This is a genomic window from Micromonospora sp. LZ37 (genome assembly GCF_059359015.1).
The window spans coordinates 1-444,632 of the sequence record NZ_JCADBL010000004.1 but is presented as its reverse complement, the minus strand read 5'-3'; the positions used below and the strand labels follow the sequence as shown (position 1 = coordinate 444,632).

The 444,632-nt window shown below is 73.3% G+C and carries 423 protein-coding genes, 8 tRNA genes, 9 pseudogenes and 2 riboswitches (1 of these 442 running past the window's edge); of the genes and pseudogenes, 252 read left to right on the top strand and 188 right to left on the bottom strand.

Features of this window, described 5'->3' with window-relative positions; all coding sequences use genetic code 11:
- Together AC5L3Z_RS12230 and AC5L3Z_RS12225 are read left to right on the top strand one after the other, a co-directional pair.
- A protein-coding gene (locus AC5L3Z_RS12230; protein WP_494841639.1) for an iron-containing alcohol dehydrogenase family protein crosses the window boundary here: on the top strand, window positions 1-511 show its 3' end. 557 nt of this gene lie to the left of the window's left edge; only the last 511 of its 1,068 coding nucleotides appear in the window; its start codon lies beyond the left edge, outside the window; the stop codon is at window positions 509-511.
- Window positions 486-1,208, top strand: coding sequence for a CDP-alcohol phosphatidyltransferase family protein (locus tag AC5L3Z_RS12225; RefSeq protein ID WP_494841638.1), 723 nt, complete (start codon window positions 486-488; stop codon window positions 1,206-1,208). The genes AC5L3Z_RS12230 and AC5L3Z_RS12225 overlap by 26 nt, the downstream gene beginning before the upstream one ends.
- Before the next feature lie 774 nt (window positions 1,209-1,982).
- Here AC5L3Z_RS12225 and AC5L3Z_RS12220 read toward each other — a convergent pair.
- Both AC5L3Z_RS12220 and AC5L3Z_RS12215 read right to left on the bottom strand, forming a co-directional pair.
- Window positions 1,983-2,177 (bottom strand): annotated as a pseudogene (locus tag AC5L3Z_RS12220) (glycosyl transferase family 1); the annotation flags it as partial.
- Window positions 2,178-2,272: 95 nt separating this feature from the next.
- Window positions 2,273-3,299: pseudogene (locus AC5L3Z_RS12215) on the bottom strand (glycosyltransferase family 4 protein); the annotation flags it as partial.
- A gap of 136 nt (window positions 3,300-3,435) precedes the next feature.
- On the opposite strand from AC5L3Z_RS12215, the gene AC5L3Z_RS12210 reads away from it, so the two are divergent.
- The 5 genes from AC5L3Z_RS12210 to AC5L3Z_RS12190 all read left to right on the top strand — a co-directional run bounded on the left by AC5L3Z_RS12210 (window position 3,436) and on the right by AC5L3Z_RS12190 (window position 9,005).
- Window positions 3,436-4,296: an Fpg/Nei family DNA glycosylase gene (locus tag AC5L3Z_RS12210; protein ID WP_494841637.1), complete on the top strand. Its 861-nt coding sequence runs from the start codon at window positions 3,436-3,438 to the stop codon at window positions 4,294-4,296.
- 267 nt (window positions 4,297-4,563) lie between these two features.
- Window positions 4,564-6,135: a sugar transferase gene (locus tag AC5L3Z_RS12205; RefSeq protein ID WP_494841703.1), complete on the top strand. Its 1,572-nt coding sequence runs from the start codon at window positions 4,564-4,566 to the stop codon at window positions 6,133-6,135.
- A 39-nt stretch (window positions 6,136-6,174) separates the two neighbouring features.
- On the top strand, window positions 6,175-7,398 hold the full coding sequence (locus tag AC5L3Z_RS12200; RefSeq protein WP_494841636.1) for a sensor histidine kinase: 1,224 nt from the start codon (window positions 6,175-6,177) through the stop codon (window positions 7,396-7,398).
- Window positions 7,399-7,433: 35 nt separating this feature from the next.
- Window positions 7,434-8,195 (top strand): LytR/AlgR family response regulator transcription factor, encoded by a 762-nt coding sequence (locus AC5L3Z_RS12195; protein ID WP_494841635.1) that lies wholly within the window; start codon window positions 7,434-7,436, stop codon window positions 8,193-8,195.
- Between the two features lie 159 nt (window positions 8,196-8,354).
- A complete protein-coding gene (locus tag AC5L3Z_RS12190) occupies window positions 8,355-9,005 on the top strand; it encodes a DUF5701 family protein (protein WP_494841634.1) in 651 nt (216 codons plus the stop codon).
- A gap of 42 nt (window positions 9,006-9,047) precedes the next feature.
- Here the strand turns inward: AC5L3Z_RS12190 and AC5L3Z_RS12185 are convergent, their stop codons facing one another.
- Window positions 9,048-10,253: a WD40/YVTN/BNR-like repeat-containing protein gene (locus tag AC5L3Z_RS12185; RefSeq protein ID WP_494841633.1), complete on the bottom strand. Its 1,206-nt coding sequence runs from the start codon at window positions 10,251-10,253 to the stop codon at window positions 9,048-9,050.
- Window positions 10,240-10,761: an RNA polymerase sigma factor gene (locus tag AC5L3Z_RS12180; protein WP_334527777.1), complete on the bottom strand. Its 522-nt coding sequence runs from the start codon at window positions 10,759-10,761 to the stop codon at window positions 10,240-10,242. Before AC5L3Z_RS12180 ends, AC5L3Z_RS12185 begins: the two co-directional genes overlap by 14 nt.
- Before the next feature lie 190 nt (window positions 10,762-10,951).
- Here AC5L3Z_RS12180 and AC5L3Z_RS12175 point away from each other — a divergent pair, with 190 nt between their 5' ends.
- The 7 genes from AC5L3Z_RS12175 (at window position 10,952) to AC5L3Z_RS12145 (ending at window position 19,233) form a co-directional block, all read left to right on the top strand.
- A complete protein-coding gene (locus AC5L3Z_RS12175) occupies window positions 10,952-11,629 on the top strand; it encodes a response regulator transcription factor (protein ID WP_494841632.1) in 678 nt (225 codons plus the stop codon).
- 68 nt (window positions 11,630-11,697) lie between these two features.
- Window positions 11,698-12,699: a HAMP domain-containing sensor histidine kinase gene (locus AC5L3Z_RS12170; RefSeq protein WP_494841702.1), complete on the top strand. Its 1,002-nt coding sequence runs from the start codon at window positions 11,698-11,700 to the stop codon at window positions 12,697-12,699.
- Entirely contained in the window at window positions 12,696-14,501 is a 1,806-nt protein-coding gene (locus AC5L3Z_RS12165) for a DUF4153 domain-containing protein (protein ID WP_494841631.1), read from the top strand. The genes AC5L3Z_RS12170 and AC5L3Z_RS12165 overlap by 4 nt, the downstream gene beginning before the upstream one ends.
- A 71-nt stretch (window positions 14,502-14,572) precedes the next feature.
- On the top strand, window positions 14,573-15,019 hold the full coding sequence (locus AC5L3Z_RS12160; protein WP_494841630.1) for a DUF485 domain-containing protein: 447 nt from the start codon (window positions 14,573-14,575) through the stop codon (window positions 15,017-15,019).
- A 1-nt stretch (window position 15,020) separates the two neighbouring features.
- On the top strand, window positions 15,021-16,661 hold the full coding sequence (locus AC5L3Z_RS12155) for a sodium/solute symporter (RefSeq protein WP_494841629.1): 1,641 nt from the start codon (window positions 15,021-15,023) through the stop codon (window positions 16,659-16,661).
- Window positions 16,662-16,786: 125 nt separating this feature from the next.
- Window positions 16,787-17,548 (top strand): ABC transporter ATP-binding protein, encoded by a 762-nt coding sequence (locus AC5L3Z_RS12150; protein WP_494841628.1) that lies wholly within the window; start codon window positions 16,787-16,789, stop codon window positions 17,546-17,548.
- 17 nt (window positions 17,549-17,565) lie between these two features.
- A complete protein-coding gene (locus AC5L3Z_RS12145) occupies window positions 17,566-19,233 on the top strand; it encodes an ABC transporter permease (protein WP_494841701.1) in 1,668 nt (555 codons plus the stop codon).
- 173 nt (window positions 19,234-19,406) lie between these two features.
- On the opposite strand, the gene AC5L3Z_RS12140 is transcribed toward AC5L3Z_RS12145, so the two are convergent.
- Window positions 19,407-19,604 (bottom strand): DUF397 domain-containing protein, encoded by a 198-nt coding sequence (locus AC5L3Z_RS12140; RefSeq protein WP_494841627.1) that lies wholly within the window; start codon window positions 19,602-19,604, stop codon window positions 19,407-19,409.
- Window positions 19,605-20,318: 714 nt separating this feature from the next.
- On the opposite strand from AC5L3Z_RS12140, the gene AC5L3Z_RS12135 reads away from it, so the two are divergent.
- From AC5L3Z_RS12135 to AC5L3Z_RS12080, 12 genes are all read left to right on the top strand, one after another.
- Window positions 20,319-21,074 carry a flavin reductase family protein gene (locus tag AC5L3Z_RS12135; RefSeq protein ID WP_494841700.1) on the top strand — a complete coding sequence of 252 codons (756 nt, stop codon included), beginning with the start codon at window positions 20,319-20,321 and terminating at the stop codon, window positions 21,072-21,074.
- Window positions 21,075-21,251: 177 nt separating this feature from the next.
- On the top strand, window positions 21,252-21,623 hold the full coding sequence (locus AC5L3Z_RS12130; protein ID WP_334615595.1) for a DUF485 domain-containing protein: 372 nt from the start codon (window positions 21,252-21,254) through the stop codon (window positions 21,621-21,623).
- The gene (locus tag AC5L3Z_RS12125; protein WP_494841626.1) at window positions 21,601-23,274 is read left to right on the top strand and encodes a monocarboxylic acid transporter; all 1,674 of its coding nucleotides are present in this window, start codon (window positions 21,601-21,603) and stop codon (window positions 23,272-23,274) included. The genes AC5L3Z_RS12130 and AC5L3Z_RS12125 overlap by 23 nt, the downstream gene beginning before the upstream one ends.
- Before the next feature lie 123 nt (window positions 23,275-23,397).
- Window positions 23,398-24,375 (top strand): NAD-dependent epimerase/dehydratase family protein, encoded by a 978-nt coding sequence (locus AC5L3Z_RS12120; protein WP_494841625.1) that lies wholly within the window; start codon window positions 23,398-23,400, stop codon window positions 24,373-24,375.
- A 78-nt stretch (window positions 24,376-24,453) separates the two neighbouring features.
- Window positions 24,454-25,683, top strand: a complete 1,230-nt coding sequence (locus AC5L3Z_RS12115) for an LCP family protein (protein ID WP_494841624.1) — start codon at window positions 24,454-24,456, stop codon at window positions 25,681-25,683.
- A gap of 289 nt (window positions 25,684-25,972) precedes the next feature.
- Complete coding sequence (locus tag AC5L3Z_RS12110) at window positions 25,973-27,184, top strand: LCP family protein (RefSeq protein WP_494841623.1); 1,212 nt, start codon at window positions 25,973-25,975, stop codon at window positions 27,182-27,184.
- A 216-nt stretch (window positions 27,185-27,400) separates the two neighbouring features.
- On the top strand, window positions 27,401-28,309 hold the full coding sequence (locus tag AC5L3Z_RS12105) for an LCP family protein (RefSeq protein ID WP_494841699.1): 909 nt from the start codon (window positions 27,401-27,403) through the stop codon (window positions 28,307-28,309).
- A 50-nt stretch (window positions 28,310-28,359) separates the two neighbouring features.
- Entirely contained in the window at window positions 28,360-28,695 is a 336-nt protein-coding gene (locus tag AC5L3Z_RS12100) for a rhodanese-like domain-containing protein (RefSeq protein ID WP_334527821.1), read from the top strand.
- A gap of 11 nt (window positions 28,696-28,706) precedes the next feature.
- Window positions 28,707-29,498, top strand: a complete 792-nt coding sequence (locus AC5L3Z_RS12095) for a glycerophosphodiester phosphodiesterase (protein WP_494841622.1) — start codon at window positions 28,707-28,709, stop codon at window positions 29,496-29,498.
- 52 nt (window positions 29,499-29,550) lie between these two features.
- The gene (locus AC5L3Z_RS12090; RefSeq protein ID WP_494841621.1) at window positions 29,551-31,008 is read left to right on the top strand and encodes a PAS domain-containing sensor histidine kinase; all 1,458 of its coding nucleotides are present in this window, start codon (window positions 29,551-29,553) and stop codon (window positions 31,006-31,008) included.
- A 26-nt stretch (window positions 31,009-31,034) separates the two neighbouring features.
- Window positions 31,035-31,496, top strand: a complete 462-nt coding sequence (locus AC5L3Z_RS12085) for an ATP-binding protein (RefSeq protein WP_442933340.1) — start codon at window positions 31,035-31,037, stop codon at window positions 31,494-31,496.
- 61 nt (window positions 31,497-31,557) lie between these two features.
- Complete coding sequence (locus AC5L3Z_RS12080; protein ID WP_494841620.1) at window positions 31,558-32,439, top strand: DUF5926 family protein; 882 nt, start codon at window positions 31,558-31,560, stop codon at window positions 32,437-32,439.
- A gap of 48 nt (window positions 32,440-32,487) precedes the next feature.
- On the opposite strand, the gene AC5L3Z_RS12075 is transcribed toward AC5L3Z_RS12080, so the two are convergent.
- On the bottom strand, window positions 32,488-33,696 hold the full coding sequence (locus AC5L3Z_RS12075; RefSeq protein WP_334615591.1) for an arginine deiminase: 1,209 nt from the start codon (window positions 33,694-33,696) through the stop codon (window positions 32,488-32,490).
- A gap of 163 nt (window positions 33,697-33,859) precedes the next feature.
- Here AC5L3Z_RS12075 and AC5L3Z_RS12070 point away from each other — a divergent pair, with 163 nt between their 5' ends.
- The 5 genes from AC5L3Z_RS12070 to pheA all read left to right on the top strand — a co-directional run bounded on the left by AC5L3Z_RS12070 (window position 33,860) and on the right by pheA (window position 37,360).
- Window positions 33,860-34,597, top strand: coding sequence for a hypothetical protein (locus AC5L3Z_RS12070; RefSeq protein WP_494841619.1), 738 nt, complete (start codon window positions 33,860-33,862; stop codon window positions 34,595-34,597).
- 180 nt (window positions 34,598-34,777) lie between these two features.
- Complete coding sequence (locus AC5L3Z_RS12065) at window positions 34,778-35,236, top strand: PAS domain-containing protein (RefSeq protein WP_494841618.1); 459 nt, start codon at window positions 34,778-34,780, stop codon at window positions 35,234-35,236.
- Window positions 35,237-35,310: 74 nt separating this feature from the next.
- Window positions 35,311-35,700 (top strand): ACT domain-containing protein, encoded by a 390-nt coding sequence (locus AC5L3Z_RS12060; protein ID WP_494841617.1) that lies wholly within the window; start codon window positions 35,311-35,313, stop codon window positions 35,698-35,700.
- A 102-nt stretch (window positions 35,701-35,802) separates the two neighbouring features.
- A complete protein-coding gene (locus AC5L3Z_RS12055; protein ID WP_494841616.1) occupies window positions 35,803-36,393 on the top strand; it encodes a hypothetical protein in 591 nt (196 codons plus the stop codon).
- A gap of 10 nt (window positions 36,394-36,403) precedes the next feature.
- Window positions 36,404-37,360 (top strand): prephenate dehydratase, encoded by a 957-nt coding sequence (gene pheA, locus AC5L3Z_RS12050; RefSeq protein ID WP_494841615.1) that lies wholly within the window; start codon window positions 36,404-36,406, stop codon window positions 37,358-37,360.
- A 42-nt stretch (window positions 37,361-37,402) separates the two neighbouring features.
- On the opposite strand, the gene AC5L3Z_RS12045 is transcribed toward pheA, so the two are convergent.
- From AC5L3Z_RS12045 to AC5L3Z_RS12035, 3 genes are all read right to left on the bottom strand, one after another.
- On the bottom strand, window positions 37,403-38,125 hold the full coding sequence (locus AC5L3Z_RS12045) for an AIM24 family protein (RefSeq protein WP_494841614.1): 723 nt from the start codon (window positions 38,123-38,125) through the stop codon (window positions 37,403-37,405).
- Between the two features lie 76 nt (window positions 38,126-38,201).
- Entirely contained in the window at window positions 38,202-38,546 is a 345-nt protein-coding gene (locus AC5L3Z_RS12040; RefSeq protein WP_334527968.1) for a metallopeptidase family protein, read from the bottom strand.
- 131 nt (window positions 38,547-38,677) lie between these two features.
- Window positions 38,678-39,109 (bottom strand): OsmC family protein, encoded by a 432-nt coding sequence (locus AC5L3Z_RS12035; protein ID WP_494841613.1) that lies wholly within the window; start codon window positions 39,107-39,109, stop codon window positions 38,678-38,680.
- A 129-nt stretch (window positions 39,110-39,238) separates the two neighbouring features.
- Here AC5L3Z_RS12035 and AC5L3Z_RS12030 point away from each other — a divergent pair, with 129 nt between their 5' ends.
- From AC5L3Z_RS12030 to AC5L3Z_RS12020, 3 genes are all read left to right on the top strand, one after another.
- The gene (locus AC5L3Z_RS12030; RefSeq protein ID WP_494841612.1) at window positions 39,239-39,952 is read left to right on the top strand and encodes a hypothetical protein; all 714 of its coding nucleotides are present in this window, start codon (window positions 39,239-39,241) and stop codon (window positions 39,950-39,952) included.
- A 181-nt stretch (window positions 39,953-40,133) separates the two neighbouring features.
- Window positions 40,134-40,955 (top strand): HAD family hydrolase, encoded by an 822-nt coding sequence (locus AC5L3Z_RS12025; RefSeq protein WP_334527859.1) that lies wholly within the window; start codon window positions 40,134-40,136, stop codon window positions 40,953-40,955.
- Window positions 40,955-41,767, top strand: coding sequence for an HAD family hydrolase (locus tag AC5L3Z_RS12020; protein WP_494841611.1), 813 nt, complete (start codon window positions 40,955-40,957; stop codon window positions 41,765-41,767). Before AC5L3Z_RS12025 ends, AC5L3Z_RS12020 begins: the two co-directional genes overlap by 1 nt.
- Window positions 41,768-41,777: 10 nt before the next feature.
- Here the strand turns inward: AC5L3Z_RS12020 and AC5L3Z_RS12015 are convergent, their stop codons facing one another.
- Window positions 41,778-42,380: a bacterial proteasome activator family protein gene (locus AC5L3Z_RS12015; RefSeq protein ID WP_494841610.1), complete on the bottom strand. Its 603-nt coding sequence runs from the start codon at window positions 42,378-42,380 to the stop codon at window positions 41,778-41,780.
- An 80-nt stretch (window positions 42,381-42,460) separates the two neighbouring features.
- Between AC5L3Z_RS12015 and AC5L3Z_RS12010 the strand changes: the two genes are divergently transcribed.
- Together AC5L3Z_RS12010 and AC5L3Z_RS12005 are read left to right on the top strand one after the other, a co-directional pair.
- Window positions 42,461-43,258 (top strand): alpha/beta hydrolase family protein, encoded by a 798-nt coding sequence (locus tag AC5L3Z_RS12010; RefSeq protein ID WP_494841609.1) that lies wholly within the window; start codon window positions 42,461-42,463, stop codon window positions 43,256-43,258.
- 77 nt (window positions 43,259-43,335) lie between these two features.
- Window positions 43,336-44,556 (top strand): ABC transporter substrate-binding protein, encoded by a 1,221-nt coding sequence (locus AC5L3Z_RS12005; RefSeq protein WP_494841608.1) that lies wholly within the window; start codon window positions 43,336-43,338, stop codon window positions 44,554-44,556.
- 69 nt (window positions 44,557-44,625) lie between these two features.
- On the opposite strand, the gene ddaH is transcribed toward AC5L3Z_RS12005, so the two are convergent.
- Window positions 44,626-45,459: a dimethylargininase gene (ddaH, locus tag AC5L3Z_RS12000; protein ID WP_494841607.1), complete on the bottom strand. Its 834-nt coding sequence runs from the start codon at window positions 45,457-45,459 to the stop codon at window positions 44,626-44,628.
- Window positions 45,460-45,518: 59 nt separating this feature from the next.
- Here ddaH and AC5L3Z_RS11995 point away from each other — a divergent pair, with 59 nt between their 5' ends.
- Window positions 45,519-45,977, top strand: coding sequence for an Lrp/AsnC family transcriptional regulator (locus AC5L3Z_RS11995; protein WP_334527876.1), 459 nt, complete (start codon window positions 45,519-45,521; stop codon window positions 45,975-45,977).
- Between the two features lie 94 nt (window positions 45,978-46,071).
- Window positions 46,072-46,590, top strand: a pseudogene (locus AC5L3Z_RS11990) (beta-propeller domain-containing protein); the annotation flags it as partial.
- Window positions 46,591-46,665: 75 nt separating this feature from the next.
- On the opposite strand, the gene AC5L3Z_RS11985 reads toward AC5L3Z_RS11990, so the two are convergent.
- The 3 genes from AC5L3Z_RS11985 to mobA all read right to left on the bottom strand — a co-directional run bounded on the left by AC5L3Z_RS11985 (window position 46,666) and on the right by mobA (window position 48,740).
- On the bottom strand, window positions 46,666-47,775 hold the full coding sequence (locus tag AC5L3Z_RS11985) for a T3SS (YopN, CesT) and YbjN peptide-binding chaperone 1 (protein ID WP_494841606.1): 1,110 nt from the start codon (window positions 47,773-47,775) through the stop codon (window positions 46,666-46,668).
- Window positions 47,776-47,865: 90 nt separating this feature from the next.
- Window positions 47,866-48,120 (bottom strand): DUF6457 domain-containing protein, encoded by a 255-nt coding sequence (locus AC5L3Z_RS11980; protein WP_494841605.1) that lies wholly within the window; start codon window positions 48,118-48,120, stop codon window positions 47,866-47,868.
- A complete protein-coding gene (gene mobA / locus AC5L3Z_RS11975; RefSeq protein WP_494841604.1) occupies window positions 48,117-48,740 on the bottom strand; it encodes a molybdenum cofactor guanylyltransferase in 624 nt (207 codons plus the stop codon). The genes AC5L3Z_RS11980 and mobA overlap by 4 nt, the downstream gene beginning before the upstream one ends.
- Before the next feature lie 47 nt (window positions 48,741-48,787).
- Between mobA and fdhD the strand changes: the two genes are divergently transcribed.
- A complete protein-coding gene (gene fdhD / locus AC5L3Z_RS11970) occupies window positions 48,788-49,645 on the top strand; it encodes a formate dehydrogenase accessory sulfurtransferase FdhD (RefSeq protein ID WP_494841603.1) in 858 nt (285 codons plus the stop codon).
- Window positions 49,646-49,650: 5 nt separating this feature from the next.
- Here the strand turns inward: fdhD and AC5L3Z_RS11965 are convergent, their stop codons facing one another.
- A complete protein-coding gene (locus AC5L3Z_RS11965; protein WP_494841602.1) occupies window positions 49,651-50,706 on the bottom strand; it encodes a DUF4192 domain-containing protein in 1,056 nt (351 codons plus the stop codon).
- Between the two features lie 217 nt (window positions 50,707-50,923).
- Between AC5L3Z_RS11965 and AC5L3Z_RS11960 the strand changes: the two genes are divergently transcribed.
- From AC5L3Z_RS11960 to AC5L3Z_RS11940, 5 genes are all read left to right on the top strand, one after another.
- Window positions 50,924-51,838 carry a fructosamine kinase family protein gene (locus tag AC5L3Z_RS11960; protein ID WP_494841601.1) on the top strand — a complete coding sequence of 305 codons (915 nt, stop codon included), beginning with the start codon at window positions 50,924-50,926 and terminating at the stop codon, window positions 51,836-51,838.
- Window positions 51,835-52,845, top strand: a complete 1,011-nt coding sequence (gene moaA, locus AC5L3Z_RS11955) for a GTP 3',8-cyclase MoaA (protein ID WP_494841600.1) — start codon at window positions 51,835-51,837, stop codon at window positions 52,843-52,845. Before AC5L3Z_RS11960 ends, moaA begins: the two co-directional genes overlap by 4 nt.
- 3 nt (window positions 52,846-52,848) lie before the next feature.
- On the top strand, window positions 52,849-53,094 hold the full coding sequence (locus AC5L3Z_RS11950; protein ID WP_334527900.1) for a MoaD/ThiS family protein: 246 nt from the start codon (window positions 52,849-52,851) through the stop codon (window positions 53,092-53,094).
- A gap of 12 nt (window positions 53,095-53,106) precedes the next feature.
- A complete protein-coding gene (locus AC5L3Z_RS11945; protein ID WP_494841599.1) occupies window positions 53,107-54,357 on the top strand; it encodes a metallophosphoesterase in 1,251 nt (416 codons plus the stop codon).
- Window positions 54,358-54,451: 94 nt separating this feature from the next.
- The gene (locus AC5L3Z_RS11940; RefSeq protein ID WP_494841598.1) at window positions 54,452-57,652 is read left to right on the top strand and encodes a UvrD-helicase domain-containing protein; all 3,201 of its coding nucleotides are present in this window, start codon (window positions 54,452-54,454) and stop codon (window positions 57,650-57,652) included.
- Between the two features lie 12 nt (window positions 57,653-57,664).
- Here the strand turns inward: AC5L3Z_RS11940 and AC5L3Z_RS11935 are convergent, their stop codons facing one another.
- Window positions 57,665-58,282 carry a prepilin peptidase gene (locus AC5L3Z_RS11935; protein ID WP_494841597.1) on the bottom strand — a complete coding sequence of 206 codons (618 nt, stop codon included), beginning with the start codon at window positions 58,280-58,282 and terminating at the stop codon, window positions 57,665-57,667.
- A gap of 11 nt (window positions 58,283-58,293) precedes the next feature.
- Window positions 58,294-59,265, bottom strand: coding sequence for an EamA family transporter (locus tag AC5L3Z_RS11930; RefSeq protein ID WP_494841596.1), 972 nt, complete (start codon window positions 59,263-59,265; stop codon window positions 58,294-58,296).
- Window positions 59,266-59,607: 342 nt separating this feature from the next.
- On the opposite strand from AC5L3Z_RS11930, the gene AC5L3Z_RS11925 reads away from it, so the two are divergent.
- Both AC5L3Z_RS11925 and AC5L3Z_RS11920 read left to right on the top strand, forming a co-directional pair.
- Window positions 59,608-60,120: an LppU/SCO3897 family protein gene (locus AC5L3Z_RS11925; RefSeq protein WP_494841698.1), complete on the top strand. Its 513-nt coding sequence runs from the start codon at window positions 59,608-59,610 to the stop codon at window positions 60,118-60,120.
- A 139-nt stretch (window positions 60,121-60,259) separates the two neighbouring features.
- On the top strand, window positions 60,260-61,498 hold the full coding sequence (locus AC5L3Z_RS11920) for a DUF8462 domain-containing protein (protein ID WP_494841595.1): 1,239 nt from the start codon (window positions 60,260-60,262) through the stop codon (window positions 61,496-61,498).
- A gap of 50 nt (window positions 61,499-61,548) precedes the next feature.
- On the opposite strand, the gene AC5L3Z_RS11915 is transcribed toward AC5L3Z_RS11920, so the two are convergent.
- Window positions 61,549-62,094 carry a GNAT family N-acetyltransferase gene (locus tag AC5L3Z_RS11915; protein WP_494841594.1) on the bottom strand — a complete coding sequence of 182 codons (546 nt, stop codon included), beginning with the start codon at window positions 62,092-62,094 and terminating at the stop codon, window positions 61,549-61,551.
- Window positions 62,095-62,232: 138 nt separating this feature from the next.
- On the opposite strand from AC5L3Z_RS11915, the gene AC5L3Z_RS11910 reads away from it, so the two are divergent.
- Together AC5L3Z_RS11910 and AC5L3Z_RS11905 are read left to right on the top strand one after the other, a co-directional pair.
- Window positions 62,233-62,778, top strand: a complete 546-nt coding sequence (locus AC5L3Z_RS11910; RefSeq protein ID WP_494841593.1) for a DoxX family protein — start codon at window positions 62,233-62,235, stop codon at window positions 62,776-62,778.
- Window positions 62,779-62,982: 204 nt separating this feature from the next.
- Window positions 62,983-64,428: a glycosyltransferase 87 family protein gene (locus tag AC5L3Z_RS11905; RefSeq protein WP_494841592.1), complete on the top strand. Its 1,446-nt coding sequence runs from the start codon at window positions 62,983-62,985 to the stop codon at window positions 64,426-64,428.
- A 50-nt stretch (window positions 64,429-64,478) separates the two neighbouring features.
- Here AC5L3Z_RS11905 and AC5L3Z_RS11900 read toward each other — a convergent pair whose 3' ends face one another.
- The 4 genes from AC5L3Z_RS11900 to moaC all read right to left on the bottom strand — a co-directional run bounded on the left by AC5L3Z_RS11900 (window position 64,479) and on the right by moaC (window position 67,198).
- Window positions 64,479-64,904: a molybdenum cofactor biosynthesis protein MoaE gene (locus AC5L3Z_RS11900; RefSeq protein ID WP_334527974.1), complete on the bottom strand. Its 426-nt coding sequence runs from the start codon at window positions 64,902-64,904 to the stop codon at window positions 64,479-64,481.
- Window positions 64,901-66,157 carry a molybdopterin molybdotransferase MoeA gene (locus tag AC5L3Z_RS11895; protein ID WP_494841591.1) on the bottom strand — a complete coding sequence of 419 codons (1,257 nt, stop codon included), beginning with the start codon at window positions 66,155-66,157 and terminating at the stop codon, window positions 64,901-64,903. The genes AC5L3Z_RS11900 and AC5L3Z_RS11895 overlap by 4 nt, the downstream gene beginning before the upstream one ends.
- 82 nt (window positions 66,158-66,239) lie before the next feature.
- Window positions 66,240-66,710 carry a MogA/MoaB family molybdenum cofactor biosynthesis protein gene (locus AC5L3Z_RS11890; RefSeq protein ID WP_494841590.1) on the bottom strand — a complete coding sequence of 157 codons (471 nt, stop codon included), beginning with the start codon at window positions 66,708-66,710 and terminating at the stop codon, window positions 66,240-66,242.
- Entirely contained in the window at window positions 66,707-67,198 is a 492-nt protein-coding gene (gene moaC / locus AC5L3Z_RS11885; protein ID WP_494841589.1) for a cyclic pyranopterin monophosphate synthase MoaC, read from the bottom strand. Before moaC ends, AC5L3Z_RS11890 begins: the two co-directional genes overlap by 4 nt.
- 787 nt (window positions 67,199-67,985) lie before the next feature.
- On the opposite strand from moaC, the gene AC5L3Z_RS11880 reads away from it, so the two are divergent.
- The 4 genes from AC5L3Z_RS11880 to AC5L3Z_RS11865 are packed head-to-tail and all read left to right on the top strand — an operon-like array spanning window position 67,986 to window position 72,880.
- Window positions 67,986-70,517 carry a putative bifunctional diguanylate cyclase/phosphodiesterase gene (locus tag AC5L3Z_RS11880; RefSeq protein WP_494841588.1) on the top strand — a complete coding sequence of 844 codons (2,532 nt, stop codon included), beginning with the start codon at window positions 67,986-67,988 and terminating at the stop codon, window positions 70,515-70,517.
- Window positions 70,514-71,812 (top strand): glycosyltransferase 87 family protein, encoded by a 1,299-nt coding sequence (locus tag AC5L3Z_RS11875; RefSeq protein WP_494841587.1) that lies wholly within the window; start codon window positions 70,514-70,516, stop codon window positions 71,810-71,812. The genes AC5L3Z_RS11880 and AC5L3Z_RS11875 overlap by 4 nt, the downstream gene beginning before the upstream one ends.
- Window positions 71,813-71,822: 10 nt before the next feature.
- Window positions 71,823-72,455 carry a phosphoribosyltransferase gene (locus AC5L3Z_RS11870; protein WP_494841586.1) on the top strand — a complete coding sequence of 211 codons (633 nt, stop codon included), beginning with the start codon at window positions 71,823-71,825 and terminating at the stop codon, window positions 72,453-72,455.
- Window positions 72,456-72,484: 29 nt separating this feature from the next.
- Window positions 72,485-72,880 (top strand): TFIIB-type zinc ribbon-containing protein, encoded by a 396-nt coding sequence (locus tag AC5L3Z_RS11865; protein ID WP_494841585.1) that lies wholly within the window; start codon window positions 72,485-72,487, stop codon window positions 72,878-72,880.
- A 219-nt stretch (window positions 72,881-73,099) separates the two neighbouring features.
- On the opposite strand, the gene dnaB is transcribed toward AC5L3Z_RS11865, so the two are convergent.
- Complete coding sequence (dnaB, locus tag AC5L3Z_RS11860) at window positions 73,100-74,506, bottom strand: replicative DNA helicase (protein WP_334527952.1); 1,407 nt, start codon at window positions 74,504-74,506, stop codon at window positions 73,100-73,102.
- Between the two features lie 394 nt (window positions 74,507-74,900).
- Between dnaB and AC5L3Z_RS11855 the strand changes: the two genes are divergently transcribed.
- Window positions 74,901-76,460 carry a hypothetical protein gene (locus AC5L3Z_RS11855; protein WP_494841584.1) on the top strand — a complete coding sequence of 520 codons (1,560 nt, stop codon included), beginning with the start codon at window positions 74,901-74,903 and terminating at the stop codon, window positions 76,458-76,460.
- 133 nt (window positions 76,461-76,593) lie between these two features.
- Here AC5L3Z_RS11855 and rplI read toward each other — a convergent pair whose 3' ends face one another.
- From rplI to rpsF, 4 genes are all read right to left on the bottom strand, one after another.
- Window positions 76,594-77,040, bottom strand: coding sequence for a 50S ribosomal protein L9 (gene rplI / locus AC5L3Z_RS11850; RefSeq protein WP_494841583.1), 447 nt, complete (start codon window positions 77,038-77,040; stop codon window positions 76,594-76,596).
- Window positions 77,041-77,054: 14 nt separating this feature from the next.
- On the bottom strand, window positions 77,055-77,294 hold the full coding sequence (gene rpsR, locus AC5L3Z_RS11845; protein WP_007073789.1) for a 30S ribosomal protein S18: 240 nt from the start codon (window positions 77,292-77,294) through the stop codon (window positions 77,055-77,057).
- 41 nt (window positions 77,295-77,335) lie between these two features.
- Window positions 77,336-77,872, bottom strand: a complete 537-nt coding sequence (locus AC5L3Z_RS11840; RefSeq protein WP_179802407.1) for a single-stranded DNA-binding protein — start codon at window positions 77,870-77,872, stop codon at window positions 77,336-77,338.
- An 80-nt stretch (window positions 77,873-77,952) separates the two neighbouring features.
- Entirely contained in the window at window positions 77,953-78,243 is a 291-nt protein-coding gene (rpsF, locus tag AC5L3Z_RS11835; RefSeq protein ID WP_120328341.1) for a 30S ribosomal protein S6, read from the bottom strand.
- 629 nt (window positions 78,244-78,872) lie between these two features.
- Between rpsF and AC5L3Z_RS11830 the strand changes: the two genes are divergently transcribed.
- Both AC5L3Z_RS11830 and AC5L3Z_RS11825 read left to right on the top strand, forming a co-directional pair.
- Window positions 78,873-79,655 carry a deoxyribonuclease IV gene (locus tag AC5L3Z_RS11830; RefSeq protein ID WP_494841582.1) on the top strand — a complete coding sequence of 261 codons (783 nt, stop codon included), beginning with the start codon at window positions 78,873-78,875 and terminating at the stop codon, window positions 79,653-79,655.
- A 5-nt stretch (window positions 79,656-79,660) separates the two neighbouring features.
- Window positions 79,661-81,826, top strand: coding sequence for a hypothetical protein (locus tag AC5L3Z_RS11825; protein WP_494841581.1), 2,166 nt, complete (start codon window positions 79,661-79,663; stop codon window positions 81,824-81,826).
- Window positions 81,827-81,872: 46 nt separating this feature from the next.
- Here AC5L3Z_RS11825 and AC5L3Z_RS11820 read toward each other — a convergent pair whose 3' ends face one another.
- From AC5L3Z_RS11820 to AC5L3Z_RS11810, 3 genes are all read right to left on the bottom strand, one after another.
- On the bottom strand, window positions 81,873-83,381 hold the full coding sequence (locus tag AC5L3Z_RS11820) for a glycosyltransferase family 87 protein (protein WP_494841580.1): 1,509 nt from the start codon (window positions 83,379-83,381) through the stop codon (window positions 81,873-81,875).
- A 159-nt stretch (window positions 83,382-83,540) separates the two neighbouring features.
- Window positions 83,541-86,351 carry a transglycosylase domain-containing protein gene (locus tag AC5L3Z_RS11815; RefSeq protein WP_494841579.1) on the bottom strand — a complete coding sequence of 937 codons (2,811 nt, stop codon included), beginning with the start codon at window positions 86,349-86,351 and terminating at the stop codon, window positions 83,541-83,543.
- A gap of 197 nt (window positions 86,352-86,548) precedes the next feature.
- Window positions 86,549-87,007 (bottom strand): DUF5318 domain-containing protein, encoded by a 459-nt coding sequence (locus AC5L3Z_RS11810; RefSeq protein ID WP_334533806.1) that lies wholly within the window; start codon window positions 87,005-87,007, stop codon window positions 86,549-86,551.
- A 173-nt stretch (window positions 87,008-87,180) separates the two neighbouring features.
- On the opposite strand from AC5L3Z_RS11810, the gene AC5L3Z_RS11805 reads away from it, so the two are divergent.
- On the top strand, window positions 87,181-87,819 hold the full coding sequence (locus AC5L3Z_RS11805; RefSeq protein WP_334533803.1) for a PadR family transcriptional regulator: 639 nt from the start codon (window positions 87,181-87,183) through the stop codon (window positions 87,817-87,819).
- A gap of 23 nt (window positions 87,820-87,842) precedes the next feature.
- On the top strand, window positions 87,843-88,922 hold the full coding sequence (locus AC5L3Z_RS11800; protein ID WP_334533800.1) for an inositol-3-phosphate synthase: 1,080 nt from the start codon (window positions 87,843-87,845) through the stop codon (window positions 88,920-88,922).
- Between the two features lie 69 nt (window positions 88,923-88,991).
- On the opposite strand, the gene AC5L3Z_RS11795 is transcribed toward AC5L3Z_RS11800, so the two are convergent.
- The gene (locus AC5L3Z_RS11795) at window positions 88,992-89,471 is read right to left on the bottom strand and encodes a methylated-DNA--[protein]-cysteine S-methyltransferase (protein WP_494841578.1); all 480 of its coding nucleotides are present in this window, start codon (window positions 89,469-89,471) and stop codon (window positions 88,992-88,994) included.
- 114 nt (window positions 89,472-89,585) lie between these two features.
- On the bottom strand, window positions 89,586-91,535 hold the full coding sequence (locus AC5L3Z_RS11790) for a S8 family serine peptidase (RefSeq protein ID WP_494841577.1): 1,950 nt from the start codon (window positions 91,533-91,535) through the stop codon (window positions 89,586-89,588).
- Between the two features lie 317 nt (window positions 91,536-91,852).
- Between AC5L3Z_RS11790 and AC5L3Z_RS11785 the strand changes: the two genes are divergently transcribed.
- Both AC5L3Z_RS11785 and AC5L3Z_RS11780 read left to right on the top strand, forming a co-directional pair.
- The gene (locus AC5L3Z_RS11785; RefSeq protein WP_494841697.1) at window positions 91,853-92,374 is read left to right on the top strand and encodes an NfeD C-terminal domain-containing protein; all 522 of its coding nucleotides are present in this window, start codon (window positions 91,853-91,855) and stop codon (window positions 92,372-92,374) included.
- 37 nt (window positions 92,375-92,411) lie between these two features.
- Complete coding sequence (locus AC5L3Z_RS11780) at window positions 92,412-93,941, top strand: flotillin family protein (protein WP_494841576.1); 1,530 nt, start codon at window positions 92,412-92,414, stop codon at window positions 93,939-93,941.
- A 42-nt stretch (window positions 93,942-93,983) separates the two neighbouring features.
- Here the strand turns inward: AC5L3Z_RS11780 and AC5L3Z_RS11775 are convergent, their stop codons facing one another.
- A complete protein-coding gene (locus tag AC5L3Z_RS11775; RefSeq protein WP_494841575.1) occupies window positions 93,984-95,453 on the bottom strand; it encodes a CCA tRNA nucleotidyltransferase in 1,470 nt (489 codons plus the stop codon).
- Between the two features lie 127 nt (window positions 95,454-95,580).
- Here AC5L3Z_RS11775 and murJ point away from each other — a divergent pair, with 127 nt between their 5' ends.
- The 7 genes from murJ to AC5L3Z_RS11740 all read left to right on the top strand — a co-directional run bounded on the left by murJ (window position 95,581) and on the right by AC5L3Z_RS11740 (window position 104,070).
- Window positions 95,581-97,323 (top strand): murein biosynthesis integral membrane protein MurJ, encoded by a 1,743-nt coding sequence (gene murJ, locus AC5L3Z_RS11770; RefSeq protein ID WP_494841574.1) that lies wholly within the window; start codon window positions 95,581-95,583, stop codon window positions 97,321-97,323.
- Window positions 97,324-97,780: 457 nt separating this feature from the next.
- On the top strand, window positions 97,781-99,391 hold the full coding sequence (locus tag AC5L3Z_RS11765; RefSeq protein ID WP_494841573.1) for a protein kinase family protein: 1,611 nt from the start codon (window positions 97,781-97,783) through the stop codon (window positions 99,389-99,391).
- 43 nt (window positions 99,392-99,434) lie between these two features.
- Window positions 99,435-100,214 (top strand): RNA polymerase sigma factor SigM, encoded by a 780-nt coding sequence (gene sigM / locus AC5L3Z_RS11760; RefSeq protein WP_494841572.1) that lies wholly within the window; start codon window positions 99,435-99,437, stop codon window positions 100,212-100,214.
- The gene (locus AC5L3Z_RS11755; protein WP_494841571.1) at window positions 100,211-101,203 is read left to right on the top strand and encodes an RsmA family anti-sigma factor; all 993 of its coding nucleotides are present in this window, start codon (window positions 100,211-100,213) and stop codon (window positions 101,201-101,203) included. The genes sigM and AC5L3Z_RS11755 overlap by 4 nt, the downstream gene beginning before the upstream one ends.
- Before the next feature lie 191 nt (window positions 101,204-101,394).
- Complete coding sequence (gene trxB / locus AC5L3Z_RS11750; protein WP_494841570.1) at window positions 101,395-102,348, top strand: thioredoxin-disulfide reductase; 954 nt, start codon at window positions 101,395-101,397, stop codon at window positions 102,346-102,348.
- Window positions 102,349-102,381: 33 nt separating this feature from the next.
- Complete coding sequence (trxA, locus tag AC5L3Z_RS11745) at window positions 102,382-102,705, top strand: thioredoxin (protein ID WP_334533769.1); 324 nt, start codon at window positions 102,382-102,384, stop codon at window positions 102,703-102,705.
- Window positions 102,706-102,912: 207 nt separating this feature from the next.
- Window positions 102,913-104,070: an N-acetylmuramoyl-L-alanine amidase gene (locus tag AC5L3Z_RS11740; RefSeq protein ID WP_494841569.1), complete on the top strand. Its 1,158-nt coding sequence runs from the start codon at window positions 102,913-102,915 to the stop codon at window positions 104,068-104,070.
- 25 nt (window positions 104,071-104,095) lie between these two features.
- Here AC5L3Z_RS11740 and AC5L3Z_RS11735 read toward each other — a convergent pair whose 3' ends face one another.
- Entirely contained in the window at window positions 104,096-104,761 is a 666-nt protein-coding gene (locus AC5L3Z_RS11735) for a GNAT family N-acetyltransferase (protein ID WP_334533763.1), read from the bottom strand.
- Window positions 104,762-105,040: 279 nt separating this feature from the next.
- Between AC5L3Z_RS11735 and AC5L3Z_RS11730 the strand changes: the two genes are divergently transcribed.
- Together AC5L3Z_RS11730 and AC5L3Z_RS11725 are read left to right on the top strand one after the other, a co-directional pair.
- Window positions 105,041-106,351 (top strand): aminotransferase-like domain-containing protein, encoded by a 1,311-nt coding sequence (locus tag AC5L3Z_RS11730; RefSeq protein ID WP_334533760.1) that lies wholly within the window; start codon window positions 105,041-105,043, stop codon window positions 106,349-106,351.
- A gap of 7 nt (window positions 106,352-106,358) precedes the next feature.
- Window positions 106,359-107,357, top strand: a complete 999-nt coding sequence (locus AC5L3Z_RS11725; protein ID WP_494841568.1) for a D-alanine--D-alanine ligase family protein — start codon at window positions 106,359-106,361, stop codon at window positions 107,355-107,357.
- An 82-nt stretch (window positions 107,358-107,439) separates the two neighbouring features.
- Here the strand turns inward: AC5L3Z_RS11725 and AC5L3Z_RS11720 are convergent, their stop codons facing one another.
- The 9 genes from AC5L3Z_RS11720 to rpmH form a co-directional block, all read right to left on the bottom strand.
- Window positions 107,440-108,375 (bottom strand): hypothetical protein, encoded by a 936-nt coding sequence (locus AC5L3Z_RS11720; RefSeq protein WP_494841567.1) that lies wholly within the window; start codon window positions 108,373-108,375, stop codon window positions 107,440-107,442.
- Between the two features lie 1,850 nt (window positions 108,376-110,225).
- On the bottom strand, window positions 110,226-111,236 hold the full coding sequence (locus AC5L3Z_RS11715) for a ParB/RepB/Spo0J family partition protein (RefSeq protein WP_494841566.1): 1,011 nt from the start codon (window positions 111,234-111,236) through the stop codon (window positions 110,226-110,228).
- 27 nt (window positions 111,237-111,263) lie between these two features.
- A complete protein-coding gene (locus tag AC5L3Z_RS11710; RefSeq protein WP_494841565.1) occupies window positions 111,264-112,634 on the bottom strand; it encodes a ParA family protein in 1,371 nt (456 codons plus the stop codon).
- A gap of 210 nt (window positions 112,635-112,844) precedes the next feature.
- Window positions 112,845-113,546, bottom strand: coding sequence for a 16S rRNA (guanine(527)-N(7))-methyltransferase RsmG (gene rsmG / locus AC5L3Z_RS11705; protein ID WP_494841696.1), 702 nt, complete (start codon window positions 113,544-113,546; stop codon window positions 112,845-112,847).
- A gap of 118 nt (window positions 113,547-113,664) precedes the next feature.
- Window positions 113,665-114,261 carry a Jag family protein gene (locus tag AC5L3Z_RS11700; RefSeq protein ID WP_494841564.1) on the bottom strand — a complete coding sequence of 199 codons (597 nt, stop codon included), beginning with the start codon at window positions 114,259-114,261 and terminating at the stop codon, window positions 113,665-113,667.
- 212 nt (window positions 114,262-114,473) lie between these two features.
- Window positions 114,474-115,463, bottom strand: a complete 990-nt coding sequence (gene yidC / locus AC5L3Z_RS11695) for a membrane protein insertase YidC (RefSeq protein WP_494841563.1) — start codon at window positions 115,461-115,463, stop codon at window positions 114,474-114,476.
- A gap of 2 nt (window positions 115,464-115,465) precedes the next feature.
- Window positions 115,466-115,753: a membrane protein insertion efficiency factor YidD gene (yidD, locus tag AC5L3Z_RS11690; protein ID WP_494841562.1), complete on the bottom strand. Its 288-nt coding sequence runs from the start codon at window positions 115,751-115,753 to the stop codon at window positions 115,466-115,468.
- Window positions 115,750-116,166: a ribonuclease P protein component gene (gene rnpA / locus AC5L3Z_RS11685; protein ID WP_494841561.1), complete on the bottom strand. Its 417-nt coding sequence runs from the start codon at window positions 116,164-116,166 to the stop codon at window positions 115,750-115,752. The genes yidD and rnpA overlap by 4 nt, the downstream gene beginning before the upstream one ends.
- A 34-nt stretch (window positions 116,167-116,200) precedes the next feature.
- Entirely contained in the window at window positions 116,201-116,338 is a 138-nt protein-coding gene (gene rpmH / locus AC5L3Z_RS11680) for a 50S ribosomal protein L34 (protein WP_320068331.1), read from the bottom strand.
- 537 nt (window positions 116,339-116,875) lie between these two features.
- Between rpmH and dnaA the strand changes: the two genes are divergently transcribed.
- The 5 genes and pseudogenes from dnaA to AC5L3Z_RS11655 form a co-directional block, all read left to right on the top strand.
- Window positions 116,876-118,804 (top strand): chromosomal replication initiator protein DnaA, encoded by a 1,929-nt coding sequence (gene dnaA, locus AC5L3Z_RS11675; RefSeq protein ID WP_494841560.1) that lies wholly within the window; start codon window positions 116,876-116,878, stop codon window positions 118,802-118,804.
- 796 nt (window positions 118,805-119,600) lie between these two features.
- Window positions 119,601-120,734: a DNA polymerase III subunit beta gene (dnaN, locus tag AC5L3Z_RS11670; protein ID WP_494841559.1), complete on the top strand. Its 1,134-nt coding sequence runs from the start codon at window positions 119,601-119,603 to the stop codon at window positions 120,732-120,734.
- A gap of 40 nt (window positions 120,735-120,774) precedes the next feature.
- On the top strand, window positions 120,775-121,647 hold the full coding sequence (gene gnd / locus AC5L3Z_RS11665; RefSeq protein WP_494841558.1) for a phosphogluconate dehydrogenase (NAD(+)-dependent, decarboxylating): 873 nt from the start codon (window positions 120,775-120,777) through the stop codon (window positions 121,645-121,647).
- A gap of 16 nt (window positions 121,648-121,663) precedes the next feature.
- Window positions 121,664-122,797, top strand: coding sequence for a DNA replication/repair protein RecF (recF, locus tag AC5L3Z_RS11660; protein WP_494841557.1), 1,134 nt, complete (start codon window positions 121,664-121,666; stop codon window positions 122,795-122,797).
- 208 nt (window positions 122,798-123,005) lie between these two features.
- Window positions 123,006-123,578, top strand: a pseudogene (locus AC5L3Z_RS11655) (DciA family protein); the annotation flags it as partial.
- Between the two features lie 6 nt (window positions 123,579-123,584).
- Here AC5L3Z_RS11655 and AC5L3Z_RS11650 read toward each other — a convergent pair.
- Complete coding sequence (locus AC5L3Z_RS11650; RefSeq protein WP_334529194.1) at window positions 123,585-123,815, bottom strand: hypothetical protein; 231 nt, start codon at window positions 123,813-123,815, stop codon at window positions 123,585-123,587.
- 84 nt (window positions 123,816-123,899) lie between these two features.
- Here AC5L3Z_RS11650 and AC5L3Z_RS11645 point away from each other — a divergent pair, with 84 nt between their 5' ends.
- The gene (locus AC5L3Z_RS11645; RefSeq protein WP_494841556.1) at window positions 123,900-124,379 is read left to right on the top strand and encodes a MarR family winged helix-turn-helix transcriptional regulator; all 480 of its coding nucleotides are present in this window, start codon (window positions 123,900-123,902) and stop codon (window positions 124,377-124,379) included.
- A 32-nt stretch (window positions 124,380-124,411) separates the two neighbouring features.
- On the opposite strand, the gene AC5L3Z_RS11640 is transcribed toward AC5L3Z_RS11645, so the two are convergent.
- Entirely contained in the window at window positions 124,412-124,966 is a 555-nt protein-coding gene (locus tag AC5L3Z_RS11640; RefSeq protein WP_494841555.1) for a hypothetical protein, read from the bottom strand.
- Window positions 124,967-125,489: 523 nt separating this feature from the next.
- Here AC5L3Z_RS11640 and gyrB point away from each other — a divergent pair.
- The 6 genes from gyrB to AC5L3Z_RS11610 all read left to right on the top strand — a co-directional run bounded on the left by gyrB (window position 125,490) and on the right by AC5L3Z_RS11610 (window position 131,640).
- On the top strand, window positions 125,490-127,436 hold the full coding sequence (gene gyrB / locus AC5L3Z_RS11635; RefSeq protein WP_494841554.1) for a DNA topoisomerase (ATP-hydrolyzing) subunit B: 1,947 nt from the start codon (window positions 125,490-125,492) through the stop codon (window positions 127,434-127,436).
- A 130-nt stretch (window positions 127,437-127,566) separates the two neighbouring features.
- A complete protein-coding gene (gene gyrA / locus AC5L3Z_RS11630; protein WP_494841553.1) occupies window positions 127,567-130,089 on the top strand; it encodes a DNA gyrase subunit A in 2,523 nt (840 codons plus the stop codon).
- A gap of 4 nt (window positions 130,090-130,093) precedes the next feature.
- Window positions 130,094-130,987, top strand: a complete 894-nt coding sequence (locus AC5L3Z_RS11625; protein ID WP_494841552.1) for a DUF3566 domain-containing protein — start codon at window positions 130,094-130,096, stop codon at window positions 130,985-130,987.
- A 300-nt stretch (window positions 130,988-131,287) separates the two neighbouring features.
- Window positions 131,288-131,361 (top strand) — tRNA-Ile (locus tag AC5L3Z_RS11620).
- 43 nt (window positions 131,362-131,404) lie between these two features.
- Window positions 131,405-131,533 (top strand): DLW-39 family protein, encoded by a 129-nt coding sequence (locus tag AC5L3Z_RS11615; RefSeq protein ID WP_334529178.1) that lies wholly within the window; start codon window positions 131,405-131,407, stop codon window positions 131,531-131,533.
- A 31-nt stretch (window positions 131,534-131,564) separates the two neighbouring features.
- Window positions 131,565-131,640: transfer RNA gene (locus tag AC5L3Z_RS11610), tRNA-Ala, on the top strand.
- A gap of 47 nt (window positions 131,641-131,687) precedes the next feature.
- Here the strand turns inward: AC5L3Z_RS11610 and AC5L3Z_RS11605 are convergent.
- Together AC5L3Z_RS11605 and AC5L3Z_RS11600 are read right to left on the bottom strand one after the other, a co-directional pair.
- Window positions 131,688-132,884 carry a low temperature requirement protein A gene (locus AC5L3Z_RS11605; protein ID WP_494841551.1) on the bottom strand — a complete coding sequence of 399 codons (1,197 nt, stop codon included), beginning with the start codon at window positions 132,882-132,884 and terminating at the stop codon, window positions 131,688-131,690.
- A 385-nt stretch (window positions 132,885-133,269) separates the two neighbouring features.
- On the bottom strand, window positions 133,270-133,809 hold the full coding sequence (locus AC5L3Z_RS11600; RefSeq protein ID WP_494841550.1) for a hypothetical protein: 540 nt from the start codon (window positions 133,807-133,809) through the stop codon (window positions 133,270-133,272).
- A gap of 106 nt (window positions 133,810-133,915) precedes the next feature.
- Here AC5L3Z_RS11600 and AC5L3Z_RS11595 point away from each other — a divergent pair, with 106 nt between their 5' ends.
- From AC5L3Z_RS11595 to AC5L3Z_RS11575, 5 genes are all read left to right on the top strand, one after another.
- Complete coding sequence (locus tag AC5L3Z_RS11595) at window positions 133,916-134,548, top strand: phosphotransferase family protein (protein WP_494841549.1); 633 nt, start codon at window positions 133,916-133,918, stop codon at window positions 134,546-134,548.
- Complete coding sequence (locus AC5L3Z_RS11590; RefSeq protein WP_494841548.1) at window positions 134,545-134,895, top strand: phosphotransferase family protein; 351 nt, start codon at window positions 134,545-134,547, stop codon at window positions 134,893-134,895. The genes AC5L3Z_RS11595 and AC5L3Z_RS11590 overlap by 4 nt, the downstream gene beginning before the upstream one ends.
- 48 nt (window positions 134,896-134,943) lie before the next feature.
- The gene (locus AC5L3Z_RS11585; protein ID WP_494841695.1) at window positions 134,944-135,906 is read left to right on the top strand and encodes an L-threonylcarbamoyladenylate synthase; all 963 of its coding nucleotides are present in this window, start codon (window positions 134,944-134,946) and stop codon (window positions 135,904-135,906) included.
- Between the two features lie 71 nt (window positions 135,907-135,977).
- Complete coding sequence (locus AC5L3Z_RS11580; RefSeq protein WP_494841547.1) at window positions 135,978-136,181, top strand: hypothetical protein; 204 nt, start codon at window positions 135,978-135,980, stop codon at window positions 136,179-136,181.
- A 69-nt stretch (window positions 136,182-136,250) separates the two neighbouring features.
- A complete protein-coding gene (locus AC5L3Z_RS11575) occupies window positions 136,251-136,670 on the top strand; it encodes a CBS domain-containing protein (protein WP_494841546.1) in 420 nt (139 codons plus the stop codon).
- A gap of 74 nt (window positions 136,671-136,744) precedes the next feature.
- On the opposite strand, the gene AC5L3Z_RS11570 is transcribed toward AC5L3Z_RS11575, so the two are convergent.
- Window positions 136,745-137,539 carry an MBL fold metallo-hydrolase gene (locus tag AC5L3Z_RS11570; protein WP_494841545.1) on the bottom strand — a complete coding sequence of 265 codons (795 nt, stop codon included), beginning with the start codon at window positions 137,537-137,539 and terminating at the stop codon, window positions 136,745-136,747.
- Complete coding sequence (locus tag AC5L3Z_RS11565) at window positions 137,523-141,977, bottom strand: HAD-IC family P-type ATPase (RefSeq protein WP_494841544.1); 4,455 nt, start codon at window positions 141,975-141,977, stop codon at window positions 137,523-137,525. Before AC5L3Z_RS11565 ends, AC5L3Z_RS11570 begins: the two co-directional genes overlap by 17 nt.
- Before the next feature lie 240 nt (window positions 141,978-142,217).
- Here AC5L3Z_RS11565 and AC5L3Z_RS11560 point away from each other — a divergent pair, with 240 nt between their 5' ends.
- The 4 genes from AC5L3Z_RS11560 (at window position 142,218) to AC5L3Z_RS11545 (ending at window position 145,531) form a co-directional block, all read left to right on the top strand.
- Window positions 142,218-143,588 carry an MFS transporter gene (locus AC5L3Z_RS11560; RefSeq protein ID WP_494841543.1) on the top strand — a complete coding sequence of 457 codons (1,371 nt, stop codon included), beginning with the start codon at window positions 142,218-142,220 and terminating at the stop codon, window positions 143,586-143,588.
- Window positions 143,589-143,816: 228 nt separating this feature from the next.
- Window positions 143,817-144,602, top strand: coding sequence for an SDR family oxidoreductase (locus tag AC5L3Z_RS11555; RefSeq protein ID WP_494841542.1), 786 nt, complete (start codon window positions 143,817-143,819; stop codon window positions 144,600-144,602).
- A gap of 37 nt (window positions 144,603-144,639) precedes the next feature.
- Window positions 144,640-144,834: a hypothetical protein gene (locus AC5L3Z_RS11550; protein ID WP_334529153.1), complete on the top strand. Its 195-nt coding sequence runs from the start codon at window positions 144,640-144,642 to the stop codon at window positions 144,832-144,834.
- 148 nt (window positions 144,835-144,982) lie between these two features.
- Complete coding sequence (locus tag AC5L3Z_RS11545; protein WP_494841541.1) at window positions 144,983-145,531, top strand: YbaK/EbsC family protein; 549 nt, start codon at window positions 144,983-144,985, stop codon at window positions 145,529-145,531.
- Window positions 145,532-145,567: 36 nt separating this feature from the next.
- Here AC5L3Z_RS11545 and AC5L3Z_RS11540 read toward each other — a convergent pair whose 3' ends face one another.
- From AC5L3Z_RS11540 to AC5L3Z_RS11525, 4 genes are all read right to left on the bottom strand, one after another.
- Window positions 145,568-146,200, bottom strand: coding sequence for a DsbA family oxidoreductase (locus tag AC5L3Z_RS11540; RefSeq protein WP_494841540.1), 633 nt, complete (start codon window positions 146,198-146,200; stop codon window positions 145,568-145,570).
- 20 nt (window positions 146,201-146,220) lie between these two features.
- Complete coding sequence (locus AC5L3Z_RS11535; protein ID WP_494841539.1) at window positions 146,221-146,646, bottom strand: SufE family protein; 426 nt, start codon at window positions 146,644-146,646, stop codon at window positions 146,221-146,223.
- 96 nt (window positions 146,647-146,742) lie between these two features.
- A complete protein-coding gene (locus AC5L3Z_RS11530; protein ID WP_494841538.1) occupies window positions 146,743-147,162 on the bottom strand; it encodes a CBS domain-containing protein in 420 nt (139 codons plus the stop codon).
- A gap of 56 nt (window positions 147,163-147,218) precedes the next feature.
- The gene (locus AC5L3Z_RS11525) at window positions 147,219-148,988 is read right to left on the bottom strand and encodes a proline--tRNA ligase (RefSeq protein ID WP_494841537.1); all 1,770 of its coding nucleotides are present in this window, start codon (window positions 148,986-148,988) and stop codon (window positions 147,219-147,221) included.
- A gap of 306 nt (window positions 148,989-149,294) precedes the next feature.
- On the opposite strand from AC5L3Z_RS11525, the gene AC5L3Z_RS11520 reads away from it, so the two are divergent.
- From AC5L3Z_RS11520 to AC5L3Z_RS11510, 3 genes are all read left to right on the top strand, one after another.
- The gene (locus AC5L3Z_RS11520) at window positions 149,295-150,062 is read left to right on the top strand and encodes an SGNH/GDSL hydrolase family protein (RefSeq protein ID WP_494841536.1); all 768 of its coding nucleotides are present in this window, start codon (window positions 149,295-149,297) and stop codon (window positions 150,060-150,062) included.
- 2 nt (window positions 150,063-150,064) lie between these two features.
- Window positions 150,065-150,511, top strand: coding sequence for a hypothetical protein (locus AC5L3Z_RS11515; protein WP_494841535.1), 447 nt, complete (start codon window positions 150,065-150,067; stop codon window positions 150,509-150,511).
- Between the two features lie 112 nt (window positions 150,512-150,623).
- Window positions 150,624-151,526, top strand: a complete 903-nt coding sequence (locus AC5L3Z_RS11510; protein WP_494841534.1) for a sulfurtransferase — start codon at window positions 150,624-150,626, stop codon at window positions 151,524-151,526.
- A gap of 78 nt (window positions 151,527-151,604) precedes the next feature.
- On the opposite strand, the gene AC5L3Z_RS11505 is transcribed toward AC5L3Z_RS11510, so the two are convergent.
- The 3 genes and pseudogenes from AC5L3Z_RS11505 to AC5L3Z_RS11495 form a co-directional block, all read right to left on the bottom strand.
- Window positions 151,605-152,780 (bottom strand): hypothetical protein, encoded by a 1,176-nt coding sequence (locus tag AC5L3Z_RS11505; RefSeq protein ID WP_494841533.1) that lies wholly within the window; start codon window positions 152,778-152,780, stop codon window positions 151,605-151,607.
- Window positions 152,777-153,289 (bottom strand): annotated as a pseudogene (locus AC5L3Z_RS11500) (SigE family RNA polymerase sigma factor); the annotation flags it as partial. The pseudogene AC5L3Z_RS11500 and the gene AC5L3Z_RS11505, both read right to left, overlap by 4 nt.
- 85 nt (window positions 153,290-153,374) lie before the next feature.
- Window positions 153,375-153,953 carry a TetR/AcrR family transcriptional regulator gene (locus AC5L3Z_RS11495; RefSeq protein WP_494841532.1) on the bottom strand — a complete coding sequence of 193 codons (579 nt, stop codon included), beginning with the start codon at window positions 153,951-153,953 and terminating at the stop codon, window positions 153,375-153,377.
- A gap of 110 nt (window positions 153,954-154,063) precedes the next feature.
- On the opposite strand from AC5L3Z_RS11495, the gene AC5L3Z_RS11490 reads away from it, so the two are divergent.
- Window positions 154,064-155,227 (top strand): FAD-dependent oxidoreductase, encoded by a 1,164-nt coding sequence (locus AC5L3Z_RS11490; protein WP_494841531.1) that lies wholly within the window; start codon window positions 154,064-154,066, stop codon window positions 155,225-155,227.
- A 111-nt stretch (window positions 155,228-155,338) separates the two neighbouring features.
- Here AC5L3Z_RS11490 and AC5L3Z_RS11485 read toward each other — a convergent pair.
- Window positions 155,339-156,478: pseudogene (locus AC5L3Z_RS11485) on the bottom strand (MFS transporter); the annotation flags it as partial.
- Window positions 156,479-156,595: 117 nt separating this feature from the next.
- On the opposite strand from AC5L3Z_RS11485, the gene AC5L3Z_RS11480 reads away from it, so the two are divergent.
- From AC5L3Z_RS11480 to AC5L3Z_RS11460, 5 genes are all read left to right on the top strand, one after another.
- Entirely contained in the window at window positions 156,596-157,222 is a 627-nt protein-coding gene (locus tag AC5L3Z_RS11480; protein ID WP_494841530.1) for a TetR/AcrR family transcriptional regulator, read from the top strand.
- A gap of 89 nt (window positions 157,223-157,311) precedes the next feature.
- Window positions 157,312-158,649 carry an acetyl-CoA carboxylase biotin carboxylase subunit gene (locus AC5L3Z_RS11475; protein ID WP_494841529.1) on the top strand — a complete coding sequence of 446 codons (1,338 nt, stop codon included), beginning with the start codon at window positions 157,312-157,314 and terminating at the stop codon, window positions 158,647-158,649.
- A 210-nt stretch (window positions 158,650-158,859) separates the two neighbouring features.
- Window positions 158,860-159,780 (top strand): hydroxymethylglutaryl-CoA lyase, encoded by a 921-nt coding sequence (locus AC5L3Z_RS11470; protein WP_494841528.1) that lies wholly within the window; start codon window positions 158,860-158,862, stop codon window positions 159,778-159,780.
- Between the two features lie 250 nt (window positions 159,781-160,030).
- Window positions 160,031-161,563 carry an acyl-CoA carboxylase subunit beta gene (locus AC5L3Z_RS11465; RefSeq protein ID WP_494841527.1) on the top strand — a complete coding sequence of 511 codons (1,533 nt, stop codon included), beginning with the start codon at window positions 160,031-160,033 and terminating at the stop codon, window positions 161,561-161,563.
- A 110-nt stretch (window positions 161,564-161,673) separates the two neighbouring features.
- Window positions 161,674-162,828 carry an acyl-CoA dehydrogenase family protein gene (locus AC5L3Z_RS11460; protein WP_494841526.1) on the top strand — a complete coding sequence of 385 codons (1,155 nt, stop codon included), beginning with the start codon at window positions 161,674-161,676 and terminating at the stop codon, window positions 162,826-162,828.
- 304 nt (window positions 162,829-163,132) lie between these two features.
- On the opposite strand, the gene AC5L3Z_RS11455 is transcribed toward AC5L3Z_RS11460, so the two are convergent.
- Window positions 163,133-163,633, bottom strand: coding sequence for a MarR family winged helix-turn-helix transcriptional regulator (locus AC5L3Z_RS11455; protein ID WP_494841525.1), 501 nt, complete (start codon window positions 163,631-163,633; stop codon window positions 163,133-163,135).
- A gap of 98 nt (window positions 163,634-163,731) precedes the next feature.
- Here AC5L3Z_RS11455 and AC5L3Z_RS11450 point away from each other — a divergent pair, with 98 nt between their 5' ends.
- Both AC5L3Z_RS11450 and AC5L3Z_RS11445 read left to right on the top strand, forming a co-directional pair.
- On the top strand, window positions 163,732-164,307 hold the full coding sequence (locus AC5L3Z_RS11450) for a YceI family protein (protein ID WP_494841524.1): 576 nt from the start codon (window positions 163,732-163,734) through the stop codon (window positions 164,305-164,307).
- A gap of 247 nt (window positions 164,308-164,554) precedes the next feature.
- Window positions 164,555-166,033, top strand: coding sequence for a glutamate-cysteine ligase family protein (locus AC5L3Z_RS11445; protein WP_494841523.1), 1,479 nt, complete (start codon window positions 164,555-164,557; stop codon window positions 166,031-166,033).
- Window positions 166,034-166,130: 97 nt separating this feature from the next.
- Here AC5L3Z_RS11445 and AC5L3Z_RS11440 read toward each other — a convergent pair whose 3' ends face one another.
- The gene (locus AC5L3Z_RS11440; protein WP_494841522.1) at window positions 166,131-167,456 is read right to left on the bottom strand and encodes a hypothetical protein; all 1,326 of its coding nucleotides are present in this window, start codon (window positions 167,454-167,456) and stop codon (window positions 166,131-166,133) included.
- A gap of 115 nt (window positions 167,457-167,571) precedes the next feature.
- Between AC5L3Z_RS11440 and AC5L3Z_RS11435 the strand changes: the two genes are divergently transcribed.
- Both AC5L3Z_RS11435 and AC5L3Z_RS11430 read left to right on the top strand, forming a co-directional pair.
- A complete protein-coding gene (locus AC5L3Z_RS11435; protein ID WP_494841521.1) occupies window positions 167,572-168,303 on the top strand; it encodes a PASTA domain-containing protein in 732 nt (243 codons plus the stop codon).
- 98 nt (window positions 168,304-168,401) lie between these two features.
- Window positions 168,402-169,220 carry a PASTA domain-containing protein gene (locus AC5L3Z_RS11430; RefSeq protein WP_494841520.1) on the top strand — a complete coding sequence of 273 codons (819 nt, stop codon included), beginning with the start codon at window positions 168,402-168,404 and terminating at the stop codon, window positions 169,218-169,220.
- Window positions 169,221-169,224: 4 nt separating this feature from the next.
- On the opposite strand, the gene AC5L3Z_RS11425 is transcribed toward AC5L3Z_RS11430, so the two are convergent.
- Both AC5L3Z_RS11425 and AC5L3Z_RS11420 read right to left on the bottom strand, forming a co-directional pair.
- Entirely contained in the window at window positions 169,225-169,716 is a 492-nt protein-coding gene (locus AC5L3Z_RS11425; protein WP_494841519.1) for a hypothetical protein, read from the bottom strand.
- 103 nt (window positions 169,717-169,819) lie between these two features.
- Window positions 169,820-170,104: a hypothetical protein gene (locus AC5L3Z_RS11420; RefSeq protein WP_494841518.1), complete on the bottom strand. Its 285-nt coding sequence runs from the start codon at window positions 170,102-170,104 to the stop codon at window positions 169,820-169,822.
- A gap of 631 nt (window positions 170,105-170,735) precedes the next feature.
- Here AC5L3Z_RS11420 and AC5L3Z_RS11415 point away from each other — a divergent pair.
- From AC5L3Z_RS11415 to AC5L3Z_RS11400, 4 genes are all read left to right on the top strand, one after another.
- Complete coding sequence (locus tag AC5L3Z_RS11415; RefSeq protein WP_334529063.1) at window positions 170,736-171,617, top strand: helix-turn-helix domain-containing protein; 882 nt, start codon at window positions 170,736-170,738, stop codon at window positions 171,615-171,617.
- Complete coding sequence (locus tag AC5L3Z_RS11410) at window positions 171,587-171,808, top strand: DUF397 domain-containing protein (protein WP_334529060.1); 222 nt, start codon at window positions 171,587-171,589, stop codon at window positions 171,806-171,808. Before AC5L3Z_RS11415 ends, AC5L3Z_RS11410 begins: the two co-directional genes overlap by 31 nt.
- A gap of 146 nt (window positions 171,809-171,954) precedes the next feature.
- Window positions 171,955-172,359: a hypothetical protein gene (locus AC5L3Z_RS11405; RefSeq protein ID WP_494841517.1), complete on the top strand. Its 405-nt coding sequence runs from the start codon at window positions 171,955-171,957 to the stop codon at window positions 172,357-172,359.
- An 821-nt stretch (window positions 172,360-173,180) separates the two neighbouring features.
- Complete coding sequence (locus tag AC5L3Z_RS11400) at window positions 173,181-174,743, top strand: S8 family peptidase (RefSeq protein WP_494841516.1); 1,563 nt, start codon at window positions 173,181-173,183, stop codon at window positions 174,741-174,743.
- Between the two features lie 69 nt (window positions 174,744-174,812).
- Here AC5L3Z_RS11400 and AC5L3Z_RS11395 read toward each other — a convergent pair whose 3' ends face one another.
- The 3 genes from AC5L3Z_RS11395 to AC5L3Z_RS11385 form a co-directional block, all read right to left on the bottom strand.
- On the bottom strand, window positions 174,813-175,619 hold the full coding sequence (locus tag AC5L3Z_RS11395) for a WecB/TagA/CpsF family glycosyltransferase (protein WP_494841515.1): 807 nt from the start codon (window positions 175,617-175,619) through the stop codon (window positions 174,813-174,815).
- Window positions 175,616-176,689, bottom strand: coding sequence for an NAD-dependent epimerase/dehydratase family protein (locus AC5L3Z_RS11390; RefSeq protein WP_494841514.1), 1,074 nt, complete (start codon window positions 176,687-176,689; stop codon window positions 175,616-175,618). The genes AC5L3Z_RS11395 and AC5L3Z_RS11390 overlap by 4 nt, the downstream gene beginning before the upstream one ends.
- A 109-nt stretch (window positions 176,690-176,798) precedes the next feature.
- Window positions 176,799-176,884, bottom strand: a tRNA-Leu gene (locus AC5L3Z_RS11385).
- A 225-nt stretch (window positions 176,885-177,109) separates the two neighbouring features.
- Between AC5L3Z_RS11385 and AC5L3Z_RS11380 the strand changes: the two genes are divergently transcribed.
- The 8 genes from AC5L3Z_RS11380 (at window position 177,110) to AC5L3Z_RS11345 (ending at window position 186,944) form a co-directional block, all read left to right on the top strand.
- On the top strand, window positions 177,110-177,904 hold the full coding sequence (locus tag AC5L3Z_RS11380) for an FHA domain-containing protein (RefSeq protein ID WP_088959603.1): 795 nt from the start codon (window positions 177,110-177,112) through the stop codon (window positions 177,902-177,904).
- Between the two features lie 6 nt (window positions 177,905-177,910).
- The gene (locus AC5L3Z_RS11375) at window positions 177,911-178,399 is read left to right on the top strand and encodes an FHA domain-containing protein FhaB/FipA (protein ID WP_334534257.1); all 489 of its coding nucleotides are present in this window, start codon (window positions 177,911-177,913) and stop codon (window positions 178,397-178,399) included.
- Window positions 178,396-179,820: a PP2C family protein-serine/threonine phosphatase gene (locus AC5L3Z_RS11370; protein ID WP_494841513.1), complete on the top strand. Its 1,425-nt coding sequence runs from the start codon at window positions 178,396-178,398 to the stop codon at window positions 179,818-179,820. Before AC5L3Z_RS11375 ends, AC5L3Z_RS11370 begins: the two co-directional genes overlap by 4 nt.
- Before the next feature lie 27 nt (window positions 179,821-179,847).
- A complete protein-coding gene (locus tag AC5L3Z_RS11365) occupies window positions 179,848-181,341 on the top strand; it encodes an FtsW/RodA/SpoVE family cell cycle protein (protein WP_494841512.1) in 1,494 nt (497 codons plus the stop codon).
- Window positions 181,338-182,834 carry a peptidoglycan D,D-transpeptidase FtsI family protein gene (locus tag AC5L3Z_RS11360; protein ID WP_494841511.1) on the top strand — a complete coding sequence of 499 codons (1,497 nt, stop codon included), beginning with the start codon at window positions 181,338-181,340 and terminating at the stop codon, window positions 182,832-182,834. Before AC5L3Z_RS11365 ends, AC5L3Z_RS11360 begins: the two co-directional genes overlap by 4 nt.
- Window position 182,835: 1 nt before the next feature.
- A complete protein-coding gene (locus tag AC5L3Z_RS11355; protein WP_494841510.1) occupies window positions 182,836-184,251 on the top strand; it encodes a serine/threonine-protein kinase in 1,416 nt (471 codons plus the stop codon).
- Window positions 184,248-186,044: a Stk1 family PASTA domain-containing Ser/Thr kinase gene (gene pknB / locus AC5L3Z_RS11350; RefSeq protein WP_494841509.1), complete on the top strand. Its 1,797-nt coding sequence runs from the start codon at window positions 184,248-184,250 to the stop codon at window positions 186,042-186,044. The genes AC5L3Z_RS11355 and pknB overlap by 4 nt, the downstream gene beginning before the upstream one ends.
- Before the next feature lie 204 nt (window positions 186,045-186,248).
- Window positions 186,249-186,944 carry a SanA/YdcF family protein gene (locus tag AC5L3Z_RS11345; protein WP_494841508.1) on the top strand — a complete coding sequence of 232 codons (696 nt, stop codon included), beginning with the start codon at window positions 186,249-186,251 and terminating at the stop codon, window positions 186,942-186,944.
- A 25-nt stretch (window positions 186,945-186,969) separates the two neighbouring features.
- On the opposite strand, the gene AC5L3Z_RS11340 is transcribed toward AC5L3Z_RS11345, so the two are convergent.
- The 4 genes from AC5L3Z_RS11340 to AC5L3Z_RS11325 form a co-directional block, all read right to left on the bottom strand.
- Window positions 186,970-187,620: an aminodeoxychorismate/anthranilate synthase component II gene (locus tag AC5L3Z_RS11340; RefSeq protein WP_494841507.1), complete on the bottom strand. Its 651-nt coding sequence runs from the start codon at window positions 187,618-187,620 to the stop codon at window positions 186,970-186,972.
- A gap of 4 nt (window positions 187,621-187,624) precedes the next feature.
- A complete protein-coding gene (locus tag AC5L3Z_RS11335; RefSeq protein ID WP_494841506.1) occupies window positions 187,625-187,906 on the bottom strand; it encodes a hypothetical protein in 282 nt (93 codons plus the stop codon).
- Between the two features lie 8 nt (window positions 187,907-187,914).
- Entirely contained in the window at window positions 187,915-189,015 is a 1,101-nt protein-coding gene (locus AC5L3Z_RS11330; protein ID WP_494841505.1) for a class E sortase, read from the bottom strand.
- A gap of 824 nt (window positions 189,016-189,839) precedes the next feature.
- Entirely contained in the window at window positions 189,840-190,601 is a 762-nt protein-coding gene (locus AC5L3Z_RS11325; protein ID WP_494841504.1) for a DUF881 domain-containing protein, read from the bottom strand.
- Between the two features lie 270 nt (window positions 190,602-190,871).
- Here AC5L3Z_RS11325 and AC5L3Z_RS11320 point away from each other — a divergent pair, with 270 nt between their 5' ends.
- The 6 genes from AC5L3Z_RS11320 to AC5L3Z_RS11295 all read left to right on the top strand — a co-directional run bounded on the left by AC5L3Z_RS11320 (window position 190,872) and on the right by AC5L3Z_RS11295 (window position 198,638).
- Entirely contained in the window at window positions 190,872-191,135 is a 264-nt protein-coding gene (locus tag AC5L3Z_RS11320; RefSeq protein ID WP_494841503.1) for a cell division protein CrgA, read from the top strand.
- Window positions 191,136-191,429: 294 nt separating this feature from the next.
- Complete coding sequence (locus AC5L3Z_RS11315) at window positions 191,430-193,628, top strand: (Fe-S)-binding protein (RefSeq protein ID WP_494841502.1); 2,199 nt, start codon at window positions 191,430-191,432, stop codon at window positions 193,626-193,628.
- A gap of 174 nt (window positions 193,629-193,802) precedes the next feature.
- The gene (locus tag AC5L3Z_RS11310) at window positions 193,803-195,110 is read left to right on the top strand and encodes a hemolysin family protein (RefSeq protein ID WP_494841501.1); all 1,308 of its coding nucleotides are present in this window, start codon (window positions 193,803-193,805) and stop codon (window positions 195,108-195,110) included.
- The gene (locus AC5L3Z_RS11305; RefSeq protein ID WP_494841500.1) at window positions 195,103-196,107 is read left to right on the top strand and encodes a hemolysin family protein; all 1,005 of its coding nucleotides are present in this window, start codon (window positions 195,103-195,105) and stop codon (window positions 196,105-196,107) included. The genes AC5L3Z_RS11310 and AC5L3Z_RS11305 overlap by 8 nt, the downstream gene beginning before the upstream one ends.
- Before the next feature lie 163 nt (window positions 196,108-196,270).
- Window positions 196,271-197,287 carry a C40 family peptidase gene (locus tag AC5L3Z_RS11300; protein WP_494841499.1) on the top strand — a complete coding sequence of 339 codons (1,017 nt, stop codon included), beginning with the start codon at window positions 196,271-196,273 and terminating at the stop codon, window positions 197,285-197,287.
- 165 nt (window positions 197,288-197,452) lie between these two features.
- Window positions 197,453-197,588, top strand: a riboswitch (cyclic di-AMP (ydaO/yuaA leader).
- A 12-nt stretch (window positions 197,589-197,600) separates the two neighbouring features.
- Complete coding sequence (locus AC5L3Z_RS11295) at window positions 197,601-198,638, top strand: C40 family peptidase (RefSeq protein WP_494841498.1); 1,038 nt, start codon at window positions 197,601-197,603, stop codon at window positions 198,636-198,638.
- Between the two features lie 37 nt (window positions 198,639-198,675).
- Here the strand turns inward: AC5L3Z_RS11295 and dcd are convergent, their stop codons facing one another.
- Complete coding sequence (gene dcd, locus AC5L3Z_RS11290) at window positions 198,676-199,254, bottom strand: dCTP deaminase (protein ID WP_350683119.1); 579 nt, start codon at window positions 199,252-199,254, stop codon at window positions 198,676-198,678.
- A gap of 78 nt (window positions 199,255-199,332) precedes the next feature.
- Here dcd and AC5L3Z_RS11285 point away from each other — a divergent pair, with 78 nt between their 5' ends.
- Window positions 199,333-199,893, top strand: coding sequence for a pyridoxamine 5'-phosphate oxidase family protein (locus AC5L3Z_RS11285; protein ID WP_494841497.1), 561 nt, complete (start codon window positions 199,333-199,335; stop codon window positions 199,891-199,893).
- A gap of 65 nt (window positions 199,894-199,958) precedes the next feature.
- On the opposite strand, the gene AC5L3Z_RS11280 is transcribed toward AC5L3Z_RS11285, so the two are convergent.
- Window positions 199,959-200,945: a zinc metalloprotease gene (locus AC5L3Z_RS11280; RefSeq protein WP_494841496.1), complete on the bottom strand. Its 987-nt coding sequence runs from the start codon at window positions 200,943-200,945 to the stop codon at window positions 199,959-199,961.
- 234 nt (window positions 200,946-201,179) lie between these two features.
- On the opposite strand from AC5L3Z_RS11280, the gene AC5L3Z_RS11275 reads away from it, so the two are divergent.
- A tRNA-Gly gene (locus tag AC5L3Z_RS11275) sits at window positions 201,180-201,253 on the top strand.
- A gap of 78 nt (window positions 201,254-201,331) precedes the next feature.
- On the opposite strand, the gene AC5L3Z_RS11270 is transcribed toward AC5L3Z_RS11275, so the two are convergent.
- Window positions 201,332-201,646, bottom strand: coding sequence for a hypothetical protein (locus tag AC5L3Z_RS11270; RefSeq protein ID WP_494841495.1), 315 nt, complete (start codon window positions 201,644-201,646; stop codon window positions 201,332-201,334).
- 113 nt (window positions 201,647-201,759) lie between these two features.
- Window positions 201,760-202,533, bottom strand: coding sequence for a YwqG family protein (locus AC5L3Z_RS11265; RefSeq protein ID WP_494841494.1), 774 nt, complete (start codon window positions 202,531-202,533; stop codon window positions 201,760-201,762).
- A gap of 332 nt (window positions 202,534-202,865) precedes the next feature.
- Here AC5L3Z_RS11265 and AC5L3Z_RS11260 point away from each other — a divergent pair, with 332 nt between their 5' ends.
- A complete protein-coding gene (locus AC5L3Z_RS11260; RefSeq protein ID WP_494841493.1) occupies window positions 202,866-203,117 on the top strand; it encodes a bacteriocin immunity protein in 252 nt (83 codons plus the stop codon).
- A 107-nt stretch (window positions 203,118-203,224) separates the two neighbouring features.
- Here AC5L3Z_RS11260 and AC5L3Z_RS11255 read toward each other — a convergent pair whose 3' ends face one another.
- Window positions 203,225-203,674, bottom strand: coding sequence for a DUF4259 domain-containing protein (locus AC5L3Z_RS11255; protein ID WP_494841492.1), 450 nt, complete (start codon window positions 203,672-203,674; stop codon window positions 203,225-203,227).
- Between the two features lie 189 nt (window positions 203,675-203,863).
- Here AC5L3Z_RS11255 and AC5L3Z_RS11250 point away from each other — a divergent pair, with 189 nt between their 5' ends.
- The gene (locus tag AC5L3Z_RS11250) at window positions 203,864-204,427 is read left to right on the top strand and encodes an NUDIX hydrolase (RefSeq protein ID WP_494841491.1); all 564 of its coding nucleotides are present in this window, start codon (window positions 203,864-203,866) and stop codon (window positions 204,425-204,427) included.
- Between the two features lie 16 nt (window positions 204,428-204,443).
- Here AC5L3Z_RS11250 and AC5L3Z_RS11245 read toward each other — a convergent pair whose 3' ends face one another.
- Entirely contained in the window at window positions 204,444-205,394 is a 951-nt protein-coding gene (locus AC5L3Z_RS11245; protein ID WP_494841490.1) for a hypothetical protein, read from the bottom strand.
- A gap of 311 nt (window positions 205,395-205,705) precedes the next feature.
- Between AC5L3Z_RS11245 and AC5L3Z_RS11240 the strand changes: the two genes are divergently transcribed.
- Window positions 205,706-207,160, top strand: a complete 1,455-nt coding sequence (locus AC5L3Z_RS11240) for an MFS transporter (RefSeq protein WP_494841489.1) — start codon at window positions 205,706-205,708, stop codon at window positions 207,158-207,160.
- A gap of 72 nt (window positions 207,161-207,232) precedes the next feature.
- On the top strand, window positions 207,233-208,126 hold the full coding sequence (locus AC5L3Z_RS11235) for an LLM class flavin-dependent oxidoreductase (protein WP_494841488.1): 894 nt from the start codon (window positions 207,233-207,235) through the stop codon (window positions 208,124-208,126).
- 15 nt (window positions 208,127-208,141) lie between these two features.
- Here the strand turns inward: AC5L3Z_RS11235 and AC5L3Z_RS11230 are convergent, their stop codons facing one another.
- The 3 genes from AC5L3Z_RS11230 to AC5L3Z_RS11220 are packed head-to-tail and all read right to left on the bottom strand — an operon-like array spanning window position 208,142 to window position 210,243.
- Window positions 208,142-208,573 carry an ASCH domain-containing protein gene (locus tag AC5L3Z_RS11230; protein WP_494841487.1) on the bottom strand — a complete coding sequence of 144 codons (432 nt, stop codon included), beginning with the start codon at window positions 208,571-208,573 and terminating at the stop codon, window positions 208,142-208,144.
- A gap of 40 nt (window positions 208,574-208,613) precedes the next feature.
- Entirely contained in the window at window positions 208,614-209,645 is a 1,032-nt protein-coding gene (locus tag AC5L3Z_RS11225) for a questin oxidase family protein (protein ID WP_494841486.1), read from the bottom strand.
- A gap of 34 nt (window positions 209,646-209,679) precedes the next feature.
- Window positions 209,680-210,243, bottom strand: a complete 564-nt coding sequence (locus AC5L3Z_RS11220) for a phosphoribosyltransferase (protein ID WP_494841485.1) — start codon at window positions 210,241-210,243, stop codon at window positions 209,680-209,682.
- A 183-nt stretch (window positions 210,244-210,426) separates the two neighbouring features.
- Here AC5L3Z_RS11220 and AC5L3Z_RS11215 point away from each other — a divergent pair, with 183 nt between their 5' ends.
- The 4 genes from AC5L3Z_RS11215 to AC5L3Z_RS11200 all read left to right on the top strand — a co-directional run bounded on the left by AC5L3Z_RS11215 (window position 210,427) and on the right by AC5L3Z_RS11200 (window position 215,337).
- The gene (locus tag AC5L3Z_RS11215) at window positions 210,427-211,056 is read left to right on the top strand and encodes a septal ring lytic transglycosylase RlpA family protein (protein ID WP_494841484.1); all 630 of its coding nucleotides are present in this window, start codon (window positions 210,427-210,429) and stop codon (window positions 211,054-211,056) included.
- An 88-nt stretch (window positions 211,057-211,144) separates the two neighbouring features.
- The gene (locus AC5L3Z_RS11210; protein ID WP_494841483.1) at window positions 211,145-212,272 is read left to right on the top strand and encodes a PP2C family protein-serine/threonine phosphatase; all 1,128 of its coding nucleotides are present in this window, start codon (window positions 211,145-211,147) and stop codon (window positions 212,270-212,272) included.
- A gap of 144 nt (window positions 212,273-212,416) precedes the next feature.
- Window positions 212,417-214,273 (top strand): acyl-CoA dehydrogenase, encoded by a 1,857-nt coding sequence (locus AC5L3Z_RS11205; RefSeq protein WP_494841482.1) that lies wholly within the window; start codon window positions 212,417-212,419, stop codon window positions 214,271-214,273.
- 794 nt (window positions 214,274-215,067) lie between these two features.
- Window positions 215,068-215,337, top strand: a complete 270-nt coding sequence (locus AC5L3Z_RS11200) for a DUF6458 family protein (protein ID WP_067300694.1) — start codon at window positions 215,068-215,070, stop codon at window positions 215,335-215,337.
- Window positions 215,338-215,422: 85 nt separating this feature from the next.
- Here AC5L3Z_RS11200 and AC5L3Z_RS11195 read toward each other — a convergent pair whose 3' ends face one another.
- Window positions 215,423-215,959, bottom strand: coding sequence for a SixA phosphatase family protein (locus tag AC5L3Z_RS11195; RefSeq protein WP_494841481.1), 537 nt, complete (start codon window positions 215,957-215,959; stop codon window positions 215,423-215,425).
- A 117-nt stretch (window positions 215,960-216,076) separates the two neighbouring features.
- Here AC5L3Z_RS11195 and AC5L3Z_RS11190 point away from each other — a divergent pair, with 117 nt between their 5' ends.
- A complete protein-coding gene (locus AC5L3Z_RS11190) occupies window positions 216,077-216,367 on the top strand; it encodes a DUF6458 family protein (RefSeq protein ID WP_494841480.1) in 291 nt (96 codons plus the stop codon).
- Window positions 216,368-216,430: 63 nt separating this feature from the next.
- Here AC5L3Z_RS11190 and trhA read toward each other — a convergent pair whose 3' ends face one another.
- Complete coding sequence (gene trhA / locus AC5L3Z_RS11185; RefSeq protein WP_494841479.1) at window positions 216,431-217,108, bottom strand: PAQR family membrane homeostasis protein TrhA; 678 nt, start codon at window positions 217,106-217,108, stop codon at window positions 216,431-216,433.
- Window positions 217,109-217,217: 109 nt separating this feature from the next.
- Here trhA and AC5L3Z_RS11180 point away from each other — a divergent pair, with 109 nt between their 5' ends.
- Genes AC5L3Z_RS11180 through AC5L3Z_RS11170 form a run of 3 tightly spaced genes read left to right on the top strand, consistent with a single transcriptional unit; the run spans window position 217,218 to window position 219,407 of the window.
- Entirely contained in the window at window positions 217,218-217,829 is a 612-nt protein-coding gene (locus AC5L3Z_RS11180) for a 5-oxoprolinase subunit B family protein (protein WP_494841478.1), read from the top strand.
- Window positions 217,727-218,674, top strand: coding sequence for a 5-oxoprolinase subunit C family protein (locus AC5L3Z_RS11175; RefSeq protein WP_494841694.1), 948 nt, complete (start codon window positions 217,727-217,729; stop codon window positions 218,672-218,674). The genes AC5L3Z_RS11180 and AC5L3Z_RS11175 overlap by 103 nt, the downstream gene beginning before the upstream one ends.
- Window positions 218,658-219,407 carry a LamB/YcsF family protein gene (locus AC5L3Z_RS11170; protein WP_494841477.1) on the top strand — a complete coding sequence of 250 codons (750 nt, stop codon included), beginning with the start codon at window positions 218,658-218,660 and terminating at the stop codon, window positions 219,405-219,407. Before AC5L3Z_RS11175 ends, AC5L3Z_RS11170 begins: the two co-directional genes overlap by 17 nt.
- A gap of 399 nt (window positions 219,408-219,806) precedes the next feature.
- Here the strand turns inward: AC5L3Z_RS11170 and AC5L3Z_RS11165 are convergent, their stop codons facing one another.
- The 6 genes from AC5L3Z_RS11165 to pdhA form a co-directional block, all read right to left on the bottom strand.
- A complete protein-coding gene (locus tag AC5L3Z_RS11165) occupies window positions 219,807-221,639 on the bottom strand; it encodes an NHL domain-containing thioredoxin family protein (protein ID WP_494841476.1) in 1,833 nt (610 codons plus the stop codon).
- Between the two features lie 118 nt (window positions 221,640-221,757).
- Window positions 221,758-224,796, bottom strand: a complete 3,039-nt coding sequence (locus tag AC5L3Z_RS11160; protein WP_494841475.1) for an LppU/SCO3897 family protein — start codon at window positions 224,794-224,796, stop codon at window positions 221,758-221,760.
- Window positions 224,797-225,144: 348 nt separating this feature from the next.
- The gene (locus tag AC5L3Z_RS11155) at window positions 225,145-225,282 is read right to left on the bottom strand and encodes a hypothetical protein (protein WP_168222356.1); all 138 of its coding nucleotides are present in this window, start codon (window positions 225,280-225,282) and stop codon (window positions 225,145-225,147) included.
- A gap of 221 nt (window positions 225,283-225,503) precedes the next feature.
- A complete protein-coding gene (locus tag AC5L3Z_RS11150; RefSeq protein WP_494841693.1) occupies window positions 225,504-226,988 on the bottom strand; it encodes a dihydrolipoamide acetyltransferase family protein in 1,485 nt (494 codons plus the stop codon).
- Window positions 226,989-226,993: 5 nt separating this feature from the next.
- Window positions 226,994-227,983 (bottom strand): alpha-ketoacid dehydrogenase subunit beta, encoded by a 990-nt coding sequence (locus AC5L3Z_RS11145; RefSeq protein ID WP_494841474.1) that lies wholly within the window; start codon window positions 227,981-227,983, stop codon window positions 226,994-226,996.
- Window positions 227,983-229,161 carry a pyruvate dehydrogenase (acetyl-transferring) E1 component subunit alpha gene (gene pdhA / locus AC5L3Z_RS11140; RefSeq protein ID WP_494841473.1) on the bottom strand — a complete coding sequence of 393 codons (1,179 nt, stop codon included), beginning with the start codon at window positions 229,159-229,161 and terminating at the stop codon, window positions 227,983-227,985. Before pdhA ends, AC5L3Z_RS11145 begins: the two co-directional genes overlap by 1 nt.
- 502 nt (window positions 229,162-229,663) lie before the next feature.
- Between pdhA and AC5L3Z_RS11135 the strand changes: the two genes are divergently transcribed.
- Window positions 229,664-230,662 carry a hypothetical protein gene (locus AC5L3Z_RS11135; RefSeq protein WP_494841472.1) on the top strand — a complete coding sequence of 333 codons (999 nt, stop codon included), beginning with the start codon at window positions 229,664-229,666 and terminating at the stop codon, window positions 230,660-230,662.
- 77 nt (window positions 230,663-230,739) lie between these two features.
- Window positions 230,740-231,366, top strand: coding sequence for a phosphatase PAP2 family protein (locus AC5L3Z_RS11130; RefSeq protein ID WP_494841692.1), 627 nt, complete (start codon window positions 230,740-230,742; stop codon window positions 231,364-231,366).
- On the opposite strand, the gene AC5L3Z_RS11125 is transcribed toward AC5L3Z_RS11130, so the two are convergent.
- The 3 genes from AC5L3Z_RS11125 to AC5L3Z_RS11115 all read right to left on the bottom strand — a co-directional run bounded on the left by AC5L3Z_RS11125 (window position 231,363) and on the right by AC5L3Z_RS11115 (window position 236,171).
- Entirely contained in the window at window positions 231,363-232,583 is a 1,221-nt protein-coding gene (locus AC5L3Z_RS11125; RefSeq protein ID WP_494841471.1) for a hypothetical protein, read from the bottom strand. The two genes, AC5L3Z_RS11130 and AC5L3Z_RS11125, sit on opposite strands and share 4 nt — an antisense overlap.
- Window positions 232,584-232,650: 67 nt before the next feature.
- Complete coding sequence (locus AC5L3Z_RS11120; RefSeq protein WP_494841470.1) at window positions 232,651-234,312, bottom strand: GTPase; 1,662 nt, start codon at window positions 234,310-234,312, stop codon at window positions 232,651-232,653.
- Between the two features lie 17 nt (window positions 234,313-234,329).
- Window positions 234,330-236,171 (bottom strand): ABC transporter, encoded by a 1,842-nt coding sequence (locus AC5L3Z_RS11115; RefSeq protein ID WP_494841469.1) that lies wholly within the window; start codon window positions 236,169-236,171, stop codon window positions 234,330-234,332.
- 208 nt (window positions 236,172-236,379) lie between these two features.
- Here AC5L3Z_RS11115 and dnaK point away from each other — a divergent pair, with 208 nt between their 5' ends.
- The 5 genes from dnaK to AC5L3Z_RS11090 all read left to right on the top strand — a co-directional run bounded on the left by dnaK (window position 236,380) and on the right by AC5L3Z_RS11090 (window position 241,121).
- Window positions 236,380-238,233: a molecular chaperone DnaK gene (gene dnaK, locus AC5L3Z_RS11110; RefSeq protein ID WP_494841468.1), complete on the top strand. Its 1,854-nt coding sequence runs from the start codon at window positions 236,380-236,382 to the stop codon at window positions 238,231-238,233.
- Window positions 238,234-238,278: 45 nt separating this feature from the next.
- Window positions 238,279-239,031, top strand: coding sequence for a nucleotide exchange factor GrpE (gene grpE, locus AC5L3Z_RS11105; protein ID WP_494841467.1), 753 nt, complete (start codon window positions 238,279-238,281; stop codon window positions 239,029-239,031).
- Window positions 239,032-239,113: 82 nt separating this feature from the next.
- Window positions 239,114-240,295: a molecular chaperone DnaJ gene (gene dnaJ / locus AC5L3Z_RS11100; protein WP_494841466.1), complete on the top strand. Its 1,182-nt coding sequence runs from the start codon at window positions 239,114-239,116 to the stop codon at window positions 240,293-240,295.
- Between the two features lie 29 nt (window positions 240,296-240,324).
- Entirely contained in the window at window positions 240,325-240,762 is a 438-nt protein-coding gene (locus tag AC5L3Z_RS11095; RefSeq protein WP_334524593.1) for a heat shock protein transcriptional repressor HspR, read from the top strand.
- A 149-nt stretch (window positions 240,763-240,911) separates the two neighbouring features.
- Complete coding sequence (locus AC5L3Z_RS11090; protein WP_494841465.1) at window positions 240,912-241,121, top strand: hypothetical protein; 210 nt, start codon at window positions 240,912-240,914, stop codon at window positions 241,119-241,121.
- 124 nt (window positions 241,122-241,245) lie between these two features.
- On the opposite strand, the gene AC5L3Z_RS11085 is transcribed toward AC5L3Z_RS11090, so the two are convergent.
- A complete protein-coding gene (locus AC5L3Z_RS11085) occupies window positions 241,246-243,444 on the bottom strand; it encodes an MMPL family transporter (RefSeq protein ID WP_494841464.1) in 2,199 nt (732 codons plus the stop codon).
- Window positions 243,445-243,517: 73 nt separating this feature from the next.
- Here AC5L3Z_RS11085 and AC5L3Z_RS11080 point away from each other — a divergent pair, with 73 nt between their 5' ends.
- Window positions 243,518-244,153, top strand: coding sequence for a TetR/AcrR family transcriptional regulator (locus AC5L3Z_RS11080; RefSeq protein ID WP_494841463.1), 636 nt, complete (start codon window positions 243,518-243,520; stop codon window positions 244,151-244,153).
- A 27-nt stretch (window positions 244,154-244,180) separates the two neighbouring features.
- Here the strand turns inward: AC5L3Z_RS11080 and AC5L3Z_RS11075 are convergent, their stop codons facing one another.
- The 3 genes from AC5L3Z_RS11075 to AC5L3Z_RS11065 form a co-directional block, all read right to left on the bottom strand.
- Window positions 244,181-244,612: a hypothetical protein gene (locus AC5L3Z_RS11075; protein ID WP_494841462.1), complete on the bottom strand. Its 432-nt coding sequence runs from the start codon at window positions 244,610-244,612 to the stop codon at window positions 244,181-244,183.
- 174 nt (window positions 244,613-244,786) lie between these two features.
- Window positions 244,787-245,992 (bottom strand): cation:proton antiporter, encoded by a 1,206-nt coding sequence (locus tag AC5L3Z_RS11070; protein ID WP_494841461.1) that lies wholly within the window; start codon window positions 245,990-245,992, stop codon window positions 244,787-244,789.
- A 5-nt stretch (window positions 245,993-245,997) separates the two neighbouring features.
- Window positions 245,998-246,498 carry a cation:proton antiporter regulatory subunit gene (locus AC5L3Z_RS11065; RefSeq protein ID WP_494841460.1) on the bottom strand — a complete coding sequence of 167 codons (501 nt, stop codon included), beginning with the start codon at window positions 246,496-246,498 and terminating at the stop codon, window positions 245,998-246,000.
- 32 nt (window positions 246,499-246,530) lie between these two features.
- On the opposite strand from AC5L3Z_RS11065, the gene AC5L3Z_RS11060 reads away from it, so the two are divergent.
- The 11 genes from AC5L3Z_RS11060 to AC5L3Z_RS11010 all read left to right on the top strand — a co-directional run bounded on the left by AC5L3Z_RS11060 (window position 246,531) and on the right by AC5L3Z_RS11010 (window position 257,213).
- Entirely contained in the window at window positions 246,531-247,631 is a 1,101-nt protein-coding gene (locus tag AC5L3Z_RS11060; protein WP_494841459.1) for a beta propeller repeat protein, read from the top strand.
- Window positions 247,632-247,731: 100 nt separating this feature from the next.
- On the top strand, window positions 247,732-250,323 hold the full coding sequence (clpB, locus tag AC5L3Z_RS11055) for an ATP-dependent chaperone ClpB (protein WP_494841458.1): 2,592 nt from the start codon (window positions 247,732-247,734) through the stop codon (window positions 250,321-250,323).
- Between the two features lie 165 nt (window positions 250,324-250,488).
- The gene (locus tag AC5L3Z_RS11050; RefSeq protein ID WP_494841457.1) at window positions 250,489-250,869 is read left to right on the top strand and encodes a hypothetical protein; all 381 of its coding nucleotides are present in this window, start codon (window positions 250,489-250,491) and stop codon (window positions 250,867-250,869) included.
- A 53-nt stretch (window positions 250,870-250,922) separates the two neighbouring features.
- Window positions 250,923-251,714, top strand: a complete 792-nt coding sequence (locus tag AC5L3Z_RS11045; protein ID WP_494841456.1) for a hypothetical protein — start codon at window positions 250,923-250,925, stop codon at window positions 251,712-251,714.
- Window positions 251,715-251,797: 83 nt separating this feature from the next.
- Entirely contained in the window at window positions 251,798-252,403 is a 606-nt protein-coding gene (locus tag AC5L3Z_RS11040) for a DUF4178 domain-containing protein (RefSeq protein WP_494841455.1), read from the top strand.
- A 169-nt stretch (window positions 252,404-252,572) separates the two neighbouring features.
- The gene (locus AC5L3Z_RS11035) at window positions 252,573-253,559 is read left to right on the top strand and encodes a hypothetical protein (protein ID WP_494841691.1); all 987 of its coding nucleotides are present in this window, start codon (window positions 252,573-252,575) and stop codon (window positions 253,557-253,559) included.
- A gap of 70 nt (window positions 253,560-253,629) precedes the next feature.
- Window positions 253,630-254,484, top strand: coding sequence for a hypothetical protein (locus AC5L3Z_RS11030; protein WP_494841454.1), 855 nt, complete (start codon window positions 253,630-253,632; stop codon window positions 254,482-254,484).
- Between the two features lie 88 nt (window positions 254,485-254,572).
- Window positions 254,573-255,250, top strand: a complete 678-nt coding sequence (locus tag AC5L3Z_RS11025; protein WP_494841453.1) for a hypothetical protein — start codon at window positions 254,573-254,575, stop codon at window positions 255,248-255,250.
- A gap of 10 nt (window positions 255,251-255,260) precedes the next feature.
- Window positions 255,261-256,070 (top strand): SDR family NAD(P)-dependent oxidoreductase, encoded by an 810-nt coding sequence (locus tag AC5L3Z_RS11020; protein ID WP_494841452.1) that lies wholly within the window; start codon window positions 255,261-255,263, stop codon window positions 256,068-256,070.
- Between the two features lie 168 nt (window positions 256,071-256,238).
- Complete coding sequence (pyrE, locus tag AC5L3Z_RS11015; protein WP_494841451.1) at window positions 256,239-256,778, top strand: orotate phosphoribosyltransferase; 540 nt, start codon at window positions 256,239-256,241, stop codon at window positions 256,776-256,778.
- 57 nt (window positions 256,779-256,835) lie between these two features.
- On the top strand, window positions 256,836-257,213 hold the full coding sequence (locus tag AC5L3Z_RS11010; RefSeq protein WP_007454255.1) for an ArsR/SmtB family transcription factor: 378 nt from the start codon (window positions 256,836-256,838) through the stop codon (window positions 257,211-257,213).
- 181 nt (window positions 257,214-257,394) lie between these two features.
- On the opposite strand, the gene AC5L3Z_RS11005 is transcribed toward AC5L3Z_RS11010, so the two are convergent.
- The 4 genes from AC5L3Z_RS11005 to AC5L3Z_RS10990 all read right to left on the bottom strand — a co-directional run bounded on the left by AC5L3Z_RS11005 (window position 257,395) and on the right by AC5L3Z_RS10990 (window position 264,104).
- The gene (locus tag AC5L3Z_RS11005) at window positions 257,395-258,270 is read right to left on the bottom strand and encodes a DedA family protein (RefSeq protein WP_494841450.1); all 876 of its coding nucleotides are present in this window, start codon (window positions 258,268-258,270) and stop codon (window positions 257,395-257,397) included.
- A 134-nt stretch (window positions 258,271-258,404) separates the two neighbouring features.
- A complete protein-coding gene (locus AC5L3Z_RS11000; protein WP_494841449.1) occupies window positions 258,405-260,924 on the bottom strand; it encodes a polynucleotide kinase-phosphatase in 2,520 nt (839 codons plus the stop codon).
- Complete coding sequence (locus AC5L3Z_RS10995; protein WP_494841448.1) at window positions 260,921-262,399, bottom strand: 3' terminal RNA ribose 2'-O-methyltransferase Hen1; 1,479 nt, start codon at window positions 262,397-262,399, stop codon at window positions 260,921-260,923. Before AC5L3Z_RS10995 ends, AC5L3Z_RS11000 begins: the two co-directional genes overlap by 4 nt.
- Before the next feature lie 136 nt (window positions 262,400-262,535).
- Window positions 262,536-264,104 carry an LPXTG cell wall anchor domain-containing protein gene (locus AC5L3Z_RS10990; protein ID WP_494841447.1) on the bottom strand — a complete coding sequence of 523 codons (1,569 nt, stop codon included), beginning with the start codon at window positions 264,102-264,104 and terminating at the stop codon, window positions 262,536-262,538.
- A 180-nt stretch (window positions 264,105-264,284) separates the two neighbouring features.
- Between AC5L3Z_RS10990 and AC5L3Z_RS10985 the strand changes: the two genes are divergently transcribed.
- Window positions 264,285-264,767: a SigE family RNA polymerase sigma factor gene (locus tag AC5L3Z_RS10985; protein ID WP_494841446.1), complete on the top strand. Its 483-nt coding sequence runs from the start codon at window positions 264,285-264,287 to the stop codon at window positions 264,765-264,767.
- Window positions 264,767-265,870: an LCP family protein gene (locus AC5L3Z_RS10980; protein WP_494841445.1), complete on the top strand. Its 1,104-nt coding sequence runs from the start codon at window positions 264,767-264,769 to the stop codon at window positions 265,868-265,870. The genes AC5L3Z_RS10985 and AC5L3Z_RS10980 overlap by 1 nt, the downstream gene beginning before the upstream one ends.
- Here the strand turns inward: AC5L3Z_RS10980 and AC5L3Z_RS10975 are convergent.
- Window positions 265,861-266,073 (bottom strand): hypothetical protein, encoded by a 213-nt coding sequence (locus AC5L3Z_RS10975; protein ID WP_494841444.1) that lies wholly within the window; start codon window positions 266,071-266,073, stop codon window positions 265,861-265,863. The genes AC5L3Z_RS10980 and AC5L3Z_RS10975 overlap by 10 nt on opposite strands.
- A 131-nt stretch (window positions 266,074-266,204) precedes the next feature.
- Here AC5L3Z_RS10975 and AC5L3Z_RS10970 point away from each other — a divergent pair, with 131 nt between their 5' ends.
- On the top strand, window positions 266,205-266,588 hold the full coding sequence (locus AC5L3Z_RS10970) for a phage holin family protein (protein ID WP_334524657.1): 384 nt from the start codon (window positions 266,205-266,207) through the stop codon (window positions 266,586-266,588).
- 126 nt (window positions 266,589-266,714) lie between these two features.
- Window positions 266,715-267,737, top strand: coding sequence for a class II fructose-bisphosphate aldolase (gene fbaA / locus AC5L3Z_RS10965; RefSeq protein WP_334524660.1), 1,023 nt, complete (start codon window positions 266,715-266,717; stop codon window positions 267,735-267,737).
- A gap of 55 nt (window positions 267,738-267,792) precedes the next feature.
- Here fbaA and AC5L3Z_RS10960 read toward each other — a convergent pair whose 3' ends face one another.
- The gene (locus AC5L3Z_RS10960; protein ID WP_494841443.1) at window positions 267,793-269,001 is read right to left on the bottom strand and encodes an LOG family protein; all 1,209 of its coding nucleotides are present in this window, start codon (window positions 268,999-269,001) and stop codon (window positions 267,793-267,795) included.
- A gap of 284 nt (window positions 269,002-269,285) precedes the next feature.
- Here AC5L3Z_RS10960 and AC5L3Z_RS10955 point away from each other — a divergent pair, with 284 nt between their 5' ends.
- A complete protein-coding gene (locus AC5L3Z_RS10955; RefSeq protein ID WP_494841442.1) occupies window positions 269,286-269,714 on the top strand; it encodes a DUF3151 domain-containing protein in 429 nt (142 codons plus the stop codon).
- A 52-nt stretch (window positions 269,715-269,766) separates the two neighbouring features.
- On the opposite strand, the gene AC5L3Z_RS10950 is transcribed toward AC5L3Z_RS10955, so the two are convergent.
- Together AC5L3Z_RS10950 and AC5L3Z_RS10945 are read right to left on the bottom strand one after the other, a co-directional pair.
- The gene (locus AC5L3Z_RS10950; protein ID WP_494841441.1) at window positions 269,767-272,001 is read right to left on the bottom strand and encodes a MinD/ParA family ATP-binding protein; all 2,235 of its coding nucleotides are present in this window, start codon (window positions 271,999-272,001) and stop codon (window positions 269,767-269,769) included.
- A gap of 74 nt (window positions 272,002-272,075) precedes the next feature.
- Window positions 272,076-273,074, bottom strand: coding sequence for a diacylglycerol kinase family protein (locus tag AC5L3Z_RS10945; protein WP_494841440.1), 999 nt, complete (start codon window positions 273,072-273,074; stop codon window positions 272,076-272,078).
- A gap of 125 nt (window positions 273,075-273,199) precedes the next feature.
- Between AC5L3Z_RS10945 and AC5L3Z_RS10940 the strand changes: the two genes are divergently transcribed.
- The 5 genes from AC5L3Z_RS10940 to AC5L3Z_RS10920 all read left to right on the top strand — a co-directional run bounded on the left by AC5L3Z_RS10940 (window position 273,200) and on the right by AC5L3Z_RS10920 (window position 278,340).
- A complete protein-coding gene (locus tag AC5L3Z_RS10940) occupies window positions 273,200-274,489 on the top strand; it encodes an adenylosuccinate synthase (RefSeq protein ID WP_494841439.1) in 1,290 nt (429 codons plus the stop codon).
- A gap of 163 nt (window positions 274,490-274,652) precedes the next feature.
- Window positions 274,653-275,588 (top strand): type IV toxin-antitoxin system AbiEi family antitoxin domain-containing protein, encoded by a 936-nt coding sequence (locus AC5L3Z_RS10935; protein WP_494841438.1) that lies wholly within the window; start codon window positions 274,653-274,655, stop codon window positions 275,586-275,588.
- Between the two features lie 90 nt (window positions 275,589-275,678).
- The gene (gene purD / locus AC5L3Z_RS10930; protein WP_494841437.1) at window positions 275,679-276,929 is read left to right on the top strand and encodes a phosphoribosylamine--glycine ligase; all 1,251 of its coding nucleotides are present in this window, start codon (window positions 275,679-275,681) and stop codon (window positions 276,927-276,929) included.
- 264 nt (window positions 276,930-277,193) lie between these two features.
- Window positions 277,194-277,502: a sigma-70 family RNA polymerase sigma factor gene (locus AC5L3Z_RS10925; RefSeq protein WP_494841436.1), complete on the top strand. Its 309-nt coding sequence runs from the start codon at window positions 277,194-277,196 to the stop codon at window positions 277,500-277,502.
- Window positions 277,495-278,340, top strand: coding sequence for a hypothetical protein (locus tag AC5L3Z_RS10920; RefSeq protein WP_494841435.1), 846 nt, complete (start codon window positions 277,495-277,497; stop codon window positions 278,338-278,340). Before AC5L3Z_RS10925 ends, AC5L3Z_RS10920 begins: the two co-directional genes overlap by 8 nt.
- 49 nt (window positions 278,341-278,389) lie before the next feature.
- Here the strand turns inward: AC5L3Z_RS10920 and AC5L3Z_RS10915 are convergent, their stop codons facing one another.
- The 4 genes from AC5L3Z_RS10915 to AC5L3Z_RS10900 form a co-directional block, all read right to left on the bottom strand.
- Entirely contained in the window at window positions 278,390-279,568 is a 1,179-nt protein-coding gene (locus tag AC5L3Z_RS10915; RefSeq protein ID WP_494841434.1) for a serine hydrolase domain-containing protein, read from the bottom strand.
- An 87-nt stretch (window positions 279,569-279,655) separates the two neighbouring features.
- Complete coding sequence (locus tag AC5L3Z_RS10910; RefSeq protein ID WP_494841433.1) at window positions 279,656-281,221, bottom strand: AMP-binding protein; 1,566 nt, start codon at window positions 281,219-281,221, stop codon at window positions 279,656-279,658.
- A 165-nt stretch (window positions 281,222-281,386) separates the two neighbouring features.
- Complete coding sequence (locus AC5L3Z_RS10905; protein WP_334524686.1) at window positions 281,387-282,601, bottom strand: acyl-CoA dehydrogenase family protein; 1,215 nt, start codon at window positions 282,599-282,601, stop codon at window positions 281,387-281,389.
- Between the two features lies 1 nt (window position 282,602).
- On the bottom strand, window positions 282,603-283,055 hold the full coding sequence (locus AC5L3Z_RS10900; protein WP_334614095.1) for an SCP2 sterol-binding domain-containing protein: 453 nt from the start codon (window positions 283,053-283,055) through the stop codon (window positions 282,603-282,605).
- A gap of 71 nt (window positions 283,056-283,126) precedes the next feature.
- Between AC5L3Z_RS10900 and AC5L3Z_RS10895 the strand changes: the two genes are divergently transcribed.
- Window positions 283,127-283,765: a TetR/AcrR family transcriptional regulator gene (locus AC5L3Z_RS10895; RefSeq protein ID WP_494841432.1), complete on the top strand. Its 639-nt coding sequence runs from the start codon at window positions 283,127-283,129 to the stop codon at window positions 283,763-283,765.
- Between the two features lie 163 nt (window positions 283,766-283,928).
- Here the strand turns inward: AC5L3Z_RS10895 and AC5L3Z_RS10890 are convergent, their stop codons facing one another.
- The 3 genes from AC5L3Z_RS10890 to AC5L3Z_RS10880 form a co-directional block, all read right to left on the bottom strand.
- Window positions 283,929-284,546 carry a DedA family protein gene (locus tag AC5L3Z_RS10890; protein WP_494841431.1) on the bottom strand — a complete coding sequence of 206 codons (618 nt, stop codon included), beginning with the start codon at window positions 284,544-284,546 and terminating at the stop codon, window positions 283,929-283,931.
- 82 nt (window positions 284,547-284,628) lie between these two features.
- On the bottom strand, window positions 284,629-285,690 hold the full coding sequence (locus AC5L3Z_RS10885; protein ID WP_494841430.1) for a MaoC/PaaZ C-terminal domain-containing protein: 1,062 nt from the start codon (window positions 285,688-285,690) through the stop codon (window positions 284,629-284,631).
- On the bottom strand, window positions 285,690-287,060 hold the full coding sequence (locus AC5L3Z_RS10880; protein ID WP_494841429.1) for a 3-oxoacyl-ACP reductase: 1,371 nt from the start codon (window positions 287,058-287,060) through the stop codon (window positions 285,690-285,692). Before AC5L3Z_RS10880 ends, AC5L3Z_RS10885 begins: the two co-directional genes overlap by 1 nt.
- Window positions 287,061-287,116: 56 nt before the next feature.
- Here AC5L3Z_RS10880 and AC5L3Z_RS10875 point away from each other — a divergent pair, with 56 nt between their 5' ends.
- Window positions 287,117-288,409 (top strand): acetyl-CoA C-acetyltransferase, encoded by a 1,293-nt coding sequence (locus tag AC5L3Z_RS10875; protein ID WP_494841428.1) that lies wholly within the window; start codon window positions 287,117-287,119, stop codon window positions 288,407-288,409.
- Window positions 288,410-288,452: 43 nt separating this feature from the next.
- On the opposite strand, the gene AC5L3Z_RS10870 is transcribed toward AC5L3Z_RS10875, so the two are convergent.
- From AC5L3Z_RS10870 to AC5L3Z_RS10850, 5 genes are all read right to left on the bottom strand, one after another.
- Complete coding sequence (locus AC5L3Z_RS10870) at window positions 288,453-288,878, bottom strand: PIN domain nuclease (protein ID WP_494841427.1); 426 nt, start codon at window positions 288,876-288,878, stop codon at window positions 288,453-288,455.
- Window positions 288,875-289,084: a type II toxin-antitoxin system VapB family antitoxin gene (locus tag AC5L3Z_RS10865; RefSeq protein WP_334524704.1), complete on the bottom strand. Its 210-nt coding sequence runs from the start codon at window positions 289,082-289,084 to the stop codon at window positions 288,875-288,877. Before AC5L3Z_RS10865 ends, AC5L3Z_RS10870 begins: the two co-directional genes overlap by 4 nt.
- A gap of 126 nt (window positions 289,085-289,210) precedes the next feature.
- Window positions 289,211-289,768, bottom strand: a complete 558-nt coding sequence (locus AC5L3Z_RS10860; RefSeq protein WP_494841426.1) for a fascin domain-containing protein — start codon at window positions 289,766-289,768, stop codon at window positions 289,211-289,213.
- A 17-nt stretch (window positions 289,769-289,785) separates the two neighbouring features.
- Window positions 289,786-291,516: a PKD domain-containing protein gene (locus tag AC5L3Z_RS10855; protein WP_494841425.1), complete on the bottom strand. Its 1,731-nt coding sequence runs from the start codon at window positions 291,514-291,516 to the stop codon at window positions 289,786-289,788.
- A 142-nt stretch (window positions 291,517-291,658) separates the two neighbouring features.
- Window positions 291,659-292,171: a DUF3152 domain-containing protein gene (locus AC5L3Z_RS10850; RefSeq protein ID WP_494841424.1), complete on the bottom strand. Its 513-nt coding sequence runs from the start codon at window positions 292,169-292,171 to the stop codon at window positions 291,659-291,661.
- Window positions 292,172-292,595: 424 nt separating this feature from the next.
- On the opposite strand from AC5L3Z_RS10850, the gene AC5L3Z_RS10845 reads away from it, so the two are divergent.
- The 3 genes from AC5L3Z_RS10845 to purB all read left to right on the top strand — a co-directional run bounded on the left by AC5L3Z_RS10845 (window position 292,596) and on the right by purB (window position 295,328).
- A complete protein-coding gene (locus tag AC5L3Z_RS10845) occupies window positions 292,596-293,099 on the top strand; it encodes a SigE family RNA polymerase sigma factor (protein ID WP_494841423.1) in 504 nt (167 codons plus the stop codon).
- Window positions 293,096-293,836: a hypothetical protein gene (locus AC5L3Z_RS10840; RefSeq protein ID WP_494841422.1), complete on the top strand. Its 741-nt coding sequence runs from the start codon at window positions 293,096-293,098 to the stop codon at window positions 293,834-293,836. Before AC5L3Z_RS10845 ends, AC5L3Z_RS10840 begins: the two co-directional genes overlap by 4 nt.
- Window positions 293,837-293,903: 67 nt before the next feature.
- On the top strand, window positions 293,904-295,328 hold the full coding sequence (gene purB / locus AC5L3Z_RS10835) for an adenylosuccinate lyase (protein WP_494841421.1): 1,425 nt from the start codon (window positions 293,904-293,906) through the stop codon (window positions 295,326-295,328).
- Window positions 295,329-295,455: 127 nt separating this feature from the next.
- Here the strand turns inward: purB and AC5L3Z_RS10830 are convergent, their stop codons facing one another.
- Both AC5L3Z_RS10830 and AC5L3Z_RS10825 read right to left on the bottom strand, forming a co-directional pair.
- The gene (locus AC5L3Z_RS10830) at window positions 295,456-296,022 is read right to left on the bottom strand and encodes a YbjQ family protein (RefSeq protein ID WP_494841420.1); all 567 of its coding nucleotides are present in this window, start codon (window positions 296,020-296,022) and stop codon (window positions 295,456-295,458) included.
- A 23-nt stretch (window positions 296,023-296,045) separates the two neighbouring features.
- Window positions 296,046-296,729, bottom strand: a complete 684-nt coding sequence (locus AC5L3Z_RS10825; RefSeq protein ID WP_494841419.1) for a S1 family peptidase — start codon at window positions 296,727-296,729, stop codon at window positions 296,046-296,048.
- A 470-nt stretch (window positions 296,730-297,199) separates the two neighbouring features.
- Here AC5L3Z_RS10825 and purS point away from each other — a divergent pair, with 470 nt between their 5' ends.
- Genes purS through AC5L3Z_RS10805 form a run of 4 tightly spaced genes read left to right on the top strand, consistent with a single transcriptional unit; the run spans window position 297,200 to window position 301,721 of the window.
- Window positions 297,200-297,463 (top strand): phosphoribosylformylglycinamidine synthase subunit PurS, encoded by a 264-nt coding sequence (gene purS, locus AC5L3Z_RS10820; protein WP_088959474.1) that lies wholly within the window; start codon window positions 297,200-297,202, stop codon window positions 297,461-297,463.
- Window positions 297,460-298,143 (top strand): phosphoribosylformylglycinamidine synthase subunit PurQ, encoded by a 684-nt coding sequence (purQ, locus tag AC5L3Z_RS10815; RefSeq protein WP_334524732.1) that lies wholly within the window; start codon window positions 297,460-297,462, stop codon window positions 298,141-298,143. Before purS ends, purQ begins: the two co-directional genes overlap by 4 nt.
- Window positions 298,144-298,198: 55 nt before the next feature.
- Window positions 298,199-300,961, top strand: a complete 2,763-nt coding sequence (purL, locus tag AC5L3Z_RS10810; protein WP_494841418.1) for a phosphoribosylformylglycinamidine synthase subunit PurL — start codon at window positions 298,199-298,201, stop codon at window positions 300,959-300,961.
- A gap of 4 nt (window positions 300,962-300,965) precedes the next feature.
- Window positions 300,966-301,721 (top strand): 2-phosphosulfolactate phosphatase, encoded by a 756-nt coding sequence (locus tag AC5L3Z_RS10805; protein ID WP_494841417.1) that lies wholly within the window; start codon window positions 300,966-300,968, stop codon window positions 301,719-301,721.
- 163 nt (window positions 301,722-301,884) lie between these two features.
- On the opposite strand, the gene AC5L3Z_RS10800 is transcribed toward AC5L3Z_RS10805, so the two are convergent.
- Window positions 301,885-303,912, bottom strand: a complete 2,028-nt coding sequence (locus AC5L3Z_RS10800) for a carboxypeptidase-like regulatory domain-containing protein (RefSeq protein WP_494841416.1) — start codon at window positions 303,910-303,912, stop codon at window positions 301,885-301,887.
- A gap of 152 nt (window positions 303,913-304,064) precedes the next feature.
- Here AC5L3Z_RS10800 and AC5L3Z_RS10795 point away from each other — a divergent pair, with 152 nt between their 5' ends.
- The 5 genes from AC5L3Z_RS10795 (at window position 304,065) to amcA (ending at window position 308,775) form a co-directional block, all read left to right on the top strand.
- The gene (locus tag AC5L3Z_RS10795) at window positions 304,065-304,427 is read left to right on the top strand and encodes a sterol carrier family protein (protein ID WP_334614085.1); all 363 of its coding nucleotides are present in this window, start codon (window positions 304,065-304,067) and stop codon (window positions 304,425-304,427) included.
- A 153-nt stretch (window positions 304,428-304,580) separates the two neighbouring features.
- Window positions 304,581-306,119: an amidophosphoribosyltransferase gene (gene purF / locus AC5L3Z_RS10790; protein ID WP_494841415.1), complete on the top strand. Its 1,539-nt coding sequence runs from the start codon at window positions 304,581-304,583 to the stop codon at window positions 306,117-306,119.
- Between the two features lie 61 nt (window positions 306,120-306,180).
- Complete coding sequence (purM, locus tag AC5L3Z_RS10785) at window positions 306,181-307,335, top strand: phosphoribosylformylglycinamidine cyclo-ligase (protein WP_334524747.1); 1,155 nt, start codon at window positions 306,181-306,183, stop codon at window positions 307,333-307,335.
- Window positions 307,336-307,466: 131 nt separating this feature from the next.
- Window positions 307,467-308,570, top strand: a complete 1,104-nt coding sequence (gene amcB / locus AC5L3Z_RS10780; RefSeq protein WP_494841690.1) for a cyclophane-forming radical SAM peptide maturase AmcB — start codon at window positions 307,467-307,469, stop codon at window positions 308,568-308,570.
- The gene (amcA, locus tag AC5L3Z_RS10775) at window positions 308,539-308,775 is read left to right on the top strand and encodes a multiple cyclophane-containing RiPP AmcA (RefSeq protein WP_494841414.1); all 237 of its coding nucleotides are present in this window, start codon (window positions 308,539-308,541) and stop codon (window positions 308,773-308,775) included. The genes amcB and amcA overlap by 32 nt, the downstream gene beginning before the upstream one ends.
- Before the next feature lie 132 nt (window positions 308,776-308,907).
- Here amcA and AC5L3Z_RS10770 read toward each other — a convergent pair whose 3' ends face one another.
- Window positions 308,908-309,123: a DUF3073 domain-containing protein gene (locus AC5L3Z_RS10770; protein ID WP_088976875.1), complete on the bottom strand. Its 216-nt coding sequence runs from the start codon at window positions 309,121-309,123 to the stop codon at window positions 308,908-308,910.
- Between the two features lie 339 nt (window positions 309,124-309,462).
- A complete protein-coding gene (locus AC5L3Z_RS10765; RefSeq protein ID WP_494841413.1) occupies window positions 309,463-310,545 on the bottom strand; it encodes a Glu/Leu/Phe/Val family dehydrogenase in 1,083 nt (360 codons plus the stop codon).
- A 172-nt stretch (window positions 310,546-310,717) separates the two neighbouring features.
- On the opposite strand from AC5L3Z_RS10765, the gene AC5L3Z_RS10760 reads away from it, so the two are divergent.
- Window positions 310,718-311,557 (top strand): DUF8083 family protein, encoded by an 840-nt coding sequence (locus AC5L3Z_RS10760; RefSeq protein WP_494841412.1) that lies wholly within the window; start codon window positions 310,718-310,720, stop codon window positions 311,555-311,557.
- Window positions 311,558-311,808: 251 nt separating this feature from the next.
- On the top strand, window positions 311,809-312,018 hold the full coding sequence (locus AC5L3Z_RS10755; protein WP_007073996.1) for a BldC family transcriptional regulator: 210 nt from the start codon (window positions 311,809-311,811) through the stop codon (window positions 312,016-312,018).
- 90 nt (window positions 312,019-312,108) lie between these two features.
- On the opposite strand, the gene AC5L3Z_RS10750 is transcribed toward AC5L3Z_RS10755, so the two are convergent.
- Window positions 312,109-312,489: a PPOX class F420-dependent oxidoreductase gene (locus AC5L3Z_RS10750; RefSeq protein ID WP_494841411.1), complete on the bottom strand. Its 381-nt coding sequence runs from the start codon at window positions 312,487-312,489 to the stop codon at window positions 312,109-312,111.
- Window positions 312,490-312,531: 42 nt separating this feature from the next.
- Between AC5L3Z_RS10750 and AC5L3Z_RS10745 the strand changes: the two genes are divergently transcribed.
- Window positions 312,532-313,311: a class I SAM-dependent methyltransferase gene (locus tag AC5L3Z_RS10745; RefSeq protein WP_494841410.1), complete on the top strand. Its 780-nt coding sequence runs from the start codon at window positions 312,532-312,534 to the stop codon at window positions 313,309-313,311.
- Window positions 313,312-313,407: 96 nt separating this feature from the next.
- Here AC5L3Z_RS10745 and AC5L3Z_RS10740 read toward each other — a convergent pair whose 3' ends face one another.
- Window positions 313,408-313,704 (bottom strand): hypothetical protein, encoded by a 297-nt coding sequence (locus tag AC5L3Z_RS10740; RefSeq protein WP_334524766.1) that lies wholly within the window; start codon window positions 313,702-313,704, stop codon window positions 313,408-313,410.
- Window positions 313,705-313,863: 159 nt separating this feature from the next.
- Between AC5L3Z_RS10740 and AC5L3Z_RS10735 the strand changes: the two genes are divergently transcribed.
- Together AC5L3Z_RS10735 and AC5L3Z_RS10730 are read left to right on the top strand one after the other, a co-directional pair.
- On the top strand, window positions 313,864-314,733 hold the full coding sequence (locus tag AC5L3Z_RS10735; protein ID WP_494841409.1) for a 3-hydroxyacyl-CoA dehydrogenase family protein: 870 nt from the start codon (window positions 313,864-313,866) through the stop codon (window positions 314,731-314,733).
- A gap of 55 nt (window positions 314,734-314,788) precedes the next feature.
- A complete protein-coding gene (locus AC5L3Z_RS10730; RefSeq protein ID WP_494841408.1) occupies window positions 314,789-315,532 on the top strand; it encodes an enoyl-CoA hydratase/isomerase family protein in 744 nt (247 codons plus the stop codon).
- Between the two features lie 58 nt (window positions 315,533-315,590).
- Here the strand turns inward: AC5L3Z_RS10730 and AC5L3Z_RS10725 are convergent, their stop codons facing one another.
- A complete protein-coding gene (locus AC5L3Z_RS10725; RefSeq protein WP_494841407.1) occupies window positions 315,591-316,943 on the bottom strand; it encodes an ABC transporter substrate-binding protein in 1,353 nt (450 codons plus the stop codon).
- Between the two features lie 166 nt (window positions 316,944-317,109).
- Between AC5L3Z_RS10725 and AC5L3Z_RS10720 the strand changes: the two genes are divergently transcribed.
- Entirely contained in the window at window positions 317,110-317,499 is a 390-nt protein-coding gene (locus AC5L3Z_RS10720; RefSeq protein WP_334524778.1) for a hypothetical protein, read from the top strand.
- A gap of 46 nt (window positions 317,500-317,545) precedes the next feature.
- Here the strand turns inward: AC5L3Z_RS10720 and AC5L3Z_RS10715 are convergent, their stop codons facing one another.
- Complete coding sequence (locus AC5L3Z_RS10715; RefSeq protein ID WP_494841406.1) at window positions 317,546-317,959, bottom strand: hypothetical protein; 414 nt, start codon at window positions 317,957-317,959, stop codon at window positions 317,546-317,548.
- Between the two features lie 122 nt (window positions 317,960-318,081).
- Here AC5L3Z_RS10715 and AC5L3Z_RS10710 point away from each other — a divergent pair, with 122 nt between their 5' ends.
- Window positions 318,082-318,792, top strand: a complete 711-nt coding sequence (locus tag AC5L3Z_RS10710; protein WP_494841405.1) for a DUF2786 domain-containing protein — start codon at window positions 318,082-318,084, stop codon at window positions 318,790-318,792.
- A 4-nt stretch (window positions 318,793-318,796) separates the two neighbouring features.
- On the opposite strand, the gene AC5L3Z_RS10705 is transcribed toward AC5L3Z_RS10710, so the two are convergent.
- Complete coding sequence (locus tag AC5L3Z_RS10705; protein ID WP_494841404.1) at window positions 318,797-319,315, bottom strand: SRPBCC family protein; 519 nt, start codon at window positions 319,313-319,315, stop codon at window positions 318,797-318,799.
- Window positions 319,316-319,488: 173 nt separating this feature from the next.
- Here AC5L3Z_RS10705 and AC5L3Z_RS10700 point away from each other — a divergent pair, with 173 nt between their 5' ends.
- Complete coding sequence (locus AC5L3Z_RS10700) at window positions 319,489-320,445, top strand: hypothetical protein (RefSeq protein WP_494841403.1); 957 nt, start codon at window positions 319,489-319,491, stop codon at window positions 320,443-320,445.
- 8 nt (window positions 320,446-320,453) lie between these two features.
- On the opposite strand, the gene AC5L3Z_RS10695 is transcribed toward AC5L3Z_RS10700, so the two are convergent.
- From AC5L3Z_RS10695 to AC5L3Z_RS10680, 4 genes are all read right to left on the bottom strand, one after another.
- The gene (locus tag AC5L3Z_RS10695; protein ID WP_494841402.1) at window positions 320,454-321,149 is read right to left on the bottom strand and encodes a cation diffusion facilitator family transporter; all 696 of its coding nucleotides are present in this window, start codon (window positions 321,147-321,149) and stop codon (window positions 320,454-320,456) included.
- Complete coding sequence (locus tag AC5L3Z_RS10690) at window positions 321,146-321,505, bottom strand: ArsR/SmtB family transcription factor (protein WP_494841401.1); 360 nt, start codon at window positions 321,503-321,505, stop codon at window positions 321,146-321,148. Before AC5L3Z_RS10690 ends, AC5L3Z_RS10695 begins: the two co-directional genes overlap by 4 nt.
- A gap of 101 nt (window positions 321,506-321,606) precedes the next feature.
- Window positions 321,607-322,068, bottom strand: coding sequence for a hypothetical protein (locus tag AC5L3Z_RS10685; RefSeq protein ID WP_494841400.1), 462 nt, complete (start codon window positions 322,066-322,068; stop codon window positions 321,607-321,609).
- Window positions 322,069-322,233: 165 nt separating this feature from the next.
- Window positions 322,234-322,659: an integrase gene (locus AC5L3Z_RS10680; protein WP_494841399.1), complete on the bottom strand. Its 426-nt coding sequence runs from the start codon at window positions 322,657-322,659 to the stop codon at window positions 322,234-322,236.
- A 564-nt stretch (window positions 322,660-323,223) separates the two neighbouring features.
- Between AC5L3Z_RS10680 and AC5L3Z_RS10675 the strand changes: the two genes are divergently transcribed.
- Window positions 323,224-323,610: a hypothetical protein gene (locus AC5L3Z_RS10675; RefSeq protein WP_494841398.1), complete on the top strand. Its 387-nt coding sequence runs from the start codon at window positions 323,224-323,226 to the stop codon at window positions 323,608-323,610.
- Window positions 323,611-323,916: 306 nt separating this feature from the next.
- Here the strand turns inward: AC5L3Z_RS10675 and AC5L3Z_RS10670 are convergent.
- The 8 genes from AC5L3Z_RS10670 to AC5L3Z_RS10635 form a co-directional block, all read right to left on the bottom strand.
- Window positions 323,917-323,990: transfer RNA gene (locus tag AC5L3Z_RS10670), tRNA-Phe, on the bottom strand.
- A 102-nt stretch (window positions 323,991-324,092) separates the two neighbouring features.
- Window positions 324,093-324,169, bottom strand: a tRNA-Asp gene (locus AC5L3Z_RS10665).
- Between the two features lie 42 nt (window positions 324,170-324,211).
- Window positions 324,212-324,284 (bottom strand) — tRNA-Glu (locus AC5L3Z_RS10660).
- 155 nt (window positions 324,285-324,439) lie between these two features.
- On the bottom strand, window positions 324,440-325,228 hold the full coding sequence (locus tag AC5L3Z_RS10655) for a polysaccharide deacetylase family protein (RefSeq protein WP_494841397.1): 789 nt from the start codon (window positions 325,226-325,228) through the stop codon (window positions 324,440-324,442).
- 74 nt (window positions 325,229-325,302) lie between these two features.
- Complete coding sequence (locus tag AC5L3Z_RS10650) at window positions 325,303-326,244, bottom strand: MerR family transcriptional regulator (protein ID WP_494841396.1); 942 nt, start codon at window positions 326,242-326,244, stop codon at window positions 325,303-325,305.
- Window positions 326,234-326,854 (bottom strand): isopentenyl-diphosphate Delta-isomerase, encoded by a 621-nt coding sequence (gene idi / locus AC5L3Z_RS10645; protein ID WP_494841395.1) that lies wholly within the window; start codon window positions 326,852-326,854, stop codon window positions 326,234-326,236. Before idi ends, AC5L3Z_RS10650 begins: the two co-directional genes overlap by 11 nt.
- Before the next feature lie 16 nt (window positions 326,855-326,870).
- Window positions 326,871-328,352, bottom strand: coding sequence for a phytoene desaturase family protein (gene crtI, locus AC5L3Z_RS10640; RefSeq protein ID WP_494841394.1), 1,482 nt, complete (start codon window positions 328,350-328,352; stop codon window positions 326,871-326,873).
- Between the two features lie 28 nt (window positions 328,353-328,380).
- Window positions 328,381-329,535, bottom strand: a complete 1,155-nt coding sequence (locus AC5L3Z_RS10635) for a polyprenyl synthetase family protein (protein WP_494841393.1) — start codon at window positions 329,533-329,535, stop codon at window positions 328,381-328,383.
- 65 nt (window positions 329,536-329,600) lie between these two features.
- Here AC5L3Z_RS10635 and AC5L3Z_RS10630 point away from each other — a divergent pair, with 65 nt between their 5' ends.
- Together AC5L3Z_RS10630 and AC5L3Z_RS10625 are read left to right on the top strand one after the other, a co-directional pair.
- The gene (locus AC5L3Z_RS10630) at window positions 329,601-330,512 is read left to right on the top strand and encodes a phytoene/squalene synthase family protein (protein WP_494841392.1); all 912 of its coding nucleotides are present in this window, start codon (window positions 329,601-329,603) and stop codon (window positions 330,510-330,512) included.
- Window positions 330,509-331,760: pseudogene (locus tag AC5L3Z_RS10625) on the top strand (cryptochrome/photolyase family protein). Before AC5L3Z_RS10630 ends, AC5L3Z_RS10625 begins: the two are co-directional and overlap by 4 nt.
- A gap of 385 nt (window positions 331,761-332,145) precedes the next feature.
- On the opposite strand, the gene AC5L3Z_RS10620 reads toward AC5L3Z_RS10625, so the two are convergent.
- Window positions 332,146-333,195: a serine hydrolase domain-containing protein gene (locus AC5L3Z_RS10620; protein WP_494841391.1), complete on the bottom strand. Its 1,050-nt coding sequence runs from the start codon at window positions 333,193-333,195 to the stop codon at window positions 332,146-332,148.
- A 91-nt stretch (window positions 333,196-333,286) separates the two neighbouring features.
- Between AC5L3Z_RS10620 and AC5L3Z_RS10615 the strand changes: the two genes are divergently transcribed.
- Entirely contained in the window at window positions 333,287-334,771 is a 1,485-nt protein-coding gene (locus AC5L3Z_RS10615) for a dihydrolipoyl dehydrogenase family protein (protein WP_494841390.1), read from the top strand.
- 9 nt (window positions 334,772-334,780) lie between these two features.
- On the opposite strand, the gene AC5L3Z_RS10610 is transcribed toward AC5L3Z_RS10615, so the two are convergent.
- Together AC5L3Z_RS10610 and AC5L3Z_RS10605 are read right to left on the bottom strand one after the other, a co-directional pair.
- On the bottom strand, window positions 334,781-335,536 hold the full coding sequence (locus tag AC5L3Z_RS10610) for a crotonase/enoyl-CoA hydratase family protein (RefSeq protein WP_494841389.1): 756 nt from the start codon (window positions 335,534-335,536) through the stop codon (window positions 334,781-334,783).
- 58 nt (window positions 335,537-335,594) lie between these two features.
- A complete protein-coding gene (locus tag AC5L3Z_RS10605; protein WP_494841388.1) occupies window positions 335,595-336,065 on the bottom strand; it encodes a hypothetical protein in 471 nt (156 codons plus the stop codon).
- 124 nt (window positions 336,066-336,189) lie between these two features.
- Window positions 336,190-336,388: riboswitch (cobalamin riboswitch) on the top strand.
- Between the two features lie 37 nt (window positions 336,389-336,425).
- On the opposite strand from AC5L3Z_RS10605, the gene bluB reads away from it, so the two are divergent.
- From bluB to AC5L3Z_RS10585, 4 genes are all read left to right on the top strand, one after another.
- Entirely contained in the window at window positions 336,426-337,052 is a 627-nt protein-coding gene (bluB, locus tag AC5L3Z_RS10600) for a 5,6-dimethylbenzimidazole synthase (protein ID WP_494841387.1), read from the top strand.
- A gap of 128 nt (window positions 337,053-337,180) precedes the next feature.
- Complete coding sequence (locus AC5L3Z_RS10595; protein ID WP_494841386.1) at window positions 337,181-337,696, top strand: SigE family RNA polymerase sigma factor; 516 nt, start codon at window positions 337,181-337,183, stop codon at window positions 337,694-337,696.
- Entirely contained in the window at window positions 337,696-338,808 is a 1,113-nt protein-coding gene (locus AC5L3Z_RS10590) for a hypothetical protein (protein ID WP_494841385.1), read from the top strand. The genes AC5L3Z_RS10595 and AC5L3Z_RS10590 overlap by 1 nt, the downstream gene beginning before the upstream one ends.
- A gap of 81 nt (window positions 338,809-338,889) precedes the next feature.
- Window positions 338,890-339,729, top strand: coding sequence for a Rieske (2Fe-2S) protein (locus AC5L3Z_RS10585; RefSeq protein WP_494841384.1), 840 nt, complete (start codon window positions 338,890-338,892; stop codon window positions 339,727-339,729).
- Window positions 339,730-339,852: 123 nt separating this feature from the next.
- Here the strand turns inward: AC5L3Z_RS10585 and AC5L3Z_RS10580 are convergent, their stop codons facing one another.
- From AC5L3Z_RS10580 to AC5L3Z_RS10525, 12 genes are all read right to left on the bottom strand, one after another.
- Window positions 339,853-341,049: a LysM peptidoglycan-binding domain-containing protein gene (locus AC5L3Z_RS10580; protein ID WP_494841383.1), complete on the bottom strand. Its 1,197-nt coding sequence runs from the start codon at window positions 341,047-341,049 to the stop codon at window positions 339,853-339,855.
- A 15-nt stretch (window positions 341,050-341,064) separates the two neighbouring features.
- Window positions 341,065-341,496, bottom strand: coding sequence for a hypothetical protein (locus AC5L3Z_RS10575; protein WP_494841382.1), 432 nt, complete (start codon window positions 341,494-341,496; stop codon window positions 341,065-341,067).
- Window positions 341,493-341,969: a TadE/TadG family type IV pilus assembly protein gene (locus AC5L3Z_RS10570; protein ID WP_494841689.1), complete on the bottom strand. Its 477-nt coding sequence runs from the start codon at window positions 341,967-341,969 to the stop codon at window positions 341,493-341,495. Before AC5L3Z_RS10570 ends, AC5L3Z_RS10575 begins: the two co-directional genes overlap by 4 nt.
- Window positions 341,966-342,400, bottom strand: a complete 435-nt coding sequence (locus tag AC5L3Z_RS10565; protein ID WP_494841381.1) for a TadE family protein — start codon at window positions 342,398-342,400, stop codon at window positions 341,966-341,968. The genes AC5L3Z_RS10570 and AC5L3Z_RS10565 overlap by 4 nt, the downstream gene beginning before the upstream one ends.
- A 107-nt stretch (window positions 342,401-342,507) precedes the next feature.
- Window positions 342,508-342,699, bottom strand: coding sequence for a hypothetical protein (locus AC5L3Z_RS10560; RefSeq protein ID WP_494841380.1), 192 nt, complete (start codon window positions 342,697-342,699; stop codon window positions 342,508-342,510).
- A gap of 28 nt (window positions 342,700-342,727) precedes the next feature.
- The gene (locus AC5L3Z_RS10555; protein ID WP_494841688.1) at window positions 342,728-343,588 is read right to left on the bottom strand and encodes a type II secretion system F family protein; all 861 of its coding nucleotides are present in this window, start codon (window positions 343,586-343,588) and stop codon (window positions 342,728-342,730) included.
- Window positions 343,588-344,487 carry a type II secretion system F family protein gene (locus AC5L3Z_RS10550; RefSeq protein WP_494841379.1) on the bottom strand — a complete coding sequence of 300 codons (900 nt, stop codon included), beginning with the start codon at window positions 344,485-344,487 and terminating at the stop codon, window positions 343,588-343,590. The genes AC5L3Z_RS10555 and AC5L3Z_RS10550 overlap by 1 nt, the downstream gene beginning before the upstream one ends.
- Window positions 344,488-344,601: 114 nt before the next feature.
- Entirely contained in the window at window positions 344,602-346,140 is a 1,539-nt protein-coding gene (locus tag AC5L3Z_RS10545) for a TadA family conjugal transfer-associated ATPase (protein ID WP_494841378.1), read from the bottom strand.
- Between the two features lie 20 nt (window positions 346,141-346,160).
- Window positions 346,161-346,961 (bottom strand): CpaE/TadZ family protein, encoded by an 801-nt coding sequence (locus AC5L3Z_RS10540; RefSeq protein ID WP_494841377.1) that lies wholly within the window; start codon window positions 346,959-346,961, stop codon window positions 346,161-346,163.
- 2 nt (window positions 346,962-346,963) lie between these two features.
- The gene (locus tag AC5L3Z_RS10535; RefSeq protein WP_494841376.1) at window positions 346,964-347,614 is read right to left on the bottom strand and encodes an SAF domain-containing protein; all 651 of its coding nucleotides are present in this window, start codon (window positions 347,612-347,614) and stop codon (window positions 346,964-346,966) included.
- Window positions 347,611-348,522, bottom strand: a complete 912-nt coding sequence (locus AC5L3Z_RS10530) for a hypothetical protein (RefSeq protein ID WP_494841375.1) — start codon at window positions 348,520-348,522, stop codon at window positions 347,611-347,613. Before AC5L3Z_RS10530 ends, AC5L3Z_RS10535 begins: the two co-directional genes overlap by 4 nt.
- Window positions 348,523-348,539: 17 nt before the next feature.
- Window positions 348,540-349,001 carry a hypothetical protein gene (locus AC5L3Z_RS10525; RefSeq protein WP_494841687.1) on the bottom strand — a complete coding sequence of 154 codons (462 nt, stop codon included), beginning with the start codon at window positions 348,999-349,001 and terminating at the stop codon, window positions 348,540-348,542.
- 629 nt (window positions 349,002-349,630) lie between these two features.
- On the opposite strand from AC5L3Z_RS10525, the gene AC5L3Z_RS10520 reads away from it, so the two are divergent.
- Window positions 349,631-350,374 (top strand): prepilin peptidase, encoded by a 744-nt coding sequence (locus AC5L3Z_RS10520; protein WP_494841374.1) that lies wholly within the window; start codon window positions 349,631-349,633, stop codon window positions 350,372-350,374.
- Between the two features lie 159 nt (window positions 350,375-350,533).
- On the opposite strand, the gene AC5L3Z_RS10515 is transcribed toward AC5L3Z_RS10520, so the two are convergent.
- Window positions 350,534-351,217: a phosphatase PAP2 family protein gene (locus AC5L3Z_RS10515; protein ID WP_494841373.1), complete on the bottom strand. Its 684-nt coding sequence runs from the start codon at window positions 351,215-351,217 to the stop codon at window positions 350,534-350,536.
- Between the two features lie 139 nt (window positions 351,218-351,356).
- Here AC5L3Z_RS10515 and AC5L3Z_RS10510 point away from each other — a divergent pair, with 139 nt between their 5' ends.
- Window positions 351,357-351,845, top strand: coding sequence for a GNAT family N-acetyltransferase (locus tag AC5L3Z_RS10510; RefSeq protein ID WP_494841372.1), 489 nt, complete (start codon window positions 351,357-351,359; stop codon window positions 351,843-351,845).
- On the opposite strand, the gene AC5L3Z_RS10505 is transcribed toward AC5L3Z_RS10510, so the two are convergent.
- Window positions 351,823-352,296, bottom strand: a complete 474-nt coding sequence (locus AC5L3Z_RS10505; RefSeq protein WP_494841371.1) for a DUF8243 domain-containing protein — start codon at window positions 352,294-352,296, stop codon at window positions 351,823-351,825. The genes AC5L3Z_RS10510 and AC5L3Z_RS10505 overlap by 23 nt on opposite strands.
- A gap of 183 nt (window positions 352,297-352,479) precedes the next feature.
- On the opposite strand from AC5L3Z_RS10505, the gene AC5L3Z_RS10500 reads away from it, so the two are divergent.
- On the top strand, window positions 352,480-353,262 hold the full coding sequence (locus tag AC5L3Z_RS10500; RefSeq protein WP_494841370.1) for an SAM-dependent methyltransferase: 783 nt from the start codon (window positions 352,480-352,482) through the stop codon (window positions 353,260-353,262).
- Between the two features lie 33 nt (window positions 353,263-353,295).
- On the opposite strand, the gene AC5L3Z_RS10495 is transcribed toward AC5L3Z_RS10500, so the two are convergent.
- From AC5L3Z_RS10495 to AC5L3Z_RS10480, 4 genes are all read right to left on the bottom strand, one after another.
- The gene (locus tag AC5L3Z_RS10495; protein WP_494841369.1) at window positions 353,296-353,883 is read right to left on the bottom strand and encodes an FHA domain-containing protein; all 588 of its coding nucleotides are present in this window, start codon (window positions 353,881-353,883) and stop codon (window positions 353,296-353,298) included.
- A gap of 5 nt (window positions 353,884-353,888) precedes the next feature.
- Window positions 353,889-355,694: a serine/threonine-protein kinase gene (locus AC5L3Z_RS10490; RefSeq protein WP_494841368.1), complete on the bottom strand. Its 1,806-nt coding sequence runs from the start codon at window positions 355,692-355,694 to the stop codon at window positions 353,889-353,891.
- A gap of 244 nt (window positions 355,695-355,938) precedes the next feature.
- Entirely contained in the window at window positions 355,939-356,082 is a 144-nt protein-coding gene (locus AC5L3Z_RS10485; RefSeq protein ID WP_494841367.1) for a hypothetical protein, read from the bottom strand.
- A 28-nt stretch (window positions 356,083-356,110) separates the two neighbouring features.
- Complete coding sequence (locus AC5L3Z_RS10480; protein ID WP_494841366.1) at window positions 356,111-356,539, bottom strand: hypothetical protein; 429 nt, start codon at window positions 356,537-356,539, stop codon at window positions 356,111-356,113.
- Between the two features lie 242 nt (window positions 356,540-356,781).
- On the opposite strand from AC5L3Z_RS10480, the gene AC5L3Z_RS10475 reads away from it, so the two are divergent.
- Window positions 356,782-357,198, top strand: a complete 417-nt coding sequence (locus AC5L3Z_RS10475; RefSeq protein WP_494841365.1) for a DUF6896 domain-containing protein — start codon at window positions 356,782-356,784, stop codon at window positions 357,196-357,198.
- Window positions 357,199-357,318: 120 nt separating this feature from the next.
- On the opposite strand, the gene AC5L3Z_RS10470 is transcribed toward AC5L3Z_RS10475, so the two are convergent.
- A complete protein-coding gene (locus AC5L3Z_RS10470) occupies window positions 357,319-357,690 on the bottom strand; it encodes a hypothetical protein (RefSeq protein ID WP_494841364.1) in 372 nt (123 codons plus the stop codon).
- 6 nt (window positions 357,691-357,696) lie between these two features.
- Window positions 357,697-358,143, bottom strand: a complete 447-nt coding sequence (locus AC5L3Z_RS10465) for a hypothetical protein (RefSeq protein ID WP_494841363.1) — start codon at window positions 358,141-358,143, stop codon at window positions 357,697-357,699.
- 91 nt (window positions 358,144-358,234) lie between these two features.
- Between AC5L3Z_RS10465 and AC5L3Z_RS10460 the strand changes: the two genes are divergently transcribed.
- The 3 genes from AC5L3Z_RS10460 to AC5L3Z_RS10450 all read left to right on the top strand — a co-directional run bounded on the left by AC5L3Z_RS10460 (window position 358,235) and on the right by AC5L3Z_RS10450 (window position 360,180).
- Window positions 358,235-358,597, top strand: a complete 363-nt coding sequence (locus tag AC5L3Z_RS10460; RefSeq protein WP_494841362.1) for a hypothetical protein — start codon at window positions 358,235-358,237, stop codon at window positions 358,595-358,597.
- A gap of 258 nt (window positions 358,598-358,855) precedes the next feature.
- Entirely contained in the window at window positions 358,856-359,422 is a 567-nt protein-coding gene (locus AC5L3Z_RS10455; protein WP_494841361.1) for an RNA polymerase sigma factor, read from the top strand.
- Complete coding sequence (locus AC5L3Z_RS10450) at window positions 359,407-360,180, top strand: hypothetical protein (protein ID WP_494841360.1); 774 nt, start codon at window positions 359,407-359,409, stop codon at window positions 360,178-360,180. The genes AC5L3Z_RS10455 and AC5L3Z_RS10450 overlap by 16 nt, the downstream gene beginning before the upstream one ends.
- A gap of 205 nt (window positions 360,181-360,385) precedes the next feature.
- Here AC5L3Z_RS10450 and AC5L3Z_RS10445 read toward each other — a convergent pair whose 3' ends face one another.
- On the bottom strand, window positions 360,386-360,874 hold the full coding sequence (locus AC5L3Z_RS10445) for a DUF6584 family protein (protein ID WP_494841359.1): 489 nt from the start codon (window positions 360,872-360,874) through the stop codon (window positions 360,386-360,388).
- A 243-nt stretch (window positions 360,875-361,117) separates the two neighbouring features.
- On the opposite strand from AC5L3Z_RS10445, the gene AC5L3Z_RS10440 reads away from it, so the two are divergent.
- Window positions 361,118-361,687 (top strand): YciI family protein, encoded by a 570-nt coding sequence (locus AC5L3Z_RS10440; protein ID WP_494841358.1) that lies wholly within the window; start codon window positions 361,118-361,120, stop codon window positions 361,685-361,687.
- Window positions 361,688-361,805: 118 nt separating this feature from the next.
- Here AC5L3Z_RS10440 and AC5L3Z_RS10435 read toward each other — a convergent pair whose 3' ends face one another.
- Window positions 361,806-362,597 (bottom strand): ArsR/SmtB family transcription factor, encoded by a 792-nt coding sequence (locus AC5L3Z_RS10435; RefSeq protein ID WP_494841357.1) that lies wholly within the window; start codon window positions 362,595-362,597, stop codon window positions 361,806-361,808.
- Window positions 362,598-362,915: 318 nt separating this feature from the next.
- On the opposite strand from AC5L3Z_RS10435, the gene AC5L3Z_RS10430 reads away from it, so the two are divergent.
- On the top strand, window positions 362,916-363,518 hold the full coding sequence (locus AC5L3Z_RS10430; protein ID WP_494841356.1) for a hypothetical protein: 603 nt from the start codon (window positions 362,916-362,918) through the stop codon (window positions 363,516-363,518).
- A gap of 1,206 nt (window positions 363,519-364,724) precedes the next feature.
- Window positions 364,725-365,105 carry a CPCC family cysteine-rich protein gene (locus tag AC5L3Z_RS10425; protein ID WP_494841355.1) on the top strand — a complete coding sequence of 127 codons (381 nt, stop codon included), beginning with the start codon at window positions 364,725-364,727 and terminating at the stop codon, window positions 365,103-365,105.
- Window positions 365,106-365,484: 379 nt separating this feature from the next.
- Here AC5L3Z_RS10425 and AC5L3Z_RS10420 read toward each other — a convergent pair whose 3' ends face one another.
- The gene (locus tag AC5L3Z_RS10420; RefSeq protein WP_494841354.1) at window positions 365,485-365,913 is read right to left on the bottom strand and encodes a hypothetical protein; all 429 of its coding nucleotides are present in this window, start codon (window positions 365,911-365,913) and stop codon (window positions 365,485-365,487) included.
- A gap of 298 nt (window positions 365,914-366,211) precedes the next feature.
- On the opposite strand from AC5L3Z_RS10420, the gene AC5L3Z_RS10415 reads away from it, so the two are divergent.
- Window positions 366,212-366,751, top strand: coding sequence for a hypothetical protein (locus tag AC5L3Z_RS10415; RefSeq protein ID WP_494841353.1), 540 nt, complete (start codon window positions 366,212-366,214; stop codon window positions 366,749-366,751).
- A gap of 702 nt (window positions 366,752-367,453) precedes the next feature.
- Here AC5L3Z_RS10415 and AC5L3Z_RS10410 read toward each other — a convergent pair.
- Complete coding sequence (locus tag AC5L3Z_RS10410; protein ID WP_494841352.1) at window positions 367,454-367,960, bottom strand: hypothetical protein; 507 nt, start codon at window positions 367,958-367,960, stop codon at window positions 367,454-367,456.
- 109 nt (window positions 367,961-368,069) lie between these two features.
- Here AC5L3Z_RS10410 and AC5L3Z_RS10405 point away from each other — a divergent pair.
- Window positions 368,070-368,598: pseudogene (locus AC5L3Z_RS10405) on the top strand (site-specific integrase); the annotation flags it as partial.
- An 84-nt stretch (window positions 368,599-368,682) separates the two neighbouring features.
- Here AC5L3Z_RS10405 and AC5L3Z_RS10400 read toward each other — a convergent pair.
- A tRNA-Lys gene (locus AC5L3Z_RS10400) sits at window positions 368,683-368,754 on the bottom strand.
- A gap of 143 nt (window positions 368,755-368,897) precedes the next feature.
- Here AC5L3Z_RS10400 and AC5L3Z_RS10395 point away from each other — a divergent pair.
- From AC5L3Z_RS10395 to AC5L3Z_RS10385, 3 genes are read left to right on the top strand one after another with little or no spacing between them, the layout of a single operon-like run.
- Window positions 368,898-369,377 (top strand): anthrone oxygenase family protein, encoded by a 480-nt coding sequence (locus AC5L3Z_RS10395; RefSeq protein WP_494841351.1) that lies wholly within the window; start codon window positions 368,898-368,900, stop codon window positions 369,375-369,377.
- 47 nt (window positions 369,378-369,424) lie between these two features.
- A complete protein-coding gene (locus AC5L3Z_RS10390; protein ID WP_334528983.1) occupies window positions 369,425-369,718 on the top strand; it encodes a hypothetical protein in 294 nt (97 codons plus the stop codon).
- Between the two features lie 45 nt (window positions 369,719-369,763).
- Window positions 369,764-370,846, top strand: coding sequence for an NAD-dependent epimerase/dehydratase family protein (locus tag AC5L3Z_RS10385; protein WP_494841350.1), 1,083 nt, complete (start codon window positions 369,764-369,766; stop codon window positions 370,844-370,846).
- Window positions 370,847-370,945: 99 nt separating this feature from the next.
- On the opposite strand, the gene AC5L3Z_RS10380 is transcribed toward AC5L3Z_RS10385, so the two are convergent.
- From AC5L3Z_RS10380 to AC5L3Z_RS10370, 3 genes are all read right to left on the bottom strand, one after another.
- The gene (locus tag AC5L3Z_RS10380; protein WP_494841686.1) at window positions 370,946-372,172 is read right to left on the bottom strand and encodes a hypothetical protein; all 1,227 of its coding nucleotides are present in this window, start codon (window positions 372,170-372,172) and stop codon (window positions 370,946-370,948) included.
- Between the two features lie 212 nt (window positions 372,173-372,384).
- Window positions 372,385-373,569, bottom strand: a complete 1,185-nt coding sequence (locus tag AC5L3Z_RS10375; RefSeq protein WP_494841349.1) for a GNAT family N-acetyltransferase — start codon at window positions 373,567-373,569, stop codon at window positions 372,385-372,387.
- 50 nt (window positions 373,570-373,619) lie between these two features.
- Window positions 373,620-374,339 carry a PP2C family protein-serine/threonine phosphatase gene (locus tag AC5L3Z_RS10370; RefSeq protein WP_494841348.1) on the bottom strand — a complete coding sequence of 240 codons (720 nt, stop codon included), beginning with the start codon at window positions 374,337-374,339 and terminating at the stop codon, window positions 373,620-373,622.
- Between the two features lie 62 nt (window positions 374,340-374,401).
- Between AC5L3Z_RS10370 and AC5L3Z_RS10365 the strand changes: the two genes are divergently transcribed.
- From AC5L3Z_RS10365 to AC5L3Z_RS10355, 3 genes are read left to right on the top strand one after another with little or no spacing between them, the layout of a single operon-like run.
- A complete protein-coding gene (locus AC5L3Z_RS10365) occupies window positions 374,402-375,427 on the top strand; it encodes a response regulator transcription factor (RefSeq protein ID WP_494841347.1) in 1,026 nt (341 codons plus the stop codon).
- Window positions 375,428-375,487: 60 nt separating this feature from the next.
- Window positions 375,488-376,720 (top strand): benzoate/H(+) symporter BenE family transporter, encoded by a 1,233-nt coding sequence (locus tag AC5L3Z_RS10360; RefSeq protein ID WP_494841346.1) that lies wholly within the window; start codon window positions 375,488-375,490, stop codon window positions 376,718-376,720.
- Window positions 376,721-376,745: 25 nt separating this feature from the next.
- A complete protein-coding gene (locus AC5L3Z_RS10355) occupies window positions 376,746-376,979 on the top strand; it encodes a hypothetical protein (RefSeq protein ID WP_494841345.1) in 234 nt (77 codons plus the stop codon).
- On the opposite strand, the pseudogene AC5L3Z_RS10350 reads toward AC5L3Z_RS10355, so the two are convergent.
- From AC5L3Z_RS10350 to AC5L3Z_RS10330, 5 genes and pseudogenes are all read right to left on the bottom strand, one after another.
- Window positions 376,880-377,212: pseudogene (locus tag AC5L3Z_RS10350) on the bottom strand (GNAT family N-acetyltransferase); the annotation flags it as partial. The gene AC5L3Z_RS10355 and the pseudogene AC5L3Z_RS10350 overlap by 100 nt on opposite strands.
- 592 nt (window positions 377,213-377,804) lie before the next feature.
- Window positions 377,805-378,179 carry a hypothetical protein gene (locus tag AC5L3Z_RS10345; protein ID WP_494841685.1) on the bottom strand — a complete coding sequence of 125 codons (375 nt, stop codon included), beginning with the start codon at window positions 378,177-378,179 and terminating at the stop codon, window positions 377,805-377,807.
- Between the two features lie 246 nt (window positions 378,180-378,425).
- Window positions 378,426-378,680 (bottom strand): hypothetical protein, encoded by a 255-nt coding sequence (locus AC5L3Z_RS10340; protein ID WP_494841344.1) that lies wholly within the window; start codon window positions 378,678-378,680, stop codon window positions 378,426-378,428.
- 81 nt (window positions 378,681-378,761) lie between these two features.
- Window positions 378,762-379,235 (bottom strand): large conductance mechanosensitive channel protein MscL, encoded by a 474-nt coding sequence (gene mscL / locus AC5L3Z_RS10335; RefSeq protein ID WP_494841343.1) that lies wholly within the window; start codon window positions 379,233-379,235, stop codon window positions 378,762-378,764.
- Window positions 379,236-379,276: 41 nt separating this feature from the next.
- Complete coding sequence (locus AC5L3Z_RS10330) at window positions 379,277-379,960, bottom strand: FadR/GntR family transcriptional regulator (protein WP_494841342.1); 684 nt, start codon at window positions 379,958-379,960, stop codon at window positions 379,277-379,279.
- Window positions 379,961-380,009: 49 nt separating this feature from the next.
- Between AC5L3Z_RS10330 and AC5L3Z_RS10325 the strand changes: the two genes are divergently transcribed.
- On the top strand, window positions 380,010-381,275 hold the full coding sequence (locus tag AC5L3Z_RS10325) for an MFS transporter (RefSeq protein ID WP_494841341.1): 1,266 nt from the start codon (window positions 380,010-380,012) through the stop codon (window positions 381,273-381,275).
- 9 nt (window positions 381,276-381,284) lie between these two features.
- On the opposite strand, the gene AC5L3Z_RS10320 is transcribed toward AC5L3Z_RS10325, so the two are convergent.
- Complete coding sequence (locus AC5L3Z_RS10320) at window positions 381,285-381,641, bottom strand: STAS domain-containing protein (RefSeq protein WP_334528955.1); 357 nt, start codon at window positions 381,639-381,641, stop codon at window positions 381,285-381,287.
- Between the two features lie 159 nt (window positions 381,642-381,800).
- Here AC5L3Z_RS10320 and AC5L3Z_RS10315 point away from each other — a divergent pair, with 159 nt between their 5' ends.
- From AC5L3Z_RS10315 to AC5L3Z_RS10270, 10 genes are all read left to right on the top strand, one after another.
- A complete protein-coding gene (locus AC5L3Z_RS10315) occupies window positions 381,801-382,661 on the top strand; it encodes an STAS domain-containing protein (RefSeq protein WP_334614039.1) in 861 nt (286 codons plus the stop codon).
- Window positions 382,661-383,083, top strand: coding sequence for an STAS domain-containing protein (locus AC5L3Z_RS10310; protein WP_494841340.1), 423 nt, complete (start codon window positions 382,661-382,663; stop codon window positions 383,081-383,083). The genes AC5L3Z_RS10315 and AC5L3Z_RS10310 overlap by 1 nt, the downstream gene beginning before the upstream one ends.
- The gene (locus AC5L3Z_RS10305) at window positions 383,080-383,499 is read left to right on the top strand and encodes an ATP-binding protein (RefSeq protein ID WP_334614037.1); all 420 of its coding nucleotides are present in this window, start codon (window positions 383,080-383,082) and stop codon (window positions 383,497-383,499) included. Before AC5L3Z_RS10310 ends, AC5L3Z_RS10305 begins: the two co-directional genes overlap by 4 nt.
- Window positions 383,496-384,512: a SpoIIE family protein phosphatase gene (locus AC5L3Z_RS10300; protein ID WP_494841339.1), complete on the top strand. Its 1,017-nt coding sequence runs from the start codon at window positions 383,496-383,498 to the stop codon at window positions 384,510-384,512. The genes AC5L3Z_RS10305 and AC5L3Z_RS10300 overlap by 4 nt, the downstream gene beginning before the upstream one ends.
- Window positions 384,509-385,861, top strand: a complete 1,353-nt coding sequence (locus AC5L3Z_RS10295; RefSeq protein WP_494841338.1) for an ATP-binding protein — start codon at window positions 384,509-384,511, stop codon at window positions 385,859-385,861. Before AC5L3Z_RS10300 ends, AC5L3Z_RS10295 begins: the two co-directional genes overlap by 4 nt.
- Before the next feature lie 2 nt (window positions 385,862-385,863).
- On the top strand, window positions 385,864-387,402 hold the full coding sequence (locus AC5L3Z_RS10290) for a SpoIIE family protein phosphatase (RefSeq protein WP_494841337.1): 1,539 nt from the start codon (window positions 385,864-385,866) through the stop codon (window positions 387,400-387,402).
- Window positions 387,403-387,869: 467 nt separating this feature from the next.
- Window positions 387,870-388,436 carry a TIGR03086 family metal-binding protein gene (locus tag AC5L3Z_RS10285; RefSeq protein ID WP_494841336.1) on the top strand — a complete coding sequence of 189 codons (567 nt, stop codon included), beginning with the start codon at window positions 387,870-387,872 and terminating at the stop codon, window positions 388,434-388,436.
- A 51-nt stretch (window positions 388,437-388,487) separates the two neighbouring features.
- Window positions 388,488-389,024, top strand: a complete 537-nt coding sequence (locus AC5L3Z_RS10280) for a PadR family transcriptional regulator (RefSeq protein WP_494841335.1) — start codon at window positions 388,488-388,490, stop codon at window positions 389,022-389,024.
- Window positions 389,021-389,722, top strand: a complete 702-nt coding sequence (locus tag AC5L3Z_RS10275) for an ABC transporter ATP-binding protein (RefSeq protein ID WP_334528932.1) — start codon at window positions 389,021-389,023, stop codon at window positions 389,720-389,722. The genes AC5L3Z_RS10280 and AC5L3Z_RS10275 overlap by 4 nt, the downstream gene beginning before the upstream one ends.
- A 26-nt stretch (window positions 389,723-389,748) precedes the next feature.
- Window positions 389,749-391,245: an FtsX-like permease family protein gene (locus AC5L3Z_RS10270; protein ID WP_494841334.1), complete on the top strand. Its 1,497-nt coding sequence runs from the start codon at window positions 389,749-389,751 to the stop codon at window positions 391,243-391,245.
- A gap of 65 nt (window positions 391,246-391,310) precedes the next feature.
- On the opposite strand, the gene AC5L3Z_RS10265 is transcribed toward AC5L3Z_RS10270, so the two are convergent.
- The gene (locus AC5L3Z_RS10265) at window positions 391,311-391,514 is read right to left on the bottom strand and encodes a hypothetical protein (RefSeq protein WP_494841333.1); all 204 of its coding nucleotides are present in this window, start codon (window positions 391,512-391,514) and stop codon (window positions 391,311-391,313) included.
- A gap of 10 nt (window positions 391,515-391,524) precedes the next feature.
- On the bottom strand, window positions 391,525-393,621 hold the full coding sequence (locus AC5L3Z_RS10260) for a S9 family peptidase (protein WP_494841332.1): 2,097 nt from the start codon (window positions 393,619-393,621) through the stop codon (window positions 391,525-391,527).
- Between the two features lie 91 nt (window positions 393,622-393,712).
- Between AC5L3Z_RS10260 and AC5L3Z_RS10255 the strand changes: the two genes are divergently transcribed.
- Window positions 393,713-395,095 (top strand): FAD-binding oxidoreductase, encoded by a 1,383-nt coding sequence (locus tag AC5L3Z_RS10255; RefSeq protein ID WP_494841331.1) that lies wholly within the window; start codon window positions 393,713-393,715, stop codon window positions 395,093-395,095.
- A 206-nt stretch (window positions 395,096-395,301) separates the two neighbouring features.
- Here the strand turns inward: AC5L3Z_RS10255 and AC5L3Z_RS10250 are convergent, their stop codons facing one another.
- Window positions 395,302-397,359, bottom strand: a complete 2,058-nt coding sequence (locus AC5L3Z_RS10250; protein WP_494841330.1) for a SpoIIE family protein phosphatase — start codon at window positions 397,357-397,359, stop codon at window positions 395,302-395,304.
- A gap of 174 nt (window positions 397,360-397,533) precedes the next feature.
- Between AC5L3Z_RS10250 and AC5L3Z_RS10245 the strand changes: the two genes are divergently transcribed.
- Together AC5L3Z_RS10245 and AC5L3Z_RS10240 are read left to right on the top strand one after the other, a co-directional pair.
- The gene (locus AC5L3Z_RS10245) at window positions 397,534-401,901 is read left to right on the top strand and encodes a hybrid sensor histidine kinase/response regulator (protein ID WP_494841329.1); all 4,368 of its coding nucleotides are present in this window, start codon (window positions 397,534-397,536) and stop codon (window positions 401,899-401,901) included.
- The gene (locus tag AC5L3Z_RS10240; RefSeq protein WP_494841328.1) at window positions 401,898-402,455 is read left to right on the top strand and encodes a response regulator; all 558 of its coding nucleotides are present in this window, start codon (window positions 401,898-401,900) and stop codon (window positions 402,453-402,455) included. Before AC5L3Z_RS10245 ends, AC5L3Z_RS10240 begins: the two co-directional genes overlap by 4 nt.
- Before the next feature lie 32 nt (window positions 402,456-402,487).
- Here AC5L3Z_RS10240 and AC5L3Z_RS10235 read toward each other — a convergent pair whose 3' ends face one another.
- The 3 genes from AC5L3Z_RS10235 to AC5L3Z_RS10225 all read right to left on the bottom strand — a co-directional run bounded on the left by AC5L3Z_RS10235 (window position 402,488) and on the right by AC5L3Z_RS10225 (window position 405,343).
- Window positions 402,488-403,684, bottom strand: coding sequence for an NAD(P)/FAD-dependent oxidoreductase (locus tag AC5L3Z_RS10235; RefSeq protein WP_494841327.1), 1,197 nt, complete (start codon window positions 403,682-403,684; stop codon window positions 402,488-402,490).
- A gap of 93 nt (window positions 403,685-403,777) precedes the next feature.
- Entirely contained in the window at window positions 403,778-404,722 is a 945-nt protein-coding gene (gene sigJ / locus AC5L3Z_RS10230) for an RNA polymerase sigma factor SigJ (protein WP_494841326.1), read from the bottom strand.
- Between the two features lie 123 nt (window positions 404,723-404,845).
- Window positions 404,846-405,343 carry a GbsR/MarR family transcriptional regulator gene (locus AC5L3Z_RS10225; RefSeq protein ID WP_494841325.1) on the bottom strand — a complete coding sequence of 166 codons (498 nt, stop codon included), beginning with the start codon at window positions 405,341-405,343 and terminating at the stop codon, window positions 404,846-404,848.
- A 92-nt stretch (window positions 405,344-405,435) separates the two neighbouring features.
- On the opposite strand from AC5L3Z_RS10225, the gene AC5L3Z_RS10220 reads away from it, so the two are divergent.
- Complete coding sequence (locus AC5L3Z_RS10220; RefSeq protein ID WP_494841324.1) at window positions 405,436-406,347, top strand: ABC transporter ATP-binding protein; 912 nt, start codon at window positions 405,436-405,438, stop codon at window positions 406,345-406,347.
- On the top strand, window positions 406,344-407,936 hold the full coding sequence (locus AC5L3Z_RS10215; protein WP_494841323.1) for an ABC transporter permease: 1,593 nt from the start codon (window positions 406,344-406,346) through the stop codon (window positions 407,934-407,936). The genes AC5L3Z_RS10220 and AC5L3Z_RS10215 overlap by 4 nt, the downstream gene beginning before the upstream one ends.
- A 71-nt stretch (window positions 407,937-408,007) precedes the next feature.
- Here AC5L3Z_RS10215 and AC5L3Z_RS10210 read toward each other — a convergent pair whose 3' ends face one another.
- Entirely contained in the window at window positions 408,008-408,340 is a 333-nt protein-coding gene (locus AC5L3Z_RS10210; RefSeq protein ID WP_494841322.1) for an STAS domain-containing protein, read from the bottom strand.
- A gap of 138 nt (window positions 408,341-408,478) precedes the next feature.
- Between AC5L3Z_RS10210 and hemL the strand changes: the two genes are divergently transcribed.
- From hemL to ccsB, 6 genes are read left to right on the top strand one after another with little or no spacing between them, the layout of a single operon-like run.
- Window positions 408,479-409,816, top strand: a complete 1,338-nt coding sequence (gene hemL, locus AC5L3Z_RS10205) for a glutamate-1-semialdehyde 2,1-aminomutase (protein ID WP_494841321.1) — start codon at window positions 408,479-408,481, stop codon at window positions 409,814-409,816.
- A gap of 6 nt (window positions 409,817-409,822) precedes the next feature.
- Window positions 409,823-410,470: a histidine phosphatase family protein gene (locus AC5L3Z_RS10200; RefSeq protein ID WP_334528891.1), complete on the top strand. Its 648-nt coding sequence runs from the start codon at window positions 409,823-409,825 to the stop codon at window positions 410,468-410,470.
- The gene (locus tag AC5L3Z_RS10195) at window positions 410,470-411,045 is read left to right on the top strand and encodes a TlpA family protein disulfide reductase (protein WP_494841320.1); all 576 of its coding nucleotides are present in this window, start codon (window positions 410,470-410,472) and stop codon (window positions 411,043-411,045) included. The genes AC5L3Z_RS10200 and AC5L3Z_RS10195 overlap by 1 nt, the downstream gene beginning before the upstream one ends.
- Window positions 411,045-411,866, top strand: a complete 822-nt coding sequence (locus AC5L3Z_RS10190) for a cytochrome c biogenesis CcdA family protein (RefSeq protein ID WP_494841319.1) — start codon at window positions 411,045-411,047, stop codon at window positions 411,864-411,866. The genes AC5L3Z_RS10195 and AC5L3Z_RS10190 overlap by 1 nt, the downstream gene beginning before the upstream one ends.
- Window positions 411,866-413,521 (top strand): cytochrome c biogenesis protein ResB, encoded by a 1,656-nt coding sequence (gene resB / locus AC5L3Z_RS10185; RefSeq protein WP_494841318.1) that lies wholly within the window; start codon window positions 411,866-411,868, stop codon window positions 413,519-413,521. Before AC5L3Z_RS10190 ends, resB begins: the two co-directional genes overlap by 1 nt.
- Complete coding sequence (gene ccsB, locus AC5L3Z_RS10180) at window positions 413,521-414,492, top strand: c-type cytochrome biogenesis protein CcsB (RefSeq protein ID WP_494841317.1); 972 nt, start codon at window positions 413,521-413,523, stop codon at window positions 414,490-414,492. The genes resB and ccsB overlap by 1 nt, the downstream gene beginning before the upstream one ends.
- A 407-nt stretch (window positions 414,493-414,899) precedes the next feature.
- Here the strand turns inward: ccsB and AC5L3Z_RS10175 are convergent, their stop codons facing one another.
- Entirely contained in the window at window positions 414,900-415,223 is a 324-nt protein-coding gene (locus AC5L3Z_RS10175) for an ArsR/SmtB family transcription factor (RefSeq protein ID WP_494841316.1), read from the bottom strand.
- A 15-nt stretch (window positions 415,224-415,238) separates the two neighbouring features.
- On the opposite strand from AC5L3Z_RS10175, the gene AC5L3Z_RS10170 reads away from it, so the two are divergent.
- The 3 genes from AC5L3Z_RS10170 (at window position 415,239) to mqnP (ending at window position 417,906) form a co-directional block, all read left to right on the top strand.
- Window positions 415,239-415,427: a DUF1330 domain-containing protein gene (locus AC5L3Z_RS10170; RefSeq protein WP_494841315.1), complete on the top strand. Its 189-nt coding sequence runs from the start codon at window positions 415,239-415,241 to the stop codon at window positions 415,425-415,427.
- Between the two features lie 107 nt (window positions 415,428-415,534).
- Entirely contained in the window at window positions 415,535-416,995 is a 1,461-nt protein-coding gene (locus AC5L3Z_RS10165) for a menaquinone biosynthesis decarboxylase (protein WP_334528871.1), read from the top strand.
- Entirely contained in the window at window positions 416,995-417,906 is a 912-nt protein-coding gene (gene mqnP, locus AC5L3Z_RS10160) for a menaquinone biosynthesis prenyltransferase MqnP (protein WP_494841314.1), read from the top strand. The genes AC5L3Z_RS10165 and mqnP overlap by 1 nt, the downstream gene beginning before the upstream one ends.
- On the opposite strand, the gene AC5L3Z_RS10155 is transcribed toward mqnP, so the two are convergent.
- On the bottom strand, window positions 417,903-418,844 hold the full coding sequence (locus AC5L3Z_RS10155; protein ID WP_494841313.1) for a terpene synthase family protein: 942 nt from the start codon (window positions 418,842-418,844) through the stop codon (window positions 417,903-417,905). The two genes, mqnP and AC5L3Z_RS10155, sit on opposite strands and share 4 nt — an antisense overlap.
- 181 nt (window positions 418,845-419,025) lie before the next feature.
- Here AC5L3Z_RS10155 and AC5L3Z_RS10150 point away from each other — a divergent pair, with 181 nt between their 5' ends.
- Window positions 419,026-419,655, top strand: coding sequence for a UbiX family flavin prenyltransferase (locus AC5L3Z_RS10150; protein WP_494841312.1), 630 nt, complete (start codon window positions 419,026-419,028; stop codon window positions 419,653-419,655).
- Between the two features lie 69 nt (window positions 419,656-419,724).
- Here the strand turns inward: AC5L3Z_RS10150 and AC5L3Z_RS10145 are convergent, their stop codons facing one another.
- Window positions 419,725-419,991 carry a BldC family transcriptional regulator gene (locus AC5L3Z_RS10145; protein WP_334452084.1) on the bottom strand — a complete coding sequence of 89 codons (267 nt, stop codon included), beginning with the start codon at window positions 419,989-419,991 and terminating at the stop codon, window positions 419,725-419,727.
- Window positions 419,992-420,259: 268 nt separating this feature from the next.
- On the opposite strand from AC5L3Z_RS10145, the gene AC5L3Z_RS10140 reads away from it, so the two are divergent.
- From AC5L3Z_RS10140 to cds1, 3 genes are all read left to right on the top strand, one after another.
- Window positions 420,260-420,715, top strand: a complete 456-nt coding sequence (locus tag AC5L3Z_RS10140) for an Lrp/AsnC family transcriptional regulator (protein ID WP_334528859.1) — start codon at window positions 420,260-420,262, stop codon at window positions 420,713-420,715.
- 61 nt (window positions 420,716-420,776) lie between these two features.
- Window positions 420,777-421,604: an SDR family NAD(P)-dependent oxidoreductase gene (locus tag AC5L3Z_RS10135; protein WP_494841311.1), complete on the top strand. Its 828-nt coding sequence runs from the start codon at window positions 420,777-420,779 to the stop codon at window positions 421,602-421,604.
- 22 nt (window positions 421,605-421,626) lie between these two features.
- A complete protein-coding gene (gene cds1, locus AC5L3Z_RS10130; RefSeq protein WP_494841310.1) occupies window positions 421,627-422,718 on the top strand; it encodes an L-cysteine desulfhydrase Cds1 in 1,092 nt (363 codons plus the stop codon).
- Between the two features lie 28 nt (window positions 422,719-422,746).
- Here cds1 and AC5L3Z_RS10125 read toward each other — a convergent pair whose 3' ends face one another.
- The 4 genes from AC5L3Z_RS10125 to AC5L3Z_RS10110 all read right to left on the bottom strand — a co-directional run bounded on the left by AC5L3Z_RS10125 (window position 422,747) and on the right by AC5L3Z_RS10110 (window position 428,994).
- On the bottom strand, window positions 422,747-423,367 hold the full coding sequence (locus AC5L3Z_RS10125) for a putative glycolipid-binding domain-containing protein (RefSeq protein ID WP_494841309.1): 621 nt from the start codon (window positions 423,365-423,367) through the stop codon (window positions 422,747-422,749).
- Between the two features lie 114 nt (window positions 423,368-423,481).
- Complete coding sequence (locus AC5L3Z_RS10120; protein ID WP_494841308.1) at window positions 423,482-425,479, bottom strand: DEAD/DEAH box helicase; 1,998 nt, start codon at window positions 425,477-425,479, stop codon at window positions 423,482-423,484.
- 231 nt (window positions 425,480-425,710) lie between these two features.
- Window positions 425,711-427,264: a hypothetical protein gene (locus tag AC5L3Z_RS10115; protein WP_494841307.1), complete on the bottom strand. Its 1,554-nt coding sequence runs from the start codon at window positions 427,262-427,264 to the stop codon at window positions 425,711-425,713.
- 134 nt (window positions 427,265-427,398) lie between these two features.
- Window positions 427,399-428,994: a C40 family peptidase gene (locus AC5L3Z_RS10110; RefSeq protein WP_494841306.1), complete on the bottom strand. Its 1,596-nt coding sequence runs from the start codon at window positions 428,992-428,994 to the stop codon at window positions 427,399-427,401.
- Window positions 428,995-429,236: 242 nt separating this feature from the next.
- On the opposite strand from AC5L3Z_RS10110, the gene mqnE reads away from it, so the two are divergent.
- From mqnE to AC5L3Z_RS10090, 4 genes are all read left to right on the top strand, one after another.
- The gene (mqnE, locus tag AC5L3Z_RS10105; protein ID WP_334531001.1) at window positions 429,237-430,406 is read left to right on the top strand and encodes an aminofutalosine synthase MqnE; all 1,170 of its coding nucleotides are present in this window, start codon (window positions 429,237-429,239) and stop codon (window positions 430,404-430,406) included.
- Window positions 430,407-430,428: 22 nt separating this feature from the next.
- Window positions 430,429-430,851, top strand: coding sequence for a hypothetical protein (locus AC5L3Z_RS10100; RefSeq protein WP_494841305.1), 423 nt, complete (start codon window positions 430,429-430,431; stop codon window positions 430,849-430,851).
- Window positions 430,852-430,895: 44 nt separating this feature from the next.
- Window positions 430,896-431,174, top strand: coding sequence for a DUF4229 domain-containing protein (locus tag AC5L3Z_RS10095; RefSeq protein WP_494841304.1), 279 nt, complete (start codon window positions 430,896-430,898; stop codon window positions 431,172-431,174).
- 87 nt (window positions 431,175-431,261) lie between these two features.
- Window positions 431,262-431,744 (top strand): hypothetical protein, encoded by a 483-nt coding sequence (locus tag AC5L3Z_RS10090; RefSeq protein WP_494841303.1) that lies wholly within the window; start codon window positions 431,262-431,264, stop codon window positions 431,742-431,744.
- A gap of 48 nt (window positions 431,745-431,792) precedes the next feature.
- On the opposite strand, the gene AC5L3Z_RS10085 is transcribed toward AC5L3Z_RS10090, so the two are convergent.
- Window positions 431,793-433,121: a C39 family peptidase gene (locus AC5L3Z_RS10085; protein WP_494841302.1), complete on the bottom strand. Its 1,329-nt coding sequence runs from the start codon at window positions 433,119-433,121 to the stop codon at window positions 431,793-431,795.
- A 205-nt stretch (window positions 433,122-433,326) separates the two neighbouring features.
- Here AC5L3Z_RS10085 and AC5L3Z_RS10080 point away from each other — a divergent pair, with 205 nt between their 5' ends.
- The 4 genes from AC5L3Z_RS10080 to AC5L3Z_RS10065 all read left to right on the top strand — a co-directional run bounded on the left by AC5L3Z_RS10080 (window position 433,327) and on the right by AC5L3Z_RS10065 (window position 438,376).
- Window positions 433,327-435,189, top strand: a complete 1,863-nt coding sequence (locus AC5L3Z_RS10080; protein WP_494841301.1) for a M14 family metallopeptidase — start codon at window positions 433,327-433,329, stop codon at window positions 435,187-435,189.
- A 340-nt stretch (window positions 435,190-435,529) separates the two neighbouring features.
- Window positions 435,530-436,468: an ABC transporter substrate-binding protein gene (locus AC5L3Z_RS10075; RefSeq protein ID WP_494841300.1), complete on the top strand. Its 939-nt coding sequence runs from the start codon at window positions 435,530-435,532 to the stop codon at window positions 436,466-436,468.
- Window positions 436,469-436,502: 34 nt separating this feature from the next.
- Window positions 436,503-437,582, top strand: a complete 1,080-nt coding sequence (locus AC5L3Z_RS10070; RefSeq protein WP_494841684.1) for a FecCD family ABC transporter permease — start codon at window positions 436,503-436,505, stop codon at window positions 437,580-437,582.
- Window positions 437,579-438,376, top strand: a complete 798-nt coding sequence (locus AC5L3Z_RS10065; RefSeq protein WP_494841299.1) for an ABC transporter ATP-binding protein — start codon at window positions 437,579-437,581, stop codon at window positions 438,374-438,376. The genes AC5L3Z_RS10070 and AC5L3Z_RS10065 overlap by 4 nt, the downstream gene beginning before the upstream one ends.
- On the opposite strand, the gene AC5L3Z_RS10060 is transcribed toward AC5L3Z_RS10065, so the two are convergent.
- Window positions 438,366-439,130 (bottom strand): VOC family protein, encoded by a 765-nt coding sequence (locus AC5L3Z_RS10060; RefSeq protein WP_494841298.1) that lies wholly within the window; start codon window positions 439,128-439,130, stop codon window positions 438,366-438,368. The two genes, AC5L3Z_RS10065 and AC5L3Z_RS10060, sit on opposite strands and share 11 nt — an antisense overlap.
- Window positions 439,131-439,351: 221 nt before the next feature.
- On the opposite strand from AC5L3Z_RS10060, the gene AC5L3Z_RS10055 reads away from it, so the two are divergent.
- Genes AC5L3Z_RS10055 through AC5L3Z_RS10040 form a run of 4 tightly spaced genes read left to right on the top strand, consistent with a single transcriptional unit; the run spans window position 439,352 to window position 441,644 of the window.
- Window positions 439,352-439,741, top strand: a complete 390-nt coding sequence (locus tag AC5L3Z_RS10055; protein ID WP_494841297.1) for a WXG100 family type VII secretion target — start codon at window positions 439,352-439,354, stop codon at window positions 439,739-439,741.
- 9 nt (window positions 439,742-439,750) lie between these two features.
- Window positions 439,751-440,677 (top strand): WXG100 family type VII secretion target, encoded by a 927-nt coding sequence (locus AC5L3Z_RS10050; protein ID WP_494841296.1) that lies wholly within the window; start codon window positions 439,751-439,753, stop codon window positions 440,675-440,677.
- A 9-nt stretch (window positions 440,678-440,686) separates the two neighbouring features.
- Window positions 440,687-441,031, top strand: coding sequence for a YbaB/EbfC family nucleoid-associated protein (locus AC5L3Z_RS10045; protein WP_494841295.1), 345 nt, complete (start codon window positions 440,687-440,689; stop codon window positions 441,029-441,031).
- A 4-nt stretch (window positions 441,032-441,035) separates the two neighbouring features.
- Complete coding sequence (locus AC5L3Z_RS10040) at window positions 441,036-441,644, top strand: hypothetical protein (protein WP_494841294.1); 609 nt, start codon at window positions 441,036-441,038, stop codon at window positions 441,642-441,644.
- Here the strand turns inward: AC5L3Z_RS10040 and AC5L3Z_RS10035 are convergent.
- Window positions 441,636-443,990: a HelD family protein gene (locus AC5L3Z_RS10035; protein WP_494841293.1), complete on the bottom strand. Its 2,355-nt coding sequence runs from the start codon at window positions 443,988-443,990 to the stop codon at window positions 441,636-441,638. The genes AC5L3Z_RS10040 and AC5L3Z_RS10035 overlap by 9 nt on opposite strands.
- Window positions 443,991-444,632: the final 642 nt, after the last annotated feature.

Genomic DNA, 444,632 nt, shown 5'->3' with positions numbered 1-444,632 from the left:
GGTACGCGGTGAGCCGTTCGACGGACTGGCCGCCTCGCTCTCCAGGGCAGGCGCCGAAGCGGTGATCAACCACCCGGGCGACATGAGCGACGACCCGTTCGTCGCCGTCCTCGCCGAGGCACTGATCTCCAGCGGGCTCGCGATGGCGATCGAGGGCACCAGCCGCCCGTGCAGCGGCGGCTGCCACGAGATCATGCACGCGGTCGACGCGCTCTTCCCGGGCACCGCGTCGCACGGCGAGCTGGCCGGCCTGGGTGCCCTCTTCTGCACCTGGCTCCGCGGCGACCTGACCCGCTTCGCGCAGATGACGTCCTGCCTGGTGCGGCACAACCTGCCGGTCGTCCCGAACGACGTGGGGCTGACCGAGGACCAGTTCGTCGACGCGGTGCAGTTCGCGCCGCGTACCCGGCCGGACCGGTACACCATCCTCGAGCACCTGGCGATGTCGCCTACCGAGACTCGGGAGCGGCTGGCAGACTACGCCGATGCAATCCGCGACCACTGTGGCTGATCCCCGTCCCACCGTCGCCGACTTCCACCGGGTCAACCGGGGCGGCGGCCTGTTCAGCGAATCGGTCAGCCAGTGGCTGGGCGCGGCGTTCGCGCTGGTCGCCCAGCGCCTCGGGCTGCGTCCCACCGCGCTGACCCTCACCAACCTGGTGCTCGGGCTGGCCACCTCGGTGACCGTGGTGGCGCTCGCCGGCCGGGTCGCCGCCGGGGACGTGCCGGCCTGGGTGGTCGGGCTGGTCGCGCTGGTCGGCTGGCAGGTCGCGTACGCCCTGGACTGCGCCGACGGGCAGCTGGCCCGGGTGACCGGGCAGGGCAGCGCGGCGGGCGCCCGGATCGACGTGCTCTGCGACGTGGCCGCCCAGATCGCGCTGGTCGCGGCCCTCGCGGCGACCGCGGTGGCGCAGCGGCCGGCCACCCCGACCTGGCTGGTGGCGCTCTTCGCGGGCAGTTGGATGGTCAACCTGGTGACCTCGGTGATGCAGTCCGGCCCGAACGCCGCCAGCATGGTCACCTCGACCTCGCTGCCGGTACGCCTGGTGAAGCTGGTCCGCGACTACGGCGCGGTGATCTTCGTGGCCGCGCTGGTGCTGATGGTCGCCCCGGCGCTGACCTTCTGGGTCGTGGTCGCCTTCACGATCGTCAACGGCGGCTTCCTGCTGGCCAGCATCGCCTTCACCGCCCGCACCGCGCTGCGCTGACATCGACCTCGCCCAGCCCGACCCCGCGCCGCGCCGAGCGGTGCCGTGCCGCGCGGTGCGGCGCGGTGCGGCGCGGCGCGGCGCGGCGCAAGATCGTGCTCGATCCTGGAAGTAGTGGCCTCAACGCGAGTCGGACCGCACTGTTTCCAGGATCGAGCGTGACCTTGCACGGCACGGCACGGCGGGCGATCAGCCGGCGGGCGTCTCCCTGCCCGGCGCGGACCGACGGCGGGCGGCTCTGGCCTCTGATACCTCACAGGCATTTTGATGCCTCTGAGGTATCACGCTCACCGGGACATGCGTCTCCACCGCGCGCCGCGCCGGGCGAAGACATCGCGCACGCCTGTCTTCCCGCCGTCGTCCAGCGCGCGTCCCGCGTGGCGAGCATCCCGACCTTCCAGGACGACCGGGGCCCAGCCTGTGCGGCGAGCGGCCCAGCCCGCCCGCACAAGGCGTCCCCATCCGCTAGGCGCGAGCCTCCGAGCACGCCCGCAGGGCGCGCCGGGCGTCGCGGGGGCCCGCCGGCGTGTAGGGCCGGCCGGCGTGCGGGCCCGGCCGGCGTGCAGGGCCGGCCGGCGTACGGGCCCGGCCGGCGTACGGGCCCGGCCGGCGTACGGGCCCAGCCGGCGCGCAGGCCCAGCCGGCGCGCAGGCCCAGCCGGCGCGCAGGCCCAGCCGGCGCGCAGGCCCAGCCGGCGCACGGGCCCAGCCGGGGCGTGCGGTGGCAGGGTGGCATGCGGGGCCCGGCCGGCCCGCGGTGGCCGGGGACGTCGGGTCAGGCGGGGTGGGTGGTGCGGACCACGCCGGCGTAGATGTCGAGGAGGCGCTTGGTGACCACGTCCGGGTGGAAGGTCTGCTCGTAGCGGAGGCGGGCCGGCGAGGAGAGCGCGGCGGCGCCGGCCCGGGCGACCGGGAAGGCGGCGGCCATCGCGGCCGGGTCCGGCGGCACCACCCATCCGGCGGTCCCGGTGACCACGCCGGCCGGCAGCGGCGGCACGGAGTTGCCCGTGGAGGCACCGGCGGCGGCAGGGGCACCGGCGGAGGCAGAGGCGGAGGCGGAGGCGGAGGCAACGGCGGCCGGCGCGGTGCCGGCGGGCTCCCGGGGGCCGTCCGCCCCGACCAGGTACGGGATGCCACCGAGCGCGGTGCCGAGCACCGGCCGACCGCTGGCCATCGCCTCGATGATCACGGTGGGCAGCACGTCGTGCCACATCGAGGCGGCGATCACCACCGCGCTCGCCTCGACCGCCGCGCGCACCCCGGCCCGGTCGAGCTGACCGAGGTAGACCACGTCCGAGCGCTCGGCGGCGGCCGCCTCCACGAGCGGGCGCAGCTCGCCGTCACCGGCGACGCGCAGCGTGCCGAGGGAACCCACCGGGTGTCGGCGCCAGGCGTCCAGCAGCAGGCCGAGCCCCTTCTCCGGGGTCAGCCGGGCCATGTAGAGGAAGCCGTCGCCCAGCGGCGCCGGTGCGCCCGGGTCGGGCACGGCGTTGGGCTTGACCACGATCCGGTCGTCCGGGATGCCGTAGTCGCGCAGATGGTCGGCGATCGCCGAGGTCAGCGCGATGAACCGGTCCACCGACCGCCAGGTGCCCCGGTGCACCGCCAGGGTGGTGGCCATCAGCGCGCTCTGCGCCGCCGAGTCGCGGTAGCAGCGGTGCACGATCGCCGGCACACCCAGCGCCCGGCCCTTGCAGTCCTGACAGATCGCGCCGTCCCGGAAGTAGATCCCCGACGAGCAGACCTGCCGGTAGTTGTGCACCGTCTGCACCACCGGCACGCCGTGCCGGTGCGCGGTCCGCACCACCCACGGCGAGATCAGGGGGTACGGGTTGTGCAGGTGCAGCACGTCCGGCCGGTGCTCGGTGAGCAGGCGGCTCAGGTCCTGCTGGGCGCGGGGCGCCCAGATCGGCGAGATGGGCAGCAGCGCCTTCGCCGCCTTGGACATCGACGGGATCTCGTCCGAGCTGCGGATGAACGGCAACACCTCGACACCGGCGGCGGTGAGCTGGGCGATCTCCGAGTCGACCATGGTGTTCTCGCCGGAGGGCTGGGCCTCCCGGTACCGGTTGTGCGCCACCACGATTTTCACGGAGCTCGCCTTTCGTTCGCGGTCGTACCGACTCCTGCTCGCGACTGCGGGGCTCGCAAGCTCACTCCTCGCGCTCGCGGCAGGGACTCGCAAGCTCATGCCTCGCGCTCACGGGAAAGAAGGCTACCGTTGTCTGATGCCCGAACTACCGGAGGTGGAGGCGCTCGCGGGTCACCTGCGTGAGCGCGCGGTGGGGCGTCGCGTCGACCGGGTCGAGGTCGCCGCGATCAGCGCCCTCAAGACGTACGATCCGGCGCCCGACGCGGTGGCCGGTCGGGCGGTGGTGGACGCCCGGCGGCACGGCAAGTTCCTCGACGTGGTCTTCGACGGCGGCCTGCACCTGGTGGTCCACCTGGCCCGGGCGGGCTGGCTGCACTACCGGGAGGCGTTCCCGTCGACCACCCCGCTGCGCCCCGGCAAGGGCCCGATCGCCCTGCGGGTACGCCTCGACGACGGCTCCGGCTTCGACCTGACCGAGGCGGGCACCCAGAAGAAGCTCGCGGCGTACCTGGTGAGCGACCCGGCGCAGGTGCCCGGGGTGGCGAAGCTCGGCCCGGACGCGCTCGAGGCGGACCTGGCCACCTTCAGCGAGCGGATGCGCAGCCGGCGGGGGCAGGTCAAGGGGGTGCTGACCGACCAGGCGGTGCTCTCCGGGGTCGGCAACGCGTACTCCGACGAGATCCTGCACGCGGCGAAGCTCTCCCCGTTCGCGATCACCGACCGGCTCACCGACGACCAGTTGGCCACGCTGCACGCGGCGACCCGGGCGGTCCTCGGCGACGCGCTCCGCCGTTCGGTGGGCCAGCGCGCGGCGGAGCTGAAGGGTGAGAAGCGCTCCGGGCTGAAGGTGCACGCCCGGACCGGGCTGCCCTGCCCGGTCTGCGGCGACACGGTGCGGGAGGTGTCCTTCGCCGACTCCAGCCTCCAGTACTGCGCGACCTGTCAGACCGGCGGCAAGCCGCTCGCTGACCGACGGTTGTCGCGCCTCGTACGGTGAGTGACGCCACTCTCCGGTTACGGAGAGGAATCGCCCCGGGCGCGTGGAACGTGCCCGTCCGCGCCTCTACCCGGCACCTCATCCATCGGTATAGTGGCTCGGTCCCCGGCTTCGAAACTGACGTGGAGCCGGCCGGATCCCGCCTGGCGAGTCCAGACGCGCTGCCCTTCGGGGCCGTGTCCGGTGCTGAGCCCGCGTGGGAGACTGGAACGGTGGGCGACCCGGGCCCCTCACGGCGAGTGAGCGGCGCGTGTCATGCGGGAGGACATGGGTGAGGTGACGACAAGCCTCCAGCGCCCGGTAACCAACACAGGCCGGAGCAAACTCGTGCGGCACGTCGACAGCTTCGAGATCCAGCCGCCGACACCGCCGTCGCACAACGGCGTCCCACGATCGGCGTGGGCGCGGGCCCGTCGCCGGGTCTCGCGCTGGCACCGCCCGTACACCATGGTGCTGCTGCTGCTCGACTTCGCCGCCGTGGTGCTCGCCGACTGGAGCGCCCAGGAGGCGTTCGGCCAGGCGCGGGCCGGCTTCTACAACGCCCAGGAGGACCCCACCTGGTTCTACACCGTGGCGTTCGTCCTGCTGCCCCTAGGCTGGCTGGTCATCCTCTGGGGCAACCGGGCCTACGACCGGCGCTACATGGGTCTCGGGCCGGACGAGTTCAAGCGGGTGATCCGGGGTGGGGTCGCGGTCGCCGCGACGGTCTCCTTCCTCGCGTTCGCGACCAAGACCGACCTCTCCCGTTGGACGGTGGGTTTCGCCCTGCTCGGGGCGCTGCTGCTGATCCTGGTCGGCCGGCTGCTCGCCCGCTTCACGCTGCACGCGGTACGCCGTCGCGCCGGCCACGCCGGGCACCGGATGGTGCTGGTCGGCACCCTGCCGGAGTGCCTGGAGGTCTACACCGCGGTCACCCGCAACCCGGACGCCGGCCTGGTGCCGGTGGCCATCCACATCACCGACGGGTACGCCGCCGCGCGCGGCATCCAGACCCCGGTGCCGGTGTACGCCGGGCGGGACGTCCTCGCGCTGGTCCGTGAGGTCGGCGGGGACACCATCGCGGTCTGCGGGTCGGCCAGCGCCGAGCCGGGCGAACTGCGCCGGCTGGCCTGGCAGCTGGAGGGCTCCGGGGTCGACCTCGTGGTCGCCCCGCAGCTGACCGACATCGCCGGCCCCCGGGTGCACATCCGGCCGATCGAGGGCCTGCCGCTGCTCTACGTCGAGGAGCCGACCCTGTCGGGTCCGGCGCTGCTGATGAAGAGCCTGCTGGACCGGGTCGCGGCCGGGCTGGGCCTGCTGGTGCTGATGCCGGTCTTCGCGGCCATCACCCTGGCGATCCGGCTCTCCGACCCGGGTCCGGTCTTCTTCCGGCAGCCCCGGGTCGGTCACGAGGGTCGCACCTTCCGGGTCTGGAAGTTCCGCACCATGTACGTCGACGCCGAGGACCGGCTGGCCGGCCTGGTCGACCAGAACGAGACCGACGGCATGCTGTTCAAGATGAAGCAGGACCCCCGGGTCTTCCCGGTGGGCCGCTTCCTGCGCGCCTCCTCGCTGGACGAGCTGCCCCAGTTGATCAACGTGCTCTGGGGGGAGATGTCGCTGGTGGGGCCGCGTCCGCTCCCCGCCGACGACGGCGACTTCCTGGGCGACGTGCGACGCCGGCTGCTGGTCCGGCCGGGCATGACCGGGCTGTGGCAGGTCTCCGGCCGCTCCGACCTGTCCTGGGACGAGGCGGTCCGGCTGGACCTCTACTACGTCGACAACTGGTCGCTGGCGTACGACCTGAGCATCCTGTGGCGGACCGTCGGCGTGGTGCTGGCCCGCAAGGGCGCGTACTAGGGGCTTGGCGCGGCGGCCCGGAGGGGCCAGGATCGCGGGGTGGGTGGCAACCTCTCCGCCGTCGTCGGCGTCGTCTCACTGGTCAGCGCGCTGGCCGCCGCGCTGTACGCGGTGGGCCGGCTGCGCGCCCGACGGGGCATCGCCACCGCCACCCAGCGGGCCACCTACGAGGTGTTGCACACCGCCGGCCTGGCCGCCGAGCCGCTGCGCGCGGGCCTGCACCCGGCGGGCGCGGCGAAGGCCGTACGCCATCTGCGGGCCCTGGTGGGTGCGGTCGGGCTGGCGTTGACGGACCGGGAGGCGCTGCTGGCCCTGGACGGGCGCGGCACGCACCACGCTGACCAGCTGCTCGCGGCGGCCCGGCGGGCGGTTGAGACCGGGCGTTCGACGGTGCTGGGCGAGTCGGAGCTGCACTGCGACCGGGTGGACTGCCCGGTCCGGGGCGCGGTGGTGGCGCCGCTGGCCGCGGAGGGCCGGGTGGTGGGCGCGCTGGTCGCGATCGCCGACGCCCCACCGGCGCCCGGCCTGGTGCAGGCCACCCTGGAGACCGCGCACTGGGCCGGCAACCAGCTCGCCCTGGCGGAGCTCGACTCGTCCCGGGAACGGCTGGCCCGGGCGGAGATCCGGGCGCTGCGCGCGCAGATCAGCCCGCACTTCATCTACAACGCGCTGACCGCGATCGGCTCGTTCGTCCGCACCGACCCGGAGCGGGCCCGCGAGCTGATCCTGGAGTTCGCCGAGTTCACCCGGTACTCCTTCCGGGCGCACGGCGAGTTCACCACGCTCGCCGAGGAGTTGCGCTCGATCGACCGCTACCTGACCATCGAGCGGGCCCGGTTCGGCGACCGGTTGCAGGTGCGGTTGCAGATCGCCCCGGAGGTGCTGCCGGTGACCCTGCCGTTCCTCTGCCTCCAGCCACTGGTGGAGAACGCGGTCCGGCACGGGTTGTCACGCAAGCCGGGCACCGGCATGGTGAGCATCGAGGCCCGGGACGCGGGTGCCGAGTGCCACATCACGGTGGAGGACGACGGGGTGGGGATGGATCCGACCACGCTGACCGCGGGGATCGCCGAGCTGACCCGGGCCGGCAGCGACCCGGCCGAGGACGCCGGCCAGCACGTCGGGCTCTCGAACGTCGACGAGCGGCTCCGGTCGGTCTTCGGGGACCGCTTCGGCCTGGTCGTCGAGACCGGCCCCGGCTCGGGTACGAAGGTGAGCCTGCGGGTGCCGAAGTTCCACCCCGGGGTACGGGCGGGATCGTGAGCGAGCGCAGCGAGCGAACATCGGGGCCGGCACAGGTGAGCGGGTCCGGATTTCTCCGGGTGCTGGCGGTGGACGACGAGCCGCCGGCGCTGGACGAGCTGGCGTACCACCTGCGGGCCGACTCGCGGGTGGCCCGGCTGCACACGGCGGGCGACGCCACCGAGGCGCTGCGGGTGCTCCGCGACGCCGACGTGGACGTGGTCTTCCTGGACATCCGGATGCCCGGCCTGGACGGGATGGAGCTGGCCCGGGTGCTGCGCCGGTTCGCCCGACCGCCGGCGATCGTCTTCGTCACCGCCTACGACGACGGGGCGGTGGACGCGTTCGACCTGGGCGCCACCGACTACGTCCGCAAACCGGTACGCGCCGAGCGGCTGGCCGAGTCGCTGCGCCGGGTGATCGGCTCGCGGGTGGTCCCCTCGCACCCGGCGGCGCTGGCGCGGGCGGAGGAGGACCCGACCATTCCGATCGAGCTGGCCGGTACCACCCGGATGCTGCCCCGCTCGGCGGTGCGCTGGGTGGAGGCGCAGGGCGACTACGCCCGGCTGCACACGGCCGACGGTTCGCACCTGGTGCGGGTGTCGCTGGCGACGCTCGCCGAGCGCTGGGCGGACGCCGGGTTCGTCCGGATCCACCGGTCGTACCTGGTGCAGTTGCGGCTGATCGCCGAGCTGCGGCTGGTCAACTCCGGTTACGTGGTGGTGATCGACTCGGCGGAGCTGCCGGTGAGCCGGCGGCACACCCGGGAGCTGAAGGACCGGCTGGTCCGGGCGGCGAAGCAGGACTGGAACCGCTGACCCCGGCCCCAGCCCCGCCCGCCCGTCGTACCCGCCGCGACCGTCAGGCCCTGATCCGCTCGGCGACCCGTACGGACGCGGCCGTGCGTTTCCGTGGTTCGGGAATAGGGCCGCTTCGTCGTACGCTGTACGGTACTCCGTACGAGAGTGGAGGCCGCCGTGTTCGACGCCGCTACCGAATTCGACCGCCAGCTCGACCGCCTGGTCGAGCTGGGCTACCCGGCCCTGGCCGACCTGACCGAGGATGCCTTCCGTGACCTGGTCGCCCCGCTGCGCGCGGCGGCGGTCTCCGGGGCGGCGGGCCTGCCCGCGCCGACCGAGGGTCGGGTGCCGTTCCTGCTGGTGACCACCCGCGAGCTGGTGCCGGTCGAGGCCCGGGTCGCGCTGACCACCCTGGCCGGCAAGCGGAAGCCGGGCATCGTCGACCGGCACTACGCCGAGGGTGACCTGCCGCGCTTCGACCCGATCAAGGAGCTGGAGGTGCCGGCCGGGCCGGCGTACCTGCTCTTCGACGTCGACCGGGGCGAGGAGACGCTGAACCTGGCCCCCGCCGCCGCGATGGAGGTGATCACCGGCCAGGGCCGGCTGCCGCTCACCATCGACGAGGGGCTCGCGTTCGTCACGCTGCACCCGGAGGCGCTGGCGAAGAACAAGTGCTTCTCGCTGGTCGGCTCCCGCTGCGGCGACAAGCGGGTGCCGGCGATCTGGATCAGCCAGGGCGCGCCGAAGCTGGGCTGGTGCTGGTACGGCAACCCGCACACCTGGCTCGGCTCGGCCACCGCCCACCCGGTGCGGGTCGGCCTCGCCTGAGTGGTGCGGCGGCGCGGCCGGTCGGCCGCGCCGCCGCACCACTCAGAACGCAAGTTGGAACTGGTTCCAGGAACGCCCGTCCCGCGTCAGGACGAAGTGGTCCGGCTCGCCGTTCGACCCGTCGTAACGGCCGAAGAGCCACGCGTAGCCGGGGGCGACACTGGCCGAGCCGACGGGCCGGCCCTTCCCTCGCGCCATCGTGAAGCTACCTCCGTTGTCCCGACTGACCAGGACTTCCGCCACCCGGTTGCCCTCCGGGCCGGTCTGAGTGACCGCCAGCAGGGACCCGTCCACCCCTACCGTCAGGTCCCAGTGCGGCCCCGTCGGCAGGTCGGCGCCGGTGGTGGACCAGTTCCTCCCACCATCGGTGCTCCGCGCCAGCGTCACCGAGCCGTCCGCGGCCGACACCAGCTGGTACCCCGCCCGGCCGTCGCCACCCACCAGCGCGAAGAGGCTCGTACCGGCCGGCGTCGTCCAGGTCTCCCAGGTCGCGCCACGGTCGATGCTGCGGGCCCCGGTCGTCGTCACACCTGTCCGGTATGCCGCCCAGATGGTGCCGTCCGATGCCGGGTAGAGGCTGAAGAGCTCAAGCGGTGACGGTTGCTTCCCGGTGAGCCGGTAGACGTTCCCCGTCGACGGGTCCACCGCCAACGGCTCATCCATCGCCCCACAGTCGTACTGGCAGAAGACCGGTCGGGCGGTTGCCGGAAAGGCGCGCACCCCCACGATTGCCCGGCTCGCGTCCCGCCAGGTACGGCCGTAGTCGGTGGAGAGGCGGAGCAGCCCCCCGTCGTCCACCAGATAGAACCGGTCACCGAGCACGGAATAGTCCAGGTTCCCTGCCTGCCCGCCCGGGCCCGGCTGGCATCTGGTGGCCTGATACCGGGCTTCGTTCCAGTCGGACCAGGTCCGGCCGCCGTCGCCGGTGTGCGCGAAGCGGAGCACGCAGCCGTCGACGCGCACATCCACCCCGGAGTCCGGGCCGGTCAGCGTGAAGTCGCCGGGGTTGCCGAGCAGGGTGGGGCTGGGCGACGGCCCGTGCGGCCGCCCCGCTGACTCGAACCGCTCCAGCGGGGCCACCAGCGGCGCGACCGCCACCACAGCCAGCAGGGCCAGGGCGGTCGCCGCCAGCGCAACCGACCGGTGCCGGCGGGAGCGGGCCAGGGCGCGCAACTCGTCGAGCGGCGGCTGCCGGACCGCGCCGGCGATCGTGTCGACCTCGAAGCCGGACAACTCACGATCGGACATCGATCCTCCCAGTGCTGGTACTGCCGGTGACGTCGGAGTCGGTGAGCAGCGCCGCCAGCGCCTGCCGCCCACGGGAGAGCCGGGACTTCACCGTGCCGGCGGAGACGCCGAGGGTCGCCGCGACCTCATCCACCGGCAGGTCGACCAGGTAGTGCAGGGCCAGCGCGTGTCGCTGCCCCTCGGGCAGCTCCCGCAACGCGGCCAGCAGGGCCAGGTGATCTGGTGAGCGGTCGGCGACGGCGGGTGGCGGACCGATCCGGAGCAGCAGCCGGTCGAGTACGCGTCGCCGCCGATGCCGGCTGCGGGCGACGTTCACCGCGACCCGCCGCAGCCACGCCTCCGGATTGTCCAGGCGGGCGAATCGCCCGGGCGCGGCCAGAGCCCGGGTGAAAGCCTCCTGGACCGCCTCCTGGGCCTCGCTCAGGTCACCGGTCACCGCGTAGAGCTGGACCACCAGCCGCCGGAAACAGCCGGCGTACAGCTCGGAGATCAGATCACCGTCGGACACCGTCACCTCCCTTCTCCACCTGTCCCACTCCTCGGCGGGGCGGAAGGTTCCGGTGACGTGGTCAGTTCGCCCGTCGTCCACAACGAACCGCGCTCATCCACCGGGTTATCCACAGGAGTGAGGCGTTCTCCACAGGTTGTTCACAACGCCCCCCACCGATCTCCACGCCCGCTCCCTACAGTCGGGGACCATGAACGAACGCCGGGTACTGGTGGTCGAGGACGAACGGGCCATCGCCGATGCGGTGGCGGCCCGCCTGCGCGCCGAGGGTTTCACGGTGGACATCGCCGCCGACGGCCCGAGCGCCGTCGCCCGGTTCCGCGGCGGGCGGCACGACCTCGTCGTACTCGACGTCATGCTGCCGGGCTTCGACGGCCTGGAGGTGTGCCGGCGGATCCAGGCCGACCGGCCCGTGCCGGTGCTGATGCTCACCGCCCGCGACGACGAGAACGACCTGCTCGTCGGGTTGGCCGTCGGCGCCGACGACTACCTGACCAAGCCGTTCTCCATGCGCGAACTGGCGGCCCGGGTGCACGTGCTGCTGCGCCGGATGGACCGGGCGGCGAGCGCGCCACCGGCCGGCGTACGGCTCGGCGACATCGAGATCAGCCCCAGCGAACGCCGGGTGGTCAAGGGCGGCGTCGAGGTGCACCTCACCCCGACCGAGTTCGACCTGCTGGTCCACCTCGCCGGGCGGCCCCGCGCGGTGCTGCCCCGGGAGCGGCTGCTCGCCGACGTCTGGGGATGGGCCGACGGCACCGGCACCCGCACCGTCGACAGCCACGTCAAGGCGTTGCGCCGCAAGCTCGGCGCCGACCTGATCCGGACCGTCCACGGGGTCGGATACGCGCTGGAGGTACCCGCGTGATCGGCGAATTGATCGACTGGGCGAACCGGGTGCTGCCCCGGCCACTCGACCCGGTCCGCTCGATCAAGATGAAGCTCGGCGTCCTGCTGGTCGCCTCCTGGACGGTCGCCATCGGCTACTTCTGGTACGGCATCGGCTGGTTGCCACCGGGGACGACGGTCACCGTCATCTGCATCGCCCTGGTCACCTCGCAGGTGCTGGCGCACGGGATGACCTCCCCGCTGCGCGAGATGACCGCCGCCGCCGGGGCGATGGCCCGCGGCGACTACACCCGCCGGGTCCGGGCCACCTCGCGGGACGAGGTCGGCGAGCTGGCCCAGGCGTTCAACAAGATGGCCGAGGACCTGGCCGCCGCCGACCAGCGCCGCCGCGAGCTGATCGCCAACGTCTCGCACGAGCTGCGCACCCCGATCACCGCGCTCCAGGGCGTGCTGGAAAACCTGGTCGACGGGGTGGCCGACGCCGATCCCGCCGCGCTGCGCGGGGCGCTCGCGCAGACCGAACGGCTCGGGCACCTCGTCGCCGACCTGCTCGACCTGTCCCGCCTCGACGCCGGAGTGGTCCCCCTGCGCCGGGTACGCATCGACGTCGCCGACTTCCTCGACGAGGCGGTGGAACACGCCACCGCGACCGCCGCGGGCACCGGACGCGACGTCCGCTTCCGACTCGGCGACCTGCCCGCCCCGCTGACCGTGGAGGGCGACCCGTGGCGGCTGCACCAGGTCTTCGCCAACCTGCTCGACAACGCCGCCCGGCACAGCCCGGCCGGCGGCACGGTGCTGGTCACCGCCGAGGAACACGGCGGCCACCTGCACGTCGAGGTCACCGACGAGGGCGAGGGCATCCCCCCGGCGGAGCGGTCCCGGGTCTTCGAACGGTTCACCCGGGGTGAACGGGCCGCCGGGGGCGGGACCGGGCTGGGCCTGGCCATCGCCCGCTGGGTGGTCGAACTGCACGGCGGGGCCATCGGGGTCACCGATCCGGTCGGGCCGGCCCGCGCCGAGCGGCCCGGCTGCCGCGTCCAGGTGGTCCTTCCCCGTACCGCACCGATCCGAGAAGAGGTGGCATGACCAGCGCACCCGTGAGGCCCGGCCCACCGCCCCCGGGGGCCGGCGGCGCTCTCCGCCCGGCACCGCCCACGCCCCGTCCGCCCTCGTTCTTCGCACGGCGCTGGCCCGGGCCGGCCGGGGCGGCCCGGCCGCTGGTGCTCGGCGCGGTCACGGTCGCCGCCGGGACCACCGCGTCGGTCGTGCCGCTGGACCGGCCCGGACTCGGCTGGCTGGTGGCGGCCCTGGCCGGTGCCGGCGCCCTCGGCACGGCGGCCACCGTCCGGCCCCGGCCGGCGACGCCGGCCGCACCGCCGCCGGATCCGACCCAGCCAGGCCAGCCGGACCAGCCAGCTCAGCCGACTCAGCCGGCCCCGCCGACTCAGCCGGCCCAGCCAAACCAGCCGGCCCAGCCGGGCGCGCCCGGGTCACCGCCCCTCCCGGCGACGGGGCCGGCGGCGGCCACCGGATCGACGAGTGGGTCCGCGGCGACAACCGGCGTGCCCGGCGAAAGCAGCACCACGGGGGGCGGCGCGGTCGTCCGTCCCGGCGCCACGGGGGCGCCGGGGCGGGCGGTCCGGCTGGCCTGGACGGCGGCCACGCTCGCCCTGGTCGGGGTGGGTACGGCCCGGGCCGCCGGCTGGCTCTTCGTGCTCTGCCTGCTCGCCGCCGTCGTCACCGGCACGTTGGCCGTGGCGGGTGGTCGTACCGTGCCGGGGATGCTGCTGGCCGGCCTGCTGCCGCCGGCCGCGACCATGCGGGCCCTGCCCTGGGCGGCGCGGGGGCTGCCCCGGTCCCGTCCGGGCGGTCCGAGCGTCGGGCGGAGCCTCGCCACGGTGGCCGTCACGGCGGGGCTGCTCGGCCTCTTCGGGCTGCTCTTCTCCTCCGCCGACGCGGTCTTCGCCGGCCTCCTCGCCGACCTGCTGCCGGACATCTCCACCGCGGGCGTGACCGGTTGGGTCCTCCGCCTGCTCCTGGTCGGCGCGGCCCTGCTCGGCGGGGCGTACCTGCTGGCCGCGCCGCCGGACCTGGACGGCCTGGCCGTGACGCCGGGCCGGACGGTCCACCGGCTGGAGTGGGCCCTGCCGCTGGCCCTGCTCGACGCGCTCTTCGCCGCCTTCGTACTGGTGCAGCTCGCCGTGCTCTTCGGCGGCTCCGGCCACGTGCTGCGCACCGCCGGGCTCACCTACGCGGAGTACGCCCGCGGCGGCTTCTGGCAGCTGCTCGCCGTCTCCGCGCTCACCCTGCTGGTGATCGCCGGCGTCTTCCGCTGGGCGCCCCGCCGCACCCGCGCCGACCGGATCCTGGTCCGGCTGCTGATCGGCGCCCTCGCCGCGCTCAGCCTGATCGTGGTCGCCTCGGCGCTGTACCGGATGCAGGTCTACGCCGACGCGTACGGGGCGACCCGGCTGCGGCTCGTGGTGGCGACCGTCGAACTCTGGCTCGGGCTGCTCTTCGTGCTGGTCGGGGCGGCCACGATCCGGCTGCGGGCCGGTTGGTTGCCGAGGCTGGTGCTGGCCGCGGCGGTGGTCGCGCTGCTCGGGTTGGCGGCGGTCGACCCCGACCGGTTCATCGCCGAACGCAACGTCGACCGGTACCTGCGGACCGAGCGGCTGGACGTGCACTACCTCTCCGGGCTCTCCGCGGACGCCGTACCGGCGCTGGACCGGCTGCCCGAACCGGTGCGCTCCTGCGCGCTGCGGTGGATCGCGGCCGAACTCCCCGCCGACGGCTGGCGGGCCGCGAACGTCGGGCGGTCGCAGGCCCGGGCCATACTCGCCCGGCGTCCGGTGGAGGCGGCCGGCTGCCGCCCGCCGGGGTGGTGATCCGGGCGCCCGCCGCCGGGCGAGAGGGTGGGCGCCCTTGACATTCCCGGTGATCGGGCGAGACTGCCGGGATGACCGGAGCCGGTGAACCGCGCGCGCCGGGGCGGCCCGCACCGGCCGCCCCGGCGCCCGTCCGGCGGCCGGCGGAACAGTCCGGGCGTACCCGGGTCGTGCTGGCCGAGGTGTCCCGCCGGGACAGCCGTGCCGAACGGACCCGCACCGAGCTGACCCAGCAGACCCGGGTCGGTGAGGCGCTCGTCCGGGGGCTGGTCCGGGCGCAGCTCGCGCTGGCGCTGCGGATGAGCCTGGTGGTGCTGATCGGGCTCGGTGGCCTCCCCTGGCTCTTCGCGATCGCGCCCGCCGTCGGCCGGGTCACTGTGCTCGGCGTCAACCTGCCCTGGCTGCTGCTCGGGCTGGCCTCCTTCCCGTTCCTGATCGCCGTGGGGTGGGCGTACGTGCGGCTGGCCGAGCGCAACGAGCAGGACTTCACCGACCTGGTCCAGCGGCCGGAGCACTGAGATGGGCAACGGCTTCGTGGTCCCGGCGATCGTGGCGGTCACCCTGGTCACCCTCGGGATCGGCTTCTACGGGCTGCGGCTGGCCCGGACCACCTCCGACTTCCTGGTCGCCTCCAGGGCGATCAGCCCGAGCTGGAACGCCGCCGCGATCGGCGGGGAGTACCTGTCGGCGGCGAGCTTCCTGGGCATCGCCGGCCTGATCCTCAGGTACGGCGTGGACGTGCTCTGGTACCCGGTCGGCTTCGCCGCCGGCTACCTGGCGCTGCTGCTCTTCGTGGCCGCGCCGCTGCGCCGCTCCGGCGCGTTCACCCTGCCCGACTTCTGCGAGCTGCGGCTCGGGTCGCGCCGGCTGCGCATCCTCGCCACCGTCTTCGTGATCTTCATCGGCTGGCTCTATCTGGTGCCGCAGTTGCAGGGCGCCGGGCTGACCCTGGCCACGGTGGCCGGGTCGCCGTACCCGGTGGGGGCGCTGCTGGTCGCGGCCGTGGTGACGGCGAACGTGGCGCTCGGCGGGATGCGGGCGGTCACCTTCGTGCAGGCGTTCCAGTACTGGTTGAAGCTGACCGCGCTGGCCGTACCCGCGATCTTCCTGGCGTTGCAGTGGCAGGCCGACGCCCGCCCGGCGGTGACCCCGCCCGACGGGCCGGCGTTCCGGACCGCGACCACCGTCGTGGTCGAGCACCGCGCGGCCCTCACCTTCCCCGACGGCACCACCCGGGAGGTACGCCCCGGCGACGAGCTGACCTTCGCGGCGGGCGACCCGGTGCCGGAGGTCTCCGGGGTGGCCACCGACGCGGCGGACTGGCTGCTGCCCAGCGCCGCCGGGGACGACGACCGCGGCCTGTTCGCCACGTACTCGCTGATCCTGGCGACGTTCCTGGGCACCATGGGGCTGCCGCACGTGCTGGTGCGCTTCTACACCAATCCGGACGGGGCGGCCGCCCGGCGGACCACCCTGGTGGTGCTCGCCCTGGTCGGCGTCTTCTACCTGCTGCCCACCCTGTACGGCGTGCTCGGCCGGATCTACACCCCGCAGCTGCTGGTGAGCGGTCAGACCGACGCGGTGGTGGTGCTGCTGCCCGGGGCGGCGCTCGGTGACGGCACCACCGGCCGGCTGCTCGCCGCGCTGGTCGCCGCCGGGGCGTTCGCGGCCTTCCTCTCCACCTCGTCGGGGCTGCTCACCAGCGTCGCCGGGGTGATCTCCACGGACGTGCTCGGGCGCGGCTCGGTCCGCGGCTTCCGGCTGGCCACGGTGCTCGCCGGCGGGGTACCCGCGGTGCTCGCGCTGAACGTCTCCGGGCTGAACGTCTCGCAGGTGGTGGGGCTGGCCTTCGCGGTGGCCGCGTCGAGCTTCTGCCCGCTGCTGGTGCTCGGAATCTGGTGGCGTGGGCTGACCGACCTGGGCGCCGCCGCCGGGGTGCTGGTCGGCGGCGGCGCGGCGGTCGGGGCGGTGCTGGTCACCGTGCTCGGCCCGCCGCTGTCCGGCTGGCCGGCCACGCTCACCGCGCAGCCGGCCGCCTGGACGGTGCCGCTGGCCTTCACCGTGATGGTGGTCGTCTCGATGGCGACCCGACGCCGGGCCCCGGCCGACGTGGGGGCCACCATGCTCCGGCTGCACGCCCCGGAGGCGCTGCGGCTGTGAGGACGGTCCACGGTTGACGCCTCCGGTGCGACCGGGAATCCCGCGCCGTCTCCTGCTGAAGGAGGAGGGCGACGTCGTCCACGGGCGGGACCGATCACTGGCAACGGGCGGATACGGTCAGACCCATGACTGGTGAGCACTCCGCGCTGGCGCTGCGTGGTCTGGCGAAGCGGTTCGACAGCAAGGTCGCGGTGGCCGGCGTCGACCTGGACGTTCCCGCTGGTTCCTTCTACGGGCTGCTCGGTCCGAACGGGGCCGGCAAGACCACCACCCTGTCGATGGCGGTCGGGCTGCTCCGCCCCGATCACGGGCGGGCCTGGGTGCTGGGGCACGACGTCTGGGCCGACCCGGTGGGCGCGAAGCGGCTGCTCGGGGTGATGCCGGACGGGGTACGGCTCTTCGACCGGTTGAGCGGAGCGGAGCTGCTGGCGTACCACGGTCTGCTGCGCGGGATGGACCCGGCGGTGATCGACCAGCGGGCGACGGAACTGCTCGACGTGCTGGCGCTCACCGACGCCGGCCGCACCCTCGTGGTGGACTACTCCGCCGGCATGAAGAAGAAGATCGGGTTGGCCTGCGCGCTGCTGCACGGGCCCCGGCTGCTGGTGCTGGACGAGCCGTTCGAAGCGGTCGACCCGGTCTCCGCCGCGCTGATCCGGGACATCCTCCAGCGGTACGTCGGCGGCGGCGGCACGGTGGTCTTCTCCAGCCACGTGATGGAGGTCGTCGAGCGGCTCTGCTCGCACGTCGCGATCCTCGCCGAGGGCACCATCAAGCGGGTGGGCACGCTCGACGAGGTCCGCGGCGGCGACCGTTCCCTGGAGGAGGTCTTCGTCGAGGTGGTCGGTGGTCGGACGGCGACCGGCGAGGAGCTGGCGTGGCTGTAGTGGGGAGCCCCTCGACGATGCCGGCCCGGCCGGTCACCGCCCGGCACTTCGTCCGGCTGAAGCTGCGGGTGATCGGCAACAACTTCCGCGGCCAGGGCTGGCGGATCGCGATGTTCGTGGCCGGGATCCTGGTCGGCCTCTGGTTCGCCGCCAGCGGTTTCCTGGCGCTCGCCGCGCCGGGCTTCGCCGACGAGCCGCGGTACGCGCTGCTGACCGCCGCGTTCGGGGGCGGAATCCTGGTGCTGGGCTGGCTGCTGCTGCCGCTGGTCTTCTTCGGCGTGGACGAGACGCTCGACCCGGCCCGGTTCGCGCTGCTGCCGCTGACCCGTCGCACCCTGGTCACCGGGTTGTTCGCGGCGGCGCTGGTGAGCGTCCCGGTGGTCACCGTGCTGATCGCGCTCGGCGGGCTGGTGGTCACCGCCGTCGCGCTGGGCGGCTGGCCCGCCGGCCTGGTCGCCGCGATCGGCGCGGTCGCCGGCCTGCTGCTCTGCGTCGCCGCCAGTCGCGCGGTGACCAGCGCGTTCGCCACCATGCTGCGGTCCCGGCGGGTGAAGGACCTGGCCGCCGTGCTGCTGGCGGTGGTCGCCGCCCTGCTCGGGCCGCTCCAGATCCTGGGGCTGGCGGCGGTGCGGGAGGCGGACTGGGACCGGCTCACCGGCGTGGCCCGGGTGGTGGGCTGGACGCCGTTCGGCGCGCCGTGGACCGTCGGCGTCGACGTGGCGGAGGGTCGGGGCTGGGCGGTGCCGGTCAAGCTGCTGATCACCGCCGCCACCATCGGCCTGCTGCTGTTCTGGTGGTCCCGGTCGCTGGAGTCGGCGATGGTCGGGGCGGAGACCGGCACCCCGGCGAAGGAGCGGCGCGGCCCGGCGGGCGGCGCGGTCGCGCAGCTCTTCCCCCGGGTGCTCGGCTGGGCCGGCCGGGACCGGTTCGGCGCGCTGGTGGCCCGCGAGTGCCGCTACTGGTGGCGGGACGCCCGGCGGCGGGCCAACCTGATCACCGTCGCGGTGGTGGGTGTCTTCGTGCCGGTGATGGTCAACATCGGGGGCTCGGGCTTCACGGTCGGCCCCGCCGGGGAGGGCTTCCCGGGCGCCGATGAACCGTCACCGGTGCTGCTCAGCCTCTCGATGCTCTTCGTCGGGGTGCTCGCCGCGGTGACCCTGGCCAACCAGTTCGGCTTCGACGGCAGCGCGTACGCGGCGAACGTCGTCGCCGGGGTGTCGGGCCGGCTGGAGCTGGGCGCCCGGATGGCGGCCTTCTCGGTGTACGTCGTACCGATGCTGGGCGTGGTCTCGGTGTTGACCGCCGTGGTGCTGGGGCGGCCCGGGTGGGTCGGGGTCGCCGCCGGCGCCCTGCTCGCCTCGTACGGGGCCGGGTTGGCGATCAACTCGTTCCTGTCGGTGCTCGGGGCGTACTCGCTGCCGGAGACGAGCAACCCGTTCGCGATGAACACCGGGGCGGGGGTGGCGCGGAGCTTCCTCACCCTGCTGTCCATGCTCGGCTCGGCGGCGGCCGGGATGCCGCTGGTGGTGGCCGCGGCGCTGCTCGGGGAGGCCTGGCTCTGGCTGGCCCTGCCGCTGGGCGCGGCGTACGGGACGGGTGCGGCGCTGCTCGGCGCCTACCTGGCCGGGGACGTGCTGGACCGCCGGGCACCGGAACTGCTGGCCACCGTCACCCCGCGCCGCTGACCCGCGCCGCCGGTCGCCCGTCGCCGGTCGGCCCGTCGCCGGTCGCCCGTCGCCGGTCGCCCGTCGCCGACCGCCGACCGCCCCAAGATCGCGCTCGATCCTGGAAAGAGTGGTCTCACCGCGAGTCCGAGGCCACTACTTCCAGGATCGAGCGCGATCTTCCAGGGGCCCTGTCAGTCGAGGCGGCCGGAGCGGGCGTGGGCGACGAACGAGCGCCAGGCGTCGGGGGCGAAGCTGAGGGCCGCGCCGGCGCGGTCCTTGCTGTCGCGCACCAGCACCACGCCGGGCAGATTGTCCGCCACCTCGACACAGTTTCCACCGGAGTCTGTCGAGCGGCTGGATGTGCGCCAGCACGGCTTGACGATCGTCATGGCGTCACCTTCAGCTTTCGGATCAGATCCAGCGAGGCGCCTGTGGACAGTGCTTCGCCGAGCAGGCTAGTAAGCCCTGGCGTCCTCCCCCGCGACCGGTCCGCCGTCCAGGGTGGAGGACGCGCGGCCCGGCCGGTGGAGGCGTCGACCCGGCGGCCGGTCTGCGTCGGGTCGCCCCGGTCATTCCCCCGACCGGGGCGACCCCCGAGACCGGGAGGAAGTCAGCGATGTTCGGGTTCATCCGCCGCAGGAACGCCGCGCTGTGGTCGTACCGGAGGAGGAAGGTGGCGCCGGCGACCGGCGTGCCGGGCGCGAGGGCGCCGCAGGAATCGGCGGGCCGGCCGAACCAGCCGCCGGCGTGGGCGACCGCGCCGAGGGTGGCCCTGCCGCGACCGGGTCGCGCGGGCTGGTTGACTCCGGCGCAGGCCTGGCGGGCGAACGGCGGACGGTGGTGACCACCGCTCGGGTGATACCTCTGAGTCATCCATATGCCTCTGAGTCATCGCGCTCGTTGGGGCACACGCCTCCGGCCACCGACACGCCCGAACGCACCACCGCGCGAGCCGCCACCGCGCGAGCCGCCACCGCGCGAGCCGCCACCGCGCGAGCCGCCACCGCACGGGCCGCCACCGCACGGGCCGCCACCGCGCGGGCCGCCACCGCGCCGACCGCGGCCGGGAACTGGCGATGAGCAGGCGGGTGCCGCATCTACCGATGCGGCCGCTCTGGCGGTGCCGGGCCTGCGGCGCGCACTGGCCGTGTCAGCCGGCCCGACTCGGCCTCCTGGTCGAGTACCGGCACGATCGGACAGCGCTGCTCGTGTACCTGGGCGGGCTGATGGCCGAGGCGGGTGACCAACTTGCGCGCCTCCACCCGCAGGCGGTGCCGGCCGACCTGCACAAGCGCTTCCTCGGCTGTGCGCGGGCCCGGGGCGGCACAATGTTTCACGTGAATCATGAGCCGGGTGCCGAGATCCACCACACCGACCCGTTCGCGGTGCCCGCCGGGCAGCGCTCACCCGTACGCCGGTTGCGGGGTCGGCTGGCGGCGCCGGTGACCCTCTGGACGGCGCCGGGTCCGGCGGGGCTGACCGTCTCGTCCACCCTGGTCGCCGAGGGGGAGCCGGACCGGCTGCTCGGGCTGATCGACCCGGAGTCGGACCTGTGGGCGGCGGTGGAGGAGGCCGGACGGTTCGCGGTGGCGCCGCTGGGGCCGCCGCACCGGCAGCTCGCCGACCGGTTCGCCGGCCTCTTCCCCTCCCCGGGCGGCCTCTTCGCCACCGGTGAATGGCTCGACACCCCCTACGGCCCGGTCCCCAGCGACGCCGGCGGGTGGGCCGGCTGCCGGCTCGACACCGCCCGGGAGTACGGCTGGGGCCTGCTGGTCGAGGCCACCATCGAGGCCGTCGACCTGACCGAGGAGACCATGCCGCTGCTGCACTACCGGGGTCGGTACCACGGGCTGACCTGACGGCCCGGCACCCACCACCCGGCGGACCGCTCGTCGAAGTGACGTGCGTCACTCGGCGCAGCCGGCAGACCGTTCGGCGCACCCGCCGACCGGGCCCGATCTCGGCCTTCCGTGGAGGGGAGCGCGCTCCTTACGGTGCGCGAAACTCCCCATGCCTGTGAAGGTGGTGATCCACAGATGTCCACGGACACACCCGCGTCCGCCCCCGCCGAGTCGGCAGCCGAGCGGTATCTCGCCGTACAACGGTCGGACGAGTTCGCCGGGTTGCGTCGCGCGTTGCGCGGCTTCGTCTTCCCGATGACCGTCGCGTTCTTCCTGTGGTACGCGCTCTACGTGATCCTCTCCGCCTACGCGCGGGACTTCATGGGCACGAAGCTCTTCGGCAGCAACATCAACATCGCCCTCGTCTTCGGCCTGCTCCAGTTCGTCTCGACCTTCGTGATCGCCTGGCTCTACTCCCGGTACGCCGACCGGAGGATCGACCCGGTCGCCGACCGGATCCGCGCCGAGATGGGGGAGGTGAACCATGAACACGGTCCTCGCGGCTGAGGCGGGCAGCACCACCGCCCGCAACCTGACCATCACGCTCTTCCTGGTCTTCGTGGCGGTGACCCTGGCCATCACCATCTGGGCCAGCCGGCAGACCAAGACCGCCACCGACTTCTACGCCGGCGGCCGGTCCTTCTCCGGTTTCCAGAACGGCATGGCGATCGGCGGCGACTACATGTCGGCCGCCTCGTTCCTCGGCATCGCCGGCATCATCGCCCTCTACGGCTACGACGGCTTCCTCTACTCGATCGGATTCCTGGTCGCCTGGCTGGTGGCGCTGCTGCTGGTCGCCGAACTGCTGCGCAACTCGGGTCGGTACACGATGGCCGACGTGCTGGCCTTCCGGATGCGCCAGCGGCCGGTGCGTACCGCCGCGGCGGTCTCCACCATCACGGTGTCGATCTTCTATCTGCTGGCCCAGATGGTGGGCGCGGGCGCGCTGGTGGCGCTGCTGCTCGGGATCAAGCCGGGGACGACCTTCCTCGGCATGGACGCCGACACCGCCAAGGTCGCCACCATCATCATGGTCGGCGCCCTGATGATCATTTACGTCACGGTGGGCGGCATGAAGGGCACCACCTACGTGCAGATCGTCAAGGCGTTCCTGCTGATGGGCGGCGCGCTGGTGATGACGCTGCTGGTGCTGGCGAAGTACAAGTTCAACCTGTCGTCGCTGCTCGGCGACGCCGCCGCCGCCTCCGGCAAGGGCAGCAACTTCCTCGAACCCGGGCTGCGCTACGGCGTCGAGGTGGCCGGCAACTCGACCCAGACCTTCTACAACAAGGTCGACCTGCTCTCGCTCGGCATCGCGCTGGTGCTCGGCACGGCCGGCCTGCCGCACATCCTGATCCGCTTCTACACCGTCCCGACCGCCAAGGCGGCCCGCAAGAGCGTGCTCTGGGCGATCGGCATCATCGGCACCTTCTACCTGCTCACCCTGGCGCTCGGCTTCGGCGCCGCGGCGCTGGTCGGCAGCAGCGCGATCACCGCCCAGGACAAGGCGGGCAACACCGCCGCGCCACAGCTGGCCGAGGCGCTGGGCATCGACTTCCTCGGCGGCGACCTGGGTGGGGCGACCCTGTTGGCGATCATCGCGGCGGTCGCCTTCGCCACCATCCTGGCCGTGGTGGCCGGGCTGACCCTGGCGTCGTCGTCGAGCCTGGCGCACGACTTCTACGCCAACGTGATGAAGAACGGCCAGGCCTCCGAGCGGCAGGAGGTGACCGTCGCCCGGGTCTCCGCGCTGGCCATCGGTGCGGTCTCGATCGTCCTGTCCATCTTCGCGCAGAGCCTGAACGTGGCCTTCCTGGTGGCGCTGGCCTTCGCGGTGGCCGCGTCGGGCAACCTGCCGGCGATCCTCTACAGCCTCTTCTGGAAGCGGTTCAACACCTCGGGAGCGGTCTGGGCCATCTACGGCGGACTGCTGGCCGCCGTGTTCCTGGTGTTCTTCTCACCGGTGGTCTCCGGCGCGCCGACCTCGATGTTCCCCGACCAGGACTGGCAGTGGTTCCCGCTGTCCAACCCGGGCATCCTCTCCATCCCGTTCGGCTTCCTGTGCGGGTGGATCGGCACCGTCATCTCCAAGGAGCACGACGAGAAGAAGTACGCGGAGCTGGAGGTGCGCGCCCTCACCGGGGCGGGAGCACACTGACCTGCGGTACCCGGCCGGGGCTCTCGACGCGGACGCGTCGGGGGCCCCGTGCCACGCCCGACCGGCCCACCGGCGACGCGGGCCGCGGGGCGTACGAGCGCGTCGCTGAGTAGGCTGACCGGCATGAAGGTAGCCCCGCGTTTCGGCACCGGTCACCGCGTCCTCGTCACCGGTGGCGCCGGTTTCGTGCCGTCGCACCTGGTCGACGCCCTGATCGGGCGCGGATGCACGGTCGTCGCGTTGGACAACTTCGTGACCGGCTCCAAGGAGAACGTCGCCCACCTGGCCGAGGAACCGGCCTTCACACTGGTCGAGGCGGACATCTCCGAAGGGCTGCCGAGTCACCACCCGGCGTTCGCCGAGCGGTTCGACGCCATCCTGCACATGGCCTCGCCGGCCAGCCCGACCGACTTCGAGAAGCTGCCGGTGGAGATCCTCCGGGTCGGCTCGGTGGGCACCCTGCACCTGCTGGAGCGCGCGGTCGCCGACGGCGCCCGGTTCCTGATGGCCTCCACCTCCGAGGCGTACGGGGACCCGAGGGAGCACCCGCAGCGGGAGACGTACTGGGGCAACGTCAACCCGATCGGGGTGCGCAGCGTCTACGACGAGGCCAAGCGCTTCTCCGAGGCGGCCACCATGGCGTACCACCGCAGCCGGGGGCTGGACAGCGCGATCGTCCGGATCTTCAACACGTACGGCCCGCGGATGCGCCCCGACGACGGTCGCGCCATCCCCACCTTCATCTCCCAGGCGCTGCGCGGGGAGCCGATCACCGTGCACGGCACGGGCGACCAGACCCGGTCGATCTGCTACGTCGACGACCTGGTGCGCGGCATCCTGCTGCTGCTCGACTCCACCGAGACCGGGCCGATCAACTGCGGCACCGAGCACGAGATGTCCATGCGGCAACTGGCCGAGACGATCGTGTCGCTCTCCGGGAGCGCCTCGCGGGTGACCTACATCACCCGCAGCTCGGACGATCCGGAGATGCGCCGCCCGGATCTGACCCTCGCCCGCACGCTGCTCGGATACGAGCCGAGCGTGACGCCCGAAGAGGGCCTCCGACGCACGATCGACCACTTCCGCGAGCGGCTAGGGTAGCCGACCCCGCGCCACGCGGAACGGAACCGGACGTTTGCCTTCCGGCAACCCTCGACCGTGCTACGTACGCTGAGACACATGTCCGCGACATCGTCTGCCGGTCTCCCGCTCCCGTACCTGCGCCAGCGCGCCGGTCGCGCCTCGGTCCCCGAGCCGGGTCGCGCCCGGGCGTCGTCCGGCGCGCAGTGGTACCCGTCGTACGACGAGGAGCAGCCGCGCGGCGGTGTGCCCGGCGGCCCGGGCGGACCCGGCACGCCGCAGGGCCCGGGCGGGCCGGGCGGTCCCGGCCGGGGTGGCCCGCGTCCGCGCTGGGGCCGGATCGGCCTGGTCGCCGGGATCGCGGTGCTGGTGCTGGCGCTGCTCGGCGGGGCGGGAGCCTGGTTCTACGCCCGCAACCTCAACCAGGACCTGGCCCGCACCGACCCGTTCTCGGAGATCACCGGGGGCCGGCCGGCGAAGGCGGTGAACGGGGCGCTGAACATCCTGCTGGTCGGCTCGGACTCGCGGGACCCGGACGCCCCGGTGGACCAGCAGAGCAAGTGGCGCGCGGACACGGTCATCGTCATGCACATCCCGGCCGACCACAAGAGCGCCTACCTGGTCTCCATCCCGCGTGACCTCTACGTGCCGATCCCGGAGAGCGCCGGCGCGGAGTGCGGTACCGGGCAGCGCGCCAAGATCAACGCTGCCTTCGCCTTCGGCGGCCTCCCGCTCGCGGTCCGTACCGTGGAGTGCTTCACCGACGTCCGGATCGACCACGTGATGGCGATCGACTTCGCCGGCTTCAAGCAGGTCACCGACGCCCTCGGCGGGGTGGACCTGAAGGTCGAGCGGACCATCACCTCGATCCACAAGCCCTACCGGACCTTCACCAAGGGCACCCAGCAGATGAACGGGGCGGAGGCTCTGGACTGGATCCGCCAGCGCAAGCAGTTCCCCGACGGGGACTTCGCGCGAATGCGGCACCAGCAGGAGTTCCTCCGGGCGCTGATGGACAAGGCGGCGAGCACGGGCACGCTCACCAATCCGAAGAAGTTGAACGCCTTTCTCCAGTCGGTGACCGACGCGGTGACCGTGGACAACGGCTTCTCGCTGGTCGACATGGCGCTGGAGTTCCGGAATCTGCGCGGCGAGAACCTGACCTTCGTCACCAGCCCGAACTCCGGCAGCGCGACCATCAACGGCGAGTCGGTGGTGGTCTCCGACCGGGAGAAGGCGCTGGCGATGTACAAGGCGATGTCGTCGGACACCATGGCCGCCTGGGTCGCGGCCAACCAGAAGCCGGGCACGACGGGCGGCGGGAACTGACCCGCCGCGGCGGCCGGGGGTGACCCGGCCGCCGCCACCCCGGCCGCGCGAACGGCGGAGGCCGCCCGGGCAGGTGACCGGCAGATTTCGACGGACGTCATCAGAGGTGCCTTTTCAAACAAGCGAACATCGTTCGCCAACCACCGACCGGACGCATCGACTCATACTTTCGGTCGAATTACGAGGCAACTGTCGGGATATCTGAGATTTGTGTGCCTGACGATCTCGCCCTGACGGGGAGCGGTACGTAAAGTGGGGCCGCCCCCCGATCACGCGAGCTGGAGCACGAATGCCGGTTCAGACCAGCCCCCGCCCGACGCCGCTTGATTCCGACCCCGACGCACGCCGGTCGACGACTCTCCCGTCGCAGGGCGGTCGCAGCGGTCGGCGCGCCGCCGGCGCCCCGAAGCGCACCCGACGCAAGGACCCACTCTGGGCCCGGCTCACGGTGGTCTTCGGCGCGGTGCTGATGATGACCAGCGGCATCGCCATCGTCGGCAGCAAGGCGATGATCAGCCAGGCCACCGGCAACATCGCCCAGCGCAACCTGCTCGGTGGGGCGGGCAAGACCGAGGCCGAGGGCGGCGCCAACCTGGACGGCCCGATCGACATGCTGCTGCTGGGCGTGGACGCCCGCGAGCGCTGGGCGGCCGACGACGTCCGCGCGGACAGCATCATCGTGCTGCACATCCCGGCCAGCCACGACCAGGCGTACCTGATCTCCATTCCGCGGGACACCGAGGCGCAGATCCCGGCGCACAAGAAGAGCGGCTACCGGGGCGGCACCGACAAGATCAACGCCGCGTTCCACGCCGGCGCGCAGAACGGCGGCGGCTGGGAGGGCGGCGCCCAGCTGATGGCCCAGACCATCAAGAACATGACCGGGATCAGCTTCGACGGCGCCGCGATCATCAACTTCGGCGGCTTCAAGAACGTCATCGACACCCTCGGCACGGTGCGGATCTGCGTCAAGCACGAGGTGAAGTCGATACACACGGTGATGGTCGACGGCAAGCAGATGTGGAAGGCGGACGCCAAGAAGACCGGCCGGCCGATGTCGCCGGTGGTCTACAAGAAGGGCTGCCGGCAGATGTCCGGCATGGAGGCGCTGGACTACTCCCGCCAGCGGTACGGCCTGCCGAACAGCGACTACGACCGCCAGGCGAACCAGCAGCAGCTGATCAAGGCGATGGCCCGCAAGGCGACCGACAAGGGCATGCTGAGCAACCCGATCAAGATCAACCAGCTGATCCGGGCCGCCGGCAAGGCCTTCGTCCTCGACACCGGCGGCGCGCCGGTCGAGGATCTGATCTTCACGCTGCGCGGGGTCACCGGCAACGAGCTGACCATGCTGCGCACCAACGGCGGCACGTTCAACGGCAACGCCAACAACCGCGAGGCCCTCAGCCAGCAGACGCTGGAGATGTTCGAGGCGATCAAGCGGGACAAGCTGGGCGAGTTCGTGTACGCGAACCCGAACGTCATCTCCAACCGCAAGTGACCCGACCGGCCGACAGTCGCGGGAACCTCCCCGACCGCCGGTGACCTCCCCGTAGCCTGACGTGAGGGAATCTCACGCCACGGCCACGGGGAGGGCGTCACGGCCAGGTCAGCGCGGGCCGACCGGGGGCCGAGCGCACCGTCGGCCCGGTGGCCCCGGCGGCTGCTCCGCCTGGGCCTCGCCCTGGTCCTGCTGGCCGTCCTCGCCGCGGTGGGGATGCAGGCGCTGACCGCCCGGTACGACCGCACCGTCAACCGGGAACCGCTGCTCGCCCCGGACGCCCGGCAGGACCGCACCGACCTCTCCGGCGGGCTGAACTACCTGCTCGTCGGCTCCGACCGGCGGGTCGACTCCGCCCGGCCCGACCAGCGCTCCGACACCATCCTGATCGTGCACGTCCCGTCGGGGCTACGGCAGGCGTACCTGATCTCCGTCCCGCGCGACCTGCTGGTCGCCATCCCACCGGCCCCCGGGTACGGCGGCGGCCAAGACAAGATCAACGCGGCGTACGAGCACGGCGGAGGGGGCCGGGAGGGCGTCCAACTGCTCTCCTCCACCCTGAGCCGGCTCACCGGTCTCCGCTTCGACGGGGCCGCCTTGATCGACTTCTCCGGTTTCCGCAAAGTCATCGACCTGCTCGGCGGAGTCCGGATGTGCGTCGACACCGAGGTCCGCTCGATCCACACGAACACCCTCTTCAGCCCCGGCTGCCAGCAGATGGACGGCGCCCGGGCGCTGGACTACGTCCGCCAGCGCTACGACCTGCCGGGCGGTGACTACGACCGGCAACGGCACCAGCAGCAGTTGCTGCGGGCGGTGCTCGACCGGGCCGGCCAGGCCGACCTGCGCCGCGACCCGGTCAAGCTGGACCGGGTGCTACGGGCGGCGGGCGGCTCGCTCACCGTGGACACCAACGGCGTACCCCTGGACGAACTGCTCTTCGCCCTCCGGTCGCTGCCGGCGGACGCGCTGAGCGGGGTCCTGGTGCCGTCGTACCCGCAGACCATCGGCCAGGTCTCGTACGTGGTGCTCGACAACGGCGGCAACGGGCTCTTCGCCGCCGTCGAGCGCGAGCGGGTGCCGGACTGGGCCCGCGCCAACCCGCGCTGGATCAGCCGACTGTGACGGCACGGTCCGCGCCGATCCGGCCGGACGAGGATCTACCCTTGGTACCCGTGTTCGGACCTCAGGTACCCACCGTGACCGTGACCGAGATCGACGACCAGACCTACCTGCTCGACGTCCGCGAGGACGACGAGTGGAACGCGGGCCACGCCCCCGGCGCCCACCACCTGCCGATGATGGAGCTGCCGGCCCGGCTCGCCGACGTGCCCACCGACCGCGACGTCGCGGTGATCTGCCGCTCCGGCGGACGCTCCGCCCAGGTCGTCGCCTACCTGATGCGCAACGGCTGGGAGCAGGTGCGCAACGTCGAGGGCGGGATGGGCGAGTGGGCCGCCGCCGGCAAGCCGGTGGTCGGCGGGGACGGGCAGCCCGGCCGGGTCATCTGAGAGCCGACCCGATGGGCGAACCGCTGGTCTTCGCGCACCGCGGCGCGTCGGCCGACCTCCCGGAGCACACCCTCGCCGCGTACCTGCGGGCCCTCGACGAGGGCGCCGACGGGCTGGAGTGCGACGTCCGGCTCACCCGCGACGGGCACCTGGTCTGCGTGCACGACCGCCGGCTGGACCGGACCAGCAACGGTCACGGCCTGGTCAGCGGCCGTACCCTCGCCGAGTTGGAGCTGCTCGACTTCGGTTCGTGGCACCCCGGCTGCGTACCGGTCGACGGCGCCGAGGTGCTGGACGAGTCGCACACCCGGCTGCTCACCCTGGAACGGCTACTGGAGGCGGTGCTGGCCGCCGGTCGACCGGTCCGGCTGCTGGTGGAGACCAAGCACCCGTCCCGGTACGGCCGCCACGTCGAGCGGAAACTGGTGGCGCTGCTGCGCCGCTTCGGGCTCGCCGAGCCGGGGCCGGACGACCCGGTCCGGGTCACCGTGATGTCCTTCTCGCCGCTGGCCGTACGGCGGGTCCGGGAGCTGGCGCCGGCGCTGCCGACGGTGCTGCTGCTGGACGTGCTGCCGCGCTGGCTGCGCCTGGGCCGGCTGCCCTTCGGCACCCGGATCGCCGGGCCGGGCATCGGCCTGGTGCGGGCCCGCCCGCAACTGGTGCCGGCGCTGCACGCCGCCGGCAACCAGGTGTACGTCTGGACGGTCAACGAGCCGGACGACCTGGAGCTGGTCCTCGACGCCGGGGTGGACGGGGTGATCACCGACCGACCGGCCCGGACGCTGGCCCGGCTGGGCCGGTGAGGCCCACCGGGCGGGGGTGCCCGAACTCCGGTCGAGCGGGCACACTCGGGACATGCCGGAGCGTACCGACCTCACCGCCCTCATCGTCGGCCACGGCGAGGTGATCGAGATGATCAATTCGGGCGACGCGGCGTTGCCCGTCCTCACCCAACTGCTCCAGGTGACCCAGTCGACCCTCGGCGCGGACGGCGTGGCCTTCGTCGAGTTCGCCCCGACCGGTGGTCGGGTCATCGCCGCCAGCGGCTCCGCGGCCTGGACGATCGGGCGTCCCCTGCCCGCGTCCGACCCGGCCACCGGCTGCCTGCTCGCCGGTCCCCGGGTCCGGCAGGTGCGGGTGGACCGCCTCCCCGGCCCGCTCGCCGGTGATCTCACCGACCGGGGGCTGCGCCACATGATCGTCGCCCGGGCCGAGATCGGCGGGCTCACCGTCGGCAGCCTGCACGCCCTCTACCACGACGGCGAGGACTCCGAGGACGCCACCCAGCACGCGGTGCTGAGCTACGTCGCCTCCTGCATCGCCCACATGTACGGCGACCAGACCGGGCTGCCGGTGCACGGCGACGGTCCGGTGGTGGCGGCGCTCGCCGACGGCCTGGCCGTGGTCGACCGGGACGGTCACGTCCGGCTCTGGAACCCGGCGGCCGCGCAGGTCACCGGCCGGTCCGCGGCGGAGGCGCTGACCCGCCCGCTGCCGTTCCCGCTCCCCCCGTCCGGGCAGGTGCTCGACCACCGGCTGCCCGACGGCCGCTGGCTGAAGATCACCTCCGGTGAGCTGCCCGGTCCGGGCACGCTGCGGGTGGTCACCTTCCGCGACATCACCGACCAGCAGCGCCGGGACGCCGACCGCGACCTCTTCGTCGCGGTGACCAGCCACGAGCTGCGCACGCCGGTCACCGTCATCAAGGGGTACGCGGACACCCTCACCGACCACTGGGAGTCGCTGACCGAGGCCGACCGGCGGCAGGCCGCCCGGGTGATCGGGCAGCGCGCCAACGAGCTGGCCCGACTGGTCGACCGGCTGCTCTCCTCGGCCACCGACGCCCGCCCCGCCGGCGATTCGACCGTGCCGTTCGACCTCGGTGACGCGCTCCGCGCCGCGGTGCCGGACCTCCCCGCCGACCTGCGGCGCCGGCTCCTGCTCGACCTGCCGGCCGACCTGCCCAAGGCGCTCGGCGACCGGCACACCCTGGCCACCGTGCTGACCGAGCTGAGCACCAACGCGGGCAAGTACTCGCCGCCGGACTCCCCGATCGAGGTGACCGCCGACGCGGACGGGCAGACGGTCTCCTTCCGGGTCAGCGACCGGGGCATCGGCATCCGTCCCGAACACGTCGAGCGGGCCTTCGACCGGTTCTGGCAGGGCGAGTCCGGCAACCGGCGCGGCTACCCCGGCGCCGGGCTCGGCCTCTATCTCGTCCGCCGGATCGTTGAACAGCAGAATGGATGGGTATCCCTCCGTCCGAGGAGCGGTGGCGGTACCGTCGCAGAGGTGCGGCTGCCCCGGGGATGACCCGCCGGGCGGGCGGGGCGCGGGGAATGAGGAGCGCGGTGTCGGCGAAGGCGGTCGAACGTTCGTGGTGTGTGGTGGTGCCCCACCACGCCACCGGGGCGCGGCTGGCCCGACACCGGCTCGCCGACGAGCTGACCGACGTCGTACCCCCGATCCTGCTGGCCGACCTGGTGGCGGTCCTGGCGGAACTGGTCGGCAACGCGGTCCGGCACGCCGACCCGCTGCCCGGCGGGGTGGTCCGGGTGGCCTGGCGACTGCGGCCCACGCCGACCGGTCCGGCCGTGTCGGTCCGGGTGACCGACGGCGGCGCGCTGCTGGGGCCGCGGATGCGGGCGGCCAGCCCGGACGCGGTCGACGGCCGCGGGTTGCACATCGTCTCCGGCCTGGCGAGCCGCTGGGGCGTCGAGCGGGACGGCCTGGGGCAGAGCGTCTGGGCCGAGTTCGACCCGACCGGCACGCCCCGGCCGGACCTGGTCACGACCGGTTGACCGGGGGACGCGGGCGGGTCTGTCCCACGCGCTCCCGGCCCGGCCTCTAGGCTGTGTCGCCGTGAGCAAGCGACGGAAGAACCAGCGCGCCGAGGCCGCTCCCCGCCGGGAGAAGATCCGGGACGTCTTCGTCCCCCGCCCGTTCGAGGGGCTGGCGGACGAGCCGGAGTGGATCGCCCTGCGCGAGCTCGTGCCGGCCGCGTCCGCCCCGCTGCGGCTCACCGCCGACCTCGTCGAGGAGTACGGCGACCGCCCGGTCGTCCTCGCCACCGTGCTGCCGATGGCCGCCCCGGCGATGACGAAGCCGGACGGGCGGGTCTTCGTCGGCCTCCAGCGCCACCAGCAGTCCGGCGACGTCTCCCGGGACCTGGCCGAGGCGCTGCTCTGCGCGCTGCGCACCGAGCCGGGCGGCCAGGTGACCGTGCCGCCGCTGCCGGGCCCCGGCCCGCGCCTCCAGGACCTCCTGGTGGACGGCCCGTTGGAGATCACCATGCACGACGGCTTCGAGTTCTGGCTCGACCCGGGCGCCGCCGACGACCCCACCGTGCAGGCCTCGCTGGAGCGGGCGAACGCGGCCGTCTACCCCACGGTCCGGCTCTCCGCCGCCCGGGCCGCCTACTGGTGTCAGGTGCCGGAGAAGGCGCACGTGCGCTGGGTGCTGCCGGAGGACGAGGACACCGCGCTGGACGCGCTGTCCCGGCTCTCCGCCGCCGGCACCCTGACCCTCGGCGAGGGCACGAAGTTCGCCGGCATGTTCCGGGCGCACGGCCGGCTGGTGCCGGTCTGGGACCTGCCGCAGGACATCCCGGCCGCCGACTGGGAGGAGCCGGTGGCCGGGTTCGCGAAGCGGTACGCCGACGTGCTGGCGGAGCGGGAGCCGCTGGACGCCGCGGGCCGCCGCGCCCGCCAGGGCCTGCTGGGCCGCCAGCTCACCCTGCGCTGAGCCGGCCGGGCGTCGGGAGGGCCCCGGCCGGCGCCGGGGCCCGCTCCGTCAGCCGCGCAGCGGTTCCCGGACCAACGGGCAGGACATGCAGCGCGGGCCGCCCCGGCCGGAGCCCAGCTCCGAGCCGGCGATCGGGATGACCTCGATGCCGGCCCGCTCCAGCTGGGCGTTGGTCTCCACGTTCCGCTCGTAGCCGACGCAGAGCCGGGGGGCGAGGGCGAGGGTGTTGTTGCCGTCGTCCCACTGCTCGCGCTCCGCGGTGACCGGGTCCAGCCCGGTGTCGATCACCCGGAGCTGGTCGATGTCCATCGCGTCGGCGGCGGCGCGCAGGAACGGCGCCGGGCCGTCCACCCGCGGCTCCCCGTCCGGCCCCGCGATCACCGTGTACGCCGAGAGGGTGCTGGCGATGTTCGGGTACATCAGCACCGCGTCGACGTCGACCATCGTGCAGACGGTGTCCAGGTGCATGGTGGCCCGCTCCTGAGCGATCGGCACCACCAGGATGGTGTGTGCCAGCCCCGCGGCGAAGACCTGCCGGGCGAGCCGTTCCGCGCCGGCCGGGGTGGTCCGCTCACCCACCCCGACGGCGAGCACGCCCGGGGCGAGCAGCAGCACGTCGCCGCCCTCCAGGTGCTCCAGCTCGGGGTGGTAGACGAACTCGGTGCCGGCGAAGCGCGGGTGGTGACGGTAGATGGCGTCGGTGAGCGTGGTCTCCCGCCGCCGGGCCGGCATGGCGAGGCTGGTCACCCCGACCCGGTCCCCGATCCACAGTGCGGAGTCCCGGGTGAAGAGCAGGTTGGGCAGCGGGGCGATGACGAAGTCGTGCCGGTCCATCAGCGTCCACACCAGCCCACCGGGGCGCTCCGGGCTGATCCGTACCTCCTCGTGGGCGAGCCCGGCGATGAGCACGTCGGCGAGGGCGGCCGGGTCGAGGTAGGCGAGATGGTCGGCGACCCGGCGGCGCAGGGTGTCGCCCAGCCGTGGCGACCGGAGCACCTGCTCGGTGAGTTCGGCGCGCGCGTCGGGCACGGCGAGCGTCTCGGCGAGCAGGGTGGCGAGGTACAGCACCTCGACGCCGCGGTCGCGCAGCGCCGTGGCGAACGCGTCGTGCTCCTCCTGGGCCCGTCCCACCCAGGGAATGGCGTCGAAGAGCAGCGAGTCGTTGTTGCGGGGGGTGAGCCGGGCGAGTTCCGGCCCCGGCCGGTGCAGCAGCACGGTGCCGAGTCGACCGACCTCGCTGTCCACGTAGTGGGTCACCCTCGCAGCGTAGGACAGGTGTGAGGGATCTTCAGCGGAAGAACTGTGGATGAATATGGCATTCATCCGCACTCATTCCGGCGCTCCAACTTGCCGAACCCCCCGACTGGCAACGTAGGGTAGTGAGGACATAACTTCGAGGGACCTTTTGCCGGAGGTCGCGATGACTGTCTTTCCCGCTCGTCGAGCCGTACCCACCCGGGCACTGCCGCCCGTGGCGGTGCCGCACCCCCGGTCCGATGCGCCGTCGGCGCTCGAACCGGCCCGCCCCACCCCGTTGGAGTGGGCCCGCCGTCGCCGGGCCGAACGGGGCGCCCGACGGCTGGAGGCGGCCGGTGCCCGGGCGCTCGGCCAACTCGACCACCTGGGCCCCGCCTGGCACGTCATCGAGTGGCCGCGCACCGACGTCTCCGACGTCCTTCTCGACCACGGCCAGGACGAGCGGGCCGGCTTCCTCGCCATCGGCCCCAGCGGGCTGTACGCGGTGAGCATCGCCGACCACGGGCGGGCCCGGGTGCTCGTCGCCGGGGACGTGGTCCAGATCAACGGCAAGCGCCCGCCGTACGTCACGGAGGCCCGACGGGACGCCAAGCGGGCGAGCAAGGCCCTCTCCACCGCCGTGGGGCTGCCGATCCCGGTGACGCCGGTGCTGACCTTCGTCGGCTCCGGCGTCATCAGCGTCTACGGCCTGCCCAAGGACTGCCTCATGGCGACCCACCGGGAGCTGGACCGGCTCCTCGTCGCCGCGGGCAACCGGATCAGCCCGGCCACCGCCGAGAAGCTGTCCCGGATCGCGCAGCAGCCGCAGACCTGGCTCAACGGCACGTACCGTCCCGCGGCCGACTACCGGTGGTACGACGAGGGCCGAACGGCCGCTGACAAGCCGGCCGCCCGCCGGTAACGTCACCGACGACGCACGCGGCCCGGAGGCTCACCGAAGCACCACCGGTCCGCGCCGTCGCCGGCCGCCCGCCCAGGGCACCCGATTCGTCCACCGGCGGCCGGTGGCGCCAGCGCGGTCCAGCGGCCGTCGCGACGACCGGCTAGCGTGGACAGACCGTCGGTGTACATAGGAGGCGCGGTGGCCCACGTCGAACTCTCGCTCTCGGAAGTGTTCGTGCCGGCGGCCCGCACACCGACGGAGCAGGGGTCCGACAATTTCGGCCAGTGGTCGGCGACCGTCTCCCACGCCGACGAGCCCTGCCTGCTGATCGACGCGGACACCCGGGTGGTGGCGATCTCGTCCTCCGGGTGCGAGCTGCTCTGCCTCGGCGCCCCCGAGGACGTGGTCGGCCTGCCGCTGCTCGAGGGCGGCCTGCGGCTGCTCGATTTCACCGCGGCCCGGCACGAGCTGACCGAGCAGGAGACCGACAAGATCCCGCCGCTGCTCGCCCTGCACTCCGGCCGACTCGCGCGTGGCCTGCTGCGGGTCCAGGCGGCCGGCGCGGAATCGTCGGACGCCACCGTCGACGCCATCTCCACGCCGGTGCTCACCCACGGCGAGGTCGCCGGCTCACTCACCTTCTTCTCCGAGGTCTGACCTGCGAGGGACTGTGGCGTGCGCCGCACGTCACGATGCTGGGGCGGCACTCACCGACGCCGTAAGGTGCCCTCATGCTCGATGTCGCGCTTCTCCCGGGGGAGTACGTCGTGTGCCGCCTGGCGGCCGGCACCCCGCTCCCGCCCGCCCTCTGGGCCGACCCGGGTGACGCCGACGTGGTCACCGTGAGCTGGACCGCCGACGGGATCTCGATCATCTGCCCCAGCGAGCGGGCCCCCGCCCAGGCCGACGTGGAGACCGACTGGCGGTGCCTGCGGGTCGTCGGCCCGCTCGACCTCGCGGTCACCGGGACGCTCGCCTCACTGGTCGACCCGCTCGCCGCGGCCCGGGTCAGCGTGGTGGCGTTCTCCACCTACGACACCGACCACGTGCTGGTGCCGGCGGTGCGGCTCGCCGAGGCGACCACCGCGCTGGAACGGGCCGGGCACCGGGTCCTGCGCTGACCTTCTCCCGCCGCCCCGATCCTCCTACGATGGCCTCGGCCACCCCGGCCGCAACGACCCGTCTCGATGCCGTTGAGGCTCGATCCCCCCGAGGACCGGTCCGTGCCGCCTGACGTACCGCACCGCAACCCGCTCCGCCGGCTGGTCGCCGCCGGGGCCCTGCTCGCCGCGCTGCCGCTGGCCGCGTGCGCCGGCCCGGCGGGCCAGCGACCCGCCGCCCCGCCGGGCCCGCCCACTCCGCCCTGGTCGACGGTCAGCCGACCGGCGACCGCCCCGCCCACGACCCTGCCGACGGGGCTCCTGCCCACCGCGCCGGCGACCCCGGGTGTCGGCTTCCTGCCGCCCGGGGGACCGGCGCCGACGCCCACCCCCGACCCCGGCCTGACCGTCGCACCGTGCGCCGACCGACCCACCGCGGACCGGGTGGTGGCCCTGCTGCGCGGCAGGGTGCTGCCCCGGGGCGTGTCGGTGCGGGCCACCCGCGGGCCGCTCTGCGCGGCCGACTGGCAGTACACCGTCTTCGCCGTCCGGGGGCACGAGGAGCTCCAGGTGGTCACCAGCGGCACCCCCGGAGCGCTGACCCTGGTCACCGCCGGGACCGACGTCTGCTCGGTCGAGGTACGCGCCGTCGCCCCGCCCGCCATCCGGACGCTGGCCTGCGACGAGGGCACCCCGGCCCGGCCGGGTGCGTAGGCTGGTCGGCATGCCGGGAACACCGCCGACCCGTTTCGTCTACCTCGGACCCGAGGGCACCTTCGCCGAGCAGGCGCTGCGCACCGTGCCCGCCGCCGAACACGGCGGTCGTACGCCCGCGCGCAGCGTCGGCGAGGCGCTGGAGAGCGTACGGGCGGGGGAGGCGGACGCGGCGCTGGTGCCGCTGGAGAACTCGATCGGCGGCGCGGTCGGGGTCACCCTGGACGAGCTGGCCGAGGGGGAGCCGCTGGTGATCACCCGGGAGGTGATCCTGCCGGTCGAGTTCGTGCTGGGCGCCCGATCCGGCACCACCCTCGCCTCGATCTCCAGCGTGGCGGCCCATCCGCAGGCGTCCACCCAGTGCCGGGGCTGGTTGCGGGACCACCTGCCCGACGCGGTGGTGGTGGACGTGCTCTCCAACGGCGCCGCGGCGGCCGGCGCGGCGAACGGCGAGTACGACGCGGCGATCTGCGCCCCGATCGGCGCCGCCCGGCACCGGCTCGCGGTGCTCGCCGACAAGATCGCCGACCATCCCGACGCGGTGACCCGCTTCGCGCTGGTGTCCCGGCCCGGCCCGCCGCCGCCCCCGACCGGGGACGACGTCACCTCGCTGGCGGTGTACATCGCCCACGACCGGGTGGGCGCCCTGCTGTCGGTGCTGATGGAGCTGGCCGTACGCGGGGTCAACCTGACCCGCATCGAGTCCCGCCCCACCGGCGAGGCGCTCGGTCGGTATCTCTTCTTCCTCGACTGCACGGGGCACGTGGCGGACGTGCGGATGGGCGAGGCGTTGCAGGGGCTGCGTCGGGTCTGCGCCGACGTGCGCTTCCTCGGGTCGTACCCCCGGCACCGCTTCAGCGGCGGCACGGGTGACCGGCCGGTCCCGGCCCCGGCCGGGCTCTCGGACGCCGACTACGCCGACGCGGCGGCCTGGCTGGCCCGGCTGCGCGCCGGCGAGCTGAGCTGACGACGGTGGGGCGCCCCGGCCGGGACGCCCCAGCGCACGAACTCAGCTGAGCAGGCCGCCGAGCAGGCCGCCCTGCTGCTGCTGGGTGCCGCTGCCCATGACCGGCGGCTCCTCCGACGGCTGCACCACCACGAAACCCTGGCCGGCGAAGCTCATCGTGAACGCCTCGCCGGTGCTGCGCCCGAGCAGCGCGCCCAGCCCCAGCTGCTCGGCCCGGTGGTAGCCGGTCTGCAGGTTGGCCGACCAGCAGACCGCCGCCTGCGGGTCCACGTAGGTGGGTGCGTCGACGTTCAACACCACCGGGGTGCCCTTGGTGGTGATGGCGATCCGGCCGTGCCCGGAGAAGACGCAGTTGAACAGCCCGGACGACGAGGCCATGCCCGCGCCGCCGACCATCTTGATGTCGTACGACAGCGTCGAGTCGAAGGCCAGCACGCTGGACCCGTTGATGGAGAGGGCGTCGCCCGGCTCCAGGTCGATGATGTGCACGTCCTTGGCCAGCTCGGCGAGGAAGACGTCACCCTGCCCGCTGAGCTTCATCAGCGGCACGCCCTCCCCGGTGAGGCGCTGCTTGATGAACTTGCCGAGGCCACCGGAGCCGAGGGCCTGGAACTGCACCTGCCCCTGGTAGGCGACCATGGAGCCGACCCGGGCCATCGCCTCGCCGTTCAGCTCGATCTTCAGCATCTTGGAGTTCTGCAGCCGCATGCCGGGCTGGGCGGACTCCTTTTCCAGGTTCTCCGCGGAGAACAGCGCGCTGCGCATGGATTTCCTCCTGATTCGGGGTGCTCCCCACCACGGTAGGCAGCCGTCGCAACAGCGACCACCGGCCGAGCGGAGGTCAGCCCCAGCCCAGCGCGTGCAGCCGCGCGTCGTCGATGCCGAAGTGGTGGGCGATCTCGTGCACCACCGTCACCGCCACCTCGTCGACCACGTCGTCCTCGGTGTCGCAGATCCGCAGGATCGGGTGACGGTAGATGAGGATCCGGTCCGGCAGCACGCCGGCGTAGTCCCAGCCCCGCTCGGTGAGCGCGTGCCCCTCGTAGAGGCCGAGCAGGTCCTCCCCGGCCGGCGGGTCGTCCTCGACCAGGATCACCACGTTGCTCATCAGCCCGAGCAGCTCCTCGGGCACCTCGTCGAGGGCCTCGCCGACCAGCTCCTCGAACCGTTCCCGGCTCATCTCCACCGCCACCACCCCATCTTCCCCGACCCGCATCCCCACGCCACCCGCCGACATCGATGCGGATCCCGTGGGCGACGGGCGCCCTCCCCGCTGAACGCGGGGAGGGGCCGCCACGCGGAGCGTGCGGGGGTGGGTCAGGAGGCGAGGCGGACGCTCAGGGTGATCTCGGCGCCCGGGGAGAGCAGACGGGAGATCGGGCAGTTCTCCTTGGCGGCCTCGGCCAGCTTGGTGAACTCGGCCTCGTCGAGCCCTGGCGCCTGGCCGACCGTCTCCAGGTCGATCCGGGTGACGGTCGGGCCCGCGTCGGTCATGTCGAAGTGGACCTTGGCGGTGGTCTCCACCGACGTGCCGGTCGCACCGGCGTCGGCGAGCTGCTTGGAGAACGCCATGGAGAAGCAGCCGGCGTGCGCCGCGCCGATCAGCTCCTCCGGGTTGGTGCCCTCGCCCTCCTCGAAGCGCGACTTGAAGGAGTAGTTCCCGGACAGGCCACCCTTGCCGGTGCGGACGGTCCCGACACCCTCGGTGAGATTGCCCTGCCAGTTTGCGGAAGCGGTACGGATTGGCATGCACCGACGCTAACCGAAACGGCACCGGCCAGGCGACCGACCCGGGCGATCCGGCGAGGCGCGTACCCGGTTGCGGGCCGCCGGTCGTGACATCATGCGGGTCAGGCCCGAGACGGTGGAAGGTGGCCGATGTCCGAGGAGCTCCCCATCCCCCGGCAGGACGACCGCTCCGACGGCACCACGGTGCTGGAGTGGGGTGCGGCGGAACCGGCCAGGGCCGGGCGCCTCGGACGCTGGACGGGCGGCCTCGACCGGGACCCCCGGCTGCCGCGGGTGGTCGCCGCCCTGGGCGCGGTGGCGGCGATGGCCTCCCTGGTCGGCGAGTGGCTGGTGACGACCGTGCCGAACGGCGGCCGGGACGGCGAGAGCAGCATCCGGGTGCCGGGCGGGGTGGCCGAGGTCGGCGGGTTCGGCGTCGCGTACCTGGTCGGGCTCCTGCTGCTGGTCGGCGCGGTGGCGCTCGCCCTGGCCGGCCGGCCGGCGGTCCGGCACGACGCGCGGGTCGCCGGGCTGGCCGGGGCGGGCGCCCTGCTGGCGCTGCTCACGGCCACCCTGCTCAGCCTGGACGACTCCGGGCAGCGCGCCCTGCTGTACTCCTCCCCCGAGGACGGCTTCCGGGTGGAGTACGGGCGGGGACTGGTGATGGCCCTCGTGGCGACCGCGCTCCTCGGCGCCGCGCTCCTGCTCGCCGGCCGGCGGCCGGCCGGGCGGCCGGACGCCGGGGCACCGGCCGACGCGTCGTCCCCCGGACCCACCCGCGACGACGACGAGCCGCCCCCCGGGCCCGCCGACCTGACCGTGACCCCGACGGTGCCGTTCGCCCGCCGCGGACCGGGCAGCTGAGCCCCTTTCGGGCAGGCGGAACGGCACGTCGACCGGTCACCGGGCGTTGGCACCCGATTCGCCGGGAAGCCATGGTTGCGACCTGCTCCGCGAGGTACGGTTGCTGCCCGCCGTCACTCCGGGTCGAGGCACCGAGGACCGAGAACGGCTGGCTGCGACGGCGGCGGGCGAAGGAGGAACCATGACCCGCCCGGGACTGCCCAAGCTGATCGCCACCGACCTCGACGGGACCCTCGTCCGCAGCGACGAGACCGTCTCGGCGTACACCCACGAGGTGCTCGACCGGGTGCGGGCCGCCGGGATCCCGGTGGTCGGCGCCACCGGACGAGGCCCCCGGCTGGCCGAGCTGACCCGCAACGACATCCGCGCCGCGGACTTCCTGGTGATGGCCGGCGGCGGCCGGGTGGTGGACCAGAGCGACCCGGGCGGACCGGTGGTGCTCCGCGACGAGCGCCTCCCCGGCGAGGTGCTCGCGCACCTGCTCGCCGAGCTGGAGGCCGAGGTGGGCCCGCTCACGGTGATGGTCGAGGCGTCCGACGAGCCCGACGCGCCGCTCTGGGGCGACTACCACCCGAGCTGGCCGTACCAGGACCGGTTCGAGGAGCGCAGCCGGGCCGAGTGCCTCTCCTGCGACGTGCTCAAGGCGTTCGCCCGGACCGCCGACCACCACGTGGACGAGCTGCTGGCGACCGCCCGCCGGATCATCCCGCCGCAGGTGGCCACGCTCACCCAGGCCGGTCTCGGGTTCGTGGAGATCTGCGCGCCCGGAGTGGACAAGGCCACCGGGCTCAGCGTGGTGGCGGAGCGGCTCGGGGTCGACCCGGCGGAGGTGCTGGTCTTCGGGGACATGCCCAACGACCTGCCGATGTTCGCCTGGGCCGGCTGGTCCCGGGTGGCCGTGTCGAACGCCCACCCCGAGGTCCGCGCCGCCGCGGACGAGATCACCCTGCGCAACGACGACGACGGGGTGGCGGTGTACCTCGATCGACTACTCTCCCGATGATGGGATCCACCCCCCGGCTCGTCGCCACCGACATCGACGGCACGCTGCTCGCCGACGAACGCACGATCACCGCGCGCACCGCCGCGGTGCTGAACCGGATCTGCGCGGCGGGCACGCCGGTCGTGCTGGTCACCGGCCGCCCCATCCGCTGGCTCCAACTCGTGTACGACCAGCTGGCCGCGCCGCTGCCGGCGATCTGCGCCAACGGCGCGGTGGTCTACGACCCGGTCGCCGACGAGGTGCTGCGGGCCGACCCGCTCGCCCCGCAACTGCTCGCCGAGGTGGCCCGCCGGCTGCGCGCCGCGGTGCCCGGGGTGAGCTTCGCGGTGGAGGTGGTGGACAGCCGGCAGATGCGGCACGAGACGCACTACCCGCTGCGCTGGGACGCCGACCACGACGCGATCCGGGCCGTCGAGTCGCCCGAGGAGCTGTGCTCGGTGCCGGCGGTGAAGCTGCTGGCCCGGGCCGGGGAGCAGGATCCGGACGCCTTCGTCCGGCTGGTCGCGGGGATGCTGGACGGGCTGGCCGAGGCGACGCACTCGTCGTACACCGGGCTGGTGGAGATCTCTGCGGCCGGCGTGACCAAGGCGGCCGGGCTGGCCTGGTACGCCACCCGGCTGGGGGTGGACGAACGGGACGTGCTGGCCTTCGGGGACATGCCCAACGACGTGCCGATGCTGACCTGGGCCGGCCGGTCGGTGGCGGTGGCGAACGCGCACCCCGCCGTCCTGGAGATCGCCGACGAGGTGACCGCGGCGAACTCCGAGGACGGCGTGGCGGCGTACCTGGAGAAGGTCTTCGAGCTGGGCTGAACCGGCCCGGTCAGAGGTACTGACCGGTGGGGTGCCCCTCGCCGCCGGACGGCTGACCCAGGCCCGGCATCCCGGGCACCGTCCCGCCGGGGCCGCTGGGCAGCGCGGGCCGGCCGGAGCGCATCTGCTCCAGCTGCACCCGGGCGGCCATCTGCTGGGCGACCAGGGCGGCCTGGATGCCGTGGAACAGCCCTTCCAGCCAGCCGACCAGCTGGGCGTGGGCGATCCGCAGCTCACCCTCGCTGGGCGCCTTCTCCTCGGTGAAGGGCAGCGAGATCCGCTCCAGCTCGTCGCGCAGCTCGGGGGCGAGGCCCTCCTTGAGCTCGACGATCGACCGCTCGTGGATCTCGCGCATCCGGTGCCGGCTCGCGTCGTCCAGCGGCGCGGACTTGACCTCCTCCAGCAGCTGCTTGATCATGCTGCCGATCCGCATCACCTTGGCCGGCTGCTCGACCAGACGGGTCGGGTCCTCGCCGGCCGCGTCGTCGGTCTGCACGGTGCCGACCGGGCGACCGTCCGGGCCGACCACCACCACGGTGCCCGAGTGCTCGCCACCCTCGCGGCCCGGCTCGTCGTTCTGTCCAGGGAAATGCGCGTCGGTCATGGGAACCATCTTTACCCACCCCGGCGAGCGGCACGCGCCGGGACCGGCTCCCGGGCGCCGTCGCCCGGCGCGTCGGCTACCGTCGCCGCATGCCCGCCGACCCGCGCGCCGTGCTCACCCGTCCCGCGCCGCCCGCCGAGGAGACCGTGGCCTACGGCGCGCACCCCGACCAGGTGGCCGACCTGCGCCGACCGGCCGGCGACGGTCCGGCCCGGCCGCTGGTCGCGGTGCTGCACGGGGGCTTCTGGCGTGCCGAGTACGACCGCGCCCACACCGGCCCGCTGGCCGCCGCGCTGGCCGGGCTCGGCTGGCCGGTCGCCCAGCTGGAGTACCGCCGTACCGGGCAGCCCGGGGGCGGCTGGCCGGGCACCCTGACGGACGTGCTGGCGGGCGTGGCCGCCCTGCCGGAGCTGGCGGCGCGGGCGCTGCCCGGACGGGTGGCCGCCGGGCCGCCGCTGCTGCTCGGGCACTCCGCCGGCGGGCACCTCGCGCTCTACGCGGCCGCGCACGCCCCGGCGGCCGTACGCGGGGTGCTGGCGCTGGCGCCGGTGGCCGACCTGGCCGAGGCGTACCGGCTGGACCTGGACGGCGGGGCGGTCGCCGCGCTGCTCGGGGGCGGTCCGGCGGAGCACCCCGACCGCTACGCCGCCACCGATCCACGTGCGTTGGTGCCGCTGCGGACACGCACGGTGATTCTGCACGGGGTGCTCGACCGGCAGGTGCCGATCGAGGTCAGCCGCTCGTACGCGGCGGCGGCCCGGGCCGCCGGAGCCGACGTCGACCTCGTTGAACTGCCGCAATGCGAGCACTTCGGGCTGATCGACCCGCTCTCGGCGGCCTGGCCGCAGGTGAGAGGTGCGTTGCAGTCGCTGCACAAAGATCAATAGCCATTGACGCAGCGTCGCCGAACAGGTAGAACGCCGAGGGGGCGGTGACGCCCGGCAACGCTCCCGGAAGGATTTCGGTGTCGCAGATCAACCGCAGGCGCGCCCTGCAGCTCCTGGCCGCGCTCGGTACGACCGGCCTGGCCGCCGGCTGCGCCACCGAGGACGACAGCGAGGCCCGGCCCACCGGCGCCCCGATCCGGATCGGCCTGATCAGGCCGGAGAGCGGCCCCGGCAAGACGATCGGCCAGGACATGGCCAACGGCTTCGACACCTACCTCGCGCTCAACGGGCAGCGGCTGGGTGGCCACCCGGTGACCGTGGAGGTCGCCGACGAGGGGGACAGCGCCAAGACCGGCCAGGCGGCCGTGGACGGGCTGCTCAAGAAGGGCGTGCTCGCCCTCACCGGGGTGGTCGACTCGCAGGTGCTCGCCGGGGTCCGGGAAGACGTGGAGCGGGCCCGGGTGCCGCTGGTCGCCTCGAACGCCTCGCCCACCAGCCTGCAGAGCGTGGTCTACATCTGGCGCACGTCGTACGTGCTGGACGAGCCGGGCCGGGCGCTCGCGGACTACCTGAAGGCGCGGCTGCCGGCCAGCAGCCGGATCGCGATCGTCGCGCCGGAGGGCGCGGCCAGCCTCGACGTGGTGCAGGGCTTCCGCCGGCAGTTCGGCGCCGACGACAAGCGCATCGTCGGCGACCCGATCTGGACGACCGCCGCCGCGAACCCGAACGACAGCACCTACCGCTACGACATCCGGCAGGCCCTCGACCTCAGGCCGACCGCCATCTTCTGCAACTTCTCCGGCAAGGCGGCCATCGAGTTCGTCCGCCAGTTGCGCCTGCGCGAACGCTGGGCCGGCAACGTCTACGCGCCCGGCTTCCTCACCGAGGGCACCGTCCTGACCGAGCTGCGCGGCACCCTGGTCGACCAGCGGGACAACCTGAAGCCCGGCACGATCCAGACGGTGCTGAACTACTCGGCCGACCTGAACAACAACGCCAACCGGATCTTCGCCGGGGCGTACCGAAAGAAGTACGGGGTCCAGCCCACCACGTACGCGATGGCCTCGTACGACGCCGCGCAGGTGCTCGACAAGGCCATCGGGCTGGCCGGGCCGGAGCCGACGCCGCAGCAGGTCAACCTGGCCCTCGGCAAGATCGGCCAGATCGACAGCCCGCGCGGGGTGTGGCAGTTCAACCAGCCCCGCACCCCGCAGCAGAAGTGGTACCTGCGCCGGGTCCAGTTCGACGGCCGGCTGCTCTCCAACGTCACCATCAACGAGATCGCCACGCTCGGCTGAGCCGACCGGCGCCCGTACGGTGAAGGGCCGGTCTCCCCACGGGGAGACCGGCCCTTCGTCCGGGTCGGGTCAGTGGCGCAGCTCGGCGATGCAGCACTTCACGCTGCCGCCGCCCTTCTTCAGCTCGGCCAGCTCGACCGGCACCGGGGTGTACCCGGCCGCCTTCAGCTTCCCGGCCAGCCGGGTCGCCTCGCTGTTCAGCACGACGTTAGCGCCGTCGCTGACCAGGTTCAGGCCGAAGGACATGGCGTCCTCGTCGTCGGCGATCACCGCGTCGGGGAAGAGCTGCGCGAGCACCCGCTGGCTGGCCGCCGAGAAGGCGCCCGGGAAGTAGACGACGTTCTCGTCGTCGATCGAGGCGAGCGCCACGTCCAAGTGGTAGAAGCGCGGGTCGACCAGGCGCAGCGAGACCACCGGCCGGCCGAGCGCCTCCTGCGCCTCGGCGTGCGCCGGCAGCTCCGTCCGGAAGCCGTGCCCGGCCAGGATCAGGCCGCCGTGCGCGTCCGGCAGGTACGCGAAGTCGCCCTCACCCTCGTTGGTCTCGCTCGGGGCGATGAACCGCCAACCCTGCGACTCGTAGAACGCCCGGTGCGCGGCGGCCTCGGCGGCCCGCTGCTCGTGCTTGAACTGGGCGCCGTAGACGGTCCCGTCCACCACGAACGCGCCGTTCGCGGCGAAGACCATGTCGGGCAGCCCGGCCTCGGGGGTGAGCAGGTGCACGTCGTGACCGAGACCGACCAGCGTCTCCCGCAGGCGGTCCCACTGCTTGACCGCCAGCTCCGCGTCCACGGGGGTCGTGACGTCCATCCACGGGTTGATGGCGTACTCGACCGCGAAATGCTCGGGCGAGCACATGAGATATGTCCGCTTTCGCGGGACTCGCTGCTGGTTCACGGTCACCAAGAGTAGGTACCGTAGAACTTTGGTAACAGCCGTAACCATTGCTTCCCGAGGGCGGAACGTTGCAGATAGACGCGGTGGACCAGCGAATCATTGCGTTGCTCGTGGCAGACGCCCGAGCGTCGTACGCCGACATCGGCGTTCGGGTGTCACTCTCCGCTCCGGCGGTCAAGCGACGCGTCGACCGGCTCCGCTCCACCGGGGTCATCCGGGGCTTCACCGCGGTGGTCGATCCGGCCGCCGTCGGCTGGACCACCGAGGCGTTCGTGGAGCTCTTCTGCGCCGGGCGGACCACCCCCGCGCAGATCGGGGTGGCCGCCCGGCGGCACCCGGAGGTGGTCGGGGCGTACACCGTCTCCGGGGAGGCCGACGCGCTCGTGCACCTGCGCGCCGCCGACATCTCGCACCTGGAGGACGCGCTGGAGCGACTGCGCGCCGAATCCTTCGTCACCTCCACCAGGAGCACCATCGTCCTCTCCCGCCTGGTCGAGTCCCCGGGCGTCGGCCCCTCCACCGGCTGACCCCGCCGGGCCGTCCCGGTCGCCGCCGCGCCCGCCGGAACCGGACGGGCCGGGCCCGCGTCGAAGCGGACATGACACGGGGAACCCGATCGGTTACGTGGTCACCTTCCGGGAGACCGATCCGCTCTACCGCGTCGACCTCGCCGATCCCACCGCGCCCCGGGTCACCGGCGAGCTGAAGATCACCGGCTGGTCCGCGTACCTGCACCCGCTGCCGGACGGGCGGCTGCTCGGCGTCGGCCAGGAGGCGGACCGGCGGGGACGGCCACTGGGCCTCCAGGTCGCCGTCTTCGACGTCCGCGACCCGCAGCGGCCGGTCCGGTCGGCGCAGTACCACGTGCCCGGCGCGGAATCGATCGTCGAGTTCGAGCCGCACGCGTTCCTGCACCAGCCGTCGACCGGCCTGGTCGCGCTGCCGGTGGACCGGGGCGTACGCCTGCTCCGGGTGACCGCCACGGCGGTCACCGAGGTCGGCCGGGTCGACCATGACGGCGCCGACCTGGTCAGCCGGTCGCTGCTGGTGGGAGACGTCCTCTGGACCGTCTCCGACACCGGCCTCAAGGCCACCGACCCGACGACCGCCCGCAGCCTGGCCTGGCTCCCCTCGACCTGACCCGTCCTCTCCCTCCCGCCGATCCCGCACTTCTCTCCCGCCCGGGCCGGAAGTGCCGGATCGGCGCGGGGAGGATCAGAGGTACATGCCGGTGCGGTGTTCGGAGGCGGCGCGCTGAGGCTTGTCGCCCTCGCCGAAGAAGCGCTTGCCGCCGAACTCACCGTGCAGCCGGTCGTCCAGCTCGTCGGCCAGCCCCGTCATCACCTGCACGGCGAGCATCAGGTGGGTGGCCTGGAAGTTCCGGCCGAAGACCGGGATGGAGGCCCAGACGGTGTCGTCGGCGCAGTAGAGCCGGCCGATCGGCATCCGGTTGGTCAGCTCGGAGAGCTTCACGTAGAGCCGCTCGGTCGGCTCGACCTCGGTCAGCACCGGGGAGAAGACGTCGACCAGGGGCGGGTTGTCGCGAACCCGGACGAAGACCATCGCCGAGCCGGCCCGGATGTTGATGTCCCCGTCCGAGTCGATCTGGAGCTGGTCGGACTTCGACTTGAGCATCGTCGAGACGACCGTGCGGACCCGCTCGGCCAGGGCCAGCACGTCGCCGTCGCCGTCCGGCCCGGCCGCCGTCGCGGCGGCGGCCAGCGCCTCGTCGAGATCCGCCTCGACGTCGCGGTCCGGTCCGAACTCGCTGCGGGCCGTGCCGAGCGGTTCGACCGGCAGCGGCTCCCCCTCGGCGTCGTGCATCAGGTAGACCAGGAAGGCCGGGTGGGGCGCGCCGTAGACGTCGCGGAGGGTGCGGGAGAGCAGCGCGGCCAGCTTGCTGGCGTCACCGGCGGAGCCGGCCAGGCCGAACTGCTCACCGGAGCCCTCCACCACGCCCGGCGGCGACCAGCCCAGCGCCACCATGTCGGCCACGGCGGCGCGGTCCAGCCGGTAACCCTGCGGCAGGGTGGCGTTGCCGACCGCCCGGGCCGACAGGCGGCCCTCCGCCCCGACGTCCACGCTGATCGAGTAGACCGCGTCACCGGTGCCGGACGCGGTGGGGTCGAGGGTCAGTTCGAGGTGCGCCCCGGTCGGCAGCGTGCGCAGCCGCTCGGCGAGCGCCCGGGCGAACTCGCGCCACGCCTCGGTGACCTTCGCCCGCAGGTCGGCCGTGGTCGGCTCGTCCAGCAGGACCGACTCGTGATGCCCCGGCGACCCGCCGGGCTGATCACCGGCCGGCATCGAGGGGTGCTCTGCCGTCATGATCGCCTCCGTCCGTCAAGGTCACCCTACCCATGCGGACCGGGGAACGAATCCACGCGACCGGCATCGGACATGCCGGCCGGAAGACGGTCAGCCGGGGCGTTCGCCGCCCAGCTCGACCGGCCAGGTGCCGGCCAGCCCGCTGAGCCGGGCGGCCGTCGCCGCCGGGTCGGCTCCCCGCCCCACGGCGACACCGAGCAGGTACGCGGTGACCGGAGCGCCGGGCCGCAGCACCTGGTGCGCGACGTCCTTGGCCAGCCCCAGCACGGCCGGCACCGGCACGTCGGCCGGGTCGAGACCCAGCTCGGCGCAGGCCGCCGTGACCCAGTCGTCCATCACCGTCATCGCGTCCACTCCTCCGCCCGGCGTACGTCCAGGTCAGTGTCGCAGTCGAACCACGGCGGCGGACCCGAGCCGGACCAGGGCAGCTCGCGGACGGCCAGCTCGCCGAGGAGCTGGCGCATCGACGCCCCGTCGAGGATGCCGCCGCGCTGGACGGCGAGCCGGTCGAGCGCGGCGCGCAGCGGCCTCACCCGCCACACCCCGCACAGCGGCTGCCGGCGCCCCGCGTCGTCGAGGAGGCAGACCCCGTCGTGCCCGCCCGCCAGCGCGCCCAGCAGCTCGCCGAGCGCGTCCCGGGTGAGCAGCGGCAGGTCGGCGGCGAGCAGGGCGACGGTGGTCGTACCGGGGTCGAGCAGGGCGAGCCCGGCGGCGGTGGCGGCCACCGGTCCACCTCCCGGCGGCTCCTCCCGGGTCACCAGCACGCCGGCGGGGACCGGGCCGGCCGGCCCGACCAGCACCCGCGGGGTGGCGTCGGCGACCGCCGCGAGCACCCGCTCCCGCATGGGTCGCCCACCCACCGGCAGCGCGGGCTTGTCCCGCCCGCCCATCCGGCGCGCCGCGCCCCCCGCGAGCACCACCGCCGCGTACGCCGTCACCCGGCCACCGTAGCCGCGGCACTCCACCCGAGGCCGTCGCCCGTGGCGGTGACGGGTCGGGGCAGGATGGCGGGATGGGACGGGCGACCGACAGACGTGGCGTGCTCCGGATCGACCTGGACGCGGTGGACGAGGGGCGTGCCCCGGTACGCCGCCCGGACACGCTGTCGGTGGAGGAGCCGTTCGAGATCCGGGTCGGCAAGGCCGGTCCCGGCCGGCGGCGGCCGCTCGCGGTGACCATGCGCACCCCGGGTGACGACATCGACCTGGCGATCGGCTTCCTGCTGACCGAGGGGCTGATCCGGTCGACCGGGGACGTGCTGACCGCCCAGCTCTGCGCCGGTGCGGAGACGCCGAACACGTACAACGTGGTGGACGTGGTGCTCGCCCCCGACGTGCCGGAGCCGACCACCGATCCGTCGCGGAACTTCTACACCACCAGCTCGTGCGGGGTGTGCGGCAAGGCCAGCATCGACGCGATCCGGACCCGCTCGCCGTACCCGGTGGACCGGGACGCGCTGACGGTGCCGGCGGACGTCCTCACCGCCCTGCCGGACCGGCTGCGGGCGGGGCAGCGGGCCTTCGACCGCACCGGCGGGCTGCACGCGGCGGGCCTCTTCACCCCCGACGGCGAGCTGGTGGTGCTGCGCGAGGACGTCGGCCGGCACAACGCGGTGGACAAGGTGGTCGGTTGGGCGGTGCGGGACGGCCGCCTCCCGCTCACCGGGCACGTCCTGCTGGTCTCCGGTCGGGCCAGCTTCGAGCTGACGCAGAAGGCGTGGATGGCCGGGGTGCCGCTGCTGGCGGCGGTCTCCGCGCCCAGCTCGCTCGCCGTCGACCTGGCCGACGAGGCGGGGATGACGCTGGTCGGCTTCCTGCGGGGCCGGGCGATGAACGTCTACGCCCACCCGCACCGGGTGACCGTCGGCTGACCGGCTCATCCGATCCCCCGCCGGGGCCGGCGCCGCCGGGGCCGGCGGCGCACCACCCCCGGCTCCCCCACCGCCGGCCAGCCGTCCAGCTCCGACGGGGGTACGCCCCGCCGGAGCAGGTCGTCGAGGAGTTGGGCCAGGGAGTAGTCGGGGTGGGTCGCCAGCGCCCGCTCCAGGGCCACCGCCGCCAGCGCACCCTGCCCGGCCCGCCAGGCGGCGAAGGCCAGCAGGCTGGCCGGCGCGGCGATCAACTCCTCCTCGGCACGGCGCAGCACGTCACCCCAGAGGCGGATGTCCTCCTCGCGCCCGTCGGTGCGTTCCCAGGCGTGGTCCCGCACCGGCAGGTGGGTCAGGAGCAGGCTGAGCCACGCCACCTCGTCGTCGGTCAGCCGCTCGCCCCGGCGGTGCGTACGCAGGGCGGTCCGGACCGCGTCGACCCCGGCCGCCCGGACCGTCCGGCCACCGAGCAGGTCGGCGGGAGGAGCCTCCGCCAGCAGCGCCAGCAGCCGTCGCTCGGCCCGGGCGGCGGCCCGCCGCAGCGCCTCCCGGGCGTCCCCCTCGACCGGTGCCACCTGCGCGGTGAGCGCGGCCCGGTCGGGGAGCGCCACCTGGCCGGCGAAGACCGCGGCGGCGCTGACCTGACTGGTCCCCTGGTCGTACGGGGTGCCCTCCGGTGGACAGCAGTCCGGGGCGGCGCAGAGGTAGGACCAGTAGCGTCCGGCGGTGACCCGCAGCGCGTCCAGCACGGTCAGGCCGGCGTCGGCCAGCACGACGCGGACGGCGTCCACGGCGGGGGTGACCCGCTCGGCCGGCCCGTACCCGAGCACGGTCGCCGACTCGGCGTCCTGCCGGCCGAGGACTTCGCCCAGGTGCCGGGCGGGCAGTCGCGGGTCGGTGCCCGGGGCGGGGAGGTCCGCCCGGGCGACGAAGACGATCCGCCGTCCCCGCATCGCCACCACCACCACGCTGTCGGCGGGGTGGAAGCCGAGCAGGTACGGCACGGCGGCGATGAGGTCGGCGGGCGAACGGACGGTGAGCCGGGGAAGGTCGGTCGCGGTCATGCCGGCAGCCTGCGACCCGCGAGGCGCGAGCGACAGGCCCTGTGGACGACACGCGGCCCGTCCACAGACACGGAGAGTGTTCGCCCAGCTCGGAGCAGTTCAGGCCGGTCACCGGTGGGTCCACGGGCGACGCCCGGCCGGCACGACACGTCCCGGTCGTGCCCCCGGGCACGCAAGCCGGGCCGCCGCCGGGCCGGAAAGCCGATACCTTGCGCTGATGGACCTGGCGTACCTGCGGGCACACCCGGAGCACCTGCCGACCTTCCTGACCCACCAGCGGATCCGGGAGACGCCGGTCTCCGGCGGGGACAGCTGCGCCGCCTCGCGGCTCACCCTGGACGACGGCCACTCCGTCCTCGCCAAGACCTGGCCGGAGCGGGCCGACCGGCCGCTGCCCGAGGGCTTCTTCGCCGCCGAGGCGGCCGGGCTGCGCTGGCTGCGGGAGGCGGGGACGGTCGCCGTGCCGGAGGTGGTGGTGGCGTTGCCGGAGCTGCTGGCGCTGGACTGGGTGGAGCCGGGCGAGCCGTCCCCCGAGGCGGCCGAGCGGTTCGGCCGTGAGCTGGCCGGGATGCACCGGGCCGGGGCGTCCGTCCTCGGCGCGCCGTGGCCCGGCTTCATCGGTACGTTGCCACAGGACAACACCGCCGACGAGGGGCCCTGGTCGGCCTGGTTCGCCGAGCGCCGGCTGCGCCCGTACCTGCGCCGGTCGGTGGAGAACGGTGCGCTCACCGGCGCGGAGACCGCCCTGGTCGAGGAGGTGGTGGCGCGGATCGGCGAGTTCGGCGGGGACGAGCCGCCGGCCCGGCTGCACGGCGATCTCTGGCCGGGCAACCTGCTCTGGGGCGCCGACGACCGGGTCTGGCTGATCGACCCGGCGGCGCACGGCGGCCATCGGGAGACGGACCTGGCGCAGCTGGCGCTCTTCGGCGGTCCGCCGCACCACGCCCGGATCGTCGACGCCTACCGGGAGGCGTGGCCGCTGGCCGACGGCTGGCGGGACCGGGTGCCGCTGCACCAGCTCCAGTTGCTGCTGGTGCACACCGCGATCTTCGGCGGGGCGTACCGCGACGCGGTCGCCCGGGCCGCCCGCGCGGCGCTGCACGGGAACGACCGCGCTACGGTCGACAGGTGACCGCCGCCCCGACCGACGGCGTCCTCGTCGACCGGTACGGCCGAGTCGCCCGGGACCTGCGCGTCTCGCTGACCGACAAGTGCAATCTGCGCTGTACGTACTGCATGCCGGCGGAGGGGCTGCCCTGGCTGGCCGGGCCGCAGCTGCTCGGCGACGACGAGATCGTCCGGCTGGTCCGGGTCGCCGTGGAGCGGCTCGGGGTGACCGAGGTGCGCTTCACCGGTGGGGAGCCGCTGATCCGCCCCGGGCTGGTCGGCATCGTGGCCGCGGTGGCCGCGCTGGCGCCGCGCCCCCGGATCTCGCTGACCACCAACGGCCTCGGCCTGGACCGGCTCGCCCCCGCCCTGCGCGACGCCGGCCTGGACCGGGTGAACGTCTCGCTGGACACCGTCGACCGGGACCGGTTCGCCACGCTGACCCGGCGGGACCGGCTGGCCGACGTGCTCGCCGGGCTGGCCGGGGCGGCGGCCGCCGGGCTCACCCCGGTGAAGGTCAATTCTGTGCTGATGCGGGGCGTCAACGAGGACGAGGCGCCGACGTTGCTCCGCTTCGCCCTCGACCACGGCTACCAGCTGCGGTTCATCGAGCAGATGCCGCTGGACGCGCAGCACGGGTGGGACCGGGGCACGATGGTCACCGCCGAGGAGATCCTCGCCGCGCTGGGCGCGCGGTTCACCCTGACCCCCGATCCGGCCCGGCGGGGCGCCGCCCCCGCCGAGACCTGGCTGGTCGACGGCGGCCCGGCCACCGTCGGCGTGATCGCCAGCGTGACCCGGCCCTTCTGCGGCGACTGCGACCGCACCCGGCTCACCGCCGACGGTCAGGTCCGGGCCTGCCTCTTCGCCACCGAGGAGTCCGACCTGCGGGGTGCGCTGCGGGCCGGCGCGGACGACGCCGAGCTGGCCCGGCGCTGGCGTACGGCGATGTGGGGCAAGCGGGCGGGCCACGGGATCGACGACCCGACGTTCCTGCAACCGGTCCGGCCGATGTCGGCGATCGGGGGCTGAGCCGTGGACCTCACCGTGCGCTACTTCGCCGGGGCCCGGGCGGCGGCCGGCCGCCCGGAGGAGACCGCATCCGCGGGCCGGTCGCTGGACGAACTCGTCAACGAACTGGCGCACCGGCACGGCGAGCGACTCGCCGCGGTCCTGGCGGTGGCGAGTTTCCTGGTCGACGGGGTGGCCTGTCATGATCGTCGGACACCGCTGCCGGCCGGGGCCACGATCGACGTGCTGCCTCCCTTCGCGGGCGGCTGAGAGAGGCCTCAGATGTTGGCGACCCTGGCGTTCGTGGCCACCCTGACATTGATCATCGGGGGGATCCACTTCTACCTGTGGAAGCGGCTGGTCAAGGACACCACCGGTCCGGGGCGGTGGCGGCGGATCGGTGGCGTCGTCGCGCTGGTGCTGGCGCTGCTCGTCCCGGCCACGATGGTCGGCACCCGGGTCGCCGGGGCGTTCTGGCTGGCCTGGCCGGGCTATCTCTGGCTCGCGGTGATGTTCTACCTGCTGGTCGTGCTGCTGGCGCTGGAAGTTCCGATGGCGGTCGCGAAGCTGGTGCTGCGCCGCCGGGTGGTGGCCGCCGAGGCGAGCGCCGCCGCGCCGGAGCCGGTGCTGGTCGGGGCCGCCGGCTCCGCCGACCCGCCGGCCGCCGAGGCCGTCGGCCACTCCGACCACGACCCGTCGCGCCGGTTGCTGCTGGCCCGGGGGGCCGCGATCTTCGCCGGTCTCACCGCCACCGGCGTGACCGCGTACGGCGTGCGCACCGCGACGGGTCCGCCGCGGCTGGACCGGGTGCGGATCCCGCTGGCGAAGCTGCCCCGCAGCATGGACGGCCTGCGCATCGCCACCGTCTCCGACATCCACCTGGGGCCGCTGCGCGGCCGGGTGCACACCGAGCGGATCGTGGCCGCGATCAACCGGCTCGACGCCGACCTCGTGGCGATCGTCGGCGACCTGGTCGACGGCTCGGTCGCGGAGCTGGGAGAGGCGGCGGCGCCGCTGCGCGACCTGCGCTCGCGGTACGGCAACTTCTTCGTCACCGGTAACCACGAGTACTACAGCGGGGTCGAGGAGTGGGTCCGGGAGGTGGACCGGCTCGGCCTGCGGGTGCTGCAGAACCAGCGCCAGGAGATCCGGGCCCGGGGTGGCGTGCTGGACCTGGCCGGGATCAACGACGTGACCGCCGCCGGCACCGGGCTGGCCGCGCCCGCTGACTTCGCCGCCGCGCTCGGCGACCGGGACCCGAGCCGCCCGGTGGTGCTGCTGGCCCACCAACCGGTCGCCGCGTTCGAGGCCGCGAAGTTCGGGGTGGACCTGCAACTGTCCGGGCACACCCACGGTGGGCAGATGGTGCCCTTCAACTACCTGGTCAAGCTCCAGCAGCCGGTGGTCTCCGGTCTGGGGGAGGTCGACGGCACCAAGGTCTACGTCACCAACGGCGCCGGCTTCTGGGGCCCGCCGGTGCGGGTGGGCGCCCCGCCGCAGGTGACCCTGGTGGAGCTGCGGGCCGCCCCATAGCGCGACCGGGCGGCGGAGTCCAGCACCGCATTGCTCAGGTCACGCCCACGCGTGGCGGCGGGCGGAGGGCGGACCGGTCATGACAGGATGCGGCGTGCCTCCGTTCAGCGCCGCATCCCCCGGTGGCGTCCCGTCGTTCGTCGCGGACCTGCACATCCACTCGAAGTACTCGCGCGCGTGCAGCCGTGACCTGACCCTGCCGAACCTGGGCTGGTGGGCCCGGCGCAAGGGCATCGGGGTGCTCGGCACCGGCGACTTCACCCACCCCGCCTGGTACGACCACCTCCGGGAGACCCTGGAGCCGGCCGAGCCCGGCCTGTACCGGCTCGGCCCGGAGGCGGAGCGGGACATCGCCCGCCGGTTGCCGCCCCGGCTGGCCAGCGAGGCGGAGACGGACCCGGTCCGGTTCATGCTGAGCGTGGAGATCTCCACGATCTACAAGCGGGACGACCGGACCCGCAAGGTGCACCACCTGGTCTACCTGCCGGACCTGGACGCGGTGGCCCGCTTCAACGCCGCGCTCGGCCGGATCGGCAACCTCGGCTCGGACGGCCGGCCGATCCTCGGCCTGGACTCCCGGGACCTGCTGGAGATCACCCTGGAGGCGAGTCCGGACGGTTACCTCGTCCCGGCGCACATCTGGACGCCCTGGTTCTCCGCGCTGGGCTCCAAGTCCGGCTTCGACGCGATCGCCGACTGCTACGCCGACCTGGCCGAGCACATCTTCGCGGTGGAGACCGGCCTCTCCTCCGACCCGGAGATGAACTGGCGAGTCGGCAGCCTGGACCGCTACCGGCTGGTCTCGAACTCCGACGCGCACTCCCCGCCCGCGCTGGCCCGGGAGGCCACGGTCTTCGACTCCGGCCGCGACTACTTCGCGATGCGGGAGGCGCTTCGGACCGGGGAGGGGCTGGCCGGGACGATCGAGTTCTTCCCGGAGGAGGGGAAGTACCACGCGGACGGGCACCGGCTCTGCGGCGTCAACTGGTCGCCGGAGCGGACCCGGGCGGCGGGCGGGCGCTGCCCGGAGTGCGGCAAGCCGCTGACCGTGGGGGTGCTGAGCCGGATCGAGGAGCTGGCCGACCGACCGCAGGGGCATCGCCCCGCGCACGCCCGGGAGGTCACCCACCTGGTGCCGCTGGCCGAGATCCTCGGTGAGATCAACAAGGTGGGGGCGCGCTCGAAGAGGGTCGAGGGCCAGCTCAACGACCTGGTCGCCGCGCTCGGCCCGGAGTTGGAGATCCTCACCCGCACCCCGCTGGACGAGATCGGCCGGGTCGGTGGGGAGCTGCTCGCCGAGGGGATCGGCCGGCTGCGTCGGGGCGACGTCCGCCGGGTGCCGGGCTACGACGGCGAGTACGGCGTGATCACCCTCTTCGACCCGGCGGAGCTGGGTGCCGGTGGTGCGCCGACCGCCCAGGAGACGCTCTTCGACGTACCCGTGCCGGCGCAGCGCACCCCCGCGGAGCCGGCGGCGAAGCCCCGCGCGAAGCGCCCGGCGGCGGCGAAGGCCGAGCCGAAGCGGAAGGCCGCGCCGCCCCCGCCCCCGCCGCCGCCGATCGCGCCGGCGCCCTCCCCGCACGAGCCGTTCGAGCCGATGCTCGCCGGCATGGAGGAGGTCGGCACCGGCCTGCTGGACCGGCTGGACGCGATGCAGCGGGTGGCCGCCTCCGCGCCGGGTGGTCCGCTGCTGATCGTGGCCGGGCCGGGCACCGGCAAGACCCGGACGCTGACCCACCGGATCGCGTACCTCTGCGCGGAGCTGAACGTCTTTCCGGAACAGTGCCTGGCGATCACCTTCACCCGGCGGGCCGCCGAGGAGCTGCGGCACCGCCTCGACGGTCTGCTCGGCCCGGTGGCCGAGGACGTCACGGTCGGCACGTTCCACTCGCTCGGGTTGAGCATCCTGCGGGAGAACGCCGACGCGGTCGGGTTGCCGGCGGACTTCCGGATCGCCGACGACGCCGACCGGTCCGCCGCCCGGGCGGAGGCCGGCGACGACGCCGCCCGGTACGCGGCGCTGCTGCGCAAGCGGGACCTGGTCGACCTGGACGAGCTGCTCACCCTGCCGGTCGCGCTGTTGCGGGCGGACAAGAAGCTGGTCCGGGAGTACCGCGAGCGCTGGCGCTGGATCTTCGTCGACGAGTACCAGGACGTCGACGCGGTGCAGTACGAGCTGCTGCGGCTGCTCAGCCCCGCCGACGGCAACCTCTGCGCGATCGGCGACCCCGACCAGGCCATCTACTCGTTCCGGGGCGCGGACGTCGGCTACTTCCTGCGCTTCTCGCAGGACTTCACCGACGCGCGACTGGTCCGGCTGAACCGCAACTACCGGTCGTCGGCGCCGATCCTGGCCGCGGCGGTGCAGGCCATCGCGCCGTCGTCGCTGGTCCGCGGCCGTCGGCTGGACCCGGCCCGGCTCGACCCGGAGGCGCCGCTGGTCGGTCGCTACCCCGCGGCCTCTGTCGCCGACGAGGCCGACTTCGTGGTACGCACCATCGACGAGCTGGTCGGTGGCCTCTCCCACCGTTCGCTGGACTCGGGCCGGATCGACGGCCGGACGACCACCCTGTCGTTCTCCGACATCGCGGTGCTCTACCGCACCGACTCGCAGGCCGCGCCGATCGTGGACGCGCTGGCCCGGGCGAACATCCCGGTGCAGAAGCGTTCGCACGACCGGCTCCGGGACCGGCCGGGGGTGGCCGCGATCGCCCACGAGCTGCGGCACGCCGACGGCCTGGGCGGCGGTCTGCCCGCCCGGGTACGCCTCGCCGGCCAGGTGCTCGCCGAGCGTTTCGCCGCCCCCACGCTGGACGGCCCCGGCGCGGTCCGCCCCGAGGACGTCCGGTCCGCCGTCGACCTGCTCACCCCGCTGGCCCGCCGCTGCGGTGACGACCTGGAGCTGTTCCTGTCCCAGTTGGCCACCGGCGCGGAGGTGGACGCGCTCGACCCGCGGGCCGAGGCGGTCACCCTGCTCACCCTGCACGCCGCCAAGGGGCTGGAGTTCCCGGTGGTGTTCCTGGTCGGGGCGGAGGACGGGCTGCTGCCGCTGCGCTGGCCCGGCTCGACGCCGGACGACGACGCGGTCGCGGAGGAGCGGCGGCTCTTCTTCGTCGGCCTGACCCGGGCTCAGGACCGGCTCTACGTCAGTCACGCGGCCCGGCGGGTGCGGCACGGGTCGGAACGCGACTGCCGTCCCTCGCCCTTCCTCGACGTGATCGACCCGGGACTGTTCGAACGCTTCGGCGAGGCCGTACCCCGCCGTCCGAAGGACCGCCAGCTCCGGCTGATCTAGGCGACCCGGGCGTCAGGCGAGCAGGGCGGCCAGCCAGGCGCCGGCGAGCAGGGCCGGCCCGAACGGCAGGGGCGTGTCCCGGCGGACCCGGCGGGCGGCCAGCAGGCCGAGCACCACCACCCCGTTGAGCAGGTGCGGCAGGAGCAGGCCCAGGCCGAGGGTCGACCAGCCCAGCCAGCCGAGCGGCAGCCCGAGCACGGCGGCGAGCTTCACGTCGCCGAAGCCGAGCCGGGAGCCGGGCAGCAGCGCCAGCAGCACGTACCCGCCGAAGGAGAGTGCGGCCCCGGCCAGCGCGACGAGCAGGCGGCCCGGCGTGCCGGCGACCAGCGCCGCCACCAGGAGAGCGGCGAACCCCGCCAGCCCGGCCGCGGCCACCAGTGGATCGGGCAGCCGCAGGCAGGCCAGGTCCACCACCGCCAGTACCAGCCCGACCGCCGCCATCAGCAGGAACGCCGGCAACGCCGGGTCGGCGCCGAGCGCGACGGCCAGCCCCGCGCAGGTCACACCCCCGACGGCCGCCAACCCGGCCCGGTGGTCCGCCGCGCCGGTCCAGCGGCGGGCGAGCGGCGGTGCGACGGCGCCGGCCAGGACACCGAGCAGGGCGGCGGAGGTCACCAGGCCGACGGACACGGCCCGGGACGTTACCGGCGGGCCGGCTCCACGGTTGTCCCGGCGGCCGGGCGCCGGGGACGTTCGGTGGTCACCACCAGCGCCACGCCGGCCACGATCACCGCTCCGCCGAGCAGCACCGGCACGGTGACCGGCTCGGCCACCAGCAGCGCGCCCAGCGCCACGGCGACCACCGGGTTGACGTAGGCGTAGGTGGAGACCAGCGAGATCGGGGCGTGGTGCAGCAGCCAGACGTACGCGGTGAAGGCGACCAACGAGCCGGCCACCATCAGGTACGCCAGCGCCGCCCACGAACGGGCGGTCACCTCGGCCGGCGAGAAGCCGCGCAGCTCGTCCCGGCCGAGGGCGAGGAGCAGGAGGACCGCCGCGCCGGCGACCATCTCGTACACCGTGGCGACGAACGGGTCGGCGGGCATCCGCAGGCGTCCGGAGAGGAAGGAGCCCACCGACCAGCTGGTCGCGGCGGCGACCACGGTCAGCGCGCCGGCCAGCGGGACCGCAGCGCTGTCGCCGGTGGGCAGGACCAGCAGCACCAGCCCGAGGAAGCCGAGCGTCACCCCGGCGAAGGTCCAGGCCCGGGGCCGGTCCCCGGTGGCCGTACGGAGGAGCACGACCAGCAGCGGAACGGTGGCCACCAGCAGGGCCGCGACGCCCGACGGCACGGCCGTGCCGGGTGGGCCGGACTCGGCGAGCACCACCAGACCGTTCCCGCCGGCCAGCAGGAGCGCCCCGACCAGCGCGGCGGAGGCGAGCTGGCGCCGGTCGACCCGCAGGGCGCCCGGCCCGCGGCGGAGCCGGAGCACGACGGCGAGCACCAGGCCCGCCGTGGCGAACCGGGCGGCGGCCGAGGCGAGCGGCGGCAACGACTCGACCGCGATCCGGATGCCCAGGTAGGTGGAGCCCCAGAGGACATAGACCAGGAGCAACGCCGTCCAGATCAGCGCCGGGCGGCCGGGTGTCGCACTCGGGGGAGGTGAGCTCATCGGTGGACCACGCTACGGTGACCACGGCGCCGGTTCCCTTGCGGGTGGCCGGCGTCTCGTTACCGACGCAGGAGGGCGTTCATGGCGAACTACGGACCACCCGGTGGCGGCTTCCCGGAGCCGTGGGGTGGGCGACGTCCCGACGACGCGTACGGTCCCGCACCGGAGCCGCGGCCGGGCACCGGCTGGGGCAAGCCGACCCCGGGTCGGCCGCAGCCGTCCGGCGCCCCCGGCCAGCCGTATCCGCCGTACGACGGGCAGGCGTATCCACCGTACGGGGGGCAGCCGGGCCACCCGCCGTACGCCCCGCCCGGCTACCCGCCCGCCGGCCCGTACGAGCCGGTGGACCGGTACCGGTCGGCGGGGCCGGAGGCGTACGCCGGTGACCCGGCGCCGAAGCGGGGCCGGGGTCGGCTGATCGCCGGGCTCGCCGCGCTGGCGGTCCTCCTCCTGGGCGGCGTCGGCATCCTGGTCTACCTGTTCGGGCCGGGCGACGACGGGACGCCGGCCGCCGGTCCGGGCGCGCCCACGGCGTCGGCCGGGGCGAGCGCGGAGGTGCCCGCGCCGGTCGGGCCGGCGCCGACCACGCCGGCCCCCGCCTCGTCGTCGGATCCGCGGTTCGTCAAGGCGGGGCAGTGTGTCCGCAACGAGGGTGCGGCGGGCGGCAAGCCGAAGCTGTCGATCAGCGGCTGCGCCCCGAAGACGTACGAGGTGCTGCGCCGCTTCGACGGGGCGACCAGCGGGGAGAAGGACGCCGAGGCGAAGTGCGCCAAGGTCACCGGCTACACCAACTGGTACTTCTTCGACAGCGAGCTGGACACCCTCGACTTCGTGCTCTGCCTCCGGCAGCGCTGATCCCGTCCGTAGCCGAAACTAGGGCTGTCTAGCGTTGTTGCTAGACAGCCCTAGTTTTATGTCGAGGATCCGGACACGCCGGTAGCCGCATCTATCCATCTCTAGCTCTGCGGCTAGACGGGCCGATACTGTGCGATGCGTGGATCCGGTCCGCAACCCGTACGCCCCCGGCGCCGGCCAGCGCCCGCCCGAGCTCGCCGGTCGGGGGCGGGAGCTGGACGTCTTCGACGTCGTGCTGGAACGCATCGCCCGGGGCCGCCCCGAACGCAGCCTGATGCTCACCGGCCTGCGCGGGGTCGGCAAGACGGTCCTCCTCAACACCCTCCGCTCCCAGGCGATCAACCACCTCTGGGGCACCGGCAAGATCGAGGCCCGCCCGGACCAGTCGCTGCGCCGACCGGTCGCCGCCGCCCTGCACATGGCGGTCCGCGAGCTGGCGCCGCGACACCGGGCGCCGGACCGGATCGACGCCTTCCTCGGCGTGCTAAAGGCGTTCGCCCAACGCTCCACGCCGACCGCCCGTGGCGCCGCCCCCAAGCTGCGCGACCGCTGGCAGCCCGGCATCGACGTGCCCGCGAGCAGCGGCCGGGCCGACTCCGGCGACATCGAGATCGACCTCGTCGAGCTGCTCAGCGACGCGGCGGCGGTCGCCGCCGACGTGGGCACCGGCATCGCGATCTTCATCGACGAGATGCAGGACCTCGGCGCGGAGGACGTCTCCGCGCTCTGCGCCGCCTGCCACGAACTCTCCCAGCTCGGCGCGCCGCTGATCGTGGTCGGCGCCGGCCTGCCGCACCTGCCGGCCGTGCTCAGCGCCGCCAAGTCGTACTCCGAACGGCTCTTCCGCTACCAGCGCATCGACCGGCTCGACCGGATCGCCGCCGACCACGCGCTCTGCGCGCCGGCCGAGCGGGAGCAGGTCGAGTACGAGCAGAAGGCGCTCGACCTGCTCTACGAGAAGTCCGGCGGCTACCCCTACTTCGTGCAGGCGTACGGCAAGGCCACCTGGGACCATGCGCCGCGCTCACCGATCACCGCCGCGGACGTCCGGGTGGCGGCGCCGGAGGCGGAGGCCGAGCTGGCCGTCGGCTTCTTCGGCTCCCGGTTCGAACGCGCCACCCCCGCCGAACGCGAGTACATGCGGGCCATGGCGACGTTGTCCCTGGTGGAAGGGGAGGCCGACGGGGGTGGCCGGGACGACATGGACGCGGCGGTGCCGACCGCGGAGATCGCCCGGGCGCTGGGCCGCAAGCCCGCCAGCCTCTCCCCGGCCCGGGATGCGCTGATCAAGAAGGGGCTGATCTACTCCGGCGAACGTGGCACGGTCGCCTTCACCGTCCCGCACTTCGGCCGCTACCTGCGCACCCAGCCGGCCTGACCGCGCCGTCGGCGCTCACCGGAGGCCGGACGGTGGACGGCCGGCCCGGCTCAGACCCGGGACCAGGGCGCCGGGAAGACCACCTCGCCGCGCGGCGGCGCCGGCTCGCCGCTGACGGACGGCGGCAGCACCAGCGCCTGCCACGGCTCCCCCAGTCCGGACCACGGGCTGGTCAACCCCATCCGGTCGGCCGGGGCGAAGCCGAACCGCCGGTAGTAGGCGGGGTCCCCGAGCACCACCACCAGGCGCTCGCCCAGCTCGGTGGCGGCGTCCAGCACCGCCTGCACCGCCGCGGTGCCGTGCCCGACGCGCTGCCGGTGCGGGGCGACCGCGACCGGTCCGAGCGCCACGGCCGGGGCCGTGACGTCGTCGGACTTCACCCGGACCCGGCTCAGCAGGGCGTAGCCGACCACCTCGCCGCCGTACTCGGCCACCATGGCCAGCTCGGGGATCCACGCCTCGCTGCCGCGCAGCTCGTCGACGAGGGCCACCTCGCCCGGGGTCGTGCCGTCCGGGCGGGCGAACGCGGCGGCCAGCACGCGGCGCACCGGGCCGGTGTCCGCCGGGCCCTCGGGTCGCAGCCGCAGGGTCGTCATTCGCGCGACGTTACCCGCCGTGACCGATCCATCCGCGACGGTCTGTCGAATCGGCGTGGCGCACCGTCACGTCAACGTCGGCCGATCGGATCGGCCGTTGCCGGGGTGGCGGCCGCCGCAACGGGGTATGACTGATCCATGAAACCCGTGCGCTCCCTCGCCCGTGTCATGTTGAGCGGCATCTTCGTGGTCAGCGGCGCCCGCAACCTTCAGAACCCCCGGCGGCTGGTGCCGGCCGCCACCCCGGTCACCGATCGGGTCGCTCCGATGATCAAGCGGGCCGCCCCCCAGCTGCCCACCGACACCGAGACGCTGATCCGGTGCAACTCGGCCGTCCAGCTCGCCGCCGGTCTGCTGCTGGCCACCGGCAGGCTCACCCGGCCGGCCGCGCTGGTGCTCGCCGGCACGCTGGTGCCGGCCACCGCCGCCGGACATCCCTTCTGGAAGAACGACGACCCGACGATGCGGAACAACAACCAGATCCACTTCCTGAAGAACCTCGGGCTCTTCGGTGGCCTGCTGCTCGCCGCCGCCGACACGGAGGGGAAGCCGGGCCTGCGCTGGCGGACGGGTCATCGCATCGGTCACTCTCGACGCTCGGTCCGCCGCGCGGTGCGCACCGCCCGCCGGGAGGCCCGGATCGCCGTCGTCTCGGCGTCCGCTGCCCGACGACTTCCGGGCTGACCTGCGTCAATACGGCCACCACCCCCCGCAAGGCCGCGAATTACCTGAACCACCCGACACCCGTTAACGCGGTGGAAATGTCAAAAACATGTGTGGGATCGGACACGGTCGCATAACGCGGGAGGCATCAACGTGAGGCGCCGTTCTAGGCTCCCTACCGGACCTGGACGGGTAGGACGACCTTGGTACGGGGGTGGCCACGCCATGCCGGCGACCGTCGGTAGAAGGCTGGACCGCCTCGCCCCAGTCCGTCGCGCAACGCGTGGGATCGATCGTAGGACAGTCGTACGGGTCGGCATCGTGGCCGCCGTCGCCTATGCCGCATGGCTCGCCATCGGTGCTTTCGGGCGGCCGTACAACTTCTTCGACATGAAGATCTACCACGGCGCGGTGGTGTGGTGGGCGAGCGGTCACCAGCTGTACGAGTTCATCGCGCCCACCACCACGCTGGGGTTCACCTACCCACCCTTCGCCGCCCTGGCGATGCTGCCGATGGCCTGGCTGCCGGTCGAGTCGGCCGGCTGGGTCAACGCCGCGGGCAGCATCGCCGCGCTGGCGGTCGTCCTGGCCGCCCTGCTGCGCCCCATCGTCGACCGGCTGGGCTGGCCGCTCTGGTTCACCGTCGCCATCGCCACCCCGACGGCCGTGGCGATGGAGCCGGTCCGGGAGACCCTCGGGTACGGGCAGGTCAACCTGCTCCTCTTCGCGCTGATCATGGCCGACCTGGTCGGGCTGCGCTGGCGTTCCCGCCGGGGCACCCACGGCCGCTCCACCGACGGGGCCTTCCTGCGCTTCGTTTACAGCGGCGCCTGGGCGGGCGCGGGCATCGGCCTGGCCACCGCCGTCAAGCTCACCCCCGCCCTCTTCATCGTCTATCTGCTGATCACCCGGCAGTGGCGGACCGCCGCCACCGCCGTCGGCACCACCATCGGCGTGACGATGGGGGCGTTCGCGCTGGTCGGCACGGAGTCGCGGGCCTACTTCGGGGGCGTGCTCTGGCAGACCGAACGGGTCGGCGCCGCCGACATGACCCCCAACCAGTCCCTCGCCGGGCTGCTGGCCAGGCTGTACGACTCGATCGAGACGCCCGGCCTGCTCTGGCTGTCGTTCTCCGTGCTGGTCCTGGCGCTGGGGCTGTCCCGCGCCGCCACCGCCCGGGCCGACGGCGACGAGTTGACCGCGTTCACCCTGGTCGGGCTCACCGCCAACGTGATCAGCCCGATCTCCTGGTCGCACCACCTGGTCTGGGTCATCCCGGCGATCATCGTGCTCGCCGACGCCGCGGTACGCCGCCGCGAGGCGAGCCGGGGCCTCAGCCTGCGGGCCGGACAGGGCAGCCCGTTCGGCGGCCCGCCCGGGGTCAACGGCCTGCGCCCGCCGATCTGGTACCCGACGCTGACCGGGCTGCGGCACGGCGTCGCCGCGATCGGGCTCTACCTGCTCTTCGTGGTCTCACCCATCTGGCCGTACGAGCACCAGCTTCCCGAGGTGTCGCACTACCAGGACGGTCTCTTCGGCGCCCTGATGGAGAACTCGCTGGCGCTGGCGCTGATCGTGCTGGTCGCCGCGCTGCCCTGGCGGCCCGGGGCCGAGCCCGCCTTCTACACCGACCGGCCGGCCCGCACCGCCGTCGCGACCGGCCGCCGCTGACCGCCGGGCCGGGCCACCGATCGCGGGGCCCGGCCGCCCGACGACGACCGTCAGGGGCAGTTCACCCACTCCTCGGTCCCGTCGGCGAAGACCTGCCGCTTCCAGATGGGCAGCCGGGCCTTCGCCTCGTCGACCAGCCGGGCGCAGGCCGCGAACGCCGCCGCGCGGTGCGCGGTGCTGACCGCCGCGACGAGAGCCACGTCGCCGATGTCGAGCCGGCCGATCCGGTGGGAGACCGCCACCGCGTACACGTCGGGGTCGGCGGCGACCTCGGCGGCGACCTCGCGGAGCACGTCGGCGGCGCTCGGGTGGCCCTCGTACTCCAGCAGGGTGACCGGCCGGCCGTGGTCGTGGTCGCGGACCACGCCCTGGAAGGAGACGACCGCGCCGGCCCGGCGGTCGGCGACCGCCGCCTCGTGCGCGGCGAGGTCCAGCGGTTCGTCCGTCACCGCGAGCACGGTCACCGCCGCGGTCACCACGACCGCTCCCCGGGCAGCAGGGGCAGCGGTACGACCGGCACCCGGGCCCCGACCTCGCCCGTGGTGCCGGGACGGATCACCGCGAAGCCGTCCGCCCCGGCCAGCCCGCGCAGCATGGCGGAGCCGACGTGCCGGACCGGGTGGGCGGTGCCGGCGGCCCGGTCCAGCCGGACCAGCGCCAGGTGGGTGTGGTCGCCCCGGCCGGCCACCGGCTCGGCGAGGGTGGCGTGCGGCAGCACCGGCATCGGCCGACCCTGCAACCCGGCGAGCAGCGGCGCGACCAACGACACCAGCGCGACGATCGCGGACTGCGGGTTGCCCGGCAGCCCGGCCACGAAGCGGACCCGCCCGTCGGCGCCGGCCAGCCGGGCCAGCAGCATCGGGAAGCCGGGGCGGACCGCGACCGTGTTGACCACGTAGTCGGCGCCGAGCGCCTCCAGCGTCGGGTGCAGGTGGTCGACCGGCCCGTGCATCGTCCCGCCGGTGGTGCAGACCAGGTCGGCGGTGGCCAACGCGGCGCGCAGCGCCGCCACGTGGGCGGGCAGGGTGTCGGCCACCGGGCCGACCACGTCGGAGGAGCGCACCTGGCAGCCGTACCGGCGCAGCCAGGCGGGGACGGCGGGGCCGAGCGCGTCGCGGACCCGGCCGGCGCCGGGCGGGCCCGCGGTCAGCAGCTCGTCACCGAAGACCAGCAGCGCGGCCCGGGGCTGCCGGCGGACCCGCAGCTGGTCGTGCCCGCAGGAGGCGGCCAGGCCGATCAGCGCCGGGTCGACCGGGGTGCCGGCGGGGAGCAGTTCCTCACCCGCGTCCGCCTCCTCGCCGGGCTGCCGCCACTCCGGCGTGGCCCGGGGCGTGCCGGCGACCCGCCCGTCGGCGGTACGGCTCGACTCCTCGATCCGCAGCACGGCGGTGGTGCCCTCGGGGACCATCGCCCCGGTGGCGATCTCGACGGTCGTCCCGTCGGCGGTCAACGGTGCCGGGGTGTTGCCGGCCAGCACCCGACCGACCACGTCCCACGGCCCGGCGCCGCGCACCGCCCAGCCGTCCACGCTGGAGGTGGGGAAGGCGGGCAGGTCGGTCCGGGTGGTCAGCGGCTCGGCGAGGGTGTGCCCGTCGCTGTCGGCGAGCGCCCGCCGGACCGCGGGGAGCGCGGCGGCGAGGCCGACGGCGTACACCCGGGAGCGGGCCTCCTCCCAACCGGCCGGCGGTGGCGCGGCGACCTGCGCCGGGGCGGCGGTTTCCGTGCTCACCGGGCTGACCCTCCGTCCGTACCGCGCGCCGGCGGGTCCGCGCGCTCACCGGCGAGCCTATCGCCGCGCGCGGGCCGCGTGGTCAGTGGTCGCCGCCCCGCAACTGGTCGATGGCGTGGACCAGGATCGGGCCGAGCACGGCCAGGCCGTCCTTCGCCCCGCCTCTGGACCCGGGCAGGTTGACCACCAGCGTCCGGCCCGCCACGCCGGCGAGCCCCCGGGACAGGGCGGAGGTGGGAACCCGTTCGCGGCTGTGCGCCCGGATCGCCTCGGCGATGCCGGGGATCTCGTAGTCGAGCAGCGCGCGGGTCACGTCCGGGGTCCGGTCGGTGGGGGTGATGCCGGTGCCGCCGCTGGTGAGCACCACGTCCACCCCGTCGGCCAGGGCGGCGCGCAGGGCCTCGCCGACCGGCTCGCCGTCGCCGACCACCACCGGCTCGTCGACGGCGCAGCCCAGGTCGCGCAGGCCGGCCACGAGCAGCGGGCCGCTGGTGTCGGCGTAGACCCCGGCGGCGGCCCGGTTGGAGGCCACCACCACCCGCGCCCGGATCACGGCCGGTCCTCCGGCCGCACCCACTCGCCGGTCTTGCCGCCGGACTTGCGGAGCACCCGGACCGCCTCGACCGAGGCGGCCGGGTCGACGGCCTTGACCATGTCGACCAGGGCCAGCCCGGCCACCGCCACCGCGGTCAGCGCCTCCATCTCGACGCCGGTCCGGTCCGCGGTCCGCGCGGTCGCGGTGATCTCGACGGTGTCGTCGGTGGGTCGGAGGTCGACCGTGACGCCGTGGAGTGCGATCGGATGGCAGAGAGGGATCAGGTCGGGGGTGCGTTTGGCGCCCATGATGCCGGCGAGCCGCCCGACCGCCAGCGCGTCGCCCTTGGGCAGACCGTCCCGGCGCAGCAGCTCGATCACCTCGCCGGTGGTGCGCAGCCGGCCGGCGGCGACGGCGAGCCGGCCGGTGACGGGCTTGGCGGAGACGTCGACCATGCGGGCCGCGCCGGCCGCGTCGACGTGGGTGAGCTGCGGGCTGTCGGTCACGGTCGGGAGCCTATCCGTCGGGTACGACCCGAAGGGGCGACCCGGTGGGAGAAAGAGCCGCCAGGCGATGCTCCCGCCCTCAGCGAACCGACCGGACCTGATGTTGTCGGCACGATGTGTGCCAGCGCATTTGGCGGGTTGCGAGTGGGCAGCCGGAATCGGTCGTCATGACTGACGTCGATGCACGGAGAGATTCTCGCGGCGCTAAGCGCGACGCCGAGATTCGGCCAGACAAGTGGCAGCGCATTGCGCTCGGCTTGGCTCCGGTGCGCAGTTCCCCACCCGAACCCAGAGCACGCCCCAAGGCTGTCCACCGAGGCCGGGATTAGCCGCAGCTACTGCCAAACGGCTGCATAAGCATTGATATCGCCTAGGTATCCAAGGACATCGGAGAGCAACGGAACTTTTCCTTTCCGTCAACCGCCGGGATGCCAGCCTCACTCCGGTACCAATCGAGGAGAGACGCCGGCACACAACGCTTCCATAATCACGAGAGGAGGTCACATACAAGCGTTCGGTCTTCATTCAAAGACGCTGGGTAACAGACCGTGGGCGCATTGACGTATTCTGCGCATATGGACACATAACCATGCTAACCCGTCGCAACGCCCATAAGCTTGGCCCGTCCACAGGTGCGGAGGTAAATCCACTCCGCACGTTCCTCACGGAAGGCGAAGCCAATGCGCGGCCACGACTGGTTGTGATCAGACACTTTCGGCCCCGCTGAACGGGCCGTAAAGTACCGGGACACGCACCGCTACGAATCACCGCGGTGGAGGCACAGAACGTGACTCGGGTCATCGCACGCGACAATGAGACCGATCGGCGGCTGTTGCTGCTTGTCGGTCTCGTCGTGTCTGCCGCCGCGGTCGCCGTCCTGGTCAGCCTGCGAGTCATTCAACTCCAGGGGCTGACCACCCCGCGCGACCTCATGCTGGCCGCCTCCCTGACGTTCCTCGTGGCGGTCGGCACCACCGTCAACGTGCGGATCCGGATCAGGGCCACCAACCACGGCGTTTCCTGGACCGAGGTCGCCACCGTGATCGGCCTGGCCGTCGCCCCGGCCCCCTGGGTCATCATCGCCGCCGGCCTGGGCGTCGGGATCGCCCGGGTGATCGCCCGTCTCTCCCCGGTCAAGCTGGCCTTCGGCGTGGCGAAGGAAGCGCTCCTCGCCGCAGCGGGCGGCACCGTGCTCGCCCTGGCCGGATGGACCTGGCCGTGGGTCACACCGGTCGGCCACGCGCTTCCCACACTCGTCGCCGCGTACCTGACGGTGGTCCTCCTCGACGAGATCCTCACCTTCCCCGTCATCGCCCTGGCCACGCACACCCCCGTGGCCGCCCTCTTCCGTGAGCACGTCGACCTGCGACTGGCCAGCTTCGTCGCCCGCTTCGTCGTGATCCTGTCGACCCTGCTGATCCTGAAGAACAACCCCAGCTTCCTGATCGTCGTCCCCCCGCTCGTCCTCAGCCTCCACCTGGCCTACTCGGGCCGGGTCCGCAGCCGAGCGGAACAGGATGCCTGGCAGCGCCTCGCCCGCACCACCGACGCGCTCAACGTGGTCGACCTCGACAAGGTCCTCACCACCGCGGTCGTCCAGGCCGCGGAGCTCTTCTCGGCCGACGAGGTCGAGGTCGAGCTGCGCGACGGCGGCCGCACGGTCCGCGGCGCCGGCGGCACCGTCACGTACGACGGACCGGCCGGCGAACCCAGCACGGTCGACGGGGCGGTGGTGCCCACCCGGCTCGAGGGTCACGACGGCACCGCCGACGTCGGAGAGCTGCGGCTGCGCTTCCGCGGCCCGGTCCGGCTCTCCGAGCGGGAGCAGTACACGCTGCGCACCTTCGCCTCGGCGCTGTGCACCGCGGTCCGCAACGCCCAGGCGTACGCCGAGCTGGCCCGGGTGGCCGACGAACACGCGCACGCCGCCACCCACGACCCGCTGACCGGGCTCGCCAACCGCCGGCACCTCCTGGAGAGCGGCACCGAGCAGCTCGGCAACCGGCACGCCGAGGGCGTCACCGCGCTCGTGCTCATCGACCTCAACCACTTCAAGGAGGTCAACGACACGCTCGGTCACGCCGCCGGGGACCAGGTGCTGACGCAGGTCGCCGACCGGCTCGCGGCCGTCGCCCGGCCCGAGGACCTGGTGGCCCGGCTCGGCGGCGACGAGTTCGCCGTGCTGCTGCGCGGGCTGCCCGCCCCGGCGGTCGCCGCCCACCGGGCCGAGGCACTGATCGGCGCACTGCACGAACCCCTCGAAGTGGACGGCATGCGGATCAGCGTGGAGGCCAGCGGCGGCATCGCCGTGGCCCCGGCCAGCGGCGGCATGCCCGAGCTGCTGCGCCGCGCCGACGTGGCCATGTACCAGGCGAAGCGGGCCGGCCAGCGGATCACCACGTACGCCCCCGCCCGGGACACCGCCGACCTCGGCCGGCTCACCCTCGGCGGCGAGTTGCCCCGCGCGGTGGCCGACCACGAGTTCACCGTCAACTTCCAACCCATCGTCGACCTGGGCAGCGGCCGGGTGACCGGGGCGGAGGCCCTGGCCCGCTGGCACCACCCCACCCACGGCGTGATCGACCCGCTGCGCTTCCTGGAGGCGGTCGAACGCTCCGGGCTGCTGCCGGCGTTCGCCGAGGCGATCCTCGACCAGGCGCTCATAGCGGCCGGCAGTTGGCGGGCCGCCGGCTTCGACCTGCCGGTGTCGGTGAACGTCTCCCCGCGCAGCCTCCTCGACGCCCGCTTCCCCGGCGCCGTGCTGGCCCGGCTGCGGGCGCACGACCTCCCCCCGGACCGGCTGGTGCTGGAGCTGACCGAGACGCTGACCCTGAGCCAGCTCGACGTGGTGGACCGGGTGCTCAGCCGCCTGCGGGACTCCGGCGTACGCCTCGCCCTGGACGACTTCGGCACCGGCTACTCCTCGCTCTCCCTGCTCTCCCGCATCCCCGTCCACGAACTGAAGATCGACCGAAGCTTCGTCACCGCCATGGACAGCTCGGCGGAAGCCGCCGCCGTCATCCGCTCCACTCTCGACCTGGGCCGCAGCCTCGACCTGGCGGTGGTGGCCGAGGGGGTGGAGAGCGAGCCGCAACGCCGCGCGCTCTGGGAGCTGGGCTGCGCCAGCGGGCAGGGGCACCTCTTCGCCCGGCCACTGCCCGCCGGCACCCTCCTCGCCACCCTCCAGCGCGGCTCCGGCGGACACCCCGGCATCCTCGTTCCGCCGCTGCACGACACCGGCGCGGTGATCCGCCTCGCCCCCGGCCGCCGCCAGCCGGGACGGAGCCGTCCCACCGGTCTGCCACACTTGCCGGCGTGACCGCCGCCCACCGAGCCGCCCGCGCCTGGCGGGCCGCGGACTCCGCCGTCGGCGGCCTCCCCCTCGACCTCGGCCTCTACGCCGTCTCCGCCGCGTTCGCCGCGATCACCGCCGTCACCTCCACATTGCCACCGCACCGGGCCTGGGGAAGCGTCGCCGCCGTCGGCTACCTGCTCGCCGCCCTCGCGGTGGCCGGTCAACTGCTCGGCCGGCACCGCTGGCCCGCCGCCGCCACGGTGCGGGCGCGGGCGGCGGTCACCGGGTTCGCCTGGGCGACGACCGCCCTGCTGCCCCTGGTGCTCCAGGCCGTGCAGCGGGCGTCGGGGCGTACCGACCGGGCGCAGGAGGAGGTGGTGGTGGTCGAGGACGCCGGCATCCGACTGGCCGACCAGGGCACCCCCTACCTGAGCCACGACGCCATCGCCGCGCTCCCCGCCGACGAGCGGCTGCTCGGCTACACCCCGTACCAGCCGGGGATGGCGCTGTTCGGGCTGCCCCGGGCCGCCGCCGACGCCTGGTGGACCGACTCCCGCATCTGGTTCGCGCTGGTCACCGCGCTGGTGCTGGCCCTCGCGGTGGCCACCCTGCGCGGGTCGGCTCGCCCCGGCGCCGGCCGACCGACCGGTGCGGTGCTGCGGGGCGTACAGGCCGCCACCGTGCTGCCGGTCTGCGCGCTCACCCTCGCCACCGGCGGCGACGACCTCCCCGTACTCGCGCTCTGCCTGCTGGCGCTGGCGTTCGCCGCCGCCGACCGACCCGGCGCGGCCGGCGTGGCGGTCGGGCTCGCCGGCGCGCTGAAGCTCTTCGCCTGGCCGGTCGCCCTGGTGCTGCTCTTCTGGGCGGTCACCCGCCGGGCCGCCGGCCGGTTCGCCCTCGGCGCGCTGGGCCTGCCGCTGGCCGCGCTGGTCCCGGCCCTGCTGGTCGACCGGGCCGCCCTGGTGGAGAACGTGCTGCGCTTCCCGCTCGGCCACGGCCTGGTGACCAGCCCCGCCCAGTCGCCGTTCCCCGGTCACCTGATCGCGACCGCGCTGCCGGCCGGCCGGGTCGTCGCCGCCGCGCTGCTCGTCGCGGCCGGGGCGGCGATCGCCGTCCGGCTGCTGCGCCGACCGCCCGGCACGGCCGCCGCCACCGCCCTGGTCTGCGGGTACGGGCTGCTCGCCGCGATCCTGCTGATGCCCTCGACCCGCTTCGGGTACCTGCTCTACCCGCTCGCCCTGCTGGTCTGGGCCCCCGCACTCCGACGACCTGAGCCGGTTTCGGCGGAGTCGCGGACGAAGGCCCTCTCCAGGGCGTAGACCTGGAGACATGACCACCTACCGCGATCGCGAGGAGGCCGGGCGGCAGCTCGCCGACCGGCTCACCGGACTCGTCGGACAGCCGGACGTCATCGTGCTGGGGCTGGTCCGGGGCGGGGTACCCGTGGCGCGGGTGGTCGCCGACCGGATCGGCGCCCCGCTGGACGTCCTCGTCGTCCGCAAGCTGGGCATGCCCTGGGCCCCCGAGGTCGCCTTCGGCGCGCTCGGGCCCGGCGGCGTACGCGTCCTCAACGACCTCGTCGCGGCCCGGCTCGGCCCCGAGGAGGTCGCCGAGGTGCAGCGCCGCGAACAGGCCGAACTGGAGCGCCGGGAGGCCCGCTACCGGGCCGGCCGTCCACCGCTGGACCTCACCGGGCGGACCGCGGTGATCGTCGACGACGGGCTCGCCACCGGCGCCACCGCCCGCGCCGCCGTCCAGGTCGCCCGCCACCTCGGCGCCCACCGGGTCGTGGTGGCCGTGCCGGTGGGCTCGCAGGAGGCGTACGAGATGCTGGCCGCGGAGGCCGACCAGGTGATCTGCGCGCAACGCCCACCGGAGTTCGGCGCGGTGGGGGCCTACTACGACGACTTCCACGAGGTTTCCGACTCGGAGGTGACCGAGACGTTGATCGCCACTGCGTGACGTTCGCCTCGACCGGGTACCGTCGAGCGATGCAGCTCACCTGTCCCAAGTGTCACGGAGACATGCGCCAGTACGAGCGCAGCGGAGTCGTCGTCGACCAGTGCACCGAGTGTCGGGGGATCTTCCTCGACCGCGGCGAACTCGAGAAGCTGTTCGAGGCCGAGGCCAACTGGAGCCAGCAGCACGCCGGTTCCACCCCCGCCCAGCAGCAGGCCCACCCCCAGAGTGGGTACGCCCCGCCGCCGCCCGCGCCCCAGCCGGGCTACGGCTCGGCGCCCCCGCCGCCCGCCCACAGCTACCCGCCGCAGCCCGCCTACGGCGGCCACGGGCAGCAGCACCAGCAGCAGCACCAGCAGCACCAGGGCTACCACGGCCACTACAAGCGCAAGAAGCAGAAGAGCTTCCTCGACGAGATGTTCGGCTGAGCACCCGGCGACCGGGTCGGCCTCGCGCCGGCCCGGTCGTGCCGCTCCCGGCCCGTCGTGCCGATCGGGGCCCGCCGTGCCACGCTGCACCTCATGGCGCCCACCGGGCAGCACCTCGCGCCAGCGCAGGCCGACGACGGCATCGGCCGGGTCGTCGCCGGCCTCGGCGACGTCAGCTACTGGCGGTCGTTCCGGTCGTCGACAGGCGCGCCCGGCAGGTCAGACGATCGCCATGTCGACGAACCGGGACAGGTGCAGCTGGGCGGCCACGGTGATCGAATCTGTGGGGCCATTCCGGTGCTTCGCGACGATGAAATCCGCCTCGCCGGCCCGCGGCGACTCTTTGTCGTAGTAATCATCTCGGTGCAAAAGGATTACAACGTCAGCATCTTGCTCAATTGATCCAGATTCGCGCAAATCGGACAACTGCGGTCGCTTGTCCGTCCGCTGCTCGGGACCACGGTTCAGCTGGCTCACCGCGATCACCGGGCACTCGACCTCCTTGGCCAGCAGCTTCAGGCCCCGGGAGAGGTCGGCGACCTCCTGCTGACGGCTCTCGGTGCGCTTCGGTGAGGTCATCAGCTGGAGGTAGTCCACGACGATCATCTTGAGGTCGTGTTTCTGCTTGAGCCGGCGCGCCTTGGCCCGGATCTCCATCAGGTTCATGCTCGGGGTGTCGTCCACGAAGAGCGGCGCCTCGCTGATCTCACCCATGCAGCGGGCCAGCTTGGTCCAGTCGTCGTCGGAGAGCTGGCCGCTGCGCAGCACGTGCAGCGGCACCCGCGCCTCGGCCGAGAGCAGTCGCATGACGATCTCGACCTTGCTCATTTCCAGCGAGAAGATCGCCGCCGCCTGGTTGGCGCGGATAGCCGCATTTCGGGCAAAGTCCATACTGGCCGTTGATTTGCCCAAACCGGGCCGCCCCGCCACGATGATCAACTGGCCCGGGTGGAGGCCGTTGAGCAGCCGGTCGAGGTCGGTGAAGCCGGTCGGCACACCGGTCATCACGCCGCCCTGCGCGCCGACCGCCTCGATCTCGTCCAGGGTCGGCTGGAGCATGTCGGCCAGCACCGCGAAGTCCTCGCTGACCCGGCGCTCGGTGATCTCGTAGACCGCCTGCTGGGCGAGGTCGACCACGTCGTCCACGTCGCGGCTGCCGCCGGCAGCGGTGCCGTAGCCGAGCTGCACGATGCGGGTGCCGGCCTCGACCAGCCGGCGAAGCACCGCACGCTCGCTCACGATCCGGGCGTAGTAGGCGGCGTTCGCCGCCGTGGGCACGGCGGCCATGCAGGTGTGCAGGTAGGGGGCACCGCCGACCCGGGCGAGATCGCCGGAGTCGGCCAGGGCCGCCGCGACAGTGATCCCGTCGGCCGGCTCGCCCCGACCGTAGATGTCGAGAATCGCGTCGAAGATGGTGGCGTGCACCGGCCGGTAGAAGTCGGTCGACTTCAGGATCTCCACGACGTCGGCGATGGCGTCCTTGGAGAGCAGCATGCCGCCGATGACGCACTGCTCGGCGGCGACGTCCTGCGGCGGGGTCTTGTCGAACTGCCCGTCGCGCTGCGCGGGGGCGGGTGACTGTCCGCCGGCCCGGGGCTCCGCCCGCATGTCGTCGGTGACCGACACGGATCCCCCTCCACTGCGATCGAGTACCAGCTCTACCGGGCGGGTCTGACAACTTCCGATCGGACCGGTCCGGTCGATCGGGGGCCATCGCGCGACCGGTCGGTGCCCCACGATACGGAACCCGAGGTCAGACCCCAACCAGGCCGGTGGACGAGCCTCGGGACAACCTGTGGACGCGGGTGGACAAGCATGTGCGCAGGGTGTGCACAGCCTGTGGAAAACCGATGGGGAATTCCAGGCCGATTGCCTCTGACCTGCGGAAATGCTGTCCCCACCCTGTGGACGATTAATTTCCGGTAGGGCTGGAGGGCGGTTCTTCCCGTACTATCTGCTGCAAACGGCTACACCTGGACAGCGGATTGCACTTTCGGTTGAGAAGGGTCACGCTCCGGCCGTGAGTTACCGGGACTGGGAGCGCGGGGAGGGCAGCCCGCGTGAGCGTCAGTCGGTCGCCCCGTGGGACGACCGCGACCAGCCCGTACCGGCCGATCCGTACTCCGTCACGGATCGCCACCGCACGCCGAGCCGGCGGCGGGCGATCGAGCGCGGCCACGGTGAGCCGGTCGACGCCTACCTGCCCCGCTGGGCTGTGGAGTCGGGCATCGCGCACGCCGACGGCCGGGGCCGACACGCCGCCCCGGACGACGACGAGGACGACGACCGCCCGGTCTCCGGCGGTGGCCGGCGTGCCGAGCGCCGGCGCCGGGAGAGCGGCCGGGCCGAGGTCAGGGCGATCGGCGCCGCTCCCGAGTCCGAGCACACCCGCGAGTGGACCTTCGACCGTCCCCAGCAGGAGCAGGGGTACGTCGGCAGCCGACGCGCCGACTCGGACGAGGACGACCCGGTCTCCGCGCCGGCGCCGACGAGCCGGCCACGTCGGTCGGCATCCCGCCGTCCCCAGGTGATTTGGTCGGGCGGCGACGAGTCCGACCTGCCGGCCGCCGACCCGGAGCCGGAGCGACCGACCCGGCGGGGGCGGCGGGCCGCCGCGGATTCGCGGTCCCGGCCGGCCGTCGACCCGTGGACCCGCACGGTGGAGCCGGAGCCCGAGCCGCAGTACCGGCCGGCCGTCGATCCGTGGGACGCGTCCGGGGTGCACTCCTGGCAGAGTCCCGAGCCGGACGGCCGCTGGGAGCGGTCCGGTGCGGGGTCGCGGTGGCAGCAGGGCGACGACACCGCCCAGTGGGACCGGTTCACCGACACCGCCCAGTGGGACCGTACGGACGTCGGCCAGTGGGGCACCGGCGTCACGGCGGACCGGTGGGACCGCACCGACGGCGGGGGCGACTGGGGCCGGACCGAGCCGCCACGCTCGGCCGAGCCGGCTTCGGGTGAGGCCTGGCCCTGGTCGGAGCAGCCGGAGGGCTTCTGGTCCGGGACCCGGCTGGCCGGCGACGATCCCCGGTGGATGGATCCGCCGTCGTCGGCGCCCCGGTCGCCGGTGGTCGCCTACACCGCTCCCCGGCCGCGGATGGCGCCTCGGCGCCGGGCCGAGCCCAGCGTCGCCAGCCGTGCGGTACCGGCGTCGTCGCTGCGACAGCGGATCGATTCGGTGGGCGGCGGGACGTGGCACCGCCGCCTGGAGGACGACCTGCTCGACCCGGATCCGGGCGGCCCGCTGCGTCCGGTGGTGTACACCGCCGCCTGTTACCTGGTGCCGGCGGCGCTGGTCTTCCTCTGGCTGCTGACGCTCAGTGGTCAGGCTCCGGCCGGCTGCGTCACGGACATCAGCGGCGGTGGTTGTGACTCACCGCGGGCGCACGCCTTCGCGTCGCTGGTGGCGGGTGCGCCCCGGTTCGGGCTGGCGCTGGTCAGCAGTCTGGTGGTGGCGGTGCTGCTGCGCCGGGTGGGCACGACCTGGCGCTCGGCGACGGTGGCGTTGGCCGCGGCGGTGGTGGGTGGGGGGCTCTCCACGGTGATGATCAGCGCGGTGACCGGCCAGCCCATCGGTTGAGTCGGCGTCCGCCGCGACCCGTGGTCGCGCCGGTCCCCGCCCCGGCCGGGCGGCGAGGCAGGACGGACGTGGGACATGCGGAAGGGCCCGCACCGGAGTCCGGTGCGGGCCCTTCCGTCGTGCGTTACGGGTGTCAGCCCTGGACGACGTTGAGGTCGAACTTGGCGGCCACCTCGGGGTGCAGCTTGATCCGCACCGGGTAGGAGCCGGTCGTCTTGATGTGACCGGGCAGCTCCAGCCGACGACGGTCGAGGGCCGGGCCGCCGGCCGCCTTGACGGCGTCGACGATCTCGGCCGGGGTGACCGAGCCGAAGAGCCGGCCACCGTCACCGGCGCGGGCCTTCAGCGTGACCTTCAGACCCTCGAGCTGGTCCTTGACCTCGTTGGCGTGGCCCAGGTCGCGGATCTCACGGGCCGAGCGGGCCCGCTTGATGACCGTGACCTGCTTCTCCGCACCCTTGGTCCAGCTGATCGCGAAGCCCTGCGGCAGCAGGTAGTTACGGCCGTAGCCGTTCTTGACCTCGACGATGTCGCCGGGGGCACCGAGACCGGAAACTTCCTGAGTCAGGATGATCTTCATGTCGGTGCCTCCTCTCAGCGGGCCGTGGCGGTGTACGGCAGGAGCGCCATCTCGCGGGCGTTCTTGACCGCACGGGCGATCTGCCGCTGCTGCTGCGAGGTGACGCCGGTCACCCGCCGAGCGCGGATCTTGCCGCGGTCGGAGATGAACTTGCGCAGCAGCGCGGTGTCCTTGTAGTCGATGTAGGTGATCCCGTCCTTGTCGAGCGGGTTCACCTTCTTCTTCGGCTTGCGAAGTGCCGCAGCCTTGGCCATTGCTCGTGCTCCTGGTTTGCGATCGCGGGCGCTCGGCGCCATTAGAACGGGGGCTCCTCGTCGAAGTTTCCGCCGCCCGAACCGGAGCGCGAAGGAGACGGTGCGGCCGAAGCCCAGGGGTCGTCGAAGTTGCCTCCGCCGCCACCCTGGCCACCACCGCCACCGGAACCGAAGCCACCGCCGCCGCCACCGGAGCGCGACATCTTCTGCACCTTCGCCGTGGCGTAGCGCAGCGACGGGCCGATCTCGTCGACCTCGAGCTCGATGACGGTGCGCTTCTCACCCTCGCGGGTCTCGTACGACCGCTGGCGCAGCCGACCCGAGACGATCACGCGGGCGCCCCGCTGGAGCGACTCGGCGACGTGCTCCGCCGCCTGCCGCCACACGGTGCACGCCAGGAAGAGCGGCTCGCCGTCCTTCCACTCGCCGGAGGCCTTGTCCATGAACCGGGGCGTCGAAGCGACCCGGAACTTGGCGACCGCCGCACCGGACGGGGTGAACCGCAACTCGGGGTCATCGGTCAGATTGCCGATGACCGTGATGGTGGTGTCTCCTGCCATGACCATCTCCTCGCGCACTCATCGTTCTGCCGTACAGGCTCTCAGAACCGTGTGACAGTACCGATGAGGCTGATCCGGGCGAACCGGGATTTGAATGCTTAGCGCATCTCCGGCCGGATGACCTTGGTGCGCAGCACGGACTCGTTGAGCCGCAGCTGACGGTCCAGCTCGGCCACCGCCTCCGGCGTCGCCTGCAGGTCGATGACGGCGTAGATGCCTTCGGCCTTCTTGTTGATCTCGTACGCGAGGCGCCGGCGGCCCCACACGTCGGTCTTCTCCACCGAGCCACCCGCGGTCCGGATCACGTTCAGGTACGTGTCGAGCGACGGGGCGACGGTGCGCTCCTCGAGACTGGGGTCGAGGATCACCATTACTTCGTAATGACGCAAGACGTGCTCACCTCCTGTGGGCTTGGCGGCCACGGTCCTTCCGTGGCAGGAGGTCGTGCGTCGCTGCCCGCTCCGGCGCCGGGGGAACCCGGCCGGACGCGGACAACCGGACCAGGATACCCGGTCCGGACGATCATGCCCGGGCAGGCCGGAGCTGCGGGCCGGGCGTGGCGACAGGGGCCCGCCTCCGGCTCCCGAAGGCCGGTGGCGGACCCCTGTCCACGAGGCCGCGAGGCGTCCCGTCCGCATTCCTTGGGTGGGACCTGGGGAGGAACGACCACACCGATGAGGTTGGATCGAGGACGCCCCGCGGAGCTTTTTCCTGTTGTTATCCGACGATACAACGGCACTCGTACCCTGATGGTGGAAATGCCACTATTCGTCGGACAATCTTCTCGGCCGCCGCCGGGGCGCCGGCCAGGTCCGCCCCCCGACGTGCCGGGCCGCACGACGGGGGTGAACCCGCTGCGGGACCCGGTGACGCGACCTGCGGCGCGAAGCCGTCGGAAGAGCCATCCGTCGATCCCACCCGGGTCAACGAACACCCGCCCGGACGGTGACGATTTCCGGCCGCGAACCGCCCAAGACCGACACCCCAGGCGTCGGATGCTCGACGTAGGCTCGCCTCCATGCGTATCGGAGCCCACGTCGACCAGGCCGACCCGCTGGCGGAGGCGGACGCCCGCTCCGCCGAGGCGGTGCAGTTCTTCCTCGCCGATCCGCAGGGCTGGAAGGCACCGAAACCCCGGGCGGACGCGGACCGGTTGCGCGCCGCCGAGGTGGACCTCTACGTCCACGCCCCGTACGTCATCAACGTCGCCACGCTGAACAACCGGATCCGCATCCCCAGCCGCAAGCTGCTGCTCGGTCACGCGCACGCCGCGGCGGAAATCGGCGCCAAGGGGCTGATCGTGCACGGCGGGCACGTCAACGCCGGGGACGACCTGGCGGTGGGCTTCGACAACTGGCGCAAGACCTTCGCGTACGCCGCGGAGTCGGGCGGCTTCCCGCTGCCGATCCTGATCGAGAACACCGCCGGCGGCGACAACGCCTGCGCCCGACGCCTCGACGCGCTGGCCCGGCTCTGGGATGCCCTCGGCGACCACGAGGTCGGCTTCTGCCTGGACACCTGCCACGCGTACGCCGGCGGCGAGGAGCTGCTCGACCTGGTCGACCGGGTCAAGGCGATTACCGGTCGGATCGACATGGTGCACGCCAACAACTCCAAGGGCGGGTTCAACTCGGGGCAGGACCGGCACGACAACCTCGACGGCGGCACCATCGACCCGGAGCTGGTGGTGGCGGTGATCCGCGCGGCCGGCGCGCCGGTCATCGTGGAGACCCCGGGTGGCGTGGCCGGGCAGGGCGCCGACATCGCCTTCCTGCGTGAGCAGCTCGGCGCGGGAGCCTGACCCGGATGACGACGAACACGACGGGCGGCGGCCAGCCGACCGGCCGGGCCGGCGGGCCCGCGGACGACCACGCCGCCCCCACCGGCGGGTCGGCGATCGACAGCGGCAGTGCCGGCAGCACCGGGGCGGGCGGCAACGGGGCGGTGCCCGGTCCCGGGGGACGACCGGCCTCCCCGTCCGGGGCCGGGCAGCCCGCGCCGACGGACGCCACCGCCGGAAAGGCCGGCACCACCGGCTCGAAGGTCGCGGACGGCGGAACCGACGCCGCGGACAAGAACAGCACCGCCAAGAGCAGCACGGACAAGAGCAGCACGGACAAGAGCAGCACGGACAAGAGCAGCACGGACAAAAGCAGCGCCGGCGAGCCGAGCGCCGCGAAGGAGAAGGACGCCCCGCCGGACCGCTGGTCGGCGTTCGCCCCCGCCCCCGAGCCGGTGCCCGGCCGCGTCGGTCGGGCCGTGCGCGCGGTCGGCCGGCTGGCGGTCCACGAGTGGACCCTGGCCGCGCTCGGCTCGCTGCTCCTCGCCGTCGCGCTGACCTGGCCGACGCTGCGGTACCCCCTCTACACCCTGCCGCAGGACTACTGGGACCCGAGCCTGCAGGCCTGGCAGATGGCCTGGTCCGGGCACATCCTGCGCACCGACCCGGGCATGCTGTGGCAGTCCAACGCCTTCTTCCCCGAGAAGGACAGCTTCGCCTTCTCCGACACCCTGCTGGGATACGCGCCGGCCGGGATGATCGGCACCGGCCCGGACGCCGCGGTGCTGCGCTACAACATCATGTTCGTGCTGGCCCACGCGCTCGCCACGTTCGGCGCGTACGCGCTGGCCCGGCAGCTCGGCTCCGGACGGATCGGCGCCGCGGTGGCCGGCGTCAGCTACACCTACGCCCCGTGGCTGCTCGCGCAGGCCGGTCACCTGCACATCGTCTCCAACGGGGGCATCCCGCTGGCGCTGGCCATGCTGGCCCGGGGGCACGGCTGGTCGCTGCGCCACGGCTACCGGCCGGAGCGGCGCCACGAGGGCTGGACGTACACCGGGTGGATGGTGGCGGCCTGGCAGCTCAGCCTGGGCTTCGGCATCGGCCTGCCGTTCGCGTACGTCCTCGCCGGCATCGGCCTGGTCGCCACCGTGACCTGGTTCCTGCGGCGCTGGGTCATCCGGCCGGTCAAGCGTCCGTTCGGGGCCCGGCTGCTGGTCGCGGACCTGATCGGGGGCCTGCTCTTCGCCGGTGTCGGTGCGCTGCTGGCCATCCCGTACTTCCGGGTGGCGCAGGCGCACCCCAACGCGGAGCGCACCATCGGCGACATCGGCGTCTACTCGCCGCCGGCGAGCGGCTTCTTCACCGCGCCGGCCGAGTCCCGGGTCTGGGGGGCGCTGCACGAGGGGGCCCGGGCGGCGCTGCCCTGGCCCCCGGAGATGACGCTGCTGCCGGGCTTCGCGCTCTACGCGCTGGCGGCGGGTGGGCTGTTCTTCTCGATCTGGCGGTTGCGGCACCGGCTGCTGCTGCTCGCCGGGGTGCTGGTCACGATGGTGCTGGCCATGGGCACCCGGTTCTTCGGCGGCACCGTGACCTACGTGCCGCTCTTCGAGTACCTGCCCGGCTGGAACGGGCTGCGCACGCCGGGCCGGATGATGCTCTGGACGACGCTGCTGCTCGGCCTGCTCGCCGCCGGGGCGGTGAGCGCCTTCGCCCGCCGGGTCCGGGAGATCTCCGCCGAGCGGGTGCCGGCCCGGCCGTCGCCGTGGCTGCGGGTCGCCGCCCTGCTGCCGCTGCTGCTGGTGCTGGTGGAGGGACTGAACACCACGCCGCACCCGGTGGTGCCGGAGCAACCGGTGGCGATGCGGACCGTGGACGGTCCGGTGCTGGTGCTGCCGAGCAGCCAGAACCTCGACCAGCCGGTGATGCTCTGGTCGACCAGCCGGTTCCAGGAGATCGTCAACGGCGGCAGCGGCTTCACCCCCGTCCAGTTGGACGAGGTGCGCCGGGTGACGCTCGCCTTCCCCGACCAGACCAGCGTCGACTACCTGCGGACCCTCGGCGTGCGCCACGTGGTGCTGCTGCGCGACCAGGTCGTCGGCACGCCCTGGGAGGTCACCGTCGACGCCCCGGTCGACCAGCTCGGCATCACCCGCGAGGAGGTCGGTGACGCGGTGGTGTACCGGCTCTGACCGAGGTCGGCGCCGGGCCGGTCGGGGCGCCTTTCGCCCCGCCGGCTCAGGCGTTCGCGGCGGCCGGTTCGGCCATGCTCGGCGGCGACGGGTGACGCAACCGGTGGTGCCACGGCGCGTCCGGCGCCCCGTCGAGGATCCCGCCGTCCGGGTCGTCGGCGTACGTCCGCCGCACCGCGTCCCGTTCGGGGCGCAGGATGTCCCGCACCACCAGCACGCAGAGCAGCACGACGGTGCCGAGCCGGAGCGTCGCGGCCAGCACGAACACTCCTTCGGGGAAGACGGGCCGGCTGGTCGCCGCGCCGAGCAGCTCGCCGTAGAAGGCCAGGAAGTAGCCCACCTCGGCGAGCTGCCAGGCGAGGAAGGCACCCCAGCGGGGGCGGGCCAGCACGGCCAGCGGCAGCAGCCAGAGCACGAACTGCTGCGACCAGACCTTGCTGAAGATCAGGAACGCGGCGACCACCAGGAAGGCGAGCTGGGCCAGCCGGGGACGGCGGGGGGCCAGCAGGGTCAGCGCGGCCACGCCGAGGCAGGCCAGGATGAACAGGGCGTACGTCAGGAGGTTGAGCGCCGGGATGTGGGCGTTCAACCACTGGAACGGCCCCTGGTCGCCGGCCACCCCGCTGTTCACCTTGCCGTCCAGGTACCGCCCGATGTACCAGAGCGTGCCCCAGTCGATGGGCCGGGTGCTGTTCAGCTCGATGAAGCGGTACCAGTTGTCGTAGTGGGGGATCGCCGTCGGCAGGTTGACCGCGACCAGCGCCGCCGCCCCGGTGCCGATGGCGGTCAGCGCGGCGCGTACCCGGGCGGTCCGCCACGCGAGCAGCAGGATGGGCCAGAACAGGAAGAGCGGCCACAACTTGGCGGCGCCACCCAGGCCCAGCAGCAGCCCGGCGAGCGCGGGTCGACGTCGGGCCCACGCCGCCAGGCCGAAGGCGGCCAGGCCGATGGCGAGGAAGTCCCAGTTGACCGTGGTGGTGAGGAACAGCGCCGGGGCGAGCGCGAAGAGCGCCGCGTCCCAGGGCCGTCGGCGGCGCAGGGCGAGGATCACCACGACGGTGGCGACGGCGAGCGCGCTCAACGTCAACGCGTTGAGGTTGTAGAACCACTGCCCCTGGTTGAGCTGCGGGTCGTCGACGCCGAGGGCGTGCACGGGCAGGCCGAGCGCGCCCATCATGTAGCCGGTGAGCACCGGGTACTCGACGGGGTGGTCGCGGTAGGGGACCTTGCCCTCGTTGAGCCCTTCGGCGTAGTAGAGCGCGAGCACGTCGGTGTAGCAGAGCCGGGTGTACTGCACGTTGTTCTGCCAGGCGCCGTCCTGGCACGGCGACTTCTGCACCCAGTGCAGCGCCAGGGTCAGGCAGGCCAGGGCCAGCACGATCCGGGCGGCCGTCCAGAACCGCCGCTCCCGTCCGGCGGGCCGGTCCAGGGCGGTGGCGTGGTCGCCGAGCGGACCGCCGATCGCCTCCGACAGGCCGCGGACGAAGCCGTCCGACCGCGACGGGTGGTCGCTGCTCCCGGCGTGGTCGATGTCGGCCGTCGGCTGAGTGCTCATGGAGAGGCATCCTGCCGTACATCGGCTGCCGGGACGAGCACCTCGACGCGCCGACGTGGCGGTGAGCGGATGGCCGTGATCGCGGCAACCTGAGCCGTCTGACGCCGACGGCGGCCGGACCAGTCGGTCCGGCCGCCGTCGGCCTTGCTGTGCGGGTGCCTAATCCCGGCTGCGGGGGGAGAGGGTCGGTAGAAGGCCGCCTCCGCCTCCGCCGTCGCCGTCGCCGTCGTTGCCACCGTTGCCGCCCGGTCGGGGGTCGTTCGGCGAGCCGGGCCCCTGGTTACCGCCGTTCGGGGGGCAGAGCAGGCCCAGCGGACCGCAGTCCGGCGGCTGCTGGCCCCCCGCCGGCGGCGGCGGCGGGGGCGCCACCGGCTGGACGCCGTTGCCCGCGGTCTGGTCGCCCGCGCCGGTGACGCCCGGCAGGTCGCGCTTCTCCTTGCCGTCGAGCGCGGAGTTCATGTAGCGCTGCCAGATCGCGCCGGGCAGCTTCGAGCCGCCGATGTTGGCGCCGTCCTTGTCCAGGATCTTCGGCTTCTTCGGGTCCTTGCTACCGACCCAGACGGCGGTGGCGACGTGCTCGGTGTAGCCGACCATCCAGGCGTGCGCGTTGCTCTCGCCGTCGTACTCCCAGGTTCCGGTCTTGCCGGCCGCCTGCCGGCCGCCCTCCAGCGGGCGGTTCGCCGGGCCGACGGGGATCTGCTTGAGCACGCCGGCCACCTCGTCGGCGACGTCCTGCCGGATCCGCTGCTTCGGATCGCGCTTCTCACCGGTGTTCGGGACGACCTCCCACTTGCCGGTGTCCCGGTTCTGCTTCTGCACCTTGATGACGAAGTGGGCCTTGTTGTAGAGACCCCGGTTGGCCAGGGTGGCCAGACCGTTGGCGTGCTCCAGCACGGTCACCGGGTACTGGCCGTAGGACACCACGTGGTCGAAGGGCGACCGGGTGATCTCCGCGCTCTTGCTCCTCAGCAGGTTCACCGGCTTCGGCGAGCCCTTGGCGGGGGTCGTCCACATGGTGGTGATGCCCGCCGCCTTCGCCATGTCGATGATCTTGTCTGGCCCGATCTTCTCCGATACGTGGAAGAACGGCACGTTGTACGACTCGACCGTGGAGTACTCCAACGTGCACCACTTGCCGCAGGTCCTGTTGACGTCGCGGCCGGCGTTCTGCACCGGGTTCTTGTAGCCCTCCGGCTTGAACGGGGTGGCGTCCCAGTGCGACTTGACCGAGATGCCCTCGTTGATGGCCGCAGCCAGGGTGTAGACCTTGAACGACGAGCCCGGGGGGTGACCACCGGTGAGGTTGCCGCTGGCGTCGGTGTTCTTGCCGGCGTAGTCGAGGTCGGCGCCGCTGTCACCGCCGTAGTAGGCGAGCACCCGGCCGGTCTTCGGCTCGATGGAGACCACCGCCGCCATCAGGTTCTTGGGCTGGTCGTAGAGCTCCGACCCCTTCTTCCGCATCGCCGTGTTCTCGACCGCGGCCTGGAGCTTCGGGTCGATGGTGGTCTGGATCCGGTAGCCGCCGTCGCGCAGTTCGTCAGAGCAGCTGCGCTTCCCCTCCGCCTGGGAGTTGGTGCAGAGACCCCACTGCTCCATCTCCTCGCGGATGTAGTTGACCACGTTGCCCCGGGGGGTCTTCACGCCGAAGCCGGCGCCGTCCTCCCTGGGCTTGAGCACCTTCGGGTACGCGGCGGGCCGCTCCGCCGCGTTGAGCCAGCCCTTGGCGACCATGCCGTCGAGGACGTACGTCCACCGCTCCTGCGCGGCGGGGAGGTTGACCGCCGGGTCGTACCCCTTGTGACCGTTGGGGTCCGTGCTGGCCACCGGCTGCTTGATCAGGGCGGCGAGCACCGCACCCTGGGCCACGTCCAGGTCCTTGGCGCGCTTGCCGAAGTAGGTCTGCGCCGCCGCCTCGATGCCGTACGCCCCCCGACCGAAGTAGATCACGTTCAGGTAGTGCTGCATGATCTCTTCTTTGGAGTACTGGTCGTTCAGCTTGGAGGCGAGGATCGCCTCCTTCACCTTCCGGGCGTACGAGTCGTCCTTGAGGCTCTCGTAGGCGTTGCGGGCGTACTGCTGGGTGATCGTCGAGGCGCCCTGCTTGTCACCGCCGGAGAGGTTGTTCCAGGCGGCCCGCGCGATGCCCACGTAGTCGACGCCGGAGTGTTCGTAGAATTTGCGGTCCTCGGCGGCGGCGACCGCGTGCTGCACGGGCTTGGGGATGTCGTTGATGGTGACGAAGGTGCGGTTCTCGTTGCCGAGCTTCGCGAGCACCGTCTTGTTGTCCTTGGCGTAGACGGTGGTGGAGAGCGGCAGCGGCACCTTGTTCGGCAGCACCACGGTGGTCGAGTAGTAGGTGAAGCCGACCACGCCGACGCCGGCGAGCATGATGAAGACCGCGAAGCTGGCGATCAGCATGTTGACCCGCTTGCGCTTCTTCGCCCGGGCCACCGCGTCGGGGTCACCCGGCCGACGACCGCCACCGCGGCCACCACCGCCCGGTCCGCCCGGCCCGGTGGGGCCACCCGGCCCGCCGGAGACGGGGGCGACGCCGGCCCGGGCCACCGCGGCCCGGCCACCGACGGCCGCCGAGCCGACGCTGGCACGGCCGGCGGAGCCCACCCCGACCGAGGCCCGGCCGGCCGGAGCTGGCGCCGGGGAGACCGGCACCGAGGCGCGGCCCGCGCCGGCCCGGCCCACCGGGGCCGGGGAGACCGGCACGGAGGCCCGGCCCGGTCCCGCCCGGCCCACCGAGGCGGCGCCGGCCGCGCCGGACGCGCGCGGCGGCACCGACGCGGAGGCCCGCCCGGCGGGCGCGCCGCCGACCGAGGCCCGGCCGGCCGGGGCCGCGCCGCGGGCCTCCCCGCCGGAGCCGGGGTACGCGTCGTCGGACCGCGGCCCGGGGCCACCGTTCGAACCCGGTACCTGAGCCCGCGCACGCGGGGAACTGGGATCGCCGTACGAGTTCATTCCTCACACCCTGCCGGTCGCGGTGGGACGCGGGGGCGCCACCACCGGGTTGCCGTGAGTTGACACACGCGACGCGAAGCCCCGGCGGGAGCCGGGGCGCGTCATCATATCCGTATCAATCGGACCAATCAGGCCGTTCAGCTGCCGGTCGTGGTGCCCGTCGTCGACGGCACCGGGATCGCCCGGTCCAGCCAAATTCACCGTTGCGCCTCTCGCCTTCGCCCCTGGGCCGGCCCGGCGCCCGGCGCGCTCACGCCGCCCACCGCACCCTGCTCCGGTCCCCCCTCGGCCAGCCCGTCCCGGCCGAGCAGGAACTGCTCGACGAGATGGTTCCAGTCACAGCCGAGACACACCTCCACCACGAAGACCTGGAACTCACGCAGCGTCATCGCCAGCACGGGCAACTCGGCCAGCGTGCGCGCCTGGCCGGCAGACTGCTTGAGCTCGTCCCCGTAAATGTAGTGGACGTGGGTCAGGTTCTCGCTCCGGCAGATCGGGCAGCGCTGCTCCGTCGGCTCACCGTGGAACCGGGCGGCGTTCTTCAGGTACGGCGAGGCGTCGCAGACGTCGTACGTGCCGACGCGGCCGGCCAGGAGCTCACGCAGCACTGCCCGCTTCTGGAGCGAGTAGTCCACCACCTGGCGCTGCGTACGCATGCGGAGAAGGGTACGCGGTCCGGCCGGACGAGGCGACCACCGTCACGATCCGTCACCAACAGCTCCCGGAACGAAGGTTTGCCCTGATCGCGGATGAGGTACTAACGTGCGATGTATCGGTCCGATACATCGCGGCGGTTGACTCCGCTGCCGGAGGTGGGAAGGGATGGCCCGTGCTCGAGCTCGCCATCCTCGGCCTCCTGCAGGAGTCACCGATGCACGGCTACGAACTCCGCAAGGAGCTCACCGCCAAGCTCGGCGCCATCCGGGCGGCGATCAGCTACGGCTCGCTCTACCCGACCCTGCGCCGGCTGCAGGCGGCGGGATGGATCACCGAGGCCGCCGAGACACCCGCGACCGCCGAGGAGGTTCCCGCGCTGACCAGCCGACGAGGTCGGGTGGTCTACAAAATCACCGCGGAGGGCAAGGAACGCTTCGCCCAACTGATCGCGCAGGCCGGGCCCGAGACGTACGACGACACGGGCTTCGGGGTGCACTTCGCGTTCTTCGCCCGGACCGACCAGGCGACCCGACTCCGCATTCTGGAGGGTCGCCGCCGCACGATCGAGGAGCGTCGCGAAGGTCTTCGTGACGTGCTGGGCCGGGCGGCCGAGCGCCTCGACGCGTACACCCTGGAACTGCAACGCCACGGGCTCGACGCCTGTGAGCGCGAGGTCCGCTGGCTGGAGGAGCTCATCGCCAACGAGCGCTCCGGCCGTGCCCCGACGGTCCCGCAACCCGGGACGGCCGGCGGCCGACGAGACAACAACAGCCCGCCTCCGCCTGGAGAGTCCAGGAAAGAGCGGCCGTGATGAAGAAGAAGGAGGCAGACGCTATGGGCTCCGTCCGCGTCGCCATCGTCGGTGTGGGTAACTGCGCCTCGTCCCTCGTTCAGGGCGTGGAGTACTACCGGAACGCCGACCCGAACGACCGCGTCCCGGGTCTCATGCACGTCACCTTCGGCGACTACCACGTTTCCGACGTGGAGTTTGTCGCGGCGTTCGACGTGGACGCCAAGAAGGTGGGCATGGACCTCGCGGAGGCGATCGTCGCCAGCGAGAACAACACCATCAAGCTCTGCGACGTGCCGCCGACCGGCGTCAGCGTGCAGCGCGGTCCGACCTTCGACGGCCTGGGCCAGTACTACCGTGAGATCGTCGAGGAGTCGGACGCCGAGCCGGTCGACGTGGCCAAGGCGCTGCGCGACGCGCAGGTCGACGTGGTCGTCTCCTACCTGCCGGTCGGCTCCGAGCAGGCCGACAAGTTCTACGCCCAGGCCGCGATCGACGCCGGCTGCGCGTTCGTCAACGCCCTGCCGGTCTTCATCGCCTCCGACCCCGAGTGGGCGAAGAAGTTCGAGGACGCGGGCCTGCCGATCGTCGGTGACGACATCAAGAGCCAGGTCGGCGCCACCATCGTGCACCGCGCGCTGGCGAAGCTCTTCGAGGACCGTGGTGTCGAGCTGCTGCGCACGTACCAGCTCAACTTCGGCGGCAACATGGACTTCATGAACATGCTGGAGCGCAACCGCCTGGTCTCGAAGAAGATCTCGAAGACCCAGTCGGTCACCTCGCAGATCCCGCACGAGATGAGCAAGAGCGACGTGCACATCGGCCCGTCGGACCACGTGCCGTGGCTGGACGACCGCAAGTGGGCGTACATCCGCCTGGAGGGCCGCTCCTTCGGTGACACCCCGCTCAACGCCGAGCTCAAGCTCGAGGTGTGGGACTCGCCGAACTCGGCCGGCGTCATCATCGACGCCGTCCGGGCCGCGAAGATCGCCCTGGACCGCAAGATCGGTGGCCCGATCATGTCGGCCTCGTCGTACTTCATGAAGTCCCCGCCGGTGCAGTACGCCGACCACGACGCGCACGCCGCCGTCGAGGCCTTCATCGCCGGCGAGGTCGAGCGCTGACGCGCTGACCACCAGCAACAACCGGGCCCGGCCATTCGGTCGGGCCCGGGCCCGTTCCGGGGGTCCCGGTCAGGACCAGGCGCGGCGCAGGGCCACCCCGGCCTCCAGTTCCAGCAGCTTCACCTTGCGGTCCAGGCCGCCGCCGAAGCCGACCAGCTTCCCGCCCGCCCCGACGATCCGATGACAGGGCACGATCACCGGGACCGGGTTGCGGTTGCAGGCCACCCCGACCGCCCGGGCCGCCCCGGCGTCCCCCACCCGGCGGGCCACCTCGCCGTAGGTGAGCGTCTCCCCGTACGGGATGCGGGTCATCTCCCGCCACACCGCCCGCTCGAAGTCGGACCCGCGTGGCATCTCGACCGGGACACCGAAGTCGGTCGCCTCGCCGGCGAAGTACGCCCGCAGCTCCGCCACCGCCCGTCGGGCCAGCTCGTCCGACGGCTCCTCGGCCGCCGACGCCACCCGCCCGAAGTGCGCCCCACAGACGCTGCCGGCATCGGTGGCCACCGAGAACTCGCCGATCGGGGTGTCGAGCACGGTCCAGCGCATCCGCCCATTCTCCCCGGCCCCACCGACGGGCGACGAGGCGGGAAGGACGGCGCCCGCCGGGCCGCCCGGTGAGGGGCGGCACCGACGGGCGCCGGGGCGGTGCGGCGGCCTGGATCAGGCCGGGTTGACGAAGTAGCGCTCACCCGCCGACAGGCCGAAGTCCTCGGCGAAGTCGTCGAAGTTCTTGTTCGGGATGAGCTGGCTGGTGCCGGCGCTGCCCGCGCTGACCGCCTGCCAGTCGACGTACGCCCGCAGCCAGATCGACCCGTCGCCCCGGTACCAGGCGAAGTCGAAGACCTCCCAGGTGTTGACCGAGGAGGCGGAGGCGATCAGCGGCTTGCTGCCCGCACCCGCGGCGGAGACGTACTTGCCGTTGGCCAGCGAGCGCATCGCGAAGAAGCCGTCGTTCACGTCGACGAGCTCGAACTTCTCCCAGGTGCCGACCGTCGAGGAGGCCGGGATGAGCGGCTGCGCTCCGCCGCTGGCCGCCTTCACGTACTTGCCGCTGGCCGCCGACTTGATGCTGACGATCGGGTTCGGCGCCTCGACGTCGAACTTCTCCCAGGTGCTGGCGGTGGTCTTGCTGGCGATCAGCGCACCGCCACTGCTCGGCGCGGTCACGTACTTACCGTTGACCTTGGCCTTGATGCTCACCGTGCCGTCGGTGTTGTTGATCAGCTGGAACTTCTCCCAGGTGCTGATCGCCGTGGACTTCGCGATCAGCGGCTTGCTGCCCGCGCCGGTGGCGCTGACGTACTTGCCGTTGGCCCGGGCCCGGAATCCGACCAGGCCGCTGCCCGCGTCGACGATGTCGAACTTCTCCCAGCCGCCCAGCGCACCACCCTTGGCCGCCAGCGGCAGGGTGCCGGCACTGACCGCCTGCACGAACTTGCCGTTGGAGCGCGCCCGCAGGCCGTGCGAGCTGCGCGCCGGGGAGACCGTGGCCGCCACGTTGAGCAGCCGGTCCGTCGCGCCCCACGGGTTGTGCACCGCGCCGGCGAGGCCCTTGGTGACGATGGTGTTGCGGACCTGCGCCGGGCTCCACGACGGGTTCGACTGGAGCAGCAGCGCCGCCGCGCCGGCCACGTGCGGGCTGGCCATGGAGGTGCCGTTGTACGAGGCGGACCCGTTCGTCGTCCCCATCGCGGCAGAGACGATGCTCACGCCGGGGGCGTAGACGTCGACGCACTTGCCGTAGTTGGAGAACCAGCCCCGGTAGTCGACCTTGTCGGTGGCCCCGACGGTGATCGCGGACGACACGTTGGCCGGGCTGAACTGACAGGCGTCGAACGCCTCGTTGCCGGCCGCCACCACATAGGTGAGACCGCTGGCGATGGAGGAGCTGACCGCGTTGGCGATCACCGGGTCGGCGGGGCCACCGAGGCTCATGTTGACCACGGCGGGCCTGGCCGCGTTCGTGGTCACCCAGTCGATCCCGGCGACGACCTCCTCGGTGGTGCCGGAGCCCTCGCAGTTGAGGACCCGGACGCCGACCAGGTTGACGTCCTTGGCCACGCCGTACATGGTGCCGCCGACCGTGCCGGCGACGTGCGTGCCGTGGCCGTGGCAGTCCTGGGCGTCGTTGTCCAGGTCGATCGCGTCGTACCCGGACGTCGCCCGGCCACCGAAGTCCTGGTGGGCGAAGTCGATGCCGGTGTCCACGACGTACGCCGTGACACCCGCGCCGGTGTTCGGGTAGGAGTAGGAACCGTTCAGCTTCGGCGAGACCTGGTCGATCCGGTCCAGGCCCCACGACGGCGGGCCGCTCTGCGTGCCGCTGAGCGAGAAGCGGCGCACCGGCTCGACGTACGCGACCTCCGGGTCGGCCGCCAGCCGGTCCGCCTGCTTGCGGGACATGGTGGCGGAGTAACCGTGGATCGCCTTCTTGTAGACCCGGCGGACGGTGCCGCCGTTCTCCTTGGCCAGCGCGGCGGCGGCCGCCTTGACCTGCTTGGGGGTGGCCTTTTTGTTCTTCAGGACAACGATGTAACGGTCCGGCACCACCTCGGCGGCCTTGACCGCACCGGTCTTGCCCTTGGTCGGCAGGCCGGAGGGGTCAGCCATCGCGGCACCACCGGTGCCGGCGTTGACGAGGACCGTAGCGGAGGCGAGCATGAGGCCGGCCACCGCCGAGCGGCGAATCACGCCACGGCGTTTCACAGATAGATCTCCCCGTTGGTCGTCGAGCGCCCCTTGTGGACGGTCGGACGGGCGTCCGTCGGCATCGGCGATCGATGACCTGCAGGATGCGACGGGATGCCCCGCCATCATGGACGACCATCACCGCACCGCGCCTCATCTTTTCGGTCGATACGCCACCGTGTCGTCGTCACGACACCACCGTTGACAGGCGCCTGAGGACGTTGCGCGACGTCGATACCGTGCAGGTCGTGGCCACGGGGACTCTCATTTTTCTGATCATCGGCGGGGCGGGCGTCGCCGTGATGGCCCTCGCCCTGCTCGGCACCGAACTTCTCCACCTCGGTCACCTGGACGTCGACGGTCCCCTCTCCGTCGAGGCGGTCGCCGGCTTCCTCGGGGCCTTCGGCTTCGGCGCCGCCATCGTCAACGAACTGCTCGGTGGGGGTACCCCGGGGATGGTGGCGGCGGCGGTGGCCGGCGGCGCGGTCGCCGCGGTGCCGGCCGCGTGGCTGGCGTCCCGGCTGGGCCGGGCGGCGCGGGACATGCCCACCGACCCCACGCCCACCCGCGACCACCTGGTCGGCGCGCTCGGCCTGGTGGTCACCCCGGTGCCCGCCACCGGCTACGGCGAGGTCCGGGTACGCGTGGCCGGCCAGCCGGTGAAGCTCAACGCCCGCGCCGACCATCCCATCCCGGTCGGCGCGCAGATCTTCGTCGTGCAGGCGCTGAGCGAGACCAGCGTCCACGTCGAGACCTACTGACCCCCACTCCACCTCCTCCCAGAGACGGAAACTGCCCATGCCCCTTGTCATCGCCGTCGGCGGCGCGGTCCTGCTGGTCGTCGTCCTCGTGCTCTTCGTGCTCTCCCGGATCAAGGTCGCCGGCCCGAACGAGGCGTTCATCGTCACCGGGCGCAAGGGCCGGACCACGCAGACCGCCGACGGTGGTCGCTCCACCGACATGTCCGGCCAGAAGGTGGTCCTCGGGGCCTCCGTCTTCGTGCTGCCGGTGGTGCAGAAGCTCCAGTCGCTCGACCTGTCCAGCCGCCGCATCGACGTGGGCATCCGGGGCGCGGTCAGCAAGCAGGGCATCCGCACCGACCTCCACGGCGTGGCGATCGTCAAGGTAGGCGGCACCGAGGACGCGATCCGCGCCGCCGCCCAGCGCTTCCTGCACCAGCAGGACGAGATCGACAACTTCACCCGGGAGGTGCTCGCCGGCGCGCTCCGCTCGATCGTCGGCCGGCTCACCGTGGAGGAGGTCATCCGGGACCGGGCCGCGTTCGCCAGCGCGGTCGCCGAGGAGGCCGAACACTCGATGACCAACCAGGGGCTGGTGCTGGACACCTTCCAGCTCCAGGACATCCTGGCCGAGGGCTCCTACCTGCAGGACCTGGGGCGGCCGGAGGCGGCCCGGGTGCTCAAGGACGCGGCCATCGCCGAGGCCCGGGCCCGGCAGCAGGCCGAGCAGGAGCGGCTGCTGGCCGAGGAGGCGATCGCCGAGGCGAACCGGAACCTGTCGCTCAAGCAGGCCGCCATCCAGGCCGAGATCGACGCCGCGAAGGCCCGGTCGGCGGCGGCCGGACCGCTCGCCCAGGCCGAACGGGACCAGGCGATCCTCTCCGAGCAGCAGAAGGTGGCCGAGCGCAACGCCGAGCTGAAGCAGCGCCAGCTCGACACCGAGGTGCGCAAGCCGGCCGACGCGGCCCGCTACAAGGTGGAGCAGGAGGCCGAGGCGGCTCGCAACGCGGCCGTGCTCAACGCCGACGCGCAGCGGCAGTCCGTCATCGCCGCCGCCCAGGCCGCCGCCGAGCAGGCCCGGCTCACCGGTGAGGGCGAGCGGGCCCGCCGGGCGGCGCTGGCCGAGGCGAACGCCGTCGAGGGCGCCAAGGAGGGTGAGGCCGAGCAGCGGCGGCGCTCCGCGATCGCCGAGGCGGTCGAGCGGGAGGGCCAGGCCGAGGCCGCGGCCATCCTGGCCCGCGGTCAGGCCGAGGCGGACGCGATGGCCCGCAAGGCCGAGGCGTTCGCCGCGTACGGCGAGGCGGCGGTGCTGGACCTCCTGGTCAAGGTGCTGCCGCAGGTGGTCGAGGCGGCCAGCGCCCCGATCGGCGCGATCGACAAGATGACGGTGATCTCCACCGACGGCGCGTCGTCGCTGACGAGGTCGGTGGCCGGCAACGTCGCGCAGGGCCTCCAGCTCGGCTCCGACCTCACCGGCATCGACCTGCCCGGCCTGCTGGCCAGGCTCGGCTCGGCCTCCGCCGCCGGTTCGCAGTCGGCGGGCAACGGAAAAACGGCGGTCGACGGCAGCGCGGTCGAGACCCGCTGATCCACGACGCGGGCGCCGTCCGTCGGGGCGGCGCCCGCGTCGTCAGCTCTGGTCGACGATGCCCTGCTCGCGGGCCCAGCGCAGCAGCTCCGCCTCGGCGGAGTCCCGGTCCAGTGGGCCCCGCTCCAGGCGCAGCTCCTTGAGGTGCTGCCAGGCCCGCCCCACCACCGGACCGGGCGGTACGCCGAGCAGCTCCATGATCGCGTTGCCGTCCAGGTCGGGGCGGACCCGGGCCAGGTCCTCCTCGGCCGCGATCCGGGCGATCCGCTCCTCCAGCGCGTCGTAGTCGGCCGCCAGCTGGGCCGCCTTGCGCCGGTTGCGGGTGGTGCAGTCCGACCGGGTCAGCTTGTGCAGCCGGGTCAGCAGGTCGCCGGCGTCGGTGACGTACCGGCGCACCGCCGAGTCGGTCCACTCGCCCCGGCCGTACCCGTAGAAGCGCAGGTGCAGCGCGACCAGGGCGACCACCTGCGCGGTGACGTCCTTGGGGTAGCGCATCGCCTTCATCCGGACCTTGGTCAACCGGGCACCGACCACCTCGTGGTGGTGGAAGCTGACCCGACCGTCCGAGCCGACCGCCTTGGTCGCCGGCTTGCCCACGTCGTGCATGAGCGCGGCCATCCGCAGGACGAAGTCCGGGCCGTCCTCCTCGAAGGAGACGGCGTTGCTGACCACGGTCAGGGTGTGCTCGTAGACGTCCTTGTGCTGGGCGTGCTCGTCGATCTCCAGCTTGAGGCCGGTCAGCTCGGGCAGGAACCGCTCGGCGAGGCCGGTGTCGACCAGCAGCCGCAGCCCGGTGATGGGGTCGGCGCCGGAGAGCAGCTTGGTGAACTCGTCGCGGATCCGCTCGGCGGTGATCCGGTCCAGGTCGGCGGCCATCCGGGTCATCGCGGCGCGCACGTCCGGGTGGACGGTGAAGCGGAGCTGCGCGGCGAAGCGGGCCGCCCGCAGCATCCGCAGCGGGTCGTCGCCGAAGGACTCCCCGGGCGTGCCGGGGGTACGGATGACCTTGGCAGCGAGGTCGTCCAGGCCGCCGTGCGGGTCGGTGAACCGGTGGTCGGGCAGGCTGACCGCCATCGCGTTGATGGTGAAGTCCCGCCGCTTCAGGTCCTCGTCGAGGTCGGTCCCGTACTCGACGATCGGGTTCCGGCTGACCTGGTCGTACGCCTCGGCGCGGTAGGTGGTGATCTCCAGGCGCAGCCCGTCGCGTTGGCAGCCGATGGTGCCGAACTCCCGGCCGGTCTCCCAGATCGACTCGGCCCAGCCCTTGATGATCTTCAAGGTCTGGTCGGGGTGGGCGTCGGTGCAGAAGTCCAGGTCGTCGCCGAGCCGGCCGAGCAGGGCGTCGCGCACGGAACCGCCCACCAGGTGCAGCTCGTGCCCGGCGGCGGCGAACCGGCGGCCCAGCTCGTCGGCGACCGGGGAGACACGGAGCAGTTCGGCGACGGCGTTGCGCTGCACGACGGTGAGCTCGCGGCGGTCGCCGGCGTGGGATGCGGAGGCAGCTTCGGACATGGGATCGCCAGCCTATCGGGCGGGTGCGGCAACTGATCCGCCGGGCGCGGGTAAGAGGTCGAGGTTGACTAAGGTCTTCCACGTGCGAGCCGGCGTCCGGCTCCGACGTACCCCTTGGAGGCTGGAGATGGGCGGCGGGCTCTACCGCAGCGCGAACGCCACGCCGGACGGCGCCATGCCGCCGACCGACGGGGCGACCTTCATCTCCGCCGAACCGCTGAACCAGCCGGGGGTGGAGGCCACCGCGCCCCCGCCGGAGGTGGTCGGGGAGACCAGCGCCGCGGCGAACAGCGCGGTGATGGCGATCGGCAGCCTGGTCAGCCGGGGTACGGGCTTCATCCGGAACCTGATGATCGGCGCCGCGCTGGGCAACCTGATCGGCAACGCCTACACGACGGCCCAGTTCCTGCCGAACCAGGTGTACGAGTTCCTGCTCGGCGGCGTGCTGACCAGTGTGCTGATCCCGGTGCTGGTCCGCCGGAGCAAGGCCGACCCGGACCGCGGCGAGGCGTACGCCCAGCGGCTGCTCAGCCTGGCGGTGATCACGCTGGCCGCCGCCGCGCTGATCGCGGTGGCGTCGGCGCCGGTGCTGACCGCCCTCTACGCCAGCGGCAAGGACGAGGACTACACCGAGCTCGTCACGAGCCTGTCGTTCCTGATGCTGCCGATGCTCTTCTTCACCGGCGTCAGCGCGTTGATCGCCGCGGTGCTGAACACCCGGGGGCACTTCGCCGCGCCGATGTGGGCGCCGATCCTGAACAACCTGGTGGTCATCGGCGTCTTCGGCCTCTACATCCTCATCTACGGGGCCAGGGCGCTGAAGCCGGGCGAGCTGGACGCCGGGCAGATCCTGCTGGTCGGCGGCGGCACCCTGCTCGGCGTGGCGGTGCAGGCCGCCGGCCTGCTGCCGGCGCTGCGCAAGGTGGGCTTCCGCTGGAAGTGGCGCTTCGACTTCCGCGAGCTGGGGCTGAGCGAGCTGGCGCGGCTCGGCGCCTGGATGTTCTGCTACGTGGCGGTCAACCAGCTCGGCCTCTTCGTGGTGGTCAACCTGCTGACCCGGGCGGCCGGCGAGGACAGCGCGGGCATCCTGATCTACAACAACGTCTTCCTGCTGCTGATGATGGCGCACGGCATCATCGCCGTCTCGATCATCACCGCGCTGATGCCCCGGATGAGCGCCGCCGCCGCCGACGGCCGGTTCCGCGACGTGACGGCCGACCTGTCCCGGGGCACCCGGATGGTCACCGCGGTGCTCGCCCCCGTGGCGGTCTGCTACGCGGTGCTGGCCAGCCCGATCTCCCGGGTGGTCTTCCAGTACGGCGCCTTCGACGCCGAGAACGCCCGCGCCACCTCCACCGTGCTGCTGGTCGCCGCGGTGGGGCTGGTGCCCTTCGCGGTCAGCCAGCTCTTCACCTTCGCGTTCTACGCGCTGCCGGACACCCGCACCCCGGCGCTGGTCAACATCCCGGTGGTGGCGCTGCGGGTGCTGCTCCAGGTGGGGCTCTTCGTCGTCTTCTCGCCCGCCTTCGCGGCGGCGGGCATGATGCTCGGCAACGCGCTCTCGTACGTCGCGGCGGCGGTGGTCTCCGCGCTGCTGCTCCGGCCGCGGGTCGGCCGGATCGGGCTGGGCGACATCATGCGGACCATGGGCAAGGTGGTCGTCGCCGCACTGGGGGCGGCGCTGGTCGGCCTGCTGGTGGTCAACCTGCTGCCCGGTGACCCGGCCGACCTGGGCTGGCTGGCGGCGGCCCTCCAGTTGGTGATCGGCGGGGCGGTCATCGGGGCGACGTACCTGGGACTGGCCATGGTGCTGCGGATCGGCGAGATCACCGAGGTGGTCGGGATGGTGCGCCGGCGGCTGGGGCGCTGACGCTGCGCGACGGTGGCCCGTGCCGGGCTCCCGGGGCAGTCCGGCACGGAGTGTGAACGAGGATCACCAGCCTGGGGATACGCCTGTGGATAACCGGGCGATTTCCCGGTCAGCCACCGGATCGGCCTGTGGACAACCAACCGTACGGCTGAGCTTGATGGGCCGTTCGGAGGGAAGTCGGCACAGGGTTGTCGGATCGCCACTCCCGGGTGGGCCCCTCCGGCGGCTACTTGCGGTCAGCCTCTAGATTGGCCTGTACATGTGCCAGCATCGTGGCCGAGATGGGTAGTAACCGGACAAGGTGCTCCTTACCCGGCACCTGGTCGGCACCGGCGGGAAGATGACATGTCGGTATGACGGCCAGTCCGGGTAAGGTCGCACTCGACGGATGCGGCAGGTGGCCGACGCTCGCGTCGACGCCGTCGGCCGGTTCCTTCAAGGCGGAGCGGGAAGCCACATGCCCAGCAGCGCGGGTCCATCGATCGACACGATCACCGAGGGAGGACTGGTGACCCAGGTCGGCGAGGGTCAGGAGGCGGAGGAGACTGCTCCGCCCGTCATGACCTTCGGTGCTCCCACGGCCGGTGAGATCCTCGCCGAGCGGTACGAACTGGTCGAGCACATCAACAACGACAGCGCCGGGCGACTGGTGTGGCGCGGAGTCGACGTCATCCTGCGCCGGCCGGTGGCGGTCGTGCTTCGCTACCCGGGCGGCGACTCGGCCACCGAGATGCTCCAGGCGGCGGTCGCCGCCAGCCGGGTCATCCACCCCAACCTGGTCGGCGTCTACGACGCGATCGACGAGGACGACCGCGCGTACGTGGTGCGCGAGTGGGTCGACGGTCGGTCCCTGCGGGAGCTGGTGGCCGACGGTCCGCTGGACCCGGCCCGCGCCACCGCCGTGGGCAACGCGGTGGCCAGCGCGCTCGCCTCCGTGCACGCGACCGGGATGGTGCACGGCAACGTGCACCCCGGCACCGTGATGATCAGCGACGACTCCCGGGTGGTGCTGGCCGACGCGCGGACCGACGGCGCGGACAGCCAGGAGAACGACATCCGGGCGGTCGGCGGCATCCTGTACTTCGCGCTGACCGGGCACTGGCCGCACGCCGAGGCCCCGCTGCACGGCGCGACCGCCGGCCACGGCCGTGCCGCCATCCCGGACGCGGTCCGCGACGCCAGCGGCGCGATCGCCGCCCCGCGGCAGGTGCGGGCCGGCGTACCGGCCTACCTCGACGACCTGACCATGGACCTGCTCGACGCCGAGATCGCCCCGCCGTCGTCGGACGTGCTCGCCGCCGAGCTGGGCCGGCTCGACATCCCGGCCGAGGACCACTTCCTCGACCAGACCGGCACGATCCGCTTCACCGCCGACCCCGGCGACGATCCCTCGCCGCTGGCCGCCGCGGGTGGCCGCAAGGTCGCGATCGGCATCGCCGGCCTGCTGGCCGTCGCCCTGGTCGGCCTGCTCATCGGCATCAGCGCCCTGGGCGGCGACGACAAGTCGCCCGACACCGAGCCGGTGGCCCGGCCGACCAACAGCGCCCCGTCCAGCGCGGCCAGCGCCCCCGCGCCCGCCGTGCGCAAGCTCAACATCGAGGACGTCCGGATCATCGACCCGGACAGCGGGGACCGCGCAGAGGTGCGCGACGCCGAGAAGGTGATCGACGGCGACGAGGACGAGGGCTGGGAGACCCAGAGCTACCGGAACAACGGCAAGTTCGGCGGCTTGAAGAAGGGCATGGGGATCTGGATCGACCTGGGCCAGCCGCGCACGGTCAAGTCGTTGCAGGCGGTCCTCTCCTCGACCGGAGCCTCCGCCGAACTGCTCGCCGGTGAGAGCGACTTCGCGTCCAGCTCCACGGGCGACAAGCAGCTCAAGGCGGCCTACACGACCCGGATCGGGCAGCCGTTCGAGGAGCACGACGGCACCAAGATGACCTTCAACGGCTTCGACGCCGACAAGACGTACCGCTACCTGCTCTTCTGGATCACCGAACTGCCGGAGAAGGACAGCGGGGACGGCTGGAAGCTCGGCGTGCAGGAAATCACGGTCCAGGGCTCGTGATCCCCCCGGCGCGACCCCGGCACCGCCTCCCCCGGACGTGGTGATGGCCGGTCGCGGTGGGGGGACGCCCGACCCGGCGGCCGGGGGCGACCCGGCGCCGGTGGTCACCCCGCGTGCCGTACCGCCGGCCGAGGCGAGCGACATCGAGCTGCTCCGGGCGCACGTCGCCGGTGACCGGGACGCCTTCACCGAGCTGCTCCACCGGCACCGCGACCGCCTCTGGGCGGTGGCGCTGCGTACGCTCGGCGACCGCGAGGAGGCGGCGGACGCGCTCCAGGACGCGCTGCTCTCCGCCCACCGCGCCGCCGGCCGGTTTCGCGGCGACTCCGCCGTCACCACCTGGCTGCACCGGATCGTGGTGAACGCCTGCCTGGACCGGATCCGGCGGCGCCAGGCCCATCCGACCGTGCCACTGCCGGACGGTACGCGCACCGACCAGGACGGCCGGCTCACCGGCGGGGTCGAACCCGCCGCCCCGGCCACCGACCACGACACCGCCCTGGTGGTCCGGCAGGCCCTCGCGGCGCTGCCGGTCGAGCAGCGCGCCGCGCTCGTGCTGGTCGACGTGCAGGGCTACCCGGTCGCCCAGGTGGCCCGGATCCTCGGGGTGGCGGAGGGAACGGTCAAGAGCCGCTGCGCCCGCGGCCGTGCCCGGCTGGCGGTCCTGCTCGGGCATCTGCGCACCGGCTCGACCGGCGGCCCGGCGGTCGGCGACCCCGCTCGGAACGTGCCGGGCGTCACCGTCGGGAACCGACGGGCCCCGGAAGGCGTCGGATCGGGGTCGGGGCGGTCCCGGCAGGATGCCCACCAGGAGGAGACGTGACGGCCCGGGAATTCAGGGAGGTCGACCACGACCTGCTCGCCGACTACGTCGGTGGGGCCCTGGCCGGCACCCCAGACGAGGTGACCGTCGCCCGCCTGGTCGAGGCGGACCCGGCCTGGGCCCAGGCGTACGCCGAGCTGGCCCCCGCGGTCGCCCTGGTCCGCGCCGACCTCACCGCCTGGGCCGAGCCGGCGCCTGAGATGCCGCTCGCCGTGCTCGACCGGCTCACCGCGGCGCTCGCCGGCGCCGGTCCGGCCGCTCCCGCCGACGCCACGCTCGCGGGCACCGACCGGGTCGGGCACGACGCCCGACCGACCCCTCCCGGCGTACCGGCCCAGGCCGGTGGCGCGGCACGGCGTACCGGTGGGTCCCGGCCGGACGACGGGCGCACCGGCGCGGCCGGACCGGGGCGGCGGCGCCGGCGCTGGTCCCGACTCGCCGGCCCGGTCGCGCTCGCCGCGGCCTCGCTGGTTGCCGGCGGCCTCGGCATCGGCCAGCTGCTCGACCACTCGGGCACCGCGGACACCGCCGCCACGACGATGGCCGGACCGTCCGCCGAGGACGCCGCCGCGCCGTTCCGGTTGACCACCGAGCCCGGGCGCAGCGGCACCGACTGGACCCCGGAGACGCTGGCCGGCGTTTCGTCCCGGTCGGCGCTGCCGAAGGCCGCGAGCGCCGGTCCCGGCCCGCAGCCGGGAGTGGGCTCGGTGGAGGGGGCGCCGGACAGGAGGCGTCCGGCCTTCGCCAACGGGCTCGACCGGCTCAGCGACCGGGGTGCGTTGGACGTCTGCCTCGGCGAGATCTCGGCCGAGCACGGCCGTGGGCCGGTCACCGTGGACCTGGTCGACTACGCCTCCTTCCGGGGGGAGCCGGCGCTGGTGGTCCGCTTCGCCGACCCGTCCGGGCAACACTGGACCTGGGTGACCGGGGCGGAGTGCGGCGTACCGGGCTCCGGCGCGGACACCCGGTGGCAGGCGCGGGTAGGGTGAGTTCGCGGCCACGGGCGTCCGCCGCCGCGTGACGTGACCCACCGGACGACCGGCTCGGGAATCCCCGGTTCGTACGATGACGTTCTGCAAGTCAGTCGCCGCCGTCGCTGAACGGTCGGCACTCGGATCGGCATCGTCCCGGCGGCAGTTCAGCCGGTACGGATGGCGAACACACACATCGGGAGACGGCAGTGGACGAGGTCCGCAACCTGATCATCATCGGCTCCGGGCCGGCCGGCTACACGGCGGCGGTCTATGCCGCCCGTGCCAATCTCAAGCCCCTCGTCATCGAGGGCGTGCAGTCCGGTGGCGCGCTGATGACGACCACCGAGGTGGAGAACTTCCCCGGCTTCGCCGACGGCATCCTCGGCCCCGAGCTGATGGACAACATGCGCAAGCAGGCCGAGCGGTTCGGCGCGGAGTTCCTCACCGACGACGTCACCCGGGTGGAGCTGAAGGACACCGGCCAGATCGGTTCCGACGCGGTGAGCACCGTGTGGGTGGGCGAGACCGCCTACCGGGCCCGGGCCGTCATCCTCTCCACCGGTTCGGCGTGGCGGCCGCTGGGTGTCCCCGGCGAGCAGGAGTACCTCGGCCACGGCGTGTCGTCCTGCGCCACCTGTGACGGTTTCTTCTTCCGCGGCCAGAACATCGTGGTGGTCGGTGGCGGGGACTCCGCGATGGAGGAGGCCAGCTTCCTCACCCGCTTCGCCGACTCGGTCACCATCGTCCACCGGCGCGACTCGTTCCGGGCCAGCAAGATCATGGCCGACCGGGCGCTGGGCAACGACAAGATCAAGGTCGAGTGGAACAGCACCGTCGAGGAGATCCTCGGCGAGGACGGCAAGGTCAGCGGGGTCCGGGTCCGCAACGTGCACACCGGCGAGACCAAGGTGATGGACGTGACCGGCGTCTTCGTCGCGATCGGCCACGACCCCCGCAGCGAGCTCTTCCGCGACCAGGTGGAGGTCGACGGCGAGGGGTACGTGAAGGTGCAGGCGCCCAGCACCCGCACCAGCATCCCCGGCGTCTTCGCCGCCGGTGACCTGGTGGACCACACCTACCGGCAGGCGATCACGGCGGCCGGCACGGGCTGTGCCGCCGCGCTGGACGCCGAGCGCTTCATCGCCACGATCCAGGGCTGAGAGACACGAACCGAACGTCTGAGGAGGGTCATAGTGGGAGCAACGAAGGTCGTCACCGACGCGAACTTCGACACCGACGTGTTGAAGTCCGACAAGCCGGTGCTGGTGGACTTCTGGGCCGAGTGGTGCGGGCCGTGCCGCAAGGTGTCGCCGCTGCTGGAGGAGATCGCGGGCGAGATGGGTGACCAGGTCACCATCGTCAAGCTCAACATCGACGAGAACCCGGAGACCGCCCGCGCCTACCGGGTGATGTCCGTGCCGACCCTGACCATCTTCAAGAACGGTGAGCCGGTGCAGTCGATCGCCGGTGCCAAGCCCAAGGGCGAGCTGGTCCGGCTGATCGAGTCGGCGCTCTGAGCCACCGCGACACCGGAACCCCGCACCCGACCGGGTGCGGGGTTTCGTCTTTCCAGCGGCGGTGACCTGCGCGAACCCGGACCGGCCGGCAACCGGCCACGGTACGCTCCGTAGGCATCCGCTCGGCGGAGAGCGCCATCGTCGCAAGTCCCGGTGGGCGTGAGGAGAGCGTGGCGCCCGACCAGGCAGCAGCAGAGGGGGTCGTGCGTGCGTCCGATCCGACCCGGTGACCGTGGACCCGCCGTGACGGAGATCCGCACCGTCCTGACCGGCCTCGACCTGCTCCCGTCATCGACCGGCGACGAGTTCGACGTCGCCACCGAACGCGCCGTCCGCGCGTTCCAGCAGTCCCGGGGGCTCAGCGTCGACGGGCGGGTGGGCGCCGAGACCTGGCGCGCCCTGGACGCCGCCCGCTGGCGGCTGGGCGCCCGCACCCTCTACCACGCGGTGCCCGAACCCCTCACCGGCGAGGACGTCCGTTCGCTCCAGGAACGCCTCCTCGAGATGGGGTACGACGTGGGTCGCGCCGACGCCATCTACGGCGTCCGCACCTCCCGGGCGGTGGCCCAGTTCCAGCGCGAGGTGGGGCTCAAGCCCGACGGCTCCTGCGGACCGCACACCATGAGCGCGCTGCGCCGGCTCGGCCGCAAGGTGGTCGGCGGCCGACCGCAGTGGCTGCGCGAGTCCGACGCCATCCGGCAGTCCGGGCCCACCCTGGTCGGACGGACGGTGGTCATCGACCCCGGCCACGGCGGCACCGACCCGGGGGTGGTGGTGCCCGAGGGGCCGCTGCGCTGGATCGAGGCGGAGATCGTGCACGACCTGGCCAGCCGGCTGGAGGGACGACTCGCCGCCGCCGGCGTCCGGGTGCAGCTCACCCGGGGCCCGGCACCGGAGAGCTGCCTGCCGGACACCGAACGGGCGCAGCTGGCCAACTCGCTCGGCGCCGACGTGTTCATCTCCCTGCACACCGACGGGCACGCCAACCCGGAGGCGGAAGGTGTGGCCACCTACCACTACGGCACCGACAACGGCGTGAACTCGGCGACCGGGGAGCGACTCGCCGGGCTGGTGCAGCGGGAGATCGTCGCCCGGACGGGGCTGCGGGACTGCCGTACCCACGCCAAGGCGTGGGACCTGCTGCGGCTGACCAGGATGCCGGCGGTACGGGTGGAGGTCGGCTACCTGACCTCGCCGAAGGACCGGGAACGGCTGGTGGACCCGCGGTTCCGGGACCGGGTGGTGGAGGCGATCGTGGCCGCCGTACAGCGGATGTTCTTCCCGATCGAGCGGGACGTGCCAACCGGCTCGATCGACGTGAGCGAGCTGCGGGCGGTGGTGGCCGCCGGCGCGGTGGTCGACTGAGCCGCCGTCGTGTCCCGCCGGCGGATCAGCCGGCGGTGGACCGGGTGGCCGGGGCGGGGCGTACCGGGCGCAGCAGCGTCTCCGGGCTCATCGAGCCGAGCAGCTTCTCCAGCGCGTACTCGACGTCGGACTTCCAGCTCAGGGCGGTGCGCAGCTCCAGCCGCAGCCGCGGGTAGCGCGGGTGGGGGCGGACGGTCTTGAAGCCCACCGAGAGGAAGAAGTCGGCCGGGGCGACGCAGGCGCGGGTGGCGTCGTCCCCGTCGCCGAACTTCGCGTCACCGAACGCCTCGATCGCCTTGATGCCGCGCTTGGTCAGATCCCGGGCGACACCCTGCACGAGCATCCGGCCCAGCCCGCCACCGGCGAACGAGGGCACCACGTTGGCCGTCATCAGCAGCGCCGCGTCGGCGGAGACGGGGGAGGTGGGGAAGGCCATCGAGCGGGGCACGTAGGCCGGCGGGGCGTACATGACGAAACCGGCGGGCATGCCGTCGACGTAGACGAGCTTGCCGCAGGAGCCCCACTCCAGCAGGGTCTGGGAGACCCAGGCCTCCTTCTCCAGCCCGGGATCACCGGCCGCGCAGGCCCGGTCGGCGGAGACCGGGTCCAGCTCCCAGTAGACGCACTGCCGGCACGGGCGGGGCAGGTCTTCCAAGGTGTCGAGGGTCAGACTGACCAGACGTCGCGACATTGGCGCATCCCCACAATAGGCTCGGAGGTGGAACCAGCGCGGCTTCCTGCCCCCGACGAGCGATCGTACGCCGCCAACCGACCGTACGGGAGGGGACGCGCGAACAGCCACCCGACTCGGGGGGCCGGCCCGGGATGTGGACCCCGCCCGAAGTCGTGACGGCCGGCGGCGCCGATCCCGACTACGATCGGGTGACCGGCGTCCCGCGCCGCCATGGTCGACGGCACCGCGGGTACCACACCGGCCGGGACCCGACCGACACCCGATCGAGGTGATGTCATGACCGGCACGACGCTCGACGACTACACCGACCGGTACGCCCGACGCGTCCGCGGGATGACCGCCTCGGAGATCCGGGCGCTCTTCGCGGTGGCCAGCCGGCCGGAGGTCGTCTCGCTCGCCGGTGGAGCCCCGTACATCGCCGCGCTGCCGCTCGACGCGGTCGGCGAGATGCTCGGCCGGCTGGGCTCGGAGCACGGCGTCACCACCCTCCAGTACGGCATCGGCCAGGGCACCCTGGAGCTGCGCGAACGGATCTGCGAGGTGATGGCGCTCTCCGGGATCGACGCGGCCTGCGGCGCGTCACCCGAGGACGTGGTGGTCACCGTCGGCGGGCAGCAGGCGCTCGACCTGGTGGCCCGCCTCTTCCTGGACCCGGGGGACGTGGTGCTCGCCGAGGGCCCGACCTACGTCGGCGCGCTCGGGGTGTTCCAGGCCGCCCAGGCCCAGGTCGCGCACGTCCCGATGGACGACGAGGGGCTGATCCCCGAGGCGCTGGAGGTGGCCATCGCCGACCTGGCCCGCGCCGGCCGGCGGGTGAAGTTCCTCTACACCATCCCGACCTACCAGAACCCGACCGGCGTGACGCTGAGCGAGGAGCGCCGCGAGCGGGTGCTGGACATCTGCGAGCGCGCCGGCCTGCTGGTGGTCGAGGACGACCCGTACGGCCAGCTCGGTTTCGAGGGTGAGGCGCCCGCGCCGCTGCGGGCCCGCCGCCGCGACGGCGTCTTCTACCTGAGCACCTTCTCCAAGACCTTCGCCCCCGGCCTGCGGGTCGGCTGGATCCTCGCCCCGCACGCGGTCCGCGACAAGCTGGTCATCGCCAGCGAGGCGCAGATCCTCTGCCCCAGCGGCTACGCGCAGGCCGCCGTGGCGACGTACCTCTCCACCATGCCGTGGCGGGAGCAGCTGAAGGTCTACCGCGAGGTCTACCGGGAGCGGCGGGACGCCATGCTCGCCGCGTTGGAGGACCTGATGCCCGCCGGCACCACTTGGACCACCCCGGCCGGCGGTCTCTTCGTCTGGGCGAACCTCCCCGACGGGCTGGACGCCAAGGCGATGATGCCGCGCGCCATCGCCGCCCGGGTGGCGTACGTGCCGGGCACCGGCTTCTACGCCGACGGCTCCGGGACCGGCAACATGCGGCTCAACTTCTCCTTCCCGTCGCCGGAGCGGATCCGCGAGGGGGTGCGCCGGCTGGCCGGCGTGATGGAGCAGGACATCGCCATGCGGCGCGTCTTCGGCGCGGTCAGCCCGGCCGGCCGTCGCCGGCAGGGCGGCGCGGACGCGCCGGGACCCGACTTGGCATGATTCCGGGATGGCTGTCACCTCCGCCGAGCGATCCCTCGTGACCGACCCTGCCGCCATCACCGACCTGCACGTGCTGGTGCTCGCCGGTGGGCTCTCGTACGAACGGGACGTCTCGCTGCGCTCCGGCCGCCGGGTGCTCGACGCGCTGCGCGCGGTCGGGGTGGAGGCGGAGCTGCGGGACGCCGACGTGGCGCTGCTCCCCGCGCTGGCCGCCGATCCGCCGGACGCGGTGGTGATCGCGCTGCACGGCGCGACCGGGGAGGACGGTTCGCTGCGCGGCGTCCTCGACCTCTGCGGGGTTCCGTACGTCGGCTGCGACGCCCGCGCCTCCCGGCTGGCCTGGGACAAGCCGTCGGCCAAGGCGGTGCTCCGCGAGAACGGCATCCCCACGCCCGACTGGGTGGCCCTGCCGCACGACCGCTTCTCCGAGCTGGGTGCGGTGGCGGTGCTGGACCGGATCGTCGACCGGCTGGGCCTGCCACTGATGGTGAAGCCCGCGCAGGGCGGGTCGGGCCTGGGCGCCGCCGTGGTCCGGGACGCCGCGGCACTCCCGGCCGCCATGGTCGGCTGCTTCGCGTACGACTCGACCGCGCTGGTCGAGCGGTACGTGCCCGGCATGGACGTGGCGGTCTCCGTGGTCGACCTGGGTGACGGGCCGCAGGCCCTGCCGCCGGTGGAGATCGTGCCGCGCAACGGCGTGTACGACTACGCGGCGCGCTACACGGCCGGCCGGACCACCTGGCACGCGCCGGCCCGGCTGGACCCGGCCGTCGCCGGCACGGTCGCCGAGGTGGCCCTCGCCGCGCACAGCGCGCTGGGGCTGCGCGACCTCTCCCGGGTGGACCTGATCGTCGACTCCGACGGCAGGCCACACGTGCTGGAGCTCAACGTGTCCCCGGGCATGACGGAGACGTCGCTGCTGCCGCTGGCGATCCAGGCCGCCGGCCTGGACTTCGGGCGGGTGCTCGGGACGCTGGTCGGTCGGGCCGCCGCCCGCCGCTCCTGACGCGTCTCCCGCCGGCGGTGGCCGCGCGGCCGACCCACGCGACCGGCCCGGGCGTCGAGGACTCCGGGCCGGCCCGTCGGGGCTAGCGGGTCGAACCGCCGTCCGGGATCGGCGCCCGCTCCTCGTTCCCGGCATCCTCGATGCTGCTGGCGTCGTCGGCCTCGTCCCCGGTGTCCCGGTCGGCCTCTTCGGCCTCGTCGGCGTCCTCGGTCCCGCCGGCGTTCTCGCTCTCGGCGTGGTCCTCGGATTCGGCGTGGCCGTCGGGGTCGGCGTCGTCCTCGGGATCGGTCTCGGTGCTACCGGTGTCGGAGGCGTCCCGGGTGTCGCCCTCGTCGTCCGCCGGTACCGGGATCTCCTCGTCCGCCTCGATCACCGAGACGGGCTCCTCTTCGGCAGCGGCCGCCTGCGCGGACGACTGCGCGGAGAAGCTCGACGGCGCCTGCCACTGGATGCGGGGTGGTTCGGCCAGCGGACGCCCGCCGAACTCCGCCAGCCAGGCGGCGACCAGGGCCAGGTTCTCCCGCCACTGAGCTTCAGAGATGGGCGGGAGGATCGAGTCCCAGAGGGAGAGGAAGGTCCCGCGCAACTGGAGCCGGCCGTACGGGCGGGCCAGGAACCACATGTGGAGGTGGGCGGAGCCGTCACCCCAGCGGTTCACGTGGACCCGGGCGACGCCGTCCAGCGACCGGATGGCGCGCTCCAGTCGTACCGTCATCACGCCGAGCTCGGCGGCGAGCAGGTTGGGCAGATCGCCCAGGTCGAGGTGGGAGCGGGATTCCAGGATCAGCACCATCGGCAGGCCGGTCGGCCGGTCCATGGCGCGAACCCGCCATCGCTCGCCCACCCAGATGTAGGCGTCGTCCGGGGCGTTGCAGGCGGTGCATTCCCGGTGCCCCTCACCCTTGCGGGGAGGCTCGACCGGGACCGGATCCTCGAGGTGCTTGACGCGGAGGTCGCCCTCGAAGGGGAACGAGGGCCACTGGGTGAAGTCCGGGACTGAGGGAGGGGTGTCGTGCACGACGCTGACCCTAACCGAGTGAGCGACCGCTGTCCCTCCCTGAGGAGGGGCGATCATGAGGTCGCCCCATGCGGTTCCGAGGGCTCACGGAGAGCGGTCGGCGGGCGTCGGGGCGAGGTTGTCCACAGGCTGATGAGATCACCAACACACCCCGTCATCCACAGGTCAGGGCACTGTTTTACGCGCGGTTTCACGTGAAACGGGGGGTGCCTGTGGACAAGGCCTGTGGATAACCATGCGGCTCCTCCACAACGTTCGTCACAGGGTTCCCAGGCCCGTCTCTCCTAACGACCGGCAGGGCGCTCGGCTGCTGCCTCGGGCGGCAGTTCTGTCGACGGGAAGCTCTCCCGCCGGGCGGAGACGGCGTGCGACGAGTTGGTGAACCGGGGTCAGCGGTGAGCGGTTGGGTCGAGGTGAGCAGGGCGGCCGGCTACGCCTGAGTGGACGGGGCGGGGCGTGGTGAGGTCGTGCGGGCGAGGGCGGCGTGCGGGCATGCGTGCGAACCCGGGCCGTGCCGAGCCGGCGGGCCGCCGGCGGGCCGAGCCGCGGACCGAGCCGGCGGACCGGGGCAGGGCGAGCCGGCCAGTCGCCAGGAGGCCGGGAGCGAGTGGGCGGAGGCCCTTGGGCGGCGGCCAGCGCGGCCTGGAACCCGGGTGCGCGCCGGAGAGGCCACCGGCCGGCCTGGTTCCACGTGAAACGACGAAAAGTCCTCGTCCTGTCCCGGCGGCGCCGCACCACGAAGTCGCACGGCTCGTCGCGACCGTTCGCGCCGGCCTCCGGGCCGCAGCTCGGACAGGGGCGCCGCACGGCACCCACCGAGATTGCCGCTCGGGGAGCAGGAGTGAACCGTGGTGACGTCGCCGCTCGGGACAAGGTCGGAGCCAGGCGCTAGCCCTCGCCGCAGGAGCGGAGCGGGCGACAGCGCCACCTGGGGCGGTAATGACAAGGGGGAGCACCCGGGTCAGCTCGGGGCCGCTGGACGGCCGAGAGGGGCACAGACCTGGCAGACCGAAAAGTGGGCCGGCAGCGAAGCGGCCGCCACCTCAGACGGCGGGGTGAGCGAGGGTCGGTCCGGAGGCGGTCCCAGCGCCACCATCGGGCAGAGGGGGCCGGTGTCCACAGCCGCGGCACCCTCTGCGCCCTCGCCCGCGCGGGCCGGTGTCCATAGGCGCGGCTCCACCATCTGCGCCCTCTTGCGGCCTCTCTCCCCCTCCGCTCGCCCGCGCCAGAGATCGCTCGCCCCGCCCTGTTCCACGTGAAACGAAGAGAAGCAGCGAACGCGTCCGAACGATCCAACGCCGAACCAACCGCCATCTGCCGCCAGGTAGCCGGGGAAGGGCCACACCCGGATCGGGCTGCCGTCGCCGCGCCAGGACTGATTTCAGTGGGAGGGTCCTGGGTCGCCTGTCGGCGGCGAGGAGGTCCTGCCCCAACCCTGCGGCCTGGGGGTCGCTCAGCAGGCTTCTGAGCGGGCGGAAGCGGTATGCCGCAGCGAGGACGGCTGGACACGTCACGTCCCACGTACCGGCGGGGCGCTATCGCCTGACTCGAACCGATCGCCCTAGCGACGTGCCCGCAGTCCTGCCGAGGGGAAGACAGGTGACGGCACCGTTGGAACCGCCGTCAGGGGACCCGAGATGTCGGGCTACCCCGCCGGCTCTGCCGGAGCGTTTCACGTGAAACCGCCGCACTCCTGGTGACCTGATTCGCAACAGCCTGGCCGACCCGGCCGCCGGGACGCCCAAGCGCGGGCGGGGCCACACAATCTCGTCCAGGCGGAAGGTCCGAGAAGCAGACCGGCCGCGCCCCCTGAGGAGGACGCGGCCGGTGCCGACAACGGGTAGGGAGGATCAGCCCTCGGGCTCCTCCTGCTCGACACCGATGATGCCGACGATCCGCTCCAGGTCGTCGACCGTGGCGAACTCGATGGTGATCTTGCCCTTGCTCCGGCCGATGTCCACCTTCACCCGGGTGTCGAACCGGTCGGAGAGGCGGTCGGCCAGGTCGGTCAGCGCCGGGGCGTGCGCCTTGGTCCGGCGCTTGGCCGGAGTCTTCGCCGGTCCCTCGCTGAGCGCCAACGCCACGATCTCCTCGGTCGCCCGGACCGACAGCCCCTCGGCGACGATGCGGAGGGCGAGTTGTTCCTGCGCCTCCGGCTCGTCGAGGCTCAGCAGCGCCCGGGCGTGCCCGGCGGAGAGCACGCCGGCCGCCACCCGGCGCTGCACCTGAGCCGGCAGGTTCAGCAGTCGGATGGTGTTGGAGATCTGCGGCCGGCTCCGACCGATGCGTCGCGCCAACTCCTCGTGGGTCGCCCCGAACTCCTCCAGCAGCTGCTGGTACGCGGCGGCCTCTTCCAGCGGGTTCAGGTTGGCCCGGTGGATGTTCTCCAGGAGCGCGTCCCGGAGCATCGCGTCGTCCTTGGTGTCCCGGACGATTGCCGGGATGTTCTCCCGGCCCACCGCCTGAGCGGCCCGCCACCGGCGCTCACCCATCACCAGTTCGTACTTCTCGCCGTCGAGCTGGCGTACGACGATCGGCTGGAGGAAGCCCACCTCCCGGATGGAGGTCTTCAGCTCCTCCAGGGCCTCCTCGTCGAAGACCTGCCGGGGCTGCTTCGGGTTGGGCAGGATCGCGTCGACCGGGATCTCGGCGAAGCGGGCACCCGGTACCGGGCTCAGCTCCGGCTCCGGCTCGACCGACACCGCCGTCACCGGCGGGGCCACGGCGTGCGTCTCCACCGTCGGGTGCGCGTCGTCGACCTCGGCCGGCGAGACAACGCTCGTCGGCGCCTCCTGCACCGGGCTGGTCGGGATGAGCGCCCCGAGTCCTCGACCCAGACCGCCACGGGGACGGTTCTTCATGCGACGCCTCCCAGCGACTTTTCCGCACTACGCATTCCGGCTCACCGGCTCCTTGACGCCGCGCTCGGCGATCTCCAGGGCAGCCTCGAAGTAGCTCGTGGCGCCTCGTGATCCGGGATCGTAGGTCATCACCGACTGGCCGTAGCTGGGTGCCTCGGAGACGCGGACGTTGCGCGGAATGACCGCCTGGAGGACCTTGTCACCGAAGTGGTTCCGGACGTCCTGCTCGACCGCGTCGGCGAGCCGGGTGCGCCGGTCGTACATGGTGAGCAGGATCGTGGAGACCTCGAGCGCCGGGTTCAGGTGCTGGCGGACCAGGTTGATGTTGTTGATCAGCTGGTTCAGCCCCTCCAGCGCGTAGTACTCGCACTGGATGGGGATCAGCACCTCCTGCGCGGCCACCAGCGCGTTGACCGTCAGGAGGCCGAGCGAGGGCGGGCAGTCGATGAAGACGTAGTCGAAGTGCCCCGGGTAGGCGGCGATGGCCCGGGCCAGCCGGGACTCGCGGGCGACCACCGACACCAACTCGATCTCCGCGCCGGCCAGGTCGATGGTGGCGGGCACGCACCAGAGGTTGGGGATGCCCTCGACCTCCTGCGCCACCTCCTCCAGCGGCACGCTGTTGATCAGGCAGTCGTAGACGTCCGGCACCCCGGTGTGGTGCGGGACGTTCAGCCCGGTGGAGGCGTTGCCCTGCGGGTCGAGGTCGACCACGAGCACCCGGTTGCCGTGCAGGGCCAGCGCCACTGCCAGGTTCACCGTGGTCGTGGTCTTGCCCACGCCGCCCTTCTGGTTGGCGACGGACATCACCCGGGTCCGTTCCGGACGGGGCATGCTCACCTCGCCACTCGGATTAAGGATCTGCACGGCGCGCATCGCCTCCATAGCCAACGGTGGGTCATCCTCTTCGCGCGTCGGGGTTTCACGTGAAACGTACGTGGGACCGGTCGGGTCGACGGCCGAGGCCCCAGAGGCGGGGCTCGGCTTGTCGGCGCGCACCGGTTCCCGGGGCAGGGCGTCGGGCACCGCGTTCGGCTGCGGCTGTTGCGGCACGGGCGTCGGAACGTTGCCCCCGGTGCCCGGCTCGAATCGCGAGGGCGACCCGGAGTTGCGGCGGGTCGGGCCCGAGCGGTCCGCGGGCACGTTGGCCGGTCGAGCGACGGCGTCGAGGGGCGGGAGCGGAGAGCGCGACTGGGGGCCGGGACGTGCGGCGCCCACCGTCGGTGGGTCACGGTGCACGACGGGCTCGCAGTCCGGGGCGCGGGTCGCGGTCGGTTCCGACTGGTCGCCGGGCGCCCGGAATCGGGGCTCGGTTTCACGTGAAACGCCGTCCGCGCCGGGGGCCAGGCCCTCGGGGCGGATCAATCGTGGATCGTCGTACCTGTCGTCGTCATGCACCTGTCATCCCTGCCCGCTCCGGATGGTCGGTCCGCACCCGTCAACTGGTCGCACGCGCGCTCACACCGCGGAGGCGTACGGCCCGGCGGGAGCGGTCGGGAACCGCCCGCCCCACACTATCGACGCGCGGCCAGCCTACGGGGGACGGGCACGGCGGGTCCATCTCCGTTCTCGTCGCGTCCGACACCCTGCGCGGCCGGTGGGAGGCCGTCAGCGACCCTGCCTGCGGCCGCCACGCGACCGCTTCGGCGCCTTCTTGACCGACGGCGGTCGCACCACCCGCTCCCGTACGACCTCCACCACGGTCGTCGGCGGGTCGATGAGCCCCTCGCCGCAGAGGTGCACGCTCGGCTCACCGCCACCGAGTCGGGTGACCACCTCGGCGTGTTCGGCGATCTCGTCGGCGGCCGAGGAGCCCTTCAGCGCGAGGAGTCGACCTCTGGGCACCGCGAGGGGGAGGCACCAGGTGGCCAGCCGGTCCAGCGGAGCGACCGCCCGGGCGGTGACGACGTCCGCGCTGAACGGGCCGGTGCCGGTCTCCCCGGACGCCGCCTCGTCGGCCCGGCCCCGGAACACCCGGACCGTCCTGGCCAGGCCGAGATGCTGTACCGCCTCGACCAGGAACGAGGTGCGCCGGGCGAGCGGCTCGACCAGGGTCACCGTGAGGTCGGGTCGGGCGATCGCCAGGACCACGCCGGGCAGGCCGGCACCGGACCCGACGTCGATGACCGTGGCGCCCTCCGGGATCCGCTCCGCGACCGCCGCGCAGTTGAGCAGGTGCCGGTCCCAGATTCGCGGCGCCTCCCGCGGACCGATCAGGCCGCGGACCACGCCGTCGGTGGCGAGAAGTTCCGCGTACGCGGCGGCGAGGTCGAGCCGGTCACCGAAGAGCGCCTGCGCCGCCGGCGCCAGCGCGGGCGGCAGGGCGGCGTCCTCAGGCGAGGGAAGCGGGCGGACAGGGGCCGGCCCGGGCGGCGTGCCACCCGGGCCGGATTCGGCAGCCGCCGTGATGTCGTCGTGTGTCACCAGGTCAGTCCGCCGGCCGGACGATGATGCGCCGGTTCGGCTCGACACCCTCGGACTCGCTCTCCACGCCGCTCATGGCATTGACCACGTCGTGCACGCACTTGCGCTCGAAGGCGGACATCGGCTCGAGCCGGACCGACTCGCCGTGCTCCTTGACCTTCTCCACCGCGTTCTTGGCCACCGCGGCCAACTCCTTGCGCCGGGTGGCCCGGTAGCCGCCGACGTCGAGCAGCAGCCGGCTCGGCGCGCCGGTCTGGCGGAACACCGCCAGCCGGGCCAGCTCCTGGAGCGCCTCCAGGGTGGCGCCCCGCTGACCGACGAGGTTCTGCAACCGGCCGCCGACCACCTCGACGACCGGACGACCGCCGGAGACCAGCTCGTCGATGTCCCCGTCGTAGTCGAGGATGTCGAGCAGGCCCTCGATGTAGTCCGCGGCGATCTCGCTCTGCGCGAAGAGCTCGCCCTCGCCGGCGGCCTTCTTCTCCTTGCCGGTCGACTCGGTGTCGTTCTGCTCGGCCTCGTCCTCGCCGTCGAGGGCGGAGGTCGGCACGTTCTCCTCGTCGAGGGACGGTTCCGCGCTGGGGATGCTGGTCTCGGTCACGGTGTCATCTCCGTACTCGCTCGGCCGGACCGTCGGGTCCGCTGGTTTCCCGGGGTGCCGGCGGGAGAAGGCCGGTGCCCACGGGCACGTCTGTACGGGCAGTTTCGCCCGTGACCGCGCCTGGCGCGGCAGTTCCGGCCCGGCGCCGACCGTACGGCGGCTGCGCAGTGCCGGAAGGCCGCCGCCGGTGGTCCCGACGGCGGCCCGGTGGGTCAGCCCTGCCGCTTGGCGGGCCGGCCCTTCTTCGGGTTGACCGGCTTCGCACCCGGCTTTGGCCCGGCGACCTTCGGCGCGACGGGCTTGGCCGGCACCTGCGCGGCCGGCTTGGCGCGGTTGAGGAAGCCGCCGGTCTTCGCCGGCTGCACCGGGTTGCGGGGCGCGCCGCTGCCGACCTTGGTGTTGGTCACCAGGGGCGGGAACTTGCGCAGCACCCACTGCTGCTGACCGAGGGTGAAGAGGTTGTTGATGACCCAGTAGATGATCACACCGATCGGGAAGATCGCGCCGGAGATCAGCAGCGACAGGGGGATGCCGTAGAGCATCAGTCGCTGCACCATCCGCTGCTGCGGGTCCTCCGCCCAGCCGGTCTTGAGGATCATCTGGCGGCTGGTCAGGTATGTGGTGCCCATCATGACCAGCACGAGGATGCCGGCGATGACCTTGACCGTGGTGCCGTTGGCGCCGAGGCGGGCCAACTCGTCGGCGGTGGAGCCGAACTTGCCGGCGATCGGCGCGGTGAAGATCTTGGCGGCGGAGGCGCTCTCGAACTGGTCGACGGTCCAGCCGTAGAGGGTCTTGCTCTCCTTGGCCGGGTCGAGCCGGCGGAGCACGTGGAAGAGGCCGAGGAAGACGGGGATCTGGAGGAACATCGGAAGGCAGCCCATCAGCGGGTTGGCCTTTTCCTTCCGGTAGAGCTCCATCATCTCCTTCTGGAGCGTCTCCCGGTCACCCTTGTGCTTCTCCTGCAGCTCCTTGACCTTGGGCTGGAGCGCCTGCATCGCCCGCTGCGACTTGATCTGCTTGACGAAGACCGGGAAGAGGATCACCCGGACGGTGACCACCAGGAAGATGATGGCCAGGATCCAGGCCCAGTTCGTGCCGATGACCGCGTCGACCGGCACGCCGATGGCGTCCCAGGCCGAGTGCCAGGTCAGCAGGATCCACGAGATCGCGTAGTAGATCCAGTCGAGACTAAAATCCACTCTCAGGCTCCAGTCACATCGGCACGGCGGCGACCGCCCGGCTCCGGCACCGGGTCATGTCCACCAGGGTGGAAGGGGTGGCAGCGCAACAACCGCCCGACCGTCAGGCCGGCTCCCCGGAGCGCGCCGTGCCCGGCCACCGCCTCCAGGGCGTACGCACTGCACGACGGGTAGAACCGACAGCGGGCCGGCAGCGCCGGGCTTATCCAACGACGGTACGCGATGATGGGGCCACTCAGCACTCGGGCACCCGGGCTCGTCGGCCGCGGCGCGGCAGGTCCGCCGCTCACCGGGACCGCCGCCCCCGGGGCGCCCGCGCGGCCGCGATGGCCGCGTCCAGGTCGGCCCCCAACCGGGGGTACGCCGCCTCGGCCGCGGCGGGCAGGGCGCGTACCACCAGGGTGCTCCCCTCCGGCAGCTCGGCCAGGCGCTCACGGACCAGGTGCCGCAGCCGCCGCCGGACCTTGTTACGGACCACGGCGGGGCCGACGGCCTTGGACACGACGAAGCCGGCGCGGGTCGGCGTGGAGATCGTCTCCGTGCCGCTGACCCGCGCCGGCTCCGGCGAGGTTGTCGCGGTGGACTCGAGGGTCGCCGGCAGGGTCAGGTGGACGACGACCGCGCCACGACCGGCGCGTCGACCACCCCGGACCGCTGCGGCGAAGTCGTTGCTGCGCCGCAGTCGCTGTGCGGCCGTCAGCACGACTGCCCACGTCCCCGGACCGGACCGGTCGGCCTCAGGCCGACAGGCGGGTACGGCCCTTGGAGCGGCGGGTCGCGAGGATGGCACGGCCGGCACGGGTGCGCATGCGCAGCCGGAAGCCGTGGGTCTTCGCGCGCCGGCGGTTGTTCGGCTGGTAGGTGCGCTTGCTCACGTCAGGCTCTCCGTTTTCGTGCGCCCGCGGCGCGGGATCGCCGGGGTCGTGTGGTGGTCCGGGCCACCTTCGGCGGCGGCCTCCGATCGTGCTGCCCGACGGTGCGGAACCTCAGCGAGGCGGGGATGCGACCGCGGACAGCAAGCACCCATCACCCTAGCAGAGGGCCACAGAGCAGCCGCTCCAGCCTACGCAGGGGGGCAATGACCGTCAAACAGGTCCTCGACGGTACACGCGGGGCCGCGACCCCGACCGAACCGGCGGTTTTCACTGATGCCGACAAGAAGCGCGGAGGGTCGGCGGTTGATGGTGCCGGGTCGTCGCTGTTACCGTGCCCGATTGCGGTCAGCGTCTTCGGTCCGGGTTGTCGCCGGTGGGCAAGACCGGACAGGGCCGTGAATCGTTCGGCACGGTGAACCCGCTTCAGCGCTCCCCCGGACAAGGGGGGCAGGTCCGACCCGCGTCCAGCGGGCGGCACAATCGGTCGGTACACACAGGCTGTGGATAACTTGTGGATGCCGGTCGCCGAGTCGCCCGGTGGGTGAGGCACCACCCGCTCGAACGCGGTGGCGGGCCCGGAACGGTCGACTGGATCACAGCGGCGGCCGGGAGCAGAGGCGAGGGGGTGGCACGACGGTGGCCGGTACGACCGACCTGGCCGCGGTGTGGACCGCGGCGACGGACGAACTCGCCGACGAGATCATCTCCGCGCAGCAGCGCGCGTACCTGCGGCTGACCCGGCTGCGGGCGATCGTCGAGGACACCGCTCTGCTCTCCGTCCCGGACGCCTTCACCCGGGACGTGATCGAGTCCCGGCTGCGGCCGGCCATCACCGAGGCGCTCACCCGCCGGCTGGGCCGGCCGATACAGGTCGCGGTCACCGTGCGGGTCGCCGAGGACGCCGCCGGCCGTCCCGCCGGCACCGTCTACCGCAGCGGCCCCGAGCCCACCCAGGCCGAGTTCGACGTCCCCCGCGACGACTTCCCCGCCCGCGACGACTTCCCGGCCGGGCGGGACGACTTCCCCGCCGGGCGGCCGGCCTACGACGAGCCGGAGTCGGCGTATCCCGAGCGCCCGGGCGAGCCGGAGCAGGTGGCCGCGCCGCCGAACCGCGACGGACACCGCGGACTCATCCCGGCCAGCCGGACCGGCGGCCAGGACACCCTCTTCGGCGCGGCCTTCGCCGAACCGCTGCGGGTGAGTCCCCCCACACCGGAGCGGCGGGGCTTCGAGGAGCGGGGGCGGCTCGACCCGCCGGACACCGGCGCCCGCGGCTTCGAGCCCGCGTACCGTGACCAGGCCCGGCCACCTCGGGACGGGCAGGGTCCGCGCGGCCTGGCCCGCGACGGCGGTACGGACAGCGGTCCCGGACGGACCAACGCCGACCACCGCCCGGGCGGGCGGGACGACCGCCGCCCCGGCGGCGCGGAGAGCGGCGGCAACCGGCTCAACCCGAAGTACATGTTCGAGACGTTCGTCATCGGCTCGTCGAACCGGTTCGCGCACGCGGCGAGCGTCGCGGTGGCCGAGTCGCCGGCGAAGGCGTACAACCCGCTCTTCATCTACGGCAGCTCCGGGCTGGGCAAGACCCACCTGCTGCACGCCATCGGGCACTACGCCACGACGTTGGGCAACGCCCGCTCGGTCCGGTACGTCTCGACCGAGGAGTTCACCAACGACTTCATCAACTCCCTGCGGGACGACAAGACGCAGGCGTTCCAGCGGCGCTACCGCGACGTCGACATCCTCCTGATCGACGACATCCAGTTCCTGGAGAACCGCGAGCGCACCCAGGAGGAGTTCTTCCACACCTTCAACACCCTGCACAACGCCAACAAGCAGATCGTGATCACCTCCGACCGGTCGCCGCGCCAGCTCGCGACGCTGGAGGACCGGATGCGGACCCGGTTCGAGTGGGGGCTGCTGGCCGACATCCAGCCGCCGGACCTGGAGACCCGGATCGCGATCCTGCAGAAGAAGGCCGCGCAGGAGCGGATGTACGCCCCGCCGGACGTGCTGGAGTTCATCGCCTCCCGGGTGTCGAACTCGATCCGGGAGCTGGAGGGGGCGTTGATCCGGGTCACGGCGTTCGCCAGCCTGACCCGGTCGAACGTCGAGCTGTCGCTGGCCGAGGAGGTGCTGCGGGACTTCATGCCCGACGGGGGCGGGCCGGAGATCACCGCGGACCAGATCATGGTCTCCACGGCCGACTACTTCGGGGTGAGCCTGGAGGACCTGCGCGGGCACTCCCGCTCGCGGGTCCTGGTCAACGCCCGTCAGGTCGCCATGTACCTGTGCCGGGAGCTGACCGACCTCTCGCTGCCCCGGATCGGGCAGGCCTTCGGTGGCCGGGACCACACCACGGTCATGCACGCCGACCGGAAGATCCGCCAGCAGATGGCCGAGCGGCGCTCGCTCTACAACCAGATCGCCGAGCTGACCAACCGGATCAAGCAGAACACCTGAGTCGTACACCACTCCGGCGACGCCGGACCAGAGGTACGCGGACGCCCGGCCGATCACGGCCGGGCGTCTTTTTTCTGCCGCGGAGCGCCGGTGAGGGGCGAGCGGTTGACCCTCGAGTGGGTCGAGGGGCCAGGATCGGCGTCATGTTTGTCCACAGCGCGGCCTCGTTGTCCACATCCCCTGTTCCACAGGCGGTGGATAACCACGCTACGTCCGGGGTCGGTTACCCACAGACTGTGGACAAACCCTGGGGACGAGGCTGTGGACGCCTGGGGACGACGGTGAAGTTGTCCACCGACGACGATCCACCTGTGCACGGCCTGTTGAAGGTTCTGGGGACGACGTCGGTCACAGTCGTCGGCGCTGTCCACAGCACTGGGGAGAAACCCGGTGGATTACCCGTGGACAACCGGTGGACAACCGTGGACAACTCTGGGGACGACCCGGCCTGTGGAGCGGCGAGCCGGTTTACCCCCCGGTTCTCCACAGCCAACCCACCGGTGGATAACCTTCCTGAGCTGGGCGAACGCGGGTTCTCCACAGTTTGCACAGGTGCGAAGAAGACGATGAGTTATCTCTTCTAAAAGAATCAAAAACCAATCACCACCGTTGGACTTCCTGTGGATCGGGCCGGCCCCTGCCGTCGGCAGTCGCCCGGGCACCTGGATCCACGGGGTCGGGCGCACAGCCGATGCCCACGCGCCCTAAGGTGCGATGGGTACCCGCACGGTCGGGCGGGACGGCAGGCAGCGGTCGGCATGAGAGAGTTGTCGCTGACGTCGACGCGGAGGCATTGATGAAGTTCCGAGTAGAGCGCGACGCGCTCGCCGAAGCGGTGGCCTGGACCGCGAAGAGCCTGCCCAACCGGCCGTCCGTACCGGTCCTCGCCGGGGTGATGCTCCGGGTGACCGACGGCAACCTGCAGGTCTCCGGCTTCGACTACGAGGTCTCCAGCCAGGTGACCGTCGAGGTGCAGGGGGACGCCGACGGCGCCGCCCTCGTCTCCGGCCGCCTGCTCGCCGAGATCACCAAGGCGCTGCCGGCCAAGCCGGTGGACATCGCCGCGGTCGGCGCCCACCTGGAGCTGGTCTGCGGCAGCGCCCGGTTCACCCTGCCCACCATGCCGGTGGAGGACTACCCAAGCCTGCCGGAGATGCCGGAGAGCGCCGGCACGGTCGACGCCGCCGCCTTCGCCGCCGCGGTGGCCCAGGTGGCCGTGGCCGCCGGCCGGGACGAGACCCTGCCGATGATGACCGGCGTCCGCGTCGAGCTCTCCGGCGGCACCCTGGCCATGCTCGCCACCGACCGCTACCGGCTCGCGCTGCGCGAGATGGAGTGGCACCCGGACGACCCCGAGATCAGCATCAACGCCCTGGTGCCGGCGCGCACCCTGAACGACACCGCCAAGGCGCTCGGCCCCCTCGGCGGCCAGGTCACCATGGCGCTCTCCCAGGGCGCGGCCGGCGAGGGCATGATCGGCTTCGCCGGCGGCACCCGCCGCACCACCAGCCGACTGCTGGACGGGGCGAACTACCCGCCGGTGCGCTCGCTCTTCCCGGCCAGCCACAACGCCGAGGCCCGGGTGCCGGTCAGCACGCTGATCGAGGTGGTCAAGCGGGTCGCCCTGGTGGCCGAGCGGACCACCCCGGTGCTGCTCAGCTTCAGCTCCGACGGGCTCGTGGTCGAGGCCGGCGGCACCGAGGAGGCGCGGGCCAGCGAGGCGATGGAGGCCACCTTCACCGGCGAGCCGCTGACCATCGGCTTCAACCCGCAGTACCTGATCGACGGCCTGGCCAACCTGGGCGCCCAGCACGCGCAGCTGGCCTTCGTCGACGCCTTCAAGCCGGCGGTGATTTCCCCTGCCGGCGAGGATGGGGACGTCATCCCCGGGTACCGGTACCTCATCATGCCGATCCGCGTGTCCCGCTGATCGCGCCCAGCACAACCCAGACGCACGGAGGTAGGAGCACATGCAGCTCGGCCTGGTAGGACTCGGCCGGATGGGCGGCAACATGCGTGAGCGGTTGCGCGCGGCCGGCCACGAGGTGGTCGGCTTCGACCACAACGCGGAGCTGAGCGACGTCGCCAGCCTGTCGGAGCTGGCCGAGAAGCTGGAGTCGCCGCGCGCCGTCTGGGTGATGGTCCCGGCCGGGGTGACCGACGCGACCATCGACGAGCTCGCCGGCGTGCTGGGCGAGGGCGACATCATCATCGACGGCGGCAACTCGCGGTTCAGCGACGACGCGCCCCGGGCCGAGCGGCTCGCCGAGCGCGGCATCGGCTACCTCGACGTGGGTGTCTCCGGCGGCGTCTGGGGCAAGCAGAACGGGTACGGCCTGATGGTCGGCGGCGCGCAGGAGCACGTCGCCCGGCTGATGCCGGTCTTCCAGGCGCTCAAGCCGGAGGGCGAGTTCGGCTTCGTGCACGCCGGCCCGGTCGGCGCCGGCCACTACGCCAAGATGGTGCACAACGGCATCGAGTACGGCCTGATGCACGCCTACGCCGAGGGCTACGAGCTGCTGGCCAAGTCCGAGATCGTGACCAACGTGCCGGGCGTCTTCAAGTCCTGGCGCGAGGGCACCGTGGTCCGCTCCTGGCTGCTCGACCTGCTCGACCGGGCCCTCGACGAGGACCCGGAGCTGGCCGAGCTGAGCGGCTACACCGAGGACACCGGCGAGGGGCGCTGGACCGTCGACGAGGCGGTCCGGCTCGCCGTGCCGCTGAACGTCATCACCGCGTCGCTCTTTGCCCGGTTCGCCTCCCGGCAGGACGACTCTCCCGCGATGAAGGCCGTCGCCGCGCTGCGCCAGCAGTTCGGTGGGCACGCCGTCCGCAAGCGCTGAGCGGTATCCACAACCTGTGTACGTCCGCCGGCTCGAACTGGTCGACTTCCGTTCGTACGAGCGGGTCGGCGTCGACCTGGAGCCGGGGCCGAACGTCCTGATCGGCGCCAACGGCGTCGGCAAGACCAACCTGGTCGAGGCGTTGGGCTACGTGGCGACCCTGGACTCGCACCGGGTCGCCACGGACGCCCCCCTGGTCCGGATGGGCGCCACCGCGGCGGTGATCCGCTGCGCGGTGGTCCACGAGGGCCGGGAGCTCCTGGTCGAGCTGGAGATCGTCCCCGGCAAGGCCAACCGGGCCCGGCTGGGCCGGTCACCGGCGCGGCGGGCCCGGGACGTGCTCGGCGCGCTGCGGCTGGTGCTCTTCGCTCCGGAGGACCTGGAGCTGGTCCGGGGCGACCCCGCCGAGCGCCGCCGCTACCTGGACGACCTGCTGGTCAGCCGGCAGCCCCGGTACGCCGGGGTGCGTGCCGACTACGAGCGGGTGGTCAAGCAGCGCAACGCCCTGCTGCGCACCGCGTACCTGGCCCGCAAGACGGGCGGGACGCGCGGTGGTGACCTCTCCACCCTGGCGGTCTGGGACACCCACCTGGCGCAGCACGGCGCGGAGCTGCTCGCCGGCCGGCTGGAGCTGGTCGCCGCGCTCGCTCCGCACGTGGCGAAGGCGTACGACGCGGTGGCCGCCGGCCGGGGCGCGGCGGGCATCGCGTACCGGCCGTCGGTGGAGCTGACCGAGCCGACCACCGACCGGGCGACGCTGGCCGAGGCGTTGACCGCCGCGCTGGCCGAAGCCCGGTCGGCGGAGATCGAACGGGGCACCACCCTGGTCGGGCCGCACCGCGACGAGCTCACCCTCACCCTCGGCCCACTGCCCGCCAAGGGGTACGCCAGCCACGGCGAGTGCTGGTCGTACGCGCTGGCCCTGCGGCTGGCCGGGTACGACCTGCTGCGCGCCGACGGCATCGAGCCGGTGCTGGTGCTGGACGACGTCTTCGCCGAGCTGGACGCGGGCCGGCGGGAGCGGCTGGCCGACCTGGTCGGCGGGGCCGGACAGCTCCTGGTCACCTGCGCCGTCGACGACGACGTGCCGGCGACCCTGCGCGGCACCCGCTACGCGGTCGGTGAGGGAACGGTGCGACGTGTCGACTGATCCGGAGCGCGCCGGCGGGACCGGTGAGCCGACGAAGGCGACGGGTGGACCGCGCCGCACCGCCTCGGGCGGGGCGCGCGGTGCGCGTACTCCCCGGGGTGCCGGAACCGGGTCGGAGGCGGACGCCGCCCGCCCGGCCGGCGGCGGCGCGGACGCCGGGGGGCGGCGAGCCGGCGCCACCGGCGGCGGACCGACCGGCGCGCGGACGCCGGGTGCCGACGGCGGACCGGCGGCGGGCGGCGACGCGGGCGGAGCGCCGGCGGGTGACCCGGGCGCGGTGGCCGGGCCGGAGCTGGCCCGGGCCGTGCTGGACGCGGCGAAGGCCCGCCGGGAGTCGGCGGCGAAGAACCGCCGCAGGAGCGTGGCCGGCGGGGACGGCGGCGGTGAGCGGCGGCTGCGCGGCTACTCCGGGCCGGGCCCGGACCCGCGCGACCCGCAGCCGCTCGGTGTGGTGCTGGAGCGGTTGATGAAGGCGCGCGGCTGGCAGCAGCCGGCCGCCGAGGCGACCGTCTTCGGCGCCTGGGAGAAGGTCGTCGGCGCGGAGATCGCCCAGCACAGCCGGCCGGTGAAGCTGGAGGACGGCGAGCTGACGGTGGAGGCGCGCTCCACCGCCTGGGCGACCCAGCTCCGGTTGCTCGCGGCGTCGCTGCTCAAGCGGATCGCCGGCGAGGTGGGCCACAACGTGGTGCGCAAGCTGCACATCCACGGTCCGGCGGCGCCGTCCTGGTCGCGGGGTCCGCGTCGGGTCCGCGGCCGGGGGCCGCGGGACACCTACGGCTGAGCGGGCTCAGCGCCCGGCGCGTCGGGCCTCGCGGGCGGCGCGCTTGCGCTCCCGCTGCTCGCGGCTCCACTGCTTGCGCCGCTCCAGGTCCTGCTTCCACAGCTCGCGGGCCTGCGTCGACCCGCCCTGCACGGCGCCCTGCACCCCCTCGGCGGGGCCGGCCAGGTACTTGTAGGCCCAGGCCCAGAGCCGACCGCCTTCACCCGGTGCCTTCGCGGCCTTACCGTCCTCGCTCATGCCTGCCCGACCTCTCCGTCGCCACCCCGGACACTTTGTGCCCCAACAATTGGTACACCAAACGTTGCTACGATGACAATGGCGATGAGGAGGTCGACCGTGCCCAACCAGCTCGACGGGGATCCGCTGGCGTTGGAGCAGCAGGTGTGCTTCGCGCTCTCGGTCGCCGCGCGCGGCGTCGTCTCCGTCTACCGGCCCCTGCTGGAGCCGATGGGCCTGACCCATCCGCAGTACCTGGTCATGCTCGCCCTGTGGCAGCACGCGCCGCTCTCGGTGCGGGAGCTGAGCCGGCTGCTCCAGCTCGACCCCGGCACGCTGTCGCCGTTGTTGAAGCGCCTGGAGGCCGCCGGTCACGTGCGCCGGGAGCGCGACCCCGCCGACGAGCGGAGCCTGGCCGTGACGCTCACCGCCAGTGGTGTGGCCCTGCGCGACCGCGCGGAGCGGATCCCGCCGGCGATCGTCGAACGGCTCGGACTGCCGATCGAGGACCTGCGGCACCTGCACACCGTGCTGACCGAGGTGATCGCCGCGACCAACCGGGCCGGGTCGGGCGCACCGTCCTGATCCGGCCGGCGGGCCCGGCCCGGACGACCCGGTCAGGCGTCGGCGTAGACGGCGAAGCCGCGGTCGGCGCAGCGCCGGTAGAAGGCGGCGAGCACGCCCAGCTCGGCGCAGGTGAAGTCCCACTGCGGCGGGTCGCCGCTCTCGTCGCGCAGCCGGTCCAGCCGGCTGTCCAACCAGCGCAGCTGCTGCTCGGCCAGCCGCCCGTCGGCCAGCAGCGAGCGGAGCACCTCGCTGACCGACTCGAAGGTCACCGCCTCACCGTACGGCCGGTGCTGGACGACGAACTTCTCCACCCCGCCGGCGACCCAGGCGCAACCGTCCGGGTCGATCACCGGGTCCTCGTCCTCGGCGGCCGCCTCAGTGGCGTAGAGCACATTCTCCAGCCCGAGGATCAGGTCGACCAGCTCGGTGTAGGCGGTGGCCCGGACCGTGCCCGTCTTGGCGATGTGTTCGGCGAGCGCGGCGGTCGGTGCGGAAATCTGCGGAACGTCCACGATCTCGCCGAAATCGACGAACTCGGCCGGCGCGACCGGATCGTAGAAGCGGCCGGTCCGCGGCCAGTGCACCGCGACGTTGTCCAGCCCCATCTGGCGTCACCCCTTGTGAGCACGTGTCGGATCGATCGGGTCGATCGTCCCGGTAATGGATGGAAAAGATCAAGACCAACACCGCTGGCGCCGCAAAGCTACGGTACGGCCGGTTCGCGCGCGACCCCTGGCCGCCCACCGTCCGGCCCGATCCGGGGGCGGCAGCCGCCCCCGAACCCCCCGTGGCGTGTAGGGGGAGTCGCGGGCAGCGCGATTCGGCCGGCTACGGAGGTCTCAGACGCCTCGCAGGGGTGCCGAGTGGCGGTTCTGTCGTTCGCGCACAGTAAGATTGACGCAGAGACGAAGACCCGACACGGAACGACGGACACGGGCCCCCGGGGCCCTTGATCATTGTTCACGTCGGGTTGAGCCGATCGCGATCCGCGGGCAACCGCGGCGACCGGCGTACGCGATCCGTGACCTGGAGTTCCCGGGGCCGGTCCGTGCGCGCCGACGTCGCGTCCTGTCCGCCGAACCCGCGCCCCCGCGCCTCGGCGCGGTCGGTGCGAGAAAGTGGCCGAGGGTGGCAGCGCAGGACAAGCAGGAGTACGGCGCCGAGTCGATCACCGTTCTGGAAGGGCTGGAGGCGGTTCGCAAGCGGCCCGGCATGTACATCGGGTCGACGGGCGAACGTGGTCTGCACCACCTCGTGTGGGAGGTCGTGGACAACGCCGTGGACGAGGCGCTGGCCGGCCACTGCGACACCATCGACGTGGTGCTGCTGGCCGACGGCGGGGTCCGGGTCACCGACAACGGCCGTGGCTTCCCGGTCGACCTCCACCCCAAGCTGAAGAAGCCGGGTGTCGAGGTCGCCCTCACCGTGCTGCACGCGGGCGGCAAGTTCGACGGCAAGGCGTACGCGGTCTCCGGCGGTCTGCACGGCGTCGGCGTCTCGGTGGTGAACGCCCTCTCCACCAAGATGGCGGTGGAGATCCACAAGTCCGGCTTCGTCTGGCGCCAGCAGTACGCCAACTCCAAGCCGTCGCCGCTGGAGAAGGGCGAGACCACCGACCGGACCGGCTCGGCGGTCTCCTTCTGGCCCGACGCCGACGTCTTCGAGACCGTCGACTTCGACTTCCAGACCATCTACCGGCGCCTCCAGGAGATGGCCTTCCTCAACCGCGGTCTCACCATCCACCTGCTCGACGAGCGGGTCGCCGAGGAGGAGGACGGCCGGCAGCGCGAGGTCACCTTCTGCTACAAGGGCGGCATCGCCGACTTCGTCCGGCACCTCAACGCCTCGAAGAACCCGATCCACAAGACGGTGGTCGAGTTCGGGGCCGAGGAGGAGGGCATGTCGGTCGAGATCGCCATGCAGTGGAACGAGTCGTACGGCGAGTCGGTCTACACCTTCGCGAACACGATCAACACGCACGAGGGCGGCACCCACGAGGAGGGCTTCCGGTCCGCGCTGACCAGCGTGGTGAACCGCTACGGCGCCGACAAGAAGCTGCTCAAGGGCGACGAGAAGCTCTCCGGCGAGGACATCCGCGAGGGCCTGGCCGCGATCATCTCGGTCAAGCTGGCCAACCCGCAGTTCGAGGGGCAGACCAAGACCAAGCTCGGCAACACGCCGGTCAAGAGCTTCGTGCAGCGGGTCTGCAACGAGTGGCTGGTCGACTGGTTCGACCGCAACCCGGCCGAGGCCAAGACCATCATCACCAAGGCGTCCCAGGCGGCCCGGGCCCGGATCGCCGCGCAGCAGGCGCGCAAGCTGGCCCGGCGCAAGTCGCTGCTGGAGTCCGGCTCGATGCCGGGCAAGCTGGCCGACTGCCAGTCCACCGACCCGCGCGAGTCCGAGGTCTTCATCGTCGAGGGCGACTCGGCCGGTGGCTCGGCCAAGCAGGGGCGCGACCCGCGGACCCAGGCGATCCTGCCGATCCGCGGCAAGATCCTCAACGTGGAGAAGGCACGGATCGACCGGGTGCTGAAGAACAACGAGGTCCAGGCGCTGATCACCGCGCTGGGCACCGGCATCCACGACGACTTCGACATGGAGAAGCTGCGGTACCACAAGGTGGTGCTGATGGCCGACGCCGACGTCGACGGCCAGCACATCCAGACGCTGCTGCTCACCCTGCTCTTCCGCTTCATGCGGCCCCTGGTCGAGCTGGGGCACGTCTACCTGGCCGCCCCGCCGCTCTACAAGATCAAGTGGAACAAGAAGGGCGACGACGCGCAGTACGCCTACTCGGACCGCGAGCGGGACGGGCTGATCGCGCTGCGCCAGCAGAAGAAGCCCAACGCCCGGCCGGACGACATCCAGCGGTTCAAGGGCCTCGGCGAGATGAACTACCCCGAGCTGTGGGAGACCACGATGAACCCGGCCACCCGTACGCTGCGCCAGGTCACGCTCGACGACGCCGCGACCGCCGACGAGCTGTTCAGCGTGCTGATGGGTGAGGACGTCGAGGCGCGCCGTTCGTTCATCCAGCGCAACGCCAAGGACGTGCGGTTCCTCGACATCTGACGGCACCGGACGGGTCGGCCGGGCAGTCCCCGGCCGACCCGTCGGTCCACAGAGTTATCCACAGCTTGGCCGGTTTCCACAGCCGTTATCCACAGCACGAAAACGACTCTGAGTCTGATAAGGGTTAACAGTGACCGATACTCCCGAGTCCATCCCGAACGAGCCGGAGATCCCGGAGACAACCGTCGCGGCCGTCGTGCAGCACGACCGGATCGAGCCGGTGGGCCTCGAGGTCGAGATGCAGCGCTCGTACCTCGACTACGCGATGAGCGTCATCGTCGGGCGGGCCCTGCCGGACGTCCGGGACGGGCTCAAGCCGGTCCACCGCAAGATCCTCTACGCCATGTTCGACTCGGGTTACCGGCCGGACCGCGGCTACGTGAAGTGCTCCCGCGTCGTCGGCGACGTGATGGGCCAGTTCCACCCGCACGGCGACTCGGCGATCTACGACGCGCTGGTCCGGATGGCGCAGCCCTGGTCGCTGCGGTACCCGCTGGTCGACGGCAACGGCAACTTCGGCTCGCCGGGCAACGACCCGGCCGCCGCCATGCGGTACACCGAGTGCAAGCTCGACCCGCTGGCCATGGAGATGCTGCGGGACATCGACGAGGACACCGTCGACCTCCAGGACAACTACGACGGCCGGGCCAAGGAGCCCACCATCCTGCCGTCGCGGATCCCCAACCTGCTGGTCAACGGCTCCGAGGGCATCGCGGTCGGCATGGCCACCAAGATCCCCCCGCACAACCTGCGCGAGATCGGCGCGGCGGTGCAGTGGTGCCTGGAGCACCCGGAGGCGGACGAGGCGACCACCCTCGAAGCGCTGCTGGAGATCGTCAAGGGCCCCGACTTCCCCACCTACGGCCTGATCGTCGGCCAGGCCGCCATCCAGGACGCGTACCGCACCGGGCGGGGCTCGATCCGGATGCGCGCGGTGGTCGAGGTCGAGGAGGACAAGCGCGGTCGCCCCTGCCTGGTGGTCAGCGAGCTGCCCTACCAGGTCAACCCGGACAACCTCGCCGAGCGGATCGCCGAGCTGATCAAGGAGGGCAAGCTCGCCGGCATCGCCGACATCCGCGACGAGTCCTCCGGGCGTACCGGCATGCGGATCGTGCTCGTCCTGAAGCGCGACGCGGTCGCCAAGGTGGTGCTGAACAACCTCTACAAGCACACCCAGCTCCAGGAGACCTTCGGCGCCAACATGCTGGCCCTGGTCGACGGCGTGCCGCGCACGCTGAACCTGGCCCAGTTCATCCGCTACTACGTCGAGCACCAGATCGACGTGATCCGCCGGCGGACCGCGTTCCGGCTGCGCAAGGCCGAGGAGCGGGCGCACATCCTGCGCGGTCTGGCCAAGGCGCTGGACGCCCTCGACGAGGTGATCGCCCTGATCCGGCGCTCGCCCACCGTCGACGACGCCCGCCAGGGCCTGATCCGGCTGCTGGAGATCGACGAGATCCAGGCGACCGCGATCCTGGACATGCAGCTGCGCCGCCTGGCCGCCCTGGAGCGGCAGCGGATCATCGACGACCTCACCAAGCTCGAGATCGAGATCGCCGACCTCAAGGACATCCTCGCCAAGCCCGAGCGGCAGCGGCGGATCGTCTCGGAGGAGCTCGGCGAGATCGTCGCGAAGTGGGGCGACGACCGGCGTACGAAGATCGTGCCGTTCGACGGCGAGGTCTCGATGGAGGACCTGATCGCCCGCGAGGACGTGGTGGTCACCATCACCCGCACCGGGTACGCCAAGCGCACCAAGGTCGACCTGTACCGCTCCCAGCGGCGCGGCGGCAAGGGCGTCAGCGGGGCGACGCTGCGGCAGGACGACATCGTCAGCCACTTTTTCGTATGCTCCACACACGACTGGATCCTGTTCTTCACCAACAAGGGCCGCGTCTACCGGGCCAAGGCGTACGAGTTGCCGGAAGCCAGTAGGGTGGCCAAGGGCCAGCACGTGGCCAACCTGCTCGCCTTCCTGCCGGACGAGCAGATCGCTCAGATCATCGAAATCCCGAACTACCAGGTGGCGCCCTACCTGGTACTCGCCACGAAGAACGGCCTGGTGAAGAAGACTCGGCTCGAGGAGTTCGACTCCAACCGCTCCGGTGGCATCATCGCGATCAACCTGCGTGATGAGGACGAGCTGGTCGGAGCGGCCCTCGTCGCGCCCTCGGACGACCTGCTCCTGGTCTCCAAGAAGGCGCAGGCGATCCGGTTCAACGCCAGCGACGAGGCGCTGCGCCCGATGGGTCGGGCGACCACGGGCGTGATCGGCATGCGCTTCACCGACGACGACGTCCTGCTCGCCATGGAGGTGGTCCGGGAGGGCATGGACGTTCTGGTGGCAACGAACGGGGGATACGCGAAACGTACCCCGATCGAGGAATACCCGGTCCAGGGCCGGGGAGGTAAGGGCGTGCTGACTGCGAAGATCACCGAACGACGCGGTGGTCTGGTCGGCGCTGTCGTGATCGACCCGGACGACGAGCTGTTCGCCATCACCAGCAACGGCGGTGTCATCCGGACTCCGGTGAAGCCTGTACGCCGTACGCGTGACCGGAACACAATGGGGGTCAAGCTGATGGACCTCCCGGACGGCGTGACTATCGTGGCGATTGCTCGCAATGCCGACGAGCCTGACGAACAGGACTAGTTGAATGACGGAGACACAGGCGAAGTCGGGGAACACGGGGACCTCGGCCAACCCGGTCGACGAGGAGGCCGCCAAGGGCGGCACAACCGCGGCCGGTCGCGCTGCCGTGGGCCGGGCGACCGTCCCCGCCGATGCGCCTGCCCCGAAGTTCACCCGGGCCCCGGGAATGGCACCGCCACCGGACAAGCCCGGCGACGACTCGGGGACGAGTAGCGAGCAGGCCCCCACATCGGGGACCGACGCGCCCAGCTCCGCCACCGTGCCGGTGGTCACCTCGGCCAAGTCGAGCAACACGACCCAGCCGATCAGGGCCGGGGCCGCCACGTCCCCGGCCACCACCGGCACCCAGCCGAAGGTGACCGGGGGCGCCAAGCCGTCCCCGGACGGTGCCCGTCAGGCGTCCACCGGTCGCCCCGCCAACGGTGGCGGCCTGCCGCCGGGCATCGGTGGCGCGGCCGCCGTCGGAGCCGCGCGGGTCGGTGACGCGGTACGCGCCGCGCGTACCTCGGTCAGCTCGGCCGCTTCCCGCGGGCCGCGCCGGGCCCGGCTGAACCTCAAGCGGATCGACCCCTGGTCCGTGATGAAGTTCGCCTTCGCCGTCTCCGTGGTGCTCTTCATCGTCGTGGTGGTCGCCACCTCGGTGCTCTACCTGGCCCTCGACGCGATGGGGGTCTTCCAGAGCGTCAACGACAGCCTGACCGACCTGGTCAACGCCGGCGGTGGGCAGAGCGCCAGCGGCTTCCAGATCACCGCCAAGGGTGTGATCCTCAGCTCGGCGCTGATCGGCCTGGTCAACGTCGTGCTGTTCACCGCCCTCGCCACGCTCGGCGCGTTCGTCTACAACGTCTGCGCCGACCTGGTCGGCGGGATCGAGCTGACCCTCGCCGAGCGCGACTGATCCTCAGCCACACCGACGCCGGGGCCGCCGCCATCGCGGTAGCCCCGGCGTCGCCGCGTCCGGCCCCGGTTCCCGAGTGGGGCGCCCCCGGTAGCCCCGGTTTGCGGCGTGTCGGGGTGTCCGCTCGTCGGGACACCCCGACACGCCGCAAACCGGGGGGCGATCTCGGGGCGAGGCCCCGGGGAAAGCGGTCGCCGATGTGCGGCCGCTCCGGGTACGGTCACAGAGGGCGCGAGCGCCACGGCCACCCCCGATTTGGGGCCGGACGAGGCGATGGGTTAACCTTGCTCGTCGCCACGCGGGGCTATAGCTCAGTCGGTTAGAGCGCAGAGCTGATAACTCTGAGGTCGCTGGTTCGATTCCAGCTAGCCCCACCGCACACCGTTCCGACGGCACGTCGAGCGCGAGGGGTCTCCCATGGTCAAGAAGCTCCTGTTCCTCGTCGGCATCGTCGGCGTCGCCGCCGTCGTGGCCAAGAAGGTCAAGGCTTCCAACGACGAGCGCGCCCTGTGGCACGAGGCCACCACCGCGCCCGACCTGCGCTGACGCTCGTGCCTGGCGGCAATGGTCGCCACTGGGGGCCCTAGCTCAACTGGCAGAGCACTGCCTTTGCAAGGCAGGGGTTAGGGGTTCGAGTCCCCTGGGCTCCACCACACCACTTGACCTGGTCACAAGCTCGGCAACGCCTGCCTCGGCGCGGTCAGCGTCGCTGTCGGGTCGACCTGGGCGGCGAGGCATTCTCACCCGGGTGTTTCCGCTCGCGGATCGTGTCCCACGCCGCGATCCCGGCCAGCACGGTGGCTGCGGCGCTGGTGGCGATCAGCGGCGGCAGGCGGACCATCACCGGTGCCAGGGCGGCCAGCGCGAGAAGTCCGATGACGCGGGACGCTGACACCCGGGCGAACACCTCGTACTCGAGGCGGGCCCGCCCAGCCAGGAACAGCGCGGGCCCACCCAGGATGACCGCGAGCCACAGCGGATCCCCGTGCAGGACCGGATGATGGATGACCAGCGCGTGGCCGACGCCGGTGGCGAGGATGCCGGTCGCGATGGTCAGCTGCGTGTGGAACCCGGACCGACTGAGGCGGGCTGGGCTGGGGATGGCCTCGATGGCGGCGGGAAACATCGCCCCAGCGCGGTGGAAGTAGATTCGCCACATCAGCATCGTGGTGGCGAAGGACACGACGCTCGGCACCACCCGATCGGACGTGAACTGCTCCGCGAACGTCATCCCCGTGAGCAGGATCGTCTCACCGAGCGCGATGACGATGAACTGCTGAAAGCGCTCGGCGATGTGCTCGCCGGTGAGCTTCCAGTCGTCGATACGGGTGCGGCCAAGTCCCGGAACGGGCCAGCCGAGAGCGAGTCCCGTGTAGTCCAGCGCCAACGCCAGCGTCCACAGGACCCCGCGCGCGGGACTCTCCGGGAAGAGAACCGCCCCGGCGATCCAGGGTACGGCGGATAACGCTGCCCAGCAGAGTGCCCGCGCGGGGCTGTGCCGCTCCCGGTCGTACCGACCGAGCAGGAGCACGAAGCACTTGCCGAATTGGAGGGCGACATAGCTGACCGCGAAGACCACGGCTCGATCACCGAACGCAAAGGGCAGCGTAACCGCCATGATCATGACGCCGAACATGACCAGGACGAGCACGAGCCGGATCGCCCGTTTCCGCGGATCGATGGCGCTGGAAATGATCGCCGCGCGGACCCAGGTCAACCAGAGGGCTAGCAGCAACAACGCCGTCTGACCGAGTTCCGGCAGAACGACCCGCCGCTGTGCGGTGAAATCCTCGATCAGCCGCTCCGAGATCCGGGCGAGCGCGAAGACATAAACCAGGTCGAGAAGGAGCTCCCCCTCGCGGCCGCGAAGCAGACCACGCAAGCCGCCGATTGTCATCTTTCGCCTGCTAACGTCCGCCTCGCGCCACTATAGAAGTAGTCGTATCACGTCGGTCCGTGACCTCGGACCCGGATGGGCGGAACCTGTCCGACGAGGAGATCCGCCAACAGCTCAGGCAAGTATGGAACTACGCGAACCAGGTAAGGCGCGGAACTGCGCCTCCTGGTCCACGTCCAAGCCGTCCTTGGGCAGGGAGATCGCGTGGCGGTTCCACTTCCAGCTCGACGGCGGAGAAGGCCACGGACCCGACGACCCGTACGCGCTCAACTTCGGTGGCGGCACCGGCTACGGCTTCCTCGCCCCGGACCGCCGGGAAGGTCGTTTCCTCCGTGGGACCGGTGACGGGCGGACCGAGTCGGTCCGATGCTCCGCCCGCCCACAGTCACCGCGGCGCCGGTGGGTGCTCGCGGCCGGCGGGCAGTCGGCGAGCCAGCTCGCGGCGCAGCACGTCGCGGCCCGGAGCCAGGTGGGCGAGCGGTACCAGGATCTCGTGGGGTCGGCTCTGCCCGTGTCCCGCCCATTGCCAGCGCTTCAGCGGGGGCCGGGTCCGGTCGGGGTCGACCGGCTCGATCACGAGGAACGCCGCCAACACCCCGTGGATCTCGGCGCGGGCGATGTTCGACCAGTCGATGGTCACGGTGATGTCGCCCGGACCGGACACCTCCAGGTGATCGCGGGTGAGCCGCAGGGGCAGCCGGGCCTGGTACCCGGAGTCCGGCGGGCGGGCCACCCGCCGGGAGACCTCGAAGATCCCGAAACACAGCAGCCCCAGCCAGAGCCCATCCCACCACTGCCGGCCCCGTGTGAGGTTGAACGCGACCGAGGCTCCCACGACGAGGAGCAGCCCGATGACCACGACGGCGGTCCGACGGCGTCCCGACCGAATGAACTCGATGGTGGGTGGCCCTTCGGCGGCGGTCACCGTGATTTTCTGCCCGGTTGATCCGAGCGTCAAACCGTGGCCGGGCCAGGCCTGGCCGGAGGAAGCCGGCACCCGGCGGCAGCGGGTGGCTGGCACACTTCCCCGAATGACACGACCTGCTGGGCCCGGGGGTAGCGGGCCCGCCGACGAGGACGCGATGGGCAGCGAGGCGGCCCGCAGCGCGCTGGCCGAGGCGTGCCCCGGCATCCGGGTCGCGGGCGTCCGGCGACTCGACGCCGGCTACACCAGCCGGCAGTGGGTCGCCGACACGGACGAGGGCCCGCTGCTGGTGAAGACACCGGTACGGGACACCGACCCCGAGCACCTGCGACGGCTCGTCGCCACCACCCGTCGGGCCGCCGAGGGGGGCGTCCCCGTGGTGCGGTTCCGTGCCTTCGTGCCCCGGAGCGCCGCCCTGGCGGCGCCGCTGCTGGTGCAGGAGTACCAGCACGGTACGCCCGCCAACGACGCGTGGGAGGCGATGGACGCCGCCCGGCGTCTGAGGTTCGCCGGTGAGCTGGGCGACCTCGTGGGCCGCGTCCACTCCTGCGCCGGCCCGTGGTTCGGGGACGTGCTCGGCGCCGAGAAGTACCCGGACGTCCGGACGTTCCTGCACGCCCTCGTCGACTCCCAGCTGGTCCAGGCGCCGCCGGACATCACCTCGGTCGGCCGCGACGGCCTGTCCCGGGCGATCCACCGCGCCATCGACGCCGTGCCCCCGGACGGACGCCGTCGTTGACCCACGGCGACCTGTGGCGCCAGAACATGCTCCTCCGCGACGGACGGATCGCCTGCCTGCTCGATTTCGAGCACGGCCGCTACGCGGACCCGTTCCTGGACTTCGGCAAGCTCGACGAGCACATCTTCGACGAGTTCCCGGAGGGTCGGGCGGTGTTCCTCGAGGCTTACCACGAGGTGTGCCCGCTGCCGGACGACTGGGAGTCCCGGGTCCGGCTCGGTCACGCCGTCCACGCCCTGTCGATGAGCGTCTACTTCCTGCGCTGGACCCCGAAGTGGGCGCCGCGGTACGTGCGCGAGCTGGACGAGTGGCTGACCACCGGTGGGAGGTCCGGGGGATCCCACTGACCAGGGGCAGGCTAGCGTCGGAGCGTGAGCACTGGAAACCCCCGCATCCTGCCCGCCGACAGCGGTATCGCCGAGGCCGCCGCCGTCCTGCGCGCCGGTGGGCTGGTCGCGTTCCCCACCGAGACCGTCTACGGGCTCGGCGCGAACGCCCTGGACGCGCGGGCCGCCGCTCGGATCTTCGAGGCCAAGGCCCGGCCCAGCTTCGACCCGCTGATCAGTCACCTGGCCGACGCCGCCGACCTGGAGAAGCTGGTCGGGCCGGTGCCCCCGGCGGTCGCCGCGCTGGCCGAGCGGTTCTGGCCGGGCCCGCTCACCCTGCTCGTGGAGCGGCCCGCCGACATCCCGCCGATCGTCACCTCCGGCCTGGACACCATGGCGGTGCGGGTGCCCGACGAGCCGTCCGCCCGGGCGCTGATCCGGGCCGCCGGGGTACCGGTCGCCGCCCCCAGCGCCAACCGGTTCGGGCAGCTCAGCCCGACCCGCGCCGAGCACGTGGTGCAGGGGCTCGGCGCTGCGGTCGACGTGGTGCTCGACGGCGGGCCGACCCGGTGCGGGATCGAGTCGACCATCGTGGATGCCCGAGGCCCGCAGCCGGTGGTGCTGCGGCTGGGCGCGCTCGCCCTGGAGGACCTGATCGCGGTGGCCGGGCCGGTGAGCGTACGGCCGGGCAGCTCGGGGCAGCCGGTGGCGCCGGGGACGCTGGCCGCGCACTACGCCCCGCGTACCCCGTTGCGGGTGGTGGCCGGCGCGGTGCCGGCGCCCGGCGACGGCGCCCGGCGCGGCTTCCTGGCCTTTCAGGAGCGGCCGGCGGACGGCTACGCGGCGGTCGAGGTGCTCTCGCCCGCCGGTGACGTGACGGAGGCGGCCGCCCGGCTCTTCGACGCGCTGCACCGGCTCGACGCCGCCGGGGTGACCGAGATCCTCGCCGAGGCGGTGCCCGACGTGGGCGTGGGGCGGGCGGTCAACGACCGGCTGCGCCGCGCCGCGGCCACCTGGGAGCCGACCGGCTGAGGTCGCCGCGGGTCGGACAGGACTGCGTCGGGTGGGCGAGAATGACGGCCCGGACGACGCGAGGGGATCGGATGAGGCATCCGTCGGAACGGCCGCTGCTGCCCGGCCTGATGCTGCTCTCGCTCTGCCTGGCCGGCCTGTCGTCGACCGCCGACGCGGGGTTCGCGGTCGTCGTGTTCCTCGCGATCTTTTTGGTCTTCTTCGGCGTGTGGTGGCTCGGTTGGCTGCTGCGGGGGCACGAGCTCTGGCGGGAGGAACGGCACCACCGGAATTGAACGGCATGGGTCGGCGGGCCGGGGGTAGGGATTTCAGAACGACAACCCCCCGGAAAGCGAGGTGTCATCATGCCGACCGCACGCGAGATCATGACCAGCGACGTGACCTGCGTCCGTGAGCAGGACGACCTGCGGGCCGCGGCCCGACGGATGGCCGAACTGGGCGTCGGTGCGCTGCCGATCTGCGGCGACGACAACCGACTCAAGGGGATGGTCACCGACCGCGACATCGTGGTGAAGGTCCTCGCCGAGGGGAAGGACCCGGCGAAGGTGACCGCCGGTGAGCTGGCCCAGGGCGAGGCCGTCACCATCGGCGCGGACGACGACGCCGCCGAGATCCTGCGCACGATGGGCCAGCACAAGGTGCGCCGGCTGCCGGTCATCGACGGGCACGAACTCGTCGGGATCGTGGCCGTGGCCGACGTGGCCCGGTCGCTGCCCGAGCGCCCGGTGGGCGACCTCATCGAGGCCATCTCCGAGCGGGCCTGACCGACCGGCACCAACGATCGCCGCCCACCGGCTCCGGCCGGCCGGCGGCGATCGGCGTACGTACGCGGGGCGGCTCAGCCGGTCAGCGGCACGGTTTCGCCGCGCGCGATGGTGCGTACCGTCGACACCAGCCCGCGCCGGCGGGCCTCCTCGACGAAGTGCCGCAGCGGTGACCGGAACACCGGGTAGTCGTCGTAGTGGATCGGCACGGTGAGCTTCGGCCGGATCAGCTCGACCAGGTCGGCGCCCTGCTTCGCGTCCATGGTGAGCAGGATCCCGGCGATCCGGGTGCCGCCCAGATGGATCAGCATCGCGTCGATGTCGGGGTAGCGCCGGGGGATCTCGGCGAGCTGCGGCCGGCGCAGCGTGTCACCGGTGACGTAGAGCCGGAACCGGCGTTCGCCGGCGTGCTCCAGGTCGATCATGGTCCCCATCACGTCGGGCAGGAGCCGGTCCAGCGCCCCCGGCCCGTGCTGTCCGGGCAGCGCGGTCAGCCGCAGCGTCGCGCCGTCGCGGCGCAGTTCCCGGGACTGCCAGGTGTCCAGTCCCTCGGCGGCGTCGAAGCCCCAGCGGCGCAGCTTCCGCCCGGCGGACGGGGTGGTGACGATGGGCAGCCCGTGGTCGAGTTCGCGGCGGGCCACCCGGTCGAAGTGGTCGCCGTGCAGGTGGGACAGGACCACCGCGTCCAGGGTGGGAAGTTGCGCGATCGTCAGCGCCGGGTCCGTCCGCCGCCGCGACCACAGCCCCTTGCCCAGGTACGCCCGCTGCCCCCGGTGCAGGAAGTTCGGGTCGGTCAGCAGGGTGAACCCGCCGATCCGCAGCACCGTCGTCGCGGTGCCGACGAACGTCACCTCAGGTCGATCCGTCATGCTCCGTCCCTACCCCTCGTGCGCCGGCTGAACCGGACGGCGGGGGGAAGCGCTCGACCAGTCGGGTCAGCGCGCCGTTGGCGACGGTCGCGCCGAGCGCCGAACCGGCCGCGATGCTCCAGCCGACCGGGCCGAGCGGGGTGCAGCCGAAGAAGTGGCTCACCACGGGGGTCTGCACCACGGTGACGAGCACGCCGAGCGACACCGCGGTGCAGGCGAGCACCATCGGGCTGGTGCCTCCGGCCAGCACGGTCTGGCCGAGCTGGGTGCCGACCAGCGACACCAGCGCCACGGTGCCGGCCCGGCGTTCCCGGCCGGTGTAGCGGGCCAGCGTCCAGCCGGCCGTCGCGCCGAGCGTGGTGGCGGCGGCGCGCAGGCCGATCTCCCGGGTCATCGTCCCGCCGAGCGAGGTGTCCGGCCCCTCCCGGAGCAGGTCGTCGGCGTGGCCGGCGGCGGGCGGTCGGATCGCGATGGCCATCGCCGGGGCCAGGTCGGTGAGGAGGTTGACCAGGAGGAGTTGCCGTCCGGTGAGCGCGGAGCGGCCGGTGGCGGCGGCGGTCAGCACGCTGAACGCGATCTCGCCCAGGTTGCCGCCGACCAGGATGCTCAGCGCGTGGCGGACCGACGACCACATGGCCCGCCCCTCCACCAGGGTGGCGATGATGGTCTCCAGCCGGTCGTCGGTGACGACCAGGTCGGCGGCGGCCCGGGCGGCCGGGGTGCCCCGCTGGCCGAGCGCGATGCCCACGTCGGCCAGCCGGATCGCCGGCGCGTCGTTGGCGCCGTCGCCGGTCATCGCGACCGTCCGCCCGCACTTCTGTAACGCCTGGATGATCCGTACCTTGTGCGTCGGCGTGCAGCGGGCCACCACGTCGGTGCGGGAGAGCCGCTCGCCGAGCGCCTCGTCGTCCAGCTTGTCCAGCTCGGCGCCGGTCGCCACCCGCTGGTCGTCGTCGTCCGCGCTGATCACCGAGGCGATCGCCTCGGCGGTGGCCGGATGGTCTCCGGTGATCATGATGGTGTGCACGCCGGCCTGCCGGATCCGGCGCACGGCGGGGGCGGCGCTCTCGCGTACCCCGTCGGCGAGGGCGAGGAAGCCGACGAAGACCATGTCGTGCACCTGCTCGTCGGTGATCGCCTCGGCGTCCACCGTGCACTCGGCGACGGCGAGGATCCGGTGCCCCGCCCCGGCCCGGTCGGCGAGCATCGCGTGCAGTCCGCTGCGCCCCTCGTCGTCCAGCGGTTCGTCCCGGCCACCGTCGGTACGCCAGGCGCTGCACCGGGGCAGCACCGTCTCCGGTGCGCCCTTCACGCTGAGCAGCAGCCGGTCCCCGGTCCGCCCGATGGTGGCGTGGTAGCCGCGGGACGGTTCGAACGGCAGGCCCCCCACCGCCGTCCAGCCGTCCGCGCCGGTCCACTCCACCACCCCGGCGTCCCGGGCGCCGCGGCGGACCGCCCGGTCGGTGTGCTGCGGCAACTGCTCCGGGTCGTCGGCGGTCGGGGTGGCCCGCAGCGCGGCGCCGAGGATCAGCCGCAACGTCTCGTCGAGCTCCGCCACCGGGGCGTACCCGCCGTCGTTGCCGACCCCGGCGAGCAGCAGCCTGCCCTCGGTGAGGGTGCCGGTCTTGTCGAAACAGAGCACGTCCACCCGGCCCAGCGCCTCGATGGTGCGCGGGTTGCGGACCAGCGCGCCGCGCTCGGCCAGTCGCCGGGCCGCCGCCAGCTGCGCGGCGCTGACCAGGAACGGCAGCCCCTCCGGCACCGACGCCACGGCCAGGTTCGCGGCGGTCGCCGCCGTCTGGGCCAGCGGTACGCCCCGCAGCAGCCCCGCACCCGCCACCGCGATCGCCGAGCTGGCCGCCAGCGGCACCGCCGCGCTGGTCAGCTTGCCGAGGCGAGCTTCCACGCCACTGGCCGGCGGGGCCTGCCGGGCCAGGGCGAGGCTGCGACCCGACTCGGTGTCGGCGCCGGTCGCCACCACCACGGCGGTGCCGTGCCCGGCGGCGACGGTGGTGCCCTCGTAGAGCATCGAGCGGCGGTCGGCGACGGCGGCGGCCACCACCGGCTCGGCGGTCTTGCGCACCGGCAGCGACTCCCCGGTCAGCGACGACTCGTCGGCCTCCAGTCCGTCCGCGGTCAGCACCCGGCAGTCGGCCGGCAGCGCGTCGCCCGTACCGAGGACGAGCACGTCGCCGGGGACCAGGTCCTCGGCGACGAGCACCTGTTCGGCGCCGTCGCGGCGCACCCGGGCGGTGACCGCGGTGCGCGACAGCAACTCGGCCAGGGACCGTTCGGTGTTGCGCTGGTGCACCGCACCGAGCAACGCCGACCCGCCCACCACCCCGCCGACCAGGGCGGCGTCGACCAGCGACCCGAACGCCGCGGAGAGCACCGCCCCGGCGGCCAGCACCGGGGTGAGCGGGTTGGACAGCTCGTCGACGAAGGCCCGGAGCAGCCCGCCCGGTCCGGGCGGGGCGCCCGGGCCGGCACCGTGCCGGCGGCGCGCCTCGGCGCCGGTCAGCCCGTCCGGGGTGGTGTCGAGCTGCCGCAGCACGGTCGGCACCGGCATCAGGTGCCAGGCGGTGGTGGTCGGCGCGGGCGCCCCGTCGGGGTCCGGCAGCCGGCGCGCCCGCCACACCCCGTGCGCGAACGCCACCGCCGCCGCGCCGTTCACCGCCGACAGCGTCCGCCCGGGCAACTGCTCGCGCTCGGCGGTGAACGCGCCGAGCGCGCCGAGCCCGGTGCCGGCCATGGCGAGCCGGATGTTCTGCCCGGTCATCCGCCGGGCCACCCCGGCCGCCTCAATGACCAGCGCCGGTACGCGCAGGTCGGTGCCGACCAGCAGGTGCGCGCCCCAGGGCGGCAGGTCGTCCGGGGCGGCGACGCCGAGGCCGCAGTCGGACGCGGCGAGGGCCCGGCGGTCCGCGGAGACCACCAGCACCACGGCGCCTCCCTGCTGCAGCCCGCGGATCGTGTCGGTCAGCCGGTCACCGCCGGCCAGGACGCTGTCGGCGAAGTCGTACCGGCGCGGGTCGTCACCGGCCACCACCAGACGCAGGCCGGCCCGCCGGGCGGCGGTGGGCAGCGCGTCCACTCCGGGGGCGGGTTCGGACTCCACCCGGATGACCGCGGCGAGGGTGCCGTCGTGGGCGAGGCCGAGCAGCAGCCCGCCGCCGTCGCGCAGCCGGCGGCTGTCCGCGGTGTCATCGGGCTCCTCGGCGGTCGGCCCGTCCAACGGCGCGAGTCGCCAGCCGTCCGACTCCCGCGCCCCGTCCGGGTCCGCCGGGTCGAAGAGGGCGAACGCGCGGCCGGACACCTCACCGATGTCCGCCCCGGCCAGCGGGGCGAGGTCGGCCAGCACGCCCCGCCCGGAGCCGAGGACGGCGGCGTCCAACACCACGGTGTCGATCCGGTCGAGTCGGCGCAGCACCGTGCGGTCCATCGCGATCACCCCGCGTCGGGCCAGCATCCGGCCGAGCTGGGCGGCGTACCCCTCCCGGCCACTGCCGGGGGCCTTGGGCAGCGAGGAGAGCCCCAGCGCGGCGGCCCGCTTGCCGCCGACGACCGGGAAGGCCGCCGCGCCGGCCGCCGCGCCGGCGGCCAGCGCCCAACTGGCGTACCGCTCGACCGGGCCGTCCGGCACGGGGCGGGGCCGCTCGGTCGTCGGTGCCCGGGCGACGGCCCGCTCCGGGTCGCCGGTCAGCCGCGGCTCGGCGCGGGTCCAGGCGGAAAGCTGGGCCCGGGCCTCGCTCCACTGCACGATCCGCTGGACGCCGTCCAGGACGATGCCCGTCCAGCCACCGGTGAGGCCCTGCACGACCGCCTCGGCGAGCGGGAAGATCACCTCGGCGCGCGGGTCGGCGCGCAGCAGCCTCCGGTCGGCGAGGGCGTGCAGCTTCGGGTGCATGTCGATGGCGCCGAGCAGGCCGGCGACCTCGCCCGGGACGGGAGTGAGGGGGAGGATCCGGGTGGCCGCCGAGATCGTCAGGCCGAGCGCGTCAGAGGCGAGCGCGCCGAGGGTGCGGGGGGTGCGGGGCCCCTCCTCGGGCGGGTGCGGCGGTGGGATCTCCGGGTCCGGCTCGTGCGGGCAGACCCGTTCGGTGCGGGCGATCGTGGCGATCAGGTCGCGCAGCTCGGGCTTCGGCTCCTCGACGGCCACCACCACCCGGCCGGACGGCGCGTTCACCCGGGCCCAGGCCACCCCGGGCATCCCCTCCAGCGCCGCCTCGACCTGCCGGGCGAGCAGGTCGCCGCCGTCCTGGCAGACGCCGTGCACCTCGATGTGGTGTCGCCCCGGCCGGGACCAGACCCGGCGCCGGGTCAGCCCGACCACGCGGGCCAGCCGGGACGCGGCCGTGCCGACCGTACGGGAGGCGTCGGCGACCAGCGGCGGCACCGGCGGCAGCACGCGGCCGGAGACCCGGCCCAGCGTCGTCATCGAGGGGTACGGCCGGGCTGCCGGCCCCGACTCCCGTCGCCCGTCCCGCTCACGCCGTACGCCATCTCGCCTCCCGCTCTCGTGGGACGGCCTGGCTTCCCGGCGTACCGGCGGTCATGCCCCGCCGGGTGGGAAAGTTTCCGCCGGAGCCGGGCGGCGCGACCGGGTTCACCGTTGACCTCAACCCGGCTTCAGGATGCAGGCTGGGTCCGTGCTCAACGATCTCCGACGGCCGCGCCGATGACCGCCGCCCTCGCCCCGGTCACCCCGGCGGCCCGCCTCTACGACCCACGACTGCGCGCGATGACGGTGGGCATCGTCGCGCTGGTCTCCCTCCTCGCGTTCGAGGCGCTGGCGGTCGGCACGGCGATGCCCACGGTCGCCCGGGCCCTGGACGGCCTCGCCCTGTACGCGCTCGCCTTCGGCGGGCCGTTCGCGGTCGGTGTGCTCGCCATGGTGCTCTCCGGCATCTGGTGCGACGCCCGAGGTCCCCTGGCCGCGATGTGGACCGGGGTGGTGCTCTTCGTGGCGGGGCTGCTGCTGGCCGGGAGCGCCACCGCGATGGGGGTGCTGGTCGTCGGCCGGGCGGTGCAGGGTCTCGGCTCCGGGCTGCTCTCCGTCGCGCTGTACGTGGTGGTGGGGCAGGCGTACCCGGAGGAGCTGCGCCGCCGGGTGTTCGCCGCGTTCGCCGCCGCCTGGGTGGTGCCGTCGCTGGTCGGGCCGGCGGTGGCCGGCCTGATCGTCGAGCACCTGGGCTGGCGCTGGGTCTTCCTCGCCGTACCGGTGGTGGCGGTGCCGGCGGCGCTGCTGGTCCAGTCGGGGCTGCGGACGCTCGACGTGCGGGCCGCCAACCGGCCGCCGGCCGGGGCGGTGGCCCGGATCGGTTGGGCGGCGGCAGCGGGGGTGAGCGCCGCGCTGCTGCACCACGGGGGGCAGCAGCGTGGCGCGCTCGCCGTACCCCTGGTGGTGCTCGCGCTGGTCGGCCTGGCCTGCTCGGCGCCGCGGCTGCTGCCGCCGGGTTTCCTGCGCGCGGCCCGCGGCCTGCCGACGGTGGTCGGCCTGCGCGGGCTGGCCTCGGCGGCCTTCGTGGGCGCCGAGGTGGTGATCCCGTTGATGCTCTCCCGGGAGCGGGGCTTCTCGCCCACCGCCGCCGGGCTGGTCCTCAGCGTCGGGGCGCTCTCCTGGTCGCTCGGCTCCTGGCTGCAGGGGCGGCTGCCGTCGCCCCGTTCGAGCGCGACGTTCCCGCGGGTCGGGCTGGCCTGCATCACGACGGGGACGGCGATCGTCGCGGTCACCGTGTCACCGGCCGTCCCGGTGGCGCTCGGTGTCGCCGGTTGGGCGCTGGCCGGGGCCGGCATGGGGCTGCTCTACCCCTCGCTGTCGGTGCTCACCCTGGCGCTCTCCGCCCCCGGTGAGCAGGGGCGCAACAGCTCGTCGTTGCAGCTGGGCGACTCGCTCTTCGCCGCCACCGCGCTGGCGCTGACCGGTGCCGTGCTCGCCGCCGGAGCGGCGCCCGGACCGGCCGACTACGCCGGCATGCTGGCGGTCGCGGTGGGGTGCGCACTGCTCGGGACGCTGCTCGCCGGCCGGGTGGCGGCCGCACCCCGCTGATCGCGCCCGCCCCTGGCCGGGATGCGCGCGATCCGGCCTGGTGGAGCGGCCGGGCCGGGAGGTATGGGGAGGCGATGACCCTCCTGATGGTCCTGCCCACCATGCGTGGATCGTCGTCATCTTCTTCATCCTGGTGACCGTGGTCGACCTGCTGGCGTGACGGGCCTCGCGTCACGCTCCGCGGGCCGGCGTCGTCCTCAGCGGTGACGACACGACCGAGGAGATGCGATGAGGGTTCTGGTCACCGGCGCCGGCGGCACGTTGGGGCGGGCGGTGCTGCCCCGGCTGCGGGCCGACGGGTTCACCGTCCGGGCGATGAGCCGGCGGCCCCGGCACGACCCGGCGGCGGAGTGGGTGGTCGCCGACGTCGGCACGGGGGCGGGGCTGGTCGAGGCGGTGGCCGGGGTGGACGCGGTGCTGCACCTGGCGTCCCAGCCGGGCGGAAGTCGGCGTACCCACCAGGTCGACGTGCTCGGCACCCGCCGGCTCGCCGTCGCCGCCGGCCACGCCGGCGTCGCCCACCTGGTGTACGTCTCGATCGTCGGCGTCGACCGGGTGCCGTTCCCCTACTACCGGCACAAGCTCGCGGCGGAGCAGGTGGTGGCGGCCGGGCCGGTGCCGTGGACGGTGCTGCGGGCCACCCAGTTCCCGGTCTTCCTGGACGGGCTGCTCCGTACGGCGAGCCGGCTCGGCCCGGTCGTCGGGGACCCGGCGGTCCTCGCCCAGCCGGTCGACCAGCGGGAGGTCGCGGCCCGGCTCGCGGAACGGCTCACCGCCGGTCCGCTCGGCGGAATCGAGGAGTTCGGCGGCCCGCAGGTGCTCCGCTTCGACGAGGCGGTACGCGCCTGGCGGGCGGCTCGTGGCTCGCGCCGGCCGCTGCTGCCGGTGCGGTTCCCGGGGCGGCTCGGGCGGGCGCTGCGTGCCGGCGGGCTGACCACCACCGCCACCCCCACCGGCCGGTTCACCTGGGCCGACCACCTGACCGACACGTACGGGGGAACCGGCGGAAGATGAGACGCTGGCCGGTTCATGTTCGCCCTACCGTGGGCCCATGCTGGTCATCATCACCACGGTGCTGCTCTACGTGTGCGGGTTCGTCTTCCTCTACGGCGTGATCCGGCTTGCCGTCCGGCACGGCATGGAGGACCTGGAGGCGCGCCGGCCGCACGCGCTCCGCGCCGCCCGCTCGGCGGCCGAACACGACCAGGCGTTCCTTCGCGAGAACGCCTTCCTCAGCGGCAACTGACCCGGCCCGCTCCTCGTTCGCACCGGACCGGGCGTCCGCGCCGCCGGCCGACCCGACCCGCCGCAGGGGCTGGATCCGGGTCGGCCGGAGGGGACGCGGTACCGCCGACGGGCGGATCGTCGCCATGGGTGCGAGGATCGCAGCCGTGATGGGGACACTGAAGACCGAGCCCGCCCGTGTCCGACTCGACCTGCTGGCGCCGCCGGTGGCCGCCGCGCTCGCCCAGTGGTCCGACGAGGCGCCGGTGGACGCCGACGACGTGCTGGTCGCCCCGATCGACGCGACGCTCGCCGACACGGCGGCCTTCTGCGAGGCGTACGAGGTGGGGCTCGACGTCTCGGCGAACTGCGTGGTGGTGGCCGGCAAGCGGGAGGGCGAAATCCGCTACGCCGCCTGCGTGGTGCTCGCCACCACCCGCGCCGACGTAAACGGTGTGGTGCGGCGGTCACTGGATGTGCGCAAGGCGAGCTTCGCCCCGATGGCGGACGCGGTCGAGCTGACCGGCATGGAGTACGGCGGGATCACCCCGATCGGGCTGCCGGAGTCCTGGCCGATCCTGGTCGACGCGCGGGTGATCGCCACCCCGCACGTGATCATCGGTTCGGGCGTACGACACAGCAAGATCGCGATCCCGGGCCCGGCGCTCGGCGCGCTGCCCGGGGCCACGGTCGTCGAGGGGCTCGCCCGACCCGCCTAGGTCGTCACGGTCGTCGATGTTGTTGCACGTGAAACATCAGGCGACCGACTCCCGGCGCTCCACCTCGGTCAGCGCGGCGAGCAGCGTCTCGGGCTCCTGCGCGCCGGTGACAGCGTACTTCCCGGCGAGCACGAAGGTCGGCACGCTGGTGACGCCGAGCTGGTGGGCGGCGGCCAGGTCGGCGGCCAGCTCACGCCGGCCGGCGTTCGAGTCGAGGTGGTCCCGCGCCGCGCCCTCGTCCAGGCCGATCCCGGCGGCGAGCGTGACCAGCGCGTCGCGCGAGCCGACGTCCACTCCGTCGGTGAAGTGGGCCCGGTACAGCGCCTCGACCATCTCGGCCGCCCGCCCGTGCTCCTCGGCGAACCGGACCAGCCGGTGCGCCTCGAACGTGTTGGAGTGCACCGCCCGGTCGAAGTCCAGCTCCAGACCCACGCCGGCGGCGACCTCCGTCACCTGGGCGAACATCGCCTCGGCCCGCTCCCGGCCGCCGAACTTCGCGGCCAGCGCGTCGACCAGCGGCTCCGGCCGGGCGACCGGCGACGGGTCCAACTGGAACGGTCGGTAGCGGATCGTCACGTCGCCGTCGTACGACTCCAGGGCCTGCTCCAGCCGGCGCTTGCCGATGTAGCACCACGGGCAGACCACGTCGGCGTAGATCTCGATCTCCATGATCGGAGGCAACCCCCGGGTCAGCCCAGTTGTTCCCGGACCTGGCGCTTGAGTCGGCCGAGGATGGCGGTGCCGCCGCGTACCCGCAACGGGCTGATCGCCTGGGCGAGCCCCATCCGCTGGTAGAGGTCGTCCGGCACGGCCAGCACCTGATCGGCGCTCGCCCCGGCCAGCCCCTCGGCGAGGATGCCGGCGAACGCCCGGGTGGTGGGCGCCTCCGGCGGGCAGTCGAAGAGGGTGCGCACCGTCCGGTCGGGGTCGACCTCGGCGCGCAGGAAGAACGCCGTCTGGCACTCGGGCACCTGCTCCAGGCCCTCCCGGTCCACCCCGGCCGGCAGCGGGGGAATGACGTCGGCGTATTCGAGCAGCATCTCCAGCACCACTTCGCGCGGCGCGTCGGCGAACTCCTCGACGATCTCGGCCAGTCTGGTCGGCATCTCGGGCATCCCGCCAGGCTACCGCCGTCGCGGCGGGGCGCCGGCCGGTCGGGGACGCCGGGCAGGGCCCCTCCGCCACGGCCGGGTCGGGAGGGGGCCCCGCGTTCAGCTGTTCGGGACGGCTTCGCTGATGTCGGCGAGCGCCGAGGTGGGATCGAGCTGCATCGCCAGGTCGCCCAGGGAGACGATGCCCACCAGCTTGCGGTCGCTGTCGCAGACCAGCACCCGCCGGATGTTGCGCTCGCGCATCAACGCCACCGCCTCGGCCGCCGTCGAGTGCTGCTCGATCATCACCACCTCGCGGGTGATGATCGAACCGATGGTGGTGTCCGCGGGGTTGGCCCGCTCCGCCACCGCCCGGACCACGATGTCGCGGTCGGTGAGCATGCCGGCGAGGCTGGCGCCGTCGGTCACCACCACGTCGCCGATGTCGGCCTCCTTCATCACCCTGGCCGCCTCGTCCAGGGTGGTCTCCGCCGACAGGTAGACCACCTGCTTCGTCATCACGTCACTGACCCGGTACATGAGAGCCTCCGAAAACACCTCAGTCGATTCCCCAGCCGTACCCCGTGGCGCGACCGCTACACGTCGCGGCCGAGTGCGCCACGCACCTCGTCCACCAGCCGCTCGACCAGCCCGTCCAGCGGCAGCTCGGTCCGTTCGCCGGAGGCCCGGTCGCGCAGCTCGACGTACCCGTCGGCGAGCCGGCGACCGACCACCACGGCGCGCGGGAGCCCGATCAGCTCCGCGTCGGTGAACTTCACCCCGGCGGAGACGTTCGTGCGATCGTCCACCAGCACCCGCAGGCCGGCGGTGGAGAGCCGTCCGCCGAGGTCGAGCGCCGCGTCGAGCTGCGGCCCCTTGCCGGCGGCGATCAGGTGTACGTCGCACGGCGCGACCGCCGCCGGCCAGGTGAGACCCCGCTCGTCGTGGTGCTGTTCGGCGATCGCGGCGACCGCCCGGGACACCCCGATGCCGTAGCAGCCCATGGTCGGCCGGACCGGCTTGCCGGCGGCACCCAGCACGTCGACGGCGAACGCGTCGGTGTAGCGGCGACCGAGCTGGAAGATGTGCCCGATCTCGATGCCCCGGCGCATGGTCAGCTCACCCGTGCCGCAGTCCGGGCAGGGGTCGCCGGGGCGTACCTCGGCCGCCTCGATGGTGCCGTCGGGGGTGAAGTCGCGTCCGCAGGCCACGTCGGTGGCGTGCCGGCCCGGTTCGTTGGCGCCGGTCAACCAGGAGGTGCCGGTGACCACCCGGGGATCGACCAGGTAGCGGACGCCGAGCTTCGCCATCACCTGCGGACCGAGGTAGCCCCGGACCAGATCCGGGTGGGCCGCCCAGTCGTCGAAGACCGCCACGGTGGCCGGGGCGAGCGCCGCCTCGACCCGCTTCAGGTCCACCTCCCGGTCGCCGGGCAGCCCGATCACCAGCAGCTCGGCGGCCTCGGCGCCCGGCCGGCGTACGGTCAGCACCACGTTCTTCAGGGTGTCCGCGGCGGTCCAGTCGTCCCGCCCGGCGAGCCGGCGGGCGTTGGCCAGCTCCACCAGCGCGGCGATGGTCGGCGTCTCCGGGGTGTCGTGCGCCTCGGCGGCGGGGTGGGCGTCCGGGTCGGCGGCGGCCGGGGCGCGGGTCACGACCGCCTCGGTGTTCGCCGCGTAGTCGCAGGCCGTGCAGCCGACGAAGGTGTCCTCGCCGACCGGCGTGGCGGCCAGGAACTCCTCCGACGCCGAGCCGCCCATCGCCCCCGACGTCGCGTGCACCACCGCGTAGTCCAGCCCAAGCCTCGTGAAGATCCTTTCGTAGGCTTCCCGGTGCCGGTGGTAGGCCGCCTGCAATCCCGTGTCGTCCAGGTCGAACGAGTAGGCGTCCTTCATCAGGAACTCGCGCCCGCGCAGCACCCCGGCCCGGGGCCGGGCCTCGTCGCGGAATTTCGTCTGGATCTGGAAGATCGTCACCGGGAAGTCCCGGTACGAGGTGAAGACCTCCTTCACCAGCAGCGCGGCCAGCTCCTCGTGGGTCGGGGCGAGCAGATGCTCGGCGCCCTTGCGGTCGGCGAGGGTGAAGAGGAGGTCGCCGAACTCCGTCAAACGCCCACTGGTCCGGTACGGCTCCGCCGGCAGCAGCGCCGGGAAGTGCACCTCCTGGTCACCGATCGCCGTCATCTCCCGCCGGACGATCTCGGTCACCCGGTCCAGCACCAGCTTGCCCAGCGGCAGCCAGGTGTAGCCGCCCGGCGCGGCGCGACGGACGTAGCCGGCGCGGACCAGCAGTCGGTGGCTCGGCACCTCCGCGTCCGCCGGGTCCTCGCGCAGGGTCCGCAGCAGCAGGGTCGACATGCGTAGCAGCATTGACGCAGCGTAGGACGCTCGGGGCGGAACGGGCGATCCAATTCGTCCGGTCGGGCGCGCCGCACCCACCCACTCCGGCATCGCCACCCGCCAAGATCGTGCTCGATCCAGGAAGTAGTGGCTTCCTGGCGGGTTCGAGGCCACTACTTCCTGGATCCAGCGTGATCATGGGAAGGCTTCGCGAGGACCGCTACCTGTCGGGGGATCGATGATGTCCGCCACGTTGTCCGGCGGGCGGCATCGACGGTCGCCTGGCCGATGACAGACTGGTCGCCGCAGGCAACGAGGGAGCGTGAGGGAGGCGCCGTGCGCTGGCGCAGTTTCGTGGCGGTGGGGGACAGCTTCACCGAGGGCATGGACGACGCGTACCCGGACGGCACCTACCGCGGCTGGGCCGACCTGGTGGCGACCCGGCTGGCCGCCGAGGCCGGCCCCGATTTCGCGTACGCCAACCTGGCGATCCGGGGCCGGCTCTTCCCCGGTGTGGTGGCCGAACAGGTGCCCGCCGCCCTCGCGATGAAGCCCGACCTGATCAGCTTCGCGGCCGGCGGCAACGACGTGCTGCGCCGCACCTTCGACCCGGACGCCCTGGTCACCCGCTTCGACGACGTGGTGCGGCGGCTGCGCTCCGGCGGCGCCGACGTCATCCTCTTCCGGTTCGCCGACGTGATGGCGCGGCTGCCCGGTCAGCGCCTGGTCGCCCCCCGGATCGAGCTGCTCAACCGGGCTGTCGGGGAGACCGCCGAGCGACACGGCGCCATCCTGGTCGACCTGTACGCCGACGACACCTTCCTCAACCCGATGCTGTGGAGCACCGACCGGCTGCACCTCTCCGCCGCCGGTCACCGTCGGGTCGCCGGTCAGGTGCTGACCGCGCTCGGGGTGGGCTGCGACGAGGACTGGCTGATGGTGCCGGAGCGTCCGTTGCCCCAGCCGTGGCTGGCGGCCCGCGCCGCCGACCTGCGCTGGGCCGGCCAGCATCTCGTGCCGTGGGTCAAGCGCCGGCTGACCGGGCGCTCCTCCGGCGACACGGTGACCGCGAAGCGCCCGATGCTCAGCCCGATCACCGACTGACCGTGCTCACCCTGCACACCGCGTCGCTGCTGCGGACCGCCGTCGACGGACCGCCCTCGGAAGGGGCCGCCTTAGCGGTTCGGACCGACCGCGTCGCCGCGATCGGCCCGTTGGCCCAGCTCTGCGAGGAGTACCCGGGCGCGCGCCTGCGCCGCTGGCCGGGCACCCTGGGCCCGGGGCGGGTGCACGACGCCCCGCTGCCACCCGCGCCCACGCCGCGCGAGCGGGTGCACGCCCTGCTGCGGCTCGGGGTGACCGCGGTGCTCGCCGAGCACGTCGCCGACCCGGCGCTGCGGGCGGCCGTCGACCGCAGCGACCTGCTGGTGTTGGCCAACCCGGTCCCGCCGACGCTGACGCCGGGCGGTCGCGCCGACCTGGCCGTCCTCGCCGACGACGGCACCTGCCTGGTGACCGTGCTGGCCGGCCGGCTGGTGCACCGCCGCGCCTGATCCACCGGCCGCGTTCCCCCGTGATGCTCAGGAGATGCGGGTCCGCAGGCGCCCCGTCACCCGATCCCCGATGGCCGGTCGTGAGCCCACGATCCGGCGTACCTTGGGGATCATGTCTGTGCCGAACGATCCGAATCCCCGCCTCCAGTCGTACGCGGACCCGCAGCGCCTGGTCACCACGGAGTGGTTGGCCGAGCACCTCGGTGACGAGGGCCTAGTCGTGGTGGAGTCCGACGAGGACGTGCTGCTCTACGACACCGGCCACATCCCGGGCGCCGTCAAGGTCGACTGGCACACCGAACTGAACGACCAGGTCACCCGGGACTACCTCGACCCGAAGAGCTTCGCCGAGATGTGCGCGGCCAAGGGCATCGGCCGGAACGACACGGTCGTCTTCTACGGCGACAACTTCAACTGGTGGGCGGCGTACGCCCTCTGGGTCTTCTCCCTCTTCGGCCACCCGGACGTGCGGCTGCTCGACGGCGGCCGGCAGAAGTGGATCGCCGAGGGCCGGGAGCTGACCCGGGACAAGGTGACCCGCCCCCGGGCGGAGTACCCGGTGCCGCAGCGCGACGACACGCCGATCCGGGCGTACCGGGAGCAGGTGATGGCGCACATCGCCGCCGGTCGCCCGCTGGTCGACGTCCGCTCGCCCGGCGAGTACACCGGCGAGATGCTGCACATGCCGGACTACCCGCAGGAGGGCGCGCTGCGCGGCGGGCACATCCCCGGCGCGGTCAGCAAGCCGTGGAAGTCCGCCGCGAACGAGGACGGGACGTTCAAGTCCGCCGACGAACTGCGCGGCATCTACGCCGACCAGCTCGGGCTCAGCCCGGACGACGACATCGTGGCCTACTGCCGGATCGGTGAGCGGTCCAGCCACACCTGGTTCGTGCTGCGCCACCTGCTCGGCTACCCGCAGGTGCGCAACTACGACGGCTCGTGGACCGAGTGGGGCAATCTGGTCCGGGCTCCCGTCGTCAAGGGCGACCAGCCCGGCGGCCTGAGCAGCTGACCGCCCGGCCGGACCCGCGCGGCGGCTCCGTCCGCGCGGGTCCGGGCCCTTCCAGAGGTACGCCCGCGGCGGCGCGGCTCAGCCGGCGGCGAGCGAGACCTGGCCGTACAGGTCCCGCGCCACACCGGTGACCTCGCCGGTCAGCGGCTGCCAGCGCAGCAGCCCGCCCGGGTCGTGGCGCAGCAGCACGGCGCCGCTCCGGTCCCAGCCGAGCACCTCGCAGCAGCTCTTCCAGCGGTCTCTGCCCAGGTCGAGCAGGTGGGTCACCGTCCCGGACCGGGCGTCCAGCACCGCGACCGCCTCGAGTCCATCGGCGCCGCCGGCGGAGATCCAGCCGGCCCGGGCCACCAGGACGTCCCGCTGCCAGCCGCGCCCGTAGAACTGGTCGATCCGGTGGCCTCTCGGCAGCCCGGCGGTGCTGACCGGTTGCCGGTCCAGCCCCCGTCCCCTGCCGTCTTCGGCGACCCGGTGCAGCATCAGGCTCTCCGGCGTGCCGCCCAACTCCAGCAGGAGGTCCGGCCGGGCAGTCGGGTCGGGGGTGACCACGTCCCAGGGCGACACCGGCACCGTCCGGGCGGCGCCCGTGACCCGGTCCACCTGGTACGTGGTGTCTTCGTCGCCGACGAAGAGTCGGTCGCCGGACCAGAGCACGTGTTCCAGGTAGCCCTTGAGCGGGTAGCGGCGGACCTTCGCGGTGGTCAGGTCGACCACGATCACCTCGTCGGTCTGGGCGAAGGCGGCCAGCCGCCCGTCCGGGGAGAGGCTGCCGGTCTGCAGCGGAGTCGCCTCGTTGCCCGCGGCGTCGCGGGTCCGGGCCGGGGTGACCACGTCGAGGGCTCGCACGACACCGTCGTCGCCGAGCACCCGGATCCGTCCCTCGACGCCGGTCTCCCGGTCCACCGGCTGGTACAGCGCCAGCGCCTGGCGGACCGGGCGGGCGGACAAAGACGCGCCCACCGGGTCGCCGAGGCGACCGAGCGGGCCGCCGGGATAGGTCAGCTGGTCCGGTGGTCGCTGCACCGGCGACGCGCTCGCCACCGGGCTCGCGATCGGCGTGGTCGGCGCGGGCCGGTCGGCGGGGGCCAGGGCCAGCGCCGTAGCGCCGGTGAGCAGGACGACCGCCACGGCAGCGGCCCCGGCGGCCCGGTTGCGCCGGGTGCGGCGGGCCCGCTCCCAGCCGGCGGCCGCAGGGTGCGCCGGCCGGACGTCCTCGGCGGCCAGGGTCAGCAGTCGGGTCAGATCCTCTTCCCTCACCGGTTAACCTCCATCCCGTTGGCCAGGCCGTCGTCGCGGCCCAGCTCGGGCGCCACCTCGCGGAGCCGGCGCAGCGCCGCGTGGCACTGGCTCTTGACGGTGCCGACGGTCACGCCGAGCGCCTCGGCGGTGGCGGTCTCGGTCAGGTCCTCGAAGTAGCGCAGCACCAGGACGGCCCGCTGGCGCGGCGGGAGCTGCCCGAGGGCGTCGTGCAGCGCGAGCCGGAGCAGCCCGTCCGCGTCGCGGGCGACCTGTTCCGGCGGGCACGCGGCCAGCCACTCCCGTCGGCGCCGCCGCCACCAGGAGACCGCGTCCCGGTAGAGGATGGTCCGCACGTACGCGGCCGGGTCGCCCTCGCGCACCGACGGCCAGCGCAGGGCCAGCTTGAGCAGCGCGTCCTGAAGCAGGTCCTCGGCCTGGTGTCGGTTGCCGCAGACCAGGTACGCGGCGCGCAGCAGCCGGTACTGGTGGGCCTCGACGAAGCTGACGTAGCCGTCCCGCCCGTCGTCGGTCGCTCGTCCCCATCCGCCCCCCTCCCCGGCCGGTCGCTGTCCCGTTCACCTGACAGACGCCTGGGGCCGGGGGAAGGTTGGGTCAGTTTCCGGATCGGCCGGTCAGGTAGCGCTGAAGGGTGGGGGCGACCCAGGCGGCCAGTTCCTCGCGGGTCATGTCCACCATCGGCGGCAGCCGGACGATGTAGCGGGTGAAGGCGAGGCCGAGGATCTGGCTGGCCACCAGGCCGGCCCGTTTCCCGGTGGTCGCCGGGTCGATGCCGAGCCGGCCCACCGCCGTGCCGAGTTGGTCGGCGAAGATGCCGCGGACCCGTTCGGCCGCGCCCGGATTGGTGCTGGCGGTCCGGAGCAGGGCGGCGAGTGTCTCGTCCCCCTCCCACCGGTCGAGGAAGTGCCGGACCAGCGTCTCGCCGAGCCGGGCGGGCGGCACCTCGGTCAGGTCGGGCAGCCGCAGGTCGAACTCCGCCGCCGCCGCGAACAGGCCCTCCTTGCTGCCGTAGTAGCGCATCACCATCGACGGGTCGATCCGGGCGTCGGCCGCGATGGCCCGGATGGTCGCCCGGTCGTACCCCTCGGCGGCGAACCGTTCCCGGGCGGCACGCAGGATCGCCGCCCGGGTGGCGTCGGAGCGGCGGGGCGGGGTCGGTGCGGCCTCGGTCATGCCCACCACCGTATGCCAACGGTTGTTGACACTCCATTCGCGGCGGACCTACTGTTGTCAACAGGCGTTGGCAAACAAGTGTTGGCACTGCTGGTGACGGAGGTGTGGTCATGCTGCCCACGAGCACGGACGTCCTGGTGGTGGGGGCCGGCCCGACCGGCCTGACCGCGGCGCTCACGCTGGCCCGGCGCGGGGTCGCGGTGACCGTCGTCGACCGGCTGGACCGGCCCCCGCTCACCTCCCGGGCGGCCGTCGTGCACGCGTACACCCTGGAGGAGCTGGACCGGATCGGCGCGGCCGACCCGCTGATCGAGCGGGGGCTGCCCTCGCCGGGGTTCACCGTGCGGGACCGCGACCGGGTGCTGCTCACCGTGCCGTTCCACACCCTGCCCACGCGGTACGACTACGCGCTGATGGTCTCCCAGGCGGTCACCGAGGAGGTGCTCACCGGGCAGCTCACCGCGCTCGGGGTGCCGGTGCTGCGGCCGTACCGGATGACCGGGCTGGCCGTCGACGCGGCCGGCGCGACGGTCACCTTCGACGGCGGGGCGACCGTGCGGGCCCGGTACCTGGTCGGCGCGGACGGCATGCGCAGCACCGTGCGGGAACAGGCGGGCATCGGCTTCTCCGGGCCGGACGTCGGCGCGGAGTCGTACACCCTCGCCGACGTCCGGGTGTCCAGCGCGCTGCCCCGCGACCAGGTGGCCCTCTTCCTCGCCCGCAGCGGTCCGCTGGTCTGGGCGCCGCTGCCCGACGGGGTGGTCCGGCTGGTCGCCGCGGTGGACGAGGCACCCGCCGAGCCGGACGTGGCATACCTCCAGGCGCTGCTCGACGAGCGTGGGCCGGCGCGCCGCCCCGACCGGGTGGTCGAGGTGCTCTGGGCTTCCCGGTTCCGGCTGCACCACCGGATCGCCGACACCTTCCGCGCCGGGCCGGTGCTGCTGGCCGGCGACGCCGGGCACGTGCACAGTCCGGCCGGCGGGCAGGGGATGAACCTCGGCATCGTGGACGCCGTCGACCTCGGCACCACCCTCGCCGACGTGCTCGCCGGGGGCTCCGAGGCGCTGCTCGACGGGTACGCGGCCCGGCGCCGTCCGATGGCCGAGGCCGTGGTCGGCTTCGCCGACCGGCTCACGCGGCTGGCCACCCTGCCGCCGTCCCGCCGGCCGGCCCGGAACCTGCTGTTGCGGCTGCTCTCCGCCGTGCCGCCGGCCCGGCACCGGGTCGCGATGCGCCTCTCCGGCCTCGACCAGCGCGAGCGGGTGGCCGGCTAGGTCGCGCGGGGCCGGCGATGGGGCGGCGGGTCGCAGCGCCCGCCACGCCACGAGGGTCACCAGCGCGAACGTGCCCGCCACCGCCGCCGCCACCGGCGCGGTGCCGTACGCGGCCCCGACGATGCCGCCCAGCCCCGCGCCGACCGGCGCGGCGAGCAGCCCGACCACCCGCTGCGCGGCACCGACCCGGCCGAGCAGGTCAGCCGGCACATTGCGCTGCCCATAGGACGCCCGGAGGCTGTTCCACACCGTGGTGCCGGCGGCGAAGACGGCCAGCCCGAGCGCGCCCGGCACCGGATGGCGGGCCAGCGCGAACCCGGTCAGGGCGACGGTCTGCGCGGCGAGCACCACGCGCAGGGCGGGCACCGTGCCGAGCCGGTCGGCCAGCCGGCCCGCGCCCAGGGCGCCGGCGAGGCCGCCCACGATCGCGGCGGCGGCGAACAGCCCGTACCCGGCGGGCGGCACCCGGAGCACGTCGAGCGCGTAGAGCACCAGCACCGCCAGCAGCGCGCTGATCGCCAGGTTGCTCGCCGCGGTCAACGCGGTGACCCGCCACAGCGTCCGGTCCCGCCGGATCCAGCGCAGCCCCTCCCCGGCCTCCCGCCACACCGACCGCCCCCGGCGGCGCCCGGTGACCGGCCCGGGCGGATGTGGCCGGTCGTCGAGGGGCCGGCCGGGCGCGGTGGGGCGCAGCGCGACGGTGAGCAGGGCGGCCGCGACGAAGGTGAGCGCGTCGAGGGCGAAGGGCAGGGGCGCGGCGAGGGAGAAGAGGACGCCGGCGACGGGGGCGCCGAGGAAGCCTCCGGCCACCGCCGTGCCGGCCTGGAGGCGGCCGTTGGCGGTGGGCAGGGCGGCCGGCGACACCACCGCCGGGAGCAGCGCGAACGCGGCGGCGTCGAAGAGGGTGCCGAGCGTGGCGAGCAGGAAGGCAGCCGTCACCAGCGTCGTGACGTCGGCCCGGTCGAGGGCGATCGCGACGGCCAGCCCACCCACCACGGCGGCCCGCAGCCCGTCCACCACGGCCATCGCCCGCCGCCGGTCCCAGCGGTCCGCGTACACCCCGCCGAGCAGGCCGAACAGCAGCGGTGGGAGCTGCGCCGCGACGGTCACCGCGGCGATCGCCCGAGGGTCGCGGGTCAGGGTCGCGGCGAGCAGGGCCAGTGCCGGCGTACGCAGGGCGTCGCCGAATCGGGAGGCGACGGTGGCCGACCAGAGCAGCCGGTAGTCGCGGCCGAGGCCGGAAGCGGTCATGCCGACGGAACCTGCCCCCTCGACCCGGTTGAGGGTCAAGTCCCCGCTCCCGGCTCCGAGGCGACCGACCGGTAACCGAGCCTCCCCGCCGTCCCGTCCGCGGTCTACGCTTGCCCGGTGACGGTGGGGCAGCAGGCAAGGGGCACGACGGGCGGCGCGGCGGGCACGGGCCGGCGCCGGTCCCGGCGCGACGAGATCCTGGAGATCGCGGTCGGGCTCTTCGCCGCCCGGGGCTACCACGGCGTGTCGATGGACGACATCGGCGCCGCCGCGGGGGTGACCGGTCCGGCTCTCTACCACCACTTCGCCGGCAAGGAGGCGATGCTGGTCGCGGCGCTGATCCCGGTCAGCGAGGGGCTGCTCGCCGGTGGCCAGGAGCGGGCGGCCGGCCACCCGGACGATCCGCGCGGCGCGCTGGAGTCGCTGATCGACTTCCACGTCGAGTTCGCGCTGGCCAACCCGGCGGTGATCGCGCTGCACCTGCACGAGCTGGACCGGCTCCCGGAGGAGCCGCGCCGCCGCATCCGTCGGCTCCAGCGCCTCTACGTCGAGGAGTGGGTGACCGTGCTGACGGCGCTGCACCCGGGCCTGCCCGACGGTGAGGCGCGGGTGCTGGCCCACGCCGCGTTCGGTCTGATGAACTCGACGCCGTTCCTGGGCGGCGAGGTGGACCGCCGTCGCCGCGCCGAGCTGCTGCGCGCCGCCACCGTCTCCGCCCTCCTCGCCCCCACCAACCCCTCCTGACCCGTGGCCACCAGGGTTGGCGACTCGTGAGTAACCCGGTGGGCGTGGTTCCCTAGCACTCGGTTCGACCCCCGGACGCTGGAGGAAACATGATCGAGTCGCTGCTGGTCGCCAACCGGGGCGAGATCGCCCGCCGGATCATCCGTACCGCCAAGCGGCTCGGCATCCGCGCGATCGCGGTGCACTCGGAGGCCGACGCCGACCTGCCGTTCGTCACCGAGGCCGACGAGGCGGTCTGTGTGGGCCCGGCCAACCCGGCGCTGAGCTACCGGAACACCGAGGCGATCCTCGCCGCCGCCAAGTCCACCGGCGCGCAGGCCATCCACCCCGGCTACGGCTTCCTCTCGGAGAACGCCGACTTCGCCCGTACCGTCTCCTCCAGCGGCCTGATCTGGGTCGGGCCCGGCGCGGACGCGATCACCGCGATGGGCGACAAGATCAATGCCCGGAACCTGATGGCCGCGGCGGGCGTCCCGGTCGCCCCCGGCACCACCGACCCGGCCGCCGACGTGGACGCGGCGGTCACCGCCGCCGCGGGGATCGGCTACCCGGTGATGGTCAAGGCGGCAGCCGGTGGCGGCGGCATGGGCATGGGCGTGGCCGCCGACGAGGCCGCGCTGCGCACCGAGTACGACAAGGTGCGCGCCTTCGCCGAGCGGATGTTCGGCGACGGCTCGGTGCTGATCGAGCGGTACTTCCCCCGGGTGCGCCACGTCGAGGTGCAGATCCTCGGCCTGGCCGACGGCCGGGTGGTGGCGCTGGGCGAGCGGGAGTGCTCGGTGCAGCGGCGCAACCAGAAGCTGGTCGAGGAGTCCCCGTCCCCGGCGGTCTCGCCGGAGCTGCGCGCGCGCTTCCTGGCCGCCGCCGTGCGCGCCGGCGAGGCGGTCGGCTACCGCAACGCGGGCACGGTGGAGTGCCTGCTCGATCCTGCCACGAACGAGTTCTTCTTCCTGGAGATGAACACCCGGCTCCAGGTGGAGCACCCGGTTACCGAGCTGGTCTACGGGGTGGACCTGGTCGAGGAGCAGCTGCGGGTGGCCGCCGGCCTGCCGCCGACCTTCGACCCGGACGCGCTCGCCCCGCGTGGGCACGCCATCGAGCTGCGCGTCAACGCCGAGGACCCGAAGCGCTTCCTGCCCGGTCCGGGCGCGATCAGGACCTGGGTCGAGCCGACCGGTGAGGGGGTCCGTGTGGACTCCGGTTACGTCGCCGGCAACACGGTCACCCCGTTCTACGACAGCCTGATGGCCAAGCTCATCGTCAGCGGCGCCACCCGCGCCGAGGCCATCGAGCGGGCCCGGGCGGCGGTCGCCGCGTTCGAGTTGGCCGGTCCGAAGAACAACCTCCCCTTCTTCGCCGAGCTGCTGGAGAACGAGGAGTTCCTCTCCGGCGACTACGACACCGGCATCGTCGGCCGGATGCGCTGAGACCCTTCGCCCGCCGGGCCGACGTCCGTCGGCCCGGTCGGCGGCGACTCCAGTCGAGGGGTGGGTCACGTTGGCGTGGCACCCTTTGCTCTGCTTCCCTGAAAGCAACACCGGACGTCCGGATACCGGACGACGGGCGTTGCCTCCGCCGCAGCAGAGCAAAGGGTGCCGCGGCACCGATCAGGACCACGTCACAGTGAGGTGACCGCGATGAGTCAGCTGCCAGCATCCGTGTCGATCCGTGAGGTCGGGCCGCGCGACGGGCTCCAGAACGAGGAGCCCATCCCCACCGACGCCAAGGTGCGGCTGCTCGACGCCCTCTCCCGGACCGGTGTACGGCGCATCGAGGCGGTGTCGTTCGTGCACCCGAAGGCGATCCCGCAGATGGCCGACGCCGACGAGGTGTGGCAGCGGGCGGCGAAGGCGGACGGGGTGCGCTACTCGGCGCTGGTGCCGAACACCCGGGGCGCGCAGCGGGCGCTCGCGGCCGGTTTCACCGAGATCGAGGTGGTGGTCTCGGCCAGCGACACGCACAACCGGCGCAACGTCAACCGGTCGACCGAGGAGTCGCTGGACGACATCGCCGAGCTGATCGACCTGCTGCACGGCGCCGGCGCGCAGGCCGAGGTGATCATCGCGACCAGCTTCGGCTGCCCGTACGAGGGGGACACCGACCCGGCGCGGGTCGCGGGCATCGTGGACCGGGTGGTCCGCGACGGCGCCGACCGGGTCGCGTTCGGCGACACCACCGGCATGGGCACTCCGCGCCGGGTCCGCGAGCTGATCACGGCGGTACGGGACCGCAACGCGCACGTGCCGGTGCTGCTGCACTTCCACAACACCCGGGGCACCGCGCTGGCGAACCTGCTGACCGCGCTGGAGCTGGGGGTCACCGAGTTCGACGCCAGCGTCGGTGGCCTCGGCGGCTGCCCGTACGCGCCCGGGGCCAGCGGCAACCTGGCCACCGAGGAGGCGGTGCACATGCTCCACGACATGGGCGTCGACACCGGCATCGACCTGGACGCCCTGGTCGAGGTGGCCGAGCTGGCCGAGGAGCTGGTCGGCAAGCAGCTCCCCTCCGGCGTCCTGCGCGCCGGCCCCCGTACCCGCCTCACCCCCCTCCCCACCTGACCGACCCCCGCCCCGCCCCGCCACCCCCGCCCGGTTGATCAAGAAGTTCGCGTCGGGATCCAGCCTGCGGACGACGCAAACTTCTTGATCACCGGCGGCGGGCGGCCGTGGGTGAGGCCGGGTGTGGGCGGGGTCGGGTCGGCCGGGTCCGTGGGTCGCCGGAGGGGTCTTCGATGCGCTAGCCTAACGATCGTTCAGGTCGGTCGGCCCGCTCACGAGGCGGCCCGGCCCAGGCGGCGAGGGAGTCGGCGTGACGCTCGACGGTGAGGCACTGGAGCAGCTGCGCAAGCGCGCCCGGGCCGGCGGTGCGGACAAGTACCACGCGGCGAACGCCGCCAAGGGCAAGCTCTTCGCCCGCGAGCGGGTGGCGCTCCTGGTCGACGAGGGCTCCTTCGTCGAGGACGGCCTCTACGCCAACGCGATGGCCGACGGGCTGCCCGCCGACGGCGTGGTCACCGGCACCGCCACCATCGGCGGCCGCCAGGTCTGCCTGATGGCCAACGACTCGACGGTCAAGGCCGGCAGCTGGGGCGCGCGTACCGTCGAGAAGATCATCCGAATCATCGAGCGGGCCTACTCGACCGGCGTGCCGATGGTCTACCTGGTCGACTCGGCCGGCGCTCGGATCACCGACCAGGTCGACCTCTTCCCCGGCCGCCGCGGCGCCGGGAAGATCTTCTGGAACCAGGTCCGCGCCTCCGGCTCGATCCCGCAGGTCTGCGCGCTCTTCGGGCCGAGCGCGGCTGGCGGGGCGTACATCCCGGCGTTCTGCGACGTGGTGGCCATGGTGGACGGCAACGCCAGCATGTACCTCGGCTCCGACCGGATGGTCGAGATGGTCACCGGGGAGAAGACCACCCTCGAGGCGATGGGCGGGGCGAAGGTGCACTGCGCCGAGTCCGGCGTCGGGCACTTCCTCTGCAAGACCGAGGCCGACGCGCTCGACGTGGTGCGGACCTACCTGTCGTACCTGCCGGCGAACTGGACCGAGCAGCCGCCCGCCGCGCCCGCGAAGCAGGCGTCCGACAAGGTCGACCTGGCCGCGCTGGTCCCGGCCAGCGAGCGGCAGGCGTTCGACATGCGCCGGTACGTCAAGGGCCTGCTCGACGACGGCTCCTTCTTCGAGATCCAGGCGCTCTGGGCCAAGGAGCTGACCATCGGTTTCGGCCGGTTGAACGGCGAGGTCGTCGGCGTGGTCGGCAACAACTCGATGTTCAAGGGCGGCGTCCTCTTCGTCGACTCCGCCGACAAGGCGACCCGGTTCGTGCAGCTCTGCGACGCGTTCAACGTGCCGCTGCTCTTCCTCAGCGACGTGCCCGGCTTCATGGTCGGCAGCGCGGTGGAGAAGCAGGGCATCATCCGGCACGGCGCCAAGATGATCACCGCCATCTCCGAGGCGACCGTACCGAAGATCTGCGTGGTGGTCCGCAAGGCGTACGGCGCCGGGCTCTACGCGATGGCCGGCCCCGGCTTCGAGCCGGACGCCACCATCGCCCTGCCCACCGCCAAGATCGCGGTGATGGGTGCGGAGGCGGCCGTCAACGCGGTCTACGCCAACAAGATCGCCGCGATCGCGGACCCGGACGAGCGCGCCGCGTTCGTCGCCGCGAAGCGCGAGGAGTACGAGCGGGACATCGACGTCGTCCGGCTCGCCAGCGAGCTGGTCATCGACGCGATCGTCGAGCCGCACGAGCTGCGCGCCGAGCTGGTCCGTCGGTTCGCCGCGGCACGCACCAAGGACCGGCACTTCTCCCGGCGCCGGCACGGCGTCACCCCGGTCTGACCGGGCGCACCGCAGGCCGCCGCTCAATCCCGGCACAGCGACCAGAGATCCCGCGACCCGCCCGACGTCACGAGCGACCGGCGGCGCGCCGTCCGTACCAGGAGGAACCCATGGACTTCCGGCTCAGCTCCGAACAAGAGGCACTGCGGGACAGCGTGCGGGACTTCGCCCGCGAGGTGGTCGCCTCGGTCATCGCCGAGCACTACGAGAAGCACACCTTCCCGTACGAGGTCATCCGGCAGATGGGCAAGATGGGGCTGTTCGGGCTGCCCTTCGGCGAGGAGCACGGCGGCATGGGCGGCGACTACTTCGCGCTCTGCCTGGCCCTGGAGGAGCTGGCCCGGGTCGACTCCAGCGTGGCGATCACCCTGGAGGCGGCGGTCTCCCTCGGCGCGATGCCGATCTACCGCTTCGGCACCGAGGAGCAGAAGGCGCAGTGGCTGCCGAAGCTGCTCAGCGGCGAGGCGCTGGCCGGCTTCGGGCTGACCGAGCCGGGCACCGGCTCGGACGCCGGCGGCACCCAGACCCGGGCGGTGCTCGACGAGGCGACGGACGAGTGGGTGATCAACGGTTCGAAGGCGTTCATCACCAACTCCGGGACCGACATCACCGCCCTGGTCACGGTCACCGCGGTCACCGGCACCCGCCCGGACGGCTCGAAGGAGCTGTCCACCATCATCGTGCCCTCCGGTACGCCGGGCTTCACCGTCGCGCCGGGCTACTCCAAGGTCGGCTGGAACGCCTCCGACACCCACGAGCTGACCTTCGACGACTGCCGGGTGCCGGCGGCGAACCTGCTCGGCGAGCGGGGTCGGGGCTTCGCCCAGTTCCTGCGCATCCTCGACGAGGGTCGGATCGCCATCGCGGCGCTCGCGGTGGGTCTCGCCCAGGGCTGCGTCGACGAGTCGCTGAAGTACGCCAAGGAGCGCCAGGCCTTCGGCCAGCCGATCGGCAACTACCAGGCGATCCAGTTCAAGATCGCCGACATGGAGCTGAAGGCGCACACGGCCCGGCTGGCGTACTACGACGCGGCCGCGCGGATGCTCGCCGGTGAGCCGTTCAAGCGCCAGGCGGCCATCGCCAAGCTGCACGCCAGCACCGTGGCGGTGGACAACGCCCGCGAGGCCACCCAGATCCACGGCGGCTACGGCTTCATGAACGAGTACCCGGTGGCCCGCTTCTGGCGGGACTCCAAGATCCTGGAGATCGGCGAGGGCACCTCCGAGGTCCAGCGCATGATCATCGCTCGCGACCTGGGTCTGTAGGAGAGGGAGCCTGTCCGGCATCGGAGTCGGCCGGGTCGGGTGGGCGAGGTTCGGCTGCCTGCCGTCGCTGGTCGCGGGCCGGGCGGTCCGTTCCGCGGGCTGAAACCGGTGTGGCGCGGGGGCGGCGCGAGCGAAGGAGACCCTGGTCGTGCCCCTCGCTCAATCGCTCGCGCCGGCACCCCCGGTGCGCCCCCGCGAAGCCGAAGGCCAACCGTCGCCGATGACCGTTCTGCGGGTGTCGGCGCGGTTTTCCCGCCCCGGAGGGGCGGTTCTGCCGGTGCGCCCGGCCGGTTCGGTGGCGCCGTCAGGCCTTCGCCTCGTGGGCGGGAGCGGGACCGGCGCTGCCGGCGGTCGCGCCCGGGTGGACGGCGTCGCGTACCCGGCGCAGCCCGTCGAGCATGGCCGCCAGGGCGTCGGGGGTGAGCTGCCCGGTGAACCACTGCTCGATGATCCGCAGGTGGCCCGGGAGGGTCTCGTCGAGCCGCTTCAGGCCGGAGGGCGTGATCACGGCGTACGAGCTGCGCCGGTCCGACGGGCAGGCCTGGCGGAAGATCAGACCGTCGCGCTCCATCCGGTCCACCACCCGGGTGACGCCGCTGGTGGAGAGGGAGGTCTGCGCGGCGAGGTCGGTCATCCGCAACTGGTTGTGGGGTGACCGGGCCAGCCGCATGAGCACCTCGAACTCGACCGCGGAGAGGCCGTGCTCCTCGTACTGGGCGGCGAACCGGGCGGTCAGCCCCGCGTGCGCCTCGTAGAGCAGGCCGATGGCGGTGATCCGGGGGTCGTCGAACACGTTCTGGTCCACCTGGTCATCCTAACAGTGCTTGACACGGGGAATGTTGTTCTGGATATAGTTGCCAAAGCAGTCGTTGGGCTACTAAACAAATCCTGGAGGGCAGCTTCATGAGCACCGAGTCGGTTACCCGCGACTGGGACGGCCTTACCATCCCCACCGCCGGCACCTACCTGCTGGACGCCGCGCACAAGCGGGTCGGCTTCGTCGCCCGGCACATGATGGTCAGCAAGGTGCGCGGCGAGTTCGCCGACGCCTCTGCCACGATCACCATCGCCGAGGATCCGACGCAGTCCTCGGTCTCCGCCACCATCCAGGCGGCGAGCATCGACACCAAGCAGGCCGACCGCGACGCCCACCTGCGCAGCGCCGAGTTCCTCGACGCCGAGGCGTTCCCGACGCTGGAGTACCGCAGCACCGGGGTCAAGTCCCGGGACGGCAACGAGTTCGTGCTGCTGGGCGACCTGACCGTCAAGGGTGTCACCCGCCAGGTCGAGCTGGACGTCACGTTCGAGGGCGTCGGCCACAGCCCGTTCGGCCAGGACATCTTCGGCTTCTCCGCCAGCGCCGAGATCGACCGGGAGGACTTCGGTCTGACCTGGAACGTCGCGCTGGAGACCGGCGGCGTGCTGGTCGGCAAGAAGATCAAGATCGAGATCGAGGGCGAGGCCATCCGCCAGGCCTGATCGACCCCCGTCGACCCGACGAGGCCCCTGCTTCCCCTGAGGCAGGGGCCTCGTCGTGCGTCCAGGTGCGAATTGTCACTGAATGTTCGCAGCTCGGCCGGGTGCCGGCAGCGGACCCTGGGTAGAGATGCCCGGAGTGCGTACCGGTCGGGACTCTGGCCCTGGCGAGGTGGGCGCTCTTACCGTGGTGGTTCACAACGCGCGGCGGGACGACACGTTCCCGCGGCGCCTCGCGCCGGGAGGGCACATGGGTAGGGACGTCGAGCAGGGCGCCTTCTCCCGGGAGGACCGGGTCCGCTACCGGCAGAAGGTCCGGCGGTGCCTGGACGTCTTCGCGCTGATGCTGGACGACTTCGGCTTCGACGCCGACCGGCCCATGACCGGCCTGGAGATCGAACTCAACCTGATGGACCCGGCGGCCGAACCGGCCATGCGCAACGAGGAGATCCTCGCCGCCATCGCCGACCCGCTGTTCCAGACCGAGCTGGGGCAGTTCAACCTCGAACTGAACGCCGAACCCCGGTTGATCGACGGCACCGGCTTCGCCGACTACGAGCGGGACCTGCGCAGCAGCCTCACCCGGGCCGACGAGCGGGCGGCCCGGTCGGACGCCCGGATCGTGCTGGTCGGCATCCTGCCCACCCTCACCGAGCGGCACCTGGTGGCCGACAACCTCTCCACCAACGAGCGCTACCGGGTGCTCAACGACCAGATCGTCGGTGCCCGGGGCGAGGACATCGAGCTGGACATCCGGGGCGTCGAGCGGCTCCAGACGCACACCGACTCGATCGCCCCCGAGGCCGCCTGCACCAGCCTCCAGTTCCACCTCCAGGTCGCCCCGGACAGCTTCGCCGACTACTGGAACGCCTCCCAGGCCATCGCCGGGGTCCAGGTCGCGGTCGGGGCCAACTCCCCGTTCCTGTACGGCCGCCAGCTCTGGGCCGAGACCCGGATCGCGCTCTTCGAGCAGGCCACCGACACCCGCCCCGACGAGCTCAAGGCCCAGGGCGTACGCCCGCGGGTGTGGTTCGGCGAGCGCTGGATCACCTCGATCTTCGACCTCTTCGAGGAGAACGTCCGCTACTTCCCGCCGCTGCTGCCGATCTGCGAGGACGAGGATCCGGTGGACGTGCTGCACGCCGGCGGCGTTCCCGAGCTGTCCGAGTTGCGGCTGCACAACGGGACGGTCTACCGCTGGAACCGGCCGGTCTACGACATCATGAACGGCCGTCCGCACCTGCGGGTCGAGAACCGGGTGCTGCCGGCGGGCCCCACCGTGGTCGACATGCTGGCCAACGCCGCCCTCTACTTCGGCCTGGCCCGTGGGCTCGCCGAGTCCGACCGGCCGATCTGGAGCCAGCTCACCTTCAGCTCCGCCGAGGAGAACTTCCACGCCGCCGCCCGCCGGGGGATGGACGCCGTCCTGCACTGGCCCCGCCTCGGCGAGGTGCCGGTCACCAAGCTGGTGCTGGACACCCTGCTCCCGACGGCGGCCACCGGGCTGGACCGCTTCGGGGTGGCGCCCGCCGAACGGGACCGGCTGCTCGGCATCATCGAGCAGCGCTGCCGTACCGGCCGCAACGGGGCGGTCTGGCAGACCGAGGCCGTCTGGGCGGCCGAGCGGCACCGGGGCATGGACCGCGACGCGGCCCTGCACCACATGGCCAGCCGCTACGCGGAGCTGCAACGCACCAACGAGCCCGTCCACACCTGGCCGGTCGACTGATCCTGCCCGGCGGCTCGCTCCCGGCGCCGGCGGCGTCGCGGCTGCCGGGTGGAAGCCGGTCCGGCTTGCGCGGGACCGCGCCGAGCGGACGGGGTGGTCAGCGGGGGCGGCGGGTGCCCGAGCCGGGTTCCGGCGCCGGCCCGGTGACCGGCTCGTCCGTGACCGCCGGCTCGACGCCCGGCCCGGCGGCTGGCTTCCGGGGCGCTGCCGGCTCGGCCGGCTTCGGGGACGCTACCGCCCGGCTCCGTCGGGGCGGACGGGCTCGCCCTACCGGACCGCCGGGAGGGGCCGCATCCCGGCTGCTCGCCGAGGCCCGCGGGGTGTCGGCCTCCGCCGGATCGCCCATCGTGGCGGCGCCGCCCGTCGCCGGGTCGACCGTTGCGGGGGAACCGGCCGCGACCTCGGTGACGGCGCCGGTGCGGCGGGCAGCGGCGCCGACCGGGGTCTGGTCGGCGGCCGGCAACGGATCGGCAGCCGCCGGCAGGTCGTCCGGGTCGCCGGTCCGCTGGCGCGGCACCGTCACCGCACCCCGGGCGGCGGCCCGCCGCTCGGCCCGCTGGGCGAGCGCGGCCACCAGCGCCGATCCGGCCACCCCGACGACGACCGCGTACGGCGCGATCAGGTGGGCCGAGACCTGCGCCGGGGCGATGGTCGCCAACCGGGGCACGGCGAGGAAGTACGCGACCGCGACGAGCAGCGGTCCGGCCGCCCCGGAGATCGCCGCGCCGAGCCGCCGCTCCGCCAGCCGGGCGGTACGCCGGGCGGCCAACGCGCCGATCACCAGCGCGGACCCCGTCGCGAGCAGGGCGCCGGGCCAGTAGAGATAGTCACGGACCCAGAACCGGACGCTGTCGTGGGCGATCTGCCAGATGCCGAGCTGGGCGCTGGTGAGGCCGCGCCCGGCGAGCACCCCGTCCACCACCGAGACCACGGCGAGCAGCCAGAGCCAGCCCACGGTGGCGGCCACGTTGGCCGCCACAGCCCGGGAGTGCAGCGCCCACACCGCCGCCACCAGCCCGACCAGCACGCCGATGCCGGCGTACCCGGCGGCGACGGTCTGCGGGGAGAAGGTGTCCGGCACGGTCGCCGCCCGGGCCGGCACGGCCACCAGCAGCACGGTGACGAGCGCGCCGACGGCCCCCGCGACGGCGAGCGTCACCCGGTGCAGCGTGCCGCCCGGCTCGGGGTGCCCGCCGCGCTCGTGCAGCCGTTGCGCGCAGACGGCGCCGAGGACGGCGGAGACCGCCGCGATCCAGGTCGCCCAGGCGAGGCTGGCGAACCAGGCCGCCTCGGTGGCCGTGGCATCGACCGGCGTCCAGTTGACGATGCCCAGGCCGTAGCCGAAGCCCAGTTGGGCCGCGCCCACGCCGGCAGCGACGCCGACCGCGGTGGCGACCGATCCTCCCCAGCCCCGTCCAGCCATGCCGGGGAGCGTAGCGTTCCCTGGTCGGCGCGGCGAGCCGTGCGACGGCGGAAGCACAGCCGGTGACGGGTGGGCGGTGCCCGTTACCGTCGCCGGTGACGAGGTGGGGAGCGCGATGACGGACGGACACACCGGGCGGGAAGCGGTGCGGCGACTGCCGGGCGGCGCCGGCGACCAGGGGGCCGCCGGGGCGGAGCGGGGTGACGGGCGAGCCGGTCGGGCGACCGTGCTGCTCGGCGGCGGCCTGGCGGTCGTCCTGCTCGCCGCGGTCGGGGCGACCGCCGGCTGGCTGCTCGCCGAGCCGGCTGGTGATCCGCCCGCCGGGCCGCCGGCCGCGGCGGTGACGGACGCGACCACCCCGGCCGGGGACCGGCCGACCAGCGCGCGGCCGACGGCCGGCCGGACCACGTCACCGCCCGCGCCGGACGACACTCCCGCCGGGCTGACCGTGCCACCCCTGATCGGTACGGACTTCGTGGCGGCCCGTGCGGAGCTGCGCGACCGCAAGCTCGGCTGGCGGCTGGTCTTCGGCAGCGGCTCGGGTCGGACCGTGCAGCGCACCGAGCCCGCCGCCGGCACGCCGGTGCGCCGGGGGACGACCGTCCGGGTCCACGTCGCCGGGCCCGCGCCGGCGGTGACCGTGCCGTCGCTGGTCGGTGAGGACTGCGACGACGCCGCCGACGACCTCGGCGAGGCCGGACTGTTCCCCCGGTACCGGACGGGCCGGGACGGCACCGTCGTCGACCAGGAGCCCGCCGCCGGCGCCACGGCGTACTGGAACGACCCGGTGGCCCTCACCTGCGGTGACGAGGTTCCCGCCACGAGCGGCGCCCCGGCGACTCCGTGACGGGCGGGTCGCCGCGCTGATCCCGGCCGCCGGTGACCGCGACGGCTACCTTGGACGGTCGAGGGCCGTGCCGCCCGCCCGGTGGGAGAGGACGTGCGATGAGCGACGACCGCCAGGAGCCACCCGCCGACGACGCGACGCGACCGCTGCCCCCGGCCGCGGCCGACCGGACCCGCCGGCTGCCCCCGCCGGGCGACCGCCCCGCCGGGCAGCCGCTGGACGCGACCGCCCCGCGCGAGCCGGTGGACGCGACCGCCCCGCACGAGCCGGTGGACGCGACCCGCCCGCTGCCGCCGCCGGCTGACGACGCGACCCGGCGGCAGCCGGCCGCTGTGCCCGCCGCGACCGTGTGGTCCGGGCGGGCCGGGGTGCCGCCGCCCCGGCCGGCCGACTACCAGGAGCCAGACGAGTGGTACGCCGAGGACCAGCGTGACCGGCGGTGGTGGACGCCGATCCTGCTGGCGATCCTGGCCCTGTTGCTGCTGGGGTTGCTGGGGGCCGGCATCTGGCTGGCGCTGCGGGCCGTCGAGGAACCCGGGTCCGATCCGGCGCCCCCGCCGGTGCCCAGCAGCGCTCCGGTCACCACCGCCGCGCCGGCGACCACCGCGCCGACCACGGAGCCGCCGACCAGCCCGCCGACCACCACCGCCGTCGACCGGGTCCCGGTGCCGCCCCTGGTGGGGGTGCCCAGGGCGTCGGCCGAGGCGATCATGGACCGGCTCGGCCTGTCGTACCAGGTGCGGACCCGGTCGTCGGACGACCAGCGGCCGGGCACGGTGATCGAGACCGACCCGGAGGCGGGTGAGCTGGTACGCACCGACGAGGTGGTGACGCTGGTCGTCGCCGCCGCGCCGCCGCCGACCCCGTCGCGGACCGAGGAGCCGGAGCCGACGCCCGAGGAGACCCCGACCCGGTGACGGCTCACCACCTCCGGCGTCTGGTCCCGACCAGGCCCAGCCCGGCCAGCGAGATGGCCAGCCCGAGCAGCCCGGAGTAGAAGAGCGACTGGCTGAGGCTCTGCGTCCCACCGGTCGCCGCGCCCCGGGTCGCCGGCCCGGCCACCGCCTCGCCGCCGGCTGACCCGTCGGCCGGTCGGTCGGCCTCCGGGACGGAGTCGCCGCCGACGGCGCCGGGGTCACCGGCGAGATCGCCGCCGGAGTCGTCGGCCGACTCGGCCGCGCTCCAGTCGTCGAGCTGGCTCGGGTCGCTGTCGTCCGGATCTTCGGAGCCCTCCCCGACCACGGTGATCTCGGGGGCGGGCACCGGCTCGGTCAGCCGGGTGGTCGACTCCGCCGGATAGCGGATCACCACCGCGAGGGTGACGGCGGCGGCGACCAGCGCCAGCAGTCCGAACGCGTAGGAGATACGGGACCTGTGGTGCCGCCGCGCGGCGGGCATTTCGACCATGGCCATCCCAGGTTCAGGGTCCGGGACGCGCGCGGGGTGGTGACTTTCGCCGGGGTGGGCGTACCGATTCTATGGCCGCGGTACGCCCCCCGGCCGGGTAATGGCGGGCTCAGCCCACCGGCACCGGGGCCCGGTTGAGGGGCCGCCGGGGTCGTACGGTGTGCGGACGGGGCGGCGGCGCGGCCTGGAGCTGCCGGATCCCCGCCTGTTGTACGAAGATCGACCGACGGTTGACCGCGTCCCCCGCCGCGTTCAACTCGTAGCCGTCGAGCCAGAGCCAACCGTCGTAGGTCGGCCAGTCGAGCACTCGGATGACCCGGAAGGTGATGGGCCGGAGGAACTGGACACTCGCCGCGCGAGTCACGTGCAGTACGTCACCGGAGCGGGGAAGCACATGGGCTCCTGGGAGGACATGGCCGGCGTTGCGAGCCGACCGGAGCTGATCGGGGGAAGGTCGTGCTGGTCCGGCTGGGGTCGTGCCTCGTGGACCGGTGGATCGGTGGTGCTGGTCGGGCCGTATCCGCGGTGGCGGACCGCCACCCGACCATCACCGGACTGCTCCCGGGTACCGCGCCCGCCGCCGCAGCCGTCGGGCGTGCAGCGGCGGGGTCATCACCCCGGGGCAGGTCTCGTCGTCGCGGTTGGCGCGGGCGCCTCGTCCGTCGACCCGGAGCCCGGTGGGATCACCACGCCGCGGGAGGGTTCGGGAACGCTGAGTAACCCGTGCCATACGGACAGACTGCATCAGCGATGTGCTCGATGCAAGTTGCACGTCGACTTTTGCCGATAAGTGAGCGCGACACGTGAACCGGGCGCTTGAAGACGCCGACCTCGAAACGGCACACTGGACGCCGGTTTCGCCCGCCGCGGCCGGTCGACCACCGGCACCACCCCTGCCGCGAACGATCGCCCGCCGTTCGTCGGTCGCGCCCTCGGCGGGTGTGGACGCAGGCGCGAGCGACCGGAGGTAACCGGGTGAGCGCGAGGAACGGGCCTTCCCGTCCGGCGAGCCGTGGGGTGGCGCGGTGAGCGAGCGGCGCAGCCCCACCATCCGCCGTCGGCGCCTGGGCGCGGAACTGCGCCGCCAGCGCGAGGCCGCCGGGATCACCATCGAGACCGTCGCCGAGCAGCTCGAGTGCTCCGCCTCCAAGATCTCCCGGATCGAGACGGGCCACACCTCGGCCACGCCCCGCGACGTCCGCGACATGCTCCGGATCTACGGGGTGGTGGGCGTCGAGAGCGACGAGCTCGTGCAGATCGCCCGGGAGGCGCGGCAGAAGGGCTGGTGGCATCCGTACAGCACGGTGCTGGTCGGGGCGTTCGTCGGGTTGGAGGCGGCGGCCAGCTCGATCCGGGCGTACGAGCAGCAGGTGGTCCCCGGCCTGCTGGAGACCGAGGAGTACGCGGGCGCGATGATCCGGGCCGCGCGCCCGGACTTCACCGCGGACCAGGTGCACCAGCGGGTGCGTGTCCGTCTGGGCCGTCAGTCGTTGTTGACCCAGGACGATCCGGTCGATCTGTGGGTGGTGCTCGATGAGGCGGTGCTGAGCCGGCCGGTTGGCGGCGACGCGGTGATGCGTGGCCAGCTCAAACGGTTGGTCGAGGTGGCGGAACTCCCGAACGTGACGCTTCAGGTTCTGCCTTTCGAGGTGGGTGCGCACGCCGGCATGGACGGCACGTTCACCATCCTCAGCTTCCCCGAGCCGAGTGATCCCGATGTCGTGTACGCGGAGAACGCCACGGGTGGGCTCTTCCTGGAGAAGAGCGACGAACTGCAGAAGTACAGCTTCATCTTCGATCACATTCGAGCAGCGGCCATTCGCCCGGAGGAATCCATCGCTCACATCGCAAAACTGGCAGAGGAGCCGTTGTGGAAATGGCGACCAAGAGGGTCCGCAGGGACCTGACGCAGGCGACGTGGTTCAAGAGCTCGAAGAGCGGGCCGAACTGTGACAACTGCGTAGAGGTGGCGTACGTGCCCGGGGTGGTCGGCGTGCGGGACTCGAAGGACAAGACAGGTCCCGCCCTGGTCTTCGCTCCGGGTGACTGGCACGCCTTCGTCGCCGGCGCCCGGGACGGCGCCTTCGTCCAGCATTGACCGACGCAGCGTGGCGTTGACGACGGGCCGGTCGGGGAGTGCCCCGACCGGCCGTCGCCACTTCGGCCCCGTCTCGTTGAACCCTCGGTACGACGCTGGTCGACGACCGGCCGCACGATCGGAATCGAACGAGGCAGGCGAGACGGATGACGACGATCGGTTCAGACAACCTCACCAACGGCCCGGGCAAGTCCGAGCGGTTCGGTGGCAAGTACCGCGGCGCGCGTCGGGACACCGTGCTGACCGAGGTCGTGTCCACCGACACCGAGGTCGGCCGGGAGTCCGGGCCGGCGAGCCCGGAGCAGGCCGGTCCGCCGCTGTCGCTGCCCTCGCTGGACCCGAACCCGCTGACCGAACCCTCGTTTCCGCCGGCCGGCTGGCCGGTCGAGCCGACCGAGTCGCTGGTCGACCACCCGCTCCTGCGCGGCCTGCTGATGGAGCTGCCGCCGAAGGGGAGTGTCCCGCCGCCCGGTTGGCTGGACCGGTGGTTCGAGGCCACCCGGGCGATCCTGGAGCTGCTCTACGTGCAGGGCTCCGGCCGCCCGCGCTGAGGCCGGCGCCGCCCGCGGCGTGGGCGGCTTCAGCAGTGACGGTCCGCCGGGCGAGGCCCGCTCGGCGAGCCGGTTGTGCCGCAGCGCGAGGCGTACCCCGAGCGCGAGGACGGCGAGGCCGCCGACGGTGACCGCCGCCCCGACCACGTCCGGTCGGGTCGTGAGGTCGAGCCCGCCGGCCGTCGCCAGCGCCGGCACCGTGGCCAGGGCGGTGACCTGCAACGGCAGGCCGACCAGCGGGTGTGCCGCGGCGGCCCGCAGGCCGTGCGGCGCGGGCGTGCCCGGTGCGGTGGCGAACGCGCCGGCGCCGGCCCGCAGCCGGCGTACCCGGGGCAGGGTGCGGGCCGCGACGACGAGCGCCGGCCCGGCCGCCAGGGTGAGCCCGGCGGCGGCCCGGTCGGCCGTGGTCGCGCCGGCGCCCGCCAAAGCGGCGGCGAAGACCGCCGCGGTCAGCCCGAGGGCGGTCAGGGTCAGGGCGGACAACCATCCGGTACGCCGCCGGAGTGCGCGGGCACGGTCCAGCCCGGGCAGTCCGTCCGCCACCACGCCGGCGGCCAGCCAGAGCGCGGCGATCGGGATCAGGACGGCGAGCTCACTCTCCATGTCCGACAGCCTGGCCCCCGCCTGGGCCGGGCGGATCCAGGACCGCCCCCGGTTCGACCCCCACGCGTCCCGTAGGGGGCCATCTCTCCGGTGGTATGGGCGAGTTGGCATGTTCAGCTTCCCGTTCGGCGGGACCTACTCTCGGATCGATCGGCGTACATCGATTCATCCGGCGTCGCGGGTGAACGGTCGGACGCCGGTCCGAGGGAGGTAGGGAGATGGCTCTTCCACACAGGTCCGTACTCGTCGGGGTGGCTGCCCTGGCGATGGTCGCGACCGCCACGCCAGCGATGGCCGCCGAGCCCACCGGTGCGATCCGCGCCGCCGGCGGAGCCACCGCCGTGGCGGACAGCTACATCGTCGTCTTCAAGGACAGCGCCGTCGCCCGCACCGCGATCGGGTCGTCGGTGAACCGGCTGGTCAACCGGCACGGCGGCACCGTGGCCCGGACGTACAGCGCGGCCGTGCGCGGCGCCGAGATCCGGGTCGACGCCCGGGCGGCCGCCCGGATCGCGGCGGACCCGGCGGTGGCGTACGTCGAGCAGAACCACACCGTGTCCCTGGCCGGCACCCAGGCCAACCCGCCGTCGTGGGGGCTGGACCGGATCGACCAGCGGGCGCTGCCGCTGAACAGCTCGTACACGTACCCGAACACCGCCGGCAACGTGACCTCGTACGTCGTCGACACCGGCATCCGGATCAGCCACACCGACTTCGGTGGCCGGGCCACCTGGGGCACCAACACGGTGGACAGCAACAACACCGACTGCAACGGCCACGGCACGCACGTCGCCGGCACCGTCGGCGGCACGGCGTACGGGGTGGCCAAGGCGACCCGGCTGGTGGCGGTCAAGGTGCTCAACTGCTCCGGCAGCGGCACCAACGCCGGGGTGATCTCCGGCGTGGACTGGGTCACCGCGAACGCGGTCAAGCCCGCGGTGGCCAACATGAGCCTCGGCGGCGGGGCCAGCAGCGCCCTGGACACCGCCGTCGCGAACTCCATCAACTCCGGCGTGACGTACGCGCTGGCCGCCGGGAACAGCAACGCCAACGCCTGCAACTCCTCGCCGGCCCGCACCCCGGCCGCCATCACCGTCGGCGCGACGACCAACACCGACGCCCGATCGTCCTTCTCCAACTTCGGCACCTGCCTGGACATCTTCGCCCCCGGCACGTCGATCACCTCCGCCTGGAACAGCGGCGACTCCGCGAGCAACACCATCAGCGGCACGTCGATGGCGTCCCCGCACGTCGCCGGCGCCGCGGCGCTGGTGCTCGGGGCCAACCCCGGGTACACGCCGCAGCAGGTCCGGGACGCCCTGGTCAACAGCGCCACCAGCAACGTGGTGACCAACCCCGGCACCGGCTCGCCGAACAAGCTGCTCTACGTCGGTGACGGCGGCACCCCCCCGCCGCCGCCCCCGCCGCCGCCCGGCTGCACCGGCACCAACGGCACGGACGTCGCGATCCCGGACGCCGGCTCGGCGGTGAGCAGCTCGATCACCATCTCCGGCTGCGGGCGCAACGCCTCGGCGACCTCGACGGTGGCGGTGAACATCGTGCACACCTACCGCGGTGACCTGGTCATCGACCTGATCGCCCCGGACGGGTCGGCGTACCGGTTGAAGAACAGCAGCGGCTCCGACAGCGCCGACAACGTCAACACCACCTACACGACCAACGTCTCCGGCGAGGCCGCGGACGGCACCTGGCGGCTCCAGGTGCGCGACATCTACTCGGCCGACACCGGCTACATCAACACCTGGACGCTGACCCTCTGACCCTGTTCCCACGCGCGAGGCCCCGCCCGGAACTTCGGGCGGGGCCTCGTGTCGACGTGCGGGGCCGGTTCAGACGGCGAAGGTCGGCGGCCGTTCGGTGGCGGGGGCCGGCGGCTTCGCCTTCCACAGGCCGGTCTTCTGCCCGGCGAGCCGGGTCAGGTAGGCCGGGTTGAGGATGACGTACCGGCGCCAGAGCCGCTTCGGCTCCAGGCCGAGCCGCCAGAACCACTCCAGCCCGGCCCGCTGCATCCACGGCGGCGGCTGCTTCAACAGGCCGGCGTGGTAGTCGAAGGCCGCGCCGACCGCCATCATCGGCATGTCCAGCAGCGGACGCATCGCGTACGTGAAGACCTCCTGGCGCGGGCAGCCCAGCCCGACCAGGACCAGCCGGGCGCCGCTGGCCCGGATCCGGTCCGCGATCTCGACGTCCTCACCGGGCTGGACCTCGCGGAACTTCGACGGCTCCACCCCGGCGATCTTGAGGGCGGGGAACATCCGCTCCAGGGCCGGGATCAGCTTGTCGAGGGTCTCCTCGGTGGAGCCGTACAGGTAGACCGGCAGCCCCTCCTCGGCGAAGCGGTGCAGCACGTGCAGCGTCAGCGTCGGGCCGTAGACCCGGTCCGACAGGTTCGCCCGGTGCAGCAGGTTGAGCGCCCAGCGCACCGGCTGCCCGTCCGGGGTGACCACGTCGAAGGAGTTGAGCCGGGCGTTGTGCGCCGGGTCGAGCACCCCGGTCATCACCCCGTGCACGGCGAGCGCGGTCAGCGCCAGCGGCCGGCGATCGCGCGCCGCGGCCACCACCTGCTCGGTCGCCGAGGCGTAGTCGGTCGCGTCGACCAGGACGCCGAGGACGTTGCGCTTGGTGTTTCCGGTCATGCCTGCGGCACCCACTTGTCGACGTTGGCCTCGTAGATCTCCCGCATGATCATGGGGACGTCGTAGACCTGCTTCCAGTCCGGGTAGTCGGCCTGGAACGCCTCGTTCGAGCCGATCCACCACTTGTGGTCGCCGATCCGGTTCGCCTCGACGTACTCGGTGATCATCTCCTGGCCGGTGATCTGCTCGGCCAGGGTGAACGCCTCGCGGTTGGAGGTGTTGGAGTGCCGCCCGCCGCCGAGGTTGTAGACCGCCGCCGAGCGGGGGTTGCGGAAGAACGCCTCGAACGCGGAGACCACGTCCGAGCTGTGGATCGCGTCCCGTACCTGCTTGCCCTGGTAGCCGAAGATCTTGTACGTCCGGCGCTCCATGTTGGCCCGCATCACGTACCCGAGGAAGCCGTGCAGCTCGGTCGCCGAGTGCGCCGGGCCGGTCAGCGTGCCGCCGCGGAAGCAGGCGGTCCGCATGCCGAAGTAGCGGCCGTACTCCTGCACCATCACGTCGGCGGCCACCTTGGAGGCGCCGAAGACCGAGTGCAGGCAGGCGTCGATCGACATGTCCTCGCGGATGCCCTGCTCATACGGGTGCCCCGGCTCGATCTCCCACCGGGTCTCCTGCTCCACCAGCGGCAGGCTGTTCGGCCGGTCGCCGTAGACCTTGTTGGTCGAGCAGTGGATCACCGGCGCCTCGATGCAGTGCTCACGCACGTTCTGCAGCACGTTGAGGGTGCCGCCGGCGTTGACGTCGAAGTCGGTGAACGGGTCGCGCACCGCCCAGTCGTGCGAGGGCTGCGCGGCCGTGTGGATCACCACGGCGATGTCCCGGCCGTACCGCTGGAAGAGCTTCGCCAGGGTGTCCCGGTCGCGGATGTCGATGCTGTGGTGCGAATACGCCGACCCCAGCTCGTCGGTCAACCGTCGGACGTTCCACGCCGTCGACGCCTCGGCGCCGAAGAACTCCTGCCGCATGTCGTTGTCGATGCCGATCACATGCAGGCCGAGCCCGGCGAAGTGCCGGACCGCCTCGGACCCGATCAGACCGCCCGATCCGGTCACCAACGCGACACTCACACGCCACTCCTGATCAGTAGGAGGCTCAGAAACCACCGGAGCATAGCGTGACGTCCGGCACGTCCCGATACGACGCAAGGGCCCCGCGACTGCGGAGCCCTCGTCGATCTGGTGGGGATGGGGGGAGTTGAACCCCCACGTCCTTTCGGACACACGGACCTGAACCGTGCGCGTCTGCCATTCCGCCACATCCCCGTGGCACGACCTCGAACACTGTAGCGGCGCCTGCCCCGCTGTCGCCAGCGAGCCCCGGCGGATCGCGCGGTGACCTGGGTCGCAACGATCGGCTACCGTTCCTCGGAGCGGTCACCGTTCGTGGCGGACGAAACATTAGCACGGTCGGAAGGGCGCCCGGGAAACGGGCCACCGCGCGCCGGCCGAGCGGCGCGCGAGCTGCATGCGCGCCGGCCGGATACCATCATGTCCTCGGGACCCGAGGAGGAGCCGGTGAGCGTGCTGCAACGCTTCGAGAAGCGTCTGGAAGGCCTGGTCGAAGGGGCCTTCGCCAAGGTCTTCAAAGGGGTGGTCCACCCCGTGGAGATCCTCAACGCCATGCAGCGGGAGGCCGAGGCGCACAAGGCCATCCTGGCTGGTGGCCGCACGTTGGTGCCCAACCGCTACGTGATCGATCTCTCGCCCTACGACCACAGTCGTCTGGCGCCGTACGCCGCCGCGCTGGCCCAGGAACTGGCCCAGTCGCAGGCGGAGTTCATCGGCGAGCAGGCGTGGACGGTCTACGGTGACGTGATCGTCGAGATCGAACGCGGCGAGGGGCTGGACACGGGCATGTTCCGGGTCACCGCCGAGGTCTACACCGGTGGGGAGGTCGCGCCGGTCTCCGCGCCGGGCGGCTACGACGCCGGCCCGCCGGCGTACCCGGCGTACGACCAGGGCGGCGGCTACGGCCCGCCGCCGGGGCACGGCGGCGGCGCCCGCAACGTCCGGCTGGTCTCCGGGGACGGTCGCACGTACCCGCTCCAGATGGGCTCGACGGTGATCGGCCGTGGCGACCAGGCGAACCTGCGCCTGCCCGACGTCGGCATCTCCCGGCGACACGCCCGGCTGGACTTCGACGGCGGGCAGGTCGTGCTGACCGACCTGGGGTCGACCAACGGGACGATGGTCAACGGCCAGCGGGTCTCCGCGGTGGCGCTCAACCCCGGCGACATGATCCAGCTCGGCACGACGACGCTGACCTTCCGCGTGGACGGCTGACCCGCCTTGCCGGAACTCGTCATCACCGTCGCCCGGTTCGGGTTCCTCATCCTGCTGTGGATCTTCGTGTTCACGGTGGTCGGCGTCATCCGCCGCGACCTCTTCGCAGGAGCCCGGTCGGGCCGGCTGGTGGCCGCGCCGCGCGCGGTCGGCGCCTCGACCGGGCAGGCGGCGAAGCCGGCGGCGAAGGCCAAGCGGGGCAGGGCCGCGCACCAGCTGGTGGTCACCGCCGGTCAGCTCGCCGGCACCCGGATCACCCTCGGCGAAGCACAGATCACGATCGGACGGGCCGAGGACTCCACCCTCGTCATCACCGACGACTACGCCTCCGCCCGGCACGCCCGGCTCGTGCCGCGCGAGGGGCAGTGGTTCGTCGAAGATCTCGGCTCGACTAACGGCACCTACCTGGATCGCGCTAAGGTCTCCGGACCAACCCCCGTCCCCCTCGGCGTGCCGATCCGGATCGGCCGCACATCTCTCGAATTACGGCCATGACTCTGACCCTGCGCTATGCGGCCCACAGCGACCGCGGTCTGATCCGAGACGGAAACCAGGATTCCGTCTACGCCGGGCCGCGGCTCCTCGCCGTCGCCGACGGCATGGGCGGCATGGCCGCCGGTGACGTCGCCAGCAACATCGTCATCGGTGCCATGGCGCCGCTCGACGAGGACGTCCCCGGGGACGCGCTCGTCGATGCCCTGCGCTCGGCCGTCGGCACCGCCAACCAGCAGCTCCGCGACACCGTGGACGCCAACCCGCAGCTGGAGGGGATGGGTACCACGCTCACCGCGACCCTCTTCTCCGGCAGCAAGCTCGGCATGGTCCACATCGGTGACTCGCGGGCCTATCTCCTGCGCAACGGTGAGTTCGCGCAGATCACCAAGGACGACACCTACGTCCAGATGCTCGTCGACGAGGGCCGGATCAGCGCGGAGGAGGCGAGCAGCCACCCCCAGCGCTCGCTGCTCACCCGGGCCCTCGACGGCCGGGACATCGACCCGGAGTACAGCGTCCGGCAGGTGCTTCCCGGTGACCGCTACCTGATCTGCAGCGACGGCCTCTCGGGCGTGGTCAGCGCGGACACCATCGGCGAGACGTTGCGGGAGTACACCGACCCGCAGCAGTGCGTCGAGCGGCTGGTGCAGCTCGCGCTCCGCGGCGGTGGCCCGGACAACGTCACCGTGATCATCGCGGACGCCACCGACCAGGACATCGTCGAGGCGAGCCCGATCGTCGGCGGCGCCGCGTCCCGGGACCGGGGCATGGCCACCTCCGCCGACGTCTCCACCCCGGCCGCCCGGGCCTCGGCGCTCAACGCGCCGCGTCCCCCGGCCCCGGAGGATCCGGCCCCCGGTGGCGACGACGAGCCGGACCGGCCCCGCCGGCGCCCGCTGCGTACCGTCGCGATGCTGACGGCGCTGCTGGTCATCCTCGGCGGTGGCCTCTTCGCCGGGTGGAGCTACACCCAGCGGCAGTACTACGTCGGGGCGACCGACGAGGGGCAGCTCGCGGTCTTCCGCGGGGTCCCCGGCCAGGTCGCCGGCCTCAACCTGTCCGACGTGCACTCGGAGAGCCCCGCCAAGCTGGACGACCTCACCCTCGCCGCGCAGGAGCAGGTCAAGCAGGGCATCCAGGCCAAGAGCGAGCCGGACGCGTTGCGCCAGCTGGCCGAGCTGACCCGCGACGACCCGACCAACTCGAACCTCAAGCCGGTCTGTCCGCCGAGCCCCACCGCGGTGGCGAGCAACTCCCCGATCGCGCCGACCAGGGCCGCGCCCGCACCGTCCGCCTCGGCGGCCGGCGGTCGACCGGCCCGATCCTCCGCCACCCCGGCGCCGACCATCACGCCCGACGCCTCGGTCTCCGACGCGGTTCCGCCGGTCCTCGACCCGGCGGGCTGCCGGTCGTCCGAGTGACCGTCGGCTGACACCCAGGGACCTTCCGTGACCGCAGCGGCCACACCGGCAGCCTCGCCCGCCAAGACGGGCGAGCAGCCCGGCGTACGCCTGGCCCGGTCCCGGCGCAACGCGGAACTCTCCCTGTTGCTGCTGGCGATGGTGCTGGTGGCCGCGTACGGGGCGATCGTCGAGGCGAACATGCTCGACAGGGTCACGGCGGACTTCTGGCTGCCCGCGGCGGCGCTGGGCGCGGTCTTCCTCGGCATGCACCTGGTCATCCGGTGGCTGGCGCCGTTCGCCGACCCGGCCCTGCTGCCGGCGGTCGCCCTGCTCAACGGGATCGGCGTCGGCTTCCTGCGCCGGCTGGACCTGGGCAAGGCGGCTCCGGCCGAGCGGGAGACGCTGGCCGTCTTCGCCGGCACCGGCGGTCGCCAGCTCGCCTGGACGCTCGCCTCGGTGGTGTTCGCCGCCGGGCTGCTCGCCCTAATGCGCGACCACCGCTCGGTCTCCCGGTACGCGTACACCCTGGGGCTGGCCGGCATCGTGCTGGTGATGATCCCGGCGGTGCTGCCCAGCCGGTTCTCCGAGATCAACGGAGCCAAGCTCTGGATCATCGTGCCCGGGCTGGGGCAGATCCAGCCGGGTGAGTTCGCCAAACTCGCGCTGCTCGCCTTCTTCGCGTACTACCTGGTCCGCAAGCGCGAGGTGCTCTCGCTGGCCAGCCGCCGGATCCTCGGCATCGACTTCCCCCGGGGCCGGGACCTCGGCCCGGTGGTCGTGGTGTGGCTGATCAGCCTCCTGGTCCTGGTCTTCGAGAAGGACCTCGGCACCTCGCTGCTCTACTTCGGCATGTTCGTGGTGACGCTCTACATCGCCACGGAACGGGTCAGCTGGCTGCTGATCGGTCTGGTGCTCTTCTTCGGCGGCGCGTACCTCGCGTACGTCCTCGGCGGCACCGTCGGCGGACCCTTCGCCAACTTCTACACCCGGGCGGAGATCTGGCTGGACCCGTTCGCCGAGCCGTACGACCGGGGTTACCAGCTGGTGCAGGGTCTGCTCGGCCTGGGCAGCGGCGGCCTCTTCGGCACCGGCCCGGGTGCCGGCGAGCCGCTGGAGATCCCCGAGGTGCAGAACGACTTCATCTTCGCCGGCATCGGTGAGGAGATCGGCCTGTTCGGGCTCACCGCGCTGCTGGTGACGTACCTGCTGATCGTGGAGCGCGGGCTGCGGGCCGGGCTGGAGGTGCGGGACTCGTTCGGCAAGCTGGTGGCCGGCGGTCTCGCCTTCACCCTCGGGCTCCAGGTCTTCGTGATCGTCGGCGGCATCAGCAAGCTGATTCCGCTGACCGGTCAGACCACCCCGTTCCTCTCCGCCGGTGGGTCGTCGCTGATGGCCAACTGGCTGCTCATCGCGCTGCTGCTGCGGGTCTCCGACGGTGCCCGCCGCCCGTTGACCGCGAGTGGCGGCCCGGCCGCGCGGCCCTCGGGCACCCCGCCGGAGCAACTGCACGGCGCCCCCACGGAGGTGATCCGCCCGTGAACGCGCCCCTGCGTCGCGCCGGCGTCGTCGTCATGGTCCTGTTCGGGCTGCTCTTCGCGAACCTGAACTGGGTCCAGGGTTACAAGGCGGACGAATACCGCAACAGCGACTACAACGGCCGGGTCCAGGTGGCCGAGTACGAGCGCCGGCGCGGCAACGTCGAGGCCGGCGGCACCGCCTTCGCCACCAGCAAGGCGACCAACGACAAGCTGAAGTACCTGCGCACCTACCCCGGCGGGGAGAAGTACGCGCACGTGCTCGGCTACAAGTCGGTCAACATCGGCGAGACCGGCATCGAGCGGATCGAGGACGAGTTCCTCGCCGGCACCAGCGACGCCCTGATCGCCAACCGGATCAAGGACCTGTTCACCGGCGACGAGACCGGCGGCGGCAACGTCCTGCTCACCATCTCCAAGCGCGCGCAGGACGCCGCGTACAACGGCCTGCGGGACAACAACGTGGGCGCGACGAAGGGCGCGGCGATCGCCATCGACCCGCGTACCGGGGCGGTGCAGGCGCTCGTCTCGATGCCCAGCTTCGACCCGAACCCGCTGGCCAGCCACAACACCAACGAGGCCACCGCGGCGCACAACAAACTGGAGCAGGACCCGGCCGGTCCGCTGAAGAACCGGGCGCTGTCGGAGACCCTGCCGCCCGGCTCGACCTTCAAGATCGTCGTGGCCGCGGCCGCGCTGGAGAACGGGGTCGGCAAGAACACCCCGATCCCGGCCGGCGCGAGCTGGACCCCGCCCACCTCCGGTGAGCCGATCCGCAACGCGCACCCGTCGATCTGCCCCGAGGACCAGGTCAGCCTGAGCGAGGCCGTGCGGGAGTCGTGCAACACCGGCTTCGCCCGCCTCGGCGTGAAGCTCGGCGCCGACACCCTCAAGGAGAAGGCCCGGCAGTTCGGGTTCGAGCAGGAAGACCTCACTGTCGGCGAGGACGGGCTGGGCGTGGCGGCCAGCCGCACCGGCAGCATGCAGAACCCCGACGGCGGGGACAACCCGGCCGGGGTCGCCCAGTCCTCGATCGGCCAGTTCGACGTCCGGATGACCCCGCTGCAGGGCGCGATGATCGCCGCCACCGTCGCCAACGGCGGCAGCCAGATGCGGCCCCACCTGGTCAAGCAGCTGCTCGGGCCGGACCGGACCACCGTCTACGACGCCGCCAAGCCGCGGAAGCTGCGCGAACCGGTGAGCGGCCAGGTCGCGAACGACCTGCGGGACATGATGGTCGGCGCCGTGGAGGGCGGCACCGGCCGCACCGCCCGGATCGACGGCTACACGGTCGGCGGCAAGACCGGCACCGCCCAGTCCGCGCCGACGCGGCCCGACCACGGCTGGTTCATCGGCTTCGCCATCGACAAGAACGGCACCCCGATCTCCGCGGTCTGCGTGCAGCTGGAGGAGGCCGGCGAGGGCGGCAGCGCCGAGGCGGCCCGGATCGCCGGCCGGATCATGCAGGCGGCGATCGCCGATTCCGGGAGCCGCTGACATGCTCAGCCCCGGCGTCCAGCTCGGCAACCGCTACCGACTCGACGAGCGGATCGCCAGCGGTGGCATGGGCGACGTCTGGCGCGGCACCGACCAGGTGCTGGGCCGTACGGTGGCGGTGAAGAGCCTGCTGCCGGCGCTGCTGGACGAGCCGGGCTTCGCCGAGCGGTTCCGCGGTGAGGCCCGGACGATGGCCACCATCAACCACCCCGGCGTGGTGGACGTCTACGACTTCGGCAGCGACCAGCACATCGCCTTCCTGGTGATGGAGTACGTCGAGGGCGACGCGCTCTCGGCGACGCTGAGCCGGGTCGGCCGGCTCACCCCGGCCCGGACGATGGCGCTGCTGGCGCAGGCCGCCGACGCGCTGCACGCCGCCCACGAGAAGGGCATCGTGCACCGGGACGTCAAGCCCGGCAACCTGCTGGTCCGGCCGAACGGGACGCTGGTGCTCACCGACTTCGGCATCGCCCGCTCCGACCTGGTCGGCCAGCTCACCGCCGCCGGCTCGGTGCTCGGCACCGCGTCGTACATCTCGCCGGAGCAGGCCACCGGCGCGGTCGCCACCCCCGCGTCCGACGTGTACGCCCTGGGCGTGGTCGCGTACCAGTGCCTCGCCGGCCGCCGGCCCTTCGAGGGAGACAACCCCCTCGAGATCGCCATGAAGCACGTCCGGGAGACCCCCAGGCCGCTGCCCGGCGACATCCCGCCGCAGGTCAAGGCGATCGTGGAGCGGGCGCTGGCGAAGGACCCGGCGCACCGCTGGCCGAGCGCCGCCGCGCTCGCCTCGGTGGCCCGGCAGGCGAAGGCGGCGCTCTCCCAGCAGGCCCGCGGCGGTGGGCAGGCCCGCCCGGTCTCGGCGGCGCCGGCCTCGCCGGCCGCCCCGGTGGCCCGGGCGCAGGTCCCCGCCGCACCGCACCAGCAACAGCACCGCCCGGTCTCGGCGGCGCACCCGCAGGCCCGCTCGCCGGTGACCGGCCAGGCCCGCCCGCCGGTGGTGGCGCGGCAGCCGCAGGCGTCCGCCGGGGTGCCGCGACAGGCGGCCCCGCCGGCCGCTCCGGCCGGTCAGACCCGCGGCGCCGCTGCCGTGCCGTCGGCGCCGATCCGGTCCGACCGCCCGACCGGGTACGCCCCGGCACCCGCTCCGGCTTCCGCGCGGCGTTCCAGGTCAGGGCGGGTCCTGCTGGCCATTCTGCTGGCCGTACTGGTTCTGGTCTGCTCCGGCGTGATTTCCTACAAGTCGCGGGAGGCCGTGGGAGCCGGTGACCCCGGCGCGCCCGTCATGCTCAGCGCCACGCCCGGCGCGCTGAGCGCCCACGGACGCGACGATCCGGCCTCCACGCCGTACCGTCGGGTGGAGTTGCCCCAACCGGGCGGCGGCGAGACGACGACGAGCGAAGGACGACGAACGCGATGACAGCGCAGGCCCGCCTGCTCGGTGGCAGGTACCAGGTCGGCGAGCTGCTCGGCTACGGCGGCATGGCGGAGGTGCACCGCGGTCGTGACCTCCGGCTCGGTCGCGACGTCGCGATCAAGATGCTCCGCGCCGACCTGGCCCGGGACGCCACCTTCCAGATGCGGTTCCGCCGGGAGGCGCAGAACGCCGCATCCCTCAACCACCCGGCGATCGTCGCCGTCTACGACACCGGCGAGGAGACCGGGCCGACCGGCGAGACGCTCCCGTTCATCGTCATGGAGTTCGTCAACGGACGGACCCTCAAGGAGGTCCTCGGTGTCGAGGGGCGGCTCCAGCCGCGCCGGGCGTTGGAGATCTGCGCCGACATGGCCGCCGCGTTGGAGTTCAGCCACCGGCACGGAATCATCCACCGGGACATCAAGCCCGGCAACGTGATGCTGACCCAGACCGGCCAGGTCAAGGTGATGGACTTCGGCATCGCCCGGGCGCTGGCCAGCGGCGTCACCACGATGACCCAGACCAGCGCGGTGATCGGCACGGCGCAGTACCTCTCGCCGGAGCAGGCCCGCGGCGAGGCGGTCGACGCGCGCTCCGACGTGTACGCCGCCGGGTGTGTCCTCTTCGAGCTGCTCTGCGGGCACCCGCCGTTCATCGGTGACAGCCCGGTCAGCGTCGCCTACCAGCACGTGCGGGAGGCCCCGCCGACCCCCAGCGACATCAACCCGGACGTCAACCCGGCGGTCGACGCGATCGTGCTCAAGGCGCTGTCGAAGAACCCGCTGAACCGCTACCAGAGCGCCGGTGAGATGCGGGCCGACCTGCTCCGCGCCGCCGCCGGCCGCCCGGTGCTGGCCACCCCGGTCATGCCGCACGACGAGACGGCGCAGATGGCGCCCGGCGCCGGTGCGGCCGGCTACCCGACGCAGGTGGCGGGCGCGGCCACCCGACAGATCCCGGCGCGGGTCGGTGACCCGGGGCGGCGCAAGAGCTCGGCGTGGGTGATCGCCGCCTTCGCCGCGGTCGGTGTGCTGGCGGTGATCGCCCTGGTCGCGGGGCTGTTGCTCCAGAACCGGCCGCCGGAGAAGGTCACCGTGCCGACCCTGGCCGGCAAGAGCCAGGCCGTCGCGTTCGCCGAGATTCAAAACGCCGGCCTGGTGCCAGAGATCGGTGACCCCACCTTCAACAGCACCTGCACCAAGGACACCGTCGCCGACCAGAACCCGAAGCCGGGCGCGCAGGTCGCGCAGAACCAGCGGGTGATCGTCAACATCTGCGGCGGCAAGCCCGAGGTCGCCATCCCCAGCGGGCTGGTCGGATCCCAGTACGAGAACGTCAAGGAACAGCTCGACAAGCTGAAGCTGGACGTCGACCAGAAGCCCGTGGACAGCGGCCAGCCGGAGGGGACCGTCACCAAGGTGACGCCGCCCTCCGGCACCAAGGTCCCTGAGGGCCAGAAGGTGGTCGTGGAGGTGTCCAGGGGCAACATCCGCGAGGTGCCCCGCGTGATCGGCTTCACCGTGGAGCAGGCCCGCGAGGAGTTGAGGAAGGCCGGCTACCAGGTACGGGTGCGCCCCGGCGACGAGGTGCCGGCCGACGAGGCCGGAAAGGTGACCAAGCAGTCGCCGGACCCGGGCACCAAACTGGCTCGCGGCGAGCGGGTCACCATCGAGGTCTCCGTCCCCGAGCCCACGCAGGAGCCGACCCCGCCCAGCCCGACACCGGGCACCCCGAGCCCGACCGCCGGTGCCGGTGGCGGTTTGTTCCCGCCCCCGCCGCGGATGCCCGGCCAGTAACCCGCTTCCGCATCGTCGAAAGGCCCGGCCCGCAGCTGCGGACCGGGCCTTTCGACGAGCTACGAGCTGATCGTCGGCCGGTGCCATGCTTCCCCTGGCCCGCGCCGGGCCCCCGGCAGACTCACCGCACCACTACGCTGAGCGCGGATGTGGGCCCAGGGAAGGGCACGCGAGATCCCAGCACCATCCTCGGGGGGCCGGCCGGTGACAGCGCTCGCACGTCTTCGGAGCAGGGCGTACCGCTGGCGGCCCTGGCGGTTTCGGACGGTCGCCCTGGGCCTGGTCGCGCTGCTACTGATCAGCGTCCCGTGGCTGTGGACGACCATCGGCGCGCAGGGGCACGTGTACGACGAGGCCGAGGCGCCCGCCGCCGACGTCGTGATCGTCCTGGGCACCGCGGTGGCGGCGGACCGCCGGCAACCCGGGGAGCGGCTCGCCGGTCGCCTGGAGACGGCTGCGGAGCTGGTGCACAGCGGGCGAGCCCGGGTGGTGCTGGTCTCCGGTGACGGGGGCGGTACGTCCGGTGACGAGCCGGCCTCGATGACCGCGTACCTGACCGAGCATCTCGGCGTCGATCCACGTCGGGTCGTGGCCGACCCGTTCGGCCTGGACACCTACGACACCTGCCTGCGGGCCCGCGAGGTGTACGGCGTGGAGCGGGCGCTGATCGTGACGCAGTCCTACCACCTGAACCGGGCGGTGACGCTCTGCCGCCACCTCGGCCTCGACGTCGACGGGGTGAACGCCCGCTGCTCCGGCTGCGGGGCCGTCCTGCTCGCCGGGAAGGCGGTCCGGGACTACTTCGCCAGTGGCAAGGCGGCCTGGGACGCCGTCCGGCACCGGCCGCCCGCCGTCAGCTCACCCACGAGCACCGAGGTGCGGGACGCGTCGAAGAGCTGACCGGGCGACGGGTCGACCTGATCGGTCAGGAGGTGGCGAACGCGGCGCGGCGGCGGGCGTCCACCTCGGCGGCCAGCTCCGGGGCGCGCTCCAGCGCCTCCGGGTGACCGCAGGCGGCCAGCCAGTTCGCCAGCATCAGGTGACCGCCCTCGGTCAGCACCGATTCCGGATGGAACTGGACGCCCTCGATGGGCAGGGTCCGGTGGCGCATCGCCATCACCACCCCGGACCCGGTCCAGCCGGTGACCTCCAGCTCGTCCGGGAGCGTCTCGGGCAGCACGGCCAGCGAGTGGTAGCGGGTGGCGGTGAACGGGTCGGGCAGGCCGGACAGCACCCCGACGGACCGGTGGCGCACCTCGGAGGTCTTGCCGTGCAGCAGCTCGGGGGCGCGGGTGACGGTGGCGCCGAACGCCTCACCGATGGCCTGGTGGCCGAGGCAGACGCCGAAGATCGGCAGCTCACCGCCGTACGTCCGGATCACGTCGAGGCAGATGCCGGCCCGGTCCGGGCTGCCCGGCCCCGGCGAGAGCAGGACGCCCGCGGCGCCGACCCGGCCCACCTCCGCCACGTCGATCTCGTCGTTGCGCCGGACCTCGCAGTCGACGCCGAGCTGGCCGAGGTACTGCACGAGGTTGAAGACGAACGAGTCGTAGTTGTCGATCACCAGGACACGCATCGGCTCACTCGTCCGGAGAGGGGGGTGGGGTGTTGTTCTCGTCGGTGTCGTACGGCAGGTCGTACTCGTCCCCGGTCGGCGCGTCCCCGGGTTCGCCGCCGGGGGCGTCGCCGCCCGGCGTGCCGGAGTCCTGGGTGACCTGCACGTCGTCGAAGGGGAGCAGCGGCTCGGCCCACGGGAAGACCACGTACCACAGCAGCGCCACGGCCGCGGTGGCCAGCAGCACCGACCCGGTCAGCCGGCCGGGCAGGCCGAACGGCAGCTTCCGCCAGATCCAGGAGTACATCGTGGTCCTCAGGCTCCCAGTTCCTGCGGCCGCCCCGCCGACTTGGGCTGCTTGCGCTCCAGTTCGGCGTGGACGATCAGGCGCTGGTAGTTGTCGAATTTCGGGTTACAGGTGGTCAGCGTGAGCACCGCCTTGGTCGGCTTCTGCCCGGGCTTCGACGGCACCGGCGCGACCACCTCGACCTGGTCGGGCCGGACGATCCGGGACTGGTAGACCTTGTAGACGTACCACTCGGTCTTGCCCTCCACGACGATCGCGTCGCCGTTGTCGAGCTCGTCCAGCGCCCAGAAGGTGGCCCGGTTGCGGTGCCCGGCGACGGAGAAGTTGCCCAGCTGGCCGGGGAGCGCGCTCTTCGGGTAGTGGCCCGGGGCGTACCGGATGTCCTTCTGGGTGACGCCCTCGACCACGACCCAGTTCTTGTCCAGCTTGGGGATGTAGAGCCCGGCGATCGGCTTGCCCTCCACCGGCGGCTTCGGCTTGGGGGCCGGGCCGGTCGGGGCGACGGTGGGGTCGCCGGTCGGGCCCCAGGCCTGCTCCAGCTGCTTGGTCAGGTCGTTCTGGTGGGCGTCGACGATCGCCGACTTGCCCCAGATCTCGTAGCCGGCGAAGAGGAGCACCACCAGGCCGAAGGTGATCAGCACCTCGCCGGTCAGCCGGATGCCGGTGCGCAGCCGGGAGCCGAACGACGGGCGGGTCAGCTCGGAGTAGACGCTCTTGTAGCCCTCGCCGGTCTGCTCCGGTCGCAGCTGGACCACCCGCTCACCGCGCCGCGGCTGCGGCTGCGAGCCGGCCGGGGTGTCGTCGGCGCCGTCACGGGGCTCCGGGGCGGGGGGCACCGCGCCCATCAGCGCCGTCGAGTCGAGCGCCGGTGGGGCGGCCTGCGGTCGGCCGACGGCCGGGATGACGGCGGTCGCCGAGGGATCCGGCCCGGCGCCTCGTGGGCCGCTGTCCGGGCCGGGACCGCCGGGCCGGCTCGACGGGTACGGCTGCGGCTGACCGGCAGGGCCGGACCGGTCGTCGGTCGGGGCGGGTGCGGTCGGCCGGACGTCGGCCGGCGGCCCGGTGCGGTCGGTGACCTTGGGGATGAACGCGGTGGGCGCGTCGGCCACCGGCCGGGTCCCCGGGCCGGACCGCCACTCGGCGGCGCGGGGATCGGCTGCGACGCCCGGGCCGGGCCCGGCGGGGCGCTCCGCGCCGGCGGGCGGTCGCTGGGGGCCGGCTGCGGCGGCGGGCAGGTGCCCGGGCGGCGTGGCCGGCGTCGACGCCCGCTGGGCGGCGGGCGGTACCGCTGCCGACGACCGTTGCGCGTCCGGCGCCGCCGGCGTGGTCGAGCCCGGGGATCGGTGGACGGCCGGTGGCACCGGGGTGGCCGGTGGCCGGTGAGCGTCCAGCGTCGCCGGCGTGCCGGAGCCCGGTGCGCGGTGGACGGCCGCTGGTGCCGGGCCGGCCGGGGGCCGCTGAGCGGCCGGTGGCGCCGGGGTTGCCGGGGCCGGGGGCCGCTGAGCGGCCGGTGGCGCCGGGGGTCGCTGGGCGGCCGGTCCGGCGGGCGTCGACGGCGCGGCGGGCGCGGTGGGCCGGCCCTGGGCCGCGCCGCGCCACGCGGGCGGCGCGGGCCGACCCTGCGTACCCGGGTTCTCGACCCCGCGGTGGGGTGCGGGCGACCCGCCGTTCGGGGCGGTGTCGCGGGCGGCGGCGGGCGGCCGACCCGGACCGCCGTTCGGCGGCGTCGGGCGGCCGGCGGGACCGGGCGGGGCCGGCGCGTCGGCCGGTGGACCCGAGCTTTGGGAGCGCGGCGGCAGGACGGGGTCGGGCCAGGGCCCGGTCGGGCCGGGACGGTCGGGGGTGGGCGGCGCGGAGTGGCCGATCCTGGGGATGAAGGCGGTCGCGTCGTCGCCCCGGTCGCGACGGCGGCCCTCGCCGTCGTCGTCACGGGTCATCGCGGCACCGTCGCCGAGCGCAGCGCGGTCGAGTCCTCGAACGCCGGCACGGTCACCGCGGAGACGGTCTCGGAGTAACCGAGCCGGTAGTGGTGGACCGCCTGCTTGAACAACCCGACTCCCTCAGAGTCGGCGAGCGCCCGCTGGAGAGCCGCGGGATCACCGATTGCTACGATCTTGAACGGGGGGGAGTACACCCGGCCGTGCAGCAGCAGGGTGTTACCGACGCAGCGTACCGCGCTGGTGGACAGCACGCGGACGTTCATGATTGACATGGCCTCGGCGCCACCCGCCCAGAGCGCGTTCACCACCGCTTGGACGTCACCCTGGTGGACGACCAGGTCGTCGTTGGTGGCACCTTTGGGCAGCGTCCCGTCGGCGGGTGCGTCGTTCAGCTCGACGGTCACTCCGGTGCCGGCCAGCGCGACGAATCCGGCGGCCTCGCGGCTGGCCAGGGCCCGGTCCTGCTGCTCCTTGATCGGCCCGTCGGTGCCGGCCAGCGCGGCGGTCTCGCTCTCCACCTCGGCGCGCAGTCGGGCGGCCCGCAGCTCGCTCGCCGCCACCTGCTCGCGGCGGTCCTCGATGAGCTGGGTCAGCTGGGGGCGCCGGTCCTCCCGCAGGGCGGTGCCGCCCGCGGTGGTCGCGGTGGTGGTGAAGAGCAGCCCGGCCGCGGCGGCGATCATCGGCACCCCGATCGACCAACCCGGCCGGCGCTGCCGTGGACGCCCTGGCACCAGTGCGGCGACGGCGCGTCGCATGGCCTTCTGCCAGGACGCCGCGCCGGTTGTGTACTCCCCCGAGCGTTCCTTCCCCCGTCGTCTGGTTGCCGCCCGACACCACCCGCAACGGTTCGCCCGTCCCGGCGTGGCCCCACTCTTTCGGTCACTCCGTGCACCGGCCTGACCCCATTCGTGGCTTGAACGGGCCGTCGGGACTACGCTAGCTGTCGAACATTATTGGCCATGGACCGTCGCCCCCGCGCCCGGTTGTCAGGCCGGACGAGGTCGTCACCCCCTCTGGAGAGCGTCGTGCCCAAGTCTCAGGTCCGCAAGAAGAAGGTGTACACCCCGCCGGCGGACGTACGTCCGACCGCGACGGCGGCGACGCGCAAGCCTAGCCCGGTGTGGCTGCCGGCCACGGCGGTCGCGCTGATCGTGGGTGGCATCGGCTGGCTGGTGGTCTACTACCTCTCCGCCCAGGAGTACCCGGTCGCCACGTGGGGCTACTGGAACCTCGCGGTCGGCTTCGGGGCGATGGTCTCCTCGCTGATCCTGCTCTCCCGCTGGCGCTGAGGCGCCCGGCGCTCCGGCACCGCCCACCGCACGACCCAGGTCACCTTCGCGGAACCCTGCCCGGCGCTCCGGCGCCGGGCACCCTATGGTGTGCGCAGGGCGGCGCGGCCGGGTGCGAGAAGACTCACGTTACTCCTGGGTAACCTTGCGCGTAGGCTGCACTGCATGACCGAGCGGAGCGAGGTCATCGACCGGTCCGGTCGAGGGTGCGGCAGCGGCGCTACGCCGGTCCCGTCCTGAGTCGGCCCAGGTCGCCGAGCCGCTCGACAGGCAGCAGACCGGGAGGCCAACTCGATGGGCAGCGTCCAGATCGTCACCACGATCCTCGCGGCCGCCATCACCGCCGTGGCGGTGTGGCTTGCGGCGCGCGCGGTCATGAAGATGACGGCCGTCATCCGGCTCGGGCAACCCGCGCCGGAGCGGTTCGGCGACAAGGGCACCCGCGCCAAGACGATGTTGGTGGAGACCGTCGGTCACACCCGCATGCTGAAGTGGAGCGTGGTGGGCGCCGCGCACTGGTTGGTGATGGTCGGCTTCGTCGTGCTGTCGCTGCTGGTGCTCGAGGCGTACTTCGAGGTGGTCACCCCGACCGGCGGACTGCCGATCATCGGGCACTGGATCGTCTTCGGCCTGGCCACCGAGGTCATCGGCGTGCTGGGCCTGGTCGGCATCCTGGTGTTGATGGCGATCCGGCTGCGCAACCGCCCGACCCGGCCGGGCGGTCGCTCCCGGTTCACCGGCTCGACCATGTGGCAGGGCTACTTCGTCGAGTGGATCGTGCTGCTGGTCCTGATCTTCGGGTTCGTGATCCGGGGCTTCAAGGTCGCCACCGACCACTTCGAGTACCCGTTCTGGGCCACCCCGGTCAGCCACGCGATCGGCGCGGTGCTCCCCGACTGGGAGGACGGCGCCAGCGTCGCCGCGCTCATCAAGATCGTCATCTCGATGACCTGGCTGATCGTCATCTCGCTCAACGTGACCATGGGCGTCGCCTGGCACCGCTTCCTGGCGTTCCCCAACATCTTCTTCAAGCGCGAGCCGGCCAAGCCCGCCGGCTCCGGCCTCGGCGCGCTGCGGCCGATGATGAGCGAGGGCAAGCCGCTCGACTTCGAGGAGGCCGACCCGGAGAAGGACCAGTTCGGCGTCGCCCAGGTCGAGCAGTTCAGCTGGAAGGGCCTGCTGGACTTCAGCACCTGCACCGAGTGCGGCCGCTGCCAGTCGCAGTGCCCGGCCTGGAACACCGGCAAGCCGCTGTCGCCGAAGCTGATGATCCTGAGCCTGCGCGACCACGCGTACGCCAAGGCGCCGTACCTGCTGGCCGGTGGCGGCAAGGACCTCACCGGCGAGGAGAAGGCCACCGCCGCGCAGCTGGCCCACATGGACGTGCTGGCGCTCGCCGAGGCGGACAAGCCGCTGATCGGCACCGCCGCGGAGGGCGGGGTCATCGACCCGGACGTGCTCTGGTCCTGCACCACCTGCGGCGCCTGCGTCGAGCAGTGCCCGGTCGACATCGAGCACGTCGACCACATCGTCGACATGCGCCGCTACCAGGTGCTGATCGAGTCGAGCTTCCCGTCCGAGGCCGGCGTCATGCTCCGCAACCTGGAGAACAAGGGCAACCCGTGGGGCGCCCCGCAGAACACCCGCGAGGACTGGACCAAGGGCCTCGACTTCGAGGTGCCCCGGGTCGGCGAGGTCGACGACTTCGAGTACCTCTTCTGGGTCGGCTGCGCCGGCGCGTTCGAGGACCGGGCCAAGAAGACCACCCGGGCGGTCGCCACGCTGCTCAACGAGGCCGGCGTCTCCTTCGCCATCCTCGGCGAGGGCGAGACCTGCTCCGGCGACCCGGCCCGCCGGATCGGCAACGAGTTCGTCTTCCAGATGCTCGCCCAGCAGAACGTCGAGACGCTGAACGAGGCGTTCGAGGGCCGGGAGAAGGCCAAGCGCAAGATCGTGGCCACCTGCCCGCACTGCTTCAACACCCTGGGCAACGAGTACGGCCAGCTCGGCGGTGAGTTCGAGGTCGTGCACCACACGCAGCTGCTGGCGCACCTGGTCTCCACCGGCAAGCTGACCCCGGTGCAGCCGGTGGACGGCGGGGTCACCTACCACGACCCCTGCTACCTGGGCCGGCACAACCGGGTCTTCGCCGCCCCCCGCGAGGTGCTCGGCGACGCCATCCAGGGCGAGCTCACCGAGATGCCGCGCAACAGCGAGCGCTCCTTCTGCTGCGGCGCCGGCGGCGCCCGGATGTGGATGGAGGAGAAGATCGGCAAGCGGATCAACGTGGACCGGGTCGAGGAGGCCATGTCCACCGGGGCGAGGACGGTCGCCGTCGGCTGCCCGTTCTGCTCGACGATGCTCAACGACGGGGTCAACGGCAAGGGCGCCGGCGAGCAGGTCGAGGTGATCGACGTGGCCAGCGTGCTGCTCCGCTCGGTCAAGCCCGACACCGCCCAGGACGACAAGAAGGCCGCGCCGGTCGCCGGCTGAGGTCGTACCCCCTGATCGTGGAACGGACGACGGCGGCGGCCCCCCCGGGGTGTCGCCGCCGTCGACGTCCCGGGGACGGCCTGCCCGGCGCGCGACTCGTGCCCCGGGGCGCGCCCGTGGAACAATCGCGCCCGAGGTGAGGCGATCATCGACGGCCTGCTCGTCACCACGCTGTTGCCACTGGTCGGCTTCGTCCTGCTGACCGCCGGCAACGCGTTCTTCGTCGCGGCCGAATTCGCCCTGGTCACCGTCGACCGCGCGGAGATCGACCGACGGGTGGCCGCCGGCGACGGCGCCGCCACCACGGTCCGGCGGGCGCTGCGCGAACTCTCCTTCCAGCTCTCCGGGGCGCAGCTCGGCATCACCCTCACCGCGCTGCTCACCGGCTACCTCGCCGAACCGGCACTGGCCCGGCTCTTCGCCCCGCTGCTGCAGCCGGTGGGCGGCGCGGAGCGGTTCAGCCCGCTGCTCGCCCTGGCGCTGGCCACCCTGATCTCCATGCTCTTCGGCGAGCTGGTGCCGAAGAACCTGGCGCTGGCCCGGCCGATGCCGACCGCACTCGCCACCGCCGCGCCGATGCGCGCCTTCTCCCGCTCCTTCGGCTGGCTCATCCGCGGGCTGAACGACTCCGCCAACCGGCTGGTCCGCCAGCTCGGCGTCGAACCCCAGGAGGAGCTGGCCAGCGCCCGGTCCCCGGAGGAGCTGGGGCTGCTGGCGGCCATCTCCGCGCGGGCCGGCGCGCTGCCGCCGGACACCGCGATGCTGCTGCGCCGGACCATCCGCTTCGGCGAGAAGCGGGCCGCCGAGGCGATGACCCCGCGGGTGGACGTGGTCGCGCTGCGCGCCAACGCCACCGTCGCCGAACTGCTCGCGGCGTCCCGGGAAACCGGACGGACCCGGTTCCCGATCTTCGAGGAGACGCTCGACCTGGTCACCGGCGTCGCCGGGGTGCCCGACGCGCTCGGCGTGCCGCTCGCCCACCGCGCGTCGACCACCGTCGCGGCGGTCGCCCGGGAACCGGTGTACGTCCCGGAGAGCCTGGACCTCGACGGCGTCCTCGCCGCGCTCAAGGCCGCGAACGCCGACCTCGCCATCGTGGTCGACGAGTACGGCGGCACGGACGGCGTGGTGACCGTGGAGGACCTGGTGGAGGAGCTGGTCGGGGAGATCGCCGACGAGTTCGACCCGGCCGGCGTGGACGACTCCGGGGCGGCGGAGCTGACCGTGCCGGGCGGGGAGCGGACCGTCCTGGCCGACGGTGTGCTGCGCGAGGACGAGCTGGCCGAGCAGACCGGCTTCCGGCTGCCCGAGGGCCCGTACGAGACGCTCGCCGGCTTCCTGATGGCCCGCCTCGGCCACATCCCGCTGCCCGGCGAGACGGTCGAGGAGGCCGGCTACGAGTTCACCGTGGTCGAGGTGGAGCGGCACCGCATCGAGCAGGTCCGGGTGGTCCGCCCCGCGGAGCCGGACGACGATGACTGACCTGCTCGTCGCGGTGGTGCTGCTGCTCGGCAACGCGTTCTTCGTGGGCAGCGAGTTCGCGCTGATCGCCTCCCGGCGGACGGTGGTCGAACCGCTCGCCGCGACCTCCAAGCGGGCCCGGTGGGCGCTGTCGGCGATGAACCAGATCCCGCTGATGATCGCCGGGGCGCAGCTCGGCATCACCGTCTGCTCGCTGGGGCTGGGCGCGATCGCCGAGCCGGCGCTGGCCCACCTGTTCGAGCCGGCGTTCCACGCGGTCGGGCTGCCCGACGGCGCGGTGCACCCGATCTCGTTCCTGATCGCGCTCGCCGTGGTGGTCTTCCTGCACACCGTCGTCGGCGAGATGGTGCCGAAGAACATCACCCTGGCCGGGCCGGAGCTGTCCGCGCTCTGGCTGGGACCGGCGATGCTGGCCTTCTGCCTGGCGACGAAGCCGCTGCTGCTGACGATGAAGTGGGCCGCCCGGCGGGTGCTGCGGCTGTGGCGGATCGAGGCCACCGAGGCGGTGAAGACCGTCTTCACCGCCGAGGAGCTGGCCGGGCTGGTGTCGCAGGCGCGCACCGAGGGGCTGCTCGACGCGGAGGAGCACGCCCGGATCACCGCCGCGCTGGCCCTGCACCGGCGTACCGCCGCCGACGCCCTGCAACCGTGGTCGACGGTGACCACGGTGGCCGAGGACGTCTCGCCCGCGTCGCTGGAGGTGCTGGCCACCCGGACCGGCCGGTCCCGCTTCCCGGTGGTGCAACGCTCCACCCGCCGGGTGCTCGGCTTCGTGCACGTCAAGGACGTGATCGGGTACGCCGGGACGGCCCGGCGGGCCCCGGTGCCCGCCGAGGTCTACCGGCCCCTGGCGGTGGTGCCACCGGACCGGACCCTGGCCGATCTGCTGCTCTCGATGCGGCGGGAGCGGCGGCACATGGTGCTGGTCAGTGACGGCCGGCGGCCCCTCGGGGTGGTCACGTTGGACGACGTATTGACCGCTGTCGTCGGCCTCTGACCGAACACCCTTTGTGTACAACCGGTTGCCGGGGTGTGATGGGGTGACAGGCCACCTTGATTACCGCCCCCGGCTTCCCTAATGTGGGGCACCGGCCGCTGTGGGTCGTCTGCCTCGGTCTTCCCCTCAGCGAGGCGCCCGGCGGCCGGTCGCAAAGGAGTCGGTGCTGGTGGCAACCATGCCCCCCCATCGTCACGCCCAGAGCCAGCCGTCCGCTCGTCCGGCCGGTCTGCGCCGGGTCGCCCAACGCCTGCTCACCGTGGTCGCCGCGGTCGCCGTCGGCGCCGGGATGCTCGCTGCGCCCGCCTATGCCGCGCCCTCCCCGGAGGAGATCGAGGCGGCCATCGACAAGCAGTGGGAGCAGCTCGAACCGACCATCGAGGAGTACAACAAGGTTCGCGCCCAGCTGAAGGTCGACCGCAAGAAGTCGGCGGAGCTGGGGAAGAAGATCCAGCCGCTCGCGCTGGAGACCGAGATGGCGATGAACCGGGTCAGTGACCTGGCCACCCGCCACTACATCACGGGCCCCTCCCGGGACCTCGGCGCCCTGCTGGTCAGCACCAAGCCGGGCAACCTCGCCGAGCAGCTCACCTACCTGGACCGGCTCGCCGCGAGCGAGCGCAAGCAGGTCGAGGGCGTGCTCGCGGTCCGCCGCAAGTACGACAGCGAGAAGCAGAAGCTCGACGCCACCATCGCCGCCGAGGCCAAGAAGGAGAAGGACCTGGCGGCGAAGAAGACGCAGATCAACGCGGAGATCAAGCGCCTCCAGGCGTCCATGCCGAAGACCACCGTCAGCGTGGCCGGCTGCCCGACCGTCAACGGTGTGGTGAGCAGTGCCGCACGCAAGGCCATCCAGACGGCCTGCGCGCAGGTCGGCAAGCCGTACGTCTGGGGCGCCGACGGTCCCAGCTCGTTCGACTGCTCCGGCCTCACCCAGTACGCCTACAAGGCGGCCGGCATCTACCTGACGCACCACACCGGCGCCCAGTGGAACGAGGGCCGGGCCGTCTCACGCTCCGAGGCCCGCCCCGGCGACCTGGTCTTCTTCTTCAGCGACCTGCACCACGTCGGCCTCTACCTGGGCGGCAACCTGATGGTGCACGCGCCGCGGACCGGCAAGCCGGTGCAGACCCAGAACATCAACTACATGCCGGTCGCCGGGTTCCGCCGACCCGGCTGACCGGACCCGACACCCTCGTCCCGGAGCCCCCGGTCGCCGTGCGACCGGGGGCTCCGCGCAGGTGGGGCACGGCGTGTCCCGGTCCGCATGGTTGCGGATCGATAACGGCCGTCTCTACTCTGGTCAATCGTCGGCCGCCACCACGTCCGTCCACCGGGACGGCGACGGCCGGCACCGCCGAGTCGCCCACGGGCGAGCCGGGGACCCAGGTACGCCGGGGTGAATCCGCAGCACTGCGGTAGGGCGCTCCCTTCCCGCCCGAACCCGTCAGCTAACCCGGTAGGCGGTCGCGGAAGAAGGAGTCCGGAGCCCGGTGGCACACCATGCCCCGCGGCCACCGTCGGACCGGTCGGCGCTGCCCGACCGGCGGACGGCAGCGCCGCGTTCCAGCTGGTCCCGCTGCACCACCGCACTCGTCGCCCTGATCGGTGCCACCGTCGCTCTGACCGGTGGCGCCACGGCGGCGCACGCCGACCCGTCCGTCGCCGAGATCGAGCGCCGGATCGACGAGGACTGGAACAAGCTCGAACCCGTCATCGAGCAGCACAACGCCACGCGCCAGGACCTGGCCGCCACGCGCCGCCAGGCGACGGCGCTGGCCCGCCGGATCGCACCGCTGCAACGCCAGGTCGACCAGGCCATGGACCAGGTGACCGGCCTGGCGGTCGAGGCGTACAAGGGTGAGCACATCTCCGCGGTCAACGCCCTGCTCGGCAGCCGGTCCCCGAGCGACCTGGTCGGGCAGCTCGAGCTGCTGGACCGGTTCGCCCAGCGCCAGCAGCGCGACGTCCGGGCCGTCGTCGACCTGCGTGACGAGCTCGCCGCGCGGAAGGCCCCGCTGGACGAGATGGTCGGCCGGCTGACCCGCACCGAGGCGCAGCTCGCCGCGAAGAAGCAGCAGATCGACGCGGAGATCGACCGGCTGCAGAAGCTGCGGCTCAAGGTGTACGGCAGCGGGGGCGGCGGTGCGCTCCGCCCGGCACCCTGCCCGGCCGGCTATCCGGGCGGCCCGGCTGGCACGGCGGTGAAGTTCGCCTGTGCCCAGATCGGCAAGCCCTACGTCTGGGGCGCCGAGGGTCCGGGCGCCTACGACTGCTCCGGGCTGATGCTCGCCGCGTGGGCGAAAGCCGGTGTGTCGCTGCCGCACAACGCCCGTCAGCAGCGCCGGGTGACGGACCGGGTGGGCCGGGCCGAGCTGCGCCCCGGCGACCTCGTCTTCTACTACCCGGACCTGCACCACGTCGGCATGTACGTCGGCGACGGCTGGGTGGTGCACGCCTCCCGGGCGGGCATGCCGGTCCGGATGAAGCGGGTCGACGACGGCCCGGTCAACAGCTACGGCCGGGTGTGAGCAGGCAGCCCCTGGTCGCACCCGGACGGTGCGCGCGTCAGCGGGTGGGCCAGGTGCGCCAGTGCTGCCAGGAGCGGCTCGGCGTCGGGCCGCGCTGCCCCTGGTAGCGGGAACCGTAGACGGCGGAGCCGTACGGGTGCTCGGCCGGCGAGGAGAGCCGGAAGATGCAGAGCTGGCCGATCTTCATGCCCGGCCAGAGCGTGATCGGCAGGTTCGCCACGTTGGACAGCTCCAGCGTCACGTGCCCGGAGAAGCCCGGGTCGATGAAACCGGCGGTCGAGTGGGTGAGCAGGCCGAGCCGACCCAGGCTGGACTTGCCCTCCAGTCGGCCGGCGAGCTGGTCGCCGAGGGAGATGACCTCCAGCGTGGAGGCGAGCACGAACTCGCCCGGGTGCAGCACGAACGGCTCGCCCTCGGGCACCTCGACCATCGAGGTCAGGTCGTCCTGCTGCATGGCCGGGTCGATGTGGGTGTAGAGATGGTTGTTGAAGACCCGGAACAGCTTGTCGAGGCGTACGTCGATGCTGGACGGTTGCACCAGCGTGGGCTCGAACGGCTCCAGCGCGAGCGTGCCCGCCTTGATCTCGGAGACCAGGTCGCGGTCGGAGAGCAGCATCGGAACACCATATCGAGCGGCCCGGGTGACCTGCGTGTCGGACTGCGCGTTCGTACGTGTGTTCGATAGAATGTCGGCATGGCTTCCTGGTCCGAATTCGCCGCTGACGAGCCCCGACTCGCCGACGGGATCCGCCTTCTCATGCAGCAGTACGGGCCGGGCTTCGGCTACCTGGCCACCGTCCGCGCCGACGGCGGGCCCCGGGTCCACCCGGTCTGTCCGGTGATCACCGACGAGGGGCTCTTCTGCTTCGTCGTCGACTCGCCCAAGCGACGCGACCTCGAACGCGACGGGCGCTACGCGCTGCACTCCTTCCCGCCCGAGGAGAGCGACGACGAGGCGTACGTGGCGGGTCGCGCCGTGATCGTGGACGATCCCGCGCGGGTGGCCCGGGTGGCCGCACTCGGGCGGGCGGCACCCCAGGTCGACTGGCGGCTCTTCGAGTTCAGCGTCGACGTCGCGATGCTCACCCACCAGGCTCAGGGGCCGGCGGTCCCCGGCGACGCGCCCGGGCGGCCGGCCGTGCAGGTCTGGCTCGACCCGTCGGCGCGCCGCGGCGGTGACGCGGTGGGCGTACCCGATCAGCGGCCGGCCCGGCGCGGCCGGCACGGTTTCGACACCCGCCGCACGGCGGCCTGAGGCGGAGACGGCCAGGGCCGGCCCCGTCGTGCGACGGAGCCGGCCCCGGTTCGCCGCGGCGGCTGCTACGCCGCGCGGTAGGCGTTCCACGCGGTCAGCATGCGGCTCGCCTGACCGGCGGTGAACTGGTACATGCACGAGTCGTAGGTGTAGTCCATGAAGTTGGTGATCGGATCCAGGCCGGCCGTGGTGCAGGTGTCCCGCCCGGTCGGGCACTCGAACGCCGGCGAGGCCTCGGCCGGGGTGTCGCTGACGCTGTCGCCCGAGCCGGAGCAGCCGCCCTGGAAGGTGTGGTACAGGTTCAGCCAGTGACCCACCTCGTGGGTGCCGGTGTCGCCCTGGTTGTAGTTGGCGGCGGTGCCCCCGGGCAGCGACTCGCTCAGCACGACCACGCCGTCCATGCTGTTCAGCTTCCGCTGCGGGAAGGTGGCCCAGCCGAGCAGGTCGTCGCTCAGCTCGCCCAGGTAGACGTTGAGGGTGTTCTTGCCACCCTCGCGCAGCGAGGTCTTCATCTGCCGCTCGGCCGACGAGCCCTGCACGATCGGGTACCAGGCCGGGTTGGTCACCCGGTTGATCTTCGACAGCTGGAAGCTGAAGGCGGTGGCGGCCCCACCGGTCGCGCCGCTGTACGCCTGGTTGAGCACGCTGATCTGCGAGGTGATCATCGAGTCCGGGATGTTGCCACCGGCCCGCGTGGCGTCCCGCTGGATCACGTGCACGACGACGGGGATGGTGACCGCGGCGAGCGGGCTGACGGCTTGGGCGCCGGCGCGGTGCTTGGCCCGCTCGCGCAGCGCGACGGCGAGGTCGGCCTCGCGCTCCCGGACCTCGGCGGCGGTCAGCTCGTTGGGCTCGTGCTCGGCGATCCCGCCCTTCTTGATCCGCGCGTCCGAGTGGACGTCGGCCGGCTCGGCGCAGACCTCGGCGGGGGCGGCGGAGAAGGCCGAAGCAGCGGGAACGACGCCCACCGCGGCGGTGCTGAGCAGCAGCGCGAGGGTCGTCGACGCGACACCGGCGGCACGCCGGGTCAGCAGGTTGGGACGGAGTCCCATGGGCCCACCTCTTTCTCGCGGTACGACAGGGGGTGTGTCGCACCCGGTCGAAAACGTGAGGGTGACGTTACAACCGATCGACAGATTTGAGAACGCCCATATGTTGCCGCGAGGAAACTTTTGGCTGCCGTGGACGCGTACCGCGCCGGGCCGGCCACCGTCGGCGACGGGATGCACCCCGCCGGGGTACCTGGGTGCACGGGGGCGGTGACCTCAGGTACAGTGGTCCCGCCTGCGGGTGTAGTTCAATGGCAGAACATCAGCTTCCCAAGCTGACAGTGCGGGTTCGATTCCCGTCACCCGCTCCAACGCGAGGCCCCAGCTCAGGACAGGTTTCCTGGCTGGGGCCTCGATCGTTGCTACCGCTTCTGCGCTGGCCGTGCCCGTTATGTGCCCGATCCCTGCCGCTCGGCAGCCCGATGTGCCAGGATTCGTTCCACCGAATCGACCCGCTGTCCAACGTGGGTCTCATAACCCGCAGCAGCGCCCATCTGCCGTAGAACGTCCAGACCGTGCGGGTCCTCGCGCAGAGCGAGACCGGCAACGCCCTCAAGCCGCGCATCCGGGTATTCGTCGGTCAGGTGCGCGGTCATGAGGTCGCGAACCGCCGGGGTGTCGATGCCGGACTCGGCCAGGGTGCCCAGCGCATTTGCCCGGGTCCGGCCGTCGACGTCCGACGCCAGCTCGATCAGCGTCGCCACTACGTTCGGCGGGGTGTCGAACGGAATCAGAGGCGGTTCAGGACGGTATGCCGCCTGTGGGGGCAGGGCCAGCGGCGGGTTCCGGTGAGGTGCCGAAGGGCCTCGTCTGATCGTCAGACGCAGTCCCAGAAGAACCGACCCTCACGGCGGTCCTCCGAGAGGAACCCGTACCCACTGCCGCCGCCGAAGTTGAGGGCGTAAGGGTCGTCAGGTCCGCAACCTTCTCCGCCGTCGAGTTGGAAGAGGAACCGCCAGTTGGTGTCGACGTCGAGGGACGGCTGCCAGAGGTGGATTTTCCCGCCGAGGTAGCTGTATGGAGGCAGCGGAGCCCCGGGCGCTTCGTCTCGGTCCGACAGGTGGAACGTGCCGCCGGCCCGTTCGGCCTCTTGGCGAGCAACCTGCGCGTCGAGCACCGCTTCGGCAAGCGGGTTCAGGGGCGTGAGGTCGACGGCAAGCTCGGCTGGCACCTTGTCGTTCCATGTGGCACCCCGTCGCCACAGGCACGGGCCGGTGGCTGTTGCCGTGACTTGCAGGAAGGGGGGTATGCGACCGCCGGGTTGGACCAGCAGGGCATTCTCGCCGGCCTCAGGGTCGAACGACTCGGCAAGGCCGTCATCGTCGTCGGTGACGAATAGGTACGCCAGGCGCGGTGGGTCACCGCGGACGGGAAACTGGCCGACGAACATCATCGGTGTGTTCATCGAACGCGAGAGGGGCCAGGTTGGCCCCTCCAACCACACTGGCTGCCCGCCCAGCTTGGCTACCGGGGTGCCGATGGGCTCGGACACTGGCCGGAACCGCATCTGCAACCTGGGGAGCAGCCAGGCGTCCCCCGGGCCAGTAGATCCTGGGTGCAGTGCGACGGGGACCGGCGGGATCTCGTTCATCGCGCCGATGCTAGGACAGCCGACCGCGGATCGTGACCGCAGCGCGACACCACCTTCGCCGGTGGCCCGCACTGCATGTGGTCAACAACCCGCATGCGCCGGACCGCCCACCACGGCCGCTTCGCGCGGCCCCAATCACCGCTTGCCGTCATGGCCTGTTTGGCGTCGCCCGCACCAGGTGACGGCCACTCGCACCAGAAGGATCGGCTACAGGTAGCTTCGCCGGGCAGCGGATCAGTCATGGCCGGCCGCTACCCTGCAGTCATGCTCATCCCCGGTTACCAGAATCGATTCTCCGAGGTGGTCGACGTCGCAGCAAGCGTGCGTCGGAGGTGAGCGACCTGCCAGCGAAACTTACCCGGGACGAAGCGATTGCTCTCGTGGAGCGGATCATGAGGGGTGACTACGCGAACGACGCTGAGGTGGACGGGTGGCTGGAGCGACTTGAGCGGGACCTCGTCTGCCCGGACGGCAGCGTCTCCGGCCTCATCTTCTGGACTGACCCCGAGCTGACGGCTGCTGAGGTGGTTGACCGAGCCTTGGCCTATCAGCCGATCCAGATGCGGTCCACGCCATGGACGTAGCCGCCGGGCCCGCAGAGCGGGCCGGCCGGCCGTCATGGATCAGGGCAGAGTCAGACGGTAGACCTAACCTCGGGGCGTCCGCCCCGAACCCCGGCCTTCCTCGGAAATCAGGTCCTGCGCACGTCCGGCTGGATCGCCGTCCGGAGGATGGCAACGAGGTCGTCGATGGTCCGCTGTGCGTCGAGTCCGTCCGCTTCGGTGGTCCACCCCTGATGCCACGGCCCGCCGGGGCCGGCGACGAAGAGCAGAGCATCCAGTGCGGGCACGGCGAGCTCTGACGCTGACGCGGGAAGCAGCGCCATGTCCGTCTCGTCCGACAGATCCGCCAGGCGGTGTTGCAGGCGCTCCCCGCCGGGAAGTGCGGCGGCCACGAGTGCTGCCGCCGCGACGACCTGGTCGGGGAAGAACTCCCGCCCGAGGAGGTCGCGGTTGGCCAGGACGTAGGCGAACATGTGCCGGAGCGCGTCGAGGTGCTGCTCTGGCGGCCGTTCGGCGAGTTCTTCGAGGAAGTCCAGGGCACCGTCACTGCTGAACGGACCCGTTCCGAACGTGCCCACGTAACCCCTCCTATAGGACAGCTGAAGTCCAAGCGAACCTGACCGGCCGCACCTCGCTACCGCCTCGTCGTGACGCGCGGCATCATCCCTCAGGTCACCGAGGATCTGGTGGTCGTACAGGTCGGGGTTGCGGCTGCGAGCGTAGGTGGACGCCGCTTGATCCTGGACGGACGGTGGCAGGATGTCCGGATGACGGTGCTGCACGAGATCCGGGCACTCGTCCGGGCGATCCCGCCGCTCGACGAGCTGGAGGCGGCACACCGGGCCGAGTGCCTCGACTGGCTGGGCCGCACCGACGACGTCTTCCGGCGGGTCAAGCCGCGCACCCCCTCACCGCACCTGGTCGCGTACTTCCTGCTCCGCGACCCGGCGGACGGGTCGGTGCTCCTCGTCGACCACCGTGCGGCCGGCCGGTGGCTGCCGACCGGCGGCCACGTCGAGCCGGACGAACACCCGCTCGAGACCGTACGCCGGGAGGTCGTGGAGGAGCTCGGGGTGCCGGCGGTCTTCCCGCCGGCCCCCGGCGAACGTCCGCTCTTCCTGACGGTCACCCCGACGGTCGGCCCGCCCGAGGACCGGCACGTCGACGTGAGCCTCTGGTACGTGCTGGTGGGCCGCCGCGACCAGCCGTTGACGCCCGACCCGGGGGAGTTCCGGGGCGTCCGGTGGTGGACGCCGGCCGAGGTGGCGGCGGCGGACCCGCGGACCCTCGACCCGCACCTGCCCCGGATGTTGGCCAAGCTCGCGAGCTGACCCCGTCGCTCCCCGGTCAGTCGGCCGGGCGTGCCGCCCGCCGGGGTGTCGCGGCCAGGACGCACGCCGCCAGCGCGCTCACCGCGCCGACCAGCAAGGGCAGCGAGAGCGCGGGCTGGCCCAGCCACTCCCACAGCGGATGCCACTGGGTGTGCGGCTCGCCGCGCTGGTGGCTCGCCATCGACGGAACGCCGAGCAGGACCGGCGTCCACCAGAGGACCATCGTCACGCCGAAGAGGCCCTTCACCAAGGGCCCGGCCGGGTGGGCGCCCGCGGTGCGGCGGCTCGCCCAGCTGAAGACCAGCCAGCCGGCCAGGCCGCCGGCCACCGCGGCGTAGGGGACCAGGGGCGGCGTGGCCCGCCGCAGCGCGATCGAGGCGTACGGGACTTCGGCGTCGAGGGTGGGGTCGGTCGTGGTCAGGGTGAGCAGGGTGTCGCGGCGGTGCGCCTCGACGGTGGTACGGGTGATGCTCGCCGAGGCGGCACAGAACTTGTCGGCGCAGCTGTTGTCGGTCGTCATGCTGACCCCGTCGACGTGCCAGCCGTCCTCCCGGAGCCGGCGCTGGGCCTCCGCGACGGCCTGCGCGACGGGGACGGGTGGGCTGCCCGCCGTCCACGCCCCCGTCGTGGCCTGCTGGTACTCGCCGCCGTCACCGAGGAGCAGTTGATCCAGGTGGTGCAGGCGCACCGGTTGTGTGTAGAAGGCGAAGAACGCCGACGAGGCGGACACGTCGTCGAGCCGGTGGCCGGGCAGCACCGACCGGAACACCTCGCCCGCCTCGGCGCGACCGGGCATCGGTCGCGCGGTCTCCCAGGCCAACCGGGTGGCGAGCGCCGCGCCGAACAGCCCGCACACCAGCGCGGCGAGCCCGGCCCAGGCGACGACGCTGCTGCTGTCGAGGCGGCCCAGCCACCGCCGCGGCGCACGGCGGCGGGGGAGGGCCGACGGGTCGGTGGTCGGGGCCATGGCCTACCTCCGGTCGCGGGTGGGGCGGCGGGGTCCACCGGAGTCGCGCCGGCGGTAGCGGCGGATCCTATCCCGGCGTCGGCGCGGTGTCCGGTCCGTTCGCGGCCCGTTTCGGCGATCACCGCAGCCGACCCGGGGGCGGAGGTGGAGGTCGACCGGGGCGGCCGGGGTCTGTGGATCTGTGACGGCAACCATGCGGGCTAATAGTTGCTTGTGCAAGCAAGTGCTGGCAGGATTCATCGGGTCGAAGGGCGGACGCGTCCCTCCCGCAAGCCGTTCACAAGATCCCTATCGCCCGCGCGGAGACACGCATGAAGCGTTCCGGTTCCCTTTCGGTGATCGTTGCCGTACTTTCCGTCGCCAGTCTGCTGTCGGCGCTGGTGCAGACGCTGGTCATCCCGCTCATCCCGAGCTTTCCCGCACTTCTGAACGCCTCGCCCACCGACGCGTCGTGGGTCGTCGCCATCACGCTCCTGACCGGTGCGATCATCACTCCGGTCAGTGGGCGCCTCGGTGACCTCTTCGGCAAGCGGCGGGCCCTGCTGCTGACGCTCGCCGTGATGACCGTCGGCTCGGTCATCTCCGCCCTGACGAGTTCGCTGTGGCTCATGGTGATCGGCCGTGGCCTGCAGGGCTGTGCGATCGGGGTGGTCCCGCTCGCACTGGGCCTGTTCCGGGACCAACTGCCACCGCAGCGGATGGGCGGGGCGATCGCGGTCCTGACCGCGACGCTCGGCCTCGGCGGCGCGGCGGGAATCCCCCTGGCCGGCCTGGTCGCCCAGCACCTCGACTGGCACGTGCTGTTCTGGGGCGCGGCTGGGCTGGGCCTGCTCTGCACCCTCCTGACCGCGCTGTTCGTGCCGGAGTCGCCGCAGCGCACCGAGGGACGCTTCGACGTCGTCGGCACCATCGGGCTGACCGTGGGGCTCATCGGCCTGCTGCTGCCGATCGTCAACGGCGGGCAGTGGGGATGGGGTGACATCCGCACGCTCGGCCTTGGCGCGGCGGCCGTCGCCATCCTGCTCGCCTGGGGCGGGCACCAGTTGCACAGCCGCTCCCCCCTTGTCGACCTGCGGCTTGCCGCTCGGCGACCGGTGCTGATGACCAACCTGGCCACCGTCGCGGTCGGCTTCGCGGTCTACACCATGCTCGTGGTGTTTCCGCAGATCCTGCAGGCACCCTCCGCCACGGGCCATGGCTTCGGTCAGAGCCTGGTGCGAGCGGGGCTCGTCATCCTGCCGAACGGGTTGGTGGCGCTGCTGCTGACTCCGCTCTCGGCCCGCCTGGTCGCCCGCTACGGGGCCCGGCTGACCATGATGCTGGGAGCGGTCGTCATCGCCGCCGGCTACCTGCTCGTCACGTTGAGGATGGACAGCGTCCTCGACTTCGTCATCGCCTCGGCCGTCATCGGAGCCGGTGTCGGCATCTCGGTCACCGCCACGTCGAAGCTGATCACCGACGCGGTCCCGGTGACCGAGACGTCCTCGGCCAACGGACTGAACCTCCTGATGCGCTCGCTCGGAGGTACCGCCACCAGCGCGGTCACGAGCGTGATCCTGGCACAGGGCACGGTCATGGTCGGCGCGGCGGCGCTGCCCTCGGCAGCGGCGTTCCGGACCACATTCATCGTCGCCGCCGCGGCGGCAGTTCTCGGCCTGCTTCTCGCGGCGCTGGTTCCGACCCGTGCCCGCGGACGCAGTGGGCAGGCGGAGCGGTACCCGAGGAACATGACCGGCCCTGACCGGGGCGTGCTCGCACAGCGGTAGCCGGATCCAGGAGGGCCCTCGCCCTCTCGAGCGTGTCCGCGCCGTGCGCGGCCGCCCGGGGACCGTACGCTGATGATCATGCGGATTGGCATCGTGATCCTTCCCGACCAGCGCTGGGCCGAGTCGCAGCGCCGGTGGCGGCAGGCGGACGAGTGGGGCTTCGACCACGCCTGGACCTACGACCACCTCGGCTGGCGGGACCTGGTCGACGGTCCCTGGTTCGACTCGATGTCGACCCTGACCGCGGCCGCCACGGTGACCTCGCGGATCCGGCTCGGCACGCTGGTCGCCTCGCCGAACTTCCGGCACCCGGCGGCGTTCGCCCGGCAGGTCACCGCCCTCGACGACGTCTCCGACGGCCGGGTGCTGCTCGGTCTCGGGGCGGGCGGCATCGGCTTCGACTCCGCAGTGCTGGGCGGCGAGACGTTGCCGCCGCGCCAGCGGGTCGACCGGTTCGGCGAGTTCACCGAGCTGCTCGACCTGATCCTGCGGGAGGACGGCACCACCTGGCGGGGCGAGTGGTTCGCCGCTGTGGACGCGCGCAACAACCCGGGCTGCGTGCAGCAGCCCCGGGTGCCGTTCGTGGTGGCCGCCAACGGCCCCCGTTCGATGCGGCTGGTCGCCCGGTTCGGGCAGGGCTGGGTGACCACCGGCACCGGCGAGGAGGACCTGGAGGGCTGGTGGGACGGGGTCGCCGCGCTCTGCGCCCGGCTCGACACGGCACTGGCGGCGGCCGGACGGGACCCGGCCACCCTGGACCGGTACCTGTCGCTGGACTCGGCGCCGGTCTTCTCGCTGCGCAGCGCGGACTTCTTCGCCGACCAGGTCGCCCGCGCGGCGGCCCTGGGCTTCACCGACGTGATCACCCACTGGCCCCGGGCCAGCAGCTGGTACGCCGGCGACGAGGCGGTCCTGGTGGATGTCGCCACCCGGCTCCTGCCCGAGCTGCGCGGCGCCGGGTCGTGAGGCGGGGGCCGGGCCTCAGGTGCTGAGGTCGCCACCGGAGACGCCACCCGCACCGGCGGAGACCAGCCGGAAGCGCAGGCAGACGATCTCGGTGGCGTCGGTGACCGGGGTGCCGAGGCGCGCCCAGTAGGCGGCGTGCCCGGCCCGCCACTCCTCGACGGAACGGTCACCCTCCCCTTCGGAGCGGGCGAACTCCCAGGGCACGTCGGCGAAGCGGGCGATCTCCACCCCGGTCACCTCGACGACGCCGACGAGCGTGTCCCGGTCGTCCACCAGGGCCAGCCGTTCGCCGACGTGTTCCAGCTCCTCACCCTCCTCGGCGTACTCGGTGAGCAGCCCGGCGGTCGCTGTCTTGACGCCCGCCAGCACCAGGGTGTTCAGGTTGGTCCGGACGTCGCCGGGGGTGCCGAGGGCGAGCGCGCGAAGTCCACCGATCCGAGGCCACATCCTGCCGAGGCTACCCAGCGGGAACTCCGGGGGAGCTCGTTCAGATCAGCTGACCGGCGTAGCCGGGGGCGGCGAGCACCCGTTCGTCGCCGGTCGCGGCGTGCGCGTCGAGGACCGCGTCGGCCAGCTTGACCACGTGCGCGTCGCCGTGCCGGGCGGCCCGGGCGAAGACCTCCTCCGGGGTGCCGGGCGCGACCGCCGGCGGCGGCGTGCCGGTCGGTGGGGCGTACACCGCGGTCACCGCCGCCGTGGCCGACCAGGCCGCGGTCAGGCTCGGTGCCCACAGCGCCGGGTCGATCGACGGCAGGGTCCGCAGCACGGCGGTCGGCGCGGTCACCGCGTGCACCAGCATCACCGCCTGCCCGTGCCCGAACCGCAGGTAGTCCAGCGCGGCCCGGTGGACCAGGGTGACCAGGCCCCGCTCCGCGTCGGCCGGCGTCCGCGCGGGGCGCGGCGCCGTCACCGCGCCCTCCCATCCGGGTACGTCCCGGAGTCGCGCCAGCCGTTTCCGGATCCCGCCGGTGCGGTCGGCGATCCGGGGCAGCCCGGCCAGCGCGGTGACGATGTCCGGGCCGTCCGGGCGGGGCGGCGTGTCGAGGCGGAGACCCGGCACCGGCTGCCAGCGGGCGGCCCAGTAGCCGAGCGCCTGCCCGAGTTCGGTCAGCCGGTCCGGGGTCGGCCCGTCCTCGCGGAGCACCCGGACGGCGTGGCCGACCCGGATGACGCCGTGCGTGGCGCCGGCCGCGATGCCCGGCAGCAGCCGCGGCCACCAGGTGCCGAGCACCTCCTGCCAGGGGCTGTCCCGTAGCTCCCGGTCGAAGTGGGCGAGCCAGTCCCCGGCCCGCTTCGGGTCGCCGAGCGCCTCCCGCCAGTCCTCGATCGGCCGCAGGCCGCGCGGCAGTTCGTCGAGCCGGCGCAGGTAGTCGTCCAGCCAGCGGTGCACGCTCCGGTGGTGCCCGTGCCGGAGCAGTGCCTCGACGGTCATCGGCCCGTGGTTGGAGAGCCAACCCTCGAACTCCGGGCCGGTGCGGTGCAACCGGCGGTACGCCTCGTCCAGGATGTCGTGGTCCATGCCTCCGATCGTCGGAGCTGAACCCGGCTTCAGGTCAAGATGCGCTGCCGGCGGTGAGTCGTTCCGCGTTGAGCAGGCCGTGGACGCCCAGGTCCCGGGCCACGTCGGGCGGGCAGTCGACCACGATCGCGGCGACGCCGAGGAAGCGGGCACCCCGGGCCGCGCAGATCTCCCGGATCGCCCCGAGCTGCGCGCCGGTGGCCACCCAGTCGTCCACCACCAGCACCCGGTCGCCCGGCTCCAGCCGGCGGTCCACCACGGCCAGGTCGACCTGGCGACCGCGGAAGTCCGGTGCGCTCCGCGCCCAGGTCAGCGGCCCGGCCGGCAGCCGTCCGTCGCCGGGCTTGTGCGCCGGCACGAAACCCACCCCGAGGGCGGTCGCGGCGAGCGGGCCGAGGATCAGCCCGGTCACGGCCGGGGAGACCACCACGGTCGGTCGGGCGTCCCGGAAGGGTGCGACGAGGGCCGGGCCGAGCGCGGCCAGCGTCTCGGGGTCGCGCCACCAACCGGAGGCGTCGCTGACCAGGTGGCTGCTGCCCGGTCCGGGATCGACCCAGCGGAACAGCTCGACGAGGCGTTCGCACAGCTCACCGGGCATCCGGCCATCCTGCCCGAGGGGAGCGCCGGTGTCATGCTCCCCCGATCGGCCCGCGCCCCTCGGCTGATCGGCTACACGTACCGCTGCAATTCGGGCCATACCACCACCATCACGTTGACTTCGGAAGTGCTTCTCTCGTTACGGTCCGATCCGGTTTGTTCAGGTGACGAAAGGACCAGGCCGGTGGCTGGCAGGCACTCCCGTACCCGCATGTTCTCCTCGCCGGCCGGCATCGCGGCCACCGCCGCGGTCGGCGTGGCGCTCGCCGTCGGCGGCACGGTGGGGGCGGTCCAGCTGACCTCCGGCGAGGCGCAGGTCCCGGTCGTCGCCGAACCGGTGCCGAGCGCCGTCACGCCCACCACCTCCCCGAGCCCGAGCGTCAGCACCCCGCCGAGCGCCAGCCCGTCGCCGACCGTCACCGACCGTCACCGGACCGGCCGGTCCCAGGCCGCCTCCCGGAGCAGGGCCCGCACCGCCGCGCCGAAGCCGTCCGCGACGACGAAGAAGGCCGCCCCGAAGAGCGCCGTGGTCGACAGCGGGTCCTGCGGCGCGTCCTTCTACTCGGAGGGCCAGCTCACCGCCAACGGGGAGACCTTCGACCCGGGCGAGCTGACCGCCGCGCACAAGACCCTGCCGTTCGACACCCGGGTCCGGGTCACCAACCCGGCCAACGGCAGGTCGGTGACGGTGCGGATCAACGACCGCGGTCCGTTCATCGACGGGCGCTGCCTCGACCTCTCCCGGGCCGCGTTCGAGAAGATCGCCTCGGTCGACCTGGGCGCGCTGACCGTCAGGTACGAGGTGCTCGGCTGACGGCGATCGGTCCGTCGATGCGATCCGGCCGGGTAGAACACCCTCGGACGAGGGGTCAGGTTCGTTCACCGCACCCCGTCCATCAGGCATGCTGTCCCACGTACGTACGCATGCCTTGCAGACGGGCCGCGGCCCGCTGAGCCCCGGATCCCGCGCCGGCGTCGGCGCGGCCCTCGGCCTGCTCGTGATCATCGCGTTGTTCGAGCTGGTCAACGGCCGGGAATCCCAGCACCTCGCGCTGATGACCATCGCGCCGATCCTCGCCGCGGCGTTCGCCGCCTGGCGGGCGGTGCTCGGGGTGGGCCTGGTCGCGATGGTGGTGGCGGCCAGCCTGGCGCTGGTCGAGCCGGCGACGTCGCTGACCACCGCCGCCGACCTGCTCGGGCTCGCCCTGGCCACCGCCGTGGCGGCGGGGGTGGCGGCGGTACGGCAGCGCCAGACCAAGGAGATCGGCCAGCTGTCCCGGCTGGCGTCGGTCGCCCAGCAGGCGGTGCTGCGGCCGCTCGGTCCACAGGTGGGCACCCTGGCGGTCGCCGGGCGCTACATCTCCTCGACGGCCACCGCGGAGATCGGCGGCGACCTGTACGAGGCGATGGACACCCCGTACGGCGTCCGCATGATCATCGGTGACGTACGCGGCAAGGGGCTGGACGCGGTGCGCCTGGCGAGCATCGTGCTGGGGTCGTACCGGCACGTCGCGTACGAGCGGACCGATCTGCGCGCGGTGGTGGCCGACCTGGACCGGGCCGTGGCCCGCAGCGTCGGCGACGAGGACTTCGTCACCGCCGCGCTGGTGGAGGAGCGGGGCGGCACGCTGACCATCGTGAACTGCGGCCACCCCGCCCCGTTGCTGCTGCGCCGGGGCGCGGTGATCCCGCTGGAGCCGCCCGCGCCCGCGCCGCCGCTCGGGTTCATGCCGGTGGTCCGCCCCCGGGTGGAGCGGCTGGAGCCCGGCGACCGGCTGCTGCTCTTCACCGACGGCCTCGGTGAGGCGCGCCGGGACGGGGAGTTCTTCCCGACCGCCGACCGGGCCTGGCGGCTGCTCGGCCACGGCACGGTCGGCGACGGTCTGGCCTCGTTGGAGACCGCGCTGGTCGAGTGGGTGCACGGCCGGCTCGACGACGACATCGCCCTGGTGCTGATGGAGTACACCGGTCCGCGCAGCGGCGCGACGGTGCCGGTGCCCAGCTGGGAGGTCGGCGCGGCGGAGGGCTGACGCCCGCCGCGGGGCCGACCGGCACCTGAACCGCAGGTGTGTAATCGCCGTCACTTCCCGGATCGGCTTGTCGTTGGCTACCGGCGAGTAATACAGTCTGGGTTACTGATCGGTAACACCTGTCCGGAAGCGGGGCCAGCGAGCATGACCCACTACAAGAGCAATCTTCGGGACCTCGAGTTCAACCTGTTCGAGGTCTTCGGGGCGGACCGGACGTTCGGCCAGGAGCCGTACTCGGACCTGGACGTCGACACCGCCCGCAGCTTCCTCTCCGAGGTCGACCGCCTGGCCCGCGAGGACCTCGCGGCCAGCTACACGGACAGCGACCGCAACCCGCCGGTCTTCGACCCGGCGACGCACACCGCGCCGCTGCCGGAGTCGTTCAAGAAGTCCTACCAGGCGTTCATGGACTCCGAGTTCTGGCGGCTGGACCTCCCCGAGGCCCTCGGCGGCACCAACGCCCCCCGGGCGCTCTGGTGGTCGCTGGCCGAGCTGGTGCTGGGTGCCAACGCCCCCATCTGGATGTACGCCTCCGGCCCGTCCTTCGCGCACGTGCTGCACGTCGAGGGCACCGAGCAGCAGAAGAAGTGGGCGCGGCTCTTCATCGACAAGCAGTGGGGCTCCACCATGGTGCTCACCGAGCCGGACGCCGGCTCGGACGTGGGCGCCGGTCGGACCCGGGCGATCCAGCAGCCCGACGGCTCCTGGCACATCGAGGGCGTGAAGCGCTTCATCACCTCCGGTGAGCACGACCTGAGCGACAACATCGTCCACTACGTGCTGGCCCGTCCGGTCGGCGTCGAGGGCGTCGGCGGCCCGGGCACCAAGGGCCTGTCGCTCTTCGTGGTGCCGAAGTACCACTTCGACGAGAACACCGGCGAGCTGGGCGAGCGCAACGGCGTCTACGCCACCAACGTCGAGCACAAGATGGGCCTGAAGGTCTCCAACACCTGCGAGGTGACCTTCGGCGAGCACGGCGTGCCGGCCAAGGGTTGGCTGCTGGGCGAGAAGCACGACGGCATCCGGCAGATGTTCATGATCATCGAGTACGCCCGGATGATGGTCGGCACCAAGGCCATCGCCACCCTCTCCACTGGCTACCTCAACGCCCTGGAGTACGCCAAGAACCGGGTGCAGGGCGCCGACCTGCTCCAGATGAGCGACAAGACCGCGCCGCGGGTGACCATCACCAACCACCCGGACGTGCGTCGCTCGCTGATGCTGCAGAAGTCGTACGCCGAGGGCCTGCGGGCGCTGGTCTGCTACACCGCCTCCTGGCAGGACAAGGTCGCCCTCGCCGAGGCGGCCGGCGACGAGAAGGCCACCAAGCTGGCCAAGCGCGTCAACGACCTGCTCCTCCCGCTGGTCAAGGGCGTCGGCTCGGAGCGGGCGTACGAGCTGCTCGGTCACGAGTCGCTGCAGACCTTCGGCGGCTCGGGCTTCCTCCAGGACTACCCGCTGGAGCAGTACGTCCGCGACGCCAAGATCGACACCCTGTACGAGGGCACCACCGCGATCCAGAGCCTGGACCTGATCTTCCGCAAGATCGTCCGGGACAACGGCAAGGCCCTGATGGCGGTCGCCGCCGAGATCCAGGAGTTCATCACCTCCGAGGCCGGCAACGGCCAGCTCAAGGAGGAGCGGCAGGCGCTCGGCAAGGCGCTCACCGAGATCCAGACCATGCTCGGGGTGATGACCGGCTGGCTCGGCGAGGCGCAGGGCGGCGACACCCGCTCCCTCTACAAGGTCGGCCTGGCCAGCCGCCGGTTCCTGCTGGCCGTCGGCGACCTGGTCGTCGGGTGGCTGCTCCAGCGGCAGGCCGACGTGGCGCTGCGCGCCCTGGCCGGCGAGGTCTCCACCGCCGACAAGGCGTTCTACACCGGCAAGGTGGCCGCCGCCCGGTTCTTCGCCCGCGAGGTCCTGCCCCGCATCGGCGCCGACCGGCGGATCATCGAGGGCACCGACCTCGACCTGATGGACCTCCCGGAGGAGGCCTTCTGAGCCCTACCGGGTGAACGGACCGGTACGGCATCGACCCCGACGGCCGGCGAGCGCGGAGCTCGCCGGCCGTCGCCGTCCCAGCACCCACCCGGGCGGCCCCGCCCGCTCTTGCCGACCTGCCCGGGCGTGCCCGTCGCCGGGTGCCCACGGTCCGTCGTCCGCCTTCCGCGGGCCAGCCGTCCGCCGCCCAGGACACCGCCGCTCTCCTCGCCGGGCGCACGCGACCCGCAGCCGGGGGACAGGTGCGCCGACCAGGGCACGGCCGCCCGCCCGCTCGAGTGCTCGCCTCGCGCCGCGCTTTGCGGCGTGTCGGGGTATCCGGCCGGTCGGACACCGCGACACGCCGCAAACGGGGCACCGCCCGGGCTGTCGGGACCGTCCGGCCGACGACCGGCATGCCGGCCCGGACGAGCGGTGTCGTGGGTGGCGGTGTCGGAGCGTCACCGTCGTCTGGAGCCGCTTCCCGATGGGCGCGATACCTGCCAGGTATCAAGATGCCTCTGAGGTATCGCGCTCAAATACCCCCACCGGCCCGAGCGGCCCGACCCACCAAGACCCACCCGCACCCGTACAGGGCCAGGGCCAGCGTTGCCTGCGGTTTCCCGGCACGCCGCCCGGGCTCTCTCGTCGAAACGCCCGACCGCCCCTGGCGGGGCCCCGGACCGCCGGAAGTCGCCCGGAGTCGTGCCGGGGATTCGCGGGGTGGGGGCTGGTAGGTGGGCCGGTTGGCGGGTAACCGTCGGGACCACGTCAGAGCACGCCCAAGGGCCACCGCACAGGGGAGTGCAGCGCACATGGGCATTGGTAGCGGCATCTTTCTCATCGCGCTGGGCGCGATCATGACCTTCGCCATCCGAGCCAACGTCTGGTGGATCGACCTGCGGGCGGTCGGCTGGGTGTTCATCCTGGCCGGGCTGGCCGTACTGCTCACCACGCTCTGGTTCTGGCAGGACCGACGCAAGCGGGCGCGCACGCTGATCGTGGAGGAGAACCGACTCTCCCACCCGACCGCGATGATGCCCCCGCCGCCCGACCCGCCCCCGCCGACCGCCCCGCCCTCCTGACCCGGGCCGGGGGGTCACTCAGCCGGGTTTGAAAGCCCCCTGCGCAACGCGCCGACGCGTTGCGCAGGGGGCTTTTCGGTGTGGATCAGCCGCGAGCGGTGTGGCGGGTGGTGAGAGTTGCGGCGCCCGGGGCCAGCTCCGGCCAGGGGGCCCGGAAGCGGTGTACGGCCAGCTCGGTGGTGCGCAGGCCGTCGGGATCCGCCCGCTCCGGGTCGAGCAGCGCCGAGAGCAGCGAGATGCCCGGATTGTGGGCGACCAGCAGTACGGTGCCGACCGCCGGGTCGACCGCCCGCACCAGGCCGAGCAGCTCCTCCGGCTGGGCCTCGTACGCGGTGGCCTCGAAGCGCACCACCGGTACCGGTCCCGCCGGGCCCCCTTCCGGCGGGGATCCGGTCATGCCCAGCGCCACCCCGTGCCAGGTCTGCCGGGTCCGGCGGGCCGCGGAGCAGATCACCACGTCCGGGAGCAGGACGTGCCGGGCCAGCCAGGCCCCGGCCGCGGCCGCGTCGGCGTGCCCGCGCGCGGTCAACCGACGATCCGTGTCCGGGGCGCTGCCCCCCGGTTCGGCCTTGGCGTGCCGGAGCAGCACCAGTGTCCGTTCCTCGGCTCTGCCGTCCGTCATCAGGACAGCTTGCCTGATTGGCGGTCGAAGCGCCTGGGTATGTCGATGTGTGCCGCTCGCTCATCGACCGGCCGCGGCGGGTAGCAGACGCCAGCTGACAGCCAAGGAGGCGACATCATGGGCATCGGTGCCAGCATCTTCCTCATCGCGCTGGGGGCGATCTTCGCGTTCGCCATCGACGCGAACCTGGGATGGCTCAACCTCAACGTCGTCGGCTGGGTGTTGATGCTCGCCGGCCTCGCCGGGCTGCTGACCACCCTCTACTTCTGGAACAGCCGGCGTCGTACCGTCGTCGCCGCCCCGGCCCACCAGGACCGCGTGGTGACCGACCGGGTGGTGCCGGTGCAGGACGACCGGGTGGTGCGGGAGGAGTACCGCGAGGTGCGCCGCCCGGGCTACCCCGCCTGATCCACGGACTCCGGACTCGGCGCAGGGCCTCGCAACGGCGCGGGGCCCTGCGTCGTTCCCGGGTCAGGCGAAGAGCGCGAAGTAGATCGCGATGTGGTGACAGAGCGCGGCGATCAGGGTGCAGGCGTGGAAGAATTCGTGGTGGCCGAAGACGGTGGGCCAGGGGTTCGGCCTGCGCAGCGCGTAGAAGACCGCGCCGGCGCTGTAGATCGCACCGCCGGCCGCCAGCAGCACGAGGGCGGTCACCCCGCCCTGGTGCAGGATCTGCGGCAGCATCACCACCGAGACCCAGCCGAGCGCCAGGTAGAGCGGCGCGGAGACCCAGCGGGGGGCGTGCGGCCAGATCAGCTTCAGCGCCACCCCGGCCAGCGCTCCGCCCCAGACCAGGCTGAGCATGGTGGTGGCCATCCGGCGGTCGAGCAGCAGGAGGCAGAAGGGCGTGTAGGTGCCGGCGATGAACACGAAGATCATCGAGTGGTCCATCCGGCGCATGATCTGATAGCCGCGCTCGGACCAGACGCGCCGGTGGTAGAGCGCGCTGGTGCCGAAGAGCCCGCAGACGGTCAGGCTGTAGATCAGGCAGCTCACCAGGGGTGCCCAACCGGGTCGGGTGGCCGCGATCGCGCAGAGCACGATGCCGCAGACGAGCGCGACGAAGAACGCGTAGGTGTGCAGCCAGCCGCGCATCCGGGGTTTACCGATGTCGACCGGCTTGAGCCGAAGCGGTGCGGAGGTGGTCACCCGTTCAGGCTACGGCACCGTAGGTTACTTGCAAGTAGTGCCCGGGGTCTTCGCCCGCCGCGGGCTCCGGCGACCCCCGGACGACGGATCGATCCGGGAGGATGGCGGCATGCGGATCCGACCCGTCGGGCGGCACGCCCTGCTGCTGGACTGCGACGACCCCGGCCAGGTCGAGGCGTGGCGGGCCGAGTTGTGGCACCGCCGCGCCGCCGGTGAGCTGACCGCCGCCGAGATCGTGCCGGCCGCCGCGACCGTCCTTCTCGACGGGGTGCCGGACCCGGCGGTCGCCGCCGCGCGGATCGCCGGCTGGCGACCCCGACCGGCCCCCACCACGGCCGCCGCCGACGAGGTCCACGTCCCCACCGTGTACGACGGGGAGGACCTGCCCGTCGTCGCCGCCCACTGGGGCGTCCCCGTCGACGGGGTGGTCGAGCGGCTGCGGCGCACCGGGTTCCGGGTGGCGTTCTGCGGCTTCGCGCCCGGGTTCGCGTACCTGACCGGGCTGCCGCCGGAGTGCGCGGTACCCCGGCTGCCCAGCCCGCGCCCCCGGGTGCCGGCCGGGTCGGTCGCCCTGGCCGGCCCGTACGCGGGGATCTACCCCACCGCCTCGCCCGGCGGCTGGCTGCTGGTCGGGCGGACCGCACTGGCCCTGTTCGACGTGCACGCCGACCCGCCGGCCCGACTCACCCCGGGCACCCGGGTCCGGCTGGTGCCGGCGTGATCGAGGTGCTCCGGGCCGGGCCGCTCACCACCGTGCAGGACCTGGGCCGCCCCGGATACGCGCACCTCGGCGTACCCCGGTCGGGGGCACTGGACCCGGCGGCGCTGGCGCTGGCCAACCGACTCGTCGGCAACCCGGAGCCGGCCGCCGGCCTGGAGATCACCCTGACCGGCTGCCGGCTGCGGCTGACCCGGGCGGCCACGGTCGCGGTCACCGGCGCCGACGCGGAGGTACGCGTCGACCGGCGCCCCGGGGACGTGGGCCGCCCGCTCTCCGTGCCGGCCGGGGCCGTGCTGCGGATCGGCCCGCCCCGCGCCGGGCTGCGCAACTGGCTCGCGATCGACGGCGGGATCGCCGTCGCGCCGGTGCTCGGCAGCCGCGCCACCGACACCCTCTCCGGTCTCGGTCCATCCCCGGTACGCGACGGCGACCGGCTACCGCTCGGCCCGTCCACCGGCCCGCCCGCCCCGGTGGACGTCACCCCGGGCCCGCCGCTCCCCGCCGAGCTGCGGCTCACCCTCCGACCCGGCCCCCGGCACGACTGGTTCACCGCCGACGCGCTGGACCGGCTCCTGCGCACGGCGTACACGGTGAGCCCGTTGAGCGACCGGGTGGGCGCGCGACTGGTCGGCGCGCCGCTGCCCCGCGCGGTGGCCGGGGAACTGCCCAGCGAGGGCGTCGTGCTCGGCGCGGTGCAGGTGCCGGCGGACGGCCAGCCACTGATCTTCCTGGCCGACCATCCCACCACCGGTGGGTACCCGGTCATCGGGGTGGTGGACGACGTGAGCGGGCTCGGTCAGGCCCGCCCAGGTACTACCGTCAGGTTCCATGGACCTCAACGCTGACCTCGGTGAGGGATTCGGGATCTGGCGGCTCGGCGACGACGACGCGCTGCTGGACCTGGTCACCTCGGCCAACGTCGCCTGCGGCTTCCACGGCGGGGACCCGTCCACCATGCGCCGGGTCTGCGCCGCCGCCACCGAACGCCACGTCGCGATCGGCGCCCAGGTCGGTTACCGGGACCTCGCCGGCTTCGGCCGCCGCCACATCGCGTACGCCTTCACCGAGCTGCGCGACGAGGTCACCTACCAGCTCGGCGCCCTGGACGCGTTCTGCCGGCTGTTCCACACCCGGGTCCGCTACCTCAAGCCGCACGGTGCGCTCTACCACGCGGCGGCCGTCGACGAGGCCCAGGCCGCCGCCCTGGTCGCCGCGGTCAGCGGGTACGACGACCAGTTGCCGATCCTCTGCGGGCCCGGCTCCAAGCTCGCCCAGCTCGCCGTCGGGGCCGGGCTGCGGGTGGTCGCCGAGGGCTTCGCCGACCGGGGCTACCTGCCCAACGGTTCGCTGGTGCCGCGGACCGCGCTCGGCGCGCTCGTCACCGACCCGGAGGAGGTGGCCGCCCGGGCCGTCCGGATGGCCACCGAGCGCACCGTCGTCGCGACCGACGGCACCGTCATCCCCTTGGCGGTCGAATCGATCTGCCTGCACGGGGACACCCCGGGGGCGGTCGCCTCGGCGGCGCTGGTCCGGGCCGCGCTCCTCGACGCCGGGGTGACGCCCACACCGTTCGCCTGAGCGTCATCGTGCCGCTGCCTCCGCTGCCTCCGCTGCCTCTGCTGCCCGGTGGCACCGGTCCGGGCCGTTCCGGTCCCCGCGGTCGCCGGCCGGGGCGCGCCGACGCCGACCGGGGCCGGGTGCGCCGAGGCCCGGCCGCGGTGCGGGCAGCATGTCGTTCGCGGTGCCTTTGGAGCTGATGTCGCCAACGACTCACGACGCCGCCGCACGCGGTGGCCGGTCGCCCGGCACCACGGCCTGCCGCAGGACTCCATCGGTGCTCCCTTCGGCGCGGCCCCGGGCGCCGAGCTGAGTCGTTCGCGTCATCAGCTCCAAAGGACGGCAGAGGTGACACCGCAACGAGGGCCGATGTCGCGCACCGTGGCCGGCCCCGTCGGAGGCGGCCCGGTGGCAGGGACCTCAGGCGTCCATGCCGCGCAGCACCAGCGGCACCCGCGTCGCGCCGCCGCCGGTCACCCGCACCGGGACGCCCCAGTCCTGCCGGGTCAGGTGGCAGGCGGCGTGCTCGACGTCGGCGTCGCAGGTGGCCGCCTGGGCGGTCACCTGGAGCACGCCCTCGGCCACCGCGCCGTCGATCACCAGCCGTCGGGACAGGTCGGTGGTGGTGCCGGCCCCCTCCAGCAGCAGCTCCGGCGGCGAGGCGGAGACCACCAGCCGGGTGGACGGGCCGTACGTGTCGTCGAGCTTCTGCCCCGGCGCCGGCGTGAAGATCACGTCGAGGGTCAGCTCGCCGGCCGCGACGTCGGTCGGCTTGCGCTCCAGCCGGTGCCGGGGGCCGTCCACGGTGCTCGCGCCGGCTGCGGAGAGCGCGCCGGGAGCCAGCCGGGTCAGCCGGTGCGCGGCCGACTCGACCACCAGCACCTCGCCCTCGGCGGTGAGCACCAGGTCGCTCGGCTCGGCCAGTCCGTCGGCGACCGTGGCGACCTGGTCGGTCTCCGGGTCGAAGCGGCGTACCGCACCGTTGTAGGTGTCGGCGATCAGCACCGAGCCGTCGGGCAGCGCGCACACCCCGAGCGGGTGCTGAAGCAACGCCCGGTCGGCCGGACCGTCCACGTGGCCGAAGTCGAAGAGCCCCTGCCCGACCGCGGTGCCCATCACCCCGTCCTCCACGAACCGGACGGCACTGGTCTCGCTGTCGGCGACCCAGAGCCGGGTGCCGTCGGCCGAGACGGAGAGCCCGGAGGGCTGCGCCATCCACACGTCGGGCAGCGGGCCGTCGCGCAGCGCCTCCACCGTGGTGCCGGCGTACATGCCGGCGGTCCGCTTGATCGGGTCGAACCACCAGAGCTGGTGGATGCCCGCCATGGCGACGACCACCCGGCCGTCGTACCAGGCGAGGTCCCAGGGGGAGGAGAGGTCCACCGAGCGGGCGTCGTGCGCGTGGTCGTCGACGCTGGAGCGCCACTGCCGGCCGGTGCCGGCCACGGTGACCACCTCGCCGGTCGCCAACCGCACGCCGCGCAGCAGGTGGTTGACGGTGTCGGCGACGACCAGGTCGTATCCGGCGACCTCGGCGGCGTGCGGGGGGAGCAGGCAGAGCCCCTGCGGCTCGGAGAAGGTGGCCGTCTCCGCCGGACCGTCGGCGTGGCCCCGCTCGCCCGAGCCGATCCGGCGGACCACCTTCTCGCCGTCCGGGGCCAGCTCGACCAGCGAGTGCCGGGCCGAGTCCGAGACCAGCAGGTTGCCGCCGTCGAGCAGCACGGCCTTGCCGGGGAAGCGCAGCGCCGTCTCCGGCTGCGCGGGCGGCACGTACGGGCCGTCGCCCCGGTGCAGGGTGCCCTTCGCCTCATGGGTGGCGATCAGGTCGTCGATGAGGCGGGCCAGCCCCTCGGCGTGCCCCTCCCCGGCCATCGTGGCCACCACGTAGCCTTCCGGGTCGACCACCGAGAGGGTGGGCCAGGCCTTGGCCGCGTACTGCTGCCACATGTCCAGCTCGGGGTCGTCGAGCACCGGGTGGTGCACGCCGTACCGCTCGACGGCGGCGGCCAGCGCGTCCGCGTCCTTCTCGTGTTCGAACTTCGGCGAGTGCACGCCCACCACGACGAGCACGTCGCCGTACTTCTCCTCCAACGGGCGGAGCTCGTCGAGCACGTGCAGGCAGTTGATGCAGCAGAAGGTCCAGAAGTCCAACAGGACGATCTTGCCGCGGAGGTCGGCGAGCTTCAGTTCCCGCTCACCGGTGTTCAGCCAGCCCCGACCGCGCAGCTCGGGGGCCCGTACTCGTGCGCTCATGACCCCAGTCTGCCGGACGAGGTGCCGCCGCCCGGTCCGGACCCGACGCGGGGCCGATCACACCCGGACGGACGACGGCGGGGCCACGGATCACCGTGGCCCCGCCGTCGTCGGATCGTTACTTGGTGGCCGGCTTGAGGCAGAGCACCCGGTCGGCCCCGCTGCCCGGCAGCACGACGTGCGGCTGGGCCGGGTCGCCGCACTTGTCCTTGGTCTCGACCCGCGAGACCACGGTGAACGCGCCCTGCTCGCCGCAGGCCGCGGCGGACGCCGAGCCGCCGGACTGCTTGACGCAGGACCCGACGGCCGGGTTGAACGGGGCCGGCTCGTCGTTCCCACCGATCTTGCCGAGCAGGCTGAGCAGACCGAGCGGCACGGCCAGGATCAGCACCGCCGCGATCAGCACCAGCGCCAGCACCCGACCGTTGCGCACCTTCGGCGCCGGCTGCTCGGTCTTCGGCTCCGCCTCCGGCTTGAACGCCTCGAAGCGCCCCTGGTCCGGATCCGGGTCGTGCGGCCAGCCCGCCGGGCCGGACTGCGCCCCGCCGGGCTGCGGGAACTGCTGCCCCGCAGGCGGGAAGGGCGGCCCGGCGGGCGGGAACGGCTGGCCGGCCGACGGGAACGCCGAGGTGCCGCCGCCGTGCGCCGGGTCGTGCGCCGGGTGGCCGTACCCGGGGACCGGGTCGCCGGCGGCCGGGCTGCCGGGCGCCCCGAACGGCTCGGCGGGCCGGTCGGCCGGGCCGTGCGGCCGGGTCCCGTTCATCGGTCGGGTGTTGTTGGTCGGGTCGGAGAAGGCCGGGATGGCGCCCGGGAAGGGCGGCGGCGCGGCCGGCGACATGGGCGGCGCCGACGAGGGCGCCTCACCGCCGTAGCCGCGCGGACCGTCGGGCCGCTCGTCGAACGGGTGCCGGTCCTGGCCGTCGAAGCCGTTGCGCTCCTGACCGTCGAACGGGTGCCGGTCCTGGCCGTCGAAGCGCTGGTCGTGCTCCGGCCGGCGGTCGGCCGGCTCCTCCACCGGCTCGTCCGCCGGCTGCGCCGGGCGGCCGTACACCCGGGGTTGCGGGGCGGGCGCGCCACCCGGCCGCAGCGCCTGGTCGGTCGGGGGCATCACCCGGCTGGCCAGCGGCACCGAGGCGCTCGCCGAGGCCCGACCGGCCTCCGCACCGTCGGCCGCCGGTACGGCAGCGCGACCGGCGCCCTCGGACTCCGGCGAGGTACGCGGCGCGGGCACCACCGGCCCGGCCGGGGACTGCGGCTGCTCCGGCGGGTCCCAACCCGACGGGGCGCCCGGGCGCTGCGACTCGTACCCGGACGGTGATCCGCCACCGTCGCGGCCGTTCGCCGGCTGCTCCGCGGCGCCGCCGAACTGGGCCGGCGGGACGTAGTCGGCCGGCGGGGCGGCGGCCAGGCTGGCACCCGGGACGCGCTGCTCCTGCGGCGGCAGCGGCACGGCGTTGGCCGGTGAGATGCCGGGGGCCGGGCCGGGCTGGTAGGCGGGCGGCTCCTCGGCGCGCTGCGGCTCCCAGGCGTCACCGGCGGACCGCTGCGCGGGCTCCGTCCCGGCGCGACCCCAGACCTCCTCGGCGGCCCACGGCTCGGCGTCCGGCACCACCGGACGGTCGGCGCCGGCCCACTGCGGAGCGTTGTCCGCGGCGGCCGTGGCCCAGGCGGGCGAGCCGCCGTCGGGCACCGAGACCGAGGCGCTCGCCCGGGCGGGCTGCTCCGGCGGCGTCCACCCACCGGCGTCGGGCCGGTCGTCCTGCTGCGGCGCGGCGGCCGGACTCCACGACCCGGCCCCGGCCTGGTCCTGGGCGGCCGGCCACTCCTGGCCCTGCGGCTGGTCGTCCCGGCCGGACTGGTTGCCCCACCGGTCGGCGGGCTGCTGCTCCTCGCGCGCCTCCCAGCGGGCGGTCCCCGGCTCCTCCGGGGTGCCCCAGCGCTGCTGCTGCCGCTCGTCCGGCTGGCCGGCCGGGGACCAGCCACCCTGGGGGGCGGCGTCGTCCTGCCGCTCGGCGGGCCAGCCACCGGAACGGGCGGCGTCGTCCATCCCGGACCAGCCGTTCGCCGTGCCCGCGTCGGGCTGCGGCACCTGGGCCGCGCCGCGAGCGCCGGCCTCGGCCTGCGGCCAGGCAGCGGGGGCCTGCTCGTGCTGCGGTACGGGCACCGAGGCCCGGCCGGCGGAGCGCGGTGCGTCGTCCGACGTGGACGCCGCAGGGGTGGGCCAGCCGCCGGAGCGGGCCGGGTCGTCCTGCTGCCCGGTGTCGGCGGACTGCTGCTCCTGCTGGTGGGCCGGCGCGGTGCCCCAGCCACCGGGGCTCTGCTGCTCCTGCTGGGCGGCGGCGGTGTTCCAGCCACCCGAGCTGGGCTCCTGCTGCGCCGCGGCGGTGTTCCAACCGCCCGAGGTGGCCTCCTGCTGCGCGGCGGCGGTGTTCCAGCCGCCCGAGCTGGCCGGCTCGTTCTGGCCGGCGTTGTTCCAGCCTCCGTCCGACTGCTCCTGGCCGGTGCCGCCGGCCTGCCAGCCACCGGAGCGGGCCGGGTCGTCCTGGGGCGGGGCGGGCCAGCCGCCGGAGCGGGCCGGGTCGTCCTGCGCGGCGCCCCAGCCGTTGGTGGCGGCGGGCTGTTCCTGCTGCGCGGCGGGGTTCCAGCCGCCCGGGGCGGGCGACTCGTCCTGAGTGGACCAGCCGTTGGGGGCGTCGGCCTGCGGCACGCGGGCGGCGCCCCGGGCACCGGCGTCGGGCTGCGCCCACGCCGGGGTGGCCTGGCCGCTCTGCGTCCAGGTGGGCTGTGCGGGCTCGCCGTGACCGGCGGACTGCCCGGCGCCGGCCCAGCCGGCGGCGGGCTGGTCGGCCTGCGCGGCCCAGGCGGGCTGGGCGGGCGCGCCCTGCGGGTTCCACGGGCCCGGCTGCGCGGGCTCACCCTGCTGCGGAACCTGCGCGGCCCCCCAGGCGGGAGGCTGGTCCGGCGCCGCGGCCCAGGCCGGGGCGGCCGGGTTCGGTCGGTTGGCGGGGGGTGGTGGCGCCCATCCCAGGTCCGGGGTGGCGGGGGCGCCGTACCCGTTGTCCTGCGTCTGTCGGTCGCCGTACGGCGTCGGTCCACCGGCGCCCGGCGGCACCTGGTCCGGCTCCTGGCCGGGGCGGTGCGGGCCCTCGGACGTCATGGCTGCGCCTCCTCCATCACATGTCGGCCGCCGATGCCGTCCGGTTCCGGTCGGCTGGGTCGCCGGCTGTCGCCGGCGGATCGGCCGTGCGGGCTCCCCGCACCGTATCCGGTGGCCGCGCGGGGCGTCCGGGGAGCACCGGCCGTCACTCCGCGTCGCCGGACGGTGTCGATCGGCTTTCATCCGGCTCGATCTCGTCACGGGTCGACGGGTGGCGACCGTGCCCCACCGTACCGGGCGTCGGGTCGAGGTGGAATCCCGGTCTCAGCCGCCCGGAACGCCGACGACCCGCCCGGGAGGCCCGGGCGGGTCGTCGATCTGGAGGAGGTGAGGAAAGTCGGGGTGGCGTCAGCTCATGTGACGCTGGGCGATCGCGAGGATCTCCTCGCGCACGGCCGGCGAGTTGGCGGAACGCAGCGCGTGCTCGATGGCACGGGCGCGGCGGTTGGCGTCGCGGCGGGTGCGGATTCGCTCGATCATGCTCATGGTGGTCTCTCCTCCGGCTATTCGGTTGTCAGCCCCTGATGTGTCCATTGAAGCGCACCGCGCTCCCAAATTCCATCGATTATTAGGTGAGCTGAGACACCCGCCTAAGGATCGTAGGTCAACGGGGGTGATAGCCGAAGTTTTCTTCGACCAACGGCCACGGCCGGTGTGCCGGGCGTTCACCCGTGGCACACCGGCCGTGGCCTGGTGTCGTGGACCCGTCAGGTCCAGGCGAGCAGCGCCGCCTCCGGGTCGGCCAGGAAGTCCCCGATGTCACGGAGGAACTTCGAGCCGAGCTCACCGTCGATGATCCGGTGGTCGAAGGAGAGACCCAGGGTGGTGACCTGGCGCGGCTTGACCTTGCCCTTGTGCACCCACGGCATCTCGCGGACCGCGCCGAAGGCCAGGATCGCCGACTCGCCCGGGGGCAGGATCGGCGTACCGGTGTCGACGCCGAAGACCCCGACGTTGGTGATCGTCAGCGTGCCGCCGGACATGTCCGCCGGGGAGGTCTTCCCGGCCTTGGCCGTCTGCACCAGGTCGGTCATCGCGTCCGCCAGCTCGCGCAGCGAGAGCCGGCCGGCGTCCTTGATGTTCGGCACGATCAGGCCCCGCTCGGTGGCCGCCGCGATGCCCAGGTTGACGTAGTCCTTGACCACGATCTCGTCGCCGGCCCAGGTCGAGTTGACCATCGGGTACCGCTTGGCGGCCAGCAGCACCGCCTTGGCCACCAGCAGCAGCGGCGAGACCCGGACGTCGCGCCACTCCCGCCGGGTGCGGAGCCGGTCCAGGGCCTTCATCGCCCGGGTCACGTCGACGGTGAGGAACTCCGTGACGTGCGGGGCGGTGAACGCCGAGCGGGACATGTTCTCGGCGGTGAGCTTGCGTACCCCCTTGACCGGGATGCGCTGCTCGCGGTCCGCGCCGAAGCTCGCGGCGGCCGTGGCCGGCGTCGTCACCGTCAGCGGCTCGGCCGCCGCCGGGGCCGCGCTCGCCGCCCGCTGTACGTCCTCCCGGGTGATCGAGCCCAGCGGGCCCGAGCCGGTCAGCGTGGCGAGGTCGACGCCGAGGTCCTTGGCGAGCTTGCGCACCGGCGGCTTGGCCAGCACCAGCCCGCCGACCCGCCCGTTGCCGTTGGCGACCGGAGCCGGCGACACGGGCGCCACCGGGGCGGGCGCCACCGGAGCCGGCGCGACCGGAGCGGCCGAGACCGGGGCGGCCGGCGCGGACGCCTGGGCCGGGACGGCGCCCTTGCGCGGGCGGCGCTTGGCCGCCGTGGTGCGGGGGCCGTAGCCGACCAGGACGGCGGTGCGGCCGCCCGGGGCGGGACCGCCGATCAGGCCCGGCTCGATCGCGCCCTCCGCCGGGGCCACCTCGACCGCGGCCAGCGAGGCCGCCGACGGGGTGGGCAGCGCGGAGGCGGGGGCGCCGGTCGTCGACTCCTCGACCGGGCCGGCGCCCGGGTCGGTGTCGATCGAGATGATCGGCGTGCCGACCTCGACCGTGGTTCCCTCCGGGTGGAAGATCGCCCGGACCTGGCCGGCCCACTTCGCCGGGATCTCGACGGCCGCCTTCGCCGTCTCCACCTCGACGATCGGCTGGTTCAGCTCGATGACGTCGCCCACCTTGACCAGCCAGGCGAGGATCTCGCCCTCGGTCAGGCCCTCGCCCAGGTCGGGCAGGTTGAACTCCTTGATCCGCGACATGCCGCTCACCAGCCGAAGGTGCGGTCGACGGCGTCGAGCACCCGGTCGAGGTCGGGCAGGTACTCCTCCTCCACCCGGCTGGCCGGGTAGGGGGTGTCGAAGCCGGTGACCCGCAGCACGGGGGACTCCAGGGAGTAGAAGCACTCCTCGGTGATCCGGGCCGCGATCTCCGAGCCCAGGCCCAGGTTGCCCGGGGCCTCGTGCACGACCACGCACCGGCCGGTGCGCTTCACCGACTCGTACGCGGCGGTCAGGTCCAGCGGGGAGAGCGTGCGCAGGTCGACGACCTCCAGCTCCCGGCCGTCCTCGGCGGCGGCGGTCGCCGCGTCCAGGCAGGTCCGCACCATCGGCCCGTACGCCAGCACGGTGGCGGCGGTGCCGGGCCGGACGACCCGGGCGGAGTGCAGCGGGTACGCCGCGTCCAGCGGGGCGTCCAGCTCGACCGGGCCCTTCTCCCAGTAGCGCCGCTTCGGCTCCAGGAAGACGATCGGGTCGTCCGAGGCGATCGCCTGCTGGATCATCGAGTACGCGTCCTGCGGGGTGGCGCAGGAGACGACCTTCAGGCCGGCGGTGTGGGCGAAGTACGCCTCGGGCGACTCCGAGTGGTGCTCGACCGCGCCGATGCCGCCGCCGTAGGGGATCCGGATCACCATCGGGATCCTGACCTTGCCCTGCGAGCGGTAGTGCATCTTCGCCACCTGCGACACGATCTGGTCGTACGCGGGGTAGACGAAGCCGTCGAACTGGATCTCGCAGACCGGGCGGTAGCCGCGGATGGCCAGGCCGACCGCGGTGCCGATGATGCCGGACTCGGCCAGCGGGGTGTCGATGACCCGCTGGTCGCCGAAGTCCTTCTGGAGGCCGTCGGTGATCCGGAAGACGCCGCCGAGCTTGCCGACGTCCTCGCCCATGATGACGACCTTCGGGTCGTTCTCCAGGGCCTTGCGCAGGCCGGTGTTGAGGGCCTTGCCGAGGGTGAGCGTCTCCGTGGCCATCAGTGGGCGCTCCCCTCGAACGACTCCATGTACTTCGTGAACTGCGCCCGCTGCTCGTCGAGCTCGGGGGACCCGTTGGGGTAGACGTGGTCGAACATCGTCACCGGCTCCGGGTTGGGCATCTCCAGCACCCGCTCGCGCAGGTGCACCGACTCGGCGCGGGCCTGCTCGTCGACGGAGGCGAAGAAGTCGGCGTCGGCGATCTGCTGCTTGGTCAGGAACGCCTTCATTCGGGCGATCGGGTCCTTGGCCTGCCAGGCCTCGACCTCGCTGGCGATCCGGTAGCGGGTCGGGTCGTCGGAGGTGGTGTGCGCCCCCATCCGGTAGGTGTACGCCTCGATCAGGCTGGGGCCCTGGCCGAGCCGGGCGTTGTCCAGCGCGTGCCGGGTCACCGCGTACGAGGCGAGCACGTCGTTGCCGTCCACCCGGACGCCGGGGAAGCCGAAGCCGCCGGCGCGCTGGTACAGCGGGACGCGGGTCTGCCGCTCCAGCGGCTCGGAGATGGCGTACTGGTTGTTCTGGCAGAAGAAGACCAGCGGGGCGTTGAAGACGCTGGCCCAGACGAACGCCTCGTTGACGTCGCCCTGGCTGGTGGCGCCGTCGCCGAAGTAGGCGATCACCGCCTCGCCGTCCTCGGTGCCGGTCCGGCCGTCCATGTGGACACCCATGGCGTACCCGGTCGCGTGCAGGGTCTGTGCCCCGATCACGATCGTGTACATGTTGAACTTGAACTCGTTCGGGTCCCAGCCGCCCTGGTCGACGCCGCGGAACAGGCCGAGCGGCATGATCGGGTCGATGCCCCGGCAGTAGAGGACGCCGTGCTCCCGGTAGGTCGGGAAGGCCATGTCCTGGCTCCGCAGCGCGCGGCCGGAGCCGACCTGCGCCGCCTCCTGGCCGAGCAGGCTGGCCCAGAGGCCCAGCTCACCCTGCCGCTGCAACGCGGTGGCCTCGGCGTCGAGCTTGCGGACCAGCACGAGGTCGCGGTAGAGCCCGCGGTACTCCTCGTCGGTGAAGTCGACGCGGTACTCGGTCCCGTCCGGGCCGGTCGCGCTCTCGATCCGCTCACCGGTGGGGGTGAGCAGCTGCACCAGTTCCGGCTCGCCCGCCGCGGCGGTGCGCTTGGACCGGGGTGCGGCCCGCCGGCCGCGGCTGGTGACCCCGGGGTCGCCCTTTGCCATCCGTCTCTCCCTGTCGTGTCTGCGCCGGAGCCGGGCGGTGGCCCGTCCGCGCAAATCGTGCGCCGGCCCGGCCGGTGCCGGACTGGTTCCTGGTGACCGCGCCTAGCCCCGGTGAGGGTTGCCGCGCGGCCTGAGCCGGATCCATGGGTCGAACCCGGTTCGGGAGCGCCGGCGCCCAACCGCGCCTGCCGCGGGGTGCGCGGAGGTCGCGGCTGCGTTGCCGTCGTGCCTGAATGATTGCAGAGGAGGTGAGCGGGCCCACAGTATGGCCCTACCCGCCGGTCGGCTTCCGTCTGCTTCGCGACGCATCAACGCATTTGTCGCTTGGAAGATCCGCGGCGTCGGACAATTTGTGTGTCGACACGCTGTGGTGGCTGGTGAACTGAGCGTCACTGGGCCAAGCTGACCCGGTAGCCGATGGGCGGTTCGCGACCTTTGTCCGTTTGGGAGGGTCGGCCCGCTCCGGCCTTTCCCCACCCGTGGTCGACGACAGGGAGTGCGCGTGTCCGAGTCCGGCGAAGGTCCCGCTGCTCCGCTGCTCGGCCGGCACCGGGCCGGCGGTTACCGGAGGGTCGTCGGCGTCCACCGCGCCCTGGGCTCCGGGCGCTCCGGCCGGGGCTATCTGTTCACCGTGGCGCTCCTCGCCGGCACGGCGTCGATGCCGATCCTCGCGGCGATCAGCACCGGCTCGGCGACCGTCGGCAGCAGCGCGCTGCCGGACGGCCGCACCCCGTTCCTGCCCACCCCCTCCGTCGGTCCGGTGGTGGTACCGGTCCCCGCCACCGGGCAGCCCGCGCTGCCCCGGCCCGCCCCGACCGCCCCCGCCCCGGCCACCCCGGACCTGCTCGGGCCCGCCGCCGCGCCGGCGCCACCCGCCGCCCCCGACCCCGGCTCGGCCCGACGGCCGCCAACCCCGCTGCTGCCCTGGGTCCCCGCGCCGCGTCGTCCGACGCCCCCGCCCGGTGCTTCCCCGAGGCCGACCCCGACCCCCGGGCCGACCCCGGAGCCCACGCCGACGCCGGACCCCACCGTGGAGCCGTCCGAGACCCTCTCCGCGCCGCCCCCGGACCCGACCGCCACCGCCGCACCGAGCGCCACCGGTGCGCCGACCCGCACGGTCGGGCCGAGCGCCACCGCGACGTCCCCGCCCGGCGAGCCCACCGACGGGCCCACCGCCGCGCCGACGCCCACCGTGACCGTCACCGCGAGCCCCGTCGCCGGGCCGAGCGCCACCGCGATCCCGGCCCCGGCGACCACCCGGGCGCAGCCCGGCCGGCCGGGCGCCGGGACCGCTCCCGGCCACCGGGCCGACCCACCGCACCGGCCGGTCCGCCCGCCGGCCGCCGGCGTCAACCCGCCCGCCGCGACCCTCCGACCGCCGTCCGCCGCGATCCGCCCGGCGACCGACCCGCGCCCGGCGCCGCAGCCCCCGGTCGGGCCCGCGCCCACCAACCCCCGACACACCGGCCCGGACGGTACGGTGACGAACGACGCCAGCTGACCCGGTGCGACGCCGGAGCGCGGCCGGCACCAGACCGGGCAGGGCGGGACGGGATCGGGGACGGGGCGCTGGACGTGATCGACGGTGGCGGCGACGGGCACCCTCCACCCACCCAGGCGCCCGGAGGCCCGGCGACCCGGCTGGCCCGGCTGGTCACCGAGCTGACCGCCCCCGCGATCCTGGTCAGCGTGCTGACCGTGCTGGTCGGCTGGCACGCCGCGGGCGGCGGCCACGGGCTGGTCTGGGGACTGCTCGCCACCCTCTTCGCCGCCGGCATCCCGTTCGCGTACATCGTCGGCGGGGTGCGGCGTGGCCGAATCACCGACCACCACGTCGGGGTACGCGAGCAGCGGCGTGTACCCCTGCTCTTCGGGCTGACCTCCGCCGCCGCCGGCCTGGCGCTGCTCGCGGCGCTCGGGGCGCCGCGACCGGTGCTGGCCCTGGTCGCGGCCGGGGTGGTCGGCCTGGTCGTGGCGGTGGGCGTCAGCCACTGGTGGAAGATGTCGATCCACTCCGCGGTGGCCGCCGGCACGGTGGTCGTGCTGGTGCTCACCTTCGGCGCCCGGCTGCTCGCCGCCGCCCCGCTGCTGGCTCTGGTCGGCTGGTCCCGGGTCCGGCTGCGCGACCACACCGTCGCCCAGGTGGTGGTGGGGGGTGTGGTCGGCGGCCTGGTCGCCGGGGTGGTCTACCGCGCCCTGGCCTAGCCGTCGTCGCCGAGGCGCTGGCGGTTGGCCTCGATCCAGGCGTCCAGCGCGGCCGGGTCGTCCGGGTCGACGCCGTCGGCCATCAGCTGCGCCACCGCGGCCGTGGCCGGACTGCGCCGCTCCCCGGTGCTGTAGAGCCGGGCGAACTCGGGCACCAGCTCCTCGATCGCCTCGTCGGTCTGCGTCACCGCCCGCTCCGGCAGCCCCCGCCGGTGACCGGCGTACGCCGCCCAGGCGCGCAGCACCCGGGGCAGCATCGCCGCGTCGTCCATGTCCAGCACCGCCCGCCGGTGCACCCAGTCGAGCAGGAACAGCCCGGCGACCGCCGGGGACCAGCGCAGCGGGTCCGCGTCCGGGAAGGTCGCCGCGTGGTCGAGGAGCAGGCCCAGGCAGAAGTGCAGCGAGGCCAGCTCGGCGTCACCGGCCAGGCCGTCCAGCCCGGCCCGCGCGGCCTCCGGCGAGGCCAGGAAGGCCCGGACCAGCGCGGTGCGCTCGTCGACGCCGAGCGGCTCGGCGTCCCGGACGTCGACCGGCGCCTGCGGCAGCACCGCCAGCCGGGCGCCGACCAGGGCCCGGTCCGTGGCGAGTGAACCCTCGGCGGGCAGGTCGCCCAGGTCGTCGGTGATGGCCAGGTGCCGGCGCACCTCGCCGCGCATCCGGGCCGGATCCTCCTCCCGGAACCAGGTCAGGTCGTCGGCGCCGCACATCTGCCGGACCTGCTCCAGGATCCGCTCGGCCGGGCCGCCGACGAAGACGTCCTTGGTGATGCCGATGTTGTGGTCGACCAGCGCGACCAGGGCGTGTTCGGGGCCGCCGACCGTCTCGTCGTCGTAGGCGAAGGTGGCCAGGTAGGAGGTCTGGTCGCCGTACACGTCGCCGTACGACCAGGTGCCGGTGAGGTGGACCCGCCCGAGCTGGCCCGACCAGGCCGGCGCCTGGGTGCCCGGGCGGACCTTCGCCGCGCCCTCGGCGTCCGGCACCAGCGCGGCGAAGACCGACCGGATGGTGGTCGCGGCGGCGGTACGGCGACGCGCGGTGGCGGTCAGGAAACCGGCGACGAACTCCCGGACCGCCGTCTCACGGTCGGTGTCGGCGATCGCGTAGACGCTGCCCAGCAGCGCCGCGCCGAGCATCTCGGCGTCGAGCGCGGTGTCCAGCCTGGTCACGTCGCGGGCGGCCTGGAGCACCGCGTCGTAGGGGGTCTGTGGCGTGGCCATGGACCGACCCTACGCCGCCCGGGCGGGCCCGGACACCGTGCCGACGCGCGGCGTCACCGGGCGACGGTCACCGGGCGGCGTCGCGCAACGCCTCCCGGGCCCGCCCGTAGCGGCCCATCACGACCCGGACCGGTTCGAGGACGTACGCGTCGCCCACCTCGGCCACCGCCGTGGTGAGTCGCTGCTCGGCCCGTTGTCGGGCGCGGCGGGCCGCCCAGCGGACCACCGGCCGGGTCACCGCGGCCACCAGCAGCCCGGCGAGCAGGCCGCCCAGGAGCAGCAGGGTGGGCAGCGGCACCTCGCCGACGCGCGGATTGTCCAGCGCGGGCAGGCCGAGCGCCCGCAGCGCGTAGCCGAGCAGCAGCCAGCCCAGGCCCGCCAGCGCGGCGAGGGTGAGCAGCCACTGCAGGCCGCCGACGAGACGCCACCAGAGCGGCCGGCGGTCCATGCCCAGGTCGGTGCCGGCGACCGCGCGGTCCAGCGCGTCCGGCAGGTCGTTGAGGCGGGACCGGGCGGCCGTGGTCACCGCGCTCTGCCAGGGCGCCGGCAGCGCCGCGCCGGAGCGGTCGGCGACCGCGCGGATCGCCAGCCCCACCGCGGACCGCTGGGCGACCGTCGGGTCGGGCACCGAGGTCGCGGCGACCAGGCTCTCCTCGGGCCGGTCGACGTCGCCGGACGGCCCGGGCAGGTGCAGCCGGCGCAGCGGGTCCGGCCGGAGCTTGCGCCAGCCGCGCACCAGCGGCCAGCCGGTGGACGCGCCGGCCCGGTGCCGGTACGCCCCCTGCACCGCCTCCGCCACCGCCGGCACCCCGGCCGCGCCGGCCAGGGCCCGGTCCAGCGACCGGACCGTGGTCTCGTCGGGCAGGTCACGGGGCACCTCGGCGGTGACCAGTTCGGCCAGGTCGTCCACGACGATGTCCACGTCGCCGGCGAGCCGGCGCAGCGCCGCCTGGCGCTCGGCGACCGTACGCTCCAGCGCCTCCCGCAGGCCGTCCATGCCGGTCGGCTGCACCGCCGTGGTGGCCAGCAGCGGCACCCCGTCCAGCCCGTCGGCGTCGAGGAGCCGGCGCAGGTCGGCCAGGACCCGGGGCACCTCCGCCGGGGGGAGCCGGTCGGCCTGGTTGAGCACGACCAGGGTGACGTCCTTGTGCCGGTGGAACTCCCGCAGGTAGCTGGTGTGGATCACCCGGTCGGCGTACTTCTGCGGGTCGACCACCCAGACCACCAGGTCGACCAGGCCGAGCAGGCGGTCCACCTCCAGCCGGTGGGACCGCTGCACCGAGTCGAAGTCGGGCAGGTCGAGCAGGATCAGCCCGTGCAGGGCCGTCTCGTCGTCACCGTCGAGCGCGCTCTCCCGGACGAACCGGTGCCGGGGCAGCACGCCGACCCAGTCGAGCAGCCTGTTGCCGCCGTCCAGCGGCCCCCAGACGCAGGCGTGCGCGACGCCGGTGGTGGGGCGGCGCACCCCGACCGGGGAGAGCTCCAGCCGGGCCAGGGCGTTGAACAGGCTGGACTTGCCGCTGCCGGTGGCTCCGGCGAGCGCCACCACGGTGTGGTCGCGGGAGAGCGCCAGCCGGGTGCCGGCCCGCTCGACCAGGGTGTGCGCGCCGACGAGCTGGGAGTCCGGCACCTCGCCGTCGACCGCCTTCAGGAAGCGGCGCACCGCGTCGAGGCGGGCCACCAGGGCGTCGGCGTCGACCCGCTGGTCGCCCCGGAACGCCTCACGCATCCGACCGACGATGCCCGTCACCGGCGCTCACCGCCCGGGCCGGTCAGCGCCGGGCCGTCGCCGTCGGCGAGCCCGCTGCGGTGCCGGGCCACCTCGACCCGGCCGGCGGACCGGCGCAGCTCGGCACCGGCGTCCACGCCGGGCCGGGCCTCGTCGGTGCGGCTCAGGTAGCGCGCCGCCTCCTCGTCCAGCAGCGTCCGGATCCGGTCCAGCAGGTCGGCCCGGGCCTTGGCGGCGAGGGTACGCACGGCCTGGTCGCCGAAGATCGCCTGGAGCACGGCCTGCGCGGCGACGGTGGTGCCGGCCCCGGTGGCCACCTCCAGGCCGGTGGGGATGAACGCGGTCGAGGCGAAGACCGCGATCATGACGGCGAGCCCGGTGGCGTTGACCGCGTACGCGGCGGTGCGGGCCACGAAGCGCCGGTCGCCGCCCTCCTCCTTGACCAGCTCCAGCACCCCGCGCTGCCAGTCCCGGACCAGCCGTTCGGCCCGCTCGGAGAGGTCGTCGGAGGGGTGGGCGAGGGCCGGGTCGACCAGCGCCGCCCCGGCCGGGTGCGCCTTCCACCCGGCGTACGCGTTCTCGGCGGCCTCGGAGGCGACCCCGCGCAGCAGGGTGACCAGCTGGGACTCGATGGCGTTGCGCAGCTCCACGGCGGGCGCGGCGGGCCGCCCGGTGACCGCGGCGACGACCCGGTCGCGGAGCCGGCCGATCCGGGCCTCCAGGGTGCGGAAGAACTCGCCGGTGCCGACGTACTCCTGCCAGCGGGCGAGCACCTCGCCGCGGAGCAGCCGGCCGTCCTTGAGCCCCTCCTCGACGGTGCGCTGCGCGCCGCGGTACGCGGCCCGGACCCGCTCGTCGAGCGCCTCGGCGGCGGTGACCTGCTCGTCGGCGGCCTCGGCCAGCGCCTCCACCGTCGGGTGCAGCGAGGCGAGCGCGCCGTCGAGGGTCTGCCGCACCACGGCGGCCCGGGCCTCGGCGTCGGCGGCGAGCCGGGCGAACCAGGCGCTCAGTGGCGCGGTGACCTTGTCGGGCAGCAGCCCCTGCCCGTCGACCCAGGTCTCGGGGAGGACGAAGAGCGGGGCGGCGCCGAGGTCCTGCGCGGCGAGCATCTCCGAGAGGTGGGCGGCGATCTCGTCGGCGGCCTCCGGCGGCACCCGGTCGAGCACCATGGCGATCGCGGCGCCCCGGGACCGGGCGCTGCGGAGCAGCTCCCAGGGGACGGCGTCGGCGTACCGGGCGGCGGTGGTGACGAAGAGCCAGAGGTCGGCGGCGGCGAGCAGCTGGCCGGCCAGGGCCCGGTTGGCGTCGACCACCGAGTCGATGTCGGGCGCGTCCAGGAAGGCCAGCCCGGGCGGGAGCGCGGGCGCGGTGACCAGTTGGAGGGCGCGCGGGTCCTCGCTCGGCTCGGTGGTGCGGGTGAGCCCGGGCAGCAGGTCGCCCTGGCGGAACCAGGCCGCGTCGGCGGGGTTGCAGACCAGCACCGGTGAGCGGGTGGTCGGGCGGAGCACCCCGGCGGCGCTGACCCGGGCCTGGACCAGGCTGTTGACCAGGGTCGACTTGCCGGCGCCGGTGGAACCGCCGACCACCACCAGCAGGGGCGCGTCGAGCCGGGCGAGCCGGGGCAGCAGGTAGTCGTCGAGCTGGTCGGTGAGCGCGGCGGCGGTGCGCCGGGCCGGCTCGGCCGAGGGCAGGGCGAGCGGGAACCGGGCCGCGCCGATCGCGGCCCGCAGTCCGGTCAGCGCGGCGGGGAGGCCCTCCGCGGCGGTGCCGGCGGGCTCTTCGCCGGCGTCGGACGACCCGGTGCGGGCGGCGACGGGGGGCGCGCCGGACCGGGTGGCGGGATCGCCTTTCGTCGTCACCGCTAAAGCGTGCCCGACCGATGCAAGGGAAGACAACCGGACGGTAATAACGGTCGGGTTGCGTCGGGTTGGCTCAACCCCGACTTGCGGTTTGCCGGCGGCGTGGCACTATTGAGTCAAGTTCACTCAACTTATGGTGCGGTCGCTGCGGGCGGCCCGCCGGGCAGGCCCTGTGACCTGCTCAATGTAACGAAGCGAGGAAGCGAAGATGGCACGTGCGGTCGGTATCGACCTCGGCACGACGAACTCCTGCGTCAGCGTTCTCGAGGGCGGTGAGCCCACCGTCATCGCCAACGCTGAGGGCTCGCGGACGACCCCGTCGATCGTCGCGTTCGCCCGCAACGGCGAGGTGCTCGTCGGTGAGGTCGCCAAGCGCCAGGCGGTGACCAACCCGGACCGGACGATCCGCTCGGTCAAGCGGGAGATCGGCACCAACTGGTCCGTCGACATCGACGGCAAGAAGTACACCCCGCAGGAGATCTCGGCGCGGACGCTGATGAAGCTCAAGCGGGACGCCGAGGCGTACCTGGGCGAGCAGATCACCGACGCGGTGATCACCGTCCCGGCCTACTTCAACGACGGTCAGCGCCAGGCCACCAAGGAGGCCGGTGAGATCGCCGGCTTCAACGTGCTGCGGATCGTCAACGAGCCGACCGCGGCCGCCCTGGCGTACGGGCTGGACAAGGGCTCCAAGGAGCAGACCGTCCTCGTCTTCGACCTCGGTGGCGGCACCTTCGACGTGTCGCTGCTGGAGCTGGCCGAGGGCGTCATCGAGGTCAAGTCCACCAGCGGTGACAACCACCTCGGTGGTGACGACTGGGACCAGCGCATCATCGACCACCTGGTGAAGACCTTCCGGGGCGAGCACGGCATCGACCTCGGCCAGGACAAGATGGCCCTCCAGCGGCTCCGTGAGGCCGCCGAGAAGGCCAAGATCGAGCTCTCCGCCGCCACCACCACCAACATCAACCTGCCGTACATCACCGCCGGGTCCGCCGGCCCGCTGCACCTGGACGTGACGCTCAGCCGGGCCGAGTTCCAGCGGATGACGCAGGACCTGCTGGACCGCTGCAAGGGCCCGTTCGAGCAGGCCGTGAAGGACGCCGGGATCAAGATCTCCGACGTCGAGCACGTGATCCTGGTCGGCGGCTCGACCCGGATGCCGGCCGTGACCGACCTGGTCAAGCAGCTCACCGGCCGCGACCCCAACAAGGGCGTCAACCCGGACGAGGTCGTCGCCGTCGGCGCCGCCCTGCAGGCCGGCGTGCTCAAGGGCGAGGTCAAGGACGTCCTGCTGCTCGACGTGACGCCGCTGAGCCTGGGCATCGAGACCAAGGGCGGCATCTTCACCAAGCTGATCGAGCGCAACACCACCATCCCGACCAAGCGCTCCGAGGTCTTCACCACGGCGGACGACAACCAGCCGTCGGTGCTGATCCAGGTCTTCCAGGGTGAGCGGGAGATCGCGGCCTACAACAAGAAGCTCGGCACCTTCGAGCTGACCGGCCTCCCGCCGGCGCCGCGCGGCGTGCCCCAGATCGAGGTCGCGTTCGACATCGACGCCAACGGCATCGTGAACGTGCACGCGAAGGACCTGGGCACCGGCAAGGAGCAGAAGATGACGATCACCGGCGGCTCCTCGCTGCCGAAGGACGACATCGAGCGGATGCGCCGGGACGCCGAGGAGCACGCGGAGGACGACAAGCGCCGCCGCGAGGAGGCCGAGACCCGCAACGTGGCCGAGGCGCTGCAGTGGCAGACCGAGAAGTTCCTCGCCGAGAGCGGTGACAAGCTGCCCGCCGAGAACCGCGAGCAGCTCAACGAGGCCCTCGGTGAGCTGCGTGGCGCGCTCGGCGGCCAGGACATCGAGAAGATCAAGGCGGCCCACGAGCGGCTGGCGCAGGTCTCCCAGCAGGCCGGTTCGCTGCTCTACGCGTCGCAGGGCGAGCAGGGTGAGCAGCCGGGCGCGGCCGGCCCGGGCGCGGGTGCCACCGGCGGCCAGCAGGCCGGCGGCGCCGACGACGTGGTCGACGCGGAGATCGTGGACGAGGACAAGAAGTGACCTGTCCCCACCACGGAACCACGGCAGAGAAATCGAGGTAGTCGCATGACGCAGAAGCCACGAGCCGCCGACCCGGCCGCCACCGGGTCTGCGCCGGGTGGCTCCGGGCCCGGGGAGCCGGCCGCCGGCGACGGGCCGCGGGTCGTCATCCGCAACAACCGCAAGATCGGAAAGAGCGAGGAGGCGCCGGCCGCCGCCGACGCCGGGACGGACGTCCCGGCCGAGGGCCTGGTCGAGGAGGCCGAGGTCGTGGTCGACGAGATCGAGATCGAAGCCACCTCGCTCAGCGGGCCGGCCGCGGCCGGACCGCCGGTGGTGGACGCTCCCGCGCCGGTCGACGGCGGCGCCACCGGCTCGCCCCTCGGGGCCGAGCTGGAGGCGCTCCGGGCCGAGCTCGACGAGCGGACCCGGGACCTGCAACGGGTGTCGGCGGAGTACGCCAACTACCGCAAGCGGGTGGACCGGGACCGGGGCGTGGTCCAGGAGCAGGCGACCGGCTCGGTGCTCGCCGCGTTGCTGCCGATCCTGGACGACCTGGACCGGGCTCGCGAGCACGGTGACCTGGTGGGGCCGTTCGGCACCGTCGCCGATCAGCTCACCACGGCGCTGGGCAAGTTCGGGCTCACCCCGTTCGGGGAGCAGGGCGACCCGTTCGACCCGACCCGGCACGAGGCGGTCGCGCACCAGACCTCGCCGGACGTCACCGAGCCGACCTGCGTGCAGGTGATGCGCCGGGGCTACCTGCTCGGCGAGCGGCTGCTGCGGCCCGCGCTGGTCGCGGTCGCCGACCCGGAATAGTGCACGACCATCCGGTCGCCCCGCCCGCCGCCAACCGGCGGGCGGGGCGACCGGGCCACATCACTCGGAAGGGGGTGGACCGGTGAGTTCCAAGGACTGGCTCGAGAAGGACTACTACGCCGCGCTCGGCGTGCAGAAGTCCGCCTCCTCGGACGAGATCAAGAAGGCGTACCGGAAGTTGGCCCGGGAGTCGCACCCGGACCACAATCCGGGTGACCCGAAGGCCGAGGAGCGGTTCAAGATCGCCTCCGAGGCGTACGCGGTGCTCGGTGACGAGGCCAAGCGCCGCGAGTACGACGAGATGCGCTCGCTGTTCGGCTCGGGTGCGTTCCGGCGCAACGCCCGGGGCGCCGGGCAGCCCGGCGGGGTGCCCTTCGACGTCTCCGACCTGTTCGGCGGCGCCGGTGGGGGTGACGCCCGGTTCGGCGGAGGCGGCTTCACCGACCTGTTCAGCTCGATCTTCTCCGGCGGCGGGGCCGGTGGCCCGGCGCGTCCGCGCGGGCCGGCCCGGGGCCGGGACGTGGAGACGGAGGTCGCGCTCGACTTCTCCGACGCGGTGCGCGGCGTGACCCTCCCGCTGTCGCTGCGCGCCCCCGGGGTCTGCGACACCTGCCACGGCAACGGCGCGAAGCCCGGCACCCAGCCGAAGACCTGCCCGGTCTGCCAGGGCGCCGGGGTGACCACCCGCAACCAGGGGTCGTTCAGCTTCTCCGAGCCGTGCCGCAACTGCCAGGGCGTGGGCACGGTCGTCGAGGAGAAGTGCCCGGAGTGCCAGGGCACCGGCGGGGTGACCAAGACCCGCACGCTGAACGTCCGCTTCCCCGCCGGGGTGGCCGACGGCCAGCGCATCCGGCTGGCCGGGCGCGGTGAGGCGGGCGAGCGCGGCGGGCCGCCCGGCGACCTGTTCGTGCAGGTCAAGGTCCGTCCGGACGACCTGTTCGGGCGTACCGGGGACGACCTCACCCTGACCGTGCCGATCACCTTCTCCGAGGCGGTGCTCGGCACCGATCTGCGGGTGCCGACGCTGGACGGCGCGGTGACCCTGCGGGTGCCGCCGGGCACGCCGTCCGGGCGGGTGCTGCGGGCCCGGGGCAAGGGGGTGGTCCGGCGCGAGGGTCAGGCCGGCGACCTGCTGGTGACGCTGGACGTGGTGGTGCCGGCGACGGTGTCGGACGAGGCGCGGGCGGCGCTGGAGTCGTTCGCCCGGTCGACCCCGCCGGCCGGACGGGAGCATCTCGACGCGCGGGTGCGTCGGGTCGGTTGACCGGTTGATCGGGTGCGGAGGTGAGTGGGGTGTCGGACGGGTTCGTCGGTTCGGGTGATCCTGCCTACGAGGCCAAGGTGCTGATGATCTCGGTCGCGGCGCGGATGGCGGGGATGCACCCGCAGACCCTGCGGCAGTACGACCGGCTCGGCCTGGTGCAGGCCGGCCGGGCGGCCGGTGGCGGGCGTCGCTACAGCGTGCGCGACGTGGTGCTGCTGCGCGAGGTGCAGCGGCTCAGCCAGGACGACGGCATCAACCTGGCCGGGGTCAAGCGGATCATCGGCCTGGAACGGCTGCTGGAGCAGGCGCAGCAGCGGGTCGCCCGGCTGGAGGCGGAGTTGGACGCCGCGTACCGGCGGATCGCCGAGCTGGAGTCGCTCGGCGGCTTCCCCCGTGGTGATCTCGTGCCGACCAACCGCACCTCGACCGCGCTGGTCGTCTGGCGTCCGCGTCGGACCGACCGCTGACCGTGCGGGCCGCCTCCGGCCCGTGCGCCGTGGTGCCCCTCGACCGGCCCGTGGTTCGGGGAATCCCGGCGCGGCCGAACCGGATCCGATAGCCTGTGAATCAGGTCCAACCAGCTTAATTCGGACTCCGAACCGGCGGGGGGAACCACATGGCGGATTCGGCGAAGAAGGTGTCCGAGCAGACGGAGGACCGACTCAGCCGGGTGGCGGAGAACGTCCGGAAGAAGTTCGACCAGATCACCGCGGGCGGGTTCACCGACAAGATCAAGAACGGCCGGTTCGCCGATCAGGTCGACCACGGCGTCGACCAGGGGCGGAGAGAGGCCAGGCAGCGGAAGCAGGACGGGCCGGAACGCTGACGATCCCGTCCACGTGCGGGCCGGGACCCACGGGGGGTCCCGGCCCGTTTCGTCGCGCCGGGCCGCACCGGTCGGCGGGCGGGTCCGGCCGTCCCGGCCTCGGGCAGTGTCGTGGCCGGCCGGGTCAGCGGGTGGCTTCGGCCGTCCGGGGTCCGGCCGGTGCGGTGGACGGCCGCCGCAGCGGCCACCAGGCGCGGTGGCCGAGCAGGCCGAGCAGCGCCGGCGCCAGCACCACCCGGATCACCGTGGCGTCGACCAGCACCGCCGTGGCCAGCCCGATCCCGATCATCTTGACCAGGGTGTCGTCGATGGCGGCGAAGCTGACGAAGACCACCGCCATGATCGTGGCCGCGGCGGTGATCACGCGGCCGGTGCCGGCCAGGCCGGCCACCACCGCCCGGCGCGGGTCGCCGCTACGCCGGTACTCCTCGCGTACGGCGGAGAGCAGGAACACCTCGTAGTCCATGGAGAGTCCGAAGAGGATCGCGAAGAGCAGCATCGGCACCACGGACATGATCGGCACCGGCTGGTCGACGCCGAGCAGCGAGAGGCCCCAGCCCCACTGGAAGACGGCCACCAGCACGCCGTACGCGGCACCGATCGAGAGCAGCGCCATCAGGGCGGCCTTCAGCGCGATCAGCGGCGCCCGGAACATCGCCACCAGCAGCAGCCCGGCGGCCAGCACCACGCCGAGGACCACCCAGGGCAGCCGGCGGGCGACCGCGTCGGCCATGTCGATCATGTACGCGGTCTGTCCGCCGACCGCCACCCGCGCGCCGTCCGACGCGAGCGCCGCCGGCCCGACGGTACGCCGGATCCGGTGCACCAGGTCGCTGACCTGCTGGTCCTGTGGCGCGTGCCGGGGCACCACGGTGAGCAGCGCGAGCCTGCCGTCCGGGCTGCGGGTCGGTGGGGTGGCCAGGGCCACCTCGGGGTCGGCGGCGAGCGCCCCGGCCAGCCGGGTGAGGGCGGCGTCGGCCGGCGCGCCGCCGGGGTGGTGCACGGCCAGCACCAGCGGGGCGTTCCAGCCCGGCCCGAGCTCCCGCCCGACGGTGTCGTACGCCTGCCGCTGCGGCCAGTGCCGGGGCTGGTTGCCGTCGTCGGGCGTGCCGAGCCGGAGGCCGAGCAACGGCGCCGACAGTCCCAGCAGCACCACCGTGGCCGCCAGCGCGTACGCCGTCCGCCGCCGGTCCAGCCGCCGTCCCCAGCGCACCCACCATCCAACGGTGGTGACCGGGGAGTTCCCGTCGGCGGGCCGGCCGGGGCCCGGCGCGAACCCGCGGAGCACCGGGACCGAGGCGCGGTCGGGGAGACGCCAGCGGTTGACGCCGCCGCCCAGCAGGCCGAGGAGGGCGGGGAGGAGGGTGAGGGCGGCGAGCATCATCGCGGTGACGGTGAGGGCGGCGGCGACGCCCATCGCGCCGACGAACGGGATGCCGGTGAAGAGCAGCCCGAGGATGGCGACGACGACGGTCGCCCCGGCGAAGAGGACGGCGTGCCCGGCCGTGGCCACCGCCCGTCCGGCGGCGGCGACGGGCGGATGCCCCTCGGCGAGCTCGGCACGGAAGCGGGTGACCACGAAGAGCGCGTAGTCGATGCCCGCGCCGAGGCCGAGCATCACCGCGACGATCGGCGCGGCACCGGGGATCTCCACCAGGGAACCGGTGATCAGGACGAGCGCGGTGCCGACGACCAGCCCGGCGAGCGCCACCAGCACCGGCAGCCCGGCGGCCACCACCGAACCGAACGCGACCAGCAGCACCAGCAGCGCGACGCCCAGGCCGACCGCCTCGGCGGGTCCGGTCTCCGGCTCGAACGCCACGTCGACCACCAGCCCTCGGAAGCTGACCTGCACACCCTGGGCGCGGGCCGGGGCGGCGGCCGCCTCCAGCCGCCGGTACGCCTCGGGCCCGAGGTCGCCGGCCTCGCGGCCGTACCGGACGGTGCCGACGGCGGTGCGTCCGTCGGGGCTGACCACCCCGGCGCCGGCGAGCGGGTCCTCCACCGAGGTGACGTGGGACTGGTGGCGGACCGCCTCGATCATCGCCGTGACGGCGGCCCGCCGGTCCGGCGTGCGCAGGTCGCCCTCGGGGCTGTGCCAGACCACCTCGGCGCTGGCCGAGCCGTACCCGGGGAACGCCGCGCGGGCCAGGTCGGCGGCCTGCTGCGACTCGGCACCGGGGATCCGGAAGTTGTCGACGAAGGTGCCGCCGGTCGCCTGGCCCACGGCGAGCAGGGCGACCGCGGCGAGCAGCCAGGCGGTCAGGGTCCGCCACGGGTGGGCGGCGGTCATCCGCCCCAGGCGCTCGAGGATGCGTTCCATGGACGCAGGAAACCACAGTGACTGCAAAATTGCAATGAATGAAGGTAAGCGTCCGGTGCAGTAATCTGGTGGCATGACGACCGGCCCCGGGCTGCGTGAGCGCAAGAAGGAACGCACCCGGCAGGCGCTGATATCCGCCGCCCTCGCGTTGTTCGAGGAGCGCGGGTACGACGACACGACGATCGCCGACATCGCGGCCGGCGCGGACGTCTCCGCCCGCACCTTCTTCAGCTACTTCCCGAGCAAGGAGGAGCTCCTCTTCGCCGACACCGAGGAGCGGCTGGTGCTGGCCTTCGCCGTCATCGACCAGCGGGGCCCCGACGACTCGCCCGCCGACGTCCTGGTCCGGGCGATGGGCGCGGTCTTCGATCGTGCCGAGCAGTTCGGGCAGGTCTTCGACCGCGCGGTTCCGCTACGGCTGCGCATGGTCTTCTCGGTGCCGGCCGTGCAGGGGATGGCGCTGCGCCGGCTGCTCTCCGCTCAGCAGCGGCTGGCCGCCCGGCTGCACGCGGCGTTCCCCGACCGGCTGGACCGGGTCGAGGCCGCCGCCATGGTGGGCGCGCTGGTCGGCGCGGTGGTGAGTGCGATGGTCTCGCTGATGGAGGCGCCGGAGCAGGTCGACGAGCTGCTCGCCGGCGATCCCCACCGCATCCTCACGCAGCTGCGCCGCGCCGTCGACGTCGCCGTGGGTGGCATCGGGGCCGGCTGACCGGACGCCGACCCCGGACGGCGGCGCTCAGCCGATCCGGCGGTTCTCCCGCACCAGACCGCCCTCGCACCAGTCCCGGTAGACGAAGAGGTCCGGCCGGGCCAGCAGCACCCGGCTGTTGTGCGCCCAGATGCGCATCGGCTCGTCGCCGTCCCGCTCGGCCTGCTCGACCAGCTTGCGGAAGCGACGCTTCGGGTGGGCCCGGAAGTTCGTCCGGATGCCGTCGGCCGCGTAGATGTAGAGGCAGTGCTGGGCGAACCGGCGGGCCGGGCAGGCCGGGTCCATCGCCAGGTCGAAGAGGGCCAGCACCAGATGGTCGCCGGCGACCAGCAGGTCCCAGTCCGGCGGCATCGAGGACAGCGGCACCGAATCGGGCTGGTAGGCCCAGGCCCGCAACTCCGTCGGCGACGGATCGACGGGGTTGGCGAAGCCGTGGAACGTCGACTCCTGCACGCTCACCGGCAACCTTCCGCTCGCGCCCGCGGGGCGGACACCGGCCACCCGCGGAGCCCTGGCCTGTCGGGGCGCCACGGTAGCGCGTGCCGGCGGGCCGGCGGAAGGGCCTGTCGGGAGCAATTCGGTGACGGCCTGGTCCGGCCGGATCGGCCGTACGGTCGATCCGGCCGGACGAGGTCAGTCCGTCGCGGGCAGCGGCTGGGGTCGGCGGACCGCGGCCCGCCGGCGGAGCCAGGCCTTGAACCAGGGCATGTCGGGCAGCCGGGCCAGCATCGGCCCGGTCACCACGGTGATCAGCACGTACGCCGTGGCGAGCGCCGCCAGCCGGGGCTCCACCGTGCCGGCGGCGACCGCCAGGCCGGCGATGACGATGGAGAACTCACCGCGCGGCGTCAGCGCGAAGCCGGCCCGCCAGCGACCGGGCTCGGCGATGCCCGCCCGGCGGGCCGCCAGGTAACCGGTGAGCAGCTTCGTCCCCATGGTGACCACGGCCAGCGCCAGCGCCGGCAGCAGCACCGGCGGCATGTCCCGAGGGTCGGTGACCAGGCCGAAGAAGACGAAGAACACCGCCGCGAAGAGGTCCCGCAACGGGGAGAGCAGTTCGGTCGCGTGGTGCGCCACCGGCCCGGAGAGCGCGATGCCGACCAGGAAGGCGCCGACCGCGGCGGAGACCTGGAGCTTCGCCGCCACGCCGGCGACCAGCAGGGTCAGGCCGAGCACCCCGAGCAGCAGCGCCTCCGGGTCCTTGGCCGAGAGCGCCGAGGAGATCAGGTGGCCGTACCGGATGGCGACCACCAGCACGACGACCACGGTGAACACCGCGATGCCGAGGGCGATGCCGCCCTTGGCCAGGCCGACGCCGGCCAGCAGCGCGGTGACCAGCGGCAGGTAGAGCGCCATGGCCAGGTCCTCGATGACCAGCACGGAGAGGACCACCGGGGTCTCCCGGTTACCGACCCGGCCCAGGTCGTTGAGCACCTTGGCGATCACGCCGGAGGAGGAGATCCAGGTGATGCCGCCGAGCACCACGGCGGCGATCCAGCCCCAGCCGAGCAGCAGCGCGAACGCGAAGCCCGGCAGCGCGTTGAGCAGCGCGTCGATCAGGCCGGCGGGGGCCGCCGCGCGGAGGTTGCCGACCAGTTCGTTGGCGCTGTACTCCAGGCCGAGCATGACCAGCAGCAGGATGACGCCGATCTCGGCGCCCACGGCGAAGAAGTCCTCGCTGGCGTTGAGCGGCAGCAGGCCGCCGTGGCCGAAGCCGAGCCCGGCGAGCAGGTAGAGGGGGATCGGGGAGACCCCGAACCGCCGGCTGAGCCGGCCGAGCAGACCGAGGAGCAGCAGCAGCGCGCCGACCTCGACGAGCAGGGTGGTGGTTTCGTGCATCCGCCTCAGCCGTCCGGGTCACTGTCGGCGAGGATGGCGGTAACGCCGTCGAGCCCCTTGCGGGTACCGACCACGACCACCACGTCACCGGCCGCGAAGCGGAAGGAGGGATCGGGCGAGACGTTGACCTCGCCGTCGCGCAGCACCGCCACGATGGAGGCGCCGGTGCGGGTACGCGCCTTGGTGTCACCGAGCCGCTTGTTGACGTACTTCGACCCCGCCGGGATGGCGATCTGCTCGGTGAGCAGCCCGGCCGCCTGCTCGCGCAGGCCGGAGAGCTGGCCGAGCATCAGCGACGCGCCGAGGATGTCGGCGAGCGCCTCCGCCTCGTCGTCGGTCAGCGGGATGTCAGCCTGGCAGGAGTCGGGATCGTCCGGGTCGAACAGGACGAGGTCACGGCGGCCATTGCGGTGGGACACCACGCCTAGCCGGCGGCCGGATTCCGTCACCAGATCGTGACGCATGCCGATTCCCGGTAGGGCAGTCTGTTCGACACGTACTCGCACCCGGGCAAGGCTACCCCGTCGAGGAGGCCGGCATGATCTGTCGAGCCCCGCGGTCGCTGACCGCCCTGTCGCTCGTGCCGGTGCTCGCCGCCTGTTCGGCGATCGGCGACGTCCGCCGGGAACCGCCGGTCCGGGCGTCCGCGCCGCCCCGGCCGGTCGGCACCGCGCCCGCGCCGTCGCCGGAGGCCGACGGCGTCGAGGTACGCCGGGCCGCGCTCGCCATCGCCGGCCGGTACGACCGCCCGTACGTCGAGTTCACCGGCCCGGACCACGGCTGGGCGCTCTTCGGCAGCTGCGGCAGCCGCCCGCCGGACCGGAACTGCCCGGCGGTGCTCTACACCACCCTGGACGGTGGCCGCTCCTGGTCGCGGGTGCGCCACCCCCGGCCACTGGCGAAGGACCAGCAGCTCTACACCGCGCCGGGGATGGCGGCGATCCGGGCGGAGGGGGAGGGCTGGTACACCTCCACCGACGGCGGGGCCAGCTTCCCGCGTACCGCTGGGGAGCCGGCGGTGTGGCGGGCCGCGCAGGGCCGGTTCCAGGTCGACCAGGCCACCGGCCGGGTGGCCCGGTGGGACGGCCGGCGGTTGGTCGCCCTGGCCGCGCAGCCCTCGGTCCCGAGGGTGGACACGGTCGGCGAGGGGGGCGGCCTGCTGGCGGCGGCGGGCGTGGACGACGCCGGGTGGCCGTACGCGGCGGTCTCGTCGGACCGGGGTCGGAGCTGGCGGGCCGGGCCGCTGCCCTCGCCCGGCGGCGAGGTGCTCGTCGTCCGGGTGCGGACGGCCCCGGACGGCGAGCTGTGGCTGGTCGGCGAGCGCCCCGACCGCGCGGGCCTCCCGGCGCTCTGGCGGCACCGGGACGGCTGGGTGCCGGTGACCGCGCCGCAGCGCCCGGACCGGGTGGGGTCGGTGGCCCCGCTCGGTGCGGGGCGGGTGGCGGTGAACGGCCCGGAAGGCCCCGGCCTGCTGGTCGACGGCCGGTACGAGCGGCTCGGCTGGCCGGTCGGACCGGAGCACCACCTCACCGTGCTGGCCGACGGGACGGTCGTCGCCCGAGGGCCGCAGGACGTCCTGCTGGGCGCGGGCGGCGGGACCGACCGACGCTGGGTGCGGGTGGTGGTGCAGGACGGCTGAGCGACCTTCGAGTGACCCGGGCCACAGCGCTAGAGTTGAGCGGAATACGCTCAACTCTGGTTGTGTCCCTACTGATGGACACGCCGATCCGGGGGAGCCCATGAACACGGAACGCCTCACCACCAAGAGCCGCGAGACCATCACCGGTGCCGTCGCGCTGGCGAACCAGCGCGGCCACGCCACCGTGGAGCCCTGGCACCTGCTGCTGGCACTGCTGGACACCGACGGCTCGACCGCCGCCGGCCTGCTGCGCGCCGCCGGGGCCGACCCGGCCGAGCTGCGTCGGACCGCGCAGCGCTCGATCGACGCGCTGCCCGCGGCGCGCGGCTCCAGCATCGCCGAGCCGACCCTGGCCCGGGAGTTCGTCAACGCCATCGGCGCCGCCGAGCAGATCGCCCGGCCGCTGGGCGACGAGTACACCTCCACCGAGCACCTGCTCGCCGGCCTGGCCCGGGTCGGCGGCGCCGTCTCCGGCGCGCTCCGGTCGGCCGGCGCCACCGAGGAGAACCTGGTCGCCGCCTTCCCGACCGTCCGGGGCGGGGACCGCCGGGTCACCACCGCTGACCCGGAGCAGACCTACCAGGCGCTGGCGAAGTACGGCGTCGACCTGACCGCCAGCGCCCGGGACGGCAAGATCGACCCGGTCATCGGCCGGGACTCGGAGATCCGCCGGGTGATCCAGGTGCTCTCCCGGCGTACCAAGAACAACCCGGTGCTGATCGGTGAGCCGGGCGTCGGCAAGACCGCCATCGTCGAGGGCCTGGCCCAGCGGATCGTCGCCGGGGACGTGCCCGAGTCGCTGCGGGACAAGAAGCTGGTCTCGCTCGACCTCGGCGCGATGGTGGCCGGCGCGCAGTACCGCGGCCAGTTCGAGGAGCGGCTGAAGTCCGTCCTGGAGGAGATCAAGAACTCCAACGGGCAGGTCATCACCTTCCTGGACGAGCTGCACACCGTGGTCGGCGCCGGCAAGGGCGAGGGCTCGATGGACGCCGGCAACATGCTCAAGCCGATGCTGGCCCGGGGCGAGCTGCGGATGGTCGGCGCGACCACCCTCGACGAGTACCGCGAGCACATCGAGAAGGACCCGGCGCTGGAGCGGCGCTTCCAGCCGGTGCTGGTCGGCGAGCCGACCATCGAGGACACCATCGGCATCCTGCGCGGCCTCAAGGAGCGCTACGAGGTGCACCACGGCGTACGGATCACCGACGCCGCGCTGGTTGCCGCCGCCACCCTCTCCGACCGCTACATCACCGACCGGTTCCTCCCCGACAAGGCGATCGACCTGGTCGACGAGTCGGCCTCCCGGCTGCGGATGGAGATCGACTCCCGCCCGGTCGAGGTGGACGAGATCGAGCGGGCGGTGCGCCGGCTGGAGATCGAGGAGATGGCGCTGGCCAAGGAGCCGGACGCCGCCTCCGCCGAGCGGCTGGAACGGCTGCGCAAGGAGTTGGCCGACAAGCGTGAGCAGCTCACCGCGCTGTCGGAGCGCTGGCACACGGAGAAGAGCCACATCACCAAGCTCTCCACGGCCAAGGAGGAGCTGGAACGCCTCGGCGGCGAGGCCGAGCGGGCCGAGCGTGACGGCGAGCTGGAGCGCGCCGCCGAGCTGCGCTACGGCCGCATCCCCGCGCTCAAGGTCGAGCTCCGGCAGGCCGAGGAGGAGCTGGCCCGGCTCCAGGCCGACGGCGCGATGCTCAAGGAGGAGGTCGGCGCGGACGACATCGCCGCCGTGGTCGCCTCCTGGACCGGCATCCCCGCCGGCCGGCTGCTCGAGGGTGAGACGGCGAAGCTGCTCCGGATGGAGGAGTCGCTGGGCTCCCGGGTGGTCGGCCAGACCGAGGCGGTCGGGGCGGTCTCGGACGCGGTCCGCCGCGCCCGGGCCGGGGTCGCCGACCCGGACCGGCCGACCGGCAGTTTCCTCTTCCTCGGGCCGACCGGCGTCGGCAAGACCGAGCTGGCCAAGGCGCTCGCCGAGTTCCTCTTCGACGACGAGCGGGCCATGGTCCGCATCGACATGAGCGAGTACGGCGAGAAGCACTCCGTGGCCCGCCTGGTCGGCGCCCCACCCGGGTACGTCGGCTACGAGGAGGGCGGCCAGCTGACCGAGGCGGTGCGCCGCCGGCCGTACTCGGTGATCCTGCTGGACGAGGTGGAGAAGGCCCACCCGGACGTCTTCGACGTGCTGCTCCAGGTGCTCGACGACGGCCGGCTCACCGACGGCCAGGGCCGCACCGTGGACTTCCGCAACGCGATTCTGATCCTCACCTCCAACCTCGGGTCGTCGGTGATCGGCGACCTGACGCTCGGCGAGGAGCAGCGCCGCGAGGGCGTCCTCGCGGTGGTCCGGTCGCACTTCAAGCCGGAGTTCCTCAACCGCCTGGACGACATCGTGGTCTTCGCCGCGCTGCGCGGCGAGGATCTGCGCTCCATCGTCGACATCCAGTTGACGCGGATGCGGAACCGGCTCGCCGACCGTCGCCTCGGTCTGGACATCACCGAGCCCGCCCGGGGGTGGCTCGCCGAGCACGGCTACGACCCGATCTACGGCGCCCGCCCGCTGCGCCGGCTGGTCCAGACCGCCATCGGCGACCAGCTCGCCCGGGCCCTGCTCGGCGGCGCGATCCGCGACGGCGACACGGTGAAGGTCGACCTCTCCGACACCAAGGACGGCCTCTCCGTCACCTCAGCCTGACCCACCCGGGGTGGGGCCCGCCCCCAGCGGACCCCACCCCGCCACGCCTCCGGCCGGCCCAACGCGCGGTGATCGAGAAGTTTTCGTCCTCCGCCCCCGTCCTCAGCGACGCGAACCTCTTGATCGACAGGGTGGCGGCCGGCGGCGGGGGGAAAGGATGAGGGCATGTTCGGGATGGGGAAGCGGGACCGGGAGTTGGACGCGGCGGTCAGGGAGCTCGCGAGGGCGGACACCCTGGCGTTCGGTGGAGTGGGGATCGCGTCGCAGGTGCTGCCGGTGACCGAGGCGTACCGGCAGGTCGAGCGGGCGCTCGACGAGCACCCGGGCGAGGCCCGGAAGAAGGTCGGCTGGCTGCTGGAGCACGCCTCCCCGGCCGGTCGCGCGTACGCGGCCACCCTGCTGGAACGGGTCGACCCGGAGGCTGCCCGGGACGCCTGGACGGCGCTGCGCGACGACCGGGGCGAGTTCACCACCTTCACCGGCTGCGTGATGGGCACCGCCACGCTGGGCGAGTACGCCGCCGACCGGCTCTCCGGTCGGTCCTGAGCCGTCCACCACGGGACAACGGGACGTTGCACCCGTCGCGTAGGTTCCCGGCCATGACGCAGGACGCCGTCGCGCCGACGGCCCGCCCAGCCCGCCCCACCCCGGTCACCGTGGCCTTCTGGCTGCAGCTCGCCGCCACCGTGCTCCTGCTGGTGCTGATCGGCGTGGTGATCTGGCAGGCGGTCGACTGGAACGCCGCGATCGACCGCGCGGCGCGGCTGGTGCCGGACGCCGATCCGGCCGAGGTCGACAGCGAACGGTTCGGCAACATCGTGATGTCCTGCGTGATCGGGGTGCCCCTGCTGCTCCTCGCGGCCCTGCTCGGGTCCACCGCCCGGAGCGTACGGCGGGGCAGCAACACCGCCCGGATCGTGGTCTTCGTGGCCGGCGGCTGCCAACTGCTGCTGCTGCTCGGCCAGTGCTGCTTCGCCGGGTTGATGCTCCCGTTCCTCTTCACCCTGGGCGGACCGCCGGAGGACTGGGAGGAGGGCGTGCCCGCCGAGTTCACCGCGGAGGAGTCGAAGTTCCTCCAGACCCTCTACGGCACCGGTCCCGACCCGGCGGAGGACGTCTTCTTCGCCGTCGGCGGGCTGGGCGCGATGCTGGTCTTCGCCCTCACCCTCGCCGCGGTGGTGCTGCTGGCGCTGCCGGCGGTCCACCGCTGGTTCGTGCCGGCGTCCGCCACCGCGCCGCGCCCGCCGTTGGCGCCATCCGCCCCCGCCCCCTACCTGTTGCCGCCCGGTTACATGATCTGTCCCGACCCGGCCGCGCACGCCGTCCCGCCGCCGGCCGCGCCGGACGGGCCGGCTCCGCCCCCGCCCGGTACGCCCACGGCAGGTAGCTGATCCCTCACTCGACACCGCGTCGCTGTCGCCGGGTGCGCGGGGGGTTGTTACCGTCTCCGCCGACGCATGTGGGAGGCGGTCGGGTGGACGGGTCGGTGGCGTTGCTGGTGACGGCGGTGGGATGCCTGATCGGGGTCGTCGGGTTGGCGATCGCGGTGGTCGTCCTCCGGCGCGGGACGAAGCAGACCCGGCCGCCGGCTCCCGGCGACCCGTTCCGGGACACCGACGCGCCGTGGGGTGATCCGCGCGGCCTGAAGCCCGGCGACATCGTGGAGATCCGCCAGGTCCCGTACGCGATCTGTGGCTCGGTGCACCTGGTCGAAGGGGCGTGGAGCTGGGTCGAGCACCTGCTCGACGACCCGGGTGGAGCCCGGCGCAGGCTCTCCGTCGAGCAGCGCCCCGACCTGGAACTGGTCCTCTGGGACGCGGAACCGGGCGCGACCGTCACCCCGGGCGCCCCCACCATCGACTTCGCCGGCCGCAGCTACTCCTGGGAGGAGTCCGGCCAGGCCCGCTACTCGGCCACCGGCACCACCGGTCTCGACCCCACCGGCACCGTCCGCTACCACGACTACCGGGCCCAGGACGGGGCCCGGCTCGCCTTCGAGGCGTACGGAGAGGCCGGCTGGGAGGTGGCCCGGGGTGAGCGGCTGCACCGCTCCGAGGTGACGGTCCGCCCGCAGGCCTGACCGCGCCGGGTCCGCGTCGACGCCCCCGGACCTGCCGCCACGTTGTCGCAGCCCAGGGTGCCCGAGTACGCCCGGACGAAGTGGTGCGGCCACTAGCGTCGGTGGCATGCCGTCCCGGTCGTCGCGCCTCCGCCGCCTCCGGCCGGGTCTCGGCTGGCTGCGCCGCCGGGTGCCGACCCGGGCGGTGGACGCCGCGGCGTACCTCCAGGCCTTCGTGCTCTCCGGGGTGGTCACCGTGCTGGCCGTCCGGGCTTACCTGCAGGCCACCGGCTATCCGCAGTTGGGCGGGGGCGGCCTGCACATCGCGCACGTGCTCTGGGGCGGGCTGCTGATGACCGTCGGTCTCGGCATCGCGCTGGTCTTCCTCGGCGGCGGCCCCCGGATGGCCGGCGCGATCGTGGGCGGCGTCGGGTTCGGGCTCTTCATCGACGAGGTGGGCAAGTTCGTCAGCACCCGGACCGACTACTTCTACGCGCCGGCCGCCGGGATCATCTACGGCGCGTTCGCGATGCTGGTGGTGCTCACCCAGGCGGTCCGGGGCCGGACGATGCTGAACCCGGACGAGCGGACCGCGAACGCGCTGGACCTGATCCTCGCCGGGGTGCCCGGCGGGCTCACCGACCGGCGGCGGGCGACGGTGCTGCGGCTGGTCCGGGGTTCGGGGCCGGTCACCGAGGCGGCGGTGGTCCGGCTGCTCGACGCGGTGCCTCGGCGCGAGCCGCCGCCGGTGCGCTTCTGGAAGCGTTGGGCGGCCGCGTCCCGGCGGCTGGTGGCCTGGCTGACCGGGCACCCCTGGCTGGTCTGGCCGGTGGTGGTGTACCTGGTGGTGGAGCCGGTGTTCACCGTGGCCGCCGTGCTGCTCGACACCGTGACCGGCGAGCTGGACCAGCAGCGGGAATGGGGGGCGGTGCTCGGCACCTCGGTCGCCGCCCTGATCACGGCCGTGCTGAGCATCCGGGGGGCGCTGCGGCTGCGCCGGGACCGGCTCGGCGCGTTCCGGCTGTTCAAACTGGCCCTCCTGGTCGACCTGCTGTTCGGGCAGATCTTCAACTTCACGGTCAACCAGTTCGGCGCGGTGGCCGTGCTCGGGGTGGACCTGTTTCTGCTGGCGGTGGTCACCGCGGAACACCGGCGGCTGGTGCGGCCGATGGACTGAGGGCCGGCGCGTGCCGAGCCGAGGTGGGCGGGAATCGATACGGTGGAGCTCGATCAAGGGAGGGAGAATCATGGTCGATCCCCAGAGCACCCCGGCCCGGGCCAGGCCGTCCACCGTCACCACGTCCAGCTACCTGCTATTTCTCTTCGCCATCACCCAGCTGATCGCCCTGATCATGGCGATCGCCGTCAGTGGCAAGATCCGTCGGGCGTTCGACGACGCCTTCGCGGGGACCACGGGGGACACCGAGGGCGTCGGCACCGTCGCCGCCGGCTTCGTCATCCTGGTCGCCGCGCTCGTGTTCGTCCTCGCGCTGGCGCTGGTGGTTCTGTCGGTCTTCAACAACCGCGGTCGCAACGGCACCCGGATCACCACCTGGGTGCTCGGCGGCATCCTCGTCTGCTGCGTCGGCGGCAACCTGATCAGTGGAGCCACGGGTGCCGTCGGTGGCTCCACCGGTGGGGGCGGCGGGGACGCCCCGACGGGTGAGGAGATCGAGCGCAGCCTGAACGCCGCGCTGCCGTCCTGGTTCGGCCCGGTCACCACGCTGCTCGGGGTGCTCGGGCTGCTCGCCCTGATCGCCGCGCTGATCCTGCTGGCGCTGCCGAAGTCGAACGAGTTCTTCCGCAAGCCGCAGCAGGCCTGGGAGCCGCCGCCCCCGGGTGCCGGCTACCCGGCCACCCCCGGCTACCCGCAGAGCGGCTACCCGCCCGCGCCCGGCTACCCGCAGGCCGGCTACCCGCAGCCGGGCCAGCCCGGCCACCCGGCCGCGCCCGGCCCACAGTCGCAGTGGCAGAGTCCGTCCGCTCCGGACGCCTCGCCCTCGGCCGGCGCACCGGACAACCCGCCGGCCACCGGGGGCTCGGACGGCCCGTCGTCCTCCGGAGGCTCGGACCCGTCGCCCTCCGGCGGCAGGTCGGACTGATCTCCGGAACGTCCACGGGCGCGTAGCGACGACGCCGACGATTCCCTCCGAGTAGGTTGCAAGCCGACGCCTACCGGAGGGAATCGCCGTGTCGTACCCGGAACAGGCGCCGTCACGCCGGCCCGTCGCGGTCACCCTGGCGGCGGCGGTGCTGGTGCTGATGGCGCTCGCCGCCGGGGGGTACGCCGTCGCGGCGCTGCTGGGCCTGGACGGGACGGTGGACCGCCTGCGGTCGGGGGCGGCCGGCACCGGCGCGACCCCGGACCAGGTCGACGGGGTGGTCACCCTGCTGAAGGCCACCACGATCGGCTCAGCGGTGGTGACCGTCCTGGTCGGGCTGCTGCTGGTCGGGCTGGCCGCCGGGGTGGCGGCCGGGAGTCGGGGCGCCCGGGTGGGCGCCTGGGTGGTCTGCGGGCTGGGCCTGCTCTGCGGCTGTTCCGCGTTGGCCTTGCTGGTCGGCCAGCGGAGCACCCCGCTGCGGCTGGGCGGCGACGAGCCGGCCACCGCCGAACTGCTCGGGCTGCTCGACGAGGCGTACCCGGGGTGGTGGATCCCGGTGAACGCGGGGCTTTCGGTGGGCCAGGCCCTCGGCTACCTTGTGGTGGCCGTGCTGCTGGCCCTGCCCGCGGCGAGCGCCTGGTTCGGTCGACGTCAGCCGGTCCCGTCCGGTCCGCCCCCGCAGGTCCCGCCGCACGGTCCGGTTCCGCCCAGCGCGCTCCCGTACGGTCCCTCCCCGTCGCCGCAGAACCCGCCGCCGCCCCACTGAGGAGGGCCCGTTGACGACCGAATCCCCGGCCACCGAGCGGTGGGCGCTGATCACGGGTGCCACCGCCGGCATCGGGGAGGCGTTCGCCCGACGGCTCGCCGCCGAGGGCTGGGACCTGGTGCTGGTGGCGCGCGACGCGGCCCGGCTCGCCGAGGTCGCCGCCGAGCTGACCGGACGGCACGGCCGGCGGGTGGGGACCATCGCGGCGGACCTGTCCACCGACGACGGATGCGCGGCCGTGGAGCGGCGGCTCACCGCGGGCGCCCCGGTGCGGCTCCTGGTCAACAATGCCGGCGTCAGCCTCAACCAGCCGTTCCTGCGGTCGACGGCCGAGGACGAGGCGCGGCTGCTCCGGCTCAACGTGCACGCGGTGCTGCGGTTGACCCAGGCCGCGCTCGGCCCGATGACGGCGCGGCGCGACGGGGCAGTGATAAATGTCTCTTCGGTTGCGGGTTTCGCGCCGGTCATGCCCGGCTCGACGTACCCGGCCAGCAAGGCGTGGGTCACCAGCTTCAGCGAATCGGTGGACCAGTCGGTGCGCCCGTTCGGGGTACGGGTGATGGCGCTCTGCCCCGGCTACACCCGCACCGGCTATCACGAGCGCAACGGCATCGACATGTCCGGCACGCCGCGCTGGATGTGGCTGCGGGCCGACGATGTGGTCGCCGAGGCCCTACGTGACCTGCGGAAAGGCCGCGCGGTCAGCGTCCCGGACTGGAAGTACAAACTGGCCGCTGCCGGCCTGCGGTACGCGCCGCGGCGGCTGCTGCGGGCGGCGTACCGGGACCGGCGCGGGCGGATCGACCCGGCCGACGGCTGACCCCGGCGACATCGACGGGGCCGGGCCTCCGGAGGGGACGGCGCGGACCGCGAACCGGCGGCTGATCGCGCAGCGTAGCCGTCCATCGCCAGCCATCGGTCGCCCGCGAGGCTGACCCGGGTGGGCCCCGCAGACGGCGCACAGACTCGCGCAGTAACCTCTACCGTCATGGGGGACCACGACGACCTGCGTAAATTCATCACTGACCTGGCTGTGGTCCATGGACGGGTGGTGCTCTCCTCGGGGCGCGAAGCGGACTGGTACGTCGATCTGCGTCGCGTCACGCTCCATCACCGGGCCGCGCCGCTGGTCGGCCGGGTGATGCGGGAGTTGACCGCCGACTGGGACTACGACGCCGTGGGCGGGTTGACCCTCGGCGCCGACCCGATCGCGGTGTCGATGCTGCACGCCGCGGCGGAGACGGAACGACCGTTGGACGCTTTCGTGGTTCGTAAGGCCGGCAAGGCGCACGGTCTGCAGCGGCGGATCGAGGGGCCTGAGGTGGCCGGCCGGCGGGTACTCGCGGTGGAGGACACCTCGACGACGGGGGGCAGTGTGCTGACCGCGGTCGAGGCGCTTCGTGAGGCCGGGGCGGAGGTCGCGGGTGTGGCGGTTATTGTTGATCGAGGAGCCGGGGACGCCGTACGAGCCGCCGGACTCCCGTATCGGGCGGCCTACACGCTGGCTGACCTCGGCCTTGTGGCGTGAAAATTTGCCGATTCAGATCTGCTGATATGCAGGCGGATCGATGCTGCTGGTGGAAGGATGGAATACGTGGGAACTGCGTTGGCTGAAATGACCATGCCTCAGATCTCGCCGCTTGCCGGCGAGCCGATCGAACGTGCCGACGCCGAGCGGCTGGCGGGGGTCCTCAAGGCCCTCGCCGACCCCGCCCGGCTGCGGCTGCTCAGCCTGATCCAGTCGGCCCCCGAGGGCGAGGCGTGCGTCTGTGACCTGACCGCACCCCTCGGCCTCTCGCAGCCGACGGTCAGCCACCACCTGCGTATCCTCACCGAGGCCGGCTTGCTGGAGCGGGAGAAGCGCGGTGTGTGGGCCTACTACCGGCTGGTGCCGTCCGCGATCGCCACGATCGCGGACCTGCTCACCCCGCCGCGCAAGCGGGCCACCAAGAAGGCCCGCTGACCCGGTGTCCGTGCGTCGTCCCGGGTCGGGGCGACGTCCGGTGGCGTACCAGGGGTGGCGTCATCGGGCGGTGACGGCTGTCCGTCACCACTCAGCTCGCTGATCCACCACCGGGTTCCCGGTGGAGTACACGAAGAACGGCCGGTCCCTTCCGGGGCCGGCCGTTCGTCGTACGAGGTGGTCAGCGACCGTGGCCCTGGTCCGGGTACCGCCCGCGGTCCTGCGGCGAGTGCTGCTGGTACGGGTGCTGCTGGTAGGGCTGCTGCGGCTGCTCGTGGTGGTGATGGTGCTCGATGGCCTCCCGGACCGCCTCCACGGCGCCGGCCGCGCTCGCCGCGGCGACCACCGCGACGGCTTCGCCCCGCTTGCGGGCCTTCCGGTCGCGCAGGAACTCGAAGAAGATCGGCAGCACCGAGATCACGATGATCAGGGCGACCACCGGCAGGATGTACCGGTCGATCTTGTCGCCGATGGCGCTGTAGATCTGCTCGGCGAGCAGGTAGCCGATCAGGAGGATGCCGTCGACCCAGAGGATCGCGCCGATCACGTTCCACAGGAAGAACTGCTTGGCCGGCATGCCGAGCACGCCCGCCACCGGGTTCAGGAAGGTCCGCACGATCGGGATGAACCGGGCCAGCACCACGGCCTTCGCCGGGCCGAACTTCTGGAAGTAGAACTCCGCCTTCTCCACGTACTCCTTCTTGAAGAGGCGGGAGTTGGGGCGGTCGAACATCCGCCGGCCGTACTTGGAGCCGAGCCAGTGCCCGAGCTGGGCGCCGACGATCGCGCAGATCGGACCACCGATCAGCAGCCCGATCAGCGAGAGCCGGGTGCCGTTGCCGAAGATCGCGTCCGCCACCGGCGAGGCGGCGACCCCGGCCAGGAACAGCAGCGAGTCGCCGGGGAAGAAGAAACCGACCAGCAGACCGGTCTCGGCGAAGAGGATCACCCAGACGCCGATCAGCCCGAAGGTCTGCAACAGCTCCTTGGGGTCGAGCGGATTCAGCGCGACCGTCTCGACGACGACCCGACTCTTCTCACCTGTGTCCACGGCCACACAGATTACCCACCCACCCCATTCCGCCCCGCCCCACCCGCCCTTCCCCCGCCGATCTCGCGGTGTCGCGCCCCGGACAACGGCTTCTGCGGGGATTTGTCGGGGCGCACCGGCGAGATCGGCGCGGGCGGGGGTCAGAGACGGGGGTCGGTGGGTTCGGATTCGCAGGCGAGGATGGCGAAGACCAGTTCGTGCCGCCGCCAGAGGGGGGCGTGCTCCGCGAAGGCGTCCAGGGCCGCCAGGCCGAGGGCGTGTTCGCGCAGCGCCAGGCCGCGCTTGCGGCCCAGCGAACGGCGACGCAGGGCCGCCAGCTGACCGGGGTCGGTGTAGCCGGGGCCGTAGATGATCCGCAGGTACTCCCGACCCCGGCACTTGATGCCCGGCTGGAGCAGCGAGCCCCGGGTCGAGCGGGCCGCCGGCCCGGCGTACGGCTTGACCACCATGCCCTCGCCGCCGGCACCGGTGAGCGCCAGCCACCAGTCGGTGGCCGCCGCCACCGCCCGCTCGTCGGCCAGGTCGACGACCTGCCGCCGGGTCGGGGTGAAGAACTCCGGGTCGGCCGCGCAGAGCCGGTCGGCCAGGTCCAGGTGCCAGCCGTGGTCCCGCTCGACGAAGCTCACCCCGGCGCCGGCCAGCACCGCGAACGGCGCCAGGGTCACCCCGCGCAGCCCGTCGGTCGGCGCGACGTACGCCCGGTAGGCCGCCGAGTAACCGGCCACCTCGGACTGCCGGTCGGCCATCCGGGCCCGCAGGTCACCGACCGGCAGCCCGCGCGCCACGGCGGCGTCCAGGGTGTCCAGCACCGCCGGCAGCGCCGCCCGCCCGGCCGCGCCGACGCTGGCGTACTGCTCGCGGATCAACCCGCCCGCCTTCGCCGACCAGGGCAGCAGCTCACAGTCGAGCAGCAGCGTGTCGGTGCCCAGCTCCGCCCAGAGCCCCGCGGCGGTGACCGCCGCCCGGACCCGGGACAGCAGCTCCCCGTCGAGCGGCGCGCCGAAGAACGGCCGCCCGGTCCGGGTGTGCACCACCCCGCCGCCGTACGGCCCGCCGGTCTCCTCCCGCTCGACCAGCACCACCGCCCGCGAGCCCATGTGCTTCTCCTCGCACACCACCCGCTCGACGCCGGCGGACCGGTAGTCCTCGAACGCCTGCGCCGGGTGTTCCAGGAAGCCCTCGACGGTCGAGGTGGAGCAGGGCGCCATGGTGGGCGGCAGCCACACCAGCCGGCCCGGGTCGACCGCGAACCGGCTCATCACCTCCAGCGCGGCGGCGGCGTTCTCCGCCGGCACGGTCAGCGTCCCGTACGCGTGCTGGATGTGCCGGCGGCCGGTCACGTCGGCCAGGTCCAGCACCGTGTCCGGCCGGACCGGGGCGTCGACCAGCGGACGCGCCGGGGCGTACCACTCCTTGACCGCCGGGACGCTGACCAGCTCCTTCTCCGGGTAGCGCAGCGCGGTGAGCCGCCCGCCGAAGACGCAGCCGGTGTCGACGCAGATGGTGTTGTTGACCCACTCCGGCACCGGGGTGGGGGTGTGGCCGTACACGACCATGGCCGAGCCCCGGTAGTCGCGCGCCCACGGGTAGCGGACCGGCAGGCCGTACTCGTCGGTCTCGCCGGTGGTCTCCCCGAAGAGCGCGAACGCGCGGACCCGGCCGGACGCGCGGCCCTGGTAGGCCTCCTTGAGCCCGGCGTGCGCGACCACCAGCCGGCCGCCGTCCAGCACGAAGTGGCTGACCAGGCCGTCGACGAAGCTCGCGACCTCCGCGACGAAGTCCGGGGACTCCGACTCCAGCTGCGCCATCGTCTCGGCCAGGCCGTGGGTGAGCCGCACGTCCCGGCCGCGCAGCTTGCGCAGCAGCTTCTGCTCGTGGTTGCCGGGCACGCAGATCGCGTGCCCGGCCGCCACCATGCCCATCACCAGGCGGAGCACGCCGGGGGAGTCCGGGCCGCGGTCCACCAGGTCACCCACGAAGACCGCGGTACGACCAGCCGGGTGCACCGCGTCCACCGGGCGGCCCGCGTCGTCGCGGCGCAGTGCCCAGCCCAGTTGGAGCAGCAGCGCCTCCAGCTCCTCCCGGCAGCCGTGCACGTCCCCGACGATGTCGAAGGGCCCGGTCAGCTCCCGCCGGTCGTTGTAGAGCCGCTCGTAGCGGATCTCGGCGGCGTCGATCTCCTCCGCGCCGCGCAGCACGTGCACCTTCCGGAAGCCCTCGCGGGCCAGCTGCCCGTAGGTCCGGCGCAGGTCGCGCTGCATCCGGGCCAGCACCTGCCGGCCGAAGGTCCGGTCGGCCCGCGCCTCGGTACGCTCCCAGGCCAGCGCCTCCGGCACGTCCAGCACGATCGCCACCGGCAGCACGTCGTGCTCGCGGGCCACCCGCACCAGTCCGGCCCGGGCGTGCGGCTGGAGGTTCGTCGCGTCCACCACGGTCAGCCGGCCGCGCCGCAGCCGGGTGGCGGCGACGTGGTGCAGCGCCTCGAAGGCGTCCGCGGAGGCCGACTGGTCGTTCTCGTCGTCGGCCACCATCGCCCGGAACATGTCCGAGGAGAGCACCTGGCTGGGCGCGAAGTGCCGGCGGGCGAAGGTGGACTTGCCGGAGCCGGAGACCCCGACCAGCGCCACCAGGGCCAGCTCGGGAAGTTCGAGAGTGGTCATCGCTGCTCCTCCTGCCGGGTGTCCCGCCCGGTGCTGGCCTGCCCGCCGGCTGCCGGCCCGGCGGCGGTGAACACGGCGAGCTGGGTGGGGGCGCCGACCTCCGGGTCGTCGTCGCCGATCCCGCCGATGGTGGCGGTGTAGCCGTAGGTGGCCGCCACCTCGCCGACCCAGTCGGCGAACTCGGCGCGGGTCCACTCGAACCGGTGGTCGGCGTGCCGGAACCGCCCGGCCGGCAGCCCCTCGTAGCGGACGTTGTACTCCACGTTCGGAGTGGTCACCACGACCGTGCCCGGCCGGGCGTGGCCGAAGACCGCGTCCGCCAGCGCCGGCAGCCGGGGCGGGTCGAGGTGCTCGATCACTTCCATCAGCACCGCCGCGTCGTAACCGCGCAGCCGGTCGTCCCGGTAGGTCAGCGCGGACTGCCAGAGCCGGACCCGGTCGCGCTGCCGCTGCGGCAACCGGTCCAGCCGCAGCCGGCGGGCGGCCAGGGCCAGCGCGTGGTCGGCGACATCGGTGCCGACGACCTCGGTGTAGCGCCGGTCGGCGACCAGCGCGGTGAGCAGCGCGCCCCCGCCACAGCCCAGGTCCAGCACCCGGGTCGCGCCGCTGGCCGCCAAGGCGGCGAGCACCGCCTCACGACGTCGTGCCGCCAGGGACGCCCGGCGGGGTTCGACGGCCTCGGCCGGCTCCGCCACGACGCTGTCGTCGGCCGGCGGATCGTCCGTCAGCTCCGCCAGGCGGGCCAGGGCCTGACCGGCCAGGGCACGCCGGTGCGCCAGGTAACGCCGGGTGATCAATGCCTTGTCCGGGTGGTCCGCGAGCCAGCCCGCGCCGGCCCGGAGCAGCTTGTCGATCTCGTCCGGGGCCACCCAGTAGTGCTTGGCGTCGTCGAGTACCGGCAGCAGGACGTACAGGTGGTTGAGCGCGTCGGCGACCCGGACGGTGCCGGTGAGCAGCAGGTCCACGTAGCGGCTGTCGCCCCAGTCGGGGTGCCGCTCGTCGAGGGCGATCGGGGTGGCGGTGACCGTCCAGCCGAGCGGGGCGAACATCCGGGTGGCCAGGTCGGCGCCGCCCCGGCAGCGCAGCACCGGCACCCGCACCTCCAGCGGGATCGCGGTGGCGGCCAGCTCCGGCCGGTCCCGGGACACCCCGCGCAGGGCCGAGCGGAACACCGTGGACAGCGCCGAGGAGAGCAGGCTGGACGCGGCGTACGCCCGGTCGTTGACGTACTGCCCGAGGGTGAAGCTTTCCGGGGTGGCGGTCTGCTGCCGCCCGCGCCCCCGACCCGCGCCGAGTCGCTGCGGGTCGACCTCGACCAGCAGGGCGGCGGTGCAGCGGTCCTCGGCCGCCTCCGGGTAGAACATGTGCGCGGCGCCCGCGGGCAGGTCGAAGGCGTGCACCCGATCGGGGTGCTTGACCAGCAGGTACCCGAGGTCGGTCGCCGGCCGGTGGGTGGTGGTCAGGGTGAGCAGCACCCGCCCATGGTGTCAGGGACTTCGATCTTGCGTCGTCCGGTTTTCGGGCGGACGGTCCGGCTGCTCCCCGGGGTGGACAGGACGGTGCCCCGCCGACCGGGTGGTCGACGGGGCACCGGGTGGTGTGGTGGGGAGATCAGGCCACGAAGCGGGTCCCGCGGCGGCGGGCCGCCAGGTAGCCGGCCCCGCCGGCCGCGAGCAGCACGGCGCCGACGCCGGCGACCAGCGCGGTGGAGTCACCGGTGATCGGCAGGGTGCCGCCGTCACCGCCACCCTCGCCCGGCGCGCCGGGGGTCGGCGTGCCGGGGGTCGGCGTGCCCGGGTTGCCGGTGCCGCGCTTGATGACGACCGCGGCCTCGTTGTTCTCCGCCTTCGGGTCGGCGTCCAGGTGGGTGACCACCTTGCCGGAGGTCTCTCCGGTCAGCTCGTCGATCCGCAGGACGAACGGGTACGAGCCGCTGACGCCCGCCTCCGGGTCCCCGGCGGCGAGGCAGCCGTACAGGTCGGCGCCCGGCTCACCGCCGTGCTCCCACGGGTCCCACGCGTCCTTGTCGTCCTTGTCGTACGGGGCGCACTCCTCGGAGACCTCGATCGCCTCGGTGCCCTTGGGGATCTCCACGGTCACGATCGGCCCGGCCAGCCGCCAGGCGTCCACGGTGGCCGGACCCAGGTTGGTCCAGCCGGCGGTCACCTTGACCTTGTCGCCCACCTTGCCGCTGTTGGTGCTGCCGACGGCGGCCAGGTCGGCCGGGTTGTCCCCGCCGACCTTGACGTCGACCACGGTGAAGTTGTTCCACTGGTCCACGTCGGTCTGCGGGACGGACGCCTGCCGGGCCGGGGGCTCCTCGACCAGGGTCAGCTTCTCGCCGGTGCCGGGTTTGCCGGGCGGGAGCGGGAAGTCCGGGTCGCTGACGACGAGCGCCCAGTCGTCCTTGGTCCACCAGTCGACGTAGTTCTCCAGCTCGATGCCGGTGCGAGCGCCCTTGTCGAGCTTCACCGGGAGCTTCTCGGAGAGCCGGTAGCTCTTGTTCGGCTCGAGCTCGGTGTCGAAGGTGCAGATGGTGGCGAGGTACTCGATGTACTCGCAGTTGCTGAAGTTGCCGACGTACGGGCTGAGGTTGTCGTTCTGCAGGCGCAGCACCACGCCGCGGGCGGGGTTGTCGCCGGAGTTGCGGACCACGTCGCCGGTCAGGCCGGCGGTCTCGCCCGGCGCGGCGTCGAGGCTGACCTCCGGGTCGGACTGGAGGTCGACGCCCTCGGCGATGGTGACCGTCACGCTGCGGGTGGCGGTCTGGCCGCCCCCGGTCGCCTTGATCCCCAGCTCGGCCTTCTGGCCGGGCTTCGCGTCCGACTTCGCGGTCAGGTAGTAGTCGAGGCTGGCGACGCCCCACTCGTTCGGCAGCGACTCGCAGTGCAGGGTCTTCTGCTGTGCGGGGGCGCACTCCCAGAGCGCGGTGGCCAGCTCGAAGGTGGCGATGTCGTCGACCTCGGACAGGTCGAGGTCCAGCGTCGCCTTCGCCAGCTCACCCTCGCCCTCGATGTACGGGGCGATGAAGTTGTACGTGCTGTGGTTCGGTGCGATCAGGGTGTCCCAGGCGACGATCACCAGGGGATCGGCCGCGTACGCGGGGGTGGCGGAGGCGGCGACGAACGCGCCTGCGACGCCCAGCCCGGCGAGCCAGCGCCGGGTGGAGTGCTTGAGCATTACCGGGTTCCTCCCATGGGGGATGTCCAGGTGGAGCCTGCGGAGCTTAAGGAACCCTCAAGGCCGGGCGCTGCCCCGACCGGCCGGCGGCGGAGGAAAGGAGCCGAACGGCTGACCGGAACCAGCGCAACGTTCCGGCTGTCCGCCTCCGTCATCAGGGGCAGGAAACCGGGAGGTGCAGTGACGTACGAGGAGTTCGCCGACCTACGGCTGGCCGCGCTGCTGCGGTACGCGGTCATGCTGACCGGCGATCCGCACCAGGCGCAGGATCTGGTGCAGGACACCATGGTGCGGGTCCAGTTGAACTGGCGGCGGGTGGCCCGCGCGGACTCCCCGGAGCGGTACGTCCGCCGGATGCTCACCAACCAGTACGTCGACTGGCGGCGCGGCTCGTGGATGCGCCGGGTGCTGCTGCGTGGCGACCCGGAGGAGTCCGTACCCCTCGCCACCGACCACGCCCAGGACACGGTGGAGCGGGACCAGGTCCGGTCCTGGCTGGCCCGCCTGCCCCGCCGACAGCGGGCCACCCTGGTGCTGCGCTACTACGAGGACCTCCCGGACGCCGAGATCGCCGAGATCCTCGGCTGCGCCGTCGGCACCGTCCGCTCCTCCATCTCCCGAGCCCTCGCCACGCTGCGCGCCGAACATGTGGAGGTCTGCTGATGACCGAGGAAGAACTGCGGGCCGCCTTCGCCCGGCAGGAGCCGTCCATTCCGCCGCTCGGGCCGCTGCGGGCGGCCATCGACCGGATCGCCACCCGGCGTCGCCGGCGCCGTAACCGGCTCCGGGCGGGCGGCGCGGCGTTGGCCGTGCTCGGCCTGCTGGGTGTCGCGGTGCCCCAGGTCGTACCGGTGGCGGGCGAGCGCACCCCCACGGGGAACCTGACGGGTGACCCCGGCGCCCGGGGCGAGGCGCTGAACGTGCTGCTGCTCGGCCTGGACGGCACGCCGACGCGTGCGGCGGGCCCGACTCCCGGCATCGACCCGGTCCCGGCCCGCCGGGCGGACGCGGTGCTGCTGGTGCACGTCCCGGCGGACCGGAGCCGCCTCTGGCTGGTCTCGTTGCCGCGCGACCTGCTGGTGGAGGTCCCCGGCCACGGCACGGAGAAGCTGAACACCGCGTTCCAGCAGGGCGCCGGGGAGCCGCGGCCCGACCTGCGGCGCGGCTACGAGCTGACCGAGCGGACCATCACCGGGGTGACCGGCGTGCCGATCGACGCCGGTTCCGCGCTGACGTACCCGGCGCTGCGCAAGCTCACCGACGGCGTCGGCGGGGTGGAGGTCTGCCTGCCCGGGGTGATCCGCTCGACGCACACCCGGCGCACGTTCCCCGCCGGTTGTCAGCGGCTCGACGGCGCGGGCGCGGTCGACCTGCTCCGGCAGCGCCGCGACCTGCCCAACGGTGCCCGCGACCGGGAACGCAACGTGCAGCGCTACCTCGCCGGGCTGCTGCGGCGACTGGACGAGCGGGAACTCCGCACCAACCCCGCGGCGCTCGGTCGCCTGCTCGCCGGCATCGGTGCGGACCTGACCGTCGACACCGGTGGGCGCTCGCTGCCGGACCTGCTCGCGCTGGCCGGGGCGGCGTCGGCGGCCGACCCGGTCGGCGTGGCCCTGCCGACCGTCGAGGACCGGGAGCGCTGGGGGACGTCGCTGCTCGACCGGCGGGCCGCGCCGGCCTTCCTGGCCGCGCTACGGGAGGACCGGCTGGACGAGTGGGCGGCGGCGAATCCGGACCGGGTGACGCCGCTGGCACCTCAGCGGTAGTCGTCCTCGTCCGCGGTGACCACCCGGGCCTGCTCCATCGCGTCCCAGTCGTCGACCTCCAGGCCGCGGCGCGGCTCGGCGTCGCCGTCGCTGGGGCCGGCGACCACGGACTGCTCGAACGCGTCGGCCGGCTCGGCCTCCGGATCGCGCTCCTCCGGGCTGAGGTGGTCGCTCGGGGTGAAGTCCTCGTGGGGCTGACCCATCGTCCCTCCCTGTTCCGGCGGATTACCACCCACACCGTACGGGCTGGGCGGGGCCGTCGCCCGGTGGGCGCGGGATGCGGAGTCGGTGGATCGTCCCACCGGGGGAGCCCGCCGGTGCCAGGATGAGGGGCGTGGGCTTCCTGATCCGCTTGGCGATCACCGCGGTCGCGCTGTGGGTCACCACGCTGATCGTGCCCGGGGTCGACGTCACCGGTCGCGGCGGCGCCGACACCGCACTCACCCTGCTCGTGGTGGCGCTGATCTTCGGCGTGGTGAACGCGGTGCTCAAGCCGGTCATCAAGGTGGTCGGCTGCGTGTTCTACCTGCTCACGCTGGGCCTCTTCGCGCTGGTGGTGAACGCCCTGCTGTTCCTGCTGACCGACTGGATCGCCCGCGGGTTGGACCTGCCGTTCCGGGTGGACGGTTTCGGCGCCGCCTTCTGGGGAGCCATCGTGATGGCGGTGGTGAGCTGGCTGATCAGCGTGGTCGTACCGGACCACCTGGCGGACCGGTGAGGGGAGGCGGTTGTGCCCGGGGCCACTCCCTACGGGATACTGCCGGCGGTGGACAGCGCGGTCCGGCGCACCCGATGGAAGACAACGGCCGGCTCGGCCGAGAGCGGTAAGTAAGGAGCGTTCGACATGCCCATCGCTTCCCCCGAGGCTTACGCGGAGATGCTGGACCGTGCCAAGGCTGGCCGGTACGCGTACCCCGCGATCAACGTGACCTCCTCGCAGACCCTGAACGCGGCGCTGAAGGGCTTCGCCGACGCGGAGAGCGACGGCATCATCCAGGTGTCCACCGGCGGTGCCGAGTACCTCTCCGGACCGTCGGTCAAGGACATGGTCACCGGCGCGGTCGCGTTCGCCGCGTACGCGCACGAGGTCGCCAAGAAGTACCCGGTCAACATCGCCCTGCACACCGACCACTGCCCGCAGGAGAAGCTGGACAAGTTCGTCCGGCCGCTGATGGCGATCTCGCAGGAGCGGGTGAAGCGCGGCGAGGAGCCGCTGTTCCAGTCGCACATGTGGGACGGTTCGGCCGTGCCGGTGGCGGAGAACCTGCAGATCGCCGCGCAGCTCCTCGACGAGGCCGCCAAGGGCAAGATCGTCCTCGAGATCGAGGTCGGCGTGGTCGGTGGCGAGGAGGACGGCGTCGAGAACGCCATCAACGACAAGCTCTACACCACCGTCGAGGACGGCCTGGCCATGGTCGAGGCGCTGGGCCTGGGCGAGAAGGGCCGCTACATGGCGGCGCTGACCTTCGGCAACGTGCACGGCGTCTACAAGCCGGGCAACGTCAAGCTCCGGCCGGAGATCCTCAACCAGATCCAGGAGGCGGTCGGCGCCAAGTACGGCAAGGACAAGCCGCTCAGCCTGGTCTTCCACGGCGGCTCCGGCTCGCTGCTGTCGGAGATCCGTGAGGCGCTGGACTACGGCGTGGTGAAGATGAACATCGACACCGACACCCAGTACGCCTTCACCCGGCCGGTGGCCGAGCACATGTTCCGCAACTTCGACGGCGTGCTGAAGGTCGACGGCGAGGTCGGCAACAAGAAGCAGTACGACCCGCGGACCTGGGGCAAGCTGGCCGAGGCCGGTCTCGCCGCCCGCGTCGTGGAGGCCTGCGAGCACCTCCGCTCGACCGGCACCCGGATGAAGTAGTCACCCGTGCGGCCCGACGGCCGGCTCCCCGACCGGGGAGCCGGCCGTCGGCGTGTCAGGCGCTGGCGGTGAGCACCTGGACGGCCTCCCGCACGTCGTCGGTCAGGTGCACGGTGGCCGAGAGGTCCCCGAACGGGGACGCGGCGAAGAGCGGCCGCAGCAGCGACTCGATCGGCAGCTCGGTGGTCCAGTACGCCCGGTCCAGGAAGACGTAGGCCCCGCTCGCCCCGTCGGTGCCGTAGTAGGTCTTCGTCGCCGCCTGGAACACCTCCTGGACGGTGCCGGCCCGGCCGGGGGCGAAGACGATCCCGCCCCGGGACAGTCGCAGGATGGTGTCCTCGCGGATGGCGTTGGAGAAGTACTTCGCGATCTTGCCGGCGAAGAGGTTCGCCGGTTCGTGCCCGTACAGCCAGGTGGGGATGGCCAGCCCACCCGAGCGGGCCCAGTCCAGACCCGGCGTGCGCCGCGGCGCGGCCGGTCCGGCCGCGTACCGCTCGCGGACCGTCAGCGCCGCCGCCGTGTACCGGTCGTGGTCGGTGAAGTCGGGCGCCGTGGCGAGCAGGTCGATCGCCGCGGTCAGCTCCTCGGCCGGCCAGGTCGCCAGGAAGGCGCCCAGGTTGGCCGCCTCCATCACCCCGGGGCCGCCACCGGTCACCACCAGCCGGTCGGCCCGGGCCAGCTCCCAGCCGAGCACCGCCGCCATCCGGTACGGCACGCTGCCGCGCGGCACCGCGTGCCCGCCCATCACCCCCACCACCGACTGCGGGCCGTGCGTCGCCAGCCAGGTACGGGTGGCGTCGACCAGGGCGTTGTCCACGCCGTGGTCGTGCAGGCGCTGGCCGAGCGCCTCCCGGACGTCCGGCAGCGCGCCGCCGTGCGCCCGGAAGTGCTCGTACACCCGGGTGTCGTACATCCCGGCGAACCCGCCCTCGGCGAAGCCGGCGGCGAGCTCCTCCGGGGTGTAGAGGTGCGACGGCTGAGTGGGGTACGGCAGGCCGGAGAAGGGCGGCACCACGTTCGCCCCGCGCCGCACCAGGTCGGCGCCGACCTCCCGGGAGGCGAACCGGCAGCCCACGAAGAGGGTGCCGGTGACCACCGTGCCGGTCAGGTCGGGAACGGGTTCGAGGTCGAGGCGCAGCCCCTGCACGGTCAGCCCGGCGAGACTGCCGGTGGCCAGCCGCCGGTCGAAGTCCGCGCGGGTCTCGATCTCGTCGGGGTGGGTGTCGTGCGGCGCGATGACGTCCGCGGGAGGTGGGGTCGGCACCAGGCCATCCTGCCCGCACCGGGCAACCGCCCAAACCCCTCCCGGCCCCGCTCGCGCCGGCCCGGAACGGACAGGAGCCCGGCGGTCGAAACCGTCGGGCTCCTGCGTGATCCGGTCCTGGGGAGGCTCCGGACCAACAGTTGTAACGGAAGTCACCTCGCGGCGGCATGGGCCGCGGGGCCCGGGACCTTGAGCCGCAGGCGTGACGAATGCCTCCACCGTTCAGCCAGCGTGCCGGCCGGACCCCCTCGCGTGTCGCGGGGCGAAGCGGGTTGAATGGGGCGATGCAGAACCTGTTGCCTGAGCCACCGGCTACCTTCCTGCCCGCCCACGAGGAGGCCGACGCCGCCCTGGCCGACGCCGATCAGGCGGGCACCGACGAGGCGTACGCCGAGGTCGCGGCCCGTTTCCCGACCCACAGCGCGGCCTGGGCGGCGCTGGCGACCCGGTCCTTCGACGCCGGTCAGATCATCACGGCGTACGCGTACGCCCGCACCGGATACCACCGGGGCCTGGACCAGCTGCGCCGCAGCGGCTGGAAGGGACACGGCCCGGTGCCCTGGTCGCACACCCCCAACCGGGGCTTCCTGCGCTGCCTGTACGTGCTGTCCCGGGCCGCCGGGGAGATCGGCGAGGCCGACGAGGCGGCCCGCTGCGCCCAGTTCCTGCGCGACTGCGACCCGGCCGCCTGGGACGCCCTCGCCGGCAGCTGACCCGCGCGACGGCCGGCCCGGGCAGTTGCCCGGGCCGGCTCGTCGTACCGGCTCAGAGCCCCTCGGCGACCGCCGCGGCGATCTTCAGCCAGGCGTCCCGGGTGGCCGAGGAGAGCCCGCCGTACCGGATCGGCTCCCCGGTGTCGATCAGACGCTCGTACGGGGCGAGCAGCACCGCCCGGGTGCGGGCGGCGAAGTGCTCCTGGATCGCCGGCAGGTCGATCTCCTTGCGGGACGGCGGCATCGACACCACCGTCACCGCCTGCCGGACCAGCCGGTGCCGGCCGCTCTGCTCGAGATGGTCCAGCATCCGGGCGGCGGTCTCCGCCGAGTCGTTCCGCGCCGACATGGTGACCACCAGTTGGTCGGTGGCGTCCATCGCGGCCTGCCAGTTCTGGGCCCGGACGTTGTTCCCGGTGTCCACGAAGATCAGCTTGTAGAACCGGCTCACCACCTCGCGGATCTCGGCGAACGCCGCCGCGGTCAGCATCTCGCCGCCGGTGGCCGACTCGTCCGAGGCGAGCACGTCGAACATCCCCTCGCCCTGCGAGCGGACGTACTGCGACAGGTCACCGACCCGGCCGTGCGCGCCCTGGAACTGCCCCAGGTCCCGCAGCATGTCCCGGACCGTCCGTGAGTGGAAGTCCTGCTGCGCCCGCATGCCGAGGGTGCCCTGGGTCTCGTTGTTGTCCCAGGCCAGCACGTACCCGCCGCGCTTCTGCCCGAAGGTCATCGCCAGCAGCAGGATGGCCACCGTCTTGCCGGCGCCGCCCTTCGGGTTGACCACGGTCACCTGACGCAGCCCGCCGAAGTTGCGGCGCACCATCTCGATGTCCCGGCGCAGCTCCTGCTCGTGCCGCCCCGGCGGGAGCTTCACCAGACCCATCCGGTTGACCACCGCGCGCAACCCCGTGGTGGCGACCGGGTCCGCCGGGCGCACCTGGCGGCGGCGGGCGAAGTCCTCCGCCGTCGGCGGGACCCCGACCTCTGGCGCCCACGCCGGCTCCGGGTAGCCGGCCGGCGTCGGGGCGGGCTGCTCCGGCCGCGGCTGCCGCGGCATCCCGGCGGGCGGGGTGCCCTGCTGCCAGGACGGCCCGTACCAACCGGCGACCGGCTGCGCCGGGCCCGGGGCGGGCGTGCCCGGCGGCGGGCCGGCGTGCGGGTGGGCCGGCGGGCTGGCGTGCGGGGGCGGCACGGTCAGCGTCGGGCCCGGTGGGTAGCCGGTCGTCGGGTCGGGCGCGGGCGGGGCCAGCGGCGTGCCCGGCGAGGGCGGGAACGGTCCCAGCTTCGGGGGCGCGGGCGCCGGAGGGTCCGGCTCACCGGGGACCGCCGCGGTGCCGACCGCCTCCGCCGCGCCGGCCGAGGCGCGCTGCGGCGGCTGCGCCCACGGGGACTCCCCCGATCCCGGTCCGCCAGCCGCCGCCGGCGTCTCCACGGGTACGACCGGAGTCCCGTACGCGGCGCCCGACCCGCCCGGCTCGGCGGCCGGCCCGCCCCAGGCGGGTCCGACGGCCGTCCCGGCCGGGCTTTGGTGGTCGGCCGGGCCGGCCGGCTGCCGGGGAGCCGGCGGAAAGGCCGGCGGCTGCCCCTGCCCCGGGCCGTGCGGCGCGGCGCCGGCCGTGCCGCCCGTCTCGGGGGCGCCCGGAGCGGGCTGCGGGATCGCCGGGTCCAGGGTGAACGGCAGGTCGAGGTCGACCGGGGCGGCCTGCCCCGGCCGGGGCGCCGGCACGGCGTGCTCCACCGCCCTGGGCTGGGCGGTCGCGTCGGGCGCCGGGGTGGTGCCGCCCGGTACGCCGGGCCGTCCGCCGTCAGCCCCACTCCCGCCACTGAGGTCGCCGCTCGGCGTGCCGGTGGCGGAACCGCCGCCGCCGTCGTAGTAGTAGCCGGGGTGGCCGGGCGTGGCGGCGAGGCCGTCGTGCGCCGCGAGGCCGCCGTGCGGGTCGCCCGGCCCGGCGGGGCGGTCGCTGCCGTCGTGGTAGCCGGGATGGCTCGGCCCGGCGGCGAGGCCGTCGTGCGCCGGGAGGCCGCCGTTCGGGCCGCCCGAGCGACCGTTGCCGTCCGGGAGCCCGTGGTCGCTCGGGTGGACGGCGTCCCAGCCGGGGGCGGCCGGGGCGAGGCGGTCGCCGACCTCCGCGCTCAGGGACGGGTAGGCCGCGGACGGGTGGGCTACCCAGGCCGGCCCGGGCGTGCCCGGATGCGCGGCGTCGGGCGGCCAGAGCGGCTCGATGTCCCGCTCCGGCACCGGCTGCTGGCCGGGCGGCTGGCCCCGGTCGGCGTTCTCGTCCACCACGGTTCCCCCCATTCCTCCCGTTGAGGATAGGCCGTCCCGATCCGGTCACGGACGGTAGCGGAGCCGGTGAGTCAGCTCGTCCAGACCGCCCAGGCGCCCGGCTCGGTCCACCAGGACCGCTTGCGGCTCAGCTCGCCCTCGGCGCCGTCGTCGAGGAAGGGCACCTTCTCGTCGCGGGGGATGACGGCCACGGCGCGCCCCCGAGCCCGGCGGACCTCGAAGCGGATCTTCTTCCGGCCCAACGCGGACCGGGTGACCACGGGGACGGCCACCGCCACCTCGACCACCCCGTCGGTCGGGTCCGGGCCGGCCAGCAGCGGCAGCCCGTCCAGCTGGGCGTACCCGCCGGCGTTGCCGATGGCGCAGGCCAGGATCGGGTCCTCGCCGTCGCTGAGCACCGCGTCGTCCACCTCGACCCGGCCGCGCCAGTGCAGCGGGCGGCCCTGGTCGTCGGCGGCGCCGAGCAACGCGCCGTCCAGGGTCACCGAGCCGCCGTCGTTGCGCAGCAGGTCGAGCCGGCGGGCGGTGCCGTCCAGCACCGCGGCGGCCACCGCCGCCGGATCCCGGGGCAGCCCGAGCTGCGCGGCCAGGTCACGCTGCCCGCCGCTGCGGGCCGGATCGAGCGGGAGTACGCCGATCGTGGGCAGGTCCGGCACCGTACGGTTGCCGGCCAGGTCGGCGGGGCGACGGCTGGGCGGTGGGGCGTACCGCCGGACCAGCCGGCGCACGACGGCGCGCAACTGCGCGTCGCTGGCGGTGGCGACGATCAGGCGGGTCTTGCCGTCCGGGTCCGGCCAGGTCAGGCCGTCGGGGCGGGGCGGGGCGTCGAGCCGGGCCAGCACCTCGTCGATCTCGGCGTCCGAGCGGGCGGTGACCGTCTCCACCCGCGCGCCCCGGGCGGTGAGCGCCTCCGCGCAGGCCAGCACCGGCACGCGCGGCGTCTCGCAGCGCTCCCCGGTCTTCTCCGGGGCGGCCTCGCCGGCGCCGGAGCAGCAGGCACCGCCATCGCCGCAGCCCCCGCCGGGAGCGTCCCGCTCCGAGCCCAGGGTGAGCAGCACCACGTCGTACACGGGAAGGAGCCTCCTGCCTCTCGACGCGACCCCTGCCGGCCGCGCCGTCACTACTTGTTAGCCTGACACCCCGGGCTCGCCAACCGGTCGCCACCTGGCACCCGAGCCTTCTGGAGGCGGAGAAGATGCCAGCGATCGTGCTCCTTGGCGCTCAGTGGGGCGACGAGGGCAAGGGCAAGGTTACCGACCTGCTGGGTGAGCGGGTCGACTACGTCGTGCGCTACTCCGGCGGCAACAACGCCGGTCACACGGTGATCACTCCCGACGGGCAGAAGTACGCGCTGCACCTGATGCCGTCCGGGGCGCTCTCACCGAGCGCGATGATCGTCATTGGCAACGGGGTGGTCGTCGACCCGAAGGTGCTGCTGGCCGAGATCGACGGGCTCGCCGAGCGTGGCGTGGACGTCTCCCGGCTGCGCATCTCCGGCGACGCGCACCTGATCATGCCGCACCACCGGGCGCTGGACCGGGTGGTCGAGCGCTACCTCGGCACCCGCCGGATCGGCACCACCGGCCGGGGCATCGGCCCCGCGTACGGCGACAAGGTCGCCCGGATGGGCATCCGGCTCCAGGACCTGCTCGACCCGGGCATCCTGCGCAAGAAGCTGGAGCTGGCGCTCCGCGAGAAGAACCAGCTGCTCTTCAAGATCTACAACCGCAAGGCGATCGACGTCGACGCGACGATCGAGGAGTACCTGGGGTACGCGGAGCGGCTCAAGCCGTACATCGCGGAGACCCGGGTGATGCTCTGGGACGCGCTGGACCGCGGCGAGACGGTGCTGCTGGAGGGCGCCCAGGCGACCATGCTCGACATGGACCACGGCACGTACCCCTTCGTGACCTCGTCGAACCCGACCGCCGGTGGGGCGTGCGTGGGCGCCGGCATCCCGCCGACCGCGATCACCAAGGTGATCGCGGTCAGCAAGGCGTACACCACCCGAGTGGGTGCCGGCCCGTTCCCGACCGAGCTCTTCGACGACAACGGCCAGCACCTGCGCAAGATCGGCCACGAGTACGGCACGACGACCGGCCGGGAGCGCCGCTGCGGCTGGTTCGACGCCGTCGTCGCCCGGTACGCCTGCCGCCTCAACGGCGTCACCGACCTGGTCATCACGAAGCTGGACGTGCTCACCGGCATGGCCAAGGTGCCGATCTGCGTCGGGTACGAGATCAACGGCGAGCGCTTCGACGACATGCCGATGAGCCAGACCGACTTCCACCACGCCAAGCCGATCTACGAAGAGCTCGACGGCTGGTCGGAGGACATCACCAAGGCCCGGACCGAGGACGAGCTCCCCGAGAACGCCCGCCGCTACATCGCCCGCATCGAGGAACTCTGCAACACCCGCGTCAGCGTCGTAGGCGTAGGCCCCGGCCGCGAAGAAAACGTCCTCCGCCACCCCCTCCTCCCCTAACCCCGGGCAGGTCGCCCCGTTGATCAAGAAGTTTGCGTCCTGATCCGACCCAAATCCTGACGCAAACTTCTTGGTCGACAGCCCAGGAGCGGGTTGTCCACAGGGTGCGAAAGGTTGTCCACAGGGGGTGGTGGACGGTGGGGAGCCCGGCCAGGCTGGTGGGGTGGCCGACTTCGACCTTCTGGCCCGGGTCGCCCGTGAGCAGGATGGCGTGGTGACGGCCGGCCAGGCGCTGGCAGCGGGTTTCAGCCGGGATCAGATCCGACACCTGTGCCGCTCCGGTCGATGGCTCCGAGTGGCGCGGGGCTGCTTCGTGCCGGCTCTGGGGGTGAGCAGGGCGGCGCTGCGTCGGGCCCGCATCCGCGCGGCGGTGACCAGTCTCGGACCTGGGGCGTTCGTGGCCCTCGACACGGCCGCCGAGCTGCACCGGATCGGTGGTCTGCGCCCGACGTCCGCCATCCACGTGTCGGTCCCGACGAGCCGGCCACGACCGCAGCGGCCCGCGCATCCGGATCTCGTGGTGCACCAGCTCACCGTCCAGGCCGGGGATGTCTGCGAGGTTGCCGGCGTTCCCGCCACCACCCCGCTGCGGACCCTGGCCGATGTCATCCTTCGTGCGGAGCGGTATCCGGCGGTCTGCGCGCTGGATTCCGCGCTGAACCGACGGCTCGTTACGGAAGCCGACTTGTCGTTGATCCCGGCCCTCATCGCGGGGCGTCGCGGGGCCGTCGCGGCCCGGGACCGTCTGGCGGAGGCAGACGGACGGGCCCAGTCGCCGCTGCAGACCCGGGCCCGTCTCCGGTGCGTCGACGGCGGTGTCCCGCCCGACGTCCTCCAACTGGAGGTACGCGACGACGACGGTTATCTGCTCGGCGTCGGGGACCTCGGTTGGCGCGCGGCACGGGTGATCGCCGAGGCGGACGGCCAGGCGCCGCACCGAACGCCCCAGGCCGTCTTTGAAGACCGGGTCCGGCAGAACCGTCTAGTCAACGCGGGCTGGAAGGTCCTCCGCTTCACCTGGTCGGACACCCTCCGCCCCGACTACATCCCCCACACGGTGAGGACGGCCCTCCGCCGCCCGCCGTTCTCCACTCGATGATCAAGGAGTTTTGGTCCGCCGGGGACGGGAAATGAGACGCAAACTTCTTGATCAACTAGGCGGGGGGTGGGGGGCAGTAGGATCCCGGGCGTGCGGGTTCTTCTTGTGGGTGGTGGGGGGCGGGAGCATGCGCTCGCGCTCGGGATTGCCGGCGATCCGTCCGTCGAGGCGGTGATCGCGGCGCCGGGGAATCCCGGCATCGCCGCGTTGGCCGAGGTGCGCGCGGTGGATCCGTGCGATCCGGCCGCGGTGGCGGCGCTCGCCGTCGAGGTGTCGGCCGACCTGGTGGTGATCGGGCCGGAGGCGCCGCTGGTGGCAGGGGTGGCCGACGCGGTACGCGCCAAGGGGATCGCGGTCTTCGGGCCGTCCGCCGAGGCGGCCCGCCTGGAGGGGTCGAAGACCTTCGCCAAGGAGATCATGACGGCGGCGGGCGTGCCGACCGCCCGCGCCCACACCTGCACCGACGCGGCCAGCACCGCCGAGGCGCTCGACGACTTCGGGCCGCCGTACGTGGTGAAGGACGACGGGCTGGCCGCCGGCAAGGGCGTGGTCGTCACCGAGGACCGCGCCGCCGCGCTGCGCCACGCGCAGGACTGTGGCCGGGTCGTCATCGAGGAGTACCTCGCCGGCCCGGAGGTCTCTCTCTTCGTGGTCACCGACGGCGAGGCGGCGCTGCCGCTGCTGCCCGCCCAGGACTTCAAGCGCGTGGGTGACGGCGACACCGGCCCGAACACCGGCGGCATGGGGGCGTACACGCCGCTGCCCTGGGCGCCGGCCGGCCTGGTCGACGAGGTGATGGCCGACGTGGTGCACCCGACGCTGGCAAAGATGCGCCGCCGGGGCACCCCGTTCGCCGGGCTGCTCTACGTCGGGCTGGCGCTGACCGCCGCCGGCCCCCGGGTGATCGAGTTCAACGCCCGCTTCGGTGACCCGGAGACGCAGGTGGTCCTGGCGATGCTGGAGACGCCGCTCGCCGGGCTGCTGCACGCCGCCGCGACCGGCACGCTCGCCGCGCACCCGCCGCTGCGCTGGCGCGACGGCGCCGCCGTCACCGTCGTGGTCGCCGCCGACGGCTACCCGGCCGCGCCCCGCACCGGTGACGTGATCACCGGCGCGGACCGGCCGGGCGTCATCCACGCCGGCACCGCGCGCCGGGCCGCCGACGGCGCGTTGCTCTCCGCCGGGGGCCGGGTCCTCTGCGGTACGGCCACCGGCCCGGACCTCGCCGCCGCGCGGGACGCCGCGTACGCCCTGGTGCGTGGGGTCGAACTGGCCGGCTCGCACCACCGCACGGACATCGCCGCCGCGGCGGTCGAGGGTCGGATCACCATTCCGAACTGACGGGCAACCTCCCACCCTGCCGCCTCCGTTTGAGCGGTGAGGGTGAGGAGGTGGCGGGATTGCCTGCCGACATCGAGGGCTACCGCGAGTACGTCGCGGCGCGGCTGGATCCACTGCGTCGCACGGCGTACCTGCTCTACGGCGACTGGCACACGGCCGACGACCTGACGTCGACGGCCCTGGTCAAGCTGCTGCGGCACTGGCGGCGGGTCTCCGCCCTGGAGAACGGACGCGTACGTCCGGCGTACCCTGCTGCGGGTCTGGTTGGACGAGCGGCGCCGTCCGTGGCGGCGGGAGGCCGCCTGGGCGGAGGTGCCGGACCACGCGGTCCGCGCCGGCACCGACGGTACGGCGGACCGGGTCACCCTCCTCACTCTCCTCGCCGAGCTGCCGCCGCGCCGGCGGGCCGTCCTGGTGCTGCGCTACTTCTGCGACCTGTCGGTCGAGGAGACGGCCCGCGAGCTGGGCTGCACCACGGGGACCGTGAAGAGCCAGTCCGCGCGGGCGATCGAGGCGTTGCGGGGCCGCCTCGTCGCCGCGTCCGTCACCCGGGAGGGACGTACCCATGGATGAGATCTCGACCCAGTTGCGCGCCGTCGTCGCGGAGGCGCCACCCACCCGGATCGACGTCGACGGGCTGATCCGGTCGGAGCAGCGGCGGCGTCGCCACCGCACCTGGCTGCTCACCGGTACGACGGCGGCGGCCGCCGTGGCGGCGCTCCTGGTGGTGCCGGCGCTGGCCGCCGCGCCGGGCCCCGCCCCCACTGTCGCCGGACCGCCGTCGGCCGGTCCGTCGACGGCCGCGACGTCGCCGCTCTGCGCCGGGGTGACCCCGAGCCCCACCGGGCCGCAGCCGCCGCTGCAGACCTACGGGACGGTCCGGGCCCGTCCCACGGAGGCGCCCGACGCCGCCGTGGGACGGTTGACCGGGGCGCTCCGGGACGCGCTGCGCACCCGGATGCCGGCCGGGGTGCGGGTCGAACCGGCGGAGCGGGGCTGCACCGAGCCCCAGTTCCAGTACCACCCGAGCTACCGCGAGTACACGGTGGACGCCATCGTCCGGCGGGGCGGCGGCTCCGGCTTCTTCCGGTTCCAGGTGAGCCCGACCGGCACCGACCTGGCCAGGCCGGACTGCCAGCAGGCGTACAACTCGTCGGACTGCGAGATCACCAGGTTTCCCGACGGCTCCGCGGCCGTGCTCAGCAAGTCGGAGGAGGCGCCCGGTGCACGGCAGCTGTGGGTGCATCTGCTCCGGCCGGACGGTACGTCGGTCGCAGTGGTCACCAACAACTACCGGACCGAGGTGGTCTCGAACCGGGCGAAGATCACGCCGACCGCGGACGAGCCGTTGCTGACCATGGACCAGCTGGTCACCCTGGCCCGGTCGCCCGGCCTGACTCTCTACCCCTGACCGGCGGGCGGGGCGCGCCGATCGCGCGCCCCGCCCCACGGGTGCGTCGTCAGAGCATCCCGAGCGCGGCCCCGATCACGGCTTGGGCGGTACGGCTGAGCTCCGCACCCTTGGCGTCGGTCCCGGTGATCGAGTACTCCACCCGGAACCGGCCGTCCCGGGTGGATGCCACGCCGGCCAGGTAGCCGAACCGGGACCCCGTCTTGATCCACAGGATCTCGCCTCCGGGCAGCGGGAACGCGGTGAGCCCGACGCTGTACCGGGCCGGACCGCCGGCGACGTCAGGAACCGCGGGCAGGGTGAACATCTCGGCCAGTTGGGCCGGCGGTACGACCCGGCCGGCGAAGAGCGCGGTCATGAAGGTGTCCAGGTCGGCGAGGCTGGAGATGACGTTGCCGGCGGCCGGGGTGAAGGTCTGACTCCACGTCGTCACGTCCACCAGTTCGGTGGCCCCGTCGCGCGCGACGGCCTGGTATCCGTGTGCGTGCGGTCCGCGGATGCGCGGGTCGTCGCCGGGGGCGTACGTCTCCCGCAGGCCGAGCGGGCCGGCGATCCGCCGGTCCAGCTCGTGCGCGTACGAGTTGCCGGTGACCTTCTCCACCAGCAGGCCCGCGACGATGTAGCCCATGTTCGTGTAGTGCTGCCGCGTCCCGGGCTCGAACTCCCGGGGGTTGCGCAGGCCGAGCCGCACGATCTGCTCCGGCGTCCACCGGTCGTACCGGTGGGCGAGCTGCCACTCGATCCCCTCCGGCATGGTCGGGCTGGGGATGCCGCTGGTGTGGTCGAGCAGCTGGCGGACGGTGACGGTCGGGTAATCGGCGGGCAGCAGACCGGGCAGGTGACGCTGTACCGGATCGGCCAGGTCGATGCGGCCCTCGGCAGCCAGTTGCAGCACCAGCGCGGCGGTGAAGACCTTGGTGACGCTGCCGATCCGGAACCGGGCGTGCGGCGGGACGGGGGCGTGGCCGCGCAGGTCGCGCACGCCGCTGACGCCGGTCCAGCAGCCGTCCGGGGTGGAGACGCGCACCTGCGCGCTGGTCGCGTCGGCGTTCGGTAACCCGCTGATCGACGCGCGCAGCGGGGAGGGGTCGAGGGTGCCGGGACGGCAGGTGGCGCCCGCCCGGCCGGTGGCGGCGCTGCCCGGAGCGGCCGCGGCGGGGGTGGCGACGGTCAGCGTCAGGCCGAGCGCCGCGACGACGAGTGCGGTACGGCTGTTCGTGATTTTCATGCTCCCGAGCCTGCCGTCCCGGTGGACCCGGGAGCATCGGGGAGAATCCCCCGGGGCACCCGGGACGGTGGCTCCGGGGTTACCCGGTCAGCTGTAGTAGCGGCGCAGCTCGCGGGTGAGCACCTTGCCGGTGGCGTTGCGGGGCAGGTACTTCACGAAGACCACGTCCCGGGGGACGGAGAAGCGGGCCAGGTAGTGCCGGACGTACTCGCGGACCGCCTCGGGGTCGAGGGTCTCGCCGGGGTGCAGGCCGAGGAAGGCGGCGAGGCGCTGGCCGTACTCCGGGTCGGGTACGCCGATGACGGCGGCCTCGCGGACCTGGGGCAGGCGGGCGAGGAGATCCTCCACCTCGGACGGGAAGACGTTCTCCCCACCCGAGACGATCATGTCGTCGGCGCGGCCGTCGACGAAGAGCAGCCCATCGGCGTTGATCCGGCCCAGGTCGCCGGTGTCGAGCAGCCCGTCGCGGGTCTCCCGCCGCGCACCGGAGGTGTAGCCCTCGAAGAGCATCTCGTTGCCCACGAAGATCCGCCCGACCCGCCCGGCGGGCACCGGCTGCCCGTCGTCGTCGAGGATCTCCAGCCGGGTGCCGTGCGGCGGCCGGCCGGCGGTGGTGGGGGCCTCGCGCAGGTCGACCGGGGTGGCGATGGACGCCCAGGAGACCTCCGTCGAGCCGTACAGGTTGTAGATCACGTCGCCGTAGACGTCCATGAACCGGGGGGCCAGCCCGCCGGGCAGCGCCGAGCCGCTGACCGCCACCACCTTCAGGGGCGGTCGCGGGTCCGGCGGCGGCGCGTCGAGCAGGCGCTGCAGCATCACCGGCACGGCGAAGAGCGCCTCGCACCGGTGCTCGGCGAGCGCGGCCAGCGTGGCGGTCGGCTCGAAGCGGCGGTGCAGCACGATCGTGGCGCGCAGCGCGAACGCCACCTGGAGGGCGGCGTACCCCCAGGTGTGGAAGAGCGGCGCGGCGATCATCACGGTGTCGCGGGCGTGCAGCGGGATGCGGTCGATGATGGACACCAGCGGGCCGAAACCGTTGGGGGTGGGGCGACGCGCGCCCTTCGGCGTGCCGGTGGTGCCGGAGGTGAGCACGATGGTCCGGCCGTCCCGTTCCGGGGGCTTCAGCTGGTCGCCGGGGAGGGCGCCGGCGATCAGCTCCTCCAGGCCGCGTTCGTCCACCCGGTGCACCTCGGCGGGGAGCCCGAGGACCCGTTCGGCGAACTCGTCGTCGTGCACCAGCACCCGGAGCTGCTGCTCCTCGGCGACGGTGGCGAGTTGCGCGGCGGCGAGGCCGCTGTTGACCAGCACCGCGTCGGCGCCGAGCACGGTGGCGGCGACCACCGCCTCGATCAGGCCGTGGTGGTTGCGGCAGAGCACGCCGACCCGGTCGCCGGCCTGCACGCCGAGCGCCGCGCGCAGCGCCCGGGCCAGCCGCTCGGCCCGGTCCAGCAACTCCTGGTAGGTCAGTTCGGCGCCCTGGTCGTCGACGACGGCGACCCGGCCGGGGTCGCGGGCGGCGGCCTGCCGCAGCTCGCCGGCGAGGCTCCAGCCCCACTTGCGCAGCGCGCCGAGCTGGGAGGCGACCCGGACCGGCCGGCCCGGGGTGAGCAGCCCGCGCCGGGTCAGCGTGGCCACGACGAACGGCAGGTCCATGTCGTGGGCCTCCTTCGGGTGCACGGAAGCGCCCTCGCAGGGGCCCTTCACCGGAGCGTCGTTTTCCGATCATGCACCGGATGCCGCCACCGGCCCAACCGGCGTCGATCGGGTGCCACCTGGTGGGCACCTGCCGTCGCGGAGGCCGCCACCGACGGTGACGGGTCAGCGGATCTGCATGCCGGAGATGGCGCGGGAGATGACCAGCCGTTGGATCTCCGAGGTGCCCTCGAAGATGGTGTAGATCTTCGCGTCGCGGTACCAGCGCTCGACCGGGTGGTCCCGGAGGAACCCGGCGCCGCCGAGCAGCTGCACCGCCTTCTCGGTCACCGCGACGGCCACCTCGCCGGCCTTCAGCTTGGACATCGAGCCCTCACCAGCGGTGAAGGGCCGGTTGTTGCGCCCCATCCAGGAGGCCCGCCAGACCAGCAGCCGGGCGGCGTCGATCTCCATCTTCATGTCGGCCAGCGCGAAGGCGACCGCCTGGTTGGCGATGATCGGCCGGCCGAACTGGACCCGGTCCTTCGCGTAGTCCAGGGCGTACTCGTAGGCGGCCCGGGCCACCCCGAGCGCCTGCGCGCCGACGGTGGGGCGGGACAGCTCGAAGGTGCGCATGGCGGCCTGCCCGGAGGCGCGTTGCCCGGAGCGGGCCCGGTCGAGCCGCTCCAGCAGGGCGTCCCGGCCGCCGAGCAGGCAGCTCCCGGGCACGCGTACGTCGTCGAGGAAGACGTCGGCGGTGTGCGACGCGCGCAGGCCCAGCTTGCGTAGCTTGCGGGTGGCGTGCAGCCCCGCGGTGCCCGGCGGTACGACGAACGCGGCCTGCCCGCGCGAGCCCAGCTCGGGTTCGACCGAGGCGGTGACCACGTGCACCCCGGCGATCCCGCCGTTGGTGGCGTACGCCTTCTGCCCGCGCAGCACCCACTCGTCGGTGGCCTCGTCGTAGACGGCGCGGGTGCGCATGGCGCCGACGTCGGAGCCGGCCTCCGGCTCGCTGGTGCAGAACGCGGCCACGGCGGGCCGGTCGACGTCGCCGAAGCACTGCGGCACCCATTCGACGAGCTGGTCGGGGGTGCCGGCGCCGTAGATGGCGGCGACCGCGAGGGAGGTGCCGAAGATGCTCAAACCGATGCCGGCGTCGCCCCAGAAGAGTTCCTCGCTGGCGATCGGCAGTGACAGGCCGGTGGGGTCGGCCCAGCAGGTGGCGATGAACTCGAACCCGTACAGGCCGACCTTCGCCGCTTCCTGGATGACCGGCCAGGGAGTCTCCTCCCGGGCGTCCCACTCGGCCGCGGCCGGGCGCACGACCTCTGCGGCGAAGCCGTGCACCCAGTCGCGTAGATCCCGCTGTTCCTCGTTCAGGTCGAGCGAGAACTCGGCCATGTCAGGCCTTGGGGATGTCGAACAGGTTGGCGATGTTGGCGGCCAGGCCCAGGTCACCCTTGGCCTTCAGCTTGCCGGTCATGAACATCATCACCGGGTTGGCACCGCCGGAGACGATCTTCAGGAACTCGACCGGGCCCATGGTGAGGCTGAGCTTCGGGTCGCGGGTCGCGGACTCGTTGACCGTGCAGGTGCCGTTCTCGACGATGACCTCGTAGGTGTCGGTGCCACCGTCGGGGCGACCGGTGATGTTCCAGTGGATCACCGCGTTGGTGGAGCCGGCCCGGTCGGCGCGGAACAGCTGCGGCATCCGGCCGAAGACCTCGCTGAGGATCTTGCCGCGCAGGTCGCCGGACATCACCTCGGCGATCTTGTCATCGGGGGTGGACTTGACGAGCTGGGCGAACTCCTTCGGGCCGACGTTCGCGAAGTTGGCCGGGTCGAAGTCAGTCATGAGGGCTGCACCTTCCGGGGGATTTGGCTACTCGCGCGTAACCTTACGCACGAGTAGGTATGCTCGCAAGGGTGTCCACCGCCCCCACGTTCAAGCGCCTGCCCCGGGCCGTCCGCGAGCAGCAGATGCTCGACGCGGCGGTCAAGGTCTTCTCCCGACGCGGCTTCCACGCCGCCAGCATGGACGAGATCGCCGAGGACGCCGGCATCTCCAAGCCGATGGTCTACGCCTACCTCGGCACCAAGGAGGAGCTCTTCATCGCCTGCCTGCACCGCGAGGGCACCCGGATGACGCAGGCCATCGCCGGGGCGGCTGCACCGGACCTGCCCGCTGACGAGCGGCTCTGGCGCGGGCTGCGCGCCTTCTTCGGCTTCGTCGGCGCGCACCGGGACGGCTGGGCGGTGCTCTACCGGCAGGCCCGGGGCACCCAGCCCTTCGCCGGCGAGCTGGCCGCCATGCGCACCCGGCTGGTCGAGGTGGTCGCCGGCATGCTCGACCACGCGCTGCGCGCCGAGGGGCGCGAGGTCGGCGAGACCGAGCTGGAAGTGGTCGCGTACGCCCTGGTCGGGGCGACCGAGTCGCTCGCGGACTGGCTCGCCGACCATCCGGAGGCCGACCCGGAGAAGACCGCCACCCGGATGATGAACGCGGCCTGGCTCGGCGCCGGCCAACTGCTGGGTGGCGCCACCTGGCGACCCCCGGCGAGCTGACGGCCGCGCCCCGACCGTTCGGCTGCGCCCCCGGGCCGGGCGGCGTCCCAGCCGCGGTAGCCCGGGGCGGCTCATGATCGGGTAACGATTTCCGGCAGCTTCGGCGGCGCGTCGTCGCGGATATTGCGACCCGATCATGGGCGGTGCCGGGGAGCGGCGCCGGTCAGCGGTGGACGGCGGGGCGGCGGTGGGCGCGGCGGCGCAGCCAGCGGACGACCTCCAGCAGACCGGTGACCGCGAGCGAGAGCCCGACCCCGAGCAGCAGGGCCTTCAGCGGGTCGCGTTCGAAGGCGAGTCCGCCGAAGTAGCCGAGCAGCGCACAGTAGAGGGCCCAACTGCCGGTCGCGACCGAGTCGAAGAAGAGGAACCGCAGCGGCGGGTAGCGGACCGCCCCCATGGTCAGGGTGACGGCGGTCCGGCCGCCGGGGATGTACCGCGAGGTGGTGAGGATCGACCCGCCACGCCGGTCGACGGCCCGCCGGGCCCACTCCGAGCCGGTCCGGCGCCGGCTGCGCGCGGGCAGCCGGGCCAGCCGGTGCGCGCCGCCGCCCCGACCGATGGCGTACGAGACGTGGTCGCCGGCCAGGGCGCCGAGCGCGGCCACCACGATCACCGCGACCAGGTTGGGCTCGCCGCCCGCCGCGAAGACCCCGGCGGTGATCACCACCGTCTCGCCCGGCACCGCCGGGAAGAACGCGTCGACCGCGGTGACCGCGAAGATCACCAGGAACACCCACGGCGAGGTGACCGTGTGGTGGAGCAGGTCGAGCACGGACTCCATGACCTCATGCTGGGCGCTGGAGCACCGGCCGCGGGCCGAGTCGCCGGATCAGCCCCGGAACCGACGGCCAACCCCTGCGTCGTTAACGGACGGTGCCGACCAGGTGCGGACGGCCGGTCCGCGCGTCGTGCAGGGCGAAGTCCCAGGCCGGGGTCGCGCTGAAGGCCACCGTCGTCGGCAGCGGCACCGGCAGCTTGAACGACACGTCCACCGTGTACGCCTCCGGCAGCCGGCTCTCCAGCGCCGCCAGGCAGCGCGCCTTGCTCCACATGCCGTGCGCGATCGGCCGGGGGAAGCCCAGCAGCCGCGCCCCCAGCCGGGAGGTGTGGATCGGATTGTGGTCGCCGGAGACCCGGGCGTAGTCCGTACCCACCCGGGGGGAGACCCGCCACTGCGCGCTGGCGGCCGGCGGCGCGGGGCGCTCACCCCGGTCGCGCCGGTCGCCACCGCCGGGCGTGCGCTCCTTGCCGAGGTACGTCGAGACGCCGCGCCAGACCTCCTCGCCCCCGACCGACCCGACCAGCACCACGTCGATCTGCCGCCCCCGCTCGTGCGGGCGCAGGTTCTCGGCGTGGGTGGTGAAGTCGAGCGTCTCGCCGGCGTCGACCGGCCGGTGCACGGTGATCCGGTTGCCGACGTGCACCACCCCGGTCAGCGCGATCGGGAACTCCGGCGTGGTCATCAGCCGCAGCGAGAGCGGGAAACCCATGATGTGCGGGTACGTGGCCGGCAGCCGGTCGGCCAGCCGGAACCCGCAGACCCGGTCGTAGTCGGCCAGATGCGCCCGGTCGACGGTGATCCCGGCGACGGCCAGCTCCACCTGCGGCGGCGCGTCCGGCCGGGCGGACCGGCCGATGACGGGCAGCGCGTCCCGCAGCGCCCGCCGGTAGAGCGCCCCCTGCGCCGGCATCCGGTCCAGCTCCACCCGGGCCCGCCCGGCCGGGGCGGCGTGCGCCGACAGGTCCTTCGTGGCGTACGCCGACAGGTCGTGGGTGGCTTCCAGGCTCACGTCGTGCTCCGACGAGGCGGCCCGGACGGCGGCCAGGTCCGCCGCCGAGATCACCTCGGTCGGCCCGTCGATGAGGTCCCCGACGGAGAGGTTCTCCGTCGGGCCGTCCTCCGGTCGTTGTCTCCGCTTCGCCATCACGCCCCCAGCAGGCTCTGGCCGCAGACCCGGACCACGTTGCCGCTGACCGCGCCGGAGGTCGGCCAGGCCAGCCAGCCGATGGTCTCCGCGACGTCCACCGGCAGGCCACCCTGCGCCATGCTGTTCATCCGGCGGCCCGCCTCGCGCAGCCCCAGCGGGACGCGGGCGGTCAACCGGGTCTCGATGAACCCGGGCGCCACGGCGTTGACGCTGATCCCGCGCCCGCGCAGCACCGGGGCGAGGGAGTCGACCAGGCCGATCACCCCGGCCTTGCTGGTGGCGTAGTTGGTCTGCCCCCGGTTGCCGGCGATGCCGGCGATCGAGGAGACCGTGACGATCCGACCGCCGGAGGGGATCAACTCGCGCTCCAGCAGCACGTCGTTGATCCGCTCCTGGCTGGAGAGGTTCACGTCGATCACCTGGTCCCACCGGTCGGCGTCCATCCGGCCGAGGGTCTTGTCCCGGGTGATGCCGGCGTTGTGCACCACCACGTCCACCCGGCCGTGCCGGGTGGCCAGGTGCTCGGCGAGCCGGGCCGGCGCGTCCGGGGTGGTCAGATCGAGCTGCACGGCGGTGCCGCCGATCTCGTTGGCCACCGCGGCCAGCTCATCGCCGGCCGCCGGGATGTCCAGGGCGACGACCTGCGCGCCGTCGCGGGCGAGCACCTTCGCCAGCGCCGCGCCGATGCCCCGGGCCGCCCCGGTGACCAGGACGACCTGACCGTCCAGCGGGCGGTCCCAGTCCGCCGGCTGCTCCGCGTGCCCGGCGCCGACCCGGACCACCTGACCCGAGACGTACGCGGACCGGCCGGACAGGAGGAATCGGAGGGTCGACTCCAGGCCGGTCAGGGTGCCCGCGTCACCCTCCTTCGTGACGTACACGAGCTGGGCGGTGACGCCCCGGCCGAACTCCTTGCCGATGCTGCGGGTCAGGCCCTCCAGGGCGCGCTGGGCGGTGGCCTCGCGCGGCGAGTCGCACTCGGCCGGCGGGGTGCCCAGCACGATCACCCGGCCGCTGGGCAGCACCGAGCGGGCCTGCGGGTGAAAGAAGTCGTACAGCTGGCGGAGCTGGGTGGAGTCGGTGATCCCGGTGGCGTCGTAGACCAGGGCGCCGTACCGCTGGGGGGTGCCGTCGGCGGCGGTGGTGCCGGCCACCGGATCGCGCACCTCGACCCCGGCGAAGGTCAGGATCTTGCCGACCGGCTCGCCGAGCCGGCCGCCGGTGGCCGCGCCGAGCAGCGCCGGCCCGGGCAGGAGCGGGTCGCCGGGCGTGTGCCGGCGCAGTCGCGGCGGGTCGGGCAGCCCGAGGCGCTTGACCAGCGCGCGGCCGGCCCCCGATTGGACGAAGCTCGCGTACCTGTCGGTCATAGGCGTAGCCTACTGGCCAGTAGGTTGTGGGCAAGTCCTGAAACGGAGGCGGGATCGTGCAGAGCATCCGGCGGGTCGCGGTCATCGGCGGCAACCGCATCCCCTTCGCCCGGTCCAACTCGCGGTACGCGAGCGCGTCCAACGCCGACATGCTCGGCGCCGCGCTGGACGGACTCGTCGCCCGCTTCGGCCTGGCCGGCCAGCGGGTCGGTGAGGTGGTCGCCGGCGCGGTGCTCAAGCACGCGAAGGACTTCAACCTCACCCGCGAGGTGGTGCTCGGCTCGAAACTCGACCCGCACACCCCCGCGTACGACATCCAGCAGGCCTGCGGCACCGGCCTGGAGGCGGCCATCCTGGTCGCCAACAAGATCGCCCTCGGGCAGATCGACGTCGGCATCGCCGGCGGCGTCGACACCACCTCCGACGCGCCCCTGGCCGTCAACGAGGACATGCGCCGCACCCTGCTCAAGCTCAACTCGGCCCGCACCCTCGGCGAGCGGCTCAGGATCGCCGCCAAGCTGCGCCCGCACCAGCCGTTCAAGCCGGAGATCCCGCGCAACGCCGAACCCCGCACCGGGCTCTCCATGGGCGAGCACGCCGCCCGTACCGCGCTGCGCTGGCAGATCGACCGGCAGGCCCAGGACGAACTGGCCCTCCGGTCGCACCAGCGGCTCGCCGCCGCGTACGACCAGGGCTTCTTCGACGACCTGATGACGCCCTACCTCGGGCTGACCCGGGACCAGAACCTCCGCCCGGACACCACCCTGGAGAAGCTCGGCTCACTCCGGCCGGTCTTCGGCGCGAAGGGCCCCGACGCCGACCAGGCGACCATGACCGCCGGCAACTCCTCCCCGCTCACCGACGGCGCGTCGACCGTGCTGCTCGCCTCCGAGGAGTGGGCGCGCGAGCACCACCTGCCGGTGCTGGCCTGGTTCAGCTTCAACGAGGTGGCCGCCGTCGACTTCGTGCACGGCGACGAGGGACTGCTGATGGCTCCCGCGTACGCGGTGCCCCGGATGCTGGCCCGGGCCGGGCTGACGCTCCAGGACTTCGACTACTACGAGATCCACGAGGCGTTCGCCTCGCAGGTGCTGGCGACCCTGGCCGCCTGGGAGTCGCCGGAGTTCTGCAAGGACCGGCTGGGGCTGGACGCCCCGCTCGGCTCGATCGACCGGGACCGGCTCAACGTCAACGGCTCCTCGCTCGCCGCCGGGCACCCGTTCGCCGCCACCGGCGGCCGGATCGTCGCCACCCTGGCCAAGCTGCTTGCCACGAAGGGCAGCGGCCGGGGGCTGATCTCCATCTGCGCGGCCGGCGGGCAGGGCGTCACGGCGATCCTGGAGCGCTGAGGGTTGCCTCGTCCGGTGCGGTGCTGACCGGCCCGGGGGACAGCTATTTGATCGTGCCCGCCGGGGCGACCCAGCGCACGGGTTGCCCCGTCACGGCCGCCACCTGGTCGAAGTCGTGGTCGTAGTGCAGGACGGACAGCCCCTGGTACTCGCCGGTCGCGGCGATCAGCAGATCCACCGCGCCGGCTGATCGATGGGTGCCCCGCGCCGTCAACTCCTCCTGGATCTCGGCCGCTCGCTCGTAGCTCCGGTCCGGCATGGTCACCCAGCCGAACGTGGTCCGCAGCAGGTTCGCCAGGCGGGATCGGTCGGCCGCGGACCTCGCGGTGTGCAGGAACTCCAGCTCGATCAGCGGGCAGACCGCGAGCAGACCGGCGGTGATGGTGGGCTCCCAGCGAGCCCGCAGCGCCGGATCCCGGAGCAGTCGCACCAGCGCGCTGGTGTCGACCAGGTAGTCGGCGAGCTTCACGACCGGTAGTTGCCCTTGTCGAGCAACTCGTCGAAGTCTCCCGCTTCTCCGCGCATGCCCAGTTCGGCCAGAGCTCGCGCGCGACGGAGCCGAGCCGCGCCTTCGCGCAGTGCCACGTTCACGGTGTCCTTCTTGGTCTTCGTGCCGAACGCTTCGGCGGCGTCGGCCAGGGCGGCGTCGTCCACGTCCACGAGAATCTTCGTCATCCGCGCTCCTATATACCGAAGGCTTCAGGAGTATATCCGCTTCCGCGGTCGGAGGAGCTGCTGCGGCCGGACGCGGCGACGCCCGCCAGGGTTGACCTGGCGGGCGTCGGACCGGATGCGACGGGCTCAGCCCAGGGTGAACTTCTCCCACGAGCCGATCGAGGTGCGGTTGGCGATCAACGGCTTCGTCCCGGCGCTGTCGGCGGTGACGTAGCGGCCGTTGGCGGCGGCCTTGAAGCTCACGGTGCCGTCGGCGTTGCGGACCAGGGTGAAGCGTTCCCAGGTGCTGACGGCCGCGCGGTTGGCGATCAGCGGCATGGCCCCGCCGCTGGCGGCGGTGACGAAGCGGTTGTTGGCCCGGGCGAAGAGGGCTGCCTGCCCGTTGCCGAGGTCGATCACGTCGTACCGCTCCCAGAGGCCGATGGCGGCGCCCCGCGCGATGAGCGGCTTGGTGCCGGCGCTCTCGGCCGTGACGTACCGGGCGTTCGCGCGGGCCTTCAGCGACCGGAACGCGTCGGTCACGGTGACCCGGTGGAACTTCTCGGCAGTGCCGATGGTGGTCCGGTCGGCGGTCAGCGCGGAGCTGGTCCCGGCCGCGGCCGTGACGTACCGGCCGCTGCCCGCCCTGAGGCTGCTGGTCCCGTCACCGTTGCGGACCAGGGTGAACTTCTCCCGGGTGTCCACGACCTGACTCGTCGCGGTCAGGCTGGTGTCGTGATCTCGGTGACGTACCGCCCGCTGGCCCGCGAGAAGAGGGCCACCTGGCCACCCCCGGCGTCCGCGAGATCGAACTGCGCGGACGCGCTCAACCCGGCCTGGTCGGGCCGGAGAGCGGTGAGGTTGGTGCTCGACCCGACGTAGCGGAGATTGGCGAGGGCGAGCAGACCCACCGTGGCGGTCCGCCGCAGCACGCTCACCTGCTCGGTGCTGGTGCCCGACTGACCGTCGGTCCCGGTGGCCTTGACCGTGACGCGGTAGCTGTCCGGGGTGGCGTACCGGTGCGAGGCGACCGGCGTCGCCTGGGTGACCACGGTGCCGTCGCCGAACTCGAACCGGTAGGACTCGATCGGTACGAAGCCCGGCGTGGAGGCGGAGGCGTCCACGGTGACCTTGCTCGCGCCCAGGTCCAGGGCGACGTCGAAGGACGCGACCGGCGGCGCGACGGTCTCGATCGCGCCCCGGTCGGCGTAGGTGACCGGACCGGCGCCGGTGTTCGGCAGGGCGGGGTTGTCGGCGCGCGACGTGACCTCGGCGTCGTACTCCGGGTAGCCGGGGGCCGCCGAGTTCGCCGAGTCCTGGTTGTCCCTGGTGTTCGGCGTGTCCCGGTCGTGCGCGGCCTGCCCGGAGACGGTACGGAACTGGGCCAGCCCCATCCGGGTCCCGTTCCACGAGTAGCTCGTCGAGGACGGGGACGAGTGGTGGTAGGCGTTGTTGTAGTCGACCACCGTGCCGGCCATGGCCCCGCCGTGGACGCTGATCTCGGCCCCGTCGGTGACCGTGGGGTCGCAGTAGCTCTGGCTGAACGAGCCGTTGCTGATGAGCACGTTGTTCTGCACGGAGACCCCGGCGGAGGCGCCGTCGACCCGGATGCCGTCGAGGCAGCGGTCCCGGACGGTGTTGTTGGTGATGGCCGTGCCGGTGGCCCCGCCGTTGTGGATGCCGTGGCCGCCCCCGCCGTTGATCCGGTTGTTGGCCACCACCGTGTCGGTCGCCCCCGGACCCAGTGCGACGGCTCCGCCGGTGAAGCCGCTGACGATGTTGTCGAGGATGGTGTTACGTGGGCCGTCGACCCGGATCCCCACGCTGTGGTCGTCGTACTTCGGTCCGGTCATGATGGTCCAGTTGGTGACCTGCACGTCGCTGGTGGCGGCGTCCATCGTCAATCCGTCGGTGAGCGCCGTTCCGCTGACGACGAGGTCCCGCAGGATCGCTCCGGCCAGCCCGGTGAGCCGGACGGCGGGTGCCGTCGAGGAGCCGGCCATCGTGAAGTTGCCGCCCACGACCTCGACGTATGAGGAGTTGCGGATGTCGAGGGCGGGCACGGCGGCCGCCCCGTTGATCCGGAAATCCTGGATTCCGATGTTGTGCTGGCCGTCGACGACGAACCCCGCGGTCGGTCCGGTGAGGGTGACCGGACCGTTCGCGACGAAGCCGATCGGCAATTCGTAGGTGCCGGAGGCCGGGATGGTGACCCGCTCGGGGTAGCTGCCGCCGGCGACCCAGACCGTCTGTCCGGCGGTGACCACCGCGGCGGCCGCTCCGATCGTGCAGAACGGCTCCGTCTTGGCGCCCGGGCCCTGGTCGGAGCAGTTGGCGGCGGCCTGGTTGACGTACAGGTTCTCGACGGTGGCCTGGGCGGGTGCCTCGGTGGCCAGCAGGGTGCCGCCGGTCAGCGCGATGGTGGCGAGACCGGCAAGGGAGGTTTTTCGCATGCGTGCCCTCGGGTGAGGAGGAAGGATCCGGCGTTGCCGGAAGTCAGATGGAGATGATGGTCCGTCATCTGCGGATGGCGCACTGTCCGCTACGGCATAACGGTCGATAGGACCCGGCGGACGCGCCGTCGCGCTCGCCGGCTCACGACGGCCGGCCCCGATCGCGGGGCGGGGTGAGGTCGTCGTACGCGCCCGGGCGCCCGGCGTACCGCTCACCGTCGCGGTACGGCATGGCGTTCGCCGTGCAGCCGTGCAGGCCCAGCGACTGCTGCTGCATCACCGGCGCCGGTCGACCCCGTCCCGGGCACCGCTCGTGGCCGTGGCCGAGCCGGTGCCCGACCTCGTGGTTGACCATGTACCGGCGGTAGGTGGCGAGGCTCGCGCCGTAGCCCGGCACACCCTTGACCCAGCGGGCGACGTTGAGCACCACCCGGTCGCCGTTGCGGCAGGAGGTGTAGCCGTCCGGCACGTCCTGGCAGAGCTCGTCGCGGGTGCCGGGCGTGGCGAGGTAGATGGTGAAGTCGGCGGGCTGGCCCGGTCCGACCCGGCGCAGGCGCAGCCTCCCGTCCGCCCTCCAGCCCTGCGGGTCGTTCAACGTCCCGGTGACCTCGGCCGCGAAGGCCGGGACCGACACGCCTCGGATGTCGCGCTCCACGGCGACGCGGTAACGCAGCAACCGACCCTGCCACGCGGGGCCGCCGCCTCGCCGGCGGCGATCTGCCACCGGCTGCCGCCGTCCGCGGGGTAGGTGATCGGGACGGGTCGCGGCGGGACGGTCGCCGACGGCGACGCCGCGGGCGCGGCCGTCATGGTGGCCCGCCCGGCGGTCGGGGCCGCCGGCTGCCCCGCCGCCGGCTGCGCACAGCCGCTGAGCAGCGCAGCCAGCAGCACCGGGACGGCACGGGCGCCCGCGCGGCCCGTAGTCTTCGCTGTCATGTGTCTCCCCTCGCCGCGCACCGCCGCCCGGTGGTGCGTAGCGAGGAGGACGAGCGAACCGGCCGCAAAGTTGATCTCGCGTGGACTCAACCTTCCGCCCGCCCCACTCGTCCTGTCCGGCGTGGGGTGCGGAAAGAGCGGCAATGGCTCGGGGTGACGTCGAGTTCGTCGAGTTCGCCCGGGCCGCGTCGGGGCGGCTGGTACACGCCGCCTACCTCATGACCGGCGACCACCACCAGGCCGAGGACGCGGCGCAGACCGCCCTGGTCCGCACGTACGCCTCGTGGTCCCGGATCCGCGACAACGACGCCTACGGCTACGCCCGCAGGGTGCTGGTCAACCACCTCGTCGACAGTTGGCGGCGGCCGCTGCGCGAGTACCCCACCGACGACCTTCCCGAGCAGCGTCGTGGCGACGTGGCCGACGAGGTCGCCACCCGACGGTGGCTGCTCGCCATCCTCGGCACGCTCAGCCCTCGCGAGCGCGCCATCGTCGTGCTGCGCTACTACTTCGACCTTCCGGAGACGCAGGTGGCCCGCGAACTCGACGTGTCGGTCGGCACGGTCAAGAGCACCAGTTCCCGTGCCCTGGAGAAGCTGCGCACCGCGAGCGCCGGCGCGCCGGAGATCCACGGGACGCGCCGATGAACGAGGTGGAGCAGCTCCGCGAGGCCATGCGGGCGACCGAACGGGGCGACCGTTCCGCCCTCGACCTGAGCACGATCATGCGCGAGGGGCGCCGGCTGCGCCGCCGGCGGCTCGCCGGAACGGGCGCGGTGGGGCTGTCGGTGGCGGTCCTCGTCGTCGGCGTCGCGGTCGGCGTGGAGCGGACCCGCCCACCCGAGCCGACCCGCGCGGGTCCGGCCGTCACCGCACCCGCCACCCGCCCCACGGTGACCACCACCCCGGCGACCACCCCGAGCCCTTCCCAGCCGCGGCCGCAGCCGGTCGGCGACGTGGTGGACAGCGGGATCCGGTACGGCGACGACCAGCGGGTCTTCTACCTGGTCCCCGTCGACGTGCCCCGAGCGCCCCGGGTGAAGATCGGGTTGGTCGCCGGCCGCCGCGCCGCCGACGGGGAGCTGACCTCGGATTTCCTCGTCAACGACGTCGACGGCAGCGACCGGCGGCCGGGGTTCCACGAGATCGGCTACGACCAGTCGGGATCGGTACCGGCCGCCCCTCCCGTGCCCACCTTCGGATACTTCGTCGGGCCGGCCGAGCGGATCATCGGCACGGTCGACGGCCGTCGGATCACCGCCCGGCTGGCGAGGTGGAGCGAGGACCGGCAAGTGGTGATCTTCTGGTTCGACCCGGCGGTGCTCGCCCCCGGCGTACGCCTGGACGGCATCATCGCCCGTGACGCGCAGGGCCGGGAGCTGTGACACCGCCAGTTCGGCCAGGCTCCGGGCCGAGAACGGCAGGCTCCCGGCGTACGAGAGAATGAGGTACGTGACGACGATCCCGAACGTGCTCGCCAACCGGTACGCCTCGCCCGAACTGGTCGCCCTCTGGTCCCCGGAGGAGAAGGTACGGATGGAACGGCGGCTCTGGCTCGCCGTGCTGAAGGCCCAGCGGGACCTCGGCGTGGCCCTGCCGGACGGGGTGGTCGAGGCGTACGAGCGGGTGGTCGACGACGTCGACCTGGCCTCGATCGCGGAGCGGGAGCGGGTCACCCGGCACGACGTGAAGGCCCGGATCGAGGAGTTCAGCGCGCTCGCCGGGCACGAGCACGTGCACAAGGGGATGACCTCCCGGGACCTGACCGAGAACGTCGAGCAGCTCCAGGTCCGCGCCTCGTTGGAGCTGATCCGGGACCGGGTGGTCGCCACGCTGGCCCGGCTGGCCTGGCTCGCCCACGAGCACTCCGGCCTGGTGATGACCGGCCGGTCGCACAACGTCGCCGCGCAGGCCACCACGCTGGGCAAGCGGTTCGCCTCGGCCGCCGAGGAGCTGCTGATCGCGTACGAGCGGCTGGAGGACCTGATCGGCCGCTACCCGCTGCGCGGCATCAAGGGCCCGGTCGGCACCGCCGCCGACCAGCTCGACCTCTTCGACGGCGACGCCGACAAGGTGGCCGAGCTGGAGCGTCGGGTGGCCGGGCACCTCGGGTTCAGCCGGGTGCTGGACAGCGTCGGGCAGGTCTACCCGCGTTCGCTCGACTTCGACGTGCTCTCCGCGCTGGCCCAGGTGGCCGCCGCGCCGTCGTCGCTGGCCACCACGATCCGGCTGATGGTCGGCCAGGAACTGGTGACCGAGGGCTTCAAGCCCGGCCAGGTCGGCTCCAGCGCGATGCCGCACAAGATGAACACCCGCTCGTCGGAGCGGGTGAACGGCTTCGCGGTGATCATCCGGGGTTACCTGTCGATGGTGGGCGAGCTGGCCGGCGACCAGTGGAACGAGGGGGACGTCTCCTGCTCGGTGGTGCGGCGGGTGGCCCTGCCGGACGCCTTCTTCGCCGCCGACGGGCTCTTCCAGACCTTCCTCACCGTGCTGGACGAGTTCGGGGCGTACCCGGCGGTGATCAACCGGGAGCTGGAGCGGTTCCTGCCGTTCCTGGCCACCACGAAGATCCTGGTGGCCGCGGTGCGCCGGGGCGTCGGTCGGGAGGTCGCCCACGAGGTGATCAAGGAGCACGCGGTCGCCGTCGCGCTCGCCATGCGCGAGAAGGGCGCCGCCGAGAACGACCTCTTCGACCGCTTGGCCGCCGACGGCCGCCTGCGCCTCACCCGCGCCGAGATCGACGATCTGGTCGCCGACCGCCAGGCCTTCACCGGCGCCGCCCAGGCCCAGGTCGATGCGATCACCAAGCGCATCACCGCGGTCGTGACTGCCCACCCCGAGGCCGCCGCGTACTCCCCGCCCCCCATCCTCTGACTTCAGCCGCCGAGCGCCTGTCCCGGCCTGCCGCGACCGGGCCGATCGCCTCCGTTTGCGGCGTGTCGCGGTGTCGCTTGGCCGGGACACCGCGACACGCCGCAAACGGGGTGGATCAGGCCCTGGGTCAGGAGTCGCGGGTCGGGGTCTCGGCGGCGGAGGAGAGGTTGGGTGCGCTCGCCGGCTCGGCGATGCCGCCGGGGGAGGACGCGAACCCCGGGTCCTGGGCGGTCGCCGCGGCGACCTCCGGCTGGTCGCTCGGCATGACGTCGGGAACCTTGGGTACGACGATCACCGCCGTGCCGTACGCGCAGATCTCCATCCACATCTCGCCGCAGTCCCGGCTGTCGAAGCGCATGCCGATCACGGCGTTCGCGCCGAGCCGGAGCGCCTCCTCGCCGAGACGGGCCACCGAGTCGGTGCGCCACCGGGTGAGGTTGTCCGGTGCCATCGGGTCGTACGCACCGCCCCGCAGGTTCTTGACCCCCTCGCGGTAGGGGTTGCGTGTCCGCGCCATCGACGACACCACTTCGCCGAGGATCTGGCGGATCTCGTAGCCGGGCAGTTGATCTGTCGTCACTACCAGCACGGTTCCGATGCTGTCAGCCGCCGGCGGGTGCGTATGCGAGCCCTGTTCACCTGATCGGATGCTGCAAAACGGCGCGGCGCGGACGGTCGGCGCTGCGCCGACCATCCGCGCCGCGGTGGCGCTAACCGTCAGACACCGGCCACCGAGGTGATCCAGGCCCGGTTGTACGCGAGGCTGCCGTAGTTCTGGATGCTGTAACCGTCGGCCGTCGAGGCGACGCCGACCTGCCGGCCGTTGTAGAACTGCGGTCCGCCGGAGTCGCCGCGCCAGGCGTTGCCGCTGATCTCGGTGCTCCGGATCGCCTGCCCGTTGTAGGCGTCGACGGCGCTGTTGCTGGTCACCCGCACGGTGGCGGTCTTGAGCTGGCTGGACGCGGAGCAGCCGCTGTAGCAGGTCTGGCCCCAGCCGTAGATGCTGTTGGTCGAGCCGATCGGCGGGTTGCTGTCGGCCAGGGTCACCGCACCGGTGGTGACCGGGCTGGACAGGCGCATCAGGGCCAGGTCGTAGCGGCTGTAGGTGGCGCTGACGGTGCGGGTGACTCCACCGGAGGAGCGGTAGACGCTGCCCACCCGGACCGACATCGTCCCGCCGAGGCAGTGCCGGGCGGTGAGCACCCACTGCGCCGAGATGACGCTGCCGGAGCAGGTGAACGAGCCGTTGCTGAAGACGGCGGCGGCCCACGGCGCGGAACTGACGGTGGAGCCGCCGATGATCGGCTGCGGGCCGGCGGGGGCGGCGGTCGCGGCGGTGGTGGTGGCGAGGACGCCGGCGAGGGCGGTGCTGAGCACCGCGAGCAGGGGGCGGAGGCGCATGTCCGGGGACTCCTTCAGGGGGGCGACCGGGGTGACCGGGCGGGGATCGACCCGTGGCGGGCGGGGGTGGCCCGTCGGGGAACACCGACACAACATCGGCATCTGTCGATGTAGGCTAGGTTCCGTGGCCCCCGTTCACAAGAGTGTCATCGGGATTCACGAATGTGACAGGAGCTCCGCACGGGTCGTCCGCCCCTGTTTGTCGGAAACTGGTCTCCACCGGGCGGACCTGATCGGGTTTCCGCAGGCGGGAGAGGTGTCGCAACGGTTGCCTCGCGATTACAGGCAACGAAATCGCATCGGAGCCGCAACAAACGCATATCGCCCCACCGATCCGTAGGGCCGGTTATGTCGATCACTGCCTGAACTGCCCCCGGCCGGTGCGTCCGCGACGAAATCTGCCAGGTACGCTGGCTGCGCTCGCCCGTAGTGGGCCGGCACCCAACTGCGTACACAGTCAGGAGTGCCCAGTGCCTCGCGTCGTCGTCGACGTCATGCTCAAGCCCGAGATCCTCGATCCTCAGGGGCAGGCCGTCGCAAACGCGCTGCCGCGGCTCGGCGTCAGTGACGTCGCCTCCGTCCGGATCGGCAGGCGGATCGAGATCGAGTTCACCGGTGAACCGGACCTGGACCGGGCCCGGGAGATCGCCGACAAGCTGCTCGCCAACCCGGTCATCGAGGACTTCACCGTCCGCGTGGTCGAGGCCGACGAGACCGTGGACGCGCACCCGTGACCGCGCGCGTCGGTGTGGTGACCTTCCCCGGCTCGCTCGACGACGGGGACGCGGCCCGGGCCGTCCGGATCGCCGGTGGCGAGCCGGTCCGGCTCTGGCACGGTGACGCGGAGCTGCACGGGGTGGACGCCGTCGTCCTGCCCGGTGGCTTCTCCTACGGCGACTACCTGCGCTGCGGCGCCATCGCCCGGTTCGCGCCGGTGATGGAGACGATCGTGGACGCGGCCCGCGGCGGCCTGCCGGTGCTCGGCATCTGCAACGGCTTCCAGATCCTCTGCGAGGCGCACCTGCTGCCCGGCGCGCTCACCCGCAACCAGCACCTGCACTTCCGCAACCGGGACCAGGTCCTGCGGGTCGAGTCCGCGGGCACCGCCTGGACGAACACCTTCCAGCCGGGTCAGGAGATCCTCATCCCGGTCAAGAACGGTGAGGGTTGCTACGTCGCGGACACCGCGACCCTGGACGAGCTGGAGGCCGAGGGTCGGGTCGTCGCCCGCTACGTCGGCGGCAACCCCAACGGGTCGCAGCGCGACATCGCCGCGATCACCAACCCCGCCGGCAACGTGGTCGGCATCATGCCCCACCCGGAGCACGCGGTCGAGGCGCTCACCGGCCCCTCCCTGGACGGCCTCGGCTTCTTCACCTCGGTGCTCAAGCACCTGGTGGGGACGCCGGCGTGACGGTGCGCGGCAGGATCATCGGTCGGCTCGGTGACGAGCGCAGCGAGGAGAGGTCATGACCACCCATCAGGACCCGGCCGTACGGGAGACACCGGGCGCCTTCCCGGCCGCCCCGGCCGAGGCGCCCGCAGCCGGCGTGGTGCCGCAGGGCGGCCCGGTCGACGCGGGGCGGCACGCCGACCCGGCGCCGACCGCCGACTGGACCGGCACCGTGGACACCGTGCAGCAGGCCACCGGCACCCCGGAGGAGCTCCAGCCGTACGCCGAGCTCGGCCTCCGCGACGACGAGTACGACCGGATCCGGGACATCCTCGGCCGGCGCCCCACCCAGGCCGAGCTGGCCATGTACTCGATCATGTGGAGCGAGCACTGCTCCTACAAGTCCAGCAAGGTGCACCTGCGCCAGTTCGGCGAGAAGGCCCCGCCCAGCGACCGGCTGCTCGCCGGCATCGGTGAGAACGCCGGCGTGGTCCAGGTCTCCGACGAGCTGGCCGTCACCTTCAAGGTCGAGTCGCACAACCACCCGAGCTTCGTCGAGCCGTACCAGGGCGCGGCGACCGGCGTCGGCGGCATCGTCCGCGACATCCTCGCCATGGGCGCCCGGCCGATCGCGGTGATGGACCCGCTGCGCTTCGGCGCCGCGGACCACCCGGACACCGCGCGGGTGCTGCCCGGCGTGGTCGCCGGCGTCGGCGGCTACGGCAACTGCCTGGGCCTGCCCAACATCGGCGGCGAGGTCGTCTTCGACCCCTGCTACCAGGGCAACCCGCTGGTCAACGCGCTCTGCCTCGGCGTGCTGCCGGTCGACCGGCTGCAGAAGAAGGACGCCACCGGTCCGGGCAACATCGTGGTGCTGATGGGCGCCAAGACCGGCCGGGACGGCATCGGCGGCGTGTCGGTGCTGGCCAGCGCCACCTTCGACGAGGGCAGCGAGCAGCGCCGCCCGTCGGTGCAGGTCGGCGACCCGTTCACCGAGAAGCTGCTGATCGAGGCCTGCCTGGAGCTGTACGACGCCGAACTGGTCGTCGGCATCCAGGACCTCGGCGGCGCCGGCCTGACCTGCGCGCTGACCGAGACCGCCGCCTCGGCCGGCACCGGCATGCGGGTCTGGCTGGAGCGAGTGCCGCTGCGCGAGCCCTCGATGGAGCCGCACGAGATCCTGGCCAGCGAGTCCCAGGAGCGGATGCTGCTGGTCGTCACCCCGGACAAGCTGGAGGCGGTGCTCAAGACCGCCGACAAGTGGGGCGTGCTCGCCACCGCGATCGGCGAGGTCACCGCGCCGTCGGCCGACGGTCAGCCGGGCCGGCTGCTGGTCACCTGGAACGACCACGTCGTGGTGGACGTGCCGCCGGGTTCGCTGGTCGACGACGGTCCGGTCTACGCCCGCCCGATGCGCGAGCCGGCCGACCTGATCCTGCTCCAGGCCGACCGGGCCGAAACGCTGCCCCGGCCGAGCACGCCGGAGGCGCTGCGGGAGACCCTGCTGCGCATGATCGCGTCGCCGAACCTGGCCGACAAGACCTGGATCACCGAGCAGTACGACCGGTACGTGCTGGGCAACACGGTGCTCGCCCAGCCGGAGGACTCCGGCGTGATCCGGATCGACGAGAAGAGCGGCCTCGGCGTCGCCCTCTCCGTCGACGGCAACGGCCGGTACGCCCGGCTCGACCCGTACCACGGCACCAAGCTGGCGCTCGCCGAGGCGTACCGGAACGTGGCGGTGACCGGCGCGAAGCCGATCGCGGTGACCAACTGCCTCAACTTCGGCTCGCCGGAGGACCCGGGCGTGATGTGGCAGTTCGCCGAGGCCGTGCGCGGCCTCGCGGACGGCTGCCTGGAGCTGGGCATCCCGGTGACCGGCGGCAACGTCAGCTTCTACAACCAGACCGGAGCCGCGGCGATCCACCCCACCCCGGTGGTCGGGGTGCTGGGCACGCTGGACGACGTCGCCAACCGGGTGCCGATGGGCTTCGTCCCGCGCGGCGGTGGCGACCACGACCAGCTCTTCCTGCTCGGTGACACGCACGTGGAGCTCTCCGGCTCCGAGTGGGCGTGGGTGACCCACGAGCACCTCGGTGGCATGCCGCCGCAGGTCGACCTGGCCCGCGAGCGGGTGCTGGCCGAGCTGATGGCGGAGGCGGCCCGGGTGGGTCACCTCAGCTCCGCGCACGACCTCTCCGACGGTGGCCTCGCCCAGAGCCTGGTCGAGTCCTGCCTGCGGCGCGGCGTCGGTGCCCGGATCGGCGTGCCGGACCGGTTCGCCGACGGTTCGCTGCCGTTCGTCTTCCTCTTCAGCGAGTCGGCCGGCCGGGTGCTGGTGTCGGTGCCGCGCGGGCACGAGAAGGCGTTCACCGCCCTCTGCACCGAGCGCGGCGTGCCGTGGGAGCGGATCGGCGTGACCGACCCGGCGGGCGGCGCCCTGGAGGTGCAGGGCCAGTTCCGGATCGGGCTGGACGAGCTGCGGGCCGCGCACACCGCGACCCTGCCCCGGCTCTTCGGCGGGCCGGAGGCGGCCCAGGTCCAGGTCGAGTCGACCCGGACCGGCACCACCACCGTCGCGCCGGCCACCGCCGCGCAGCCGGTGGACGTGCCGGTGGTGGAGCCGGCTGCCGCGGACGGGTCGGGGGAGGCCGCTCCGGTCGCCGCCCAGCCGGCCGACGGTGCCGGGCCGGCGCCGGTCGTGGCCGTCGAGGACGCCCCGGCGGGGGAGCAGGAGCGGCCGGCCACGGAGGTCACCGGAGATGTGGCTCCCGACGCGCCGTCGGCCCCGACCGTCACCGGTGACGACGAGCAGCCCTCGACGCCCGATAAGCGCTGAGGCGTTGGCCGCGGCCGTACACGTCCAACCCGGATCGGGTGCCCGCTTCGACTGGGGGTTGACCGGGGCGGCGGAGCTGGGCCGGGTCTGCGCCGTGCTGGTGGTGGTGGACGTGCTCTCGTTCACCACCACCGTCGAGGTCGCGGTGGGCCGCGGCATGCGGGTCCACCCGTTCCCCTGGGGCGAGCAGGCGGCCGACTACGCGCTGCGGGTCGGCGCGGTCGCCGCGGTGGGCCGCCGGCAGATGACCGCGGAGCACCCGTGGTCGCTCTCGCCGGCGGCGCTGGCCACCGCGCCGGCCGTCGCCGACCTGGTGCTGCCGTCGCCGAACGGTTCCGCGATCAGCGCCGCCGCCAGCGCCACCGGCCTGCCGGTGGTCGCGGCCTGCCTGCGCAACGCCCGCGCCGTCGGGCGTTGGCTGCGCCGCCAGGGGTACGGCTCGAAGGACGCCCCGGTGGGCGTCGTCGCCGCCGGCGAGCGCTGGCCGGACGGCTCACTGCGCCCCTCCGTCGAGGACCAGCTCGGGGCGGCCAGCGTGCTGGACGCACTCTCCGGCGTACCGGGTGGTCTCTCCGTCGAGGCGGCGATGGCGCTCGCCGCGCTGGCCAGTACCCCGGACGTGCCGGCGGCGGTCCGCGGCTGCGTCTCCGGCCGCGAGCTGATCGAGGGTGGCTTCGCCGCTGACGTCGAGGTCGCCGTGCAGGTCGGCGCCTCCAACGTGGTGCCGCTGCTGCGCCAGGGCGTCTTCTCCGCAGCCTGATCCCGCCCGCGCCCGGCCTGCCCGTCCCGTCCCGTCCCGGCCATGGCGGGTGGCGGTCGTGCGGCGCGGGTCTGCTGGCACGGGCGCACAGGCGAAGGGCCGCCCGGAGATCCGGGCGGCCCTTCGTCGTTGCCTGGTGGCCGGGGCGCTTCGGCCCCGGTGGTCAGTCGTCCAGCCAGTCCAGCCGGCGACCGCCGCGCTCCGCGCCCGGCGCCTCCGGCCGCGCCCGACCCGGCTGGGCCTGGTCCCCGTGGTAGCCGCCGCCCTGCTGCTGGTCGTAGCCGTGGGCGTCGTAGCCACCCTCGCGCTGCTGCGGTGGCTCCTGGCCGTAGCCGCCCTGCTGGCCGTACCCGCCGGCCTGCTGCTGGCCGCCGTAGCCGCCGCCGGCCTGCTGGTCGTACCCGCCGCGCTGGTCGTAGCCGTTGGGCTGGTTGTAGCCGCCGCCCTCGTAGCCCTGCTGCGCGCCGGCGTTGTAGCCGCCCTCCGGCTGGCCGTAGCCGTTGCCGGCGCCGTAGCCGCCGGTCGGCTCGGGAGCCCGGCCGTAGGAGCCCGGCTCGGGCTGCCCGTAGCCGTGCCCCTGCTCGGGCTGGTAGGTGCTGGTCGGGTACGGGTCGGCCGCCGGGGCGTACGTGCCGGTCGCCTCGCCGGTGTACCGGCCGGTCGGCTCGTCGAACCGCTCGCCGTAGCCGCCACCCTGGTCCTGCGGGGCGTAGCCGGCGGCGCCCGCCGGGGCGCCGTACTCGCGGTTGCCGTAGCCGCCACCGGAAGCCGGCGCGTCACCGTAACCGCCCGCGGGTGCGCCGGTGGCGCCGTAACCGCCACCGGAGGCCGGGGCGTTGCCGTAGCCGCCACCCGACGCGGGGGCGTTGCCGTAGGCACCCGCCGCGGCGCCGGCGGCACCGGCGGCGCCGTAGCCGCCACCAGAGGCCGGGGCGTTGCCGTAGCCGCCCGGCTGGCCGTAACCGCCCGGTGCCGGCTCGTCGCCGTAGCCGCTGCCGGCCCAGTTGCCCTGCCCACCCGCGCCGTACGGCTCCGGCGGAGCCCCGTACGGGTCCGGCGGGACGTCGTCGACGATCGGGCGGTGCATCATCGTCGGCGCGTCGCTCAGCGCCGAGCTGCCGACCATGTTCGGGTCGGCGCCGACCCGGTTGACCACCCGGGTCTGGTCGTCGGTGCCGCGGTAGCCGCCCCGCGCCCCGGCCGCCGCACCCGCCGCGGCGGCACCGCCCGGAGCGTCGTCCTCCTCGGCGTTCTTGCGGCGCATCCAGAGCAGCACGATCGTGCCCACGCCGGCCGCCACCAGCAGGCCGCCGAGCAGGATGATCAGGAAGGAGCCGAAGCCGCCGGAGTCCTCGTCGCTCGTCGGGACCTGCGCCGCCTGGGTCGCCTCGGCGGTCTCCTCGGTGACCTCCTCGGTGGCCTCCTCGGTCGGCACGGCCTCCGCGGAGGCCGACGGCGTCGCGGACGGGGTGACCTCGGTCTTGATCGCCAGGCTGATCCCCTGGCCGGTCAGGCTCTGACCGGCGCTCGCGTTGATCGTCTTGGAGTTGACGATGTTTTCCTTGCTGGCGCCGATGACGATCCGACCGGGCGCGATCGGCTCCGAGCTGGAGCCGGTGAAGCGGTAGTTGCCGCTGTCGTTGCTCGTGGTGCTCCGCTTGCGCCCGGTGGAGTCCTCCAGCATCACGGTGGCGTTCGGCACCGGTTCGCCGTTGGCGGCCACCGTCACCTTGCCGGAGATCAACTTGACCGTCTGGGATTCCGGCGGGGCGGTGGTGGGCGCAGGCGACTTGGGCTTCACGGTCACGCTGAGCCGCTTGGAGTCACCCTCGACCCGCACGCTCGCCTGAGTCCCGTTGGCCCCGGGCGCGTCCGCGGACGCCGCGAGGGTCACGGTCACCGACTTCGGCCCCGGGATCAGGCCGTCGAAGTTCACCTCCCCGCAGCCGCGGGTGCAGCTGACGCCGTCGGGAAGGCCGGTGACGCTGAGGTTCGCCTTCTTCTCGTCGCCGTCGGGCGCGACCACGACATTGATGCTGCTGCTACGGCCGGCGTCGATGGTGACCGAGCCGTCAGAGGAGGTGATCTTGGCCGCGTGGGCGGGTGTGGCGGGGACGGTGAGCAGGGCGCCGACAACCAGCGCTACGACCACACCGGCCCGCTGCTTCCAGGCACGTCGGTGTGTTGACACGTCCACCGCCTTCCGGGCTGACTTCCCCGGTCCAGCGGGCCAGGGCTCATCACGGTACGAATACGCCGTCGGCAACTATGCCTTGTCTGACCGGATCGGCGCGACCCAGGGCCAGCGTCGGAGCCGCCGTCATCGAGTCGTATCGTCCCGTCGTGTCCTCTCCGCACATTAAGTCCGCCGCGGTCGCGGCGGCGTTGGCAGCGCTCGACGAGGGGCGTACGCCCGAACGGCCGGTGTACCGGGAGGCGGTCCGTACCCTTCTGACCGCCCTCGCGGAGCGCGCCCCCGGCCGATCGGTGGAGGTGCGTGTCCCACCTTACGGTGCAGTTCAGTGCGTTCCGGGTCCGCGACACACCCGCGGCACCCCGCCGAACGTGGTGGAGACCGACCCGGCGACCTGGCTGGAGTTGGCGACCGGGCGGCTCCGGTGGGCGGACGCGGTCACCGAGGGTCGCGTACGGGTGAGCGGGAACCGGGCGGATCTCTCCGCGCATCTGCCGCTCGAGCTGGGCTGACCCGGCCGCTCCGGTGACACGGCGGAGCCAAATCGTGACTATCTGTATCGACAGCGATTCGCGTACACTGTCAGGCGACGACAGTGGTCCCGGCCGGTGGCGCGTGGTCAACCGCCCGCCCGGCCAGTCCAGACCAGCATGAGGGAGCAGCAGGTGCCCCGAGGCGACGGCCGGCTGAGCCACGACCTTGATCCCCAACGACCCGGCCCGCAGGACGCGTGTGGCGTCTTCGGCGTGTGGGCGCCCGGGGAGGAGGTCGCCAATCTGACCTACTTCGGGCTCTACGCGCTCCAGCACCGTGGCCAGGAGGCCGCCGGCATCGCGGTCAGCGACGGCTCCGGCGTGGTGGTCTACAAGGACCTCGGCCTGGTCGCCCAGGTCTTCGACGAGCCGACCCTGGCCAGCCTGCGCGGGCACGTGGCGATCGGGCACGCGCGCTACTCCACCACCGGTGGCTCGACCTGGGAGAACGCCCAGCCGACCATCCGCTCCACCAGCTCGGGCATCACCATCGCCCTGGCCCACAACGGCAACCTGGTCAACACCGCCGACCTCCAGAAGGAGGTCGCCGAGCGGGGTCTGGTCGCCGACGGCGCCACCAACGACACCTCGCTGGTGACGATGCTGCTGGCCAGCCGCCCCGACCTGTCGGTCGAGGGGGCCGCGCTGGAGGTGCTGCCGCAGCTCAAGGGCGCCTTCAGCTTCGTCTTCATGGACGAGTCGACGCTCTACGCCGCCCGCGACCCGCACGGCGTGCGCCCGCTGGTGCTCGGCCGGCTGGAGCGCGGCTGGGTGGTCGCCAGCGAGACCGCCGCGCTGGACATCGTCGGCGCCAGCGTGGTCCGCGAGGTCGAGCCGGGCGAGCTGATCGCGATCGACGAGGACGGCCTGCGCTCCACCCGGTTCGCCTCGCCGGAGCCGAAGGGCTGCCTCTTCGAGTACGTCTACATCGCCCGTCCGGACGCCACCATCGCCGGGCGCAACGTGCACTCCGCCCGGGTGCAGATCGGCCGGCAACTGGCCAAGGAGCACCCGGTCGAGGCCGACCTGGTGATCCCGGTGCCGGAGTCGGGCACCCCGGCCGCGATCGGCTACGCCGAGGCGTCCGGCATCACCTACGGCGCGGGCCTGATGAAGAACCCGTACGTCGGTCGTACCTTCATCCAGCCCTCGCAGACGCTGCGCCAGCTCGGCATCCGGCTCAAGCTCAACCCGCTGCGGGAGAACGTCCGGGGCAAGCGGCTGGTCGTGGTCGACGACTCGATCGTGCGCGGCAACACCCAGCGGGCGATCGTGCGGATGCTGCGCGAGGCCGGCGCGCTGGAGGTCCACGTACGGATCTCCTCGCCGCCGGTCAACTGGCCCTGCTTCTACGGCATCGACTTCGCCACCCGCGCCGAACTGCTGGCCAACGGGTTGGACAACGAGGGCATCCGGCGCTCGATCGGCGCCGACACGCTCGGCTACGTCTCGCTGTCGGGTCTCATCGCCGCCACCGAGCAGCCCAAGACGCGGCTCTGCCGGGCCTGCTTCGACGGGGAGTACCCGATCGACCTGCCGGCCGGGAACCTGATCGGCAAGCACGTGCTCGAAGGAGTGGGACGTCGGGTCGCCCACGCGACGGCCGACATCCCGGAGCACACCGCCCCACCGCTCGTCGCCACTCCGGGCGGCGCGACCGTCCACCCGTAGCACCACCCGGTGCCGCCCGGACTCCGCCGACGCGGCACCGAGAACCACAAAGGGGAGAACCGTGACGCACGTGTCCGAGCGCAGCGGCGCAGGAAGCAGCCCGACGGGCGCCGGCGGCGACCGCCAGCCCTGGACGGCCGGCACCGGCCGCGCGCCGCGCAAACGCTCGGTCTCGTACGCGGACGCCGGAGTGTCGATCGAGGCGGGCGACCGCGCGGTCGAGCTGCTGAAGTCGAAGGTCAAGCAGACCCGCCGGCCGGAGGTCATGGGCGACCTCGGCGGCTTCGCCGGCCTGTTCCGGCTGGACACCAAGAAGTACAAGAACCCGATCCTGGCCTCCTCCACCGACGGTGTGGGCACCAAGCTGGTGATCGCGCAGCAGATGGACATCCACGACACGGTCGGCATCGACCTGGTCGCGATGGTCGTCGACGACCTGGTGGCCTGCGGCGCGGAGCCGCTGTTCCTGCTGGACTACATCGCCACCGGTGAGGTCGTGCCGGACAAGGTCGCCGAGATCGGCGCCGGCATCGCCGACGGCTGCCGGTACGCCGGCTGCGCCCTGCTCGGCGGGGAGACCGCCGAGCACCCGGGTGTGCTGCGCCCCGACGAGTACGACATCTCCGCCACCGGTGTCGGCGTGGTGGAGGAGAGCGAGATCCTCAGCCCGGAGCGGGTCGAGGTGGGCGACGTCGTGATCGCGATGCGCTCCTCGGGTCTGCACTCCAACGGCTACTCCCTGGTGCGGCACGTGCTGCTGGGCGCCGGCCGGATGCGGCTGGACGTGGTGATCGACGACTTCGGCCGGCAGCGCACCCTCGGCGAGGAGCTGCTCACCCCGACCAAGATCTACGCGCAGGACTGCCTGAAGCTGATCGCCGAGACCGAGGTGCGGGCGTTCGCCCACGTCACCGGCGGCGGCATCCCCGGCAACCTGGTCCGGGTCCTGCCCGAGCACGTCGACGCGGTGGTCAACCGCTCCACCTGGAAGCCGCAGCCGGTCTTCGACCTGATCCAGTCCAAGGGGCGGATCGACGACCCGGAGATGGAGGCGACCTTCAACATGGGCGTCGGCATGTTCGCGATCGTCTCGGCCGAGGACGCCGACCGCGCGCTGGCCACCCTGACCGGGCGTGGCGTGGACGCCTGGCAGGCCGGCGAGATCATCGAGGGCTCCGGCAACGTCCAGATGATCGGCCAGCACACCCGGGGCTGATCACGCTCTGTTGATCATCCGCGCACCTGATCAGGGCTTCACCCGAGTGGCCATCGCCGCCTAGCCTGAAGGCCACCTCAGGCTTGACGGGAGGAGGGCCGATGGCTGCTCGGGCACAGCGGGTGACGGGGATGAGCGGCATCGCCCCCGTCCCGTCGTACGTGGTGATGCAGCCGACCACCCTGTGCAACCTGGACTGCGTCTACTGCTACCTGCCGCACCGCTCCGCCGACCGGCGGATGCCGGTGGCGGTCGCCGAGGCGGTCGCCGCCGCGGTGGCTCCGTGGGCGACGGCGGGCCGGTTCTCCGTCGTGTGGCACGGCGGGGAGCCGCTCGCCGCCGGCCGGGAGCACCTGGCCGCGTTGATCGCGCCCTTCGGGCCGGAGGTCGAGCACCACGTCCAGACCAACGCGACCCTGATCGACGACGCCTGGTGCGCGTTCTTCGCCGAGCGCCGGGTGCGGGTCAGCGTGAGCGTCGACGGCCCCCGGGATCGCAACGACGAGCGGGTGACCCGGGCGGGCCGGCCGGCGTACGACCGGATCCGGCGCGGGATCGAGGCGCTGCGCCGGCACGGGCTGCCCTTCTCGGCGCTGGCGGTGGTGAGCCGTCCCGCCCCGGGGCTCGCCACCGAGCTGTACGACTACTTCCTCGAACTCGGCGCCGAGGTGCTCGGCGTCAACATCGAGGAGACCGAGGGGGTGAACACCCGGACCAACGCCCGGGACGCGGCCGCCGTGACCGCCTTCTGGGCCGAACTGGTCGCGGCCTGGCGCCGGGCGCCCCGGATCCACCTGCGGGAGGTGGAGTGGTCGCTGCGGTACGCCGCCGCGGTACTGGACGGCACCGCCGACGAGCTGCTGCCCCGGCGGCTCGACCCGATCCCCACGGTCGGTCACGACGGGTCGGTGGTCGTGCTCTCGCCGGAGCTGGCCGGCTTCACCGACGCCCGCTACGGCGACTTCAGCAGCGGCAACGTGCTGACCACCCCGCTGGGCGAGATCCTCGCCGGGGCGGCGCGGACGCCGTGGGTGGGCGAGTTCCTCGCCGGCGTCGAGGCCTGCCGCTCCACCTGCCCCTACTTCGGCTTCTGCGGCGGCGGCCACGCCGCGAACCGCTACTTCGAGCAGGGGCGGTTCGACGGCACGGAGACCGAGCACTGCCGCAACAGCAAGATCCGCCTATTGGAGGGAGTGTTGGAGCATGCCCGAGACCACCAGTCACCGGCAGCCTGAGCGCGTCGGGGGAGGTGCCACCGACCCGGTCGTGGACCGGGTCCGGGCGGCCACCACGGGTCTGACCGCCCTGCTCCACGAGGCGGAGGCAGCGCGTCGCGCACGGGCGGAGGTGTCGGGTGGCGACGGCGCCGGCGCGGTCTGCGCCTGGAACCACTTCGAGAACATCCCGACGTTCTACAACTGGAACAACCGCCCGCGCTGAGCGCGGAGGCCGCGGTCAGGGACCTGCCGAGAGGCGCGGCGAGGTCCCTGACCGTCGGTCGTTGGCGCTGCTTCGATGGGCACATGCGTGAGCACGCGGGGGAGTTACCGCGTGCTCAGATGCGACCGGAGGTCAGCGGGTCGGAGGAACCCAGGTGTCCGGGTCGTCGTCCGCGTGATCCTCATCATCGTCGTCGACATACTCTTTGTAGTCGTCGTCGAAGTTGTGCTCAGACTTACCAGCACCCGCCAGTTCGCGCTGCAAGGCGGTGAGGTCGGTGTTCGGGGAGTGGTACTTCAACTCCCGGGCCACCTTCGTCTGCTTGGCCTTAGCACGGCCGCGCCCCATGGCTCGACCCCCTCGCACAGAATGCGGGGCAGCCCGAAGGCGGGCCCCGATGACGTCAGGCATCTCTCGTGGCTCTTACGGTACATGGGGATGCCGTCCTTCGGCACCTCGGGTTACCGTCGGCCGGTCCTGCGCGTCGCAGTCATCCGGCCGTCACCGAGTGTACCCGGTAAGGGGCGGTCGCCGGGACCGGCCGTGACACCGGACAAACCTCCCCGAAGCATCCCGAACAAAGCCTACTTCGCCGACCGCCGTAAACCCCGCCAGAGTCCCGCGAGCCGCCCGGAGATGTGGCGGGTGCCCCGGGGCGCGGGCGGGTGCCCGCACCCCGGGTCGGGTTCAGCGCAGGTGGATCGAGCGCAGCCGGCCCACGTCGGCCATCCGCCGCTCGGCCAGCCGGTCGGCCGCCACCGCCGGAGGTACGCCCTCGTCGTCGGCGAGCCGGAGGATCTCCCGGGTGGTGTCGTAGATCTTCGTGGCGCGCAGCTTGGCCCGCTCGAAGTTGAAGCCGTTGATCTCGTCCGCGACCTGGATCACGCCGCCGGCGTTCACCACGTAGTCGGGGGCGTAGAGGATGCCCCGGTCGGCGAGGAGCTTCTCGATGCCCGGGTGGGCGAGCTGGTTGTTCGCCGCGCCGGCGACCACCTTGGCGCGCAGCGCCGGCACGGTGTCGTCGTTGAGCGCGCCGCCCAGCGCGCACGGGGCGTACACGTCGATGTCGGCGGCGACCAGCGCGGCGGCGTCGTCGACCAGCTCGACCTGCGGGTGGTTGGCGACCACCCACTCGACGGCCTTGGCGTTGACGTCGGTGGCCACCACCTCGGCCCCGTCGGACAGCAGGTGCCCGGTGAGGTACTTGCCGACCTTGCCCAGGCCGGCCACGCCGACCCGGCGGCCGGCCAGCGTCGGGCTGCCCCAGACGTGCTCGGCGGCGGCCCGCATGCCCTGGTAGACGCCCCAGGCGGTGAGGACGGAGGAGTCGCCGGCGCCGCCGTGCTCCACGCTGCGGCCGGTGACGTAGCTGGTCTCCCGGGCGATCACGTCCATGTCGGCGACGTAGGTGCCGACGTCGCAGGCGGTGTAGTAGCGGCCGGCCAGCGACTCCACGAAGCGGCCGTACGCGCGCAGCAGCGCCTCGCTCTTGATCTGCTCCGGGTCACCCCAGATGACCGCCTTGCCGCCGCCCAGGTCCAGCCCGGCCAGCGCGTTCTTGTACGCCATGCCGCGGGACAGGTCGAGCACGTCCGCCAGCGCCGCCTCCTCGCTGGCGTACGGGTAGAACCGGGTGCCGCCGAGCGCGGGGCCCAGCGCGGTCGAGTAGATGCCGATGATCGCCTTCAGGCCGCTCTGCTTGTCCTGGCAGAACACGACCTGTTCGTGGCCGGTCGATCCCGGGTCGTCGGTGCTCGCGAATACGCCCATGGCTTGCTCCTGTGTCGGTGGCCGTCCTTGTGGGACGCGGACCTGGTGGTGCGCCGGCGGGATGGTGCCGGTGCCGCTGAGCCTAATATCGGTCCAGGCCGCACTGCCGTCCACGGCAGGACCCACGGGACGCCGACGGCGGTGGACCCCCGATTCGTGGGAGGATCGCGCCGTGCCGTCGCTCTTCGCTTCTTACCTGCGCGTGTACGAGCCGCTGACCGCCTTCGACCGGGACCGCCAGTCGTACTGGCGGCGTTACGTGCGCGAGGGGCGGGCGGTGGCGCCGCTGGAGGGGCCCGGGCGGCAACGCACCTCGGTGATCGAGGCGCTCGGGGCCGGCTGGACCCGACTGCCCGACCTGCCGGACGAGGCGTACGTCCTGGAGGCCGACGACACCCTGCTGGTCTGCCCGTGGAACCTGCGGATCCGGGTGGCCGAGGCGGCGTTGAGCGCCCGCGACGGCGTCCCCTCGGTGATCGCCGACGCGTTCGTCCCGCCGATCCTCGCCGGCCAGGCCAAGGCCGTGGTGGAGGACTGGCGCAGCGGTGCGCGGGTGCTGGAGCACGGCGTCCCCCGCCTGCACGAGCAGATCGCCACCTGGGGTGTGCCGCTGCGCTGGTTCGTGCTCTTCGAGCCGGCGGAGCGGGACCTGGTCACCGCGCCGGGGCGGCGGGCGCTGCGCTACCGCACCGAGATCTCCAAGGCCCGGCGGCGGGCCTCCCGGGCGCTGTCGGTGCTGCGCAAGTCGGTCGGCGAGGTGCCGATCACCGAGGCGGTCGAGGAGGCCGCCCGCTGGCTGGAGGAGTTCCACCCGCGCTCGGTGGTGGAGCTGGACTACGGCGGCCTGGTGCAGCTGCTCTCCGACGAGACGCTGGCCGCGGACGACTCGACCGAGCTGGTCGCGGCGGGGCTGGCCGGCCTCTCCCGGGGCGAGGCCGAGGAGGCGTCGAGCGCGTACGACCGGCTGGTCGCCCGGTGGCGGGCGGTCCAACTGCTGGAGCGGTGCAATTGACCACGAAACGCCCGTCCAGGGTGTCGGAGATGAGCCAGCCTCGTAGTTGACGCATCACGAACCGTGATCATCAGTCCGAATAAGGTAGTTTCTGCCGTGTAAAAGTCAGATAAATCGGGCATGGTTCATCCGTCCGTCTAGGGACCTTCGGCCGTTCGGCCCATGTCGGACATCGGGGACTAGCCGGACCATGGGAGACGCGTCGGCCGGCGGGACCCCGGCCGATGTCTATACATGTGGAGGAGTGACCGATGGCATCGCGAACGCACGAACCAGAGCCGCTACTCACGCCGGCCGAGGTGGCGTCGATGTTCCGTGTCGACCCGAAGACGGTGACCCGGTGGGCCAAGGCGGGCAAGCTCAGCGCGATCCGGACTCTGGGTGGCCACCGTCGGTACCGCGAGTCGGAGGTGCGGGCCCTGCTGCAGGGGCAGATTCCCCAGCAGCGTCAGGGGGACTGACCACCGGCAGCGCCGAGAGACGTTCCGGTCTCAGGGGCGGGCGGACGTCGCGACAGCGACGATCCACCGCCCCTGAACCATGTCCGGGCCCTACTCCCGCACCGTGACCCGGATGCCCACGGTGCCGCCGCGACCCCGGCGCAGCCGGCTGCCGAGCAGGGTCAGCCGGCCGACGAGACGGTACTTGCGCTTGATCAGGCCGCGTATCCGGTCGGTGTCCTCCGGGCTGCTGAGCACGGCGTGGCCGGGCACCGCCTCGCCGTGCGGCCGGCCGCGCACGTCGCAGGGCGCCACGGTCACCGTGCCGTCCCGGCGGATCCGCTTGACCTTCCCGGAGTCGGCCGCCGTCCAGACCGCCAGGGTGTCACCGTCGCGGACCGCCCAGACCGGGGTCGGCACCGCCCGACCGTCCTTGCGGAACGTCGTCAGCAGGACGTACTTCTCCGCCGACAGGCGGTCCAGCTCCGTCACGCGCCCAGGATACGACCGCGGCGGCCGGTTAGCGTGTACCTCGTGACCGGCGAACCCAGGATCGGCGACGTGTTCGGCGAGATGCTGCGCGACGCGTACGCGGTGAAGACCGGCGTCGGCCCCCGTCCGCTCGCCGGCGGGCGGCTGCCCCGACCGGTCATCGAGATCATCGAGCGGGACGACGGACTGATCAACGGCGCGCCCGCCGCGCACTACCTGGACGAACCCGAACACTGGCAGCCGTACGACCACCGCGCCGTGGACCGGGTCCGCGGCGCGACGCTGGACATCGGCACCGGCGGCGGCCGGATCGCGCTGGCGCTCCAGGAGCGGGGCGTACCCGTGACCGGGCTGGACATCTCCCCCGGGGCGCTGCGGGTGAGCCGGCACCGGGGCGTACGGAACCTCGTGCTCGGCACGGTCGACGAGCACGCCGCGGACGACCGGCGCTACGACACGTTCCTGCTGCTCGGCAACAACCTCGGGCTGATCGAGGGGCGGCAGCGGGCGCCCACGTTCCTCGCCGCGCTCGCCGCGCTGGCCCGGCCGGGCGCCCAGGTCATCGCCCACGGCACCGACCCGTACGGCACGAGGGACCCGGTGCACACCGCCTACCACGAGCTGAACCGCCGCCGGGGCCGGCTCGGCGGCCAGCTCCGGCTGCGGCTGCGCTACCGGGAACTGGGCACCCACTGGTTCGACTACCTGGTCTGCTCCGCCGCGGAGCTGGCCGAGCTGGTCCGGGGCACCGGCTGGACACTGGCCGACGTGGACGACCGGGACGCCCCGTACTACCTGGCGACGCTGCGCCGGGCGCCCTGATCACGCCCTGGGCGGGCCGGGGCCGCGTCCGGCGGGGGCGGTCAGGGGAGGGGCCCCTGCCCCGCCCAGGCGAGGACAGGGGCCGCCCCGATCGGCTCAGAGCTGGACGGTCGGGGGGAGTTGCTCGGGCGGGAGGCCGCCGTCGCCGTCCACCACCTCGTCCGGGGTGCCGTCCTCGTCGATGTCGACCATCGTGATGTCCACCTTGCCGTCGCCGTCGGTGTCGAACTGGAACAGGTCGGCCTTGCCGTCGCCGTCGGTGTCCACCACCCACACGTCGGTCCTGCCGTCGTTGTTGGTGTCGGCGCGGAGCAGGTCGACGCGCTCGTCGCCGCGCGTCTCCACGATCTCCCCACCCTCGGTGCCGTCCACGGTCTCCGGTGCCTGGCTCATGTGGCCACGTCCTTCCCTTGACGTTGAGGGCCGTCTGTACCCGTTCCGGTGATCCCCCACGCATGCCGCCCGGAGCGGTGCTGCATAGGGTCGCACCCAGGAGCGGCGGCACGGCGCGACGGAGACCCCGCGCGTCGCCGCGCGCAGCGAGGGAGCGTCATGAGTGGTCGTTTGGTCGTCGTCGGTGCCGGCACGATGGGGCTCGGGATCGCCTACGTCGCCGCCGGGGCGGGCTACGCCGTGGAACTCGTGGAGGTCGACCGGGACCGGTCGGAAGCCGCCGCCGCCCGCCTGGGCGAGCTGTGGGACCGGGCGGTCCAGCGCGGGAAGCTCCGCGCCGAGGAGGCCGCCGACAACCGGGCGCGGCTGACCCTGCGCGCGGCGTTGGGCGAGGTCGCACCGGAGCCGGACGTGATCGTGGAGGCCGTCCCCGAGCGGCCCGACCTCAAGCGGACGGTGCTGCGCGAGGCCGAGGGGCTGCGGCCCGCGCTGCTCGGCAGCAACACCTCCAGCATCCCCATCGCCGAGCTCGCCGAACCGCTGGCCCGGCCGGGAAGCTTCGTCGGGCTGCACTTCTTCAACCCGGTCTGGGCGATGGCCCTGCTGGAGGTCGTGGTCGGCCCGGCCACCGACGCGGAGACCACCGACGCGGCCGTCGCGCTCGCCGGCCGGCTGGGCAAGGACCCCGTCGTCGTACGGGACATGCCCGGCTTCGCCACCTCCCGGCTCGGGGTCACCCTCGGCCTGGAGGCGATCCGGATGGTCGCCGACGGGGTGGCCTCCCCGGCCGACATCGACAAGGCGATGGTGCTCGGCTACCGGCACCCGGTCGGCCCGCTGGAGCTCACCGACCTGGTCGGGCTGGACGTCCGGCTGGACATCGCGCGCACCCTCCAGGCCGCGTACGGGGACCGCTTCGCGCCGCCGCCGCTGCTGCTGGAGCTGGTGGCCGCCGGGAAGCTGGGCAAGAAGTCCGGCCAGGGCTTCTACCGCTGGGTGGACGGCCGCAAGACTGAGGAGACGCCGTGAGCGTGAGGAGTGAGCCGGTCTTGCGAGCCCCGCAGTCGCGAACTGAGGTGACGCCGTGAGCGGACTGCGGATCGAGGAGCTGCCCGACCGGCTGGTGGTGACGCTGGACCGGCCGGAGAAGCGCAACGCCATCGACGCCGACCTGATCGACGACCTGCACCAGGTCTGCGCCGAGCTGGAGGCCCGGCCCCGGCTGCTGCTGCTCACCGGTGGCGCGGCCGGCATCTTCGCCGCCGGGGCGGACATCGGCCAGCTGCGCGAGCGGGGACGCTCCGACGCCCTCGCCGCGATCAACCAGGGGGCCTTCGCCCGGATCCGGGCGTTGCCGATGCCGACCGTGGCCGCCGTGGACGGTCCGGCGCTGGGCGGCGGCGCCGAGCTGGCGTACGCCTGCGACCTGCGGGTCTGCACGGCCCGCGCGTTCTTCGGCCAGCCCGAGGTGCGGTTGGGCATCCTGGCCGGCGCGGGCGCGACCTACCGGCTGCCGGCGCTGATCGGCGAGGCCCGGGCCAAGGAGCTGCTCTTCACCGGCCGGCGGGTCGACGCCGCGGAGGCGCTGCGGATCGGCCTGGTCAACCGGGTCGTCGACGAGCCGGAGCAGTTGCTGCCGGCCGCGCACGAGCTGCTGGACGCGATCGCCAAGGGCTCCGCGCTGGCGCTGCGGCTGACCAAGCTGGCGATCGACGCGCCCCCGGCCGCCCACCCCCACCTCGACCTGGTCAGCCAGGCGGTGCTCTTCGAGGACGAGGAGAAGCGGCGGCGGATGACCGAGTTCCTGGAGCGGCGCGGCTCCCGCTGACCCCCCGTACGCGACGACGGCCGCACCGGGGAACCGGTGCGGCCGTCGACGTCTGCGCTCAGTGCCGGATCGACACCTTCGCGTCGTCCAGCGCCCGGATCAGCCCGGCGGACTCGGCGAAGCCGATGATCAGGACGGCCTCGGGGCGGTAGTCCTTGATCTCCCGGGCCAGGCCGCTGAAGTCCACCGGGGCCGCCTTGGCGTCCGCCGGGGGCTCGTAGGTCAGCAGCTTCACCCGGTCGCTGCCGAGACCGGCCCGCTCGAGCTCGGCGCGGACCGTCTCCTGGAGACCCTCGCCGTAGGAGTCCTTGCGGGCCACCACCACGACCTTGCCCGGTCCGTCGCGCAGGACCACGTCGGCCAGGGCCCGCCCCTGGAGGCTGTCCGGCGGGGCGGTGCGGAAGTAGAGACCCTTGTCGTCCACGGTGGTCAGGCCCGCGTCGGTGTTGGACGGGGAGAACAGGATCCGTCCCGCGGCCACCACGTCGGGCAGCACCGAGCTGGAGATGCCCGAGCCGCCGGCGCCGATGATGACCTGGACGTCCTTGCTGATGTGCGACGCCACGGTGGCCTTGGCCACCTGCTCGCTGGTGCCGTCGTCGCCGTCGATCCACTTCACCGGCTCGCCGAGCACGCCGCCCGCCGCGTTGACCTCCTTGACCGCCAGCGCCGCGCCGGCGGCCAGCGACGGATTGGCCAGGGACAGGTCACCGGTCTTCGGCAGCAGGCCGCCGAGGATCAGCGGAGAGCCGTCGCTACGGTCGCTCCCGCCGCCCTTCTGCTTCTTCGGCTTCGGCGGGGTCTTCGTGCTCACCCCGGTCTCGTCCCCGGCGCCGACGAACTCCGTCTTGACGTCGTTGATCTTCTGGTCGTCGAAGTGCAGCGTGGCGTAGCTGGCCGTGGCGGGCTCACCGGCGTCGGTGAAGCCGGCCCGGGTCAGCGACGGCCCCCGGTACTCGATGTCCTGCCCGTCCCGCGCCAGCGCCAGGCAGGACGCCGCGTCCCCGCAGCGCTGCCCGTTGGTGGTCACCCCGACTATCTGCCGGGAGATGGCCGCCGGGTCGGTGCTGCCGGCCAGCTGCGCGGCCAGCGCGCTGATCATCACGGCGTCGTACGCCTCGGCCGCGTAGAGGAAGTCGGCGAGCTTCGGGTCGATGGCGAGCAGCCGCTCCTTGAAGTCGTCCGTCAACGGCGTCAGGGGTGTGGTGCCCTTCATGCCGTCGACCAGGTTGGCCCGCTCCTTCAGCTCGGTGGCGAAGGAGTTGAGCATGTTGCCGTCGGTGCCGTACAGGCGCACCTGTGGGGCGCTCGACTCCTCGGGCTTGTCGGTCGTCCCGCAGGCGCTTGTGACGAGCAGGAACGCCGCACCGGCGGCCAGGATGGCAGCGCGCGGGCCGCGTGTTACGTACATGGTCGTCCTTCCAACGGGGAGGTCCGCTGGGGCACCATAGCGTGCCCGTGTGGTCCATAACAGCGTGGTGCCGGCCGCCGTCGGCGGCCCGACATCTCCGCGTACGCTCCGTCACCGGGACACTGTCGCGGGTCACCGCTTGACCTGCGGTCCTACCGTGCCGCAGGTGACCGACGAACCGGACCAGACGATCGCCGACGCGACCGCCGTGCTCCGCTCGGCGCTGGCCGGGGACGGTGACGCGGTGGTGGGCACCTTCGACGCCGTGGTCGACCGGTCCGGCCTGGCCGGGGCGTACGGGGTCGCCTGGTGCCTCGCCGCCACCATGGTCGGCGACGCGCCACCGCCGGGAGCCTGCGCGCTCGACTTCCCCGGCATCGACGAGGCCGGGTACGACGCCCGCTGGGTGGCGCGCTTCGTCAGCGCGTACGCCAACCACGACGCGGACACCGGCGAGGCGCTCTTCGGGGCGGCGGCCGCCGACGGGCTGCTGCCCGACTGCCTGCTCACCCTCGCCGGCTCGACCGTGGCCACCCTGCGCAGTCGGGCCGGCTGACGGCGCCGCGCCCGACCTCCGGGGCCGGGCGCCGCGCCGTCGCCGCTCAGAACGCGTGGTACGCGATCAGCGGTTCGTACTCGTAGCGCAGCGTCTCGAAGCGGACCTGGAACCGGACTCCGTCACGCACGTTGGTCGCGACCGTGGTGAAGTCGGACTTCGACGGCAGGTAGGTCCGGTAGTTGCAGCTGTCCGTCCGGTCGATGAAGATCACGCACGCCTCGACGCCGAACTGGCTGGCGTTACGGACGTTGATGTCGCGGCACCGCGTGCTGGTGCGGTAGGGCCCGGCGTCGCCGCCGGAGCGGGCCACCTCGAAGTACGAGCGGACCGCGCCGCCGTAGCAGCTGGCGGCGGACGCGGCGAGATTGGTCTCGGGGGCGGCCTGGGCGGGGGAACCGAGGGCGAGCAGGGAGAGCGCCGCCGTGGTGGCCGTCAGGCCGGCGACCGGGGATGCCATGGGTGCTGCCTCCAGGGGGTAGGGGGTGGACCCTGCGTTGCGGTCAGGGCGCTGAGCGTGGTCATGGTATCGGCCGCTCCGTCCGACGTGGACCATCCCGCCGATGTGATAGCTCTGGTGGCATGTCCGAGGCGATGCTCAGCAAGGTGCGCAAGCTGTTGGCGAAGGCGGAGGACCCGGCCTGCACGCCCGCCGAGTCCGCGGCCTTCACCGCCAAGGCCACCGAGCTGATCGCCCGGTACGGCGTCGACCGGGCGCTGCTGGCCGCCCGGGACCCGGCCACCGACCCGGTCGGCGACCGGGTGGTCGAGGTGCTCGCCCCGTACGCCCGGGACAAGGCGGGGCTGCTCGCGGCCGTCGCCGACCCGCTGCGCTGCCGCTGCGTACGCCGCCGCGAGGGCAGCGGCTTCGCGATGCACCTGTTCGGCTTCGCCAGCGACCTGGAACGGGTGGACCTGCTCTTCACCTCGCTGCTGGTGCAGGCCGCGCACGGGCTGGCCGGGACGGCGGTGCCCGCCGGTGAGCACCCGGCCGCCTTCCGCCGTTCCTGGCTGGCCGGGTTCGCCCGGGTGGTCGGGGAGCGGCTGCGGGCGGCGGAGGCGGGTGCGGTGGCGCGCACCGGAGCGGCGACGGGGGTGGCGCTGGTCCTCGCCGACCGCTCCGACCGGGTGGCCAGCCGGCTGTCGGAGATCTACCCGCGGCTGCGTACCGCCGCGCCCCGCCGGTTGGCCGGCTCCGGCTTCACCGCCGGAGCGGTGGCGGGCCGCCGGGCGGACCTGGGCGGTCGTGGGGTGGCCGACGGTGTCGGCCCGGAGCGGGGCATCGCCGGGTGAACGCTCAGCCCGACGTCGTGCCCCGGGTGACCGTGGCCAGGTAGCGGCTGAGCAGCTCGTGCCAGCCGGCGGTGAGCGCCTTGCGGTAGCCCTCGGCGGCCTCACCGTGCCGGTCGAAGTACCGGTGCTCCACCTCGACCCGGGTCTGCGAACCGTCGGGCAGGAAGAGCACCTCCACCTCGCTGGCCCGGGCGGGGTCCGGCACCGGCACCCGGTCCGGGCCGATCTGCCAGGTGAAGACGAGCCGCCGGGGCGGATCCCAGGTGAGCACCCGGCCCCAGTCGCCGCGGAAGCCGTACGGGCCGATCTCGTAGAGCATGCCGCCGGGCCTCGGCTCGATGCCCAGGTCGGCCAGCGCCGCCGGACCGGACCAGGTGTATTCCCGCACCCACCACTCGGCCAGCGCCCCGGTGAACACGGCGTACGCCTGCTCGGCGGTGGCCGGGACGAGGAGCGAGCTGCGGAGCGCGTACCGCTCGACGTCCTGCCGGATGTTCTCCGGATCCGCCATCCCCTGTCCCATAGGTCCGGACCATACCGGCTGATGCCTCGCTGTGCAGCTTCGCGCCCTGCCCCCTATCGGACAGTGGAACCGGCCCGGCGGGACCGTGCGAAGCGCTCGCGGATGGCCGCCGGCAAAGCGGGTAACCGCGGCTGACGCGGCTCGGCGGCCGGGCCCGGGGTGGGAGCGGGAGCATGAGTCAGAGTGGGGCGGAACGACGGGAACCGGACCGGGCCGGTGCGGGCCGCGAGGCCGAGCCGGACGTCCTGCTCGACGTCCCGCGGTTGTCGGTGGACTCGATCCGGCTCGCGGTGGACGGGCTCGACGCGGACCTGTCACTGCGCGCCCGGCTGGCGAACCTGCTCCAGCTGGACGCCGGCGTCCGGGTCCACCTCGAGGGCGTCGAGCTGGACATCGAGGGCGTACGCGCCGAGGCGTTGCTGAAGGTCCGGCTGGAGAAGCTGATCCAGATCCTGGACCGCGCGTTGACCACGATCGACCGCAACCCGGAGGTCATCCAGGCCCTGGCCAGCTCCGCGAACACCTCGCTGAACGACGTGAACCGGTCGGCCGACCGGCCCTCCGACGTGGCCGCCGCACCGGTCGCCGACCAGGCGGGTGCACCGGGCGGTCAGGCGGCGGGCCAGCAGGTCGGGTCGGTCGGCGCGGTGGCCGACCGGCTGCCCCGCGGGGGCGGCGCCTCGTCACCGGGCACCGGCGGAGCTGAGCGGCCCGCCGGCCCCCGCCAGGAGCCCTCGGTCCGGACCGAACGGCCCGTCGGCCCGCGTCCGGAGTCACCGGCCGGCTCGCCGGTGGGATCGCCGCCGGAGCCGCCGCTCGGCACCCCGCACGCCGGCCCGACGGAGCAGCCCGAGACCGAGGGGGACCGCCCGGCGGACCGGGGTGCGACCGCCGGTGACCGGGAGTCGCGCGCCGCGACCGGGGGCGGCCCCGGGCAGCCGCAGGGCGACCGGACGGGGCAGGGACAGCCCGGGGCGGGCGACCAGCCGGGCGAGGGTGGTGCGGCTCAGGCGTCCCAGTTCGCCGAGCAGGCGGGTGAGACGCTCCGGCAGGCCGGACGCAGCGTCTGGGAGGCGATCCAGGGCGGGATGGCCCAGCGACGCCAGGCCCAGTCGCGCCGCGACGGTTGAGGGTGGGGTCAGGTCTTCCGTTCGGCGCAGCAGCCGTCGGCGCAGTCCGAGCCCGGCTCGGCGGTCGCGCCGGCCGGCAGGGGCCCGCAGTCGGCGCAGTGTTCACCGCGCCAGGCCTCGACGCCTTCCTTGACCGCCACGCCGGCGATGACCAGCGCGGCGACCGGGTCGGCCCAGGACCAGCCCCAGGCGGCGTTGAGGACCAGGCCGACGAGCAGCACCGCGGACAGCCAGGTGCAGAGCATGGTCTGGGTCGAGTCGGCCATGACGGTGGCCGAGCCGAGTTCCCGGCCGGTGCGCCGCTTGGCCCGCACGAGCAGCGGCATCACGAGCAGCGACGCGACCGCCAGGCCGATCCCCACCGGGCTGGCGTCGGCGTCGCCGCCGGCCAGCAGCGACCGCGCGGCGTCGAAGGTCACCCAGGCGGCCAGGGCGAAGAACGACGCGCCGATGAGCCGCAGCGCCAGCCGTTCCCGCTCCTCCGGCACGCGGGAGCGGAACTGCCAGATCAGCACCGCGGCGCTGGACACCTCGACGAACGAGTCCAGGCCGAAGCCGATCAACGCCGTCGAGGAGGCCGCCGCGCCCGCGGCGATCGCCACCAGGCCCTCCAGCAGGTTGTAGCCGGCGGTGGCGTAGGCCAGCCACAGGCTGCGCCGGGACAGCACCGCCCGCCGCTCGGGGGTCAGCAGTGACGTGCTCATCCGGCCATCTCCGCCGAGGAGTCAGACGGCGTCCCGTAGACCGGGCAGAGCGCGACCGCCTCGCCCGTGGCGGCGAGGACCTGTTCGGCCGAGCGCAGCAGGTCCAGCAGCTCCGGCCGGGTCAGGGCGTAGAACGACTGGCGCCCCTGCACCCGGTAGTCGATCAGGCCGCAGTCACGCAGGCACGCCAGGTGCTTCGACACCGTCGACTGCGCCAACCCCAACTCGCCGGTCAGGTCCACCACCCGCGCCTCGCCGGTCGCGAGCCGGCGCAGGACGGCCAGCCGGGTCGGGTCGCCGAGAGACCGGAACAGCGCCACCGCGGGGGCGAGTCCGGGCGCACAATCAATCGCCACAGCGTGATGATAGCCGGATTAGACGATCTGTGCTCCGGTAGCCCGGGCCGCGCCCGTCGGCGGCAGACGCCCCGAAAGGGGTTGCCCGTGGGATCAGGGGCTCAGGTGTCGTAGCAGCCGTCCCAGGGCGGGTCGAAACCGAGATCGTCGGGCAGGAACTCCGCGTGGTCCTCGCCGTCGTAAAGCTCCGATCCGTCGACGAGTCCGAAGATGTGCCCGTCGGTCTCGACCTGGAAGAGCCGGATGGCGATGTCGTCGAAGACCCGGCCGGGCAGCGCGTCGAGCCACTCGGCGAGGCGAGCTTCGGCCCGGCCGATGGAAGCGTCCTCATCTTCACTGGTGCCGGCGAACCAGATGTCCGAACGGGTGTGGGTGCCCTCGAAGTCGAAACAGTGCAGGACGGCGTACCACCGCTTGCCCCGGTACCAGTCGGGCCTGCTGCCGCTGCCCTCCGCCACGGTGGCGGTGACGGAGGCGAAGAACTGCCCCTCGTCGTACCGGCCGATGGTGTCGGTGCGGTAGTCAGGCTCGTACGAGATGGGCACGAGATCGGGAATCGCCACGGCCCGGGACCCTAGAGCGTTGGTGCGACAGCGAACACGAACCCTGCCCGTAAGGGGCTGCGCTCCGCACCATCGGCCGTCCCGGGACTGTCGCAGATCGTGCAGATGAGGCCGGTCCGGTCCGACCGTCGCGCGAAATTGCTCAGAGTCGATGTGCCGAGGACGTCATGCTCCCTGACCAAGCTCGGAGGCGTGGATCACTCGGATCGTGGGGTCGGCGCTCTCGCGCGTCCGGAGCCGATCGGTCATGAGGAAATCGGGCAAGGTGAACCCAGCCGCGTGCTCGTGCTCGGACAGCACGAACGTTCCGCCCTGCCCCTCGGGCTGCCATCCGTGCTCCAAGGCGTAGCTGATGACGGCCCGAACGTCGGCCGGCGTCGGGTACGCGCCGTCGGTGGCGCATGCTCCCCATGGCGCCGGCCAGGCGACCGAGAGTAGATCCGTCTGGAGTGCCTGGCTCGTCTTCCCGGCGCCCCACACCCGCAGCCGAACGCACCGGTGGCAGTCACCGCTGCCACGCACGTGCCGGATCTGCGCGCGCCACACGAAGGTCCGCGCACCAATGCGCATCTGCCGCAGTCGCGTCCGCACTCGGGTCACCTCACGTGCGATCTTTCCGGCTCCGCCGCGACCCGCCAAGGCATTTCCTGACCGGGGCAGGCGCAGCGAGGTCCACCGTGCAGTCCCTCGGCGCAGAGCAGAGCGTCGAGTGCGGCAGCGTAGGGATCTTGGCAGCCGGGAATTGAGGCCGCATGAGCCTGAGTGGCGAGGAGTCGGTGCTAGCCGCCGTTCGCCTGGTGGTGGGATTCATCAGCCTGGCGTTACTCATCTTCGGTGTCCGCGTCGCCGTGACGCGCCAGTTGCCCCGAGGACGGCTCGGGTTTGGACGTTCGGCCCCGGAGTCGCGTCCCCAGCCGGTCCGAATCGGGGGCGGTGTTGCGCTTCTAGGCGCAGGCCTCTTCATCCAGCAAGTTGCGTCGCTCGTATCCATGCCCACCGCGGCCAGACTCGCCCTGCTCGGGGTGGCGTTGATCCTTTTCGTTACTGCGGCGGGATGGCTCGCTCTGCGGCGGGACTAGCTCTCGTGGGCCGACGGAGCGAGGCCAAGGTGCCAGTATCGTTCCCCAGCGATCAACCGATCGAGAGCGGGCTCTGGTGACGACCGACGACTTCCTCGGCTCTTTCTGCGCATCCGTACAGCACGGGCTACTGATCTTCCGCGACGTCGAATCGGTGGACACGCACGAGGGCTGGGACAGCCGCGACGGCGTGCACGCGGTGACTGACTCCCTCTATCTGCGCGTCCAGTCCTCAGTGGAGGGGCCGGTCACGGCGGAGGTGTTCGCCTCGGAGCAGCTGACACACGAAGGCCTCACTCTCTACGACGGCACCATTTCGTCTGAGTACGGCGAGTTCATCCTGCACGACCCGAACGACTGGATCTCCATGCGGGTGATCACTGACGAACCCGGAACCGCCCGGCTCCGCATTTCGGGCGATCACGCGCTGACGCCGTCCCTCGTCCGACTTCAGATCTGGTAGGCCATCCCGCCAGCCACCGACCCGGGCAAGCCGCGCAGACCAGGGCCAGGGTGTGTGGTCGGAGGCAGCCGGAGGGCTGAGGCGGGCCGTCCAGACGCCGCCGATCGAGGTGTGGCCGGCCAGGGATGCGCCGGGCCAGAACAACACGAGGAGATTTGCGACCAGGCGTGCGAGTAGTGGCGGTGATCACAGGCCAGGAGCGGTCAATCACGGGCAGCGGCGATCGGTCCGGCTCGGGCGCAAACAGCAAGATCCCCACCGGCGTTTCCGCTGGCGGGGATCTCTGTAGCCCGGCGAAAGGCTATGTGGCCAGGGGCGGGGTCGAACCGCCGACCTTCCGATTTTCAGTCGGACGCTCGTACCAACTGAGCTACCTGGCCGTGGTGCTTCGAACCATGTTACCCGAGGGCGGGGCAACCGCCGAAAGGGTCACATGCTCCGATACGCAGAACGCCGCGCAATGGTTCACGCGGCGTCAGCGCTGGCGGTCCTGACGGGACTTGAACCCGCGACCTCCGCCTTGACAGGGCGGCGAGCACTCCAACTGCTCCACAGGACCTGGCTGGTGTTGCTGGTGTTGCATCCGGCCGAAGCCGGACCGTGCCCCCAACGGGATTCGAACCCGTGCTACCGCCTTGAAAGGGCGGCGTCCTGGGCCGCTAGACGATGAGGGCGGCCCCGCCATCATTGCACACTCGCAACTTCAAGCGGACTTGCTCCCATCCGGCCCCGCCGGAGGCATGAGAAGCATATGCCATGCCGTCCCGGTCGACCAAACCGGTATGGAAAACGGCGCGCCGAACCACGAAAGGGGTGCTCAGACGGGGTGTCACCGGAGTCGGACGATGCCGAACCGGCGGTCGATGTGGCGGATCAGGCGCGGGGATGCGGCCAGGGTGGGGCCCCGGTCGCCCCCGGCGTCGTGCAGCAGCACGATCGCGCCGGGGCGTACCGCGCCCTCGACCCGCTTGATGATGGTCGGCGCGGTCGGCTTCGACCAGTCCTGCGGGTCGACGCTCCAGTGCAGCGACCGCATGCCGAGCTGTCGCGCCACCGCCACCACCTCCGGCGTCCACCGCCCGCCCGGTTGCCGGTAGAACGGCACCTTGGCCTCCGGCACGGCGGCCCGGATCTCCTTGTTGGTCCGGACCAGGTCGGCCCGGATCTCGGCCACCGGACGGCGGCCCAGGTCCAGGTCGTGCCCCCAGGTGTGGTTGCAGAGCTGGTGGCCCTCGCGGACGATCCGGGCCAGCAACTGAGGATGGCGGCGGACCTGGCTGCCGACCACGCAGAACGTCGCGGTCACCCGGGCCGCCCGGAGCTGGTCGAGGACCTTCGGCGTCCAGACCGGGTCCGGGCCGTCGTCGAAGGTCAACGCCACCCCGCGTACGCCGGTCGCGCGGTGCAGCCCGGCGGGCAGGGTGGTGGGCTTCGGCCGTAGCCGGGGCCGGGGCTTGCTGGTCGGCGGCGGCGGCGCCGTCGGCGGCGTGGACAGCTGCGGTGCCGCCGACGGCCCGGGGGCGTCCGCCCGGTCCCTCGCCGGCTGCGCATCGCCGCAGCCGGCGGGTAGCAGCAGGACCAGGCCGAGGACGACTGTCATGACAGAGCGTGCACGCATCGCCACTCCGAGGGGGGATTCGGGTACGCGGACGCCCCGACGGTAGTGGACGGCGCTCCGATCCGGCAGTGCCGTCAGCTCCCGGGCGACTGGTCCAACGAGTCCCGTACGGCCAGCGCGAGCGAGACCGCCTCGGCCAGGTCCACCGGCCGGACCACCCCGGCGGGCAGGGTGTCGGCCCGCCAGCCCGGCCCGGCGGCCAACACCAGCAGCGGCCGGCGAGGCACGCCGAGCAGGGCGGAGAGCTGCCCGGGATCGGCGGTGGCGCGGGTGTGCGACCAGATCGCCACCGCCGCCGGCCCGGTCCGGTTGACCGCCTCGATCAGCGCCGCCACCGGCACCCGGGCGCCGAGCATCCGGTACGCGACCCCGGCCTCGGTGAGCGCGGCGGCCAACGCCTCCAGCGGGAGGGTGTGCTGCTCCTCGTCGGCGCAGGAGAGCAGGATCCGGGCGGGGCCGGTGGGCGTACCGGCCCGGCCGACGGTGGCGAACGCCTCGGAGACGCACCGGGACATCAGGTGCTCGACCTCGATCAGGCCGGCGGTGGCGGCGTGCCGCTCGCCGATGCCGGCCAGCACCGGGCGCAGCAGACCGTCCCAGGTGGCGACCACCCCGTTGGCGGCCAGCGTGCGCCCGATCGTGTCGCTGATCGCCGCGGCGTCCAGCCGCATGGCGGCCCGGGCCAGGCCCCGGGCCGCCGGGCCGGCCCGGCCCACCGGGATGGTCTGCCCGCCGCCGTCGCGCCCGGTGCCGGCGCGCAGCCGTGCCTCCGCGCCGGGGCTGACCGTCGGGCTCTGTTTCGCCCAGCGCGCCGCCTCAGCCGGGGCGACCCCCTCGGCGGTGAGCTTGCGCATGATCTCCAGGCGCGCGAGATCCGCCGGCGTGTAGCGCCGGTGGTGGCCGGGGACGTGCTGGCTCGGACCGAGGCCGTAGCGCTGGTGCCAGGTGCGGAGCGTGGTGACCGCCACGCCCAGTCGGCGTGCGACAGCCCCCGCGCTCAGCGGCTCATCGGCCACCCGACCGCTCCGACGCGTCATCCGCCGGAACGCCGGGCGGGACCACCGGGCCGGCGGGGTCACCCGCGGCCGACCCCGTCGGCCGCAGCAGCCGACTCACCACCCCGCCCAGCCAGGGGGCGTACGACCGGGGGTTGGCGTCGATCTCGGTCAGCAGTCCGGCCGGGTCGGTCCAGCGCAGCTCGGACACCTCGTCGGGGTCCGGCCGGACGGTGACGTCGGCCGGTACGTCGGCCCGCAGCACGTGGTCGTACTCGAACTCGACCCGGCCGGTGGCCGGGTCCTCGGCGTAGTAGAGGTAGACCCCCACCTCGGTCAGCGCGACCGGTCCGGCGCCGAGCTCCTCGGCGAGCCGCCGGTTGGCGGCCTCGGCCAGTGCCTCGCCGGGCTGCGGGTGACCGCAGCAGGAGTTGGCCCACCGCTCGGGGAACCGGGTCTTCACCGCGGCCCGGCGCTGGAGCAGCACCCGCCCCGCCGGGTCGACCAGCAGGACGGAGAAGGCGCGGTGCAGCTGCCCCGGCGCCTGGTGGGCATCGGCCACGGTGGCCGCGCCGAGCGGCCGGCCGCTGTCGTCGACCAGCTCGACCTGGTGTGCTTCCCGTGCGCTCATCGCAGTTTCTCCCCACTCATCGGCCGGCACCGGTGATCCGGTTGGCGGCGAGTTTGCCGGAGATCAGCACCATCGGTACACCCACCCCGGGCTGAGTGCCGGAGCCGGTGAAGACCACGTTGGAGAGCGTCCGGTGCAGGTTCGACGGGCGGAACGGGCCGGTCTGGAAGAGGCTGTGCGCGGCGGCGAACGGCGTGCCAGCGGCCATGCCCTGCTCCTCCCATTCGGCGGGGGTGATCGTACGGAGCACCTCGATGCCGTCACCGAAGCCGACGTACCCGCGCTGCTCCAGCGTCTGGACGAGCTGGTCGGTGTAGCGCTGGCCGAGGCCGCCGCGCCAGTCGAACGGGGCCCGGTCGAGGTTCGGCACCGGGGCGAGCACGTAGTAGGTGTGCCGCCCGGTCGGCGCGACCGACGGGTCGGTCCGGCTCGGGTTGGTCACCAGCAACGACGGGTCGGTCATCAGCTCGCCGCGCCGGATCACCTCGTCGAAGGTGCCCTTCCACTTCCGTCCGAAGTGGATGTTGTGGTGGGCGATCTTCTCATATCCCTGCCGGGAGCCGATGTGCAGGACCACGCAGGAGGGTGAGTAGGTCAGCCTCCGCTGGCGGCCCTCGGGCAGCAGGTCACGGTAGGCGACGGGCAGGTCGGGGTTGAGCACCACCACGTCGGCCGGGATCACTTCGCCGTCGGCGGTGACCACCCCGGTGGCCCGACCGTTGGCGGTCTCCACCCGGCTCACCGTGGTGCCGTACCGGATCTGCACGCCGTGCTTCTCGGCGGCGCCGGCCATGCCGCGGGAGACCGCGTGGATACCGCCGCGCGGGAAGTAGACCCCGGCCACCGAGTCGAGGTACGCGATGACGCTGTAGATGGCGAGCGCGTCGTGCGGGGCGAGCCCGGCGTACATCGCCTGGAAGGAGAAGATGCGCTGGGTGCGGGGGTCGGAGAAGAACTCGCCGATCTTGGTCTGGAGTCGCCGGAACGCGCCGTTGGCCAGCAGCTTCACCAGGTTGGCGGTGAGCAGGTCGGTCGGGGCGTCCAGGTTGCGGTCGATGAAGTCGGCCCGCTCCCAGTTCCACAGGTTGCGCGCGTAGTCCACGAAACGCAGGTAGCCGTCGGCCTCGCGGGGCCCGCAGACCCGGGAGATCTCGGCCGCCATCCGGGTGGTGTCGGTGATGACGTCCAGCGTCGAACCGTCCGGGTAGTAGGCCCGGTAGGCGGGGTCGAGCGGGGTCAGGTCGAGCCAGTCGTCCAGCTCCTCGCCGACCGCGCCGAGCGCCTCGGCGATCAGGTCGGGCATGGTGAGCACGGTGGGGCCGGTGTCGAACTCGTACCCGTCGACGCTGAGCCGGCCGGCCCGGCCGCCGGGCACCGGCTCGCGTTCCAGCACGGTCACCTGCCGGCCGCTGCCGGCCAGGTGCAGCGCGCAGGCCAGCCCGCCCAGGCCCGCGCCCACGACCACCACCCGGTCCGTACGCCCCTTCACGGTCCGCATGTGACCCCCTCCTCCGCAAATTCGCTCATCATGCCCGCCGCGTCGTGGCGGCGGTGGCGAGACCGGTCAGCGCGGTGCGCGCCGTCTCGTCGATCGACGCGGTGGCCAGCGCGGTCAGCGCCTCGGACACCCGGTCGGAGATCATGCGCTCGACCCGGGCCACCGCCCCGGTGTCGGCGACCAGCTCGGCCAGCCGAGCCACCTCGCGGGCGCCGGTGACCCTGCCCGCCCGCTCCAGCGTCCGCCGCTGGCCGGGGGTGGCCAGCTGCCGGGCCAGCATCAGCAGGGCGGTCGGCTTGCCGGTGCGCAGGTCGTCGCCGGCCGGTTTCCCGGTGGTCGCCGGGTCGCCGTAGACGCCGAGCAGGTCGTCGCGGAGCTGGAACGCCTCGCCGACGGCCAGGCCGTAGCGGGTGTACGCGGCGATCAGCGGCGCCTCGGCGGCGACGCCGGCCAGGCAGGCGCCGAAGAGCAGCGGACGCTGGACGGTGTAGCTGGCGGTCTTGTAGCGGGCCACCCGCAGCGCCCGGTCGACCGACCAGTTCGCCGCGTCGTTCTCGCCGAGCACGTCGAGGTACTGCCCGGCGACCGTCTCGACCCGCATCTGGTCGTAGCAGCGTCGCACCTCGAAGAGGCGGGCGGGCGGGAGCGTGGCGTGGCTGAGCAGCCGGTCGGCCCAGACCATGCAGAGGTCGCCGATGAGCACGGCCACCGCCTCGCCGAAGCGGTCCGGGTCGCCGTCGTGGCCGGCGGCCCGGTGCCGGGCGGCGGCGGCGCGGTGCGCGGTGGGCAGGCCGCGCCGGGTGTCCGAGCCGTCCATCACGTCGTCGTGCACCAGGGCGAAGGTGTGCAGCAGCTCCAGGGCGGCGAGCGCCGGCAGCACCGACGGCAGCGGTCCGTCGCCGCCGACCACGCCCCGCCACCCCCAGTACGCGAAGATCGGCCGGACCCGCTTGCCGCCGGCCAGCACGTTGTCGCGCGCCGTCGCGGCGAAACCACCCATGGCTGCGTCGATCTCGGTGAGCGAGTCGACCTCGGCGGCCAGGAAGGCCGCGAGGGTCTCGTCCACCCCCTTGACCAGGTCCGTGGTGAACGCGGCCAGTACGCCGCGGACCGGATCGTCCGTCGCTCCCGGCTGTGCCGGCGCGACGCGGAGCGCGTTACCCGCAACTGCGTCGTTGGCCATGCGAGCGAGCGTACCCTAGGGTTACGAGTTGCGTCGATTGCTGCGTCGAATTCTGAGGAGGGCCGGTGGACACCGATCTCACCGCTGCCTATGCCCGCTGCCGTGAGCTGCACCGGCACCACGGGCGTACCTACTATCTCGCCACTCGGCTGCTGCCCGCCTGGAAACGGCGACACGTGCACGCCCTGTACGGATTCACGCGCTACGCCGACGAGATCGTGGACCGCACCGAGGACCTGCCGCCGGCCGAGCGCGCCGCCCGGCTCGACGAGTGGGCGGCCCGCTTCGTCGCCGGGCTGCACGGCGAACCGGTCGACGACCCGCTGCTCCCGGCCGTGCTGCACACAATCGCCATCTTCGACCTCGACCGCGGTGACTTTGCGTCGTTTCTCCGCAGCATGGCGATGGACCTGACGGTCATGTCGTACCCGACCTACGACGACCTGCTCGACTACATGGAGGGCTCGGCGGCGGTCATCGGCACCATGATGCTGCCGATCCTCGGCAGCTCCGACCCCGCGGCGGCCCGCGAACCGGCCCGGCAGCTCGGGTTCGCCTTCCAGCTCACCAACTTCATCCGGGACGTCGCCGAGGACCTCGACCGGGGCCGCACCTACCTGCCCGACGAGGACCTGGCCAAGTTCGGCGTAACCCGGGACGACCTGCTCGCGGCCAAGGCCCGGGGCCGCACCACGCCGAAGATCCGCGAGCTGATCGAGTACGAGGTGAGCCGCGCCCAGGCCCACTACGAGGCCGCCGCGCCGGGCATCACCCTGCTCGCCCCCGCCTCGCAGGCCTGCATGCGCACCGCGTACGCGCTCTATGGCGGCATCCTCGACGAGGTCGCCGCCCAGGACTACGACGTCTTCAGGCGGCGTGCCCTCGTACCCCGGCGACGCCGGATGGCGGTGGCCGCGCGGTCGCTGCTCACCCCGGCCGGCACGCCGGTCGTGGTGCCCGGGCCCGTCCTGCCGTGAGCGCCGGCACGGCGATCGTGCTCTTCACCCGCGACCTGCGGGTGCACGACCACCCGGCGCTCACCCAACCGCACCCGGTTCCTGCACCAGAGCCTCGCCGAGCTGCGCGAGACGCTGCGCGGGCTCGGTGGCGACCTGGTGGTGCGCCGCGGCGACCCGGTGGCCGAGACGATCCGGCTGGCCCGGGAGGTCGGCGCCGAAGGGATCGGCCTCTCCGCCGACGTCAGCCGGTACGCGCGGCGCCGGGAACGCCGGCTCCGCGAGGAGTGCCAGCGGCACCGGCTCTTCCTGCGGCTCTTCCCCGGCCTCACCGTCGTCGAGCCCGGGGCACTGCGCCCCACCGGCGGCGACCACTACAGGGTCTTCAGCCCGTACTTCCGCAGCTGGGCGCGGGCCGAGCGGCGGGCCGAACTCGCCGCGCCCCGGCGCGTCACGCTGCCCGACGGCCTCCAGGTCGGCCGGCTGCCGGCCCTGCCGAAGGGCGGGTCCCCGGACGCGGCGGTGGGCGGTGAACGCGTCGCCCAGCGCCGGCTGAGGGAGTGGCTGCCGACGCTGGACCGGTACGACGACATCCACGACGACCTGGCCGGCAACGAGACCTCCCGGCTCAGCCCGTACCTGCGGTGGGGTTGCCTCTCCCCGCTGGCCGTCGCCGAGCGGGCCGGCGACCGGGAGGGACCGTTCGTCCGGCAGCTCTGCTGGCGGGACTTCTACTACCAGGTCACCGCCGCCTTCCCGGAGATCTCCACCGCCGCCTACCGTCGCGGCGCGAAGGAAAAGTGGCGGTACGACGCCGAGGCGATGGCCGCGTGGACCGAGGGGCGCACCGGCATGCCGATCGTGGACGCCGGCATGCGGCAACTGCGCGCCGAGGGGTGGATGCACAACCGGGCCCGACTGATCGCCGCCGGCTACCTGACCAAGGTGCTCGGGCTGGACTGGCGGCCCGGCGTCGAGGTCTTCTCCCACTGGCTGCTCGACGGGGACGTCGCCAACAACTCCGGCAACTGGCAGTGGGTGGCCGGCACCGGCAACGACAGCCGCCCGTACCGGAGCCTCAACCCCGTCCGGCAGGCCGAGCGGTACGACCCCGACGGCGGGTACGTCCGCCGGTGGGTTCCGGAGCTGGCCTCCGTCCAGGGCAGGGCCGTGCACCAGCCCTGGCGGCTGCCCGACGAGGTACGCCGGAAGCTGGACTATCCGCCGCCGCTGGAGGTGCCCGGCTCCGATCCGGTCTGGCTGCGCTGACCGACCCGCCCGCGCCAACGGCTGGCCCGGCCGCCCGTGCGGCTGGCGGTTGCCTCGGCGCTGGCGCTGACCTGGTCGGCCGGGGCGTCGGCGGGCTGTACCCGCCGGGCGAGCCCGGAGAGCAACTGACCGTGACTTCCCCGCTGGTGTCGGGACGTTCGCTCGCCTCCTTTGCTCTGCTGCCCCCCACGCAACAGCTACTCACGGTTGCCGGGACCGGCTGTCACTGGTAGACGGGTGAAAAGGCTGCGGTCCAGGTCGGACCAGGTGTTGCGCGGGCGGCAGCAGAGCAAAGGACGGGAGGAGGTGATCCGGCCTGAGGGCTGTCGTGACGGAGAGTCACCCGCTCGGGTGCGCTACCACGCCCGCCTCGACACCTGACCCGTCACAGGCAGGAGTGCAGGACCTCGACCAGCTCGTCCACCCGGTCGTGCCCGGCCAGCCGGGAGGTCGCGTACGCGAAGGTGTATCCGCGCTCCGGATCGGCCCAGGCGCTGCTGCCGCCGATCCCGCCCATGCCCCAGCTGCCGTCCGGCTCCCGCTGCATGCCCAGCGTCCAGCACGCCCGCCGGTCCAGGACCAGGTCCGGCCCGTCGTACTGCACCCGGGTGGCCTCGGCGACCAGCTCCGGGCTGAACAGGCGCACCCCGTCGAGGGTGCCACCGGCGAGCAGGCCGGCGTAGAGCCGGGCCAGGCCCGACGCGGTGGCGTGCAGGTTGACCGCCGGGACCTCCGCGCCCCGCCACAGCGGGCTGTTCACCACCGCCAGGTCCAGTCCGCCGGCCGGGTTGCCGACCGCCCGGGCGCGCAGCGAACCCGGCTCACCGAGCATCCGCTGCGGCCAGTCCGGCTCGCCGTACGACAGGTCGGCGCAGCGCCGCTGGTCGGCCGCGTCCAGCCCGTAGCCCAGGTCGAGGCGCCACGGGCCGGCGATCTCCTCGGCCAGGAACCGCCCCAGCGGCCGTCCGTCCATCCGCCGGACCAGCTCGCCCACCAGGTGTCCGTACGTCCAGGCGTGCTCGCCGGCGACGCTGCCCGGCGCCCACTCGGGCTCGGCGGCGGCCAGGTCGGCGCAGAGCAGCGGCCAGTCGGCGACCGCCTCGGCGGGCCGGGGCACCGGGAAGGCCGGCAGCCCCGCGGTGTGGCTGAGCACCTGCCGCACCGTGGCCGGCGCCCGGAACCCCGGCCAGTACGTCGCCACCGACGCGTCCAGGTCGACCCGTCCCCGGTCGACCAGCATCAGCAGGCAGAGCGCGACCACCGGCTTGCCGACGGAGTAGACGCCGACCAGGGTGTCCGGCCGCCACCCCGACCCGGCGACGAGGTCGACCACCGGTGCGCCGTCGTACCGGACGGTCAGGCCGGCGCCGGTCTCCCGACCGGTGGCGAGCAGGTCGTGGAAGCAGTCCCGGACCGGGGCGAAGCGTGCGTGCATCCGGCCACCGTAGGCGGTGGCGATGATTACGGGCGCGGGAATTCCGGTTGCTTTCGTGGTCCGGTCCCGACCGTTGGGGGATGCTGGCGGCATGGCGGAGCCGGAACTGGTGGACGTGGTCGTTATCGGGCTGGGCGTCGGTGGCGAGGAGGTGGCCGGGCGACTCGCCGAGGCCGGCCTCAGCGTGGTCGGTGTGGAACGGGACCTGGTCGGCGGGGAGTGCCCCTACTGGGGGTGCATCCCCAGCAAGATGATGATCAGAGCGGGGAACGCGCTGGCCGAGGCGCACCGGGTCAACGAGCTGGCCGGTTCGGCGCAGGTGCAGCCCGACTGGGCGCCGGTGGCGAAGCGGATCCGTGAGGAGGCCACCGACAACTGGAACGACCAGGTCGCGGTGGACCGGTTCATCGGACGGGGTGGCCGCTTCGTGCGCGGCAGCGGCCGGCTCGACGGCCCCGGTCGGGTGCGCGTCGGTGAGCAGGTCTTCCAGGCCCGGCACGCCATCGTCTTCGGCACCGGCACCCGGCCCTCGATCCCGCCGATCGACGGGCTCGCCGACACGCCGTACTGGACCAACCACCAGGCGACCGAGGTCGACGAGCTGCCGGAGTCGCTGCTGATCCTGGGGGGCGGGGCGATCGGGCTGGAGCTGGCGCAGGCCTTCGCCCGGTTCGGTGTCCGGGTGACCGTGCTGGAGGCCCTGGACCGGGTGCTCGCCATCGAGGAGCCGGAGGCGTCCGAGGTGACCGCCGCCGCGCTGCGCGCCGACGGGGTGGAGATCCGCACCGGCGTCAAGGCCGAGCGGGTCAGCCACGACGGGTCGACGTTCACGGTGCGATCCGGGGACGACACGTTCACCGCCGCGCGACTGCTCGTGGTGACCGGCCGCAAGGCGCAGCTCGACGAGTTGGGCCTGGAGACGGTCGGCCTGGACGCCTCCCACCGCTACCTGCCGGTCGACGACCGGATGGTGGTGGCGGACGGGATCTGGGCGGTCGGCGACGTGACCGGCGAGGGCGCCTTCACCCACATCGCCATGTACCAGGCGGCCATCGTGATCGCCGACGTGCTCGACCACGCCCGGCACGCCAAGGGCACCGTGGACGCCAGCGGCACCGCCAGCGTGGTGGGTGGCGCGATGGGCGCGGCCAGCGCGGTCGGCGGTGCGACGGCCGCGGCCGGGTCAGGTGGCGCGGCCGGCACCGTCCCGCGCGCCGACTACCGGGCGTTGCCCCGGGTCACCTTCACCGACCCGGAGGTGGGCGCGGTCGGCCTCACCGAGTTCCAGGCCCGGCAGCGGGGCATCAACGTGCAGGTCGGGTTCGCGCCGCTGACGACGTCCGCCCGGGGCTGGATCCACAAGGCGGGCAACGAGGGCTTCATCAAGCTGATCGCCGACGCCGACCAGGGCGTGCTGGTCGGCGCCACGTCGGCCGGTCCGGCCGGCGGTGAGGTGCTGTCCGGGCTGGTGGTGGCGGTGCACGCGGCCGTCCCGCTCAGCCAGCTCCGGCACATGATCTACGCGTACCCGACCTTCCACCGGGCCATCGAGGACGCCCTGCGCAACCTGCGCTGACGGCGCCGCTCAGCTGCCGTGGCGGCCGGCGCCCGCCGCGAACCGGGCCGCGCCGGCCGCCGCGTCCGCCGCCAGGGAGTCCATCCCGTACGCCAGCTCGGTGGCGAGTGCCTCCGGCTCGGTGCGGCCGGCGGCCGCCAGCACCGAGGCGCGGTCGTTGCGCAGGCAGGTCTGCGGGTGCCGGGCGATCTCGGCGGCCAGCCGCTCGGCCGCCGTCCGGGCCTCACCCGGCGGGACCAGCCGGTTGACCAGACCCATCGCGTACGCCTCCTCGGCGGGGACCGGACGGCCGGTGAGGATCAGGTCCATCGCCCGGCTCTGCCCGATCAGCCGGGGCAGGCGCACCGTTCCGCCGTCGATCAGCGGTACGCCCCAGCGCCGGCAGAACACCCCGAACGTCGCGTCGGTTTCGGCGACCCGCAGGTCGCACCAGAGCGCCAGCTCCAGGCCGCCGGCCACGGCGTACCCGGAGATCGCGGCGATGACCGGCTTGGAGAGCGCCATCCGGGTGGGGCCCATCGGGCCGTCGCCGTCCGGTTCGACGCGGTTGCCGCTGGCGGTGCCGATCGCCTTGAGGTCGGCGCCGGAGCAGAACGTCCCGCCGGCGCCCCAGAGCACGGCGACCGCGGCGTCCGGGTCCGCGTCGAAGGCGCGGAACGCGTCGGCGAGGGCCCGCGCGGTCGGCCCGTCGACGGCGTTGCGAGACGCCGCCCGGTCGAGGATGACCGTGGTCACCGGTCCGTCGTGCGCGACGTGTACGGCCATCGGGACAGCATGCCCTCCGGCGGCGCCGGCACGCCAGGGGCGGCCGGCGCCGTCCGGGTCACCGGCCGCAGGCGGTGTCCAGTGCCTTGAGGGTCGGGTCCAGGTCCGGCGCCTCCACCTTGGTGGCGTCCGGGCCGGTCAGTCGCTTCTCGATCGCGCCGGCCAGGTTCTCCACCGCCCCGCGCACCTGCGGGTCGGCGGCCCGGGCGGCCTCCTTGCGCAGCCCCTCCGCCAGCTCGGTGTAGTGGGCGCGGACCTTGGCGCCGGCCTCCTTGGCGCTGACCGGCTTGTCGATGGCCGCGATGGCGTCGTCCGCCATCCCGACGAAGTGCTCCTTGGACACCGCGAGCGCGGCGTCGCAGACCTGCTTGCTGTTCGCGGCGACGTCGACCGTGGGGCTGGGCGCGGTGCTCGCCGACGACGCGGCGGCAGCGGGCTTCTTCTCCTCCGTCGGCTGGCAGCCGGCCACGACGCCGGCGGCGACGACCAGCGTCAGGACGGTACGGACGACGCGGGCACGGTTGTTCATGGTGGTTCCCCCGTGTTGGTGTGCGACCCCGGCGGTCGGATCGGCCTCGGGGTCCCGCCACTGTAGGGGGTGGTAGCCCCGGTGCGCATGCCCGTTCCGCCGTGCCGGGCCGCTAGCATCGCCGATGGCAATGATCATGCGAGGTGCCCCGCGGGCGCGGGGAGAATCGGGAAGCCGGTGCGAATCCGGCACGGGCCCGCCGCGGTGACCGGGGAGCCACCGTCCACGCGCGAGCAGCGCAGCCACTGGCCGTACGGCTGGGAAGGCGGACGGTCAGGCGTCGATCCGGGAGTCCGAAGACCGGCCTCGCGTCGACCGCCCACCCCGCCGGGAGTGGGCCGAGCGCAGCGGGAGCCTGCCATGGACCTGTACACCGCAATCCACCGTCGCCGGGACGTCCGGGCCCAGTTCACCGGGGAACCGGTGCCGGACGAGACCCTGCACCGCGTCCTCGACGCCGCGCACGCCGCGCCCAGCGTCGGCTACTCCCAGCCGTGGGACTTCATCCTGGTCCGGGACGCGGGGCTCCGCCGCCGCTTCCACGCGCACGTGCGGGACGAGCGGGACGTCTTCGCCGCCACCCTCTCCGGCGAGGCCGCCGACCGGTTCGCCCGCATCAAGATCGACGGGGTGCTGGAGTCGACCCTGTCGATCGTGGTGACCTACGACCCGACCCGGGGCGGCCCGGCCGTGCTCGGTCGGCACGCCATCGCCGACGCCGGCCTCTACTCGGTCTGCCTGGCCATCCAGAACCTCTGGCTCGCGGCCACCGCCGAAGGGCTCGGCGTCGGCTGGGTCTCCTTCTACCGGGAGCCGTTCCTGGCCGGGCTGCTCGGCATTCCCCCGGGCATCCGGCCGGTGGCCTGGCTCTGCGTCGGCCCGGTGACGCACCTGGAGGAGGTGCCGGACCTGGCCCGGCACGGCTGGCGGCAGAAGCGCCCCCTGGCCGAGGCCCTGCACACCGACCGGTGGTCGGGCGGTCGCTGACCCACGCTGCCGGGGCCGCGCCGTCGGCCCCGGGTCGGGGCGTCGGCGAAATGGTTCGCGCCGGCTACAACCTGGACGGCGGCCGACCCCGTCAGTGGGGTGGAATCGTTTACGGACGGGGTGGGTGGATGCGGGCTGACCTGGAACAGGAGTACGTCGAGTACGTCACGTCGCGGCTGCCGGCGCTGCGCCGCATCGCCTGTCAGCTGACCGGGGACGCGCACCGTGGCGACGACCTGGTCCAGACGGCCGTCACCCGGCTCTACGTCGGCTGGCGGCGGGCCCGCGAGGCGGACAACGTCGACGCGTACGTCCGCACCGTGCTGGTCCGGGTCTTCCTCGACGAGAAGCGCCGGCTCTGGTCCCGGGTCCGCCTGGTCGGCACGCCACCCGAGCCGGCGCCCGCCCCGACCGCCGACGCGGTGGAGGACCGGGAGCTGCTGCACGCCGCGCTCGCCCAGGTGCCGCCCCGGCAGCGGGCCGTGCTGGTCCTGCGCTTCCTGCACGACCGGCCGGTGGACGAGGTGGCCGCCACCCTCGGCTGCACCGCCGGCACGGTCAAGAGCCAGACCTCGCACGGCCTGGCGAGCCTGCGCCGGCTGCTCGGCACGGCCACCTACGCGACCACCGGAGAGGGGAAGTGATGGAGGAGAAGCTGCTGGCACCGCTGCGGGACGTGCCGCTCCCGCCGACCGCCGTGGACCTGCACCGGGCCGTACGCGACGGGCGCCGGCAGGTGCGACGGCGGCGGATCGCCGTCGCGGCCGCCGCCGGGCTGGCCGTGGTCGCCGTCCTGGCCGCCGCCCCCGCGCTCCTCGGCGGGACCGGCCGGCCGGAACCCGTCGGGCCCGCCGTCACGCCGCCGTCCACCCCGTCCGCCGTGCCCATGCCGGCCCGCGCCCCGGCCGCCTTCACCCCTTCCCGGCAGTACGCCGAGTTCGGCTGGCTCCCCGCCGGCCTGACCGAACGGACCGTCCGGACCGGCACCGACCAGCTCGCGCTGCTCGCCTCAGCGCCCCAGACGTCACCCCGGCCGGCCCGGGCTGCGGCTACGGCCGAACTGCGGATCGTTTCAGCCGGCCGGGACATCACTCTCGGCGCCGACCAGCAGATCGCGGTGGCCGCCGGCCGGGCGGGCACCGCCGGGCTGACGCAGGCCGAGCCGGTCAACGGCCGGACCGCCCGGTGGAACGCCAACGCCACCGTCGAGCCCCGGTCCGCCGCGCTGCGCTGGGAGTACGCCCCGGGAGCCTGGGCCGAGGTGATTGTGCGGCACCTGCCGGAGAGCGCCGGCGACCCGCACGCCGCCGCCCGGCGGATCGCCCTCGACGTCCGCTACGCCGTGGACCGGCCGATCCGGCTGCCGGTGCGGTTCGACGCGCCGCCCGCCGGCCTGAAGCCGATGGCGTATGTGGTCAGCGTGCGGTCGAGCGGGAGTTGGAACGTCGAGCTGTCCTACGGCGCCGGCAGGCGGACGAAGTACGGGGACTGGCCGCTCGCCGTGCTGATCCTGCCCCGCAAGTCGACGACCGGCGACAAAGGGGTGATCGGTGACCCCACCTCCCGGATCGACGGCCACCCCGCCCGCCGGAGCTCCTCTCTGGACGGCGGCGCGAGCCTCCAGGTCTACGGGGTCCAGGGCCTCTACGTCGAGATGAGCGCGCACGACAAGGCGACCCTGCGCCGGCTCGGCGGCAACCTGGACGGCTTGTTCCGCAGCGCCACGTTCCAGCCCAGGGTGGCGGACTGGCGCTGAGTGGACCGGGCGGCGGAATTCGTACCCGCCGCCCGGTTTGCGACCGGAGCTGCCGGGAAGTCGGGGAAGGTGCGAGCGCTGATGAACAAGATCGAGCAGAACGCCGCGCTGGACCCGGCCGGTGACCGGCTCCAGCGGGCCGTCCAGTCGACGCTGCGCGGGCAGCGGGTCCGCGACCTGCTGCACGGGGTCTGGCTGGGCCATCCGCTGCACCCGGCGATGGTGCAGGTGCCGGTGGGCGCGTGGATCAGCGCCGCCGTGCTGGATCTGCTGCCCGGTCAGCGGCGGGCGGCGACCACCCTGGTCGGCCTCGGTACGGTGAGCGCACTCCCGGCCGCCGTCGCCGGGCTGAACGACTGGGCCGCCCTGGCCCGGGACCAGCGCCGGGTGGGGCTGGTGCACGCCGCCTCCAACTCGGTCGCGCTGGTGTTCTACGCCAGCTCGCTCGCCGCCCGGCTGCGCGGCCGGCACGGCATCGGGCGGGCGCTGGCGTACCTGGGGTTGAGCGCCGCCAGCGCCGGGGCGTACATCGGCGGGCACCTGGCGTACAAGCAGGGCGCGCAGGTCAGCCAGAGCATCTCCGAGCTGCACCGGATGTCCGACGAGTGGAAGGCGATCGCCGACCTGGCGACGCTGCCGCAGCGCGAGCTGCTCACCCGCGAGGTGGACGACGTCTCGGTGATCCTCTACCGGCACGGTGACGAGGTCACCGTGATGCTGGAGCGCTGCCCGCACCAGAGCGGCCCGCTCGGCGAGGGCGAGGTCCAGGAGATCGGCGGGCACGCGTGCGTGGTCTGCCCGTGGCACGGCTCCGCGTTCCGCCTCAACGGCGGCGAGGTCGTGCACGGCCCGTCCGCCAACGACCAGCAGATCCTGCCCACCCGCGTGGTCGACGGGGTGCTCCAGACCAAGCTGCCCTGACCGGCTCCCGGCGCCCCGGGCCCGACACCAAGATCACGCTCGAACCAGGAAAGAGTGGCCTCCACGCGACGGGAGGCCACTCTTTCCTGGCAACAGCACGATCATGAACGAGGCGTGCGGGCGTCAGTCGCGCCGGTGGCGGCCGGTGATCAACTCGCGGGCGGCGGTGACCCGGGCCGGGCGGCGCCGCAGCCCGAGCACCGCGCCGATCTGCGCCCCGACGATGCTGGCGACGGCGAGCACGGCCGAGACGGCCAGCGGTCGGTTCATCCCGTCCTCGCCGCCGGCCCGGGCCGCCCCGGCGCTCATCGCCGGGGGCTGACCCGCCGGTCGTTCCACCCGCGGCTTGACCGTCTGCGGCGCGGGCTGCTGCCCGGCGTCGGTCGGTCCGGCCTTGCCAGGAGTGGACGGGCCGGCCTTCCCCGGGGTGGACGGGCCCGCCTTCCCGGGCGTTGCCGGGCCGGCCGGCGCCTTGCCCGGCGTGGTCGGGGTGACCGTCCGGGGGTGCGGGGACGGCTTGCGAGGCGTCTCGGGCCGGATCACCAGCCGGCCGGCCGCGTGCTCCCGGGCACCCCCGTCCCGCGCCTGCGGGGGCAGCTTCAGCAGCTGACCCGGACGGATCTCGTCCGCGTCACGCAGCCGGTTCAGCTTCGCCACGTCCCGGTAGCGGTCGAAGTCGTCGAGGTACCGCTCGGCCACCTCGCCCAGGTAGTCACCCTTGGCGACCCGGTAGACCGGGGGGGCGGTCGCCGGCTGCGGCCGGCCCGTCTCTGCGGTGGTGGCGGCCCCCGGCAGAGCCGTCCCGGCGGTGGTGGCGACCTGCGGCAGGGCCGCCGCCGGCCGCGCGTTCGCCGCCGCCGCGCTGGCCGAGGCGGGCTGGATCATCGCCGCCGCGCCGGCCGGGGCGGGCTGGGCCACCGCCGCCGCAGCGCTCGCCGCCGGGCTGACGGCGAGGATCAGCGCGACCGAACCGACCAGTGCCGCCGCCGCCCGCTGCTGCCGGCGCATCCCGGGCAGCCGCGGCGCGGGCCGCCGCGCCGCCTGCGCCCCCAGCTCCACGAGTACGGAGAAGGCGAACGTCGCCCAGCCGACCCAGCCGACCACCGCCAGCGCCCGCAGGAAGAGCTGCCCGTCGTCCCGGCTGGTCAGCGCGGTGCCGACCTCGGACAGGGTGGGTAGCTGGTCCGGCAGCGGATTGCCGGCGAAGGCGAGCAGCGCCACCGGCGCCCCGGCCAGCAGCGCGACCAGGACGACCAGCGAGCCGAAGCCGGTGAGCAGCTGTCCGGTGCGCCGGGCGGCGGAACCCCGCGGTGTGGTCATGGCGGCCTTCCCTTCCTACGGTCTGTCGGTCAGTGCGCGTGCGGTGGCCGTACCGGAGACGGTGACGGTGCGGTCCATGCCGAAGAGGCCGAGCATGTGCCGGCGGTAGACGACGGTCACCCGGACGGTGATCTGCTTCTCGTCGGCCACCACGGGGAAGGTCACCCGGTAGCCGGTGACGTCGGCGTTGTCGTCGAGGTACTGGGCGACGGCGGCGCGGGCGCCCGACTCGTCGATCACCTTGGGGCGGCCCTCGATCGCCGCCGCCCGGTCGATCACCTGGCCGCCGCTGCGGGCCGCCTCGGCGGCGAGGTCGTCGGCCCGTTGGAGGGTGCGCAGCTGACCCGCCCCGTCGTACGCGACGCCGATGATCATCAGCACGCCGAGCATGGTGACGGCCAGGAAGAGACTGACCCGGCCCTCGTCACGAGGGCGGCGGGCGGTCATCGCCGGCTCCGGTAGCGGTCCAGCGGGGAGGCGAAGGTCGCCTCGACGCGCTTCGTCCCCGACCAGCCCGACAGCCCCGGGAAGCGGATGTCGTTCAGGGAGACCGCGCAGCTCACCCTGACCCAGACGCTGACCGGCTCACCCAGCGGCCGGCGGAACGCGGCGGCCACCGACACCCGGTCGTCGGTGGCGGTCGACCCCCAGACGGAGACCTGCGGGGCACCCGTGCAGTTCAGGCCCCGCCAGTCGAGCTGCCGGCGGGCGGCGTTCCGGGCGGCACGCTCCGCGGCACCGGCGCTGCGGGAGATCGACGCGGCCCGGGCGGCGTCGTGGGCCGCGGCCTCGACCGCCTCGTCGGCCACCGCCACCCGGCCGGTCACCCCGGCCAGCACCATCAGGGCGATGAACGCCGGGGCCAGCACGGCCACCTCCACCGAGACCGAACCCCGGGTACGACCCGGCGCGGCGCTCACGGGTTGGTCCACCGTTCGGCGGTGCCGTGCGCGGTCTGCCGTACCCGGAAACTGACGCCCGGGACGACGGACAGGGACCGGCCGGTGACCGTGCAGGTCACCTCGGTGTCGCCGGCGACGCACCGGGACCTCCCGTCGACCAGCCAGTCGCCGGCGGTCCGCAGGAACCGGTCGGCGCGGTCCTCGCCGGCGCCGGGGGGCGCCTCGAGCACCCGCTGCGCGTTCACCCCGCTCTGTGCGGCGTTCAGCGCGGTGGACCGGGCCACGAACCAGACCGCGACCTGGACCGAGGCGAAGAGCAGCACCAGCACCGCCGGCATGACGACGGCCAGCTCGACGGGGTTCGCGCCCCGGTCCGTACCCGCGTCGGTGAGCCGGCGGCGGACGGCCCGGACGGCGGCGCGCAGCCCGCGCCCGGCGCGGGCCGCCACCCGACGCGGCGTGGCCGGGCCCGGTGGCGGTGCGTCCCCGCGCGCACGCCGGGGCCGGGCGATGGGGGTCGCCCGGTCCCGGCGCGCAGCCTGCGGGAGGGTGCGGATCACTTGTTCGGGATGCCGTTCATCCAGGTCTCGGCCTTCGTCTTGACCAGGACGGTGACGGCGATCCCCGCCGCCACCAGGCCAGCGATGATCACCGCGGTCGGCACCGGGCTGTCCCCCCGCTCCGCCTCGCGGCGCAACTCGGAGAGACGGGCGACCGTGGCGACGTAGAGGAACGTGACGAGTTGCATGGCGGAACTCCTTTTCGGGGTTGGTGGATCACAGGCGGGCGACGAACGGATAGAGGACGAAGCCGAGCAGGACGAAGACCAGCAGCGAGCCGGGAATGTCGAGCCGGCTGGTGATCCCCTCGGCGCGGCTCAGGTTGTCGGTGCGGATCTGGTCGCGCAGCGAGTCGGCGCGGCTGCGCAGGGTCTCGTGCACCTGCGCGCCCTCGCTGCCGGAGGAGCGCATGATCGCGCCCACGTCGCCCAGTTCATGGATGCCGATCCGCTCGGCCAGCTCCTGCAGCTCGTCCCACGGCGAGTGCATCTGCATCTGGGCGATCCGCAGCGACTCGCGGATCCGGTCGAAGACCCAGCCGTCGCAGACCGCCGCGGCCCGCTCCAGCGACTGCACCGGGCCGTGCGCGGCCGACAACTGCAACGCCACCAGGTCCAGGTAGGTGCAGATCGCCTGGCGGAACTCCTCCCGGGCGGCGTCCGCCCTGGTCAGCACCGCGCGGTGAGCCAGCAGCGCGCAGACCAGCGCCATCCCGACGCTGCCCAGCACGGGTACGGCCAGCGGCAGCGGCACCCCGGCCAGGAAGAGCACCGCCGAGAGCACGGTCGGGACGGCCAGCCCCAGCAGGGCGGAGAGCAGCACCGAGAGGGCGTACTGCTCGGGGGTCCGGTCGATCAGGGCGAGCTGTCGGTGCGGCGGGCGCAGCCAGCGGGAGAACCCGCCCAGCCAGTCGGCGCTCCGGCCGCCCGCCACGGCGGTGCCGGGCGGCTGGTGCAGCCGGCGAAGGGCGGGGGCGAGCGCCGGCGCGGCCGGCAGCGCCTCCCGGACCGCCAGGAACAGGCCGAGGCCCACCGCCGCCCCGCCGAGCACGGCCATCGCGAGCTGCCAGTTGAGGATCACGCGACCGCCTCCTCGGGGTCGGGGGCGGGCAGGAAACGGGCCGGCGGCGGAGGCTGGCTCATCGACCGCACCCAGACCAGCAGCCCGACGAAGGCCACGCCGAGCACCGCCATCACCAACTGTCCGAAGGCGGTCCCGTACGGCCGGATGTACTCGGTGTTGACCAGCCCGTACGCCAGCACGGCCAGGGTCATCCCGGTGAGGAAGCGGACCGCGAACCGGGGCTGGGTACGCTTCGCCTCCACCTCGCGCCGGGTGGCCACCTCGGCGGCGGCGGCCGAGGCGATCGAGCCGAGCACGTCGCCGAGCCGTTCACCCCGGTCGGTCAGGTGCAGGATCAGCGCGGCCACCACCTGGTCGCAGACCGGGTCGCCGATCTCGTCAGCGAAGGCGAGCAGCGCGGTACGGGCCGTCCAGCCGGCCTGGAGGCGGGCGGCCAGCAGCCGCACCTCCTCCTCGATCTCCTCCGGGACGCTGGTGATGGTGCCGACGATCGCCTGCTGGAGGCCCTGGCCGGTGGCCGAGACGTCCTTCAACCGGCGGGTCCACTCGCCGACCGCCTCGATCCGGGCGATCGCCCGCTCCTCGGCCCGGCCCACCGAGAAGAGCCACGGGGTGCCCGGCACCGCGACCGCCACGATCAACCCCACCACCGGCAGCCCGGTGAGCAGGAACGCCAGTGCGCCCGCGACCACCGCCGCGCCGAGCAGCAGTTGGTGGCTGCGCTGCTCACGGCGGCTGGTCCCGGCGCCGAGCCAGAGCCGGCGCAGCCCCTTCCCGCTGGACGCGGCCGGCCGGGCGGGGGTGCCGGTGCCGGCCAGCGCGGCCACCGCCAGCACCAACCCGGCGACGCAGGCCGCCCCGGAGACGAGGGCGATCAGTTCGAGATCGGTCACGGGACCATCTCCGTTCGCGGCTGCGGGGCTCGCAGGGTCGGCTCACTCCTCGCGCTCACGGGGCCATCTCCGTTCGCGGCTGCGGGGCTCGCAGGATCGGCTCACTCCTCGCGCTCACCGGCGCACCGCCGGGCTGAGGCGCGTGTGCCGGGGGCGGCGCCAGGCGCCGGCGCCGGCCTCGATGAACCGGGTGAGCAGCCGGGCGTCGTAGCCGACCCGCAGCAGTTGGGCGCGGATGCGTTCCGGCAGGTGGCGGGGGACCGCCCGGCCGTCCGGGCCGGGACCGAAGACGCTGGTGGTGACGATCCGGTTGCCCTCACCCACCCCGATCACCTCCTCCACGTGGGAGACGAACCGGTGCTTGCGGCCGCCGATCGCGGTCTCGTCCTCGACGGTGACGTAGACGATCAGGTCGAGCGCGTTGCCGGCCATCCGGCGGGCCTGGTCGACCGTCATCTCCCGGCCGTGGGCCAGGGCCAGCTCGATGATGCGTTCGCTCACCCCGGCCGGGGTGCGGGCGTGGATGGTGCACATCGACCCACGGCTGGTGGTCATCGCCTGGAGCATCGGCACGATCTCCCGGGACCGCACCTCGCCGACGATGATCCGCAGCACGCCCATCCGCAGCGACACCGGGATCAGGTCGGCGATGCTCACCTCGCCCGCCGGTCGCCCGTCCAGGCCACGTTCGCCGTGCCCCTCCCGGGACTCGAAGCTCATCACCGCCCGGTGCTTGCGTCCGCGCCGGGCCGGCAGCAGCTCCCGGCTCTCCTCCAGCAGCACGTACGGCTCGTCGGCGGGGATCTCGTCCATCAGCGCCCGGATGACCGTGGTCTTCCCGGCCCCGGCCAGCCCGGCGACCATGATGTTCAGCCCCGCCCGCATGGAGGCGCGGAGGAAGTCCCGCAGCAGCGGGTCGATCATCTCGTCCAGGTCCGGCCGGGAACCGGTGATGTCCTCGAGGCTCACGTCCAACGTGTTGTGCTTGCGGATCACCGCGTACGGGCGGTGGCTGACCAGGAAGACCGCGGCGAGGCGACTGCCGTCCGGCAGTTGCAGGTCGAGCGTCGGCTTCGAGGTGGAGAGCGAGCGTTCGGTGGCGCCGGCCCGGCGGGCGGCGGCCTGGAGGATCTCCACCAGCTCGTCGTCGCTGTCGGCGATGGGTTCGATCCAGTCGACGCCCCCGCCGTGCCGGGTCACGCGCACCTGGTCGCAGCCGAGGATGTGCACCTCCTCGATGGTGTCGTCGACCAGCAGCGTCTGGAGCCGTCCCAGGCCGACCAGCTCGGCGGTCACCTGGTCCAGCAGGAGGCGTTCCTCCTCGGCGGTGAGCGGCGTGCCGGCGCGGCGCACCGAGTCGGCGTACCTGGAGACGACGGCGACGGCGAGCCGGGCCCGCTCGACCTCCTCGGCGTCCGCGTCGAACTCCCGGCCGCGCTGCCACTGGGTGAGCCGTTCGCTCAGCTCCCGGCGCAGCTCGCGGACCACCGCGAAGTCCACCCGGGGTCGGGGCGGCGGGGCGGGCGCCGGTGGCGTGGCCGGCGGCGGCGCCGGCACGTGGTGCCGCCCGTTCGGCGGGGCCAGCGGTGGCATCGTCGAGGTGGCGCCCGGGTGCTGGCCGCGCGGATCGTGGTGGACCGGCTCAAAGCGCATGGTGGGCCTCCGTGGGCTGTTCAGACCGCATCCGGCACCTCCTGCGCCGCCGGCCAGGCCAGCCGGGCCCGACGGCGGTCCAGCAGCGCCCGGACCGGCACCTCCAGCGCGCCGGCCGCGCGCATCAGCGGCCGTCCGGCGCGCACGGTGCCGCCCAGGCTGAGCACCTCCGCGGTACGCCGGTCCTCCGGCAACTTGGCGATCACCGGCACCCGCAGCGCCTTGCTGATCTCGCCCTTGCCGTGACCGTCCCCGACCACCAGCAACCGCAGCGTGCCGGGCGGCACCCGGTGCTCGACGAAGTCCCGCTCGATGGCGCGGATCATCGACCGGGTCGCGGAGAGGTCGGGCAGTTGGGCCCGGGTGACCAGCAGCACCACCGCGGCGGCGCGCAGCACCGGCCACGGTGGGCCGGCCACCTGGAGCCGTCCGCAGTCGACGATCACGTCGTACGGTGGTTGGCCCTTCTCCAGGTCGCCGAAGAAGTCGGCGAACCGCTGCCACAGCGGGGTGACGCTGCCCGCCTGGGCCGGGTCGACCACGCCGGGCAGCAGCAGCCGCTCCCGCTTCGGCGCGTCCAGGTCGACCAGTTGGGACCAGAACGTCGACTCCAGGCTGCCGTCGCGCAGCTCGCCGACGGCCAGCTCGCCGAGCCCGCGGGGCCCGTCGAGCGCACCGCCCAGGTAGCCGGCGAGGATCGTGCCGCCGGACGGGTCGCACTCGGCGAGCACCAGTCGCCGGTGCCAGGTCAGCGCGCAGGCCAGCGCGGTCGTGGTGACGCCGGGGGAGCCCTTGGCCGAGACCAGCGCGATGATCGCCATGCTCAGGCCGCCTCGGTGAGGACGAGGGCGATCCGTTCCTGCGCGGCCAGCACCACCACGGCCGGCACGTCCCGTACGGGCAGTGCCAGGTAGACCACCACGTCGTCGTTCTCCGGGGTGGCCGTGTCGATCACGGTGCCGGTGAACCGGGTGCTCGGCGTCGGGTCGTCGGTGTCGTCACCGGGGGTGCTCACCAGCAGCACCTTGTCGCCGGGGTGCAGTTTGCGGGCGGGCACCTGGGCCGGCGTGAGGCCCAGCGCGATCTGCTGCTGCCCCGGGCCGAGCAGCGGCGCGTCGGTGAGCTGCGCCATGGTCAGCAGGGTGCCGGGGGTGAGCGAGACGGCGGCCCGCTTGCCGACCACCTCGTCGAGCCGCTTCGCCGGCACCGGGGCCAACCCCCGACCGCCGGAGACCTGCACGGTGACCAGGTCGTCGGCGCTGAGCTGCCGGCCCACCTCGACCGGGCGGGCGACCGCCAGGTAGCTGCCGGTGGCCTTGACGGAGGTGACCGCGAAGGCCGCGCCGAGCCCGCCCAGCGCGATCAGCAGCACTGCCAGGCCGAGCAGGCCGGGCCGGGTCCGGCGCTGCCGGACCACCCGGGGCGGGGCGACGGGCGCGTCGATCGGGGTTCCGTTGCGTGTGGCCAGGCTCATCGGGCAACCACCTGTAGCTCGTCGATGTCGATCGGGACGGTTCCGCTGGTCCGGGTCTGCGGGATGACGCCGCTCTCACCGCCGCCGGACCAGGTCACCGACCAGTACGTGGTGGCGCTGACCCGATAGGTGTCGGCCCGGTCGTAGCCCCGGTCGTAGCCGCAGTCCGGCGAGGTCTTCCCGGCGCGGGGCCCCTTCGGGTCGTACGGGGTGCCCTCGTCGGTGCAGGTGACCTTGACGCCGTTGCCCATGGTCCAGACGATCCGGTCGACCTTGGCGGTGATGTCCACCCGCAGGCCGCGGTCGGAGTCCCAGGCGTGGATCGGGCCGAAGTAGTTCCGGCCCGGGCTGGCCCACATCCAGACCGGCAGGCCGACCAGGCCGGGGCCCTTGCTGCGCCGGGGCGCCACCGCCACCCGGGGCGGGAGCAGCTTGATCGAGGCGAGCGCGCGGCGGGCCAGCTCCTCCGGGTCGGGCGGGGCGCCGAACCCGGCGGGCGGGCCGTCGAGCAGCACGAGTACCTGGGTGCCCAGGTCGCCGCCGTTGCAGGTCTGGACGTACCACTGCTTGCCCTCGGGGGCGTCGCGCTGCGGTTCGGCGAGCTTGTAGTAGCAGCCGTCACCGTTGTTGAACCAGCCGAGGAACTCGTTGTAGCAGGGCAGCGGCTTGCCGTTCCACTGGCACTTGGGTGCCGCGCCCGGGCCGCCCGGCCCACCGGGGCCGTCGTCGCCGCCCGGGTCGCCGGGGATGCCCGGGTCCTCGTCCCAGACGTTGCAGTCCTCCTGCCCGATCGGGCAGTTGCGGCCCGGGTCGGCGGCCGAGGCGGGCAGCGGCGCGACGACGGCGACCAGCAGAGCCAGCAGCGTCCCGGCGAGCAGCCGGCGGGGCGTCCCGGGCCGGGCCGGCACGCGCCCTCCTCCCCGGGTCAGCACGGCTGGTCCTCGTGCCCGGCGCCGGTGCTGATCAGCCAGCGGCCGTCCGGATACCGGGTCGCGGTGGCGGTGGCCAGGTGGCGGCTGCCGCCGGAACCGGGCACGACCCGCTGGTCCTTGGCGTAGACCAGCCGGTAGGCCGTGGCGTCCAGGCAGTCCTGGATCTGCACGGTCGGTGGGACGGAGTCCAGGCTGACCGAGGTCACCGCCGGGTCCGAGCGCAGCGTCCCGGTCCGCATCGCACCGTGCCGCCGGGTCTCGTTGATCGCCATCCGTACCCGGGTGAGCAACGGATCGGCCAGGAAACGGGTCAGCGCGGGATGCCGGGGATCGCTTTTCCGGCTCGCCTCGCGGGATGCCTCCAGATAGCCGGAGTACGCGGCGAGCGCCGCTTTCTCCGCCTTTCGCTCGGCCTCGCTCGGCCGCTGCCCGGCAGCGTCCGCGCGGGGCGCCACGGCCGGGGTGGACGTCTCCGCGGCGCTGCCACAGCCGGCGGCGGAGCCGACCGTCACAGCGATGACCAGGCAGGTTGTCCATCGGCGGGATTGCCGTGTACGCACGCCGTGCCCTCCTCGGTGTTACCCGGGGGTCACCGGCGCGGCGACCTCCGGGCATGCGACAGCGCGCCCGGATGATGATGTCCGGGCCTGAATGTGGTGCTGGCGCATTTACCTGTGCGGATCTTTGACGAAATGTGGAACCCGATGTCTGTGATGGCCTCCGACGCGTCATGGCGGGGGTTGCGTCGTACCCAAGGGGCGAGCATAGGCTGACGTCCGCCGATGCAACAGAGGCAATTCAACCGAACACTCTCAGTGATGAGTGGAGGTGGCCGGGCGTGGTTGACGTCCCGAGCGGCGGGCCGGTGCCCCTGGCGGCGCCCGCGCCGCAGGCCGGTACCGCCGATCGGCCGGACCCGGGTGCCGGTCCGGCCGCCTCAGGAGGCGAAATGGGGTCCGTCGATGCGGCTCGCCCGATCCGTCCCCCTGGGCCGAAGACCCGGGGGGGGCGCGGGTCGGCCACCGCGGGGTCGGCCGAAGGGCACCCGACCGACGTCGACGCGACGCGGGATGATCACACCACGATGATCGGAAAATCACCCTCCGTGTTCCTGCTGACCCGCCTCCTGGCCGTCGTGATCGTCGCCCCGCTGCTCCGGCTCGCCGTCGCCCGGTACGCCGTACCCCCGGGTGCGGCGCCCCGGACCGCCTGCGACGGCTGCGGTACGCCGATCGGCCTCGGCCACCCGGGGCTCGGACCGGCGGCCCGCTGCCCGGCGTGCGGGGCGCGGATCGGGGCACCGCCCGCCACCGTCGAGTTGGCCCTGCTCGCGGCGCTGGCGGTGCTGCTGTTCGTCGGCGGCGGCCTCGCGGAACGGGCCGCGCTGGCCTGGTGGCTGGGCTGGGCGGTCCCGCTCGGGTTGGTGGACGTGGCCGTGCACCGGCTACCCGACCGGTTCACCTGGCCGGCCGCGCTCGGCACCTGGGCGCTGCTCGGGATCGCCGCGCTGACCGGGGCGGGCAGCGGCCCCTGGCTGCGCGCGTTGGTGGCCGGGGTGGCGCTCGGCGCGGCGTTCGCGGCCACCACCCTGCTGCTGGGGCGGCGCGGCTTCGGGCTGGGCGACGCGAAGCTGGCGCTGGGCGTCGGCGCGCTGCTCGGCTGGTACGGCTGGCCGGTGCTGCTGGCCGGGCTGGTGCTCACCTTCGCGCTGTCGGCGGTGGTGAGCCTGGGACTGCTGGCGGCCCGCCGGGTCAGCTGGACCAGCCACCTCCCCTTCGGCCCCTTCCTGATCGTCGGCACCGCCGCCACCCTCGTCCTCGCCACCTGACCCTCGCCCGCCCTGACCCTCGCCCGCCCTGGCCCGGGCCCGCCGTGGCCCGGGCCCGCCCTCGCGCCGGCCCGGCCCGCCGGGCACCTTCCCGGGATGCGGCGTGTCGGGGTGTCTCCAGGCCGGGACACCCCGACACGCCGCAAACGGGGTCGATCTTCAGCGCTGGGCGGCGTTGGACGGCGGCGGGCGGCGTCGGGTCGACGACCAGGGGGACGGGTCGGTGGCGGTCGGCGCCGAGGGGGACGGGGTGGAGTGGGCCGCTTTCCAGCGGCGCAGCGGCTCGGCGAGCGGCCGGGCGGCCAGCGGGGTGGCGACCGCCGCGACCAGGGCGCCGAGGAGCAGGCCGGCGCCGACGTCGTGCGGGTAGTGCACCCCGACGAAGACCCGGGAGAGCGCGGCGACCAGCGCCAGGACCGCCGCGACCAGCCCGAGCCGGCGGGAGAGGAGCAGGGTGGCGGCGGCGAGCGCCCCGGCGATGGTGGCGTGGTTGCTGGGGAAGGACCAGTCGCCCGGGGGTGGGCACCGGGCGGCGACGATGTCGATCGCGCCCCGGCACGGCCGGTCCTGGTCGAAGACCAGTTTCAGCCCCTCGCTGGAGGCGTACGCCAGGACGACGGTGACGGGCGCGACCAGCGCCACCGCCCGTTGCCGCGCGCCGCCGTGGCGCAGCCGGGGCGCGGCGGCGAGCAGGAACAGCGCACCGAGCAGCAGGATCGCCCCCTCGGTGAAGTGCCCCGCGAACCACTGCACCGGGCCGGGTGCGGAGTCGGCCACCTCGACGAAGTCGCGGTACCACTGCTCGCTGATGTCGGGAACGTCCGTCGTGCCGGTATGCACCATCACTCACCTCACCAAATGTTCATACCCCGTTCACCTGCAACGGACGGTACGAATCACCGAAATGGACGGCAGCGTGCGATGGTGAGGGTTTGCCTACGACCTTCGTCGGGGCGTGGACGGAAGCCGCTAGGGTGGCGCGATGCCCGACCTGCAACGGCTGACGTCCCACCACGCCGCCGCGCTGCTGAGCTTCGAGCAGGAGAACCGCGTCTACTTCGCGCGGAGCGTGCCGGATCGGGGCGACGACTACTTCGCCGCGTTCGACGCCCGGCACGCGGCGCTCCTCGCCGAGCAGGACACCGGCCGGTGCCGGTTCCACGTCCTGGTCGACGACGACGGGTCGGTGCTCGGCCGGTTCAACCTGGTCGACGTCGAGGACGGCCGCGCCGAGCTGGGCTACCGGGTCGCCGAGCGGGTCGCCGGGCGCGGCCTCGCCACCGCCGGCGTACGGCAGGTCTGCGCGCTCGCCCGGGACGAGTACGGCCTGATCCGGCTGACCGCCGCCACCACCCGGGACAACCCGGGATCACTGGCCGTGCTGCGGCGTACCGGGTTCACGCCCGTCGGCGAGGTGCTGCTCGACGACCGTCCCGGGCTGCGCCACGTCAGGGAGTTGATCCCCGGCTGACCCCGCCGTCCATTTGTTCCAGCACCGCCTCCAGCGCCTCGAAGGCGTACGCCCAGTTGTGGCACTTGAAGCTGCGCAGCCCCTCGATCGGGGTGTGGCAGTCCACGCAGTGCACCCCGGCGATGGCGTCCGGGACCTCGGTGTTGACGTACTTGCGGTCGCCGAGGATCACCGTGGCGATCATCGCCGGGTCGTGCACGCCCTTCAGCGCCGACGAGACGATGTCCAGCCAGCTCTGCCGGCGGCCGCACGTCGGGCAGTCCGGCTCGTCGCCGCTGACCCACAACGGCGCGCCGATGCTGCGCGCCGGCATCCCGAGCAGCTTCTCGATCCGGCGTACGTCGTGCTCGGAGGTGGTCCAGCGGTGCCGCCCGGGCAGCGACGCGGGCGAGTCGTAGACCGCTCGGAACACGACCGGATCGACCTCCACGGTCTCCCGCTGACTGCTCATGGCGTACCTCCTCGGCGACGCGGCCGCCGTCCGGGCACGGCTGCTCGCGACGGTTGCTGCTCCCGTCCTACCCGGGTGGGCGGCCGGCCGCAGCCGGATCGCCGACACCGCGGGTCAGCGTGGCGTCGCCGTGAGTGCTAGACATCGAGGTGCGACGACGTCCCGCCGACGGAGGGAGGGCCGGTGACCGTGCCGACCGACGCCGAGCAGAGGCCGAACGTGGCCCGGATGTACGACTACTTCCTCGGCGGCTGCCACAACTTCGCCGCCGATCGGGCCGCCGCCGAGAAGATCCTGGAGATCTTCCCGGACACCGGCATCGCCGCGCAGGCCAACCGCCACTTCCTGCGCCGGGCCGTCCGCCACGCCGCCGAGCAGGGGGTACGCCAGTTCCTCGACATCGGCGCGGGGCTGCCCACCCAGGGCAACGTGCACGAGATCGTCCGCCAGGTGGCGTCCGACGCCACGGTGGTCTACGTCGACCACGACGAGGTCGCCGTCGCGTACGCCCGGCGGCTGCTGCCCGTGGACGACCGGACCGTGGTGGTCCGCGGTGACCTGCGCCGCCCCGACGAACTGCTCGCCCACCCCGAGGTGCGGCGGGCCATCGACTTCGACCGGCCGGTGGCCGTGCTGCTGGTGGCGGTGCTGCACTTCGTGCCGGACGCCGACGCCCCGTACGACGCGGTGGCCCGGCTCCGCGACGCCACCGTCCCCGGCAGCCCCCTCGTCGTCTCCCACCTCACCCTGGACGGCGCCCCGCCGCTGCTCGCCGAGCAGGGGCAGGCGGTCTACCGCCGGAGCAGTTCGCCGCTGGTGCCCCGCTCGCACGCCGAGGTGCTGCGCTTCCTCGACGGCTACGACCTGGTCGACCCGGGGCTGGTGCCGGTGGCCGAGTGGCGGCCGGACGGCGAGCCGCAGGAGCGGGTCTCGCACGGGTACGCCGGGGTCGGCGTCCGCCGCTGACCGTTCGAGGCCGGCCCGGAGGGCACGCGCGGGTCAGTCGGCCGGCGACACCGCGCCGCGGCGCACCGCCTCGCCGGCCAGCCGGGACCGGCGCCGGTCGTCGTTGGTCACCAGGCCGAACTTGTCGTACAGGTGGGCCAGGTGTTTCTTCACCGCGCTCTCGCTGACTCCCAGCGCGGTGGCGAGCGCCCGCGTCGCTGGCGGCTCCGGGAACGGCGTGCCGCCCACCAGGTACGGGCCGCAAAGCACCTCGAGCAGGTCCCGTTCCCGCCGGGTGAGCGCCGGCGGCGACGGTGGCGGTTCCACCCCCACCGTCCGGGTGCCGGCCAGCGACGGCGCGTGGAACACCAGCCGGGCCGGGCCGATCTCGACCCGGTCGCCGTCGCGCAGCAGCCGCGCCTGCCGCACCGGACCGCCGTTGACCGTGGTGCCGTTGGTGCTGCCCAGGTCGCGGATCGTCCAGCCGGACGGGAAGCGCTCGACCAGGGCGTGCAGGCGGGAGACCAGCTTGCTGTCGACGGTCAGCTCGTTGCCGGGGGCCCGGCCGATGGTCAGCGCCGCGGCGGTCAACGGCACCAGCCGGACGCTGCCCACCCCGTGCACCTCGAAGTAGCCCTCCACCCCGGTCAGCGCCCGCAGTACGGCTCGGTGGTCGCCACGCTGACCTCCTCGGACCGGGCGCTGGTCACGGTCGCCGTCGCGGTGGTGCACCGGCCCACCGGCCGGTACGGCTCGGTCCACAGCTCGTACGGCTGCCCGCCGGCCCGCTGCCGGGACGTCGGCCGGTCGGTCCGCACCGCCAACTCGACGCTCCAGGTGCCGCCGCCGACGGAGGCGTTGTCCCGGTACTGCTTCCACACCCACACGTACGCCATGGACGCCTGGCAGCTCGGGGACCAGTACTGCTTGACGGAGATCGCCTTCAGGCCGCCCGCGTACCCGTAGGCGGAGGTTCCGACCTGGTAGGCGTCGGCGTAGCAGGGGCCGGGCGGGGCGTCGTCCCGGCTGGCCCGGCGGGGCGCCGCCGTGCCGACCAGGGCGGTGGAGAGCCGCCGCCCGTCGGCGGTCAGCTCCACCGACGCCCGCAGCGGCCCGACCGTGCGCGGCACCACCACGAGCCGGACCTCGCACCGGGCACCCGGCGCCAGCGGCCCGGTGGTGCAGCCGTCCGTGCTGACCTGCACGTCCCCGCCGGACGGCCCGGTGACCGCCAGCCCGGTCAGCCGGACCGGACGGTCGTCGCGGTTGTCGACGGTGAGCACCTGCTCGGGGGACTGGGCGTGGAGTTCCAGCTCGCCCAAGCCCAGCTCGGCGGGCAGGGCCGGCGGGACGGGCGGTGGCGGGCCGTCGGGCCGGCCGATGGCGAGCACCGCGGCCAGCGCGGCGAGCAGGCCGACCGACCGGACCAGCGCGGGCCGGCGTACCCGGGACGGCGGGCGCCCGACGGTGGCCGACAGCGCCAGGGCGGCCCGGCGGCGATCGGTCAGCGACAACGGCGGCGCCGGCTCGACCGGCCGGGCCGGCCAGGGCCCGGCGGCGTCGCCGCCGCCGAGGACGAACGGGGTCGCCGGCTGCCCGGCCGCCGCCTGCGCGGCGCACAGCTCGTCGGCGAACGCGGCGGCCGTCGCCGGTCGCCGCGCGGGGTCCTTCGCCATCGCCCGTTCCAGGGCCGCGCACACTTCCTCGGGTACGCCGAGCGGCCGCAGGTCGGGCGGCGGGTCGGCGGTGATCCGGCGGATCAGGGAGTCCAGCGGCTCCCCGGGGGTCGGGGCGAAGGCCGGGGCACCCCGGATCCAGTGCAGCACCGTCGAGGCCAGGGCGTAGACGTCGGCGGTCACCGTGGCGGGCGCCCCGCGCAGCACCTCGGGCGCGGCGTGCAGCACGCTCGCGGTGACCTTCGCGCCCGGGCCGCCCGGATGCGGCGAGCGGGGCCGGGCCTGCCCGAAGTCGGCCAGCTTCAGCTCGCCGTACCCGGAGATGAGGATGTTCTCGGGCTTCACGTCGCGGTGCAGCACGCCCGCGCGGTGCGCGGTCTCCAGCGCCCCCGCCACCGTGATCCCACCCGCGACGGCTTCCCGCCAGTCGCCCGCCGCGCCGCCGGCCAGCCGGTCGCCCAGCGAGCCGCCCTCCTCGTACGCCATCAGCAGGTACGGGTTGCCGGCGGCGGTCCGGCCGGCCTGGTGCAGGGTGACGATGTGCGGATGGTCGGAGAGTCGGCCCAGCACCCGCAGCTCCCGCTCGAAGCGGGCCCGGGACGGACCGTGCCAGTCGGCGGCGAGCACCTTGACGGCGACCCAGCGGGAGAAGTCGGGCTGCCAGGCCCGGTAGACGACGCCGAAGCCGCCCCGACCGACCTCGACGGCCTCGGCGCAGCCGTCGACCCCGAGGTCGGGGTGGTGGCTCTGCGTCAACGACCGTTCGTTGTGGACCATCGCCGTCGAATGCTACCGATGGGCCGGCACCGTGATGTCACCCGTTCGTACGGCGGCAATCTCACGGCCACCGGGGGCGGGGCGGCCCGGTGCGAGGGCCGCCCCGACGTTCGGCGATCAGTGGTCGTTGTAGAACCGGAAGGCCCGGCACTCGGAGTCATGGCCATCTTGACGGCGTACCCGTCGGCGTCGGTGCCGCAGATCTTGAAAATGTCGCCGTGCTCGGTGAAGTACGCCTCGCCGCTTAGTCGAAGACGGGGCCGCCGAACGCGTCTCCGGTGTTCATGACGTGGTACGAGTCCGACGCCATGGCCGGGCTGGGCAGGGCGACGGTGAGCGCGGTGACCGCCGCGGCCACGCCGAGCGCCTTCCGCAGGGTGAACTTCATTCCGATCCTTTCGGGGTGCCGTTCCCGGTCAGCAGACCTTGCTGGTCGAACCGCCCGTGCCGTTGAGGTAGCCGGTGACGTGGGTGCACTCCGACGCCGTGTCCGCCGGCGCGCCCCACAACTCGGCGCGGGTGGTGTTGTCCAGCCGGCCCTCGCCGTAGTCGTTGCCGCTGTCCGAGTGGTTGATCACGTGGACGTAGAGGTCCCAGTTGGAGTGGGTGTTGCGGTACTGCTCCCAGACGTAGATGTAGGCGTAGTTGTAGCCACAGCCGTAGTACTGCTTGACCGAGGCGGCCTGCATGCCGTCGACCGTCAGCACCCGGGTGGTGCCGATCTGGCGGACGCTGGAACAGCTCGACGGCGTGCTGGCCAGCGCCGGCGACGCGTCGACCAGCGCGACGGCGGCAGCGGCGAGGGCCACGGCCGAGGTGGCGACGGCACGGCGGGGAAGCGACATGTCAGCCCTGCTTTCTCTCGGTGTGTGGATGAGGAAACCAGGGCTGCGCACCCGCCGACAGGTGACGAAGAGGGGAACGTTTCCTCCCCCTGGCCCGGATCTCGCAGCGGACGGCGCTCGCCATCAGGCGCTCCAGCCGCGCCACATCCCTCATCGGTCCCCCCGCCTGTGCCCGTGCCCATCGCTGCCCGTCCACGCCCCACGCCCACCCGGCATCGCAGTGGCAGGAACATAATGATCATGTGAGCAAGGAATCGGAGATGGCGATCGACGCGGTGCGGCGCTACGCCGCCGCCCTGCGGCACATCCGGTCCCGACTGTTCGACGCCTACCCCGGATTTCGAGACATCGGTGACCTGATGACGGCGGTGCGGCACACCCGAACCCTCCCCCGGGAGGGCACGTCGAGCACGGGCGTCGAGTACTCGATCCACGGCGTGGGCTGCCGGATGACGGATGAACAGGGCCGGGAGGTCGACGTCGACCTGGTGGACGGTGTGGAGGCATTCGACGCCTGGCGAATCGGGCTCTTTCTCGACGAAGGCCCCGACGCCCGGCCCTCGGACGAGGAGCTGTTCGCGGCGTGCGCGCACCTCGCCGGCACCGGCGAGCTAGCGGAGGTGCGGCCGGGCCGCTGGTACGCCCTGCCCGAGGCGTGAGGCGGGGCGCCTGACAGGAGGCGCGCCGGCATTCCCGGAAGGTGGGCGATGTCGAGTAGGCCCGGTTCGCCGTGAGGCACGGTCAGCGAGTCCACTCCGCTGGGACTCCCGCAGGTCGCGTCAAGCTGCCGGGGAACCGTCGTGACCCTCCGCCGGTCGGGACTCGGCCAGCAGCCGGCGCAACCGCCGGACCTCATCCAACAGGCGGGGCACGGCCGTGCGGGCCATCGCGATGAAGGCCGCGTTCTCCTCCCAGCGCCCGTCCGCGACATCGACACAGCGAGGGTGCTGCACCAGGGTCGCGGCGACGACCTCACCGGAGTCGAAGTCCGGCCACCGCTCGCCCCGGCCGGTGTCCGGGACCGTGCTGACGGCGACCAGGCTCATCGCGGCGGCGTCGTCGAGTTGCCTGACGAACCACGGGCCCGGTGTGGCGGCCCGGTGCAGCTCGTCGAGTTCGTGCAGTTCCTCGTCCCGCATGCTGACGTTCACCCGCTCTCAGAGGTTGGGTCGCCGATGGGCTGGTGCGGCTCTCGGCGCCGCCGTTGGCTGTCCGATCGGGAAGAGGATCGCGTGGCTGCGCGGGCACTGCCAGCAGGCGACCCCGTCGACGAGCGCCGCGGTAGGAGGATGGGTGTGGCCGGACAGACACCCGGGCCAGGTGGTGTCGCCCTGGTCGAACTCCTTCTCCTGCAGCAGGTCGGCCAGCTCGACGACGGCCCGCTCCAGGTCGCGGGTCACAGGCAGGCTGCCCAGGATGTCCTCACCCGCCTGCCCCCGCCTGCCGACGCGCACGTGCAGGGCGTCGAGGGCGTCAAGGTCCACACCCAGCGGGTGAACGACGGCACCTCGCCGGGTGAAGTCCTCCGCCACCCGGCGTACCGCCCGCTCGTAACACTCCAGCGAGCCGAGCACCAGCTCGTCGTACTCGTCGCCATCCGACACCGGGCCAGGCTAATGCTGAGAGCGATCAGAGTATGACCTGGTGGTGAGGGCGGGGTCGCGGTCGGTGGTGGCGCTGTGCCAGGGTGCGGGCGTGAGTGACGCGGGACAGACGGATCGGGCGGCGCCGGAGAAGCTGGATCAGTGGCACGACTTCCGCAAGAGCGTCGCGCTGGTGTCGATGGTGCTGTTCTTCTTCTGTGTCGTCGCCCTCGGCCATGTGGTCTACCAGTTGGTCATCGTCGGTGACGAGCGTGGGATCTTCGACCCGTGGTCGTTTCTCGCGGTCATGTCGGTAGCCGTACCCCTTGGTGTGGCGGCGGTGACGGGCCTGGGTGTCCATCGGGCGGCCAGCAATGCCGAATCGAAGCGACGCGGCCGGATCATGGCTCTTGCTCTGCTGGTCGCCGCGGTCCTGCTCGTCGTGACGGGCGTCATCGGGGACCGTCTGTCGTGAGCTTCTCCGGTCGTTGCTGGTGCCCGTCGACGAGGACGGGTCCCCTCAACGTGATGGACCAGAACTGACCGCAGGTGGAGTTCGATGTCCTGCTCCGTTTGGGCCTCGGTGTCCTGCCCGGCGCTTGTTGCTGGTTTCGTACGGCCCGTCGCTTTGCCCCTGACCTTTTGTCCCGATTTTGGCAGTCGCTGAATTGGCGTGTGACAGTTGCCGACGAGCCGGACAGGTAGGGAGCATGGACAATCAAGAAGAGTCGAGATGAGCCGCGCTGACGCGAGCGCCCGGGAGGAGCGCTTCCGTTCTCTGCACGTCGAGACATATGCCGACCTGCTGCGCTTCGTCGAGCGGAGGGTCCCGGTCACCGAGGCTGAGGACATCGTCTCGACGGTCTTCCTGACGGCCTGGCGGCGCTTCGACGAGTTGCCGGACGATGCTCGACCGTGGCTGTTCGCGGTGGCCCGCAAGACCATGGCCAACCAGACGCGGGGATGGCTGAGGCGCCAGGCCCTGGACGTCCGGCTGGTGTCGCTGGAGGCGGGCGAGGTGTCCGACGACACCGCAGGTGCCGCGGCGCGAATCGACCTGGAACGCGCCTGGCGGTCTCTACGCCCCGCGGACCGCGAGGTTCTCGCCCTGGTCGCGTTCGACGGATTGACCGCCGAGCAGGCGGCCACCGTGCTCGGCTGTCGCCGGTCGACCTTCGCCATGCGGCTCGGCAGGGCCCGGCAGCGGCTGCGGGCCGCTCTGGAACCGGCCGCAACTGTCCCCCCTTCGTCTTTCCGCCCTCACGAGTTCAAGGAGCAGCAGTCATGGAGCCGAGCATGAACGACGACCTCCAGCAGTTGGCCGTGCTCGACCCGGCGCGTGGCCGCACACCAACCCAGATGGAATGGACCCGTTCGAAGGCGTCCATTGAGCGGTTGATGGCCGGTCAGGTCGCGGCGGCGTCGGTTCGTCGGCCGGTGAGGCGTCGGTTGGTGATGGGTCTGGCTGCGGTGGCGGCGGGTGCGGCTGCGGTGGTGGCTGTGCCGGCGTTGCTGCCGGGGACGGCGGAGAAGGCGATGGCGTCGTGGACGCCGACGCCTGGTTCGTTGACTGGTGCGCAGGTGCTGCCGCAGGCTCGGGAGTGCGCGGGCAGCGACGTGGGGGGCAGTTCGTCGGCGGTCAAGGCCGAGGATGTGCTCCTGGCCGAGAAGCGGGGGCTGGCGACGCTGCTGATCATGAAGAAGAGCAGCGGTGTGATCGTGGAGTGCCTGAGCGCGGGAGACGGCGAGCAGCTGGCCTCGATGGGGCTGGCCGACGGTCCGCTGCCGGTCGTGCCGGCGGGCAAGGTGGATCTGCAGACGATGAGTTCCATGGGTGACGGTGACGAGCAGTTGTCGAACATCGTGGGTCTGGTGGGTCCGGAGGTCACCCGGGTGGACGTGGCCCTGGACAACGGCAAGGTCTTCCAGGCCAGTGTGAAGTCCGGTTGGTGGGCGGCCTGGTGGCCGGGTTCTGAGGGTGGCGAGGTCGATGCCCTCACGGTGACCGTGCACACCGCCAAGGGAACGACCAGCTACCTTCCGTCCGAGCTGGCCTGACCTGACCCGGCTGCGGCGGCCCTCCCCGGCCGCCGCAGCCGGTCATTCCTCGTCCCGGTGATCAGCACGGAATGCGCTCACGGCGAGGCCTGAACCACCGCCGCGGCTGCGGCCCGTCGCGGGCCGCCTTGAAGACGTACGAAAATTCGGGCCACTTGGCCGGCGGTCGGCGCCAGCGGCGCGGTCTGCGGCATCTCGAGGACAGTCAATCCCAGATCCAACGGAAGACCGTCCACATCCCGATGCCCACCATCGCCAGGAACCAGACAACGACGGTGATGGCGCATCCCCCGAACACGATTCCCTCCCACCGTGCGCTGGGCTCGCCAACCGGGGCAATGTCTCGCGTTCCGCCCTTGTCCGCTTGCCCGGCCGCTCGCCTCAGGCCTTCCAGCTGCTCGGTGCTGACTTCGCGCCGGACCGGGCGGGGGACGCTGTGCCAACGCGCGATGTCATTCCGGTGCTGCTCCCACCAGGCCGAGATCGAGCGTTGGGCTGCCTCATCGTCGCGGCCAAGGACGAACCAGAGAGCACCTGCGGCGGGCAGGTCTTGCATCTCGTAGTGAACCGTGGCCAGAAGGTCGAGCACCTCGTGATCCTGACGATGCGCTAGGACGCCGTTCAGCCGGTCAATTGCCTTCCAGGGACGACCGGCAGCCAGATCGGCGCGCGCACGCGCTACTCCGTCGCTCACCCGATGATCATGCCAGTCGCGTCGCGCTGGACCGAGTGAGTATCCGACGGCCATGCAAAGGCGAGAGGACTGCTCAGGCCCCCACCCCGCGACGCCACGACGAGCGGGAAACGCACGGACATGCCGCAGAGAGCGTGGGTGCGGCCATCCGATCATGTTGCTGGCCGCGCGCCCCTGACGGGCCGTCGAGTCCGCACGGCTGGGTCGTAGCCCGCTTGATGCGTGACAGGTCGGTTTCACGTTGTGCGTGAGACTGAGGCCATGCAGTTCCTGTGCCACCACCGCGATCGGCCCGGTTCCGTCGCCCTGCGCGAGCACCTGCTCAAGGAGCACTGGTCCTACATGGACCGGTACGGGTCGCGGATGATCGCTCGCGGCCCGACCCTCGCCAGCGACGGCGACACCCCCACCGGCAGTCTTCACATCGTCGAGCTGCCGGATCCGGCCGCCGCCCGAGCCTTCGCCTTCGACGAGCCCAATTACCAGGCCGGTGTGTACCGGGACGTGCTGCTGCGTCGATGGCGCAACATGCTGGGGCGCACGATGTGGGACTTCGCCGGTGGCCGCACTGGTGGCAACCGGTACCTGGTGCTCGGCCTCGGCTCTGGGGAAGCCGCTGATCTCACCGGGCCGCCCGACCGGGACGAGCTGATCGCGTACGGGCCGCTGCTGTCCGACGACGGCAGCACCTGGCTGGGTACGGCCGTACTGCTCAGGGCGCCCGACTCGGACATCGCACGCGGCGTCCTCAGCCCGGATCGTTACGCCGACATCGAGGTCCACAACTGGCAGTTCGGCGGGCGGCCCTCATGAACTGAAGACGTGCAGCACACCAGGAAGCCGGGGATGATCCGTACCGGGGCGGGCATGCCACCGCGGAGTGGATGTGGACCCGGCGGTACCTCGCCACGTCGAGCCCCGATCGGGGAGGTCACGCATCCTCCGGCAGCGGTTCGCCGGTCTCCAGCAGCGACTTCAGGCTCGCCACCACGTTCGGCCAGCCGTGCTGGACCATCTCGGCCAGGCCCGATCCGGGCTCGAAGCCGTCGTGCACGACGGTGAGCTTCACGACCTGCGCGGCCTCCTCAATCATGAAGGTGACCTTCGAGCGGGCCTCGCCGGACAGCCGGGCGAGCAGTTCGTCGTCCCAGCCGAAGCGCTTGGCGAGCTCCGGGGTGATGGCGTGCCAGGTGTAGGAGAGCCGACTGTAGGGTTCGGCCTCCAGCACGACCTGCTCCGGGTCGCTGATCAGTACGCCGTGGTTGTCCCAGGTCATCGGCGAGCCGACGGACCAGTCCGTCGTGAACTCCGTGGCCCAGTAGCGGCGGGTGAAGGCGGGATCGGTCAGCGCCTGCCAGAGCTTCTGGGGGGTGGTGCGGATGTAGGTGGTGTAGACAAAGGTCGGCGCGTCCATCGGGGTCTCCTCCAGGGCGAGTTTCAGGTCCGCCAGGGCTTGGATCCTGGCCTGGTCGTAGCGGCTGATCCAGCGGTGGGCGATCTCGTGCACGGGCGCGGCGTTGAGGTAATGCAGCTTCTCCCGGCCCCGCCGCACGGTGGTGACGAGCCTGGCCTCCTCCAACACCGCGAGGTGCTTGCTGACGGACTGCCTGGCCATGTCGAGTCCGGCGCACAGCTCGCGCAGCGTCTGCCCGTTGCGGGCGTTGAGCGAGTCGAGCAGCGCGCGCCGACTCGGATCGGCCAGCGCCTTGAACACCTCGTCCATGCCCGCCCTCGTCACCCGGTTACTGCCTGTCAATATGCAACCTTTCGGCTGCCTTTAACTTAGGCAGCCGGATGGCTGCCTGTCAAGCCGCCAGGAGTGCCGCAGGTCCTGTGCCAGGTCGACAAAGCCCGCCTTGCTGTCTTCTGCTGGTGGTGGCAGCCGGTGAAATCGGGGTGTGACAGTTGCCGCCGAGCCGGACAGGTAGGGGGTATGGACAAGCAAGAAGAACCCAAGGGGACCCAGGCGTTGCTCGAGCGTGGGGTGCCCGGTCAGGCTGCGGCGGCGTCGGTTCGTCGGCCGGTGAGGCGTCGGTTGGTGATGGGTCTGGCTGCGGTGGCGGCGGGTGCGGCTGCGGTGGTGGCTGTGCCGGCGTTGCTGCCGGGGACGGCGGAGAAGGCGATGGCGTCGTGGACGCCGACGCCTGGTTCGTTGACTGGTGCGCAGGTGCTGCCGCAGGCTCGGGAGTGCGCGGGCAGCGACGTGGGGGGCAGTTCGTCGGCGGTCAAGGCCGAGGATGTGCTCCTGGCCGAGAAGCGGGGGCTGGCGACGCTGCTGATCATGAAGAAGAGCAGCGGTGTGATCGTGGAGTGCCTGAGCGCGGGAGACGGCGAGCAGCTGGCCTCGATGGGGCTGGCCGACGGTCCGCTGCCGGTCGTGCCGGCGGGCAAGGTGGATCTGCAGACGATGAGTTCCATGGGTGACGGTGACGAGCAGTTGTCGAACATCGTGGGTCTGGTGGGTCCGGAGGTCACCCGGGTGGACGTGGCCCTGGACAACGGCAAGGTCTTCCAGGCCAGTGTGAAGTCCGGTTGGTGGGCGGCCTGGTGGCCGGGTTCTGAGGGTGGCGAGGTCGATGCCCTCACGGTGACCGTGCACACCGCCAAGGGAACGACCAGCTACCTTCCGTCCGAGCTGGCCTGACCTGACCCGGCTGCGGCGGCCCTCCCCGGCCGCCGCAGCCGGTCCTTCATCACTGTCTGCCCTCGACCCGCCCCCTGAGGCGCGGCCGCAGCCCGGTGCACCACGTCGAACGGATCTTGAAGCAGGCTCGGGCGCTGGCGCGCCGCTGGAAACCTACGTCCACTGGCTGCCGAAGACCGCCCGCACGGCGTCGTCGGCCAGCTTCTACGGCAGGCGGCCGACAAGCCCGAGCACCCCGGCTAGCCAAGGTCAGAGCTAGTTTGTCCCTGGTTACGCCCGATGACCTCTTCCCGGCGTCTCGCAGTTCGGAGGCGGTGCGTCAGCTGGTTGGCCGCCAGGGACTCGAACCCTGGACCTATGGATTGCCTGCGAGCGGCTAGATCGGGTGCGGTTCGAGGTATCCGGTCTGTTGTCGCGCGTCTCGGTCCGGTTCGGCTGGCACGGTCGCTGTACTTCCCCGCCGTACGGCACTGGGGTCATGGCATCTACTCGTGCCACCACACCTCAAGAAGATGAGCCGCGCCTGCTCGACGGGCTCGCCAAGCCAAGCGCTGATCGAGCTTGCCCACCTGCGCTCGAAGGTCGCGGGCGGCGGGAGCCGACAGCATCAGCATGGCGTTCTCCAGACTCCTGCGTCCGAAGTCGGTCGGGCCGCAGCAGTCGCATCCGTCGTAGAACTCTCCCGCATCTCCAACAAGTGCGACACGATCCAATGTTCTTATGGGTCCTCGAACGAAGCGTCCCCATCGCTCCCAGGCAGCTTGCACGTCTCCTGGGCAGAGCCGGCTTCGCTCCAAGCGCGAGATCTCTGTGACGGTGCCGCTGGAGAGTCCAGGAATCCTGGAAGTCATCTTCGACGCCCGCGCCCCGACATGCTCGCGACGGAGGCTGTTGGGCCGCCTACGCGGCATCGCTCCTTAGATCGATCATCGCGCCATAATGATCGATCGCGAGCGCCGCTGCAACGGTCAGGAGCTGCGAAGCAACCAGCCGACGTCTCAGCGGCACACGGTTCAGGAAGGCAGTTGCGCGTGCCACCCGCGTGGGCCTCCTGCCAGGACATACACCTGGCATCCTCACAGCGGCGGCTACGATCATTCCGCGCATGTTCCGGATCTTGACTCCACTCTCCCGCTTCAGGGCTCGGCCACGCTCGCGATGTAAATCACGGGACACCACCTCAGCTGGGAGCGGATGGTAGGCGGTGTGGAACTCACACTCCCCTGTCCGTGCTGCGGCTACCGGACGATGAAAGGACCGCCGGGCAGTTGCGACATCTGCCCGGTCTGCTGGTGGGAAGACGACATCCTCCAGCTACGTTGGCCACAGCTTGCCACCGGCGCCAACAAGGTCTCACTCATCGAGGGCCAGCGGAACTTCGCTCATACCGGCGCCTGCACCGAATTGCCGCTGGGCGTGGGCCTTGCCGACCCGAACGACTATGACCGCGAACCGCACTGGCGCCCGATCGACCTCGGCCGCGACACCTTCGAACCGACCCTCTGCCAACTCGCACCGTGGCCGGACGACCTGACCGCCTTGTACTGGTGGCGCTACCGTGACGCCGCCGCCTGGCGTAGGCGGTAACCAGAACTCACGCCACGCTACCTCCCTTAGCCACTGTCGGAACGGCGGATTCGAGCCGATGACCCCTTGACCCCCAGGCAATCATCGGGCCGCAGCCACCTGCCACTTTTCGCGTCGTACGCTGGCGCTCGCGTCCGTCGTTGTCCACGGTGAGGGCGTCTACATCGCCAACCCGCTTCCCAGGTAAGCCCCGGTCGCCCTCTGAAAGGCGCGACGTCTCGCTTACAAGTTTTGGGCGCTCCGTTCAGGCCGGTCCGCGTCTGCATCTGACCTCGGGCGGCAATCCGCGGCTGTCCACCCGTAGCCATCCCCGCCTGTCTCCGTTGCTGTCTCCGTTGCTGTCGACAGCACCAGGACAACCGCTCAGGAGCAGAGGAAGTCAGGGAAGGCTCTCTTCCTGCCCGGCCTCCAATCGGTCTGCTCGACGGTGAAGTTCCGCAGCGATGGTGTCCCAGTCGGGACCGAAGGCATGTAGGTCGTTGGCCGTCACACGCAACAGCTCGACATCCTCCGGCCGTTGAAGGCAGGCCAGCCGGAACGCGAGGTTTCGCGCCCAGACCGGAAGACCTATCCAGTCCTCCTCCAGCAGCACCTTCAGCATCGCCACGATCTCGTCAGCCGATGCGAAGGTCACCACCTCAACATATGCACTGGCAACGCGCTCGCTGTACCGTCGACCAGCGAGCAGCCGGGCCAACTCAAGCAGCGACATGCACTCCGGGGCGTAGGGCTCGGCGTCAGAGGACGCCTCGGGACGATTCCTCGTACCCCTATCCAGCAACGCCCGCAGCCAACCCGTCGTCTTCACGGCTTAGAAGCTAACCAGTCCCCACCTGGCGAACCCGACACGGCCACAGACGCCCGGCAACAGTTCGACCCAGGTGAGTTGAAGCGGAACTCAGAGCCACTACTCCGCCACCAGCGGAGACGACGCTCAACACCTGCTCACACGGCATTCCGGGATGCCAGCGTTGATCGCTGCTTGACGACGTTTCACGCCATCCTGTGCCCCCCGGCACTGCCGGGAGGCTCTTTGCCCGCGTCTGGCCATGGGTCCTGGCGGCAGAGGTGCAACGCCTCAAGCCTTAGGTCGGTAACCTCGCGCCGTGACGTCTGCTGATCAAGAAGGCTGGTCGTTCGCCACAGCACGGGTCCCGGCCCAGTTCGGCGCTGCGATCCACCCGCTCACACCCGCTGTGCAGCACGCTTGGGGCGACGACGAAACCCTGTGCGGCCTCGTCGAGGACCAGATCGAGTTGTACCGGCACCTCTTCGACCGTGAGGACGCCTCGGCCTGCCCGACCTGCCGGCAGCAGGCCGCCGCCGCGCCGACCCGGCCCTGCGGACAGGAACGCCTGCACGACCGGCTCCTGGCGGCTGCGGCGGGACCGATGCGCGAGGACCTGCTCGACGCTCTGCGCCAAGGTGCCGAGATCAAGCTGTGGATCAACGGCCCCGCTGCCAGCCTGGCCAAGCACTACGCCCAGCTGGACCGAATCGTCGAAGGCAGCCCCGCCCTGATCGCGGCGCTTAGCGTCAACGGGTCCGTCGGGCTTGCCAGGGTCGAGCATGGACCGTGGCAGTTCATCGTCGTCCTGCCAGACCACGGACCTCCCCTGATCGCTCGCGCAACGGCCGACCGGTAGGCACCGGCCGCCACCGCCGGACAGCAGGCGGCGCAGCAGACGCCGTCGAACTCGCCATCCCGTCTGCCATCGACCCGCCCTCCTGGAGAGCGGGCCGCCGGCCGCCGCCATGTCAAGCGGACCTTGACGCAGGTTCGGACGCTGGCGGGTCGGGCGGTGGTCTGCTCGGCTTGCCCGGATCGATGGCGGGCGGGATGGCCTTCCGCAACCACCCAAAGACCGTGACCCGCCGGCGCAGCCCCGGCCATCCTGGAGCCGGAGCGCCCCCGCCGGAGGCGCTCTAACCGCAACCCCGCGACTGCCGCCAGCTCGCCGACGCGGCCGGCGTGCGTTCCCCGACGCCGCGCGGGCTCGTGGCCGCGCGGCCCGGCCGGTTGCCGGCCCACCACCTCACGGTCTACGGTCTGTCGTTCTGTGGCGGCCCGCTGGGCTTTCCGCTGTCCGCGCCAGCCGGCGTGCGCCCAGGCGGCGGCGCGTGCGGCCCGTTGCGGGCCGCCTTGATAGACGTACAGAAAGTCCTCCCACACCGGCCGGCAGCCGGCCTGTCCGGTCTCATGACCTGAATGACAGATCGGCTTCATGACCTGCGTGACACTCCGCCGAGCGTTGGTGGAGATGAGCGTGATGGAAGATCGGTGTCGAGCCGTCCAGGCCGTGCTCGCCGGCTCAAGCATCGCGGACGTCGGTGAGGGTTCAGGTAGATCAGTAGCCCGGTTGGCCGCCAGCGGCGAGGCGTGCTGCTGCCTCGGCTGGTGTGTCGTCGTAGCCGGGCCGAGCCAGGAGCACCGATTGGAAGAAGTAACCCTGTTCCTCGTCCGGGTCGTCGTCTGCGGCGAACGGTCGCCACAGGGCGAGGTACAGCTCCCGCGCGGTGAATCCGTCGTCGTCTTCGTTCGGCCTGAGGTCGACATGGCGACGTAGGCGCTTCACGACTTCTAGCGCGGGCAGGCCGAAGAGGTCTACGTCCCGATATTGGACGACGTCCCGCTCGGCAGGGCGCCACACCTCGATCCCGTTGACCCGATCCCTTGTTGGACCGACACCGAAGCCCAGGCTGAACCCAAGCCCGCTCGGCAGGTGCAGGGCAACCTCGCCGTACGCGGTTGAACTCAGGGGGCCTAGCGTCTCGAGCGCGGCACGGGCCTCGTCGGTCGTCATCCCGAACCGCAGCGGGCCGACCCCGTGTGGCGGATCCAGCACGAACTCCATCTGCTGATGATCGCAGCCCTCTCGTGGGAGCAGGAACTTGGCGTGAAGATCGTCTAGCCGGACGTCACCCACCTCCCGAGATGGTCTGTAACGCAGCTCCTGAAACCCGGTGCTCGGCCTGCGCAAGGGCGAGATGCTGGGGCTCACCTGGGCTGACGTCGACCTCGACGCGGGGGAGTTGACCATCGACCGGCAGCTCCAGCGGATCGGTGCCGAACTGCTGCACCGGGAGACGAAGACGGCCGCCTCGGACGCCACCCTGCCGCTGCCCGACATCTGCACCGTGGCGCTGGACCGTCGCCGTGCCGCGCAGACCGCCGCCCGGGACGCCGCCGGCCCGACCTGGCAGCCGTCGGAACTCATCTTCACCACCCGTTACGGCAGGCCGGTCGAGCCGCGCAACTTCAACCGCTTCTGGGACCGGCGCTGCGACACGGCGGGAGTTCGGCGGATCACCGTCAGGGATGCCCGGCAGGACTTGCGCCTCGCTCCTGGCGGACCTGGACGTGCACCCCCGGGTGGCGATGCAGATCCTTCGGCACGCTCAGTTCGCCATCACCATGGAGATCTACACGGTGGTCTCCTCGGCGGTCACCCGCGACGCCCTCAAGCGGCTCGGCAGCGCACTGGACCGGTAGGGCGCTACTGCTGTACTTCGCTGCTTTACGAGCCGTGCTGACAAAGACAGCGGCCCTGCAAAGGGCCGCTGAGCTGCAACAGAGTGGGCCGCCAGGGACTCGAACCCTGAACCTATGGATTAAAAGTCCACAGCTCTGCCATTGAGCTAGCGGCCCGCGCCCTCAGGCTACCGGACCTCGCCAGTCGATTCCTCCCGGCTTCCGGCCGGCCGTCGATGCCCGCGCGACCAGACGCCCACCGATGCGCCCGAGCCTCTCGGCCCATGGTCAACGAAGGCATGTCAGGCCACGCTGGGGGCATGGGGACTTTCTCACTGGCCGCCGCCACCGGACTCACCGGGCTGATGGCGGGGCTCTTCTTCGCGTACACCTGCTCGGTCATGCCGGGCCTGGCCGTGGTCGACGACCGGACCTTCGTGGGGACCATGCAGTCGATCAACCGGCGGATCCTCAACGGCTGGTTCCTCGCGACGTTCCTCGGCGCGGCGTTGCTGATCGGGGTGGCGGCGGCGCTGCACCTGACCGTGGGCGGTCCGGTGCTCGCCTGGACGGTCGCGGCGCTGGGCTGTTACGGGGCCACGCTGGTGATCACCATGCGTCTCAGCGTGCCGCTGAACGAGCGGCTGGACGCGGCCGGGCCGGTGGACCGGATCGCCGACCTGCGGGCGGTGCGGGAGAGCTTCGAGGCGACGTGGGTGCGGTGGAACCTGCTCCGCACGGTCACGAACGTCGCCGCCTTCGCCTGCCTGGTCGCCGCGCTGCTGTCCCGGCGAACCTGATTCCGGGCATGGGAGGTCGTTCGGGGGGAACCAGGGACGGCATGAGGATGAGCGGTACCCCGGCCGTCGCGGCGTCCGGCGAGGAGATCGGGTCGGACGGCGTACGGCAGCCCGGTGGCGAGGTGCACGCCTGGCGGCCCGGCCAGAACTCCACGGTGTGCGGGCTCCAGCTGAGCCGCACCCGGCTGCGACGCTTCCCGCACGTGCCGTTCGACTACACCTCGACGGACGTGCTCACCGAGGCCGACCCGGTCGGCTCCATCTGTCCGCGCTGCCTGGCCGCCACCCAGGGCCGCCGCGGGCGGGAGAGGAGCTGGGTGCGCCAGTCACCCCGCCCCTGACCGTCCCGGGGGTTGGAGTGCGGTCCAGCGGGTACCGCAGCCCGCATGCGGATCGTCATCGTGGGGGCCAGCGGCAACGTGGGGACGGCGCTGCTGCGCCGGCTGCGCCCGGAGTCGGGGCTGGAGCTGGCCGGCGTGGCGCGGCGACTGCCCGGCCCGGACGCCGGTGAGCCGTACGACCAGGTGGAGTGGCACTCCTGCGACATCGGGGCGCCGGCCGCGGTGGGCAAGCTCGCCGAGGTCTTCGCGGGCGCGGCGGCCGTCGTGCACCTGGCCTGGCAGATTCAGCCCAGCCACGACCAGCGCACCCTGTACCGGACCAACGTCGGCGGCAGCCGCGCGGTGATCGACGCCGTCGTCCGGGCCGGCGTTCCGGCCCTGGTGTACGCCTCGTCGGTCGGCACCTACGCGCCCGGCCCGAAGGACCACCCGATCAGCGAGCGCTGGCCGGCGACGGGGGTGCCCGGGTCGTCGTACAGCCGGGACAAGGCCGAGGTCGAGGCGATGCTCGACGAGGTCGAGTCCGAGCATCCCGCGCTGCGCGTGGTGCGGCTGCGGCCGGGGCTGACCTTCCAGCGGGACGCCGGCACCGAGATCACCCGGTACTTCCTGGGGCCGTTCGCCCCCGTCCGGCTGCTGCGCTACGGGCGCATCCCGCTCGTACCCGCCAACCGCCGGCTGCGGATGCAGGCGGTGCACGCCGACGACATCGCCGACGCGTACGCGAGGGCGGTCCTGGGTGACGCGCGCGGCGCCTTCAACATCGCCGCGGACCCGGTGCTCACCCCGGAGCTGGTGGCCCGCGAGTTCAAGGGCTGGACGGTGCCGGTGGCCGCGCCGGTGCTGCGCGCCGCCGCGCTGCTGACCTGGCGGTTCCGCCTCCAGCCGGTCGACGTCGGCTGGGTGGAGCTGGCCCTGAACGCGCCGCTGATGTCCAGCGAGCGCGCCGAGACCGAACTGGGCTGGCACCCGAAGGTCGACGCCGTCACCGCCCTGCGGGACCTCTTCGCCGGCATGGCCCACGGCGCCGGCACCACCGGCCCGCCCATGTCGGACGCCAACGACCTCCCCGGCCGCCCCGGCGGCCTGCTGAAGGCCCGCACCCCCGGCCACGGCAACCCCTACTGAGGTACGCCCTCCGCCCGGAACCTTTCGCTGATCATGAAGTTGTCGGCAGGACACGCCGAGGCGGCCGGCAACAACTTCATGATCGACGCTGACGTCGGGTCAGCGGAGGGTGGAGTTGGTGACTGTCGGGGGGCGGGCGCCGAGGAAGAAGATGCCGGGGAAGCCCTGCGTCTCGAAGCCGTCGCTCGGGTTGCGGCGCAGCGTCGAGGACTCGATCCGCATCGTGCCGGTGCGGTCGTTGCTGACGAAGAAGATCGCGCCGCCGCCCTCGTTGGCGTGGTTGTTCTCGATGATCGTGCCGGCGATCCGCACGGTGAACTGGTTGCCGTCGCAGTAGATTGCGCCGCCGCTGCCGCCGCCCGGGGTGCCGGCCTTCGCCGGGTTCGCGCCGTTGCCGACCGCCTTGTTGCCGCTGAGCACGCTGTTCAGCACCACCCAGGAGACGCCGATGCTGCTCAGCGCGGAACCGTTGGAGCAGACCCCGCCGGTGAAGGTGCTGTTGACCACGTACACCGGCTTGTTGTCGTACTGGCTGAGCACCCGCAGCGCCGCGCCACCCAGGTCCGGGCCGGTCCGGTCACAGCGGTTGTCGACGAAGCGCGAGTTGACCACCTTGAACCGGCCGCCCCGTACGAAGATCGCCCCACCGCCGCCGCCCTCGGTCCCCTCGCCCGTGGAGTTGCCCCGGGTGAAGGTCAGGTTCTGCACGGTGAGCTGCGGGTGGTCCTGGTTCTGGCAGTGCGGGGTGGTGAAGCCCTGCGCGCTGTCACACGTGTTCATGTAGAGGATCCGGCGGGCCCCGCCACCGGAGAGGGTGACCTTGCCGCCGCCGTCCAGGACGATCCTCGGCCCGTTGGCGTTGCGGACCTTCGCGGTGGCCTTCATGGTGATCGTCACCGGGTCGGGACCGCAGTCGAAGGTGATGATCCCGCCGGCCGCCACCGCCTTCACCACCGCCCCGGAGGTGCAGCTCGCCGGGGTGCCGCTGCCGATCGTCCTGGTCGGACGGGAGGTGTCCACCGCCCGAGCCTCGGCCGGCACGGACGCGCCGCCTCCCGGGTTGCCGGCCTTGAGCGTCGCGCCGGTGGGCCGGGACGGCTTCGGCTTGCCCGGCCCGCCCAGACCGCTGCGGGACGACGGGCTGGCCGACGGGCTGGCCGAGCGGGCGGGGGCCGGGGTGGCGTTGGTCGCGGCGGCGTCGGCGCCCGTCGCGGAGACGCTCACCGGCTGGCGGTCACCAAGGGCATCGGAGGCACCTGAATCACCGCAGGCCGGGAGGGTGGCGGCGGTGACACCGAGGACGAGCAGGGCGAGAACGGACTTCATGCGCACCCGCCGATGCTATGGGGCGGGTGCCCGAACGCGTGCACCGACTGCCGACTCTTAAGCCGCCCCTAAGTTGGCCGTTGATCGACTCGGTTCGCGGCGGGTCGGGGTGTCCCGCTCGGCTGATACCGCGGCACGCCGCAGAACGGCGGGTATCGGCCGGCGGGCCGGGGCCGGCCGGGGGAGGGTCACCGGCCCGGGCAGGGTGGCGGTCAGAAGTCGGCGAAGAGGTACGGCAGCGCCCGCGGGAAGAGACGGCGCAGCTCGGCGCCCGCCGCCGGGCCCACCTCGCCCAGCCCGCGTACGTCCACCTCGGCCGGGTCGAGCACCCCGTACGCCAGCGCGGAGAGGCCGGCGGCGGTGAGCGTCGCCGCCGGGGCCGGCCCGCCGGAGGTCAGCTCCAACTGGCCGGTGGTGCCGTCCATCAGGTGGGTGCCGGCGAGCCAGCGGTCGCCCACCAGCTCCACCCGGACCCGCCCCGGGCCGCAGGGCAGGCTGGCCAGGGCGTCCAACGACAGCAGCCGGGCCATCGGCGCGGCCGAACCGGGCCGCGCCACCCGCGCCTGGACGTGCACCGCCAGGTCGGTCAGCCACAGCTCGGGCAGCTCGTCGGCGGGCACCTGGAGGCTGACCCGCTCGACCTGGTCGACGTGCCGGGCGAGGAACTGCAACAGCAGCGCCCGGGCGTACGGGTCGGTGGCGAGCAGGTCGTCGCCGACCAGCTCGCCGCCGTGGTCGTCGATCCGGTAGGTGAGCGCGCCGACGGTCGTACCGTCGATCTTCGCGCTGATCAGCCAGCGGTCGTCGCGGTCCCGCAACCCCACCGCGCGGAACTCGGGGAAGACCGCGAAGCCGTGCCGCTCCCGCAGGCAGCGCTCGGTGAACGCCCGGTACCCGGCGTAGCCGGCGCCGATCCGCTCCCAGGTCACCTCGCCGGGCAGCTCCGCCCGCAGCAGCGGCGCCAGGTCGGCCGGGGAGAACCGGACCGTACGCGCCTTGGGCAGCCCGACGTAGCCGAACCGCTCGTAGAAGCCGGCCCGGAACGGGTAGAGCGCGGTCAGCGGGTGTCCCTCGTCGCGCATCTCGTCGAGGAGCCGGTGCAGCAGCTCCCGGACGTGGCCCCGCCGGCGGGCCAGCGGGTGGGTGGCGACCCCGGCGACCCCGGCCATCGGCAGCACCTCCCCGCGCAGGTTCTGCCGCATCGGGATGGCGCTGGCCGCGGCGCGGGTCTCCCCGCCCTCCTCGACGACCAGCGTCCGGTTGCCCTTGTTGTACGGCAGGTACTCCCGGAACGCCTCGACCCGCGCGCCGCTGGGCGGGGACGCCTCGAAGGCGTACGCCTGGAGCGGGAAGCTCGTCGTCAGGCGTTCGTCGGGGGCCAACCGGCGGAGGATCATCCGTCCATCCCAACCCGAGGGGCCACCACCCGCAACCCGGTCGGTCCGGCTCAGGCCGCGGCCACGTCGGAGACCACCACGGTGACGTTGTCCGGTGCGCCGGCCTGGTGGGCCAGCTTGACCAGCTGCTCACCGCACTGCTGCCGGTCGCCGTACATGGTCAGGGCGGCGTGGATCGCCTCGTCGGAGACGTAGTCGGAGAGCCCGTCGCTGCACAGCAGCAGCCGGTCACCGGCGAAGACGGTCAGCACCCCGATCGCTGGCGGCGTGTCGGAGCCCTGCACGGCGCGCGTCACCAGGGACCGCTGCGGGTGGTGGCGGGCCTGGTCGGGGGAGAGCGCACCCTGGTCCACGAGCGTCTGCACGAAGGTGTCGTCTCGGGTGAGCTGGGTCAGCTCGCCGTCGCGCAGCAGGTAGCAGCGGGAGTCGCCGACCTGGGCGAGGACCAGGGCGTCCCCGGCGAGCAGGCCGGCGGTCAGGGTCGTACCCATGCCGTCGCGCGCGGGATCGGCGGAGATGGCGGCGCGGATGCGTTGGTTGGCCGTGGCGACGACGGCGCGCAGCGCGTCGCCGGCCTCGGCCGCGCCGGTCGGCGGCACCAGCTCGTCCAGGATGCGGATGACGATCTCGCTCGCCACCTCGCCCGCGGGCAGTCCCCCCATGCCGTCCGCCACCGCCAGCAGGCGGTCACCGGCGAGGGCGGAGTCCTCGTTGTTGGTGCGGACCAGGCCGACGTCGTTGAGGATGGCCGAGCGGAGGATCAGCGTCATGGGTCAAGCTTGCCAAGAACACCCTGCGTTCGTCTCTACGCACTAGTGCGTAGGGTGGAGAAATGATGCCGGTGTCCATGGTGGGGCGCGCCGGCGAGCTTGCCGAGCTCGACCGTGCCTGGGCTGCCGTGGCCGACACCGGTCGCCAGTCGCCCGCCGTGACGGTCATCACAGGGGCCGCCGGAGTGGGCAAGAGCCTGCTGGTGGCGGCCGCCGTCGAGGGTTTCTCGCCCCGTCCGGCCGTGGTCCTCTGCGGCGCCGCGCGGGTGCACGACCCGGCCCCGTACGACTGGTTGGCCGCCGTACTCAGCGGGCGGGACACCGGCGGGCTCGACCTGCCGGCCGACGCGTTGGCCTGGCTCGCCCAGCAGCCCACCGCGCCGCGCGAGCGCTACGCCCCGGGCACCCTGCTCCGCCTCGCCGTGCGGACCGTGCGGCTGCTGGTCGGCGCCGGACCGGCCGTGCTGGTGGTGGAGGACCTGCACGCCCTCGACCCGGCCAGCCTCAACCTGGTCGCCGAGTTGGCCACCGCCCCGGAGCTGCCGGCCCTGCTGGTGGTGGCGAGCCGGCCGCCGTCCGACGCGGTCGCGCCGGAGCTCACCGCCCGCGCGCTGGCCCGGCTCTGCGGGGTACGCGGCGCGGTGCGCCAGCACCTCGGCCCGCTCGGCGTCGCCGAGGTCGCCGAGGTGCTGACCCAGGTGTACGACGGCTCCCGGCCCGCGGAGCGGGTCAGCCTCGCGGTCTGGCAGCGCACCGGCGGCAACCCGTACGCCCTCACCGAGCTGCTCGCCGCGCACGCCGGTCAGGGCCCTGACGCGCTGGTACGCCGTCCCATGCCGGAGCACCTGCGGCTGCCGGCCGCCCGGGTCGCCGCCCCGCCCGACGCCGAGCTGACCGGCCGGGAGGAGGAGGTGCTCGGCTGCCTGGTCGCCGGGATGTCCAACAAGCAGGCCGCCCGGGCGCTCGGCATCTCGGTGCGGACGGTCACCGTGCACGTGTCGAACCTGCTCCGCAAGACGGGGGCGGCGTCGCGGACCGAGGTGGCGCTCTGGGCGGTCCAGCACCGGGTTCCGACCAGCTCTCGCTAGGGTGGCCGCTGACTCTCGCTAGGGTGGCCGCTGACCGGCCGCTGAGACGGGGGTGTGGCGATGGGGGAACGGCTGCAACCGGTGCTGGCCGGCGTGGTGACCGCCCTGGTCGGCTTCGCCAGCTCGTTCACGGTGGTGTTGGCGGGGCTGCGGGCGGTCGGCGCCGACGAGACCCAGGCGGCCTCGGGCCTGCTCGCGGTGAGCGTCGCGTCCGGTCTCTGCGCGCTCTGGCTGGGGCTGCGGCACCGGATGCCGATCGCCGTCGCCTGGTCCACCCCCGGCGCGGCGCTGCTGGTGGCGACCGGGCCGGTGCCCGGCGGCTGGCCCGCCGCGGTCGGCGCGTTCATCCTCTGTGGACTGCTGATCGTCGCCGCGGGGCTCTTCCCGGCGCTCGGCCGGGCGGTGGCCGCGATTCCCGGCCCGGTGGCGGCGGCGATGCTCGCCGGGGTGCTGCTGCCGCTCTGCACCGCACCGGTCCGCGCCCTGGTCGAGGTGCCCGGACTGGCCGCCCCGGTGATCGCCACCTGGCTGGTTCTGCACCGGTTCGCCCGCCGCTGGGCCGTACCGGCCGCGCTGGTCGCGGCGGCGGTGGCGATCGGTTTGACCACGTCGGGCGGGGGCGTGGGCGACCTCCGGCCGGTGGTGGCGTTGACCGTGCCGGCGATCAGCGTGCCGGCGGTGGTCGGACTGGCGCTGCCGCTCTTCCTGGTCACCATGGCCGCGCAGAACGTGCCGGGCGCGGCGGTGCTGCGCGGCTACGGCTACCGGCCTCCGCTCGGCTCGGCGCTGCGGGTCACCGGGCTGGGCACGGTGCTGGGCGCGGCGGCCGGCGGGCACGCGGTCAACCTGGCGGCGATCACCGCGGCCCTGGCCGCCGGCCCGGACGCCCACCCGGACCCGGACCGCCGCTGGATCGCCTCGGTCACCGCCGGTGTCGGGATGGCGCTGCTCGGCCTCGGTGCGGGTGCGGCGACCGCGCTGGTGCTGCTCTCCCCGCCGGTACTGATCGAGGCGGTGGCCGGGCTGGCGCTGCTGGGCGCGCTCGCCACCGCGGTCTCGGCGGCGGTCGCCGAGCCGGAGAGCCGGGAGGCCGCCGTGGTGACCTTCGTGGTGACCGCCTCCGGGGTCAGCCTGCTCGGCGTGGGCGGGGCGTTCTGGGGCCTGCTGGCCGGCTGGCTGATGCTGCTGCTCTTCCGCCGCCGCGCCGCTTCGCCGCCGCCCGCGCCGGCCCGCCCAGAGGCCGCCGAGACCGGCGGCGACGTCGTCGAGCCGTCCACGCCAGGGCGTCGCTGATCGCCTGCCGGGCAGGTCGGCGCGGATGCGCGAGCAGACCACCGCGTCGGCGCGGCGGTCGGGCAGCGCCAGGAACGCCCGCAGCACCCCCTCATCGCTGAACCCGGCCGCCGCGAGCACCCACCGGGAGGCGAAGTTGCCCGGCTCCACCCACGCCTCCACCCGGGCCAGCCCGGCGGTGCCCAGGGCCCAGTCGGTCAGCAGGACCGCGGCGCGTGCGGCGCGTCCGCGTCCCCGCGCCGTCGGGACCAGCCAGTAGCCGAGCCCGGCCACCCCGGCCTGGGGCCGGAGCAGCAGCGTCACCGAGCCGAGCGCGACGTCCGTGTGCGCGCCGGCCACCGCCAGCGACAGGCCGGCGCCGTCGATCGCCCGACCCCACTGCCGGCGTACGAAGGTTCGCCCGGCCTCCTCGATGAGGTCGGCGGGCACGGTGGTGACCTCGGTGATCGGTCGCTGGTCGGCCGCCTGCCGGACGCAGTCCAGGTCCGCCATGGCTCACGGCCGCAACCGGACCACCCCGTCGGTCAATGCGGGTTCCGGGTACGCCAGCACCGGCCGACCCTACGCGCCCGCCCCACCGGCCGGGCTCCCGCAGCCATGCCCCGTTCGCGGGTCGTGCCCCCGCCCCCGCAGGTGGTTGTGCGCCTCCTTTAGAGCTGATGACGTTGACGACTCACGCGCGGGTGCTTCGTGGCGTTGGGGTGTGCGAGCCAGGGGCGATGTTTTGGAGCTCATGGCTTGGTGAGCGGCCATGCGGTGTGTTCGGGGCTGATGGCGTCAGCGACTCGCCGCCCGGCGAATGAGTTGATGGCGTGGGGCAACTCGCTGCGCGGTCCCTTGAGAGGTGATGGCGTTGGCCGACCCATGCGCCGTCCTTTAGAGCTGATGACGTAAGCGAATCGCGGGACCAACTTCGGAGCGTGAGAGACCGTCGGGTGGCTGCTCCGCGTTGTGATTCGTCTACGTCATCAGCTCTAAAGGACGTCGAGGAGGTGAGTGGGGCCCAGGGGCGGGTGCTGCTGGGACGTCGAGCTGTGGGGCCGGAGGGGCTGGAGCCGGCCGGCCGGAGCGGAGAAGGCGGGGGCTACTCCTCAGGGGGGAGGTCGCCGGCGGGTACGTCGAGGCATACCTGGTCGTCGGTGACCGTGGCGATCTGGTCGGCCAGCACGTAGACCGCACCCGTGCGGGTGAGTTCGGTGGAGACCTTCAGGTAGCCGCGGCGCAGCAGCCGGGCCGCCAGGTCGGCCGGGACGTCCGGCTCCTCGACGGCCGCGGTCTCGATCAGCTCGTGCAGGCTGCCGCCCGGGTCGGCGGTCGACGCCTGCACGGTCACCGCGTTGGGGTCGCCCCGCTGCACGAGGTCGACGGTGCCGACCTCCACGCCGACGGTGTCCACCACCCGCATGCCGGTGGTGACCCGGGAGATGACCGCCTGTCGCTCGGTGCCCTGCTGCTTCATCACCGGGCGGTTCCCGGGCCCGCCGGACCGTAAACGCCGGACCGAACCCGGACCGTGCCCGCCGGCCGGCTGCCAGCCCCGGCCCCGGCCCCGAGCGTCGGCCCGAGCGCCGGACCGAGTGCCCGGACCGAGCGCGAACCAGAGGCCCCGGACTGGGCGCCGGACCGAGCGTCGGCCCGAGCGCGGACCAGAGGCTTTGGAACGGGCGCCGGGCCGGCAGGCGGCGCGATCATGAGCGTCGGGTGGTCAGTCGCCGGTGGGCGGCGCCCAGGAGCTGGGCGGGCGCGGGGAGAGCTCGCGCCAGGTGTCCGGCCCATCCAACAGGGCCCGCACGGTCTCCTCGGCCTCCTCGACGCTGGGGTACTCGTAGAACTGGGAGACGCCCTCCGCGCCGCCGGCCCGCTGCTCGACGTGCCAGCGGTCGGCGTCCACCCGGAGGAACACGTCCCGCCGGGCCAGTCGTCCCCATTTGCCGTTCCACCAGTGCCTGCGTTGCTCCATGGCCGGACTCTATCGAACACCTGTACGAGACGGGCCGGCCCCTGTGGGATTCCCACAGGGGCCGATGTGCGTGGCGGTGCGTCAGCGCGGGGCGGGCGGCTCCGTACGCCGGCCCAGCACGTCGTCCAGCGCGCCGCGCTGCTGTCCCGGGGTCGTGTGCCCGGCGGCGACCAGCGTGTCGCGGATCTCGGTGAGCAGCTTGACCTCCTCGCTCGGCGCCTTCGGCGGCGGCTCCTCACCCCGCCGACGCCGCTCGGCGAGCCGGTTCATCGGGAAGACGACCAGGAAGTACAGGGCCGCCGCGGTGAGCAGAAAGGTGATCAGGGCGTTGACGAAGGCCACCCAGTCGAACGGGATCTCGCGGAAGGTGGGGGTGGATCCGGTGAGGCCGTTCTTGCTGCCGGTGATCAGCGCGATGAACACCCGGACCAGTGGTTCGAGGAACGACTTGGTCAGTTGCGTGACCACGCCCGTGAACGCGGCGCCGATGACGACGCCGACCGCCAGGTCGACGACGTTCCCGCGCATGATGAAGTCTTTGAAGCCCTTGAGCATCCGTACTCCCGTGCTGTCCGGTTTTCGAGGTCCGGCACAACCTATGCCCCGGAAGGCGGCTCCAGAAAAGCGCCGGCTTCGATCGCCGCGCGCGCCGGATCGCCGTCCCGGATCGCCTCGACGAGTCGACCGTGGTCGACGTACCGCTCGGGCTCCAGCGCGTCCCCCATGGCCTGCGCCACGGTGCTGCGCATGGCCGCGCCGACCGAGGCGTAGAGCTCGGCGAGCATGCCGTTGTGCGCGGCGGCCACCACGGCGGTGTGCAGCGCGGCGTCGGCCTCCACGAACTCCGCCACCCGCCCGGAGCGCCAGGCCGCCTCCCGGGCGGCCAGCGCCCCGTCGAGCGCCGCCAGGTCCTCCGGGGTACGCCGCACCGCGGCGAGCCGGGCCGCCTCCACCTCGAAGGCGCGTCGGACCTCGACCACCTCGGCCATCCGGTCGTCGGTCAGCCGGCGGGCCACCACCGGGGCCAGCTCGTCGGTCGACACCACGTACGTGCCCGAGCCCTGCCGGCACTCCAGCACCCCGGCGTGCACCAGCGCGCGGACCGCCTCGCGGACCGTGTTCCGCCCCACCCCGAGCGCGGCGACCAGTTGCGGCTCGGTGGGGATGCGCCCGCCGACCGGCCACTCGCCGCCGAGGATCCGGCCCCGCAGCTGCTCGATCGTCTGGCGGACCCGGTGACCGCGCGGCGGCACGGCGACCGCACCGACGGCGGGTGTCACCGGTTACAACTCCTGCCGAAATTCATCCCATGATTGTAGGTTCGAGGTCATGACCCCGCCACCCACCACCGTCACGCCCGGGCCGGCGCCGGCCGCCGTGGCGCCCCCGACCCGGGCGTCGTCCCCGGCCACCGGCGGCGCGCTGGTGCTGGTCGGGATGCTGCTGGTCGCGCTCAACCTGCGGGCCGCGGTGACCAGCCTCGGCGCGCTGCTCGACGAGGTACGCACCGGCCTGGCCCTCTCCGGGGCGATGGCCGGCTTCGTCACCACGCTGCCGACGATCGCCTTCGCCGGCCTCGGCGCGCTCACCCCGTGGCTGGTCCGCCGGTACCCGCCCGCCCGGGTGCTGATCGTGGCGATGCTCGCCCTCACCGCCGGCCAGCTGCTGCGGGTGGTCACCGACTCCGCGCTGGTCTTCGTGCTCACCAGCGCGCTCGCCCTGGCCGGTATCGCGGTGGCGAACATCCTGCTGCCGATGCTGGTCAAGCAGCACTTCCCGCACCGCACGGGGCTGGTCACCGGCGCGTACACGATGGCCCTGACGGTGGGCACCACGGCGGCCGCCGCCGCCGCGGTGCCGGTCGCGCACGCCTTCGGCTCCTGGCGGGCCGGGCTCGGAGTCTGGGCCGGGCTGGCCGCGCTGGCCGTACTCCCGTGGGTGCCGTTGGCGCTGCGGGCCCGCGCCGCCCGGCGGGCCGCGACCGCGCCGGCGGCCCCGGCCGCCCGGGTGCGGATCCGGCCGGAACGCACCCGGCTCGGCTGGGCGATGGCGGTCTACTTCGGCGCGCAGTCGCTCAGCGGATACGCGATCATGGGCTGGCTGGCGCAGCTCTTCCGGGACGCCGGCTACCGGGCGGAGACCGCCGGGCTGCTGCTCGCCGGGGTGACCGCGCTCGGCGTGCCGGTCGCGCTGCTGATGCCCACCCTCGCCGGACGCCTGCGCACCCTGCGGCCGCTGGTGCTCTCCCTGACCGCGGCGTCCGCCGCGTCGTACGTCGGGCTCGCCCTCGCCCCGGGCGGCGGCCTCGCGCCGCTGTGGGTGCTGCTGCTCGCCCTCGGCCAGGGCGCGTTCCCGATGATCCTGACCACCATCGGCCTGCGCGCCCGCACCGCCGAGGGGACCGTGGCGCTCTCCGCCTTCGCGCAGAGCACCGGGTACGTCATCGCGGCGCTCGGCCCGCTGCTGGTCGGGATCCTCTACGAGGCGACCGGCGGCTGGACCGCGCCGCTGGGCTTCCTGCTCGGCGCGCTCGCCGTGCAGACCACCGCCGGCCTGGTGATCGCTCGTCCCCGGTTCATCGAGGACGAGCGCTGAGCCGACCGGTCAGGAGGACGCCGGGGTGGGGTCGCCCGCCACGGCCTGCTCGACCGTCGGATAGGTGTGCAGCACCTCGACCAGGCCACTGACCTCGAGGATGCGGAGCACGCCGCGCTGCGGGGCGGCCAGCCGGACGACACCGCCGGCCTCGTCGGAGCTGTTCTTCGCGCGCACGAAGACCGACAACCCGGTCGAGTCGCAGAACGACACGTTCGCCAGGTCGAACACCAGCCGGCTGCGACCCTTGTCGAGCAGATCGGTGATCTGGTCCTGCAGCTGCGGTGCGGTCGCCATGTCGAGCTCGCCCGCGACCGACACGACGACGACGTCGCCGCGCTGTTCCGTGTGCACCGTCAAGGACATTCGGACCTCCTGTTATCGGAGGAACGGTATCCCACGAACGGGGTGACACGCAGAACGGGAGACCGTTCCGGTGGGCCTGATCATTCCTTTGCCTCGTGACAAGTACCCGGAGCGGCGCCGGTGATAGAGTCCGGCCCGTCCAGCTCACAGGAGGTAACCATGGCGTTGACCACGGAGGAGAGCGGCCGGCTCGCCGACCTGCTCGGTGAGCACGACGAGCGGATCGCGCAGCGCTGGACCGACATCGTCGCGGCGTCGCTGCGCGGCCGGCTGAGCCACGCCGAGCTACGGCTCCAGGTGCAGGAGCTGCACCGTAGCATGATCGCCGCCGGCCGAGCGGGGCTCACCGACATCCAGACCGAGTCGGCCGGCGAGCTGCGGGCCGTGCTCGCCGAGCTGTCCCGCGGCCGGGTCCGGCAGGGCTTCTCGGCGACCGAGACCGCGGTCAGCATCTACGCCCTCAAGGACGTGCTGGTCGAACTGGCCGAGTCCGGAGAGGTCGAACTGTCCCTGCGGGACGTCATCGCCTTCAACAGCCTGGTCGACCAGATGGGCCTGTACACCTTCGAGACCTACGTGCAGGCGCGCGAGAGTCTCATCGCCGACCAGGCCGAGCAGCTCCTCGAACTCTCCACCCCGGTGGTGAAGATCTGGGACGGCGTGGTCGCCGTGCCGCTGGTCGGCACCCTCGACTCGGCCCGTGCCCAGGTGGTGATGGAGCGGCTGCTCCAGACGCTGGTCGACACCGGCTCGCCGTACGCGATCATCGACATCACCGGCGTGCCGGCGGTGGACACCCAGGTCGCCCAGCACATCCTCAAGACCGTGGTCGCGGCCCGGCTGATGGGCGCCGACTGCATCATCTCCGGCATCCGGCCACAGATCGCGCAGACCATCGTCGCGCTCGGCATCGAGTTCGGCGACATCGCCACCAAGGCCAGCCTCGCCGACGCGCTGCGGCACGTCCTGCGGCTCACCGGGGTCGAGACGGCCCGCCGCCACCCGCGCCGGGAGGCGTGATGGAGCGGGTGCCGATCCTCAAGATCGGCGACATCCTGCTGGTCTCCATCCAGATCGACATGTCCGACCAGACGGCCCTCGCCCTCCAGGACGACCTGGCCGAGCGGATCGTGGCCACCGGCTGCCACGGCGTCATCATCGACATCACCGCGCTGGACATCGTCGACTCCTTCGTCGGCCGGATGCTCTCCACCATCGCCGCGATCTCCAAGGTGCTCGACGCGGAGACGGTCGTCGTCGGGATGCGTCCCGCCGTCGCCATCACCCTGGTCGAGCTGGGGTTGTCGCTCAACGGCATCCGTACCGCGCTGAACGTCGAGCGCGGCATGGAGCTGATCGCGGCGACCCGTGAGGACGACCCCGGGTTCGGCGACGACGACCCCGAGGACGTGGAGTCCGGATCGGCGGCGACATCAGCATGACGGCGGGCATCGACCTGGGCCGCCCGCAGGCGCAGGCGATCGGCAGTGACGAGGACGTCGTCCGGGTCCGCCAACTGGTGCGCACCGTGGCCGTGGCCGTCAAGCTCTCCCTCGTCGACCAGACCAAACTGGTCACCGCGGCCAGCGAGCTGGCCCGGAACACCCTCATCTACGGTGGCGGCGGCAGCGCCGAGGTGACGGTCGTCGAGGACGGCCGGCGGCGCGGCGTACGGATCCTCTTCGCCGATTCCGGCCCGGGCATCCCCGACCTCGCCCTCGCCCTCACCGACGGCTACACCACCGGGGGTGGCCTCGGCCTGGGCCTCAGCGGCGCCCGGCGACTCGTCGACGAGTTCGACGTCCAGACCACCGTGGGCGAGGGCACCCGCATCACGGTGACCAAGTGGTCCAGGTGAACTTCGACCCCGTCGCCGACCCCGGCATCTGGTTCCGGGTTGAGACCAGCAGCGCGGCCAGCTCGGTCCGCCGGGCCGCCGAACGTCTCGGCGGCCAGGTCGGCCTCGACGAGACGCGGACCGCCGAACTCGCCATCCTCGCCGCCGAGCTGACCAGCAACCTGGTCAAGCACGCCCAGGAAGGCGTGCTGCTGCTGCGGCCCACCCGCGCCGGCGACCACGCCGGCGTGGAACTGGTCGCCGTCGACGCCGGCCCCGGCATGGCCGACCTGACCGTCTCCTCCCGCGACGGCCACTCCACCAGCGGCACCCTCGGCATCGGGCTGGGCGCGATCACCCGGCAGGCGAGCTGGTTCGACGCCTGGTCGCGGCCCGGCAAGGGCACCGTCTTCGCCGTGCAGGTGTGGCCGAAGGACACGCCGGTCACCCCGCCCTGGGCGGCCGGGATCACCCGGCCGATCACCGGCGAGCAGGTGAGCGGCGACGGCCACGGCGTACGGGTCGTCGAGGGGCGGCACCAGGTGCTGGTCTGCGACGGTCTCGGGCACGGACCGCTGGCGGCCGGGGCAACCGAGGCCGCGCTCGCCGCCTTCCGGGCCGCGCCCGCCGGGCCTCCCGCCGTGGTGGTGCAGCACCTGCACGCCGGCATGTCGCACACCCGCGGCGCCGCCCTGGCCGTCGCCGAGCTGGACCCGTCCGCCGGGCTGCTCCACTACGCCGGGCTGGGCAACATCACCGGGGTCGTCCTCGGGCCGGCAGACGAGCGGCGGGGCATGGTGTCGCTGCCGGGCATCGCCGGTCACCAGCGGCCCACCGTACGCGGTTACGACTACCCGTTCCCGGCGGGCGCGACGCTGGTCATGCACAGCGACGGCCTGGTCGACCGGTGGCGGATCGAGGACTACCCCGGGCTGACCACCCGGTCCCCGCTGGTGATGGCCGCCGTCCTGCTGCGGGACGCCGGCATCCGACGGGACGACGCCGGTGTCCTGGTCGCGAGGGCACCGGCATGACCGGCGAGGCGCCGCTGCTGCAGATGGCGCTCCGGGTCGAGCAGGACATCTTCCTCATCCGGCAGCGCGGCCGGGAGGTCGCCGCCGCCGTCGGGCTGGAGCACCAGGACCAGATCCGGGTCGCCACCGCCCTCAGCGAGGTGGCCCGTGACCTGCTCCGTACGGTCGACGGCGCGGACGTCACCTTCGTCGTCCTGGCCGGGGCGGACGGCCGCAGCGTCCTGCGGGTCGACCTGGCGCCGCTGGCCCCGCTGCCCGGCGACCGGTACGAGCCGCAGTCGGGTGCGGTGGCGCGCCTGATGGACACCCTGAGCGTGGTGAGCATGAAGGGGGATACGGTCGTGAGGATGTCCCGACGTGTCCCGGCCACCGCTGCGGCGCTGACGGCGGCGCGACTGGCCGAGCTGCGGGAGGAGCTCGGCCACAGCGCCCCGACCAGTGCCCTGGACGAACTGGCCACGCAGAACGAACAGTTGATCGCCGCGCTGGACGAGGTGCGCCAGCAGCGCGACGAACTCACCGTGCTCAACTCCGAGCTGGAGGAGACCAACCGCGGCGTGATGGCGCTCTACACCCAGCTCTCCGAGGAGCTGGAGGAGACCAACCGTGGCGTGGTCGCCCTCTACGCCGAGTTGGACGAGAAGTCGGCCCAGCTGCGCGCGGCCAGCGAGTCGAAGAGCCGCTTCCTGGCCAACGTCAGCCACGAGCTGCGCGCCCCGGTGACCGCGATCATCGGGCTGGGGCGGCTGCTCACCGACCCGGCCTCAGACCCGCTCACCGCCGAGCAGGCCGAGCAGATCGGGCTGATCCGCTCCTCCGCGGCGGACCTGCTCTCCCTGGTCAACGACCTGCTCGACCTGGCCAAGGCGGAGTCCGGCCGGATCGAGCCGCAGTGGGCGGACGTCGACCTGAAGGCGCTCTTCGGCCAGTTGCGCGGCACGCTGCGCGCGTTGGCCACCGCGTCGGCGGTGGAGCTGGTGGTGGAGGATCCGCCCGCGCCGGCCGTGCTCCGTGCGGACGAGGTGCTGCTCGCCCAGGTGCTGCGCAACCTGCTGCACAACGCGCTCAAGTTCACCCAGCAGGGTGAGGTGCGGTTGCGCGCGGAGCGCGACGCCGACCGGTGGCGGCTCTCCGTCTCCGACACCGGCGCCGGCATCGCCCCGGAGCTGCACGAGCGCATCTTCGAGGAGTTCTACCAGGTGCCGGGCACCGACCGGCGCAGCGGCACCGGCCTCGGCCTGCCGTACGCGCGGCGGCTGGTGAACCTGCTCGGCGGGAGCATGACGTTGACCAGCGAGCCGGGCCGGGGCAGCACCTTCACCGTCGACCTGCCCGCGGACGGGGTGTGAGGGTGGCCGGCGCACCGCCGACCGTCCTGGTCGTCGACGACAGCCGCACCAAGCGGTACCTGCTGGTCAACTGGCTGACCCGGGCCGGCTTCCAGGTCCGCGAGGCGGAGACCGGCGCCGAGGCGCTGGAACGGGTCGGGGTGGACCCGATCGACCTGGTGGTGCTCGACGTACGGCTGCCGGACCTGAGCGGCTTCGAGGTGTGCGAGCGGATCAAGGCGGTCCACCCGGCGCTACCGGTGATCCACGTGTCGGCGCACGCCGTGGATGTGGAGGACCGCACCCAGGGGCTGACCCGGGGCGCGGACGCGTACCTGGCCGAGCCGATTGAGCCGGACGAGCTGGTCGCCACCGCGCACGCCGTGCTCCGCTACTACCAGGCGCGGCAGCGGGCCGAGCTGCTCGCCGAGCGGCTCACCGGGCTGGCCGACACGACCGTGGCGGTGCACGCCGCGCCGAGCTTCGTCCGCCTGCTCCAGGACGCGGCGGCGGGCGCCGCACGGATCTTCCGGAGCCCGGCGGCCGTGATCGCGGAGACCTTCGACGGGGACTGCCTGGCCGGGATCTCCGCCGGGATGGACGCCACGCCGACGGTCGTACCGTGGGTGGTGGACGACGCCGGCGTGCCGACCGGGGCCACCGTCCGGGTGGACGACCCGGCCTCCTGGTCCCTGGTGCCGTGGCCGGCGGACGACACGGTCACCGTGGCCGCCGCCCGGCTGCGGGAGGACCGGGCCCCGCTGTACGTGGTGGTGCCGACGGCCACCCAGACCGCGCGGACGCCGGTGCTGGTGCAGCTGGCCCAGGCGGTCGCGTCGGCGGTGGAGGCGCAGCGCTCCTTCGACGAGGAGCACCGGATCGCGGTCACCCTCCAGCGCAGCCTGCTGCCTCGGCGGCTGCCGGAGGTCGCCGGCCTCGACCTGGCCGTGCGGTACGAGCCGGCCAGCGCGCAGACCGAGGTGGGTGGTGACTTCTACGAGCTGGTGATGCTCGACGGGCACCTGCTGATGGCGATCGGCGACGTCGCCGGTCATTCGCTGCACGCGGCGACGGTGATGGCGGAGCTGCGGCACGCGGTCCGGGCGTACGCGGTGGAGGGGCACCAGCCGGGGGTGATCCTGGACCGGCTCAACGAGCTGATGCGGACGTTGCTCCCCAACGAGCTGGCCACTCTCTGCCTGCTGCTGCTGCACCCGCCGACCGGCCGGGTCCGGCTGGCCAGCGCGGGTCACCTGCCGGCGCTGATCAGCGGGGACGGTCGGGTGGAGTACGTGCAGCAGACGGCCCCGCTGCTCGGGGTCCGCGCCCAGCGCCCCGCCGACCTGGAGTTCACCCTGCCGGCCGGCGCCACGCTGGTGCTCTACACCGACGGGCTCATCGAGCGGCGGGACGCCACCATCGACGACGGCCTGGCGGCGCTGGCGACGTCCGCGACCCGGGTGGACGACGACCTGGACCAGTTCTGCCAGCGGCTCCTGGTCGAGCTGGCCCCGCCGGAGATCCACGACGACGTCGCGGTGGTGGCGGTCCGTCGCCGCTGAGCCGGCCGCGCGGGCGCCGGCGACGTCGCCGGTTCCGCCGGCCCTTGGTCACGCCCGCCCCGTGCCGCCCCGCCCCGTGCCCGCCCCGCCGCGTCCCGTCCCGCCCGCCCCGTCGCGGTGCGTGACGAATGCGCCGACCTCACGCACCGTCACCTGCCGGGTCCGGCCCGTTCCGCGGTTCCCGTCCTTTGCACTGCTGCCCTGTCCGCAACACCTACGGGAGCAGGCACTTCGGAGGAGAGCGCGCCGGCGGATCGCCACCGCTCGTGACGCTCGGTGCCTGTTGCCTGGGCGGCAGCAGAGCAAAGGGGGCACGGGAGCTGTCCGGAGGTGGCGTTGTGCTGACGTTCGGTGACGGCGCATGCGTCGGTGGCGCGGCGCGGACCGGTCGAGCGCGCCGGTGCGAAGACAGGGGTGCTCGGTGTGGCTGTCCCATGTGTTCGGAGCGACCCTCATACGCTGGCCCGATGACAACGAGGACCAGCGAGCTGCTGACCGCCGCCGCGCCTCCCACGGTGGCGGTGGTTCGGGCGATCTCCGACGACCAGTTGGACCTGCCCACGCCGTGCCCCGACTACACCGTCCGGGATTTGGCCAACCACCTGTACGACGTGGTGGTCAACTTCCAGGTCCTGGCCCGGCGCCGGGAGGTGGACTGGTCGGCCAAGACCGACCATCTGAGCGAGGGTTGGCGGGACCGGTTCGCGGACGAGGCGGCGCGCCTGGTCGAGGCGTGGGCCGACCCGGCGGCGGAGGAGGGCGCCTCCCCCGGGATGGGGCTGCCACAGCGGACGGTCGGCCTGATGGGGTTGGTCGACCTCGCGGTGCACGGCTGGGACCTGGCCCGGGCCACCGGGCAGCCGTACCGGCCCGCGCCCGAGGTCACCGAGGCGGGGCACCGGTTCATGGACGAGATGGGACCGATGGGTCGACAGATGGGTGCCTTCGGCGCGGAGGTGGAGACCGGCCCCGGCCGCACCGAGCTGGACCGGCTGCTCGGCCGCTGCGGGCGCGACCCGGCCTGGGCCCGCTGACCGCATCGAAGGGGATTGACACCCACTATTCACGCGGTGAATAGTGGGCCGGTGTCCACGTCCCACGTCCTGCTGGGTCTGCTCGCCGCCGGCAACCGGCACGGGTACGAACTCAAGCGGGCCCACGACGCCCGGCTCCCGCGCGCCCGACCGCTGGCCTTCGGGCAGGTCTACGCGACGCTGACCCGGCTACAGCGGGACGGCCTGGTGGTCGCCGCCGGGCAGGAGCGCGACGGCGGCCCCGACCGGACGGCGTACGCGCTGACCGGCGCGGGGCGGGCCGCGCTCGACGGGTGGCTCACCACCGTCGAGCCCCCCGTGCCCTACGTCTCCAGCGCGCTCTTCGCCAAGGTGGTGGTGGCGCTGCTGGTCGCCGACGTGGAGACCGCCCGGTCCTACCTGGTCGCGCAGGCGCGCGCCCACACCGACCGGCTGCGCGAGCTGACCGGCGTCAAGACGGCGCCCGCGGCCACCCTCGACGACGTCGTCGCCGCCGACTACGCCATCGCCCACCTCGACGCCGACCTGAGGTGGCTGCGGACCACCATGGACCGGGTCGCCGACTGGCACCGGGAGGTGCACTCGTGACACAACTCCAGGCTCGCGGCGTGGTCAAGGCGTACGGGCCGACACCCGCGCTGCGCGGCGTCACCCTCGACGTGGCCGAGGGGGAGATCGTCGCCGTCACCGGCCCCAGCGGCTGCGGCAAGTCCACCCTGCTGCACTGCCTCGCCGGCATCCTCCGCCCCGACGCGGGCGAGGTGCTCTGGTGCGGCCACCGGCTCGACACCTGGTCGGAGGCGGCCCGGTCCCGGCTGCGCCGCACCGAGTTCGGGGTGCTCTTCCAGTTCGGCCAGCTCGTCACCGAGCTGACCGCGGCGGAGAACGTCGCCCTGCCACTGCTCCTCGCCGGCACGGGGCGGCGAGAGGCACGCACGGCGGCGCTCGGCTGGCTGGAGCGGCTGGGCGTGGCCGACGTGGCCGACGTCCGGCCCGGTGAGATGTCCGGCGGCCAGCAGCAGCGCTGCGCCATCGCCCGGGCGCTGGTCACCGAGCCCCGGGTGCTCTTCGCGGACGAGCCGACCGGCGCGCTGGACACCCTCAGCGGCGAGCAGGTGCTCACCCAGCTGGTCCGGCTCGCCCGCGAGCAGCGCACCAGCGTCGTGCTGGTCACCCACGAGCCGCGGATCGCCGCGTACGCCGACCGGGAGGTCGTGCTGCGTGACGGCACGGTCGACCACACCGGCCTGGGGCTGGACGCGCCGCTGACCGGCGGACACCGGTGAGGCCGGCCACCCTCGCCCGCCTCGCGATGGCGGGCACCCGTACCGACACGGCCCGGGTGGTGCTGACGGCGCTCAGCGCCACCCTGGCCGCCCTCGCCGGCCTGGCGGCGCTCACCGTGCTGGCCATTCCCGAGGTGCCCGGCGCCCCGCGGGCCGAGGCCGAGCAGTACGGCAACAGCCTGCTCCGCGAGCCGGGGCTGCGCGGCGGCACCGCGTTCACGCTGCTGCTGCTCACCGTCCCGGTGCTGGCGCTGGCCGGCCAGTGCGCCCGGCTGGGCGCGCCGGCCCGGGACCGCCGGCTGGCGGCGCTGAGGCTGGCCGGGGCCACCCCGGGCCAGGTGACCCGGGTCGCCGTGCTGGAGACCGGGGTGGCCGCCCTGCTCGGCACGCTCACCGGGCTGGCGACGTACCTCGCCGGCCGGGCGCTGCTCGACCGGCCCGACGCCAACGGCCGGCTCGCGCTGCCCACCGACGTGCTGCCGCCGGCCGGCGCGGTGGCGGCGGTGGTGCTCGGGCTGCCGGTGGTCGCGGCGGCGGCCACCGCGCTGCTGCTGCGCCGAGTCACCACCACGCCGTTCGGCGTGGTCCGCCGGGTGGGCCGGGAACGGGCCCCCCTGCCCTGGCCCGGCCTGCTGATCGGGGCGGGGCTGGCGGCGGGCCTGCTCGCCACGTCGCTGCTGCGCCGCGGCGACGGGTCGGACAATCGGTCATCGCTCTGGTTGCTCGTCCTGGTCGTGGTCGGTGGCCTGGTCGCGGCGGTGGTCGGGGTGGTGCTCGGCACCGGCTGGATCTCGTACACCGGCGGGCGGCTGCTGCACCGCCTCGCCAGGGGCCCGGCCGCGCTGCTCGCCGCCCGGCGGCTGATGGCCGACCCCTGGGCCGGCAGTCGTACCTTCGCCGCCCTGCTGGCGGCGGTCCTCTTCGGCGCGGGCGCGGCGGGCCAGCGGGCCTACTTCGCCCTCAGCGACCGAGTGCAGCGGGAGGAGCACCGCCTGTTCGGCCACGACGACGGCGCCAACCCGTTCTACCTGCGCACCATGGACCTGGTCGACCTGGCTGTCGCGGTGGCCGTGGCGATCGCCGCCGGGGGCCTGCTGGTCGCGCTGGTCGAGGGCATCGTCGCCCGCCGCCGGGCGTACGCGGCCCTGCTGGCGACCGGGGTGCCCCGGGGGACGCTCAACGCCTCCATCGCCTGGCAGATGCTGGTCCCGGCCGTCCCGGCGATCCTGGTGGCGCTGACCGTCGGGTTGCTCATCGGCCGTACCCTCGCCGGCCCGGTGCAGACCGGGACCGTCAGCGGCACGGTGTGCGACGCCCCAGCCGAGCTCTGCGCCGATCCGGCAATCCAGGCCCGCTACACCCGTTGGGTCGAGCCGGCCCAGCGCGAGCTCACGCCGGACGTACCGGTGGAGCACCTGGCGTTGATCGGGGGCGGCGCCCTGGCCGCGGTGCTGGTCACCGTCGGGGTCGGCCTGCTCTTCCTGCGCGCCAGCACCGCCGTCGAGGAGCTGCGGACCGCCTGACGCCACAGCGACCAAGGCCACGGCGCCTGTGCGGTCGGCGCCGAGCGGGTACGCGCCGCGCTGGGTCAGCGGGGATCGAAGAGGCCGGCGGACCAGGACAGGGCCAGGCCGAGCACCGCCGAGCAGCAGCAGACCAGCAGGGCGCCGGCGACCACGCCGACGATCAGCCCGGCCGGCCCGCGCCGGGCCGCACCCGGTTCCGACTCCGGCGACGGTACGTCGGGACCGGGCGGCTCCTCGTCCGCCCGGCCCTCGTGGTGGCTGGTCAACCCGGCGGCTTCAGGCGCGGCCGAGCCTGTCGAGGGTCCAGGCGTTGATGAACGCCTCCTCGCGCCAGGCGTCGTACCGGCCGCTGGGGCCGCCGTGTCCGGCGCCCATCTCGGTCTTGAGCAGGTAGTCGCCCTGCGGGGCGACCGCGCGCAACCGGGCGATCCACTTCGCCGGCTCGTGATAGAGCACCCGGGTGTCGTTGAGGCTGGTCACCGCGAGGATCGCCGGGTAGTCGACGGTGGTGACGTTCTCGTACGGGGTGTACGACTTCATGTACGCGTACACCTCGGGGTCGTCCAGCGGGTTGCCCCACTCCTCCCACTCGGTGACGGTCAGCGGCAGCGACGGGTCGAGGATCGAGGTGAGCGCGTCCACGAAGGGGACCTGGGCGACGATGCCGGCGAAGGCGTCCGGGGCGAGGTTGGCCACCGCGCCCATCAGCAGGCCGCCGGCCGAGGCGCCCCGGGCGACCAGCCGGTCACTGGCCGTCCAGCCGGCCTTGACCAGGTGCCGGGCGCAGGCCACGAAGTCGGTGAAGGTGTTCTTCTTGGCCAGCAGCTTGCCCTCGTCGTACCAGCGGCGGCCCAGTTCACCGCCGCCGCGGATGTGCGCCACGGCGAAGATCACGCCCCGGTCGAGCAGGCTGAGCCGGGCGATGGAGAACCACGGGTCCATGCTCGCCTCGTACGAGCCGTAGCCGTAGATCACGGCGGGGGCGGAGCCGTCGCGCGGGGTGTCCCTGCGGCAGACCAGCGAGATCGGCACCCGGGTGCCGTCGTCGGCCAGCGCCCAGTCGCGGTGCTGCTCGTAGTCGGCCGGGTCGTACTCGCGCCCGTCCGGGCCGGGCCGGACCGGCTTGCGCCGGCGCAGCACCAGCTGCCGGGTGACCAGGTCGTAGTCGTACACCGAGTCCGGGGTGACCAGCGAGGTGTAGCGCAGCCGGATCTCCCGGGTGCGGTACTCCGGGTTGGCGTCCAGGCCGACGCTGTAGATCGGCTCCGGGAAGTCGATGTCGTGGTCGTCGCCGCCGCCGACCGGGATGACCCGCAGCCCGGTGAGGCCGTTGGTGCGCAGCGAGACCACCAGGTGGTCGGTGAAGGCGTCGACCGCCTCCAGCCGGGTGCCGGGGGAGTGCTCGATCAGCGGCACCCAGTCGCCCGGCGCGTCCGCGGAGGTCCACGCCAGCGCGAAGTCCTCCGCGCCGTCGTTGTGCAGGATCAGGAAGCGGTGGCCGTGGTGCTCCACCGTGTACTCGACGCCCTGCCGGCGCGGGGCGATCACGGCCGGCTCGCCGGTGGGGTTGCCGGCGGGGATGACCCGGACCTCGCTGGTGATCTTGCTGTGGATGTCGATGAGCACGAACCGCTCGGAGCGGGTCAGCTCGACGCCCACCCAGAACCGCTCGTCGTCCTCCTGGTGCGCCACCACGTCCTCGCCCGACGGGGTGCCGACGACGTGCCGCCAGACCCGGTTGGGTCGCCACGCCTCGTCCACGGTGACGTAGAACAGCACGGAGGCGTCGGCCGACCAGGCGGTGCCGTAGAAGGTGCCGGGCACCTCGTCGGGGAGCAGCTCGCCGGTGCTCAGGTCCTTGATCCGCAGGGTGAAGCGCTCGTCGCCGGAGAAGTCCGTCGAGTACGCCAGCCACCGCCCGTCCGGGCTGACGTCGAAGGCGCCGAGGGCGAAGAAGTCGTGCCCCTCGGCGAGCAGGTTGCCGTCGAGCAGCACCTCCTCGCCGTCCAGCGGGGCGCCGTCCGTGCTGACCGGGGGCGTGGTCTCGCCGTCGCGGACGGCCCGGCGGCAGTGCACGCCGTACTGCTGACCCTCGACGGTGCGGGTGTAGTACCAGTGCCCGCCCTTGCGGGTGGGCACCGTCAGGTCGGTCTCCTGGGTGCGCCGGCGGGTCTCCTCGAACAGGGTCGCCCGCAGCTCCGCCAGGTGTGCGGTGCGCACCTCGGTGTACGCGTTCTCGGCGTTGAGGTGGGCGATCGTCGCCGGGTCGTCCTTGGCGGCCAGCCAGGCGTACTCGTCGACGACGGTGTCGCCGTGGTGGGTGCGTTCGCTGGACACTCGCTTGGCGACGGGCGGGGAGGTGTCGGTGGTCACGACGCCACGTTACCGGCCGGCCCGCGCCCGCGGCGCGGCGTCGTCCGGCGACCCGCCGCCAGCTCTTTCGAACATGTGTACGATGACCGCCATGGCGGCAGCAGCGAGTTCGACCAGCGCGGCGGAGATCACCAAGCGGCTGACCGGGATCTGCGGTCCCACCTTCGCCCGGTTCGCCGGCGCCGCCGACGAGGTCGCCGGGCGGGCCGCCCGTTGGGTGGCCGTCCCCGGCGGGCCGGCCGCCGCGGCGCAGGTGCTGCGGCTGGCCGCCCGGCACGACCTGACCGTGGTGCCCCGGGGCGCCGGCACGAAGATCGACTGGGGGGCGGCGCCGGCGCGGGTCGACATCATGCTGGACACCGGCCGGCTCGCCGGCATCGGTCACCAGCCCGCCGGCTCGCCGGTGGTCGAGATCGGCGCCGGCACCCCGCTGCGGGCGGTGCAGGCGACGCTGGAGCGCACCGGCCGGCGACTGCCGTTGGATCCGCCCTCGCCCGGGGCCACCCTCGGCGGGGTGCTCGCCGCCGACGAGGCCGGCCCGCTGCGGCACCGGCACGGCACCGCCTGCGAGCAGCTGGTCGGCCTGCGCTGGCTGGACGCCGACGGTGAGCTGGTCAGCGCCGGGGTCGGCGCGGCGGAGGTGCCGGCCGGCCCGGCGCCGGTCGGGCTGGACGTGGGCCGCCTGCTCTGCGGCTCCCACGGCGGGCTGGGGGTGCTGGTCTCGGCCACCCTGCGGGTGCAACCCGTGCCGGCCGGCCGGGTCTGGGTCGTCCGGCCGGTGTGGACGCCGCTGGAGGTGCACGACCTGGTCCGCGCGGTGCTGGCCGCCCGCCTCGACCCGGCCGCGATCGAGCTGGACCTCCCGGCCACCGGTCCACTGCCGCGCCGGCCGATGCCACCTGCCGAGGCGGCGGCCCGGGCCGCCCACCCGTCCATGGCGGGACGCCGCCGGCCGGCCCCGCCGGCCCGCGGCGGCGCCGGCGCGCTGGCCGTCCTGCTGGAGGGCGGCCCCGCCGAGGTCGCCGAGCGGGCCGACCGCCTGGTGACGCTCCTCGGGGGCGAGACGACCGCCGGCCACACCGCCCCGCACTGGTGGCGGCGCTACCCGTTCGCACCCGGTGACACCGCGCTGCGGATCGAGGTACCGATCCACGACCTGCACGCCGCCGTCTACGCGCTGCGCGACGCCGCCGGCACCCCCGTCCCGGTACGCGGCTCCGCCGGCCTGGGCGTGGTGCACGCCGCCCTGCCCGGGGCGCTGCCCGCCGACCGGATCGCCTCGATCCTCGCCGCCGTCCGGGGCGTACTGCTCGCCCGGCGGGGCCGGTGCGTGGTGGTGGCGGCGCCGCCGGCCGTCCGGCAGGCCGTCGAGCTGTGGGGCGAGCCGGCGGTGATCCCCCGGCTCCGGGCGGCCAAGGAGCACCTCGACCCGCACCGCCGCCTCGCCCCGGGCCGGCTCCCCGGCGGCCTCTGACCCCCGGCCCGTCCGCGCCAGCTCGTCCCTCACGTGCCGGCGTCGCAACTTCGAGCTCGCGTGCCGGCGTCGCCACTGCAAGATCGCGCTGGATCCAGGAAGTAGTGGCATCGTCGCGGCAGGGAGGCCACTACATCCAGGATCGAGCACGATCTTGCAGCGCCGAGCGCGACGTCGAGCGCGGCGCGGAGCGCCGAGCGCGAGTGTCAGATGGCGTCGTTGCGGAGGACGAGGATGGCGATGTCGTCCCGGGGGGCCTCCACCGAGAAGTTGATCGCGGTGGCGCGCAGCCGGGCGGCCACCACGTCGGCCGAGTATCCGGCCAGCGGGGCGGCGGCGTCGCGCAGCCGCTCGGTGCCGAAGAGCTCCCGGCCGCGCCGCCGCTCGGTCACCCCGTCGGTGTAGAAGACCAGCGAGTCGCCGGGGTGCAGCGGGATCTCCGCCGTCGGCGAGGTGATCGCGTCGAGCAGCCCCAGCGCGGTGCCCCCGGCGCCGACGAAGGAGGCGCCACCCCCGCCGCGCAGCAGCACCGGGCGGTCGTGCCCGGCCAGGTGCAGGGAGACGTCGAGGTGCCGCCCGTCGCCCGGCCCGACCGCGGCGAGGGCGAGGGTGCAGTACCGCCCGCCGCCCCGCTCGCAGAGCGTCTCGTTCAGTCGGGCCAGGGCCTCGGGCAGCGGCTTGCCGTCCCCGACCAGCACCCGGATGACGTCCCGCACCAGCCCGGTGACCGCCGCCGCCTGCACTCCCTTGCCGGAGACGTCGCCGACCACCACCAGCCAGCGCCCGTCCGGCAGCGGCACCACGTCGTAGAAGTCGCCGCCCACGTCGGCGTCGTCGCCGGTCGGGACGTACTCGGCGGCGAAACCGATGCCGTCGACCACGGGGAGCACCGGCGGCAGCAGCGACTGCTGGAGGGTCTGGGCGACCCGGCGGCGCTCGGCGTGGATCCGGGCGTTCTCGATGGCGAGCGCGGCCCGACGGGCCACGTCCTCCAGGACGGCCACCTCGTCGGGGTCGTGCCGGTGCCGCTGGTGCCGGCCCACGGCCAGCGTGCCGAGCCGCTGGCCCCGGGCGATCAGCGGGACGGCGAAGCCTTCCATGGGCGTACCCAGCGGGATCTGCGCCGCGCTGCGCGACGCCTCCCGCAGCCGGGCCTGCACGGAGTCCGGGCCGGTCTCCTCGAGCAACTTGTGCAGCTGCGGCAGCACCGACTCGTCGGCGTGGCTGGCGGCGGCCAGCCGCAGCCGCCCCCACTCGTCAGTGGTGTGCACCGCGCACCACTGACCGAGCCGGGGCACCACCAGCTGCGGGATGAGCGCCATGGTCAGCTCGACGTCGAGGGACTGGGCGAGCAGCTCGCTCGCCTCGGCCAGGAAGGTCAGCCAGGCCTGCCGGCGGACGTCGGCCCGGCGTAGCCGGTCGTTCTCCAGGTGCAGCGAGAGCCGCTCGGCGGCGAGCACGGCGAGCGGGCGGGCGTACGCCGACGGCGCCGCGTCCAGCTCCAGCTCGCCGCCGTACGGCCGGTGCACGGCCAGCGGCACCCGGAGCAGTTCGTTGCCGGGGCGCGGCTGGCGGCCGTACCGGGCCAGCGGCTGCGGGCCCTGCCCGTCGCCCCGGTCCAGCCGGATCACACCGCCGGCGGCGCCGACCATCTCGGCGACCCGGGTGAGCAGGTCGGTGGCGAAGTCGGGCAGCGGGTCGTCGGCGTTGGGATCGGGGCTGGTCTGGGTGAGCTCGCTCATCGCCGCGGCGCTCGGCGCGGGGCTCACCGGCGTGCCGTCGCCGGGCACGTGCGCCGGGTCGGGTGACGCCGGCGACACCGCGCCGGGCCGGTCCAGCCGGAACCAGACCCCCTTGCCGGTGGGCAGGTAGGTGGTGCCCCACCGGCTGGCGAAGTGGTCCACCAGCAGCAGCCCCCGACCCCGCTCGGAGACCTCGCCGATCTCGGCGCTCTCGTTGCGGACGCCCACCACCAGTTCGTCGACCGGGCCGGCGGCGAAGTCGGAGACGGTGACGGTGAGGCCGACCCGGTCGGCGACGACCTCGATGTCCAGTTCGGTGCGGGCGTGTTCCACCGCGTTGGTGGAGAGCTCGGTGGTCAGCAGCAGCGCCTCGTTGAGCAGGTCGTCGAGGTCGGCCTCGGCCAGCACGGCGCGGACCACGGCCCGGGCGGCGGCGGGCGTACGCCGGTCGGCGGGTAGGCGGACGCGCCGCACGTGCTCGTCCCGGCCCTCGTCCGGCACGGGCCCCGTCTGCGCTGACACCCTCGTATCCTCCATCGCCGTCGCGCCAGTGCCAAGCCGGACGAGCCGTACCGCCCCCGGCTGAACGGTACGTAACCGGGCGGACGTGGCGTCCGTGGCGTCGACACCGGCGCGGGCACAATGGTGGGATGGCGGCGTGTCGGCACGCGCCGGAGGCCCCGAGTCGAGCGAGGAATGATGACCGCGAAACAGTCGGTGACCGCGGACCCGTCCGCCGCCGAGCACGAGGCGCTCCTCGGCGAGTTGGCGGAGGCGCTGCGCCGGGTGCGTGGCGGCGACCTCAAGGTGCGGCTGCCCCGCCGGGCGGGCGCGGCGGGTGAGGTCGCGGACGCCTTCAACGACGTGGTGTCGCTCCAGGAGCGGCAGCACCTCGACCTGCGCCGGATCAGCCGGATCGTCGGTCGGGACGGGCGGCTCACCGAGCGCCTGGACGAGGAGGGCCTGGACGGGGCCTGGGCGGAGGGCCAGCGGGCGATCAACTCGCTGATCGACGACCTGGGCCGGCCGACCACGGAGATCGCCCGGGTGATCGTGGCGGTCGCCGACGGCGATCTCTCCCAGCACATGGCGCTGGAGATCGACGGGCGGCCGCTGCGCGGCGAGTACCTGCGCATCGGGCGCACGGTGAACACGATGGTCGACCAGCTCTCCTCGTTCTCCAACGAGGTGACCCGGGTGGCCCGTGAGGTGGGCACCGAGGGCAAGCTCGGTGGTCAGGCCGACGTCCGTGGCGTGGCCGGCACCTGGAAGGACCTCACCGACTCGGTGAACACCATGGCGTCGAACCTGACGTACCAGGTGCGGTCGATCTCGCAGGTCGCCACGGCGGTGGCGAAGGGTGACCTCTCCCAGAAGATCACCGTGTCGGCCAAGGGTGAGGTCGCCGAGCTGGCGCACACCTTCAACTCGCTCACCGACACCCTGCGGCTCTTCGCCGAGCAGGTGACCCGGGTGGCCCGCGAGGTGGGCACCGAGGGCAAGCTCGGCGGTCAGGCGGAGGTGCCGAACGTCGCCGGCACTTGGAAGGACCTGACCGACAGCGTCAACTCGATGGCGTCGAACCTGACCAGCCAGGTGCGCAACATCGCCCAGGTCTCCACGGCGGTGGCCCGCGGTGACCTGAGCCAGAAGATCACGGTGGCCGCGCAGGGCGAGATCCTGGAGCTGAAGGACACCGTCAACACGATGGTGGACCAGCTGTCGTCGTTCGCCGACGAGGTGACCCGGGTCGCGCGCGAGGTGGGCATCGAGGGCAAGTTGGGCGGCCAGGCCCAGGTGCGGGGGGTCTCCGGCACCTGGCGGGACCTGACGGAGAACGTCAACCAGCTCGCTGGCAACCTGACCAGCCAGGTGCGGAACATCTCCCAGGTCTCCACGGCGGTGGCGAAGGGCGACCTGTCGCAGAAGATCACCGTCGACGCGCAGGGTGAGATCCTGGAGCTGAAGAACACCGTCAACACGATGGTGGACCAGCTCTCGTCGTTCGCCGACGAGGTGACCCGGGTCGCGCGCGAGGTGGGCACCGAGGGCAAGCTGGGCGGCCAGGCCCAGGTCAAGGGCGTCCTGGGTACGTGGCGCGACCTGACCGACAACGTGAACTCGATGGCGTCGAACCTGACCAGCCAGGTGCGCAACATCGCCTCGGTCACCACCGCCGTCGCCAAGGGCGACCTGTCGCAGAAGATCACGGTGGACGCCCGGGGCGAGATCCTGGAGTTGAAGTCGACGGTCAACACGATGGTGGATCAGCTGTCGTCGTTCGCCGACGAGGTGACCCGGGTGGCCCGTGAGGTGGGCACCGAGGGCAAGCTGGGCGGTCAGGCCCAGGTGCGCGGGGTGGCCGGCACCTGGCGGGACCTGACCGACAACGTGAACTCGATGGCGTCGAACCTGACCGCGCAGGTCCGCAACATCGCCCAGGTCTCCACGGCCGTGGCGAAGGGTGACCTGTCGCAGAAGATCACGGTGGACGCCCGGGGCGAGATCCTGGAGTTGAAGTCCACGGTCAACACGATGGTGGATCAGCTGTCGTCGTTCGCCGACGAGGTGACCCGGGTGGCCCGTGAGGTGGGCACCGAGGGCAAGCTGGGCGGTCAGGCCCAGGTCAAGGGCGTCTCGGGTACGTGGCGCGACCTGACCGACAACGTGAACTCGATGGCGTCGAACCTGACCAGCCAGGTGCGCAACATCGCCTCCGTGACCACGGCGGTGGCCAAGGGCGACCTGTCGCAGAAGATCACGGTGGACGCGCAGGGCGAGATCCTGGAGCTGAAGAGCACGGTCAACACGATGGTGGATCAGCTGTCGTCGTTCGCCGACGAGGTGACCCGGGTCGCGCGCGAGGTCGGCATCGAGGGCAAGCTGGGCGGTCAGGCCCAGGTGAAGGGGGTCTCCGGCACCTGGCGGGACCTGACGGAGAACGTCAACCAGCTCGCCTCGACGCTGACCACGCAGCTGCGGGCGATCGCCCAGGTGTCCACCTCGGTGACCCGCGGCGACCTGACCCAGCGGATCGCGGTCAAGGCGCAGGGCGAGGTCGCCGAGCTGAAGGACAACATCAACCAGATGATCGTCACCCTCCGGGAGACGACCAAGAAGAACGCCGAGCAGGGCTGGCTCGACTCCAACCTGGCCCGGATCGGCGGCCTGCTCCAGGGGCAGCGCGACCTGGGCGAGGTCTGCCGCATGATCATGCAGGAAGTGACCCCGCTGGTGGACGCGCAGCTCGGCGCGTTCTTCCTGGCGGACACCGCCGACGGCGTGACGCGGCTGCGGCTCGCCGCCTCGTACGGCTACGTGGCGCGGGGCCACGACGTCACCTTCGGGCCGGGGGAGGGGCTGGTCGGACAGGCCGCGCTCTCCCGCCGGACGATCCGGGTCAACGCGCTGCCCGACGGGCGGCTCACGCTGCGCTCGGGGCTGGCCGAGACGCCCCCGGCCGACCTGGTGGTCCTCCCCGTCCTCTTCGAGGGCGAGCTGCTCGGCGTGATCGAGTTCGCCAGCGTGGCCCGCTTCTCCGAGCTGCACCTGCAGTTCCTGGAGCGGCTGGTGCTCACCACCGGCATCGCGGTCAACACCATCCAGGCCAACCGACGTACGGAGGAGCTGCTGGCCCAGTCGCAGCGGCTGGCCCTGGAGCTCCAGGACCAGTCGGCCGAGCTCCAGCGCACCAACGCCGAGCTGGAGGACAAGGCCAAGCTGCTCTCCGAGCAGAAGGGCAACATCGAGACCAAGAACCGGGAAATCGAGCTGGCCCGGCTCGGCCTGGAGGAGAAGGCGCAGCAGCTCACCCGGGCGTCGGCGTACAAGTCGGAGTTCCTGGCGAACATGAGCCACGAGCTGCGGACGCCGTTGAACTCGCTGCTCCTGCTGGCCCGGCTGCTGGCGGAGAACTCGGAGCAGAACCTGAGCCGCAAGCAGATCGAGTTCGCCCGCACCATCCACAGCGCCGGCTCGGACCTGCTCTCGCTGATCGACGACATCCTGGACCTGTCGAAGATCGAGGCCGGCCGGATGGACGTCGAGCCGACCGAGATCCGGTTCGAGGAGATCCGCAGCTACGTGGAGCAGGCGTTCGCCCCGCAGGCCGAGGAGAAGGGCCTGGACTTCCAGGTACGGGTGGCCAAGGAGCTGCCGGCGGCGCTGGTCACCGACGCCCAGCGGTTGCAGCAGATCCTGCGCAACCTGCTCTCCAACGCGGTGAAGTTCACCGACAACGGCGCGGTGACGCTGCGGATCGGGCCGGCGCCGGAGAACGCGGTCTTCGACGTGCCGGCGCTGACCAACGCCCGGCAGGTGATCGCGTTCACCGTGATCGACACCGGTATCGGCATCTCGGACGACAAGCTCTCGATCATCTTCGAGGCGTTCCAGCAGGCCGACGGCACCACCAGCCGCCGCTACGGCGGCACCGGGCTGGGGTTGTCGATCAGCCGGGACCTGGCCCGCCTGATCGGCGGCACGATCAGCGTCTCGTCGGCGCCGGGGCAGGGTTCGACCTTCACCCTCTTCGTACCGGACGTGCTGGCGCCGGACGCGGTGGTGGCACCGCAGGCGCCCTCGCCGCAGCGCGCGGGCCTGCCGTCGTCGTTGCTGATGCCGCCGATGGAGCTGCTGCCCCAGCCGCAGGCGCCGGCGACCCGGCAGCTGGAGGGGGCCACCGTGCTGATCGTCGACGACGACGTGCGTAACGTCTTCGCCCTGACCTCCGCGTTGGAACTGCACGGCATGACCGTGCTGTACTCGGACAACGGGGCGGACGGTGTCCGCCTGCTGGCCGAGCATCCGGAGGTGGACATCGTGCTGATGGATGCGATGATGCCGGACCAGGACGGGTACGAGACCACCCGTCAGATCCGTCGCAACCACCGCTTCGCCGACCTGCCGATCGTCTTCCTGACCGCGAAGGCGATGCCGGGGGACCGCGAGTCGGCGCTGGCGGCGGGCGGCAGCGACTACATCACCAAGCCGGTGGACCTGGACGAGCTGATCGAGCGGATGGCGTCCTGGATCAGTGGCAGCCGAGGCGAGGAGACTTCGTGACGCAGATTGCCAAGGCGCTGCTGGTGGACGACCGCCGGGAGAACCTGATGGCCCTGGAGGCCATCCTCCAGGGGCTCCCGGTGCAGTCGGTGGCCGTGGAGAGCGGCGAGGCGGCGTTGAAGCAGCTGCTGGTGGACGACTTCGCGGTGATCCTGCTGGACGCCCAGATGCCGGACATGGACGGGTTCGAGACGGCCAGCCACATCAAGCGCCGCGAGCGGACCCGGCATGTGCCGATCATCTTCCTCACCGCCGCCGACAAGGACGCCCAGCTGGCGCTGCGCGGCTACGCGGTCGGCGCGGTGGACTACCTCACCAAGCCCTTCGACCCGTGGGTGCTGCGGGCCAAGGTGTCGGTCTTCGTGGAGCTGTGGGTGAAGACCCGGCAGTTGGCCGCGCAGTCCGACGTGGTGCGGGAGCGCGACGCCCAGTGGCGGGTGCTCACCGACGCGGTCGACGAGGCCACCATGATGCTGCGGGCCGACGACGACCTGGAGACCCGGGAGCGGGCGGTGGAGATCCTGGAGCAGGCCCGCTGGGGCAACACTCCCTGATCGGGTACGCCGCCCACCCGCCCCGGGATCCGCTAGGCCACCGTCCTGACGGTCGCGCCCGCCGTGGCCCGCTCCCGCGCGACGCGGCGGCGCCGGGTCGGCATCCCGAGCGTCGGGTTCGCGACGCCCCAGGCGGCGCCCTTGCAGATCAGTTCCTTGTAGACGGCGGCGAGCCGTCCGGTCAGTGCCGCCCGGACGGCGCGGTCGTCGGCGGTGACGTACTGGATCACGCCTTCCCTGCGGCCCAGTGAGATGCACTGGTTGAAGTAGCGGATCGGCATGTTCGGGAGCTTCCCGCCGGTCAGGCGCGCGGCGATCGCGTCGGCGGCCTGCCACGCGGCCGGGGCGCCCGAGGCGCACGACATCCGCAGCGGCTTGTTCCCCGGTCCCATCGCGTAGGCCGCGTCGCCGACGGCGTACACGTCGGGGTGCGAGACCGAGCGCATCGTGCCGTCGACCACGATCTGGCCGGCGCCGGTGACCTCCAGGGCGGTGGCCTTGGCGATCGGGTGGACCGCGAAGCCGGTGGTCCACACGGTGACCGCGGCCGGGATGGTCCTGCCGTCGGCGGTGGTGACGTGGTCGGCTTCGACGCCGGTGACGGCGGCGCGCTCGTGCACGGTGATGCCGAGCTTGTCGAAGACCTTCCGCAGGTGCCTGCGGCCCCTGGGCGAGAGCCAGTCGCCGAGGCCGTTGCGGGCGGCGAGGGCGACGTCGAGGTCCGGGCGGGCTTCGGCGATCTCGGTCGCGGCCTCCAGGCCGGTGAGGCCGCCGCCGACGACGGTCACGGTCTGCCCGGCCTCCAGGCGGGCCAGGCGCTCGCGCAGCCGGAGCGCTCCGGGGCGGCTGGCGACCTCATGGGCGTGCTCGGCGGCGCCGGGGACGCCTTCGGCGTTCCAGCCGCTGCCGAGGGCGTAGACGAGGCTGTCGTACTCCAGCTCCTCGGCGCCGTTCGCGGCGATGACGGCGATGGTCCTGCGGTCGACGTCGACGCCGGTGACCTTCGCGCACTTCAGCTCGACGCCGGTGTCCGCGAACATCTCGCTCAAGGGGCGGGGCCTGAGGTCCTGGCCGACCGCCAGTTGGTGCATCCGGACCCGCTCCACGAAGTCGGGTTCGGCGTTGACGAGGGTGATGGCGACGTCCTCGCGGTGCAGCCGCTTGGCGAGGCGGCCGGCGGCGGTGGCTCCGGTGTATCCGGCTCCGATGACGACGATGCGGTGCGGCATCTCGTGCTCCTGTCTGACGCGGGTTCGCCACTTGAACCGGGCGACCCGCCGTTTCCTGACAGGAACGCGTTGTGAAGCACCTCACACGAGGGGTCAGAAGGCCTTGAAGAGCGGCTCCCCGTGGTCGGAGGCCGCGAACCGCTCGCTCGCGCGCTCCAGCTTGTCGGGGTTGACCTGGCTGCGGAACGCGGCGATGCCCCCGGCGGTGACCTCCAGGCACATGACGCCGACGACCCGGCCGGCGAAGACCGCCACGACGGCGGGGTCGCCGTTGGCGGTCCAGGCGTAGACCTCCGGCGCGCCGCCGATGATGGCGCGCTTGGCCTCGCCGGGTCTGAACAGGCCCCGCAGGAACTTCGCGACCGCGGGGGCGCCCTCGAACGCCTTGGCGCGGGCCGGGACCTTCCCGCCCCCGTCGCCGGTCGAGATCGCGTCCTCGGTGAGCAGCCGCACGAGCGGCTCGGTCCGGCCGCTGGTGGCGGCCGCGAGGAACTCCTCGACCAATCGCCGGGCGGCGGCCTCGTCGATCTCGGTGCGGGCCCTGCCGTCCGCGACGTGCTTCCTGGCGCGATGGAAGAGCTGCTGACTGGCGGCCTCGGTGATGTCGAGGACCTCGGCGATCTCCCGGTGCGGGTAGTCGAAGGCCTCCCGCAGCACGTACACCGCCCGCTCCTTGGGAGAGAGGCGCTCCATGAGGGTGAGGACCGCGTACGAGACCGATTCGCGCTGCTCGGCGGTGTCGGCCGGGCCGAGCATCGGGTCCCCGGCGAGCAGCGGCTCGGGAAGCCACTGGCCCACATAGGTCTCGCGCCGTGCCCGCGCGGAGGTGAGCTGGCTGAGGCACAGGTTGGTGAGCACCTTCGTGAGCCAGGCCTCGGGGACCTCGATGCGGTCGACGTCGGCGGCCTGCCAGCGCAGGAACGTCTCCTGCACGGCGTCCTCGGCCTCCGCGGCGGAGCCGAGGAGGCGGTAGGCGATGGTCTCCAGGCGGTGCCGGGCGGCCTCGAACCGGTCGACGTCGTCCGCGGTCAGGGGCATGGCCCCGATCCTAGGCGGGTGGGGCTGGCAGACAGGCGTGGGATTTTCCGGTCATGGGAAGCCCGCACAACCACCGCTGGCCGACCGACGCCCACGCCTCGAGCGAACCTGTTGACGTAGCTCTCAGCCCTGGTGGCCGTTGGCCGCCCGCCGGGCCCGCCAGCGCTCGCCGAGCGCGTCGATCTCCTCCTGGACGAAGACGAAGAAATCGCGCATCTCGGCGACCCGCTCGCCCGCGGGGGTCTCCCGGCCGTGCAGCGCGTCGACGCCGCCGCCGGCGATGTCGATGAAGTTCTTGTAGAGGCCGGTCTTGGTGACCGTTGCCTCGTACCAGGGGTTTTCGGGCATCCGGTAGCGGTCCCGTCGCGAGCCCTTCACCGGCTCGCGGATCAGCATGCCGAACTGGGTCAGGTAGCGGACCGCCCCGGAGACGGCCGCGGCGCTCACCCCCAGCCGCTCGCCGATCTCGGCGGCGGTCAGCGGCTCGTCGGCGCTCATCACGGCGAAGAGCACCCGGGCCGCCATCCGGGGGAACCCGACCTCCGCGAAGGCCATCGCCATCCGTTCGACGAAGAGGTGGATCTCCTCCTCGTTGCGGCGGGGGCGGCGATCGTCGGTCATCTGCGGGCGCTCCTCACTGCGGGTCGAAATCTGATCGTGCCCCAGGTCTCACAGTCTTCACAACTTTGTGAAACGAGTGTAGTTTCCGATGCATGGAAACTCCCATTGCCGTGACCGGCCTGGTCAAGACCTTCGGCCGGACCCGGGCGCTCGACGGTCTCGACCTCACCGTCCGCGCCGGTGAGGTGCACGGCTTCCTCGGCCCCAACGGCGCCGGCAAGTCGACCACCATCCGGGTGCTGCTCGGACTGCTGCGGGCGGACGCGGGGGCCGTCCGACTCCTCGACGGCGACCCGTGGCGGGACGCGGTCGCGCTGCACCGCCGGCTGGCGTACGTCCCCGGGGACGTCACCCTCTGGCCCAACCTCTCCGGCGGGGAGGTGATCGACCTGCTCGGCCGGATGCGCGGCGGGCTCGACCCGAAGCGCCGCGCCGAGCTGCTCGACTCCTTCGAGCTGGACCCGCGCAAGAAGGGCCGGGCCTACTCCAAGGGCAACCGGCAGAAGGTCGGCCTGGTCGCCGCCCTCGCCTCCGACGTCGAACTGCTCATCCTCGACGAACCCACCTCGGGGCTGGACCCGCTCATGGAGGAGGTCTTCCAGCACTGGGTGGGACGGGCCCGGCGGGACGGCCGGACGATCCTGCTCTCCAGCCACATCCTCGCCGAGGTGGAGGCGCTCTGCGACCGCGTGACGATCATCCGCAACGGCCGGACCGTGGAGACCGGCACCCTGGGCGAGCTGCGCCACCTGCACCGCACCTCCATCGACGCCGAGCTCAGCGGCCCGGTGGACGGCCTGGGTGACCTCGCCGGGGTGCACGACCTCCGGCTGGACGGCAACCGGGTGCGCTTCGACGTGGACACCGCCGCGCTGGACGCCGCGCTGCGCCGCCTCACCGAACTGGGCGTACGCAGCCTGGTCAGCCAGCCGCCCACGCTGGAGGAGCTGTTCCTGCGGCACTACGAGACGGCCGGACTGCCGGCGGAAGAGGCGACCCGATGAGCGCCCTCGCCGGCACCCGCCACCTGGTCCGGCTGATCCTGCGCCGGGACCGCGTCCTGCTGCCGCTCTGGGTGTTGCCGCTGGCTCTGCTGCCGATGAGCTACGCCACCAGCTTCGCCGAGTTCTACCCGACCGCCGCCGAGCGGGCCGCGTACGTGGCCGGCACCGGCAGCAACCCGTCGATCGTGGCGCTGCTCGGCCCCGTCCACGGCGACAGCATCGGTGCCCTCACCGCCCAACGTGGCGGCTTCCTGTCGCTGGTCATCGGCCTGGCCAGCCTGCTGACCGTCATCCGGCACACCCGCACCGAGGAGGAGGCCGGCCGGCGGGAGCTGCTCGGCGCCACCGTGCTGGGCCGGCACGCCGGGTTGACCGCCGCGCTGGCCGTGACGTACGCGGCGAACCTGCTGCTCGGCCTGCTCACCGCGGCCGGCTTGGCCGCCACCGGACTGCCGGCGGCCGGGTCGCTGGCGTACGGGCTCTCGGCCGCGCTGGTCGGTGTGGTCTTCGCCACCGTCGGCGGGCTGGCCGCCCAGCTCACCGAGGCGGCGGGCGGCGCCCGGGGGATCGGGGTGGCGGCGCTCGGCGTGGCCTTCGTGCTCCGGCTCGCCGGCGACACCGCGGAGCGGGACTGGCTGAGCTGGCTCTCCCCGCTCGGCTGGGCGCCGCGCGTGCGCGCCTTCGCCGGGGAGCAGTGGTGGGTGCTGGCGCTGCCCGTCGCGCTGAGCGTGCTGCTCGCCGTGGTGGCGTACCCGGTGTCGGCGCGGCGGGACCTCGGCGCCGGGGTGCTGCCGCCCCGCCTCGGCCCGGCCGCCGCGGGTCCGGCCCTCGCCGGACCGCTCGGCCTCGCCTGGCGCCTGCACCGTGGGCAGCTGCTCGGCTGGTCGGTCGGCTTCGGCCTGCTCGGGCTGATCCTCGGCGGGGCGGCGGAGGCCGCCGGCAAGGCCGTCGAGGGCAATGCCCAGCTGGCGGAGATCATGGCCCGGCTGGGTGGCGCCGACGCGCTCGCCGAGGCGTACCTCGGTGCCACCCTCGGCTTCGTCGGGCTGGCCGCCGCCGGCTACGGCATCCAGGCCGCGCTGCGGATGCGCTCGGAGGAGACCGCCGGCGGGGCCGAGCCGCTGCTGGCCACCGGGGTGAGCCGGTCCCGCTGGGTCGCCTCGCACCTGGTCTTCGCGCTGGTCGGGCCGGTGGTGGTGCTCGCCGTCGCCGGGCTCGCCACCGGGGCGGCCTACGGGGCGAGCGTCGGGGACGCGACGGGTCAGCTGCCCCGGATGCTCGGGGTGGCCCTGGCCCAGGTGCCGGCCGCCTGGGTGCTGGCCGGCCTGGCGGTGCTGCTGTACGGGCTGCTGCCCCGGTTCGCCGGGGTGGCCTGGGCGGCGCTCGCGCTCTGCGTGCTGCTCGGCCAGGTCGGCGCGGTGCTGGAGCTCAGCCAGTGGCTGATGGACCTCTCCCCGTTCACCCACACCCCGCAGGTGCTCCACGACGACTGGGCCGCCACGCCCCTGCTCACCCTGACCGCCCTGGCCCTCCTGCTGACCACCACCGGCCTGGCCGCCCTCCGCCGCCGCGACCTCCCCACCCCCTGAGCCCCGGGTCGATCATGGAGTTGGCGGCACCGGAGGAGATCCACTCCGCCGTCAACTTCATGATCGACGGGTCAGGGGGCGGTCTCGTTGCGGATCATCAGGGCGGAGCGCAGGCCGGTGATGTCGAGGACGCGGAGCAGAAAGTCGCCGACATTGCTCAGCATCAGCAGGCTCCGCAGGTGACTGGCCTTGCGGCTGAGCACCACCAGGGTGCCCAGGCCCTGAGAGTCGCAGAAGGTGACCCCGCCCATGTCGAGCACGATGCGCGGCGGGGGATCGACGAGCACCTCGTTCACGACGGTCGACAGTTGGGCGGCGGTGAGCATGTCGATCTCACCGGCGAGCTGAAGCACCGCTTCATCGCCCGTCCGATGTACCGTGATGGACAGTTCGGCACGATCCACCGCGTCAGCCTATCGCGATCTCCGTGACCCGGCCCGGTGAGGCGATCAACGACGGTCCTGCGTGCCGGGGTGAGCCTGGTAACCCCAGGCCGGGGTGGCTGCCGATTCCCGGTCCGGCGCTGACACAATGGCGGCATCGTGACCGATATCTTTTCCGCCGGATCCGGCCGCTACCCGGCCGACGCGCCGGCCTCCGAGGCCCTGTTCAACCGCGCCAAGGCAATCGTGCCGGGCGGGGTGAACTCCCCCGTGCGCGCCTTCCGCGCCGTCGGTGGCACCCCGCGCTTCATGGTCCGGGGCGAGGGCCCCTGGCTGTACGACGCCGACGGCCGGCGCTACGTCGACCTGGTCTCCTCGTGGGGGCCGCTGATCCTCGGCCACGCCCACCCGGAGGTCGTGGCGGCGATCCGCGACGCGGCCGGCCGGGGCACCAGCTTCGGCACCCCGACGCCGGGCGAGGTGGAGCTGGCCGACGAGATCGTCGCGCGTACCCCGGTCGAGCAGGTCCGCCTGGTCAACTCCGGCACCGAGGCGACCATGTCGGCGATCCGGCTGGCCCGCGGCTTCACCGGTCGCTCCAAGATCGTCAAGTTCGCCGGCTGCTACCACGGGCACTCCGACGCGCTGCTCGCCGCCGCCGGCTCCGGCGTGGCCACCCTCGGCCTGCCCGACTCGCCCGGCGTGACCGGCGCGGCGGCCGGCGACACCATCGTGCTGCCGTACAACGACATCACGGCGGTCGAGCAGGTCTTCGCCGCCGAGGGACCGCACATCGCGGCGATCATCACCGAGGCCGCCGCCGGCAACATGGGCGTGGTGGCCCCCCGCGACGGCTTCAACTCCCGGCTCGCCGCGATCGCCCACGCCCACGGCGCGCTGCTCATCATCGACGAGGTGATGACCGGGTTCCGGGTCTCCCGGTCCGGCTGGCACGGCCTCGACGCTGCCGACGCCGACCTGTGGACGTACGGGAAGGTCATGGGGGGTGGGCTGCCGGCCGCGGCGTTCGGCGGGCGCGCGGAGATCATGTCGCGACTGGCTCCGGCCGGCCCGGTCTACCAGGCCGGCACCCTCTCCGGTAACCCCCTCGCCTGCGCCGCCGGCCTGGCCACGCTGCGCCTCGCCGACGACGCGCTCTACCGTCGGCTGGACTCCACCGCCGCCGTCGTGGGCAAGCTCGCCGCCGACGCGCTGGCCGCCGCCGGGGTCCCGCACCGGCTCTCGTGCGCCGGCAACATGTTCTCGATCTTCTTCACCGACGCCGACGTGGTCGACTACGACAGCGCCCGCACCCAGCAGGTGCCCGCGTTCAAGGCGTTCTTCCACGCGATGCTCGCTGCCGGCGTCTACCTGCCGCCGAGCGCGTTCGAGTCGTGGTTCGTCTCGGCGGCGATCGACGACGCCGCTCTGGAGCAGATCTCCGCCGCGCTTCCGGCGGCGGCGAACGCGGCGGCAGCGGCCGGTCACGGGGGGTAGGTAGCGGTGAGCAGCACTATTGTCCACGTGCTCCGGCACGGCGAGGTGTACAACCCGGACCAGATCCTCTACGGGCGGCTGCCCGGTTTCCGCCTCTCGGAGCTGGGCGTGCAGATGGCCAAGGCGGCCGCCCAGGGCCTCGCCGAGCGGGAGATCGTGCACGTGGTGGCGAGCCCGCTGGAGCGCGCCCAGCAGACCGCCGAGCCGATCGCCGCCCAGTTCGGCCTGCCCGTCGGGGTGGACGAGCGGCTGATCGAGAGCGCCAACTGGTTCGAGGGCAAGAAGGTCTCGCCGGGTGACGGCTCGTTCCGCGACCCGCGCAACTGGTGGGTGCTGCGCGACCCGGTCACCCCCTCCTGGGGCGAGGCGTACCAGGCGATCGCGGAGCGGATGTTCGCCGCCCTGCAGGCCGCCCGGGTCGCCGCCGAGGGGCGCGAGGCGGTGCTCGTCTCCCACCAGCTCCCCATCTGGACGCTGCGCCGCTACGTCGAGCGCAAGCGGCTCTGGCACGACCCGCGCCGCCGGCAGTGCGGCCTGGCGAGCCTCACCTCCTTCCACTTCGACGGCGCGAAGGTGAGCGGGATCGCCTACACCGAACCCGCCGCCCACCTCATCGCGATGTCGGCGACCGCCCGGACAGCCAAGGGGGCCTAATGAACAGCCGCAGGTGGATCGCCGGTCTGCTCGCCGCCGTCACCACGGTGACGGTGGCCGCCTGCTCCTCGTCGAGCGGGGAGCAGACCTGCGGCACCAACTCCGACGGTGTCATCGAGTGCACCCCCGACCAGCGCTCGGCACCCCTGAAGATCAGCGGTGAGCTGCTCACCGGCGCCAGCTACGACGTGGCGACGGACCGCGGTCGGGTCGTGGTGCTCAACTTCTGGGGCTCCTGGTGCAATCCGTGCCGGGCCGAGGCGGACGACCTGGAGAACACCTACCAGGCCACCAAGGGCTCCGGGGTGACCTTCATGGGGATCAACATCCAGGACCAGCGGGACAAGGCGAAGGCGTTCGAGGAGGGCCGGGTCACCTACCCGAGCCTCTTCGACCCGCCGAGCCGGCTGGCGCTGGCCATGGACATCCCGCCGAACACCATCCCGGCGACCGTCGTGCTGGACCGGGAGGGCCGGATCGCCGCGGTCATCCGGGCGGCGGTCAAGCAGGACGGCCTCCAGCCCATCGTCGAGCGGATCGCCGCGGAGTCGCCCGCGCCGACCGGCCAGCGCTGATGGGCGAGACGTTCCGGGAACTCGCCCAGTCCGGCCCGCTGCTGCTCGCCATCGGCGCGGCGGCGCTGGCCGGGCTGGTCAGCTTCCTCTCCCCGTGCGTGCTCCCGCTGGTGCCGGGCTACCTGTCGTACGTCACCGGGCTGGCCGGCGCCGACCTGGAGGGCCGCCGCCCGGCGCCCCCGGCCGACGACGCCGCCGCCGGTGGCGGGGTGGCGGTGCTCGAACGGACCGAGCGGGCCGCCGTCAAGGGCCGGGTGCTCGCCGGGACGATGCTCTTCATCGGCGGCTTCACCGTCGTCTTCACCGCCACCGCGATCCTCTTCGCCAGCGTCGGCAAGGTCTTCTTCGAGTACGAGCGCACGCTGGAGATCGTCATCGGCGCGCTGATCGTCGTGCTGGGGCTGGGCTACGTGGGGCTGGTGCCGGGGATGGAACGGGAGTTCCGGATCTCCCGGCTGCCCTCCGCCGGGCTGCTCGGCGCGCCGGTCTTCGGCGCGGTCTTCGCGCTCAGCTGGGTGCCCTGCGTCGGTCCGACGCTCGGCGCGGTGATCGGGATGGCCGCCGTGGGCGGGCAGACCGACCGCGCGGTGGTGCTGGCCGTGGCGTACTGCCTGGGGCTGGGGATACCGTTCGTCGCCTTCGGGCTGGGCTTCCAGCGCCTGCTCGGGGTCTTCCGCGCCGTCCGGCGCAACAGCCGCTGGGTCACCCGGGTCGGTGGCGCCCTGCTGATCGTGATCGGCCTCGCGCTGGTCACCGGCGGGTGGACCAACGTCGTGATCTGGTTGCAGACCACCGTCGGGGTGGGTGAGGTGAGCATCTGATGACCGTCGTGGACGAGCGGCCGGCCCCGCCGGCCAAGGCGCCCCGGCGTCGGCCCAACCCGGTGCTGGCGCTGCTGCGCAACTCGTGGCGGCAGCTCACCAGCATGCGTACCGCGCTGGTGCTGCTCTTCCTGCTCGCGGTCGCCGCCATCCCCGGCTCGGTGCTGCCCCAGCGCGGGGTCAACCCCGAGGACGTCCGGGACTTCTTCACCGCGCACCCCGACCTGGCCCCGGTGCTGGACCGGATCGGCGCGTTCGAGGCGTTCGGCTCGATCTGGTTCTCCGCGATCTACGTGCTGCTCTTCACCTCGTTGATCGGGTGCATCACCCCCCGGCTGCGTGAGCACGTCCGGGCGCTGCGGGCGAAGCCGCCGGTCGTGCCGAAGCGGCTGGACCGGCTGCCGCAGCACACGGTGCTGGCAGCGCCGGCCGGTGGAGCGGCGGCGATCGCCGAGGCGCTGCGCCGCCGGCGCTGGCGGGTGGTGGTCCGGGGTGACGAGGTCTCCGCCGAGAAGGGCTACCTCAAGGAGACCGGCAACGTGCTCTTCCACGCCTCGATGGTGGTGGTGCTGGTCGGCGTCGCGCTCGGCTCCTGGTACGGCTGGAACGGCAACAAGCTGCTGGTGGCGGGGGCGGACAACGCCTTCTGCAACACGCAGCAGCAGTACGCCGAGTCGACGTTCGGCCCGCGCGTGGGCAGCGAGGACCTGCCCGACTTCTGCCTGCGGCTGGACGAGTTCCAGGCCCGGTTCCTCGAGTCCGGCCAGCCGGAGTTCTTCAACGCCACGGTGACCGAATTCGACCAGACCGGCCGCGAGCGGCAGCAGGCCGACTTCTCGGTCAACTCGCCGCTGCGGCTCGACGGCGCCAACGTCTACCTGCTCGGTCACGGCTACGCCCCGGTGATCCGCTACACCGACAGGTTCGGCAGCAGCCAGACCAGCACGGTGCCGTTCCTGACCACCGGCGACATCGGACTGACCAGCGAGGGCCTGGCCGCCTTCCCGGACGCCAACGTCGACCCGGCGACCGGCCGGCGGGACCCGAACCTCCAGGTGGCCTTCTCCGGCCTCTACCTGCCGACCGCGCCCGACTCGCCGCCGTACGCCCGCTCCGAGTACCCCACCGAGCGCAACCCCGCGCTGAACCTGGTGGCGTACCGGGGCAACCTGGGGCTGGACGCCGGCATCCCCGGCTCGATCTACGAGCTGGACCAGCGGCAGGTGCGGTCCGGCAAGCTCACCGAGGTCGGCACGAAGCTGCTGAAGAAGGGGGAGACCTGGACGCTGGACGACGGCAGCCGGGTCGAGTTCGTGGGCAGCGAGCAGTACATCACCATCTCCGTCCGGTACGACCCCGGCTCGACGCCGCTGCTGGTCAGCTCCGTGGCGCTGCTGGTCGGCCTGATGGGCTCGCTCTTCGGCCGGCGTCGCCGGGTCTTCTTCCGGCTGCTCCCGGCCGGTGCCGCGGACCCCACAGGTGGATCTCCGACGGCCGGTAGTAGTTTGGTTGAGGCCGGTGGCCTGCCGCGCACCGACCACCCCGGGTTCGCCGACGAGTTCGCGCAGCTCGTCGCCGCGGTCAGCGGTGACGATCGGGCCGGCGCCGAGCACGGCGCGGGCGATCCGGCCGGAGCGCGAGAAGGAGCCGAGTGATGTCCGCACTCTCCGACCAGCTGGTGACGTTCGCGATCCTGGCGTACCTGATCGCGATGATCAGCCACGCCGTCGAGTACGCCCTCGGCAACTCCCGCGCTACCGTGGCGGCGCCCGCCCGCGAGCTGGTTGGCGCCGGCGTCGGAGCGAGCGGCGGCGGAACGCCGGTGGCGCCGGCCGGGCCCGGCACGAGCCGGGCCGAGCGCACCGCGCACCGGGCCCTGCTGGCCGGCCGGGCCGCCGTCGGGGCGACCGTCCTGGCCGCCCTGCTGCACCTCGCGGCGCTGGTCACGCACGGCATCGCCGCCGACCGGATGCCCTGGGGCAACATGTACGAGTTCGTGCTGACGGTCTCGTTCATCGGCGTCGCCGCCTGGCTGGTGGTGCTCTGGAAGCGGCCGTCCCTGCGCCGCCTCGGGCTCTTCCTGACCCTGGTGATGGTGCTGCTGGTGGCGACCGCCGAGCTGGTGCTCTACGTGCCGATCGTGCCCTTGGTCCCCGCGCTCGACTCGTACTGGTTCATCGTCCACGTCTCGACGATCGTCTTCTCCTCGGGCATCTTCCTGCTGGGCGTGGTGCCAGCGGTGGCGTACCTGATGCGGGCCGGCTACGAGAAGGGCAAGCGGAGCTTCCCGTACACCCTGGCCAAGCGGATGCCGGCGGCGGCGGCGCTGGAGCGGCTGACCTTCGTGCTGCACGCCTTCTCCTTCCCGATCTTCACCTTCGCGGTGATCGCCGGGGCGATCTGGGCCGAGGCGGCCTGGGGTCGGCCGTGGGGCTGGGACCCGAAGGAGACCTGGGCGTTCATCTCCTGGGTGGTCTACGCCGGCTACCTGCACGCGCGGGCCACGCCGAGCGTGAAGCGGAACGTGGCGACCTGGCTCGCCGTGCTGGGCTTCCTCACCGTGCTGATGAACCTGTTCGGCGTGAACATCTTCTTCGAGGGCCTGCACTCCTACGGCGGCCTCTGACCTGCGGGCGGCCAGGTAGGAGACCTCCGGCACGTCGACCAGCTCGGTCCGTTCCGACCGCAGTGCGAGCTGGGCATGCAGTTCGCGGGCGACGGCGTCCCGCAGCTCGGCCTGTAGCGGCGACAGCCCGTCCGTGTCGTCGACAACGGACGCGTCCGACATGCGGCAACCCTCGCGCAGCTCGCTGCCCGCAACCAGCACCCGAGCCTGCCGCTCATCACAGATCTTGGACAGTTTCCGTCAGCGCCTGACAGGAACTGTCCAAGATCTAGTAGTTGGGCCGGTTGCGCGTTTGGCGATCAAGTTGGGAGCTGCGGCAGTCGGGTTGCGCGGGGTGCGGCCCGGCCGAGGAAGCGTTCGTGCAGCGCCGTGGACCGAGGCGGCAGGAAGTGGCGTCCCGGGTGCGGTCAGCGGGTGGGTGCCGGACCGTCGTGGACGGCCGCGAGGACCGAGTCCAGGAGGCCGGGAAACCGGGCGTCGAGGTCTTCCCGGCGCAGGGTGTGCAGGATGATGCGGCCTTCCCGCCGGGCCCAGAGCACGCCGCCCTCGCGCAGGACCCGCCAGTGGTGGCTGGCGGTCGAGGGAGAGACGTCCGGCAGCGTCGTGGAACAGGTGAGCTCCTCGCCGCCGGCCAGCCGCTTGATGATCCGGAGGCGGATCGGGTTGGCCAGCGCCTCCAGCACCGAGTCGATGCGGAGGTCCTCGCGCGTCGGGTGAACGAAGCCCTTCATGCTTCGACTCGTCCGGTGGCCCGGGACACCGACCCTGTCGTGCTGGAGAGCGACCACAAGCCCGCCATCGCGGTGGTCCTCGAATTCCCCGACAAGCAGGCGGTGCTGGACTTCTACCACTCGCCGGAGTACGCGCCACTCAAGGAGTTCCGGCAGACCTTCGCCCGGGCCAGTGCCTTGGTGATGGACGTGGCCGTCGCCTGAGGCCCGGATTCGAGGGCCGGGGGTGAGCCGGGGCGTCAGGCGCCGATGCCTCGGCTCACACCACCCGGAGTCGTCGTCGCCGCACCCGGTGCGGGAGACTGGGCGGCATGGCGGCTCGTGGCTTCCCGTACACCGATCTGAAGGACTTTCTCGCGGCGCTGGAGCGCGCGGGTGAGCTGCGGCGGGTGAGCGTCCCCGTCGACCCCACCCTGGAGATCAGCGAGATCGTCACCCGGACGGTCCGCGCGGGTGGTCCGGCGCTGCTCTTCGAGCATCCCACCCGCGGCGAGATGCCGGTGGCGATCAACCTGTTCGGCACCGAGAAGCGGATGGCGATGGCGCTCGGCGTCGACTCGCTCGACGAGATCGGCGACCGGATCGGCGCGCTGGTCAAGCCCGAGCTGCCGGTCGGCTGGTCCGGCATCCGGGAGGGGCTGGGCAAGGTCATGCAGCTCAAGTCGGTGCCGCCGCGCAAGGTGAAGACGGCCCCCTGCCAGCAGGTGGTCTACCGCGGCGACGACGTCGACCTCAACAAGCTGCCCGGCCTCCAGGTCTGGCCCGGCGACGGCGGGATCTTCCACAACTACGGGCTGACCCACACCAAGCACCCGGAGACCGGCAAGCGGAACCTGGGCCTCTACCGGCTCCAGCAGCACGGCCGCAACACCCTCGGCATGCACTGGCAGATCCACAAGGACTCCACCGCCCACCACGCGGTCGCCGAGCGGCTCGGCCAGCGGCTGCCGGTGGCGGTCGCGATCGGCTGCGACCCGGTCGTCTCGTACGCCGCCTCCGCGCCGCTGCCCGGCGACATCGACGAGTACCTGTTCGCCGGGTTCCTGCGCGGCGAGCGGGTCGAGATGGTCGACTGCCTGACCGTGCCGTTGCAGGTCCCCGCGCACGCCCAGATCGTGCTGGAGGGCTACCTGGAGCCCGGCGAGCGGCTGCCCGAGGGCCCGTTCGGCGACCACACCGGCTACTACACCCCGGTCGAGCCGTTCCCGGTGCTGCACATCGAGGCGATGACCATGCAGCGTGAGCCGGTCTACCACTCGATCGTCACCTCCAAGCCGCCGCAGGAGGACCACGGTCTCGGCAAGGCCACCGAGCGGATCTTCCAGCCGCTGCTCAAGCTGCTGATCCCGGACATCGTCGACTACGACCTGCCGGCCGCCGGGGTGTTCCACAACTGCGCGATCGTGTCCATCCGCAAGCGCTACCCGAAGCACGCGCAGAAGGTGATGAACGCGATCTGGGGCGCGCACCTGATGTCGCTGACCAAGCTGATCGTGATCGTCGACGAGGACTGCGACGTGCACGACTACAACGAGGTCGCCTTCCGCGCCTTCGGCAACGTCGACTACGCCCGGGACCTGCTGCTCACCGAGGGCCCGGTGGACCACCTCGACCACTCGTCGTACCAGCAGTTCTGGGGCGGCAAGGCCGGCGTCGACGCCACCCGCAAGCTGCCCGCCGAGGGTTACACCCGGGGCTGGCCGGAGGAGATGACCATGTCCCCGGAGGTCACCTCCCTGGTCGACAAGCGCTGGAAGGAGTACGGGATCTGATGGCCGTCCTCGACGCGCCGGCCGAGAAGCCGGGCCGGGTGAAGTCCTTCCTCAAGCTGGTCGCGATCGAGCACTCGGTGTTCGCGCTGCCCTTCGCGTACCTGTCGGCGCTGACCGCCATGCAGGTCACCGGCGGGCGGGTGCGCTGGCTCGACCTGCTGCTGATCACCGTGGCGATGGTCGGCGCGCGGACGTTCGCGATGGCCGCCAACCGGATCCTGGACCGGCGGATCGACGCGCGGAACCCGCGTACCGCGAACCGGGAACTGGTCACCGGGGCGGTGAGCGTGCGGACGGCCTGGACCGGCGCGGCCGTCGCCCTGGTCGTCTTCCTCGCCGCCGCCGCCCTGCTCAACCCGCTCTGCCTGGTGCTCGCGCCGCTGGCGGTGATCCCGCTGGTCGTCTACCCCTACGGCAAGCGGTTCACCAACTGGCCGCACGCCATCCTGGCGATCGCCCAGGCGGTCGGGCCGGTCGGCGCCTGGCTCGCCGTCACCGGCACCCTCGACGGCTCCTGGCCGGCCTGGCTGCTCGGCGCCGCGGTGGGGCTCTGGATCGGCGGATTCGACCTGATCTACGCCTGCCAGGACGCCGACGTCGACCGTGAGATCGGCGTGCACAGCGTCCCGGCCCGCTACGGGCTGCGCTTCGCGCTGCACGCCTCCACCGTCGCGCACGTGGTCACCTTCGCGCTCTTCGTGTGGTTCGGCGCGCTGCTCGGCTTCGGCTGGCTCTGGTGGATCGGGCTGGCGCTCACCGCGGTCGCCTTCGGCTACCAGCACCTGGTGGTCACCCCCACCGACCTGAGCAAGGTCAATCGGGCGTTCTTCACCGCCAACGGGTTCGTCGGCATCGCGCTCTTCGCCTTCGCCCTGCTCGACCTGGTGATCCGGCTCGGCCTGCGCCCCTAACCGGCGGGGTAGCGGGCGGACTCCAGGGTCCAGTCGACGGTGCCGCGGACGGCGTTCGCGACCCCGTCGAGGTGGGTGGCGACCGACTCGTCCAGCGCCGGACCGAACGACGGTACGGTCGCGCGCAGCGCCACGAACCGCGCCATCGACTCCCGCCACCGCTCGGCCACCACCGCCACGGCGGCCTCCACGGGTACGCCCCGCTCGGCGGCGACCGCCAGCACCAGGTTGTGCCCGCCGGAGCTGGACCGGTCCCGGTCCAGCGAGGCCAGGTCGTTGTACCAGGAGAGCAGGTCGTTGCCGAGATCGCCGAGCCGGCGCAGCAGCGGATGGTGGTAGACCGGGTCCGGGAGCGGCCGGCCGGTGGCGAACTCGATCAGCGGGTACGAGACGTACGCCGCCGAGGTGGCCCGGCGCAGCTCGACGTACTCGGCCACCCCGGGCACCCGACCGGCCGTCCGGGCCGTCGACTCCCGCCACGCCCCGTCCAGGTGGTGGGCGACCGCGTCGGCGAACCGCACCCGCCAGCGCGCCGGCATCCGGCGGCGCGGCGCCCGCCACGCCTCCACCAGCAACCGGCGCAGCGGTCCGTCGAGGCCCGGATGCCGCCGGCGCGGCCCCTCGTGCAGCAGGCTCAGCGTCCCGTTCCGCAACGCGCGTAACCGCGCCGGGCCGAGCCCGCCCTCGCAGGCGTCGTCGACCAGGAAGAACCAGGTGAACAGGGCGGTCAGGGTCCGCAGGTCCGGCTCGGTGGCGTCCGGGTAGAGCCGGCCGGCGTACCGGGCGAAACCGGCTCGGCGCACGGCGTCGACGTCCACCGGCAGACCCCACCGGGGCAGCCGGTCCACCAGCCACTCCTGCACCGCGTCCGCGTGCGGGGAGAGCCGGGGCGGGATCGGACAGGCGGACCGGAGCGACCAGAGGACGCCTTCGACCATGCCCGATCCTTCCCGTGCCGGCGCGGGTCGCCGACGGCAGCATGTCAGGTCCGTACCGGCGGCGCCGCCCCGGTCGGGGTCCCCGGCGGTCACGGTACGGCGGCGACCCGGCGGCACGGGGCACCCGCCGTCCGGGGGGCCGGCGGCCGGGGCCGGGCGGCCACCAGGCAGGCTGGACGGCATGCGCGAACCATGGGTGGTCGGAGTCTCCGGGGCGTCCGGCACGCCGTACGCGGCGGCCGTCGTCCGTGGGCTGCTCGACGCGGGTGAACCGGTGGACCTGATCGTCTCCCGGGCGGCCCGGCTGACCGTCCTCGACGAGACCGGCCGGCCGTTCCGGGACGGCCACTGGGCCGAGGACCTGGCCGCCTGGCTGGGCCGGGACCTCACCGGCGCCGACGTGCGGCACTGGCCGGCCGGCGACCTGGCCGCCGGGCCGAGCAGCGGCTCCTACCGGGTACGGGGGATGGCGGTGGTGCCGGCGAGCACGGCGGCCTGCGCCGGGATCGCGATCGGCCTCTCCAAGGACCTGTTGCAGCGGGCCGCCGAGGTGAACCTGAAGGAGCGGCGGCCGGTGGTGCTGGTGCCCCGGGAGACCCCGGTGACCCGCAGCCACCTGGAACACCTGCTCGCGCTGCACGACGCCGGTGCGGTGGTGCTGCCGGCGAGCCCGGGCTTCTACGGCGCCGGGGCGAACGCCACCGCCGGGCAGTTGGTCGACTTCGTGGCCGGCAAGGTGCTCGACGCCCTCGGCGTGCCGCACACGTTGTTCCGGCGCTGGTCGGGGCAGCTCGCCGCCGACCGTTCCTGAGCCCGGCCGCTCCGCTCAGACGGAGGCGGACCGGTCCTGACGGCCGGTCCGCGTACCCGTTCGCACCATTCAGTACATCCCGGCGTTGGCCGGACCCGGCCCGGTCGAGGCGGCCGGGCCCACATTGCGTGGCTTGCCCATGTCCTCCGCCTCGTCCAGCATGCCCTCCCCTTCCAGCAGGGCCCGCACCTCGGATTCCCGAAACCGGCGATGCCCGCCTGGAGTCCGGATGCTGCCTATCCGGCCAGCCGCCGCCCAGCGCGTCACAGTCTTCGGGTCAACCCGAAACAGCGCGGCGACCTCACCCGGTGTCAGCAGGCGATCTCCAGTGTCCACAGCCCCCTCCTCGCGTCGACGAAGCCCCCGGCTGAACACACTGCCCCCGGCCGGTGCGAGCCCAGAGCCGTCATGAGGGACGTATGGCAATTACAGCACCAGCGACCTGGCCTGTCCGCCAAACGCGAAAAACGCACTGAGTGGGAAGTTAGTAAATGGTACCGGCGCCGGACTCCTTTCACCGTCAGTCTGGGAACTGTGACACTGCGTGATGTTCAACGGGTGCCGAGCGTCGGACGTTACGCCCGGCCAGCTAAGGTCACACTCCGTGGACGCCATCGACCTGAGCCTCGTCGAGCTGCTGCGCGGCAACGCCCGCCTGTCGTACGCCGAACTCGCCCGGCAGGTCGGCCTCTCCGCGCCGGCCGTGCACGAGCGGGTCGGCAAGCTCGAATCCAGCGGCGTCATCCGGGCGTACCGGGCGGACGTGGAGCCCGAGGCGATCGGGCTGGGCGTGACCGCGCTGATCGGCATCGTCGAGGACTCCGGCGGGGACACCGACGACGTGCTGGAGGCGTTCCGGGTGATGCCCGAGATCGAGTCCTGCTACTTCATGGCCGGCGTCGAGTCGTTCATGCTCAAGGCGCGGGTCGGCACCATCGCCGAGCTGGAGCAGCTGATCGTCCGACTCAACCGGACCCCGGGCGTCGCCTCCACCCGCACCGGCATCGCCCTGTCGACCAAGTGGGAGAACCGCCCCCAACCCGCCGAGCCACCCGCCTGACCGCAACAGGGGTCACGACCGCCCCTTCCGTACCGGTGGGCCGGGGGGCTACCTTGCGGCGGTGACGACGCCAGCGAGTGGGACCGCCGTGGTGACCGGCGCGGGCGGCGGCCTCGGTCGGGCGATCGCCGCCGCGCTGCACGCCGACGGCTGGCCCGTACTCCTGACCGACCTCGACGCCGACGCGGCCGCTGCCGCCGCCTCGCCGCTGGGTGGCTGGTCGCGGGGCCTGGACGTGCGCGACGAGGCGGCCTGCGCCGAGGTGGCCGCCGAGGCGGCCGGCCGGGGTGGCCTCGGGCTCTGGGTGAACAACGCCGGCATCCTGGTCACCGGCCCGTCCTGGACGCACGACGCGGCGACCCGGCGGCGGGTGGTCGAGGTGAACGCCCTCGGCGCGATGACCGGCACCCTGGCGGCCCTGGCGGTGATGCGCGGCCAGGGGCACGGCCACGTGCTCAACGTCGTCTCCCTCGCCGGCCTGATCGCCGCCCCGGGTGAGACCGTCTACTCGGCCAGCAAGCACGCGCTGCTCGCGTTCAGCCTCGGCACCCTCGCCGACCTGCGGACGGCCGGCCTGGCGGACGTACACGTGTCGTGCCTGTGCCCGGACGGGATCTGGACGCCGATGCTGCACGACCGGCTCGACGACCCCGGCGCGCTGGCCTCCTTCACCGGGACGATGCTGACGCCGGAGCGGGTCGCCGCGCGCGCCGCCCGACTGGCCCGCCGGCCCCGGCCGGTGGTCAGCCTGCCGCGCTGGCGCGGCGCCCAGGTACGGCTGCTCGACGCGCTGCCCCGGCTGGCGCTCGCACTCACCCCGCTGGTCCGGGCCGCCGGCCGGTTCGGGCAGCGCCGCCAGCGCCGCCGGGTCGGCCCGGACCAGAGCTGACCTCGCTTGTAACGTTGCCGGCGTGACTCATCTCGACCGGTGCGACGAGGCCAGCCGGACGTGGGTGACCGAGGCGATCGCCACGGTCGAGGCGGACGCCAACCGCTCCGCCGACACCCACCTGCTGCCCTTCCCGCTGCCCCGGACCTGGGGGATCGACCTCTACCTCAAGGACGAGTCGGTGCACCCCACCGGCTCGCTCAAGCACCGGCTGGCCCGCTCGCTCTTCCTCTACGGGCTCTGTAACGGATGGATCGGCCCGGACACCACGGTGATCGAGGCGTCGTCCGGCTCCACCGCGGTCTCCGAGGCGTACTTCGCGCGGATGCTGGGGCTGCCCTTCATCGCGGTGATGCCCGCCTCGACCTCGCCGGAGAAGATCGCCCAGATCGAGTTCCACGGCGGTCGCTGCCACCTGGTCGACGACCCGGCCAAGGTGGTGATCGAGGCGCGCTGGCTCGCCGAGGACAGCGGCGGGCACTTCATGGACCAGTTCACCTACGCCGAACGGGCCACCGACTGGCGGGGCAACAACAACATCGCCGAGTCGATCTACGCGCAGCTCTCCCTGGAGCGGCACCCGATCCCCGCCTGGGTCGTGGTCGGCGCCGGCACCGGCGGCACCAGCGCCACCATCGGCCGGTACGCCCGCTACCGGCGGCTGCCCACCAAGCTCTGCGTGGTGGACCCGGAGAACTCCGCGTTCTACCCGGCCTGGCTGGCCGCCGACTGGACCGCCCGCACCGGCCGGGGCTCCCGGATCGAGGGGATCGGCCGCCCCACCGTCGAGCCGTCCTTCCTGCCCTCGGTGGTGGACCGGATGACGCAGGTCCCCGACGCGGCCTCGCTGGCCGCCATGCGCGCCGGCTCGGCCGTGCTGGGCCGCCGGGTCGGGGGCTCCACCGGCACCAACCTCTGGGGCGCGTTCGGGCTGATCGCCGAGATGCTCGCCGAGGGGCGGACCGGCTCGGTGGTCACCCTGATCTGCGACGCCGGCGACCGGTACGCCGACACCTACTACGACGACGAGTGGGTGGCCCGGCAGGGCATGGAGCTGGCCCCGCACCTGGACACCGTCGAGCGCTTCCTCGCCACCGGGGCCTGGCCGGCCTGACCACCGGGCCGTCGCCCGCCCGGGGCTCTCAGCGGGCGTCCACCCGCTCGGCCAGACCCGGGTAGCGCAGCACCAGGCCGTCGTCGTCCAGCTCCAGCTCGGCGCGGAAGCTGTCGCTGGAGTACCGGACCCGGTGCGGCCCCAGGGGCGTGTAGACCTGCCGGGCGGGCACGACCTCCAGGCTCGGCACCAGCACCCAGGCCACGGTGACCGTGCGGGGCAGGTCGGCCGGCGCGGCGGCCAGCCCGAGCCGGCGCACCGGCAGGCTGTTGAAGAGCGGGGAACCGCCCAGGTCGACGTCGAGGGCGTCGTGCAACCGGTCCGGGTCCTCGACGCCCGGCAGGCCGGCCGGCGGCTGGCCGGCGGCCCGCAGCGCCGCGTCCAGGTCACCCTGCTCGCCGGTGGTCACCCGCCAGCGGCCCGCGCCGTGCTCCAGGCGGACGCGGCGCGACCAGCCCGCCCCCTCGGCCTCCACCTCCAGCGAGGTGACGGCCCCGTCCGGCCCGGTGGCCAACCGGTAGCGGCAGGTGTAGGCGATCGGGTCCACGGCGAGTTGGGTGCCGCGAGCGGCGAATCCGGGGCCGTCGTCGAGGACGGCGTGCTCGGCGCCGGCGGTGTCCGTCCGACTCCAGAAGAGTGACCTCGGCATGGGTCGGACGCTACGCGACCCGACCGACACCGGCAGCGCATGCGGAAACGCCGCCGCGGAGCGTGGGCTCCGCGACGGCGTTCCGGGTGTCGCGTCGATCAGGTGTCGCGTGGATCAGTGGGTACGCGCCGGCGGCCGGCCGCCGAAGCCACGCCGGTCGTCGCGCGGCCGGTCGTCGCGGACCCGGCCCTCCGGACGGAACCCGCCCCGGCGGTCGGTGCCGCGCTGGTCACCGGCGGGCGCGCCGAAGCGCCGCTCGCCCTGCGGGCGGTCGCCGAAGGACTGCCCGCCCCGGGTGTCCCGGTCACCGAAGCGGCGCTCGCCGCCCCGGGACGTGTCCCGGTCGCCGAAGCGATCGCCGCCCGGACGCTCGGCCCGATCGGCGAAGCCCCGGTGGCCCCGGTCGCCGAAGCCCCGGTCACCGGTCGGGCGGTCGGCCCGGCCGTCGAAGCGCCGCTCACCCTGCGACCGATCCCCGTAGGTCCGCTCGCCGGTCGGGCGGTCGGCGTAGCGCCGCTCGCCGGTCGGCCGGTCGGCGTAGGTCCGCTCGCCGGTCGGCCGGTCGCCGTAGGTCCGCTCGCCGGTGGGACGGTCGCCACGGCCGGCGAAGCGCCGCTCGCCGGAGCGACCGTCGCGAGAGTCGCCCTGCGAACGGTCGCCGAAGCTCCGGTCGCCGGTCGGCCGGCTGTCGAAGCGCCGCTCGGGCCGGTCGAAGGACCGCTCGCCGCGCGCGTCGCGGTCACCGAAACGGCGGTCGCCGTACGACTGCTGGCGGTCGCCGTAGCGGCGCTCGCCGGTGGGACGGTCGCCGAAGCGACGACCGTCCCGGTCACCGGAGCGGCGCTGGCGCGGCTCGGGCTCCTCCCGCACCGGGACGCCGCTGGGCTCGCGGGCGCCGGTCAGTTCGGTGAGCGCGGCGTCGCCGGCCCGGACCCGGCTCTCGGCCGGCGCGACGCCGGCCTTCTCCAGCATGGCCAGGGTGGTGCGACGCTGCTTGGGCAGCACCAGCGTGGCCACCGCGCCCGACTCGCCCGCCCGGGCGGTACGACCCGCGCGGTGCAGGTAGTCCTTCGGGTCCTTCGGCGGGTCCACGTGCAGCACCAGGGTGACCCCGTCGACGTGGATGCCCCGGGCGGCCACGTCGGTGGCGACCAGCACGTTCATCCGGCCCTCGCGGAACTCGGCCAGGGTCTTGGTACGCATCCGCTGGGTCTTGCCACCGTGCAGGCCACCGGCCCGTACGCCGACCGCGGCCAGCTGCTCGACCAGCCGGTCCACGCCGAGCTGGGTGCGGGCGAAGACCATGGTCCGGCCGTCCCGCGCCGCGATCGAGGCCGCCACGGCGAACTTCTCGTGCGGCGGGATCAGCAGCATGTGGTGGTCCATGGTGGACACCGAGGCGGTGGAGGGTGCGGTCGAGTGGGTGACCGGGTCGGTCATGAACCGCTTGACCAGCGCGTCCACGTCACCGTCCAGGGTGGCCGAGAAGAGCAGCCGCTGCGAGCCGGCCGGCGTCTTCGCCAGCAGCTCGGTGACCTCGGGCAGGAAGCCCATGTCGGCCATCTGGTCGGCCTCGTCGAGGACGGTCACCTCGACGTCGTCGAGGTTGCACACGCCCCGGGAGATGAGGTCGCCGAGCCGCCCCGGGGTGGCCACGACGATCTCCACGCCGCGGCGCAGCGCGTCGATCTGCCGGTCGTACGGCACGCCGCCGACGGCCGTCTTGAGGAAGATCCCGACGGCCTTGCCGAGCGGCATGAGCGCGTCGTTGACCTGCATGGCGAGTTCCCGGGTGGGGACCAGGACCAGGGCCCGCGGGTGCAGCGGCCGGGCCCGGTTGCGCTCGGCGAGCCGGCCGATCAGCGGCAGCCCGAAGGCGAGCGTCTTGCCGGAGCCGGTCTGGCCCCGGCCGAGCACGTCCCGGCCCGCCAGGGCGTCCGGCACGGTGGCCCGCTGGATCTCGAACGGGGCGGTGATGCCCTGCCGGGCGAGCGCGGCGACCAGCGGCTGGGGCAGACCCAGGTCGGCGAAGCTGACGTCGGCGGTGGGAGCGTCCTCGACCGGCAGGTCGAGGGCGGACGGAATGGTGCCGGGATCAGTGGAGGTGGTCAAGAAATGCCTTTCGAGCGGGGCGCATCTTCGCGATGGCCCGCCGCAGCTGTACGCCGCCGAATCGCCCGCAAGATCGCCCATGGGCGCGCGCCACGCGCGCCAGGTCAGTGATCAGACCCAGTGTACGGCGCTCCGGCGACGCCGCCAGCCGACCACGACGGGGTAGTGGGCGGGCTCACCCCGACCCGACGCCGTCCGGTGGCCGCCGCCGGAGGCCGGACCGGCCCCGGCTCAGCTGTTGAGGACGTTGCCCACCAGCCCGTCCATGGCGTCGTTGGCGACCAGCACGACCAGCACGCTGATCGCCACGAGCAGCCCGAGGGACGCGGCCAGCACCAACACCACCCGGGTGGTGTTGGAGCGCTGGGTGGGCGTGTCGGCCCAGCCCTGGGCGAGGATGTGCCCGGTCAGGGAGCCGGAGTTCTCCAGCGGGTTGCCGGCCGGGAAGGAGACGGTCGAGTAGCCCGGGCCGTCGGTGCCGCCGTACGCGGTGCTGGCCAGGTCCTGGCCACCCCGGTACGGGGTGCCCCGCGGCGCGGCGGCCTTCCCGGGAGCGGAGTGGTCGGCCGTGCTGGACGGCGGCCAGGCCGGCAGGGCCGGCGCCGGCACGACCGGCGGGGCGGAGACCGTCGCGGCGGGGCTGGCGGGCGGCGGCGGGGTGACGGCCGGGGGCGCCGAGGCCGGTGGGGCCGGTGGGGCGGCGGGCGGGGCGCTCACCGGAGCCGCGGCGCGGAACGGCGGCGTGACGGCCGGCGGGGCGCTGACCGGGGCGGCTGCCCGGAACGGTGGGGCGGAGGTCGGAGCGACAGCCCCGAACGGCGGCGCACCGGCGGCCGGGGCGCTGACCTGGGCCGAGGCCCGGAACGGCGGCGCGGAGCTGGGTGCGGTGCCGGCCGGCGGCGCGGAGAGGCTGGTCCCGCCGGGCATGGCCGGGGGCGGTGGGAAGGGCGGTGCCGGCATCGGACCGGGCGGTGGCGGAGGCGGGGGCACCGGCGGGCCGGGTGGCGGCACCGGAGGTCCGGGGACCGGTGGGACCGGACCGGGCGGCGGGGTGGGCCGGGGGCCGGGTGGCGGGCCGGGCAGCGGCGGCACCGGCGCGGGGAACGGGCCGGGTGCCGGGGGTTCCGGCACCGGCGCGGGCGGGACTGGATGCGGGGCCGGCTCGGGTGCCGGTTCGGGTTCGGGGGTGGGCGGGGTGGGTGGCTTGGCCGGCTCCGGGGGCTGGGCGGGCTCGGGCGGCTCGGGGTTGACCGGCGTCGACCGGTAGACGGTGGCCGCGCCGGCACCGGCCCGTGCCACCGCGCCCGCCGCGGCTCCGGCGGCGGCCTCCTCGGCGGAGATCCGGCTCAACCCCGGCACGACGGCGCTGGCCCGGGCCGACGACCGCTGTCCGGGTACGGCCTGGGCGCGCGCCGGGTCGGACTGGGCGCGAACCGGGCCGCCCGGGTCGTCCGCGCCGCCGGACCCGTCCGCGTCGGCACCGGAGGTGTCGGTGGACGAGGCGCCCGCGCGGTAGGTCGTGGCGGTGGCGGGGGCCGCCGGCCGGGCGTCGCCCTCGGGCGGCGCGGTGACCGTGGCGACGCTCGCGCGGGCCCGGGCGAGCAGGCCGGCCGACGGCGCGTCGACGGCGGACGGCGTCGGGCCGGAGGCGGACGGCCGGCTGTCGGCGGGCGGCGTCTCGGCGGACGACCCACCGGCGGGCCGGTCCGGGGAGGGCCCACCCACGGCGGAGTCGGGCACGGATCCGCCGTCGACCGTCTCCGCCGGAACCTTGTGCTCGGTCATGCTCGCCTCCGCGCCCCCACTCGCCTCCGGGAACCCGTGACGCGGGACCGGAAGTGTCTCGATGTCACGGTGCCACATTCCACCCCGGTGGCACAGCCGGAGCGGGTACGGTCCCTCGGCGCGGGCCGCCCGGCTCAGCCCGCGGTGCTCGCCGAGGCCGAGGCCGAGCTGCTCTCCTGCGGGCTCGCGCTGCTGGCCGCGGTGCTCGGCGAGGCGCTGGTGACCACCGGGCTCGGGGTGGCGGAGCTCGACGGGCTCGCAGTCGGCGTCGGGGTGACCGACGGGGTCGGCGAGGGCGGCGTCGGCGTCGGCGTCGGGCTCGCGGGCGGGGTCGTCGGCGGCGTGCTCGGCGGCGGGAGCGTCGGCCGGGTGGGCCTCGGGGTGGGCTTCACCGGCGGCTTCGTGGGCGGCTTCGATGGGGTGGGCGTGGGCTTGGGAGCCGGCGTGGTCGGGGTCGGTACCGGGGTGGCGGGCGCGGGGACCGCTCCGACCACCCGGGTGGCCGCGTAGAGCCCGGACCAGCGGACCGTGGAGATCTTGACCACGTCGCCGCTCCGCGGCGCCTGGACCATCTTGCCGCCGCCGAGGTACATCCCGACGTGGTGGATCGTCGTCCAGCTGCTGCCCGAGGCGAAGAAGAGCAGGTCGCCGGGGAGCAGCGCGGCGCGATCGACCGTCCGTCCCCGGGTGGCGAAGTACTGGTCCCGGGAGACGCGGGGCAGCTCGTAGTAGCCGGCGGACCGGTAGGCCGCCCACATCAGCCCGGAGCAGTCGAACCGGTCCGGGCCCTCGGCGGACCAGAGGTAGGGGTCGCCGAGCTGCGCCAGCGCGTACTTGACGGCGGCCAGGGCCTGCGGGCTGGCGATCAGGCCGGTGCTGCTCTGCCCCTCGACGTAGCCGGCGCCCAGCCGCTGCTCGGCGGCGTCCCGCTGCCGCTCCAGCTCGATCAGGCGGGCCTTGTTCTCCGCGCGGAGACCGATCAGCTTCGTCTCGTTGTCCCGCAGCGACCGCTGCGCCGTGGTGACGGCGGTGTCGAGCCGGCCGACCCGCTCCTCGACGGCGGTCAGCGTCCGGGCGGCCAGCTCCCGGGCCGTCTTCGCGCGGGACAGCTCGCCGGTGGCGGCGGTGGTCGCGGCCTCGGCCTGCTCGCCGCGGGAGAGTCGCTGGAGGACGCTGAGCCCCTGGAGGTCGCGGGCGAGTTCACCCGGCGGCAGGGCGGCACCGGCCTTGAAGGCGTCCGCGGCCGTGGCCTCGGCGTGCGCCTGGGCGGTGACCAGCGCCGTCTCGGCGGCGGCCAGCTCGCGCTGCGCGGTGGCCAGCTCGGTGCGGGCGTCGGTGAGCTGCTGGTTCAACTCGATCAGCTCGGTGCCGAGCCGACCGTTCTCCGCCTCCAGGGCGTCGATCCGGGCCACCAGCGGGTCGGCGGCGAGGCCGCCCACCGGCAGGGTGGTGGCGCCGGGCAGCACGCCCGGGAAGCCGCCCGCGGTGCCGGTCGTCGGGGCGCCCGGCAGGCCGGAGCCGACCCCGGGCAGCCGCAGGCCACCGGCCGCGACGGGCCGCGAGCCGGTGTCCGGCACGACGTTCGGCAGGGCCGGATCGGCGTACGCCGGGGTGGCCAGGGCCATCGCCGCGACCGCGCCGAGCAGGGCCGACCAGAGCGCCGGCCGCAGCACCGGCGAGATCACCGGACCGCCGTGTCGCCGCCGCCGCCCGTGCCCGCTGTCGACCATTTAGCTCCCCGTCCGGCGTGGTGCCCGCCGCGCGTCGGTGGGCGCGGCGAGCGGGACGCTACCAGTGTGTGTCGCGTCCCACCCTGTCTTACCTCACCGACGCAGAGATGTCGATGCGTGGCCCGGTCACGGATACCTGAGAGTCCGGTGAGGTAGGTCGCGGCGGGTCCCCGTCCTGCCGGCCGGTCGGTGGGCCGACGTAGGCTCGACCGGGACCGCAGGCGGAAGGGACGTGGCTTTCGATGGACGCCGGACTCAAGCGTGAGCTCGAAGCGAAGGTGTACGCCGGGGAGCGGCTGACCCGTGAGGACGGGATCGCCCTCTACGACAGCGACGACCTGTCGTGGCTGGGCCGGCTGGCCCACCACCGGCGCACCGAGCTCAACGGCGACCGGGTGATGTTCAACGTCAACCGGCACCTCAACCTGACCAACGTCTGCTCCGCCTCCTGCGCGTACTGCTCCTTCCAGCGCAAGCCGGGTGAGAAGGACGCGTACACGATGCGCATCGACGAGGCCGTGCGCAAGGCCAAGGAGATGGAGGACGAGCAGCTCACCGAGCTGCACATCGTCAACGGCCTGCACCCGACGCTGCCCTGGCGCTACTACCCCAAGGTGCTGCGCGAGCTGAAGGCGGCGCTGCCGAACGTCAAGCTCAAGTGCTTCACCGCCACCGAGGTGCAGTGGTTCGAGAAGATCAGCGGCCTGAGCGCCGACGAGATCCTCGACGAGCTGATGGACGCCGGCCTGGAGTCGCTCACCGGCGGCGGCGCGGAGATCTTCGACTGGGAGGTCCGGCAGCACATCGTCGACCACGCCTGCCACTGGGAGGACTGGTCGCGGATCCACCGGCTGGCCCACTCCAAGGGCATGAAGACCCCGTCGACGATGCTCTACGGCCACATCGAGGAGCCCCGGCACCGGGTGGACCACGTGCTGCGGCTGCGCGAGCTCCAGGACGAGACCGGCGGCTTCGCGGTCTTCATCCCGCTGCGCTACCAGCACGACTTCGTCGACTCGGCGGACGGCAAGATCCGCAACCGGATCCAGGCCCGGACCACGATGGCCTCGCCGGCGGAGTCGCTGAAGACCTTCGCGGTCTCCCGGCTGCTCTTCGACAACGTTCCGCACGTCAAGTGCTTCTGGGTGATGCACGGCCTCTCGGTCGCCCAGCTCTCGCTCAACTTCGGCGTGGACGACCTGGACGGCTCGGTCGTCGAATACAAGATCACCCACGACGCCGACTCGTACGGCACCCCGAACACGATGCACCGGGACGACCTGCTGCACCTGATCTGGGACGCCGGCTTCCAGCCGGTCGAGCGGGACACCCGTTACAACGTGGTCCGCGAGTACGACAAGGCCCCGTCGCTGGCCGAGCGCCGCGCCGAGCCGCAGCAGGTCTGGGCCTGACCGGCCGTATCCTCGAATGACGATGACCGAGCAGCGGAGCGGGTTTCCCCGACGGGACGCCGAGGGGCGCATCCTCACCCTGGGCGACCTGCTCGGCATCGGTCTGGCCGGGTGGGTCGTCGGCGTGCTCGCGTTGGCGTTGTTCGACTGGGCCTTCGCCCTGATCGGCACGGCCGAGTTCGGGCGTACCAACGGGTGGCTCGCGATCATCCTGCCGGCCTGGCTCTTCTGGGACGACTTCCGCGCCTGGGACTTCGGCGCGGCGCGGGTGGTCGGGGCGCTGCTGGCGGCCGCGCTCGGGGTGGTCGCCGGCCTGGTGGTCGCCGGGCTGGCCGGCGGTCTCGCGCCGCTGTTCACCGGCGGCCTGGCCGCGCTCGCGTTCACCCTGGTGTACGCGGTGGTCTGGTTCCCGAGCGTGCACTGGCTGGCCCGACGGACGGGTTGAACACGGCCCCGGGGGCACCCGGTGCGTGGAGAGGGAGTGGGAACGTGAGCGCGGCGGTCAAGTACACGCTGGGCCGGATCGGGCTGTTCGTCGTGGTGGTGGCGGCGCTCTGGCCGACCGGGCTGAACGTCTTCCTGAAGCTGATGCTGGCGCTGGTGTTCTCCGCGGCGGCCTCGTTCTTCCTGCTGCGTACCTGGCGGGACGAGATGGCCGAGGAGATGGCCGCCGCCGCCGAGCGTCGGCGGGCCGACAAGGAGCGGCTCCGGTCCGCGCTCGCCGGCGACGACCAGCCGGACGGAGAGGCGCCCGGCGAGCGCCACTGACCGGCCCGACACGCTGGGCACCACCGGCGGATCTTCGCTGGACACGGGGCTGCGGGATGATCCCTGTTGCCGCTAGGGTCCTCGCTCGTGGGATTCCTTGACAAGATCAACGGGTGGCAGACGAAGGTGTTCGTCTGGATCGGTCTGCCCGTCATCGTCGCGATCGGCGTGATGCTCGGCGCCTTCGACCTCGTACCGGCCTGGGAGGCCAAGTCCGGCGGTGGCACGCCGGGCACCTTCACCGCGGTGGAGGAGGACTGCGGCCGGCGTAGCTGCACCTGGCACGGGGACTTCGTGGCCACCGACGGGGGTGCCCGCCGCGCCGACGTCATCCTCTACGACGCCCCCGACGGGCTCGCCGCCGGCGACACCGCTCCGGCTCTCGACAGCGGCGCCCGCAAGGGCGTCTTCTCCACCACCGGCGGCTCCACCTGGCTGCTCGTCACGGGGCTGACCCTGGCGGGCGCGGCAGCCGCGGTGGCCCTGGTGCTGATCGTCGTGCGGAAGCTGCGGCGCCGCCGCGAGGCCGACCTGCCCGACCCGTTCCCGGTCACCCCGGCGCGGGGCTGAACCGACCGGCGGGCCCGGCACCTCGGTGCCGGGCCCGCCGCCTGTCGGTCACCAGTTGGTGGAGCCGGCGACCACGGGCCAGGGCACCTCGACCGGCTTGATCAGGTAGGCGATGCCGCCCGACCCGCTGCCGACGCCGCCGGAGGCGGTGGTCCGCTTCGTCCGCAGCCAGATCTGCTCGAACTGGGCGCGCGGGTAGACGTGCCGCACCGCGTCGTTGCTCGGCGAGGCGGGGTCGTTGGCGATCACGTCGCCGTCGGCGGTGAAGCCGACCACCACCATCAGGTGTCCCGAGGTGCCGTAGCCGGCCCCGTCCAGCTCGCTGGCGAGGAAGGACTGGCTGGTCACCACCGGGATGCCGGCGGCGATGAAGTGTTCCAGCTCGTCCAGTGAGTGCAGCCGGGTCACCCGCCCCTCCAGCCCGGCGAAGCCGGCCGCGTACGCGGTGTTGAACGGCCAGTTGCCGGCGCCGTCGTACTGGTGGTCGTAGGTGGACCGGGCGGCGTGGTTGACCGTCGGGTCCGGGTAGGACGGGTCCACCCAGGACACGTCGGCGGCGGACGGCTTCCGGCCCCAGTATTCGACCACCATCTCGGTGGAGGTGGGCGAGCACCAGGCTTCGCCGCCGCCGTCGTACTCCGGGTAGTGGCCGCTGTGGACGTTCTGCGAGTAGCGGGGGACGGCCAGCTCGGTGCCCCAGGCGATCCCGCCGGCGCTGGGCGGCACGGTGAACCGGTCCGGCACCGTCGAGCCCATCGCGCCGACCATCCGCACCGTCGGCGACGCGCTGCCGGCCGGGTCGCGGTAGAGGGTGAGCCGCAGCTCGTACGCCCGCAGCAGCGTCCCGGCGGTGGCGTCGTCGACGGCCAGGGTGTCGGTCCAGACGGTGGTGGTGCCGTCGCCCTGCCTGTCGACGCTGGTCCGCTTGATGTCGGCGTCGCCGGAGGCCCAGCGGCCCAGCACGTACCAGGGGGAGCGGTCGCCGGTGGTGTAGGTGCCGCGCGCCTCGACCTGGATCCAGGTGCCGGCCGGGGTGTCGGCGTTCCAGGACGCGACGAGTTCGGTGGCGGCGAAGCCGAGATCGGTGACCGGGGAGGTCCACGTCCCGTAGGCCCAGCTCCGCTTGCTCTTGCCGTGCGGGTCCTTGTAGAGGGTGGTGCCGACGGGCGTGCCGAGGGTCAGCCCGGCGGGGGTGACCCGGGTGCCGGCGGCGGTCCCGGAGCGCCAGTCGGTGTCGCCGGCCCAGTCCTGCCAGGTGATCTGCTCGTCGTGGGCCGGGGTGGCCACCGGGTCGGCGGTGGCGGGGACGCCGGCGCCGAGGAGGGTGAGGGCGGTGACGCCGGTGAGGGCCACCGTGCGTAGGGGTGTGCTGGCCATGGCAACTCCGCGAGGTGAGGGCATCGTTGCCGTTCACTGTCGCGCCTGGCGGGAAGTTGCGCCAGAGGGAGGCGCAGAGAAAATTTTTGCCGGGATGAGGATCCGGCTGACATGGACCACGGCAACGACAGTTGTTGATATGACCATGTGACTGCTGGTGAAGTGTGCGGACAACGGGGATCCCCGTACTCCGAGGAGGTTGTCCATGGCCTTCCGCACCTCAACCCTCCGACGCCGCCTGGCGCTGGCCGTCGCGGTCGGGCTCGGCGTCGTCGCCGTCGCCACCGGGCCGGTCTCCGCGCGGCCCGCCCCCGACCCCGAGCCGGCCGCCGCCGGCTACCGGGTGCTCGGCCCGCGCACCTTCGCCGACCGGGACGCCGTCGCCCGCACCGGCGCCGCGGTCGACTACTCCGAGCACGGCGTGCTGCACGTCTCGGCCACCCGCGCCGAGGCGGCGGCGATCAGCCGGCTCGGTTTCCGGCTGGAGCGCGAGGCCGTCCCCGACCGGCACGACCACGGCGAGGCCGGCACCCTGGCCTTCCCGCCCGCCGACTCGGCCTACCACGACTACGCCGAACTGACCGCCGTGGTGAACCAGGCCGTCGCGGACCACCCGGCCATCGCCCGCAAGATCAGCATCGGTACGTCGTACGAGGGCCGCGACCTGATGGCGGTGAAGATCTCCGACAACGTCGGCACCGACGAGAACGAGCCGGAGATCCTCTTCAACGCCCAGCAGCACGCGCGTGAGCACCTGACCGTCGAGATGGCGATCTACCTGCTCAACCTCTTCACCGACAGCTACGGCAGCGACTCCCGGATCACCAACGTCGTCAACTCCCGGGAGATCTGGATCGTGCCGACGGTCAACCCCGACGGCAGCGAGTACGACATCGCCACCGGCTCGTACCGGTCCTGGCGGAAGAACCGGCAACCCAACAGCGGCTCCACCGCCGTGGGCACCGACCTGAACCGCAACTGGTCCTACCAGTGGGGCTGCTGCGGCGGCTCGTCCGGCACCACCTCGTCGGACACCTACCGCGGCCCGTCCGCCTTCTCCGCCCCCGAGACCCAGGCCCTGCGCAACTTCGTCAACAGCCGGGTGGTCGGCGGGACGCAGCAGATCAAGGCCAACATCGACTTCCACACCTACTCGCAGCTGGTGCTCTGGCCGTTCGGCTACACCACCGCGAACACCCCCGCCGGGATGAGCGCCGACCAGTACAACACCTTCGCCACCATCGGCCAGCAGATGGCGAACACCAACGGCTACACCCCGGAACAGTCCAGCGACCTCTACGTCGCCGACGGCACCAGCATCGACTGGATGTGGGGCGCGCACGGGATCTGGGCGTACACCTTCGAGATGTACCCCGGCTCGGCCACCGGCGGTGGCTTCTACCCGCCGGACGAGGTGATCCCGGCGCAGACCTCCCGCAACCGGGACGCGGTGCTGCTGCTCTCCGAGTACGCCGACTGCCCGTACCGGGCGATCGGCAAGCAGGCCCAGTACTGCGGCGGCGGGGGCGGCACCACCGTCTGGTCGGACACCTTCGAGACGGCCACCGGCTGGACCGTCAACCCGGCCGGCACCGACACCGCCACCACCGGGGCGTGGGAGCGGGGCGCCGCCCAGGCCACCAACTCCTCCGGGGCCAAGCAGCTGGTCCCGTACGCCGGGAGCAACGACCTGGTCACCGGCCGGCTGGCCGGCGCCGCGGCGGGTGACTACGACGTCGACGGCGGGGTGACCAGCGCCCGGTCCCCGGCGGTGACCCTCCCGTCGACCGGCACGCTGACCCTCTCGCTGGCCTGGTACCTGGCCCACGGCTCGAACGCCTCGTCGGCGGACTACCTGAGAGTCAGCGTGGTCCACAACGGCGGCATCACCACCCTGCTCAACCAGGCAGGAGCGGCCACCGACCGGGACGCCGCCTGGGCGGTGGCGAACCTGAACCTCAGCCCGTACGCCGGACAGTCCGTGCGGATCGTGGTGGAGGCCGCCGACGCCCCCGGCGCCAGCCTCGTCGAGGCGGCTGTGGACAACGTCACCATCACCGCCTCGTGAAACCGGGTGGGGTCCCGTTCCGCCCCCGTCGGGGCCCCACCCACCCCCTCCCGTCGGGACGATCTCCGCTGGTCGTGCGCTACCGTGGCACCGACCAACCCGCAGCGAAGCCGGTGTGAAACCGGCGCTGTCCCGCAACTGTGATGCCCCACCACGGTCTCCGGCCCCGCCGGAGCCACCCCGGCGCCCGGCCCGACAGGCCGGCGCCGTCGTGTGTGGGGACGAGCCAGGTCGCCTGCGGCTGGTCGCGACACGCGCTCTCGAGGAAGGGCGCCTCGCGGACGGGTGGGCACGGTTCCTGTCGGCGAAGCACCAGGCTCCTCGACCGACAGGAGGACAGATGTCCCGACGTACCCCCCGGCTCTTCGCCGCGACCCTCGCGGTGGCCGCGCTGGCCCTCGGCGCCTGCGCCGAGAAGACCGCCGACGACACCCCCGCCGCCGGCAGCGGCTCCGCGACCGCCACCTTCCCCGCCACCGTCGGCAAGCTGACGCTGGAGAAGCGTCCCGAGAAGATCGTCTCGCTCTCGCCGTCGGCGACCGAGATGCTCTTCGCCATCGGCGCGGGCAAGCAGGTCACCGCCGTCGACAACAACTCCAACCACCCGGCGGACGTGCCGAAGAGCGACCTCTCCGGCTTCCAGCCGAACGCGGAGGCGATCGCCGGCAGGAACCCCGACCTGGTGGTGCTCTCCAACGACACCAACAAGATCGTCGAGCAGCTCACCACGCTGAAGATCCCGGTGCTGCTCACCCCGGCGGCGACCACGCTCGACGACACCTACCGGCAGATCACCGACCTGGGCACGCTGACCGGTCACCCCACGGAGGCCGCCGACGTCACCCGGCGGATGAAGGACGACATCGCCAAGCTGACCAAGGACCTGCCGCAGCGGTCGAAGAAGCTGACCTACTACCACGAGCTGGGCCCGGAGCTGTACACCGCGACCAGCCGGACCTTCATCGGCTCGATCTACGCCTTGGCCGGCCTGGAGAACATCGCCGACCCGGCCGACGCCGACGGCAGCAGCGGCGGCTACCCGCAGCTCTCCCAGGAGGTCATCGTCAAGTCGAACCCCGACTTCGTCTTCCTCGCCGACACCAAGTGCTGCCAGCAGAGCCCGGAGACGGTCAAGGCGCGCAGCGGCTGGGCCGGGGTCACCGCGGTGAAGAACAACCAGATCGTGGCGCTCGACGACGACATCGCCTCCCGCTGGGGCCCGCGCGTGGTCGACCTGCTCCGGTCGATCGTCGACGCCACCGCCAAGGTGCCGGCGTGACCCTCACCGGCGGGCGTTGACCGAGGCCCACCTGATGCAGAAGGCGTTGACGGACGCCCCCACCCCCACCGGCCGGCCGACCCGGCTCCGCCCCGGCTGGCTGGCCGTGGGCGTCGGCGCGGTGCTGGTCGCGCTGGTCGCCGGGGTCTCGCTCGGGCCGGTCAGCCTCCCCCCGGGCAGCGTCGCCGTGGAGCTGCTCAACCTGCTGCCCGGGGTGCACCTGGAAAGCGGGCTCACCGAGCGCGAGATCGCCATCGTCACCGAGCTGCGGCTGCCCCGGGTGGTGCTCGGCCTGCTGGTCGGCGCGCTGCTCGCGCTGGCCGGCGGGGCGTACCAGGGGGTGTTCCGCAACCCGCTGGCCGACCCGTACCTGCTCGGGGCGGCGGCCGGCGCCGGCCTCGCCGTCACCGCGGCGATCGCGCTCGGTATGGGGGCGGGAGGATTCGCCGGGCTGTCGGCCATCCTGCCGCTGGCCGCGTTCGTCGGCTCGCTCGGCGCGGTGGTGATGACCTACCTGCTCGGGGTCGCCGGGGGGCGGGGACGCTCCCCGGCCACCCTGATCCTGGCCGGGGTGGCGGTGTCGGCGTTCCTCTCCGCCGGGCAGACCTATCTGCTGCAACGCCACTCCGAGAGCATCCAGCAGGTCTACTCCTGGCTGCTCGGCCGGCTCGGCACCGCCGGCTGGGACGACGTGCTGCTGGTCCTGCCGTACTTCCTGCTCACCGCCGTCGTGGTGCTGCTGCACCGGCGCGAGCTGGACGTCCTCTCCGTCGGCGACGACGAGGCCACCAGCCTCGGCCTGCACCCGCAGCGCTCCCGCTACCTGCTGATCGCCGCCGCCTCGCTCGGCACCGCCGCCGCGGTCTCCGCCTCCGGGCTGATCGGTTTTGTCGGCATCATCGTCCCGCACACCGTCCGGCTGCTGGCCGGGTCGAGCTACCGGGTGATCCTGCCGCTCTCCATGCTCTTCGGCGGGGCGTTCCTGGCGCTGACCGACGTGGTGGCCCGCACCGCCGCCGCCCCCGCCGAGATCCCGATCGGGGTGGTCACCGCGCTGCTCGGCGGCCCGTTCTTCGTCCTGGTGCTGCGCACCTCCCGCCGGGTGTTCGCATGACCGTCCCCGCGGTCGAGGTGCGCGACCTGCACGTGCGGCTGGACGGCGTGCCGATCCTCGCCGGGATCGACCTGACCGTCGCCGCCGGGGAGTGGGTCACCGTGATCGGCCCGAACGGCGCGGGCAAGTCGACCCTGCTGCGCGCCGTCGGCGGCCTGCTCCCCGCGCCGCACGCCGTCTCCCTCTTCGGTACGCCGTACGAGTCGCTGCGCCGCCGCGACCGGGCCCGGGTGGTGGCCACGGTGGCGCAGTCCCCGGTGGTGCCGGCCGGCATGTCGGTGCTCGACTACGTCCTGCTCGGGCGCACCCCGTACATCCCGCCGCTGGGCCGGGAGTCGGCCGCCGACCTGGCCGCCGTGCACGACGTGCTGGACCGGCTGGACCTGGCCGGGTTCCACCGCCGGGAGCTGGCCACCCTCTCCGGCGGGGAGCGGCAGCGGGTCTTCCTGGCCCGGGCGCTCGCCCAGGGCGCCACCCTGCTGCTGCTCGACGAGCCGACCAGCGCGCTGGACATCGGCCACCAGCAGGAGGTGCTGGAGCTGGTCGACCAGCTGCGCCGGACGCACGGCCTGACCGTGCTCGCCACGATGCACGACCTCTCGATCGCCGGCGAGTACGCCGACCGGATGGTGCTGCTCGCCGAGGGGCGGGTGGTCGCCGCGGGCCCACCCCGCGACGTCCTGACCGAGGAGCTCCTGGCCACCCACTACCGTGCCCACGTCCGGATCATCCCCGGCGACCACGGCCCCCTGGTCGTCCCCATCCGCCCCGCCGGCCCTGGCGTCAGGGCGTGAGGGCGGTGATGGAGAAGAGGGCGCCGTGGGGATCGCGCAGGGCGGCGGTGCGGCCCGTGGGGATGTCCCGGGGCGGTACGAGGATGGTGCCGCCGAGCTCCGCGGCGCGCGCGGCGGTGGCGTCGGCGTCCGCCACCGCGAAGTAGACCGACCAGTACGCCGGCAGGTCCGCCGGGTAGCCGTCGCCCAGCGGCGGCATCATGCCGGCCACGATCCGCGCCCCGCACCGCCAACCCGTGTACTCGATGCCGTCCATCGGCTGATCCTCCGGATGCCAGCCGAAGACCAGCTCGTAGAAGACCTTCGCGCCCTCCGGGTCCGGGGAGACCAACTCGTTCCAGGTCATCGCGCCGGGGACGTTGAACAGCTCGGCCCCGGCCATCGCCATCGGCTGCCAGACGCTGAACACGGCGCCGGCCGGGTCCGCGAAGACCCCCATCCGCCCCTGGTCGAAGACGTCGAACGGGGCGACCAGCACGGTCCCGCCCGCCGCCTCGACCCGGGTGGCGGCCAGGTCGGCGTCGTCGGTCGCCACGTACGTGGACCAGATCGGGACCTGGTCCGGCGTGGCGGGCGGGCCCGCGCCGGCCACCGACCGGCCGTCCTTGAGGAAGATGGTGTAGCCACCCGCCTCCGGTTGCGGGGAGACCTGCCCGGTCCAGCCGAACAGCTCCGGATAGAACCGCTTCGCGGCCTCCAGTTCCGGCGTGGCCAGGTCGGTCCAGCAGGGTGTGCCCGGCACGGCGGTGCTCACGGTGGCCCCTCTCGACCGGGGCGGCTCCGGTGGCACGCCCTGCCCGCATCGTGGCCGGTCCCGGCACCCGCCGGGCGGGAACGGACGAACGTCAGCCGAACCGGCGACCCCCGGCCACGGCCTGTTTCCCCGCCCCCGCGCCGGCTCGGGGGCGGCGGGGTGCGGCGGCGATCGCCTACTGTGTAGCCTCGGCGACCGCTCCGCCCGGCGGAGGGTGCCGAGTGGACACAGGGGAGGTGCCGGTGACCGGTCCGGGCAGGAATCTCGATGTGCAGGCGGAGGCGCTGACCGCGTTCGCCGCCGCCTCGCGGGACCGGGCCGAACGCTTCCGCGAGCTGCGCCGGGCGTTCCACGACGGGCAGGTGCCCCGGCACGCGTTCGGTGTCATGCCCGCGTCCTTCGGCCTCGCCGCGGCGTACGAGGAGCAGTTCGAGGCCGTCCTCGAGGGGCTGGCCGACGGTGCCGAGGTGATGGCCGACATCGCCGAGGGGCTGACCGACACGGCCGACGCCTACACCGGCACCGACGTGGCGAACACCGACCTCTTCGCGCCCGGCGCCGGGGTCGACCCGATCGCGCCCGGCCCGTGGCCGACGCGCGGCGCGTTCTGAGGGGACGGCATGAGCACCGAGGCGCTCCAGCGCAACAAGACCTACTTCGAGCAGATCGTGTCGGGCACCCCCGATCCGTTCAAGCCGCTCTCCAACGCGGTGCTCTGGCCCTTCGAGCAGCTGCTGGAGCTGGTCGCCGGTGAGCCGGACGACCTGATGCGGGCGGCTCAGGTCTGCCTGAGCACCGGCGAGGCGGTCCGGGAGATCGCCGGGCAGCAGATCGCCGACCGGGCCCGGCTGCGCGGCGCCTGGAGCGGCGACGCGGCGGAGAGCTTCCACGCCTCGATGGAGTCGGTGGAGGAGGCGATCGAGGAGCTGGCGAAGGGGCTGGACGGCACGAAGGAGGTGCTGGTCGAGGCGGCGAACGCCGCCGTCGACGCGTTCAACCTGCTGGTCGAGCTGATCCTGGAGTTCCTGCTCTGGTTCCTGACCGAGGTGATCATCGCGGCGGTCGCCGCGGCGCTGAGCGCGGGCGTGTCGCTGGCCGCGACGGTGGTCCGGGTGCTGGCCCGGCTCGCCACCACCGTGGGACGCATGGTCAAGATCGTGGCGCGGCTCGCCGAGGTCCTGACCCGTCTCGCCGCCCGGCTGGGCAAGGTCTCGGCGCAGCTCAAGAGGTACGCCGAGCTGGTCATGGACATCAAGAAGCGCAAGAAGCAGTACAAGCTGCTGAACAAGAACGGCTGGACGCCCGAGGGGCGCGCCTTCCAGATCGAGAAGTTCAAGACCCTCTTCCCGGGCAAGTTCGCCGTCAACTACGTCTCGCCGGTCAACATCCCCGGGTTCGGCGGGGCGTTGCTGGACACCGGCGTCGGCCTGCACGACATCTCCGACGGGCAGAAGGACCGCAACTACCTGGTCGACGGCACCTATCGTGAGGACCTCGGCCCGTACACCGAGGGTGTGCAGAACGTCTTCGACTCGATTCTCAACTGAGAGGGCGACATGACCTTTCCCGCGCTGGACCGGATCGAGGCGCTGGCCCGCAACCTGGACGGTTGGCAGCGCCAGCTCGCCGACCGGATGGCGGAGCTGGAGGAGACCAGCGCCGAGGGGGTGAGCGACTCGGGCCTGGTCCGGGTCACCGCGGCGGCGGACGGGAAGATCATCTCCTCGGAGGTCAACGCGCGGGCGATGCGGCTCGACTCGTACACCCTGGCGGAGGAGTTCACCGCCGCCGCCAACCGGGCCCAGGAGGCCGCCGCCGCCCGGGTCCGCGAGCTGGTCGGCGAGGTGATCGGGGACGGCGCCGGCGGCGCGCACCGCTCCGGCGGCCACGACGGGTACTGAGCCGGTGGTCGACAAGCGTGAGCGGTACGCGGAGGGCGTCACCCGGCTGCTGCCGGCGGGTGAGCGACTGCGGGTGGTCGCGGAGGCCACGGCCGGGTTGGGGCTGACCCCGCAGGACCCGCCGCAGCCGGACCGGCCCGAGCCCAGCGGTGGCGGGCCGGGCTTCCTCGGCGGCCTGCTGAACCTGCTCTCCCCCAACATCACCTTCGGCCCCGCGGACGCCTTCGCCCAGTGGCTCTTCTTCGGCGTCGGCGGCCGGGGAGCGGCCGGCTCGGAGGCCTCCCTGTTCCACCACGCCCTGGTGACCGGGGTGAAGGGCCCGGGCCTGCGTCAGGCCGTCCTGGCGGTCACCGATGAGCGGCTGCTGCTCGGGGCCACCGGCCGGACGGGCCTGACCTCCAGCCTGGCGGAGGACGAGCGGGCCATGGCCGACATCGAGCTGCTCCACGCGGCGCCGCGCAGCGCGGTGGCCCGGGCCGGGGTCGGGTGGTACCGGCTCAACCCGAAACGGCTGCGGATCGACTTCACCGACGGGTCGTGGCTGGCCCTGACCGTGCCGCTCGCCGAGTCGGGCCGGCCGCTGCGTGAGGTCGCGTCGGCTCTGTCAGGCTGACCCGGCGGCAAGCGGGTCGGGCAGCGGCGCGGTGTGCAGCACCGACAGCCGGGACACCGCCCGGGTCAGCACCACGTAGAGGCGGTGCAGCCCGCGCGGCTCGGCGGCCACGATCGCGGCCGGCTCGACGACCACGACGTGGTCGTACTCCAGGCCCTTGACGAGCGTCGCGGGGACCACGGTGACCCGCGCCGCGGTCTCGACGTCGTCGGCGGTCGCGGTGTCGACGCCGGCGGCGGCCAGCGCCGCGCGGAGCCGGTCGACCGCGTCGTCGGCGGCGATCACCCCGACCGAGCCGTCGTGCGCGAGCGCCGCCCGCACCTCGGCCACGGTCGCCCCGTCCAGGTCGGTCACGGTACGCACGTCGAGCGCGCCGTCGCGGCGCAACGACTCCGCCGGGGGTACGTTGACGGCGAGCGCCGGCAGCAGCCGGTTGGCGAACGCGACCACCGCGGCGGGCACCCGGAACCCGACGCTCAACGGCACCACCACCGCGTCCGGCTTGCCCAGGTGCGCCAGGGACTCCCGCCAGTCGGTGGCGGCCCACGGGGCGGTGCCCTGGGCCAGGTCGCCGAGGAGGGTGATCGAGCCGTGTTCGCTGCGCCGGGCGATGGCCCGGCACTGCATCGGGGAGAGGTCCTGCGCCTCGTCGACCACGACGTGGCCGAAGCCGCCCGGCCGCTCGATCAGCCCGGCCACCTCGTCGATCAGCACGGCGTCCGCGGCGGTCCATTTCGTCGCCTTGGGAGTACGCCCCAGCTTCGTGCCGGTCGCCGCCCGGTTGCCGCTCGCCGGCGAGGCGGGTGCCGTCGTGCCGAGCAGCAAGGCCTGCTCCTCGGGGCTGAGCAGGCCGTCGGCCGCCGCGGCGAGGGTGTCCGGTTCGCCGAGCAGCCGGTGCAGCAGCCCTTCCGGGGTGAGCGCCGGCCAGACCGCGTCGAGGAAGGCGGTGACCGGCTTGGCCTTGCCCATCCGGCGCAGCCAGGCGTCGCTCGGCGACTCGGCCCGGCGCGACTCGGACTGGCGTTGCAGCAGCCCCACCACGCGTGCCCGGACGCGTTCCCGGCCCGTCGCGTACGGCAGGCCCTCGCGGCGGGTCTCCTCGACCACCCGGTGCAGCGGGTCGAGGCCGATCCGCCACCGGAACGAGCCGTCCGAGATCATGATCGGCTCGGCCGGCTCCGCGATGTGCCCGTCGACCGCCCGGCGCAGCACCTCGGCCATCCGGGCGTCGTGCTTGAGGGTGGCGACGGCGGGGTCCTCGACGGCGCGTACCGGGACCCGGGTGACCAGGTCCTCGACGGTGGCCTGCGCGACCTCGACCTCGCCGAGCGCCGGCAGCACCGCCGCGATGTACGACAGGAACGCGCGGTTCGGCCCGACGATCAGCACGCCCGCCCGGCGCAGCCGCTCCCGGTGCAGATAGAGCAGGTACGCGGCCCGGTGCAGCCCGACGGCCGTCTTGCCGGTGCCCGGTGCGCCCTGCACGCAGATCGAGTCGGCCAGGTCGGCCCGGACCAGTTCGTCCTGCTCGGGCTGGATGGTGGCGACGATGTCCCGCATCGGCCCGACGCGCGGTCGTTCGATCTCGGCGGTGAGGATGCGACTGGTCGTGCCCAGTTCCTCACCCCGATCGAGACGCTCGTCCTCGAAGCTGGTCAGCGCGCCGCCGTTGAACCCGAACCGCCGGCGCACCGCGACGCCCTGCGGGTCGCGGGCGCTGGCCCGGTAGAACGAGCGGGAGACCGGGGCCCGCCAGTCCAGCACCAGCGGCTCGCCCTGCTCGTCGGTGACATGCCGCCGGCCGACGTGGTAGCACCGGTCGGCGTGGTCGGCGTCCTGTGACCCGAAGTCGAGCCGGCCGAAGAAGAGCGGGGTGCTGGGATCGTCGGCCAGTTCGACGACCCGGCGGGCCATGTGCCGCCCGAGCTGCTCGGCGGTGTACGCGTCACCGGCGACCTTGTCGCCGGTCGCGAAGAGCGCCTCGGCGCGTTCCCGCATCCGCCGCAGCGCGGCGCGTGAGGCGGCCAGATGCGCCCGCTCCCCGGCGAGCTCCCCGTCCAGCACCCGCCCCGCACCCTCCACGGCTGGCACGGTGCCGCCGGCGGCCGTGGTGCCGGTGGTTGCGGTGCCGGCGGCCGTGGTGCCGGCGGTCGCGGTGCCGGCGGCCGTGGTGCCGTTGGTGGGTATAGCGCTGGCGACCGGCGCAGCGGCAGCGACGGCGTCCTCGACGGCGGGCGCGGGGTCGACGGCGAGCGCGGGGTCGCCGGTGGAGGCGGGGTCGACGGCGGAGGGCGTGGCGCCCATGGCGGGTGCGGTGCCGGTGGTGGGGGCGGCGGCAGGGGTCATCCGAGGCGGCCTTTCGGTGGCGTTCGTATGATCGGTTGGCCCTGGGCCGCCCGGCGCTCCGTCAGACGCGGTGCCGGCTGTGCCCGGTGAGAAGGCGCGGATCCCGCGCGGCGCTCCACGTTACGCCCCGCTGACGCCGCCGGCCACGCATTTGCGCCCCGGCGCGGTCCGCCATGCCGTGCCGCGCGCATCCCGGCCCGCCGCCCGACGCGCAGCTTCCGAGCACATCCCGGCCCGCGCCCTGCACTGGCGGGCGTATGCCTTGCCTGTTCCTTTAGAGCTGATGTCGCAAACGATTCACCGAGCCCCCGGTCGGGCCTGCCCTCCCGGGGCCGGGTTGTCCCACGTCCGGCTTGCCCCGGGGCCGGGTTGTCCCACGTCCGGCTTGCCCCGGGTCCGGCTTGTCCCGGGTCCGGCTTGTCCCGGGTCCGGCTTGTCCCGGGTCCGGCTCGCCCGAGCCCGGCTCGCCCCGGCTTGCCTCCGGTCCGGCTCGGCCCGGCCCGGTCCGGAGTGACGTCGGTCGTGAAGATCGTGCTGCTTCCTGGAAGTAGTGGCCTCCTCGCAGCTTGGGCTCAAGTGGTTGTTGCAACGGGGTGGATTCTCGTGAGGATGGGGATTCATGCCGGGGAAGCGGTTGTCGTC

What these genes read in the sequence shown, in the direction of transcription:
- AC5L3Z_RS12160 (WP_494841630.1), top strand. Translation starts at nt 14,573, where the DNA reads ATGACCGGAGCCGGTGAACCGCGCGCGCCGGGGCGGCCCGCACCGGCC.
- bluB (WP_494841387.1), top strand. Translation starts at nt 336,426, where the DNA reads ATGGACCTGTACACCGCAATCCACCGTCGCCGGGACGTCCGGGCCCAG.
- AC5L3Z_RS10085 (WP_494841302.1), bottom strand. Translation starts at nt 433,121, where the DNA reads ATGGCCAGCACACCCCTACGCACGGTGGCCCTCACCGGCGTCACCGCC.
- AC5L3Z_RS11530 (WP_494841538.1), bottom strand. Translation starts at nt 147,162, where the DNA reads ATGTACCGGGTCAGTGACGTGATGACGAAGCAGGTGGTCTACCTGTCG.
- AC5L3Z_RS10295 (WP_494841338.1), top strand. Translation starts at nt 384,509, where the DNA reads ATGACCGGCGAGGCGCCGCTGCTGCAGATGGCGCTCCGGGTCGAGCAG.
- AC5L3Z_RS11380 (WP_088959603.1), top strand. Translation starts at nt 177,110, where the DNA reads ATGTCCTCGGGACCCGAGGAGGAGCCGGTGAGCGTGCTGCAACGCTTC.
- AC5L3Z_RS11435 (WP_494841521.1), top strand. Translation starts at nt 167,572, where the DNA reads ATGACGGACGGACACACCGGGCGGGAAGCGGTGCGGCGACTGCCGGGC.
- AC5L3Z_RS11325 (WP_494841504.1), bottom strand. Translation starts at nt 190,601, where the DNA reads ATGCGACGCGCCGTCGCCGCACTGGTGCCAGGGCGTCCACGGCAGCGC.
- pdhA (WP_494841473.1), bottom strand. Translation starts at nt 229,161, where the DNA reads ATGGCAAAGGGCGACCCCGGGGTCACCAGCCGCGGCCGGCGGGCCGCA.
- AC5L3Z_RS11775 (WP_494841575.1), bottom strand. Translation starts at nt 95,453, where the DNA reads ATGTCCGAAGCTGCCTCCGCATCCCACGCCGGCGACCGCCGCGAGCTC.
- AC5L3Z_RS11815 (WP_494841579.1), bottom strand. Translation starts at nt 86,351, where the DNA reads ATGAACTCGTACGGCGATCCCAGTTCCCCGCGTGCGCGGGCTCAGGTA.
- AC5L3Z_RS10575 (WP_494841382.1), bottom strand. Translation starts at nt 341,496, where the DNA reads ATGACCGCCCGCCGCCCTCGTGACGAGGGCCGGGTCAGTCTCTTCCTG.
- AC5L3Z_RS11945 (WP_494841599.1), top strand. Translation starts at nt 53,107, where the DNA reads ATGTTGGCGACCCTGGCGTTCGTGGCCACCCTGACATTGATCATCGGG.
- AC5L3Z_RS10345 (WP_494841685.1), bottom strand. Translation starts at nt 378,179, where the DNA reads ATGAAGCAGCAGGGCACCGAGCGACAGGCGGTCATCTCCCGGGTCACC.
- AC5L3Z_RS11280 (WP_494841496.1), bottom strand. Translation starts at nt 200,945, where the DNA reads ATGGGACTCCGTCCCAACCTGCTGACCCGGCGTGCCGCCGGTGTCGCG.
- AC5L3Z_RS10370 (WP_494841348.1), bottom strand. Translation starts at nt 374,339, where the DNA reads ATGACGCTGATCCTCCGCTCGGCCATCCTCAACGACGTCGGCCTGGTC.
- AC5L3Z_RS11865 (WP_494841585.1), top strand. Translation starts at nt 72,485, where the DNA reads ATGCAGCTCACCTGTCCCAAGTGTCACGGAGACATGCGCCAGTACGAG.
- AC5L3Z_RS10655 (WP_494841397.1), bottom strand. Translation starts at nt 325,228, where the DNA reads ATGCGTGCACGCTCTGTCATGACAGTCGTCCTCGGCCTGGTCCTGCTG.
- AC5L3Z_RS10365 (WP_494841347.1), top strand. Translation starts at nt 374,402, where the DNA reads ATGATGCCGGTGTCCATGGTGGGGCGCGCCGGCGAGCTTGCCGAGCTC.
- AC5L3Z_RS10035 (WP_494841293.1), bottom strand. Translation starts at nt 443,990, where the DNA reads ATGACCCCTGCCGCCGCCCCCACCACCGGCACCGCACCCGCCATGGGC.
- AC5L3Z_RS11370 (WP_494841513.1), top strand. Translation starts at nt 178,396, where the DNA reads ATGACTCTGACCCTGCGCTATGCGGCCCACAGCGACCGCGGTCTGATC.
- clpB (WP_494841458.1), top strand. Translation starts at nt 247,732, where the DNA reads ATGAACACGGAACGCCTCACCACCAAGAGCCGCGAGACCATCACCGGT.
- dcd (WP_350683119.1), bottom strand. Translation starts at nt 199,254, where the DNA reads ATGCTGCTCTCCGACCGCGACCTGGTCTCCGAGATCAAGGCGGGCACG.
- AC5L3Z_RS11170 (WP_494841477.1), top strand. Translation starts at nt 218,658, where the DNA reads ATGGACCTCAACGCTGACCTCGGTGAGGGATTCGGGATCTGGCGGCTC.
- AC5L3Z_RS11800 (WP_334533800.1), top strand. Translation starts at nt 87,843, where the DNA reads ATGGGCTCCGTCCGCGTCGCCATCGTCGGTGTGGGTAACTGCGCCTCG.
- AC5L3Z_RS11190 (WP_494841480.1), top strand. Translation starts at nt 216,077, where the DNA reads ATGGGCATCGGTGCCAGCATCTTCCTCATCGCGCTGGGGGCGATCTTC.
- AC5L3Z_RS11030 (WP_494841454.1), top strand. Translation starts at nt 253,630, where the DNA reads ATGGTCGATCCCCAGAGCACCCCGGCCCGGGCCAGGCCGTCCACCGTC.
- AC5L3Z_RS11510 (WP_494841534.1), top strand. Translation starts at nt 150,624, where the DNA reads ATGTCTGTGCCGAACGATCCGAATCCCCGCCTCCAGTCGTACGCGGAC.
- AC5L3Z_RS10110 (WP_494841306.1), bottom strand. Translation starts at nt 428,994, where the DNA reads ATGGTCGACAGCGGGCACGGGCGGCGGCGGCGACACGGCGGTCCGGTG.
- AC5L3Z_RS10740 (WP_334524766.1), bottom strand. Translation starts at nt 313,704, where the DNA reads ATGAGCCAGGCACCGGAGACCGTGGACGGCACCGAGGGTGGGGAGATC.
- AC5L3Z_RS11000 (WP_494841449.1), bottom strand. Translation starts at nt 260,924, where the DNA reads ATGACCACTCTCGAACTTCCCGAGCTGGCCCTGGTGGCGCTGGTCGGG.
- AC5L3Z_RS11810 (WP_334533806.1), bottom strand. Translation starts at nt 87,007, where the DNA reads ATGCGTACGCAGCGCCAGGTGGTGGACTACTCGCTCCAGAAGCGGGCA.
- AC5L3Z_RS10380 (WP_494841686.1), bottom strand. Translation starts at nt 372,172, where the DNA reads ATGAAGTCCGTTCTCGCCCTGCTCGTCCTCGGTGTCACCGCCGCCACC.
- AC5L3Z_RS11225 (WP_494841486.1), bottom strand. Translation starts at nt 209,645, where the DNA reads ATGGACCACGACATCCTGGACGAGGCGTACCGCCGGTTGCACCGCACC.
- AC5L3Z_RS10855 (WP_494841425.1), bottom strand. Translation starts at nt 291,516, where the DNA reads ATGCGAAAAACCTCCCTTGCCGGTCTCGCCACCATCGCGCTGACCGGC.
- AC5L3Z_RS12115 (WP_494841624.1), top strand. Translation starts at nt 24,454, where the DNA reads ATGTCCGCGACATCGTCTGCCGGTCTCCCGCTCCCGTACCTGCGCCAG.
- AC5L3Z_RS11870 (WP_494841586.1), top strand. Translation starts at nt 71,823, where the DNA reads ATGACCACCTACCGCGATCGCGAGGAGGCCGGGCGGCAGCTCGCCGAC.
- AC5L3Z_RS10715 (WP_494841406.1), bottom strand. Translation starts at nt 317,959, where the DNA reads ATGGCATCCCCGGTCGCCGGCCTGACGGCCACCACGGCGGCGCTCTCC.
- ccsB (WP_494841317.1), top strand. Translation starts at nt 413,521, where the DNA reads ATGTCCGCACTCTCCGACCAGCTGGTGACGTTCGCGATCCTGGCGTAC.
- AC5L3Z_RS11440 (WP_494841522.1), bottom strand. Translation starts at nt 167,456, where the DNA reads ATGGCTGGACGGGGCTGGGGAGGATCGGTCGCCACCGCGGTCGGCGTC.
- AC5L3Z_RS11050 (WP_494841457.1), top strand. Translation starts at nt 250,489, where the DNA reads ATGTTCGGGATGGGGAAGCGGGACCGGGAGTTGGACGCGGCGGTCAGG.
- AC5L3Z_RS10125 (WP_494841309.1), bottom strand. Translation starts at nt 423,367, where the DNA reads ATGCCGAGGTCACTCTTCTGGAGTCGGACGGACACCGCCGGCGCCGAG.
- AC5L3Z_RS11725 (WP_494841568.1), top strand. Translation starts at nt 106,359, where the DNA reads ATGGCTGTCACCTCCGCCGAGCGATCCCTCGTGACCGACCCTGCCGCC.
- AC5L3Z_RS10940 (WP_494841439.1), top strand. Translation starts at nt 273,200, where the DNA reads ATGCCAGCGATCGTGCTCCTTGGCGCTCAGTGGGGCGACGAGGGCAAG.
- AC5L3Z_RS10915 (WP_494841434.1), bottom strand. Translation starts at nt 279,568, where the DNA reads ATGAAAATCACGAACAGCCGTACCGCACTCGTCGTCGCGGCGCTCGGC.
- AC5L3Z_RS11605 (WP_494841551.1), bottom strand. Translation starts at nt 132,884, where the DNA reads ATGACAATCGGCGGCTTGCGTGGTCTGCTTCGCGGCCGCGAGGGGGAG.
- AC5L3Z_RS10770 (WP_088976875.1), bottom strand. Translation starts at nt 309,123, where the DNA reads ATGGGGCGCGGCCGTGCTAAGGCCAAGCAGACGAAGGTGGCCCGGGAG.
- AC5L3Z_RS10905 (WP_334524686.1), bottom strand. Translation starts at nt 282,601, where the DNA reads ATGGCCGAGTTCTCGCTCGACCTGAACGAGGAACAGCGGGATCTACGC.
- AC5L3Z_RS10390 (WP_334528983.1), top strand. Translation starts at nt 369,425, where the DNA reads ATGAGCGGTACCCCGGCCGTCGCGGCGTCCGGCGAGGAGATCGGGTCG.
- AC5L3Z_RS10115 (WP_494841307.1), bottom strand. Translation starts at nt 427,264, where the DNA reads ATGACCGAGCACAAGGTTCCGGCGGAGACGGTCGACGGCGGATCCGTG.
- AC5L3Z_RS10435 (WP_494841357.1), bottom strand. Translation starts at nt 362,597, where the DNA reads ATGGACGAGGTGTTCAAGGCGCTGGCCGATCCGAGTCGGCGCGCGCTG.
- AC5L3Z_RS11735 (WP_334533763.1), bottom strand. Translation starts at nt 104,761, where the DNA reads ATGTCGCGACGTCTGGTCAGTCTGACCCTCGACACCTTGGAAGACCTG.
- AC5L3Z_RS10725 (WP_494841407.1), bottom strand. Translation starts at nt 316,943, where the DNA reads ATGTACGTAACACGCGGCCCGCGCGCTGCCATCCTGGCCGCCGGTGCG.
- AC5L3Z_RS11905 (WP_494841592.1), top strand. Translation starts at nt 62,983, where the DNA reads ATGCCGGCGACCGTCGGTAGAAGGCTGGACCGCCTCGCCCCAGTCCGT.
- AC5L3Z_RS10065 (WP_494841299.1), top strand. Translation starts at nt 437,579, where the DNA reads ATGACCGTCCCCGCGGTCGAGGTGCGCGACCTGCACGTGCGGCTGGAC.
- AC5L3Z_RS10955 (WP_494841442.1), top strand. Translation starts at nt 269,286, where the DNA reads ATGCAGAACCTGTTGCCTGAGCCACCGGCTACCTTCCTGCCCGCCCAC.
- AC5L3Z_RS10320 (WP_334528955.1), bottom strand. Translation starts at nt 381,641, where the DNA reads ATGTCCTTGACGGTGCACACGGAACAGCGCGGCGACGTCGTCGTCGTG.
- AC5L3Z_RS11200 (WP_067300694.1), top strand. Translation starts at nt 215,068, where the DNA reads ATGGGCATTGGTAGCGGCATCTTTCTCATCGCGCTGGGCGCGATCATG.
- AC5L3Z_RS10255 (WP_494841331.1), top strand. Translation starts at nt 393,713, where the DNA reads ATGGCGGCAGCAGCGAGTTCGACCAGCGCGGCGGAGATCACCAAGCGG.
- AC5L3Z_RS11220 (WP_494841485.1), bottom strand. Translation starts at nt 210,243, where the DNA reads ATGCCCGGTGAGCTGTGCGAACGCCTCGTCGAGCTGTTCCGCTGGGTC.
- AC5L3Z_RS10485 (WP_494841367.1), bottom strand. Translation starts at nt 356,082, where the DNA reads ATGAAGTTCACCCTGCGGAAGGCGCTCGGCGTGGCCGCGGCGGTCACC.
- AC5L3Z_RS12085 (WP_442933340.1), top strand. Translation starts at nt 31,035, where the DNA reads ATGAGGAGCGCGGTGTCGGCGAAGGCGGTCGAACGTTCGTGGTGTGTG.
- AC5L3Z_RS12035 (WP_494841613.1), bottom strand. Translation starts at nt 39,109, where the DNA reads ATGCCAATCCGTACCGCTTCCGCAAACTGGCAGGGCAATCTCACCGAG.
- AC5L3Z_RS12020 (WP_494841611.1), top strand. Translation starts at nt 40,955, where the DNA reads ATGGGATCCACCCCCCGGCTCGTCGCCACCGACATCGACGGCACGCTG.
- AC5L3Z_RS10545 (WP_494841378.1), bottom strand. Translation starts at nt 346,140, where the DNA reads ATGCGCTTTGAGCCGGTCCACCACGATCCGCGCGGCCAGCACCCGGGC.
- dnaK (WP_494841468.1), top strand. Translation starts at nt 236,380, where the DNA reads ATGGCACGTGCGGTCGGTATCGACCTCGGCACGACGAACTCCTGCGTC.
- AC5L3Z_RS11155 (WP_168222356.1), bottom strand. Translation starts at nt 225,282, where the DNA reads ATGAGCATGATCGAGCGAATCCGCACCCGCCGCGACGCCAACCGCCGC.
- AC5L3Z_RS11580 (WP_494841547.1), top strand. Translation starts at nt 135,978, where the DNA reads ATGAGGCATCCGTCGGAACGGCCGCTGCTGCCCGGCCTGATGCTGCTC.
- AC5L3Z_RS11285 (WP_494841497.1), top strand. Translation starts at nt 199,333, where the DNA reads ATGGCTTCCTGGTCCGAATTCGCCGCTGACGAGCCCCGACTCGCCGAC.
- AC5L3Z_RS11470 (WP_494841528.1), top strand. Translation starts at nt 158,860, where the DNA reads ATGAGTCAGCTGCCAGCATCCGTGTCGATCCGTGAGGTCGGGCCGCGC.
- AC5L3Z_RS10515 (WP_494841373.1), bottom strand. Translation starts at nt 351,217, where the DNA reads ATGGTGCATACCGGCACGACGGACGTTCCCGACATCAGCGAGCAGTGG.
- AC5L3Z_RS10070 (WP_494841684.1), top strand. Translation starts at nt 436,503, where the DNA reads ATGCAGAAGGCGTTGACGGACGCCCCCACCCCCACCGGCCGGCCGACC.
- AC5L3Z_RS11765 (WP_494841573.1), top strand. Translation starts at nt 97,781, where the DNA reads ATGCCCAGCAGCGCGGGTCCATCGATCGACACGATCACCGAGGGAGGA.
- AC5L3Z_RS10155 (WP_494841313.1), bottom strand. Translation starts at nt 418,844, where the DNA reads ATGGTCGAAGGCGTCCTCTGGTCGCTCCGGTCCGCCTGTCCGATCCCG.
- pknB (WP_494841509.1), top strand. Translation starts at nt 184,248, where the DNA reads ATGACAGCGCAGGCCCGCCTGCTCGGTGGCAGGTACCAGGTCGGCGAG.
- AC5L3Z_RS12170 (WP_494841702.1), top strand. Translation starts at nt 11,698, where the DNA reads ATGAAGCTCGGCGTCCTGCTGGTCGCCTCCTGGACGGTCGCCATCGGC.
- AC5L3Z_RS10190 (WP_494841319.1), top strand. Translation starts at nt 411,045, where the DNA reads ATGGGCGAGACGTTCCGGGAACTCGCCCAGTCCGGCCCGCTGCTGCTC.
- amcB (WP_494841690.1), top strand. Translation starts at nt 307,467, where the DNA reads ATGAGCGGCATCGCCCCCGTCCCGTCGTACGTGGTGATGCAGCCGACC.
- AC5L3Z_RS10615 (WP_494841390.1), top strand. Translation starts at nt 333,287, where the DNA reads ATGGCGGAGCCGGAACTGGTGGACGTGGTCGTTATCGGGCTGGGCGTC.
- AC5L3Z_RS10840 (WP_494841422.1), top strand. Translation starts at nt 293,096, where the DNA reads ATGAACGAGGTGGAGCAGCTCCGCGAGGCCATGCGGGCGACCGAACGG.
- AC5L3Z_RS11540 (WP_494841540.1), bottom strand. Translation starts at nt 146,200, where the DNA reads ATGGAGATCGAGATCTACGCCGACGTGGTCTGCCCGTGGTGCTACATC.
- AC5L3Z_RS10610 (WP_494841389.1), bottom strand. Translation starts at nt 335,536, where the DNA reads ATGGCCGTACACGTCGCGCACGACGGACCGGTGACCACGGTCATCCTC.
- AC5L3Z_RS10825 (WP_494841419.1), bottom strand. Translation starts at nt 296,729, where the DNA reads ATGCGCCTCCGCCCCCTGCTCGCGGTGCTCAGCACCGCCCTCGCCGGC.
- AC5L3Z_RS11195 (WP_494841481.1), bottom strand. Translation starts at nt 215,959, where the DNA reads ATGACGGACGGCAGAGCCGAGGAACGGACACTGGTGCTGCTCCGGCAC.
- AC5L3Z_RS12105 (WP_494841699.1), top strand. Translation starts at nt 27,401, where the DNA reads ATGCAGGCGCTGACCGCCCGGTACGACCGCACCGTCAACCGGGAACCG.
- AC5L3Z_RS10885 (WP_494841430.1), bottom strand. Translation starts at nt 285,690, where the DNA reads ATGGCGAAGCGGAGACAACGACCGGAGGACGGCCCGACGGAGAACCTC.
- AC5L3Z_RS10225 (WP_494841325.1), bottom strand. Translation starts at nt 405,343, where the DNA reads ATGACCGACGATCGCCGCCCCCGCCGCAACGAGGAGGAGATCCACCTC.
- AC5L3Z_RS11715 (WP_494841566.1), bottom strand. Translation starts at nt 111,236, where the DNA reads ATGAAGAACCGTCCCCGTGGCGGTCTGGGTCGAGGACTCGGGGCGCTC.
- AC5L3Z_RS11625 (WP_494841552.1), top strand. Translation starts at nt 130,094, where the DNA reads ATGACGGAGACACAGGCGAAGTCGGGGAACACGGGGACCTCGGCCAAC.
- AC5L3Z_RS10430 (WP_494841356.1), top strand. Translation starts at nt 362,916, where the DNA reads ATGGGTCTGGCTGCGGTGGCGGCGGGTGCGGCTGCGGTGGTGGCTGTG.
- fbaA (WP_334524660.1), top strand. Translation starts at nt 266,715, where the DNA reads ATGCCCATCGCTTCCCCCGAGGCTTACGCGGAGATGCTGGACCGTGCC.
- AC5L3Z_RS11645 (WP_494841556.1), top strand. Translation starts at nt 123,900, where the DNA reads ATGAGGAGGTCGACCGTGCCCAACCAGCTCGACGGGGATCCGCTGGCG.
- AC5L3Z_RS10050 (WP_494841296.1), top strand. Translation starts at nt 439,751, where the DNA reads ATGAGCACCGAGGCGCTCCAGCGCAACAAGACCTACTTCGAGCAGATC.
- AC5L3Z_RS10510 (WP_494841372.1), top strand. Translation starts at nt 351,357, where the DNA reads ATGCCCGACCTGCAACGGCTGACGTCCCACCACGCCGCCGCGCTGCTG.
- AC5L3Z_RS12095 (WP_494841622.1), top strand. Translation starts at nt 28,707, where the DNA reads ATGGGCGAACCGCTGGTCTTCGCGCACCGCGGCGCGTCGGCCGACCTC.
- AC5L3Z_RS11245 (WP_494841490.1), bottom strand. Translation starts at nt 205,394, where the DNA reads ATGGCCCCGACCACCGACCCGTCGGCCCTCCCCCGCCGCCGTGCGCCG.
- AC5L3Z_RS12175 (WP_494841632.1), top strand. Translation starts at nt 10,952, where the DNA reads ATGAACGAACGCCGGGTACTGGTGGTCGAGGACGAACGGGCCATCGCC.
- AC5L3Z_RS11150 (WP_494841693.1), bottom strand. Translation starts at nt 226,988, where the DNA reads ATGTCGCGGATCAAGGAGTTCAACCTGCCCGACCTGGGCGAGGGCCTG.
- AC5L3Z_RS10220 (WP_494841324.1), top strand. Translation starts at nt 405,436, where the DNA reads ATGGAAACTCCCATTGCCGTGACCGGCCTGGTCAAGACCTTCGGCCGG.
- AC5L3Z_RS11575 (WP_494841546.1), top strand. Translation starts at nt 136,251, where the DNA reads ATGCCGACCGCACGCGAGATCATGACCAGCGACGTGACCTGCGTCCGT.
- sigM (WP_494841572.1), top strand. Translation starts at nt 99,435, where the DNA reads ATGGCCGGTCGCGGTGGGGGGACGCCCGACCCGGCGGCCGGGGGCGAC.
- AC5L3Z_RS10755 (WP_007073996.1), top strand. Translation starts at nt 311,809, where the DNA reads ATGGCATCGCGAACGCACGAACCAGAGCCGCTACTCACGCCGGCCGAG.
- AC5L3Z_RS10310 (WP_494841340.1), top strand. Translation starts at nt 382,661, where the DNA reads ATGGAGCGGGTGCCGATCCTCAAGATCGGCGACATCCTGCTGGTCTCC.
- AC5L3Z_RS10735 (WP_494841409.1), top strand. Translation starts at nt 313,864, where the DNA reads ATGAGTGGTCGTTTGGTCGTCGTCGGTGCCGGCACGATGGGGCTCGGG.
- AC5L3Z_RS10910 (WP_494841433.1), bottom strand. Translation starts at nt 281,221, where the DNA reads ATGGACCTGCCGTTCGTCGTGGCCACGCTGACCCGGCGCGGGCTGCTC.
- AC5L3Z_RS11475 (WP_494841529.1), top strand. Translation starts at nt 157,312, where the DNA reads ATGATCGAGTCGCTGCTGGTCGCCAACCGGGGCGAGATCGCCCGCCGG.
- sigJ (WP_494841326.1), bottom strand. Translation starts at nt 404,722, where the DNA reads ATGCCCCTGACCGCGGACGACGTCGACCGGTTCGAGGCCGCCCGGCAC.
- AC5L3Z_RS11495 (WP_494841532.1), bottom strand. Translation starts at nt 153,953, where the DNA reads ATGACCGAGGCCGCACCGACCCCGCCCCGCCGCTCCGACGCCACCCGG.
- idi (WP_494841395.1), bottom strand. Translation starts at nt 326,854, where the DNA reads ATGAGCGCACGGGAAGCACACCAGGTCGAGCTGGTCGACGACAGCGGC.
- AC5L3Z_RS10710 (WP_494841405.1), top strand. Translation starts at nt 318,082, where the DNA reads ATGTCCGAGGCGATGCTCAGCAAGGTGCGCAAGCTGTTGGCGAAGGCG.
- AC5L3Z_RS10285 (WP_494841336.1), top strand. Translation starts at nt 387,870, where the DNA reads ATGACAACGAGGACCAGCGAGCTGCTGACCGCCGCCGCGCCTCCCACG.
- AC5L3Z_RS11915 (WP_494841594.1), bottom strand. Translation starts at nt 62,094, where the DNA reads ATGACGACCCTGCGGCTGCGACCCGAGGGCCCGGCGGACACCGGCCCG.
- AC5L3Z_RS10150 (WP_494841312.1), top strand. Translation starts at nt 419,026, where the DNA reads ATGCGCGAACCATGGGTGGTCGGAGTCTCCGGGGCGTCCGGCACGCCG.
- pheA (WP_494841615.1), top strand. Translation starts at nt 36,404, where the DNA reads ATGCCGGGAACACCGCCGACCCGTTTCGTCTACCTCGGACCCGAGGGC.
- AC5L3Z_RS10585 (WP_494841384.1), top strand. Translation starts at nt 338,890, where the DNA reads ATGAACAAGATCGAGCAGAACGCCGCGCTGGACCCGGCCGGTGACCGG.
- AC5L3Z_RS12145 (WP_494841701.1), top strand. Translation starts at nt 17,566, where the DNA reads ATGCCGGCCCGGCCGGTCACCGCCCGGCACTTCGTCCGGCTGAAGCTG.
- AC5L3Z_RS11425 (WP_494841519.1), bottom strand. Translation starts at nt 169,716, where the DNA reads ATGGCCATGGTCGAAATGCCCGCCGCGCGGCGGCACCACAGGTCCCGT.
- crtI (WP_494841394.1), bottom strand. Translation starts at nt 328,352, where the DNA reads ATGCGGACCGTGAAGGGGCGTACGGACCGGGTGGTGGTCGTGGGCGCG.
- AC5L3Z_RS11340 (WP_494841507.1), bottom strand. Translation starts at nt 187,620, where the DNA reads ATGCGTGTCCTGGTGATCGACAACTACGACTCGTTCGTCTTCAACCTC.
- AC5L3Z_RS11825 (WP_494841581.1), top strand. Translation starts at nt 79,661, where the DNA reads ATGACGACGAACACGACGGGCGGCGGCCAGCCGACCGGCCGGGCCGGC.
- pyrE (WP_494841451.1), top strand. Translation starts at nt 256,239, where the DNA reads ATGGGGGACCACGACGACCTGCGTAAATTCATCACTGACCTGGCTGTG.
- AC5L3Z_RS11570 (WP_494841545.1), bottom strand. Translation starts at nt 137,539, where the DNA reads ATGACGGATCGACCTGAGGTGACGTTCGTCGGCACCGCGACGACGGTG.
- AC5L3Z_RS10865 (WP_334524704.1), bottom strand. Translation starts at nt 289,084, where the DNA reads ATGACGAAGATTCTCGTGGACGTGGACGACGCCGCCCTGGCCGACGCC.
- AC5L3Z_RS10580 (WP_494841383.1), bottom strand. Translation starts at nt 341,049, where the DNA reads ATGACCACACCGCGGGGTTCCGCCGCCCGGCGCACCGGACAGCTGCTC.
- AC5L3Z_RS10305 (WP_334614037.1), top strand. Translation starts at nt 383,080, where the DNA reads ATGACGGCGGGCATCGACCTGGGCCGCCCGCAGGCGCAGGCGATCGGC.
- AC5L3Z_RS11430 (WP_494841520.1), top strand. Translation starts at nt 168,402, where the DNA reads ATGAGCGACGACCGCCAGGAGCCACCCGCCGACGACGCGACGCGACCG.
- AC5L3Z_RS12210 (WP_494841637.1), top strand. Translation starts at nt 3,436, where the DNA reads ATGCCCGAACTACCGGAGGTGGAGGCGCTCGCGGGTCACCTGCGTGAG.
- AC5L3Z_RS11820 (WP_494841580.1), bottom strand. Translation starts at nt 83,381, where the DNA reads ATGAGCACTCAGCCGACGGCCGACATCGACCACGCCGGGAGCAGCGAC.
- AC5L3Z_RS10455 (WP_494841361.1), top strand. Translation starts at nt 358,856, where the DNA reads ATGAGCCGCGCTGACGCGAGCGCCCGGGAGGAGCGCTTCCGTTCTCTG.
- AC5L3Z_RS11545 (WP_494841541.1), top strand. Translation starts at nt 144,983, where the DNA reads ATGGGGACACTGAAGACCGAGCCCGCCCGTGTCCGACTCGACCTGCTG.
- dnaN (WP_494841559.1), top strand. Translation starts at nt 119,601, where the DNA reads ATGAAGTTCCGAGTAGAGCGCGACGCGCTCGCCGAAGCGGTGGCCTGG.
- AC5L3Z_RS11980 (WP_494841605.1), bottom strand. Translation starts at nt 48,120, where the DNA reads ATGACGGTGATGGACGACTGGGTCACGGCGGCCTGCGCCGAGCTGGGT.
- AC5L3Z_RS11595 (WP_494841549.1), top strand. Translation starts at nt 133,916, where the DNA reads ATGACACGACCTGCTGGGCCCGGGGGTAGCGGGCCCGCCGACGAGGAC.
- AC5L3Z_RS12225 (WP_494841638.1), top strand. Translation starts at nt 486, where the DNA reads ATGCAATCCGCGACCACTGTGGCTGATCCCCGTCCCACCGTCGCCGAC.
- AC5L3Z_RS11250 (WP_494841491.1), top strand. Translation starts at nt 203,864, where the DNA reads ATGACGGTGCTGCACGAGATCCGGGCACTCGTCCGGGCGATCCCGCCG.
- grpE (WP_494841467.1), top strand. Translation starts at nt 238,279, where the DNA reads ATGACGCAGAAGCCACGAGCCGCCGACCCGGCCGCCACCGGGTCTGCG.
- AC5L3Z_RS11305 (WP_494841500.1), top strand. Translation starts at nt 195,103, where the DNA reads ATGACTGACCTGCTCGTCGCGGTGGTGCTGCTGCTCGGCAACGCGTTC.
- AC5L3Z_RS10590 (WP_494841385.1), top strand. Translation starts at nt 337,696, where the DNA reads ATGGAGGAGAAGCTGCTGGCACCGCTGCGGGACGTGCCGCTCCCGCCG.
- AC5L3Z_RS12070 (WP_494841619.1), top strand. Translation starts at nt 33,860, where the DNA reads ATGACTGTCTTTCCCGCTCGTCGAGCCGTACCCACCCGGGCACTGCCG.
- AC5L3Z_RS11210 (WP_494841483.1), top strand. Translation starts at nt 211,145, where the DNA reads ATGCTGTCCCACGTACGTACGCATGCCTTGCAGACGGGCCGCGGCCCG.
- AC5L3Z_RS11060 (WP_494841459.1), top strand. Translation starts at nt 246,531, where the DNA reads ATGATCTGTCGAGCCCCGCGGTCGCTGACCGCCCTGTCGCTCGTGCCG.
- AC5L3Z_RS11395 (WP_494841515.1), bottom strand. Translation starts at nt 175,619, where the DNA reads ATGACCGGAAACACCAAGCGCAACGTCCTCGGCGTCCTGGTCGACGCG.
- AC5L3Z_RS12125 (WP_494841626.1), top strand. Translation starts at nt 21,601, where the DNA reads ATGAACACGGTCCTCGCGGCTGAGGCGGGCAGCACCACCGCCCGCAAC.
- AC5L3Z_RS10245 (WP_494841329.1), top strand. Translation starts at nt 397,534, where the DNA reads ATGATGACCGCGAAACAGTCGGTGACCGCGGACCCGTCCGCCGCCGAG.
- AC5L3Z_RS11965 (WP_494841602.1), bottom strand. Translation starts at nt 50,706, where the DNA reads ATGACCGCGACCGACCTTCCCCGGCTCACCGTCCGTTCGCCCGCCGAC.
- AC5L3Z_RS10215 (WP_494841323.1), top strand. Translation starts at nt 406,344, where the DNA reads ATGAGCGCCCTCGCCGGCACCCGCCACCTGGTCCGGCTGATCCTGCGC.
- AC5L3Z_RS11985 (WP_494841606.1), bottom strand. Translation starts at nt 47,775, where the DNA reads ATGACGGCAGAGCACCCCTCGATGCCGGCCGGTGATCAGCCCGGCGGG.
- AC5L3Z_RS10505 (WP_494841371.1), bottom strand. Translation starts at nt 352,296, where the DNA reads ATGAGCAGTCAGCGGGAGACCGTGGAGGTCGATCCGGTCGTGTTCCGA.
- AC5L3Z_RS11535 (WP_494841539.1), bottom strand. Translation starts at nt 146,646, where the DNA reads ATGCCCGAGATGCCGACCAGACTGGCCGAGATCGTCGAGGAGTTCGCC.
- AC5L3Z_RS10480 (WP_494841366.1), bottom strand. Translation starts at nt 356,539, where the DNA reads ATGTCGCTTCCCCGCCGTGCCGTCGCCACCTCGGCCGTGGCCCTCGCC.
- AC5L3Z_RS10695 (WP_494841402.1), bottom strand. Translation starts at nt 321,149, where the DNA reads ATGAGCACGTCACTGCTGACCCCCGAGCGGCGGGCGGTGCTGTCCCGG.
- AC5L3Z_RS10375 (WP_494841349.1), bottom strand. Translation starts at nt 373,569, where the DNA reads ATGATCCTCCGCCGGTTGGCCCCCGACGAACGCCTGACGACGAGCTTC.
- AC5L3Z_RS11010 (WP_007454255.1), top strand. Translation starts at nt 256,836, where the DNA reads ATGGAATACGTGGGAACTGCGTTGGCTGAAATGACCATGCCTCAGATC.
- AC5L3Z_RS11125 (WP_494841471.1), bottom strand. Translation starts at nt 232,583, where the DNA reads ATGGCCACGCCACAGACCCCCTACGACGCGGTGCTCCAGGCCGCCCGC.
- AC5L3Z_RS11205 (WP_494841482.1), top strand. Translation starts at nt 212,417, where the DNA reads ATGACCCACTACAAGAGCAATCTTCGGGACCTCGAGTTCAACCTGTTC.
- AC5L3Z_RS11355 (WP_494841510.1), top strand. Translation starts at nt 182,836, where the DNA reads ATGCTCAGCCCCGGCGTCCAGCTCGGCAACCGCTACCGACTCGACGAG.
- AC5L3Z_RS12060 (WP_494841617.1), top strand. Translation starts at nt 35,311, where the DNA reads ATGCTCGATGTCGCGCTTCTCCCGGGGGAGTACGTCGTGTGCCGCCTG.
- AC5L3Z_RS12120 (WP_494841625.1), top strand. Translation starts at nt 23,398, where the DNA reads ATGAAGGTAGCCCCGCGTTTCGGCACCGGTCACCGCGTCCTCGTCACC.
- AC5L3Z_RS12150 (WP_494841628.1), top strand. Translation starts at nt 16,787, where the DNA reads ATGACTGGTGAGCACTCCGCGCTGGCGCTGCGTGGTCTGGCGAAGCGG.
- AC5L3Z_RS11240 (WP_494841489.1), top strand. Translation starts at nt 205,706, where the DNA reads ATGAAGCGTTCCGGTTCCCTTTCGGTGATCGTTGCCGTACTTTCCGTC.
- purL (WP_494841418.1), top strand. Translation starts at nt 298,199, where the DNA reads ATGACCACCCATCAGGACCCGGCCGTACGGGAGACACCGGGCGCCTTC.
- AC5L3Z_RS10880 (WP_494841429.1), bottom strand. Translation starts at nt 287,060, where the DNA reads ATGACCGACAGGTACGCGAGCTTCGTCCAATCGGGGGCCGGCCGCGCG.
- AC5L3Z_RS12045 (WP_494841614.1), bottom strand. Translation starts at nt 38,125, where the DNA reads ATGCGCAGCGCGCTGTTCTCCGCGGAGAACCTGGAAAAGGAGTCCGCC.
- AC5L3Z_RS10195 (WP_494841320.1), top strand. Translation starts at nt 410,470, where the DNA reads ATGAACAGCCGCAGGTGGATCGCCGGTCTGCTCGCCGCCGTCACCACG.
- AC5L3Z_RS12010 (WP_494841609.1), top strand. Translation starts at nt 42,461, where the DNA reads ATGCCCGCCGACCCGCGCGCCGTGCTCACCCGTCCCGCGCCGCCCGCC.
- AC5L3Z_RS12140 (WP_494841627.1), bottom strand. Translation starts at nt 19,604, where the DNA reads ATGACGATCGTCAAGCCGTGCTGGCGCACATCCAGCCGCTCGACAGAC.
- fdhD (WP_494841603.1), top strand. Translation starts at nt 48,788, where the DNA reads ATGGGACGGGCGACCGACAGACGTGGCGTGCTCCGGATCGACCTGGAC.
- AC5L3Z_RS11180 (WP_494841478.1), top strand. Translation starts at nt 217,218, where the DNA reads ATGCGGATCCGACCCGTCGGGCGGCACGCCCTGCTGCTGGACTGCGAC.
- murJ (WP_494841574.1), top strand. Translation starts at nt 95,581, where the DNA reads ATGGGCGGCGGGCTCTACCGCAGCGCGAACGCCACGCCGGACGGCGCC.
- AC5L3Z_RS10595 (WP_494841386.1), top strand. Translation starts at nt 337,181, where the DNA reads ATGCGGGCTGACCTGGAACAGGAGTACGTCGAGTACGTCACGTCGCGG.
- AC5L3Z_RS12110 (WP_494841623.1), top strand. Translation starts at nt 25,973, where the DNA reads ATGCCGGTTCAGACCAGCCCCCGCCCGACGCCGCTTGATTCCGACCCC.
- AC5L3Z_RS12155 (WP_494841629.1), top strand. Translation starts at nt 15,021, where the DNA reads ATGGGCAACGGCTTCGTGGTCCCGGCGATCGTGGCGGTCACCCTGGTC.
- AC5L3Z_RS10540 (WP_494841377.1), bottom strand. Translation starts at nt 346,961, where the DNA reads ATGGCGATCATCGCGCTGGTCTCGGCCAAGGGCTCCCCCGGCGTCACC.
- AC5L3Z_RS11460 (WP_494841526.1), top strand. Translation starts at nt 161,674, where the DNA reads ATGGACTTCCGGCTCAGCTCCGAACAAGAGGCACTGCGGGACAGCGTG.
- AC5L3Z_RS11650 (WP_334529194.1), bottom strand. Translation starts at nt 123,815, where the DNA reads ATGAGCGAGGACGGTAAGGCCGCGAAGGCACCGGGTGAAGGCGGTCGG.
- mscL (WP_494841343.1), bottom strand. Translation starts at nt 379,235, where the DNA reads ATGCTCAAGGGCTTCAAAGACTTCATCATGCGCGGGAACGTCGTCGAC.
- AC5L3Z_RS11525 (WP_494841537.1), bottom strand. Translation starts at nt 148,988, where the DNA reads ATGCTGCTACGCATGTCGACCCTGCTGCTGCGGACCCTGCGCGAGGAC.
- mqnE (WP_334531001.1), top strand. Translation starts at nt 429,237, where the DNA reads ATGGACGCCGGACTCAAGCGTGAGCTCGAAGCGAAGGTGTACGCCGGG.
- AC5L3Z_RS10700 (WP_494841403.1), top strand. Translation starts at nt 319,489, where the DNA reads ATGAGTCAGAGTGGGGCGGAACGACGGGAACCGGACCGGGCCGGTGCG.
- AC5L3Z_RS11730 (WP_334533760.1), top strand. Translation starts at nt 105,041, where the DNA reads ATGACCGGCACGACGCTCGACGACTACACCGACCGGTACGCCCGACGC.
- AC5L3Z_RS10175 (WP_494841316.1), bottom strand. Translation starts at nt 415,223, where the DNA reads ATGAAGGGCTTCGTTCACCCGACGCGCGAGGACCTCCGCATCGACTCG.
- AC5L3Z_RS10235 (WP_494841327.1), bottom strand. Translation starts at nt 403,684, where the DNA reads ATGCCGCACCGCATCGTCGTCATCGGAGCCGGATACACCGGAGCCACC.
- AC5L3Z_RS10535 (WP_494841376.1), bottom strand. Translation starts at nt 347,614, where the DNA reads ATGAGCCTGGCCACACGCAACGGAACCCCGATCGACGCGCCCGTCGCC.
- AC5L3Z_RS11045 (WP_494841456.1), top strand. Translation starts at nt 250,923, where the DNA reads ATGACGCAGGACGCCGTCGCGCCGACGGCCCGCCCAGCCCGCCCCACC.
- AC5L3Z_RS11960 (WP_494841601.1), top strand. Translation starts at nt 50,924, where the DNA reads ATGGACCTGGCGTACCTGCGGGCACACCCGGAGCACCTGCCGACCTTC.
- AC5L3Z_RS10845 (WP_494841423.1), top strand. Translation starts at nt 292,596, where the DNA reads ATGGCTCGGGGTGACGTCGAGTTCGTCGAGTTCGCCCGGGCCGCGTCG.
- AC5L3Z_RS11230 (WP_494841487.1), bottom strand. Translation starts at nt 208,573, where the DNA reads ATGTGGCCTCGGATCGGTGGACTTCGCGCGCTCGCCCTCGGCACCCCC.
- AC5L3Z_RS12165 (WP_494841631.1), top strand. Translation starts at nt 12,696, where the DNA reads ATGACCAGCGCACCCGTGAGGCCCGGCCCACCGCCCCCGGGGGCCGGC.
- AC5L3Z_RS11830 (WP_494841582.1), top strand. Translation starts at nt 78,873, where the DNA reads ATGCGTATCGGAGCCCACGTCGACCAGGCCGACCCGCTGGCGGAGGCG.
- AC5L3Z_RS11780 (WP_494841576.1), top strand. Translation starts at nt 92,412, where the DNA reads ATGCCCCTTGTCATCGCCGTCGGCGGCGCGGTCCTGCTGGTCGTCGTC.
- rplI (WP_494841583.1), bottom strand. Translation starts at nt 77,040, where the DNA reads ATGAAGATCATCCTGACTCAGGAAGTTTCCGGTCTCGGTGCCCCCGGC.
- rpsR (WP_007073789.1), bottom strand. Translation starts at nt 77,294, where the DNA reads ATGGCCAAGGCTGCGGCACTTCGCAAGCCGAAGAAGAAGGTGAACCCG.
- AC5L3Z_RS10270 (WP_494841334.1), top strand. Translation starts at nt 389,749, where the DNA reads ATGGCGGGCACCCGTACCGACACGGCCCGGGTGGTGCTGACGGCGCTC.
- AC5L3Z_RS11405 (WP_494841517.1), top strand. Translation starts at nt 171,955, where the DNA reads ATGACGACGATCGGTTCAGACAACCTCACCAACGGCCCGGGCAAGTCC.
- AC5L3Z_RS10620 (WP_494841391.1), bottom strand. Translation starts at nt 333,195, where the DNA reads ATGCACGCACGCTTCGCCCCGGTCCGGGACTGCTTCCACGACCTGCTC.
- AC5L3Z_RS11265 (WP_494841494.1), bottom strand. Translation starts at nt 202,533, where the DNA reads ATGAACGAGATCCCGCCGGTCCCCGTCGCACTGCACCCAGGATCTACT.
- AC5L3Z_RS11160 (WP_494841475.1), bottom strand. Translation starts at nt 224,796, where the DNA reads ATGACGTCCGAGGGCCCGCACCGCCCCGGCCAGGAGCCGGACCAGGTG.
- AC5L3Z_RS11085 (WP_494841464.1), bottom strand. Translation starts at nt 243,444, where the DNA reads ATGGAACGCATCCTCGAGCGCCTGGGGCGGATGACCGCCGCCCACCCG.
- AC5L3Z_RS11070 (WP_494841461.1), bottom strand. Translation starts at nt 245,992, where the DNA reads ATGCACGAAACCACCACCCTGCTCGTCGAGGTCGGCGCGCTGCTGCTG.
- AC5L3Z_RS10765 (WP_494841413.1), bottom strand. Translation starts at nt 310,545, where the DNA reads ATGGGCGTATTCGCGAGCACCGACGACCCGGGATCGACCGGCCACGAA.
- mqnP (WP_494841314.1), top strand. Translation starts at nt 416,995, where the DNA reads ATGGCCGTCCTCGACGCGCCGGCCGAGAAGCCGGGCCGGGTGAAGTCC.
- AC5L3Z_RS11080 (WP_494841463.1), top strand. Translation starts at nt 243,518, where the DNA reads ATGACGACCGGCCCCGGGCTGCGTGAGCGCAAGAAGGAACGCACCCGG.
- AC5L3Z_RS11640 (WP_494841555.1), bottom strand. Translation starts at nt 124,966, where the DNA reads ATGGGGCTGGACAACGTCGCGGTGCACTGGCCGCGGACCGGCCGCTTC.
- AC5L3Z_RS10490 (WP_494841368.1), bottom strand. Translation starts at nt 355,694, where the DNA reads ATGGTCCACAACGAACGGTCGTTGACGCAGAGCCACCACCCCGACCTC.
- AC5L3Z_RS11490 (WP_494841531.1), top strand. Translation starts at nt 154,064, where the DNA reads ATGCTGCCCACGAGCACGGACGTCCTGGTGGTGGGGGCCGGCCCGACC.
- AC5L3Z_RS11410 (WP_334529060.1), top strand. Translation starts at nt 171,587, where the DNA reads ATGGCGACCAAGAGGGTCCGCAGGGACCTGACGCAGGCGACGTGGTTC.
- AC5L3Z_RS10900 (WP_334614095.1), bottom strand. Translation starts at nt 283,055, where the DNA reads ATGACTGACTTCGACCCGGCCAACTTCGCGAACGTCGGCCCGAAGGAG.
- AC5L3Z_RS10045 (WP_494841295.1), top strand. Translation starts at nt 440,687, where the DNA reads ATGACCTTTCCCGCGCTGGACCGGATCGAGGCGCTGGCCCGCAACCTG.
- AC5L3Z_RS10410 (WP_494841352.1), bottom strand. Translation starts at nt 367,960, where the DNA reads ATGGAGTTCGTGCTGGATCCGCCACACGGGGTCGGCCCGCTGCGGTTC.
- AC5L3Z_RS12205 (WP_494841703.1), top strand. Translation starts at nt 4,564, where the DNA reads ATGGGTGAGGTGACGACAAGCCTCCAGCGCCCGGTAACCAACACAGGC.
- AC5L3Z_RS12025 (WP_334527859.1), top strand. Translation starts at nt 40,134, where the DNA reads ATGACCCGCCCGGGACTGCCCAAGCTGATCGCCACCGACCTCGACGGG.
- AC5L3Z_RS12130 (WP_334615595.1), top strand. Translation starts at nt 21,252, where the DNA reads ATGTCCACGGACACACCCGCGTCCGCCCCCGCCGAGTCGGCAGCCGAG.
- AC5L3Z_RS10990 (WP_494841447.1), bottom strand. Translation starts at nt 264,104, where the DNA reads ATGCTCAAGCACTCCACCCGGCGCTGGCTCGCCGGGCTGGGCGTCGCA.
- AC5L3Z_RS10355 (WP_494841345.1), top strand. Translation starts at nt 376,746, where the DNA reads ATGCGCGAGCAGACCACCGCGTCGGCGCGGCGGTCGGGCAGCGCCAGG.
- AC5L3Z_RS11400 (WP_494841516.1), top strand. Translation starts at nt 173,181, where the DNA reads ATGGCTCTTCCACACAGGTCCGTACTCGTCGGGGTGGCTGCCCTGGCG.
- AC5L3Z_RS10705 (WP_494841404.1), bottom strand. Translation starts at nt 319,315, where the DNA reads ATGGGACAGGGGATGGCGGATCCGGAGAACATCCGGCAGGACGTCGAG.
- AC5L3Z_RS11165 (WP_494841476.1), bottom strand. Translation starts at nt 221,639, where the DNA reads ATGAGCGCACGAGTACGGGCCCCCGAGCTGCGCGGTCGGGGCTGGCTG.
- AC5L3Z_RS10980 (WP_494841445.1), top strand. Translation starts at nt 264,767, where the DNA reads ATGACCGAGGAAGAACTGCGGGCCGCCTTCGCCCGGCAGGAGCCGTCC.
- AC5L3Z_RS12015 (WP_494841610.1), bottom strand. Translation starts at nt 42,380, where the DNA reads ATGGTTCCCATGACCGACGCGCATTTCCCTGGACAGAACGACGAGCCG.
- gnd (WP_494841558.1), top strand. Translation starts at nt 120,775, where the DNA reads ATGCAGCTCGGCCTGGTAGGACTCGGCCGGATGGGCGGCAACATGCGT.
- AC5L3Z_RS10165 (WP_334528871.1), top strand. Translation starts at nt 415,535, where the DNA reads ATGGCGGCTCGTGGCTTCCCGTACACCGATCTGAAGGACTTTCTCGCG.
- AC5L3Z_RS10520 (WP_494841374.1), top strand. Translation starts at nt 349,631, where the DNA reads ATGATCGGAAAATCACCCTCCGTGTTCCTGCTGACCCGCCTCCTGGCC.
- AC5L3Z_RS10560 (WP_494841380.1), bottom strand. Translation starts at nt 342,699, where the DNA reads ATGCAACTCGTCACGTTCCTCTACGTCGCCACGGTCGCCCGTCTCTCC.
- AC5L3Z_RS11335 (WP_494841506.1), bottom strand. Translation starts at nt 187,906, where the DNA reads ATGTACTCCTGGATCTGGCGGAAGCTGCCGTTCGGCCTGCCCGGCCGG.
- AC5L3Z_RS11145 (WP_494841474.1), bottom strand. Translation starts at nt 227,983, where the DNA reads ATGGCCACGGAGACGCTCACCCTCGGCAAGGCCCTCAACACCGGCCTG.
- AC5L3Z_RS12030 (WP_494841612.1), top strand. Translation starts at nt 39,239, where the DNA reads ATGTCCGAGGAGCTCCCCATCCCCCGGCAGGACGACCGCTCCGACGGC.
- AC5L3Z_RS11315 (WP_494841502.1), top strand. Translation starts at nt 191,430, where the DNA reads ATGGGCAGCGTCCAGATCGTCACCACGATCCTCGCGGCCGCCATCACC.
- AC5L3Z_RS11090 (WP_494841465.1), top strand. Translation starts at nt 240,912, where the DNA reads ATGGCGGATTCGGCGAAGAAGGTGTCCGAGCAGACGGAGGACCGACTC.
- AC5L3Z_RS12185 (WP_494841633.1), bottom strand. Translation starts at nt 10,253, where the DNA reads ATGTCCGATCGTGAGTTGTCCGGCTTCGAGGTCGACACGATCGCCGGC.
- AC5L3Z_RS11445 (WP_494841523.1), top strand. Translation starts at nt 164,555, where the DNA reads ATGGGTAGGGACGTCGAGCAGGGCGCCTTCTCCCGGGAGGACCGGGTC.
- AC5L3Z_RS11790 (WP_494841577.1), bottom strand. Translation starts at nt 91,535, where the DNA reads ATGGCTGACCCCTCCGGCCTGCCGACCAAGGGCAAGACCGGTGCGGTC.
- AC5L3Z_RS10100 (WP_494841305.1), top strand. Translation starts at nt 430,429, where the DNA reads ATGACCGAGCAGCGGAGCGGGTTTCCCCGACGGGACGCCGAGGGGCGC.
- resB (WP_494841318.1), top strand. Translation starts at nt 411,866, where the DNA reads ATGACCGTCGTGGACGAGCGGCCGGCCCCGCCGGCCAAGGCGCCCCGG.
- AC5L3Z_RS10450 (WP_494841360.1), top strand. Translation starts at nt 359,407, where the DNA reads ATGGAGCCGAGCATGAACGACGACCTCCAGCAGTTGGCCGTGCTCGAC.
- AC5L3Z_RS11910 (WP_494841593.1), top strand. Translation starts at nt 62,233, where the DNA reads ATGAAACCCGTGCGCTCCCTCGCCCGTGTCATGTTGAGCGGCATCTTC.
- AC5L3Z_RS10385 (WP_494841350.1), top strand. Translation starts at nt 369,764, where the DNA reads ATGCGGATCGTCATCGTGGGGGCCAGCGGCAACGTGGGGACGGCGCTG.
- AC5L3Z_RS10920 (WP_494841435.1), top strand. Translation starts at nt 277,495, where the DNA reads ATGGATGAGATCTCGACCCAGTTGCGCGCCGTCGTCGCGGAGGCGCCA.
- AC5L3Z_RS11235 (WP_494841488.1), top strand. Translation starts at nt 207,233, where the DNA reads ATGATCATGCGGATTGGCATCGTGATCCTTCCCGACCAGCGCTGGGCC.
- AC5L3Z_RS11120 (WP_494841470.1), bottom strand. Translation starts at nt 234,312, where the DNA reads ATGCGTGAGGCGTTCCGGGGCGACCAGCGGGTCGACGCCGACGCCCTG.
- AC5L3Z_RS12090 (WP_494841621.1), top strand. Translation starts at nt 29,551, where the DNA reads ATGCCGGAGCGTACCGACCTCACCGCCCTCATCGTCGGCCACGGCGAG.
- AC5L3Z_RS11615 (WP_334529178.1), top strand. Translation starts at nt 131,405, where the DNA reads ATGGTCAAGAAGCTCCTGTTCCTCGTCGGCATCGTCGGCGTCGCCGCC.
- AC5L3Z_RS10340 (WP_494841344.1), bottom strand. Translation starts at nt 378,680, where the DNA reads ATGGAGCAACGCAGGCACTGGTGGAACGGCAAATGGGGACGACTGGCC.
- AC5L3Z_RS11450 (WP_494841524.1), top strand. Translation starts at nt 163,732, where the DNA reads ATGAGCACCGAGTCGGTTACCCGCGACTGGGACGGCCTTACCATCCCC.
- AC5L3Z_RS10360 (WP_494841346.1), top strand. Translation starts at nt 375,488, where the DNA reads ATGGGGGAACGGCTGCAACCGGTGCTGGCCGGCGTGGTGACCGCCCTG.
- AC5L3Z_RS10080 (WP_494841301.1), top strand. Translation starts at nt 433,327, where the DNA reads ATGGCCTTCCGCACCTCAACCCTCCGACGCCGCCTGGCGCTGGCCGTC.
- AC5L3Z_RS10325 (WP_494841341.1), top strand. Translation starts at nt 380,010, where the DNA reads ATGACCCCGCCACCCACCACCGTCACGCCCGGGCCGGCGCCGGCCGCC.
- AC5L3Z_RS10635 (WP_494841393.1), bottom strand. Translation starts at nt 329,535, where the DNA reads ATGGCCAACGACGCAGTTGCGGGTAACGCGCTCCGCGTCGCGCCGGCA.
- AC5L3Z_RS11565 (WP_494841544.1), bottom strand. Translation starts at nt 141,977, where the DNA reads ATGACGACGCTGGGCCGGGTCTCCGGCCGCGTGCTGCCGCCGGTGCCG.
- AC5L3Z_RS10605 (WP_494841388.1), bottom strand. Translation starts at nt 336,065, where the DNA reads ATGAACAACCGTGCCCGCGTCGTCCGTACCGTCCTGACGCTGGTCGTC.
- amcA (WP_494841414.1), top strand. Translation starts at nt 308,539, where the DNA reads ATGCCCGAGACCACCAGTCACCGGCAGCCTGAGCGCGTCGGGGGAGGT.
- AC5L3Z_RS11795 (WP_494841578.1), bottom strand. Translation starts at nt 89,471, where the DNA reads ATGCGCTGGACCGTGCTCGACACCCCGATCGGCGAGTTCTCGGTGGCC.
- AC5L3Z_RS10395 (WP_494841351.1), top strand. Translation starts at nt 368,898, where the DNA reads ATGGGGACTTTCTCACTGGCCGCCGCCACCGGACTCACCGGGCTGATG.
- AC5L3Z_RS12135 (WP_494841700.1), top strand. Translation starts at nt 20,319, where the DNA reads ATGCGGCCGCTCTGGCGGTGCCGGGCCTGCGGCGCGCACTGGCCGTGT.
- AC5L3Z_RS11555 (WP_494841542.1), top strand. Translation starts at nt 143,817, where the DNA reads ATGAGGGTTCTGGTCACCGGCGCCGGCGGCACGTTGGGGCGGGCGGTG.
- AC5L3Z_RS11550 (WP_334529153.1), top strand. Translation starts at nt 144,640, where the DNA reads ATGCTGGTCATCATCACCACGGTGCTGCTCTACGTGTGCGGGTTCGTC.
- AC5L3Z_RS10075 (WP_494841300.1), top strand. Translation starts at nt 435,530, where the DNA reads ATGTCCCGACGTACCCCCCGGCTCTTCGCCGCGACCCTCGCGGTGGCC.
- AC5L3Z_RS11560 (WP_494841543.1), top strand. Translation starts at nt 142,218, where the DNA reads ATGACCGCCGCCCTCGCCCCGGTCACCCCGGCGGCCCGCCTCTACGAC.
- AC5L3Z_RS10830 (WP_494841420.1), bottom strand. Translation starts at nt 296,022, where the DNA reads ATGGTCGGCGCAGCGCCGACCGTCCGCGCCGCGCCGTTTTGCAGCATC.
- AC5L3Z_RS11930 (WP_494841596.1), bottom strand. Translation starts at nt 59,265, where the DNA reads ATGAGCTCACCTCCCCCGAGTGCGACACCCGGCCGCCCGGCGCTGATC.
- AC5L3Z_RS10975 (WP_494841444.1), bottom strand. Translation starts at nt 266,073, where the DNA reads ATGGGTCAGCCCCACGAGGACTTCACCCCGAGCGACCACCTCAGCCCG.
- AC5L3Z_RS10315 (WP_334614039.1), top strand. Translation starts at nt 381,801, where the DNA reads ATGGCGTTGACCACGGAGGAGAGCGGCCGGCTCGCCGACCTGCTCGGT.
- AC5L3Z_RS10890 (WP_494841431.1), bottom strand. Translation starts at nt 284,546, where the DNA reads ATGGAGTCCGTGCTCGACCTGCTCCACCACACGGTCACCTCGCCGTGG.